Raw genomic sequence first — 461373 nt, 5'->3', positions numbered from 1 at the left:
GATCAGCAAACAAGGCGATACCACTCACCGCCAGAATACCGGCCAGAGCGGATGGAAATGCAGTGGTGATCTTAGGCAGATAATGCGTAATCGCCATGGTTAAGGCGATTAAGCCCAACATAATGAACAGCTCGGAACCTGCCAACCAGGTGCCGTCGGTCCAGCCCCACTTACCACCCGGAGTCGCCGATTGTAACTGTGGTAACTGGGCCAGAAAGATCACAATTGCCAGGCCATTTACGAAACCCAGCATCACCGGATACGGCACAATACGAATGAATTTACCGAGTTTAAATGCACCGGCAGTGATCTGAATCACCCCCATCAGCACCACAGCGGCAAACAGGTATTGCGGTCCCATACCGGAACCAAAATCACGTTCGGCCTCGGCCACCAGGGATACCATTACAACGGCCAGAGCACCGGTTGCACCGGAAATCATACCCGGGCGACCACCCATAACAGCCGTTACCAGACCCACCATAAAGGCAGCATACAAGCCGGTTAACGGATGCACACCAGCAACAAAGGCAAACGCCACTGCCTCAGGCACCAAAGCCAGCGCAACGGTTAAACCTGATAGCGTGTCGTTTTTCAGGTTGGGAGAAAAAGTCTGCATAAATTCGCGCAGCAATAACATCAGAGCGGGTCCCTTCTGTTGGATTATGTCGGCGATGGAATCAGAGCGCCGTAAAAAGGCGCGAACTATACCAGCATCGGATAACAAATTCAGGTTTTTCGCATGATCCCGGAAGGACCCGGGATCTCAGATTCTGCGATAAAGACGACCAATCGGATTCGAATAAATCAGGCAGCAAAGTTTTAGTAGCGGAAGCGATTCAGCTGCTCTTTTAACGCAAACACAGAATCCATCATATGTGCACTTTCACGCTGACTTTCTTCAGCACCGTTAGCAACATCTGTAGCAACATCACTGATGGTGTTCACATTGCGGGTGATGTCTTCCGATACACTGCGCTGTTCTTCTGCAGCACTGGCAATCTGGGTGGTCATATCGTCCACCTGGCTGATCGATAACACCACCTCTTGTAGCGAAGCAACGGCATCCTGGGCCTGCTCAATACAACGGGCGGATTTCTCACGGCCCTGATCAATTGAGCTGACCGCTTCATTGGTACAGGCCTGCAGCGTATCGATTAATGACTGAATCTCACCGGTGGATTCCTGAGTTTTCGCTGCCAATGTACGTACCTCATCGGCAACCACCGCAAAACCACGCCCCTGCTCGCCTGCACGCGCCGCCTCAATCGCAGCGTTGAGAGCCAGTAAATTGGTTTGCTCAGAAATACCATTAATCACATTCACAATATTGCTGATATTGGCACTGTCGTCAGACAAGCGCTGAATCACAGAACCCGTCGACTCCATATCTTCCACCAGCTCGCGAATAGAATTCAGATTCAGCTCCACCTTCTGATTACCGGCATGCACAGAGTCACGCACAGACCCGGCAGACTCCGCCGTCATCGCAGCAGACTTCGCTACTTCAGCCGCAGTCGCACTCATTTCGTTGATCGCAACCGACACCAGCTCCAACTCTTCGCGCTGGGTTTGCATACCTTTGTTGGTGTTATCCGACAGCCGTTTTGACACATCCACACTGTTGTTCACCTGATCCATCTCACCGGCAATGTCTTTAACGATATCGTGGGTTTTACTAAGGAAAGCATCAATAGATTTCGATAAATCACCAATTTCATCATCACGACTCAACGCTGTACGACGGGTCAGATCACCCTCATTGGAAGCCAGCTGCGCCAGCGCCCGGGCAGTATTTTCGATTGGTGAAGAAATACCTTTCGCCAGCACGCTCATAACCACCACTGAAAGCACCGCAATCAGGGCAGCAATCAATACAAACACCTCAATGGTGCTGACGAATGATGCCGTAACCACCTGATCGGTTTTGGCGACACCGGCAAGTACCACCGCTTTTTCAATTTCGATTACAGCAGCCCAGCGTTCCGGAACGCCCTTCACCACAATCGGCGCAATGGCGTAATAAAGGTCTCCCGCAGACAACACCTGAGCCTTACCGTCGGCCATTGCTGAGGCGATAATCTGGGCACGATCACCCGGCAGCGGTTTGCCCACCAGCTCAGAGTTATCCGAAGCCGCACCCAACATATTATTCGGCGCGACAAAGAAGATGCTGCCAGCACCGTTGTAGAAATTGCTGTCACCGTTTTGTGCGATGCCCTGCAGGAACCCCAGACTGATATCGATCCCCGTCATACCAATAAAGCGATTACGATCCAAAATGGCGGATACCAGTGAAGTGCCAACCACGGTTTGCCCCTGTACCTCCCAGGTATAAGGGTCAACCATACAATCGCGTTTCTCATGCTTTGGGCACAAATACCAATCGGACACCCCGCCCGGATTGCCCTTGGCTTCATCATCGTAAACCTTGGTCAGGTTCAGTGGCCGAATGGCGATATTACCGTCGGCAGAACGATTCCAGTAAGGAGCAAACTGGCCGGATTCGTGGGTATGGTTGGTACCAATAAATTCCGCATCACGACCATCACCCACACCCTCTTCCCAGGCAATGTATGTGCCCATCAAATCCGGATTCTGAACCAGAACATCACGGGTGTATTCACTGAATGCAACCCGATCAAGCAATTCCGGGCGTTGACCAAGCAAAAAGCTTTTCATGGTGTTGGTGATGCCACGGGTAACTTCCATCGCCTGGGTCAGAGGCTCAATTACCTTGCCCGCCTGGATTTCCGCCAGCTTCTGCAGCTCGTTTTCGGCTTTCTGACTGAGCTCCTGGGAGGTCATTGCCATAACCTGCTGTTGCAGCGCGTTGTTTCGATTGACCACCACCAGTGCCAGAGTCACCACTGCGACCACGATACAAAGCCCGGCCGCCATGGCTATTTTGTAGTGTATTTTGCGCAACATACCTCAGCTCCCCCGTTTTTTCTGGCCTGAGCAAACAGCCAACAACGTTGTAAAGGACGTTTTTAAAAAGGGTAAGACAGGAAAATTCATACCAGGCGATCTCCGCTTCTAAGCAATGCGTATGAATTTAGTAAAGCAGGCGGTCATTAGCAGGCCAGTGATTGGCCTGATAACCGCCGAAATATCAGACAGGAATGTCAGGAAAGCGTATTAAGTCATGAAAAAAGCATCCTATCGGATGCTCCGTGCTCCGCTGTTCGCGACGAGCCGAAACCAGCGATAAACAAAAATCAGCGACAGGCAGAAGCCAGCCATAATCTTTCGCCGAGCTTTTCCGCTAATGACTGCAGCCAACCAGAACGTTCAGCGCCGCGCACCGTGTCGGTTTCCGACGATTCAGCTCCCACTATAACCGCCAACGACAGCACCTTATGAATGGGTAACCAGTCAATCACACGGTTAAGCTCTGAACGATCAGCAGCAACATCCAGGTGCAACCCGGCTACTGGTAAGTTACAGGCCAGCTGCAGGTTATCTTTTAACGCACCAAAATACGTGGCCAGTAAAATATTCGGACGATTCGCCTTCAGTGTGTGGTAGGACTGTTCAAAAGCGATCTTCCATGCCAGTGACAGCTCAGTCACCAGAATGGGCTCATCTATCTGAACCCATTCCGCCCCTTCTGCCGCAAACAATTCCAGCAGCTCACTGTACAACGGGATCAGCTGGTCAAGCAGTGATAGTGGATCACTGCCATCTTCGTTTTCTGCCAGCGCCAGAAACGTCAGTGGCCCAAGAATTGCCGGTTTAACCTCGGAGTTTGATGCTTTGTCCTGACGCCATTGTTGCTGTAACACACCCGGATTAAATGAAAACTGAGTGTTTTTCCCAACGACTGGCGCTTGATACGGATGATCTTCACCGAATCTCAAACCAGACGATGCCACTTCACATCCCATCACCGCAGCCATTTCCCCAATCAGGTTGGACAGCGAGAACGCTTCCTGGAGCTGATGACTGCCAGCGGAGAAATCGGAGTGAAGAATATGAGCCACGGTAAAGTTCCTGTTGCGATGAATAACCGGGCAGCACTCTAATAAATTGGTCTCATGAAGAAAATTGGTCATTTCTCATGTTGTCATTAGTATTCCTCACATTGCAGCATCACTCTGATATCTCGCCTGAAATGCACGAAGCGAAAGTGCAAAGTGCAAAGTGCAAAGTGCAAAGTGCAAAGTGCAAAGTGCAAAGTGAAAGTGCAAAGCAAAAGCCACCGCAGAAGCCTGCACCATTTACTTTACGCTTCAGCCACAAACCTGCGACCATCACACTGGTCGTGTTTAGTTGTACGTTAAAGTGATTTTGTTATGTCAGCCCAGAGCAGATTATTCTCCCGCTATGTTACCCAGTTGCCGCCCGGCGAGTTGAGCTGGATTGGCGTTCGTCCCGGCAGACGTATGTCGATGCAATCATTAGAAAGCACCCAGGCCGTGGCCACACTGGGCCTTAAAGGCGACCACCGCATGGAAAAAACTCCCGGTAGCGGCCGCCAGGTCACATTGATCAGCGAAGAGTTTATTCAGCAGATTGGCCATTTCCTCGGCGGCAAAGTCGTTCGCCCGGAGCAACTGAGACGCAATCTGGTGGTGCGCAATATCAACCTTAATGCACTGCGCTACCAGACGTTCAAAATTGGTGACGCTGTCTTCGAAGCCACCGCTCTGTGTCATCCCTGCAGTCGTATGGAACAGGAGCTGGGCAAAGGTGGCCTGGCCGCCATGCTTGGCCATGGTGGCTTATGCTGTAAGGTCATTCACTCAGGGAAAATTCGGCTCGGCGACCGCATTGAATTGTTCACACCACAACAATCACTACTCTGAGAGGTCGCGATGCCGGTTATTGAACACAGCCGTAGCTGCCCCTACTGCAACGAACTCATTACTGTATTTATCGAATTGCCGGAGTATGACGAGCTGGACGATCAGCTGGATGAGCTAAGTCTTGATCAACAACAGGACTGCCAGGTGTGTTGTCGCCCTATCTACATCCGCTTAATCAGCGACCCAATGGGCGACGGCAGTATTGGTGTTGAGCTAATCAGTGAAAATGACGTGTATTAACATCCCAAGCATGAATTTGGCCGCTGAGAGTTAATACTCAGCAGTCCGTCCAAACCCGGTACGACCATTGCCCCTACTGCGACACTTGCTCAGATACCGCCTGGGAAGCAGGCTCCGTGCGCATGGTGTTAAAGCCCAGTTTTTGCTGAACGGTATCCAGCAGCACATAAATCGCTGGCAGGATCAGTAAGCAGACAAAGGTGGTAAACAAAATACCAAAGCCAAGTGACACCGCCATTGGCGTAATAAACTGCGCTTGGCGTGACGTTTCAAACACCATCGGCGACAGACCACCAAAGGTCGTTAGCGTGGTCAGCAAAATAGGACGGAAGCGACGCACACCTGCCGCACGCACCGCTTCAAAGGCCGACAGTCCCTTTTGTTGTTGTTCATTGGCATAGGTCACCAGAATCAGACTGTCGTTCACCACCACACCGGCCAATGCCACAATGCCCATTATGCTCATGATCGACAAACCGTAACCAAGCATAATATGGCCAATAATCGCTCCTACTGCGCCAAACGGAATCACCAGCATAATCAGCAACGGCTGTGCGTAGCTGCGGAATGGAATCGCCAGCAACACATAAATCAGCAACAACGAGAACATGCCATACAGCTGCAGGTTATCCATGGTTTCCTGAGTATTCGCCTGGCGTCCGCGGAAGCTGAAATCCACCGACGGAAAACGCGCCTGCAATAATGGGAAGACATCTTCACGCAGAACATCCATCGCTGCCGGTATCTGTTCCCGAGGCTCAACTTCGGAGGTGACTTTTACGATTTGCTCACCATCGCGACGACTGATCTTGGCCGGGGCACGTTCTTTCTTCAGCGTGGCGATATCACCCAGCTGCACATAACCACCAGCCGGAGTCCGAATCTGCAGGCGTTCGATATCTGCACTGAAAGAGCGCTCTTCCAGTGGCAAACGCACCAGCACCGTCACTTCATTCCGTTCACGTTGCTGACGTAGCGCACGGGCGCCATATAATGCCGAGCGGACCTGGCGTGCAACGTTGTTCGCATCGAGATTAAGGCTTCGGCCCAGTTGATTTAATTCAACATCCCACTGGGGTGAGCCGGCTTCAAAACTGTTGGCAACATCGGTAACACCCGACAGCTGTGCCAGCTGATTCGCCAGTTCGGCACTGGCCAAACGCAACTCATCACTGTTACTGCCGCGCAATTCGACGGTTAAACCAAAACCACCGGACGGGCCGCCGCCGCGCTCGGCATCAAAGGTTAAGCTGCGGATACCGGGGATTTCTCCAATTATTTCCCGCCAGCGTTTTACCGTTTCATTGGCACTGATCGGACGCACTTCGTTCGGAACCAAACGCGCTTCTACTTCAATGCTGGAGCCGGTGATATTGCCCTCAACACTGATCACTAACGGTACATCGGCGTCATCAAACGGTTGCGACACCTGGTACAGACTTTTCTCGAGATGTTCACGAACCGCTTTCGCCTGATCGAATGGCGCATTGCTCGGCAGCTCAACCGTCGCAACGGCAAACTCACCCTCAAGACGCGGAAACATGCTGAAGCCCATACGACCGCTGGCCGGGTACGACATCACCACAAACGCAATAGAAATGGCGGTAATCAGAGTTAACCCCGGATTCGCCAGTACCTTATTTAAAACCGGAAGATAGGTGTTATTAATAAAATGATGCAGCCGCTTATCGACCCGTGCCTGCATGGCATCGACTTTACGACCGATTGCGGAAGGATTTTTCTCTTTCAGATGCGCTAAGTGTGTCGGCAAAATAAACAGCGCTTCCAGCCAGGAAATCATAAAGCAACTGATCACCACAATCGGAATGGCAAGGAACAGCTTGCCCATCATACCCGGCAGACTTAATAACGGCAGGAAAGCGGCAATATTGGTGAGAATCGCAAACGCCAATGGCATCGCCACTTCCCGTGCGCCAACAATGGCCGCATCGTGGAACGGCATGCCACGCTGCATATGTTCGTAAATATTTTCACCAGCAATAATGGCGTCATCGACCACAATCCCGAGGGCAACAATAAAGGCGAACATCGACACCATATTGATCGACACATCCCAGATAGGCAGCAACAACATCGCCCCCATAAAGGCCGTTGGAATACCCATGGTGACCCAGAAGGCCAGCTTATATTCCAGGAACAAACTCAACAGCACCATCACCAGAATTAAACCAATGGCGGCATTTTTTAATAACAGGCCAACACGCTGACGATACGTTTCACCATCATCATCGGTGATAATAATTTCAACGCCCGGCGGTAATTCAGCGCGTATTTTTTCCAGCTCAACGTAGGCTGCTTCAACCACGGTTAACGGCGTCTGATTTTCACCCCGGAAAATATCGAAGCGTACAGAAGTCTGACCGTTGTAGGTCACCAGCCTTGCACTGTCACTGAAGCCTTCACGAATGGTGGCCACATCACCCAGTCGCACACGCACACCACCGTCATCACTGATCAGCGGAATATCTTTAAAACCCGCAGCCCAATAAACACGATCATTTAAGGTAACCAGAATATCTCCACCATCGGTTTTCACGGCACCGGCACTTTGCTCCAATGCATTATTACTGATGATATTGGCAACTTCGTTGAGGCTTAAACCGTAACGTTGCAAATCGCGCTGACGGATTTCGATCTGAATTTCTTCATCCGGCATGCCTTTTAATTCGACCTTACTGATTTGTGGCGACGACAGTAGCTGATCTTTTACCCGCTCTGCCAGACGCTTTAATTCAAAGCGCTCTAACGGCCCAAAAAACGCCAGCTCCATCACTTCAATGGAACGACTGGCAATGCTCACTACCGGTCGCTCGATATCCGCCGGGAAGGTACTGATACGGTTAACCGCCTGCTGGATATCCTGATAGGCTTTTTGTCGATCGACACCGTTCTCCAGTTCAATCCGAACATCTGCCGAACCCCGACTGGCCGACGATTTTATTTCTTTAAAGCCTTCCAGCGATGCCAGTTCGTTTTCGATTGGCAACACCACGCCTTTTTCCATTTCCGACGGCGTAGCGCCGGGATAAGCGACGCCAACAATAATCATGTCGGCTTCAAATGGAGGGATAAATTCTTTGCGGATAACCAGCGACATCAAAAAGCCGCCAACAATTAAAAATGCCATCAGCAGGTTCGGAGCAACCCGGTGTTCCGACATCCAGGCAACAGGCCCGCGACGAGAAGCGAGCTTATGATCAATACTCATCGGTTATCTCCTGTTAGCGCTGTGGCTTGCCATCAGTATGATCGGCCAGTGCGTCTTCAGCGCCAGCGGCTTGCCTATCACCCAGGATACGAACCGGATACCCAGGCACAGGTGCATCGACACGACTGACCAGCAAGCGATCGTCAGCGTTAAATCCGCTGTTGTTACCGGCTTGGCTATCGACCTGGCCATTAGCTTCGGCGGCATTTTCAACTGCGACCCAGGACATTTCCCGGCCGTGATACAACACGGTCACCGCCCGTTTTTGCAGTTCATTGTTGGCACTGACCACCCATACCTCATCGTTATTATTGAGGTGGCGGGTTTCAATCTGATACGTGTTTTTCAACTCGCGACCAAACAACTGCACTTCAACAAAATCGTTTAACAGCACCGGAGGTAAATCACTGTTTTGCAACGCCAGCGGGTCTTGAATCGCCAACACCAGTTTTACCTGGCGATCGGTACTGTCTACCGCAGGCAATACGTTGAGAACGCGGGCTTCGCGGGTTTTTCCCTGCCAGCCCGGCATGGTGATTTCAACGATATGTTGTTTATCCAACCATGGCAGAAACGCCGCCGGAATTTTTACTTCAATCCAGAATTCATCGGTGCTGATCAGGTCGAACACATCAGAGCTGGCTGACACCTGACTGCCGATGGAAACGTTACGGCTGTTAATCTGACCGGGGAACGGCATACGAATTTCGCTGCGCTGCAGATCCAGCCTGGCTTGATTGAGATTGGCTTTGGCGGTTTTTACCGCCGCTTTGGCCTTGGCAATCTGTGGTTCACGTAACACCAGAGCTTTGTCTTGTGGCGATAACCGGGCTTCTGACAGTTCGTATTCTTCCCGTGCCAGCGACGCCTGGCCTTTTTCGATATCCAGATCCGCCATTGCCTGGGTGTAAGCCGCCTGCTTCTGCTCCAGCATCAGGCGAAAATCCTTAGGATCGATACGCGCTAATAAATCTCCCTGCGCTAATCGGGCACCCGGAACCGCAGCCTCAGCAATGGCAATAACCCGGCCGTTGACCTGGGGTTTTAACATGACCTGTTGTGACGCAGTCACCTGACCACCGGCCTGCCAGGTCGGACGGCTGCTTTGCATTAATAACGGTTCAACTTCCACTAACCGGGCTTTGGTTTCAGGTACCACCTTTCCGGGTTTCGGCGCGCTCTTTACCACCCACACCGCTATCGCGATACCCATCGCCAGAACGCCAACACCGATCAGAATACTTTTTACGGCACTGCCTTTATTGCCGGAATGGTCGCCCGAATGGCGATACGGATCATTAACGGAGCTCATAACTGTCAGGATTCCTGTGATAACGGTTGAGTGTCAGTGTGGGATTCAGAAAAACGCCCATGACTGACAGCCTGGTATAAACGAATGCGGGACTGGTTAAAATTCAGCTGGTTAGCCAGCAACTGCCGCTCCAGTTTAAGTACGTCACGCTGGGCATTTAATAGCGATAAATAATCGCCAACGCCCTTGCGGTAGCGGCTGGTCTGGAACGATTCGGTTTTCTGCGCCAACTGCAGCTGGCGCTGCAAGCTGGTATCAAGACGCTGCTGTTCATCCAGCGTCACCAATAATTCCTGAACCTGTTGCGCGGCTTTCAGATACACCTGCTGATAGGCGGCAATCTCAGCTTCCAACAGCGCCTGCTGACTATCGACCTGAGCACGGCGATTTCCTCCATCAATAAGAGGTAACACCAGATTACCTGCTAGGTTCGCTACCCAGTTATCAAACACGTTTTCAATATTTGGATCCTGACCGTTGTAGCTGGCAGTTAAGGTAAAACGCGGATAACGATTGGCTTCGGCGACGGCGACCCCAGCATTTGCCGACTGCACGTTAAAGAAGGCCCGCTGCACATCCGGGCGTTCGAACAACGCCGCCGCATTAACCTCCATACGGCTAACAGCAACAGCAGGCAATGTCATTTGCTGCAGATTGATGTTGATGTCAGATGCGAGCCATAACTGTAACTGCTGCTGATAAATATCCCGCTTTGCGGTTGCTGACACCAGATCACCGTTAATGGATTCCAGCAGAGTTTGTTGCTGCCAGACGTCGGAAACCTGAGATTGACCACGCTGGAAGCGGGCATTAATGACCTTCAGTCCGGATTCAATCCGTTGCTTCTGCTGATTCAACAGTTCTATGAGATAGGTCTCGTGTAATAAACCAAACCAGGCAATCCCAACCTGACTGGCCACTGTATTGGCCTGAATCCGGCTGGCGGCACGCGTGGCTAATAAATCGTATTCTGCACGTTGACGAGTTGCTGCAACCGATCCCCAGAAATCGATCTCGTAACTGGCACTTAGCCCGGCGGACCAGCTGTCTCCGGTAGAATTCTCACGCCAGCTGCGGTTTTTTCCGGCATTGAGATTAACGCTTGGGTACTGATCAGCGGAGTTAATACGTAACAACGCCTCACTCTGGCGCAACCGCGCCAGAGATGCTTTCAGATCGTAATTTTTCTCCAGCGCCTGACTGACCAGTTGATCCAGCTGAACGTCACTGAATTCATTCCACCAGCGGCTCTGCGTCGCAGTCGTCTCCGAGTCGGCAAAGCCAGACAATAATTCTGATGATTCGAATTCGGGCTGAGGGACAGACTCGACGCTGCTACAGGCAGTTAACCCTTGCAAAAGCAAGGGCAACAACAAAGCAGCCATCAGAGGTCGTCGGACGACGGCAGTCATAAAGGGTTCCTTTTTAGCGTTGAATAACCATAGGAAGGTTAGGGACAGGTGGCTATGATAAGCAGCCACAAAAGCCCAAGGTTACGGCTTTTACCCATCTTTACCGAGCTGACAAAGCTTGAAACCCAGCGTCTCCAAGCACCCATTTCATCGCTTCTGACAATATCCTTCGCAGCATTCAAAAAACCTTGATAATCATTTGCATTTCATTACCATTCGCGTTTTATAAAATTATCAGGTAAGCCCTTATGCCCATTGCGGTTTTTGCCCTCTGGCCTGCTCTGCATCTGATGTACGGTGTAAACCAGCATCGCAGTGACAAAATTGACCAGCGCCGCCGCTATGCTGGCCGTGCTCTGTTATTCGCAGCCTTCTTATTTGCTAGCCAGCCGTACGGTTGGGAAAAAGGTATTTTTTATCTGCTGTTTTCGCTGATGGCCTGTTCTGTGGTTTTTGTTCAGCTGCGTATCTGGCGCCCGGTACTGGTTCAGGCCATTACCGCCATCAGTATTGCCGGAGGTATTTATGCTCTGGTTTAAACGCAAATTTAACTCTAATGCCAGTCAGATCACCGCCGCGATTCTTGGTGCTTTCCTGACGACCATCAGCCTGACCATCGCCATCACCCTGTCATGGCCGTTCGGCGATAAAGTCGAACAGATTTTTGCCGGTGGTGTGTTCTTCTTTGTGTTCTGGGCGTCACTGTTTTACTGGGCGCTGCTGGCAGACGGCGGATTAAAAGCCTGGGCCAGAGTTGGTTCACTGTTATTGGCGTTTGGTATTTACGACGCCCTGTCTCTGACCGTATTCGCTTAGGAAGTTCTGTATGCAACAACGTACCCATAAGGTGTTTTACGGCGCCCATACCTGGCTCGGTATCCTGGCCGGAATTTTATTGTTTGTGGTCACCTTTTCCGGCTTTCCGGCCATGTTTGCCCACGAACTGGAGAACTGGCAGTCCACCACGCTGAATAATCTAAAGCCAGCCGAATCCATTGACCTGGATCGATTGCTGGCTGCAGCCAACAGCGAAGAATTCGGTACCGAGACCTTCTTTGTCGCACCAGAAACCGACAAAGGTTACGGCATGGTCGCCCGCTTCGACGGTGAAAACTCCGTGATCCGTTATGTTGAATTGGAAAACTATCAGCAAATCGATATTGGTGGCTCCGAGGTATCTCATATTTTCGAACACCTGCACACGGATCTGCATATCCCTCGCCCTTTTGGTCGCTACCTGGTTGGCCTGGCGGGTATGGTTATGCTGCTGTCGATCATTGCCGGTATTGTCATTCATACCAAATGGCGCAAAGAGTTTGTGATGTTGCGCCCTAAACGCAGCTGGCGTTTGTTGCTGACGGATCACCACAAATTGATGGGCCTGTGGACGCTGCCGTTCTCTTTTATTCTGGCATTCACCGGCACCATTCTTGGCTTACTGGGACTGATCTCTCCGATCCTGGCACTGGCGAAGTTCGACGGTGATGTCGAAAAAGCCACCATCGCTGTTTTAGGCCCAACCGCCGAAGTGGTCGGAGAGGCCGCCCCAGCAGTTTCTTTAAATGAGCTGTACCAGCGCACTTTAACCATTCAACCCGAGCTGGATGTGACCTTTATCCAGGTGGATGGCTATGGTGATGCCGGTGGTGTGGCGAAGTTCTCCGGCAACCACAAAGATGCATTGAGCAATCTGCAGAGCATTACCTTCCAGCTGAAAGACGGCGCTCAGATTCATGAATTAAACGGCGTTGAGAAAGGTCCGTTCCAGCGCATCTTCGCCGCAGTGACGCCACTGCATTACGTGTTATTTGGTGATATGGCGCTGAAATTCTTCTATGCCATTTCAACTCTGGCGCTGTGTGCCCTGATCATCAGCGGCAATATGATCTGGCTGGCGAAGAAAAAACAGGGTCAGGCCAGCAGCGACAACACTGCCGAACTTGATAAACCTCATATGCTGGCGCGCCTGACACTCGGCATTTGCGCCGGACTGGTGGTCAGCTGTGGCATTACCCTGGGCGCCAGCCAATGGCTGCTGCCACTGAACCTGGGTGAAGAACAACATCACACCGAAGAAGCGATTTTCTGGGGTGCCTGGTTTATCGCCATCCTGCCAGCCATGTTTGGTCGCGATCTGCACGCACGCACCCGCGGTTATCTGGCCGCCACCGTGGTTGCGCTATTGTCAGTTATCGTTGCCGATGGCGTTATCAGCCAACGCTGGATTGGTGGCGGCAATGAGATTGTTGATGGCATTCACCTGACACTGATTGCCCTGGCATTGGTGTGTGGCTATTTTGGCTGGCGCCTGCCAAAACCAACAGAGAAAGCCAAACAGGGCCGCAAGTCTCAGGTCACGGAAGAATCTGCTGAAGAAAAAGAAACACGGGCTGCCTGACAGCCCGGCTCTGACCGCTGAATTTCAGCCATAAAAAAACGCCGCTGATGTGAGTCAGCGGTGTTTTTTGTGTCTGGATAATGTGCGGCGTTACAGACCTTTAACCGCGTAGATGCCCGGCGCATTGCGCCAGAAACCGCGGTAGTCCATACCACAACCAAAGACATAACGATCTTCGACATCCATACCAACAAAGTCGATTTTCAGATCGGTGTTTTTACGATCGTGTACCTTGTTCACCAGCACGGCCGTTAATACCTGCTTGGCACCCTGCATCTGACAGGATTTAACCACTTCACATAAGGTGTTGCCTTCATCAAAGATGTCATCAACGATCAGAACCGTGCGGTCCGTCATATCGATTGACGGTGGCGCCTGCCATTGCAGGTCGGTAGAGCCTGTGGTTTCACCGCGGTAACGGGTTGCATGCATATATCCCTGTTCCAGCGGGAAATTCAGTTTTGGCAATAAACGACCCGCAGTCACCAGACCACCGTTCATGATGCCGTAAACAACCGGCATTTCATCTTTCATGCGCTCACAAATGGCCGCTGCCATCGCATCTAACGCCTGATCAACCTCTTGTTCGGTTTTCAGCAAATCAGCGTCTTCCATTACCTTATTCAATTCTTCCAGAGTCAGCGGCTGGCTCATCGTATTACTACCTGTAGAGTGATTATCGGGCTGGTAAAAGGCGCGTATGTTACCACCGCCAGCGCGAGGCGCAATTGCAAATATTTCGTTACAGCTGTGTTATCATGCCGCCGATTTTTACATCCACCTTGTTTAAAGCAGTTAGGTATCTCCATGACTCCAACCTTAGAACTGGCCCTAGAGCTGATCCGTCGCCGTTCCGTCACTCCAGAAGATGATGGTTGTCAGGCATTGATGATGGAGCGCCTGGCTGCGGTTGGCTTCAACAATGAAGAGTTACGCTTTGAAGAAGTCGATAATTTCTGGTCACGCCGCGGTAGCGAAGGCCCGCTGGTGTGTTTCGCTGGTCATACCGACGTAGTACCAACCGGTCCGGAAAAGAACTGGAACAACCCGCCGTTTGAACCTGCCGTTATCGACGGCATGCTACACGGCCGCGGCGCTGCGGATATGAAAGGCTCGTTGGCTGCGTTCCTGGTCGCCACCGAAAACTTCGTGAAAAAACACCCGAACCACAAAGGTTCGATCGCCTACCTGATCACCAGCGATGAAGAAGGCCCGGCGAAAAACGGCACCGTTAAAGTGGTTGAGACGCTGGAAGCCCGTAACGAAAAAATCGATATGTGTATCGTTGGCGAGCCATCATCCACCAGCCTGGTGGGTGACACAGTTAAGAACGGCCGGCGTGGATCATTAGGTGCGATTTTGCGCGTGCACGGCAAGCAAGGTCACGTGGCCTACCCTCACCTGGCCGAAAACCCGGTACACACAGCCGCACCAGCACTGGCTGAACTGGCGGCAGAACACTGGGACGAAGGCAATGATTTCTTCCCAGCCACCAGCTTCCAGATTTCAAACATTAACGCCGGCACCGGTGCCACCAACGTGATTCCGGGTGAACTGGAAGTTGTCTTTAACTTCCGTTTCTCCACCGAGCTGACTGCTGAAATTCTGCAGCAACGCACCGAAGCCATCCTCGACAAACACGGTCTGAAATACGATATCGAATGGAACCTCAGCGGCCAGCCATTCCTAACCGATTGCGGTCCATTAGTCGATGCCAGCGTTCAGGCCATCAAAGAAATTACCGGTCGCGATACCGAACTGTCGACCGCAGGTGGTACATCCGATGGTCGCTTTATTGCGCCAACCGGTGCTCAGGTACTGGAACTGGGTCCTATTAATGCGACAATCCACCAGGTGAATGAACACGTCTCTGCCGAGGATCTCGACACCCTGACCGAAATCTACGAGCGTATGCTGGAACTGCTGTTAGCAGCAGACTGATATGACCCAGGCTTTACCTTCACAACTGATCTGCCCGGTGTGCCGCGAGCCACTGAGCAGTGACGACCATAAGCACTGGCGCTGCGACAACAACCACAGCTTCGACCGTGCGCGCCAGGGATACCTGAATTTACTGCTGGCGCATAAAAAGCGTTCAAAGTCTCCCGGCGACGGTGCCGACATGGTCGACGCACGCCAACGGCTGCTGGATTCCGGTGTATACCAGCCTATTTCTGAGCTATTAAATAAGGCCGTAAATAACAGCCTGGTTGCCGATCAGTCACTGCAGCTGTGTGATGTTGGCTGTGGCGAGGGTTATTACACCACCCGCTTATCGCAGTCGCTGAGCAACAGCCAACATACGCATCGTGTCTACGGCGTTGATATTTCCAAGGATGCGGTACGCGCGGCGGCTCGTCGTGGCAAACAGCTTGAAGCGGCCAACAATCAGCTCGAATGGCTGGTTGCGTCCGGCGCTGACTTGCCGTTTCAGCAACACAGCCTCGACCATATCTGCTGTTTGTTTACCCGCCTGATGCCGGAAGGTTTCAGCAAGGTACTGCGCCCGGAAGGTCAGGTATTTACCATCAATACCGGCCTTGGCCATCTACGCGAAATGCGCGAAATCCTCTACCCGCAAGTTAAAGACAGCTGCTTTAACCCGACCCGGGTAATGGAAGACAACGGATTTTTCTGCGTTAACGAACAACCGCTGAGCTACACCATTGAACTGACCAGTTCGGAGCAGATTCACGACTTACTGTTGATGACACCCCATGTATGGAAAGCCAGCCAGGAAGCGCGTGATCGATTGCTGGCGCGGGAGAACCTGACCGTCACTATTGATGTGGTATTGCACCAGTTTGCACAAAACCCATCAGCAACGCAGAATACCTCTGACCTGAATGTTGATCAGTAGCCCATTAGCGAGTTAAGTCACTGCAGTACCTTATGACCGCCAAATCAGACAACGCCATCCCGGAAATTCGCCAGCGAGCCAAAAGCCCGGAACAAAAAGCCCTGCGTCGCCAGCAAATTCTGGACGCTGCGGCCGTGCATTTTGACGATGCCGCGTTTGATAAGGTGAATCTGATCGATATTGCACAACACATCGGCATCACTAAAGCGGCGCTGTATCGCTATTTCCGTTCAAAGGAAACGCTGTTTCTGGCGCTCTATCTGCAACAGCTCGAAGCCATGGTGGTTTCTGCCGAGGCGCTGGATGAACAACGAACTCCGGCCGACGCCTGCGTTGAAGTGATCAACCAGCATCCGCTGTTTTGCCGCCTGAATGCCATTCTGCATACCGTGCTGGAACAGAATCTGACCGTTGATGAAGCAAAAGACTTTAAGCGCGAATTAATGCCACTAATGGCACGTTTCGCCCAGAAAATTTCCGACTGGCTGGGCATTTCCATTCCCCAGGCTATCAGCCTGTTACACCATATTCAGGCCACCATGATTGGCTGCTGGCACATAGCTCACCCAAGCGAAACCGCCGCAGAGGCCATGCAACAGCCGCCGTTCAATATATTACTGGTCGATTTTAAAACCGTGTTTCACCAGCATATTCACTGGTTAATGGCCGGCTTTATCCAGACCGAGCGTGGCGAGCCATGAACAGAGAACACAAGCGATGACCGACGTTGGCTTCTATATCCTGGCCGGACAACAACAGCAGGATCAATGGCAGTTCGCCTGCCGTTTAACCGAAAAAGCCAGCCGCCAAGGCAATCAGGTGTTAATTCAGCTTGATTCAGAGCAACAGGCTAAGGCATTTAGTGAATTACTCTGGTGCTATCGTGATGATGCCTTTGTGCCCCACGCCCTGCTGAATGATCCACAGGCTCCGGCTAATTGTCAGGTCAGTATTGGCTGGCAGGCCGATGCCGGACACCAGCATGATGTGCTGATCAATCTCAGCCATCAGCTACCAGACTTTTTCAGCCGATTTCATCGTCTGGTTGAGGTAGTGGTTCAACAGGACGACGTACTGAACTACACTCGAAAACACTATAAATATTTGCAAGACCGGGGTTATCCTATAACCCATACCGATATGAGAATGCGCTAGATGAGCAACAGCAACGAACCACGTGACTTGTTAGACGAGTTAGAGACACTGCAGCGGGTGCTTGATGACGCCGCCAGTGATCAGGTGGATCAGGCAAAAGCCGTACCCGTGATTGAGCCTGCCCAGGACATCCCGGTACTCAGTGATGCTCTGGGCGACAAAGCGGCAATGCAATCGGAACCACCATTGCTCAAACCCGAAGCCCCCGTTCTCAAAGCCGTCGCCAAACCTGCATTCAATCCTAACCAGCCCTCTTCCAACGAAGCCATCTTCCCACTCGAAGAAGAAGCCACCAGTTTTGATCCAAACGCCATTGCCGATCTGATCGACAGTGCTCTGGACAATAACAGCGACGTGTATGTTGACCTGTTCGATGAACCACAGGGCAACCCGGCCGCCAACGATATCGACATTCCAACCCTGGCTGACAACGATGTGTTTGCACTGGATGACCGGCAGCCTGCGGGGGCGGAAACTGAACAGCCCGTTGAGCGCTCATCCGACCAATCTGCCCAACAATCATCAGAACCACCACTAATGTCGACTGCAGCGCCACAAATCAAGTCGACAGTGGCATCGAACAACCCATTCCTGCCCCAGGCGGTACTGGAGCGCCTGGCTCGTGAACGTGAAGCCGCCCAGTTCAGCGCCGAACAGGCACAAGCGACCATGGCGAAAATCATGGGAACTCCGGCGGAAGAACCACCACAGCCGATCAAGCCTGCAGCTACACCAGCGGCCAGTTCAGTACCACTGACCGAGCTGCACAAAACCGCCATCATCGACCAGCTGGTACACGAAATGATGCCGGAAATTGAAGCGCGGTTACGTCAGATTCTGGCTGATAAACTCTGAGCACATCGCCATTAATAACAACGTCATTAACAAAAACGCCGCTCAGTCAGCCCTGAGCGGCGTTTTTTTATGCCTGTAAAAGCCGCTGAAAACCGGCTGCTTCCTTGCTTTACTTCCGCTATAATACGCCCCATTTTTCGCGCACTGACTGGCATTTAAACAAACGCCCGCCACTGACGCATTCCGAACAAAACGCCCGAATACAACGAACGAGTAGCAACGAGCACTATGGATAAGACGTATCAACCCAACGCTTTAGAGCAAAACTGGTACAAGCAGTGGGAAGAGAAAGGTTATTTCAAACCTTATCAGGACCACCTGACCGGCGAAGGATATTCCATCATGATTCCGCCGCCGAACGTCACCGGCTCGCTGCACATGGGTCACGCGTTCCAGCACACCATTCAGGATGCCCTCACCCGCTACAAGCGTATGAACGGCAACAAAGCCCTGTGGCAGGTTGGTACCGACCACGCCGGTATCGCCACCCAGATGGTGGTTGAGCGTAAACTGGCGGCGGAAGGCCAGCCAGATCGTCACGCGCTAGGTCGTGAAGAATTCACTAAAAAAATCTGGGAGTGGAAAGAACACTCCGGTGGCACCATCACCAGCCAGATGCGCCGTTTAGGTAACTCCGTTGACTGGGAAACCGAACGTTTCACCATGGACGACGGTTTCTACAAAGCGGTTCAGGAAGTATTCGTTCGTTTATACAAAGACGGCCTGATCTACCGCGGTAAGCGCCTGGTTAACTGGGACCCGAAATTACACACCGCCATCTCTGACCTGGAAGTCGAAAACAAAGACGTAAAAGGCAAGATGTGGCACCTGAAATACCCACTGGCTGACGGCTTAACCTACAAAGACGAAGACGGTAACGAACACGCTCATATCGTGGTCGCAACAACTCGTCCGGAAACCATGCTGGGTGATACCGGCGTAGCCGTTAACCCGGAAGATCCACGCTACAAGCATTTAATTGGCAAAGAAGTGGTACTGCCGTTTGTTGAGCGTCGTATTCCAATCGTTGGTGATGAACACGCCGATATGGAAAAAGGCACCGGCTGTGTGAAAATCACTCCGGCCCACGACTTCAATGACTATGGAGTTGGCCAGCGCTGTAAATTACCGATGATCAACGTGCTGACCTTTAACGCCGATATCCGCGACGAAGCTCAGACCTTCAACACCGACGGCAGCGTGAATAACGAACTGTCTGGTTTTATTCCTGAAAAATACCGCGGCATGGAGCGTTTTGCGGCGCGTAAAGCCATTGTGGCCGATTTCGAAGAAGCCGGCCTGCTGGTTGAAATCGCTGAAAACGACATGGTTATCCCTTATGGCGACCGTGGCGGCGTGGTGATTGAGCCAATGCTGACCGACCAATGGTACGTTGACGCGAAAACCATGGCGAAACCGGCTATCGAAGCGGTTGAAAACGGCGACATCGAATTTGTGCCGAAAAACTACGAAAACATGTACTTCTCCTGGATGCGCGACATCCAGGACTGGTGTATTTCCCGTCAGCTGTGGTGGGGTCACCGTATCCCGGCCTGGTACGACGAAGAAGGTAACGTCTACGTTGCGCGTACCGAAGAAGAAGTGCGTGAGCAAAACAACCTGGCGGCCGACGTTGAACTGGTTCAGGACAACGACGTTCTGGATACCTGGTTCTCCTCTGCCCTATGGACCTTCGGCACCTTAGGCTGGCCAAACCTGGATGATCCTGAAGTACTGAAACGCATGCAGGACTTCCACCCGACTGACGTTCTGGTTACCGGTTTCGATATTATCTTCTTCTGGGTTGCGCGCATGATCATGATGACCATGCACTTCTGCAAAGATGAAGACGGCAAAGCTCAGGTACCGTTTAAAACCATTTACGTGACCGGCCTGATTCGTGACGAAGTCGGTCAGAAGATGTCGAAATCCAAGGGTAACGTACTCGACCCACTGGATATGATCGATGGTATTTCCCTCGACAACCTGATGCACAAGCGTACCGGCAACATGATGCAGCCACAGCTGGCTGAGAAAATTGGCAAGCGCACGAAAAAAGAATTCCCGGAAGGCATTGCACCACACGGTACCGACGCCCTGCGTTTCACCCTGGCGGCGATGGCTTCTACCGGTCGTGATATCAACTGGGATATGAAACGTCTGGAGGGTTACCGTAACTTCTGTAACAAGTTATGGAACGCCTCGCGTTATGTGATGTTATCGGTTGCTGGCGAAGAAGCGGTTGATAAAGCCGCAGCAGATGGCACCACCATCGCCATCACTGACGAAATGAAAGCCAAGTGTGGCGCCAACGGCGAAGATGCAATGCTGTCTCTGGCAGATCGCTGGATTATTTCCCGCCTGCAATTTGCCGAGCAGGAAGTGCGTCGTCACTTCGACCAGTACCGTTTCGATATGGCGGCGTCTGCGCTGTACGAATTTATCTGGAACGAATACTGCGATTGGTACCTGGAACTGTCTAAGCCGGTTCTGTGGGACGAAAATGCACCAATCGAAGCTAAGCGTGGCACCCTGGGCACTCTGGTTCGTGTACTGGAAGCGGTATTACGACTGGCTCACCCAATCATGCCGTTTATCACCGAAGAAATCTGGCAGCAGGTAAAAGAGCTGGCGGGTAAATCTGGTGACAGCATTATGCTGGCGGAATTCCCGCAAGCTCAGGAAGCCCTGATCGATACCGACGCGGAAGCTGACGTAAAATGGCTGCAGGATGTGATCACCGCGGTACGTAACGTACGTGGTGAAAAGCAGATTCCACCAAGTAAAGAACTGGAATTATTGTTCAAAAACGGCGACGACGATGACTTCCGTCGTGCTGAAGAAAACCAGGCCTTCCTGATGAAGCTGGCCAAGCTGGAGAAGCTGACCTGGCTGAACGAAGGTGATGAAGAACCAATGTCGGTCACTCAGTTAGTTGGCGACATGGAAATTTTGATTCCAATGGCTGGCTTTATCGATAAAGACGCCGAAGTTGCGCGTCTGAATAAATCGATTGAGAAGCTGGGCAAAGATCTGGATCGCGTAACCAACAAGCTGGGCAACCCAGGCTTTACCGACAAAGCTCCCGCTGCGGTTATCGAAAAAGAGAAAGAAAAAGCCGCTGGTTTCGAGCGTGATATCGCTAAGCTGAAAGAGCAAATCGAGAAAATTCAGGCGCTGTAATCAGCTGCTGAATTCTCGAACTTTAAATCCCTCTGATGCTTTTAGCTCAGAGGGATTTTATTATCTGCTTCCGCTAAAATAGCGAAAAACCAATCTCTTTCTGAGCTTTATCCTATGAACCAACAAGCTTTCGTTCAGATCAAACCCAATCAGGCTAAAGCCCTGATGCTGGCTAAGCATGACCTGTCTTCATTGGTTCATAACGCCATTCAGCTGGAAAATATTAATTTCACCCTGCCGGAAGTTCAGACCATTCTCGATGGCATCACCATTGGCGGCAGTAAATTAACCGACCAGGTGATTACCGCAAACCAGGGCAAAGCCTGGAATGCTTTATTCACCATGATCAAAAATGATGAGTTTGAAGTAACTGCAGACATTGCCTGCAAACTTCATGGCATAGCCGGACTGGAAGAAGCGTTGGAATGGGGTCATTTCAGAACAGGGGGCGTTCTGATCGCAGGCACCAGCTACACCCCGCCCAAAGCCGATTTGTTGCCAGCTGCATTTGAAAAAATGGTCGCCGATATGAATCAGCTGACTGATATTTACGATCAGGCTATTCATATATTCTTGACCATGGCCCGCAATCAGTTCTTCTGGGACGTCAATAAACGCATGGGCCGTTTTATGATGAATGGTATTCTGCTGCAAGCAGGCTACCCGGCGATTAACCTACCCGCCTCCCGGCAACTGGAATTTAACCAGCTGATGCTGGATTTTTATGAGTCGGATGAGCAAGGCCCTATGAATGCCTTTATGCGCTCATGTCTTGATCCCAGAGCCGTAGAAATTATGCAGGAATAAAGGAGCTTCCGATGCAGCTATCTGACGCACTCCTCCAACAAGTATCTGATTACTTGCAACAGCAAGGGGTTCTGGCAGCCTGGCTGTATGGCAGCTTTGCCAAAGGAACTGCCAACGAACACAGCGATATTGATCTTGCCCTTCTGCTGCCAGAACAGTCTGATTCCTGGCAGCAACTCCCTGAGTTTGATTCAGCTCTGAGTGATTTAACTCAACGTGATGTTAACTCTATCTCAATCATCGAAGCACCTGCGCCACTCGCTTTCGAAGCAATCGAAGGTAAACGCCTTTTCGGTGAAGATCAGGCAATGCTGATTGAACAAAGGGTGTGGTCGAAATGGGAAGATTTTAAATACTGGAGCCAGCAAGGATGAATGAAGCTTACGTTATCTCCATGCGCCAGCATGTGCAGGAACAACTCGAAACATTAAACGAACTTGCTGAAGCCATAAAACTACAGCCGCTGCGTAAAATCGAACGTCTCGCTGCAGAGCGTAGCCTGCAAATCATGATCGAAGCTGCCATCGGTGTAGCTAAACATTGCTGCAAAAAAGCCGGAAAAACCCACTCTGGTGATGCTTATAAAAACCTGCTAACCGCTCATGACCTATTGAATAGCAACATTCCTCACGCGACACTGAAAGGCGCCGCTGGGATGAGAAATGCGATTGTTCATGATTACCTGAATCTGGACTGGGCTCGTATCGAAGCCGTCATCGTGAATAAGCAATACGAAGCATTAGGCGAGTTTATTGGAGCCGGTCTGGATTACCTGAGCCATTAAACTCGGATCCAACAAAAACCGCCCTACTCCCTGAGTTGGGCGGTTTTTTTATGCCTCCAAAAGCCGCATGGCAGCCATCGCCTTTATGCCCCAACGTTCTAAATATTTATTCTTAATACTAATGTCGATTTGCCTCGAAAAGCACGGTACACTCACCTGAGTAAATACTCTAATAACATTAACGAAACTGATCTCCTATGACTCCTTCAGAAAGACTTCAGGCTACCTATAAGAAGCAATACGAAGCTTCCCGTAAACACGCCTACCCAAGCATTCAGGAACGTAAAGACAACCTGGAAAAACTGGCCCAGGTGATCGACGCTAACCGCGATCGTATCTGTGACGCCATTGATAAAGACTTTGGTGGCCGCTCCCACAACGAATCCACCCTGCTGGAACTGGTACCGCTGATGGGCAACATCGCCGATGCCAAGAAGCGTCTGAAGAAGTGGTCAAAGCCGCAACGTCGTCACGTTGGCCTGGCGTTTAAAGGCGCCAGTAACAAGCTGATTCCTCAGCCGAAAGGTGTGATTGGTGTCGTTACCCCATGGAACTACCCGCTGCTACTGGCTCTGGGCCCGGTTGTCAGCGCCATGGCTGCCGGTAACCGCTGTATCGTTAAGCAGGCTGCAAACTCGCAGAACCTGTGTCGTTTATTAGACGAGATTATTTCTCCGGTACTGGATGAAACTGTACTGGCGGTAATTCCGGGTACATCAGCACGCAAATTCTCCTCCATGCCGTGGGATCACATGGTATTCACCGGCTCTGCCGCCACCGGTAAAGTGGTCATGGAAGCGGCGTCTAAAAACCTGACGCCGGTTACGCTGGAACTGGGTGGTAAATCTCCAACCATCATCGCACCGGATTTCGATATCCGTACGGCGGCAGAACGTGTGACCTTCACCAAGTTCTTAAACGCGGGCCAGACCTGTGTGGCGCCGGACTACCTGTTCGTGCCGGAAGGTAAAGTTGAAGAGTTCGTTAAGCACGCCAAAGACATCGTTGGCAGCCGCTACGACAGCGTCAACAATAACGACCTAACCGCCATCATCGATGAAGCGGCGTTTAATCGTTTAACCGCGACTCTGGCGGACGCCAAAGAAAAAGGCGCAGAATGCATCAACCTGCTGAGCGGTGATGACAGCAATACCGAAGGTCAGAAGATTGCGCCTCACGTCGTCGTTAACCCGACTGACGATATGATCATTATGCAGGACGAAATTTTCGGGCCGCTGTTCCCGATCAAAACCTACAAGTCGCTGGACGACGTGGTTGAGTACATTAACGAGCGCGAGCGTCCGCTGGCACTGTATATGTTCTCTAACGATAAGAAGTTCCAGGATAAGGTGTTCTACAGCACCCTGTCTGGTGCGGTATGTATTAACGACAGCATGTTCCACGTTGCTCAACACGACATGCCATTTGGTGGTGTTGGTAACAGCGGCATGGGCCACTACCATGGCATCGAAGGCTTCATTGAGTTCTCGAAACTGCGTCCGGTATTTAAGCAGTCGACCATGACGTCTAAGATTATTCTGATGTTGGCGCCACCGTACGGCCCACTGTTTAAGAACGTGACCAACCTGATGCTGAAACTGCGTCTGTAGATTTTGGTCTTGCTTTGAAGCAATAAAAAAACCGCCCACCTTGAGAAAGGTTGGGCGGTTTTTGTTGCCAGCTATTCAGCGAATAGCTGGCTAGGAAAAGCACTGAGACTTACTTGTAGAACGCTTCTACTTCGCCTTTCAGCTTCACCAGCATTGGGTTGCCGAAACGGTCTTTGGCAACTGGTGAGGATACTTTCACCCAGCCTTCGCTGATGCAGTATTCTTCAACGTTGTTGCGCTCTTTGCCGTTCAGGCGGATACCGACTTCATGCTCGAAGTACTCTTCTGCGTAGAACTTGCTTTTAGGGTTAACAGACAGGTGGTCTGGCAGTGCTGGCTTGTCGCTCATTGTTACAACCTGAGTTTAAGGTAATGGGATAGTGTAAAAACGAGCGACATTGTAGGGGGATAGCCAAAGGCAGACAACCAGGATGTTTTCACCAAACATTACTTTAACCGGTCAAATAGCACATAGGTTGCTATAAACTATTCCCTAGTGTTCAAGTACTGGCTAATTACCTATGGATCTTATATCAAGTAATCGGCGCATAACTCTCTAAATCTAGATATACTCAAAATTCAACTAATCAAGCTAAGGCTTTCTCTTCAGCCTTTAATTCCAAATCTGTCATCGGCAAGCCCATATTAATTTTAGCTAGCTCGACAGCAAACCCCATAGCAGTGATTTTTCTGACATACTGCCGAAGATTAACTTTGGCAAAGAATGGAATATCTAGATCCCCATTTCGATGATCCATAATTGCCAAAACAATTCTTTGAACCCGTGGAGAAATATTTGGATCAAAATTCAAAGTCAATTTCGTATTCGCAAGATGTTCGTTAACTCTCTCAATAACTTCTGGGCTATTAACGAGCATTTCTATGGACTGGTAGGCTTGGGCGAATAGATGATTTAATACGGAAGATGCGCCATATTTCTTCACGTGGATAATCCCATTACAGCTTGATAACAGATCGCAAAATTCCAAGTTATTCGTAACGCCGTTCGGTCTGACCCACTTCTGATCTAATAGCGCCAAATCAACATCATTCGCGATTGAACGTAGGTAAGGGCCTTCTTTTCGACCTTGATAATCTGGAAAGAGTAAGTTCGATTTTTTAATTCCATTAAAGAAATCACAAACCTCTTCGTAGAATGATTGCTTAATCTTGTACCATTGCCCGTCATTTAGGATATATCTTGCTCCATCCAGATCCATTTCACCATTTAAACAGCGAAAAGCGCTCCAATGCTCTTTATAGCTTTCCGAAGCATTGTAGATACACACCTTCTTTGACTTGAGGGAAGAAACGGTTAAATCACCTCGAAATCCAGCATCGCTTATAAAAGAAGGTAAATTTAATTCTTGGTACTTAACAATGGGATCTCGCTGGCGGTATACAAACCCAGAAAAATCCATATAGTCGATAATCTCTGGTGGTGACATCCACAGACCGTCTATCTCTCCTCGGTTTAGCTTAGTAACAACCAGCTCGTCTAACGCATCGACAATCAAACCATCACGCTCAGGCTCAATATCTTCAGCCCAAGGATATGTTCGGCGAAAATCTTCTAACTTATAAGCCTCGATAAGTCGATCGACAATCTCCTGAATCGTATCAAAACGAATATCCGTATATAACGAAACAGAATCCTTACCTGATACTATTTCGAGATCTTCATCATCTCCATCCACAATAGCAGTTAACGACTTCAATATTTCGTGATCAAATTCAAATCCAAAGTCCTCTACCCCAGTATTTTTTGCTGCTTGAGATCTGGTGTTTAACGAGACTTTGTCTAATGTAGATTTATCGATAGATTTCAATTGCTTCGGGTTGCCAAGGTTCATCGCAACCCTCAGTCCGAATCCACGAACTATTAAGTGTTGTTTTATTAATGACCTGCCATGGCCAAAGGTTAGAGCTATCAATCTATCACCAGATTCGACTAACAATAGACCTCTGAGAGTGCTCTGTTTTCTAAGCGCATCACTAATATCAATGTCACTAAACAACTCCAGCCATTGGGGAGTGCTTTCTTTCCTTTTGATATAAAGCTCTGCCACCAAGTCATCATGATTAATTTCGATCCGCTGCGGCCGCGAACTTCTGTCAATAAAATCATCTTTAGTAACACCTTCCTTTGCTAAGTATGCGACCACATCCTTTTTCATACTCTTTCCCCTTACAACTCTATTTTTCCTAAAAATGAGATGTTCCAGAAGTAACGTATGACCGTCATCACACGAGATCCTTGTATTCCCTGTCCACCCCTACTCTTCAACCTCAGAGCAGTAAAACCTTGGCAGACTCATTCAATATTGGCCCCAATACTAACAATCTTATCCATTAATAAATTGACCTGAGACGACATCTTCCATTGTTTTTAGGCCAATCCGACAATCAACCTGCGCAGATAGGCCAACTCAACCACAACCAACCCTGTCCGTATTTACCACCCTTCTGTCTTGATTCACCCTTCAACCGAACACCGCAGCCAGCCACACTGTCCGACACTTTCACAACCTGACTCATTCCTAACCGGAGCCTGATAAATGACCATCCCAGTACTGACTGTACTATTCGCCATCCTGTCGATCGTAATCACTAAGATGCCGGTGGCATACGCCATGAACCAACAGAAAGGCGGCTACAACAACCGCTACCCGCGAGATCAGCAGGCGCAGCTGACTGGTTTCGGCAAACGCGCACTCTCCGCTCACATGAACAGTCTTGAAGCACTGCCAGTCTTTATTGCAGGCCTGTTCTGCGCGTTGTTTTTCCAGGCAGACGAAACTCTGGTTAATGCCTGTTGCCTGCTATTTATCGCTGGCCGGGTGCTCTACACGGTGTTCTATTGGATGGATGTTCATGCAATGCGCAGCCTGAGCTGGGGCGTAGGTTTTGTCAGCAGCTGTGTGCTGGTGGTAGCGCCGTTATTGAAGTGATCGGTGCTTTTGGCTAACTGCCAATCTGGGTTAAACTTTCCCTTATCCATTCAGATCTGCCTAAGGAGGCGACTGTGAACAGAGACCAGGTCTTGGAGATTCTATCTCGTTGCAAGCCAATTCTGCAGGAGCGTTATCGCTTGTCTGCGTTGTCTCTGTTTGGCTCCACGGCGCGTAATACAGCTAACGATGACAGCGATATAGACATCCTCATCGACTTCGATGGCCCTGCCACCTCAAAGCAGTTCTTTGGAGTTCAGTTCTATTTAGAAGATATGCTCGGTTCTTCCGTTGATCTGGTTACCCGCAAAGCACTGCGCAAAGAACTAGAGCCTTATATTAATCAGGATCGCATAGATGTCTGATCGTGAATGGCAGTTCTATATTCAGGATATGATTTCCTGTTCTGAGAAGATTCTTAGCTATACCGCAGATATGACTCAGGTTGACTTTGAATCCAGCAGCCTCACTTACGATGCCACTATCCGAAATATCGAAGTTATCGGTGAAGCGGCAACTCATATTCCACCGGGTATTCGAGACCAATACCCAGAGGTCCCCTGGCGAATGATGGTAGCAACAAGAAATCAGCTGATTCATGGCTACCTTGGTATCGATAACGATATTCTCTGGAACATAGTTTCTGAGAACATTCCAGAATTACTCGTGCAGCTCGAAGAGCTCAACAATAAATAACCCTGAGCCATCCCCCTTAATTATTCATGTTCACCCACGCCAGACACAAACAATGGTTTATCCTGCTACACCGCTACCTCGGTTTAACAGCCGCGCTATTCCTGATTGTTACTGGCATAACCGGGGCAGCCCTGGCCTATCACGACGAAATTGATGAATGGCTGAACCCGCAGTTGTTTTATACCGCCGAGCACGGTGATCAGTTTCTGGAGCCGAGTGAATTATTCCTGATCGCACGACGCCACGTCGCCACATTTGATGGTGAGTTCAACACCATGCCATTGAATTTCCGCGATGGTCGGTCATTACTGATCTGGGTACGTCATGACGGTGGCTTCAGTCAGTTATTTATTAATCCCTACACCGCCGACATCATCGGCCTGCGCGACCCATCCGACCTTGGCCAGAGCTTGCGAAACCTGATGGGTTTTATCTATAAACTGCATTACACCTTATGGATTCCAAATAACTGGGGCTATTGGTTGTTGGGTATTGTCGCCCTGCTGTGGACGCTGGATTGTTTTATCTCACTGGTAACAACCTTGCCGGTAGTGAAGGTGTTTCGCTTACGGTTATTTTTCAGCCGCTGGAAGCAGAGTTTTAAAATGCGCTGGCGCAGCCGTGGTTATTCATTTCATTTTTTATTACACCGCTCGGCCGGTTTATGGTTGTGGGGATTGTTACTGATTTTTGCCTGGTCGTCGGTGGCATTTAACCTGCGCGATGTTTATAAACCGGTGACCTACACGGTACTCGGCGAACCACCGGCTACACCCTCTGCAGGCCATCAACTTCCGGAAATGAAGATGTATAAAGCGCTGATGTTCGCCCGTCAGCACGCACAAGATTTAAGCGAGAAATACCGACTGGAACTCGGCCTAGAAGGTTCAATCCGCTACAGCGAATTCTCCAACAGTTATGTTTATCGGTTTAATTCATCCCGGGATCTCGACCCACAACTGACCCGCAGCCGGATATACATCGATGCTAATAGTGGTCAATTATTAGGCGAATACTGGCCGAGTGAACAACACGCAGCAATTACCGTAACTCAGTGGTTATACGGTTTGCATATGGCGGAAGTATTCGGCTGGCCTTATCAATTACTGGTGTTTTTATTGGGATTAATGATCTGTTATTTCAGCTACAGCGGCATCGTTATCTGGTTAAAAAAACGCCAAAACCATCGTGAAAAGAAAACTTCACACTGACTTGTTCTTTTAACGACTGAGCCATTATGTAATCTGATGGGCCAATTGGTAATTCACAAAACCAGCGTAACGAACATCCGCGTAAGAACGGCGTAAAAAGTTGTCCAAAACAACAAGAGTTCACAGTCTGTTCATTTTCATTCGGGTATAGTCCGGGCCAGTTAAACAGCGAATGATCTGATTTATCCATCAGACATGCGCTGTTTTTGTATTACACGTAGATTCAGTGGAGATCCCAGTGACACGTATTGTTACGTTCCCTTTCCTGTTGGCTTTACCTATCGCTCTGTTAACTGCTTGTGGTTCTGATTCCAGCAGCAGTAAAAAAGCCGAAAACGAGTTCACCTATTTCGCCAAGCCCGCCAGCGAAACCATTTTAAGTTTTAATAAAACCAACAACGAAATTAAAGAGGTTGTTTCTAAGCCCAAGTTGCTTGATCTGGCCGACCAATACGACAGCCAGGGCCGCGAAATATTTGGCACCATGTTTTATCTGAAAGATCAGCGTTGGTATCAGGTGTCAGCCACCACGAATGCGGCGTCTCAGGTCAGCAGTGCATTAATCAGCAACGAAGTGTGCGACAACGAAGCTTTTGGTTCCGTTGGCAAAGCCTATCTGTTTTATTCCACTCCCGGCGCCGACAACGATTGTGGCAAGACCGCCGACAACCGTTACTGGCGCATTGATAGCAGCCAGACCAGCAGCGAAGCACCACTGGCCATTGCCAATGCTGCAGTTGCCGATAACTACGATGCGGACGCCGTGGTGATCAATAACAACCTGACCGGTATGGTGATTCGTACGGGTGAACGTGGCGATACGCTGTTGTACGCCAACTTAGATGGCGAAACCGTGCAGTTAAAAAACGGCATTGATGCTCCCGTGCATGTCTTTAATTTCGCTAATCACAGCTCAGTGATCCTGCGAATTGGCTCAGACCTGTACGATGTCACCGCCACTCAGCTAGCCGCTGGCGAGCTGGGCGAAGCCTTCTACACCAGCAGCAACAGCTGGACCGAAGCCGAAAGCCTGCACAGCGGAACTTTTGTCTACGCCGATTCCGCCAAGCTGTATCACTACGACCTGGCGAGCAAAACCTCCACTCTGGTTTATAACGACAATGGCGCAGATAACAGCAACCCAAGTGCCGATATCCGTAATATCGATCTGGGTCAGAACAGTGCCATTGTACGTACTCAATTTGGCGCTTTGACGCGCTACAAACTGGTGAATTTCACATCGGTATCTGCTCCGGTTGTTACCGAACTGAACCTGACCATCGCCAATGCCAGCAGCACGCTTTACGCCGTTGAAGGTGGCTTTGTGTCTGGCGGAGCCAACACTGATAAAAGCCGGGTAGCCAGCTTAATCAGCAACGCGGGTAAAGTGACTAACATTGAGAACGCCAGCTGGGTCAACGTCGGCAGCCCAATCAATAGCGAGAACAATCTGCCCGTGTTACTGAACTATGGCGAAACCAACAACAGCCTGGTGGCCTGGTCTGCGGCGCAATCAAAACCGCTGCACGTGCTGGCACAGTTTGATAAAAGCGTTGAAGCGGTTCGTCTGGACCCTTACACCAGCAAAAGTGGCGTTGCACTACTGAGTACGCTGGATACCGATGGCAGAAATTACGGCGGCATTTACAGCGTGAATGTGCTTAAAAGCAATAGCCTGAAGCGCATTGGTAACGACACCGGATTCTCCGTATTTCATTAATGCTAAGGTGCTGTATTCAGCAGAAGTGGCAACCCTGAATTTGCTAATGCATTCAGCAATGGGATAGACGTCTCAAATCGTTTATCCCGTCGCCGCTGCTACTGATAATTTACTTCCTTATATCAATGAGAATGGATATCATCTCTGGGTTTTATCCGCTTCATGAAATAAGGAAGTATTAATGAAACCGGCGCTGCCACTTCTCTCGCTACTGATTAGCCTTTCTACGATGGCACAGGCAGATCAGAGCACCAACCATCAGCTTAAGTTTGGCATTGCCTACAAGCATATTAATGCTGCCGTACCACACCAGAGCGACGTATCTCGCATTGATAAAAGCAATGATTTTCCCGCCGTCGCGATTGCTGTTTCAGATCGTGTGTCACCCTATTTCAGTACACACCTGGAGCTGGCTACAGGGATCAAAAACCAGACGTCTGATTATGAGAATGAAAAAGATAAAACAGCGCAATATGCCGCTAAACTCGCCTACAGCCTGAGTGCACTGGCAAAGGTTCGCCCACTTGGTAATAAAACCCTGACGCCATTGTTAATTCTCGGTCTGAATACCGCAGAATTTAAATATAATTTTCAATCATCAAAAGAGCGCACCGGTAAAATTACCTCAAGCGGTTTTGTTTATGGCGCCGGTCTGGAGCTGAAAGTCGCCAGCGATCTCGACCTGTCACTGACTTACGAAAATATTGCTCACTTTCACGAGGACGTCAGTGCGGTTTCTCTGGAGGCCAATATTTATTTTTAATCTGTTCAATCCGGATCTGTTTATTTCAGGCCATTTGATTGAACGATTTTCAGACCAACCAGATAAAGCAGTTCTGACTAAGTTCAGAATCAGAAAAATAAAAAACCGCCTTCAGGCGGTTTTTTATTTTCGTTATTTTAACTGCAAATCTGTAACGGTGTTCACTGAGGAATTGGACCAAACGCCGCTTCCAAAAGCTGTTTCAGACTTGGACTGAAGTGGGTTTGTTCAGAACCAAAGCTATCAACCACAACCACTTCAACTGCATTGTCATCTCCAGCCGTTTGTAACTTGATGGACTTTGCAGTGGCATTATAAGCAGGCGCATCGATCAGCAGAGTCTTGGTGCCATGCCCCATCCATACAGCCTCAACCTGGGCTTTATCATTTTTAATGCGATCCAGCAGCTTTAGAGTTACGCGCTTTCCAGCAACGGTGGCACGGGTAACATCAACCACTTTGTTACGGGTTTTGTCCACCAGAACAGCGTTGCCACTGATCACAGTTTGACCAGCCGCTTCTTCCAGCACGTTATTGCTTGAGTGGTTTTCAACCACCATCACGCGGTATTCAATGTTCTGACCTTCGCTGATTTCATAACCCTTAATCTCAACTAACAGCTTTTTGAATACCCACGGGCTGTTGATGATTTTACGGTAGCTATCCGGTGACGTGGTGCTTTTTACCAGGTTTGTTGCAATCACGTTATTAGCATTTGGCAGCTTAAATTCTACCCGCTTAATTACGTTTTGTGTCTCCGGGCTGCCCGGAACCTGAGTTGACTCAAGGCGAATATCAATGCCACTTATACCGCTGACATCCAGGTTGGGATAAACGAAATTATCAATCCCACCGATGTTTTCAGTGGTGAAAGTTTGTACACCAGCCAGCGAGGCTGATGCAGAAACCATAAGCAATGAAGAAACTAATAATTTTCTGAACATAAGAAACAACTCCGTGTTGTGTTAATCGAAGCCGGAAAATTAATCGAATCAAAAACTCATTAGTACTCAATTTATTGTATTGTCAGTAAATTAGGTATTTATCATTAGATCACTCATCAAGCAATTAAGCTGTCGATAACAGCGATCATAATGTAACCAAATCCAATGGTCGCCGGTAAGAAACCGGCACACACCATCACCCTGCCAAGAACGGTATCGCTATTTCCCATATTCGGATTAACAGCTTTAGCAATAAACCCGGCGGGGTTGTACAACAGCCCAATACAGAAAATCGCAATAACAGCCGGTGGAATCTGCAACTGCAAATGAATAATGACAAAATACAGCACCGCCGCCAGGCCAGTCATTATGGTGTAATCCACATGGGAACGAATCAGATTATGAGTGGCGGGAAATATCTTTTTCAGCCATCCGACTTTGCCATAAATAATCAGTGTTGCCAGCCAGGCTTCAATCAGTGAAATCAGCATAGCAAGGGCTGCAGTAACCAGCAGCCATTCAGGTTTTGGCGTCCAGTCAGTAATGGGCTGTGCCATCAGAGTTCCATCAGGAAATACCACGTTTATTTTCCTTTTACAGTGATTTATTTAATACGTTCTTTTTGTACCACAGGCGTCCAACAAAGCCGTCAGCAATCCAGGAAAAGGTTGGCAATACCCCACGTTTTCGTAACCAGTAATTGTCTGGTATCGGCTCCTGGTTGCTAACATTCTCCGGGGTAATATCCGCAATAACAAAACCTTCACCCTGTTCCCGGCTGCGATGTGCCAGCAGATTACCATGACCATCAATAATGGCGGCCTGCCCCTCCAATTGGCCACGATACGGCATAAACGGAACACTTGGGTGCCTGCCTTCGAAATGACCACAGTGAGAGGCGTGAATAACCGGACAACCAATGAGTCGGGCACTATGTTGAACCGTTGCAATAACGTTCTCCTGATTGCGTGCTTCCATACTGTGGGTCAACCATGCAGGCCAGTTTTCCGGAATGCTCCACCAGTGTGAGCCACCTATCAGCACATCAATTTTTCCCTGCAATCTCCGGGATGTTTGGCTGCGTAAGAACTCCCAACAAACTGCCGTACCTGTGCGGATACCATCAATATCGCCCAAAACGCCATCGTCACCAGCTTCTCCATTTTCGTAATACGCGGCCTCCCACATGGTGGGTAAATCTTTATCGTGATAACCCACCAACTCGCCCTTGTTAAAGCATAAATAGCGGTTACGAACACCACCAGGACTGCCATCCGATTTGGTCAGACGACATAAAAACGAGCCACCAATCACAACCTGATGCTGGGCAGAAAACTGCTGCAGAAAGGTCGCCGACGGGCCGTTCTCAGTTTCGATAGCGCTTAACATTTCATCGGAAAAATTAACGCCACTGTTAAAGAACTCCGGCAAGGCAATCCACTCAGCCCCGGCTTCGAGTGCTTGCAACGCCAACCTTTCACACGCCTGCAGATTGGCGGTGACATCGGCAATTTTTGTTTCAAGCTGAATTGCGGCAACGCGTAAAGAAGATTGTTGTGCCATTTCAGACCTCTGTGCGGTTGGGGTTGGTATGGGGTTATTCTGCCGACACGGATAAAAAGCAAAATTGCGGGCAAGGACAGCACTATGGTATTTTCGGTCAGACACGTTTATCGCTGACGACCGATGCATCATATCTCCACCATCTACGCCCGCTTTATCTGCCGCGAACTGGGTTTAACAGCCACGTCTGCGGAGCCGTTACTGGCGGACGCCACGGTGGATTTTGACCAAATCAACGGTGAAGCGTTTATGCCTTATCAGGATTTTTTTGCGTTTTTACGCCGAATCCGGGCCTTCACTCCAGACCCGTTGCTGGGCCTGAAAGTTGGGCAAAAACTGGCGCCAGCCTCACTGGGTGAACTCGGACACGCGATTTTATCGGCTCCTTCTCTGGCACAAGCGCTGCAATTACCAACCGCTTTTGTACAAATCCACGCTGGTTACTTTCGCCTCGATCTGATTCCCACCCAAACCGGCAGTAAGCTGGTGTTTGTAGAGCTGGTCGACCTGGCCGATACCCGTCAGTTTCAGACCGAGGTGATGCTGATGATGTCGCAGAATCTGATTGAAGCCGTTACCGGTAAACCGCTGGCAAAAGGCAGGATTTGCTTTCCCTACGCAGCACCAGACAACGCAGAACAGTACCCGCATTACTTCAATAGTCAGTGTGAGTTCAACGCCACCCATGCGACGCTGGAGATACCCAAAGCCGATCTGGAGATTGCCTCGCCGTTTTATGATGCCATTGCCTGGGACAGCTACCAACTGAAATTATCGCAGCAATTGAATAAGCTGCAGCAGACCAGCAATCACCCCTACAGCGATCACGTGCGGCGTTTTTTATCCGCCCAACCACCTCCTCTGCCGGATGTTACCGCCACCGCCCAAAGCCTGAATATCAGCGAGCGTACGTTAAACAGGCACCTGAGTCGCGAGGGTAATAATTTCCGTGAGTTACGTAATCTCGCACTGAAAGATTATGCCGAGTTCTATTTACGGGAATCGGACCTGACGATTGATGCCATTGCGGCCCAGCTGGGCTACCAGGATTTTTCCAGCTTTCGCCGCGCCTTTAAACTCTGGCACGGCTGTACTCCGGGGGAGTTCAGGTTACGAAACCAATAACGATTCATACATCGACACCGAATAGTCTGATTCAATCAACAGATCTGCGTCTTGATAGTTGTACGGGCATTCAGTAGTATTCGCGCGCTTTTTTACATATTTATCAAGGAACGATATGCGCGCCGTTGCCTACCTGCCAGTCACCCTTCTTTCTGTACTTGTTGCCGCTTGTGGTGGTGGCAGTGATTCCGATTCATCCGAGCCTATCCAGAAAAATGTCGGTATTCATGCAACTCCCGGAACCGCCGCCAGTAATACGATTATTTACGGGCATTATCAGACGGTTTCCCGAGCTCAGTTGCCACCGAAGTCAGAGTACTTTAAAACTTTTCGCCAGACTGAAGTGGTAAACAGCATCCCGGCAGCACTTAAGGTGTCGACCGATAGCCCGGCCCCCTATAAAAAGATCAAAAACTTTGTTGAGTACACGGGTAAGCCCGCTGAGCACTCAAGCACAAGTTATTTTACGATTGAAGCTGCGCCTAAGCTGCTGGCGACGCTGGATATCACAAATCAGTGGTACAACAACCTGCACACCACGACCACCACAATAACAAACAGCAATAACAGCAGTGCGCCGCAGGTTGGTCAGAAGAGCAGCTCCGTTCAAAGTGCTGACCTGCTGCAATACCCTTCCGGTAATCCGGCAGGAAACCGCTCCAGCGATGTACAGTCTACATATCAGGGCGTTGAAGATATCACCGTTGGTGGAGATCTATGGAACACTTTCAAAGTGGCTGTTACTGATAGCCGTGCCCAGGCGATCAGCGGTAACCTGAGCAAGAGCACACGCACCAGCGCTACGGGAACCATGTGGCTGGAACGTCGCACCGGCACCTTGTTAAAACTGACCTCAAAAATGAAATTTGAGCGCATGGACTTTCCCGGTATTAAGCTGGATTTTGAAATTACCCAACGCTTACTGGAAACCAATGATCCGGTGCTCTTACAACAACGGGTTAATGCCAATAACAGTGCAACGTCATCCGCCCGCATTGAGCAAAAAACCGTGCGCAATTTCAGCGAAGACGAGCTGGAATCAATGGCACAAAGCTATTGGCAGCAACATACCACTGTCCATCAGCCAGAAGCTCTGGAGCTGATGTAAACCGCTGAAAGTCGGCTGGTTCAGCCCCGATTCAGCGGGGCTGACATCTGCTGACAAAGTTCAGACATAAGCCAGATACTTTCCCTTTCCCCACCTGCTTATGCTGTTCTCCGAACTGACAGGAGAACACTGATGAAAGCTCTAAAGACATCCAATTTACGTACGGCTCTGCTGGCTGCCACTCTGGCTTCGATTGTCGGCCTGACGGGCTGTGGCTCTGATAGCAAATCCAACAGCGCTTCCAGTAATTCAGGAAGCAATACCGGCAACAACGGCGGCAATAACTCAGGTAATGTCACCAAACCGGGCACTGGTCAGCAAGCGGATGGGTTATTTGCCGTGCGTGGTGACTGGGCCATTATGGATGGCGAAATTACCTCCAAAATCGTCGACCAGCTGAACACTCTGGTAAAGAACAATCCGCAGGTAAAAACCGTTGTGCTGCAAAATGTTCCCGGCTCCAGCGACGATGAAATGAATCTGAAAGCCGGTTTGCGTTTACGTCAGTTGGGACTGAATACCTATTTACCACCGGGTGGTGAAATTGCCTCCGGCGGCGTGGACCTATTCCTTGCCGGCAAAGAGCGTTTCGCCGCTCAAGATGTCCTGGTGGGTGTCCATTCCTGGGGCGGCGATGGCGTTAAGGATGCCAGCACTCTGCCCCGCGATCATGCATCGCATAAACCGTATCTCGACTATTACAAAGCCCTGGGCATCAACGAAGATTTTTATTGGTACACCATCAAAGCCGCTGACGCCGATAACATTCACTGGATGTCGAGCGCTGAGCGTAAACAATATGGCATCACCACGCGGGCAGCGACTGAGAAAGAACTGAACATGATTACTCATCATGCCAGCACAGATAAAGCCATCGGTGCTTTATTCTCTCAGTACACCTGGGTAAACGCCGCCAACAAAAAACCAATTCATATCTTTGCCTCAAAAACCGTGGCGCCTTTACAAATGGCCAAAGCCCGGGCGGTAATGCAGCACTACCTGACCAATGAAAAAGGCCTGCAAAACAAAGATAAAATGAGCGCCAAGCTGGGCGATGACCAGGCCAGTCTGTTTATGTTCGCTACCCAGCAAGACTCGGAAGCCGCCTTTAATGGCAGCCTCGGACAATCGGCTCTGGCTCAACATGGTCAGGACTTATACGCCAGCGAGGTGTTTGTTGAAGGAACACAAAATTATCTGAAACGCAGCGAAGCCAGCGGCCGTGATGCTACCTATGAAGAAATCCTGCATCTGGTTCAGGGCCATGGTTTAGCGTCTGCGGAGAAAGCACTACAAGAACGAATCGTCACCCTCGCCAACCAGGCTCTTGCGGATAAAAGCTGGAATCCCAGCCAGGAAGACGTAAACGAATGGCAGGCTGAAACAGACCAAAACGGTTACACCTCTTTGAACTATGAATATCTCGCTGCAGCAGTGGAAGGTTTTTACGGCCTGTGGGGCTATTCCGATCGTGGCTTAGACGGCTATCTCGGTACGACCCGCCTGGTTCAACAACAAAAAGATCCGGGTGGACTGGCGTTAATTAAAGAAGTCTGGCCGTCGTACATCACCACCAGCATGCCAATCAGTGCTGATTTCCCAGCTGGTGAAACCTTCAGCCTGCAGTACAATTCTGCGCTGGAATATACTAGCCAATCTCAGTACTTACAGCACGTGCACCTGACGGGCAGCAACAACAGCAATATACTGGGTAATGATCAAGCTAATATTTTGCGAGGCAATGAAGGTCACAATATTATAGACGGAGCAGGTGGAGATCAGGACGTTGCGGTATTTTCTGGCCTGCAGCGTGAGTATCAGGTTTCTCAACAGGGTAAAGAATGGCATGTTTCTGACAACATTAACGGTCGCGATGGTCACGATGTGTTACTTAACGTCGAGTTTATTAGCTTTAGGGACAATGACAGAGTGAATGTGAATGACCTCTGAAAGGCAACACGCGACACACAAACCGTAAATTAAAAAGCACAGAAAACGATGAACGAATTTGCAGAAAAACACATTCTGGTGGTTGAGGACGATGCAGAAATCAGCCGCCTGCTGACGGTGTTTTTAAAAACCGAGGGTTTTAATGTTCAGGTTTGCCAACGTGGCGATCAGGCGCCACTGGCGGTTCGCCAGGCCTCGCCCGACTTGTTAATTCTCGACATTTTGCTGCCCGGCCAGGATGGCTTATCGGTTTGCCAGCAGGTTCGTTCGTTTTATCAGGGCCCGATTCTGATGTTGACCGCTTGTGAAGACGATGTGTCGGAACTCACGGCGTTTCGCTCTGGCGCTGATGATTATGTGCGCAAGCCGATCCGCCCGGATGTGCTGTTGATGCGCATCCAGGCATTACTGAAACGTTGTGCCACGAGTACGGTTCAGTCTGAGCAATATCGTTGCGGACCGATTGAAATTATTCCCGGTCGTCGCGAGGTATTGCTCAATGGTGAGGTCGTTGAACTGCAAAGCGGCGAGTTCGATTTACTCGAATTACTCGCCCGTCATCAGGGTCAGGCCGTGAGTCGCGACCGCTGTTATAAAAGCCTGCGTGGCATAGATTACGACGGTGCCGACCGCTCGCTGGACATGCGCATTTCGTCATTACGCAAACGTCTGGGAGACCAGGCACCACAACGATTTATCAAAACCGTGCGTGGCACCGGTTATATGTTGGCAAACGATGAAACCCGTTAGTTTTTTCTGGTATTTATACGGTGCAGTGGCACTGGCACTGGTGCTGACCATCAGCGCTTTATTTCTCACCATCCACCTTGTTGAACGTCAGGATGACTGGGAAGATTTTGCCCGTGATATCCAGCAGCTGTTACTGATGGCACGGGTTGAATGTGGCACCGAACATCTGCAGAACCCCTGTGTAAGCAATTTAATTAATGATCACGGTTTTGAAATCAGCCAGCAGTTTTACGCCGACAGTAACGGAAATGACGACGCCAATATCGAGAACGATAAAGACAGCGATTTCATCGATGGCTGGCCGCATCTGGATGAAGACATTCTGGTATTTAAGTTCGCTTCCGGATTTCAGGCTCAGGTCACAAACCAACCTGCCCTGTGGGTGCGTGATAATCCCGAACACCTGGATGAAGCAGCACGTAACGACAGTCCTGCGGATATCTTTGTCACCGCCATCGGCATCACGTTATTACTATTAGCATCGATTGCATTATTTCTTTACTGGCCGGTTAAGCGTCTGATCCGCTGGTTACAGCAGCTGGAACACTCCGCCGACTCACTCGCCAGAGAAGACTATAACGTGCATCTACCGGCATTAAATGTCAGCCCGTTTTTTCAATTGTCGGAACGCTTTAACCGCATGATTGAAGTAATCCGCAACAATCTCGAAGAAAAACGATTGCTGGCCAATGCCATGGCACACGAATTACGCACGCCGTTAAGTCGTGCGCGACTGGCACTGGGGCTGTTACAACGACAGCCAGAAAATGAATTCCAGCAGGAGTTGTTATCCGACCTGGATCGCTATCTGGATGAGCTGGAAAAAGTGACGGATAACAGCTTGCAGCTGGTGCGACTGCAGAATTCAGAACCCACGTTGAGTGAGCTGCCGCTGGATAACTGGATCAGACAGAAAGTCGTCAGTCGCCAGGGACACCAGAGTCATATTGACTGGCAGATGGCATTAACGCCCTGCTCGGTCGCTGTGGATGAGCGTTTCTTCACACTGATTATCGATAATATTTTCAGCAATGCAGAACGCTATTGTCAGCAAAGCATTCGGGTAAATTTAACCACCCGGGGGAATCAGGCGGAATTAATTGTGGAAGATGATGGTCCGGGTATTGCCGAGGAACTCATTGAACAGGCACTGCAACCCTATCGCCGCTTAGACGACAGCCGTGATCGGCGCTCCGGTGGTATTGGCCTGGGTTTAGCGCTGGTTAACAGTGGCTGCGCACGGTTAAATATTGGCCTGTCACTGCAAAACCGGGATTCGGGTTTATCGGTGCGGCTGCGCATTCCGCTGGCTAATCCGAACCACTTTCAACAATAATTCGTGATTAACCGTTTCAAAAATAATTCACGCTCACCCGCTTCAATAATTGACAACACAATCTGTTTAGCCGGGAATATTCTCGCGTTGCTGTTGATGGCGATTCAGCAGCAAACGCAGCCGCGCCGGTTTTAACGGTTTATGCAATAAGGTATAGCCAGAAGCTTTGGCTTGCTGTAAACGCTCTTCGGCGGTATCTCCGGTGATTAATACGCCGAAAAAATCATACCCTTGCTGGCGTAATTGATTCATCACCTCAATACCACTGACCTGATCTGGCAGGCGTAAATCCGACAACACCACGTCAGGATAAAAGCCTTCTGCAGTCACTTGCTGAACCTGCGCCGGGCTGTCAGCCGTTTTTACCTCACAACCCCAGCTATTGAGCAGCAGTGACACACTGTCGAGAATATCGCGATCGTCATCAATCAACAGCAAGCTCAGTGATTCCAGCGTTTGTTCTGCAGATGACTTATTTCTTTCGCTATACTCATCAGGGTCACAACAAACAGAATCACAACCGGGCAAAACAAAAGAAAAACAACTGCCCTTACCCAGCACTGAGCGCATATAGATGTCGCTACCAATGCTGTTCAGTAACCCTTTTACAATCGAAAGGCCGAGACCCAATCCCTGACTAGAATCTCGTTGTTGGTTTTTCACCTGAAAATATTCTTCAAAAATATCCTGCTGATGCTCTGCCGCAATACCAACCCCGGTGTCCCACACCTGAATTTCAACCTGTTGATCCGCTCGTCGACGCACACCCATAACGACCCGCCCGCTGTTGGTATAACGGATGGCATTCGACACCAGATTGAGTAATACCCGGGTCACCATGGTGTAATCGGTGTTCACTACTAGCGAGCTCGGCATAACTCTGAGCGTAATATTCTTTTCTTCCGCCGCCAGTTTGGTACTGCGATAAACATCATCCAATAAGGTGGCTACGGGAACCGCGGTAACATGGGTCTCCAATGTCCCGGACTGAATTTTGGATAAATCCAGAATAACATTCAGCATACTGCGCAGCGATTCAGTGGTTTTATAAATACCGTTCACCAATCGCTGACTGATTTGATTTTTATTCTGTTGTTGTAACGCATCGGCATAGAAACCCAGCGCCTGTAACGGTTGGCGCAAATCATGACTGGCCGCTGCCAGGAAGCGGGACTTGGCCAGATCACTTTTTTCCGCCCGTTCTTTTTGTTCACGATATTCGTCTGCCAGAATTTTATTAGCAAAGCGCATTCGAATGGAGTTTTTCAGATCGGAATTAATAGTGTGGGCATAACGGGTAAGAATCACGAAATAAAATAATGCGACCCAACCAACCGTATTGATCTCTTCGATATTGACCGCTGCAATGGTGAGATACCAGAACACCAACATAAACGGAATAATAAAAAATAATACATCGGCAAATACGGCGCATTAGCGCCAAGTGCTCCAGCACCCAGACCAATCACCAGTAAGGAAAAATAGATAAACTGATAGGTGTAATCGACATCAGAAAAGTTGTAGTCAAGCAAACTTAATAATGGAAAACTCCAGATTATCCCGGCGATACAACCCGACAGCGCCGTCATATTGAGGCGGAAGCGATTGATTTTCGGGTCGTCTAACGGATGTTTGCGGGTGTACCAGAGATAAAACCAATTCGCCAGGCTATTGGATACGCTGGCGATTCCCCAGCAGGCCACCCAGAATGAATCGAGTTTGTCCCAGAATAAATAACAGCTGGCGATTGCGGTAACGATGGGACCGGGCAATCCACGCAACATTTGTTTTTCTATCACCGCAAGTTGTTCGCGGCGCATAATATTGGTTGGAATTGCGCTCATTCCCTGGCCATCCATACCTAGTTATCGATCGGAACATAAACTCTGACAATAGTAACAGAATCGGTATTTTTACCTACCCACATCCGTAATTACCAAAAGCGCCCGCCCTTGTGCTGTAAGTAAACATTACTTTTAATTAACTTTTGTTAATCATCTCCGGGACAACCGGATCACCGGGACGGCGGTCTGCTAAACTCAGTGTGTTTCTATTATTCCCGTGACCTGAATGACCCGCATCTCCTCAACTAACCGCGGCTTTACCCTGGCCGAACTTATTACCGTTATTGTCCTGGTGGGAGTATTGGCTGCGATTATCCTGCCGCGCTACAGCGATTTTAATGACGACAGTAAAGTATCGACACTCAATGCCACCGCAGGTGCCATTGAAAGTGCGTTGGCTCTGGTGCACAGCCAGGCATTGCTGCAGGGCCAAACCACAGGAAACGGTTCCGTTGTAATTAATGGGGTTAGCATCCCGTTGTTTAACGGTTACCCGGCAGTGGATGGCAGCTCCAGCTTTGTCGATATTAATAATCAGATTCAGGCCTGGCTGGATATTTCTTCGGTTGATCGCAATACCGCCCGGAACGATAGAAACGCAGCGATCTTTTTTACCGATAAAGCCAGCGCATTTAATCAGATTTTTATTTTCTTCAGCGAAGACTACGACAGTAAAAGCGTTTCCTTCCCATGCCAGATCCGCTATCAGAATCAGACATCCGGTACCGGTCCGGAAATCCGGGTATTAACCACCGGCTGTTAAGCGGCTTTTTTTATAGGGATATAGCAACAACTCCGCTTTCAATAGCTCTTTATTCTATAAGCACCAAAACATATAGAAATAAAGCTTAGTTTTTTAGGGTGTTTTTTGACATTAGTCAGGGTCTGAGTGCCGGAATGAGACTAACAACCGTAAACCTTTTGCTTAACGGTCAACTATAATAAGCCAACCTTTTTAACATTCAGATCCCATCGTCGTGCAAAAACTATTTTTATGTTTACTCCTGTTTTTTCCACTGCTGTTCTCGGGGCACAGTGTTAGCGCGCAGGATCTGAGCCAAAAACGTATTTTATTGCTGTTTTCCTATCACTCGACCTTTCCAACCAGTACCAAAGTTCTTGATGGCCTGCACCAGGCATTCGCTGATAATCAGCCGATTCTCGACGTCGAATACATGGACAGCAAACACATTAACGACGACGCCAGCCAGCAGCTGTTCCGGCAGTTGCTCGGATATAAGCTTAAGCGCCTGCCCGCCTACGATCTGATTATCACCGCCGACGACAACGCCCTTGATTTTGTTATCGCCAATCACCAGCCGTTATTTGCTGGTGCCCCGGTAATATTTTTAGGCGTAAATGATCTGAACAAAGCGCTGTCACTCGAAGATACTCCATGGATTACCGGAGTCGTGGAAGCACCGTCATTTGCTGACAGCCTGTCTGTTGCCAGAGGCCTGTTCCCACAGCGCGACAACGTTTATGTCATCGTTGATAACCGGGTATCGGGCCAGTCGGATTACAAATCTCTGCTCGGTTTCAAACAGGATTTTGCCGATCTGCATTTCCACCCACTCTCGCTGCAACAATTGAACTGGCAACAACTGGGCAACCAACTGAGTCTGCTTGGTAGCCGCGACCTGGTGCTGCTGTTATCGGCCTACAGTGATAAAGATTCAAACTTTAAAACCTTCGATGAAAGCCTGGCGTTTATTACCGAACACAATCAGGTGCCTCTGTTCCACTTTTGGGAGCACGGTATGGGTGACGGTATTCTCGGTGGCGTGCTGGTCAGTCATAAAGAACAAGGACTGCAAGCCGGGATGATGGCGCGCCGGGTACTGTCGGGTGAATCGATCGACAACATAAACATTCTGGCGAACAGTCCGAATCGGCCGATGTTCGATTTCCAACAGTTAAAAACCTTTGGTCTCCAGCGCTCACAACTGCCGCAGGACAGCCTGGTGCTGTTTCAGCCAGAATCACTCTGGTACAAATATCGCACTCAGCTTTCAGTGTTAACTCTGTTCTTCCTTATGTTGATTGGCGCCGCCATGTACCTCATCAACAACAACATCAAGATGCGCCGCCTCAGCCACCGCCTGGCAGAACAAACCAGTTTCTTCCGCCTGCTGATGGCCACCCTGCCCGACCTGGTATGGATCAAAGACCCTAAAGGCGTATACCTGGCCTGCAATAAACGCTTTGAGCAGTTCTTTGGTGCCAGCGAAAAAGACATCGTCAACAAAACCGATTACGACTTTGTTGAAAAAGAGCTGGCAGATGCCTTCCGCAATAACGACCTGCTGGCGTTAAATTCGAATTCCCGCTCGATCAACGAGGAACAGATCCAATACGCCAGTGATGGCCGCACCGAACTGCTGGAAACCATCAAAACCCCGGTGTACGACAAACAACACGGGCGCTTATTGGGAGTACTGGGCGTCGGCCGCGATATTACCCAGCGTAAAGCAAACGAAGAGTCATTGCGGCTATTAGCCAGCGTGGTGAAAAACACCGCCGAAGGTGTGGTGATTACCAATGCCGACCGTCGCATCATTGAGATCAACTCCGCCTTCAGCGAGATCACCGGCTACCAACGTGAAGAAGCGCTGGGCAACAACCCGAGCATGCTCAAATCCGGCGAGCAAGGTCCCTCGTTCTACGCCAATATGTGGCACAACATTAATGATCGTGGTCGCTGGAGTGGCGAAATTTATAACCGTCGTAAAAATGGTGACATCTTTCCCGCCTGGCAAACCATCAGTGAGGTGCGCAATAACGCCGGAGACATAACCCACTACGTTTCCGTCTTCTCCGACATCAGTGAGCTGAAAAAGACTCAGGAAAAGATCTCGTATCTGGCCTATCACGATTCACTGACTAACCTGCCAAACCGCGTATTGTTAAAGGAACGTCTCGACCAAGCTATCAAACACGCCGATCGCAGCGGCCAGTCGTTTACCCTGATGTACATGGATCTCGACAACTTTAAGAATATTAACGACAGCATGGGTCACACCGAAGGTGACCAGTTGCTGATTGATGTTGCCGATAATCTGCGCAGCATTCTGCGGGAAAAAGACACCATTGGTCGCCTTGGTGGTGATGAGTTTGTTCTGCTGTTTGACGATCTCGATCACCCGGAACAAGCCGCTCACCTGGCGGAAAAAATACTGGAACATATCCAGCAACCGATTCAGTTGAGCAACAATGTGGTGAATGTGTCCGCCAGCATTGGTATTTGCATGTACCCTCAGGATGGTTCGGATGCCGGTGAGTTATGGCGAAATTCCGACGCCGCCATGTACCGTGCCAAACAACTGGGACGTAACACCTATAACTTCTATACCGAAGAGCTGACCCGCCAGGCCTCTGAACGTATGCAGATCGAAAGTGACCTGCGTCATGCACTGATTCGTAACGAATTTGCGCTGTATTATCAGCCGCAAATCGACACCGAAACACAGCAAATCATCGGCGTTGAAGCATTGATTCGCTGGATCCATCCGGAAAGAGGCCTGGTGCCGCCGGATCAGTTTATTCCGGTTGCTGAAGAGACCGGCCTGATCCTCGCCATCGGTGAATGGGTGTTGGAACAGGCCGCCTGGCAGGCCAAGACCTGGCTCGATCAGGGCATTAATATCGGTGCTGTGGCGGTTAATATTGCTGGCCCCCAAATCACTAAAGAAGACCTGACAGAGAAAGTGAAGTCGGTGTTAAAGCGCTATGATCTGCCACCGCAGCATCTGGCTCTGGAGCTGACCGAAACCTTCATCATGACCAATGAACAAACCATCCGTCACCTGCAGCAGCTGAGTGAACTGGGGATTGAGCTGGCAATCGATGATTTTGGTACCGGTTATTCGTCACTCAGTTATCTGAAAAAGTTACCGATCCATAAGCTTAAGATTGATAAATCTTTTATTGGTGATATTCCGGTTGATGCCGATGACATGGCCATTTGTCGCACCATCATCGCCCTGTCTGAAAACCTGGGATTAAGTGTGTTGGCCGAAGGTGTGGAAACCATGGAGCAGTCGGATTATCTCAAACAGCATGGTTGTATTCAGGCTCAGGGATATGGCTACAGCAGACCACTGCCAGCGCCTGAGCTGGAAGCCTTTTATTACAATTGGGTTGGCCAGGACAAATCAGAAAAAGCCAACGTAAAAGCCCCTGAATAACCCGCCGAATAAGCCCAAAACAACCAGAACAAAGCAGCGCCATCCGCAATATCAGCAACTGACATTCAGCGGATGGCGCTCAGCTTGTTCTATCGAGAATTATTGCAATCAGGCGTTGGTTAACAACGACAACTGCTCAACCAGCTGCTCGCTCAGTTCATCATTGGTTAAGACGCCCTTTTCCCCGTCAAAGTTATCGTAGAACGATGGCACCGACAGACTGCCTTTAACCTCCAGAGCGAAATACGGCGCTGAGCCCACTGCAGAACCCAGTACATTTTGTGCACCGCCTGGGCCCGGTGAAGTCGCCAGTAATACCGCCTTCTTGTTCTGATATACCTTCTGATCAATACGGGAAGTCCAGTCGAACAGGTTCTTATACGCAGCGGTGTAGGAGCCATTGTGTTCTGCAAACGAAATCAGAATGGCATCCGCTTCTGCAATCTTGTTACGGAATGCCTGCGCTGGCGCCGGAATGCCCGACTCGTTTTCACGGTCAGAGCTGTAAATCGGCATTTCAAAATCGTTTAAATCCAGTACTTCAAATTCAGCGTCGGTATTGTTTTTTAACAGCTCGGCTGCGTGGGTAACCAGCGCTTTGTTAATGGACTGACTGGAGTTGGTTGCGGCAAATGCTAATACTTTCATCATCGTTCCCCTGGCCCTCAGGCCTGTGTGTTTAACGGTTTGTTTTGATGAGTTCACTATAGATTCGCCACGAATAAAGATTAATAGCCTGAGCGTGGACTTATTATTTCCATTTGACTCGCAATGGAGTCAAAACTCCCCTATTCTGGGCTTTTCACACTTCTGATGAGGTTGGTAAATGAGCTACAACGGCCAGTTGCTCGACGGTATGGTCATTTTTACCGAAGTTGTTAATGCCGGAAGCTTTACTCTGGCGGCAGAAAATACCGGGCACTCAACCTCTTACATCAGTAAAGAGATAAACAAACTCGAAGAGCGCCTGGGCGTACGACTGATGAATCGCACCACCCGCTCCCAAAGCCTCACCGCCGAGGGAGAAATCTACTTCCAGCAATGTCAGCAAATCATCGCTGAAGCAACCCAGGCACAAAACGCATTGATGGGCCAACAGCTGGAACCAACCGGAACATTACGTATCAGCTGCCCGGCCAGCTTTGGTGAAGCCCAGATGCAACCGGTGTTCTCCGGCTTCCTCAGCCGCTATCCACAGGTTGCGCTGGAGCTGGATGTCAGCAACCGCAAAGTCGATGTAATTGCCGAAGGGTTTGACGTAGTTATTCGCGCAACGCCTCAGCTGGCCGACTCGAGCCTGATCAGCCGCCGGGTGATGACGTCACGTGGCATTACGGTAGCCTCGCCCGACTATTTGAATCGCAAAGGCACACCAAGCCGTCCGGAACAATTAGCGCAACAACACCCCGATCAGCACGAATGTATTACCTACAGCCATCTTAAGCAGCCAAGACTGTGGCAATACCAGAATCAATACGGCAAGGATATTCAGGTGGAAGTCGGCAGCCGAACGCTGACCAACAGCTCGGAGATGATTTTGTCGTTGTGCCGTGATGGCCAGGGCATTGCCCGGATTCCGGAGTTTCTGCTCACCGATGAGCTGCAGCAAGGAACGCTGGTTGAACTGTTTTGTGATCACCAGCGCTTCCCCATCGATGTATTTCTGATTTATGCCAGCCGCAAACATATGTCGTCTAAGGTGCGGGCATTTATTGATTTTGTTGCGGAGGCATTAGCCAACGAAGCTTAGTGCTCTTCCAGTACCGCGAGCAACGTGCGCAGATTGTCATCAATTTGCTGCAGTTGCTCAGGTGACAATTCAGAGATGATATGTCGTTCGTTCTGCAGATGAGCCTCAACCGCCCGGTCTGCCAGTGCAGCGCCTTCTGCGGTGAGCCGAACCAGCTTACTGCGGGCATCTTCCGGATTTGCCAGCCGTTCGATCAGCCCCCGCTTTTCCAGCTGATTCATCCGATGCGTCATGGTGCCAGAGGTCACCATCAAAGTAGAAAACAAAGTGGTTGGCGCCAGGCAATAAGGTGCGCCAGAGCGCTTTAATGTCGCCAGCACATCAAATTCCCAATAACTGAGTTCAAACTCGGCAAACACTTTATCCAGCTTCGGCTGCATTAACGCAGCACAGCGTTTCAGGCGGCCAATCGGCCCCATGGGGGTGGTATCGAGATCCGGACGTTCCGCCTGCCATTGGGCAAGAATGTTGTCGACTTTATCCATCAGTAAATCCTGAGCTGATTCTTCATTGTTATTGGCAAGCGACTCTATCTAGGATTTATCTTGATTTCAAGATAGTTTCGTTTAAACTGAATTTATCTTGAAGTTAAGATAAATTGAAATCGAGTATGTTATGCGCACTGTTTTATTAATTCTGCTGACTGCATTAGCCCCTGTCATCTGGGGCTCAACCTATATCGTCACCAGCGAATTCCTGCCAGAAGGAGTTCCGGTTACCTCCGCAGCCATGCGGGTTTTGCCCGCTGGCTTATTGTTATTACTGATTACCCGGGTATGGCCGCAAAAACAGCAGTGGCTGAAATTAGCTCTGCTGTCGGTGCTCAACATTGGGTTATTCCAGGCGCTGTTATTTGTTGCCGCTTATCGCTTGCCAGGTGGTCTGGCGGCCATTCTTGGGGCAGTACAACCGTTTGTGGTGATGCTGCTGATCTGGTGGGTTAACCACAAAGGTCCCAATCTGGTTGCGGTGATTGCCAGTATCGCCAGCATTCTGGGAATGACGGCACTGATCCTGTCGCCGGGCAGCCAATGGGATTTGATTGGCATCCTGGCGGCTTTAATCGGTGCTATCAGTGTTGGTGGCGGTGTATTCCTCACCCGCCATTGGCAGATGAATATGCCAACTCTGGCGTTTACCGGCTGGCAGCTGGTGCTGGGCGGCGTCATGCTCGCCCCGGTAGCCCTGTTGTTTGATGCACCCATGCCGGCGTTGAGCCAAGCACAAATTCTCGCCTACGTGTATTTATCCCTGGCCGGATCTCTGACCGGCTATTTCCTCTGGTTTAACGGCATCCATAAGTTATCGCCGGTTGCCGTCTCATCACTGGGGTTATTAAGCCCGCTATCGGCTGCGGTATTAGGCTGGGTATTTCTCGGAGAAGCCCTGCAAGGAGTTGCCCTGCTCGGATTTATCACCGTATTGCTCAGCGTATTAATTGTGCAATGGGCCATGCTGCCTGAGCGTCCGAAATTTCCCACGCTTTTCAAAACGATTAAGGAATAAATCTCCATGACAGATATTACGAATACACACGTCAGCAAACTGTTACAGCAACGTGTATCGACTGGACGCTACGATCCGGATTTTGAAATTGACGATCAAACCATTACCGAGTTAATCCGCCAGACAACACTGACTCCCAGTGCTTATAACCTGCAAAACTGGCGGTTTATTGCGGTGAAATCTGAAGAGCAAAAACAAGCACTTCACCAAGCGAGCTACCAGCAACCACAGATTCTGGATGCAGCCGTTACCTTTATTGTGGTTGGCCAGTTAAATGCGCATAAACAGTTGGCTGCGGCTCTGCAACCGTCGGTTGATGCTGAGTTAATGCCACAAACCGCTGCCGATGGCTGGGTTGCAGTGGCGACACAAACCCACGAAGGCAATCCTCAATTACAAATGGATGAAGCGTTTCGCAGTGCTTCATTAGCGGCCATGACCTTAATGCTGGCGGCAGAAGATATGGGATTTGCCACCGGGCCAATGAGTGGTCTCGTACGCGAACAAGTGCAACAGGCATTTAATCTGAGCGAGGATAATATCCCGGTGATGCTGGTAACCGTTGGTAAAGCGGCGAATAAAAGCTGGAGCCAGAAAAAACGCAGACCGGTAGAAAAAGTACTGGAGATTGTTTAAACATTCATCCAGTCCGGCTCCCAGCTGCAATTTTTCTACCGCAACCGGGAGCTGAATTTATCGGATTAATCGGACTTGCGCTCTGCAAGTTCAGCATCAATTAATTGATCCACCTCACCTTCCTTCAACTGCTGCATAAATTCCCGGGCATTTTCCCGGTTATCAAAAGGAACTGAAAACTCAATTCGGGATAATTCTGTATGGCGCAGGATAAACCATACCGGATGATCGGCTTCGTCATTATTTTCATTCAGTACCACCAACACATATCCATATACTGTACTGAATACAAAGCGCCCCCATACTTCGTGTTCATCAGCAGCCATAGCCTCCGGCAATAAATAGTCCGGAACCCGCTCTGGCACACCTTCCAGTACAACTTCTTTCATCTGCTTCACCCTTTCTTAGAAACCAGCTTCAACAGTGAACCGGAATGCATGGCCGAAAAAGAGACGGTTCGCACCAAAGGTTGGACTATTTGAACACTACCTATCCTTTGGACTATCTGAACATCAGGTCCAAATAGTCCAACACTCCCCGAAGTACGTCCATTCCGGCAACCAGGCTGACGGCGAATAATAAATGCCTCATTCCCGTTAATCTGAGTGGACTTATGAAGGAAAAACTATTCGATACTCTGATCAACGCCCCCATACGGGTGATGCTGTTGATCTTTCTGCTGATTGCAGGAGCTGGTTATGGTGGCCAGTACCTGACTTTTAAGGCGGACTACAAAATCTTCTTCGGTGAAGACAGCCCGCTGCTAATGAACTACGAAGCGGTCCAGGCGGAGTTCAGCAAGAGCGATAACGTCGCCTTTGTTATAGCGCCCAATGATGGCAACGTTTTTACTCCGGAAACCCTGACAGCCATTCGCGAGATCACCGAAGAAGCCTGGCAGATTCCCTATTCATCCAGGGTGGATTCATTAACTAACTTCCAGCATACCCAATCAGAAGAAGATGATCTGAGTGTGGCTGACCTGGTGGCTGAGGATACGCCACTAACGCTAACGTCCCTGAACAACATTCGTGAGATTGCTCTGAACGAACCACTGCTGATTAAAAAGCTGGTAGCACCGTCGGCCAATTCCACCGTAGTTAATGTCACCGTGCAATTAAACGAGGTCAACCTCGAACCTATTGTGATGGCCAAAGCCCGGGAGATGAAACAAAAATACGAAAAGCAATATCCGGATCTGAAAATCATGTTGTCTGGCATGGTGATGATGAACGGTAGTTTCAGTGAGTCTGCCATTCATGATAACGAAGTGCTGGTACCACTGATGTTTGCTGCAGTCATCGTCATTATGATTGCGCTACTGAAAAGCTTTACCGGTACCTTCGCCACTGTCGTTATTGTGATTACCAGTATCGTCAGCGCCATGGGTTTAGCAGGCTGGACTGGCTTGTATTTATCCGGCCCTTCTGCCAGCTCACCGGTAATGATTTTAACCTTAGCCGTCGCCGACTGTATTCATGTCATGAACTCCATGTTCTATGAAATGCGCCAGGGCAAAAGCAAATCCGCAGCATTAAAAGAAAGTCTGCGTCTGAATTTCCAGCCAATTATGCTCACCAGTATCACTACCGCGATTGGCTTCCTCAGCATGAACTTCTCGGAATCTCCTCCGTTCCGCGACCTGGGTAATATCGTTGCCATTGGTGTGATGATGGCGTGTATTTTATCGCTGACTTTATTCCCGGCATTAATGATGATTCTTCCGGTTCGGGTAAAACCACAACCACAAAATAGAAACACCTTAATGATGTCTCTGGGTAATTTTGTTATCGCAAAGAGCCGGGTATTGCTGCCAACCATGGCACTGATTATTGCCGGATTAACGTTCCTGCTGCCACAAAACACCCTTAACGATAACTTCGTGGAGTATTTTGACGAGTCCATGCCAATCCGCACCTCCACCAGTTATATGCAGGAAAATATGTCCGGCATTATTCTGATGGAAGTCGCCATCAACAGTCAGGAGACCGGTGGCATCAGCGGCAGTCGTTATATTCAGACCATAGATACCTTCAGCAATTGGTTCCGGCAGCAACCTGAAGTGGATCATGTCAGCACCCTGAGTGATACCTTTAAACGTCTGAATAAAAATATGCACGCCGATAATCCGGATTACTACCGCCTGCCGGAGAATCGTGAATTAGCAGCTCAGTATTTGCTGTTATACGAAATGTCTCTGCCTTATGGCCTTGATTTAAATAACCAGATCAATGTCGATAAATCCGCCACCCGTGTGGTAAGTACGTTAAAAAATATCAGCAGTGTTGAATTACTCGACCTGGAACAACGAGTGACCCAATGGCTGGCGAAAAGTGCACCGGATTATAAGGTGATGATTACCGGTCCGGATCTGATGTTTGCTCATATCGGCCAAAGTAATATCGAAAGTATGTTGTCTGGTACGGCCATCGCACTGGTGTTAATTTGCGGCTTATTAGGCCTGGCCTTGGGATCATTTCAATTCTCACTGATCAGTCTGGTACCGAATATTGCTCCGGCTGCGATGGGCTTTGGCGCCTGGTATTTATTAAGTGGCGAAGTTGGCCTGGGTTTATCCATGGTGGCCGGAATGACCCTGGGTATTGTGGTCGACTATACCGTTCATTTCCTCAGCAAATACCTGCACGCCCGCCGTGATCTGGGCGCTGATACTGAAGCTGCGGTGCGTTACACCTTTAACAGCGTGGGAAATGCGTTATGGGTGACCACCATTGTGCTGGTAATCGGCTTCTCGGTACTGGCGCATTCTCACTTTAAATTAAACGGTGATATGGGCTTCTTAACCGCGGTCACCATCGTCCTAGCACTGGTAGTTGATTTCTTCTTCCTGCCTCCTCTGCTGCTGTTACTTGATCGTAAAAAACAAGCATCAGCTACTTCTACTGAAACAGATAACGATACGGAGCAAACAGCTTATGAAAATGCATGATAGCAACAAAAAATTGCCAACGATTTTTGCTTTATCATCGGCCTTATTAAGCGCGTCACTGATGTCCCAGCTGACAATGGCTGAAACAGCGGAACAACGTGGTTTGCGTATTTCTTCCATCGCCAAAGAGAAAGACACTGGCTGGGGTGATAGTCAAAGCAATATGCTGATGACATTACGTAACAAACGTGGAGAAGAAAGCACACGCCAGATTCGCAGCAAAAACCTGGAGCAGCTTAATGACGGCGATAAGGCTCTGACCGTATTCGATCAGCCAAGGGACGTGAAAGGCACCGCTTTTCTGAGCTTCTCTCATGTAGCAACAGCAGATGACCAATGGTTGTATTTGCCCGCACTGAAACGAGTAAAACGGATTTCATCGAAGAATAAGTCCGGGCCATTTATGGGCTCCGAGTTTTCATTTGAAGATTTAAGTTCGTTCGAGATCGAAAAATACAATTATGAGTTTATCCGTGAAGAACCCTGTGGTGCGAATAGCTGTGAGGTAGTAGCACAATACCCCAAGGACAAATTCTCCGGTTATAAACGCCGTCTGGTATGGATAGATAAGCCGGAATACCGTATCCAGAAAATTGAATTTTACGATCGCAAAAACAGCCTGCTGAAGACCCTGAGTTTTGAACAATACCAGCAATACGAAGGCAAGTTCTGGCGTTCTCAGCTGCAGAAGATGGTGAATCATCAGAACGGTAAAAGCACGGACCTTAAACTATCGGACATCCGCTTCAACACCGGCCTGAAAGACTCTGACTTTAATAAAAATTCTCTGAAACGGGCACGTTAATATGATCAGATCAGCGTTATTATTTGCTGGCCTGTCACTGCCCTGCACCGCTTTTGCGGTGCAGGTTTCAGGCAAGGTCGGACTGCAATGGCAGGCTTATCCTGACAAAGGCCAATACAGCGGGCAACAATATCAATCCAATCTATCAGCCAATATTGGGCCAGAATTTTATTGGCAATGGCGGGATGGTAACTCCAGCCTATTAGTTAAACCCTACTATCGTATTGACGAACACGATGACGAACGCAGTCGCGGTGATATTCGTGAGTTTTTGTGGATGCATACCCACGATAATATCGAGATAAAAGCCGGTATCAGCAAAGTATTTTGGGGGGTTACTGAATTTCAGCATCTGGTGGATGTCATTAATCAGACCGATTCGGTAGACAGTTTTGATGGCGAAGAAAAATTGGGGCAACCCATGGTTAACCTGTCGCTGGTTAATGACTGGGGTATCGTCGATGCTTTTGTGCTGCCAGGCTTTCGTGAACGCAGTTTTGCCGGAAAACACGGTCGCTTACGCCCCGGCATGGTGATTGACGACGATAATGCCCGTTACCAATCCGACGATAAAGATCAACACGTCGACTATGCCCTGCGCTGGAGCCATTCAGTTGATGTCTTTGATCTCGGAGCCTATTGGTTTAACGGTACCAACCGCGAACCTGTGTTTGAAGTAAACGGCGATAAGCTGACGCCTTACTACGAACAGATGACTCAGTTCGGTGTCGACCTTCAGGCCACCATTGATGCCTGGTTATGGAAAGCCGAGGCCATTTATCGGGATGCCAAAGAGCACAACTTCAGTGCGCTACAAGCGGGTTTCGAATACACCTTATACGGTATTCAGGATTCTGATATGGATCTTGGCTTATTAACCGAATACGGCTGGAATGAACGCGGTAAACATTCTGACTCTGTTGCCCAGAATGATATCTACGCCGGAGCCCGTTTAACTCTGAACGATGCTGCAAGCAGCGATTTGCTTATTGGCGGCGGTTACGATCCTGACTACCACAGTAAAAGTCTGTTGGTGGAAGCCAGTCGCCGTATTGGTGAAAGCTGGAAGTTATCGCTGGATATGCGCGTATTCGATGGCAAAAAAGCCGCCGACCCGATCACTGCAATCCGTAAGGACGATCGATTTCAGCTGACTCTGGAACGGTATTTTTAATCGTACATATCGCTTCTAAGAGCGTATTCCCCATAACTAAGACCGAATGGCAATTTTCTAAAACTTTTTGATTTAGCTTAGTGAGAAACCTGATCATGAAAAATCCAGCACTCGAAAAATTTAAAACTGAACTCAATCGTATCTGGGGGCCAGCTACATCTGGCTTAACTAAAGAAGCGAAGCGCTTATTGGAAGAGCTTATCGTGAAATGCAAGGATGAAGATTGGGTCAAGGATTTACTTAAAGAGGGTCTACCATATAAAGAAGTGTATCGAAGCAGCGAACATGGCTTTATTTTAATGGCGCATGTAGAGCAAAAAGGTGATGTTAGCCCTCCTCACGATCATGGTGACGGGTGGGTGATATACGCCACCGTATCTGGTCAAGTTGATATGGGTATATTTGGGAAGGTGATTCGTGATGACGGTAGTTTCGAAATAGTACAACAAGATGAGTACGCACTAAAAGATGGACAGTGTTCTGTATACCTGCCTGGGGATATTCATGATACTACAACAAAGATTGATAACACACTGATGCTGAGGCTTACGAGTTGTGACTTTTTCCAGGAGCTTCAAGAGGGGCGGTTGAACCGATATGAAAATGTTGATAAATGGTAAGTATTTGTCTGGCAGGTTGTAAAAATTGCAATTCGATTTTTACTGGAGAAATGCCCGCTGCCCTGCCCGAAGAAAGCGACTAAACTTAACCTAACAGAATATAATGGCGCCACTATGAACGATATTATCGATATCCGTGTATTGCCTGATAACGAACCTTTTGATCTGGAACTGGTTGATGCCGTTGAGATGGAAGGCAAACTCGATTACGTCGGCCCTCACCGGCATAAATACTATGAAATTTTCTGGGTGCTAACAGGAGAAGGTAGTCACAGTATCGATTTTATCGAATATCCACTGATTCCTGATCGGATCTATTTTATGGCACCGGGTCAGGTGCATGAAGCCCATAGCATCGCTGACACCATGTTTGCACTGTCGTTTAACCCGGATTTTGTCAATCCTGACTATCGCTCACAGCTGGCGGTGGAACGGATTTTCTCCCAGAACAGTGCCAGTGGCCCCTTTGTTATATTGGATGACACCGGCCGCAGGGAACTGAAACAACTGCTGAATATGATGATGCGTGAGCGCCAGGCAGAAAGCCCTGATCATGAGATGTTATCCGCTCTGCTCACCGGCTTTATGCGTTATCTGATGCGTTACAGCCCGGATCAGGGGGAGTCTGCCTCAGAGTCGGATCAGCGAATGGTGAAACTGATGAGTCTGATTGAAGATCATTATAAAAGTCATAAAGACACAAGTTTTTATGCAGACAAACTGGCGCTAAGCAGTAAACGGGTAAATGAGCTGACCAGGGCTCATTTCAGCAAAACCGTTACTCAACTGATTCATGACCGTATTATGCTGGAAGCCAAGCGTGACCTGGCTTACACCAATAAAACGGTAAAAGCGATAGCGCTGGATCTGGGGATCGAAGACGTCACCTACTTCAGTCGTTTCTTCCGCCGCAATGAAGGTGAATCACCCAAAGCCTTTCGCGACAAAATGTTCAAATAGTCCAACTACAACTCCAATCTATCCATTTTCGTTCGCCTACAAGCAGATGATAATTCTTCTCAACATTCACTAATGGTTTGAGAGGACTGCGTCATGTTACAGGCGACTTTACCGTCGATGTTCGCAAAACAAGGACGTGCTGCGGGCTTTTCTTTGGCAATACTCGGCGCATTGCTGATGAGTATCGACCCTTTATTTATTCGTTTCGCTGGGGTCAGCGGTTTTGATACGGCATTTTTATTTGGCTTATTTACCGCCATTTCTATGCCGGTACTCATCCAGATTATTGATAAACGAGGATTAGTCACAGTTATAAAAGCCAGCGGTTGGCCGCTACTTTTTGCCGCTTTATTAATGTTAGGCAGCTCCAGTGGCCTGGTGTTCAGCGTAAAAAATACCAGCATCGCCAATACCTTTGTGATCTTTGCTGCGACTCCAGCACTGGCTGCCCTGTTCAGCTGGATATTCTTAAGAGAACGCGCCAGCCGCGAAACCTGGTTAGCCATTATTGCAGTCATGCTGGGGATTTTGGTGGTGGCCTATGGTTCGTTCAGTTCCGGTGATTCTGCGGGCCATCAGACAAGTTCAACTGGCGGCCAAAGCGCCAACTGGTTCGGCGACGTATTAGCCATAATCGCGGTTAGTTTCCTGGCACTGATGATGACCTTATTACGTAAATATCAGGATGTCAGTCGTTTGGCCGTGGTGGGTTTAGGCAGCTTAATGCTGGCATTGGCTATGGCATTTTTTGCCACACCTTCTGAATACAGCAGTAATACCTGGCTAATCATGGCAGCGATGGGATTATTTTCTGCTCCGGTCGGACGGGTACTAAGTATGGTGGCCACCCGCCATATCAGCGCCGCCGAAGTTTCGATGACACTGATGTTAGAAACGGTATTAGCCAGCATCTGGGGCGTGATCTTTTTTGCCGAAATTCCGACAATTTATAGCCTGATTGGTGGCGGCATAATTTTAATCACTATCTTTATTTACACATGGACTTCGATGACAAGCGAGAATAACGATGACAACCAATAATACTTTTGAAAATACGATAATGGATCAGGAACAACCGATGTTACATATCATCGGCCACATTCATACCCCTTATCAATCCGTCGATGAATGCCCGCGTAATGTCGAAAAAAACGGGCCAATGGCTGAACTGAAATTAAAGGATCAGTATCAGGATGGTCTGCTGGGCCTTAAACCGGGTGATACCATTATGATTTTATACTGGTTTGAAAATGTCGATCGGGAAGTGATGCATCAGACTAACTGTAATGGCAAAGGCACAACCGGAACGTTTAATTTGCGTTCCCCTTACCGCCCTAATCCAATTGCTGCTGCAGAACGTCAGATCGAAAAAATTGAAGATGGCGTCATTTTTGTTAAAGGCATGGATTGCCTGAACGGCACTAAACTGCTGGATATTAAGCCTTCTATCCGTATTAAAAAATCTGCCTGATTTCAAACCAGGCTGTAAATTGGTTCAGAAAGTACTCATTCAGGTGCAAATAATGCCATCCCCACAGGATGGCATTCAATGATAATCACTCTCACTTAGTTTTGTAGTAAAGAAGCAGTGAGATGACCAGCAAAAACTCCTATTCCTCCCTCGCCCTACTGGCGCTGGGAGTCACGCTAACCCCTACCAGCCACGCAGATCCTGCCAAAATGGACACCATTATTGTTGAGGGCCAGAGCAGCAATAAAAACAAACTGATCGAAGCCGAAGATATTGAAAAAAATCAGTTAACCGATCTGGCAGAATTGTTCGGTCAACAATCTGATATTGCCGTGGGTGGTGGGTTTGGCTTTGCACAAAAAGTGTATGTACGCGGGATAGAAGATACCAACCTGAATGTTTCTATTGATGGTGCCAGCCAGTCAGGTCAGATTTTTCAGCACCAGGGCCGCGTTGCAGTTGACCCGGAACTGTTAAAAAAAGTAGAAGTTCAATCTGGCAGCGGAAATGCTTTATCCGGCTTTGGTGCCCTCGGAGGTGCTATTCGTTATACCACCAAGGATGCCGAAGATTTTTTACATGCGGATGAAAAAGCCGGTGCTCAGATCAAGTCATCTTATTCCAGCAATAATAACGGCAATAAAACCTCAGCCGCAGCCTATGGTTTGATCGGAAGCGATTGGTCAGCGTTAGCTACCCTCAGCGCGGTTAATACATCTGATCTGAAAGATGGAAACAAAGATAAAATTGCCAATACCGATGTTGAACAACTGAACAGTCTGATTAAGCTAAAAGGAAAACTGAGCAATAATCAGTCATTAGCCATTTCGTTTGAGCAACGTCAGGACGATGGCTATCGAAACCAGCGCCCTCATTTTATTAACGCTCCCTGGAATCCAGCGGTTAAGCAGAAGTCCAAGCGTAATACCACGACCCTGGCTTATGGTTTTAATCCGGATAGCCCGTTCATTCAACTGCAAGCCAATACTTATATCACTGAAAATAAGAACACCACTGACTTTGGTGGCATTATCAAAGCAGATATCAAAACAACCGGGCTGGATATCCGCAATACCAGTATTATTGGTGAGCATAAGCTGACCTATGGCGCACAGTTTCAGCAGGATAAAGCCCGCAATAAAACCGCAGGTGCCAGCGACAAAGGTGATATCCAGGGGATGTATATCCAGGATCAGTATCGCCTGATGCAGGACCTTACTCTGGACTTTGGTGGCCGTTTCGATAGATACCAGTTGAAAGATACCAATGGCCAGAAATTAACCTCCGACGGTTTCAGCCCAAATCTGGGACTGATCTATCAGATTAACGATCAATTCAGTTTTAAGCCAGGTTACAGCCAGGCACTACGTGGCCAGAAGATTCGCCAGGCAGTTTCTATCGGTCAGGACGTTAATGATAAAAATCTGAAGGCAGAAAAAGCAGAAAACACCGACCTGACGCTGGAATATTCTGATAGTGGTCTGTTTTCCAGCATCAGCTTATTTGAAACCCGCATTAAAGACGTTGTCAGTCTGCAAGGGCCTCCGGGACCAGGCACTAAGGTATACCGCAATGGCGGTACACTAAAAAGCAAAGGAGTATCGTTAGTAATAGCAAAATCCTGGGACAACACTCAATTGAGTGCCAACTACAACCATACTGAAGTGGAGCTTGGTGGCGAACCATTGAACGACAGTCATTTTGGTATAGGTACGTCATCTGGTGACAAATTATCGATCAATCTCTCCCAACACATTCCTGCTTACCAGCTGGAGCTGGGGTGGAACAGCGAGTTTGTCAATGATCTGAAGAAAACACCGATGGGTTACCCGAAAAAACCGGGTTACAGCACACATAATGCCTATATTCAATGGTTGGCCTACCAACAACGTTTGTCACTCAATTTGAGCATCCATAATATTTTTGATCGACAGCATTATGATCATGCTACCTATGGTTTTGATCCGGACTCGGGCCAAGAAATTGGTTTGCCAGAACCCGGACGTGATGTGCGCTTAGCCGCTGCATTTAAGTTCTAACTTTTATATTTATTTTAAGCCTGCAACTGCGGGCTTTTTTGCTTTCTAATTTGTACGATTTTACCGGATACATTATGAATCATACTAACGACATGAAAACGGCACCGATCAACCGGCTGTTTATTCGTTTTTTAATACCGGCACTTATCGCAGTCGTGATCAAGTCGGTCACTATCGTAGTCGATACTATCTTTATCGGTCAGGGCGTCGGTCCATTGGGTCTGGCGAGCGCCGGATTATTAATGCCGTTTTTTGCTTTCTTTTCTTCCTTCGCCGTTATGGTGGGGTTAGGTGGATCAGCCCTGGCGTCGATCAAATTTGGCCAGAATGATGTTAAAGGCGCCCAGGCACTGTTCTCACAATCATTATTCCTGGCGATTATCGTAGTGGCTCCACTGTGTTTACTCGGCTGGATGTACACTGAGGATATCGTGATATTGCTTGGGGCCGAAGGAAAGCTGGCCGAAATAGCCGGTGATTATCTGGTTCACCTGTTTCCTTTCTATTTTTTCCATACCCTGGTGTTGGTGCTGATATTTTTCGTGGTCAACGATAATAACCCCAGATTACCTATGATTGCCATATTTGCCGCTTCTGTGGTTAATATCCTGCTGGACTATATTTTTATTTTTGTGCTGGATATGGGCATACGCGGTGCGGCTTTTGCGTCGATGTTTGCACAACTCACTGCCCTTGCAGTATTAGCCATTCATTTTGTCACGATACAGGGCAAACTGAAGCTCAACGTTCAGTTTTATAACGTTAAAGACCTGTTGCATATATTGTTCAGTGGTTCACCGGTATTTCTGCTGGAGCTGGGTGCCAGCGTTGCCATGATGGTGTTTAACTATGTGTTATTAAATCAATACAGCGACAACCACCTTGCTGCTTACGGCGTCAGTATGAATATCGCTATGGTATTACTCTTCCTGTTTGGTGCAATTGGCCAAGCCTGCCAACCCATTATCAGCTTCAGTCATGGTGCCGGTAATCAACAACGCAGTTGGCAAACTCTGAAACTGGGCTTTTACACCTCAGCATTTATTGGTCTGTTTGCCATCCTGTTTCTGCAGTTAACACACCAATGGATTATCCCTCTGTATACCGATGGCAATAGTGAGGTCGATATTTTAGCGTCTCAGGCTATCCTATGGTACTTCTGGGCTGCGCCCTTGCTCGGTATCAATCTGATGGCGGCGTCTTATTACCAGGCCATCGAACAACCCGTTACCTCTACCCTGATTGGTTTAAGCCGAAGTTTAGTATTTTATCTCGCCGCTCTGTTTGTGTTGCCGTTATGGTGGCCGGAACAAGGCATCTGGATGTTAACCCTGTTTGCAGAAACACTGACTATTTTATTGGTCGCAATTATTTTCCGGCGCCTACAAGTCGCACCGCGATTTATAGCTAAGTGATTTATATTAAGGACAATCGAAAAATTTATTACTCAGATAAAGAACAACGAGGGTTTTATGGATCAACAACAATCCGACATCATTGCTTTATATCAGGATGTTGAGTCCTACAGCACCGAAATGGATGCTGAAATAGGTAGCTCCTGGTTTCAGAGCATTCAGAAGGACTTAGCGTCAGAGATGGCTAGCCGCAAAGGTATGATTATTGATTCTTCCTGCGGTACCGGCCACTTTCTTCAGGCTATCGGCAACCTGGTGGCCTCAGATGTTGTGCTGGCAGGGATAGATCTCTCCCCACCGATGTTGAATGAGGCAAAACGACGGCTGGGAAACAGAGCCGATTTGTCGGTAGGCAATATGCTGAATATGCACCAGTTTCCTCCCTGTTCTGCTGCCGCCGTGATCAGCTTTTTTGCGATTCAGCATCTGGACACAGAGAATATTCACCTGGCATTCAAAGAGTGGCATCGGCTGCTGCAAAATCAGGGGATTCTGATATTAGGTTGCTGGCAAGGTGATGGAGCCATAGATTATGGTGACGAATCTTCGCTTGAGGCACACCTTTATAACGAAGAACAACTGAAGTCTATCGTGTCTGCTGCTGGTTTTAACGTAGTTAAAAGCACAGTGATTAAACAACCAACCCCCGGAATTCCAATGAATGCTATCTATTTAAAAGCCATCAAAGAAAACCGGGGGTAGTTTGTACAACCCCCTAAAGGCGAATGTCAAAACCGGGTCTCAAGTCGAAGTGCATAGTTTCGTCTGAGCCCCGTTGTTTCAGGTCCGCGGCCAACATTAGCCGACATCAAATATTTTTCGTCCGTCAGGTTGTCGACTTCAAAGACCAGGCTAGCAGTCGACCATTCGTATCCGGCACTGACATTCACCACCGTTCGAGCATCGTTTTCCGGATCATAAGCCGGTAAGTGTTCTGGCACATTAAAAGTATCCGGATTTAATTTGGCATTTGAGGCTGACAGGTAATTCGCATTGGCCTGAACCAGCCAGCCATCATCGCTACGAAGACTGCCACCCGCTACAATATTCCACTCTGCCGCAGCAACAAAAGGTCTGCCAGATAAATTTCTGCCATTATCAATAAACTTGTTAAAGCGGGTTTTGTTGTGTCCTATGCCCAGATACGCATTGCGATAACCATCAAACCACGCCAATTCCAGCTCAGCACCTTTGACTTCTGAGCTGGCGGCGTTACGTATTTCCCGATCCGCCGGACTGCCGGATAAACTCACGGAAATTTGCTGATCCTGCCAATCCAGATAAAACACATTGGCATTCGCTGTTAATCGCCCATCAAACCAGGCCGAGCGTAATGACGCCTCATAATTCCAGGTATATTCAGGCTTATAACGGTAGCTATAACCACGATGTAAATTACTGTCGACACCACCGGAGCGGTAACCGCGTTGCACCACAAAACTACTCATCAGGCTATCGGAAAAATGATATTGCAATCCAAGCTTAGGTAACCAGGCTGAAAATTTACCACGCGCTTTGGGGCCAACCGTACGGGAATCGCCAGACGATCCAAGGATATGTTGATTAATGTGATTTACCCAGGTTGAAGCTTGCGAATCGATTGCACTCAGATCTGCATTGGCATCCGGTAAATTACGGCTGAATAACACCCGATTCTGTACCGCCCTTTTATGCTGCTCACGGTCGTAACGGACACCCGCCAGCAGGTCCAGCTGATCTGTGGTTTTAATCGTCAGATCCATAAACAACGCCTGTGTATCAACACTCTGATCCGTTTCTCCGCCTAAGCCACGCCGCATTGGGTCATAGGGTGAATATAGCTGCAGTAACGACTGTGCCTGGGACTCACTGATATCGGTTTTTATTTCTTTGTTCAGAAGACTTTTAATGCCGTCGGTACTGATACCCAATAACTGCAATGGTTGCGCTACAGAGCCTGAATAGTCATCATCAATATCCAGTCTGGAGAAAAATCCACCGGCAACACCGTTCACGCTCTCGGTTTCAAAGTTCAGGCGCAGTTCCTGAGAAAATAAGGCATCGTTACGATCGCTTTTGAATACGTCATTTAATACCGACCCGGAATCACCGTCCCATTCCCGACGATAGAGGGATTCGGTATAAGCACTGATCGCCGTGATTTGCAAGTCTGGCGCCAACTGGTATACGGCCTTAAGAGTACTTCGATCTGACGTTACACGTTCCCGGGTACGATCGTTGAAATACACTCTGGGTTTATTATAGCGATGAGGAGAGTCACTCGACTGCCAGGGAACACCAATCTCGTTATGATGCACTGCGTGACTGATACGCAGCTTTAAGTCAGGGATATTGGTTGGGGCAATAGCAAGCTTTAAACGCAGGTTGTATTTATCGTAATAATTGCCGTTTTCACTGCGATAAGGGTTTTTGATAAAACCATCCGACTGTTGGTTCTCTGCCGCTAGACGAAACGCCAGCTGGCCATCCTTCCGACCACCACCCACTGCTAATGCCGCCTCTTTCCGACCATAACTGCCAAAGACCAAACGACTGTTAGCCTGCCATTCGTTATCCGGATCACGACTATTAACCACCACAGCACCGGCAAGTGAATTAGCACCTAATATGGTTGATTGTGGCCCACGTAATACTTCAATTTGTTCAATATCCCAACTGGAGAAAGCCCCTAACTGAGCAGCACGAAAGGGTACCGGTGCATCATCAACATACACGGTGGCCAGTTGCCCCTGGCCACCGCCGGTGATGTCAAAGGCACTGATACCACGAATGTTAAAGTCCAACTCACGACGTCCGCCCATGTTCACCGTGGTGTCCATCACGTCGTACACATCGCGAATACCTTCATCCCGAATCCGCTCGGCATCTATAACGTGAATACTGCCACTGATTTTCTGCAAATCACGACTGGATTTAAGCCCGGTAACTACAACGGAATTTAGCTCTGCCGAAGGATTTAATTGTTTATCTGGTGTTTCTGCTAATGATATACCAGAAACACATTGCATCGAAATAATCAAAGGAATTACATTTTTTTTATTCATAACAGCCATCCATATAAAATCAGTCAACAATCCCTATTGCTAACTGATATTTATGGTTTATATATTTTTTATAAAGTTTATTTCAGAGCTTCAGGCCTATTTGACATTCCGCTTTGGTTTATAGCCAATAAAGCGCAATACTGAGCTATCTCCCATACCATTTTCTCCAGCTTGCATTACGATCTTTTCTGCTGCCAGCACATGGGTACGATAGCCCGGAAAATCGCGCTTTATAACTCCCGCAGAATACAGGTTCTTTTCCTGTTGTGGCCCAGCCTGGTTATATTGTGGATGCTCGGTACTGAAGTTCTGGATTAACATCACACCACCAGGCTTTAATGCCATATCCAGTTTGTGGTGCAACTGCTGGCGGCCCGGATCTTCAAAGTGAACAAACATAAAAGCAACCATATCGTATTCTTCCGGTTTAAAATCACCGGTCAGAATATCCATAACCTGATAATCCACTGCCACCGAATGTTTTTCCGCCAATGCATCGGCCTTAACTTTGGCGCTGTCACTATAATCATAAGCGGTAACCTGCCAGCCGGAACGGGCAGCATACACGGCATTCCGGCCTTCGCCTTCTCCCGGTAGTAATAGTTTTCCCGGAGTCAGGCCATCAATCGCTTGTTTAAAATACGGGTCTGGTTCGGTGCCAAATACATAGTCTTTGCTAGCGTATTCCTTATTCCATTGCTGCCGCATCCATTCCGTACCAGCCTGTTGCTTCTGTTTAAAGGCTTCAATGATGTATTGTTTCGGTAATACGTCCTGGTGCAAACGGATCGTTTGATAGCCCGCTTCGGTTAGCTCATCAATAACCTGTTTGGCGGCAATACGATGATGAAAATCAGGACCCTGTTTGATGTCTGCATGTTTTTTATAATCCACCACTACCAGTTTTCCATCCGGCTTTAAACCCTGCTTCAGCTCACTGAAATAAGCAATGCGGTTATCAAAATGATGATAGGTATCCACCGTCAGAATCACATCCACTTCCTGTTCTGATAAACCGGCATCGGATTCATTCACCTGACGGACTTCCAGCTTTTGCTGATCTATGCCCTGTTGTCTGGCTTTCTGTTGGATCGTTTGTAATAGAGTTGGATCAATATCCGCAGCGATCACACGGGCACCGGCATAAACCAGTTTAAGGCTGAAATAACCGGAACCCGCACCGAGATCCAATACGGTTTTATCACGTAGTTCCCCAATAACCTGCAGCACTTTTTCCGGTTGCTGCCATTGATCCCGATCTTTGGCATCCAGAGCATGCACTTTTTCATCCAGGCTTTTATTCAGAAATACATCATTGGCTGACGGATTAGCTGAGGTTTGCATAATGACACTCCCTGATATAACGGCCGGAATAACCAAGTTTCTGAATATGGTGTTTGATTTTGATGAATCTTCTTTCGACATATAAATTCCTTAATATTATTTCTATAAATCGATTACTATTAACGGGTCAGGATTTAGAATCGGACTGGGATAAATGGCCGGACTAGGATAAAGAGCTGGACTCAGATAAAGCTTTACTCTCCAGCTTCTGATTCAGCCAATAGCTGACACTACCAGCAGCAATAATTCCCAGACCAACCATGGATTCCCAGAAACTTTCTTTCATCAGATAAATCAGAATCCAACAGCCGAGAACGCTATAGATGATTTGTGGTAACGGATAACCTGGCGTGCGATATACCGATTGAATATTACGTTGACGCACGATAAAAGAACCAATTACCGTCAGCACCACAAACAGCTGCAGAATAAAACCGCTGTAAATAAGTACCTGTTCGAACGAACCTGTGATAATCATCACAATGGATATCAGCGATTGCAGAATAATGGCGCGCACCGGCACCTGATTGCTATTGGTACTGCTGAAATATGACCAGAGTTTATAGTCTTCCCCCATGGTACGGGTAACCCTAGGTCCAACCCAGATCATGGCACTGATGCTGGATATCAGCATAAAAGCAATCAGGTAGCTGACCAGCTGGCCACCATTGTCACCAAACAGGTTAATGGCAACAATTTTCCCGACCTCCACTTCACCCGCAAGCTGATCAACACTGGCGTGTTTAAGAAATATCAATTGCAAAAGGATATATAACAGACTGACAAATAACGTACCGCCTACCAATGCCAACGGCAGATTACGTTTAACGTCTTTTATTTCATCGGTGATATAAGCGGCTGCGTTCCAGCCAGAAAAAGAATACGACACATAAACCAGAGACACAGCAAACGACGGCATTAATACTTCTTCCGTCCAGGAAGCACTCCAGTCCAGACCACTTTCTGTAGACGGCAGCAATAACCCGCACGCAATCAAAGCGATAACAATGGCCACTTTAATAAAGGTGGTGGTTTTCTGGAAATGGCTGCTTTTTTGAGTGTCGAACATATGCAGTGCCGAAATAACCAGCACGACAGCAATGGCAATTACTTTTGCTGCTCCGCCAAGATAACTCTCAGTGTATTCACCGACCGCCATTGCCGCTAACGCGACCGGCGCTGCAAAACCGACTGTTAACGACGTCCAGCCAGCTAGATAGCCAACCTGCTTACCATATATTTCGGATAAAAAATGATATTCGCCGCCCGAACGTTTAAACACCGTACCGAGCTCGGCATAAACAAAGGCGCCACACAACGCCATCACAGCGCCGATCAACCAGAGCAGAATGATGCTCCAGGTATTATTGCTGGAGACCAGCTGGAAACCCAGGCTGGTGAAGACACCGGTACCAATCATATTGGCAACGACTATGGCCAATGCGGCATTACCGGAGATTTTATTCATAGTGCTGACTGCTAGCTGCTGATTAACTGTTATAAAGTAACAACTAAACAGCAGCAAAACAGCGCACTATTTTAACCAGTTAAGGGATAATCTTCCTGAATTCCCAGGAGTGAAACGGCGATATTAACGACGCTCAGCACGATCCGCTGCGGCAGTAAACAATACGTCGGTAGAACTGTTCAGCGCAGTTTCAGCAGAATCCTGAATCACACCAATAATAAAGCCAACCGCAACCACCTGCAGAGCAATATCATTGTTAATACCAAACAGGTTACACGCCATTGGAATTAACAGCAGAGAACCACCCGCAACGCCCGATGCACCACAGGCAGACAAAGAAGCAATCATGCTTAGCAGCAAGGCACTGCCGAGATCAACGTTAATACCTAAGGTGTGCACCGCCGCTAACGATAAAACCGTAATCGTAATTGCAGCACCGGCCATATTAATGGTTGCACCCAGGGGAATAGAAACGGAATAACGATCTTTATGAACACCCAGCTTTTCACATAATTCCATATTAACCGGAATATTGGCGGCGGAACTGCGGGTGAAAAATGCAGTAACACCACTTTCGCGTAAACAGATCAACACCAGCGGATATGGGTTTTCACGGGTTTTAATAAAGACCAACAGTGGGTTAACAACCAGAGCGACCACCACCATGGCACCGACCAGAACCAGCAGTAACTGACTGTAGCCCAGTAGAGCATCAACACCTGTGGTTGCTACGGTGTTGGCAACCAATCCACAAATGCCCAGTGGAGCAAAACGAATCACCACTTTAACCAGTAATGACACGCCATCGGCCAGATCCGCAACGAACTTTTTACTGCTGTCGCTGGCGCCACGTAACGCATAGCCCAAACCAAAAGCCCAGGCCAGCAAGCCAATAAAGTTACTGTTTAATAAGGCATTAACCGGATTATCGACAATATTAAACAGCAGGGTCGTTAATACTTCGCCAATGCCCGCAGGCGGTTGGGTTGTAATTTCACTGGATACCAGCGCCAATTGCGTCGGAAATGCAAAACTTAATACCACAGCGACAACCGCGGCCAGGAAAGTACCACTCAGATACAAGTACAGTACCGGACGCAGTCGCCCTTCTCCCTCGAGTGACTGATTTGCAATGGCTGACATCACCAGAATCAACACCAGTACCGGAGCAACCGCTTTTAAACCACGAATAAACAGATCACCCAAAATCGACAGGCTCATGGCCCACTCTGGCTGAGTTAACGCCAGCGCAATACCGATCGCCAAGCCAACAATAATCTGCTTCACCAGGCTGCCAGAGGCGATACGCATAATAAGATGAGATAAGAAGTTCATAATAAATCCAGAAATTATCAGCCGTTAGGCATTCGGCGTTGAAAAAACAGGCCAACAAAAATCAACAGCAGCGCCGGACATAACCAGGCCATGCCCTCGGTTGCCAATGGCAGTTGCTGATACAAAGATGTTAAAAACTCAGGGGCTAACGCTGCGGTGTTTAAACCGTCATAAACGGCAATCACAGCCGTACCCGCCATGGCAACAGAAAATACCCGGTTGGCATCACGCAACCATGGACGCAACAACGACAACGCAATTAACACCATCGTTAGCGGGTATAACGCGACCAGAACCGGAATAGAAAGCTGAATAATCTGCGCCAGTCCCTGATTCGCCAGCAGCGCACTCACCAGTGCCATGGCAATCACAAATTGACGATAAGAAACTGAAGGCATCAGTTGATGAAAATATTCGCCACAACTGGTTAACAGTCCAACGGCGGTGGTCACACAAGCCAGCGTAATAATCAGCGCCAGAATCAACTGCCCGGCCGAGCCAAAAATTTCAGTGATGTATAAGGCAATTAAATGACTGCCATTATTATACTGGCTCGCCACTTCATGACAGGTTGCTCCGAGCCAGGACAAAGGCACATACACCAGGGATAAACAGACTGCAGCGATCACACCCGCAAGAACGACGTAACGGGTAATCAGTGTGCGGTCCGTGATACCGCGATCTTTAATAGCCTGAATAATAACGATACCAAACACCACGGAAGCCAAAGCGTCCATGGTTTGATAGCCTTGAAGGAAGCCAAAAATAAAGGCGCCGTTGTTCAGCTTGTCGCTACCCTGCCCGATATCTCCCTGAGGAAATAACACCACAGCAATGGCCATCACCGCCAGAACAAGAATCAATAATGGTGTTATGTATTTACCAATGCGATCCATCAATTTACCTGGCGATAACGCCAGATACGTACTGACCGCAAAAAAGATTAACGTGTAAACAGCCAAGGCAACCGCCGACTCGTCACCGTTGCTGAGCCACGGAGCCGCACCCATTTCAAACGCTACCGTGGCGGTACGGGGAATGGCAAACAAAGGGCCAATCGATAAATAAATGACCAGTCCATAAGCAATGCCTGCCCAACGAGGTAACGGCTGGGTTAAATCGCGCAGGCCGCCACCAATAACCGCCACCGCAACCACACCTAATAAAGGTAAGCCCACACCGGTTGCCAGAAACCCTAATGTTGCCGGCCAGAAATCAGCGCCAGCGTTACGACCAATCTCAGGAGGCACAATTAAATTGCCCGCTCCCAAAAACAAAGCAAAGGTCATAAAACCCAGTGCTAAAACATCAAACCGGCGAAACGCCTGCATACCGTCAACCTGCGGATAAATAAAAGCGCCGGATTATATTCACGAAAAATTCCGATATCGACAGCGTTGCGTAGCATTACAGTGGAGCTGCGGTTCTTACTTAGCGGCCATTACCCAATAAGTGGTATATAAAGTCAGGTTATCTCGTTTATTTCGGTTTGACTCGACTGATATCTTTTTATCCGTGCGATCCGCTGAACCCCGTTCAGATTTCAGCCGAAGAAAAACCACCTTGGTGCAAACGCTTATGCCGGACTATGTCGTACCCCCAGTTAAAGACAATGGCGTACACCAGAAAGAAGGTCACAAAGCCAATATCCATCAGTAATACCTGCCAGAAACTCAGATTCAGTATCAGCATAATCACCGGGAACGAGAAAACGATCATACCCGCTTCAAATGCCAGGCCATGACCAATACGTAATTTCAGGCTGCGGTTAATCCGGTCGTGGCCAAAACAGGCATCAAACACCTTGTTGAATACCAGATTCCATAACATCGCAATTAACGACAGAATCACCGCCATCAGCCCCATCTTTAGCGGCGCTTCACCGGTAATCAGCACCGCTGCCAGGGTCAGGATCAGGATCAGGATCAACAGTGCAACCGCCTCAAACAACAGGGTATGAAACAAGCGCTCACGGTTACTCATGGGCGTTATTGCAACGGAATTTGCTGATGTGGACATATGGCCTCCGGGGTTGGTTATCATCGCTGTTTCAGGCAATACTATCCTTTATTAAGATACTTCAAAGTTAATAACTATCGGCTTTAGTGATATGTATAACCTCGAACAGTTAAGAATGTTTGTTGAAACCGTTGATCAGGGGTCGTTCTCAGCCTGTGCCCGTCAATTAGGAAAAGCCCAGTCTGCGGTCAGCCAGGGCATTGCCAATCTGGAGATTGATCTGAACACCCAACTGTTTGATCGCTCTACCCGCAAACCAGGCCTGACCGATAGTGGCCAGCGCCTGCTCAGTCATGCCCGGGCGGTGTTGCAGCAAAGTTATGAATTTCAGGCCACGGCAGCGGCGATTCAGCGGCAGGAAGAAAGCAGCATCACGTTGCTGGTCGACGATTCGTTGTTTGCACCTCAACTGTCGAAATTACTGTTGGACTTTGCCGAGCAGTTCCCTGCTACCCGCATGCAGGTGAATTCGGTATCCGCCATGGATATCGGCGAACTGCTCGTCAACCAACAAGGCGATATCGGCTTAGGGTTTGTCGATCTCGACTTTAACTTCCAACTGGATTTGTGCTTTATCGGTAACCTGCCCTTTTTACCGGTCTGCCATCACCAGCTTGATCTGGCCAAGTGTGAAGAAATACACCCGCAACACCTCACCAGCCACCGTCAGATTTTATTCAGCGGTCAGTCCAGCCGAAGCAACCCACACGTTCCGCAAATTTCTGCCAAAGCCTGGAGTTGCAACAGTTTCTATAATGGCCTGGCATTAATTCGCCAGGGATTAGGCTGGAGTTATTTACCTCAACATCTGGTTCAGGCAGATATTGATTCTGGAGAGTTGGTGGCCCTGAACTTTGCGTTTGACTATAAAACCTGGGCGCCGGCAATTGATATCCTGACACCGAAAAATCAGGTGCGCGGCCCGGCATTAAGTTGGTTATATCAGCAATTAAAAGACGTATTTTGATTTAAGTATCGTCAGGCAAGATATTAAAAAGCAGAGTGGCTTATTGATTCGAGAAATCCAATAAGCCATTACGATACACGGCAGTTGCGCCACACTCATTGCTTAGCTGTCTGGCCCATTTTTCAGCAATGGCTTTATACGTACCGTTCGAACGAATTATTGCTGCCGCGTGGCGCCAGCGCTTTACCGTTTCAGCATCCGTAACTTTCGACATAATGATGTAGCTTGGAGGCGGAACAACCTCATACGAGCTCGCAACACAAACGGCATTCCCTTTATCCGCACCTAATTCCATCAGTCCGGATTTAGCAAAAAAGAACATACTGATGCGGCCTTTGAGTAACATCTTTTTTAATTGCAGATAAGTGGTCGCCGCCACCAGATTATTAAAGCCATGGCGCTTCAGGTAGGCTTCACGCGCTCCGCCGCGAAGCACGCCAATCGCCCGTTCGTTTTTTAATTGCTGCAGCGAGGTAATCGTCTTCTGGTTCTCCGGCAAGCTGAAGAAGCCCCAGGAATTCTGAACCACTGGCATGATCCAATAAAAGCTGCTCTCCCGCTCCTGAATTCTTGCAGCAGTGAACAAGACAACGCCTGGGAGCGTTTCGGCCATCTGATAAGCACGCACCCAGGGGATCTGCTCGATATCGATGCTTTCCCCCAATTCATGCCCAATGGCTTTTACGGCATCAACACTGATACCGTCGAGCTCACCGGCGCGATTGGTAAAGTTAAACGGTGGTTCCTCGATGGTCAGAACCTGCAGCTGATCTCGGGGATTGGCCAGAGTGGAGATGGTAAATATCAGGCCCAGAAACAACGTCATTAAATGCATGGCTGATTCCTACTTCGTCACACATTATGCTAGCTGTTTCGGAGCGATAACCCAGCAAAAAAGCGCAGAGTCAGTCAACATTGTCGTAAAAAACAGGTCACTGTCCGGGTTGGCTGGTTGTCGCAACTTGATGCTCTGCATTGCCTTTATCAAACGACTGGCGCCATTCACGCTTCAGCGCCAATAAGCTGGTTGCCAACGCCAAAGCATTGGATACCAGCCCCGGATAAGACAAGACCAGGGAGTTGTGAACGATCCAGGCACCGAGACACGCTAACAGCCAGAGCCGTAGTTTCAGCGTCATCGTTTGCAGGTTACCCATACAGAAGAGCAGCAACGCCAGAGACGAAAAAACCGAAGCAATCCCCTGCCAGCTGAGCCAACAAACCACCGGTGTCAGAAAGACTGAAAGCAGATAAACGCGCTTAAACTGAGGGTGGTTTTCTAACGGCAACGCCAGTGCCGCCTGAATACCCGCAACGGCCATCACCACAGCACCGGTAGCAGCGCCCAGCAGATAGAAATGACTGGCCATCAGCACACACGCCATTATTTGGCCGAGCAGAATATGCTTACGTTGTTTAAACAGCGGCCAGCAAATATTGGCAATGACTCCAGCGATACCAAGCAGGTAAGTGGTGCTTATCAGACTGGTTAGCTCTGACTTAAAGAGCTCTGCTTTCCATAGGTCTAATTTCCATAGCTCTAATTTCCATAGCTCAAGCCTCAATAGCACTGAATTCAACAGCTCCATGCTTACTAACTCCTTGTTTACGAACTCCCTGCTGCTCTCAGTTTTTCCTGCTGTTCTCTGTCACGCCCTGCAAGCTCTGTTCTGAAAACCGTTGTGTGCGTTTGTGAGTGCGCCTCCTTCTATCGGGAGAGATCGGGCCTGATCATACGCTCGACCGTTAACGGCACACCACCGTATTCTCCGGTAATTGCTTCGCTGACAACAAATCCGGATTTCAGATACAGCTGCTTTGCTGGTTGGTTACTGGCTAACACCTGCAGACTGACAACACCTTCAGTTTGCGCCAGCATATGTTGTAACAACCTTCCGGCGTATCCATTGCCACGATGATCCGGGTGAACAAAAAATGCGCGCACCTCATTTTGGTACAAACCCGCCATTGCTATAACCTGGCCCTCTGATTCGAGCAGATAAATATCGGATTCCATCAACTGAGCAAAACGCTTTCTATCCTGAGTTAATGGGATCAGCTGAAACTCGTGATGTTCGAATTTCAGCTCATCCAGTTTGGACAGATTATAAATACGTTCGACGTCGGCGAAATCCTGATCAGTGAAGGCCCGGATCTTCATATTCAATAATCAGTGATTTGAATCTGCAGAAAAATAATCCTTAATCCAGTCATATAAAGTATCGCTGCTGACATCCTCGGATTTTAGCGCCTGATAATCATCACCCGGATCCTGATCACTGAAGGTGAACTGATATTGCACCAGGCCAGGATGCTCATCGTGTAACACCACCAGGATGCGTTTTTTGCTCACCAGGCAGTCGATGGTCATCACGTCTGCCGGAATACCCATTTTGCGCATGCCCTGCATTACCCCGATTACCGGATTAATATCAGCAAAATCCTGTTGAATTCGGCCATGGGCTTCACTGGCGATTTCAGACATATCTAACAGAGCTTGATTGGCGTTCATAATGAAGATGATTTTGGCGGATGAAAGCATCGCACACTAGCATAAAAGCGCTTTAGCGTTAATCACTTAGCTCATTCCGGAGCTTATTGCACTGCGGTGCGATAATGGCAGATGCGCCTCTGTTGGTTTTTTGGTTAACTAGCGGCATCGTATTTCGCTGGCAAAAATAACAACGCGAAAACTACTGCAGAAATAACAGGAGATTTGCAGATGGCCTCCAGCCTCAATGTCGCCCCCGCTTGTGTTGATGATTACCGTGAATTAGCGCGCAAACGTCTGCCGCGCCAGTTCTTCGACTATATTGATGGTCACTCCTATCAGGAAAAAACCGGACAAGCGAACGTTCAGGCATTTGAAGATCTGCAGCTGCGTCAGCGTATTCTTCAGGACGTTTCACGGGTTGATACCTCAACTGAGTTTCTCGGCCGCCAGATGGACATGCCAGTGGTTCTGGCACCGGTTGGCTTAACAGGATGTTTTGCCAAACGCGGTGAAGTTCAGGGACTAAAAGCGGCAAATAGAGCCAATGTACCTTTTACCCTGTCGACCGTGGGCATCTGTTCCATTGAAGAGCTGCAACAGGCCGCCACCCAACCCTTCTGGTTTCAGCTGTATGTGATTAAAGATCGCCAATTCTGTATTCGTTTATTAGAACGCGCTAAAGCCGCAGGCTGCGACACCCTGGTATTTACCGTTGACCTGCCGGTACTGGGTGAGCGTTATCGTGATACCCGTAATGGCTTGTCTGGCAATGGTTCCTTATTAGGCAATTTAAAACGTGGATGGGACATCATTTCACATCCGTGCTGGCTGCTCGATGTTCCGATTGGTGGTAAACCGCTGACCTTTGGTAACTTGCAGGAAGCGTTACCCGACGCCCAGGGTTTGTCTGACTTTAAAGGCTGGGTTGATGAGCAGTTTGACCCAAGCATCTGCTGGGAAGACCTGAACTGGATTCGTGATCACTGGGACGGCAATATCGTATTAAAAGGCATACTCGATGCCGAAGATGCTAAACAGGCCGTTGCGATTGGTGCCGATGCCATTGTGGTATCCAACCACGGTGGTCGCCAGCTCGACGGCGTACCTGCAACCCTGGCTGTGTTGCCGGAAATAAAACAAGCAGTCGATGGTAAAACCAAAATCATCGTTGATAGCGGCATTCGCAGCGGATTAGATGTGGTGAAAGCGTTAGCCTGTGGCGCCGATGCCTGCATGATTGGCCGTGCCTGGTCTTATGCACTGGCCGCACGTGGCGAACAAGGTGTCAGTCATATTCTCGATATTATGAAAAAAGAGATGCATGTGGCGATGTCACTGACGGGTGTAAACCGGGTGGAAGAAATTACCGAAGAGATACTGGTGCGTTAGAGCACCAGCTGCTCTCTCATCTCACGCCGGTAAAACGACGGTGTATTACCAAAAAATTCTTTAAAGGCTTTTTTAAATGCACTGTCGGAGGCGTACCCCACCATCTCGTTGATATTACTGATTGGCATATTCCCCGTTTCGATATACTGCTTCGCCAGCTGCATACGACAGTTCAGCAAATAACGCATGGGGGTCGTGCCCATTAACTGATGAAAATGCTGAGCAAAGCGCGAACGCGACATACCTATTTTTAACGCCAGTTTATTTAACGTCCAGGGATATTGAGGCTGCTCAATCATTAAAGCCAGCGCCTGGGAAATATAACGATCATTTAATGCAACAATATAACAATTTCTCTCCGGGTTTAATTCCATAAAAGTATGAACCGCCTGAATAAATAGCAACTCGGTTATTTTATCCTTTAATAAACCACCAATCGGAAACGGTGACGAAGATTCGTGACTGATCATCTCCAGCGCACTGTCTAAAAACTGAAACTGCGTTCTGTGCTGCTGAGTAAAGTGAATCAGATTCGGCAGCGACTTTAAAAAATGCACTTCACCGTCTTTATTAAATTCGAAAAAGCCACAGATCATTTTTAATCCATCACCTTCGCCGGGAAAAGGAGAAACACCCTGCATTAAATCGCCAACCACATCCGCTACCGGACGACAGGCGGAATTCGGCTGATCCGACATCAGGTGCGCACTACCATGAGGAAGAATAACAATATCGCCTTCATTTAGTTGCAGTGGTTCACGGCCATTCATTCTTAACCAACAATGACCACGCTCAACAATGTGAAAAGAAGAACGATAATCTTCGGCGAGGTCGACACCCCATGGCGCACAAAATCTGGCATTAAAATACATACTGCTGCACAACTTAACCGATCTTAAAATGCTGTTTAATACATCCATTTTTTTATCCTTGTACGATTACACATTTAATTGAGACTTTCGAATACTGAAAGTTCCTTACAATTCTGGAAAATAGAATGCGAAACTTTAATTAATTACGAGGAGTTAAACATGAAGTTTTCAACTGTTAAAAATTTCGTATCTTTAGGTTTGGTTGTTTCACTGATGGGATTATCCGTTCAGGCAACGGCAGAAGGCTTACCAGATAACGGAGTTAAATTTGATAAGAGCAACACCGCTTTGGTGATTACCGATCCACAAAATGACTTTTTAAGCCCGGACGGTGTTGCATGGGGTGTGGTTGGTAAAAGTGTTGTTGCCAACAATACCGTAGAAAACCTGGAAAAACTGATGAAAGCGGCTAAGTCGGAAGACCTGCCGATGTTTATTTCGCCGCATTACTACTACCCACATGATCACAAATGGGATCACGAAGGTACTCTGGAAACCGTGATGCACAGCATCCACATGTTCGACCGTAAAGACCCGCTGTCTCTGAAAGGCTTTAAAAATTCCGGTGCAGACTGGCTGAAGCGTTATAAGAAATACATTAACGATGGTAAAACCGTAGTAACCAGCCCACACAAAGTGTACGGCCCGGAAACTAACGATCTGGTTTTACAACTGCGTAAGCGCGGTATTGATAAAGTAATTCTGGCGGGCATGTCTTCTAACCTGTGTACCGAATCTCACATGCGTGAACTGGTTGAACAGGGTTTTGAAGTACAGGTAGTTTCTGATGCAACTGCGGGTGCAATTTTACCAGGTCTGGATGCGTATCAGGCGTCTCTGGTTAACTTCCGTATGATTGCTCATGCACTGCGTGATACCGAAACAACGGTTAAGCAGATCAAAGACCTGTAATAAAGTGACTTCCTACCCACTTTAATTCGAGGTGTCGGGCGTGACTTTATTGCGCCCTTTTTGGCCAGCCTGTCCGGGGGCTGGCCTTTTTTATGAAACTTCGTAAATTTAAACGTTATTTCGTGTGATTAGCCATTCGGCTATTTTCGGATAAATTTCATATAGCCAGATAATGGTCTAACCAATCAGTGATGCCGCAATCACTGATTGTTCGCTACTGTCTCAGGAACACAAAAATCGATACCAGCTGAGCCTACATAAGGCGTCTGATTTTCGGTCATATGCCAGGGCTTATTTTTTTTATAATTTTGTAACCGGCATTCGTACCAGCTTAATCGCTCCGCAAAATCCGGATAATCTGCTCTTTCCTGATTCAGGTACTCAATCGCTTTCTGCTGATTAACAATGGCATCGCCATAACGACCATTGGCTGCCAGCGCACCAGCGTAACCATCGAAAACATAAGAGCGGTTTCTTACACCTTCACCTTGATAATCCGGAACAATTTCCTCCATCAGCTGTACCGCATATTGCGGTCTGCGATATTCAACTGCTGGGTGGGCAGACAACCACCAGCTATAAGAGATTAAAGAATAATCTGTTCCATCATATTCCATTGCGCGCTCATACAAGCGCGCAGATACTGCCAGATTTTGATCAACCCCCTTGCCAAACGCGTAAGCTTTGCCCAGCATTCTCAGCACAGGCGCGTAGGTAGCATAGCGGTCGGCCCGAATCAGCTTCATCGCCTCTGCATCGTTTTCATCATCGTCATCATGAATAAGAATGCGGGCTTTCGCTAATGGCATAAAATATTGGTCAATCTGACTGTAATAGCCACCATCAAGCTCTTCAGCTAACAGATAGAACTCCTCCGCCTTCGCCAGATTAAGTGGTACCTGAAAATCGCTCATATAAAGAAAGCTGGCCATAATGGCGGCTTCTTTACTATTTTCTTCAATTGCGGCTTTTTCGAAAAGAGGCAAGGCTTCCCTGATATTATCGTCATCGAGGTAGGAATAACCGCGACCGATATTGCTATAAGCACAGCCAGTAAGCTGAGTCAGCGTAATCAATAAACAAAGAATGGGGAACTTCATATTCATCCTTAAACATAACAATCAGATTTACGGCGGCGATATTACCATCAATTGATATTATACTCACTCGCCGTGATCGACTTTGCTACTTGTTCCTGGCTGCCAGCCACTCACCAATCTTTGGATATATCTCTTCCCGGGCAGCCCTGCCTTTTACCAGCTGGCCATGAGTGAAGTTTCTTGAGAAGCCTTTCTTTAACGAACATTCCAGCCAGGTTTTATCGTCATTGCCGATATGATCATAAATGCGCTTACAGCCGGATACCGGCGCGATATCGTCATTGCCTCCGGCAATCATAAAAAACGGCAGATTCAGCTCTTCAATGCCTTTCATATAATCGAAGCCATCATTACCGAGCCATTGTTTGCGGAGATTCCATTTTGCCCACTGGGCTAATAACCGGGTTGGCTCCCCTTCGGCCATTTTGATTGGCAAGGCTTTAAGCGAAACCTGATTAAACAGCATGGATAGCAGCCACAAATAGGCAGCTCTGAATTTGTAGTTTAAATCGGGAGCAGCGTCGGTCGCCTGAGTGCCTAGCGTAGCGATACCTGCGATTTTGCCTTGTTGTTCCGGGTAGCGAGCCAAATACATCAGTGGCAAATGACCGCCGCCGCTGTGGGAGATCCAGTACAGCTTCTGGTGGCCGGTTTTCTCCAGCACGGTATCTATGGCTAATGGAGCATCGTTAAAGGCAGGAAATTCGAAGTCTTGTTTATTGGAGGATGGTGTACTGTGGCCGTGGCCACCCCACTCTAATAACCAGCAATCAAAGCCCAAATCAGAGAGATAGATGGCTAAGTCACGGACGGCGTCGGAGTTGGATAAAGTGCCGTGGGCAATAATCACCGGTAGGCCGGTGATGTTGGTTTTGGGATTCATCAAGCGGTGGAGAACTATTTCACCGCTTGAATTGATTTTTATCGGAAGTTTAAAGTCTTCCATATATCTAACCAAAGCCAAAAAATAATCAATGAATACATACCTTTTCTGGTGTATTCAACTGCAATTCTTCATAACCCTCTTCCCGACCCAGAAGATTAAAATAAATTTTATCCCGGCCTTTTAACTCTATCGCGTATCTCTTTCCTTCCTCTGGTATAAAATCTACCGTTGTATAATGAAAATATACACTTGATGAGTCGTTACTTACGCTAGTAAATGTATTTATGACCTTTTTATCAGCTTCAAAACTAACGGTAATATCTTGAAGCTCTTCACTCTCATCGATTGATTCAATAATTGAAGCATTTTCACACTTATAGTCATTAAACAGAAAAATGTGAAAATCATTTGTACCAGGTGCTACCCGATAAGTAACAGTTGCTAACTTTCCTGATACAGGTGGAGAATATTTAGTCGCACACCCAGACAAGAGCCCCAAAAAGATAAGAAAAATAGATATTTTTTGCATGAAGAAGCGATTAAAAATTTTAGAGTATTTCATATCAAGCCCAATAATTGACAAGTAAAAACGGGAGCCGAAGCTCCCGTTTTTCTTACACTTAAAACCAGCTAAATCTTAACTATTTATTAAGAGTCAGCTTTCGGCTTCTCACGCAGTTTGATATGCAGCTCACGCAGCTGAGCGTTGCCCACCTCTCCTGGTGCGTCGGTCATCACACACGCAGCAGACTGGGTTTTCGGGAAGGCAATCACTTCACGGATAGACTGAGCACCAGTCAACAGCATAACCAGACGGTCTAAACCAAATGCCAGACCACCGTGTACCGGAGCACCGTACTTCAGTGCGTCCAGCAGGAAGCCGAACTTCTCTTGCTGTTCTTCTTCGCTGATACCCAGTACGTCGAATACAGTTTCCTGCATGGACTGTTCGTGGATACGGATAGAACCACCGCCCAGCTCACAACCGTTCAGAACCATATCGTAAGCACGAGACAGGGCTGTGGTTGGTGCCGCTTTCAGTTCTTCCGGAGAACAGCTTGGTGCAGTGAATGGGTGGTGAATCGCAGTGATGCCACCGTCTTTGGTTTCTTCGAACATCGGGAAGTCGACAACCCACAGAGGTGCCCACTCACAGGTGTACAGGTTCAGGTCTTCACCCAGCTTACAACGCAGTGCACCCAGCGCTTCGTTTACGATCACTTCTTTGTCTGCACCGAAGAAGATGATGTCGCCGTTTTGTGCGCCCAGCTTGTTCATAATGTCCATGGTGTTTTCTTCACCGATGAACTTGATGATTGGAGATTGCAGGCCGTTAACGCCGTTTTCAATCTCGTTCACCTTAATCCAAGCTAAGCCTTTCGCACCGTAGATGCCAACGAACTTGGTGTATTCGTCGATCTGCTTACGGGAGATTTCAGCACCACCCGGTACACGCAGAGCCGCTACGCGACCTTTAGGATCTTTAGCCGGGCCAGCGAATACTTTGAATTCGATGTCTTGCAGGAATTCAGCAACGTCCACCAGCTGCAGAGGAATACGCAGGTCTGGCTTATCTGAACCGTACTTCTCCATCGCTTCGGAATAAGGCATACGTGGGAATTCACCCAACTGTACGTTTAATTCTTTTTCGAAGATCTCAGTGATCATGCCCTGAGTCAGGCCCATGATTTCTTCTTCATCGATGAAAGACGCTTCGATATCGATCTGAGTGAATTCCGGCTGACGGTCAGCACGCAGGTCTTCGTCACGGAAACACTTAGCAATCTGATAGTAACGGTCGAAACCGGAAACCATCAGCAGCTGCTTAAACAGCTGTGGCGACTGAGGCAGTGCAAAGAAGTTGTGCTCGTGAGTACGGCTTGGCACCAGGTAGTCACGTGCGCCTTCTGGGGTAGCACGGGTCAGGATTGGCGTTTCGATATCCAGGAAGCCGTTATCTTCCAGGTAACGACGTACGTGGGAAGAAACCTTCGAACGGAAACGCAGCTTCTCTTGCATCTCAGGACGACGCATATCCATGTAGCGGTACTTCAGACGGATGTCTTCGCCCACGTCGGTGTAGCCGTCTAATGGGAACGGAGGCGTTGCAGCCTTGTTCACGACATTGATTTCTTTACCCAGTACTTCGATCTTACCGGTACGCATGTTTTCGTTGATGGTGCCTTCCGGACGACCACGAACGCGACCAGTGATCTGAACCACAAACTCAGAACGAACGCTGTCTGCAGTATTAAAGGCTTCAACCGTATCCGGATCGAATACTACCTGTACCAGACCTTCACGATCGCGAACGTCTAAGAAAATTACGCCACCGTGGTCACGGCGACGGTGAACCCAACCACAAAAGGTTACGGTTTCGTCAATCAAGGTTTCGTTGATATCACCACAATAGTGCGTGCGCATCGTTTGGTCCCGCATCAATACGTAATAGAAAATAAAAGGCGGGCAGTATACAGAATTTTTGCCGGGCGTCCGATACCCAAACATGAATTAATGATGAAACCTTGAAAAGAACAGCCTTATTAAGGAAGAACAATGGCAAAACCATGATACCCGGTGGTGAAAATGCCTCATCTGCCCTGCCATCACGACGTAAATCCACCTTGAGAAGGCCCGGTACTCAGGTAATCTGCGCCCTGTTCTGACGATTCATCAGCGCCACAACGGCAGACACATCAGCAACACCTATTTCAGACATAACAACAAAATCAAAGGTGGGATGCACCAAGTCCCGCTTCAGGAGTGTATTCAGCATGCAATCTTTCGCAAATAAAGTGGTCGTTATTACCGGTGCGGCATCCGGCATTGGCCGTGCTCTGGCACAACAACTGAGTGCTGACGGTGCTCACCTGGCACTGTCCGACGTCAACATGGACGGCCTGGAAGAAACCAAAGCTTCATTAAAGGGTGCTGGCAAAGTTACTCTGCACACATTAAATGTTGCCGATCGCGCCGCTTGGGAAGCCTATGCAGAAACTGTGGTTGCGGATCATGGTCAGGTCGATGCCATCATTAATAACGCCGGTGTTGCCCTGTCTGAAACCATCGAAAAAATGAGCTACGAAGACATGGAGTGGATCGTAGACATTAACTTCTGGGGCGTGGTGTATGGCACCAAAACCTTCCTGCCGTTATTAAAAGCCCGCCCCGAAGCCGCCATTATTAACGTATCCAGCATCTTTGGCATTATTGCACTCCCTACCCAGGGCGCTTACAACGCCACCAAATTCGCGGTACGCGGCTTTACCGAATCGCTGCGTCAGGAACTGGCCAGCACCAATGTCATGGTAACGACGGTTCACCCGGGTGGTATCAAAACCAATATTGTCCGCAATGGCCGCATGAAAACCTCCATGGCCGGTGAAAAATCTCTCGAGCAGCAAGCCAGAGAGTTTGAAAAAATGGCAAAAACCACACCGGCACAGGCGGCCAGCACCATTATTGACGGTACATTAAAAGGCAAACGCCGCATTCTGATTGGCTCCGACGCCAAAGCGATGGATCGAACCCAGCGTTTATTCCCAATCAAATATACCGACATATTTGGCTGGGTATTACGTAAATTGGCGTAAGCAATCCAACGTAAAACACTGAAATCCCTTGCCGCAGCGCATTTTTTGATCGAATGGCTTACAAAAGCCTACAAAAACAGGGATTTCAGGCTTGCCTCCCTTGGTGTTTTGCATAAGAATCATGTCGCTGGTTGATTGAAGCAATCAGCCATCCGGAATAAGAATACTTTTAAGGACCTGAAACTTATGCCTGCCAAAAAAGCCGCTCCTGCACGTAAAATTACTGCAGTAAAAGAGAAGTTCACCAAAACTCAGATTCTGAACGAGATCGCAGACAACACAGGTCTGTCTCGTAAAGAAGTGACTGCTGTTCTGGACGAACTGAGCATTGTGATCGAACGCCACGTTAAGAAGCGTTCTGTGGGTGAGTTCACCCTGCCTGGTCTGCTGAAGATCAAAACCGTTAAAAAGCCTGCTCAAAAAGCTCGCAAAAACGTACCAAATCCTTTCCGCCCTGGTGAAACCATGGACGTTGCTGCAAAACCTGCTTCTACCAAAGTTAAGGTTCTGCCACTGAAGAAACTGAAAGACATGGCTCTGTAAGAGTTTTATCTTTCTGAGAAGCGGCCTTTGATATCGAGAATATCAGGCCGCTTTTTTTATGCCTGAATTCCGGTAAAAAACATGTCCGAACTGATTCCGCTGCTGGATAAAATTAAACACTGCGACCACTGCGCTGAACACTTACCACTCGGCCCTCGCCCGGTGGTTTCCGCTTCGTCGTCGGCGCGCATTTTAATTATTGGCCAGGCACCGGGAACCAAGGTACATGCCAGTGGCATTCCCTGGGACGATGCCAGCGGCAAACGTCTTAGAGAATGGCTGCAAACACCCAACGAGGTTTTTTACGACAGCCGGAACATTGCCATCATGCCGATGGGTTTTTGTTACCCGGGCAAAGGTAAAAGTGGCGATCTGCCGCCGCGTCCTGAATGCGCACCACAATGGCATGCAAAATTATTGCAGCACATGCCGGATATCGAACTGACGTTATTAATCGGCCAATATTCGCAACAGTATTATTTAAAATCGTCAGGCGATACGGCTGGTGATTTTTTAAAACGCCATAAAACGCTGACCGAAAGAGTCAGGAATTGGCGTGACGCGCCGACCGGTTTTATTCCCCTGCCCCATCCTTCACCGAGAAATCAGATCTGGTTAAAGAAAAATGCCTGGTTTGAAGCTGACGTTGTTCCTTTTATTCGTTCGGAAGTGCAACGTTTATTACAACCGGAGTCCGACTGATGTTTCAGCGCTTGCCATTATTGCTGAGTTACAGCGGCTATTGTTTACTTGCACCACTCCTGCCATTAATTATCTGGCAGGGAAAAAACACACGGGAAACAGCACTCAGACTGCCAGAGGCCGATGGGCCAAGATCCGGAGAGTTTAATTCCACAACACCCGCTTCGCTGAATATTCTGCATTTAGGGGAAAGCACCGTCGCCGGAGTGGGTGTTCAACATAGCGAACTCGGCTTTACCGCAAATATCAGCAAAACACTGACAAAACTGAATACCGATCATCACTGGCACTATATTGCCCAAACAGGACTGGATACTTCTGAATTAATTAACCTGATCAATGAACAAGATGTTATCCCCAGCTGTACCCATCTGATTATCACCATGGGTGTGAATGACACCACCGGTTTTTCACGACGAAAAACATGGCGCAATAATCTTAAAACACTGGTTAGCAAAGTTCGGCAACAGAATCCGGCGATTCAGGTGTTTTTTACCCAGGTACCACCCATGCATCGCTTCCCTGCTCTGGCGAAACCATTAAATCTGTTTTTAGGATTACGTGCATGGCAACTGAATCAGGAACTGCAATTGCTCTGTCGGGAAAATCACTGGCGCTTTATTTCAATCGATATTCCGCTGCAGCCTGAATGGATGGCAGAAGATGGTTATCACCCTAACGCCGCTGGATATCAATTATGGGGAGAAGGTGTAGCAAAAGAACTCACCGAGATTTAAATCCCGGTTTAACACCCATATCAAACAGGTATAAAACCAGGATCTGATCCCTTTATATCGAATTCGCTCTTAACGTGGGAACTGCACCTTAATTGTCTGCGGAATGCGCCATTCAATACCATCTTTAGAGGTTTTAATTGCGCTGGTGCCTCCACTCTGAACAGACAAACCACCATAACGCCAGAAGCGATCTTTAAAGACAATCACATCGGAATTCTTAAAACCTTCGAATGCACCGGTCGCTTGCTGGCCAGACCAGGTAATACCATCAGAGGAAGTCAGAATGTTGTTTTCTGCATTCGAAGCTTCCAGGCGAACACCACCAATCACGTAGAGACGGCCATCTTTGTGCGCTACAGAATAATCGGTACGATGTGGAATCTCGCTCAACTTATTCCAATCTTTACCATTCTGACTTTTCCACACTTCAACCACACGCGGATCGGAACGGAAATTATTGTTGTAGAACACATACATGCCATCGCCTTCTACTGCGACAACCTGATGATCGTACAGGCCGGTCGACATGCCGGTATCCGCGGTTACCTGAGTCCAGTTAATACCATCGCCACTTTTCCAGACATCCTTACGATCAACCGTGTTGTTACGACCGCCAATCAACCATAAAGCGTTGTCGTAAACCGCCAGTTGATGAAACTCACGTTGACCAAATGCGGCACTGGTAAAGTCACGGCGCCAGGTTTTGCCATCAGCACTGCTCCACATATCGCCAACACGATCGTTACCATTTTTACGACCGCCCAACACCCAAATGCGTTCTTTAAATACTTTGGCATCGGTAAACACGCGGTTTTCCAGGTTATGTCCTTCTACTTCGGTCCAGTTAATGCCATCGTCGGAAGACCAGATTTTCGACTGAAAAAGACCATTCAACAGAAACAGTTTTCCACTCAGGTTAACCGGCGTCATATCCCAGGTTTGACGACCTCCCCAGGTATCGCGGGTTTCGATGGTGGCTTTGGCGTTGTTGCCGTCGACTCTTAATGCGTAAGTCGCGGCCTTAGTGGCCGTTAATGCGCTATCAACCAGAGTGACTTCACCCGACGTCACATCCAGCAGGCCCTGTTCACAGCTGTTGTAATTCGCCAGATCGCAGTTTTCATCACGGCTGCGATAGAACTCATACGCCAACGGCAGTGGTGGCAGCTCAATACGGGTATCTTGTGGTCCGATATAGGCAGTCGCCGTCAGATCCTGCAGCAATACCCGTTGAAATTGTGGCAATGCCAGAAATTCAGATTGGTTACCCGCAGCGTCCGTTACCGCAATGGAACAGTTGTAATTACCGGCACCTTCCGTCAGCTGAATTTCGGTTTTGTTGTCGCCTTCAGTCGCATCCGGCTGATTGGCTGCCAATACACAGCCTTTGCCCTGAATCGCTACCTTGCCAGCTTCACTGGTGTTGAAGGCAATCTCGACCCGGGTGCGGGTGGTTGCAGCTTGTTGACGGGTCAGATTGGTTAATACCGGTGCCGTGGTGTCTTTTACCACGGGAGAACCACCGCCATTATTGCCACCGTTGCTGTCACCACCCGCGTTGTCGGAACTGCTGTTACTGCCACCACCACAGGCGGTCAGCGAGGCAATTGCCAGAGGTAATAAGAGCTTTTTCATTGGAGAGCCACCTGTAAAGAAGTAAACAGGTGGAGCAGTCTAGGCAGCTACGTCAGTTTGAACATAGTGCAATTTAGGGTTTATTCACCCGCTTTACGGCGGTACATATCCTGGTCCGCCTGGTGATACCAGTCTTTTGCGTCACTGCAGTCTGACAACATGGCATAACCAATACTGCCGGAAACGTCCCGTTGAGTGATTAATGACAGGTTCTTCAGTGCTGCATGAAACTGGCGGTCCGCTCGCGTCACAATATGCTCATTGGCATCCGCAAAAATCATTGCAAACTCATCACCACCAATGCGGTAAGCAAAATCGGCTTCGCGTCCCAATTTTGTAAGTTCGGTCGCCAGCAATTTTAGTAACCGATCTCCTTCGGCGTGACCAAAGGTGTCGTTATACCCCTTAAAGTCGTCGACATCGATAATGGCCAGGCACGCATCACACTGATTGCGCTTAAAACGCTCCACCGAGGCACTGATGTTTTCGTCGAATAACTTACGGTTATAGAGGTGAGTGAGCGGATCGGTGCGCGATTCTTCAATGGCGGTCTGCAGTTTCTGGTGGGTCTGATCCAGCATCAGGTGAGAGGATAACGCCAGTGTGGCCAGTGTTAACACTTCTTCGGTGTGACGGTAATCGATATCACGATGATCGTGGATCGCCATAATATGTCCGACTGCCTGATTGTCTTTATCGCGATACACCAGACCGGCGTAGGTTTTCGCGCCCATCTTTTGCAATTCCTGGTTTTCCGGAAATGCCTGGGCAACATCACTGAACAGGGTAAATCGTTGAGTTCGCGCCATGGCCTCACACGGCGTACCGGCAATTTCAAAACTGAAGTTATCGACAATCACACCCTCCGCACAGTGAGCCAGCACCTCCACCAACGAGCCATTAAAGCGCGTCACTGAGATCCAGTGCCAGCCAAGAGCTTTGGAAACGGCTTGTGCCGCTGTTTTGTAGATGTTGTCGCTGTTTTCCATGCCCCGCACCAGAGCCGCAAGTACGGTTTCCTGTTCCTGATAAGGAGTATTACTGGCCAGAATCACAACCGTGCCGCAGCGAATAGATACCCGGTGCACGTGATAGTCACTAACCACCAGATCCGGACAATGATGGTGAGCGATAATATGGCAACGTGTATGCTCGCTCAGCTCAGCAAACACCCGGTTGTGGTACACCGGCTGGCCGTGTTGATCGATCACCACAATGGCATCGAATGACAGGTCAAAGATGGCTTCAACCTCATCCAGACTCATATTTGCCAGTGCCATAGCCTACCTCTCACACAGTTACCCTTTCAGCTTAGTCCTTTTTAACCCAACTGCCGCCACTTTTGGCCCGATATGCATACACAATGACCCACATAAAACAGCCGTTCGGATAGTCTTAATACAAACAACAAAAAGGAAGATCGCCATGAGCGCAGCCCATGAAGCCGGCAAAATTCCGGTACGCAAAATGAACTTCGAGTTTGATGCCGTGCCACGGGATTATCTCAACGGCAATCTGGCATTCAGCAACTTCTTTAACGGCATGAATCTGCTCTTCCCGGAAGGCGAACGGTTTTTTATGCACGCCGTACGGGATGGTCTGAAGAAGATCGACAACCCTTCCGAAGAACTCAGCCAACAGGCCAAAGGTTTCTACGGTCAGGAAGCACAACATTCGATTGAGCATCTGAAGTACTTTGAGATCCTCGATCAGAACGGCTACCAGTTCCGTGACGAACTGAACAAGTTTGACCAGCTGATCATTAAACTGCGCAAAAAGCTGCCGGTAGGCCTGCGCTTGGCCATGACCGCTGGCGCCGAGCATCTGACCGCCATCGCGGGTGGTGTGTCCTTGCTCGATAAAGATGTGGTCAACGCCCATCCTTTGATGCGTGATCTGATGCAATGGCACGCAATTGAAGAAATCGAACATAAAGCGGTTGCTTTTGATGTTTATAAAGCCGCCTACGGCAACTACTTCCTGCGCATTTTCGGCTACCTGATTGCCATCGTTCTGGTGGGTGGGTACGCCTTTAAATTCGCCAATATGTTTATGCGCCAGGAAGGGTTTGGGCGCTGGAAGGCTGCCAGCCTGATCCGCAAAAGTCAGCGCCAGGTTCTAAAACGTAATTCATATCTGACGCCGCTGTTTTTCTCTTATTTCAAACCTGGCTTCCATCCGAACCAGGTTGATGATGAGCACCTGATCGAACAGGCCCGGGTCGATCTCGCCGCTTATTAATCATGGATGGCCGCCACTGTGGCGGCCTTTTCCCTGTGGTCAGAGAACAACCGCGGTTATACTCTGAACCATGAGCCAAGAATTAAAACAATTAAAGTTCCCTGCTATTTACAGCCAGCTGGCGCGCGACTTTATCGCCGCATCTCCACGCTTATCGCGTATGAATATCCCCTTGCAACGTGCCTATCAGTTGCTGGGCATTCCGTCCCACAGCCTGACCAACCCCCACGCCACCTTAAGTGGTCATAATGTTCAGTTGCTGATGGCCGTTGGCCGCATGATGGCGGATAAGTCTCTGCCGTTCAGCGTGCAACTGGGACAGGTATTTAAAGAAGACACCCTGGGCGTACTAGGCCTGGCGCTAGTGAATTCAGCCACGTCTCGTCAGGCGCTGGAAACCTTTCAGCAGTATGCCTTTATCTACAGCCCGGGATTTGACTTTCATTTTGAAGAACAACAGGAATTTGCCGAAATCACCCTGACGCCACTGGTACAGTTCGATCGCAATGTTGAGCGCACCATGCTGGAATTAATTTTTTGTGCATTTGCCTTTTATATTCGCAGCAGCGGTTTATCGATAGAAATGCGATATTCGCTGCCCTATCGTCTGGGCAAACACAAAACGGAATTTGAAACATTTACCCAGGGCAGCTTGCAGGAAATGGCCTCTCGCCCTGCCATTCGCTTCCCACGTTCGGCACTGGAGCAACCACTGAAAAGTCCGAATACCGCCATGCACGCCCTGTATATGGAGCAGCTGAAACAACAGGCGGAATCCACCCGGGACCACGAAAGTTTCAGCCTCAGAACCCGGCGTACCATTGAGCAGTTTGCTCGTCAGGGCATCTTTTTCAGCCGCGAACAGCTGGCGCAGGAAATGGCGGTGTCGGTACGAACACTAAATCGTAAACTGAAAGAAGACGGTTTATCGTTTCAGCCGCTATTGGACCAGGCGCGCTTTAATATCGCCCGACGGCTGTTAATCGACACCCAGAAAACCACCAAACAAATTGCTTTTGAGTGTGGCATCCAGAACCCGGCGGTCTTTTGCCGGGCGTTTAAAAAGTGGAGTGGCAAAACTCCGGGGGAATTTCGGGACAACTCCACAAGCCCTGTTATAGATCCATCCGAACAGGGTTAAATGGGCACCTTGTCAGGAAAAATCCTGTCGTAATGGCGTCAGATACATAAAGGTTAAAATGGCACCATCAACCAACGCCAACAAGTGATACACCAAACTATCAAATGCAGGCGCCACGGAAATTCCGGAATTAGCGATAACAAAAACCGCCAGCACGGTGACCACAACATAAGCGATACGCGCCCATTGCTTTAATCGCCACAAACCAATAGCGGTAATAAAAAAGCCAACGGTTAATGCCAGGTACCAGCTCGTGATATTTGCCATCGCACCCATGCCTGAATACTGCAGCAGTTCCATTTGCTCATTGGAATACAAAGACGACCAACTCAGCGGCAGCAACAGCCAGCTGATTTGCAACAACAAAGAAAAAACCACCATAAACCGAAAGGGTTTTAACATAGTGCCGGACGCAGACGGTAATTCGCTATTAATCATGTTTGGCTCTTGTTACTGCTTACCATTTATCACGCAACGCACGTAATGCCTTAAAGACATCACGGTCACCTTCCCCCAGGTGCGGGAATTCCTGTTTTAATGTCTGGCGGATTTTATCGCTGTGCAGACGCAAAAACGGATTGTAGCTGCGCTCCTGACCCAGCGTCATAATCGGCATATCATCATGTTCCAGCTCCGCCACATTTTTCTGCCAATGTAACGCTCTGGCATTTCCTGGTTCACGGCTTAAAGCAAAACCCAGATTATTTTTCATGTAGTCGTGCCCGGGATACAACAGGGTTTCGTCTGGCAGTGGATTCAACTGAGAAACAAAGGTGTCGTACATGGTGTCGACGTCACCACCGTTAAAGCAGTTACCGGCACAAGCGTTAAACAAAGTATCACCAGAGAATAAAATCGGTACCGGATTGTGCTCATCGGCTTCCGCCAACAAACACAAATGCACCGGAGTGTGTCCCGGGGTGTACAACACTTTTAACCGGATCGAACCCAGCTCAACCAGATTTCCGGCAACCAGGCCACGATCGACATTTGGAATTTTCCCCATGGCATTTTTGTGCGCCCAGATTTGCGCACCGGTCGCTGCAGCAACCACCGGATTGCCTTCAATATGATCGTGGTGTTCGTGGGTATTAATGATGAGTTTGATTTGCCAGCCATGCTGTTCTGCCAGGGCTAACATTTGTTCGCCATCAAGCGGGTCGAGAGCGATGGCTTGCTTGGTTTGTTCGCAACCGATCAGATAATTAAAATTACCCAATCGGTTAAACATATAACGGCGCAGGATTTTCATTCAGTCAGTAACCGATATTACCAGTAGATATTATTTTCGGCGTCTTCTTCCGCGTGCAGATCTTCAACGAAATGGCTTTCAAACAGGCTCTTTAATTCGTGTGCCTGGGTTTCCAGCGCATCAGACGCATAGGCAACCGCCGGACTATGACCCCAGACAGGACCTGGCCAGGCCGGATCGTCTTCAAAACGAGCGATATGATGAACATGTAGCTGAGCAACCACATTACCCAGAGCCGCTACGTTCATGGATTTGGCGGAAAAATGATCAGCCATTTTTTCCGTTACCCAGACCGACTCTTTCATCATCTGCTGCTGGTCTTCCGCCGACAAATGATAATACTCGCGCACATCATTACGGGCCGGCACCAGAATCACCCATGGATAACGGCTGTCATTCATCAGCAATACCTGGCACAGAGGCAAGCGCCCCAGCAAAATTGTATCTCCCTGCAGACGTTCATCGAGCTGAAACATCGTCGTTCTCCTGATCATAGGTTTTGCTTAATCTTAGCTCCGATGTTGGCACAGGTCACTGATTTGCGGAGAGTTTTTATCTGCAGCTAACAGACAGCTGTATTACATCTGACAGTTCATCTGGTAAGTCAGCCACGGGGTTTTATCCGCCAGCTGGTTATACAACGCCTGGGCCTGATGATTATCCGGCGCAGTGATCCAACGCACGAAGGGCCAGCCCTGCTGCTCAGCCTGTGCCTTAAGTTCTGCAAACAACAACTTAGCGACACCCTGCTTTCTCACTCCGGGCACAACGTACAAATCATCGAGAAAACCAACCATCTTGCCCCTTAACGGCGATGGCATCGCGCGGTAATGCATCAGTCCCAGCAGTTGGCCCTCTTCATTCCTGGCCACCAGGCAATAAAACGCCTGATTCTCATCATGAATCCAATGCCAGACCTGTTGCTGAATCTCTTCATTCATTGGCACCTGATAGAAATCAGCATAACCCTGATACAGTTCTGCCCAATTTTCGAAGTCGGTTGTCTGTGGTGAGCCGATGGTAAGCGTCATACCTTTCTCCCCAGTGAATGAATCTGCTGGCCGTTTTCATCAAAGTTGTCTGGCGAAAGCCATTTTTCAAAGCGGGCCTTTTGTTGCGGCCATTCGTTGTCTAATAAAGAAAACCAGGCGGTATCACGGTTGCGGCCGTTATACACCACGGCCTGACGAAAGGTGCCTTCATACTGGAAACCCAGTCGCTTTGCGGCTTTTTTCGACTGTAAGTTAAGATCGTCACACTTCCATTCGTAACGACGATAACCCAGCTCTTCAAAGGCATACGCCATCAGCAAAACCATGGCTTCGGTGGCGATAGGCGTTTGTTGCATCAGTGGTGAAAAGTGTACATTTCCAACTTCGATAGAACCGTGTTGAGGCTGAATACGCATCAGCGCTGTCATACCAACCGCCTGCTCTGTTTTGAGATCAACGATGGCAAAAAACAGCGGATCGGCCCCGAGACAGTCCGATATCAGCCAGTCCCTGAAGGCACTGAAATCGTCAAACGGGCCATAAGCCAGATAGGTCCAGTTTTTACCCTCTTTATCAAGGGCAAAGGCCTGAAACAGTTGCTCAGCATGTTGTTCAACATCCAGTTTTTCCAGCCGACAAAAGCGCCCGGATAACGGCTTAGCCTCTGGCTTTGGGCAAGGCTGCCAGTCAGGCAATGGCTCACCGATGGGTTGCCCCAACGGATTTTTTCTTATCGTCATTTTTTACTCCTTAAGCTCGCAAAAGTTCACGGATTCCATTCATCAAGCGCCAACCGGGCTTGTAAAAACATCAGCTTAAGTCGAAACTGGACTCTCCTTAATATCCACTTTTATCTTTTTTACAGATACCAGTGGAGCTATCTCTTATGTGAGAAGACCCGTATGTCGAGAAAACCAATATGCCGAGAAGACCGGAACTGGCTACTCTGAACCTGTCGGTTAAAGACGGGCCTGAACCAAAGCAGCCTCTGTTTCGCCGCCTGAGCGACCAGATTCGCCAGCAGATCCAACAAGGGCAGCTCTCTGCCGGAGCCAAGCTGCCCTCTTCACGCCAGCTGGCGCAACAGCTGAGTATCTCGCGCACCGCCTGTCTTAATGCTTATGAGCAACTGGTAGCGGAAGGTTATTTAATCAGCCGCCCGGCATCGGGCATGTATGTGTCTGGTTTGGCGGAAAACAGGCCGCAGCAGACAAGCGCGTTAGACAACACAACTCCTGAAAACCCGTTAGCGGGCAATCCACAAAGAGCGGTATTCGATACCGGTCCGGACGTCGAACTGTTTCCCTTCGCCGATTGGGCACGCAGCTCAGCCCGGGTCTGGCGCCAGGCTGACGTGGCGTTATTACGAAACTTCCCCGACGGCGGTTATCCCGGCTTACAACAGGCCATTTGCCAGTATTTAAAAGGGCTACGGGGGATCGACTGCTCTCCACAACAAGTGATTATTACCGCCGGAAGCCGTGATGCGGTGGCATTGGTAAATACAGTACTGGATGCTCAAATTGGCCAGGATGCGGAAGTAGCATTAGAGAAGCCCTGCTATCCGGCATTGGCCAAGGGATTTAAACACCGGCCAATTCATTATTGTGATGTTGATGACCAGGGCGCGCAGTTGCCGCATCACTATCAACACCAGCAGCAACAGCAACAGCAACAGCAACAGCAACAGCAACAGAAGCCGGATCTGGCCTGGCTAACCCCCGGGCGTCAATATCCGTTAGCGATTTCCATGTCGATGGAGCGCCGCCTGCAATGGCTGAATTACGCCCGGGAAAATAACACCCTGCTGGTGGAAGATGATTACGACTCGGAATTTTATTTTCATAAAACCCCATTGGTGTCTTTATTCAGTCTTTCGCAACAGCTGTATTCGCAGAACCCTGAACAACAGCAGCAACGGGTGATCTGGGCCGGCAGTTTCACCAAGGTGATGTTCCGTACACTGAGGATTGGTTATCTGGTGGTGCCACATTCGTTAATTGCGGCTTTCCACCAGGCACAGAAGAAAATGGGCAATATCGCTTCATTACCGATTCAGCCAGCGCTGGCCGACTTTTTACAACATCGAAAATTCGCCAGCCATATGCGCAAAATGAAACGCATCTATCAGCAACGCCGTGATTTTTTATATCCGCTGGTTAAACAACAACTGGCAGAATTTGGTGACTGCACTCTGCCGGAAAATGGCTTACATCTGTTGTTTCAGTTTTATCCTGAGGTCAGTGCCTCTCAACCGGATTTCAGCGATCTGAATCTGCAACAACAGTTGGCAAAACAGAACATTCAGGCATTGCCATTGTCCGACTGTTATCCCGATAATATAAAGACAAAACCGCAAGGGTTAATCCTGGGTTATTCCGGGGCGCCGGAAGCTGAACTTGCGGCAGGTGTGCAGCAACTGAAGCAGTTGTTACAGCAACACAAACAGTGACTGAAAAATAACCGACTCTTTGGGTAAAGATACTTGTCTGATTCTCTGACTTATTATCCAGTACGATCAATTAACGACATTGACTCAACCACCTGGCAACGATTGTTACACCACAGCTGTGGCAACAACGATTCGGGTGAATCTGAAATGCTCTACCCGTTTCTTGATTATCGTTTTCTAAAAGCGCTGGAAGACAATCAGTGTATCGATGCCAACACCAATAATCCGTTTGAACAAAGCCACACCGGCTGGTTAATTTATTACCTGATTGGCGAAAATAGCTCAGGTGAAATCGAGCAAATCTTGCCCTGTTTTATTAAACAACATAGCTATGGCGAATACGTGTTTGATTGGGCCTGGGCTGATGCCTATCAACGCCACGGTTTTGATTATTACCCGAAACTGCTGTTAGCCGCGCCTTTTACGCCAGCCACCGGGCCAAGGGTACTGGGGACTTCGGCACCGGACTGGCCATCCATTTCAGCGGAACTGTATCGCCAGTGTGTGGAGCTGGATTTATCCGGCTTGCATATCAACTTTATCAGCCAGAACAGTCACCAGCAGTTATCCCAATTACCTCAGGTATTAGGGCGTCAGGCCTGTCAGTTTCACTGGTTTAATCAGGGAGCTGATGGTGAGCCTTATCAGAGCTTTGACCATTATCTGGAGCACTTCACCAGCCGCAAACGCAAAAGTGTTAAAAAAGAACGGAATAAAATCCCACAGCAAAAACTCTGCATCGAACGCAAAACCGCAAACCAGATCAGTGAAGACGACATTAAAGTCTTCTATCACTGCTATCAAATGACCTATGCCCGGCGTCGTTCCCGTGGTTATTTAAATCTGGATTTTTTCCGTCAGTTATTGGCCACCATGCCTGAGCAAATGTTACTGGTGTGTGCGGCTTATGACGATGCACCGGATAAAACCATTGCCTGTGCGTTATATCTGTTTGATAACGACACCCTGTATGGCCGTTATTGGGGGTCATTGGTGGATATTGATGCGCTGCATTTTGAGGCCTGTTATTACCAGGGCATCGAGTTCTGCATCGAGCGAGGATTAAAACGATTTGATCCGGGCACCCAGGGTGAACATAAAATCAGCCGAGGTTTTCAGCCCACCCTGACCTACAGCGCTCATCAATTATTACACCCGGAATTTAATCAGGCGGTGGCTAATTTTCTTGATGAAGAGCAGCAGCATATCCACGCTTATCGGGAAGATGCAGAAACACTGCTGCCGTTTAAATGTGACGACAGCTAAGTGATATCAACTGGCAGTTAATCGCACAGGCACCGATTTATAAGTAGGTGTGCCGCAGTCTTCAGCAACGCTGCTCAGTGGCACCAGCGGATTGGTTTCCGGGTAATAAGCCGCCACACAACCGCTGGGAATCTGATACGGCACAATCTTAAAGGCGCTTACTTTATAGTCAGACTCGGATGCAGAAAGCGCGTCATCGTCTAATATCGTACTGATATCCACTCTCTGCCCTTCACTAAAACCCAGCGCGGCAATATCATCCGGGCTCATAAATAACACTTCACGTTCACCGGAAACACCACGATAGCGATCGTTCAGACCATACACCGTGGTGTTGTATTGATCATGAGATCTCAGAGTTTGCAGAGAAAAACGACGATCTTGCTGATCAACCGGCATTTCATGCAATAAAGCGTCCGGTAATCCTTTGGCCGAGAACTGTGCTTTACCAGAGCTTGTTCGCCACTGGCGCAGCGCTGCACTGTTTTGCAGATAAAAACCACCCGGCGTCTGAATACGCTGATTAAAGTTTTCAAAGCCAGGAATCACGGCACTGATTTCATCACGAATCAGAGCGTAGTTTCCGGCCAGCTTCAACCAGTCAACGGTTTTATCACCCAAAGTGGCATCCGCAATTCCGGCAATAATAGCGGTTTCCGATCGCAGATTTTCAGTCGCCGGTAGATTCGCCCCACGAGAGCTGTGCACCATACTCATGGAATCTTCCACGGTGATGGCTTGTTCGCCACTTTCCTGAGTATCAATTTCAGTACGTCCCAGGCAAGGTAAAATTAACGACTGCTTGCCCGGCGTGACATGGGTTCGATTCAGCTTGGTGGCAATATTAACGGTTAATTCGCAGTTGGCCAGAGCACGCTGAGTTAATTCGCTGTCCGGAGCGGCGGCGGCAAAGTTGCCTCCCAATGCAATAAATACCTTGGCTTCGCCATTTAACATCGCATGAATGGAATCCACCGTGTTTAATCCGGATTGTCGCGGCATCGCAAAATCGTAACGTTGCTCTAATGCATCCAGAAATGCCGCAGTTGGGTGTTCGTTAATACCCACGGTGCGATTGCCCTGAACGTTAGAATGACCCCTTACCGGACAAGCACCCGCTCCTTCTTTACCAATATTGCCCCGCATCAACAACAGGTTAACCAGCTCTTGAATAGTCGCAACCGAGTGACGGTGCTGGGTAATACCCATCGCCCAGGTAAAAATCGTCCGTTCGCTGTTGGCATAAATGGTTGCCATTAACTCGATGTCTTCGCGGCTGATACCACTCTGATTGACAATTTTTTCCCAGGACGTTTTTTCAATTTCAGCCTGATACTGATCAAAATTAACGCAATGTTGGTGAATAAAGTGGTAATCAATAATATCTGAGCCAACCGCATCCGGGTCATTCGCCACACGCTCAAATAACGCTTTGGCAATACCCCGAACCAATGCCATATCACCACCTAAGCGTGGGGTAAAATAATGCTGACTGATACTGGTGCTGGCACCAATTAACATTTCTTTCGGGCTTTGTGGGTCAGAAAAACGCTGCAAACCGCGCTCTTTTAAATTATTAATCGCCACCACTTTGGCACCGCGTTTCGACGCTTTGCGTAGCGTGGCTAACATACGAGGATGGTTAGTGCCTGGATTCTGACCAAAGACAAAAATCGCTTCAGCCTTATCAAAATCGTGCAGAGTTACCGTGCCTTTACCAACACCAATGCTTTCAGTCAGACCAACGCCGGATGCCTCGTGACACATATTGGAGCAATCCGGAAAATTATTGGTGCCCAACATACGGCCAAATAACTGATATAAATACGCCGCTTCATTGCTGGCACGCCCGGAGGTATATAACAGAGCTTCATCCGGTGTATTCAGATGCTTTAATTGACGGCTGATAATGGTAAAGGCCTGCTCCCAGGAAACCGCCCGATAATGATCAGAACGGCCATCATAAAATAATGGCTGAGATAACCGGCCACTTTTCTCCAGCTCGTGTTCGGTCCAGGTTTTTAATTCGCTGATGCTGTAATGAGCGAGAAATTCCGCATCAACCCGTTTGCTGGTGACTTCCCAGGTGATGGCTTTAACGCCATTTTCACAAAAATTAATTTTACCGCTGTCGCTTTCTTCACCCCAGGCACAGCCCGGGCAATCAAAACCGTCTGGCTGGTTGGCATTTAATAAGGCTTTTACCCCTTCCATGGCATTTTCGCTTTGCGCCAGATGTTTGGCCGAGCTTTTTAACGCTCCCCAGCCACCAGCAGGATGAGAATACGGAGACGAAGAATCGTTGGACTGGCTCATACAAAAATACTCGGATATTAATTTTTTATTGGTTTAAAAATCAGACAATAGCGAAAGGTAAATTTGCATCAGGCAAAGCGATGCAGTTCACCCCGTTTAAAACAGAACAGTTTCAGGCCACATTGGCGCGCGGATTTAACCGCCAGATCGGTTGGTGGCGATAAGGTCACCAGATTACCCAGACCGCTACGGGCGGATTTCTGAATCAGATCATGACTGCAACGACTGGTAATAACGGCAAAACCCTGCAGCCCGGTTAAACTTTTATGACCTGATTGCTGCTTGTTTAACGGCTGAGACAATAAACGGCCAATCAGCTTATCCAGAGCGGAGTGCCGGCCAACGTCTTCCGCCAGCGCAATACAACAACCATGCAAATCGAAAAATGCCGCACCATGATGCCCGCGGATACAACCCTGCTGTTTCTGGATTTCAGGCAGTTGCTGGACGGCCATACGAATAGCAGCTTCATCCGGCACACAGGCGGTACTCTGTGTCACTTCCGGCAAAGTGATCGCCGCCGACACGGAATCGGTGCCACATAAACCACAGCCACTGGGACCAGCCATTAACCGACGCCGTGCTTTTAACTGGTGCTCAGCAGCGGCCAATACCCGGATATCGGCCTGCCAGCCATCCGGAATCTGTTCGGCTTCAACATCGAGAATATCGCTGGCGTTTGCGATAAGACCTTCACTGATGGCAAAACCACGGGCAAAGGCTTCCAAGTCGCGCGGGGTTGCCATCATCACCGCCTGACTGATGCCGTTAATACAGATCGCAATCGCGGCTTCATGCAGCTCGGTGGCGTCACTCAGCTGTTCAGAGGCGGAACCATACAGGGTCGATACAGCACAAACTGATTGCATCCGGCCTCCCAATTCAATATCAGTCTAATATGCATAGCTATTCATATATAAACAGGCAGATACTCTATAAGATCTACCTATAACTGGATAAAAGTTAGCACCCTTGTATGATGGTGAAAATATGCATTTTTGTTCCTATTTAATTCTATGAGTACTAAACGCATCCATATTCACCCCAGCTGGTCGTTCCATGATGACAACGGCAACCGTCTTGATCCGCAGCTGTTTCAGCTGCTGCTTGCCTTATTCAGTCATAAAAAACTGACCCATGCAGCCAAAGCCACGGGCATCTCTTATCGCCATGCCTGGAATCTGATTAATAAGTGGTCGGATTTTTTTGGTACCGAGCTGGTGATTCTTGAACGTGGAAAAGGTGCACAACTGACACCACTGGGGCAAAAACTGGTGTGGGCAGAACAGCGGGTTATGGCACGCTTTCAACCGCAGATGGCCAGCATGGCATCGGAAATTAATGTCGAGCTTAATAAAGCGCTGGCCAATGCCGCGCCAGTGCTGAAAATTCAGGCCAGTCATGGTTATGCGGTTGAGCTGCTGCCGTCTGCCTTAACCAGCCATGATCAGTCCGCCGACTTGGAAGACAGCCGCGTATCAGAAGACAACCTCACTCCAGAAAACAGTCAGGCACCTGCAGAAAGCCTGCAACTGGATCTGCAATACAACACCGCCCTGCAGGCACTGGCAGCAATGAACCGTGATGAGTGTGATATCGCCGGTTTCCACTTGCCATCGGATGTATTGGTGCCATCACTGGTTGAAGATTATCGTCGCCTGTTAAAGCCGCGCGCCCATAAAGTGATTCGTTTTATCCGTCGCGAACAAGGGCTGATCGTCGCAAAAAACAATCCGCTGAATATCAATGACCTGCAGGATCTCGCAGTTATCAATGAAGAAGATGGCATTCGACCGCGCTTTATTAACCGCCAACAGGACTGTGGTACCCGCGCCCTGTTCGATCAGTTACTGATTAATCACAACATCGATGCAGCCAGCATTAATGGTTATCACAATCATGAATTTACCCACTCGGCCGTTGCCGCGTTTGTTGCGGCGGGAATGGCCGATGTCGGTTTTGGCGTAAAAGAAGCCGCACATAAATTTGATTTGGATTTTATCCCACTCTGTCAGGAAGACTATTTATTGGTTTGCCACCAGAGAAAACTCAAACAAGCCGCGGTAGAAAGTTTTATTCAAGCGATATCGTCGGCGTCGTTCAGACACAGTGTGGATCAGCTGGCCGGTTATAACGCCGACCATAGTGGTGAAATCATCGACCTGGCGCTGGTATTAACCAGCTAATCGCCGGTTTTATTCACTAAAACGCGACTTCAATGAGTGACGTTCTGACATTTGAATCAAGTCCCAGCGATTGCCGTACAGGTCTTCAAAGATTGCAACGGTACCGTGTGGTAATACCACCGGTGGTTGCACAAAGGTGACTCCAGCGGATGTCCATTGCTCGTAATCACGCTGCACATCATCACTACTGAGAAATAACATCACCCGGCCGGCACACTGATTGCCAATCTGAGCTTGTTGCTGAGAATCGGATGCGCGAGCCAGCACCAGCGTTACACCCTGAGAGTGCTTTGGCGCAATCACCACCCAGCGTTTGCCATGATCGTCCAGAGGCGTATCTTCGAGTAACTCAAAACCGAGCTTCCCCAAATAGAATTCCAGTGCTTCATCGTAGTCATTAACCAGCAGAGAAATATGAATGATGTTGTGTTGCATGATAGGTACTGTGTTTGTTGAGCAATGAATGTGACGATAACTGAGATCACAATGGATATGTGGCCAATGACGAGTCAAAGACCACATAAATTATGCCAGCGATTTAAATCAGTTTCTTTAACTCACTGTAGTCGCCTTTTACTTTCAGCGTGACCGTCACATTGTGTTTATTACGATTGCGGAAAAACCAGCCGTGTTTGCCGGTAAAGGCAGCGGTTAAATCACCCTGATCTTCCGCGATGCCACGCCCTTTCTCATAAGAAATGGAACGACGCTGACCATTCACCCGGCCGTCACCATGGGCATCAAAATTAATAGGCCCGCCTTCAGACACCCAGAAATACTGAGCAACGGCATTGGCATTCATCACCAGCTTATATTCTGTGCCTTGTCCTGGTGTTAAGACAAATTGAACCGTGTCTTTCCAGACAGGTTGTGATGGTGCTTGCGGCTCTGGCTGGGAAGATACGGGCTCTGTCTTCACCTCAACTTGTTTTTCAACCGCAGAATTTTCATCACCAACTGCTTTGGCTGTTGGCACTTGCACATTGTTAACCGGGGCAGACTCGGCCGACTGTTTTTGTTCTGCAGCTGCCAGCGCCCGATCCGCTTCCGCTTCTTCTGATAACTGCTGTTTAATTTCACCCATATCCGTCAGACCTAACCAACGGCCCGCACCGGTTGGGTCAATGGCATATTCCGCAGGCAATACCACAGTGACCAGTATTACCATGGCGACAACCAGTGCCAGTAGCGTGGATTTAATCAGTTGTTTTGAGCTTGGCAGCTCATCTTTCGAGGGTAAATTTGCGTTGTACATAAAAATGTCACTCGTTAAAAAATGAAAACTAATCTAAAAAAATAAAACTGGTTCAAAAAACAGGCCGAATACTAGACTAAAAAATAGCCACTGAGCTGGTAACCAATCAGCAAAAAGCCAGCACTCATCATGGCAACATTCGCCATATAGGCATGACGTCCGAAGGAATGACTGCGACGCCAGAACCCCATAACAATTAAAATAGCGCTTAACGCCAGTAGCTGGCCCAGCTCTACACCGACATTAAAAGCCAGTAAATTCGGGATCAGGCCATCGGGTGAAATCTGATATTCAAGAATTTTGGTGGATAAACCAAAACCGTGAAATAAACCAAACACCAGGGTCGCCCCCCGGGTATCCGGCTGCACACCAAACCAGCGACGGAAAGCACCAAGATTATCCAGCGCCTTGTACACCACAGATAAACCAATAATGGCGTCGATGATGTAGCTGTTGATGCCGACTTCAAAGTACACACCCAGCAACATGGTGGTGGAATGACCCAGTGCAAATAAACTCACATACAAAGCAATATGTTGCATGCGGTAGAGGAAAAATATCACACCGAATAGAAACAGCAGATGATCGTAACCGGTGACCATGTGTTTGGCCCCGAGGTAGATAAACGAAACGATATGGGTACCGGAAATTTCCTGAATATACCCCTTATCCCCTTCAGCAACGGCGTGAGCCATCACCTCCAGAGGCAATAAACACATCATAATCACAGCAGGCAGCCATAACCGCCAACGCTGAAAAACAGGTTGAAACATACAAGCTCCAAAACAATAACTTGTTAAAACGGAATAAATTTTAAATACGTCCGGACTTAAGCCGGAACAAACAGCACTCTACAGGTGCCAGTCAAGCCAGAGTTTTTGGAGGGCGCTCAAACGGATAATGAGCACGGACAGGCTCATCGCGTTCGATTAAATGGAAGGGAAAATCAGCAATTTCGGTATTACGCAGCAAGCGAGTATTTAATTGCCCGGGAATATCATGCATATGATCACTGGCGTCGTGATGCGCCTGACTACCATGTGGATGAGTATCATGCGGATGACCATCATGTTGTTGTGAATGATCATCATGTGACAACTGATGATCCAGCTGGCTCTGACTTTGATCATGACCAGGATGTGACTGATCAACATCATTATGGTGATGTCCGGCAATCAACTCATTTAATTCAACACTGGCATGAGAAACCACCAGGCCAACCAAAGACGCACTGACACCATTAACCAGCAGCAGAATCAGCGCTAGCGCCAATAGCCGGGTCTGTGGTTTTTTCGCCTTCAGCGAGGCATGGCCAGTGTTCGTAGTAGTCAAAATAAGGGATTTGATCGGTTCAATTAACTAATGGAACCTTACCACTGGCAGCGAGTCATAGGCTAATCAGCTTGTATAGAAACGTAATCCGAATTGCTTAGTCGTTGGTAATTACGTATTTTGTTAGAAATTTTAATGGGTTGAATCATGTCTCTGCGACTGGTTTTGGTATTTGTCTTGTTGCTACAGCACACACTGGTTAATACAGTGGCGGCGTCTGTGCACCTGTCTGCCGAAGACCACTCTATGCGTGAAACACCCCATATTCATTCATTAAGTGCATTGGTTGATATCTTCTCAATCCAAAGTGCTGATGATCATGATGAGTCATCCGATTCACATTCCATTCCCCATGGCGAAGAAGGTCACGACACCCGTGACGAAGTACACGTTCATGTGGTTTGCCCCCTCGCCCATGTTGCCGAAGTTGCTCTGGTAGAAATGCAAAGCGAAAAACCGCTGAATATTTACCACAGCTACACCGGTGTTACCTATAAGCCCCTGCTTCCTCCACCAAACGCGTAATTCACACCACAGTTCTATCTAAATTTTGTGTTAATTCGTTTTTTCCGTCTGGAATTGTAACGCCTGTTTTGCGTACTCAGTGCGCGTAGCCAGGGGGCTAATTCCACACGGACAGGTGGAGAACCTATGAACATTTATCCCCCGCAGGGCTTAACCAGGCCGCTGCAGGTCACTGCTATTGCGCTTCTGAGTATGACGGCGGTTGCTGAACAAACTCAAAGCAGCGATCAAACAATCCTGACTCTGCAGCAGGCGGTTAATCGCACGCTGCAGAATAATCCGCAGTTAGCGGCCTACCCGTTTTATTTGCGCCAGGCCGATGCCGATAAACTGCAGGCTGATATTCGCCCGACACCCAGAGTGGGTCTGAGCGCCGACAATATCCTCGGCAGCGGTAACAAGTCGGGCCTGGATGAAGCGGAAATCACCCTGTCGTTCAGCCAGACGATTGAGTTGGGTGGCAAACGTCAATCGCGTTATGACTACGCCTCAGGTAAGCAACAACAGTTGCAGCTGGAATACGATATCAGCCGCCTCGATACCCTGGCAGAAACCAGCCGTCGTTATTACCAGCTGCTGGCCTTGCAGGCCAAAGGTGATTTGCTGGCACAACGTATTCAACGTGAGCGCCAGGCACTGAAGGTGATCAAACAACGTGCCCGTGCGGGTGCTGTGGCCCAGGCAGATGTTGCCAATATGGCGCTGCAACTGGCCAATAGTGAAGCTCAGCAGCACCACAATGAACGTGATCAGCAACAGGCACGTCTGAGCCTGAGTCAGATGTGGCTGGCCAAAGCCGACTTCGCCGCAGCCGCCGGATCACTGGTTCAACCTCCTGCCCTGCCAAACCAAACTGAGCTGAAAGCGAGCATAGATAACGGTATAAACTCATTGCAGAAAGACGATGGATTACCGGATTTCCGTTATCAGCTGGCGATGCAACGTCTGGCCGACAACCAGCTCCAGCTGGCCCAGGCTAATGGTCGTTCCGACGTCACGGTTAACGCTGGTATTCGCCAACTTGAAGCGACTGGCGATCAGGCGTTTACGCTTGGCTTTTCGATGCCTCTGGCATTCGAAAATCCCAACCGCGGCCGTATTGCCCGAGCTCAGATTGAACAGCAGCTGTCGCAGCAACAAACCGATATCAAACGCCAGCAACTGGCACTGGCTCTGGAAGGCATTCAGCAACAGCTGACGGCCAATCTGGAACATGTTGAGCATATCGAAATGCAACAAATGCCACTGGCGCGCCAGCTGCTGAAAAGCAGCCAGACCGCTTATACCCAGGGCCGTTATTCAGTGTTGCAGTGGATCGATGCACAACAACAATTCTTCCGTTTACAGCTGCGCTTAGTTGATACCCGCCTGGCTGTATTTAACCAGATTCTTGAACTGGAACGCGTATTGGGGCGCCCTGTTGTGTCACCGACCGTCCAATCAGATACAGCAAATTTCCCAGAAGCAACAGGCGCATCAGAAACAACAAGCGTCACTGAAAAAACAAACGCTCCAGCTAAGAACAAGATTTAAAGGTTTTAAACGATGAAAACATTCAAAATAAACACCCTGTTGCGAGCGGTATTAATTGGCTCGTTGTTATTCCCGATTTCCTCTTTTGTCATGGCCGGTGGCGGCCATGGTCACGAAGACCATCATGAAGAAAAGGAAGAAGAAGCCAAAGGTCCAAATGGCGGTAAGCTGTTAACGGAAGGTAACTTTGCGCTGGAAATGACCATTTTCGAAACCGGTATTCCACCGGAAATGCGTTTGTTCGCTTATGAAAATGGTGAAGCCATTCCACCGGAAAAATTTAATGTCAGCGTCACCCTCGATCGCTTAGGTGGTGCCCAGGACAAATTAAACTTCAGCCCGGAGCGTGGTTATCGTGTGGGTGATCAAACCATTGTCGAACCACATTCCTACGACGTCACCATTAATGCCAGCTTCGAAGGTAAAAGTTTCCAATGGAAATTCGACAGCCACGAAGGGCGCGCAGAAATTCCACCACGGTTAGCGCAATTATCCGGGGTAAAAACCGAAGCCGCAGGCCCGCAGGTGATTAAAAGCAGCGACACGTTATTTGGTGTGGTTGGCGCCGCCCAGGATAAAGTGTTTAACCTGCACGCGCCCTACTCCAGCATCGTCGAAAAGGTACTGGTACAGGTGGGCGATTCGGTAAAAAAAGGCCAGACCTTAATGCGCCTGAAAAATACCGAAACCCTGCAAAGCTATTCGTTAAAAAGCCCGAGTAATGGCGAAATTACCGATCTGGATGTTAACCAGGGTGATCGCGCTTTTAATCAGTCACTGATTCAGGTTTCTGATCTGTCCAGAGTCTGGGTGAACTTGTCGGCCTTCCCGGAAAATATCGAAAACATCGCTATTGGTCAGGAAGTCGAAGTGTATGACATGCACGACCACGAACGTTCTTTCGGGAAAATTGAATACGTTGCACCGCAAATGACCGGTGGTCATATTGCCCGCGCCCGAGCAGTGATTGATAACAGCGAAGGCCATTGGCGCCCCGGCATGCATATTAAAGCCGATGTTAAAACCTCTGAACGCCAGGTAAAGCTGGCGGTAAAAACCTCTGCCCTGCAAAGCTTCCGCGAAATGCCAGTCGTGTTCGCCAAATACGGTGATCAGTACGAAGTACGCATGCTGGAAATGGGTGAACAAACCGATGACTGGATTGAAGTGTTGGGTGGTTTAGAACCGGGCACAGAATACGTCACAGAAAACAGCTTTTTATTAAAAGCTGATGTTCTGAAAGACGGCGCCAGCCACGATCATTAAGAGGTAGTAACCATGAATCAATTAATCAACTTCGCCGTTGAGCGGCGCTGGTTGGTGCTGGCAGCCACCTTATTAATTGCTGCCCTGGGAATTTACAACACCAGTAAATTACCTATCGATGCAGTGCCGGATATCACCAATGTTCAGGTACAAATTAACAGCGAAGCCGCTGGTTATTCACCGTTAGAAGCGGAACAACGTATTACCTATATCGTTGAAAATGCCATGGCCGGCATTCCTGATCTGGATTACACCCGGTCGGTTTCCCGTTACGGCCTGTCTCAGGTAACGGTAATCTTTAAAGAAGGTACGGATATTTATTGGGCGCGCCAGCAAATCAGCGAACGCCTGCAGGGTATCCGCAATAACCTGCCATCAGGAATAGAACCTGCGTTAGGGCCAATTACCAGCGGTCTGGGCGAAATCTTTATGTACGCAGTGCGTGCAGAAGAAAATGCCGTAAAAGCCGATGGTACAGCTTACACCGCTCAGGATCTGCGCGAAATTCAGGACTGGATTATTCGCCCACAACTGGTGAAAGTGCCTGGCATTACCGAAATTAACACCATTGGCGGTTTTGAAAAGGAATACCAGGTTGCACCCTATCCCGGCAAATTGCTGGCTTACAAACTGACCGTCGCCGATATTATTACCGCGCTGGAAAGCAACAATCAAAATGCTGGTGCCGGTTACATCGAACGTAACGGCGAGCAATGGTTAATTCGCTCGCCGGGGCAATTAAACAACCTCGATGATATTGCGCAACTCGTAGTCGCCAAACGTGATGATGCCCCAGTGCGGATTAAAGATCTGGCAGACGTACGTTTTGGTAAAGAACTGAGAACCGGTGCCGCCACCCGCAATGGTGAAGAAACCGTACTCGGTACCGCCTTTATGTTGCTGGGTGAAAACAGCCGCACCGTGTCCAAAGCCGTGGCACAGAAGCTGGCTGAAATTAATCCGAGCTTACCGCCAGGGGTTTACGCGGAAGCCTTATACGACCGCACCACGCTGGTAGAAAAAACCATCGACACGGTGAAAACCAACCTGTTTGAAGGCGCGGTATTGGTTATTGCCGTGTTGTTCGCATTGCTGGGCAATATTCGTGCAGCATTAATTGCAGCACTGGTGATCCCGCTGAGTATGTTATTTGCCATAACCGGTATGACCACTAACCGGGTATCCGGCAACCTGATGAGTTTGGGTGCGATTGATTTTGGCCTGATCGTTGATGGGGCTGTGATCGTAGTGGAAAATTCATTGCGTCGCTTAGGCTTAGCGCAGCAACAGTATGGTCGTTTATTAACCCTGCAGGAACGGCTAAAAGAAGTGGCCATCGCCACCCGTGAAGTATTCCGCCCGGCGGTATTTGGCGTATTAATTATTATGCTGGTGTACCTGCCGATTTTTGCCTTAACCGGTGTCGAAGGCAAAATGTTCCACCCAATGGCCTTTACCGTGGTTGCGGCATTATTAGGCGCCTTAGTTTTCTCGGTAACTTTTGTTCCGGCGGCTATCGCCATTCTGGTGAAAGGCAAAGTCAGCGAACATGAAAATGTGGTGATGAGCAAAGCCCGTCAGCTGTATCAGCCGATTCTGGAAAAATCGCTGAATAATGCACCACTGGTGATGATCCTTGCTTCCGCTCTGGTAATTGGCAGCGCCTTCCAGGCCACGCGTTTGGGCAGCGAATTTTTACCTCAGTTAGATGAGCATGACCTGGCGTTACACGCCTTGCGTATTCCCGGTACCGGGATTGAACAGGCCGTTGGTATGCAGAAAGTGCTGGAAGCGCGCTTACGCGAATTTCCGGAGGTGGAAAATGTGTTTGCCAAAATTGGTACCGCTGAAGTGGCCACCGACCCGATGCCACCGAATGTCGCCGATACTTTTATGATGTTAAAACCCCGGGATCAGTGGCCGAACCCGGATAAATCAAAAGCCGAACTGGTGGAAGAAGTTCGTATCGCCGTGGAGCAGATTCCCGGCAATAAATACGAATTAACCCAGCCGATTGAAATGCGTTTTAACGAATTAATCGCCGGTGTGCGTTCTGACGTTGCGGTTCGTATCGTGGGTGATGATCTGGATGTACTGGCTGAATACGCCGAGAAAGCCACCGGCTTATTATCGAAAGTGGCTGGCGGGCGTGATGTACGAATGGAACAGGCCAAAGGTCTGCCGATGATTTCGGTGGTTCCGGATCGCGATCATCTGGCACTGTTAGGTTTAACCGTGGCCGATATTCAGAGCGCGTTGCAAACCGCCATCAGTGGCCAGCAGACGGGTCTGATTTATGAAGGTGACCGTCGCTTTAAATTACTGGTACGCATGGACGAAAGCCTGCGTAAAAATCCCAAAGCACTGGCGCAAATTCCGGTGGCCATTCCCTACCCGGCAAATCCGGATGATGAGAAATCAGAGCTGGATTATGTGCCGCTGGGTGAAGTCGCCGATATCGTTGAGATTCAGGGACCGAACCAGATTAACCGCCGTTTTGGTAAACGTAATATCGTGGTTACCGCTAACGTCGAAGGCCGTGATTTAGGTTCTTTTATTAAAGAAACCCAACAGGTTATGCGTGATGAACTGGGCCTGCCTGCCGGTTATTGGCTGGAGTACGGCGGCACCTTTGAGCAGCTGCAGTCCGCCAGCCAGCGTTTAAGCATTGTCGTGCCTCTGACGTTATTGCTGATTTTAGGTTTACTCTATAGCGCCTTTAATTCACTGCGCGATGCACTGGTGATCTTTACCGGTGTACCACTGGCGTTAACCGGTGGTGTGATTGCCCTGACCCTGCGCGATATGCCGCTGTCGATTTCTGCCGCGGTTGGTTTTATTGCCCTCTCGGGTGTTGCGGTTCTGAACGGCGTGGTGATGCTGTCGTTTATTCGCGAATTGCGGGATGAAGGTAAAGGCCTGGCCCAGGCAATCTGGGAAGGTGCCAGCCAGCGTTTACGCCCGGTACTGATGACGGCATTGGTGGCAAGCCTTGGGTTTGTGCCGATGGCGTTTAATACCGGGACTGGCGCCGAGGTTCAGCGGCCTTTGGCGACCGTGGTGATTGGCGGGATTATTTCGTCGACCTTATTAACACTGGTCGTGTTGCCGACGTTGTATCAGTTGGTGTATCGGCATTTTGGTGGGAAGAAGGTTGAGGGGTGATTAGTCATTAACTAAAAAGGAGCACTTCGTGCTCCTTTCTGTTCTCTGATTCTATCAAAACACGTTGATCTGACCTTTCCTGACAGCTTTCTCTTAGAGCGGTCAAATCCCGAAATTATAAAATGGGAAGATCAGAATGATATTAAGTGGCCTTGTTATCTTTCACATTGAAGGCCCATCTATTTGCACTAAATTAACGCCTTCAATCTCGCGCAGAGCCGACAATACCTCATTAACTACTCCGGTGTATTCATCTGTGTCCCCTGCGCCAGGATGATATTGAAAGGCATCGAAAACCACCCTTTTTTCATGCACTCGAAATCCAATCCGAATTGCACTATTCCCACCTGATGAGTAATAAAGCATAACACCTTCAGGCATGGTTTTAGTCATTCTGTCTTCTAGACCATGGTTATTCAATATGGGCTCAATAGTACTTTTAATATTGTTTGTGATGACTTTGATGCTTTCCTTCGCTGGAGCGTCCATTAGAGCAAAATGCTTGTTGCTATAGGTTGTGCAGCCTGCGAAGACAAGTGAAATCAGAAGTACGGTACTTTGTGCTAATTTTCTCATTTCGTTCCCTGAAGATAACACCTGCAATAGCCGACAGACCGCACGAAGCGTGGGCTGTCCGGCGAAGGCCACAACGTGGCCGTAAAGAGGTTGATTGCCTTGCTAGGCATTTTCTTTCCAATTGCCTATTTCATCTTCTTCGTATGATATCTCGAAGTAATCTGATGGATTATACCCGTCACAATAATCATGAGGTAGGTTTGTCAACAACTCGTACTCTGTAATATAACCTCTTTCCTTCCATTTCTTACCGAATCTTGAAAGTAAGTTGAAAAATAGTATGTACAACTCTGGGTTCGAAAGCTGTGCCCTATATATTTTTATCAAATCCTTTTTCTCTTGCTGAGATAGGTATTTATCTCCATCGACCATCTTTACTGCGTTATACATGTTGCGAAAATAGCTGCTTAATTCAGTTTGGTTCGTACGACCTAGTTTTAATTTGTCGTTATTATTGACCTTTTCTAACATAGCCTCTGCAATTACAGCGCCGCCAGCATGACTAGATAGTTTCCCCTGTATAAATTCAATCCATGTTTCACTTTGACCATAGAAAAAGCACATGTATGCGATATCGACTTTAGCGGCTGGCGATAGGTTTAAAGAAAGCTCCAGATCAACCTCATTGACAGCTTGCAAAAGCCTCTTGAACTGAATTTTATAAACCACAAATGCTCTTCTTCCTTCCTCAACTACATCCTTCTTCTCTACTTCAAGACTCGCTACTCTTATACCTCTGACGTTTTCAGTATGATAGTCGAGCATCTTAAAGAAATGGTCTTTCGCGTTGTTTTTCGAAGCTTCTATATATTGAGATGATATTGTGTATATCAGAAGTAGAACACTCAAAATCGAGAACATCGTCCCGATAAATCCTCCAAAGAAATCACCAAATTTTGAAGCCAGATCAACATCAATCTTAAAACCAGTATTGAAATAGACCTCGTTAAATACAACTAGAGGAGTAATTGCCAGAAGTGAAATTCCAAAGAGCACACAAACGACTTTTAAGATGAAATTCAACCTAACCATATTTCTCTGTCTTTAATGTGCCTAACGCCGCGCTCTGCGGCAAATTTGGAGCGCAGCGGAAAATTTTTCCGACAGCAGCGCTTTGTTAAGTGCTTATTTTTCGTGCGCATGAGCCAGTATATCCTGTGCTTTGAGCAACACATATGCAGGCTTATGTAATTGACTATCGACATCCGATTCATGACCTGATTTGTGTCCGATAAGAAGCTGTAATATTGGCAGCAGGCCTCCAACTCCTGGTAATACTTGATCTGTTGCAACACCATATGCCGATAGGCCGAGGCCCAAGAGCCCATAGGTAACTTTCCAATATTTGGCTGAATGCTTTTGAGTTCGTTGCAACTCTACTCTGACTTGCTCAGCCTGTTCCCTCAGCTCCATTATTTGATCTCTAGACGATTTTCCACTTGAAGCAGAACCGGACATTATTTGAAATAGTTTTTCCCTGAATAGCGGCAAAGCCTCACTAGCTTCTTCTCTCAGCTCCAAAATCTGTGCTGGGCTAAGAGAGCTTACCCAAGGAATAGAGAATTCTCTTTCATTATCCAATAACTGTAGCGCGGAATGATTTACGAACCGCCCCTCGCTTTGTAACAAGCCAGCCAGACCTATTCTTGAATTTGAAATAACGGAACCGCCAGTGAAAGAAGCCTCACGCGCAGTCCAGAAAATTGACCTAATTTGCTCTGCTGTCCATGCTCGCGCGAAATCCATTTTCTTGGGTTTCTTTTGATTAAACCCCGTGAGCTTCATAGAGGGGTAAACACATGATCCAACATCTGCCACAAAGCCACCATACGTTTTTTCCAAGTTGAACTCTGCTTTAAATTCATTTGCTATTACTTCGGTTGTTTCTTCAATTCTTGAGTAGAACTCATCGGCGCAGGAAGAACACGTGACCGCCCAAGGAGTTCTGAATTTTATAATTCCCTTAGCAACCAATGGAAACAAAGTGAACAAGACCATAAAGTCTTCAAGCATGTAGTCCAACTTGTCATTTGTGGGCCGACCAAAATCAATAAACCTTTCCGTCAAAAGATCTGTCATCCATACTCGATCAGAAATCAATCCCATGCTTCGTGATATTCTTTCAGCAGTTGCGACTCTGCAGGGGAGTTCCTCACAACCGGCACCTGTCAATAAATCCATGGCGCCATGAAGGTGGACTTCAAAATTATTATGTGAATCTATATCTCTTCCATGCTCTGCCTGATAATAAAAATAACCTTCGGATTGATCTCTCAGCTCCTTTAGCATCCCTTTTAATGTTTTTCGCATATCGGACCAAGACTCTTTTCCTGCTAGTTCTTGGTACAACATTATTAAAGCTGGAGGAACATGAGACATTCCCTCAATCATATTATTCTCTCCTGCTAGACACTTAACATTTTAATAGTCGGACCTTGTAAGGTACGCAACCTTACAAGCACGAAGGCTTTATTATGTATCGACGCAGTAAGAAGTGCCAGCAACTTAGCGCAAGAGCTGCCGCTTCCGTTGCAGCTCGCGAACATAAACGCTTACAGGCAGTTTCGGAAAATGAAGTTGAGCTGGATTAGCCAGATCTACGAAAAAGGATTGAGATTACTAAATTTGACTGTACCGAACCAAAGACAACAGTCATTGAGCTTTACCAGTCCGACCGAATGGATTGTTACCGGGTGATAGTCAACGGCAAGTTATGGAAGAGACGCACCGACATGAGTCGGATTATGGAAGGCATCCGCAAAGCAATGCCAAGAAGAATGCGATTTTCATAAAAAGACGCCTCTGTTCAGCCAAACAGTATTTAAAGAATCAAAAGCAAAACTGCTGGAGACAACGATTACAGAGTGCGGAATAGCCGACCCTCAGCCGCCCTTCTGCACCACCATATACCCGTGATTCTCCGGATACTGATCGTACTCAAGATGACGAACCACACCACCCGCCGCCATCACAGTCTCTAAAAACCCATTTACGCCCAGCGACGAATAATAAACCTCTGGCCCCATCACACAGTTACTGTGCTCACCCTCTTCATCAAGCGCACCAAAAGAAAAGATAAATACACCGCCAGGGTTGAGCGCGCCCACCAGCTTGGTAATTGACGAGGCTTGCTGCGCCAGCGGCACATGCCAGATGCTGTCCCAGGCGCTGATAAAGTCGTACTGACAAGGCAATTGCCACTGGCAAATATCCTGATGATAAAAGCGAAACTGCGGGTGTTTCTCCTGAGCCAATCGAATCATCTCGGCTGAAACATCGACACCTTCAACGTCATAACCCTGCTCAGCCAGATGCTTCATAAAACGCCCGGTATGGCCGCAGCCCACGTCCAGCGCTTTTCGTGAAACACTTCCTTCGGCATCCCAATCGTTATAAGAGAGAAACTGTAATGCCCGGTTTAGCTGGTCAATGCCGTTATCCATTGGAAAGACATCGTCGTTCCAGCACTCGGTGATTTTATCGTAGGCTTTACCGGTTTGTTTAGGAGTCATGATAGATCCTTCCATAATAGAGCCACACGACTCAATTGAACTGCTGAATTCAACACTATGATTCTTTACTATCGAAAACCAGCCAACTCAGAATTAAGGAAATTCAACCTTAGATTTTGTTCATTTTCGTGTGCGACACCCAACACATTGTCGCCAAGCTGTTCATCAGACATGGTTCTTGGAATCAAATACGTGTTTGAAAAAACTTCGATATTGGCAGGCACAGAGTCAAACGGCTCAAAAGCAACTGATTCACCGGTAAAATACCAACTCACCTGCTGCCCGAAGGGGTTTATAAAACTATCGGAAGCATATTCTTCTGCTTCCCGTTCGGCTCTTTTTGTCGCTTCATCAAAGGAACGAGCCTTAATCGTTACAATCCGTTCTTCGACCATATCAAATTCATCGGAATAACCTTCAGCCTGAGAATGAGCAACACCGGATGTTTTCGTACGATAGAGCGTTTTTACAGCGTATACCTTCCATTCACTCATGCTTCTGCTTCCAACTGATCTTGCTGACCTAACCGATACAAATACACCGGCGATTGATAGAAGTCTTTTGATTTAACGGTTTCCTCAGGCTGTAAGCCAGGCAAAGCAAAGTTATTGCTGATTAAAAATTGTTCACCAGAAGCAGAACTCTTTCCGCCCTGCTCTTCCTGCAATTTATCACTGATGGCTTGCATCGCACCCGGATATAAATAACACACTAAAACAGGTGCCTTGGTTAAATCCTGCTTGAGAAAATTCTTGCGCAAAACCTGCACATTATTCAGCCGATATAAACGAACCAATAACAGAGACACCAACCAGGGTAACCAGGAGATTTCATAGCCAATAATCTGATACTGCGGATAACGCCGTGCCAGAACGATTAACAGATTGCCCCAGCCGGTGCCAAGCTCGACTATTTCCCCATTGTCCGGAGCTGTTTCTGACCGTTCAAAAGAACACTGAAAGGCTACTGCTTTATCAAGCAATGGCAACATAGCATCTCGCGCCGCCCGGGAGCTGGGCATCGGAGAAATACCCGCCACTAAAGTGCTCCAGACAATTGAGCCTGCCGCCAGAAATACCAGCAGCAAAACAACTAACAGAGCGATTTCGGTGGCAGACATTGATCAGCTCTCTCTGTATTGCAATTACACTTCCCAGCCAGACAACAAGACTCGAATATCAGACTGACTTTTACCAGACGACAACGCCAGCAACGCAAATACGTATAAAAAGTGCGTCTGAAGATCGCGATACAACACACCGCCGGAGGCAGTTAACGCATGGGTGCTGCCATACGGTGTGCTGATGTGTTTGCCAGGGAAAGAGCCCAGCAGGAACAAGGTATCTCCTGCTGTTTCTTCGATATGCTCGATAATATCGGAATATTCTTCACCAAACGGTCCGGTGCCACTGTGGTACAGCTGCAACACCACCACGTCTTTACCGGCGGAAACCGCCCGCAATAAGTCTTTATCAATACCCGGATATAAATGCAGATAGGCAATTTTTTTCTGCGCTGTTGCAACGGCCGTTTTGGTGGGCAAACCCGTATCGTTAATGATGGGCTGCGGCGGTGCCGTAACCGATGCATCAAACGCCAGGCCTGCTTTTGGGCAATAACGTGTGACAACATTGTCGTACACCGAATTAAAGACTTCCTCGTCAAAGCCCATCGGTTTTACATCAATGCCGTTGAGGATTTTAGCTTCACTGTTATTGGCATCCGAACGGAAAGCAACATAAACACCGCTTTCTGGTCGATCCGCCGCTGCAAATTCCAGCGACGACAACAGACTTAACGCGGTATCCGATACCGGATGATCCGGCGATAAAAATGCGCCGGTAAAGCAGACTTTTTTACTCCAGAGATGGCTGAAGGCGACCGCCGCCGCAACGGTGTAGGCTTTGGTATCCGTGCCGTGAGTCACCACAATGCCATCACAGTCGCTGTTGCAGCCATCTTCAATGCTGTTCAGCACCTCAATCCAATCAGCCGGGCTAAGCACTTCGGAGTTTTTGTTGATTGGTGACACCACCTCAACCTCGAAGCCCAGCTTTTGTTTCACCGCTTCAATTTCTTCGGCGATTTTACTGGCGCTTGCTTCAACAGCAACGTGATCGGACTTCAGGATGGAACCGATGGTGCCACCGGTCGTAATAACAAGGATTTTCTTCTTCAACTATTTTCCAACCGCTTAAACAGCAACTCTGACAATGGCTGCCAACGCTATCACCGGGCTGCTATGCAGGCAAGTTATGCCTGATAGCGCTCCGATAAATAGAAGAGAAGATGGTAAGACCGAATGGAAAATTCAAAAATAATCAGACCTGAGGGTTGTTGCGGTAAGTCTTAAAGGCATAAACAAAGAACACTGCAAACAACAGATCATTTAAACCGTAAATCGAGTAGAACACGCCGGTCAGCCAGTCATCAGCGTAGATATCCGGCAAGGTATCCCAGTTACCGGCCATCCAGATTAACCACACCACCACGTACAATACTTTTTCTGCCGCAAATACCGCTGCCAACCATTGCACCGCGTTGTCCTTAATACGAGACGCCGCGATATAAGCCAGCCCCCACAACACAATACAGATCAGACCAAAGGTCGACATCACCGTTGGATCGTATTGCGACACAGTGCTATCGGTAAAAAACCGGCTGACGGTTAAAATACCAACAATATTGGCTAAGCCCGCAACTACAAAACCTGCCGACAGCATGGATAGTTTCATTTTTGATCTCCTGTTTTTTTAACACCACGTTATACATCGTGTTTGATGATTTTCAGCCGCCATCTTAGCGAGATCAGTACTGATTAAGTAGGTGCAATCCCGTCAACCAAAACGATAGGCATCCATCGCAATCGTCTGATAACTAAATGATTGGTGAACTTGCTCAGCATTGATCACTCCCCCGCCATTTTCGAAATTAACACCGGCACCCGCAGCAACCAGCAATGGTAAAAAATGCTCTGGCGTTGGATGAGCAAAACGAAATTCCGCGGTATCAAATAATTCGGCGATTGCGTCGATATTTCCGTCATTTAATAAAACCCGGATACCTTCAGCAAAATCCAATGCCCAATCTGGTGGCTCAGCACCCTCGCGACCCAGAATACTGAGGTTATGAGTAATGGCACCGGAGCCTATAATGGCAATCCCCTGTTCACGCAGCGACGCCAATGACTTTCCTAAAGCCAGGGTGGCTTGTGGCGTTTCTTCCGCCGGTAATGAAATATTTACGACAGGAATATCAGCCTCTTTATCCAGCACCGCTAACGGCACCCAGCTGCCGTGATCAACCGGACGATCAACCTGCTCGACCAGCCAACCACCTTGTTCAAGGCTATGAATCACCGCATGCCTTACATCCACATGGCTATGAATATCGTATTGATACTGGTGCAGCTCCGGACCAAAGCCACCAAAATCGTATTGAATGCCTGGCCGATCATTGCGCTCCAGTAGCACCCGATTGTTTTGGCTGCCAAGCTGATGGTGGTGTTCTCGGCGTTGATGCTGCTGCCAGTGTGCAGACACCATCACAATACCTTTCAGACTGTTATCCGCACGTAACTTCTCACCTAACTGACGCAAGAACTGATGGGCCGCAATCGGTTTCACCACCAGGTCCGGCGCGCCGTGAGAAATAAAATAACTGCTCTGTTTCATCTCTATTCCTCCAAAATATCAGGGGTGATACCCAGCCTTAATACATACACTTTAAAATTGATCGATCCCGGCGTTATTAGCCGCCGGGATAAATCGGTTTTCTGGCCTTAGCGGTTACCGGGAATGGGGGCGGCAAATCGACCGTTACCGAGAAAGATCAGCGCCAGCGACGCCATAATTAAGAACGCCGAATATTCCCAGCCGCCGCCTTCGTTGGAAAACGCCCAACCTTTATCGCCATGCACCAGCACAATACTTCCCACCAGCAATGGAATTAATCCGGCTGCCACCAGCTGCACACGAAAGCCAATAATCAATAACAAACCACCAATAACTTCTGCCGCAATAGCAGCGTAACCAAACCAGCCAGGCACTCCTAAAGATGCGAAAAACCCGGCGGTGCCAGCCGGAGTAAATACCAGCAGTTTTAACAAGCCATGGGCCAGGAACATTACACCCAACGCCAGACGCAGAATCAGTGCTGCGGTTTCGGGGTTGCTTTGAATAACCTGAGATGGGGTTTGAATAAGCTGAGGTGAGTTCTGAATAGCTGATTGTTGGTTCGCCATAGCGGCCTCCTGAAAGATCAAAAAATCGGTTAAATGATGTGTTCAACAGCGTGTTGTTTACTGCATGAATTCAGTATGAGATCCAGACCAACCATTAACAATATTCAACATTGCTGATAGATTGTATTCATATCGTTTACAGTGATTGATTTTCAGATGGACAGAATCACCTGCATGCAGGCCTTTGTGGCCGTTGCCAATGACAACAGTTTTTCCGCCGCCGCCCGCTCATTAGGCATCTCCAAGGTGCTGGTGAGCAAATACGTCGGCCAGCTGGAAGATGAGTTAGGAGTGCGCCTGTTGCATCGCACCACCCGTAAGGTCAGCCTGACTACGACCGGTGAGGCGTATCTCGAACCCTGTGCAGCCTTGATTGAAGAGTTTGAGTTATTGCAGGGCTCGGTGCAGGAGCTGAATCACAGCCCGCGCGGACGTTTACGCATCAGCGCTCCGGCGACCTACGGTGAAATGCAGCTATTACCCATCGTCGAGCGTTTCAATCAACAATATCCGGATATCGCCATTGAACTGGACCTGACCGACCGCTATGTCGATCTGGTGGAAGAAGGTTACGACCTGGCGGTACGTATCGGTCAGCTGGAAGATTCCAGCTTAATTGCCCGGCGTATCTGCGATATGCCCAGCTGGCTTTGCGCCAGTCCGGAGTATTTGCAGCAACACGGAAAACCCGCACATCCAAGCGAGCTGCAACATCATCAATTACTGGTCGATTCGAATTACCGCGGCGGCAAACAATGGCAACTGCTTCATGCGGATCAGGGAACCGAAATGGTGACGGTTAACGCCTCATTGCGCATCAACAGTGCCCGGGCAATTCGCGATTTAATGCTGCAGCATAAAGGCATTGGCAGCTGTCCTGAATTTGCGGTTGAACAGCAATTACGTGACGGTAGCCTGGTGGCTGCGATAGAAGGCTGGCACCCGCCAACTACGGCCTTATATGTGATGTACCCTAATCGCCGCCATTTATCCGCCAAGGTAAGACTGTTTATTGAGACACTGCAGCAGGCCTGCAACCCGTCGGAGCCTGACAGCTAACAGTCTTTAGCGAAAACCGTACCCCAAAGTAAACAAGCAGTATCCCGCAACTATTCTGTGGCTATTTCGGGTATACTGCGCGCCCTGTTGAATATCCATCCGTTTAAAGAGCACGTTTATGTCTTTACCTCCATGCCCGAAATGCGAATCTGAGTACGTTTACCAGGACCAGGATCTGTTGATCTGCCCGGAGTGTGCCAACGAGTGGAACCCGAACGAAGAGCCGGAAAACGACGAGCCTACTGCTAAAGATGCTAACGGCACCCTGCTTCAAGCGGGCGATAAAGTAACAGCCGCCAAAGACCTGAAAGTCAAAGGCAGCTCCCAGGTCATTAAAGTCGGCACCAAGGCGGTGATCCGTCGTATCGTTGATGCCAAAGACCACGAGCTGGACTGCAAAGTCGATGGCGTGGGAGAAATGATGGTGACCGCGAAGTTTGTGAAAAAAGCCTGATCCCTCAAGCCCGCTAAAAGGCCAGGCCAAAGATCTTAAAAAGCCACGCCAATATCTTAAAAGCCACCCAAGCGGGTGGCTTTTTGTTTTTCAGCAGTCACTCAGCGTTCTAATTGCTCTATTGCAGCGTCAACAACCGCTGGCCAGTCATCGCTTTTCATTTCTGCCAGACCCTGGTCACCAACAAAACCACTGCTCATCACCAGTTGCGGCCTTAAATCCCTTAATTGCTTCAGGCTGGTTTTCAGATCTTCGGCACTTCCGCCGGCACTGCTTACTACCAGCGTACTCCACTGGCCATTCCACAGAAAAATGGTATCGCCAGTAAACAGGTAATGGTCACCAAAAGGAGATTCGTAATAAAAACAAAGGCTGCCATCGGTATGACCCGGAGTTGCGAGGATCTGAATACCATAAAAATCACCACTATCGGCTTCGGTTACAACTTCAGCACGTGCGTACTTGGCTACCGATACCAACTCTTTCTCCGAACAGAATAATCGCGACTGAAACTGTTGCTGAATTCGTGCCAGAGAGGGAGTTGCTTCATCCCGGTGAGTGACAAGCTGAGCATCGATTCCACCCAGTGCTGTTATCTGTTCCAGCTCCGAAGGGTCAGCAGTGTTGTAAATTAGCAGGTTGCCCTGCTCCGTTTGCAGATAATAAGCGTGGCTGCTGAGCATGCCGGACTGATAGCAGGAAGTCTGCCAAAGATCTGGGCGAAGTTGTTTCATAGCTGCCACCAATATTGCTGTTTGACCGGTCGCATGCTAAAACCTCAAGTAAACCTGAGGTCAAAGGCTTTTTGTTTATGTCTACCAAACATGCCGATTTATCGGTGGGCGAGCTAGCACAACGTGCCGGTGTTGCGGTCTCCGCCCTGCATTTCTACGAACAGAAAGGCCTGATCCGCTCCTGGCGGAACAGCAGCAATCACCGCCGCTACAGTCGCTCGACTCTGCGCCGAGTATCGATTATCAAAGCCGCACAGCGTTCGGGCATGTCGCTGCAAGACATCAGCCAGGCATTCTCAACTCTGCCCGACTACGAAAAGATCAGCCATGAAGACTGGCAGCAACTATCAAGCAGCTGGAAACAGGAAATCGACGAACGAATCGAACGCCTGACGTTGCTGCGTGACACGTTGAGTTATTGCATCGGCTGCGGTTGTTTGTCAGAAAAATACTGCGAAATGATCAACCCCGGAGACCGGCTTCAGAAACGTGGCGCCGGACCACATTTTCTTGAACCGGGCGAAGCGCAGCAGGTTAAACAGGAAATTCTGTCTGAGATCGATTTCAGCGACTGGGATGACGAAAACTGACTTTTCCTGAAACGGCGTGTTAGCCAGCTAACAGAACCTGACTGCATTCGCGCTTACATTGAAGCTCTGATACAGGAGCAATAACCATGATTGAGTTCTTACCGATCAGCCAGGGAAACTGCCTGGCATTTCGAATCAAAGACAGCGTGTCTGCCGAACAGGAACAACACTGGATTGATGAGCTGCAAGCCATTATCGATGAATGCGGTAAAGTCCGCCTGTTAATGATCCTTGATGACTCAGCTCATTGGGGAGTAAAAGCCGGCGTTAAAGACCTTAAGTTTGCTGTCACCCACGCCAACAAACTGGAAAAGCTGGCCATAGTTTCCAGCAGCAGCGTGATGAAATGGCTGGTTGGCGTAGACAGCTTTTTCGCTAAATTTATGAATATTGGCGAAAAACATTTCTCACCAGAACAACAGGCTGAAGCCTGGGAATGGTTGCAAAAATGATTTGATTGACCCGGAGTATTGGTCAGGCTGAGTTACTCCGCTCTTGGCTCCCATCATTGGGAGCCTTTTTTGTTTGGACACTGCCGGAAATTCGCCTAGCACCGAATTACTTTTTCGGCGGTGCTTGTTTCTATTATTGCCCTGCTATGATTGCTCTGCCATCAGCTCACTGAACTTATCAATAAACCTGGCCAGGTCGATGCCATCCACCAGCGCATGATGAGCATGAATGGAAAGTGGCATCTGACGCTTTCCATCAACAACCGTCATCTTACCCACTGAGATTTTCGGGCAGCTGTCTTTCCAGGCGAAGTTACGAGCATGGGACAGACCGGTAAATTTAACCCAGGGGATGGATGAGAAATGAATCGCATCAATACCTGAAGAGGTTAAGTCCAGCCCTTTACTTTGTTTCGCCGCTTCAATTTCTTTCTCTGCACGCTCAACAAAAGACTCAAAATCGCCGTCAAACGGAAAATGAGAAAACTGAAAAGTACCATCCGGCCGGTTAATAGTGGCAGAGCCATGAATCGTGTCGTAGCTGTAAACGTTACCGTCTTCAATGCGGTAACGCAGCGCTTCAACCGAATTCACCGCAATCAGCGCCTGGTGAAAATAGTATAGAAAGAAGGAAATATTGTTTTGCTTACAATGCTCATAAGCTGCTGTGCAATCGATCTCAACCGAAACACCGGTATAGGGTTCATCGAAGTTACTGAAGAACTCGAAGTGTTCTTTTCTGGCCCAGCTTTCCAGGTCTAATTTCGTTTTCATTAACGTTCTTTTACTGATATGGCACTCGCGCCATGATTAAATCGGATACATCAGGGCTTAAGCGCCCAGCCGCCATTATCAGGATGTCGCGTGATACGTACATGCTTTTTACAAATTTGTTCAACCTGATCGCTGGTCAGACTTGTCAGTCCTGCAATAACTTCTGAACTCAGCGCCTCCCCAGAGTGCTGCTCCAGTGCATCAATCACACTCCCCTCATCCATCTTTGCCTTAAGCAGTTTGCCCAGCCATACCTTCAGGCCAATCACAAACACCAACATACCAATAACGGCAATTGCAATAATCACTTCTAACGACATAGTCACTCTCCCCAGAGATGCCCGGAAACATTCTGCTGATAATCCGCAACGCTGTTGTAACTGCGGCTACCACCCGAGGCATAATAAAATTCATTGCGCGACAATTCGCGAATCGATAATTCTTCGTCACTGAATTCTGTCTGTAAATCAGCCCCCAGAGCAACCCATTTCTGCAATAACGATTCGTGCAGCAACCACATCCGGTTTTGGTCACCCAGGTCCAGATGGACCATTAGTCGTTCTTCCGGCTTTATCGTTGGCAAACGTAAATTGGCGCGCGCCGGAGTCAAAGCCTTATGAAAAGATAACGCGCTGTAACCCTGATGTTTTCCACCAGCGGCATCAGTCAACTGTGCCGCCCGACGGGTAATACCCAATAGTGGAGCAAAGGTCAGATTCTCCAGCAGATCATCCGCAAACATCCAGGAGTGCCGTCCCCAGCATCGGGAAATTGCCGGAATACGAAGTGGCTTGCCCTTCAGGAGAGCCTTTAATCTTTCAGGATCAGCAGCACTGCTGCCTTCTGCTTTAAATGACAGCGGCGATGACTGTTCAAGATACAATTGCGGAACATAGCGCTGATTCAGATCAGGCTGCCAGCTGAAGTCATACTCATTCAGATACGGGTAGTTTTCACCGTATTCCGGATGAACATCATAAACCTCTCCCGCCGATATCGGATGAAAAGGACGGTATTCGGATAACACACCGGTTTGATCTAACATAATTTTTCCTGCCACTTCCGATCGTGATGTTAAAGCTGAATCAGCGCTTGCTGTATCTGCGCCAGTGTTTCCCGCACACCTTCTCTGGCCGGGCGAGATAAATCCCGCAACTCCAGAACATTCAGATCGTCACGTGCAACCTCCCCACGGCGACAGGCCTGATCCAGATACAGGCGCAAAGCAATTTCATCACGTAATTTTGGCCCCCGGATCGGATGAAGCGTGAGGGCTTTGATCAATCGCAGCTGTCTGTCGCGATTATTCTCCATCCGAATTGCCGTTAACAACCGAGCCGCATAGGGACTCTGATTCTGCGTAACAAAGTCGTATTCTTTAGCGTCAACCAGATACTGGATTCTGCTGTGATAGTCGCTAAAGCTCAGCTCTCCGGCAATAAATAAGTCCAGCGCTTCGGCAATAAGCCCATCTGTTTTCAGGCCGGATTTATAGATATCAGCTAACTGACTTAACACCTCGTCCAACTGCTCGTTGGTTACGGCAGAATCCAGCACCACCAGGTTATTAACACCGAGATATTGTTCTGTTTTAAAATCGGCACCCGGTGCTTCCAACAGCAGCTCAAGGTAATCGTTCTGATAGCGCAGTACGGCATAACTGATTGAGCGTGGCGGCTGTTCTGCTCCGTGCCAACACGGATTGTTACGAGTGTTGTCGCTGATACGAATATCCAGATTCAAATCTTCGGGTAAATATTCGCCGCGATCGGCAAACAATATCTGTTTTTTATCGAACATTGCGGCAAACACATCATCGTCCATCAAACTTATTTGTTGATGAATGGCAGCAAAGGCATCACGCCATAAATCACTAACCGCAGGCTGATATTGCTCATCCGCTAACCAGACATCAAAATAAAAGCGTTGCTGATGAGGGACGAATAAACGACTGACACTCTGATCCAGCTTAAGGCGCGTTTCCTTATCACTGTTCAGATAATGCTGGATGTGTTGCTGATAACGCTCAGCATCACACTTAGCGTACAGGCGTTGCATGAACACAAAGCGATCTGACGGAGTCGCTTCAATATTCTCCAGAGAACGTTCAAATTCGTCTGCGGTATCCGAATCAACAAATCCACGGAAGCCATCGCGGTATAAACGTGAACACCAATCCAGCGTTTTTTGTGGCGCCAGCCTTAAAAAGAGTTCAAGCAGACGCGCGGCCGGAGCATACGAACATACCTGCAAACGGAAATATGCCGATACCAGCATCGGCGCAAACTTACTGTTCGAGTCCAGACATTCGTACGGCGGTTGAGCAACATCACGTCGACCTCGATAACTGCTCAGTTCCAGCCCATCCCGTAACTGTTTTACTGCGGTTTCCAGCAGCTCTACGTTACTGCCATCACTGTTTAACCAGGTTTCGATATCCTGATTCTCGCCGTCGTAATACTTCGATAATGACTTCAACGATTTGGAAATAAAATGCTCATCGAATAATTTTTGCGCAGACTGGTGATATTCGTAGTTAATACCATCGGCGTGATCATTGGCCAGCATAATCGCCACCAATAACAATTCGTGCGGCTTATGCTCAATATCCCACAGAGAAACGTCCGCAACAGCACGGGATTCAAGGCGTAATTCGCGAATAGCCTTCAGCTCATCATAGTCGGCGGTATAAAACCGTTTTAAACCACGAATGATGTTCTTCAGTGCTTTAGCCTGCTCTTCGCTGATACAGCCTTCTTCCACCTGCTCCGCTACCCGATAGCGCTGCCGATAGGCTTCGCGGCTGAGACATTGCTGTTCTTCAACCAATAATTCGAACATATCCGTTTCCGGTGTTTGCTGATCCAGCAAATGAAAAAAGATATCCAGCACACGCAAGAAGCAATCAACTCTGGATTGCCGCTCATGCTCATAGCCGCTGGCTTCAAGCAGTTCTTCAGACAGATCCTCGAGAACCTCGCGCAAATCATCGAGAATATCCGCTTGTTCAGACACTCCGCGCAAACAGGTATCCAGCTGGCGATAAAATTCAGGTGCATAATCTTGTGCGTGGGCGAATATCAGGACGCTATCCAGATCCAGCAGATGGTTTTGTTCGTATAACGACTCGCGGCCTTCTCCGGTGAGGACATAACGCCACAGCGCCTCGCCATTTGGCAGGTGAAAAATAAATGGCGCCAGCGGTTTCAGCCCACTCTGCATTGGCAACGGCCATAATTCATCCGCCATTTTCTGCCATTCCGGCACGGCTGCAGCGTTAATTTTCTGTCCGTCATTATGTGTTTTGGATTTATCACCAAAAATTGCCGCATCAATGCCCCGAGCAAGGCCGCGAACAATTCCCTGAGCAACCCCCTTCAGAAAGCCACCCTTATTTTGTTTTGCAGCAGATAGCTCAGCGGCTTGTTTCGCTTGCCAAAAATCAGGATAACCACTCAAGCCGGGCCAACGCTGTCGGTCGGTAAAATCGTTAATGGCAACACGGCTGGCATCGGCTGGTGATTCTATTAATCTCTGCAACTGTACCCAGCACCAGAATAATGTTTCCTGTGGTTCGCCGATCGGATTATGACGAAACACCGACACATAACCCTTGTATGCCTCTAATTGCGCTGCCAGTGCTTCGGCAAAAATACCAATGTCGCCATAATCACCATCCAGCGAGAAATAAAATAACCGATCCTGTTCTGTTTCCGATTCGATGGTCATAAAATCTTCGAGTTCCAGATCTGCGTCATAACTGCACTGATCCAGAATGCCACCGAACGCATCGCTATCCAGCGAGGTGCAAACGGATACAAAACAAGGGTCATCATAGTCGCCTAACTGACTCACCTGCTGTTGTAACTGAAGGGTGAGATTAATCGGGATAAGAAAATCGGGAATGGACATACTGCAACCTGAATACACTCGCCTGAGCGAAAATAGCAAAGGCTAATGATAACAAAAGCAACAGTAGTTACAGAGGTAAATAAGTGAGTTGTCAGTTACATTATGTAAATGACCGTCGCCTGTCGTGACGGTCATGGTCTGATTTCAACACCTAAGCAAAAATCACATCAGCCCAACAGCTGACGACTGAACATCACCATTACATAACCAACGCTGTAGGCAATTAACAGCAGCGGTGTGTACTTCAGATAATTCAGGAAGGTCAGCCCTTTCACCTTATTCATTGCCACCACACCGGCAGCGGAACCAATCGCCAGCATCGCACCACCCACACCAACGGAGAATGTCAGGCCCAGCCAGTCATCGGTGGACATATCAATGCCTGATTTCAGCAACGCCGACGTTAACGGTACGTTATCAAAAATCGCAGAAACGATACCCAACGAGTAATTTGCCGCCATCGGTGACCAGTGCTGGTAAATCAACAGAATCGAATCCAGCGCGCCAATTTCTTTGAGGATACCCACCAGCAATAACACCCCCAGGAAGAACAATAAGGTGTCGAATTCGATCTTGCGAATGTAATCAAGTACCGGTTCATTTTTATCAATAAACTGAGCCACCATAAACATCATCCCAAGACCGAACAAAAAGGTCAGCACCGGCGGCACAGCAAAAAATACATTGGCAAAAATAACCATCAGAATCGTCAGGAAGAACAAGCCGGTGATAATCCAGTCAACCCGATCAAGCTGAGTTTCCCGTTTTTCGATGACCAACTGCCCGGTAACACCAAAAGATAGCAACAGGCACAACACCATCACCGACACCAGTGACGGCAAAATCAGTCCCAATAAGTTGGTGATAGAAACCTTATCCGCCAGGAAAATCATCAGCGTGGTGACATCACCGGTAATCAGAGATACGCCACCGGCATTCACACCATAAACAATGGCCACGGCGTAACGGACTTTCAGTTTGGTAGATAACGCCAGGCTATTAATTAACGCCAGACTGACCAGGGTTGCGGTGATATTGTCGGCCAGAGAAGAGAATAAAAAGGCAAAGCCACCGATAAAAAACAGCAGTGTTTTTAACCCAATCTGGTGTGGCAACAACCAGGATGCCACGGTCTGAATCACCCCTTTCTCAGATAAATAGGCAACAAAAGTCATGGCTGCAAACAAGAACAGCCATAACGACGCGATATCCAGCAGATTTTCGTTAAAGGTGTGATGAACGGCATCACCCTGCTCACCATGGGTACCAATAAAATACACGAACCAGGCCAGGGTGCCGAAAAACAGCGTCGACTTGGCTTTATCGATATGGGTCAGATCTTCAAAAATAATCGAGAGAAAACCCAGAGCGGCAATTGCGATCAGTAGTTCGAACATAGAATGTATATTCCGGACGTTGGTAGCATCATGGTGGTTTGCCTGCGAAGAGCCGCTTGCAATAACAGCAGCTCCCGAAAAAGCGGCGCGAGGCTAACACAGAGTTTACACGCTTGATGTTAGCTGGCTAACAGACATTAGTCGCTTTATGCGCTACCGAACAGCTGCGCTGAGCGAATTCCCATAGTCAGCATTTCCATACCTATCACCGCAAGAATCAACCCCATCAGACGCGTAACGATGTCGAGGCCACTTTCTCCCACCAACGCAACAATACGCTGACCAAAAACGAAGAAAATAAAGGTGATAACACATAACACCGCAAAGGTAGCGATGGTTGTGAAGATTTCGCCACCGCCGGAGGCAGCAAAGTTCATCGATGTGGCAATGGTTCCCGGCCCGGCCAGAATCGGCAACGCCAGTGGCGAAATGGCCATATCCGAGCTGCCCTGGTCACTCTGATGAAGAGCTGAGCCTTCACCGTGCAACATGTGATAACCAATTATAAATACCAATATTCCACCGGTGATTCGCAGCGCCGGCAAGCTGATACCAAAGAAGTGGAAGATGCCTTTACCCGCCAGGGCAAACAAGGCAATGATAATAAATGCCACCAACAGAGACTTAAACGCAATCTGAATCTGTTTCTTGCGACTTTGCTGTGCCGTTAAACCAACAAAGATCGCGGTATTGGCAATGGGATTCATAATGGCGAAAAAGCCGAGAAAAATCGTAATAAAGTGATCAAACAAGCCCACGGCTGTTCCTTATTTATCTGCTGTCGGATTTATTCATCCGATACTATCAGGTTTTAGCCGCAGATCGAGGCGATTACTGATGAGAATCAACAGCCGCTCAAATCGCCACAACTGTCTGTACATAGCAGTTACTTGTACATAGCGACTAACTATATAAAGTAACCAGTTGCACATACCTGCATTGGTACGCAACGATCTCAGCGGCCTGACTGTTTTTTAGTGATTAATCCTCGTCATCAAACTTCTCAATCACATCAGCCACAACTTCATCCGGGTTCTGATAGCAATAGGTGTAGACACGCTCTACCGGCACCGAGACAAAATCTTCTTCGGTAATTTCATCAACAACCTCATCAGAATCCGAAAAACCTTCGATGTAATAAACCGCTGACGGTACATCTTCAAAATCCATTGCCACCAGACGATCACAGGTATAGCTGGAAACCACACTGATCTGCTCTTCGGTGTCGGCCATAGCCAAGGTGCTGCTGAGTGCCAGAACGGTTGGTAAAATCAGTTTTTTAATCATTTTTATAACTCCTCATAAGTGAGGTTGTTATGGTAATGACAGTGGTAAATACGACGTGTTAGCCAGCTAACAGTGCGGGTAAGCGAGCGTAAACAAAGGCGATTGAACGTCAGCTTAGCCGAGTCCTTTGTCAGCCCGCCAACATCGGCATCCAGGTTTTGCGTGGTATAATGGCGGCCTTTTTTGGCAAATAATTATAAATTATGTCTCACTGGCACCAGGCAACCTTAAATTGGATTGATACCCTACCCGATGACATTCTGGCGTATTTACGCAACGCTTCAGCGGTGCGCGAATATCCGCGCGGCAGTATGATTTTTGAGCCAGAACCGGAACCGGATACGGTTTACCTGCTTGAAAGTGGACGTATCCGCATTTACCGCAATTCCAGTCAGGGTGGCGAATTTACCTTCAGTTTTGTCGAACCGGGTTTTATTTTTGGTGAATTACCCATTCTGGAAAATATCGAGCGGCGTAACTTTGCTGAAGCGGTGGAGAAATCCAGCGTGATCAAAATTCCGAAAGAATCGTTTCTTTACAGCATGCACCACTCGCTAGAATTCAGTAATAACATCAGCCTGCAACTGGCTAAGCGCCTGACCGATGCCAAAGTGAATATCGAAGATCTGGTCTTTAAAGATGCAAAAAGCCGGGTAGCCCGTAAGTTAATCGAACTGTCGGTTAAGCCGCTGCTGCATCTGACCCACGCCGACGTCGCCAAGCTGACCGGTATTTCACGACCAACCGCCAGCATCGTGTTAGGCGAGCTGGAAGACGATCAGGTCATCGAGAAAAATAAAGGCGTGTTTACCATTAATGACCTGGCCAGCCTGAAAGCCATTGCTGCATCGGATATTCGCTGAACATGGCATAAAACGCGAATACACTGACCTTAAATAACCTTTGGTTACTTATGTAAACAAGGCACAATTCCGTTCATTCCTGACTGGCTGAAAATATCAGCCAGATCTCATCACTCACCGATTCTGACTTCAGAACAACAACATCAATGTGGAGCAAGATATGAGCTGGGCTTTGGTTACCGGAGCGTCATCCGGTATTGGTGCAGAGATCGCTGCGTCTCTGGCAAAACGAAAATACAACCTGGTTCTGGTTGCCCGACGTGAACCCCTGTTACGTCAGCTGGCGGAAAAATTACAGCAGCAGTATCAGGTGCAGGTATCGGTACAGGCCCTGGATATCACCTCCGAACAGGCGCGCAACGAATTAAAAGCTAACCTTGCAGCCGAACAAATTGAGCCGGAATTTTTGGTTAATAACGCTGGCATTGGTCAGGTTGGCCAGTTTGAAGACAACTCCATGGCCGACTATCAGCGTACGATTGATCTTAACTGTACCGCACTGACGGCTTTAATCTGCGACTACCTGCCCGCCATGCAACAGCGAAAGTCGGGATATATCCTCAACGTATCGTCGGTTTCCGGATTAATGCCGGGACCTAATCTGGCTATTTATCACGCCAGTAAAAATTACGTGCAGGCACTGTCGGAAGGTTTGTGGCAGGAAAACCGCAAAAAAGGCGTGGTTGTCACCGCCAGCTGTCCTGGTCCGACCGAATCCGAATTCCACCAACACGCGGGTTCCGATCAGATTGGTATGTTCAATCGCATTGCCTTAATGCCAGCATCCAAGGTTGCTGAACAAGCAGTGAATGCCTGCCTGAATGGTAAACGGGTTGTGGTGCATGGCCTGTTAAATCAGATCATGGGACTCAGTGGTAAATGGACACCCAAAGCGATTCTGTTACCAATTACGTCCTTGGTTATGAGCAGCAAATAATTGGTATTCTCTGAATATCAGCCATAAAAAAACCGGCCCTCATTAGGTATGAGGGCCGGTTTTTTTATGCTTTAAATAGCGTCTGAATTATGGACGAACCAGAGTAAAGGTTTCCCAGGAATCCGCTACCGAAGCACGGGCACTCAGACCAGCACCACCGGCGAAATCCGCTCGCAGGAACTTGCCGTTATCCGCTTTTAAAGCAATCTTACCGTTACCACGATCAACCAGTTCAAACTGTGCTGCTGCACCTTTGTCGTGGTTGCTCGCTTTCAGCGTACCTACCAGATAGGAATCCAGCTCAACGTAGTGACCATCGCGGGCACGCAGCAATACCTTACCGTTATCCGCCTGCTCTAATACAAAGCTTTCCCAGGTACCGATATTGTCGGAACCAGCAGAAATAAAGCTACCACCACCGCTCATTGCACGCACGTAATGACCATCATCGGTACGCAGGTGAACCACATCACCAAAATATGGGAATGGAGCACGGCTTACGCCAGTGGCATCAAACTTAAATTCACCACGTGCTGCATAGTGGTCAGAAATATCCCACTGGCCCCACAGCTTATCAATGGTAGAACGCGGCGCGATCACTTCCTGAGTTGCGCTGATCGGTTGCTGGTTGGCACGGCTAACCAGGGTGTAATCCAGGTATTCCAGATACGGCGCTTCCGCCCAGGCATTGGTGTCGGAATCGTAGCTCAGGTTATGACCTTTGTTGGTCGGCTCTTCGGCATTTAATACCGATTCCATGTAATCACGATCTTCCGGCAGGCCAATCTTATTAACGTTAAAGTCACCCGCCATAATCACTGCTTCATCCGCCGGAATATTCAGGCTACGGATATAGTCGCCCATTTCCTGCAGCTGAGCTTTACGTGCATTACGGTTGGCGTCGTCATCGGAAGATTGAGTGTGAGTGGCAAATACGTGATATGGCTTGCCCTGCTTTTGAATCTTAGCGTAAATCACACCGCGGGTAGCAGCACACTGAATGGCATTACAGGCGTCATAAATTTCCGCGCCTTCGATCTCAAATGGCCAGCGCGAAACAATACGGGTACCGGATTTCATTAACTTACCGGCTTTAAAAATTTCAGCCGACTGGTATGGATATTCCTTACTGAGCTCGCTCATCAGCTTGTTGCTTGGCGACAGATCGAACACTTCAGTTAATACCAATACGTCGTACCCTGACATCACTTCCGGCATCAGCCCCAGACGAGTATCAACTTTCTTAGAACCATAAATGGTGGTTGCCCAGACGTTATAGCTCAGGACATTTAACTCACCTGCACCACCCAGGGCTGGCTTCTGATCTTCTTCCTGAATCACATAACGAACATTACCGCCGTTACCCAAATCGCTGCCTTTAAATGCGATCTGAGCATTGTCGCCTGCCAGGCTTACCGGAAAGCGATGAATATTTTCGCCCGACTTGTCAGCAACATCCCAGCCATTGCCTTCTGCGGAGAAAGTTAATGCAGTACCGCGGGTTTGTTGCGTCAGCGTCAGATCGTAATCTGCAGAACTTAAACGGATATCTAAGTCAGTGTTTTTGTCACTGTCACGACCCAGTTTGGCTACAGTACGGGTCGCCAGAGGTGGAATCGTTGCAGATACCAGTTCAGCACGGGCATTACCCTGCAGGCTGACGGTCAGTGTATCCAGCGTGCTGTTGGTCAACTGAATTTCGGTATCCAGCTGAGTAGGTGCTGGCGGCTTAGACATCGCACCTGCAGCCACAGAAACGGACAACAGAGACGCTGACAACAGTGCTTTATTCAGCACGGAACGGGTGAGTATCGACATCTGACACACCTCTCCTTTGGTAATCATTCTTATTAGAAGCCCGAATTTATCTCAGAACTCAGAAAAGTGTTACTTTTTTATGACATATGCGCGCAAATGGCTCAATTAACCAATCACTCTGTCCCAATCGGTGACTACTGAAATTCCTGCGCCTATCTGATATAACAGCCAACCTGATAATTGACCGCCGGAAAACTGCTGTGGCACAAGCTCCTGAACCCCTGAAAGCCTACAAAGTTAACGACATGCTGGTATTCGCCAGCCGAGGCAGTGACGCCAAAGTACTGGCCGCGCCAGAGATACGCCCGGTAGAAGAATGGCGTGAAGACGTGGCCGCCTGGGTTGCGTTACGTGCCGAACGTACGCCGGAGCTGGACGATCTGAAAGATCACAGCCGCACAGAAGCCTATATCCATAGCGCGTCCTGATTAGCCCACGGAACAAACGCCGAAGCATTAACCTTACTTTTCTTCCGGTGATAGCCGTCGCGGCTATCGCTATAATCCGCGCCCGCTTGTTTCAGCTTGTTGCACAGCTGCTTCAAGCCGATGCGGTTGCGCCCGGATAAAGCCCGGGACGCTTATCACAACACGAAACAGTATTAATTCAACACAAAGCACCGGATTTACGCTCCGGCCAGCAAGGTATCTGATATGACCATTTATCAAGACTCTGCAAACCAACCTGTTGTGGTTTGCGCCATGTACAAATTTGTGACTCTGGAAAACTTCGAAGCGATTCGCCAGCCATTGCTGGATGTGATGACCGCCAACGACGTAAAAGGCACATTATTGCTGGCCCAGGAAGGGATTAATGGCACGGTCGCTTCAGACCGCAAAGGCATCGATGCTCTGCTGGAGTGGTTACAAAAGGACGAACGCCTGGCCGACATCGTCTATAAAGAGTCTTTTGACGAAACCATGCCGTTTTACCGCACCAAGGTAAAACTGAAAAAAGAAATTGTCACCATGGGTGTTGAAGGCATCGATCCGAAACAAGTGGTAGGTACCTACGTAAAACCGCAGGACTGGAACGCTCTGATTTCCGACCCGGATGTAGTACTGGTCGATACCCGTAATGATTACGAAGTTGAAGTTGGCACCTTTAAAAACGCCGTCGATCCGCGCACCAAAACCTTCCGCGAGTTTCCGCAGTACGTCAAAGACAACATGGACCCGGCGAAGCAGAAAAAAGTGGCGATGTTCTGCACCGGTGGCATCCGTTGTGAAAAATCGACGGCCTATATGAAAGAGCAAGGCTTCGAAGAGGTTTACCACCTGGAAGGCGGTATTCTGAAATACCTGGAAGAAGTACCGGCTGAAGAGTCAATGTGGGAAGGCGAGTGTTTTGTTTTCGATAACCGCGTCACCGTTGACCACCAGCTGGAAAAAGGCAACTACGATCAGTGTCATGCGTGCCGTCGCCCGATTACCGAAGACGACAAGCAATCCGAAAAATACGTTGCAGGTGTCAGCTGTCACCATTGTTTTGATGAATTCAGCGAAGACCAGAAAGCCCGCTTTGCCCAGCGTGAACAACAAATGCAACTGGCGAAAAAGCGCGGCGAGGATCATCTGGGTACTGACCTGCAACAGGTTATTGAAAAACGTCGTCAGGAAAAGCTGGCATTAAAAGAGCAGCAGCGTAAGCTGAGTTCGAAGTAAAACTTATAATCAAAAACAAAAAAGCAGTTTCTTTTTGCCGCCGCATAAGAGGCACATCCCTGTGCCTTTTATGCTACCGCAACTTCCTGTTGCTGCTTTCAAAAGAAACTCCTTTCCTGTTTTCAAATTTTCCCAAGGACGTTGAATATGAAAATCAGCAAAATTTCAGTCGTATTGCTAATCACTGCTGCTGGGTTAACCGGCTGTGATAAATCCGAAGTGGGTGATGTATCCCTCGGTTTATTCACCACCAAGGATATTAAAATTAATGTACTTCAGGATCCGCTGATTCCCGGCGTTACCTGCCATGTTGCCAGTATCGAAGCCGACCTCGATTTTTCCGACCCAAGTGATACCTCCATTGCCTGCCGTCAGACCGGTCCGATTACGACTGATATGATTGCCCAGATCGATAAATCCGCTTCCGGTGAAGTGATCTTTCGCAAATCAAAAAGCATTTTGCTGAAAACTCTGAAAACCCGCCGTATTTACGATGCCAGCTCGCAAACTCTGATGTATGTGTCTTACTCCACCAAAGAAATAAACGGCAGTTATAAACACAGCTTAAGTAGTGTGCCGCTCTATGGAACTTCGGCCTATACTGAGAGGACACAGTCGACAAACAACTGATAATTACACATATATTATTAGTTTTGCAGCTATTGAAAGCTTCTCTACGGCTGTTTAAAGTACAGAACTCAGACGGATTTCGTAGCACATCTTCACGGAGGAATTATGATGAAAAAGCTTTCTGCTCCCCTGTTGGCGCTGGTTCTTAGCGCTCTATTCCCGACTTACAGCCAGGCGCGTACTCTCGAAGGTATTGAGTTTCCTGAGCACACCGTCGCTGATTATTATTACCCGCAACTAACGCTTAATGGCGCTGCAACCCGAACTTATTATTACGTCGTTGATATGTATGTCGGTTTGCTATATCTGCAAAACCCATCGTCGGAGCCGGCGGACATCTTTGCAGACGAAAGTTATAAACGCATGGTATTTCATACCCTTTTGTCACGTGCCAGCGGCCGTCGTATTGGTAAAGCCTTGTATGAATCGCTAAAGCTCAGCCCGGAAGAAGCGGCAGCTCTGGGGGCTCCGATTGAAGAGGTGATCGATATGTTTGATGTCGAGATGACCGAAGGTGATGAAACCTTTATTGAGTACGTTCCCGGTGAAGGCACACGTATTATTGTGAAAGGTGAACTGCGCGGCGAAATCAACAGCAAGGATTTGTTCAATGCCTTTCTTGGCATCTGGATTGGCGACGAGCCCTTCAGTGAAGAATTTAAAGCCGGCATCCTGGGTACCAGTAACAATCGAGTTGTATCAAATTAGGCCATTGCCATCTGCGTGTTAACAGGCCTGAAAGGTATCCCCAGCGCCTGTTAACCCTGCCCTTCAGCAAAACCACCATTCATTTCTGACGTACTCTGTTACATAAATATCAGTAACTTCATACAACACCGGCTACGTAATTCGTCTAATCTGTTTTTAAGACGGGTTGGCGGAGATAGGTATGGTTAAACACCGGGCTATGCTGTTAGTTGTCGTGCTGATTTTTGCACCGTTAGTGGGTGGCAGTGCGGCTATTATTCAGAAAGTACTGCCAAAGTTAGGACTGGTCAGTGATTTCCCCAAAGTCGTAGGCCTGCCTCCCGGCAGCGTCAAACCGAATGCTCCGGCCTACAGTGGGCCACACCCTTCCACCACTCCACGACCGGATGAAACCTATCCGTTTCCGATCCCTTATGGTGAAACAGGACCGGCCATCCCCTTATTTGCCGGGGATAATCAATATCCGTTTCTGTGCCAGACTTCAGATTCACGCCTGGGCCAGCCGTTAATTGATAATCACCATGGCTGGGGCGTACCGGTCTTTGCAAAAACACTGGCAGGTAAACGTACCGACCAGGTCATTGGTTACAGCAAAGATTGCTTGCTCCCCACCCGCCACCATTATTTGTATTTCTCCAAACCGTATGATCGCAGCGCCAAGCGCCAGAACGACCATCACCTGGGTATATCGCGGGATATTCATCTGCTGGTCAGGGCCGAAACCGGAACCATTAATCGTCATCTTTACAGCATCTTAATTCCAACCACATTTAATGATCAGATTGATAAACCCGACCTTTCCCGCTGGAACGGTAAATTAATTTATTATTTTCGCGGTGGTATCAGTATCGGTTTTCAACAGGGAAAAATGCGGCTGACCCATATCGCAAAAAAAATGCGTGAGTTGCTGAATCAGGGCTACGCCGTGGTTTTTTCTTCGGCGACAGAAACGGATAACACCTATAACATCCGGTTGCAGGAAGACACGGCACTGAGGCTGAAACACCAGTTCACCAGCCGCTATGGTAAGCCGAAATTTACCATTGGTTTTGGTGGCTCAGGCGGCGCCATCCAGCAATTTCTGTTTTCGCAAAATCACCCGGGCATCATTGACGGCTCCGTCGCCGTGGTGGCTTACCCGGATATGATTACCCAGATTCACTACACCCTCGATTGTGAGTTGCTGGAATATTATTTCGACCATATCGCCAGCGATAAGCATTTCTGGCAATCCGCCGCCAACCGCCAGGCAGTAATGGGCCTGAGTACCAATTATGCCCAGCCGCCGCGGCTTAGCTGGTTGTATCGTTTGTCGCAATTACTAAACTTTAACTGGCCACATCCACAGCCACCGGGTTCCGAATGCAGCAGTGGCTGGCGAGGGTCGACCGCGCTGATTAATAATCCAAAATTCCACAGCGATGGTCATCGCTTCAGTGAATCGGTGCGCAGCAACACCCCCTGGACCCACTGGCAGGATAATCAACAGGTTTACGGTACCGACGAGGAAGGCCGGGCACCGTCCTTATGGAGCAATCAAGGTGTTCAGTACGGACTTTCCGCGCTGCAAAACGATGTCATCAGTGCGCATCAGTTTCTCGAGCTCAACAGTCGTATCGGCAGCTGGATTGAGCCACAACAAATGACTCAGGAGCGTCTGTGGTATCTGAGTATGGATTCCGACATCCGTCGCTTCAGTCCTTATGGCGAACACAATATGACGCACCGGGGTAAAATCCGGAATCTCGCACCACGCTACAATGGCAATCTGGAGGCGGCAAAAGCAGCCTATCGTTCAGGGCTGGTGTTTGTTGGTGCGCTGAATACACCAATGATCGACGTCCGTATGTACCTCGACCATAAGCTCGATATCCATCATGCCTTTGCCAGTGGTTCCGCCCGTGAACGCATCATTGAAGCTGGCTACGACGCTGGTAATCACGTTATCTGGACCGCAAAAGCACCACATAACCCGATGTGGAATGCCGTTCAGGTAATGGACCAATGGCTCACCCTGCGCCAGCAATCGGCTGAGTTGCGTCCACAAGAAGCCGAAGACAGCTGCTTTGACAGCAGTGGTCAGGTAATTGCCAGAGGGCGCGATGTCTGGGATGGCAAATGGAACCAGCGAGAAATCGGGAAATGCCAACGTCAGATGCCGTTTCACCAGAGCAGTCGCCAGGTCGCCGGAGAAGCCATCAGTGGCTATACCTTCCAATGCCATCTGATCCCGGTCTCGGAAGCTTTGGCTGCAGGGTTATACGCGCCCAAAGATATGCGTCCTTATCAACGCCAGCTAGAGCAGATCTTCCCTCAGGGCGTGTGTGACTTCCGCCAGGGAGACCGTGCACGACCAGCCAGCCTCTGACCAGGAGCGCAATTGATTATTTTGTAAAATAATAAAATTTTGGAAATAAATCAGGTATAAAGGTCAAGCCAGAGACGATTCGTTATCTGGCTGGAACCTCGCAAACAAGGAATTTTTATGCGTTTTATTAAGCCGGTGGTGATCACCGTTGTTGTGCTTTCTGTAATCACTCTCCTTGCTTACAAAGCCTTCGAAGCCTACACCCGTAAACAACTGAAACTCGATACTCCCTACCCTGCGGTTGCCACCATGCCCGCCGGAGCGCTGATAAAAAATAAACCCGCTTACAATGGGCCACTTCCCGGTAGCAACCCACGCCCGCAGGAAACCTTTAATTTTCCGGTGGAATTTGGCAAAAGCGGTCCTGCACAGGCGTTATTCGCCGGGCCAAATCAATACCCATTTATGTGTCAGGGCATGGATTCCGGTCTGGGTCAGCCATTGGTTGATAATCAGGACGGTATTGGCACACCGGTATTTAAAGAAAATAAAGATGGCAGTTTGTCTGACACGGTTATTGGTTACAGCAAAGATTGTTTGTTAAACACTCGGCTGCACTATTTTTACAGTGCCGGAGAAGACGGCATCAAGCAGGCTGACACCCTGCAAACGGCGCTGGAAAAAAGCTCTGCCGATGATAAAGGTGATTTACTGGTGAGAGTTGAGACAGGCACCATCAATCGCTTTATTTACGCACTGGTGCTGCCTACTACAGCCAGTGACCAACAAGAAAAACCGGATTTATCCGCCTGGAATGGCCGCCTGGTCTATCACTTTAAAGGTGCTATCGGCATTGGTTTTCAGCAAGGCAAAGCCCGCCTGAAAAGTATTATTCGTGATATGCGCCCGGCGCTGGAAAAAGGTTACGCCATCGCCTATTCCAGCGGCAATGAAACCGATAACCACTACAATATCTGGTTACAGGAAGACACCGCATTGCGGGTGAAAAAACAATTTACCAGCCGCTACGGCAAACCAGAGTTCACCATCGCCATTGGAGATTCCGGCGGAGCCTTACAACAATATCTGCTGTCACAAAACCACCCGGATATGCTCGATGGCGGCGTTGCTATTGTCGCCTACCCGGATATGACCAGCCAGATTCTTTATGGTCTCGATTGCCCGCTACTGGAATATTATTTTGATTATCTGGCCGATGATAAAACCTTCTGGGAAAAGGCGGAACACCGCAGTCTGGTTGCTGGGTTAAGTTTTAATTCCGAATTTAAAACCCGCGGTCAGCAACTGGAAGATATTACCTCCTGGATGCGTTTTGAATCACCACCGAAACGTCGTGGCGCCACCGAGTGCAGCTATAGCTGGCGAGGCTCGGTGCAGATGGTCAATAACCCCAGGTTTAATACCCATTACAGCCGTTACAGCGAACAAGTAATGGCACAAAACTTCTGGACCCACTGGCAGGATAACCGCGACTTTTATGGCACAGATGAGCAAGGACGTGCTCCGGTTCCCTGGAGTAATGTGGGTGTTCAATATGGATTACAGGCCTGGAAAGAAGGTCGTATCAGCCAACAGCAGTTCTTCGACCTCAACCGCAAAATCGGCAGCTGGGTACCACAAGCTGAAATGAAGCCAGAGAAGTTATGGCTAATCAGCAATGATGACTCCTTCGCTGGGCTACGCCGCTTCAGCCCTTATCAGCAAAAAAACTTCAGCCATCAGGGAAACGCCATGACGCTGGCGCCACGTCTGCCTGGTAGCCTGGACGCAGCCAAAGGTGCCTGGCGTTCCGGCAATATGTTCCACGGTGCGTTAAACATGCCGCTAATCGACGTGCGCGTTTATCGCGATGATATTCTTGATATTCATCATTCATGGGCAGCGGTTTCAAGTCGCCAGCGCATTCTTGATCGTAACAAAGGTGACAATCCACTCCAGGCAATCTGGATGGCGGAGCGCAATTACAAACAAATTCGCTGGGACGCATTTGCTGCGATGGAAAAATGGCTGGAATCCGGGGCGACGAACAAAGCGACGTTCAGTGAAGATCGTTGCGTCGACAAAGAAGGCAATCTGATCGCCACAGGGCCACAGGTTTGGGATGGCGCCTGGAATGGCAAAGCAGCCGGCCAATGCAGCCAGCGCTTCCCATTTAATCGCAGCAGCCGCCAGGTTGCCGGGGATTCAGCCGCTGCCAGCACTCTGTTCTGCCAGCGCATTCCGGTTGCCGAAGCGATAATCAGCGGTATTTATGCGCCGCTCAATGTCTCGCCGATTCAGTCAGAACTGGAGGCAATTTTCCCGGATGGCGTGTGCGATTATCGCCAGTCAGATCAATCCGGCCTCAACGCTCTGTAATCTGCTTTGCCTGATCAGGCTGGTATTACCGGCCTGAGTAATAACCTCATATCGTGCCAGTTGAGAAAACTGGTCAGATTGATGGAACTAGTTTTTTTCCCTCCGGTCATAAACAACACTTCAGGGGGGAATAACAATGAAATTTCATAAAAGTCTGATGACACAGTTTGTAGTAGGCGCTGCCATTATGGTGGCTTGCGTGCTGATTCTTACCGTCAGTCAGCGCGAAGCCACACAAATCCAGCGACTGCTGACCGACTGGCAGGCCCAGGCGGATAAAATCCAGTTGGATATCGCTAACCTGCAACAACAAGCCCAGCATTATAAATTAAATGCCCCCCGGGATTTCGAAAGCTACAACCGCGATGTGGCAGTTTTTTATCAGCAATTTAAACAACAGCTGGCGACACTGGATCAAACCTTTAACCGTGCCAATACCAGCGTCACGGATCTAAGCAGTAAATTCACATATGCCTGGCTAACTCAGGAAAGCAGCCCGTTATTACACGCCATCCAAAAGCAGTCAGCCTGGCATGCGTTCTGGTATATTTTTGTTGACGAATTACAGGCACAAATCGGTGACCCGCAAGAGCCACGCCTTGAATGGGGAGCGGAATACATTATTACTCATCAGGAAAAACTTACCCGTGAAGCCGTTGCACTGGCAGAACAGATTACGGGGGCAAATCAGTGGTTTGCTTCGACTTATGCAAAAATAAATAACGGCCTGGTGATTTTTGTGATGGGCTATTTATTATTCAGTCTGACCATTTTTGCCTTGCGCATTATTCGTCCGGTTTCGGTAACCACCAAAGCTTGTGAGGCCGTTGCTGCGGGTGCTTACGGCACAAAGGTTGAAGTCAGTGGTTCCGGAGAAACCCAACGTTTACAGCAAGCATTTAACGAATTATCCGCTCGCTCCAAGCTGATGATGGATATGCTCAGTGACATCAATCAACCAGGCGATGTCAGCGACAAACTGCAGTGCATTTACGACAGTGGTCGAGAAGCCTTAGGCAGCAACTGGATTGGCCTGATGGCATTTAATGAACAGACCGTGGATTTAAATGCTTCGGTGCCAATGTCTCTCGACCTGAATTTCCGCCATCGTCATGTATCACTGCACAAAGCATTTGGTAAAGAGTTACTGAACACACTGAAATCTGGCTGGCTTGAAATTAAATCGTTACGTCAGTTATCACTTAACCGCCATGACGAGCGTTTTTTACGCGAATTGCATAAAAATACGATGGCCAGTGAAATCATTGGTTACCCATTCCGCTGCCCGCGACATAACAACTTTATACTGTTGTTTGCCAGCAATCAGAAAGATGGCTTCTCACAGCAACAGACTGAGTTGATTCAGGCCCTGTCAAAACTGATGGCTGATGCAATTATCGCCGGCATGGACCAGAACAGTAATGACATTATTACCGGTGATATTATTCCCAGCCACTAAAGCAGAAGGATAACTGGCTAAGACGTTAACTGACCGGGACATGCGAATTAACGATGGAGTTTTAACTGGCAAGGAACGCCAAGCGATAATTTATTCATCCGTTAAAAATTCACGAACGCAATTACGCCCGGCATTTTTTGCCCGATACAACGCAATATCCGCCCGTGACAGTGTTTCGCGAATACTGGCACCGGATAAATCAGCGATAAAGCACACGCCCACACTGATAGTTACGACCCGGTTTAATTCACTGTTCTGAACCGGGTCACCCACTTTCACCTTGGTGAAGGTATGTGGAATCGCGCGGTAACGTACATCATCACAAAGTTGTTGCGCCATCTGCATAACGTATTCGCGACTCGGGTTATCCAGTACCAGAACAAATTCTTCACCGCCGTAGCGTGCAATTAAATCTCCCGGACGTTTACTGACGTGACTGTGACGCAATACCTCAGCAACCTGCGCCAGACACATATCCCCTTCCAGATGGCCATAATTGTCGTTGTATTCTTTAAAGCTATCGACATCGATCAACATCACTGCCACGGATTTTCCGTCACGCAAATTACGCTGCCAGGTCAGGGATAATTCATTGGAAAATTTTCGCCGGTTAGCCAGCTTGGTCAACTCATCCGTGGTTGCCATCGCTTCCAGTCGCTGGTTTTTTTCTGACAACTGGCGCTGCGCATCAACCAGTTCCTGAGTTCGCTCTTCCACCAGGCTTTCCAATACCTGATTATCTTTCTCGATCAGTTCAGCGGATTTTCTTAACAAACTGAAGATAAACTGCAACAGTAAGAAGGTAATCACCGCCCCCAATGCAATAACGGCAACAAATACATTACGGGTTTTGTAATACGGCTGCAGCGCCTCGTCGACGTTGATTTCTGAGGCAATGCCAATACCCAGCTCGTGATCCCAGGACCAGGCACCAAACACGAGTACACCGCGATAATCGCGGTACCCTTTAATATCAAAGCCACTGATCCCTGCCGTCGCCTGTTTCGCCATATGGGTCATCGGCAAATTTCGGTTACTGGCCTGCGGTTTAAATCCCTGCAACGTGTCACCACCCGGGTCGGTGATATAGAGATTCATCAGGCTGTCCTTACCTACATCAATCAGATTGGCGCGCTCAAGGTGATGATCAAAACGACTGTCGGTCAATAACAGCGCCCGGCGATCAAACGCATACGTCTCCCCGGTATCACCGATACGCCCCAATGCACTGATCTCTGAGAACTGCGCTTTTGGATCGATAATTTTAATAAATGCCGCCACCGGTTCACCGTCATCCGCATGGATAGCCGCTGTTATAAAGAAAATAGGAACGAAGCTGGATGCCTGCTCGCCCGGTAATCTCATAGAACGAATCGCCGCCTGACTACCGTTAAGAATCCGGTTTACCAAAAACGGGTGCTGGCGAAAAATTGCGTTCTTTTGTCCGAGGCGACTCAGATCATCACTGGCGATATTAATTCCGTCTTTATTCAGAACGAAGAAACGCTGATTGCGATGGTAACTGAGCTCAGTTGCAATAGCCCTGCTCAGCGCCGCGCCACTGCTGACGGTACTGGGCTGATCGAGCACTTGTTGGGTCAGCTGGCGTACCGACGCCGATTGGGAAATATGATTGATAATGTTCTGGCTCTCGCTGACCAGAATCTGGTTGGCTTTTTGAACCGTAACCAGAACCGTCTGCAGCGAATCGCGAGTGTTAATCAGAGTGCGCTGTTTGATATCGAGAAGCGCTGCATAAGCCGCCAGGCTCATCAGCACCACCGACAAAACATAAAGCGTAAAGCCGAGAGCTTTCTGTACTTTATAGTCTTTCATCCAGAACGATCCCCTTGGCATATCTGCTTGGCTGGTCGTCCGGTGTCCGCTCTTGTTGGTTCAATAGGAAAACTAAGTATAACCGGTATAACGTATTAGACCAGAATTACCTCATTTAAGACGATTCCAGGCCTAAAGCTGTCACAATAGTCAGTCTTGCTACCGGTTAACCAGATGCTTACAACCCTCTTAATATGGCATTGAGCTGCGACAACGAGCGTACATAATACAGTTGCTTCTCGGCTTTTTTCTCAGAAGTGAGTTGCTCAAGCTGCAACAGGAAGGAGTCATTCCAGAATTGCGGTGATAGCCGTAAAAACCGATAACTCTGGATGGAGCCGGCGATGACCGAACTGCCCTCAGGCCACCCCTCTGGCCGGACAAATAATCCTTTGATTAATCGTTTTGTCACCAGCCAATAACTCAGCCAGTAAGGCAAATCGATGTAAATCAGAGTGTCGGCTGCTTCCAGTCGCTGATGAAAAGATGAAATCGGCCCAAGCCCGTCGATCAACCAGGCCGGAGAGCTGAGAATCTCATCATGTGCTTTCGTATAAACATGGCGCTCTACCGATGTCCCATCCGGGTTGTAGATCAACGAGTCGAGAGCAATCAGTGGTAAATTCGCCTTTTCAGCCATTTTTTTGCTAAAGGTCGATTTTCCGCTGCCGGGTTTGCCGAATACTGCAACTTTCTTCATATCCTGATACTCCTGTTGGTGAAATAAGCCCAGGAGATGGAAAAAACAAACCCGCCTCTTGGGCGGGTTTGCTGAAATTTGATACATGCAGAATCCCACCACTCCTTATGGAATGATGATAATTCGCTGAAATCGTTGGTTGGTGTATTGATGCATCACGGTACTCTGATTGAGAAGTGTCGGTAAGTCAATCCGGAAAACTAACGTTGCAATCGGAAGCATAAAAAACCCGCTTTTTGACAAAGCGGGTTTTTCAATTAAGCAAAGCAAACAACCAATTGTTTATGGAATAAACTTGATTGGGTATTCGGCAACCGTCACGTCCACGCCATCACGGTTACCAAATTGCATCTGACGACACTTGGCTTCCAGACGTTTGTGAACCTTGGCGTTGTTCAGCTCACTCTTCTCAACCTTACAGGATGATACCGAGCCATCCGGCTGAATCTCAGCACGCAGAGTCACAGAACCGGCCAGGTTTGGATTGCGGCGTAAAGCACTGCGATAGATGCGGTCAAACTGTACTTTGTACTGTTCGAACGCCAGGCGTAACTCTTCCTGACTGCGGGTTGAGCTTTCCTGAGTTTCAGCAATTTGCTCTTCCGTCAGCTCTACTGCGGTTACATCGCGATCACCCAGCTTCTCACCAACGGTATCCGTTGTTAATGCGGCGACATCTACACCACCAGAACCACGAGTAGCCGCTGAACGGTCAACCACACTGCCAACAGCGGTTGCTTTGGCGCCTGCGTTACTCAGACCTTTACTACTAGTGCTGAGTGCAGCAATCGGAACCTGGGCCCGGGTTGCCTGCAATGCAGCTAATGCATTACCACCGAAGGCTTTTTTCGCTTTTTCTTTAGCCGCGGCTCGTTTTTCCTTAGTAGCCTTCACCTTAGGTTTTGGTTTCGGCTTGGGCTTAGGTTTCGGCTTAGGCTTTGGTTTTGGCTTCGGCTTTTCAACTTTCGGCTCTGGCTTAGGCTCCGGTTTTTTCTCGGGCTCAGGCTTCGGCTTCGGTTTTTCTTTCTTAACTACCGGCTTAGGCTTTGGTTTCTCTTTCTTTTTACGTTCGAGTACCTTAGCCAGCTGCGGCGGCAGCTGTTCCAGTTCTTTTCGGTCTTTTGCAGGCAGCTCAATCATAGGAATGGCGATACCCACCATCACTACGAACAATAATAAGCCAAGCAGGATTCCGAAAAAGCGTTGCTGCTGGCCACCGTCGTTCCAGGGCAGTTCAGGAGCACGATAATATACCGTCATATCAGGCTCCTCCTTCCTGTGGTGGCTTTTGCTCAACGGCTAATGAAATGTTGTTGAAACCAGATTTAGCACTGGTATTCATCACTTTTTTCAGCAGCGTATAAGGAATGCCTTTATCACCCATAATGGTAATCGGGCGTCCAAGCGCTTTTTGCTCAGGAGAAAGCGGCGCTCGGGATGCCATATATTCCAGCTCTTTTTTCAGCTGTGGCAGTTGCTCCCCTTTTTCTTTTTTCGCATCCGCGGTCGATAAAATCACACGGCCCTGAACCAGAATGTCCGCTGAGCTCACCATAATAGTGACCTGCTCATTGGGTTTATTTTCTGAAATAGAAACCGGTAACTTAATATCGTCGTTATTCTGAACTTCCACTTCGGATTGGTTCACCATCAGGAAGAAAACCAGAATGGTGAAAATATCCATCAGTGCCGTGAGGTTCAGCGTACCGCTGGCCTTATTACGTTTGTGATTGCGTTGCATGCGCTTAGCACGACGGGACCTCTTCATGGTGTCACCTCCGCACTGGCAGTTGCGCCTTCAACAGCCGCATTTTTATCGACAGCGTCACCTAACGAAATTTCCGGAAACAGTTCGGCATCAACCAGTGACGCAGCAACCACCGCAGGATAACGACGCACGGTATCCATAACAGTCACTAACGTCTGATAATCCACCTCTGCTTCAGACAACAAACTGATGTCTTTTTTGTCTTTAAAAACCGGATTCTTTTTAATGTCCTGCAAGGTGCGTGACAGCCCCTCGTAGTCAAATTCTTTAGCAATTTTCGGCAGCGCCGCCAGTTCTTCGGTTTGTTCCTTATAGGTGCGTGATACCACGAACCCGGAATCCCGAATGGTGACTTCCAGCGAAACATCCTCCGGATTTACCAGCCCAGGCTGATCTCCGTTGGGAAGCTTCAGATCGAGAACGGCCACTTGCGAGAACACCATGTTCATCAGCAATACCGGCACTAATACGATCATCAGATTCATAAAGGATGTTACGTTGAGCTCCGCCTCTTCTTGTGGTCTTTTATGGCGTCTCATTGGATTAGCTCAACTATTATGCTGCTTTGTCGTTTTGGCCTGGCTTACGTTCGGTGATGATGTTCAGGAATTTAACGCCTGCCATCTCAATACTATCGACAATTTCGTTGGTTTTGGTTTGCAGGAAGCTGTGCATTAACAGCAATGGAATCGCTGCCATCAGACCAAATGCAGTGGTGTTCATCGCAACAGAAATGGACTGCGAAAGCAGGGTCGCTTTTTCTGCCGGTGCAGCATTAGCAACGGCAGTAAATGCCGCGATCAGACCCATAATGGTACCCAGCAGGCCCATTAAAGTAGCAATGTTTGCCAGAGTGGAAACGTATTGTGTGCGTTTTTCCAGCTGTGGAATCGCTTCCATCAGACCTTCTTCCAGCGCGTATTCAATTTCTTCACGACGCTGAGAACCCGGGATGCGAGCGATGGCTGCCGAGAAAATATTGCCGATTTTGCTGTCGGATGAGTTGGCGTAATTCAGAGCCGCACGCAGGTCACGCTTTTGTAACATAGGCAACATGTCATCAAATGCCTGGCGGTTGCTGGTTTTTTCCTTCATTAAGAAAAACAGGCGCTCGAAAGCGATGGCCAAACCAATCGCCATGATGATTGCGATTGGGTACATAAAGGTACCACCTTCCTGGAAAAAACGAACGATAGTTTCCATTGATACTTCCCCCTAGCTTTGAAGTAGCTATGTCTTTGTTAGAGTTATTAGCCGCAGTTGTGCAGGCCTTTATAATTAAAGGCCTGATTTAACCACTATTTTCGTGATGAAAAAATACCCGAAACTCAGGATTATGGCTCTATCTGCCGTTATTCCGGTTTCGCTGGTTGTTCTGTGATCGATTTATTATTGTTATTGGCTTTTGTGGTCAATTCCCGCACCCGTTCCTGATTCACTTCTTTCGGCAGGTAACGCTCACTGTAACGCATTTCACGACCAAGACTGGCTCGGTCAATGGGTTTCATCCAGTGATCACGGTAGCTGAAAATTGGCTGGTACAAACGCCCGGTGCCCGGTGGTGGGCGCCATGGAGTGATATAAATAACGTGTGGTTCTTCGCTGTTCCCCTGAATCGAAATGCCTTGTAAACGAACAACATTATCGTCTTCAGCAACAGCGTTGAAACAGAGCAATGCACTCAGTATTGGAAACAATCGCAGCATCAAAAACAATCGCATCGTTACTCTCCCGCAACCTGCTTTTCAGAATCTGCTGGCTTATTAGCATCGTTACGGCGCTGCAAATCCGGAATCCAGACCGCCAAAGTTTGATCAGGCTCAGCCATCAATTGTTGGGCAACTTCGTACTGAGCCAGTGCTTTTTCCAGATCGTGTAAATACAGATCGTATAAGATCCCCAGGTTGTAAGGGACATCCGGATCTTGTGGATCACATTTCGCCGCTGCCAGATAACTGTTTTCAGCATCGCTGAATTTGCCCAGCTCACGTTCAACAAGACCCTTTAATTTAAAGCTGGGACAAAACTCCGGATTAATTACTAACGCTTTGGTTAAGCTGTTGTGGCTATCTTCGTATTGCTTAAGATGCAACTGAGTTAAAGCCAGATTCGTCCAGACACCTGGATATTCAGGAAATTGTTCTGCCAGCGCCTGCCAGTGCTGCGATGCTTTTTCGACAGCATCACTCTCTCCCGACGCTTCGCTTGTTTCATCCCCCTCAGAACCTGAAGCCAAGGCCTCATCCATATCCTGCAACAATTCCAGGCCGCTGTTATAGGCTTCGATTAATTGTGGTGGCAGGGGTTTTTCTTTTGGCCCCTCATCGATAATTTCCGGCGCAGACTGCAAAAAGCTACACGCAGTTAACAACAACACCGCACTGACAGCAGAAAGACGCTTTACCAGTGAGAAAACGACTGGCAGGGGCTTAACGAATTTGTTCAACATAAGAAATCGCCCTCTCCTGTTTGTTGTACTGACCTGGCATCAACTCACCAAGGGATTTATAACTTTGTTTAATCCAGCTGTCGTACAAGCCATCATAAGTACGGCCAGCGTTGGTCTGATGCACTTCAATCGCCGCTTCTTCAAGAGGAAACGCCTGATCTTCAAGCAGGAACTGATATTCCTCTGCTTCAACTTCATCCATCCCAGCAGGACGTTCGGAATTCATCAGTCCTTTGGCCAGCTGCTTGTAAAGCTCACCAATGCGGAATGTTGAAGAGGTTGTGTATTCAAGTACACCTAATTGCACAGCCTGGGTATAACGTTTCAGCGCCGCCTGCATGAATTTATTCTTACGGGTCACACTTTTATCCAGCGGCAGACTCAGCTTCACTTTTTCAAACGCGATACGTTCAAAGTCACCCAGCTCATAGGCCGCTTTTGCTGCCAGGAATTTAGAACGATCGGTCTGTTCTTTTTTCGCTTTAGCATTTAAACCGATAATTTTTCCAAGCCAGAAACGACGTTTATCTTCATCGCCACGACTGGCATAGATCTGATCCAGTTTGAAGTGCGCTTCAATTGCGGCATCAAAGGGGCGCTTGTAAGAATGGGCGTAGCGCTTATACATAACGATGGCGTTTTCCTGATCGCCCGCTTTTTCGAAGTATTCGGCGGACTGGAAACATGCAATTCGTTGTTCTTCGCGGTTTTTACTGATTTTCCAGATCGTTTGCAATTCAAATGCCGCCTTACGCCAATCGCCTTTTTCTTCATAGGCGATAATCAGTTTACTCGGAATGTCTGCAATTAATTTGTGATCCGGGTAATCCTTACGGAACTTCAGTAACACCTCGATGGCCTGATCGTAGTCCTGGGCTTCCATCAGAATGGTTGCCGCATCGTATTCAGCATTAACTTTGGTGTTACTTTCGGGAATTACTTCAGCCAGTCGGCGCCAGTGCCCTACTGCAACCTGAGGCTCCCCATTGGCTTTAGCCACTTCACCTTGTTTGTAAATTGCTGCAGCCACTTTCTCTCGTAAATCACGACGCTTTTTACGGCTTAGCTTTTTGTACTGACTGGCTTCTAACAACGCCATTTCTGACTCGCCATAATGACCCAGTTCAAAACTTGAGTGGCCGCGCACCAAAGCCGCACCGTATTTATACCGAGCGGGTAACTTTCCTTTAGCCTCCCAGGCCAAACGCGATGTTGATAATGCCTGATCGTAATATTTATCTTTCAGCAACATTTCCGCAGTATTAACCAGAACGGTTCCACGTCTCGGGTCATCCGGGAATTCCTGAACAAAGCGCATTGCACTGGCAACGGTTAACTGACGCCAGATCGCTTTTTCATTTTTAGCGGGTTTGTATTTGTTATACGCAAGAATCGCGGCATAACCGGCTTCAGCCGCTTTGTCATATTCAGGATATTGATAAGCGACAATCTCGTAGTGATCTTTTGCCAGCCTATAATCTCGTAACTCTGTCGCAACCTCTGCCAACAGGAAATGTGCCTTTACCACATCGTCTGCCAGCGGGAAGCTACGCACGTATTCCTGGTACCACTTTTCAGCGATTTTAAGGCGCTTCAGCTTATCCTTGCGCTTCTTAGTGCTCTGACCCCAGGCATGATGGAAGCTGGCAAGATCCCAGATATAACCGGCCAACGGCGTAGAAATAATATCGCGCACCGCCTGCCCATGTTTTTGCCAGTAATCGCTACCAACGCCAAAACGCTTGATATAAATGGTTTTGTGTTTACGCAACAGTGTTGGGTAACGGGCTTTTTTGTAGCCTTCGATCAGGCGCTCATAATATTGCGGCGCAAGCACGTCATCAGGATAACGGGTAACAAACGCACGCAGCGTCGAGGCTCCGGATTTATAGTATTTTTTATCGTAGTACTGACTGGCCAGGCGATCGTAAAGCAGATATTCGTAATGACGCTGGCCGTGCTTATCAAAGAACATGGCGATCTGCTCCCAATCGCCCATGTAATCAAAAATAATTGCCATGATACGCAGGATATCATTCAGCATATCCAACTCGCCGCCCTTAGCCGAAGACAAAGCAGCAACATCCGGGTATTCTTCGTCCAGCACCTTGGTAAAGGCCAGCAACGACTGTTCATTTTCTTCCAGCTTAAAGAGAGCCCAACCCTTTAGATAACCGGCGCTGACGTAGAATTTATTATCTTCACGGCCACGGTCGACCAAGCGTTGGTAAGCTTCCGCAGACGCTTCATAGTCACCTGCGGCGTACAGCAGTTGCCCTAAACGAAACTCAGTTTCCAGGTAATAACCGGAGCGGGGATATTTAAGAGAGAGTTCTTCCAGTACCGCAATTGCCTGATAAGGCTGACCGGTAATGGTGTACGCTTTTGCCAACTGATACAGCACAGCATCGTTGTCGACACGATCAGGGAACTCTTTTAATAACGCCTCATAATCTTTAATCGACGATAACGCCATGTTGCGTTCTTCACGAGTCGCCTGGGCTTCTTCCGCCAGCTCCTGCGCTAATAATTCAGCCTGTTGCTTCTCAATCGCTTCCGCACTTTGATCGCCATCTCCACGCAGTGCTTCATCTGCCGCCTCAGCAAGGCGATCCATTTCCAGCTCTTCAGCCTGTAATTTAAGACTGGCGATACGGTGGGCAACACGAATGCGGATTTCGGCTTCCGTCGATACCGAAAGATAGCTCTGATAACGGTCAATCACTTCTTCAGGAGTGACTTCCAGAGGCTCGTTACTCATTAAACGAACTTTTAATTCCTGAATATTTTCCAGCTTTACCTGTTGCTTGGCAGGGTCCTGAAAAATAGCACAACCACTGATCATGACGGCCAGCAAAATGATGGTAAGCAACTTATTCACGCTCACCTCCGGTTGTGTCTGTTTCTTCTTCCGCTGTCGGATGCTGATAATCATCGTAACCACCACCAGCGACATTGTTCTGCAAAGCGTCGTCGTACAAACGAGCAATCGACAAACGTGATTGGGCCAGGTAATCCGTCAAACGGATTTCTAATTTGTTCAGGAAATCATGCACCATGTCGCGCATCTTTTGCTGCTGCTGTTGTGCCAGAGCTTTGGTTTCCTGCTGCAGTCGGGATACGTTCCGTTGCGCAGTATTTACTTTGAGAGGGAAACCTTTCCAGCTACTGTCGGCCCAAACAAGTGCCTCACGGCTATTATCAAGTTGCTCAAGCAATAACTCGCTGTCTTCACGTAGCTGCCAGTATGCCTGGTTACTGTTCCAGCGACGCTCAGGTTTTTCCTCGTAAATGGTCCATAACTGCAACCCGCGCATGCGACGCCAGCGTTCTTTATAAACGGATAAATCACGCGTAGGGGTATTAATTTTTTGCAGATACTCTACACGTGGCACAACGCTGGAAAGATGAGCAATATTCTTAGCATCTTGTTTCGACGCATAGGCGAATATTTTTTCGTCTTCGGCATGTAATTTTTGCTGCATTTGCAGAATTTTTCGCACCAGTTGCTGATGGCGTTTTTCCATCGCTCGAAAACGCGCTTTACCGCCCGCTTGCTGCAACTGGCTCTGGCGTTTTTCCAGAATTTGCTGCCATAAACCCAGCTCTTTCTGGTGCTTTTCTAACTCGAGGGCTAATTGCTGTAAATCGTGCAGGTTTGCCGTGAGTTGGTTAAATTCGACATCATCAAGCATCAGCTGCAATGAGCGGGTCATATCGGAATCGGGCATATCCTGTAACTGTGCACGCATCCAGCCCCATTGCTGGTCTTGTTGTTGCTCCAGCCACTGCGCCAACCAGGCATCAATTGCATCGTCCTGATTCAGCGCTTCCAGTTTGTTAAGCATTCGCTGTAGGCGAAGCTCAACAACTTCATACGTTTTTAACGATTGTGTGGTGGCATTTAACAGTTCCAATGCGTGTGGCACACCAAGAATCGACTCCACCACTGCCGGGTGAAAATCGTTGTATTTCTGCTGCAAAATTCTCCACGGCTGCATCGCTTCCTGGTACTTCCACTGCTCTACCAAAGCCCAGCCGTAATGCAATAAACCAGGCGCAGTAAACGCTGAATCCTGACTGATTTCTTTAAAATACGCTTCCGCACTGCGGTTTTTACCCGAGTCCAGCGCATAGATACCAGCGACTAACAGAATACGATCTCTTAATGCCTTACCTTCGAACGTCTCCGGTGCATAGAAGGCGGATTCCTCAACTAACTTTTCGAGGTCGCGACTATTGGCATTGCTGCGCATCAGCGCCAACATCCAGTTGTAACGAGCAAGACCTGTCCAGATGCTGTTGGTATCCATATTTGCTAACGACATTTTGGCTTCAGCAATCATGTCGAGATTCGAGCGACTCGCAGACTGAATAAACAATGCCTGATCGTAATATTCATCATTCAGAGACGTGCGCAATTTAAGCGCTTTATTGATGCTGGCCTCGGCATTTTGCCATTCACCAACCGATAACCAACGACGAGCCAGGTGAAACCAGGCGTTACCGCTACCGGCAACTTCCCGGATACTGACCTGCGAATAAAGCTCTTGTGCCTGGCGATCTAGACCTAAAGCTAACAAGATGGCCGCTTCCATCACTTTGCTTTCGCTGTTGGTTTTACCAGCCGCAAGCTCCCATGAGCGCAATGCATTTAATGCCTGCTGATAATTATCATCCAGGTAATGGTAATAAAAAGCACCGCGTAACAAATGCTCTGCAATATTTTGTTCGCGGGTCTGATCCCCCTGCAAAAACACAGTGGAACTGGCGGGTGTCTCTGCCTGCAGTGGTAATGCTGCAGAGAGTAAGGGAATCAGAAGACAGAACATCAAACGCATAAGAATAATACTGCCTGCGATTACCAGCGTTTCAGCCGGGCATTTGAAGTTTTCAGCTCAGCTTCATCAGAAATAACAATTTCCAGCAATAATGGCTGATCATTTTTTTCAACCGTCTCATTGATCACTAACTCACGGTTCTGCCCCAGATGATCAACACCACGAATAACAATACGCAGCTGATGATTACCCGGCCCCATATTCATCTGCGCCAGAGGCTGAACCGCACCCATTCGCAGGGCATTGATCTGACGTTCGGTATAAATGTGCTGAACCGGATCAAAATCGTCGCTTTTCACTTCGATCGACAATGGCTCGAAGAATTCGCCATACGCCAGTGAGAAATAAAATGCCGCCCGGGTTGTCGCAGGGCTTAACAGATCTTCTTCCAGCGCATACAGTTCTTTGTTCAGCTCCAGCACCGCTTGCTTAACAGAGCGAATGTCATCACCGACTTCAGCCTGATTTGCCTGGGTGGCCATCGCCATGGTGACTAAGACAACAGATAGGATCTGTTTTACCAACGTCATGTTTTCCTCACTTTATGCCGTCAGCACGACATAATTTTATTCTTTTGATCAGCCACGAACGTTCAGAATTGCGGCTGTTTGTTCTGTATAAGCGGCTATTTATTTCAGCCTTTGCTGCCCTGCCAGCCAGGTTGGCAGCAATGCATCTGTCGTGGCGAAATTATCATCCAGATCACCCAGAATCAGATGTTCAAGAACACCCTCACCATTAACCAGCATAATTGCCGGACGCGATTCAAATTGCCACGCTGTTTTCCAGTAAGGATCAGCAATCAAAACCGGCAACCGCATATGTGGTGGTTTATCATCATCGTCTGGCGTCCAGATAAACCAGGTTACCAATCCTTCCGCCTGCAACCCCTCAGCCATCAGCTGATATTGGGCCAGTTGCTCTTCGCATTGATCACAATCATCAAGCCAGATCAGCATAACGGCCTGACCTTTTACTTCAGCAAGTCGCTGTCCCCAACCATTGGCAGCAGGCATAGAAAAGTCCGGAACTGCCTGACCGGGAGCGATAACATTTTCGTCAACATTGTCCTGAGCAATAACCGTATCAACGGTGCCCGCCAGGGTGCTGATCAGAAATAGGAACCGAACGATAATCCCCATTGGATCCCCTTGCTGACTTTGGCTTGTTTCAGATTGTCATCGTTGATTTGGAACGTTCTGGAATCCAGCGACAACCAACGTTTTCCCATAATTAACTGCCAGGATAACCCTAACCCTGTATAGCGACCGCTGCTGTCACCGGTGAATTGCTCTCCCAGATAGGCTTCAATACCCAGCTGCCACGGATACGCCCGCACACCTGAAAAACTGGCCGACCCCTGCATCAGGTTATAACCAAGGCCACTATTGACCAGTACACTGGTAACATCCTTTTTAACCAGCACTTTGCCGTTAGAATCGGTGATTACACGATCGCTGAAATTACCGGCCTGCAGATTAGCCAATACGTACCAGCGCTCGCCAGTAAAATAACGGCCACCAAAGGTGAAAGCCATACTGGCGGTGAGATTTTCCTGAGCAACCTGACCAACACCAAAACCCCAGCTGCCATTGGTGCGCTCGATGCTCTCCTGTTTTTTTACTCCGGCAACCAGAACTCTGGGCTGGTAGATGTCCGTAGTTTCCGCCTGAGTATCAGCAACCACAACGGCAACCAAACTCAGAAAAACGCAGAAGTTTTTAATCAGGGGCGTCATATCTTTAAATTCCAGATCAATGAAGCTTCGTTGTGATTAGCACTGTTGCCGGAAAAAGACTGCTCTGTGCTCAAACGTATAATCATGCTCAGTTGTTTGTTCAGTTGGCTGTGCCAATCCAGATTCAGACCAATGAGACCCGTGGTCAGCATTTTCTGATCGTCACTCCAGTGGCTACTGCCTTCTTCGTTAATACCCACCCCAAGCGATGCCCCGGCACGGACAGAGTGATCCTGGTTAAAGTGTTTCAGATCCGTCTCCAGAGCCAGAGAAAGGCTTTGCCAGGCCGCTTCACCAGAAGCACGGCGCTGGGCACGAAAAGCCAGTGTTCTTTGTTTCCATGGATGTGTTAAGGCGACATTCACAGCGTTTTGACTACTACCACCCAATTGCAAACTCCACTGAGACACAACCGGATCCTGCTGAATAAGCCATAACTGGGATTCGCTGACATGGGAAGATTGGGGAATATCTGAGCGATGAGCCCAGCCTTGTTTGCGTTCATTGCCCAGAAGCAGCCACTCGCCTTGCAGACGGATTGGCTTCAAGTCATGGTTAGCAGGAACTTCAAACACCACAGAAAAGGCGCTGCCGGGACCATTACGCAGGAGGATACGATCATTCTGAGCCAGGCTGACCTGGACGCAAAACAATTGCAGCAATGTGATAATCAACAGTTTGCAGGAGCAAGCTGCCGATGGATGTTTCCCCAGGCCCAACATGGTCTAACGCCCTAGTCATTATTTTAGTTATTCGGACATCCCTGCCGGTTTCGCGGTATTGTCCTATAAAGACCAGCACCAAACAATTGGTACGCTTGTACTTTACATAGTTTTTTGTGCGCTATTTACTCAAATGACGCATCGCATCTTCCAGCCCTTGAAGGCTCAGAGGATACATTTTATCTTTTACGATCTCTTTGATTGCCCCAAGAGATCCGCCCTGCCCCCAGTGCGCCTCCGGAGCTGGATTGAGCCAAACCAACTTATCGAATTGATCAGCCATACGCTGCATCCACACAGCACCCGGCTCTTCATTCCAATGCTCAACACTGCCACCGGCGTGAGTAACTTCGTACGGTGCCATCATGGCGTCACCGACAAAGATAACCTTATAGTCACCACTGTATTTGCGCAGGATATCCCAGGTCTCCGTACGTTCGTTCATACGGCGGATATTGTTCTTCCAGACGGATTCATACAGGCAGTTATGGAAATAGAAGGTTTCCATGTGCTTGAACTCGGTACGAGCCGCTGAAAACAGCTCTTCACATACACGCACGTGAGGATCCATCGAGCCACCGACATCAAAAAACAGCAGCACCTTCACCGCGTTATGACGTTCGGGCACCATTTTGATATCGAGAAAGCCTGCATTCTTGGCCGTCGACGCAATGGTATCGTTCATATCCAGCTCTTCAGCAGCACCTTGACGGGCAAACTTGCGCAGTCGTCTTAAGGCCACTTTAACGTTACGGATACCCAGATCGATTGAGTCGTCCAAATCGCGGTAGTTACGCTGCTCCCAGACCTTAATCGCCTTTTTATGGCGAGAACGTCCTTGCTCGATTCGTATACCCTCAGGGTTGTAGCCATTGGCACCGAATGGAGATGTTCCTCCTGTACCAATCATCTTATTGCCACCCTGATGGCGTTTTTTCTGCTCATCCAGACGCTTCTGGAATTCGTCCATAACTTTATCGAGGCCTCCCATGGCCTCAATCTGCTCCATTTGCTCTTCCGTCAGCATGCGTTCAAATTCTTTGCGCATCCAATCATCAGGAATGTTGGCTTCTTCCATCAGCGCAGGCAAAGCATCCAGGCCTTTAAAGTAACTGCCGAATGCTTTGTCGAACTTATCGTAATGCTTTTCGTCTTTTACCAGCACCAGCTTGGCCAAAGCATAAAAGTCATTCATATCAGCGAAGGCAACATGGGCCTGCACCGCTGCAACCAGATCCAGATATTCCCGGATTGAACAAGGAACTTTGGCCTGACGTACTGTTTGAAAGAAATCAATGAGCATAAGAAATGCCTTATCAGCCCTTACGACGACTCATAAATGCCAGTTTTTCCAGCAACTGGACGTCCTGTTCGTTTTTCACCAGCGCACCATACATAGGTGGAATCGCCTTTGAAGTGTCTTTGTTACGGAGGATATCGACACCAATATCGTCGGCCATTAACAGCTTCAGCCAATCGATTAATTCTGAAGTCGAAGGCTTTTTCTTCAGACCCGGCACTTTACGAACATCAAAGAACACATCCATGGACTCTGTAACCAGTTCGTTCTGGATACCCGGATAATGAACTTCGACGATCTCTTTCATGGTATCGCGGTCAGGGAAGTCGATGTAATGGAAGAAACAACGACGCAGGAAAGCATCCGGCAATTCCTTCTCATTGTTACTGGTAATCAGGATGATTGGGCGATGCTTAGCAACGATACGCTCCTGAGTTTCGTAACAGAAGAATTCCATCTTATCGAGCTCTAACAGCAAGTCGTTTGGAAACTCGATATCGGCTTTATCGATTTCGTCAATCAGCAGCACAACCGGCTTATCGGCGGTAAAGGCTTCCCACAACTTGCCTTTTACGATGTAGTTTTTGATGTCATGAACTTTGTCGTTACCCAACTGAGAGTCACGTAAACGAGACACGGCATCGTATTCGTACAGCCCCTGATGAGCCTTGGTAGTACTCTTGATGTGCCACTGGATCAGTTCAGTATCCAGAGACTTAGCCAGCTGCTCGGCCAGCATGGTTTTACCGGTTCCAGGCTCACCTTTCAGTAACAATGGGCGCTGCAAGGTAATGGCGGCGTTGACGGCCATACGCAACTCCGGCGTTGCTACATAATCATCTGTACCCTGAAACTTCATAAAAGACCTCTGGCTTAAGTTAGCTGACACGAATGTTATTCAACAAAATACGCCGGAAGTATAAGGAGGGGATTATGGATCAGCAAGGCAAAAACGACGTCAACAGCCCGTCGATTTTGCCAGCTCAGTGAACAGTTTGTTAATTCCTGTCCATTTTATGTCAGTCTTTATTCTTTTTTGTCGTCATCCGGGGCATCAAATTCTCCCCAATCATCGTCTCCGCCATCACTGGCATCAACCTCTTCAGGATCGATGGAGAAATCGTCATCCAAACCAAGACCATCGTCTGCGCCCGGACCAAGTGCTGCGCCTGGCGCACCACCAGCAGCAATCTCCTCTTCGCCATCATCGTCGAAGGAGTCAAAGTCACCATCCAGGTCAGCTTCATCAAATTCCGCTTCAAGATCAGGAGGCAATCCACTGTCGCCCGGCTTAGGAGCCGCGCCCGGATCAGCTGGCGCCATGATCGGCTTACGCTTCTTAAACCACCAAAACGCTGCCCCACCAAATACTGCCAGATTGCCCAAGGCCAGAATCAGATATATCCACCAGGACACACCGTCTTCAACCTCTTCTTCAGGATCTACCTGCGGCTCGTCGTTCATCTGCTGCTCGAATTTCTTCGCCAGATCCGGCTGGATTTCTGGTTTTTCTTCCACCGGAGGCTTTTCTTCTGCCACAGGCTCCGGCTCATGCTGTCCTTCGGGTTCAGGCTGCTCTTCAGGCTCAGGCTTACTTTCAGGCTGCATTGCTTCTGCAGGTGGCTCTGTTTGCTGCACTTCTGGCTGAGCTGGCGGAACATCCATATCTGCCTTCTCTACCGCGACTTTTTCAGGCCCACCTATCATGGCAACATCCGTTTCAGCTGCCGCCCCATCAGACTGCGAATCGCCTCTGTCTTCAATCAGCGGGAAAGTTGCTTTAATACTTTCAGGCTTGCTCTTAAAAGTACTGCCATTTGATGTGACGCCGCGAATGTTGAGCAGCGCCTCATAGTCCCCTAGCCCCTTGTCAGCAGACAATGGCAAATGCCAGAAATTATTTTGCGGATCAAATGTCATCGAATGAATAACGGAACTGCCATCGGGACTTGTAACCCGCGCAATCACTCTGGAAAGACCGGTATCAACATTATCAACCTGAGGAGTAACAAAAATATTCAATACCTGCTCAGCATAATCCGGCTCAACACTAACCGCCAAAGGCTCCATTAGCGTTGCGGTCAATAGCTGACGACGCTGAAAAGTGCGGCCAGTGGCGGTGATTTCGATCTGATATTCCCCTTGCTGAGATAACCGTGTCAGGGATTCACGAAATACGCCGTCTTCTGGCAAAGCTTCCGGATCAGATAACAACTTACTTCCGGTTCTGCCATCCGGCGCCGTCACTTTTAATGTAAAGTCCGTTAACTCCAGAATGGCTTTTTCATTCAGTACCTGATCTTTTTCTGTCAGCGCCATCTCGAGGTTAACCGGATAGCCGGCAAAGATACTGCTCGGCAAGCCATCGACCTGCAATTTAAGGTCAGTCAGGATCTGGACGCGATTGTCAGGATCGATATCAGCATCTGCGGCCCAATTACCGGTCTGAGGGTTCTTAACAGTAATCAGATCGAAATTGATATCCCGATGCCAGCGGATATCTTCATTTTTACGACTATTATCCTCTGAAATCACAGCACCATCGGGCGCTACAAGAGTGGTTTCACGCGCCCCACCAGCACGAAATACCAATGCCGTGAATTCTTCAACACTGGCATCTATTTCGAACTGATTATTCGTCATCGGCACCTGCTCGACCGGAACAGCACGATCGAACGCTTTCAGAAACGCTTTTAATAGCTGATCAGCATTTTCAGCCTGTAGATACAGTCCGCCGGTCTCGAGAGAGATCTGTTGTAATGTTGCATTATCAGCTGCCCCCGATAACGCTAATGTGTGAATCCGGGCACCAGCCTCTATGTATTTAGGCAATACCTGATTAAGCAACCGCGCTTTTTCACTGACGTTGATATCAGCACCCTGCCCGGGAGCGACCATATCAATTTTGCCGTCCGTAAGAAGAATCACGCTGTGATCAAAACCGGAGTCCGCAGACATTTTCCAGAAGGCTTTATCTAAGGCATCAACCAGATTGGTTTGCAGACCAACTGAATTAATCTGCCCAGCACTGAGTTTGGCCTTTTCCCGCCATGCCTGGTCAACACTGCCCAAGGGTACCAACATGTTGACGTAACGCCCAAATGTCCAGACACCACTCTGGGCGCCGTCAGGCAGTAGCTCAACCAGTAGATTCAGTGCCGGTGTACGCAGATTATTAGGATCGGTTTGTTTCATACTGCCGGAAATATCGATGACAATTCGTACATCAGAGGCTTTTGCCGGAGTATCTTCAGCATAAGTATGCTGAACAGAAAATATAACAGGGAAGGAAAACAGCAGGAGTGATAAAAACATCACCCCCGACAGCCAGCGACGCTCAACCATAAGTGCTCCGGGGGTTAAAAAATTACAGACTGGTTTCTAGAACACGTCGGCCTTTTTCAGTGATATGCCAGCGAACACCGTTTTTACCGCTCACTTTGCCAGCCAGACTACGCGTGGTTAACACGTGCAGTGTTTTAAGAATGGTTGACTCTTCTTCGTTAGCCTCACGACATACGCCAGCCAGAGAACGGAAGATAAAACGACCACTGGACAGAATTTTTAATACCTGAGCAGAGGTCACATCCAGCTCATCATTCATTTCGACAACCTGAGGATCAGCATTAGCCATGTCCTGTTCAGTTTCTGTGTCGATTAATGGCAGCAGTTCATTCTGAATGGTACGCAGATTTTGTTGCACTTCTTCAGAACGGGATTTAGCAACCTGAGCTTCGTTAAGAATCCGGTCGGATAAATTATCGATAAAGAAGCGGCTTAACAGAGCGGAAATCAGACAGAAACCCGTAAAGATCAACAAACGTGACGGATCACCCTGGCTTTCCAGCACCAGTTCGCTATTGACCATATCAAGGATTACCGGCACCAGAAACGAAGCACCTACACCAACAACCAGAAAACGTGGCAGACTTGCCGCATCCGGGTCTTTTTCACCATACAGGTAATAATTCACCAGACCGCCAAAAATACCGGCCAGCAACATTACTGTTGCCAGAATAAAAATATGATTTGCCATAATCTCTAACCTCATCCATCAGAGGAATTATCTCGTTCAGAGACTCAACCTCTAAGTCCTGTTATTCCGTTGATGGAAGAACCCCCAAGTTACTTTTTCATTCCGCACTTTCGCCAGAATCGACGAAATCAGAACGTTCCTTGCATTAAAACTAGCAAAGAATCCGGTGTTAGCCAGAAAAGTAATAAAAAAATTAATTGATCGCTGGTTAAGCGATCAGAGGCAAGGATCAGGCAGATCAGAATTTAAACAAATAAAACGGCCATTAGTTGGCCGCTTTTGTTTCATCAGAGGTAAAACGACGTACAAGTTGAGAGATAGCCAACAACAAAGCACCAGCAGCCAGACCAGAAAGCAACCAGTTTGCAGCGTACATAGCCTGCGCCATCGACGAGGTTAATAAGGTGAAGGGAAAGACAACAAACGCTGGCGCGAAGTATTGCGACCCAGCTTCAATTGGTGCCGGAGTGTAAAGTAAAACAGCGCCCGCCATATAACAAAAACGGCGAGCCTCTCCGCCAGCGTCCATCCAGAAAAACAATCTGCGCCAACACCAGAATGCCAATGTAGCAAACACAAAATACAGCAGCCAAAAAACAATAAACTCTGAGATACCTTCCATTAACAATTCCGCTTTATGCTTTCCAGATAATCCGATCCTGCCAATACTCTTCGGCAATCTGATCGTCGGCAATGCCTTTGTTTTTAATTGAAATCCCGGCCCGGTGAACGGATTCCGGATCCCCTGTAATTAAGGGATGCCACTCGGGTAAATCCTTGCCTTCCTGCAACACACGATACGCACAGGTTTCAGGCAACCAGAAGAAGCTTTCCGCCTGCTCAGGAGTCAGCCAAACGCAGGTTGGCACTTTTTTATTGCGCTCCTGATAGACAGTACACTGACAATTTTTGGTATCCATATAACGACAATGAACGTCGGTATAATAAACTTCGCCCGTATCTTCATCTTCAAGCTTATGCAAACAGCAGAGCGCACAACCGTCACATAACGACTCCCACTCCGGGCGGTTCATTTGCGCCAGTGTTTTAGTGCGCCAGAACGGCTCAGCACTCATGGTCGCTTTTGTCCTTTTTACAGAACAGATCCAACATATAGGTTTCTTTCGGCGGAGGCATCTGAAGGTAATAACCTTTGTCTTCAATCTCTGACATAACTTTGGCCGCTTCCGCTCGCGCCAGCTTCTTGTCTTCGGTAAGAATAATTGTCAGCGTTTTCTCCGCCGGGCCGAACACTTCGAGTAATTCGTCCGGCAATTCTTTCAAACCCTTTTTTTGCTCGACGTACAAATAAGCTTCATCTTTTTTCAATGACTTATAAACGTCACATAAAATCTTAGTCATGAACTCTCTCAACTCACATCTTTCAAACAGGCGTTATTCTTCGCTTGTCGTTACCTAGGCTGTTGTTACCTAGTTTGTGTCACTTAGGCTTCTGGTATTCAGGTTGTTGGCACTTCGGTTAACGCCAGAACTAATTCATCTGCAATTTCTGCCTTACGCCAACCAGCCAGGCTTTCAGGCAAGCTGTATTTGCCCGATGCCATCCCCGAACGCAGCAAAGCCTCAAGCGCTTTTTTCTTCACCAGGATATCGGTCGGGATATTCAACTGCTCGGCTTTGGCCGCGATTACTTTTTTCAGGTCTTTCAGCGTTTGGCCAGCTTGCGGTGACAATGGTTTATCCAGCTGCTTTGGCCAGTAGCGATTTTCCATCGCCAGCGCTTGCTCAATGATTTTCAGCAAAGACTTGCCATCCTGTCGCGCAGCGGGCGGTTTCATTCCCGAACGGATCAACTGATCGTGGTTCTTTGCCTTATAACGCGCAAGATTCCACAGCGTATTGTCATCAACCACTTTGTTCCGGGGTACATCACGCTCACGCGCTTGCTGCTCACGCCACACCACAAGTTGCTGCAATACAAATTGTTCCTGAGCACGTAATTTCCAGGCCAGCTTCACCCGGCGGTAATAATCCGCTAATACCTCCGGGGCCTTCGCCTGATCCACAAGGCGCTGACAATCTTCCGCCAGCCAGGATTCCCGCTCCATCTTCTTTAACTGAGCAATTAACTTCGGATACAGGCGATATAAATAATGCACATCAGCAACTGCATATTGCACCTGCTCTTCACGCAACGGACGCTCCAGCCAATTTGAGCGGGTTTCACCTTTCGGTAAATCAATTCCCAATACCGCCGATACAAGACGCTGGAATCCCATTGATCCACCCAACCCTGCTAACGCTGCAGCATGTTGGCTATCTGCCAGTGGCGATGGCACACAACCCACTAATTGTCGGCAAACTTCCAGATCCTCGGCGCAGGCATGAAAGACCTTCACAATCAAAGGATGCTCAAATATCTCGCGCAACGGCTGCCAATCGTCGATGGCCAGCGGATCAATCAGGTAGTCGCCATGACTCGAGGTAATCTGAATCAAACCCGCTTTTGGGTAAAAGGTCGTTGTTCGGACGAACTCGGTATCCACAGCGAGATAAGCCTCTCCCTGCCAGAGACTGCAGACCTCTGTTAAAGTCTGATTATCTGCAATCCAGTTTGGCTGAAACAACTCAGTCACTGCTTTTTGCCCCGTTAATATGTAGATGTTGCTGAAGGTCATCTGCAGACCAGCTGCGTAGCGACATTTCTGGCAATAAATTGCGAATAAATTGCTCAGTTACCTGAGCCTCAACGCCGCCGTTAAACTGCAACCAAATAGCGAATGGCTGTAACTCTGCGACCACTCGCTTTAATTGCGCCAACCCCAATTCAGTTGGCCCACAACCAGCGGCAGGCGATAACAAGCCATGCAATACAAAGACGCGCCCGGAAAATCCGAACTCTCGCCAGGTTAACGCCTGATCCGCTTGCTCAACGATCAGCAACTCTCCAGAGGAGGCATTGCCGCAGCCGTCACACTCGGTCGTGATTGGCATACGACACTGTTCACAGCGGGTAAACTGCTGCGCCGATTGAATGCATTCAGCCAGCTCAGCGGCACCTGCCGGCTTAAAAACGTGCCTCGCCAGTCGCCTGGCAGCCTGCGGCCCGATACCTGGCAATGCGTCGAAGCCCTGCTCCAGCCGCTGAAACAATTCAGCAAATTCGTTTTTCTTCAATGTCTGCCGCTACTTTTCATTCAAACGATCAGAATGGCAGCTTCATACCTGGAGGTAAGCCCATGCCCGCTGTCATTTTCGACATCTGCTCCTGACTATTGGCTTCAATTTTACGCACAGCATCATTCACAGCGGCAGCCAGCAGGTCTTCCAGCATTTCTTTATCTTCTTCCATCACGGAGTCGTCCAGCTCAACACGCTTTACATCGTGACGACCATTCATGGTCACTTTCACCAGGCCCGCACCGGACTCACCGGTTACTTCGGCTTCTGCCAGTTTCGCCTGAGCTTCCTGCATTTGCTCTTGCATTTTCTGGGCCTGCTTCATCAGATTGCCCATACCACCTTTAATCATAATTCGACCTCTTCAAACTCTAAGGGGTTATTCTTTAATTCGCCGGACGGATGCTGTCTTCGATCACGAAGCCACCCATCTCGGTCAGAATCTGATTCACAACCGGATCAGATTCAATGGATTGTTTAGCTGCATAAAATGCTTCCGCCTGCTCGCGCTGACGCCGCTGATCCGGCGTTTCACCGCGAGGCGGCTGCAATGTCATTTCAATTCTCACGCCAGGCAACAGCTGTTGCAACGCATCCTGGATTCGGCCGACCTGACTGGCATTAAACAATGCACCCTGTGCCGGATCGACATCAAAAACCAATGCGTCACCATTCACCTGAATCAGTGCACTATTACGCGCAATGGCCTGTGGCAAACCCGCCAGTGGCAGGCGTTGCACCCACTGCCACCAGTTATGTGGCTGAAGCGGATCCAACGGCCCCTGATCTTGCGCTTCGTCTTTGCTTGCTACTACGGGCTTAGCTGCAACCGGCGTTTCGATTTCTACCGGTGCTTGTTCCGCCTGCTTCAGGCGCTCTTCGATAGAGAAAACAGGTGTCGCCGGAGAAACATCGTCAACTTCATCAGCATCAATAACATCAGGGCCTGCTAAAACATCCGGGCCTTTGTCAGCAACATCATGCACGACTTCAGCAACCGGCATTTCCGGCTCAGCAGACACTGCCTCAATGGCGACATTCTGATGATTCGCCGATTCATCGGAAGCAACACTACTACTTCCTATATCCGACTGAGAAACAACCGGACTTTCAACGGCAGCGTCAGCAGTATCTGTCGGCGCCACAGACTCTTCGTCGCTATGGCTCAGTGACTTTTTTTTTTCGTCTTCTGCCGGGGCTTCACTGACTGCAACAGCAGGACTGTGTTCAATCGGAGGCGCTGCCTGTAAAGCAGAGTTCAGATCCAGATCGACCGGCGCCTGAGGAGCCGGACGAAACGCCAGCATACGCAGTAGAATCATTTCAAAGCCCTGGCGAGGATCCGGCGCCAGGTTCAGATCAGCCCGTCCAGATAAAGCAATCTGATAATACAGCTGCAGATCTTCAGCCTGCATATTCATAGACAATTGCAGAATGGCTTCCCGATCACCCTGGGAGTTTTCGATCGCATCTGGGACCACCTGAGCTAATGACGCCCGGTGCCAGATGTGCAATAAACCCTGCAAGACCTCGTCGTAATCCGGGCCATGCTCTGCCATCGCAGCCACTTCCGCTAACACATCAGCCGCATTGGCCTTGGCCATAACCTCTGCCAACTTAAACAGGCGACCACGATCCATGGTGCCCAGCATCGCATTAACCTGGCTTTCACCAACCATGCCTTCGCCATATGCGATGGCCTGATCGGTCAGAGATAGCGCATCACGCATACTGCCCTGCGCTGCACGCCCAAGCTGCCACAGCGCAGGTTCTTCAAACTGCAGTTTTTCTGCCTCAAGCACCTGAGCCAGATAACTGACAATTTTCTCCGGCGTCATATTCTTCAGGCTGAATTGCAAACAACGCGACAGAATCGTTACCGGCAGCTTTTGTGGATCCGTTGTTGCCAGCAGAAACTTTACGTGGGCAGGCGGTTCTTCCAGAGTTTTCAGCAGCGCATTAAAACTGTGTGTCGACAGCATGTGCACTTCGTCGATCAGGTAGACCTTAAAGCGACCACGCGTTGGAGCGTACTGGACGTTATCGAGTAATTCGCGGGTATCTTCGACTTTGGTTCGCGAGGCCGCATCCACCTCAATCAGATCAACAAAGCGGCCTTCGGCAATTTCCTGACACGACGTACAAGTACCACAAGGACGGGCACTAACGCCCTGCTCACAGTTGAGACATTTCGCCAAAATCCGGGCAATGGTGGTTTTACCAACACCCCGTGTACCGGTAAATAAATAAGCGTGATGCAGACGCTCTTCATTAAGCGCGTTAATCAGTGCACGCAGCACATGCTCCTGCCCGACCATTTCATCAAAGAAACGGGGCCGCCATTTTCGAGCAAGTACTTGATAACTCATGAATTTTCCAATCTGGAAGGTTGCACATTGATGCGCATAATACCGTGAAGAAAAGGGAAAGTCAGGGGGAAGATTTGGAGATGACCTCCGCCAGCCACACCCCGGCACACGAGTCAGCTACTACCGTTGCTCCCTTCCGGGCCTGGCGGGGTTCGCAGCCTATCGTTGCGAGGGGACCAACAGAGGCCACCATAACGTCCTGAAGAACTTCAGGAGCGCGCACTTTATCAAAACTCAATTTAAAATCAAGCAGTTATCCGCCAACCAATTGATTTTCTGCTGAGTTTTTTGGCAACGCTTCAATAAATTGTTTCATCCGCGACTGTGGGCCGTAAAATTTTGGCCGCGAGAAGTAATCAGATGTCGTACCGGATACTCGCTGCTCAACCACTTCGCCATCAAAAAAGACGCGCAGTATCACCCGTTTACCGGAACTGATGCTGGCCAACTCATTTTCTGTGACAGCAAACTCATTGCAACCTCCGACACCTTTGCCAGCCGGCTTCAGATAAGCCAGCTCACCATCAAGATAAACCACCAACGGCTTCTGTGGCTGCAGATTGCGATTGCGACTATCACAGAGCTCCAGAAGCAGTGGCTTACCTTCTTGCCAGCGCGCACCAAGAGACAGTTCAGGCAACCCATAAAGTGGCACAGGAACCAGATGAACCGAGTCTAAATAGCGTTCTATTTCACCGATTGCAGGAGGAGTGTTGGTAACCGCGTTACCAGAAAGAGACTGATTGGCGCAACCGCCAAACATTAGAGTGAGTAACAAAAGCCAGCTGCCGGGCAGCAGTAATATCTTATCCATAAGAATTTATCCTTCCTTGACTTCCGTTCCTGATAATTTTATCTGGAACTTATTTTAGTGAACATCCCTTTCCCAATCAATACCCGACCGATCTATTCGTAAATTTTCCTGTGGTCAGATATGCAGCCATTGCTTCAAAGCGAGCTCGATCACTTCAGCACGACTGAGATTCAGCTCATCACAGACATCATCGAGGCGACGAACAACATCACCATCCACCTTAACTTCAAGGCGATGCATGCCCGCTGCCTTGTCACGCTGACGCTGACTGCGCTTGTTATGTTTACACTGTAGCGCACGATCATATGGGTTGCTGCGCGGCCTTCCTGGCCCGCGGCGGGTAAACATATCAATGGTCGTGCGATCTTCGGGTTGTACAGACATAACAGGCTCGGGCAATTAACTGCGCAATTATGCTCAATAGCCTTTTAAAATCAATACACTTGCGCCACCCAAGGGTTCACAATAGGGTTATCGAACGAGATTTACAGGACGAAGTGATTTTTACATGAGTCAGGACACCCAACTGCAGCCCGAAAAACTGTGCCTTTCCGTCAGCGAAAGCCAGCTGAACTTTACCTCCACCGCCGATCTGGATGAGTTCCAGGGCGTTCTCGGCCAGGACCGCGCCGTTAACGCCATCCAGTTTGGCGTCGCCATGAACCGCCCGGGCTATAACATCTTTGTGATGGGCGATACCGGAACCGGTCGCTCTTCCTACGTCAAAGACTATCTGAAAAGTGAAGCCAAACGTCAGCACACCCCGAACGTCTGGTGTTACGTTAACAACTTCAAGAATCCCCGCGAACCAAAAGCATTGGAGCTGATGCCAGAACAGGCATCGCAATTCAAAGAACGTATTGCCACGTTAATTGATCAGCTGCTGGCCACCTTCCCAGCCGCTCTGGAGCATCCGGCCTATCAGCAAAAGAAGTCGGCCATCGATTATGTTTTTAACCGCAAGTACGATCGCGCGATTGAAACCGTCGAGCGGGAAGCCCACAAACGTGGTGTTGCCCTGTATCGCGACGCGACGACCATCAGCTTTACTCCCATGCGTGATGGCAAAGCACTGGATGAAACCGAATTTGCTCAGCTGAGCGAGGACGAACGGGAGACCTTTCATGACGACATCGGTGAGCTGGAACAAATGCTCAGCGAGCAGCTGGCCGAGCTGCCGCAATGGAAGCGGGAAAGCAGCGACTCATTACGCCAGCTGAATCAAACTACCATCAAAGATGCTATCGCTCCCTTGCTGAATCCGATTCGTGATGATTTCCATGAGCAAAGCGCCCTGATTGCCTATCTCGATGAAATGGAAGAGCACCTACCGCGCCTGGTGTTAGAAGAATTGGTTGAAGAAAAGCTGCTTGAACTGCGCGAAGAGTACGTAAAACGCTCTAGCATGGAAGAGTCCTTAATGCCGAATTTCGCTACACGTCACGAAAGTGACAGCGGCGCTCCGGTGGTCTACGAACCTCACCCAAGTTACGGCAATTTATTTGGCCGCATTGAATATGCCAGCGACCAGGGCGCACTGGTCACCAACTTCCAGAGAATTTGTGCCGGTGCTCTGCACAAGGCCAACGGAGGTTACTTAATTCTTGATGCTGAAAAAGTGCTGAGCGAACCCTGGGTTTGGGATGCGTTAAAACGCTCACTGCAATCCAAACAGCTCAAGCTTGATTCGCCTTATTCGGAAATGGGCCTGATCAACACCACCAGCTTGCTACCAGAGCTCATTCCGCTTGATGTGAAGCTGGTGTTAATTGGTTCACGTCAGATTTATTACCTGTTGCAGGAATACGATGAAGACTTCAAGCGACTGTTCCGCGCGGTTGTCGATTTTGACTCGGATCTGCCGTTAAACGACGACAACCTGCTGGGCTACGCCCGCCTGTTAAAGAGTCGTACCAATGAACAAGGTTACGCCGACCTGAGCCGTGATGCCGTGGTGCGTATGGTTCAGTTCAGCGCCCGCCTGGCAGAACAACAAGACGTGATCAGCGCCCGCATTGGTGAACAGTTTGATCTGCTGGCCGAAGCCGATTTTTTACGTCAGCTGGCCGGGGACGATGTTATCGATCGTTTGCATCTGGATCGTGCCATTGCCGCTAAGCAGGAGCGCACTGGTCGGGTATACGACAAATTGTTCGAACAAATGATGGACGGCACGGTATTACTGGAAACCCAGAGTGAGGCCATCGGCAAGATTAATGGCCTGACCGTGATGGCATTGGGCGATACCAGCTTTGGTTCACCGGCACGCATTACGACCACAGTTTATCCGGGCTCCAAAGGCGTGGTGGATATCGAACGTGAAGTTTCTCTTGGCCAGGCCATCCACTCAAAAGGCGTTATGATTCTCAGCGGCTTCCTGGGTAATCGCTACGCACAGAAATTCCCATTGGCTATTTCTGCACACATTGCGATGGAACAGTCCTATGGCTATATCGACGGCGACAGCGCCTCACTGGGCGAGCTGGTATGTCTGATTTCAGCATTAATTCACTCACCGATCGATCAAAGTTACGCCATTACAGGCTCGGTTAACCAGTATGGGGAAGTTCAGGCGATTGGCGGCGTAAATGAAAAAATCGAAGGTTTCTTCCGCCTGTGTAAAGCGCGCGGATTAACCGGTAACCAAGGCGTAATTATTCCGGCATCCAATGCCAATAACCTGCTGTTAAAACAAGAAGTGCTCGATGCGGCGGCAGCCGGTGAGTTCAGCGTTTACGCGGTTTCCCACGTTGATCAGGCAATTGAAATTTTGCTCAATCGTGAAGCAGGTGTGGCGGATGCTGACGGCGACTTCCCTGAAGGCAGTGTGAATGGCGACATCATTAAACGCCTGGAAGAGATTTCTAAAATGGGCGAGAAAAAGTCGGATTAACGCTAACGACTGAAAACTTAAGGGGCCTGCCACAGCGGCAGGCCCCTTTTCAGACTCAGCTGGCTATTTCAGTTTACGCACGCGCTTAGCTTTTCCTGCACCAGAACCTGCATTGCCTTTGGCGCCGCTGGCTTTAATTTGCGCGGCAAATTTACCTGGCTTTTTACTGGCGGCCTTTTTCCCGCTGGATGCTTTAGCCCCACCTGCCGCCTGTTTACCCTGAGGTTTAACCGGAGACTTATTGCCAGGCTTTTTACTGCTGATGGATTTCTTAAAGCCAGGACGCTGAACGCGCTTATTACCAACATCATCTTCAGCCGGAATTAATGCATTTGGCCCTGAGCCAATCAGATCCTGGCGCCCCATCGCTTTTAATTCTTCGCGCAGCATCGGCCAGTTTTTCGCATCGTGATAACGCAGAAACGCTTTATGCATTCGACGCTGATTAATATCACGAGGAATATTCATCTTCTGCTGTTTGTAGCTCATGCGTTTCAGCGGATTACGCTCAGAGTGATACATGGCCGTCGCCAGCGCCATCGGCGAAGGATAGAAAGTCTGCACCTGATCAACCCGGAATTTATTGCGCTTCAGCCATAATGCCAGGTTCATCATGTCCTTATTTTCGGTACCCGGATGGGCGGCAATAAAATAAGGAATTAAATATTGTTCTTTGCCCGCTTCTTTCGAGAACTTATCAAACATACGCTTGAAGTTATCGTAAGTGCCCATCCCCGGCTTCATCATTTTCGTGAGCACGTTTTGTTCGGTGTGCTCCGGTGCAATTTTTAAATAACCACCAACATGATGAGTCACAAGCTCACGCACATATTCCGGATCTTCTACGGCCAGGTCGTAACGCAGGCCGGAGGCAATTGCGATACGTTTGATCCCCGGTAACGCACGCGCAGCGCGATACAATTCAGTCGTCGGCTTATGGCTGGTCTCCAGGTTTTTACAAATACCCGGATAAACGCAGGATAAACGACGACAGTTTTTCAGAATTTCCTGGCTCTTACATTTCAGGAAATACATGTTTGCGGTCGGTCCACCAAGGTCCGAAATGGTGCCGGTAAAGCCAGGAACTTTATCGCGGATTTCTTCGATTTCGTTGATGATGGATTCCTGCGAGCGGCTCTGAATAATCCGCCCTTCATGTTCCGTAATCGAACAGAAAGTACAACCACCAAAACAGCCACGCATGATGTTGACCGAGAAACGAATCATCTCATAGGCCGGAATCCTGGCATCGCCATAACTCGGATGCGGTACGCGTTTATAAGGAAAACCAAATACCGAATCCATCTCGTCGGTTTCTAACGGGATCGGCGGTGGGTTTACCCAAATCTCTTTGTTGCCGTGCTTCTGAATTAATGGACGGGCGTTATACGGGTTCGATTCCTGGTGCAATACCCGGGAAGCATGAGCATATAACGCACTGTCATTTTTAACTTTTTCAAACGATGGCAAACGAATTGCGGTGGTATCGGCGTCGTGATCAACCTTACGCTGCAATGGCATCGGGATGATTTTCACCGGCATCACATCGTCATCTTCGCCCGCATTTTGCTGATCTTTCTGATCAGAAGCGCAACCTTCGGTATTGGCTTCTTTCATGTCGTACGGATTTGGCAACTGGTCAATGTGCCCTGGCCAATCAATGCGGCTGGAATCAATTTCAGTCCAGCCCGCCGGAGTGGCATCACGTACGATGGTAGTGCCGCGTAAATCGTCAATCTGCTCAACCGGCTCACCGGCCGCCAGACGATGGGTCAGGTCAACAATGGCCCGTTCAGCATTGCCGTACAGCAGAATATCAGCTCCAGAATCAATCAATACGGAACGACGTACCTGATCCGACCAGTAATCGTATTGGGCAATACGCCGCAAACTGGCTTCGATGCCGCCAACAACAATTGGCACATCTTTATAAGCTTCACGGCACTTCTGGGAATACACAATCACCGCACGATCGGGACGCTTACCGGGCTCACCATGAGGGGTATAGGCATCGTCTGAGCGCACTTTCAGATCAGCGGTGTAACGATTAATCAAGGAGTCCATGTTTCCGGCAGTGACACCAAAATAAAAGTTTGGCTTACCTAAGCGGGTGAATGCTTCAGGGTCGTTCCAATCCGGCTGGGCGATAATGCCCACACGGAAGCCCTGAGATTCCAGCATACGACCCATAACAGCCATACCAAAACTCGGGTGATCGACGTAAGCATCGCCGGTTACCAGAATCACATCACAGCTGTCCCAGCCCAGTTCATCCATTTCCTGTCGGGACATAGGTAAAAACGGCGCAGTACCAAAGCACTCGGCCCAGTATGGATAATTAGAAAACAGGTGTTTCTGAGGCTGATTCATGAACAAAACTAATAATTAATCGGAAGTTTGTGCATTCTCCCAAAATTCCCGTCGACACAAAAGCAGATTCACAGAAAGTCCCGAAAAATCTGGTTTTAAGCCATATTTTTTCTAAGGATTAGTGGCTGAATTAACACGCCTGAATTACCGCTTTCGTTGTGCAATTTTAATAACTGCGAAGTCTTTCCTTGATATTTGTGTACGTATGTACCAGAGATTTCACTTGAGTTTTTGTGGCCGGTGCCAGACCATCAAAAAGGCATTCGGACCTCGAATAACAATAACAACGAAACCTGATACCTTATGATTCAAGAGCAAGCTGAGCTGTTCCTGGCCGCCCTTGGCACAGGACTGTCTTTGTCATTAGCCCTGCTGATAGCCAGAGACTACCTGGATACCCCGGCCGCCAAAGCCTTCATCATGTTATTACTGTGCGCCAACGTGCACATGTACCACATCTTTATGCCAGAAAACTGGTTTGTCTTATCGTGGAATGTGCAAAGCATGGCACCGGCGATGTTCTGGATTGCCACCCGCTACACCTTTGTTGACCCGGACGAACCACGCACATTGAGCTGGACGCTGGCGGTGACCAGTTTTCTTTTACCCTTTATCTGGTTTCTGGCAGGCCAGCCGCAGGAGTTGCGCACCGTATTAATCGATATGCCACAAAAACTGGAGTATCTGGTGGTGATGCTCGGCATTTTCGAAATCGTCAATAACTGGAACAACGATCTGGTCGAAGCACGACGCCGTCTGCGTGGTGGTTTATTGCTGTCGATGGGAATTGCCACCGGCTGGTCGATATTCTCTTACCGCTTCAGTATTGGTGGCGATGCCATGCGTTATCTGGGCATCGATATCAGCCTGATCATCATGGTCGGGTTTCTGCTCCAGAGCCGCCCGGAATTGTGGAAATTACGTTCCATCAATAACAACCCGTTGGCGCAACACTCGCCGGAAATCACACATCACGCTGATGCTTCACCGGAAGAACATCCTGTGGCCGAGGAAACCGCACCACTCGCCAGCCAGAACCCTCATCTGGAACAACTGCATGGGTTGATGGCATCGGGCTTTTATCGTCAGGAGAACCTGACATTAGCGATACTGGCGCAGGCATTGGAAATACCGGAATACAAGTTGCGGGCCACCATCAATAAGTCGCTGGGTTACAACAACTTTAATGAGTACATCAACCAGCTGCGTATTGGTGAAGCGGCCAATCGTCTGGTCACTGAAAAAGAAACACCGGTCACGAACATTGCTCTGGATGTTGGCTATCGCACCATGAGTTCGTTTAACCGGGCATTCCGTAAAATCCACGATATGACGCCTTCCCAGTATCGCGACTCAGATGGCTTACCGCTTGAATCTGACACCGACGATAAAAACCTGAATAACCCTGTGACGATCAACCAGTAGTCGCCAACCTGCCATTGCGGATTATTTTACAGCAACCGGATAACCGGTTGCTGAATCTCCTCCTGAAAGCTCCAGACCAATTCAGCCAGTTTGAATTTTAAGCGCATTTATTCTGTGTAATTTCTGCATTTCAGATTTGCACAAAGTAAAAACCGTGGCCGTAAAACACCACTCCAGCCCTTGCTACATCGGCCTTTTCAGCTTTTGCACAACGATTATCAAAAGTTAATTATCGAATTGTTTTTACCCGTCAACAAACGCTGCCTTTTACTAGTCAGGCAACCACGGAAGGTTGGAATAACAATAATCAAGCCAAGGGATCGCGTTCTACTCAGCAAACATTCGGGACTTCATAATGATAAATAAAAAAACAGCAAGCAGGATAAAACCGCTGGCACTGGTCACAGCAATGGCCATGGCCTCTCTGGCACTCAGTGGTTGTGGCAGCGATGACAAAAAATCCAACAACAATAATCCGGTAGCCGCCTCCGGCAAAGCCTTCGATTGCACTGAAAGCAGCACAGCAGGCGCCCGGGTTATTTGTATCGGTTCCGCCGACGACCTGAGTGATCAGAAAGTTCAGGACGATTTAATTGCGGCATTAGCCGTGGCCAAAACCGGCGATACTTTTATTCTTCCAAGCGGTCGCTACAACTTTAACTCAACCATTGAATTTAATGGCTTGGTCGACAACGTTGCGGTTTCCAACCTGACATTCCGCGGTGCCGGTAAAGACAAAACCATTATTGATGCCAGTGGCGCGGCTGCCGACGGCTTCCTGATTAACAACACCAATTACCTGACTTTCGAAGACTTCGGCATTTACGAATCCAATAACAATGCATTAAAAGTGACCAAGTCCAACGGCGTTATCATGCGTAATATGGCAACCGTCTGGGAGACGGATTACCAGGCGAGCAATGGCGCATACGGGTTATATCCGGTGGAGACCACCAACGTCTTAATCGAAGACTGCTTCGTAAAAGGCTCGGCGGATGCCGGTATCTACGTTGGTCAATCTGACAAAATCGTGGTGCGTAATAACATTGCGGAGAAAAACGTAGCGGGTATTGAGATTGAGAATTCCACCAATGCCGACGTTTATGGCAACACCGCACGCGGGAATACCGGCGGCATCCTGGTGTTTGATCTGCCGATTGGTAACGGCAAATACGGCTCGGGCGTGCGTGTTTTCGATAATGAAGTGACCGCCAACAATGCGCCGAACTTTGCCAAAACCGGTACCTTTGCCGGTGGTGTTCATATTGTTCCACCGGGCACTGGCGTGATTGTATTGTCGACTTCAGATGTTGAAATTTATCACAACAAAATCCGCGACCACCAAACCATCTCAATTGCGATTGCCTCCTACATCCTCGCCGATGACAAAGTGGCACAACCGCCAAAAACCAACGTCGGTGTAGGTGAAGGCCAGGTGCGAAACTACGGCGATATTCATCCGTATGCGACGGCATTTATGGATGGCTGGAGCCCATTTGTACGTAACCTGAATATTCACGACAACACCATCACGGTTGCCGACGGCATTGATAACCCTCAGGGTGATTTAATCAAAGATCTGATTACCGGGTTAAAAGCGTTCCACCAGGGTAATCCGGACATCGCCAGTGGTAAAACCACAGCACCACATATTTTATACGATGGCATTGCCGAACTATTGGCCAACACCCCGCGTCCTGGTGGCCAGGGTGAATCCATGATTGCCGCAATCGCCGGTGGCATTAATCAGGTCGCTGCAGGTATTAAAGCCAATATTCCTGGCGCTAAAGATTACACACCAATCAATATGGCTGCGTTTGCTGCGTATGCTGAAGACAGCGGTGTGTGTCAGTCTGATATCGCCCTAAACGACCCAAAACTGTTTGCCGCCTCTGTCTATCAGACCAGTGCAACGGCTGACACCTTCGCCACTGGCGCACCACGCGAAAAATTACAGATGCTGGCTGCCGGTGTGACCGGAGTCGCCAATGCAATTATGCGTGACCCTAACGGCGTGATGAACTGTGCCAGCGAAAATGCCTTTAAAGGCAGCCCGGTAACCGTCACGTTTAACGATAAAACATTCGGCTGCACAACGGATGACCGCAGCAAAGCTGCTTGTGCACTGTGATGTAAAGCTAAGCCATAAAAAACCCCGGAGGAGCTTCGGCTCCTCCACCCCGCCGTGAACCGGACCCGCTTTATGAAAACAATAAAATATCTTTTAGTACCGGCAACCAGCCTGGCGCTACTGGCCTGTGGCAGCTCAGACAACAGTTCGCCAAAACCATCGACACCTTCCGCCAGTGCGTCTTGCCAAAGCCAGAATAAAACCGTGAACTGGCAACAGGCATTAACCGCTGACGCTGAAAAGTTGTCTCAATATCAACTGTTCGCAAATCCCTGCGACCCGACTCAAAATCCCAGTAATCGTGGACTGGCTTACGATTTATCAGCACCACTGTTTACCGACTATGCCAGTAAATATCGCTTTATTTTTATTCCGGAAGGTAAAACAGCCAGTTATTCCGCAACCGAATCATTTGATTTTCCGGTTGGCAGTATTATCGCAAAAACATTCACCATGCCGGCGGATACCAGCCAGCGTGGCGTAAAAAATGAACGCCTTATTGAAACCCGTTTATTAATTAAAAAAGAAGCCGGCTGGGTTGCCCGCCCTTACGTCTGGAATGCAGAACAAACCGAAGCCACCTGGGATACCACCGGAGAACAGGTTGCCATTAATAACCTGAAACATGGCAGTGACAACCTGTCGTTCACCTACCAGGTGCCCAATCAGAATGCCTGTACCACCTGCCATCAGTTTAATCCAAACGGTGATAACGACGCTGTCAATGGTGTTGACCCAACGCCGGTGCGCTTCAGCCCGATTGGTCCAAAAGCACGATTCCTGAACTCTGATTTTGATTATGGTCAGGGGCCAGAGAATCAGTTGCAGAAATGGGTTGCCGAAAATATGTTGTCGGGTCTGCCGCAGGAATTATCCAGCATTCAGAAAGCCGCCACGTTCTCTAACAACAAACCGCTATCGGATTACACCGCTTCCAAAGAACTGCTGACGGCAACCGCCAAGTCCTGGCTGGATATCAACTGTGGTCATTGCCACCGAACCGAAGGTCAGGCCAGTAACACCGCTTTCCGCGCGGATTACAATATTCCGTGGCAAGGCAATGAAGGTTATCACGGCGCCTGTGCTGTCGCAGTTTCAGGTGCCAGTGAAGGATCCGCACGGATTATCGAACCGGGTAACGCTGGTGAATCCTTGTTGTTTAACCGTCTGAACACCACCAAAGCCGGGGTTACCATGCCACCGCTGGGTCGTGCAGTTATTCACCAGGAGGGTACCGCGCTGATCAAAGCCTGGATCGACGGTATGGACCCAGACCTGTGCCAATAAACGTTAATTTCGGCGGGCGCATCTGCGCCCAGTGGCTGCTTGTCTTACTGGCAATCACGGCTTGTGGCGGAAAGGATTCCGGCAATCAGCAAGCCGATAGTCAGGCGGCAGCCAACAACATCTGTGTAACCAACACTGCGGGAATTAACTGGCCAGCACTGGCCTCACAACGTTGCCAGCGACTGTCGCAGTACAAACTGTTTACTGCAGCGCCCAATCAGCCGGCACTTCAGCAACGCGGCCAGCCATTTGAACTTGGCAGCACGCTGTTCACCGATCACGCCAGAAAATACCGCTATTTCTTTTTACCTCAAGGGAAAAAGATTCAATACAACGCCAGCGACATTGTCGGCTTTCCAACCGGCACTGTGCTGGCCAAAGTATTTACCATTCCCACGTCAGACACGGCTGAAAGCGCGGAAAGAATCGTCGAAGTACGGCTGATGGTATTGCGTGAAAATGGCTGGATTTTTATTCCCTATCGTTGGGACGAAGCCACTCAGGATGGCATTCTGGCGATTGCCGGAGAGCAACAGCCGGTAGCCTTTGTTCATAACGGCAAGTCCCTGTCGTTTGACTATCAGGTACCCTCGTTATTGCGGTGCCAAAGCTGCCACCAGCAAACACTGCCTGACGGCGGAGTGCAGTTCCAACCTATTGGCCCAAGTATTCGCCATTTGAATCAAACCATTAGTGTAAATGGCCAGGCTATTAATCAGATTCAACACTGGCAAAACCTGGGGTTGATCACTTTGCCGGAGAATGTATCACCACAACAAATGCCGTTTGCGCCCGACTGGCGTGATCCGAGCCAGGCACTAAAACAACGTGCAAAAGCCTATCTGGATATTAATTGCGCCCACTGCCATAACGACCGTGGAGCGGCAGCATTATCCGGCTTGCGGCTGGAGTTCTGGCGTCAGGAAATTGATTATAACCACGGCGTTTGTAATTCCGCCCATGGCTGGCGTGGCGGTGGTTTCGATATCTGGCCAGGACGTAGCGATTTATCCAGTCTGCCACTGCGCATGCAGCTGAACGGCGCGACCGACCGTATGCCACCCATTGGCCGTACCCTTGCCGATGACGAGGCGAACCAGTTGATTCGCCAATGGATTGATTCACTGCCCTATCAGGACTGCGCGGTTGATAACCAATAAAAAGTGGGCATTAACGTGTCATTTTTTTCACGAAGACAACAACAAACAAAGCCATGGTAAAGCTGCCAAAAAACGCTTCCATGGCGGCAACAAATCGTGCAACGCCTACCGGCGCAATATCGCCGTACCCTAACGTAGTAAACGTAACGATGCTGAAATACAGCGAGTTAAGAAACCGCAACAGGTTTTCCGAAACGCTGACATCCATTGAGTAGTGCAACATATCCGCACCGGTTGTTACGCCCATTACAAAATAAATCAGTGCGCAGCAAACAATCATAGCCAATGAAAACAACACGACCCGCAGCGGTGATTCGCCATAACCACAAAACAGATCAACCACTTTTGAAATCAAGCGCCGCGCACTGAGCAGCGGCATCTGATAACGTCGGCACACCATTTCTTTCTGGAAGAAAAAACCGGCATTTTCAAACATACCCTGCTTCTCACATTGCTTGCGGATATTACGTGACACCTCTTCCGCTTCCTGCCATAAATCGTTCGCTTCGCTAGTTTGACGATGCGATGACAAACGAAGCGCCTGTAATTCCTGGCGCAGATGATCTCCCCATTGAATATTTTCTAACCGCGCATGGGTCAGGCGGGTTCCGAGCAGATTACAACCACGAAAATCAGCGCAATGCAGATTAGCGCCCGCGAGATTGGCTTTCATAAATGAGCTGCCCCGGGCGTTTAATTTAAATAAATGCGCGCCGGATAAATCAGCCCGATAAAAATCGGCATCCCGGCAGGAATAACCGTCTTTATGATCGCGATTCACCAGATTAACACCGCGTAAATCTGTCCTTGCCAGCTGCAGCCCGTCTAACGGCCTTCCCGACTGCGCCCATTGTTCCAGTGTGTGTTTCAGCTCAATGCCAGCCTTGCTGTGCGATTTGTCGTGCCAGAAACAATAGTGACCATACATGGCTGGCTGATCGCAGTGCCAGCCGCCGGGGGAACAATAGCCACAAATCGGTAACCCGCTGGTTGTATTCATCACCTGGCTCCTGATTGGATAGTTTCAGTATAGGAACAGGCCACCCAGGTTCGGTTGCCAAAGTCAGCAATGACACTTGACCGAACACCGGAGATTGCATCATTCGCCCCGAACAAGGATGATTTGACCTTACTTTTCAAGGCGTTATCGCCGTCGAATGTGGAAATACAAACATGACCAAGCCATCTGGCCCGCGTGAATCAGCCAGAATTATGCTGGTAGATGACCAACCCGCCCGGGCGGCATTGTTAGAGCAGGCTCTGACGGATGCCGGTTGTAGCGTCATCGCCCGTCTCAGCAGCGCTCAGGGGCTGATGAAACGAGTCGAAGAACATCAACCCGACGTCATCATCATCGACATCGAGAGCCCTGACCGGGATATGCTCGAACACATGAGTGTGCTCAATCAGCACAACCCCAAACCCGTCATCATGTTCAGCGATGAAGACGACACCAGCACCATTGAAAAGGCCATGCGTGCCGGCGTCAGTGCCTATGTGGTAGACGGCCTCAACCCTGGCAGACTGAAGTCCATTATGGACGTTGCGGTTGCCCGCTTCCGCGAATTCCAGGCATTACGCTCGGAGCTGGAGAAAACCCGTAACCAGCTGGCCGACCGTCGTTTACTAGACGAAGCCAAATCGCTGCTGATGAAACAAAAAGGCATGTCGGAGGAAGAGGCTTACCACGCCATCCGCAAAATGGCGATGGATCGTGGCCAGCGCATGGTGGACGTCGCCAAAAACATTATCTCCGTTATGGATTTGCTGAGTAACTGAACGTGCAATTGATATCGCACCTGACACTGCAACAGAGAACGCCGAAATGACCACCTCATTCCCTACCCCGGAAAAAACCTCGCTGACCATTGGATACATGCCGCTAAGCGACAGCCTGCCGCTGATCGCTGCACAGGAGCTTGGTTATTTCCGCCAACAGGGTTTGGAGGTGACACTGCAGCAGGAAGTGTCCTGGGCCAATATTCGCGACAAACTCATTGTTGGTCATTTTGATGCCGCACAAATGCTGGCACCCATGTTACTCGCCAGCCACATCGGCCTGGGCGGCCTGAAGAAACCAATGCTGGCACCTATGTCACTGGCACTGAATGGCAATGCCTTAACCATCTCCAACGCCCTGGCACAACGCCTGAGTGACCACACGGCACTGGATGAACTGTACACCAACAGCACCAAAGCAGGTGAAACGCTGGCAGCCATCATTGATCAGAACAAGCGAGAAGGCGGCGACAAACTGGTGTTTGCGGTGGTCTTTCCGTTTTCAGTCCACAACCTGATGCTGCGCGATTGGCTGGCTGGTGCCGGAGTTAACCCGGATGAAGATGTACAGCTTGTCGTGCTGCCGCCGTCACAAATGGTGGAGCACCTGCAGCAACAGCACATCGATGGTTTCTTCGCCGGGGCGCCGTGGAACAGCGTGGCGATTCAACAAGGCGTTGGCCAATGCTTATTGGCCGGCCCGGATTTATGGAACGAAGCGCCGGATAAAGTGCTTGGTGTCACTCAGGACTGGAGCCAGCAACATCCGAACACCTTGTCGGCCGTTGTCCGCGCCATCAAAGCCGGTTGCCAATGGGCCGCTGAGAACCCACAAACCGGCGCCGAATTACTCAGCCAGCATCTGGACCTGCCACTGGAGTGCTTATTACCGGCGCTCAGTGGTCAATTTGTTTATCGCAATGAGCAACCACCGCGATACATCGCCGATATGCTGGTGTTTAGTCCAGAGCGTGCCTGTGAAGCACAACAGCAGCATGCCACTTGGTTCCTGCAACAAATGCAACGCTGGGGCTGGTTGCCGCAAAGCAGCAACATCGCTGACATTGCCAGCCAGTGCTACAGCCAGACTTCTCTATAGTCATCCAGATTTCATTTCTCGCTGGCGCCGCTGAGGCATAAACGCCACTGAACCAATAACGCCAAATGCAGCCATAATCACGGCAACTCTCATGCATTCAGCTAAGCTGGAAGCATGAGAAATGTTACCGTTCTGATCACTCTTATTATCACCCTGCCGTTTAGCCTGCGTTTATCCGCTCAACCCGAGCAGATCGTCAGCTACTTTCAGACCGATGGTCGCTACGACTATCGCACCGAGCTGCTGCAGCTTGCCATCGGGCTGAATAATGACAACACCGACCAGGCTCCTATCAAACTGCAGGCGCTGAATAATCTGCCGCACCAGCGAGGTCAACGCTGGTTAAAAAGCGGCAAGCTGCGCGGGGTTGTTTCTCTGGCCACCAATAAACAACGGGAACAGGATTTTCTCGCTATCCGGGTTCCGATCATGGCGGGCATTCTGGGGATGCGGGTATTTCTGATATCAAGTGACCAGCGGCACCTGTTTAACCCGATCTCAACTCTGGAGCAGCTGCAGCAAATCCCTCTGGGTTTCGTTCAGCACTGGGGCGACATCGAAGTTCTGCGGCACAATAAATTAACAGTGGTGCCCGCAACCCGGTATGAAACGGTTTTTCCGATGTTAACCGCCGGACGCTTTCGCTATTTCCCGCGTGGCGTCAACGAAGTATTTCCCGAGCTGAAGCGATTCCGGCAGCAATATCCAACCCTCGAAATAGAAAGTAACAACGCCTTTTTCTACTCTTACCCGGTGTACTTTTTTGTTCATAAAAATGATCACGAGCTGGCAGGTCGGCTGGAAGATGGCCTGAACAAAGCGTTAACAAACGGCAGTTTTAAAGCTTTGTTTGTTAAACATCATGCTGAGCTCATGGAGCAGTTAAAGTTCGATCAGCGTAATATTTTTATTCTCGACAACCCAACTCTGCCTGCCGGAACTCCGGTTCCTGACACTCAATGGTGGACAAATACTTCGCTGAAGCCGCAATAAAAAACCACAATATTTCGCAGACTATTTTATTTTCGCCCCACAATGCGCCATTCCCCTATTGCTATCGCACCAGCACAGTGAGTGTTTTGTGCACCATTTTTGTTACTTAAACCGCAGGTATTTATTTATTTTGGTGCCTGCAATATGTACTTTTATCCGGGGACAAACCGAACAATCCTCGCAAGTCCGCAACACATAAGGACTTTTTAAAACTGGCACAGTCCTCGCTATATCCTGATCACAGAGATCCAACGGTGGATCATGTATACAAACTAATTCGATGCCCATTGCCGGGCATTTATATTTAGCACCGACGCTAACGGAATGAATCCGTTAGCGTTTTTTTTTTGGCCTGAGAAAGGGGAAGAAAGATGCGAGGAATAAATACCTTGAGACGCAACCTGCTGAAAGCAGCATTGGTAGTCTCCACCGGTCTGGCAACGCTGGCAGCACCTGTTGCGGCAGCTTCAGACTGGCCAGAAAAAGAAGAGCTTAAATTCGGTTTTATTAAATTAACCGACATGGCACCACTGGCAGTTGCTTACGAAAAAGGCTTTTTTGAAGACGAAGGCCTGTACGTAACACTAGAAGCTCAGGCCAACTGGAAAGTACTGCTGGACCGGGTGATCGACGGTCAGTTAGATGGCGCGCATATGTTGGCTGGTCAGCCATTAGGGGCAACGATTGGCTTTGGCACCAAAGCTGACATCATCACCGCCTTCAGCATGGATTTAAATGGTAACGGCATTACCGTATCCAATGACATCTGGAAACAGATGAAAAAAAATATCCCACACGAAAATGGCAAACCGGTTCACCCGATTAAAGCCGATGCGTTAAAGCCGGTGGTTGAAAAATATAAAGAAGACGGCAAACCGTTCAACATGGGAATGGTATTCCCGGTATCGACGCACAACTACGAGCTGCGCTACTGGTTAGCTGCCGGTGGTATCCACCCGGGTTATTACGCTCCGCACAAGGGTGATACATCCGGTCAGATTGATGCTGATGCTTTATTATCTGTAACGCCACCACCACAAATGCCAGCCACCATGGAAGCCGGAACCATTTACGGCTACTGCGTAGGCGAACCATGGAACCAACAAGCGGTATTTAAAGGCATTGGTGTACCGGTTATTACCGATTACGAGATCTGGAAAAACAATCCGGAAAAAGTGTTTGGTGTTAGCAAAGGCTGGGCCGACAAATACCCGAACACTCACAAACGTGTTGTAAAAGCCATGATCCGTGCCGCTCAGTGGCTGGATGCCAACAACAACGCCAACCGTCCGGAAGCCGTAAAAATTCTCGCTAAGAGCCAGTACGTTGGTGCGGATTATGATGTGATTGCAAACTCCATGACCGGTACCTTCGAATATGAAAAAGGCGACAAACGTGAAGTGCCAGATTTCAACGTGTTCTTCCGTTACAACGCAACCTACCCATACTACTCCGACGCTATCTGGTACCTGACGCAAATGCGCCGCTGGGGTCAGATCTCCGAACCCAAATCGGATAACTGGTACAAAGAAATCGCGAAAAAAGTCTACCGTCCGGATATTTACGCTGCCGCAGCAAAAGATCTGATTAAAGAAGGCAAGGTTAACGCAAAAGACTTCCCGGATTTTGCAACCGAAACCGGTTTCAAACCTGTACAAACCGAATTCATCGATAACGTGACTTACGATGGTACTAAGCCAAATGAATACCTCGAACAATTCAAAATCGGCTTAAAAGGTTCGGACAAGATTTAACCGCATGGATTGATCGTTACCGGGGCCGGAAGGGCTTTGCCCTTCCCGTCTCAGTAACCCGATTAAACGCATTTATCAGAACCATTTTTTACCAGAAACCGTTTTTACACAGTTAGCGTTATCAGATACCACCTAATTAACCTGAATTTCGACAATAACTGACAGGAAGCAACCATGAGCAGAACCATCGCATTACCCAACCTCGCCAATGTCAGTTGGCTGGAACCGATTATTAAAATCGGCAAAGGCGAAAATATTGGCCTGCAGTTTCAGATTATCGCCAAAAATATCGGCATACCTCTGGCTGGCTTATTAGTCTTTTTAATGATCTGGCACGCCGCGGCCAGCAACATCAATACCTCGCTGGGTAAATTCCCTGGCCCTTATGAAGCCATGACCCAGGCGTCGGCATTGTATTCAGAGCATGTTGAAGAGCGTGAAAAAGCAGACGCCTTTTACCTGCGCCAGGAAAAACGCAATGCTGCTCGCATCGCCCAGGATCCTGATTACCAGCCGCGTATTCGTGAATACACCGGTAAACCAACCTATTTCGATCAGATTGGTACCAGCCTGATTACGGTACTGAGCGGCTTCGTGCTGGCGTCAGTTATCGCCATTCCGGTTGGCATCGTTATTGGTTTAAGCGCCAACTTATATTCTGCGTTTAACCCGGTTATTCAGCTGTTTAAGCCAGTATCGCCGCTGGCCTGGTTGCCTCTGGTGACCATGGTGGTCAGTGCCTTATATGTTTCTGACGACCCAACGGTACCAAAATCATTTATTACCTCGATGATCACCGTAATGCTCTGCTGCTTATGGCCAACCATGATTAATACCGCAGTGGGTGTAGCGTCAATTTCAAAAGATTTATTAAACGTTAGCCAGGTATTACGTCTGAATTACTTTACCCATATTCGCAAAATCGTACTGCCTTCTTCCATTCCGATGGTGTTCACCGGCTTACGTTTATCCCTTGGTATTGCCTGGATGGTTTTAATCGCCGCAGAAATGTTGGCTCAAAACCCGGGGCTGGGAAAATTTGTCTGGGATGAATTCCAGAACGGCAGCTCTAACTCACTGGGCCGCATTATGGTTGCCGTATTAACCATCGGTGTTATTGGATTCATGCTGGATCGTGTGATGTTGATTATTCAGAAGTCCGTGTCCTGGGACAAGTCAGCCACCTTACGCTAATCGAGGAATTATTTATGAAAACGTTACTTGAATTAACTCAGGTTGGCATCGAATTCCCAACCCCAAACGGCTCCTTCCGCGCGCTACAGAATGTTGATTTAAAAATTCAGCAAGGTGAGTACATCTCACTGATTGGTCACTCCGGCTGTGGTAAATCAACCGTGCTCAATATCGTTGCCGGATTACTGCAGGCCACCGAAGGCGGCGCGGTATTAAATGGCAAAGAAGTGAACGAGCCCGGTCCGGAACGAGCAGTTGTGTTTCAGAATCACTCGCTGCTGCCATGGCTGACGGCCTACGAAAACGTAGAGCTGGCCGTTAACCAGGTATTTAAAGGCAAAAAATCAAAAGCCGAAATGAAGCAATGGATCGAGAACAACCTTGAACTGGTGCACATGAGCCATGCCATGCATAAACGCCCGGATGAAATTTCCGGCGGCATGAAACAACGGGTGGGTATTGCCCGGGCGCTGGCGATGGAACCACAGGTATTACTAATGGATGAGCCATTTGGCGCACTGGATGCGTTAACCCGTGCTCACCTGCAGGATTCCCTGATGGAAATTCAGAAAGAACTGAATAACACCGTCATCATGATTACCCATGACGTTGATGAAGCAGTGCTGCTGTCCGACCGTATTGTCATGATGACCAACGGCCCTGCCGCCACCATTGGCGAAATTCTGGATATCGAACTGGAGCGTCCACGCAACCGTATTCAGCTCGCCGATGACCCAACATACAACCGCTACCGCCAACAGGTACTGAGCTTCCTGTACGAAAAACAAAAAAAGGTAGAGGACATTCAGTCGGTTAAAAAACCGGCCACCGAGAAATCAAACGAAAAAGTCGCTTAAAACAATTCACTATGGATACAACCACTTCTGGAGAAGTTATGAAAAACAACCGTAAAACGTCACGCAACCTGACTCCGGCTCTACTGTCTGCAGCTGTACTGGCAGCCTCACTGACAACCACTGCTCAGGTTCAGGCAAATGCTGCAATGGATGCACTCACAGATGGCAAAATTCTGAATAACTTCCGCCTACGTTACGAGACTGCCGATACCGACGGTGGCGCAGATGCAGCAACCGCTCTGACATTACGTTCTCGCGTGGGTTATGAAACCGCTGATTTTTCCGGTTTCAAACTGTTAGCCGAACTGGAAGACATTCGTGCCATCGTTGATGAGTATGCTCCGGAAGACGCGAAATACGACGTGATTGCCGACCCGGAAAATACCGAATGGAACCGCTTCCAGCTGTCTTATGCCAAAGATGGTATGTCTGCCGTGGTTGGTCGCCAGCGTATCATTTTGGATAACGCGCGCTTTATTGGGAACGTCGGCTGGCGTCAGAACGAAGTGACCTACGATGCTGTAAAACTCGGTTATAAACAGGATAAATTGAACCTGACCTACGCCTACATCGATCAGCGTAACTTCCTGAACTTTACCGCCAATGACACCAGCGACCACTTATTAAACGCGTCTTATAGTGGTTTACCTGTGGGCAAAGTAGCTGGTTACGCTTACCTGCTGGATAACAAAGATTCAGAAACCACCATTAATACCTACGGTGCGTACCTGGATGGCAAGCAAAAACTGGATTCTCTGACGGTGTTATACCGTGCTGAATTCGCCACTCAGAATCGTGAATTAAAAAACGGTACTGAGTTCGATACTACTTACGTGTTGCTGGAAGGTGGCGTTAAAGTTTCTGGCTTTACCTTCAAACTGGGTAACGAAATCAAAGGTTCCGACGACGGTAAAGGTGGATTTATTACCCCATACGGTACCAACCATAAGTTTGGTGGCTGGGCAGACCGTTACCTGGGCACACCAGCAGCGGGTCTGGACGATAAATACGCGTTGATTGCAACCAAAGCCGGTCCGGTAAAACTGGTCGCTGCTTATCACACCTACTCGGGCGTTGAGGACAGCGAAGATTTTGGTAGCGAAATTAATTTACTGGCCGCCGGTAAGATCAATAAGAACTTCAGTGCCGGTATCAAATACGCGGCGTTCTCAGAAGGGGATGATGCCGCTAACGATACCAATAAGCTGTGGGCCTGGATCGGCGCGAAGTTCTGATCGCCTGATCATTCAGAGTTCCTTCACTTGCCGCAACCCGGATGTCGACAGCACTCCTGTCGACACCGGGGATTGCGGTGTTTTTTATTTTTCAGACGTATTTAAGACTCAGCCCTGGTTAATAACATGACAACAAACAATCTGGTGATTATTGGTAACGGTATGGCGGCTAACCGCCTGTTGGAAGAACTGGGAGATCAACATCCGTTTGATGAAATTCTGGTACTCAGCGGTGAAACTTCGGCCCACTACAACCGCATTATGTTGTCGCCGTTATTAGCCGGCGAAACCACTCTGGAAGCGATTACGCCACACGACGATAACTGGTATCAACAACGCCGTATCCGTGTGCTGTTAAACCACTGGGTCAGTGATATTCGTCATAACAATAAAATGATTGTTTGTGCCAATGGCGCACAATTCCGTTATCAGGCACTGGTTATTGCTACCGGCTCAGAATCGTTTATTCCCGCTCTGCCCGGCGTTGATGCTGATAACGTCATCGGCTTTCGCGATTTATACGACGTCGATTATATGCTGGAGAAGTCACCTGAGATTCATACTGCCACCGTTGTTGGCGCCGGCTTATTAGGTGTTGAAGCAGCCGTGGGATTACGCTCTCATGGCATCGAAGTCACGCTGTTGCATCGTAATCCGGTATTAATGAACCGCCAGCTTGATAGTGAAGCGTCAACGTTACTTGGCAGCGCATTACAGCAACGTGGTATCCGGGTGGTTACCGGCGCAGACGATATTCATATTAACAGCAACAATCGCCATGTCGACGCCATCAGCTGGCAAGTGGCTGGCCATGATGATGCCCAGACAACCGACCTGGTGGTTTTTGCTACCGGAATTAAACCAACCATTCAGGTTGCCCAGCTGGCCGGTCTAATGTGTGATCGTGGTATTCAGGTTGATGAGCGTATGCGCACCAGTCTTGATGGAATTTATGCCTTTGGTGAATGTTGCCAGTTCGAACAATTTACCTACGGTCTGGTGGCACCAATCTGGGAGCAGGCAAAAGTGCTGGCCGCCGAACTGATTGAAGAAAGCAGTACACTGACCTACCGTGAAAATCAGCATTTAACCAAATTAAAAGTATCCGGCCTCGACGTACACAGCCTGGGTCAGATTAGCGCCGAGCCCGGCAATGAAGAGATTATCTTACGCGACCCGCAACAGGCCATTTATAAAAAAATAATTCTTAACAATAACCGCTTAGTAGGTGCTTTATGCGTTGGCGATGTTGCCGACAGCCAGTGGTATTTTTCGTTAATGCGTAACGGCGAAGATGTCTCTGCTTATCGTTCACTGCTCACCTTTGGCCAGGCTTTTTGTGAGGATGCGGCCTGACATCCGGTGATTAATCAAAGGTTGCCTAACTCATTTTAAAACGGCCAATGCTGGTTTTCAGTTGCTGAGCCAGCTCAGCAACTTTATCCGCCGTATCCCCCATACCCACCACACTGGATTGGTTATCTGCATATTGCTGCTGAATCTCCACCACATTGCGGCTGATATCTGCAACCGTCACAGCCTGCTGTTCTGTTGCTGCAGCGGAGCTGGCGTTCAGGTCGTTAACACTATCAACCTGGAGAACAATATTACTGATCTCATCAATGATGGTCATAACACTTTCGCGGGTTGCATCGGCTTTACTGGCACTGATATTCATTGATTCCACTGCGCGCACACTGCCCTGCTGCAGCACCGTAATCATTTCTTCAATACGGCCAGTCGATTCCTGAGTTTTCTGCGCCAGTGTTCGCACTTCATCGGCGACTACGGCAAAACCGCGCCCTTGCTCTCCGGCACGTGCCGCTTCAATGGCAGCGTTTAATGCCAGCAGGTTGGTTTGTTCGGCAATGCCTTTAATGACATCGAGAATCGAGCCAATCTCTGCACTGTGTGACTCAACCCGAACAATATCTTCACGGGTCGCGCTGAGGTTATCTCCCAGCTCGGCAATATCCGCCGATGTTATTGCCAGCAACTGTTCGCCGCGTTTTGCCGCTTCATTCGCCCGGGACGACTGCACAGACGCCCCGGCACAGTTTTCACTGACGTTCCTGACACTGGAATCCATTTCCGTCATTGATGCCGCTGCCTGCTCGGTTTGCTGTAAGCCCTGTTCAACCTGGCGCTCAACATCATCAGACACTTGCTGCAGCGCCAGCGAGGACTGTTGCAGATCGGAACTGGCACTGGAAATATCTCCCACCATAGCCCGAATATGTTGAATGGTTTCGTTAAAGGTACGGGTTAAACGGCCAAGGTCATCCCGGCTCAACGGTTCAATATAGATATCGAGATCGGCATGGTCGCCAAAATGTTGCATACCTTGCGATAAACGATGCAGCTGTCGGCTGATCATTAATTGACTGTAAAAACTGATGGCAATGGTTGCGCTGACAAACAAGCACACCAGCAATAAATAGAGATAGAAAGTCTGTTCTTCCTGGCGACGCTTGCGGACAACAAATTCGGTTAAGCTGGCACCCACGCTGTCTTCAGCTTTCTTTAATAAATTAATACGCTCGGTTGCCTGCTGAAACCAGTAGACCGCATCAACACCAAAATTCTGATCGTTCTCACGGGTGATACGGCGAATTCGCTCAACTTCATCAATTGCCGGACCGGAAATAATCTGACGAATGGTATGCGTTAAAGCAGCATCGCTGAAGTCGAGAAATAGCTGGTAAAACCGGGCCTGCTCAACGCCTAATGCCAGATATTTTGCCTTGGTATTGGCATCGGCACTGTCTTTCGTCAATACCGAGCCAATAACCGCGCGTTCGATACCAGCACGTTCTTTGCCTTGCATAAAATACAGGTAAGCCGTTGCCGCGCGGGAAATATCTTTGTCGGCAACGATCTGCGATATTCCCGCCGTTAATGACAATAAATCCGTATTGAGATTGGTATAAAAGCTAATGGCGGTCTTCATACCTATTGTGTGATTTTTAACCTGCTGGCGTATTTTATTAACCGCCAGACGGCTGTCGATGATCGCTTTTAAATCACGCGCCAGCTCATCTGAGCCAGTCGCCAGCTGTTGTTGTTCAACATAACGACTGAAGCGATCAAACACAGTATCGGTTTGTTGTTTCTGCTGCGCTAATTCGCGCGAAAACGTTTCCCCCTGACTGGCGATATAAACTGACGAGGCGCCCCTTTCTTTCTGGATTTCATGCACCAGGTTACTGGATATCAGAGACAAATTAATTAAGGTTTCTGCCTGTTCCAGGCTAACAACCAGTTTGCGCTCCGTATAAAGCGCTTTGGCGGCGAAGAAACAAACTAACAACAGCGGCAGGATAATGGATATTAACAACTTCATCCGAATGGAAAGATTCAGAAACAACGACATCTCGACCTCTATCACGAGCATATAATTCTGATGTACAGGCTAGACGAGGATATTCAGAACGCCACGTTTTTTGATAAGTTGGACAACAATTGTATTTTTCAACGACTCAGATCAAAAAACGCACGGATTTGCGCTGCGACTTAGGCACAATAATGGGGTGCTTTTGGTATCTACTTCGGTATCTACTTTGGTATCTACTTTAGTATCGAACCTTGGTATTTAAAAAGTGGCACAAAGTTACCAGATGAGATATTCAGGCGATCTGTCATTTGGCGTGTCGTTCAAGGTACCACTTAAGCGGCCAGTAGCACTTGCTGGACGATAATAATGACCAACAACAGCAAACTGGTGCCCTGCCAGAAACGCAAAGGGTTTCGTTCAATCAGCGGACGTTTAGCGGCTTTGCCAACCAAAGCCAGATTCGGCTGATTAAGATCCTGCCATAACTCAGAGTACGCCTGATGGCGCTTCTGAATATTTGCATGGCAGGCTTTTTCCAATGCTAAATCGAGCCATACAGGTATATCAGGGCGTAACAGCTTTAACGAACGATATTGCCATTCCGAGGTGGATTTGGGTGTTTTACGATGCACCTCTTCCATCTCATAGGGCGTTTTGCCCGCCAGCATTTCATAGATAATCACCGCTAAGGAGAATAAGTCACTTTGAGTTCCGGCAACGCTATGCATCACATATTCGGGAGCGATATATAACACTGAGCCAACCGGGCAATCTTCTTCAACGGCGTTAGCAACTTCTGCTAACCCCTGCACTGACACGGTACCAAAATCGATTAACTTAACTCTGCCATCATTTGTGATCAGAATATTTTCAGGTTTCAGATCACGGTGAACCATGCCAAGACGTTGGAAAGCCCGCAGGCCATGAATAATCTGTTCAACAATATCACGTACTTCTTTTAACGATGGCGATGGATGATCATGCATCCATTGCCGCAATGACGTTCCTTCCACGTATTCACACAAATGATAGAGAAAACGGCTGCCATCACGAACCGGATGAATTTTCATAATATTGCTGTGATCAACCCGATTGCCCACCCACTGTTCACGGGCAAAACCATCCAGATACACCAGGTCATCGCTGAAATTAGCGGAAGGTGCCTTTAACACAAACTTCTTTTTTTCACTGTTTTCGACCAGATAAACGTGACTGCGGGTACCGCTGTACAGTACTTTCTGAACCAGCAACTGATCGATTTTGTGCCCCACCTCCAGCACCGGAGGAATAACTCTTTCGCTCAACTGGCGCTGTGCTTCAACAATGTCCGGTGTTGGTGTCTGTTCGATACGTAATACAAAACAGCTGCAGTTGTCGTCGCTGCCACGCTGCAATGCCTGTTCGACCAATTGCTGACAAGCCTGTTCAAACTGATATTGCTGGTCTTCCAGGCTGAACTGTGAAAACCACTGTTTTATTTCTGCGGTGCTGAAATATTCGTGCACACCATCGGTAGAAAATAAGAAATAATCACCCGGATGAATATCGACGCAGTGATAATCAACTTCCAGGTGATTATCCATTCCCAGAGCCCGGCTTAGATAGACCTTCCCACCCTTTTGCGGATTGCCCTGACTGATACAATGATCGCGGGTGAGCTGCTCGAATTCAGCGTCCTGATTTTTATCAGCCACACGATAACGATAAATCCGGCTGTCACCGGCATGGAAAATATGGGCGCTGTTGGATTTGGCAATTAATGAACTGAAGGTGGTAACCAGACCATTATGACGCGCACTGGCTTGTTGCCCATGGTGATATAACCAGGCATTTAGCGAAGAAAGCACTTTACTGGCTGAGGTTTTTACGTCCCAGCTATCCGGTGTGCAATAGTAGTCCTGTAAAAAATGGGTAACAGCGGTACTGGACGCTAATTGAGCCTGCTCGCTACAGCTCACACCATCGGCAATACAAACACCAATACCTTTGTATTTTGCCTGAGACAGTCCGGGTTGATGGGCAGCAAAGGCATCCTGATTTTCATCTTTCATACCTGCCGTCGAATAACCACCAAAACTGACTTTTAATTGCTCAACCATCACAACCGCCATATCCACTCTTAAAAGTTCGGATGCTTTCCACACAGTTAAGATACCGGAGTACTTTTAACAGCAGCAACAACATTTATAGAAGTAATGTAGGTGTTTGTTGATCGGCCGTCTGCTGCAGGACGCAGCAGCCGAGCTTACAAGGACGTATATACAGCGTGCCGAGCTATAAATTCCTATATTGCTTTTATAAGCTCATAGCTGAAAGTTTCGGGCATATTAACAATAGACACTCGTTCGACGTACAGACATTCAGACTTTTACTTTTTGACACGCGGTGAGTACTTCCCTGTACGCTCGACTATTGCATCCATGCAATAGACGGTCAAAAATCAAAAGCCTGAACGCCTGCACATCTTCGGATTAAGAAACCTTAATTAACTCAACCGAACCATCTTCATTAATCTCGGCCATATGACCTTCCGGCTCTTCCATTGCCAACAGCGCTACGAAACCAACCACAGCGGTAGCAGCAATCACCAGGAAGAAGGTTGAGTAATCAACCAGCGACAGTACCGTCAGATAGGTTACCGCACCAACGTTACCATAGGCTCCGGTCATACCAGCGATCTGGCCGGTCAAACGACGCTTAATTAATGGTACCGCTGCGAACACAGCGCCTTCGCCGGATTGTACAAAGAAAGAACATGCCATCGCAGCAACAACTGCTAACCACAGCGGCCAGCTGCTATCCACCATCGACATAACGTAGTACCCCACAGCCAGGCCAGCCGTCAAAATCAACAAGGTAGATTTACGGCCAAATTTATCCGATAGCCAGCCACCACCCGGACGCGACATCAGATTCATAAAGGCGTATGCCGAAGCCACCATACCAGCCAATACCGGCGTTAATTCAAAAGTCTCAGCAAAGAATAACGGCAACATAGACACTACGGCCAGTTCAGAACCGAACGTCGCAAAATACAATACGTTTAATACCGCAACCTGTTTGAATTTGTATTGATGAACTTCGTCCACCGGTGCTTCAAACACGTGCTTGTTTACCTTCCAGACATGAGTCAGTTCGTACAGGAATAACAGAACCAAACCAACGTAACATAACAAGGCAGTGGTATCGGATAACAAACTGACACCCGCTGGTGACAGCTTCCAGGTTAATAATGCCAGAGCTGCGTACATAGGCACCTTCATAATCAGCAGGAAGAAAAAGTCTCCCTTGCTGGTCACTTCCAGTGCACCAAGATTTTTCGGACGGAAATAGGTAGAACCTTTTGGTGTATCAGAAACGTTGGCATAAAAGATAAAAGCGAACACCAGGCTTAATGCACCGGTAATACCAACAGCATAACGCCAGCCGTCATCTCCACCAAAAGCCAGAGCAACCACAGGTAAGGTAAATGCAGCAGCAGCGGAACCAAAGTTACCCCAGCCACCGTAAATGCCTTCAGCGGTACCCAGCTCATTAGCCGGGAACCATTCACTCACCAGACGAATACCAATAACGAAACCAGCGCCAATAAAGCCTAACAGGAATCGGGCAATCGCCGCCTGGGTAAAGTCATCCGCCAGTGCGAACATAAAACACGGAATCGAACAAATTGCTAACAAAGCAGAATAAACCAGCCGTGGACCAAAGCGGTCGGTCAGCATGCCGATAACAACACGTGCAGGAATGGTTAAAGCGACGTTAAGAATCAACAGGGTTTTTACTTCCGAAGGAGCCAACCCTAAACTGGCTGCAATCGCCTGTAATAAAGGAGCGTGGTTAAACCACACAAGGAAGGTGATAAAAAATGCCATCCAACTTAAATGCAGTGTTTTCATTTTTCCGCTGAATGAAAAAATATTAAATTTTTCCGTAGTCATAACTAAACCTTACTAACCCAATCTTTTATGCCGCTAACAGTATCTGGTCGTTCTCGACCTTAACCTGAAATGTTTTTAATGAAACTTCGTCATATTCGAGACACACACCGGTTGCCAGATCGAAGTGTTGTTTGTACAGAGGTGACGCCACAACCAGCTGCTCACCAACAGAACCGATAATCCCGCGCGATAACACATTGGCTTTACCAAACGGGTCGTAATTGGATACGGCAAAAACCTGCTCGCTATTCCCTAAGCGAAACAAAGCGACCTGCTCTCCGGCCAACGCAGCACACACACCGGTATCCGGAGCAATATCATTTAAATCACATACAGCAATCCAGTCAGACATCACGGATCTCCTGAAAATAAATACACATTTTTATGAAAATTTGATGTGCCCGGCAGTTGCCTGCCAGGCATTGATTAAATACAGTTATTCCACCGGATTCAGTTCAATCAGTTCGATTTTCTCTGCTTCCGTTGCCGGACGTCGCTGGCCACGCTCACGTACATAATACAAAGCGCTGTCTTCGTCGTCGGAGTTGATAAAGTGCTTAAAGCGTTTGAGTTTTTCAGTGTCATTAATCGTGGTTTTCCACTCACACTGGTAAGTGCTTACTACCTTCGTCATCGCATCTTCGAGTTCGCTGTTAATATCCAGCTTATCGTCGATGACTACTTCACGCAGATAGTCGAGCCCGCCTTCGAGGTTTTCCATCCATACCGAAGTACGTTGCAGGCGGTCACCGGTACGCACATAAAACATCAGAATGCGATCGATGTATTTCACCAGTGTTTCGTCATCAAGGTCAGTCGCAAATAAATCACCATGACGCGGGCGCATGCCACCATTACCACAAACGTATAAATTCCAGCCATTCTCTGTGGCGATAACACCAATATCTTTGCTTTGTGCTTCCGCACATTCCCGGGTGCATCCGGAAACGGCAAATTTAATTTTATGTGGTGCGCGCAAACCTTTATAACGGTCTTCCAGAGCAATGGCCATCGACACTGAATCCAGAACACCGTAACGGCACCAGGTGCTGCCAACGCAGGATTTTACGGTACGCAGCGATTTACCATAGGCATGACCGGTTTCAAATCCGGCGTCCACCAGCTTGCCCCAAATTTCAGGTAATTCGTGCAACTGAGCACCAAATAAATCAATACGCTGACCACCGGTAATTTTGGTATACAGATCGTATTCTTTTGCCACTTCGCCGAGAACAATCAGTTTTTCCGGCGTAATTTCACCACCAGCAACACGCGGCACAATCGAATAGGTACCATCTTTCTGCATATTCCCTAGGAAAATATCGTTGGTGTCCTGCAAACCGATGTGATCGTCTTTCAGTACATACTCATTTTCGAATGAGGCCAGAATCGAACCAATGGTTGGCTTACAGATTTCACAACCATGACCTTTACCGTGCTCGGCCAGTACTTCTTTAAATGTTGTAAACCCTTTAACCCGGATAATATCCGCCAGCTCCTGACGTGAATACGCGAAGTGTTCACACAGGTCGTTATTAACTTCAACACCCAGTGATTCGAGTTCAGCGTCCATTACCTGCTTGGTTAATGCCGCACAACCGCCACATCCGGTTGACGCTTTGGTCGCATCTTTAATATCACCCATGGTGCAGCAACCCCCCTGTACAGCAGCCGCGATATCACCTTTGGTCACATCAAAACAGGAACAAATCTGAGCCGTTTCAGGCAGAGCTGCGACACCTAAGCCCGCACCACCTTCGTCATCAGAGGCAGCGGGCAATAATAAGGCTGCTGGATCACCGGGAATGTCCATGTCATTTAATTTCAGCTGCAACAGAGAGCCGTATGCTTCAACGTCACCCACCAACACGGCACCCAACAGCTTTTTGCCATCGGCGGATACAATTAAACGCTTATAAACTTCACTGACTTCGTCTTTAAACACATAGCTCTGACAGCCTTCACTGCTGCCATGGGCGTCACCAATCGAAGCAACATCAACACCCAGCAATTTCAGCTTGGTCGACATATCAGCACCCTGGAATTCCAGCGTTGCAGCATCGCCGCTGAAACTGGCCTGAATATGATTAATTGCCACCTTGGCCATCTGATAACCCGGTGCCACTAAACCATAAATCTTATTATCCCAAAGAGCGCACTCACCAATAGCGTAAATATCCGGATCTGAAGTCTGACAGGAATCATTAATAACGATACCGCCACGCTCACCAATGGTTAAATCAAATTGACGTGCCAGCTCATCCTGCGGACGAATACCCGCAGAAAACAGAATCATATCGGTTTCCAGGAAGCTGCCATCCGCAAAGTTCATGCGGTAACGACAGTTTTCACCGGCAACAATTTCCTGAGTATTTTTTTCGGTATGAACACGAACACCAAGGTCTTCAATCTTCGCGCGTAATAATTCACCACCACCACTGTCCAGTTGTACCGCCATCAGGCGAGGTGCGAACTCAACCACATGGGTTTCTAATCCGGCTTGTTTCAGAGCGTTAGCTGCTTCTAACCCTAATAAACCACCGCCCACAACAACACCCACTTTACTTTGTTCAGCGGAAGCAGAAATGGCTTCTAAATCTTCAATGGTGCGGTAAACCAGGCAATGATCCTGATCTTTACCCGGGATAGGAGGAACAAATGGATACGAACCGGTTGCTAATACCAGTTTGTCGTAGCTTTCGGTTAAGCCATTTGCTGTGGTGATGGTTTTTTCACTGCTGTTAATCGCAACCACTTTATCCTTCAACAAGTAACGAATGCTTTGTTGTTGGTATTCGTCTTCATTCGTCAGGGATAAATCGTCTGCAGTTGCACCGGAAAAATATTTACTCAACTGAACACGGTCGTAAGCCAGACGTGGCTCTTCAGAAAAAGTAATTAATTCGTAGTCGGACGCGTTTTCAGAGGACGCCAGGGTAGACAAAAACTGATGGCCGACCATGCCGTTGCCAACGACGATGATGCGTTTTTTATTTGCCGTAGCGGAGGTATTTAATTCGCTCATAATGAACTCTCTCTATCTGGTCATAATTATTTATGTCTCCTAAGGTGCTTCATTGCCCTCTTCAATCGCTACGGCGTTGTAACGATGAACATCACACAGGCTTTAGCAAAGTAGATGCCAGATAATGGTTTTGGCCAATTATGGGGGATATTTATTCAAGCTGTATTGAATCTGCGGCAGAAACTCAGGTTAAAAACGCACAACGAATGAGCTGAAAACAATCTATTCGCACCATGCAGGTGCGAAAAAACAGAAGGAAACGGAGCTACAGAAAGCAGCTTATCGATATAAAGCCTAACGGAAAGAGCCTTAACAGAAACAGACTTACCGGAAAGCCATCAAAAGCCATTAAACGAAAGAACAGGCATAAAGCCTGTTCATAAGAGAGATAAAGATTTCATTAAGGGCTGCTGTAACGAGGCAGGTTTGCAGCCTGAAGCTCAGCGATTCACCATTAATTGTCCAGCGCAGCAATACACACCTGGTTACGGCCATTTTCTTTAGCTTTATACAGCGCCTGATCGGCTTTATCCAACATACCTTCCAGGCTTAACCCCTGATCACAACACACCAGACCACCGGAGAACGAATAATTAAACTCAGCGCACGGGCTTTGCTCTTTTAATTTCATGGCAACCCGGTCAAGCACCTGCTGTGCGGTTTCCGGGCCAGTTTCACATAAGGCGACCACAAATTCTTCACCACCCCAGCGACCAATAATATCGTTCTCTCGCAGGCAGGATTTCAACATCATGGCAAAATGTTTGATGACCTTGTCACCCACCGCGTGACCATAGGTATCGTTAATCGATTTAAAACGATCCAGATCCAGCATCGCCAGGCACATATTGTGGCCATAACGACAGTAACGCACCCGCTCCTCTTCAAGGCGGCGCATGGTCTCACGACGATTTAACAATCCGGTTAACGGATCACGCATCACCAGATTACGTACCGTACGACCCCGGCGAATACGGGATTCCACCGCGGATAACAAATCAGCGGAGCGCACAGGTTTGGTCAGGAAGGTATCCGCTCCGGTGCACAACGACTTTAACTGTTGCTGCGGACTCATTTCACACGACAGGAAAACAATAGGAACCGAGATCAGGTTGTCCATCTGGCGAATAATGCCAGCCAGTTCCTGGCCGTTAATATCCGGCATATATAAGTCGAGCAGAATCAGATCCGGAATATTATCCTGCAGATAAGGCATCAGCTGTTCGAGCGGTGTCACAATGGTGTGAGTGACAAAGCCGGCTTTTTTCAGGATCTCAGAATGGAAGTCGGCCACCGACTGCTGATCATCGACCACCAATACATGATACGGGTCGCGTTCAAACCGCTCACTGAGTGCATCAAGCTCGAGCAATACCTGATTCACATCCACCGGCGTGGTAACAAACGCCTGCCCGCCCATACGCACGGCAGTCGCGCGAAGTGACAGAGTGTCCTGGCTACTGAGTGCAATCACCGGCCACTGTTTATTGCTCTCCGCCATGTCGATCAGCCAGCCGTGTTGCTTTTTCGACAGTTCATCAAGATCAATAATCACTGCAAAGGTGTTGGCTTCTTCGCGGGCTAACAGGTGCGAGATCGAGTCGACCATTTTCACTTTATAGCCAGCCGCCGTAATTGCACCTTCAAGTGCCTCGGTCGCCTCATTACGCCCCAAAATGAGAACATGCAGGGGTTCACCTTTGATGTATTGATGAACTCTGCGATGTAGCAGTGATACACCTTCGGAAGCGGCAAAGGCCTCGTCCGGAACCGCTGTGATATCAGTCATTTAACCCGCTCGAACAATATTAGTTATTCCTAAAGCCTAGCAGTGCTGGCATAAAGCGACATAAAATTTTCATTCTTATGTCATAGAAAACACAGCAATTTTTACGATTCCTGGTACTTGCGGCCAATCCTCTCATACCACAGCGCGAGCAATTACGATTTGCGCAACATATTAGTGCATAATAACCTCTCAGCAGCCAAACACAGTGCACACACAACCTGCCGCCTCCGGGTTTATCGTGCTGATCAGCACAACCTGCCGAGAAAACAGATCTGGCATCAAACTTGAAAGAAGACCTCTGCTAGCCGAATGGCAAGTACTCCGGAATACCAGCGTTGGTATTTCAGTTTTCGTGTTGTGTAACGAGGTCTGTTTCCTCCGTTTTCAGACCTGAGCATTGGCGCTCACAGATGATGATCTGTGGGCGCTTTTTTTTTTGGAAAGTGATGATGAGCGACATAGCGACTGCAACGACAGCTGTAACTACCGATACTACCTGCCCCTATTGTGGTGTCGGCTGCGGTGTAAAGGTTGAAACCGATAACGGTGTCCCTGCCCCGGTAACCGGTCTGGCCGATCATCCGGCTAACTTTGGCAAGCTATGCGTTAAAGGTTCCGCGCTGCATCAAACCCTGGACCACAATGAACGCTTAACCACACCTCTGTTAAACGGTCATCGTGCCAGCTGGGATCAGGCACTGAATCTGATCAGCGATAAAATTCAGCAGGTGGTGAATAACCATGGGCCGGAAGCCGTGGCATTTTATGGCTCCGGACAGTTATTAACCGAGGATTATTACGTCGCCAATAAGCTGATGAAAGGTTTTATCGGCAGTGCCAATATGGATACCAACTCGCGTTTGTGTATGGCTTCTGCGGTGGCCGGTTACAAACGTGCGTTTGGTTCCGATACAGTCCCCGGATGTTATGAAGATCTGGAGCAAACGGATCTGATCACTCTGGTTGGCAGTAACCTGGCCTGGGCCCACCCGATTATTTACCAGCGTATTGTTGCAGCAAAACAGCGTAATCCATCATTAAAAGTCGTCGTGATTGATCCACGTAAAACCGCCAGCTGTGACATTGCTGATTTGCACCTGGCCATTCGACCAGGAGCTGATGCCTTCCTGTTTAATGCTCTGCTGAATTACCTGGCCACGACCGATCAGCTTGATCAGCCATTTATTGAAAACTGTACCGACGATTTTGAGCTGGCACTGGAGCAAGCTCGATCACAAAGTGAAGATCTACAACAGCTGTCCGCCAATACCGACCTTGCGGTGAATGATTTATTACGCTGGTTTGACTGGTTCGCCGCCAGCCCGCGAGCGGTAACGGTTTATTCCATGGGTATTAACCAAAGTGCCACCGGCACAGATAAAACCAACGCCATTATTAACGCCCACCTGGCCAGCGGTAAAATTGGCAAACCCGGCTGCGCCCCTTTTTCCATTACTGGCCAACCAAACGCCATGGGCGGTCGTGAAGTGGGTGGCCTGGCGAATCAATTAGCCGCCCACATGGATTTTTCTGCAGGCGAGCGTGAGCGGGTTAAACGCTTCTGGCAAGCCCCGAGAATTGCGGAAAAACCCGGCCTGAAAGCCATTGAACTGTTTGAAGCGGTACTGCGTGGCGACATTAAGTTCCTCTGGATTATGTCAACCAATCCACTGGTGAGTATGCCAAATGCAGACCTGGTAAAGCGGGCGTTGGAGAAATGTGAGTTGGTGGTGGTTTCCGATTGTATGGCCTACAGCGATACCGCCAGAGCCGCGCATGTTTTGTTGCCAGCGGCCAGTTGGGGAGAAAAAAACGGTACCGTGACGAATTCCGAACGCCGTATTTCCCGTCAGCGTGGTTTTTTACCACCACCGGGAGAGGCCAAACCGGATTGGTGGATTATTTCTCAGGTTGGCCAACGCCTGGGCTATAAAGACGCCTTTAACTACCAACACCCGGCTGAAATTTTTGACGAACACGCCCGCTTATCCGCGTTCGAAAACAACGGCCGCCGCGATTTTGATTTATCCGCATTAGTGGGTATGAGCCAGCAACAATACGACGCCCTGGCTCCGGTCCAGTGGCCGGTTAACGATGATTACCCCACGGGTAAGGCGCGCTTTTTTGCAGACGGCCAGTTTTTTACCGCCAATAAAAAAGCCCGTTTTCTCGCCATTGATGCTTGCCTGCCACAGCAGGAAAGTGCCGCTGATAACGACAAGTCCGCGGGATTAAATATGAACACCGGGCGCATTCGTGATCACTGGCACACCATGACCCGTACCGGTAAAAGTGCCCGCCTGGCACAGCACATCAGCGAACCATTTATTGAATTGCACCCTGATGATGCCGAAGATTATGGCGTCAAACAGAATCAATTGGTGGAAGTGTTTAACCGTCGTGCAGGCATTCGCGTCCGCGCGCGGATTTCTGATCAGCAGCGTCGCGGAGAAGCCTTTGTGCCGATGCACTGGAACGATCGCTACGCTAATCAGGCACGAATGGGCAGCCTGGTCAATTCCGACCACGACCCGTTCTCGGGGCAGCCGGAGTTAAAAATAACCCGCATTCAACTGCGTCCTCTGCCCTTGCAGTGGCAAGGCTTTATTTTATCCCGTCAGGATCTGTTTATCAGCGATAGCAATCTGTCACCGCTCGATTGTGATTACTGGGCATACGGCTTAACCAGCTCAGGGCATTTTTACGAAGTTGCCGGTAATCAAACGGCAGTCGATTTTATGAACACATTTAAACAACGCTGTGAACAACAGCTACCGGGACAATGGTTATCCCTTGATGATGACCAGCGACAGCATCACCGTTGGGCCTGCATCAACGATGGCAAGCTACAGGCGATTGCCTTCGTTCAGGGAATTCACGAACCGGACTTCAGTGTTAATCGTCAGTGGTTAACCGAACAGTTTGATAACCAAAATATCGATGCCCTGACCCGCAAAGCACTGCTGGGAGGCAGAGCACCCGGCAAACAAAGCGACCCGGGGAAAATTATCTGCTCTTGTTTTCAGGTGGGCGAGAACGCCATTAAAGCCGCCATCGCGGACGGTGCAAATAACGCCGAAGCATTGGGTCAACAACTGCAATGTGGCACTAATTGTGGATCCTGTATTCCGGAGCTGACCGCACTGACGCAGCAATATCGCAGTGACAACACCGCTGCAGAATTATTTACCGAATTAAGTGAGAAATAACATGACGACGTTAAATAAAAAACCGACGACAAAACAGTTAACTCAATCTTTCGGTACCGTGACCTTAGTCGGTGCAGGCCCTGGCGATCCGGAGTTATTAACCATTAAAGCGATGAAAGCCATCAGCCAGGCAGACTGCGTACTTTATGACGCGCTCATCTCACCGGAAATTCTTGAATTAATTCCGCAACAATGTACCCGTATTCATGTTGGAAAACGCTGTGGCGATCACAAGATGGGTCAGGCCGATATTCAGACTTTGTTGGTTTCCTGCGCCCGGAAATATCAGCGGGTTGTGCGCCTCAAAGGTGGTGATCCGTTTATTTTTGGTCGTGGAGGTGAAGAGCTACAGTATCTGCAACAACGTGGCATCGACGTTTTGGTGGTCCCGGGCATTACCGCAGCCGGAGGTTGTGCTGCAGCCGCTAAAATTCCGCTGACTCACCGCCATCTTGGCAATGCACTGGTATTGCAGAGTGGTCACAGTCAGCACGGCGAATTCGATCTGCCGCAAAATCCGACGCGGGTATTTTATATGGGTGCCAAACAAGCCGGCGCCATTACAGCCCGACTGTTAACCGAAGGTCTGCATGAATCCACGCCGATTGCCATCATCGCCAACGGTACTTTGCCCAACCAGCAGGTCATTAAAGGCGTATTGATGGATCTACCTCATCTGGCTGGCCAGTATTCCGGTGCAGGTCCAGCGTTGATTGTGGTTGGAGAAGTGGCTGCGATGGCTGAATTATCCACCCAGAAATCATCGCAGCGCCAGGTTGCATAACCCCCATAAGTTAAACCTGCGTTAACCGACATCAATATTTAATGCCGGTTAACGCACGGGTTTAACAACAGTAGAGTCATGTCTTTTCAGCTGAATTTACGGATTACCAAGTTTCTGAATAAACCCCGCAACATCAGCCGCACTTTTATCTGGCACCTCCATTTGTGGCATATGGCCGGAATCCGGATAAATTATCAGTTCAGAAGCAGGAATTGCCTGATTAAAACGATGCGCCAGCTCAACCGGTAAGGCTGCATCACGCTGCCCCCAGAGAATCAGAGTAGGAATCTCAATGTTCTCTAATCTGGAAATCTCGTTGTAGGTTTTTGCTCCCTGCATCGCCAGCTCACGAATCGTACTGCGATTCTTTATATAACGACTGATATCATTAAAGCGCTGGCCATAAGCTTCAGTAAAATAAGCTGAATTATAGTTATAATCACTTTGTTCGGATAATAACGCCAGCAACACATGATCAAGAACAAAGCCCAGGCCAGGTATTTTCGATAACGCCAATACCATTTTTTCAAACGCCGGAGCATTGTTGACCAGATCATCAGCATTCATTAATAAACCGCCGGAATCAACCAACACTAATCCTTGGGCTTTTCCCGGAAAATCCAGTACATAACGAATCGCGGTTTCGCCACCATAAGAATTACCGGCAATAACAAACTGCTGCAGATTAATTGCCGCAGTAAAATGATCAATAAACTCAGCAAATAACCAACGATCATAGTGACCACCCGGCACCGGATCGCTAAGGCCATGGCCTGGAAGGTCAACAGCGATCACACGATAATCCTGCTCCAGCCTCTGACGCCACAGTTCCCAGGTATAAAGATTATCCATACCACCATGTAATAGTAATAAAGCCGGTTTTTTAGCCTCACCATTACCCACTTCAGCGCTGCTCACTTCACCACTGTCCAGGTAATGGACATGACTACCGTCACTGAGTGTCACATACTTTTTAACGTATTGATCCAGCTCTTCTATCGTCAGGCTGCTTTGCCATAAGCTGGCCACCCACAGGCTTAACGCAACAACAATCAGCACAACAACGGCAGAGATACATACCAACAACATCTTAATCATTAATAAAATCCCGGATAATAGCGGCGGTTTCTTTGGGCTTTTCCATCATTGGCATATGTCCGGCCTGATCAACAATCGCTAACTGACTGTTGTTAATATGCTGGTGAAATTTTTCAGCTACACTGACCGGCACTAATTCATCCTGCTTGCCGTTCACCACCAACACAGGCATATTCAATTCAGATAAGCGCGGCAATAAATCCTGAGGGCCATTTTTCTCAACCAGATACATACCCTGGCGAAACATTAATAACTGAGCTTCACGATTGCCCTGGTGGCGATTAACCTCGGAAAAATAATCCACATATTCATCGGTTAATAGCGATTTATTAAACGTCATTTGCTCCATCACACTGCGAATAACCCGTTTGCTGATAAACTGGCTGGCGCTGCGCTCAAACCACGACAACTGAGTAAATTCGGGAGAATCCGGCGATACCGCTTCGCTATCAGAAAACAACGAAGCGTCATAACCGTCGTCGGAATTAGGAATACCTTCAGAATCCACCAGAATTAAACGCGATACCTGTTGTGGATACTGCAGTGCTAACTCCAGTGCAACACCACCACCAAAAGAATTACCCGCCACAGCAAAATGTCCAATATCCAACGCTTGTAATAACTGATACACAGCATCACGTTCTGCAATTCGATCATAGACATTGGCCGGATAACTGCCGGTTAATCCATGCCCTAATAAATCCATCGAGATCAGACGATAATCGGCTTTTAATTGTTCAACCCAGCCTTCCCAGTTCTGTAATGAACCAAAGCCGCCATGAATCATCACCAGTACCGGACCATCCTGATTACCCTCGTCTCGGTAATGCATATTGGCACCGTTAGGCAAACGCAGAAAACGTGACGAGTCTTTAATATATTGTGGTAGCCCTTCTTTATTAATATCCGGGCGATAAAACAATACGACCAGCCCGACCAGTATGATCAGGATAATAACCATAATGCCGCACAGGATTTTATTGGCCATTACAACTCTCCTTCCTTCTTCAGATCTGCTTGCGGGTATAAAACCCTGTCATAAAAACGTAAAAAGCCCCGGGGGCTGAGTGCACATCAGCTAAACTCCCCGGGGAAAGCAGCATAGGCTGCGGCCTTGCTTAACTCACTACTTTACTCACTGAGCGCACACTACCGCTCAGTCAGCGACCATTACTGATACAACAACTCAAACAACCATTCTTCAACAATAGCACCGAAGTCACGTTCATATACCACCTGACCCTGACGGATGGTCATAGCCACTTTGGCGTTGTGAATGTCGTAACGATCCATTTCCAGAATATCGTCACGCATCACCACCAGATTGGCCTCTTTACCCGGCTGTAACGTTCCTTCCTGAGCTTCCAGGCGCAACTGATAGGCACTGCCACGGGTATAACCATCAATTAAATCGGTCAGTTTTAACCGATCCGATAACGGCTCCATCACCGCGGCATCCTCGCCACCTTCGATATCCTGTCGGTTATGGGCAACCTGCATACCTAAAAAAGGATTAGCCCGGGTTAATTCATCCGGCGTCACCACGTCACTTGAGAAAGCCACAATCGCCTTTTCATCCAATAATGGCTGTACCACCATACGACGTTTCTGGCGCTCACCTAAGGCGTGGTAGTCCAGTTCAAAATAACCGCCGTGCCATTGTGGCGTGAAGTTGGCAATCACCCCCAGCTGCTGAAAGCGTTTAATATCCTGCGGATGAATGTATTCCAGATGAGCCAGCGTCATACGGCTATACAGCTGATCACCTAACTCATTTTTTAAACGCTCGTAAGCGTTGAGACTGGTGCGGATAGCCGCATCACCAACAGTATGGATATGAAAATCAATTTTCTCGGCGTTACCCTGCTTCATCAGCTGGTACAAACGTTGTTCCGAAACAATGGTGCGGCCTTTATTGTGTGGCTGATCGTTATAACCTTCTAACATCGCCGCAGTACGGATTTCCATCACACCATCGAAGTGAATCTTAATGGTATTAAAATGAATATTGTCGCTCTGATACTTTTTACGCAGTGCCACTAACTCTGCCACCGCAGTGTCCAGTTGTTGCGGGTCGTAAATATGATGAACCCCTTCATAACGCAGCGGTAGTCTTCCCGCCTCGTCGAGTTGTTTCAGGGTTGGATATACCAGCTCGCCGACCGACATATTGCCGCCGTCCATCATGGTTGTAACACCATGGGCGGATAAATAACCGAGGAAAAACTCCAGCACTTCCGGCATGGTTTCATCCGGTGTGTGGATTTTATCGATGGCATCCACCATCACCATCTCTTTTAACCAGCCGGTGGGTTCACCTTGCTCATCACGCACATAAAACGACAACCCCGGCGCCAGATCATCGTTGTTATCCAGCAATGCCAGTGCTTTGCTGTTCAACCAGGCACTGTGACCAGAGTCGTCCATCAGTACCACTGGAATGCCCTTACTGACGGCATCCAGATCTTTTTTATGTGGCCCGGCCAGACCAAAGGTCGATACATTCCAGGCACCGGCAAACACATAAGGTAACTCCGGGTTATCTTCGATATGTTGTTTTAACCAGCTGACAATACCGTCTTTGTCCAGATTTTCCGGCATCGGTGTGGCATTGGCCAATAATGCAATCAGACCAGCATGGGTATGACTGTCGATTAACCCGGGCATCACCAGTTTGCCATCGACGTCTTGCTCAATCGTATCGTCACCAATAAAGGCTGACACACCGGCTTCATCACCAATATAAATAATTTTCCCGTCGCGAATGGCAATGGCTTGCTGCGCTTTAACACCGGCACCTGCGACCGCTGAATACACTCGGGCATCGGTTAACACCCGATCCGCCGGCTGCTCACCATTCTGCTCTGCGGTCGACGGGCGACTGGACGATGCACAGCCGGCCAGTGGTGATAACAAGGTCGCTGACATCAGTCCTGCCGCAGCCGTTAGTAACACACGTTTCATAAATTTCCCCTGATTCTCTACTCTGTATTTCTGTCCGTTTTGCTAGGCCGACACGAATATGAAACAATCGGCCTGACCTTGTTCTCTGAGTTAGTTATGCCTGCTGATACCCCATCCCGTACGGATAAAACCAAACCGGCCAAGTTAACGGCCCGCAAACAGCCAACCCAGTTGCGCTCGCGTGCCAAGGTGGAAACTATCCTCAAAACCACCCGCGATATTCTGATCAACGAAGGTCTGGAAAAGCTCACTACCAATCGTGTTGCTCAGCTTTCCGGTATGTCGGTGGGCTCTCTGTATCAGTATTTCCCCAACAAACTCGCCATTTTGTCCGAGCTGTATTCCCGCTGGCTGGAAGAAGTCCGGCTCGGGCTGCAACAAATGGCTGCTCCTGTACAAACCATTGACGATGGCGAAAAAGAGCAACAACTATGGCAAGCGGTCGATTCCCTCTATAACTACGAACAGCTTGATGCGGTTCAGCTGAAGCTGGAATCCGAGCTGGTTAAGGCCACCGAGCTGTATACCGAGCTGAAAGAACTCGACAGCAAACACGGATTGCAAATCGCCGAAATCATCGCCGACCTGTTGCAGCCGTTTAATCCGGCAAAAGCGCGCCCGGAGTTGATTCAGTTGGGTAAGTACATCTATGCCACTCATACCTGCATGGATAACTTTGTACTGAAACAACCCGAGCCACCTCAGACTTATATGGAGATGCACAAATACGCGATTTATTCGTTAATTTGTCAATCCTGTCTGAATTAAGTCGTTAAAAGCTCAGCAGTAGCTATTTGCTTAAAAGTGATAATCGAACGACATTTTTACGCCAACGGCATCGATGTTTTTATACTTTGTACCGAAGTCGTCGGTGCCGTTACGACCAGTGGAATATTCCACCCCGGCATTAACATCCAGATCACCCAAATTATAAGAACCACCCACACCCACACTCTGGTAACCATCAAACGGCGCCAATGCGGCTAACTTGCCACCTTCCGGTTTTTCATAACCGAAAAATACCGTACCGATAAATTTTTCACTCAGCTGTTGTGCGTAACCAAAGGCGTAAGAAACGCTGTCTTTGTAGTCCAGCAGGTTCTGACCGGTATTACGCTTAAATAACGTTGGTGCAATTTTAAATTTCGACCACTGCACCCAACGAACCGAGCCATAAATAAATTTATCTTCAGCAACGGCGGTTTCAAAATCCCACGATAATGCCCGTGGTAATTCCACTTTCACGGTTTTCGTACTGACTTCACCGAACATTTCTTCACGTGGTTTCAGGTCAACATTCACTTCACTCTGATAGGTAAGTGTGGTCAGGAAACCAATTTCAGGAATCTGATAAGAAACGCCCAATAAATACCGTGGGCTGTAATCGGTTTTTGCTTCGGTCTGATAGCCCCCCGGGACACCAGGAGCCGGCGACTGAATCAGATTAGCGTTTAATTTTGTTTTAGAAACGGAGGTACGCACAACAGACAAGCCACCATAAACACCGTAGTTATCATCAATCTGATACTTCACTACACCGGTCAATGCCTGGGAATCCCACTCGCCTTCGGTACCTTTGTATAAACCTTTTTTGTACTTGATCTTGGAGGTATAAGGCTGGTTATAGCGCAGGCCAAGCGCCCATTTATCATTCACGTTATGACGGTAACCGATATCCGTCACCACCAGTTCAGGTGCGCCATTGCCGGTTTTTGAACCATCCGCGGCGGTGCCTTCAACATTACCAGTGGCATAACCTACCGCCACGTGTAACAGGTTTTTTGATTCACCGTATAAATAACTGGTTGGCATACGGGCGTTTTCTAATCCTCCGGCCATCACATTGTTGGCACTGATCACCGCACAGGCGGCAAAGGTCAGGGGAAATAAATTCTGGCTTTTCACTTATCTTCTCCGATTTGGATTGTTGTTATAGATCAGAGGTCTTCCGTGGGCTCAATCATTAATGCGAATATATACTCGCATTAACAAATAAAAACATCACAAAAGACCCAGGTCAATATATGCGAATATTTACTCGCTTAGATTTTTGTTACGAAATGTTTATCTTTGTTGGCAGCGGCCAACATCACAGCCCGGCCTCGGCCTTAAGCAGGTCTTCCAGTGTTGTGCCCGGGCGGTCGTCACCTTTTGCACGGAACCCGGCCACTTTTGCGATAAAGGCTTTCAGCCAGGGCTTAGTAAAGCCAGTGACTTCAGCCTGCAGCTGGTCGTTTTTCAGATCATAATCAACCCGCATCACCCGGCTGTTGGCGAAATCATTAGCCGGACTGTGCTCATAGGCTGGCCAGCTATAACCGGGAAGCGACGGGTTGCCGGTACGCGCAAAAGCACCGATCAGTTTTTGCAGGTGAGTGGATAACGCTCGTGGAGCGTTTTCGCCAATCAGAGCTTCATCGTATTGCAGATTACCAAACACATACGGTAGCTCAGCGCCGTGCATGGCACCCAGATGTGGGTATTTACCGGACGTTTTATCAAAGCTGAGCATAAAAACGTCTGAGCCTTTACTGTACTCGTCAGCAAATTCGAGCGCTGGACGGTGTGCTGCGAAGGCTGAAATCACCGCCAGGTGAGCATCAGCAAGCTGGCTTTTATGCTGTTCCGTCATGGCAGATGGATCGGCTAATGCTGCAGGATCTCCGCCATTGGCAGCAAAAATCAGCCCGGCCAGTTCCGCTACTTCTTCGATACGTAAGCCCTGGCCTGCCGGAGAATCACCGGTTAACGCCTGAAACGCCAGCCCCGAATATAGCGCCAGTTTTTCATCCGCTGGCAGGTTCGCATCCAGATAGTTTTTAGCCGGTGCAACGGTATCCGGACTACGACCATTTTCTTTTGCTTCAGCAAGCTGCTGCTGATAACGCATGGCGTCCATTTCTGTTCGCTGGAATAACGTCAGCAGAGCAAAGGTATTAAATTCATCACGGGTATAAGCCACCAGCGCGGGTTTTTTCAGGCGTTCGCCCAATTCACGGTAATGAGCGATTTCCCGGCCAAAACCACGTTGCACCGGATTAAACAGAATAGGCTGGTCAAAACGAAAGCCTTCGCCCAGTTGAACTTTTTGTTGCGCAGCAATAATTTTTTCAACCGGCAGTGCCCGTAACGACTCCAGGCTCATATTTTCGTCACCCAGCTCGGCTTTCATGCGCCGGGTCATGGCTTTGCGATCCCCGTGTTTAAAATCCTCTTCACGAATGCCGCTGAAATTAATGACCTTATGGTACAGCTGATCAAGTTGTGGCTCGCCCATAAGTGTGGTGACTAATAAGCCCCCGGCGGATTCACCCATCAGGGTAACGTTATTGTTATCGCCACCAAATGCATTGATATTTTGCTGTACCCATTGCAATGCCAGAATCACATCTTTCTGGCCATTTTTCAGATATTGCGGATCGCTGTGATCAGTAATTTCATCTTCGCCACGCCATTCCGCCGCGTTCCACCAGCCTAACGCCCCCATACGGTATTGAATATTCACCACCACGGCATCGGCCTGTTTTGCCAGGCGCGCTGCGTCATAAACCGGGTAAGCCGCACCGTGGCCATAAAAGCCACCACCATACACCCAGACAATAACCGGACGTTTATGATTTTCACCGGTTGCCGGTGTATTAATATCCAGCCATAAGCAGTCTTCGGATTCACCGCCCTGCCAATGTTCACTTTCGTTATTGATACCCGCTTCAACCTGAATACAACGTGGGCCAATTTCTTTGGCCGGACGAATACCCTGCCAGGATTTTTTCGCAACCGGAGGTGAAAAACGTAATTCGTTCACTGGTGCCTCGGCAAAGGGAATGGCGTTAAAGCGGCTGACTCCGAGACTGTGCTGAAAACCTTCAACCGTGCCCGCCGTTGTTTTCACCAGCAAGCCATTTCCGGCAGGCTTTTGCGGATTTTCCGCGGAATTTTCAGTGGAGTTTTTTTTGTTATCCGAACCGCAGGCGGCCAGAATTAATGAGGCTGACACCAGTGCCGCCTTAGTTAAACTTGTCATATTGTTCTCTTCACATTCGCAGTTATTTTTATTCGTTGCCGTCTGAATCCAATCAACAATGTCGGGCCAAGAATGCCTGACATTACTTCCGACTCAGTTCAGAGAAGGTGAAAATGCGTTTGTAGTTATCTTGTTATTAAAAGCAAGTATTTGCTCGCTTTATTTAGAAATATCACTGCATTTTTTTAAAAACAAGTATTTATTCGCTTTTAAAATTAATGAGCTTTTGAACAATATTCTGATTAACCCGGCAGGCCGGGTTCAGCTCATAGATGCACACAGTTGGGATAAAGTGTCCCGCAACCAGCGGTGCGATGAAGTTTCAGCCTGGCACGGATGCCAGATCAGATGAATATCAAATGCCGGAATGGGCATTGGCAATGGCAGAATTTTTAACGGCAGATAACGGGCGTATTGTTGCGCCACCCTGGCAGGCGTTACTACCAGCGTATCGCTGGCAGATACCAGTAACGGCGCTAATAAAAAACTCGGAGTGACAACGCTGACTTGCCGTTGTTTCCCCTGTTTCGCCAACCACTCATCAATTAATCCACGGCGCTGGCCTCCCGACACCCAGATCTGCGGGGTTTGCAGAAACTGCTGTTCCGTCACTTCATCGCCGAACGCCGGATTATTGGCCGCAACCAAACAGCGCAGATCGTCGGAAAATAACCACATCCGACTCAACCTCTGTGGTAACTGCGGAAAGCGGCCAATGGCAAAATCGAATTCTCCTTGCTCCAGTTGCAGTTCAGGCACATCCGGATCGAGATGGCTGACTTCAATCCGTACACCCGGCGCCTGCTGTTGCAACAACTCCAGCAAGGCTGGCAACAATAACAACTGCACATAATCGGTGGCCAGAATGCGGAACACCCGATCGGAGTGTGCCGCATCAAAGTCGGCCTCGGGAATCAGGCTGTTCTCAATCATTTTTAATGCACTGCGAATCGGCAGTTCCATAGCCCGAGCCTTTTGTGTCGGTTGCATTCCACGCCCCACCCGTACCAGTACCGGGTCATCCAATAATTCCCGTAACCGGTTCAGGGCGTTACTCATAGCCGGCTGACTGAGTGAAATACGCTGGGCAGCACGGGACACATTCTGCTCACGCATCAGCGCATCAAACGCACGCAATAAGTTCAGATCAAGATTATTAATATTCACCAGACAAATACCTGAATTCAAACTATCAATTTCTCAAATACTAAAAAGCTACTTAGGCTATTGCAACAGTGAATGAACCGGGCAGCCTGCCCTGCATTGAGATACAAGTTATGACGGCTTACAAAGCACCCCTGCGCGATATGCGCTTTTTACTGAACGAAGTCATTGGCCTGGAAAAGCACTACCAGCAGCTTGGTTTACAGGATCTGAATCAGGAACTGATCGACGCTATCCTCGAAGAAGGCGCTAAGTTCGCCAGCAACGAATTAGCGCCGCTTAACCGCGAAGGTGATGAACAAGGCGTGGTTTTTAACGCCGGCGAAGTCACCACACCAGCGGGTTTTAAACATGCTTATCGCCAGTATTGCGACAATGGCTGGGCGTCGATGACAGCACCAGCCGAATTTGGCGGTCAGGATTTACCCAACAGCCTGGCAACCCCATTCCATGAAATGACCATGTCGGCCAACCTGTCATGGCGTACCTATCCGGGTTTAACCGAAGGCGCAACGCTGGCAATTTATGCCCACGGCAGCGAACAACTGAAACACACCTATCTGGAAAAAATGATCAGCGGCGAATGGTCCGGCACCATGTGTCTGACCGAACCCCAGGCCGGAACCGATCTGGCTTTGCTGCGCACCAAAGCCGAACCCAACGCAGATGGTTCGTATGCCATTACCGGCACCAAAATTTTTATCACAGCTGGCGAGCACGACCTGAGCGACAATATTGTCCATCTGGTGTTGGCCAAATTGCCGGATGCGCCTTCCGGCAGCAAAGGCATCAGTTTATTTGCGGTTCCTAAGTTTTTAGCCGACGACCAGGGTCAGCCAGGCGAACGTAACAGCCTGAGCTGTGGTTCGGTTGAACATAAAATGGGCATTAAAGCCTCCGCTACCTGTGTGATGAATTTTGAAGCAGCCAAAGGCTGGCTGGTAGGTGGTGAACACCAGGGTCTGGCCTGCATGTTTACCATGATGAACGACGCCCGTTTTCAGGTTGGGCTGCAGGGTCTGGGCATCGCTGAAATGGCGTTTCAGGGAGCACTGGAATATGCCAATGATCGTTTGCAAACGCGTTCATTAAGCGGAGTCAAAAATCCCGATCAGGCGGCTGACCCGATCATCGTCCATCCGGACGTGCGGCGGATGTTATTAACCCAGAAAGCACTGACCGAAGGCAGCCGCTTGTTAGCCTATGAAGTCGCAACACTGCTGGACAAAGAACGTTTTGCCAAAGACGCCAGTGATCACAAACAACAGCTGAAGCTGCTGGCGTTGTTAGTGCCTATTGTTAAATCCTTCCTCACCGACATCAGTCAGGAATGTGCCAGCCTTGGCGTGCAGGTTTATGGCGGCCACGGTTTTATCCGTGAATGGGGTATGGAACAACTGATGCGCGACAGCCGGATTCTGATGTTATACGAAGGCACAAATGGCATTCAGGCGCTGGATTATCTGCGCCGTAAAGTCATCGGCGATCAGGCAGAAACCTTAGCCCGTCTGCAACAGCAGTTTGAGCAGGACTGTAGCCAGGCGCAACAACTTAAAGATGAAGTGGCTGACGGTCATATTCTTGCCGCGCTGGCCGGTGAGTTGAATAACCAGCTGAACGAATGGCAGCAACTGAGCGCGAAGGTGCAAATCATGAGCGCCGCAAACCCGGAAGAAGTTGGCGCCTGCTCTGTCGACTTCCTGCAATACTCTGCGTATGTGTCGCTGGCAGGTTATTGGTTACGTATGGCCAATAAAGCAGCCCAGCAAATGTTACTTAATCCGGACGACAGCGATTTTTATCAGAGCAAAATCAGCACCGCACAATTCTACTTCGACCGTATTTTACCCCGCTGCCAAATGCATAAAGCCAGCTTGTTATCCGGCGCGGATAACCTGATGTCACTCGCTGCTGAGCATTTTGCCTTTTAACCGGGAAATTAACTATGTCGTTTAATTTTAATAATTGCGAATCCATCCAGTGTGAAATTGGTGCCAGCAACCGTTTAGGGAATCTCTGCCGCCAACGCCGGTTCCGTTCGGTATTAATTATTACCGACCCGGGTATTGTGCAGCTTGATTTGCACAAAGGTATGTTAAACAGCTTCGCGAAAACCGGAGTTAACGTCACGCTGTTCAGCGACGTTAAAGCTGACCCGTCGGAACAGGTTGTGCTGGATGCCAGCCTACAGGCGCAACATTGTCAGGCCGATGCCGTTATTGGTTTTGGTGGCGGAAGCTCGATGGATGTTGCCAAACTGGTGGCTTTACTGGCCCACCCAGAATGCGAGCAGTCATTGGCAGACATCTACGGTATCGAAAAGGCCAATGGCAAACGGTTACCTCTGATTCAGATTCCAACAACCTCAGGCACCGGATCAGAAGTAACGCCAGTGGCAATTGTTACCACCCGCCATATGGGAAAAATGGGGGTCGTCAGTCCGTTATTATTGCCCGACCTGGCGCTGCTGGATGCCGGGCTGACCATTGACCTGCCACCAGCCATTACCGCAGCAACCGGTATTGATGCCATGGTTCACGCCATCGAAGCTTATACCAGCCGGATTAAAAAGAATCCGCTGTCTGATATGTACGCCCGTGAAGCATTACGCCTGCTGGCGGGCAATATTTCCCAGGCCGTACATAACGGCAGCGACATTAACGCCCGGGAAAATATGTTGCTTGGCGCCATGTTAGCCGGACAGGCATTTGCTAACGCACCGGTTGGTGCCGTGCATGCACTGGCGTATCCACTCGGCAGTATTTTTCATATCCCCCATGGTTTAAGCAACTCACTGGTATTAACCGAAGTGATGCGCTTTAACCTGGATGCCGCCGAACAACAATACGCTGAACTCGCCAATATCATTTTTCCCGATATCCTCGCCGGTAATAACAGCGGTAAAGCTCTGGCCCTGATTCAGGGCCTGGAAAAGTTAATTGTTGATTTAAACCTGCCTACCCGCCTGAGCGATCTGGATATTACTTCGGCGGCCCTGCGCACGCTGGCCAGTGATGCCATGAAACAGCAGCGATTATTAACCAATAACCCGAAAGAGATGAGTGAACAAGACGCGTTTGCCATCTACCAGGCGGTTTTGTAATCCCACCGGGTTGCAACTCTTTAAAAACGATTTATCGGTTTATTAACCTGTTAAAAAAACGGGATAAAATTTTATGTCAAAAATTACTGAGAAGCGTGATAACTATCAGGTTTTTATGCCTGTAACCAGTCGCTGGCTAGATAACGATGCGTATGGCCACCTGAACAATATGGTGTATTACGGTTATTTCGACAGTGCCATCAACAGTTATTTAATTCAGCAAGGCGGGTTAGATATTCAGCACAGTGACGCCATCGGTTATGTCGTCAGTTCCGGCTGCGATTATTATTCACCGCTGGCCTTTCCCGATGCCATTGAAGTGGGTATTCGTGTGGCTCACCTGGGCAATTCATCCGTTCGTTATGAACTGGCCATGTTCCGTCAAGGTGAAGACGTTCCGGCCGCCTGTGGTTTTTTTGTCCATGTTTTTGTCGATCGTGCCAGCGACAAACCCACTCCGATTCCCAATCACACACGTGATGTTTTACAGGCGTTAATGTCTGACCACAGCGCTGACGAGGCCAATCATGCTGAATAACCACTATCCGTATTATCTGGCAAACCAGCCGGTGTTTGCTAATCAGGACCTGGCCATCCAGGATAAGTACACCAACGATGTCGTGTGTCATGTGGCCATGGCCAACGCCGACATTATTGATCAGGCCATCAGCGCCGCCGACCAGGCGAAAGAAGCCATGGCGGCGTTGCCTGCTTATAAACGTCAGCAAATACTGAATCATTGTGTTGAGCGTTTTCAGCAACGTTTTGAAGAGTTTGCTCAGGCGTTATGCATCGAAGCCGGTAAACCCATCAACGATGCCCGGGGCGAAGTCGGTCGTTTAATCGACACCTTCCGCATTGCCGCAGAAGAAGCGGTGCGAATTAATGGCGAAGTGATCACCATGGATATCAGCCCCCGGGCAGAAGGTTATTCAGGCATGACCCGACGCGTTCCGATTGGTCCCTGTTCCTTTATCAGCCCGTTTAATTTCCCGCTGAACTTAGCCGCCCATAAAATCGCTCCAGCCATTGCAGCAGGCTGCCCATTTATTCTGAAACCCGCCAGCCTGACACCCATTGGGGCATTAATGATTGGTGAAGTACTGGCAGAAACCGAATTACCTGCGGGTGCTTTTTCCATTCTGCCCTGCCGCCGAGATGGCGCGGAATTATTTACCACCGACGAACGATTAAAACTGCTGAGCTTTACCGGTTCTCCGGATATTGGCTGGGCGCTTAAAGCCCAAGCCGGGAAAAAACCCGTTGTGCTGGAGCTGGGTGGTAATGCGGCCTGCGTGGTGGATAAAGATGCCGATATTAACGATGCCGTTGAACGTATTGTTTTTGGTGCCTTTTATCAGTCTGGTCAAAGCTGTATCGGCGTACAACGTATTTACGCCCATGAAGATACTATTGATGAGCTACGCCAGAAACTGGTTACTGCAACTCAGGCATTAAAATCCGGTGATCCGAAAAACCCGCAGACCTTTATTGGCCCTATGATCAGCGAAGCAGAAGCCAGCCGGTTACACAGCTGGATAAATCAGGCGGCTGACGCAGGCGCTATTGTACTGTGCGGCGGAGAGCGTGACGGTGCCATGTTACAGGCAACTCTGATGGAAAATGTGCCAGCCAACCAACCACTGCGCGACGAAGAAGCTTTTGGCCCGGTCGCTATTCTTGACCGCTTCAGTGATTTTGATGCGGTATTGGAAGAAATTAATAACAGTAAATTTGGTTTACAGGCCGGTATTTTTACGCGCGATTTATACAAGGCACAAAAAGCCTGGCAACGACTGGAAGTTGGTGGCGTCGTCATTGGTGATGTGCCGTCCTGGCGGGTCGACCATATGCCATATGGCGGTGTTAAAGACAGCGGCCTAGGGCGTGAAGGCATCCGCTATGCCATTGAAGATATGACCGAAATTCGCTTATTAGTCGTAAGAAATCCAGAGGCTTAACAGGTAATAACATGACACAAGCAGTAAATTATAAACGCAGCGGCAACCTTGCTCTGATTGTTTTAAATGGTGATGCGGTTAATAGCCTGGGACAAGACTTACGTCAGCAATTACAGGATGCAATCAAAAAAGCTGCAAACGATAACAGCCAGGCAGTAGTGATTTATTCACTGGCCAAAGTATTTTGTGCTGGCGCCGATATTAAAGAATTTTCACAGGGGGATGCCTTTGCCTCACCGGCATTACCCACGGTATTAAATGCCATTGAAGCGCTAAACAAACCGGTTATTGCGGCAATGAACGGCGTTGCATTAGGTGGTGGGTTAGAGCTGGCGCTGGCGTGTGATTATCGTATCGCCGATCAACATTGTCAGCTGGGTCTGCCAGAAGTTTCATTAGGTATCATTCCAGGTGCCGGTGGCACTCAGCGACTGCCACGAATTGTTGGTATTCAACACGCCAGCGATATGATTCTGTCCGGCAAACCCTGCTCCGCGGAAGCGGCGATGCATATGGGATTAGTTGATCGTATTGATCAGTCAGAAAACTTACTCGACGCTGCTCTGGCCTATGCCGAAGAAATTATCATTCATAAAGAAGGTACACGTTCCTGTTCAGACACTAGTCTGGATATGAAAGGCATAGATAGTGAGTTTTTCAGTCAACGGCAGGATGAACTGCGGCGCAAAAAAGGTAGTTACGCCCAGCAACTGGCACTCGAAGCAATTCAGGCTGCGGTTGCTCTGCCATTACACGATGGCCTGAAAAAAGAAAAAGAGCTGTTTATTCAGGCCAGCAATAGTTCCCAGGCACGGGCATTACAACATGTATTTTTTGCCCAGCGTGCGGCACAGAAAATTCCCGGTCTGGACGATGCAGTAACTGCCCGGGAAATCAAACAGGTAGCGATTATTGGCGCCGGCACCATGGGTGGTGGCATTGCCATGAATTTCGCCAATGCCGGTATTCCGGTTAAATTGCTGGAAATTAAAGACGATGCATTACAGCGTGGCCTGAATAATATTCATCAGAATTATGAAATCAGTGTCAGCCGTGGGCGCATATCACAACAGCAGGCACAGGCCTGCCAGCAACATATTACCGGTACCCTGAATTACCAGGACCTGAGTGATTGTGATCTGGTGATCGAAGCTGTGTTCGAAGATATCGCCATTAAAACCCAGGTATTTAAACAGCTGGATCAGGTGTGTAAACCCGGCGCTATTCTCGCAACCAATACCTCTTATCAGGATGTTGATCTGATTGCCGCCGCAACCAAACGTCCACAGGATGTGATTGGTCTGCACTTTTTCAGCCCGGCCAATGTGATGCGTTTATTGGAAGTCGTACGTGGTGCACGAACTTCCGATCAGGTGTTATTAACCACCTTAAATATCGCCCGCCGCATTAAAAAAACAGCGGTAGTTTCCGGTGTTTGCTGGGGCTTTATTGGCAATCGTATGTTTGAACCCTATGGTCGTGAAGCCACCCGCCTGGTACTGGAAGGCGCTTCCCCGGCTGAAGTTGATCATGCATTAACTGAATTTGGTTTCGCCATGGGTTTTTGTTCCGTGATTGATCTGGCGGGTATTGATGTGGGTTATCTGGCGCGCGAAGGTATTCGCAGCCAGCTGCAGCACGACCCGAGCTATCAGGTGATTTGTGATCATCTGAACCACAAAGGCCATCTGGGACAAAAAACCAAACGTGGTTTTTATATCTACGAAGGCCGTGATCGTATTGAAGATAACAGCGTGATCACTCTGGCGGAAGAATTAGCAGCACAGCTTCAAGTGAACCGGCGAGATATTTCTGCTGAAGAAATCGTTGAACGTACCCTGTTTGCCATGATTAACGAAGGTGCCCGGATTCTCGAAGAAAACATTGCCTATCGGGCATCAGATATCGACCTGGTGTTTATTAATGGTTACGGCTTCCCGGCATGGCGTGGTGGAACAATGCAATATGCCAATGAAATTGGACTGCAACGCGTGTTAGACGGACTGACTAAATACCAGCAAACGTTAGGCGACTACGGTACCGACTGGTTTAAACCGGCCAACTTATTAATTGAGCTGGTGCAACAGAATAAAACCTTTGCCGACCTGGAGAGCTGAGTTATGAAAGAAGCCGTTATTGTTTCAACCGCACGAACCCCTATTGGTAAAGCATTTCGGGGATCGCTGAATAATATTAAATCCCCTTCTATGCTGGCCCATGCCATCGAACACGCGGTAAACCGTGCTGGCATCGCCAGTGATGAAGTAGAAGACGTAATCGCAGGTACTGTATTAACAGCCGGTACGGCCGGTTCGAATCTGGGCCGTAATGCTGCATTAGCTGCCGGTTTACCTTACAGCGCGGCAGGTCAGACCGTTGATCGCCAATGTGCCTCCGGGTTATTGGCCATTGCCAATGCTGCGAAACAAATTATTGTTGATGGTATGCAGGTTGTTGTTGCTGGCGGCCAGGAAAATATTTCTGCGTTGCAGGGTCCTTATTTCGAATGGGTTGCCCGGGAACAGGACAGCAATGTAATTGCCCACGCAGAACACGCTTATATGCCGATGTTACTGACCGCCGAAAATGTCAGCGAGCGTTTTAATATCGGCCGTGAAGCCCAGGATAAATACGCGTTATTATCGCAACAGCGGACTGCCGCAGCACAGCTGGCTGGTAGATTTGACGACGAAATTGTACCGATTCAGGTTCAGCAAAAACTGGTTAATAAAGAAACCGGGGAAATCAGCTTTCGTGAACAGGTATTTTCAGCCGACGAAGGCAACCGTCCACAAACAACTCTGGAAAGCCTCGCCGGTCTTAAACCGATTATTGAAAATGGGGTAATTACCGCTGGCAATGCCAGTCAGCTGTCCGATGGCGCCTCTGCCTGCGTGGTGATGGAACGTAAGCTGGCAGAAAAACGAGGCCTGCAGCCATTAGGGATTTATCGTGGTATGGCAATCGCTGGTAATGCCCCGGAAGAAATGGGAATTGGACCGGTCTACGCCATTCCTAAACTGTTAAAACAACATGGCCTGACCATTCGTGATATCGGTTTATGGGAACTGAATGAAGCCTTCGCCTGCCAGGCATTATATTGTCAGGAGTTCCTTGGCATCGATCCGGATATCTATAACGTTAATGGTGGTGGTATTTCCGTAGGCCATCCTTATGGAATGACTGGTGCCCGGTTGGCAGGCCATGCCTTAATTGAAGGCAAACGCCGTGGTGCCAGATATGTGGTTGTCAGTATGTGTATTGGTGGTGGCATGGGAGCCGCTGCGTTATTCGAAGTTGCCTGAGGAATGCTACTGCCGTCGTGGGTCTGTTAACGATAAACAGACTCCGGCCTGAAACACTTTTTTCTTTGCCCGTGTAGCACTCTTCCCCCTCCTCGTGTGAGCATGACTGCTATTATATCCGAATTTGGGCGCCCCGGTTTGTCCAGCGACTTTTACAAACCGGGCATTTTTAGCGCCAGCCCAAGCTGCTTTATTGGGTCAATAAACAAGTCTGAAATATTATGAAAACAAAAACCGCACTTATTGTTGAAGGTGGAGCCATGCGTGGCATTTACAGCGCCGGCATTCTCGATACCTTTCTTTTGCATCAGTTTAATCCGTTCGATTTATGCATTGGCGTGTCAGCCGGTGCTTCTAACGCCGCAGCCTATCTGGGTAATAAACGCGGCAGAAATCACTATATTTATACAGATTATTGTCGCCGCCCGGAATTTAAAAGTTTCTGGCATTTTTTACGCGGAGGTCATTTAATTGATATCGACTGGCTTTGGCAGATTACCGAAAAAGAATTGCCTATAGGCCTGGATACTATTTTCTCAGCTAACACTGAGTTCCTGGCCACGGTCACCTGTGCGAATACCGCAGAAACGCAATATTTAGCTCCACGCCGCGACACCCTGTTTCAGCTGTTAAAAGCATCGGGAAATATGCCATTCGCTTTCCGCAATAAAGTGATGCATGAGGGCAAGCAATGGTTTGATGGTGGAGTCAGTGATTCATTGCCGGTGCACGAAGCATATCGGCGTGGTGCGCGGAAAATTCTGGTATTACGCTCTAATCCGGCCAGTTACCAGAAACAAAGTTACCGCATCAATAAGCTCTTTCCGCTATTGCTGCGGCCCTACCCGTCAATCGCCAGAGCACTACAACAACGCCATATCGCTTACAACCATTCTCTGAGTTTTATCCGCAATCCACCTGGCGATTGTGAAATTATCGAAATATGTCCGGACGAGAGTTTTGCTGCGGGGCAGTTCACAATGGATCTGGAAACACTGGAGCAGGCTTATCAGCTGGGAGAAAAAGACGGTTATGTTGCTATACGCCGTTGGCAGGCAGGGGACTAACCTGCCTGCATCTTAATAAAACCAACGACGCTAAGGGTATTGATGGCCAATTAATATTCCTGTTCGGAGTGATAGGAGTTTATTAACGTCTTGCCATCAACAATCGTGAAGTTAAAGGTATCTTCAGCTTTTACACTGCCATCACCGTCGGAACTTTTATAATCCCAGCTCAGCTTAACCACAACTTTACCGCTGTCAGCTGAAATTTCGGCATCCGCAATATCCCACTGAATATTCGATATTTCAGAATCGTCCTGTTCTTCTCCTTCCGTTAAAACGTCAAACGAAGCTGCATTATTAACGATAAATTCAAAATTGTAGTCCGGCATTAACATACCAAAATCAAGCGAATAAGATACCTCTGCACCAGGTTTAAACAGCTTGCTAACCGCCCGATAATTTTCTTCAGCTTCCAGTACATAATAACGTTCAACCAGAGCAACCAGCTCGTCTTTAGTTGTCGCATGAACGCCGGAACTTAACAATAGAACTAACAGGGTTATAAAAATTTTCATTGCTACCTCCAATTAGTTGTTTATGGACCAGACTCGATCTTTAAGGAATTTTTGTACGTCCTTAACCGACTGCGTGGCAATGGCATAGTTCGGCATATGACCAACATCAGGATAAACAACCAGTTCAGAGTCCGGTATCTCCCGATGTAACCGGCGACCGATATTGTTCAGGTTCGACACCTTATCCTGATCACCCCACAACAACAGAGTTGGCACCTTAATATCTGTGGTACCCGATACTTCCTGATAATGATCCGCACTGCCTTGTTCCATCGCCTGCAGCGTGCCCCAGTTTGGTTGATACTGATACAGGTCGTAAGAATAATCGACGATTTCATCTCCAATACGAGCCGGATCAGCAAACATAATCTGCAACGACTGGCGTACTCCTGATTTACCCGGTAAATATGACTGATTAAAGCTTTCTACATAGTCTTTAATATCTTCCCATTCCGGCTTATAGGCACCAGGAGCCACCAGTACCAGGGCTTTTACCTTGTCTGGCTGGCGCTGGATATAATGCAGACTGGCTTCACCACCATAGGAATGTGCTACCAGCACAAACTCGTTCAGTTGCAATAAATCCACGACTTCGCCAATGCTGTCAGCGATTTTAACAGTATTGTATTGGCCATCAGGATAAGGGTCAGATAAACCGTGACCCGGCATATCAATACGAATCACCCGGTAATCCTGCTGCAATTGATCAGCCCAACGGTTCCAGACACTCAGTGAATCTCCACCACCATGCACCATCAGCAACGTCTTTTGGTTATTCTCGCCCTGAACCCGATAATTAATACGGTTACCGGCCTTCAATGTCAGACTGTTAAAATCATACTGTTTTAATTCTGCCCGACTCAATGAAGGTTGTGCGTAATACGACTGACATGCGCTGAGTAAGGCTGCAGCCAGGACGATAACACTCATTTTTATCGCGGTTAGTTGAATACACTTCATCTGTTCAACCTCAGTCAAAATAAATGTTCAGGCTGGCATTGATATAGTTAGACGGATCAAATTTGGCGGTAACTTCCTGACCACGTTCTTTATAGGTCACCTTCTGGCCAAACTGCACGCCGGCTTCTAATTCAAGATATAAAGGCCCGAATAATTGCCATTCGCCGCCGCCACCAAAACGAAAACCTTCTTGTTTATAATCAAAGCCGTTATCTTTTTTATTGCCATCATAGGCATGCCATTGACCACCATTCGGCGTTAAACGCGCAAAATAACTCTGGCTTTCACTCACGGCATAATCAACAAAAGTGGGTAAACCCAGTGTGACATTTAATTGCGAATTGGGTTGATAGCTGTAGGAAACAACCGGTACCAGCTGAGACTCACCAAACGCGGTGATAATACCGGCGCCGTACTGATACGAGTGAATACCTTTGTCTTTTACCACCTGAAAAATTACATCACCACCAAAGTCTTCATCACCCACATATTCCAGTGAAGAACGCAGGCCTGGGGCAATATAAGCAACGTAGGCGGTTTCTGCATCGGCCTGACGAAACAGAGTTAGCGGTACGGTTATATCGTATAATCGTTGTTTGGCATCGGCACCGGATTTAGTGTCTGATACTCTGAATTCATTTTCACTGAAGTTCAGGCCAACAAAATATATCCAACCGTCTTCATCACCGCCGCCGGTTAATGGCACATTAAAATAAGACTGAACCTGAGTAACCTCTACGTCTTTATCCGTCTTAACTTTACCAGGAGTAAAATACGTCGCCCCTATTGTTGCTGCAGGCTCCAGCCGATTCAGCGTTTCAAAGGCATGGCCAGGAACATCCGCCATATTCGTTGGGTTCGCTTCAACATCAAGCCCGGCGTAAGCTGATTCCGTTATTAAGGTTGTTGCGATTGAGACCAACATTATTAGCGTTTTAGTGCAATCCATAAAATGTCTCCCGGATAAGATAGTGGTTCGCATCATTAAGGAGTAAAGCAGCTAATATCAGTCTGCGCTGGTACGCTCAGCCACTTCACCTAATAACCGGGTTGTGTTCCCCGAAAGTCACATATTAAATGACTGATTTACCGACACGACTGTATTTTGCGGAACACTATGGTTACAAAAAATGAACAATCACTCGCATATAGAAAAAGAAGCCTGATCACCAGAAAGAGCAACATCAATGATCGGGGATTAACTGTCAGCGTACTTCTGCAGCACTAAAATACGGTTATTGGCTGGCATGGCGATGTCTTTGATTAATCGCAGTTTTTCTTTACGGGCAGCGAGAATAATTTGCTCGAAGTCTTTAATTCCCGACTCCGGGTCGCGCTCTCTTAACCAGGTATCCAGGTCGCGATTACCGTCACTGGTGAACTGACCATCGTAATTATACGGTCCATAAAACAAGGCGATGCCCGAGTCTTTCAGTACCCGACCAATTCCCGTCATCATAGCGCGTACTTTCGGCCAGCTGACGTAATGCACCAGGTTAGCGCTGAATACGGCATCGACCTGTTTTACCGGCCACAGGTCCTGCTCAATATCCAGCACCAACGGCGGTAAAAAATTCTCTTTAGCCGTTCGCTCACGCCAGGCGTTAATGCCATCGATGGTATTAGCCAGATCGGAAGGTTGCCAGATGATATCCGGCAAAGCAGTGGTGAAGTAGCTGGCATGCTGGCCAGTACCACTGCCCAACTCCAGAACCACCGAGTGTTGCGCAATTTCCTGCTGTAACACATCGGCGATCGGTTTCTGATTACGCAAACAAGCTGGCGCGACGGGTAAATCTTCCGCCAGCAATGCTTCAAGCTGTGTGGTAACAGCTTCCACCATGATTCACTCTCTTATTTGCCCGGGGCATATTGTCTGGCGAAGTATCTCACAGCGACACCGCAGCACAAGCACAGCCGGGAAAAAACTCTGTTGCGCCCGACGAAACCTCAAATCAGCCCTCAACCTTTGAAACCTGACCACCACAAACCAGACAACAAGCGCAGAAAACAGCCTATGTCGCATTGCCGCAAACAGCTCCAGCCTTTAAAATTGCCCGTCATTTGAATCTACATGGGCAAATAAGACGCATGCGCGCTACTCAATTCCTGATTGCAACCGAAAAAGAAACCCCGGCAGATGCGGTGGTTATCAGCCATAAGCTGATGCTGCGCTCCGGCATGATCCGTAAACTGGCCGCCGGCCTGTACAACTGGATGCCCCTGGGTTTACGTACTCTGCGTAAAGTAGAGGCCATTGTGCGCGAAGAAATGAACCGCGCCGGTGCGATGGAAGTATTGATGCCCGCCGTTCAACCGGCTGAATTATGGGAAGAAAGTGGTCGCTGGCAACAATACGGCGGCGAACTGCTGCGTCTGAAAGACCGTCACAGCCGTGACTTCTGTGTTGGCCCAACCCACGAAGAAGTAATCACCGATCTGGTTCGTAACAACATCAGCAGCTACAAGCAATTACCGCTGAATATGTATCAGATTCAGACCAAGTTCCGCGATGAAACCCGTCCACGTTTTGGTGTGATGCGCTCGCGTGAATTCATCATGAAAGACGCTTATTCGTTCCACTCTGACGAAGCTTGTCTGGAAAACACCTACCAGGCGATGCACGAAGCGTATACCCGTATTTTCACCCGCTTAGGCCTGGACTTCCGTCCGGTATGGGCAGATACCGGTTCGATCGGTGGTGCAAAATCTCACGAATTCCACGTATTAGCGGAGTCCGGCGAAGACGATATCGCCTTCTCGAACGCCAGTGATTACGCCGCAAACGTTGAGCTGGCTGAAGCACTGGCACCTGCCGGTGAGCGTTCTGCGGCAACGGAAGAGATGCGTGAAGTCGATACGCCAAATGCCAAAACCATCGATGAGCTGGTTGAACAGTTTGGTCTGGCGATTGAAAAAACCATCAAAACTCTGATTGTTCGTGGTGAAGCGGATGAAGACGGCAACCAGCCGTTAATCGCTCTGCTGGTTCGTGGCGATCATGAGCTGAATGAAATTAAAGCTGAGAAGCTGGAAGGCGTTGCTAACCCGCTGCAATTTGCCGGTGAAGAAGAAATCCGCGCGGCTGTTGGTGCTGGCCCAGGTTCTTTAGGTCCGGTTGGTATGAACATCCGTATCGTTGCAGATCGCGCGGTTGCTCACTGCTCTGACTTTGGTGCTGGCGCCAACACCGATGGCAAACACCTGTTTGGCATTAACTGGGAACGTGATTTACCACTGCCGGAGGTAGCTGATCTGCGTAACGTGGTTGCCGGTGATCCAAGCCCATGTGGTAACGGCACACTGGAGATCAAACGTGGCATCGAAGTGGGCCATATCTTCCAGCTGGGCACCAAGTACTCCGAAGCGATGAAAGCCTCGGTACTGAACGTTAACGGTAAAGACCAGACTCTGATTATGGGTTGTTATGGTATTGGTGTTACTCGTGTGGTTGCCGCTGCAATTGAGCAGAACAACGACGACAACGGCATTATCTGGCCAGACGCGATCGCACCTTTCCAGATTGGTATTGTGCCGATGAACCTGCATCGCTCAGAAGCGGTTCAGCAAGCCACTGAAAAGCTGTACGCTGAGCTTACCGAAGCCGGTTTCGATGTATTCCTGGATGATCGTGATAAGAAAACCAGCCCGGGCGTTAAATTCGCTGATATGGAACTGATGGGTATTCCGCACCGTATCGTGATTTCTGACCGTGGTCTTGAAGCTGGCACGCTGGAATATAAATCGCGCCGTGCGGAAGACAAGCAAGACTTAGCTGCGGATTCTGTAGTTGAGTTCCTGAAACAAAACGTTCAGCTGTAACAAAACTACCTGCGTTGTCAGAGCTGTGTTAAAAATAATCTCAAATGCTCATTTATTAGCTATAAACTGCGCGTTTTCGATTATTTTTGCCTTGCTCTGACGGCCTCGGAAACGTTTTGTAGTAAGTATAAGAACACAAGGAGAAAGCGCAGATGAAACGATTTAACCAAAACGTTTTTTCTGCGTTTTTTTTATGCCTGTTATTAATCGGCACCTCCCCTGCTGTTCACGCCAATAAAACTTCATCGAACAAACCGAAAGTCGATAGCGAACTGCGCGATGCATTACGTAACGCGGTTAACGATGCTACATCGTTCGAAGATGAGTTTGCCGCACAGGTGTGGCTGGTTGATATGTCGACACGCTTAAAACGTTATATCAAAGACGATAAAAAGCGGCTGGATTTTCTTCGCATGGTGCATCAGGAAGCCTCTCGTGCTGATTTATCACCGGAATTAGTAATGGCGCTTATTCATGTCGAAAGCGGCTTTCAGCGCTTTGCATTGTCTGTGGTGGGTGCCCAGGGTTATATGCAGATAATGCCGTTCTGGAAAAAAGAAATTGGTCGTGAAGACGATAACCTGATGAAAACCCGTACCAATTTGCGTTACGGCTGTACCATCCTGAAACATTATTTAAAGCGCGAAAAAGGCGACTGGATACGTGCCTTAGCTCGTTATAACGGCAGTTTAGGACGTACAAAATATCCGGAAAAAGTGATGATGTTCTGGGAAAAATACTGGTTTATTGATCATCGTTGATTCCAGATCGCATCCGGATCAATCAAACAACTGCAGCCTTGCGGCAAATAATTACCTGAATTATCTGCTAACTCGAGCTCACCCACTCTCTCTCGATGTAAACGGATCACCGCATTACGGAACCGACCAAACATGCGTTTTATCTGATGGTATTTCCCTTCTTTTAAAATCACACGTGCTGATTTAGCTCCGGTTACTTCCAACACAGCCGGTTGAGTGGTGATATTTTCAAACGGGAAATACATCCCTTTAGCAAAAGCGCTGACATACTCGTCGTTAAGATCGTTTTCCAGCTCCACGTTATACACTTTTTCGACTTTGGCCTCAGGCGCCATGATTTTTTCCGACCAGCGGCTGTCATTGGTTAACAACAGCAAGCCGCTGGTATTCAGGTCCAGTCGGCCGACAATATGCAATTCGTGTTTACGTGGATGATCGATCAGGTCGATGACGGTTTTATGCAAATCGTCTCTGGTTGCGCTGACCACACCTACGGGTTTGTTCAGCATCAGATACAGCGGCGTATTGTGCTGCAAAACGGTTTCTCTGTTGGTGCCTGCATCGAGAATAATGTTGCAGAATTCATCAATCTGAAAAGCCGAATCGTTAACAACACTGCCATTTACGCTAACGCGCCCGGCCGCCAACAAGGGACGCAGGTTATTGCGGCTGATATTCAGGGTTCGGCTGAGAAAACGGTCGAGGCGACCTCGTTTGTTAATCATCTTCAGGCTGACGCCATCCTGCAGAAAAGAAAAGCGCCGCTATTTTAGAGCAATTACAACGGCCTGTTTAGTGACGATTTCAGCCTCCCATCACCTGCTCATTCCAGATTTGCTGAAGATCTTCCTGCAAATCAAAGTAGTCCGACTCCATCAGCCCAAGCTGATCAAAATACGTGTCTTTATATTCCAGCCAACCGACGCAATCTCTGTCGCGGCTGCTGCGTTCAACAATATTTTCTGCCAGTTTCAGCGTGCTCATCATCAGGTTTTCGATGCTGTCGTGGCCAAAGTCGAAAGAGTCAGGATCATGATGACCAAGAATCACTTTGCAGACCTCTTTTGGCAGATTCCAGCCATTAGCAATCAGATAACCAACAATCGGATGGGAAGTGTTATAACGGGCGTCTTCGATTTCCATCAGCGTCTGATCATCGCTTTTGTCGGCTTCCTGCAGGCACTGCAAGTAACTGTCATGAAAGCGGATGCTCATGGCGGCAACACCACAATCATGAAACAGGCCGGTGGTGTATAAATTTTCCAGCGGCACACGATCTTTAATGATCTGACCGATAAACACCATCGCTTCGGCAATTTGCCGCGAAGTATCCCAGAAGCGCTCAAAGTTAATGGCCGATTTACCAACAAATGCCTGCTGAATCAGAACGGACGACACCAACCCTGACACTGTTTTAAAGCCCAGAAACATCACCGCCTGGCGTGCATCGGATATCTGTCGGTTCATACCATACGCCGAAGAGTTAATCGCCTGCAGAATGGCAGCTGACAAACCGATGTCACAGGCCACCAGTTCCGCCAGTTTCGCCAGATCCGGTTCTTCCGCCGTACAAAGGTCCTGCACCTTAATCAACAAGGACGGAGGCGATGGCAGAACAAAGCCTGCCCTGACCTCTTCTAGTTTGTGTAATGCGACCATGGTGACTCCCGCCATCTGTTTATCAGGTACTAAAACCTTAGATTGCAGAGCGACACAGGCAAGATGGCACCAGCGAACAGGATAAGAACTAGTGATTAGGTATGATGGAAAGCTGCCAGTGACAAAATCGCTTTGTATTGCTTGTTTTCATCAAAACCCTCAGGCAGGTACAGGTTTGCTGCCAGGTCGACACCGAATGATTTAAACGTCACTTTCTTAACAGTCATACATTCACCCCTTCGTGAAATGATTCAATTAGCTAGTGGAATCATCATAGGCTCAGAGGGCCAGCAAAGCAGTGCACAAAACTGCAGGATATGGATACAAAATGACGCAAGAACACCGGGCTTTCACCCGGATTTTCCCTTATTCGATGATAAACAATTTCTCAAATACCCAGTAAACACCCACACCGATATAAGACAGTGGGCCTAACACACGTTTCTTCGAAATGGATATATTCACTTCTGACATTGCGGCCTGCTTTTTAAGGCTATTTAAACGCCCTTCAATACGTTCTATCTCACCCTGAAGCCGGGTAATCTCTTTTTCAATCTGCAGAATTTGTCCAATATCCAGGGTTTTATTCAGCAGCGCCTCCATCCGGCTGCGCAAGGCTTTCATACTTTTCAAACGGGCGCCGGTATCGATCACCTGATCAGTGATATCTTTTACCCGCACTGATTTGTTCGTGATGATGCCGCTTTTTCCGATAGCACTGATAAAGGTATCGAACTTTTCCGAAGGCACTTTAGCGGTAATATCAATAGTCCGTTCATTACGTTGCTCCGAACGATCGACATAACCCTGCAGTCGCTCCAAAGATGCCTTTAGATCAGACACAACGGTATCAATCGATTCCACTTCCAGACTAATATCAGCTTCCTTAACCAGGTATCGCGATACATAAGCAGCCTCATTAGATTGCGTTGCCTGCGCCTCGGCGGCTGTAAAAGAAGGAGGTGCCAGATTCTGAGCACCACCAGTGGTAGAGCATGCAGAAGCACAGAGAAAAAATAACAGAATTGTAGCCAGCCTTAGCATATAGAAACCTTATTATCATTAATAACTTCAACTGGCAGTTTAACAGATTCAAAGAGGATAACTATTCGGCGCTATAATCCGCAACCTCACTCGAAATTACCCGATACGAGTCTGTAATTGATCTAAAATAGCCTATGACACAAACCAACCAACTTTCAGACAATGATGCTAAGCAGTATGAAAATCATCGAACTTCGCGAATATAAGATTAAACCTGGAAAAACACAGGAATGGCTTGAACTGATGGGCACAGAAATTCTGCCCTACCAACGTAATAAAGGCATGACTGTACTCGATACTTATCTGCAAACGGACGAAGACGGCAACGACTATTTCGTCTGGCTCCGGGAGTTTGACAATGAGGAGTCCCGGCAGCGTCTTTATGCTGAAACCTATGATGATTGGTGGAAAACTGAAATGAGAGCCAGAGTTTTCAGTCTGATTGAAGAAAGTGCGGTGAGTGTGAAACTGTTAAAGCCTCTGAATATGTAATAGCTATTTGGCGTTAATCACGTCTAATAAAACGCTCAACGATAAAACTGAGCAATAAAAACCGAGCAATAAAAAACCCCGGGCTGTTTCCAGACCGGGGTTTTATAAACAAAGAGCAGGAATTAAATAATTCCTTTCTCCTGCAGTTCAGCAATCAGGCTATCCAGAGATTCCTGATCCGCTGCCAGACTGATATCAGCGCCGTCTGCACCACCAGCAACCAGAGCAACCAGACCCGCTGCTTTCAGCAGTTCCGCATTCTCGGCTGTTGCGATGCCAGATACGCGACCCATTTCGAACAGGCGGCGATCCAGCTTCAGAACAACGTCTTCTGCGTCTGCAGCGTTAATAGCCACAACAGCTGGCTTCTGACCGAAACGTGCGGCTTTTTCTTCAGCCGACACTGGGTGCGCATCACCCTCACCGTCCTGAGCTTCACCGACAATCATACCAGCGCCAACGGTTACGTTGGTCAGGCGGTCAATCACGATAAAACCACCCGTTGCGCGGTTTTTCTGATACGGGTCAAAAGCAACCGGTTTAGTCAGTGCAACTTCACACAGAGCAATTTCGTTCAGCTTAACGTCGTCTGCATCGTGTTGGTCCAGCGTGTTGACATCAACACGGTGGTGGATTTTAGACACAGCACCCTGAGACATCTGTGAAGCAAACTTAATGTCGTAAGGCTTACCCGGAACCAGCGCGTCTTCAGCCATCCATACAATGTCGGCATTCAACTTGCTGGATACCGTTGGAACGTCGTCGATATGAACCAGAGTGTCACCACGGGATACGTCAATTTCATCTTTCAGGGTGATGGTCACCGCCTGATCGATGAATGCTTCGTCCTGGTCACCTTCGTAGGTCACAATCTTGTCGACGGTGCTGGTTTTACGTGATGGCAGTGCCATTACGCTATCACCCGGGCGAATAGAACCCGACGCCACGGTACCGCAGAAACCACGGAAATCCAGGTTTGGACGGTTTACGTACTGAACCGGGAAGCGGAAGTTCTGCAGGTTTTTGTCGGCCGAAATTTCAGCCGTCTCAAGAATTTCCATCAGCGTTTTATCGGTGTACCAGTTAGAACGCTCAGTACGGTTAACAATGTTGTCACCGTCTAACGCCGAAATTGGCACACACTTGATGTCGCTCAGATTCAGATTTTCAGCAAACTTGAGGTAATCCGCTTTGATCTCTTCGAAGCGCTCTTCGGAGAAGTCCAGCAGGTCCATTTTGTTCACGGCGACAACAACGTGCTTAATACCCAGCAGTGACGCAATGTACGAGTGACGTTTGGTCTGAGTCTGAACACCGTAACGGGCATCGATCAGGATGATCGCCAGGTCACAGGTCGAAGCACCGGTGGCCATGTTACGGGTGTACTGCTCGTGTCCAGGCGTATCAGCGATAATGAACTTACGTTTCTCAGTGGAGAAATAACGGTAAGCCACATCGATGGTGATGCCTTGCTCACGCTCAGCGGCCAAGCCGTCTACCAGCAGCGCCAGGTCGATTTTGTCGCCCTGAGTACCGGATTTTGCCGAGTCGTTTTCAACCGCTGCCAACTGATCTTCAAAGATCATCTTGGAATCGTATAACAGACGACCGATCAGGGTAGACTTACCGTCATCCACGTTACCGCAGGTCAGAAAGCGCAGCAGTTCTTTGTTTTCGTGTTGCTTCAGATACGCCAGGATATCTTCTGCAATCAGGTTTGATTGGTGTGACATTAGAAGTACCCCTCTTGTTTCTTCTTCTCCATGGAACCAGATGAATCGTGGTCAATCGCACGACCCTGACGCTCTGACGTGGTGGTCAGCAGCATTTCCTGAATAATCTCAGGCAGAGTATTGGCAGTGGATTCCACAGCACCGGTTAATGGGTAACAACCCAGGGTACGGAAGCGAACCATTTTCTTCTCAGGCACTTCGCCTTCGTCTAACGGCATACGCTCGTCGTCAACCATGATCAGCATGCCATCACGCTCAACCACAGGACGTTCTTCTGCCAGGTACAGACCTGGAATTTCGATGTTTTCCATGTAGATGTACTGCCAGATATCCAGCTCAGTCCAGTTGGATAATGGGAATACACGGATGGATTCACCTTTATTAACTTTACCGTTGTAGATGTTCCACAGTTCAGGACGCTGGTTTTTCGGGTCCCAACGGTGGTTTTCATCACGGAAAGAGTACACGCGCTCTTTCGCACGGGATTTTTCTTCATCACGACGCGCACCACCAAAGGCCGCATCAAAGCCCCATTTATCCAGCGCTTGTTTCAGCGCCTGGGTTTTCATGATGTCGGTGTGCTTGGAAGAACCATGGGTGAACGGACCTACGCCCTGCGCCAGACCTTCCGGATTGGTATGAACCAGCAGTTCCATACCAACGGTTTCCGCCATTTTGTCGCGGAACTCGATCATTTCTTTGAACTTCCACTTGGTGTCCACGTGCATCAGTGGAAACGGTGGTTTACCCGGATAAAAAGCTTTACGGGCCAGGTGCAGCATTACCGCGGAATCTTTACCCACGGAGTACAGCATTACCGGATTATCAAACTCTGCAGCCACTTCACGGATAATATGAATACTTTCCGCTTCGAGCTGCTTTAAATGCGTCAGGTTGTAGTCAGTCATGGTTGCTCTTCTGCTTCCGAGCTATCCCTAAGGGAAATTGTCGGATTTACTTTTAGCCTAATTTAGATGGACGGAACTATATCAAGAGGTGAGATATATAAGAAGGCATGTTCGATAACATTTAGCTATATAGATATAGGCAGCTTGTCGTATCATTTCTCCAGCCCGGATCCTACCATTAAGTAGAAGCCACAAGCCGAAAGGTGGTAGAGCTTTTCCGCGGCAATCAGCTTAGGCTGACGCCCCTATCAATCCGAACATCAGAGACAATCTATGAGTGAAATCGCAACCCGCATCGTAACGCCCAATGGAGATCTGGAAGCCCGGGTAGACAGTCAGGGCAGCGATGGTTTTCTGATGTGCCACCCTCACCCGCTGTTTGACGGCACCATGAATAATAAAGTGGTCACCACAGCGACCCGCGCTGCAGCAAGCCTGGGTCTGTCGACCCTGCGGTTTAATTTTCGCGGAGTTGGCGATAGCCCGGGCGAGCACGATCACGGCAAAGGCGAGATCGATGACGTACTTGCGGCGCTGACATTCGCCAAACAGGAGCTGGGCTGGAACAAGATCTATCTCGGTGGATTTTCGTTTGGTGCCGGTATGGCCTGCCTGGCTTCCTGCCAACAAACGGAGCTGGTATCCGGACTGTTTCTGGTGGCTCCGGCAGTTCACCACTTCGATGCTCCTAATGCCCTGCCCTACGAGTTCGAGAGCCACGTGTATATGGGCGATGCCGATGAAGTTGTTCCTTTTGATGAAGTTGACGACTGGGTGGAACGACTGGTGCCTCAGCCACACTGGCGGGTTTTCAGCGATGGCAGCCATTTCTTCCACGGTCGCCTGACCGACCTGAAACAATCGTTGCAGCAAGATCTTGAAGCGATAATAAGTTAACCCGTTACAGGCTTGTCATTCCAAAGTTTGTATAACAGCTACCATTGCTTTTTTATGGGGAATCAGTAATGGCGCGGATTCGCAAATGCCAGCAACGAGTATTTCATCAAAAGCAGTATGAATACCATAAAGATAGGTACTTACCCGTAATAAGTTATCGGGAGATTGATCTACGAATACTTTCGCCAATCCATTCGCCAGTACATTCACCACATTTCGCTCATGCTGCTCATCGATCTCCCTCAATTCCTTAAAGATATTCATAGCTTTGAATAATTCCAGTTCAAAAGCACGATCAGGAGAAGATTCAGAGTATTTTTCGGGAGTATAGAAACGGTCCAGCCTGGTATCCAATGTCTCCATAAACTCGCCAATGGACATAGGAGGAATATCGACCAAAACTTCCAGGTCGCTAATAACGTCCTCCAGACAGGCACTATAAATTGCTTTGACCACTGCCAGTTTATTCGGGAAATACTGGTATAGAGAGCCCGTTGAGATGCCAGCCTGTGCTGCTATCTTTCTGGTTGACAAGCCATCAACCCCGTCCTTCAACAAGACCTCTCGCGTGGCTTTCAGAATTTTCTCAACCATCTTCTTCGAACGTTCCTGAGAGGGTTGCTTCCGGCTCTCGGTATTGCGTTTTACGGCCATATCTTTCGCTGTGTCAGTTCAATATCAGAAGTAACTATATCAAAAATAGCGATAACGTTATTCCAGCTTCCAGAGCAGCGAAAGACGATCCAACGGCACCCCGTCAATTAATCCCAGTAACAAGTTATTACAAATAAATTATGCGCACATTTGTGCGCATTTGATAAGTTAATGAATCCTGATCGAATCTGAACGAACACGAGAGAAATATAAAAATGATGAATATGAGATCTTACTGGGCCCGCATAACGACGGTGTTGTTATGCACATTTATGATGCTGGGCTGCCTGGACAACAACAATAAGAGCAAGAATCAGAAAAAACCGCTACCAAGCAACGCCACGCTATATCACAATGCAGCCATAAAAACAATGGATAAGCAAAACAGCAACGCCAATGCGATCATCACGGCTGATGACAAAATTATTGCGGTTGGTACGCTGGCAGAGTTTCGACGGGACTACCGCAATGTCGATCAACTCAAGAAAACTGATCTGAATGGACATTTTGTGATGCCTGGCATCATTGATGCTCATACCCACCCAGGCGCCATGTCAATTCTCGGCGATCCGTTCTCGACGGAGTCACACCTTGAATTAAGTAAAAACAATAAAGAAGAGTTTTTCTCCGATTTGCGTAAGCTGGCAGAACAGACAAAAGGTCAGCCTTTAGTTTTTACCGGTACCTGGCATGTCGATATGTTCCTACCGGAAGGGCCAAACAAAGCTCAACTGGATGAAATTTTCGGAAATACACCAGTCATTTTGCAGGATAATACCGGCCATAGTTTTTGGTTAAACAGCGCAGCACTCGCAGTATTTGGCATCGACAAAAATACTCCGGATTTGTCTCGCAATATTTCCTATTTCGTTAAAGATGAAAATGGAGAATTAACAGGTTGGGCCAAAGAGTTTTCATTAGTCCCCTTTATTCTTGCGACAATAACACCGAACGAAGCCGTGCTTACCAGTCGCCTGAAAAAGTTACTCCAGCACTATGCCGATTATGGAGTCACTGCACTTTGGGATGCAGGAAACTTTACCTCTCAGGATAATGTCTATTCAATTTTGAAAAAAATGGATGATGAAAATAAGCTTCCTGTTCGATACTATGCCTCCCATCATATTTTCGACGCCAGACAGGTCAAAACAGCGGTAGCTGATTTACAAGCTCTGAGAAAAAAGTATGCAGGAAAAAACCTGAAGTTCGACACAATTAAGATTCACTATGACGGTGATCATGCTTTAGGTACCGCCTATGTAAAACAAGAGTATCAGCACATACATGGCTCTAAGCCGAATATTGGCGGTGTATTGTTAACAGCCAAAGAACTGGCTGACTTTATTCTCGAGTTAAACCAGGCAAACATTGATTTACATTTACACACGGTTGGCAATCGTTCGATTCGTGAAGCATTAGATGCGGTAAAAATGGCCAAAGCGGCCACTGAATTGAGTAACGAAATTACCTTGTCTCATCTCGAGATTACCGACCCTGAAGATATAGATGACCTCGCAACCCTGAGTGTACACGCGAATTTCACCCCTCAGTGGTTAACCGCAGGCGCCTCAAAAGCTGCCACCATGACCATTGGTCAGCACCAGGTTGACCATAACTACACTCTGATCAAGTCCTATTTTGATAAAGGTGTTAAGGTTACGTTTTCAAGCGATACCTTTGGCCCGGCGGAAACACCTCTAATCACGCCTTTTCTCGGTATCCAGGCAGGCATAACCCGTGGTGATGGCATTGCTGCAGATATTAAACCCGCTCTTCCCCTTAATGAAGCGGTTAGTCTGGAGCAAATGCTGTCAGGCTACACTATCAATGCGGCAAAACAGCTGGGTATTAGCAATCTGACAGGATCACTTGAAGCAGGAAAAAAAGCTGATTTTATCGTATTAGACCAAAATCTGTTATCGATGGACCAGAATCAGATTCATAAACTGAAGCCTCGGGCAGTTGTTATGGATGGCAAGTTGGTCGCAGGAAAACTCTGAGAACACGACAGACTGCTGAACTATTAGCAGTCTGTCACCAATTCTGCCGCGACTTAGCGATTTATCTATATTAAACTGCTCGGAAGCTTGTGCTGCAGACACTCTGAATGAAAACAACCATCCCTCCGCGAAAAGTCCCCAAACAAGAAAGATCGCGACTTAAATTCGATAAAATGCTATCGATAGCAAAAGATATGCTGGTCGAAGGCGGCCTGGATACCTTTACAACTGAAACTCTGGCAAAACGTGCTGGAACATCAATTGGTTCAGTGTACCAATACTTCCCCAATAAACTTTCCATATTATCTGAATTGATTATTGAATGGCGCCAGGATATTGAATCCAGTCTATCAGCAATCCTGGATGAACTTAGCAACTACCCGATTGATACTAAAGAGCGGCGCAATACACTCATCGGAGAAATGATCGATCGTTTTTATACGCAAACAGTGACAACGCCAGAACAACTTAAATTGCATGCTGAACTGTTCAGAGCAACAGCGCAGTCTCCGGAACTGGAAATACTTGAACAACAGCATAATGAGTTTATTGCTCAATTCGTGGTTCACTTGATGAAACAACTCGGCTCAGATTTGGACGACAAGGCCCTGATCGATTTGGCGGGATATATGTATGAAGCTCAGAATTCTGTTGAAGCCGCATGCAAGTACGATTTTTCAGCGTATAAAAGAAGAATGGAATGGCATAAAAAAGCCAGTTTTTCATTGCTCAGTAAAGAGTGCTTCAACGACTAAAGTGGCTGACGCCACTTTAGTATTTTTTATTTCTTCAATTATGAAGAAAGCGGTTGCCAGCGGCCATACTTTAACCAGTGCTCAAGCATCCACAAACGATCACATCCCCAGATAAGTTCGCCATCTACTTCAAAGGTCGGAGATCCGAAAACGCCTTGCTTCATCGAATCTTCAACTGCTGACATTAATGCCTGTTTAACCGGCTCCCCTTCAGCGTCGGCTATCATTCGGTCACCATCGATTCCAATCAAATCTGCGATCCCTGCTAACACCGAATAATCACTGATATTTTTCCCTTCAGCCCAATAGCTGCGGTAAACAGCAAGAGCGAATTCTTCGGTTTTAATCGGCATATTCTGTCTTACCCAGGTCAGACATCTGGCCGCAGGCAAAGGCTTTGGCATTGGAAAGGCTGGCTTCAAAGGGATGTCATACAGTGCTGCCAGGCGCGGTAAGTCCTTCATGCAATACGCACCTTTTAAAGGTGTTTCCAACAACGGCTTCAAACCCATTTTTTTTAAGACAGAAACCCCAAGCAACATAGGATGCCATTCAATCTGACGGTCGTATCTGTCAGCTATTTCCTTAATCTTTGCAGCAGCAACGTAACCGTAAGGTGAAATGAAATCAAAATAAAAGTTGATCGGGCTATTGCTGTTTTTCATCGCCACTTCCATATCATATACTCCCGGTACATGCATCAATACTCATACCAAGTACCTCTGACATTTTCTCACACGCCTGGGTGAAAGATGCGTCTTCTCGCTCGGTATAAGCCTTAACATCAAATCGCCCCTGATCAGTCAGAGTTGCTTCAACCCGCAAAGCAAGGTCATCAAACATTTCCCCCAGTAATTCTTCAATTGCTGCAGCAACCGATAGTTCACGTAACGTCGGTTTGTGTATTTTTCCAACCGCTGTCACCGGCAATGAGTCGAGAATGATGATACGTTTAGGACTGGCGGGCTGCTCGTCAATGTGACAATCGGAAAAATCCTTTAGCTGCTGTGCAGTCACAGTCGATCCTTCTCTTAACTGCACATACGCGACAGGTAATTCTCCGGCGTATTCATCCGGCCAGCCAACAGCAGCCGCCAACTCAACTTCCGGATGCCTCTCCAGACACTGTTCAATCATAGCGGGATCAATATTATGGCCACTGCGGATAATCAGATCTTTCGCTCGACCGGTAATAAACAGATTTGAATTTTCATCAATATGCCCCAGATCTCCGGTATACAGCCATCCCTCTTTTACCGGTGATTCAGTACTGCCAAGATAGCCCGGGAAAACCGAATCACTTCTGACCAATATCTCACCACTTTCACCCGCTTCAGCAGCTCCGGAAATTCGAATACCAGAGTCCGGGCCAGCAAATCCAGCACTCCCTTTGGCAATGGGCTTCCCCACGGTTGCCATTGATATCAAGCCAGCAGTTTCTGTCATGCCATAAATACAATAAAGATCAATTCCCGTGAGTATTCGAATGTCAGCGTATAAATTTTCTGGTACCGGTGCACCTCCGGAAAACATCATGCGCAAACTGGAGATTTCAGCACCCTGTAACGGAACCGCTGCCATTGACGCAACCGAAGTCGGAATTCCACCGCTTACATTGATTTTATAATATTCAATCATTTTCCAGTGAGCTTTTATGACGTCAGGATCACGGAAACTTTTATGGTTGGCAGAACAATATTCATACCCGACAGCAACGCCCCCAGACTGGTTACGATAGCGCCTGCTACATGGAACAAAGGTAAGCCATTAAGTACTTTTTCACCCGGCTGAAAATCACTGTTGGAACAAACACGTGAGGCGCTGGTCAGCTGATTAAGAGCTGTGTGTTTAGCTAACTTTGGCGTGCCAGTAGTCCCACCCGTATGGAAATATGCAACCACATCTTGATTTCGGTTGAGCAGCGTTGCATCCAACTCATCATCGCTGTAACACCTTAAGGCACGATCAAAATCATTCCTGACCGACTCTGATTTTACGACACTCGGAAGCGGAGCATTTATCAGGCGCAACATCATTTTCAGTGTCGGAGGCAATAACGAAACGGCAAACAGTTTTATCTTTTTTCCCGCCTGACGTTCAACATCTGCGACGGCTTTTTTCGCCTTTTCCCAGATATCGATACCAGGGGTCGGACCAACTGAAATAAGAATATCCGAATCTGCTTTAAGTATAAGTTCGGTAATTGCCCCAACAGACAACAGCGGATTCAATGGATTAGCGATACCAATACATTCTGCCCCCCACAAAGCAACATGATGCTGGGGGATATTGGGAAGCAGGGTGGAAACAACAACATCCGCCTTTTTCTCTGAGACTTCAGAAAACATACGACCAGCGCGCTTCACATCAGAAAAAAACTGACGATAGCTGACTTCTGTATGACAAAACTCTGGATCTAACTTAGTTATCAAAGTGAAAGCAGCATAATTGGGATATAACTCGCTCGATCGTTTAATCAACTGATAGATGGTTTGTGGATGATTCATTTGAGTGTTCCGCTGTTGGTAATTTCATATTTTTCTTATGATCTCGCCATAAACATGAATGAGACCTCACCTTTATATAAACACAAGCATCCTCACCCTTTCAATAAATGCGCACATATGTTCTCGTTTTGTTTTGTAACTAATTGTTTCAACAAAATCCGTCATTGATGGCCTGTAGAAAGACTGACAAAGACCATAAGCCACTACAAAAAAGTGCGGTTTTAGGTTAAATTGCGCCCCCTGAAATTTGGTCCAAGGCCTGCCACAACGGCTTTTACGAGGAAAACACCGTGTCGACATCTCCAGTTTCTACTCCATGGGAACTCTACCAAGAAGACTTAAAACGCGACGACTTCTCTTACGATGCAGCCCAGGAAATGGCCGTTAAACATCTGCAGCGCCTGTATGAAGACCTGGTGGCTGATTACGAAGCCCAGAAGAACAAGGGGTTTGTCTCCAAGCTGTTCGGCAAGAAAAAGCAGAAAGAGCCAATTAAAGGTCTGTATTTCTGGGGCGGTGTTGGCCGTGGCAAAACCTACTTAGTCGACACCTTCTACGATGCGCTGCCGTTCGAACGTAAAATGCGTACCCACTTTCACCGCTTTATGCAGCGCGTGCACGCCGATCTGACCAAGCTGACCGGCGCAAAAAATCCCCTGGAAACGGTTGCCGATCAGATTGCTGAAGAAGCGGTAGTGATCTGTTTTGACGAATTTTTTGTATCCGATATCGGTGACGCCATGATCCTTGGCGGCCTGATGCAGGAACTGTTTGCTCGTGGTGTAACGCTGGTATCGACATCCAACATCGTTCCGGACGGTCTGTATAAAGACGGCCTGCAACGTGATCGGTTTATCCCGGCGATTAAACTGCTGAACAAATACACTGAAGTTGTGAACGTCGATAGCGGCGTGGACTATCGCCTGCGTACTCTGGAGCAGGCCGAGCTGTACCACTACCCGCTGGACGACAGCGCCGAAGCCTCACTACAAAAGAGCTTCGACAGCCTGGCACCGGACTGCAAACACACCGAAACCAACGTTAATGTTGAAATTCTTGGCCGTAACATCCCGGCCAAAGCGATTTGTGACGACGTTGCCTGGTTCGAGTTTGAAGGTTTGTGTGATGGCCCGCGTTCTCAGAACGACTACATCGAGCTGGGTAAATTGTTCCACGCGATTCTGATTTCTAACGTGCCGGTAATGGGCACCAAGAATGACGATCTGGCACGTCGTTATATCAACCTGATCGATGAATTTTACGATCGCGGCGTAAAAGTGATTATGTCGGCGGATGCGCCGATTCATGAGATTTACGGCACCGGCAAACTGGAATTTGAATTCCAGCGCACCACCTCGCGTATGCTGGAAATGCAATCTCACGATTATTTAGCGCGTGAGCATAAAGCGGATTAATTCGTTTCTCATTCGCTGGCTCAATAAATAAGTCACAAAAAAATAAATCGTAAAAAAAATAAGCAGCTCACTGAAGCTGCTTATTTTTTATAGCCCACGGTAACAAGGAAGTAACGCGTCATGACACCAGGCAAGATGTCTTCTCTAAAACAAAAATTCAGACAGCAATTACGTCTGGTTCTGATCATCGCCGCAAGTATTGCCATCATTGAAGTCATTAATCTGCTAACGCTGAGAAGCCTGAACCAGCTAGCGTTGATACCCCGTGACCTCACCCGCCTGCCCTTTATTATTACGGCACCCTTGCTTCACAAAGATATCTGGCATTTTGCATCGAATATCATTCCTTTTATGATTCTTTCGTTTTTAACCCTTCAGTACAGCCAGAAAACCTATCTGACCGTATTACTGACCAGCCTTATTGCAACCGGAGTTGGCGTTTGGTTGTTTGCACGAGGGGTGCCCCACATGGGACTGAACAGCCTGGTGTATGCACTGTTTGGTTTTTTACTGGTGAGCGGCATTCGCACCCGACAATTAAAGCACCTCGCCATATCCTTCATTACCTTGCTCGGATATGGCGGTTTGGTATTGGGTCTGTTACCAATGAACGCCTATATCTCATGGGAAAGTAATATTTTTGGCGCACTCAGTGGCCTGGCGTGTGCGTTTATTCTGAACAAAATGCCACAGCGGGAAGTCACGCTGGAAATGTAAGAGTTCCGATAATCAGAAAAAAGCCGCTCAATCGAACGGCTTTTTTATTGGTCAAACGTCTGCCATCAGAATCTATGACTGTAGCTCAGCTTGGTGGCAAACGGTGTTCCCAGGTCTTCATAGACATAAGGGCTGTCATCGCCATCTCGTTTAGCACTGCCAATACCCGATGCATACTGCTGATCGGTCAGGTTCTCCAGGCTCAGCGTCACGGTTTGCTTCTGTTCTTCGTCCAGTGTCTTCTGGATACTCAGATCAACGAGTGTGTAGTTACCGTAGTTTATGCGGCGGCTGTTTTTCTCATCCCACAGGCTACCTACACGGTTAGCATTAACAGAAACACGCAGACCATTCTCCAGCGCATCATAAATCAGACTCAACTTGGTATTGTTCAGCGGAATCAGATTAATCTGCTTGGTTTCACCTTTTTCCACCGCGCGGGAATAAACGTGGTTGGCATTAAATGTGAATTCATCCGTCAGATGTAAATGCAGATTTGCTTCCGCACCTTTAAAGCTGACCTGATCATCCGAGTTAGCAAATACACGACTGTCGCCCTGAGTTTCTGCTTTAATCAGGTTATCAACCTCACGGGCAAATACACTCAGACTTGCCTGTAACGCATCGTTGCTGAATTCACCACCAAGGTTAATGTTTTTACCCGTTTCCGGCTCCAGGTCAGAGTTGCCCTGAGTACAACAACTATCAATGGCGTAAAGCTCGTAAGCGGTTGGCAAACGGAAGCGGGTGCCCAGACTGGTGTGGAACGACAGCTGTTCATTCAGGTTATAAGAGCCACTGAAGTGCCCCACAAATTTATCACCTTCGCCTTCAGGTTTGTTGTAACGACCACCCAAAGACAAAACGCCGTCTTCGAATAAACGATTATTACTCGATACCTGAGCGAACACAGCCTGGACTTTTTCGGTCTGGCGACCAATCTTCAGAACGTCATCACTGCCAGAGAAGTTTTGCTGGTCATAACCAAAGCGAACATCAACACCAGCACCGGTATTTACTTCAGCCATCACATTCAGGCCTTTATCGACGTAACCCCAGTAATCGTAATTACTTTTTAATTCGATGCCCGCAGCGGCGTTATAAATGCGTAAATAACGCGTGTCCCACTCGTGGTAATAACCTTTAACAAACAAACGTACGTCGTCGCTGATACGACCATCCAACTTCAGATAAGCCAGATCTTCGGTGCGTTGGTTTTCAGTCAGGAAGTTATCCGTTGGCCGGGCGTAATCCAGTTCAGATTTATTTTGCTGATAAAAAGCCGTCAGTACCAGCTGGTCTGAAAATGCGTAATCTGCTTTAGCACCCATGGTTGTCACGTTGTAACCACGTTTACGATCGGTAGAGGATGCTTCGAAATCCTTATTTTTATACGGTTTAAAACCGTTCGAGCGATCTGTTGCTGCAAACAATAAATAACTGCCATTATCGTTTACGCCACCAATTCTGCCACTGTGAGAACGACCACCGTCCGACTGAGCACCAATGCTGACTTCATTTTCTCCACTACGGGCGGAGTGTGTGACGATATTCACCACACCGGCAACTGCTTGTGTGCCATAAAACAGGCTTTGTCCGCCTTTAAGAATTTCGATACGTTCAACAATGGCGGCCGGAATAGAATCCAGCGGCGACGTTGTGGCGTAGAGACGGTTATTAATCCGCACGCCGTCAAGCAGCCATAAAATACCCTGTGGTCGTGAGCCTTGCAGTGACGCGTCAACGTAATCAAACGCTCCGTTTTTAGGTGCAATAAATAATCCCGGCGCCAGCATTTGTAGCGCTTTTGCTACATCCTGAGCACCACTGGCACGAATGGCCACGCTGTTAATAACGGAAAATTCCGAGCCGTATTGAGAAATTTTTTGTGGCAGCGATTCTTCCAGAGACTGGCCAGAAACCACTACTTTTTCAAGGTCAGCATCGGCGGCCTATACAGCACCGGTTGCCAGCAAACTGCTGAATAAAACGATCTTGCGCATAAATTTACCCCAAACATCATCCTGCCTCTCATTAGGAAGCATTTTCAAAGGTTCATTTTTGCGAAAAAGGCGGGTAGACAAGGCACACTGACAGACAACCACTAAAAAAGTGAAAATTCTGGCTTGTGACTCTCCCCAGTGACGCCCTCCGCAACACTTTAGGTTACTTATTTCGGGCAGGTCTCCGGGCTTATAAAGGAGTGTGTGAGCATTCGCCTTCCCATGCTGACAGGGTGTCGGCACAGTGGCGTGTTGAATGCTCTACTCTATTTACCGTTGCGGGGGCAGCTAAGGAATGGCTGAAAATTCAGCGCCACCTTATTCCCTTTTAATTTCTGTTTTGCAATAAAACAGAAAACCTGAAATAATTTTTTGACTTCTTGCCAAAGAAATCCGCTGCGGAGTCTAGATTTTTGTCAGTACTGAGTCAACTGATAAAAATCCGTTGTTTTTGAATTCATCGGCGAATTTATAATGAAAAAATGGAAGAAGTACCTGCTATTGATCCACCGCTACACCGGAATTGTATTAGCACCGATTGTTTTTATCTGGTGCGTTTCCGGAGTTGTCATGATGTATGTCGGCTATCCGAAGCTGTCTGAGAATCAACGCATTGAGCAGCTTGGCGAACTGGATAAATTGCCTGAAACACTGCGATTACCGGCCGATATCCCTCAAGATAACATCTCCAGCCTGCAACTGGAGATGCGCCAGAACCAGCTCAGTTTTATCTATAAAAACCAACAGAACCAACTCTCTGCCAGCCTGGCAGAAACAGCCAGACCTTGGTCGAATACCAATGCGCAACAGGCGATGGAAATTGCCGCGCAATTTAATGGCGCTCCTATTATGGCGGTAGAAGAAATTGAACGTGACCAATGGACCGTTTATTCGCGTTATCACCAACACCGACCGCTGTTCAAAGTGACGGCCTCAGATCCGGACGCTACCGAGCTGTATATTTCCTCTCGCAGCGGTCAGGTTGTTCAGGCAACCACTGAGTTTCAACGCGGCTGGAGCTGGCTGGGTACCGTCAGCCACTGGTTATACCCAACCTTTTTGCGGCAGCACGCCAGTTTCTGGTATTGGCTGGTGATTGTGCTGACATTACTGGCGTTGCTGTCGACGCTCACAGGCATCTGGTTGGGACTGAAACAAATCCGCAAGAAAAAACAACGCTTAAAAGGAAAAGGCGTTTCGCCTTATCGCGGCATTTCGAAACTTCACCATATTGGAGGCCTGGCTTTTTCGTTATTTCTATTACTGTTTTTATTCAGCGGTTTATTATCGATGAATCCATGGGGGGTTACTGGAATCCAATCGCTCTCCTCATTCCCAGACTCTGAAGCAATCGGTTGATTATGCCAGCCTGCAACAAAGTCTGAATGTTATCGCCGGTAAGAAAAAACCACACATTAAACAATTGCGTCTGGCACCACGCTTTGGTCAGGCAAACTGGATCGTTTCATTCAGTGATGGTAGCCGGGAACGCTGGGATCAATACGGAAATAAAATCCTGATCAATTCGGATTATATGAATATGATTGCAGCAGGCCTGTCGGATAACAGCATCGCTGTCCATCACCAGATTGACTACGACCATTATTATTACGGCCACAAAAAAGAAAAACACCTGCCAGTCTGGCGCCTGGAAAATCAGCACGCTTCTGAAAACCATTGGTTTTATTTTGATGCAGAAACCGCCGAGATGTCATTATTTCTCGACAATAACCGCCGCTGGTATCGCTGGTTATTTAATGCATTACACAGCTGGGATTTCTCATCCGGTGTGCGACAGCGGCCAATCTGGGATCTATTGTTAGTGCCACCATTAATTCTGCTGAGCTTATTTGGTTTAACCTCCCTGATCATTGCAAAACGACGGTTGTTACGCTGAATACAAAAACGGAGAGCCAAGGCTCTCCGTTATCAATAAAGCAGGGTCTCACTCATTTAAAATTCGCGTTAGCACTCGTTTAAGATTCGCGTTAGCACTCGGTGTAATTAACCGCTAAACCACCCAATGACGTCTCTTTGTATTTCTCCGACATTTCCAACCCTGTTTGCTTCATCGCAGCAACGCAATTATCCAACGACATCACGTGCTGACCACTGTCCCGAATTGCCAGTGAAGCCGCGGTATAGGCTTTTAATGCACCAAAACCATTACGTTCAATACAGGGAACCTGAACCAAACCTTTAACCGGATCACAAGTCATGCCCAGATGATGTTCCAGTGCAATTTCTGCAGCATGCTCAATCTGTTCTGCACTACCACCTAAAACGGCACACAATCCTGCAGCGGCCATGGCACTGGCGGAGCCAACTTCCCCCTGGCAACCCACTTCTGCGCCGGAAATCGAGCTTTTGTGTTTGATAATTCCGCCGATGGCAGCTGCAGTCAGCAGGAAGTCCTGAATCTGTTGTTCAGATAATTGTCTATTCAACCAGGCGTAGTACAACACCGCTGGAATTACTCCGGCAGCACCGTTGGTGGGTGCCGTAACCACCGCGTGACCGGCAGCGTTTTCTTCATTCACCGCCATCGCATACGCACACAACCACTCGTGTAATTGCGGGCCTTCTTCACACTGCTGTAATTGCCGAAACAAACGCTGGGCCCTGCGCTGTACTTTAAGACCGCCGGGCAACTCCCCTTCGCTGCTTAAGCCATTTTCGACACAGACCTTCATTGCCTGCCAGATGCCGTTCAGCCCTTTATTGAGGTCATCGTCAGTTAAATGAAAATGCTCATTCTGCCGTTTCATTTCTGCAATGCTCAAGCCACTGCTTTGTGCCATCTGCACCATTGAGTCGGCGCTATCAAAAGGAAACGGATACTGGCTGGCGGGCAATAATTTCAGTGGCGCAACCAGGCCATCCAATTCCGCACGGTTATGAATAAACCCGCCACCAATCGAGAAGTAATGCTCACAGCAAACCACATCATCCTGATCATTACGCAATTCAAGTAACATGGCGTTCGGGTGCTCTGGCAAACGCTGCTCCATGGCAAACACCAGGTCATCACTGAAACGAAAGTTAAAACAGCGCCCGCCCAGCTCAAAACCCTCAAGCTGCTGTAACCGGGCAACTTCAGCTTCGATGTCTATGTGCGCAACCTGATCCGGGCAATGCCCGTGTAATCCCAGCAACACCGCTTTATCGGTGGCGTGACCATGACCAGTCAACGCCAGTGAACCGGTCAGAACACAACGCACCCGTGCACCCGCAGGCAGCGTTTGCAGCGCGGCTAATACCTCGTCGCGAAAGCGGCAAGCGGCCAACATCGGACCAACCGTGTGAGAACTGGACGGTCCGATCCCCGGTTTGAACAGATCAAGCGTACTGATAAACATACGGCCCCCGTTGAATCAGGCGAATATTCAGTATTCGCCTGCTGTGCGCAGTATTCAAGCGACCAGAACGGCCAGTCACGTCCAACTTTGGTCTGCTGCGAGCTGATGGCTTCCCAGACAAAACATTCCCATGTAGATATATTCCTAGCAAAGCATTAATATAACCAGCCAGTTATAGTTATTTATCTGTGTTAACCATGATCCGATTGTATTTTTGTTTGCTGACTGCGCTGCTTTTCACCGCCTACACCCAGGCCGACGACCGCTTAATGGTTGAACTGAATGGCAAACAACAAGAATTTGTACTCAACCATATGAAATCCATGCTGGAAACCATAGGTGCAATTCAACAGCATCTGGCTCGCGATAATCCAGAACAGGTGGCTGAGCGGGTTAAGGAATTAAAAGCGCACGAACGTGCAGTAAAACCAAAGGGGATTGGCAAATCCTTTCCACCGGGTTTTCGCGCCATGAGCAAAACTATGAATCAACACTGGAAAGTTTTGCTACAACCAACAACGAACGAAAAGAAAATTCAGCAGGAATTACATCTGATATTGAATCAATGTAATGCCTGCCATCGAAGCTATCAGTTAAAACGATAGCTTATTCAACTTTAATCAATATCAGATTAGTTAATTCGAATTGAAGCGGCGGAATTAAGCACTATACAAGGTGTAAGCGCCAATCAGAATAAAACCTGTACCGGCAATATAACTCAGGACTTTTTCGTTCAGATATCCCGACAATACACTGCCGGCTAATACGCCAATGGCTGAAGCAACAATTAATGCAGCGGAGGCGGCAAAAAACACCGTCCATTTACTAACGTCTTTATCGGCGGCGAACAACATGGTCGCCAGCTGAGTTTTATCACCCAGTTCGGCGATAAACACCGAGGCGAAGATCGTTGCGAAGATTTTCCAGTCCATACTTAACCTGAAATAGTGTAACAGGCGCGTACTTTACCACAGACCGGCGGCTGACGAATAAACCCGATAGTCGTAGCAGCCTGCCTGATGCAACCTCAGCAGGCCGCTACAGAAGAGACGCTGCAGCGGCTACTTATCAGAGCCGCGGAAGCTGATCCGGAAGAACAGGCTGTAGAATACCGGCACCGCGATCAGCGTTAATACCGTCGCAAACGCCAGACCACCCATAATGGTAACCGACATATCGGCGAAGAACGCATCGCTCAGTAACGGTGCCATACCAAGAATGGTGGTAATCGCCGCCAGTGCAACCGGACGTAACCTGGAGGTACTGGCCAGCAGAATGGCCTGATCCGGTGCTATCCCTTCAGCGATCTGCAGATCTATTTCTTCCAGCAGCACAATGGCGTTTTTGATCAGCATGCCAAACAGACTGAGGAAGCCCAGCAACGACATAAAGCCAAACGGCATGTCCGTCGCCAGCAGGCCGGATACCACACCCACAGCCGCCATCGGTACCACCAGCCAGATAATCAGTGGCTGACGCACACGACCAAACAACAGAATGGTCACCAGCAACATCACCAGGAAGCCAGCCGGTAAGCCGGTGCCTAAGGCCTTCTGGGCATCCCGTGAAGCTTCGTATTCACCGCCCCACTCCAGCTTGTAGCCATACGGCAACTCCAGAGCTTCAACCTGCGGGCGGATACGTGCAAAGGCTTTACCCGCGGTTTCACCGGCACCCGGGTCGGCTGAAACGGTAATGGTTTTCAGGCGATTACGGCGGTGAATCAGGGTTTCTTCGTTTTCAATTTTTAAGCCTTCCGAAACCTGAGCAAAAGGAATGTACTGACGTTGTGAAGAGCTCCACACCAGGCTGTTTTCAATCGCTTCAATTTCCGACTGACCGGCGTTCGCTGCTTTGGCGGTAATGGCGTAACTGTAATCACCGTCCTGCAGTCGGCCTAATTCCAGCCCGGTGGACGAATACTGAATTGCCTGGGCAAAATCATTGCGCGACACACCGGCAATACCGGCACTGATGGAGTCGTATTGGGTGCTGACCACCACACCTTTATCACGCCAGTTGTGACGTACGTCTTTCACTTTACCGTCGTTGATAAAAATCTGTTCGGCGCGCTGGGCAATCTCACGCAACACTTCCGGATCAGGGCCAGAGAAACGCGCCGCCAGCTTAGCGCCACCACCCGGACCAAACTGCATGCGTTCGGTGTAGAAGCTGGCATCGAGATCGATATCCGGCATCTGCTGAGTAATTTCGGTGATGATGCCATCAATCGCATCCCGGCTGTGGGCACGCACCAGGAAGAAGCCATAACTTTCATTCGGTTGCTGTGGCGCGTAGGTTAAAGTGAAACGATCCGCACCCTGGCCAATAAAGCTGGTGACCGATTCGACCTGGGCGTTTTCCAGCAACAGCTTTTCAGCCTTGGTCACCTGCACCGTGGTTTCACGAATGTCCTGGCCTTGTGGACCCCAGTAATGCACAAAAAACAGTGGCGCATTCGATGGTGGGAAAAAGCCCTGTTTCACCATGCCAAAACCGGCGTAGGCAATAACAGTAATTACCAGCAATGCCGCCACGGTTAACCAACGCATTTTTAACGCCGAGCGTAACGCCACGTTATAGAATTTATACAACGCATTATCGCCCGCTTCTTCCGCAGACTGGTTTTCGACTTTATAGAAATACTTACCAAATAACGGCACCACGGTAATCGCCAGTACCCAGCTCAGCATCAGAGAAATCAACACCACGGCAAACAGCGAAAACAGAAACTCACCGGTAGCATCGTCAGACAGACCGATGCCCGAGAAAGCTGCAATACCAATAACCGTTGCTCCTAACAGTGGCCATTGCGTTCTTTTAACAATAAAACTGGCCGCTTCCTGCGCGGTTTTACCCTGCTTCATGCGCAGCATCATGCCTTCTGCCACCACAATGGCGTTATCCACCAACATGCCCATGGCAATCACCATGGCACCGAGTGAAATACGCTGCAGTTGCAGGCCCATCAGCCACATAATCAGCACCGTGCCCATCACGGTAATTAACAGCACAGAGCCCACTACAACACCGGAGCGCCAGCCCATAAACACCATCAGGGTCAGGGTTACCACCACCACCGACATAATCAGGTTATCGATAAAACCTTTTACCGACTCATCAACAATGGCCGCCTGGTCATAAATTGGCGTTAAGGTGATACCAGCAGGTAAACGACTCAGCAGTTCTTCGGCTTTCTGGTTAACCGCTTTACCCACTTCAACAATGTTAACGTCGTTTAATGCCGACACCGCCAGGGTAATGGCTTCATGGCCCTGATAACGAATTAAACGCGGCTGAATATCCAGCGGCTCAAATTTTAATTCGGCAATATCACGGATTTTAAATGACTGATTGGTACCCGGAACCACGATATTGAGGTTATAAATTTCTTCAATCTGATCCAGTGGATTTTCGATGCTCAGACGCAAGGTACGACCATCCACCAACACCCGACCGCCATTGGTGGGTTTCAGATTTTCCTCCAGCAGACGGGTAATTTCCGGAAACGAAATGCCCAGACCGGATAACTGATACGGATTGATGTAGGCGACCAGCTGCTCCTGCTGAACACCACTCACCTGAACCTTGGCAACACCGTCGGTGACCAATAAATCACGGCGGATAATACGGGCAAATTCACGCAATTCCTGCGGGCTGAATTCCGGTGCACTTAAGGCGTAATACATGCCGTAGACATCACCAAAGTCGTCGTACACCGTCGGTGCCTGGCTGCCAATCGGTAAAATCGAAGTGGCATCGCGTAACCGTTTGCGCAGTTCATCCCAGATTTGTGGCAGCTCGCCGGTGTCGTAGGTTGGTTTTACCTCAACGGTAATTTCCGACAGACCGGGTTTTGAAATCGACGTTAAGCGATACAGCTGTGGCATTTGCTGCAACGCAATTTCCAGCTGTTCGGTAATTTCGCTCTCGACTTTTTTTGCACTGGCGCCCGGGAACTGAGTCACCACCTGCACCTGTTTAATGGTAAACGACGGGTCTTCTAAGCGACCAATACCACCCAGGGCAATCAGACCACCAATCATCATGACCAGAATCATCAGCCAGATATTGACGGGTTTGTTGATTGAATAACGTGCAATATCCACGATTACAGCTCCGCCTGATAAGGTTTAACAGTCAGGCCTTCGTGCATCTGCGATGCTCCGGCGGCCACAACCAGGTCCCCTTCACTGACACCGGCGGTAATCGACGCCCAGTTGTTGTCGATGGCTTTTACCTCCACAGCGGCTTTCACCACCTGGCTGCTTGCCGCATCGAATTTCCATACGTGGAAACCTTCAGCATCATTGCCCTGTAAGGCATTAAACGGAATCAGTAACGACGACTTTTCAGCATTACTTTCAAAGCTGACTTTAACAATCGCCCGTGCTCCGGGTGTTAACTTGATGTTCTCCGGCTCAGTGGCAAACACCACTTTATAGGTCTGAGTAATCGGGTCCGGGCGAGTGGCATGCTCGACGTAGACCAGCTCAAAGTTCTTTTCCGGAGCCGAGACAATTTCCGCCTGGGCTTTTAACAAATGGCTGCCCTGGTATTTGCTTACCAGTTTTTCCGGGATATTCACGTTGAAGTAATACAGGGAAACATCCTGCAGATTCGCGACCACATCACCGGCCTGAACATAGTTGCCACGCTCGGCAAAACGCTCAGCAATCTGGGCATTAAACGGTGCGGATAAGGTGGTGTAACTTAACTCTTCCTGGGCGCGTTTTAACGCCACGGTCGCCAGGTCAAAACTGGTTTCGGCATCGTCTAACTGACTTTGTGATAACAGGCCATTTTTCGCCGTGGCTTTTACCCGCTTCAGATCACGTGACGCCTGGTTCAGACGCGTTTCCGCTTCCTGAACGCGTTGCTTAAACGAGGTTGGATCAATCTGCGCTAATACCTGACCTTTGCTGACTTCGGTACCGGTAACCAGCTCGGTTTTGATTAACCGGCCAGACACTTCAAAGCTGAGATTAACGGTTTTCACCGCCGAAACTTCCGCTGGAAAAGTACGATCAACCACGTTGTTACTGTCAATCACCGGCATCAGCTTAACCGCCTGAATGCGCTGTGGCGCGGCCTCCTGGGCTGCCTCATCGGAACAGGCAACCAGCAGTAAACTGACCAGGCCGGTTAAAACAAGTTTGTGTCTGGCGGCGAATGCCGGAAATTGTATTCTCATGGGTTTCTTAGCTTTATATCGTGAGGTGGGCCACACGGCAGATTCAGCCGCAGCGCATATTTGAAAGAAGTTTGCGCGTCAGTCTAAAGCGCGAGTGGTTTAAGTAAACGGCGTGTTAGCAGACACAATGTCCGCTATTAAGAACAATCGAATATGGTGCCGCTGGGCCTTAACTTAAGCTTTACCTAGCAGCCGTGAGCTTTACCTGGCTGCCGCGAGCTTTACCTGACAGCTGTGAGCTTTACAGGAATAAATTGACCCAATGGTGGTAAGAAGAGTACCGGCATAACAAAAATTACACCGGTAATAGATGCTGGCCTGAGTTCGGCCAGGCTATCGCTGATTCAGCAGGATCTATTCAGAATCTGTCAGGCTGGCAATGCTTCTCTCGAACTCTGCAAACTTGCTGTCCAGTATTGCCTGTTGCTCGACCTTCTCTTCTTCCGACAGAAAAGAGTACTTAATACTGTTATAAACATAAGATTTAATCGTTAGATAGTCAGGCTTATAACGTGATGCAAGCAGCACATACTCATTGGTCAGATTATTCCTGGAGACGCCAGAATCGTCCGTCGAAATAATCATAGGAACCTTGTTACTGGCATAAATCTGATAAGGATGTTCGCCCTTTTCAACTCCCAGAATAAATTCATTACTGGTCAGGTTTATTTCTACAGCAACCTCTTTCCCTTTTCTTTTCATCTCAGAAAGCATTTGTAATGAACGATTCTCGTAAGGCAGATCAATACCGTGGCCAACACGTTGCGCGCCGGCAATATTAATGGCCTGGTCGATGTGGAATTCCAGATCCTTCGGACGAACCATACCAATGGTCAGCTCACCTGCATGAAGAGCGCGATTAACAACACAATCACTGCCCGACGGACATATCTGGCCTTCTTTTGCTTTAAGTTCATTCAAATACTTAAAGAACTGCATATGAAGTTCGTAATCCCGCAGAGCAACATAGTCATTCTCCGGGGCAACAATATTAACGCCGACAATCAGGTCAGATCGGGCGGCAGCAAGGTAGCCCGCATAAAGGTCCATAAATACGTCCAGCGGCGCAAGCGTGCGAACGCCGTAGGTTTGATAGCGCATAACAAAGCTGCTTTTATTGCCTTCCCCACACTCTCGACAATCAATTTCTGGATAAACGGAGTTGGTTCCACACGAGTAGCCACCGGCACCATTCGGAATCAGCTCCTTACCTTTGTGCATACATTCAACTTTGGTTACGAAATCATCAACCGCTGAAGAAACCTTCGCCTTCATGGCATCATCCGACAGCAATACGTCCAGTATGGAGCGAACTTCTGCATATGAAGTTGCTGCAATCAGGCTGGCTGAAATTTCACCTTCCTTTTGTTGATCGGATATCAGAGAACCTGATATTCCCTTTACCGTACTCAACATGGTTTCGATGTAACTGACATTCTCGGCTAACGCCCTGCGTTTCAGAATATTCAGGCCAACTTCCATGTTGGAGTAATCGCCTGAGACCCTTGCAAAATAGCCAAATGTATTAAAGAAATTGGTATCGGGAGCAGGCTGAATATGGTTGTGATTCCCATAATCTTTATCAGACCACAGCGTCAGTAACTTTCGGTATGACGGGTTGTCCTTAAGTAGCTCTGAGACCGTCAGCAGTGGGCAAGCAGCGTTGTTTTCAGCGTCTTTGCGATCGACGATTCTCAGAGTGCACTGATCAATTCTGAGATCAGGGTTCTTCGCAACCCAGTCCAGATAGGTTTCAGCGTATATCGAACCGGAAAAGTGATGATGTAAATCGCCTCCCTTTGGCATTTTAGTAAAGAAGAGATTTAAACGTGCCTTATTTACCGGACTCTGGCGTAATGCCTCATCGTAATACTGCGCAGTGCGTACAAGATCTCTGTTGTACGGAAGTTCGGCAGAAGACCCCTGGTTCGGACTTATGGAACAAGCGGATACCAACAGAACAGAAAGAGTTATTGCCAATTTGTATAACATAGTCGCTCCTTGATTTATTAAATTTCCGAGGCCAAACGATCTGGTTTGTTTCCCCAGGAAAGATCCAATGATTGCATCAATATCGATTGGGAATGGTCATTAAAAATAGCTAAGCCTGCCCAACAGCGCAATTAAACTGTCAGATTTATAACAACAAGCAGCTTCTTATTGGTGCACTGGCCAGCTCCGCTCTGGTTTCTACGGAAAAATCTCTGAAGCAGAGTACGATTGTTAAATCTTTACAGAAAAGTGCCGCAATACTGGCTTTTCAACGTCGCGCTGATCCAGTGTTTCCAGAATCAATTCGTTGTTGTCGCCTTGTTTCAGGGCGATCAACATGCCCTGCTGCTCCAGGCGTAAGCGTGATAATAACTTACTTTGTGGCTGATTATCTGAAATCCGCAGCAACTGTGTGATGGTTGGTAAATAACGTCCACGGCTGCTGAAAAAGTCGTCGTAGTTTTTTTCGTCATGATACAAAGCCAATAAAATCTCGCCGCTATTTAAACGACTCACCAACATATAGTTGCTTACATCGCCCCACTCCAGCTTGGCGGAAGCCATGGTGTGTTTTTTAGTGATTGCCTGCATTTCACCACTGGCATGATCAAATAAAAAGATCTGACGTTCACTGTGATAGCGGTAGCTGACATTAATGATGGTTTGATTTTTATCGACACCCACGACTGTCATTCCGCCAACCGTTTCGTTGGCTAATAATTCGATGGCGTTATTTTTATCCGTTAATTGACCGGCCCAGGAAAGTAAGCGGGTATTTACTCCGCATTCGGGTTTAATAATATGTTCGGTGATAAAAAAGCGATCCTGTGGTTGGTTAGCGTTTTTATCTTTTGGGTAACTGATCTGATAACCATAGTGGCCTTCATCGTTATTCCAGATATCCGTTGATAATAATTGTGGAGTTTCTGACTTACTGATTTTAATGTCGGTGGTGCTCGCGACGCTGGAGTGCGACCAGCGTGGTGACATAAGTACCTTATCTGCCTGCTGCTGTTCGGCTTTTTCTTCTGCCGTTAAGTCATCGCTATTTCTGCGTGGCAACAACCAATGGGGATTTATGGTTTTCTCATCGATTAAGGTCAGTGGCAGGCCAGTATCCTGATTACGCTCTTTGATCCAGCTGATCGACATGGAACAGGCGCTCAGGGCTAATAACACCAACGGCAAAATCAGCATCCAATGGCTGAAGCTGATACTGGTCAGATAGCTCAGACCCAGAGCGATCAGCGCCAGAATGGCAAGCCCACCAACCAGGCCAAATAATATGATCATTCCCATTTAAATACGCTCCTGCTTAAAGTCCATGGGGTTTTATTATTCCTGTGCAGCAATTAACAGAGAGATTAATGGAAAGGTTAACGCAACTGCAAACTGATCATCAGCGGCAGGTGATCCGAACCAATATCGTTTCCGGTACGTAACTCCGAGATGGTGATTTCGCCACTTGCCAGACAATGATCGATGGGAATCATCAGGGCTGGCCATTTCAGCTGTGCTGGCCAAGTCGGCAGAATGCCAAAACCATTGCGGCAATTGTTCAATCCAGAAAGCTCAGTGATCTGGTTGAAGGTCGACGACCAGGGCGTGATATTAAAATCGCCCAGCATAATCACTGGTCCGCTTTGTTGTGCCGCGTCAGCAGCAGCCTGCAACAGCTGAGTATCGCGCTGTTGCATCATGTCTTTTGTGATCGGTGGCAATGGATGAGTTGCCAGCAAGGTAATGCCCTCGCCTTGCCACTGATAGTTCAGCATTAAGCTGGGTAAACCACTATTACCCCAGTAACGCACCTCGGCGTTGTCGAGGGGCAACTTGCTGAAAACCGCAATGCCGAAGTTATCGTTGCGGGCGATGGCTTTTTCAAACGGGTACATTGTTTTGATGACTTGCAAAGAATTGAGCCAGGCATCGTTTATTTCCAATAGCACCAGAATATCCGGGGAGTCTTGTTGAATCAGATCAATCAGCCGCTGATGTTCGTTGTTGGCGGAGTTGACGTTGCTCAGCAGTATTTTGTGGGCTCTGTTTTCCGATATTTCGCCAGAAGCAGTTGATGGGCTTTCTGAGAGATACATAGGCACCCCAAAATACAGAGGCGCAATCGTATAACCATTAATAATCAGCAGTAGGCCTGCTGCCAGGCTTCTGAGCTTGTCTTTATGCAAAGCAAATATCATCAGGCAGAGCAGTGCTCCGATAAGGTACTGTAAGCGGAAATGAGACAGCAGCTCTGGAATATGGCCAGTGCTGCTGAAGAACCCGGCGATACTGCAGATCGCCAGAATCACAGTGGTTGCGGTGAGTAGTCCTTTATTGGCTTTGTTATTCATAGTTTTCTTCAATCATTCGGCGAAGTGAGAAACTGCCAGGCTCTTCTCCCCACTCCTTGAGCAAAAAACTATTACACTTATCCCAGTCTTCCTGGACAAGCTGGGCTGAGAATGGCTGCCCTTGATAGGTTGCATTACCATCGAATTTGGCAATGATTTTTGATAACAAATCTAAAGCTGATGTTTGGTCAAAACTCGGCCGAGTGGCCAGAGGGTAAGAAATGTGAATTTCATCAAAGTCATCCTGGACATATACCTCAACGCCTTCCCTGAATAGGTTTAGGTACAGTATCGACTCTGATTGCCAAGCTTCATAAGACTGTGCATCAAAGCCATATACGTCGTAATGGACGGTAGCACCAAGCTCTCGAAGTAATCGATTGGCCTTACCCGGATCAATTACACAAGGCAACTTAATAAAGATCTCTTTTTGTTCGTGTAAATATCCCCACATAATATACCTTTCCCTATTTTTTGAGGTAATTCATAGTTTCAGATAGAGTATTTTTATAAGTTTTTATCGTATTCAATAGATTCCGCAACAATATAGTATTCTTCTCCCCAGGATTCATTCAGTAGATAAATATTCTCATCTTCTTGTAATGAAACTTCTTTGGGGTACTCGGATTCTAGAGTTGCTATTGTGATACTTTCCAGCGAAATTCGAGGCGGCATATGAACCAGGCCTACTCCAGAAAACGTGATAATCCCATTCTCAGAGCCCACTTCCTTTTCGATCAATAGTTTCAGTTCTTGGGACTCTGCACTCCAAGATAAAACTTCAACCTCTGAATCAGAGATATTTTCCATTAAGTCCTTTGGTAAATCTTTCATATTGATTCTAAATTACCTGACGTGAATTGATTCCATAGTACATCAAATTCATGCTTATCAATCTCTCGCCCTTTGAATTCTGGGTCAGAGTTAATCTCCTCAACCGGAGGGATTTCCGATACCCCTAATCTGGAGCCGCCGTGCTCGATATTATCTGTTGCGAAGCCTACCGAACCATCTCGGTATATCTCCAGCTTTCTCAATTCATAGTTCTCATGGTCAATCTCAGAGATCAGCCTAACTGGCTCATCCTGAAAATCGTGAATCCATTCAACATCAATATATCGCATAACAAACTTTCAATATCCCATAGTGCCTAAAGAGGCTTCTTTACGTTGACTTCAGTTACTTATAACAACCTTCTTGAAATTCCGCTTTGGATTTATCTGGCTTAGTAAGGACAGATTTTACTGAGTAACCGGAACATGAGTCAGTTTTGTAGATCCATAAATCCAAATGCTGTTTTCCATTGCTTGATAACAAGGAAGACTCAAAATGATGATGTTTCAGATCGCCAGATTGGCCTATTGAGAGAACCTCGTAAGAATCGAGATTGCCTATTTCATCATGCAACTTTGAAGATGACTGAACATAGACCTCTGCAATATGAAACTGTGGCGTATTGGTGAGTTCAGAATGCCTCCAGTATAGAAACCCAGATATCAGAGCAATGAATATATACAGACTGTATTTATGGAACCTCACCAACTATGACCTCCCTACATAAACAGCGCAATACTTTTTACCAGCGACGAGTGAGCCCAGCCGCAAAGTAAGATTACACGAGGTATTTCCAAGTAAACTCTATCGACAATCATTGCACTCTCCACTAATCAGGGTACCAAATAGTTGAAGAGTTCCATGCACTGGCTTTCCGCATCCTGGACACGTTGCACTTAAAAGCAATATATTCAGAATAGGCACAACTAGAAAAATCAGTATCGGTGCACCTGAAAAACTAGCCATCAAATGAGAAGTTATGCACATCGATATAAACGCAAGACAGAGTACAATAAAAAATGCCTTTCTGACGTTCATTTATACTCCTTCAATCGACCAAATAAATTAGGAATTACTTTAAGCGGAACAGTTTACGGCATCTTCAGTTTGCTCGCATTACTTGCAGTTAATAAATGCTCTTAACTTAGGCGATAACAATGCCTCCCTCACCAGAAGGGCATTAGAAGCTTATATCGACCGAAAGAATGCGAACACTCATACTCCGACTACCGCACTTTATTATTTTTTATCTAAGTTATCTCTATGCAGATAGGTCCATACTAGAAGACCCCAGTTTACTAAAGCCAGAATTAAAACAAGATAACTAATCGTAATAGTGTAAACAGATATAGTCACTGCCAGGTAAATACTGCCGAACATTGCAAGACGGAACTGGATACGTTGCGCCCAAGAGTGTCCCGCCAGAACGAACGATAAGTTCGGAGGTACCCACAACAAGAAGACATAGATAAGAATAGTCAGGGCGACAGATTCCCAACTTGGATCTTGCCTAATGAAGCTCTCAACCATTTCCGTGTACATCACCGCTATATGATTCGCAGCGAATAATGCCATCCGTGAGCCACACGCTTGTGTTACCAATTTGAATCATCATTCATCCCGAAGGTAATTATAACAATTGACCAGAAGTAAATAGACCATAGCAGCTTCATACTTTAGAGGCGCACGGCTATTCACTGAAGTGACATCCTATGCTCGGCCCTCATGCTGACATGGCTTACAAACCTGGCGTCCCTCGATAAGGTTAATATAAGGCTTTATCGCTAAGTCCTTAAAGCTATCTTTCTTTGAAGTAACGATTGGTTCTCCGCAAGATGTACAAGGGATGTGACGACTAAGGTAAACCGCGAACCACCCGAAAAAGAACCAGCTCCCTAAGACAATTATCAAATAGGCAACTGCGTTCTCATTGAAAATCATGAGTAGCTCTGAATTATGAAAATAATCACGTTTTGACAATTCCCTAACGGCATATACAGGGAGAATTGAAAAGGCAGCTACATAAACAATCGAACACGCCCATATATAGTACTTGGGATAGTTATCTTTATTCAAAGATAGCTCCTTCTATTTAAAATTCTCATTTCCGAGTGCAGCTATTCATTTCAATACCTTGAACACTCTGGTGACTCTTACATTACATGAAAGCCAGACATATCAAGCACCAAGCCACCTTCGAATTTACAGACGTTAAACTGAACCGTAAGGTCACTCCATTTACCATCTAGAGGAACATCATATAGAACCGTTCCGATTACTTCCAAGCCGGTACTCTCTTCAACAAATGGATCGCTAGCTTCAAATTCTCGATTGAATTGCTTACCTGTAGCTTCATGTCTTGAGGTTATCTCAACTGTAGTTCCATCCTTAAAAGGTTGATCAAATCCATAGTTCCGAATCCAGTTTTCAAGATACTGAGCATCCCACTCTGGATAAGGTATTGGATATATAAAATCCAATGCTTCCTGATATTTCTTGGCGACAAGCAGATCAATCCACTCTTCAACAGTCGCCATCAGCGTATCTTTGCTCGCGCTAATAGGTAGTTCTTTCATGCTTGAGCCTTTTATAGAGAGCCTAAGTCAGCACCGCGCGCCTGAGTGTCAAAGCTGTATTCCTGCTAGACTTTAGCAATTCGGACGGTAAATGCCGAGTACCATTGCTCCTCGCCCAGTCACTGGGCTTGCTGATGTTCAGCGTTGGCTTTCCATTGCTTAATAGAATCATGGCTGCAAACTTAATCCGATTTACATTGGTTATAACGACTTAGTTGATTGAGAATAGTTTCAACTTGAACAGCACTAGAACTTCCATAAAACCGGTGTCTACCGAAAAACCTCGGTAAAACGAGCTCAACGGTATAGTTACCAGTACTTGATTCATTAAAGTGAATATAGCCTTCGCCTTTGTTTGTTTTCAGCACAATTCTATTTGAAGCCATCTCATTGGTTGAGATCAGTTTCTGTTTGACAGAGAAATTTCCGTGAACATCACCGGTATATAATTCGCAGCGAATAATGCCATCCGTGAGCCAAACGCTAGTGTTGCCGATTTGAATCACCTGTCATATCCCTCTTGGAGTTTGATAACGCCGCCATAAAAGGCGAGCAACTTGTTGCGAGTCCAGCGCTGAAAGCGCGATTTTTGATGGCTTTGTTATGTTTTTACTACGACCGGTCATTGCACATCTTCATTAGAGGAACAATATGCCTACAAGCCATAACAGACTCTTTAATTGCACCAAGAACCAGTGATTTAACAAGCTCTCGATCAACCTCTTCACGCTCATAAACTCCTGCTATACCAACCTTAATAGATATAAGAATTTCATTAACAGAACGCTTTACCTGGAGAACTCGATGTACCATGTCTGAATCCAGACAGTCTAGTTCTGAGCTTCCCAGAATATATGTACCGTGTTCTATATCTTCTCTTAGGCGATCAATCTCTTCGAACGTAATGTCGATTTCTCTTCTGGAAGCCGATTTGATTTTGGCACACATTTCATCAACAGCATCATCAGTCAATAACTCATCAGATTTTGCATGCTCTTCGATGCTTTTAATTTGGTTGAGAAGTTCTTTGTACTTACTATCGTCGCCGGATGTTAATGACTTAATGTATCGATCATCTAATATAGAACCAGCCATCAACAGCTTATTAAGATGCTCGTTGTCTTGCACTTTGTGTAAAAACAGAAGCAAGTTTGCTTTCAATATCGTGATTGAGCGACGCTTTTTGAATTGAGATTGCAAATATTCCTTGGCATAAACTCCAAGGAGAGCGCCAATCACACCTATCAGTACTGCGATTATTTTTGGATCCATTCACACTCCAAAGAAAACATAACGCCCGCCTCAACTGCCGGAGGCTACTGGCGCATTTTGCGCGGCTTTTTGCACAAAAGGTGACAGTGGCCGGAGGTCAGATTGCAGGCGCTTGTTATGTGTATTCATCTGCCTCTTCATTTATATAAGTCTGCAGACTTTTAACAGTATCGAAGATAACGCTTGATGGAAATTTATCTGGAAACTGGTCAATTTTTCCATGCCAAACTAAATGCACGCAAGCAAACCTACCATCATTAAGTAGAACTATAACGTCATCATTTGCATCTGTTTTAGCAATAGTTTCAGGCTTTAATTGCCATAAAGGATGCTTGGGGCCAATTTCAGCTTCAAGCTCTTTCTGTATGCCAGCTTTAACCTTTGCATTGTCACTTACATGCCACCAAGGTTCTATCCAATTAATTTCTTCTTTCATAGCTAGACCTAGACTCTGGCTGACACATAACGCCTCAAACACCGGCCCAGCTTTGCTGAGTCCGTGTGGTTTGAATTGTTATGCACTCTTAGCACAGTCCTCTAGCTCGTATCCTAGTTCTTGCAAAATTTCTGAACTTTTAGCTTCAATAGTGTTGACTTTTAGGTCTATTTTTAAGCTTTGAATTAAAGGTTCGGGCAATATATCAGCATATATTTTTGCTGAAATATTGACCACGCAATCTGAAATAGCACCAACTACAAATTGCTGACGAGATTTAACAGTACGTTTTGGTTGCAAAGCCCTGATTTCAAAACTCGCTTTCCAATCTTTATCAGAGCCTTCAAGTTGCAGACGCTCACTTGCTAATGCCCCAAAATCATCAAGTGAAAAAGAGATACTACTATCTTTTTCTTTTTTAGGTGCCTTTAGCTCTAGTCGATCATTGCTAATTAGCTCTTCCACCCCACCGTCGACATTAATATCCATGTCGATAAATATATCCCGTGCGCCTATGACACCGTTGTTTTTCAATGAAAAACCAATGTTTTTGTACATCGACTTTTTAACTACGTATTCAACATATTGACGGTAGTAATCTCTGTTTTCAGATCTTCTAAAAATCTTTTTCACTTCTCCGTCTTCGTCTTGATCGCTCTGCGAAGACGAATAATCGGGAATGTCATCTATGTCCGAGACATCCAAGAAATCAGCTTCTAGATTAATTTCTGAACCTAAAAGCTCTCCTGTTTTAGGGTCACAAAACTCTATTTCTATCTTTTCACGAGCCCCTAAGTCTGCTGTGTTATTTGAGTTACTTTCTTCAGCAACTAGATTCCTTAGTTGAATTTCGATTTGCTTAGCTAATTTATCCCTAAACTCAATTTGGCTGTTATAACTTTCAACAAGTGCTTTTGGGAATGTTTTGTCCTTGAACTCTCTTAACTTAGCTAGTTGTTCTAAATCAATCTGATTTGGATCTTTTTTGACCTGAGAAAAGTACAACATTACCGGATGACCTTTTGATGCTACCCGTTCAATTTCTTCTAGGGTTCCGCTATCAGCAACCCCTGTTGGGCTACCTATTCTCGTCCAAAAAACACCTATGACTAGATCGCAATGATCAACAACCTGCCTATTGATAATTTCTTGAGGTCGAGCACCGTATTCAGGTGCAGTATGAGTCTCCCAGCGCAGAGGTAATAGAACTACTTTTCTTTCAGGAGAATTTAAGTCATTCCATTCTTGGATGGTTTTTACTGCAATTTCTCTCTCCTCAACCACATCAGATGGAGATGCAATTAAAACTCTAAATACCTTAGCCTCGTAAGACATAATTTTTCCTTTTTATCTTGATATTCTTGGCAACGCTTGGCGCATAACATTTTAATTGTGCGCATGCGCGTTTGCATGGAATGCCTAAACTTCGGACATTCTCATAACTGACTGAATTCTTTACCGAAACTTCCATTTGATAGAACTACCTTCCTTTAAAAACGCGCACGCCTGTTATACCTGATAACGTGACCCCGTTATTCCCATTGATATAACTAACAAGATCTTGATTCTGCTACAGATTTTCGTCGCTGGCCAGTGCAAACAGGCATCACTGACAATTTAGCGTTCCTATTGAGGTGCTAAATTGTAATTGTGAGGCAATCATACTGTTTATATACACACGAAAATAACAACCACCCACAAAAAAACCCGGCTTAAAAAAGCCGGGTTTTTTATAAAAGCTATGTAACTAGCTTAGGTACTCATGAGCGATGATTACATCATGCCGCCCATGCCACCCATACCGCCCATGCCACCCATATCAGGCATTGCAGGAGCGTCTTTAGCTGGCAGTTCAGCAACCATTGCTTCGGTAGTGATCATCAGACCAGCGATAGAAGCAGCCGCTTGCAGAGAAGAACGGGTTACTTTAGCTGGATCCAGGATACCCATGTCGATCATGTCGCCGTACTCACCGGTACCTGCGTTGAAACCGTAGGAACCTTCGCCTGCTTTCACTTTGTCGACAACTACAGAACCTTCTGCACCGGCGTTTTCAGCGATCTGACGGATAGGAGCTTCCATCGCACGCAGTGCCAGGGTGATACCTACGTTCTGGTCTTCGTTGTCGCCGTTCACCTCTACAGAAGCCAGCGCACGAACCAGAGCAACACCACCACCAGCAACAACACCTTCTTCTACTGCGGCGCGAGTTGCGTGCAGAGCGTCGTCAACGCGGTCTTTTTTCTCTTTCATTTCAACTTCAGAACCAGCACCAACCTTGATCACGGCAACACCGCCGGCCAGCTTAGCAACACGCTCCTGTAGTTTTTCTTTGTCGTAATCAGAAGTAGACGATGCGATTTCAGCGCGGATCTGTTCAACGCGAGCAGCCACTTCAGTTTCTGCACCAGCGCCGTCAACGATTACAGTGTTTTCTTTGCTGATCACAACTTTCTTAGCAGTACCCAGCATTTCCAGAGACGTAGTTTCCAGAGACATGCCTACTTCTTCAGAAATTACCTGACCACCAGTCAAAATCGCGATGTCTTGCAGCATGGCTTTACGACGGTCGCCGAAGCCCGGTGCTTTAACAGCAGCAACTTTGAAGGTACCACGCAGGTTGTTTACAACCAGAGTCGCCAGTGCCTGACCTTCAACGTCTTCTGCAACGATCAGCAGTGGACGACCGGCTTTAGCAACACCTTCCAGTACCGGAATCAGTTCCTGCAGGTTGTCTACTTTCTTATCAACCAGTAACAGCAGCGGGTTTTCCAGCTCTGTGGTCATTTTTTCCTGGTTGTTTACGAAGTATGGAGACAGGTAACCACGGTCGAATTGCATACCTTCAACCACGTCCAGCTCGTCTTCCAGACCTTTACCTTCTTCAACGGTGATTACACCTTCCTGACCTACTTTTTCCATCGCTTCAGCGATGATACGGCCAACAGTTTCATCAGCGTTTGCAGAGATAGTACCTACCTGAGCGATCGCTTTAGAATCAGTACAAGGCTGAGCTTGTGCCTTCAGAGATTCAACAACCGCAGCAGTCGCTTTGTCGATGCCGCGCTTCAGATCCATTGGGTTCATGCCAGCAGCAACAGACTTCAGACCTTCGTTAACGATGGACTGAGCCAGTACGGTTGCCGTGGTAGTACCGTCACCCGCCTGATCGTTGGCTTGAGACGCTACTTCTTTAACCATTTGTGCGCCCATGTTTTCGAACTTGTCTTCCAGTTCGATTTCACGTGCTACGGATACACCGTCTTTAGTGATGGTTGGAGCGCCGAAAGACTTCTCCAGAACCACGTTACGGCCCTTAGGACCCAGAGTTACTTTTACCGCGTCAGCCAGAACGTTTACGCCGTTCAGCATTGCAATGCGGCCATCGTTACCAAATTTAACTTCTTTAGCAGCCATCAGACTTTCCTTTTAATTCGTATGTATTCAGTTAGGTGCAGAAACAAAAGCGGAAGAATCAGTCTTCCAGCACACCGTAAATTTCGTTTTCGCTCAGAATCAGCAACTCTTCGCCATCCACTTCGATGGTGTTAGAACCAGAGTATTTACCGAATACCACAACGTCGCCTTCTTTAACTGCTAACGGGCTGGTGTCGCCGTTATCCAGAACTCGACCATTACCGACAGCAACCACTACACCCTGGTTTGGTTTTTCAGCTGCAGCGCCTGGCAGAATGATGCCACCAGCGGTTGCTTGCTCTTCTTCCTTGCGACGTACAACGACGCGATCGTGTAAAGGACGGATTTTCATTTGAAGCTTTCTCCAACATTCAATTAACAAGCCTGGCGGAGTACGTTCTCCGCAAGGCAATATTTATAGTTCAATTTCGTAGATAGGGTTAGATAAAACGATTTCAACAGCTGAATATGAAAATTTTTTGATTTTCGCTGGCTGAGCCGAAAATTGGCTCAGCAGTTGTTGAAGTTTTGATCAGTCTTGGCGCTTAACTTCTGCTCGAACGCCTTTGTCACTCTTCGCGCTTAAAGTCGCCTTCGATAACATTCTTAGGGCCATCGTTGCGATGAACGTCACCCTGGCGAGGATGGAATGGGTTCTGTGGTTGTTCGTGACCCGGAGGCTGGTGTGATTGGTAGGTGTTACCCGGTTGTTCAAAACCACCCATCATCATTTTTGGTTTCAGCATCTTCATCACCGAACCCGCCATGGCACCCCGTACGCCCGGAGTCAGCAGCGCAAAACCAAAGGCATCGGTTAAGAACCCCGGAGTCAGCAGTAAGGCACCGGCTAACGCCAGTAAAAAGCCTTCCGCCAGTTCTTTCGCCGGAATACCACCTTCCGCCAGACGTTGCTGAGCACGCATCAGCGTGGATAAGCCCTGCAGTTTCAGCAGGCGCACACCAATAATGGCGGTGATAAAAATCAGCGCCAGAGTCCACAATACGCCGATATAAGAGCCAACCTGAATCAGGACGGCCAGCTCAATCATAGGAACAATAATAAAGATCAATAAAAGAGGCACGATGCTCTCCGCTTGTTGAGATAGATTACTTAAATCGATGGTTTCTATATGGAGACAGCCATGGAGATTTCAACCAATGGCCGCTTATCAGCTCACAATTCCTGACACAGCAATTTTGTACAATCAGCGATACTGAAGCGCGATTAAGGTAAAGGTCAGACCAGAAGCGGCCCAGGCAAACGACGTTTAAGATGAAACACGAACCCGGCAAACAACAGAAGGAATACGTGCACTATCACAACAGCGATGTGATGGGTGGCGTTGAGCTGTTGCAGGCACGGTTCGAAAATCACACCTTCTCGCGTCACAGCCATGAGGGGTACACCATTGGCGTGATTGAAGACGGTGCCCAGGGCTTCTACCGCACCGGTGATAATCATGTCGCGCCAGCCGGCACCATCATTCTGGTGAACGCCGATGAAGTACACAGCGGTCATTCTGAAACCCAGGGCGGCTGGGCCTATCGGGCGATGTATCCGACGCCGGAGCAACTCGAACAATTAAACACCGATCTGAATCAGTCCACCGGTACCCGCGGTGCGCCCTACTTTCCTAATGCCGTGGTTCAAGACCCGGAAGTCGCCCGGGATTTGTATCAGCTGTTAACTCTCGATCAACAGACTAACAGCCGTCTGGCGCAGGAATCTGTGTTGTACGAAGCGCTGCGCAAACTGATGTTACGCCACAGCAAAAGCCGCCCCACTGAAGCTACTGCCAGGCGTGCACAAAAACCGTTAGCGCTGGTGAAAGAATTTCTCGATGACTATCCGGATTCGGATATTTCGCTGGAAGAGCTGGCCAAACTGGCAGGCCTCAGCCCCTACCATTTAACCCGTTCGTTTAAAAAAGCCTTCGGTTTACCGCCCCACGCCTATCAGGTGCAGGCGCGTTTGCGTCACGCCAAGCAATTGCTGAAAAGCGGAATGCCGATTGCCGAAGCGGCCATTTCCAGTGGCTTCCACGATCAGAGCCATTTGCACCGCAACTTCCGCAAAGCGCTGGGCATTACCCCGGGCCAATACCAGGCGGCATTCTGATTTTCACAATCCATCTTGACGACAAATCCATTTCAGGATCATAATTGTTATATTATAACATTTCGTAGATTTGGATATTCTCTATGTCTGAGCCCAGCCAGGTGATTGCCACCGACGCTCCACCAACATCCGTCAAAGATTCCTTTGGTGTGATTTGCTCCAGCTTATGTCTGGCACATTGCCTGCTGCTGCCCATGTTGCTGGCAACGGGTGCGCTTGGTACTGCCGGTGCGTTACTGGCCAGTGAACAAACCCATCTGATGCTGCTGGTACCGGTTGTTTTGCTGGCAGTTATGAGTTTCCCGGGTGGTTATCGTCGCCACGGCAGTGTGCTGCCAAGTGCTCTGGCGTTAGCCGGTTTAACCGGGCTGGTGCTGGCGCTGGTGCTCGGAGAAGCAACAGAAACCCTGCTGACATCCATTGGTGCTGGCTTACTGATTATCGCCCACCTGAAAAACAGGAAGCTTCTGAATGGCTAGTTCTGCAATTGCCTGTAACGTCGCCAATAACCTGAAAGGTGATACGCCCGAAGTATTACCGCTGATTTATCAGGACGGCATTAATCTGATTCAGTGGCAGCGCCCGGAAAACCCGAAGGTGCGCGAATACGCCCAGTATTTAACCTCAAACAGCAGTCACTTTTCGGTGTTTAAAAACCGTCTGGAGCCAGAATCTGCGGCCGACATTCTGCAAAAAGAATTGCCGGAACATTTGTACAAACAGGATTTTATCGACGACTTTGTTTTGTTGGTTGATATGTTCTGCACCCTGTTTGAATTACCGGCGGCATTGGCGCGGGTATCGGTACTGGATTCTGCCATGTGCCCGAAATTCCACACCGATAAGGTGCCCTGCCGTCTGGTCAGCAGTTTTTGTGGCGCCGGTACCGAGTGGCTGGAAAATCATCAGGTGCGTCGTCATAAAATGGGCCACAATACCCAGGGAAAATCCGATAAAGATGCAGGTGTATTTATTCACCAGCGCTTTATTCAACAAGTCGGCACCCAGGACGTGGTCTTACTCAAAGGTGAAGCCTGGGAAGGTAACGAACAAAACGGTGCGGTTCACCGCTCTCCGATGCCAGTCGCCGGAGAAAGCCGCTTATTACTGACTCTGGATTTTTCGGACTGATATGAAATATTTATTCAGCAGTTTCATTGGCATTTCAACAGCGACTTTGTTCGCCAGTATTGTGATGGCAGAAACACACTCGCACGATGCCCATGTTCATGGCGAAGCCACACTGAATCTGGAGATTGACGGCAATGAGCTACTGCTGGAGCTGGAAAGCCCGGCAGCCAATTTACTGGGCTTTGAGCACGCACCACAAAATCAGGCACAGAAACAGCAGCTGAAAAAAACACAGTCACTGTTATCGAATGTCGATTCGCTGGTTGAACTCGGTGGCCTGAATTGTCAGCTGGTCTCGGCTGAGATTGAAATGCCTTATGCTGACCACAAGAGTGATCACCATGATTCGCACCATGGTCATGACCATAACAACGGGCATAAAAATGAGCATAGCGATGACCATCATAACGACCACCATAAGAAGCATCAGGATACGGAAGCCGCTGAACACAGTGAGATTCATGCGCAATACAGCCTTAACTGCCAGACCACAAAACAAGTTGAGCAATTAAATATCCCTTTATTTCAACATTTTCCCGGTTTAGAAAAACTGCAGGTGATGTGGATTAACGGTAATCAACAAGGTGTCAGCCGCCTGACAGCCAATCATTCTGTCCTGATATTGAATCGATAATACAGAAAACATGAGCAAATCCTTTTTTAAAGATATCGAACTTTCAGAGTTCGGTAGGCGCTTTGCTGCGGCCGAAATCCTGGATCAACTGACATTTAATGAGCAGGGATTGATCCCAGCCATTGCCCAGGACGCGACATCTGGTCAGGTATTAATGATGGCCTGGATGAACAAAGAGTCGCTGAATTATTCATTAAATAACGGCGTTATGACGTATTGGTCGCGTTCGAGAAATACCCTTTGGAAAAAAGGCGAATCCAGCGGTCACTGGCAGCATATTGTTTCCATGCAGGTGGATTGTGACGGAGACGCCTTGTTATTCCGGGTAAACCAAGTGGGTGCAGCCTGTCACACCGGACGTCGCCATTGTTTTTATTTCTCGCTGGATGCCGATACTAATGAGTTTTTAATCACATCAGATCCGGGCCATTAACTTCCATTTGTATAAACGGCCGCGGTGGGTTTATGCGGAAAGCCCTAGAGATAACGCTGAAATCGATAGAAATAACGCTGAAAGCTAAAGAGAGATAACAAGGTAAATAACAATGTCTGCCATTCTGATCAAACATGCCTGCATCGTTAATGAAGGCGTTATTAAAGAACAGGATGTTCGTATAATTAATCAGCGTATTGATTTAATCGCTGATGATATTTCTGCATCCCATAATGACGAGGTCATTGATGCCAGCGGCCTTTATTTGCTACCCGGCATGATTGATGATCAGGTGCATTTTCGTGAACCGGGAATGCCAGGCAAAGGCACCATTTATTCAGAATCCCGCGCTGCGGTTGCCGGTGGTATTACCAGCTATATGGAAATGCCCAATGTGATTCCGGCGACCACCAACCAGGCCGCTCTGCAGCAAAAGCTCGATATTGCCAGCCAAAGCTCGCTGGCAAATTATTCCTTTTATCTTGGTGCCACCAACGACAATATCGAAGATATTAAAAAGGTTGATCCAACACAGGTGTGTGGCGTCAAAGCCTTTATGGGTGCCTCAACCGGCAGCCTGCTGGTCGATGATCCCAAAGCGCTGGAAGAGGTATTCCGCTATTCGCCGGTATTAATTGCTACCCACTGTGAAGACAACGCCACGGTTCAGGCAAACAGCCGTAAACTGGAACTGAGATTGCCCCAGGAACAATGGCAACCGATCCATCACCCACAAATTCGTGATGAAGAAGCTTGCTATCGCTCATCGTCACTGGCGGTTGAACTGGCAAAAAAACACAATTCAGATTTACACGTATTACATCTGACCACGGCGAAAGAGATGGCGCTTTTTTCTGCCGGACCTCTGATCAATACACAGGGTCAGCGCAAAAAAATTACCGCCGAAGCCTGCGTGCATCACTTATGGTTCTCCGATAAAGACTATGCCCGCCTCGGCAATCAGATTAAATGTAACCCGGCGATCAAATCAGAGCTGGATCGCCAGACCTTGTTACAGGCAATCAACGACGATGTCATCGATATTATTGCCACCGACCACGCGCCACATACGCTGGCAGAAAAACAGCAGCCATTCTTTCAGGCCCCGGCGGGATTACCGCTGGTACAACACGCCTTATTAACCCTGTTTGATCAGCATCAGCGTGGTGTTTTCACACTGGAAAAAGTAGTGGAAAAAGTCTGCCATAACCCGGCTATTCGTTATCAGGTAAAAGACCGGGGTTTTATCCGTGAGGGATACTTTGCCGACCTGGTATTGGTGGATCTGAATGCTCCAACCGCGGTTAACCGCCATAACCTGCGATATTTATGTCAGTGGTCTCCGTTTGAGGGACACACCTTCAGTGCCCGTATCCGATCTACCTTTGTTAACGGTATGCCGGTGTACTGCGATGGTGAACTTACCGAGCCATTTGCCGCAGGCAATTCACCGGCGTTGCCACTTGTTTTTCAACGCGGCAATTCCTGACGGTTTATCCGTAATAAGTGATCAATAACCGAAATTAAACCCATCATAGATAAGTGAATCAATCATGTTAATAAATCGTGAAATAACCGATGCCACCAACAAGCTACCCGATGTCGCCAGTGCTCACTCGACACCGATCGCTTTGTCACTTAACTGGGTTGGTATGGATCAGATTGATCTGCCACTTTCTATTGTTACCCGCCAACACACAGATACCGGTATCAATACATCCGCGGTAGATGCCCGGGTAAATTGTTACGTCAGTCTGGATAACGAACAGGCGAAAGGCATTCATATGTCACGGCTGTATCGGTCGGTTAATCACTATGCCCAACAACAGGCATTTACTCCTGAGGTTGCCCACGAGCTACTGGATGAAATGATCGCCAGTCATCGCGATCTGAGTTGTGATGCCTATTTTCATCTGACGTTTGATTTAACCTTAAACCGCCCGGCATTGCTAAGTGATAACTCCGGCTGGAAAAGTTACCCAGTGGAAATTATTTGTCGCCAGCAGGAAGGCCATAATATCAGCGAGCTTAAGGTCACGGTGCCCTATTCCAGCACCTGTCCGTGTTCTGCTTCTCTGTCGCGCCAGTTATTAGCCAATAAAATCCGTCGACATTTTTCCCGCGATGAAAATACTGAGCCCGCCAACAACCAGTCTGGCTCTAATCAAATAGATTTGGATCAACTGACCAGCTGGCTGGAAAGCAGCGAAGGCTCTGTTGCCACACCACACAGTCAACGTTCATACGCCTATATCAAGGTACGTTTCCAACATAACGATTATTTTCCGATTGTTGAGTTGATCGATGCTATCGAAAACGCTTTAAAAACACCGGTACAAACGGCAGTAAAACGCGAAGACGAACAGGAATTTGCCCGCCTGAATGGTGAAAATCTGATGTTCTGTGAAGACGCGGCCCGTCGGGTAAAACACAGCCTGATGCAACACAACCACATATCCGACTATTGGTTAAAAGTGGAACACCAGGAAAGCCTGCATCCACACAATGCTGTCGCCATTGCCGTGGCTGATATTCCCGGTGGTTTTCATCCAAGTTCTGGTTTTTAAGAGAATTTTCGAGGAATTACGATGTTACGCAAAAATCCCAGCGGTCATTATCCGCAAGTCAGCACCAGCGCCTATATCGATAAAACCGCCATTATTTGTGGCAATGTGATTATTGGCGACAACGTTTTTGTCGGCCCTTATGCAGTTATCCGCGCCGATGAAGTGGACGAAAACGGAGACATGGAGCCTATTATTATTGGCAGCGATTCCAATATTCAGGATGGCGTCGTGATTCATTCAAAAGCCGGAGCACGCGTCACGGTTGGCAGTCGTACATCCATCGCCCACCGTTCCATTATCCATGGCCCCTGCTCTGTCGGGAATAACGTGTTTATCGGTTTTAACAGCGTGGTATTCCGCACCGATATTGGTGATGGTTGTGTAGTTCGCCACAACTGTGTGGTGGACGGTACCGATATTCCCGCCGGAACCGTTATTCCACCGGTGGTGCATATAGGGCCGGAGTACGATCTGGCAACCTTGCCACAAACAGATCAGTCAGCCAGTGACTTTTCCGAATCGATTATTTCCGCCAACCATTATCTGGTGAAAGGTTATAAACAGCTGGCGAATGAATTCTGATTTTTATCACAGTTATAGCAACGTAAGTAATTTTTCATCGACCAGCTAGTCGTTGTAATAAGGCTCAACCTTATCAACCGTCATGGAATAAGCAGCCGTGGCGGTTTCATTTTTTACCGCTTTGGTCGACATGGTTCCCTCAATCCAGAAAGCATCCATCAGAGAATATAACTCTACCCCCTGCTCCATTTTTCCGTAGACAATCTGATTAGGTGGTGGCGGTGGTAGATGCATGCAAGCGCCAAAAAATGGCACCAGGAAAAATTCGGTAACACGTTGTTCCTTGTTAAATTCCAGCGGCACAATAAAACCCGGCATACGAATTTTCTTGTTGTTGTATTCCTGCTTCACCTTGCTCGACGTCAGCGCTTTTTCATAAGCGGACAACTCACGCTCAGGGTCCATCGCCAACGCTAACTTACTGGCGATAGCATCCGCCAGTCCGCCTTCGTCACCGCCGGTAATCCGCTCCGGTGGATTTTGCAGCGCTTTTAAATCCTCCTCCGGAATCAGGTCCGGCCATTCAACCGACTGATAGTCGGCCACCGCGACCGAACTCAGGGCCGAACTCAGACCCAGCCACATCAATAAAACGAACCCCCGGGAGATCCGGGCTGTTAACCCTGACAAACCTCTGATAACGGACATGCAACTTACCTCAACAACTTCAATATGTTATATCATAACAACCCATTATTAAGAGTCTAGTGTGATGATCCAACTGACCGACCTACAGTTTTCTTACCAGCAGAAACCGGTGCTCAGTATCGCTGACTGGCAGGTGAAGCGTGGTGAGCAACTGCTTCTCTGTGGTGATTCGGGCAGCGGAAAATCCACCTTGCTGCACCTGTTAGCAGGACTTAATCAACCCGACAGTGGCCAGCTCTTCATCGCCGGAGAAGAACTGAGTCGGATGTCGGGCCGTCGTAAGGATCGTTTCCGGGCAAAACACATCGGCTTTATTTCTCAGCGCTTAAATCTGATTCCGTACTTATCCGTGATCGACAACGTACTGTTGGCTGCCCGACTGAGTGGCACCAAAACCTCACGTTCACAACTGGCCAAACAAGCGGCGGAGCAGCTACAGCATGTGAACCTTGGTGCGGAGCTCCATCAGCAAAAAGCAGAAAACCTGAGTATCGGTCAACAACAGCGAGTCGCCATCGTACGCGCCATGATTCACCAGCCGGAATTGATTCTGGCTGACGAGCCAACGTCTGCACTCGATCAGCACAACCGCGATTTATTTATGGATAAATTGCACGCAATGTGTCGCGAACACCAAACAACACTGGTGATGGTCAGCCACGATATGTCACTGGCACCAAATTTTAGTCAAACCACAGCTCTGGCTGATATCAATTCTGTGGAGGCGCAATGATGTTCTGGCGTGTTGCATTTTTCAGCCTGTTACACCGCAAAGGCTCCGCGATTCTGACGTTATTGGCGGTGGCCATCAGTGTTTTCTCCGTGACTGCGGTCGAGCATTTACGTCATCAGGCCAAAGCCGGATTTTCTCAGACGGTATCAGGCGTTGACTTAATTGTTGGCGCACGCGGCGGTGAAATTAACCTGTTGCTGTATTCGGTTTTTTATATCGGCAATGCCAGTCGTAATATTTCATACCAGAGTTTTGAAAACCTGCGTGATACACGTGACGTTAAGTGGGTAATTCCGCTTTCTATGGGCGATTCACATCGCGGGTTTCGTGTGGTGGGCACCGATCAGAATTTCTTTGAGCACTTTCGTTATGGCCAGAAACAACCACTGATATTTCAATCCGGCGAAGCGTTTAATAATGCCCGGAGCGTTGTGATAGGTGCTGCCGTCGCCAAACAACTGAATTACAAAACCGGAGACAATATCACCATTGCCCATGGTCTGGGTCGCCAGAGTTTTCAGCAACACGACCAGTATCCGTTTAAAGTCGTCGGTATATTGGAGACTACCGGCACCCCCGTAGACCAGGCGTTGTACGTTAGCCTGGCTGGACTGGAAGCGGTTCATAAACCTGGCGTAACGCCTGCCCAGGCAGAATTATTAAAACCAGAAAGCATCACCGCAGCCATGGTTGGGCTTAAATCCCGATTAAAAACCTTTCATTTACAACGCAACATTAATCAGTCACAACCCGAACCATTAATGGCAATTTTACCCGGCGTATCACTCAGCCAGCTATGGGAAAGCATGAATATGATGGAGAACACTTTAAGAGTAATTTCCTGGCTGATACTCAGCGCCGCATTGATGGGCCTGAGTGCCACCCTGCTTGCCTCCATGCGCGAACGCCAGAAAGAACTGGCCGTACTACGCACCTTAGGTGCAAGACCCTGGTTTATTTTTGCCCTGATTCAGGCCGAGACTTTATTAGTGACATTGACGGCGATCGTAATCGCTCTGGTCAGTTTTGGTTTAATACTGAGTGACGCCCAGGATCTGATCAGCAGCCGTTTTGGCATCAGTATTGATCCGAACTTTCTGACTCCTGAAGTCATAAAAACACTGGCGATCATTGTGATCGCCAGCCAGTTAGTCAGTTTCTATCCGGGTTATAAGGCGTATCGCTTGTCGTTGAACTGATACCAACAGAGGGCTACCACAATAAAAAAAGCCAGCAATTAGCTGGCTTTTTTATTTCGTGGCAGTTGAAACCGGAATTAACGATTCTTATCGCGAATTACCAGCAACCTCAGCTCGGTCATATCTTCCATCGCGAACTTAATGCCTTCACGTCCAACACCGGAATCTTTTACACCACCGTACGGCATATTATCGACCCGCCAGCTTGGTACATCACCAATCACCACGCCGCCAACTTCCAACTCGTCCCAGGCTTTCTGGATCTTGTAGATGTCTTTGGTGAAGATGCCTGCCTGCAGGCCAAACTTACTGTCGTTGACCTGTGCTAAGGCATCATCGAAGTCCGAGAATGAAGACAAAATAGCCGCCGGGCCAAACGCTTCTTCGGTATTCAGCTGGGCGTTCGCCGGGACGTTTTCCAGCACCGTGGCTTCGAGCATGGCGCCATCCTGATTACCGCCCACCAGCAGGTTACCACCCAGCTGTTGTGCTTCATCAATCCAGCCTTTCAGACGATTGGCTTCCGACAACGAAATCATCGGGCCAATAAAGGTCTCTTCGTCTTTAGGGTCGCCCATTTTTAACTCGCCAACTTTACGCACAAACTCGGCTTTAAAAGGTTCGTATAACGACTCGTGCACCATAATGCGTTGCACACCAATACAGCTCTGACCAGACTGATAAAAGGCACCAAAAATAATGCGCTCAATGGCATCATTTAAGTCGCCGTTTTCAACAGACGTATCTTCATCAACGATACAGGCTGCATTACCACCCAGCTCCAGCACCACCGGCTTTTTGCCAGCACGGGCTTTGAGATCCCAGCCAACATCCGGAGAACCGGTAAAGCTCAGCAGTTTTAGACGGTCATCTGTGGTGAATAAATCCGCGCCGTCACGGGAGCACGGCAAAATTGAAAACGCACCTTCCGGCAAATCAGTTTCTGCCAGAATTTCACCGATGATTAATGCACCAATGGGTGTACGGCTAGCTGGTTTCAGAACAAACGGACAACCCACGGCTAACGCTGGAGCCACCTTGTGTGCCGCCAGATTTAATGGAAAATTAAATGGCGAAATAAAAGAGCACGGACCAATCGGCACGCGCTTGTACATACCGGAATAACCACGGGCACGCGGTGCCACTTCCAGATTCATCACTTCGCCATTCATACGTACAGATTCTTCCGCCGCTACCCGGAAAGTATCGATTAAGCGCCCTACCTCACCACGAGCGTCTTTGATTGGCTTACCGGCTTCAACACACAAAGCCTGTGCCATTTCTTCAAAACGTTCTTCAAAGCGTTTTACGCAGTGATTCAGAATCGCCTGACGCTCATACGGCGCCATTTTACGCAGTGCTTCCTGACTGGCATCCGCTGCGGCAATGGCTTTATCAATCACAGCCGCATCCGCCAGAGCCACCCGGGTGGCAACTTCACCGGAATATTTATCGGTCACTTCCAGATCTTCGTTGGCAAACACCGCTTTGTTGGCCAGATAATAAGGGTAACTTTTCGCTAACATGGTTTCTTCCTCCCTTAACCGAATAATGGCTTACACTTTTGCGCTTAATACGCGCAATTGATTATTCAGAATTTCATCGTTTTCGCTGTAGTCGATTGGAATATCAATCAGATGCACCGCGTGTTCCTGCATACATTTTTCCAGCAACGGTAATAACTGATCCGCTGCTTCTACCCGGTGGCCTTTACCGCCATACGCTTCAACGTATTTGACGTAATCCGGGTTGCCATAATCGAGACCAAAATCATCAAACTTCATATTGGCCTGTTTCCACTTAATCATGCCGTAAGCATCATCCCGCAGAATCAGAATAATCAGATGCTGATTTAACCGCACCGCCGTTTCCAGCTCCTGGCTGTTCATCATAAAGCCACCGTCACCACAAATGGCGATGACTGGACGGTCTGGATAGACCAGCTTTGATGCCATCGCCGATGGCAGACCAGCACCCATGGTGGCCAGTGCATTATCAAGCAGAACGGTATTGGGTTTCTTCGCCTTGTAATTACGGGCAAACCAGATTTTATAAACACCGTTATCCAGCGCAATAATGCCATCGTCGGGCATCGCCTTACGCACATCCGCGACCAGGCGTTGCGGATACACAGGGAAACGATCGTCTTCACAACCGTGTGGCAGTTCTTTCTCTTCCGCCTTTTTCACCTTATCGAAATAGCTGAAATCCCAATGCTTCTGCGACTGAAGCTTGTCTTTAATCGCCCAGATGCTGTTGGCAATATCACCGATCACTTCCACCTGAGGGAAATACACCGGGTCTACTTCCGCGGCGTTGTAATTGATATGAATAACTTTTTTATCGTTATCACGCATAAAGAACGGCGGCTTCTCCACCACATCGTGACCAACATTAATAATCAGATCGGCGTGGGCAATAGCGCGATGGACAAAATCACCATCGGATAAGGTAGTGTTGCCGAGGAACAGATCTTTGGTTTCATCCACCACCCCTTTACCCATTTGGGTGGTCACAAACGGAATACCAAAGTCGTCCACCAGCTCGGTCAGCATAGAACTCGACATCTTACGGTTGGCACCAGCACCAATCAGCAGCAACGGCGACTTGGCCAGTTCGATCATATCAACCGCATGCTTGATCGACTTTTCTTCCGCAACCGGACGACGCATCGAACTTTCGGGAATCAGATTTGGCGAAGTTTCTTCATCGGCGATATCTTCCGGCAACTCCAGATGCACTGCTCCGGGACGCTCGGCACTGGCAATACGGAAGGCCTCACGCACCTGGGAAGCGATACGTTCACCGCTGACAATTTGCGCCGTGTATTTGGTGATTGGTCGCATCATGTCGACCACATCAAGAACCTGGAAACGGCCCTGCTTGCTCGCTTTAATCGGCTTCTGACCGGTGATCATCAGCATCGGCATGGCGCCCAGCTGCGCATAAGCCGCCGCCGTCACAAAGTTGGTGGCACCCGGGCCGAGGGTCGACATACAGACCCCGACTTTTCCGGTTAAACGACCATAGGTCGCCGCCATAAAGCCCGCCGCCTGTTCATGCCGGGTCAGAATCAGCTTGATTGACGAGGTTCGCAGCGACTCCAGTAAATCCAGATTTTCTTCACCAGGAATACCAAAAATGTATTCCACGCCTTCCTGTTCCAATGCTTTTACGAACAGATCCGATGCCTTCATAAGCTGTATCCCGTTTGACTCAGTCAATTAGTGTTGTGATGTTTCAGTAAGAATCCATAATGCCAGCCTGGTTCCCGAGCGATAATGAAAGATGTTTATGACAGTGATTGGTCACATCTATCTCTATGAACCAGCGTAGATGAGATTGATTAAAGTGCTTAATGAAGGCTTTATGAAGATGCGATCGCTGGAAGGACTGTTGCGCAAACACGATATAAACCGGTGGGAACTTTCCTGGGCGTTATCAGACACTTGTCACACCTTTGCAACGGCCAGTTGATTACAATACTGTTATTAATCAAATATCGTGAACACAAGGATGTTAATTTTGAGGCAAGCATTGGCAGCAACACTGACACTGGTATTAACCGGCTGTGTTGGCGATGAAGACTCGCAGGAGCAATGTTCCAGTATTGCGGTTCGAAACTTCGAAGCCGAGCAAAAATTCACGGCAAGCTACAGCGGCGAAGAAAGCCGGACGTTAACCTTTACTCCACAAGATAATGGCTTGCGTATTAACGTTGAATCCGCCAGCAAAGCTGATCAGACATATGTGGTTAGTTCGGACCCAGATACAGGTTGCCTGAAAGCCGAACCCGAACTGACCGATGAAATTCGTTTTATTGCAGACCTGAGCCCTAGTACTGATTTTGTTGCCCGGCACTACTTTGCCATTGATGTGAGTCGCGATGGCAACGCCAGCGCTGTTTGTGACCATAACGATATTAAATATCAGCCACTGGCGCGTACTAAATGCTCTTATACCTTCCGTTACTCAAATGGTAGCGCGATAGACTATTCGCAGTTTAACGATAACAATGCTCAACTTGTTGGACTGGATGCCAAACACGGGGGGACGTTGATTTATTCATTGGCACCGGTTATTTCAGACTAGATTAATCATCCAACGTTCTGATTGTTCTTGCCAGAGTGCGAGCTGCTAGAATGGCGGCCCGTATCGGAAATTCGATGATTTCACCAACGATATCAAGCTGGCCTGTTTCTTCTCTATCACTTGGCCACAAAAAAACCGGATCTGTTTCCAGATCCGGTTTCTTTTTAAGCAAGCAAGTCACAGCTATTTAGCTGCAAAGATCGATGTTACAGACATACACCCTGCTGATAATCGATAACGGCAGAAGACTTCGAGTTCTGCCACATCGGGTTTTGATAGCTCTGGAAGTACTCATTTGCAGCGTCTACATCTTCAACGATATAACCGAAATCCTGCAATGTAGCCGGATACAGGTTTTTCGAGCCGATATAGAATGCAGCAGCATCCACGGCAATGGTTTTCGAATGGTTACCAATGGAGTTTCCATTCGCCCAGGTGCCCACACCAGAAGCAATCCGTAACGGTGCTAACTGTAACGACTGACACATCACCGCTTTCGCCTGTGATTCAGACACCGATGCACGCTGCTTAATTTTACGAATCAGGATATCGCTGATTTCGGTCATCTTTTTCATATTCGAATAAGGGGCCAACAGGCTCTGCTTAGCACCCGGTGTGCTCACCACAATCTGTACTTTTACACCCTGGTTCAATTTGTCAGCCAGAACATCAAATAAACGAGCATCGTAATATGAGTTCGCAAATGGCGGTGCGCACGGAGCAATCAGGTCTTGCTGAGAAATAAACACGGAATCAGTTGCGCTATTGATAAAAGCACGCAGACCTTCTTCTTCAGGATTTGCCACCGTGTACTCCTGGTTATCATTGACGTAATCCGCGAAGAACCATGAACAATCCGCCTCACTGTCATTGGCATCTGACAGCCCACCTTGCTGACCGCCCGGTACATCCATACCGAAACCAAGGCCACCCAAAGCAAGTACGCTGGCGTTGCCGTTATAGGCGATGGCAGGAGCACTGAAAGCAGCCGGACAAACATCACCACTGGCCTGGGTCGAAACCAGGTCGACATAAAATGTGCTATTCACCACACCATCACTCCAGCGGCAAGTAAATGTCCATAATAAATCGGCAAAGGTGTGAGCTGATTTTGCAGCCTGGCCTTCCAAGCGCATGGTTAAATCACTGATTGGATTCTCAACCTGGCCATAAGCGGCCTCCCACATATTGTGACCACCAACAATGCTGGTGCGGCCATCAACCGCAATAATTTTTGAGTGATTCCAGGAATACAACCAGCTGGTTTCAACACCTGCGACCGAAATTTTCACATTGTCGGCAATGTCGCCTAAATCGGCTTTTAAGCGAGTCATGTAGGCTGCTGCCGTTTCGCTGAATGAGGTATTGAAGTTACCCATAACCGGTGGTGTTCCACCTAAAATACGAATCTGAACCTGAGGTGCTGCCGCATAGGCCGATTTAATACCAGCAACAATGGCTTCCTGGAAGACACCATCAGGGTAAGTCACCAGAGTGGTAATATCGACCCAGTGGCGGGCCCGGGAAATATCTTCACGTATCGTGTCAGCGTAGTGTTGCAACGCTCCTGTATCGGTACATTGAGCATCACCCCAGCATCCTGGAGTCTGTAATAACCAACTATCGTTACGCGAACCATAGCCTGCGATGGTGTTGTTATGCGTTACCTGCCACAAAGTACCAGCCGAACCGGGAAATTCCTGACTCAGGCGATTAGTAACAAAGTCGATATGAGGCGTATCAGAGTATGAGATTGCTGAAACCAGCAACATAAAAAAGCTTACAAGGATTTTTATTTTTATTTGAAGTAAACCGACGAGAAGTTTGTAGTTTTTCAAACCTGCATCCTTAGCAATTAAATGGGCCGCGGAGTCTATAGGTCTGACCAATGCAAAACAAGGGTTTCTGACAAAGCAATTATCAATAAAAGTATCAACATTTTTTATCAAAAAGAATGATTATATAGCAGATATCTTGATGGTTATTTAATTAACAGCCAGTTATTCAACTGCTGACTAAAGCTTTAATCGTCACCCATCAACCGTGCCGACTGAGCCAGAAATTTCGCTCCCTGAATGAAGATACTGATTGGAAATTCGATAATTTCCCCAACGCTTTCCAACCATTCATATCTGTCTGACATTCTGCTGTATTTTGGCCACATAAGCTTAGCGAGGTAGAATCCTGCAAGCATCAATAATAAAACAAGAAAGTCAAAGCCATTGGCGAACAGATCGTAGACAAAGTAGCAACCAAAGATAAATAACAGGATTGAGAGGATGATTCGTAGCTGTTCTATAGTCGCCATAGTTTACTTAACCTGCTTAATACTACTTTCAATCTTCTGTGTTTCATCAATAACAGCATCGATCATTTCCTTCAAGGTATCATTAGTCACTTTTCCAGAAAGAATATCTACAAGCCTAATCTCGCAAAAATAGGAACCAGATTTATACCTGAACATATCATTACCTAAAGACTTCACTCTCAAATCCTGGCTAATAATTTTAATTTGAATAAAGGTTGCTACTTGCCTGACCTGAACCTTATGCGTTCGATAAGTTCCGGATATAGAATAGCCAGAGCATGAGCCTGTAATAAGCGAGTTAATGACCTCCCTTTTTGCTCCCAGAAGACTTTCTATAAACTCAAGAAAGTGCAACCCTCCATTTCTCCCTTCAGGCTTAAAGGTTCTATGTCTGTATTCAACGAATATCCATAAAAATATAAAAGCGGGAATTAAGAGTATTTCCATGATCCTGAACTGATCTAAATGTGAGCAATCGATTACAACAGAGGCTATTTGATAACGAAGTCGTTAGCAATAAAAAAACCGGATCTGTTTCCAGATCCGGTTTTCTTAACGCAATCTAACAACGGTTAATTAACCGCCGTAAGACTTAACCGTAAAAGGATTCACCTTTTGCGGCTTTCTCACGAACCATCTCAGGCAGCGCGTAACGCTGACCAACATTTTCAGCCAGATCATCAGCAAGCTTGATGAAGTTTTCCAGGCCGAGAATGGTTTCAACGTAAGAAATCACACCACCGGTTTGTGCCGCAAAGCCCCAACCGAAGATAGAACCGATATCCGCTTCCATCGCATTAGTGATAACGTTTTCGTTAAAGCAGTGCAGGGTTTCAACCGCTTGCACAGCTAACAAACGCTCTTTTACGTATTCAACGTCAGGCTGTTCTGCAGCAACCGAGAAGCGCTCTGCTAAACCAGACCACAGCTTCTTGTCGCGACGATCTTCGGAATAATCGTAGAAGCCCTGACCGACTTTTTTACCGATACGTTTTACTTCGTGAACCATAAAGTTCACAACTTCGTCGGCTGGGTGTTCGATGTAAGCATCGCCCAGGTCTTTCTTAGTCTGGGTAGTGATACGATCCATCAGTTCAGTAGTTACTTCGTCAGACAGCACCAGAGGACCAACCGGCATACCCGCCATGCGGCCAGCATTTTCGATCAGTGCCGGAGCCACACCTTCTTTCAGCAGCGCCATACCTTCCAGTACGTAGGTTTTGAATACACGGGAAGTGTAGAAACCACGGCTGTCATTTACAGTGATTGGTGTTTTGCGGATCTGCTGGATGTAATCCAGAGATTTGGCCAGTGTTTCATCCGAGGTTTTTTCGCCCAGAATCACTTCCACCAGCTGCATTTTGTCTACCGGTGAGAAGAAGTGCAGACCAATAAACTGATCCGGACGTTTGCTCGCTTCCGCCAGGCCAGTAATAGGCAGCGTAGAGGTATTAGAAGCAAAAATTGCGTCTTCACCAATGACCGCTTCGGCTTTAGCCGTTACGTCCGCTTTAATGGCGCGGTCTTCGAATACCGCTTCGATCACCAGCTCACAACCTTCCAGATCTGCATAATCGGTGGTTGCTTTAATTAAGCTTAAAACGCCTTGTGCTTTTTCTTCAGCCATCTTGCCGCGGGAAACACGTTTGGTCAGCAGGCCTTCAGAATACGCCTTACCTTTATCAGCCGATTCCTGCGTGCTGTCCAGCAGCACAACCTGAATACCCGACATGGCAGAAGAATACGCAATACCGGCACCCATCATGCCCGCGCCTAAAATACCGACTTTTGAGAAGCGTGCTTTATCAACGCCTTTCGGACGGTTCTTCAGTTTGTTGGCATCCTGCAACGCCATAAAGAAGGTACGGATCATGGCTTTAGACTGGCTGGATAACAGCAGCTGGGTAAAACCACGGCCTTCAATTTCCAGTGCCGCATCGATTGGCGCCTGACAACCTTCGAACAATACTTCCAGAATTTTCTGTGGTGCATTGTAGTTGCCCAGGGTTTTCTTACGAAGCATGGCTTCTGCGCCCATAAACACCTGAGATACCTTAGGTGTCTGAACTTCACCACCCGGCAGACGGAATTTTTTCTTGCGATCAATACGGGAGACGTCCCAAGGCTGAATCGCTTCCGGATTATCTTTTAACCACTGCTTAGCGGTTGCGATAACGTCGTCAGCCGCAACCACCTGATCAACCAGACCGGCTTCTAAAGCAGGCTTAGGGCCTACCTGAGTTGCCTGAGTTAACCAAGGCAGAGATTTTTCAACACCAACCATACGAGCCAGACGCTGAGTACCACCGCCGCCTGGCAGCAGGCCTAAGTTTACTTCCGGGAAGCCGAATTTCGCTTTAGCGTTATCCGCAGCAATACGCTGATGACACGCCAGCGCTACTTCCATACCACCACCCAGCGCAGTGCCGTTTAAGGCCGCAACAAATGGCTTACCACCGGTTTCCATTTTGCGCATAGTGGAGTGAATTAAACGGATAAATTCCATGGTGCTGGCAACGTCTTTGTCGTAGTCGCCGGTTTGCATGGTCAGGATTTCTTTCAGGTTGGCACCAACCACAAAATCCGATTTACCCGAAGCCAGTACCACACCTTTTACATCAGCGTTAGCTACCAGCTCGTCAACATTGTAAGACAGAGACTGCATCGCCGCCTGGGATAAAGAGTTAACCGGGCCGTTCTGGTCGTCCCAGGTTAATACCGCTAAACCGTCGGTATCTATTTCGTAACTAAAAATATTTTTCATAGCTTTTCTCCTTGAGTTACCACTGCTCTTTCTGCTGCCGGAATAGCGTTGATCGAAGCAGTCAGTGCAAGGCAAAAATTTTTAAAGACGCGCAGTTTATGTCGTTATAAATGAGCATTCTGAAAAAATTTTTAACGCAGCAATGGCAACGCAGATAGTTATTCCTACACTCGCTCGATGATAGTGGCAGTACCCATACCACCACCAACACATAAATTAATTAATGCGGTCTTTTTACCGGTACGTTCCAGCTCATCCAGAACCGTGCCTAAAATCATCGCACCGGTGGCACCCAGTGGGTGACCCATAGCGATAGAACCACCATTTACGTTAATTTTTTCGCGTGGAATATCCAGATCTTTCATCATCTTCAGAACCACAGAAGCGAATGCTTCGTTTAATTCCCACAGATCGATATCTTCTGGTTTCATGCCAGCATTTTTTAACGCTTTTAACGCACTTGGGGTTGGACCCGTCAGCATGATGGTTGGCTCTGAACCAACAGACGCCTGAGCTACGATACGGGCACGAGGTTTCAGGCCCATTTTTTCACCGGCTTCTTTATTACCGATTAATACCGCAGCCGCGCCATCAACGATACCGGAGGAGTTACCCGCGTGGTGAACGTGATTAATGGTTTCTACCTGAGGGTAAACCTGCTGAGCAATGGCATCGAAACCAATTTTACCCGGACCTTCGAATGAAGGACGCAGGCCACCTAAATCTTCAACACTAACGCCAGGACGCATATGTTCGTCTTTCGCCAGCATCACCTGACCCAGTTCGTCTTTAACCGGAATTACCGACTTATCGAAGTAGCCGTTTTCCCAGGCGTGTGCCGCACGACGCTGAGATTCAACCGCGTAAGCATCAACGTCTTCACGGGAGAAACCTTCCAGCGTCGCGATTAAATCAGCAGAAACACCCTGAGGAGTAAAAGACAGTTTGTTAGTTACGTATGGGTCGGTGTAATACGCACCGCCACCGCCGCCCATAGGCACACGAGACATACATTCAACACCACCACCAATGGTCAGCTGAGCTTCGCCCGCTTTAACCTTGGCAGACGCCATGTTTACGGCTTCCAGACCAGAAGCACAGAAACGGCTTACGACAGTACCGGCAGTTTGCTGGCTGTAATCGGCCATTAACACAGCAGTACGGGCGATATCGGCGCCCTGTTCCATTACCGGTTCAACACAACCCAGAACCACGTCATCAATCAGAGAAGTATCTAAATCGTGACGTTGTTGCAGACCTTTTAACAGGCCGGAAATTAATTTAATTGGGGTAACCGGATGCAAACTGCCATCGTTCTTACCACGTCCGCGCGGAGTACGTACCGCGTCGTAGATATAAGCTTCAGTCATCTCTTTCTCCAGAAAAGCGATTCAGATTTACCTGCGTTGCCAGAACTGCGTCATAACCAACTCAAAATTGCTCATTTATTACTTATAAACTCCGCTTTTTTCGTTGGTTTTTCCTTGTTCTCCCTGCCTCGCCTACAATCTGCTCTCGCTTTTCATTAACTTAAAAAAATAATTATTTAGAATCAGATAGTACGAGAAATAATTTCTTTCATAATTTCGGAAGTACCGGCGTAAATACGCTGTACACGAGCATCGGCGTAAGCACGAGCAACCGGGTATTCCCACATATAACCGTAACCACCGTGCAGCTGCACACACTCGTCGATAATGCGGCACTGAGCTTCGGTCGCCCACAGCTTACAGGAAGCCGCAGCTTCAACACTCAGCTGACCTTCGCAATGTAATGCTAAACAACGGTCAACGTAGGCTTGAGTTACTTCAACTTCGGTCAGAATTTCTGCCAGTTTAAAGCGGGTGTTTTGCAGTGCAGCAATTGGCTTACCGAAGGCTTTACGCTCTTTCACGTATTCAACCGTTGCTTCATAACAAGCGCGCATCGCACCAACCGCCATCAGCGCGACACTTAAACGCTCTTGTGGCAGTTCCTGCATCAGGTAAATAAAGCCCTTATTTTCCTGACCTAATAAGTTTCCTTTTGGGATACGAACGTTGTCGAAGAACAGCTCTGATGTATCCTGGGCTTTCATACCAACCTTGTTCAGGTTCTGGCCACGCTGGAAGCCAGCACGATCCGCTTCAACCAGGAACAGGCTCACACCTTTAGCACCGGCTGAAGTATCGGTTTTAGCCACTACCACAATCAGGTCAGCCATCTGACCATTAGTGATAAAGGTTTTAGAACCGTTAATGACGTAGTCATCGCCGTCCAGAACCGCGGTGGTACGAACACCTGCCAGGTCAGAACCTGCGCCTGGCTCAGTCATAGCGATGGCAGAAATCACATCACCGGACGCCATTTGTGGCAGCCACTTTTGTTTTTGTTCTTCGTTACCGTAATGCAGGATATAAGGGGCAACGATATCGGAATGCAGAGAGAAACCCGGGCCAGTTGCGAATACACGCATTTGCTCTTCAATGGCAATGGCTGAATAACGGAAGTCCACTTCAGAACCGCCATACTCCGCAGGCAGATGGGTACACAGAATTCCGGCATCACCCGCTTTTTTCCAGGCTTCGCGAGAAATGTGGCCGTCTTTTTCCCACTGTTCTGTGTGAGGCTCAATTTCACGCTGCATAAACTTACGCACCGCGTCGCGGAACATATCGTGTTCTTCGGTGTAGACATTACGAGGGATCATCGGATTCGCTCCAGTTAATTATCTTTATTAAATAGGTGTACTGATTTATTCAGTTAATATCAGTCAGCGCGTAAAACGCCCTGCTGAATAAATTCTTCAATATCCTGAACGGCATATTTCAGCTCGCTTAAGATATTTTTTGAGTGTTGTCCCTGGGCCGGGCCAGGTTCGTTTATTAATTCTTTTTTGTCGCCATTATGAGAAGCGAAGTTAATTGCCGGCGCTGGGCAACGTAATTTTTGCCCGGCCTGGTTAGTTAATACCTGAACCATTTCACGAGCTAACAATTGAGGATGCTCGAAGGCTTCTTCGAGTTTCAGAATTGGTGTCACACAACAATCAGTATCGGCGAATACTTCACGCCAGTGTGATTGTGGCTGACTGGCAAAAACTGCAGCCACTTCGGCGCGCAATTGTTCGGCCTGTTCACCTTTATCGGTGTAACGTTCTTTCCATTCCGGGTGACCCAGGGTGTCACATACCTGAGCCCAGAATTTCGCTTCCAGAGAACCCACGGCCATATGTTTGCCGTCGGCGGTGGCATACAGCGAATAACACGGGCGTTCGCCGGTAAGCATATCTTCACCACGCGCCAACGTACGACCAGCCAGATTCATCACTGACAGTGGAATCACGTTATTAGCAAAGGCACAGTCGGTCATTGAGATATCCAGATAACAACCTTCGCCTGGTTCACCTCGTAATTGAGCGCTTAGGCGCCCTACTAACCCGGCCAGAATCGCCATAGCACCACTTAGGGCGCCACCGGCTAAATCAGCAATCTGGAAGTTACTCAGGGTTGGTGCACCACCGGCTTCACCACACTGATCGAGAATGCCAGCGGTGGCGGTGTAGTTCATATCGTGGCCGGCCTTATTCGCCCAAGGGCCTGTCTGGCCATAACCGGAAATCGCACACACCACAATTTGTGGATTGGCTGCTTTTAATTTGTCGTAACTCAGACCTAAACGATCCATCACACCCGGACGGAAACTTTCTAATAACACGTCGGCTTGTTTGATCAGACCCATCAGAATGTCGTGACCGGCTGGTGTGGTGATATCAATAGAGATGGATTCTTTACCACGATTAAGAATATCGAACGCCGGGCTGATCATGCCTTTTGGCATACCCATGGTGCGCACGTAGTCACCAGCACCTGTGTCTTCTACCTTAATCACCCGGGCACCCATATCGCGCAGATGCATGGAGCACATAGGACCAGGCAACAAGCGGGATAAATCGAGTACCAACATTCCTTCCAAAGGCAGTGTCATAAAGGCTCCTGAAGTCGAGTTACGTTAACGTAACTCAAGCTACCCAAGCGCTTGCTTTGGGTCAAGGGACGAAGTGCGCTGGCCTATTGGCCTAAATGCTCAGATAAATATGACAGCGATGTTTGAAAAGAACACAAAGAACGAAAGCGAGATTGCCAGCGTCAGGACAGATGCTCCAGATCTTGCCGGGCAGATTGTTCGATGCCGCGCAATTCTTCCAGTGCGGAATCCAGCGCTTTTCGTTGTGCTTCCAGCTCCTGAATGCGGGCCTGACAATGCTCCTGTAAATCGAGAAGACGTTGCGGGTTGGTGCGATCAGCTTCGTACAAATCGAGATAATGTTTGGTATCTTCCAACGAGAACCCTACACGCTTGGAACGCAGCACAATTTTCAGCCGGGCCCGCTGACGCCGATCATAAAACATTGCCCGGCCTTCACGTCGTGACTGCAGTAAGCCTTTTGATTCGTAAAAACGAATGGCACGTGGGGTAATACCAAACTCTTCCGCCAATTGGGCAACGGTGTATTCCTGGTCGTTAACCGCGGCTTCAGTAATAACGCTTTTGCTCATAGACGGAATAAATCTCAGATCAGATCGGACAGCGAGGCAGTGTAGCAGCCACAGATTTGATTTGACCAGTCGCGGAAATTCAATCTGTTTGAGCATTTGTTAATCTGCGCGCGAGTGGCAAAACCCAAAATACTTACGACTTTAGTGCATAAAACCAGTACTTTTACCTAGTTAATCACTTGTCAAGAGCACGATTTGTGTCGGCATTTGTCTATACTTCCGCTGCATCAGGAACGGCCTGTATCTCTGCCTTCCTGAACCCCGGTTTTCCTGAATTGAGTGGTATGAGGCCGGGATGAAAATCCCCTTAGTTAATTAACTGGAGTTCATATGAACTTACAAGACAAAGTGATTGCCATTACCGGTGCTGGCCAGGGTTTAGGTCGTGCTATGGCGGTTTATCTGGCAGAAAAAGGGGCAAGGATCGCCGTTATCGACCTCAATCAGGAATTGATGGACGAAACAAAAACTCAGGTGGAAGCTGCAGGTTCCAGCGCTTCAACTTTCCTGTGTAACGTTGCCGATGAGCAACAGGTAGAAGAAACCTTTTCTGGCATTGTTACCCAGATGGGTGGTCTGCATGGCCTGGTCAACAACGCGGGTGTTCTGCGTGATGGCTTAATGGTAAAAGCCAAAGATGGTGAAATCACCAAAATGTCACTGGCTCAGTGGCAAACCGTGATTGATGTAAACCTGACCGGTGTTTTCCTGTGTGGCCGTGAAGCCGCGGTGAAAATGATCGAATCGGGTGAAGGTGGTTGTATCATCAATATTTCCAGCATCTCACGTGCCGGTAATATGGGCCAGAGCAACTATTCTGCTGCTAAAGCCGGTGTTGCTTCCATGGCCGTGGTTTGGGCGAAAGAACTGGCGCGTTACAACATTCGCGCAAATGCCATCGCTCCGGGCTTTATCGCTACTGAGATGACGGCAGGCATGAAACCAGAAGCACTGGATAAAATGACCGCGGGTATTCCGGCCAAACGTATGGGCCAGCCGGAAGAAATTGCTCATACCGTCGCTTATCTGATGGAAAACGACTATGTGTCTGGTCGCATGGTTGAAGTGGACGGCGGCTTACGTTTGTAATCCGTTAGTTCTGCTGCCAATAAAAAAAGCCCTCCAGAGAGGGCTTTTTTTATATTACCGAATTCCCCCTAGCCGGATATCTGACGATAAAACGCCGCCATCATCGCCCCCTGAGACGTACTATTGCTGTTTGAATCGGCAACGGCTTCGCTGCCATCAGAATTAAACTTCATGACCTGTGAACGATCCGTCAGTGCTCTGGCTTCATTCACCAGCCACAAGCCTGCAGCTTGTTCATTCATGCCGGATTCGATTTTTTTCAGCCATTGGTTGTGTAGTTCCCCCAACTGTTGAAACGTTCTCGCCTGACTGGCCTTGGCAAATTGTTGCTGCAGTTCCGGATCTTTTTCAAAGATGGCTTCTATCCGATCTTTTTGCGGATGATCATTTAAAACCATCACTCTGCCATCATAGTCGGTTGTCAGCTCAATCGTCTCATCACCATCAATACCGGCTTTTTGCAGTGCCCGACCAAAATCCTGCTCAAACTGTTTGATATCCGCCGGTCCGGGAATTGCCAACGGCGCCAGCTCAAACAGTAACTGAGTATTTTTCTCTAACTCGGCGCTGTACTTCTGCCCACGATCACTGATCTGATAGATTTCACCCGCGCTTTCAGGCTTTGCAGGAGTTGTTGCCTCGGCCACTGTTTGCCGCGGTTGTTGCCGGTCGATACCCAACGTTGCCGTCGCTGATACGATATTCCGTGTATTAACGTCCATAATGGCCTGGCTCTCCCTGATTGCAGATGTCGATGAGTGAATTGTCTTAACTACAAATGAATCAGCAAAAAGCAAACCAATTAAATCGGATCTATAAAAATGCCGTATTAAAACAAAAGCATCAGAAAGGAGAGAAAAAAGCTCAACAAAAGATGAACTTACGAATTTCTGTCTACTCTAACTTCACGCTGGAACGGACTGTTGCCCTGACCAGGTTAGTATTTAACCGACTGGCACGGCCGCAATAAGCGATAACTAAAAATCTGAATTAGACAGGAAACGACCATGAATAAAAAAGCTCAAAATCTGCTGTCCGGTGCTGCATTAGCAGTAGCTGTTGCGGGTCTGGCTGGCTGTGCAACCAACAGCACGGATAGCGCTTCGGCAACTCCGGCAGGTAGCACCGATCTGGTTCATTGTTACGGCGTAAACGTATGTAAGGGCCACAATGACTGTGGTACTGCAAATAACTCCTGCTCTGGCCAGGCGTCCTGTAAAGGCACCGGCTTTGTTGGCATGCCTTCTAAAGCGTGTGCGGACGTGGGTGGCGAACAGAAAGATGACTGGAAAGGTTCTGTATCCAAAGCCGATCTGGTTCATTGCTATGGCGTGAACATCTGTAAAGGTCACAACGACTGCAAAACAGCCAACAACGCTTGTGGTGGTCATGCTTCTTGTAAAGGTACTGGTTTCGTAACCACAACAGCTAAATCTTGTGCTGATATCGGTGGTAAAGAAGGCGCATAATTTGCCCGACCATCCCGCAGAATGGTCGCGCTATGCGGCCATTTCTGTTCATAATAATAACTCTGTGTTAACTGCCTGTAGCTAACGATGAAAACCCCATCTGAAAACTCGATTACCCACCCTTTTCTCGGTTTCGGCCTGGGATTAAGAACCCAGCATTTCGAACATGTGTTGCAACATCAACCAGACATAGACTGGTTCGAAATTCTGTCGGAAAACTATATGGTCGCTGGCGGTAAACCACGTTATTACCTTGATGCTATTGCCGAGCAGTACCCGCTGGTGATGCACGGAGTATCGATGTCGATTGGCAGCACCGACCCACTGGATATGGATTATTTAAAGGCATTAAAAAAGCTGGCAAATGACGTGCAGCCGAAGTGGATTTCTGACCATATTTGCTGGACATCCATTCATGGCAAAAACAGCCACGATTTATTACCCCTGCCCTATACCATGGAAACCGTTGCTCACGTTGCAGAGCGAGTAAAACAGGTACAGGATTTTTTAGGGCGACGCATTTTGCTGGAAAATGTTTCCAGTTATTTGTCCTACAACAACAGCGAAATGGACGAATGGGAGTTTTTATCCCAGGTAGCAGAAGAAGCCGACTGTTTGATTCTGCTCGACATCAACAACATTTACGTCAGCGCGCGTAACCACCATTTCGAACCACTGGAATTCTTAAATAAAATCGATCCCAAACGAGTCCAGCAATTTCATTTAGCCGGCCACAGCGATTTTGGCGATCATGTCATTGATACCCACGATCACGATGTCCCGGATGCCGTCTGGCAACTTTATCGTGAAGCATTAAAACGCTTTGGCGCCATCAGTACCATGATTGAACGTGACGACAACATCCCGGAATTCCCGGAACTGTACGCCGAATTACAGGTTGCCAAAGACATCGCTAACCAAGAACTCACGGCGCAACAACTAGCCATTAATACCACAACCCAACAGGACGTTATTTATGGCTGATCAGGATTGCAAAGCCCCCAAACTGAAGCAATTGCAACAGGATTTTATGCAGTACCTGTTGGCACCGAATCAGCAAACCGGCGAACAGTTTCATGGCTGGGTCAGTGAACAGGCTGGCCTGCCTGCTGCCAGCCGGATGCAGATTTACGCCAACGCATATATGTTGCGTTTGCGCGAAACCATCGACACCGATCACGAACTGTTGGGTATTTATCTGGGCGATGATTTATTCGAAAAAATGGTGGAAGATTACGTACGCCAGAATCCATCGACGTTTCGTTCGTTGCGCCAGTTTGCCGATGCATTACCGGATTACCTGGCAACGGATGAGTTCTTTTCACAGTATCCGATTCTGGCCGATCTGGCGGCCTTTGAGCGCCGTTTAATCAGTGCTTTTGATGCAGCCGACAGCGAGCATGCAACCCTTGCCGAATTGCAGGTTATTTCACCGGACTTATGGCCTGAAATTCAGTTTCGCTTCCACCCCAGCCTGCAGTTATTCAGCTGTAACACTAACGCCGTGGAAAGCTGGCAGGCGTTAAAAGCAGAACAAACGCCACCACAGCCTGAAGTCGGCGACGCCCGCCACTGGCTGATCTGGCGCGGTAAAGAACGTTTGACCGAATTTATTTCAATGCAGTCATATCAGCAAACTCTGATTCACGGCTTTCTACAGGGCCATAATTTCGCCCAGCAATGCGAGGCTATGTTGCAGTGGTTCGCAGAAGATCAGGTTGCCTTACAGGTGCTGCAGGCTTTACAGGCATGGTTCGATATGGGCATCATCCGCAGCATTGTGATTGATCAGGAGCCTGCCGCTTCATGACTGAAGACCTCAGTCCCACCGAACGTTTATACACCGCACTTGCCAACATTCCCGCGGCGAAAGTGGTTACCTATGGCCAACTGGCGGAACTGGCCGGAATGCCACGCCGCGCCCGCTGGGTTGGCCAGGTACTGAAAAATTTGCCCAAAGACACAACCCTGCCCTGGTTCAAAGTGATTAATTCCCAGGGCAAGATCAGCTTCCCTCCGGGCAGTGAAGCCGCTGAACGCCAGGCCGAACGATTACGCGACGATGGCGTTGAAGTCAGCGAGCAATATCGTATCAGTCTGAAAGTTTACGGTTTGTAACAACACCGTTAGTAACAATGCCTGACGCTTTGATCAGAGTTTTCTATACTCATTCAATAGAAACTTTACTGGTCGACCATGCGACACAACCAAGGCTTTACTCTGATTGAACTGATTATCACTCTGGTAGTGGTCGGCATCCTTGCGGCCATTGTTATCCCCAGAGCGTCTGATCTGTCCGAAGAAGCCGTGATTGCAAAAACTGAGGGAGTAGCAGGCAGCCTGCGCAGTGCCGTGAATACCGTAAAAGCCATTTTCCGTAGTCAGGGCCACGCCACCCGGGTGCAAAACCTTCAGGGTTTTGGCAATAACAATATCGATACCAATAACATCGGTTACCCAATCGGTATCGATAAGGGCAATGGCAACGAAAACATCGGCCGCAATAACAAAGGCTGTGATGAGTTGTGGGATGGTCTTCTTGTTGATGCCCCAACAACCGCGTTTAACAACAACAATCAGGACTACCGCTCTTTCCGCCATACCAGCAGCCGGATATGCAGCTATGTGTACCGCCGTAATGGTGACCTCGGCAATCAGAACTCTGGGCAGATTATTATTCGTTATGATTCGCGCAATGGCTCAGTGAGAGTATGTGGCGCCAGCTCGCTACTCGACCCATGCTAAAAGTTGAGATAAATCGTCACTACGGCATACTTACCTGACTAACGGCCGACAATCACACTTTATGAAAACCCTCAGAATTCCATCCAGCCCAACCACTCAGTTTGGCTACGCTGTAATTCTGACCCTGTTGATCAATTTATTGATATCCCCCGTCACATTCGCAAACCCAGAACAACACAACAAACAATTGATTATGGCGACCTCCGAAGGGCCGCCTTATATGATCCGGAAACCCGTCAGCGGCCTGGATATCGACACCGTTAAAGCGGCATTGGAACAGCAGGGTTATCAGGTTGACGTACAGTTTTATTCATTACATCGCGCTATGGCAGAATTAGTTGCCAAACGGGTCGATCTGGTTGTGCCCAGTTTTGTAACCGAGCAGCCCGGTTTGTTTAATGGCGACCCTCATATTCTTTACCGGCCAACAGTATTCTCGCTTAAATCAAAAAATATCCAGCTGAATTCCATCGCCGATATGGGCAACTATCGGATCGCCAGTTTTCAGGGAGTAATTGGCTACTTTGGCGCAGAACTGGAGGCAGCAACTCAGCGGGCTCCGGCATTTTATCAGCACAGATCCATGGAGCATTTGATCGATATGCTGATGAATGACCGCGCTGATCTGGTATTACTGGACTATTGGATATTCGATTATTTTTATCGCCAGAGCCTTTATACCATCCCCTACGATGCGAATGATCAGCTGTTTCCACGAGTTCCGGCGGTCCCGGTGTTTCGTGATCTGGATATCCGTGACGCATACAACCGCGGCCTGCAACAAATTCATGACAACGGTGCCTATCGCCAGATTATGGATAAATTTGGCCACGATTAACCAACAATATTGGCCTCGTTTTTTGCGTTCATTGCCACTTCATTTTCTTCTTCCCGCTGACGGTTAACCGAGCCGCTAAAAGGACAAACCGCTGCCTTTTCAGTCGCAGGTAAACGGCTGATGATTTTTTCCGGCCCTAAACAACGAACCTGATAACCACCCGGATAACTCTTGTAATAGCGATAGATCAGGCTGCTTTCATAATCAAATATCTGCCAGATGTTAATGCGTTTTGCCAGCCTGGAACGCAACTTCATTATTCCACGCAGTAATCCCTGAACCGGTTTCGAAGGTGGCTTAATACCCAATGCCTGTAGCGCCACATCATCATTGATCATGGTCAGAACGAACGTGCGTAATAACGGGCTGGTCAGTGGTTGAATCCACTTAGGCATCATCTGTTGCATACCACGGATCAACCCTTCTGTGACCGCACGATTGGCCGGATCGAACGCCATATTTTCCCGGCGATATTGTTCATACCAACGTTTTACGGCGTAAAAATCTTCCGGTATTTGCTGAATGTTCATCGCCTCGCCCAGATCACGAAATTCCAGATACAGCGCCTGTTTTTCGTCTTCTGATAATCTGCGATAACCGAAGGTTTCACTCCAGCGCACAGGCTCCACCATAAACAATGCCAGGGTGTATAAATAATCATCGTTGCTGATCTGATAATGGCCATGAATAAAATTCAGCTGTTCAACCATCAGCTGGCCACGGTCACTATGAACTGTATCGGCCATACATTCCGTCAGAATGGCACGAGTGTCGTCCAGTCGTTTTGTCCCGGCGTGTTCGTATTGCTTGGTTCGATGTAATAACCGGCTGATACTGGGAATCACAAACGTCTGGATCTGAGCGAGCTCTCCCGCCAGTAAAAAATCGATCGGCATATCGGTGTTCGCCAGATATTTAACCCGCTCGTGATAGTTTTCATAAAGCGGTGTCTGGCTCAATTGCTGGCGCTTTTTATGATCACGAAAAATTCCCATCGTTTATTCCCCGATACGTTTGGCTAATTAGTTACTGAGCTTGATTAAAGTCGTGTCTGGCTTTAGCCTCAATGGACATAATTTTTAAAAATGTCCTGTAATTGACAGAATTTCAGATATGTCGCAAAAATCTTCGCCAGCTAAAAAATCGTCACTTTCTCCGGTAAATACTCTTACAAATACTCCGTCAGAAAAGTCCGACCCCAGAATTGAACGCACCCGGCGCCAGATTGTTGATGCACTGCTGAGTCTGATGGAGCAACAGTCGTATCAGAAAATTAAAATCTCTGACATCACCAACCGGGCAGATATCGCTCGCCAGACGTTTTATCTGCATTTCAAGCGTAAAGACGACGTATTACTGGATTATATTGACGAGGTATTTGACGAGTTTTATCAGGATATTGCCGGGCATATCGAAGCTTCGCCAGATCCGGATCCGGTCATCTCGACCCTGTTATTCGAACAATGGAAAAACCACGCGCGCTTTTCGAAGTTGGCACTGGCGGCCGATATCCAACATCTGGTGATCAGGCGCTTTCAGAATTACATCAGCCGCACCATTGGTTTATACATTCGCTGTCATATTAAAACCCCAAGTGATCCGGATGAATTGGCGTATGTGATTGACTACCTTGCTGGTGCTTCCTGGATGATTTTACGCCGCTGGGTCGACAGTGATTTCAGTTACCCGCTGGAAAAACTCAGCTCGCTGTACAGCGAGCTGAATCGCCCCGGGTTATTGTCCGTATTGCAACGCCAGATCAGCGGTTGATACCGCCATTTCTGATGCCGCCGTTGCATAGTTCGTTATGAATCGGATTTTAGTGACTCGATATATTCCGAAGGGGGAACGCCCTGCCAACGCTTAAAAGCACGACGAAAGTTCGCCACGTCGGAATATCCCAGCGCATAGGCGACCTGTTGAATGGTTAAATCACCTTTTTTGAAATGCTGCAATGCCAGCCGATGACGTACGTCCTCGACCAGGAATTTGTAGCTGGTGCCCTCTTCCTGCAAACGCCGGTGCAGGGTTCTCGGTGTCATATGAAAACAACGCGCTGTGGTTTCCAGAGTCGGGAATTGCTGGCTACCGGATAGCAACAACTGCTGGATCTGAGTAGCCAGGCTGTCCTGATTTTCCAGCTGTTCCAGCTCTTGCTGACAGATTTTAATGGCGTCGCGGAAGCTGGCGTTATTGGCCATTTTCAGCGGCCGGTCGACCACCTCCAGCGGTAAAGAGATGCCAACCCAATCCTGAGAAAAATGCACCGGTGTGTTAAACATCGAACGGAGAAAATCCGAATATCGGTGCGCCGGATACGGTAATGCAACTTCAAGGCTGAGTTTCTCTCCCATAGCGATAAAATCGAGGATGTTTTTAATCGCCAGTACAATCGCTTCCAGCACACTGCGGCGAATATCATCCAGCTCACGCTTTTCCTGAAAAACAATGCGGAAGTGTTGCTGGTGCACCTCACCAACCACGGTAATCAGATCGGTGCGCAACGGTATAAAGCGTGCAACCAGGTCTACAACCTGGCGAATCGAACCGCTGTTCATCGCCGCAAATCCAAGAATGCCATGGGTATTCACTGCCAGTCGCTGGCCAACCTTCAGGCCAAGTGCGGTGTCTCCGCTGTAACCTTCTGCCTGCTGGACCATGCGATAAAACACATCCCAGGGCATGGTTACGGAATCGAGATCTTCGGCGATCGGTTCCAGCCCAAGTTCACTGGCCCACAGCCCCGTATCAACACCAAAGCTGGCGACCACATCGAGAATCTGAGCGACGTAGAATCCAGGCAAGGTGATATCACTTTGTGGCATTGCCGGTTGCACGGTTGTTGTTATTGTTGGTTTAGTTGTCAAAAAATGACCCCCTAGTGTCAATCTCTGCTCTCTGAGGATTGGGCCTGCTGCCCTAATCTAATCACTATTGAGTACCCCGGAGCGCAACCATGTTTTCATTTTTCAAAAAAAATAAAAAGCCACACAATGCAAATATTAACGGTCAGGTGATTGAAGTCTTACCCAAAGAAACCCTGCTGAATGCCGCGTTACGCCACGATATTGAATTCCCACATTCTTGCCGGGTTGGTGGTTGTGCGGCCTGTAAATGCCAGCTCACCGACGGCAAAGTGACAGAATTAACCGACGCGGGTTACATCCTGTCGGATGAAGATCTGGATAACGGCTACATTCTCGCCTGCCAGAGTGTGCCCAAAACCGATATCAGCATTACCCTGGATCTGCCGCAACATGCGTTAAAAGAAGTTTCTGGCGAAATCATTGCTCAAAATCGCCTGACTCACGATATCACTGAACTGAAGATCCGCACTGACGAACCTCTGGAATATCAGCCGGGCCAGTTTGCTGATCTGATACTGTCGTCGCTGCCCGGCCTGCCACGCAGCTATTCCTTTGCCTCGGCCCCGTCTAACCGCCAGGAAAGCAGCAATGAGCTGAGTTTCTTCGTGCGCGAAGTGCCGGGCGGGCGTTTTTCCGGCGCCATTAATCAGCAGCAACTGGTTGGTGAAAGTATCTCCGTGAAAGGCCCATTGGGCGATTTCTGGCTACGTCCGGCGCAAAACCCGATTGTTATGATCGCCGGTGGCAGTGGTCTGGCACCCATCATTGCCATGCTACAGGAAGAAGTAAAACAGTCACGCCACCGCCCGCTGCTACTGTTGTTTGGCGCACGCACTCAACAGGATTTATACGCCCTGGAAGCCATTGCAGACATCAAACAACAGTGGACCGCTGAGTTTGAATTTATGCCCGTGTTGTCGGAAGAGCCAGAGAACGCGTCATCGGAAGATGATTGGCAAGGTTTGCGTGGCCTGGTGACCGAATACATTCAGGAGGCGTTAGTCCCTGACAGCCACGCCTACCTATGTGGCCCACCAGCCATGATCGATGCCGCTGAAGTGGTACTGAAGCAGCAAGGCATCAGGCAAGAACATATTCACGCAGATCGCTTTGTTACGTTGACGCCAGAAACCCAGCCATCCAACGTTAAACAAAGCGCTTAACTAGTTTTTCAAAAAAATAACAACACCTATAACCACTACTCATTTGAGTAAAAGGAGACTCAGCCATGATGTTATTTCACTACCTGAAATATTTTTTATTTCACGTAACCAGCCTGTCGGTAATTGCTGCACTGATTTTCAGCGGTGATTATATTATTTATGCGCTGGCGGGCATTCTGCTGGTATACATAGTCGGAGATAGTATTTCGGGTGATGACACGTCAACGCCGGAATACCAAATGCCGCAAATTCTGACGGTACAATTGTGGATGGCATTGCCATTACTGGCATTAATTATGTTTCTGGTGCTGTGGAATATCAGCCCTACCGATCTGTTTTCTGTGGGCGCAATCGCCTCTGAGTTAACCGGGTACGATGCGTTAGCGGCGCGCGACAGTATTGGTGTACTGCATTATATCGCGCTGTTTATTTTAGCCGGTTTAATTATTGGCTTAGTGGGCACCATCACCGCCCATGAATTGACCCACCGTACCTGGGATCCGACCTCCATGCTGATTGGCCGCTGGCTGTTAGCCTTCAGCTTCGACACTATCTTCTCGATTGAACACGTTTACGGTCACCACCGTTACGTATCGACAAAAGAAGATCCGGCAACGGCACCACGTGGCCGCAATGTTTACTTTCACATTCTGGCTTCGACGATTAAAGGAAACATCAGTGCCTGGAAAATTGAGAAAAAACGCCTGACCCGTAAAGGTTATGCTTTATTCGGCCCACGTAATGCCGTGATCCGTGGCCACCTGATGAGTGTATTACTGGTTGCGATCGCTTACGCACTCAGCGGCCTGATGCCAACCCTGTTTATCATCGCTTGTATGCTTTGGGGTAAAGCGCTGCTGGAAATCGTAAACTACATGGAGCATTACGGTATGGTTCGTAACCCGGAAACTCCGGTACAACCACGCCATTCCTGGAACACCAATAAACGCATCAGCTCCTGGGCAATGTTTAACCTGACACGTCACTCGCACCACCATGCACAAGGCGAAGTGCCATACCAGGATCTGAAACCCTACCCGGAAGCACCAATGATGATCAGCGGTTACTTGACCACCATCGTTGTTGCTCTGATTCCACCCCTGTGGCACAAGCTGATGATTCCTAAAGTGCTGGAGTGGGATGCGAAATACGCAACAGCAGAAGAGTTGGAGCTGGTACGCGAAGCGAACGCTAAAAGCGGTATCAAAGCCTTTCAGGAGTCGGTAATCGCAGATAACGCATTACAAGCTAAGATGGCTTAACGATGAAACCTTCGGAGGCCTGCCCTGGCCTCCTTTGCATGCCCCTTCTCTCTCCACGAGAAGAGCTTTAGGACAATTATGATGGTCCACTCAGCCATATTCTGGACACATATGGTTGAGTTTTTTCGCTAATCCATGCATGACAGAACATGGATCTCTATAAAACTTATTTCCTGCCTCCGCCGAATTTCTTGCATATTTGCACACAGACACGCGACTGAAATGCTCATTGTACTGGAAGCCCTCAGAAATTTGTTGCAGAATCATAGGTCTAATAAAGTTATCAGTAGAAATAACCGGCGCCTGTTATTTCTGCAAACGTGCATGTCTATAACTAAAATGTTACACGGCGAAACCAAAAATTGAGTAATCTTCTCGCTAAGTGGAATGACTGAAATAATTGAAGCAGAAACACAGCGGTTAATTCTCCGTCAATGGAAAGAGAGTGATTTCAAGCCGTTTTCTGATATGAACTCTGATGAACAGGTTATGGAGTTCTACCCTTCGCCCCTGTCGCAAGAACAAAGTAATGAAATGGCTTTACGCTGTCAGTCTCTGATCACTGAGAGAGGATGGGGATTCTGGGCACTTGAGGAAAAGTCCACAAATTGCTTTATAGGTTTCACTGGTTTGCATATTCCCAGTCATGATCTGCCATTTTCTCCATGCGTAGAGATTGGATGGAGACTCAATCCTAAGCGCTGGGGACAAGGACTTGTAACTGAGGCAGCGCAAGCAGCACTAGGAGTAGCATTTGCAAAGCTAAACCTTTATGAAGTCGTTTCCTTTGCAGCCAAAGATAATGTTCGCTCATTGGCCGTGATGAAAAGGTTAGGTATGCTCAAGCAATCATCAAGCTTCGAGCATCCAGCTTTGCCTATCGGACACAAACTCAGAGAGCATGAGTTGTATAAAATTAAACAATCACAGTGGGCAACAACTGCTGTGTAACAAGGCCAAGCGCGATCACCAGCCAGTACACTGCTTTAAATACACAACGGAACTCAGCATGATTGACTTTATTTTCGATTTGTTTCAACAAGGACAAATTCATGATGCCAAGGCTGACATTGAACTAGGCAAAGAAAAGGACAAATATCAGGACCATAAAATTACGTCATCTGATATCCGCCTGAAGGACCTGGAACAACGTCACGAGCAACTAAAATTAGTAACAATGGCGATGTGGACTTTACTAAAAGACCACACCGGATTAACCGAAGGAGACCTGAGAAAGTATATAGAGAAAGTGGACCTTATGGATGGTAAAGCCGATGGAAAAATAAACACAAAAGAAAGAAGTGATTGCCTGAACTGCAATAGAACAGTGTTGTCGACCTCCCTGGCCTGCCCTTATTGCGGTGGAAAGCTAAACCGAAAGTCGTCATTTTGATTCAGAAAGCCCAATGAAGAATCACTTTAAAGCTTTAATATCGGTACTTTCTCTCATTTTGCTAATCGTTTCCTTGTTATCTTTCGATCTAATCGGTGGACCAACAATTATTTCTGAGTATTCGAACCACAACCAGCATAAATCTCTTTCATTCTCCTTCTCATGGTGTGAAGAGGAAGTAACTTCTAAAAACCAAGTTATTAGCACACAGTGGAAACATAGCAGTTTGATTATCAAAACAACTCTTACACCTAACTGTGGAACAACCTGGCTATTCGGGAATTACAGAATGACCAACTCAAATGAAATTATATTGGAGTACAAACCCATAGTGCCTAATGTAGTTGGCTGCAACTGTGCATTTAGGGCAACCTACGTGATTGACGGTTTGAATCAGAAAGATTACGAAATATTGATAGTTCCTGAAGAGCCGGTAATTGAATTACCACTGATTATGCGTCCATTGTATTAATGCTTCGATAGAAATCTATTGCCCTATCCTGCTACCAATTACTCATATTTGACGCATAGATTCTGATTTAGAGTGTATATTAGCACCTATATTCCCAGGAAAACGATATGGACTTCACACCTATCATTAATGAACTACTGCAACTCTGGTGGCTACTACCTATTCTTTTTGCGCTAGCGTTTTTACAGTCGCCTGTATTCAAGGGAATATCGGGTGAACTCATAATTCGCCTGATTGCCAGGCTCACCCTTCCCAAAACAACTTACCACCCCATCCATAACGTCACACTGGCAACAGCCGACGGAACCACCCAAATCGACCACCTGTTTATATCGCGTTTCGGTATCTTTGTTGTAGAAACCAAAAATATGAAGGGTTGGATATTTGGTAGTGAACGACAGCCACAGTGGACTCAAAAGATTTACAAAAAGAGCTACCAATTTCAGAACCCGATTCGTCAGAATTACAAACATGTAAAAGCCATCGAAGAAACACTTAAAACTCCACCCGAGAATATCCATTCCGTCGTGGTATTTGTTGGCGATAATACATTTAAAACACCAATGCCCGAAAATGTTACACGCGGAGTAGGCTATATTCGGTATATCCGCTCTTTTAATGAGCAAATATATTCAGAATCTGAAGTGCAGCAGCTTATATCTGCAATAGAGACCCTTCGTTTGGTGCCATCCAGAGAAACTCATAAACAACACCTGGAGAGCCTGAAGAAACGCCATACCCTTGCTAGTGAGAAGTCTTGCCCCAAATGTGGTAAAGCCATGGTGTTACGAACAGCAAAACGCGGTAAAAATACCGGTCAACAATTCTGGGGCTGCTCCGGCTACCCATCCTGCAAATCGACACAAGCCAGCCCCGAAAAGGACTAGTAGCGGGCTTCCTGTTCTGGCTATATGTAGCCAGATACTGCACAATCCAATTTGATTACATAAACATCAATTAAAAAGTAGCTCACGAGAGAACACCACACAGATGACGTCTGTATGCCGATTCATTCAATCGCATTAGGAGTCATCAATGACAATCAATACATGGGAGCAGTTTGCCGCCAGCTTCGAAGAAAAGAACAACTACGTTGTCGGCCTCAAAGACATCAGCGCCGTTAAAGAAGCGCTGGCGTCATTCGCAGAACTTGGCAACGTGCTCGAATTAGGCTGCGGCAATGGCACTTACACCGAAAGTATCGCTGCGGCAGCGACAGCAATCGTTGCCACAGATCTATCAGAAGATATGGTAGCGGTTACCCGAGAGCGCTTTAACACCAGCCACCATATCCAGGTTGAACAGGCTGACTGTTTTAACCTGACATACCCGGATAATTCTTTTGATACCGTATTTATGGCGAATCTGCTGCATATAGTGCCGGATCAACCAGCGCTGTTATCTGAGTGCCTACGTGTTTTGAAAGATGGTGGCCGGTTAATCGTCGTCAGCTTTACCTTGCACGGTATGACGTTCTTAAATCAGCTGGCGCTGAAGTATCGCTACGTAAAAACGTATGGCAATAAATCATCCAATAATGCCCCACTCTCTCCCGAGCTGGCCAAAACTCTTTGCCAGCAAAGTGGTTTTCAAGATCCACAAGCCGAGCTGATCGGGCACAATGTTAAAGCCGTACTGCTGACAACGAACAAACCGATAAAAGACAACGGGCAATAAAAAAGGACGCCACAGCGTCCTTTCCTTTTTCAACCAAACCGGATTTAAGCCTCAGCTTCTTCCGTTAATACATCTTCCACCTGTATCAACTTAGTCACCTTACACGGCACGGTTTTATGAAATGGAATACCGGTAAACTCATCACGCCATTGGTAATGCGTTAAATCATTGGTATTCACTCCGTAAGGCTTTAACGCGCCCTGCTCATCCGGGTACAACAATCCCATACCATTAGGCATAGACAGATTATCACGGCGCATGCCTTTATCGAGCGTCACCTGCATTTGTACTTTGCCACTCAGGGTTTCCAGTTCAACCCAATCGTCGTTGGCGAGTTCCATTTCTGCTGCTTGTTCCGGGTTTATTTTTAACAAGCACCGCCCGGCACGGCCTTTACGCCAGGAGCCATCACGCTGAATGGTATTGGCAGTCCAGGGACTGCGCTCCCCCGCCGCCAGCCAAATCGGATATTCGTCACTGAACACCGGTTGCTCATTAATAACCCGTTGCCATGCCGCTCTTAATGCCTGCGGATATAAGCGAATCTTTTTGTCTTTATGACCCAATGCTTCGTTCATATGCCATTCCCATGGCAAGGTTGCGAGGATGGTACCATTAGGATTATCGACAATTTGACGGAACCATTGTGTTCCCAATTTAAACGGATTTTTCGTTGGAATATTTTCGAACTGACGGAAGCGTGTGAACGACGCCAACTGGCAAGTCAGCCACAGAGTTGTAGCGTTCTTCGCCGCTAATAAGCCGTTCTTTCCTTGCGGCATTGAATGCCCTAATGCGTCATAACTCCAGTTAACCCAACGCACAAAAGCCTGAACCGGATTCGCCTTTGCCTCGACCATCGCTGTTGCAATAATCGCCGGACCAATCAGCGGATTTTCCCAGCCTTTTTTCCCGAGCATCTTCAGCCATTTCGGAGCCTTGGCCGGGCCACCCGAAGCTTCAACAATACGATGAAATATTTCCGCTTCGGTTTTAACATCCCCCATTGGCTGAATAACCGGTGGGCGTAAATGCGACGTTAACTTCGGGAATTTGCGACCAAACGTGGTCCACTCCCATTTCTCATAGCCGCCTGGGCACGCAAGTACATAATCCGCTTCCATGGCGGTTTCGGTATAAGAAGTATCCATAACAACCAGCAATTCAAGCTTGGCAAACGCAGCTTTCATCGCTTCACTGTTGGCATAGCTGCGCAGCGGATTCGCACTGGAAACCACCAGCGCTTTAATATTGCCGGCTTCAATTTCGTCCACTAATAAATTCGGCGAGAACATTTCAAACGGGCCTAACGCCGGAATGCCCACGATGCCGGATGCCGGAGCCACAAACGGAACCTTGCTTTCCAGCAAATGACCATCCGCCATAAAACCAGGGCGTAACGTATTACCGCCTGGGCGCCCGAAGTTACCGGTAATGGTCAGCAATACCCGCAGCAACCAGCTCACCAGCGTGGTGTTGGGAATCCACTCCACCCCGGTATCCCAGAATAAACTGCCTTTATCAGCGGTCGCATAAGCTCTGGTAATTTCCAACAGTTGCTCAGGTTCAACATCACAACGCTGGCATAAATCGTCGATATCCAGGCCACGGAAATGATTCAGGATTTCATCATAGTCCCGGGTGTGATTAACGACGAACGACTGATCGATCCAGTTGTTATTCACCACCAGCGACACCATCGCACTTAGTAACCAGACGTCAGTGCCTGGTTTGTGCGCCACATGAATATCCGCTTTGCGTGCGGTTTCAGATTTACGCGGATCAATCACAATCAGTTGTTTGCCCTGCTTTTTGAATTCACGCAGGTTTTCCTGAGTTTTGTAGCCCCGATTGGAATGAATCGGATTACAGCCAATCACCACCAGAACATCGCTGTTCCATGGGTCCGGGTGAATCATCGAGTGTGGCGGTGAGCCCAACATCCAGCGTTCCACCAGGTGATGTTGGGTTTTTTCCTGCGCATAGGCGCTGAAAAACCACGGTGATTTGAACGACTTCAGCATCGCCAGACCGTGCAATACATCCGAGTGATTACCCTGACCACCCAGGCCAGCCATCGCAATTTTGTCGCCACCGTGAATATCGGCAATCTGGCGCAGGCGATGGCCAATCTCCGATAAGGCATTATCCCAACTTACCGACTGGTGCCCTGATTGATCGGCCGACCGCTTTAGCGGACCGGAAAGGCGTTGTTTGTGATGCACATAATGATTAACGCTGTAGGCCTTATTGCAAATGTGGCCGAGCGTAATCGGGTTGGTATCGTCGGCTTTTATCCGCAGGATCTGGTTGTCTTCCACATCCAGCTGTAAGCCACAATTCATCGAACACAATACACAAGCGCTGGCGTGTAATGGTTTGGTTTTGCTGTCACGAATCGCAGCCGCAGAGTTATCAGCAGGTTGGGTCATTATCATTATTCTCATCAGGCGATTTAGTCACATTGTGCCCGCAGGCTGCAGCACCTACCAAGGCAGATCGGACCAGCCTCACGGGCGCCAAAGCCAATCTATCTGCCACAAACACCGCTATCATGGGATTTACTAAACCGTTTGAATCCGACAAGAGCATGCAAATCAGACCATGAGCCAGTTTATTGATGTTCATAGCCCGGTCTTTCCCTGGCACCTGCATCCAGCACAGCTGTATGCATTAGCACAGGAATATGGCTTGTCCGGTGACACCCTGCTGCAGGCAGCCGGGCTCAGTAATGAGGATATAAGCAACAGCGAATTACTCATCAGCTGGCACCAGTACCGGGCAATGGCACGTCTGGTTGAACAGCATTGTCCGCCCCATTGGGGCATATTGATGGGTCAGCGCCTGACTCTGGCCAGCCATGGATTATTAAGCCTGGCGGTGATGAATTGCTCCGGCTGGGATCAGGTACTGGATTTGATGGTGAAATTTAAAAACCTGGTCACCGCCTTATTTTATGTTGAGAAACACGACACCGACGAACACGTTATTTTGTTACTGCGTCCGGAATTCAGCCGCGACCCGATTACGCAAAAGTTTATCGAATGTTTTTTTCTGGCGATTTATCAGGCCATCATCAGCCTGGCGGAATTCCGCGATTTAATTAAATCCGGCACGGCCGATTTCCGCATTTACCTGCAACATCAAAAACCAGACTACAACGACATCAGTCAGGCGGCATTTGATCAGAATATCGAATACGGTTACTGGTGTTACGCCTTAAAGGTCCATCAGAGTTATCTGCAAACGCCCATCAGCAACAGTAATGCCAGCAATCCGGTGATCACCAACAATATGGTGACCCTGCTGAAAGGTCAGATGCAGCAAATGCCGATTCTGACCGGCGAATTACATGCACTGCACAGCCTATTCGGCAAACAGCAGTTTCAGCTGGAAAAATGCGCCTCCCGGCTACACACCAGCGCAACCACCCTGAAGCGCCGACTTAAACAAGCGGATACCAGTTTCAATAGCGAGCTGAAACTGTATCGCTCGGAGCAGGCTCATTTGTTACTGATGTACACCCAACTCAGCCAGGACGATATCGCTCAACAATTAGGCTTTCAGGATACCGGCAGTTTCCGCCGCTTTTTCAAGGCAGAAACCGGATTAACTCCCATCGACTTTCGTCATGGCCCACACTCGCATTCATAATGCTCTGTGTCATTAGTATGTTAATCTTACGGGGTTAGATTTAATCACCCGTACTAAGAGCCAGTCGTCACATGCACTCAGTCATCCAACAGGAAGCCACCGGCTGCGGTATCGCTTCCGCTGCTAATATTCTTGGCAAAAGCTACGAAGATATGAAAGTCATTGCTAACCAGTTGGGAATTTTTGCAGACGACGAAAATCTCTGGTCGGACACGCACTATGTACGCCGCCTGCTAACCGAGTCGGGTGTGACCACCTCCCCCGAGGAAACCCCGTTTAACAACTGGGAATCGTTACCAGACTGCGCCCTGCTGGCTATTAAGCATCACCAGAAAAACGGAAAGAATTTCTGGCATTGGGTGGTGTTTAAGCGCGATGGAGAGCAAACCACCGTACTCGATTCTGCCAGTTACCTGCCTTGCAACGTACGCACGGATTTTGATCAGATGCAGCCTAAGTGGTTTATTGAGGTTTTCATCTAATTCCCAAACACTAATACCGGATTATCGAATTACGTGTGCTTCCACAATGAGATTCCAGATGAAACTTCCTATCTACCAGATTGATGCTTTTACATCGAAAACCTTTGGTGGTAACCCGGCAGCAGTTTGCCCGCTGGAGAACTGGCTGGCTGATGAAGTCCTGCAAAGTATTGCAATGGAAAACGCTCTGCCAGAAACCGCTTTTATAAAAGTCAGCAACAATAGTTTCCAGAAAAACACATACGAAATTCGCTGGTTTACACCCGATATCGAAATGGATTTATGCGGCCATGCGACACTGGCCTCAGCCTACGTTGTATTTAATTACCTGCAGACTGAACTGAATTCGGTCACGTTTTCCTCAAAAAGTGGCGACCTGATTGTCACACGGAATGATGATTTGCTAACGCTCGACTTTCCATCGCGCAAACCTGAGCCTGTTCAAATGTCTGAAGTTCCCAAAGCGATTATTAACGCTTTTGATACTGCACCAATCGAAGTATTGAAATCACGCGACTATGTGCTGGTGTTTGAATCTGAAGACATCATCCGTAACATGCAGGTGGATCAGAAAGTTCTCGACCAGATCAACCTGGATCCAGGTGGTGTCTGTATAACTGCACGGGGAGACGACGTCGATTTTGTTTCACGCTTTTTTACTCCTCAGGCGCATATCTTTGAAGACCCGGTCACAGGCTCTGCTCATTGCTCGCTGATTCCTTTCTGGAGTGAGCGGTTGAATAAAACTTCGTTACAAGCGCTGCAGTTATCGTCGCGAGTTGGAACTCTGACCTGCCAGGACAAAGGCAAACGTGTTCTTATTTCTGGCAATGCCGTCACCTACCTCAAAGGTGAGATACTGATTTAAGCTTCGTTTGTTTGTCCTGGCTTACTCCAGTGTTTCTGCCCCCTCTCCAGGCAGGTTTTCACAGCCTGCCATTCTTTATTCCTGCCCTGCTTGAACCTGCCTAAACATCATGATTTTTAATTAGATCTCTAATTATTTTCAAAAGAAAACCAACAGATTACTTCGAATACAAAATCATAAATACAGATTAAATCCATATTTATCAATCACTTAACTAACAACAACCTATGAAAAATCCAAAATTTACTTAGAGTTGTAAATATTTATTTTGCTGGTATATTGTTTAGTACTCTAAACAAATAAAGGGTTCGTAACAGCTTGACTGGTAAGCGATTCCCTCTCACTAATGGACGTTAACTGTACGAAATCACAATCCACTTCCAACCCAGACACTGCACTTCACTACTTTCATTTCAGAAAACCAGAAAGCCACGACGGCGTGAGTGTTTTCGAATTGATAAAAACCTGTAAACCGCTCGACGAAAATTCGCTTTACTGCAATCTGCTGCAATGTAGCCATTTTCGTAACACCTCCCTTGTGGCAGAAATCAATGATCAGCTGGCTGGCTTTATTTCGGCGTATCGGCTGCCAGAACACGCTGACACTTTATTTATCTGGCAAATTGCTGTTCACCCGGCCTTTCGTGGCAATGGCTTAGCACCTCGCATGCTGCACACACTGTTACAGCGCCTGAGCGGAATTCGATACGTTCACACCAGCATCACGGAAGACAACAAAGCATCCTGGCAGACATTCCGAAGGCTGGCGCTGGATCTTGGCGCTGATATTCACATGCGCATGTTATTTGATCGTGAACGTCACTTTGATAACCGCCACGACAGTGAGCAACTGGTCGAAATCGGACCATTTACTTTTTTTTCTGCTGATAATTTAGGGGAGTAATCACTATGACAATTTTTAATGAAATGGAATCGAACGTACGTGGCTACTGTCGCTCATTTCCTGTGACCTTCAGCTCCGCTCAGAATGCGTTATTAACCGATACATCCGATGAGAAGTACATCGACTTTCTGGGCGGTGCGGGCACTCTCAACTATGGCCATAACAACCCTAAATTTAAGCAGGCTCTGATTGACTATATAGAGTCAGATGGGATGACCCACGGTCTGGATATGCACACCGAAGCAAAAGCAGCATTTATGGAAACGTTCCGTGATCTGATTTTGCAACCGCGCAACATGCGCTACCGAATGCAGTTCACCGGCCCTACAGGGACCAATGCTGTTGAAGCCGCATTAAAAATTGCCCGTAAAAATACCGGCCGCCAAACCATTGTTTCATTTACCAATGGATTTCATGGCGTAACTCAGGGAGCTGCAGCAGTTACCGGCAATGAAAAATATAAAGCATCATTTGGCATGCCATTGCCAGGGGTTCAGTTTATGCCCTATGACGGTTATATGGGCGATTTTGACACGCTGAAATATTTCGAAAAAGCACTGCAGGACCCTTCATCAGGCATCGGCCATCCGGCAGCGGTGATCGTGGAATGCATCCAGGGCGAAGGCGGATTAAACGTTGCCAGCAAAGAATGGCTGCAAGGCCTGGAAGACATTTGTCGTCGTTATTCAATGGTCCTGATTGTGGATGATATCCAGGCAGGCTGTGGCCGTAGTGGAACATTTTTCAGTTTTGAAGAAGCAGGCATAAAACCCGATATTGTTACCTTGTCAAAATCCCTGAGCGGATACGGCCTGCCGATGGCTGTGGTATTGCTGAAAGAAGATCTGGATATCTGGAAGCCCGGCGAACACAACGGTACTTTTCGCGGTAACAATCACGCATTTATCACCGCTCGTCGTGCACTGGAAGAATACTGGAGGAACGATCAATTCAGTCGCGAAATTCAACAAAAAGCACGACTGGTCAGCTCGCAACTGAAACGCATTCAGGCGGCACATGGTGGCCAGATGAAACATAAGGGCCGCGGGCTGATGCAGGGCCTAGAGTTTAACGACGGTCAGACCGCAGAGCGCATTACCGAGCTGGCTTTTCAGCGCAATCTGATTATTGAAACCAGTGGCTCCCATGGTCAGGTGGTAAAAGTGTTGTGTCCGTTAACGATTCCTGTGACCGAGTTAGCACAGGGCCTGAACATTCTGCATGACTGTGTTGCAGACGCAATGGCAGAACAAATCAGCAAAGCGTCTTAAGGAGGTGTCGTTATGATTGTCAGAACACTCGACCAATGTAAAAAATCAGATCGCCGCGTTCATGGTGGTAACTGGGAATCGGTGCGTATGTTGCTCGAAAGCGACAAAATGGGCTTCTCGTTCCACATCACAACCATTTTTGCTGGCACCGAAACACCTATTTGGTATCAAAACCATCTGGAGTCTGTTTATTGCATCAGCGGCCATGGTGAAGTCGAAACCTGCGCCGACGGCGAAATCTACGAAATACATCCGGGCACACTGTATATCCTGGATAAAAACGACAAACACTTATTACGTGCCACCAGCGACGACATGCAAATGGCCTGCGTTTTCAACCCGCCGCTGATTGGTAAAGAAGTCCATGACAAAAACGGAGCCTACGCTCTGGAAAGTCACGACTGACGTCACCCTCTCCTCATATTGCATTTTTTCAATCAGGCAGCCTGATTCCGGGCTGCTCTGGCATTTATTTAATTTTTAATCACGAATCACATCGTTGCAGGGAAGTTATGTCTGAACTAACACACAATATTCATACCGTCGAAAAAATTGGCGGTACTTCAATGAGCCAGCATCAACACGTAATGGAAAATATCTGGTTACGCCCTCACAAACCAGATGGAAGAAATACAACTCTTTATCAACGCATCTTTGTTGTCTCTGCCTATGCAGGAATGACCAATGCATTACTCGAGCACAAAAAGACCGGAGAGCCCGGTGTTTATGCCTTGTTTTCAGAGATGGATGAAAACGCGCCCTGGCAGGCCAAGCTCGACCAGGTTCTGGAAACCATGCTGGCCAAGAACGCCATCATTTTCGATAACTCTACTCAGCGCAAACGCGCCGACCGCTTTATTATCCAGCGTTTTGCAGATACGCGAGCCTGCCTTGAAAACCTCGAAACCGTGTGTGATTTCGGTACTTTTCAACTGAAAGATCATTTGCATCAGGTCCGCGAAATGCTGAGTGGCCTGGGCGAATCACACAGTGCTTTTAATTCAACGCTGCTATTGCGCCAACAAGGGGTTAATGCAACCTTCATTGACCTGACTAATTGGCGCTCTGAACACCAACCGGATCTTAATGAGACCATAACAACAGCTTTCCGTGACGTGAACCTGAAGGAGCAAATGCCCATTGTTACCGGATACACGCAATGCCGCGAAGGCCTGATGAAAACATTCGACCGTGGCTACAGCGAAATGACCTTCAGTAAAATTGCCACGATTACCAAAGCGCGCGAAGCCATTATTCACAAAGAATATCATTTAAGTACTGCGGATCCGGCATTGGTTGGTACAGATAAAATATTGCCAATCGGCTTGACGAATTTTGATGTTGCTGACCAGCTGGCAAACCTCGGAATGGAAGCGATTCATCCCCGCGCAGCATCAGGGCTACGAAAAAACAATATTGTTCTTCGCATTAAAAATACCTTCGAACCAACGCACAGCGGAACGGTTATTTGCAATGACTACTGCAGCGATACACCAAAGGTCGAAATCATTGCCGGTACCAAGGGTGTTTGGGCGATTGAATTATTTGATCAGGATATGGTGGGTGAACCCAAATACGCAAAACCAATGAATAACCTGGTTGAAGAATCCGGGTTACGCGTTCTGACCAAAGACTACAACGCCAATACGGTGACCTTTTATTTACGTGGTGATAAACGCCGCATACACCGCTTACTCGACAAACTGCAGCAACACTATCCCGAAGCGGATATCCGTGCCGAGAAACTCGCACTGGTCAGTGCTATTGGTAGCGACCTGAATATTCCCGGCCTGATGCAAAAAGCATCGGGGGCGTTGGCTCAAGCAGGCGTCAGCATTCTCTCTGCACACCAGGCACTGCGTCAGGTGGATATTATGTTTCTTATTGCAGAAAAAGATTATCGCCAGGCAGTGTCAGCGTTACACGAACAATTTGTGGAGGAGTCAGCCTTATGGCAGAAAAAGTTGGCTTAACCAAAGTGATACGAACACGACGCTGGTTAATACTTGCACTGCTGTGCCTATTGAGCCCGGCAGTATCTGCCACTACTCAGCCAGCTTCTGAAGAAAGCAAACAACAAATGGCAGAGCAACACGTCAATCAACTGGATAAACCACTCTATAGCGCTTTTACCGAGCGTTATATTCTGGACGAAGTTAAAAACCTGCGACAGGGTATTGCCGATGTGCGCGTTGAGATGACAACCAAGATTGTCGACCGGGAAATCGAGCTTGCCGACCGGGCATTAACGTACGCGACAGATACCGTGACGTATTTCTTTTATCTGCTGGCAGGTGCATCGTCTCTGTTGGTGATCATTGGCTGGAATTCATTACGCGACGTAAAAGAACGAGTGGGTTCCTACGCCAATGAGGAAATTCACCGGATTACTGCATCGTATGAAGAACGATTGGAAGCACTGGAAAAAGAACTGAGCAGAAAATCCAAACACATTAAGGCAGCGCAGGAGGAAATTGAGCTGACCAACGAAATCCATTCGCTGTGGCTGAAGGCCTCGCAGGAAGGTAGCCTGCAAAACAAAATTGCTCTTTATGACCAGATACTGTCACTGCGCCCGGACGACCTTGAAGCACTAACCTACAAAGCTGATGCTGCTCTGGCTTTGGGACAAGCAGAATGGGCAACCAGTCTTGCTAACCACGCACTGGATATTGAGCCGCATAACAGCCTGGCACTTTATCAACGGGCTTGTGCGTACTCTGAATCGGGTTTCACAGAAGAAGCACTGAGAGACCTGGCGTTCGCGATTGAGAAATCCGAATCACTGCGCCTGCAGGCTGAGGTCGACAGTAGCTTTAACATGCTCAGAGACAGCGAGGCATTTCAGAAACTGATTGAACATCAGGGAGTACAAAACGCTTAAGCAGCAGCCCAACCACTGAGGAAATTATTTTTGTCCACCCTGCTCGCATGTTAGCCTTTGCTTAATCATAAACCGGAGCGCAACGATGCAAGCCGAAATCCTCGAAGTGATGCGTTTTCTGCAGGATCATGCGCCATTTGCAGAACTGCCAGAAGACGCCCTGGGTAATTTAGCCCACCAGACAGAAATCAGTTACGTGCGGGCTGGTCAGGAAATCCTCAATTACGGCGATCCGATTAACGACCTGTATCTGGTTCGCAGTGGCGCGGTAGAAACCTATCGCCGCAGCGGCGACCTTTATAACCGCCTGGATCGTGGCGACACCTTTGGTCATTTTGGCCTGTTTATGAATCGTAAGGTGCGTTATCCAGTCAAAGCCATCGAAGATACCCTGCTGTATTGCATCCCCGCTGACTTATTCGATGAATTATGCGAGCGCTACGATTTCTTTTCCGACTTTTTCGAAAGCGACGGCACCGATTTATTGCGCCAGGCTATTTCGCAGCAAGCGGAAGGCAATGACCTGACAACCGTCAAAGTTAAATCTCTGATTTGCCGCGAAGCCGTATCAGTCACCATCGATACCGATATTCCGCAAATTGCCCGAACCATGACCGAAGAGCGCGTCTCTTCCATCCTGGTAACCGACCCTGACAAACCAATTGCAGCGGACCCGGATGATGACGATGGCCAGGTTGTTGGCATCATCACCGATCGGGATTTACGTACCCGGGTATTGGCGCAAGGGCGTCCATTAACCACCTACGCTGGCGACATTATGTCCGCCGATATGGTCATCATCGACGACAACGCTTACGTGTTTGAAGCCATGCTCACTATGCTGCGTCAGAACGTGCATCACTTGCCGATTGTTCATCGCTCCAAACCGATTGGCGTTATCGCGCTGTCCGATATCGTGCAGCACGAATCGCAAAACAGCTTGCTGTTTGTACGCAGTATTTTATCCCAGAGCTGTATCGAAGATCTGGCCGAGTTATCACAACAATTACCCAATGTGTTTTTGCGCATGGTTAATGAAGACGCGAATTCACATATGATTGGCTCTGCAATGGCGGTGATTGGTCGTGCTTTTAAACAACGTTTATTAGAACTGGCAGAAGAAAAATTCGGCCCGCCACCGGTGCCCTACTGTTTCCTGGCATTGGGTTCAATGGCGCGTGACGAGCAATTGATTGTTACCGATCAGGATAACGCCATTATTCTCGACAACGGTTTTGAGCCTGATAAACACGATGAGTATTTCCGCCAGCTGGCAGAGTTTGTTTGTGACGGCCTGGCACAGTGCGGCTATAAATATTGCGACGGCGGCATTATGGCGAAAAACCCGGAATGGCGTTTAACCGTTAAACAGTGGCAACAACAGTTCAGCGACTGGATCGAAAATCCGTCTCCCAAAGCATTACTTCATTCGTCCATCTTTTTTGATCTCGATGGTGTTTATGGTAAGCAAAAGTGGGCCAAACAGCTCAGTAATTTTGTCAGTAAAAAAGCCAAACAGTCTCCTAAATTCCTCGCCTATCTGGCCCGGAATTCACTCAACCGCACTCCTCCTCTGGGCTTTTTTAAAGGCTTTGTGATGGAACAGGATGGCGAGCACAAAAACTCCATCAATTTAAAACGCCGGGGTACAGCGCCTTTATCCGATGTTATCCGGGTTCACGCACTGGCGATTGGTTCACGCGCACAAAATTCTTTTGAACGATTGGACGATATTAAAGATTCCAAACTGCTGCCGCCGGGCAAAGCCCGCGATCTGAGTGATGCACTGGAATACATCGCCATGGTAAGGATTCGTCACCAGGCACTGGATATCGAAAATGCCATTGAACCAGATAACAATATTGAACCGGACAATTTATCCACCTTTGAACGACGTAATTTAAAAGAAGCGTTTCAGGTGCTGGATAAGGCTCAGGCGTTTTTAAAATTCCGTTATCAATCCGGTCGTCCGGTGGATGTGCGTTAAATGACCAATATCAACTGGCCGGAAAAATTTTCCCGGCAACGGGTCAACGATTCACGCCTGCAGGGTTACTACAACACTGGCATGGTTAGCGCAGAAACCCAATTGAGCAACACGCCGCTGGTTGCGCTCGATTTCGAAACCACCGGGCTTGACCCGAAACAGGACGACATCATCAGTGTTGGCCTGGTGCCATTTACTCTGCAGCGAATTCAATTGCGCGACAGTGCCGAGTGGCTGGTTAAACCCAACCAGCCACTGGAAGAGGAGTCGGTTATTATTCATGGCATCACCCATGATGAAGTACAAACGGCTCCGGATCTGGAGCAGATTCTTGAACCATTGTTAGCGGCTCTGGCCGGGCGTGTTGTAGTGGTTCATCACAGAAACATTGAGCGTGAATTTATTCACTACGCGCTGATGGAGCGTATTCAGCAAACGCTTGAATTTCCGGTGGTTGATACCATGCAGATTGAAATTGATGCACTACGGCAAAGACAGGGGCTTATTGGCCGTCTGCTGAAGCAGCCATTAGATTCAGTTCGTTTATGGGACTGTCGTCGGCGCTATTCCCTACCCTGCTATACCCCCCATCATGCATTAACCGATGCGATTGCCACGGCTGAATTATTTCAGGCACAGGCAGCTTATCACCTCAGGTGCGATACAAAGATCGGCGATATCTGGTTATAGGCCAGGTAATAAAAAAGCCCTCGCTCTTTTCAGAGCAAGGGCTTTCGTTAATTCCAAACGAATCGAGATAGCCTGGTTAGCGCTTCTCTGTCCGTAAGCCCATCATCAGGCTCACACACATCAGCAGCAATACAAAGGTAAATGGTAAACCGGTGGAAATGGTTCCGGCCTGCAATGCCTGCATGGCTTCTGTGCCACCAATCCATAACAGCGCGGCTGCAATTGCACCTTCAACCGTTGCCCAGAAAATACGCTGTGGCACCGGCGCATCAATCTTGCCACCCGCCGTGATGCTATCAATCACTAACGAACCGGAATCAGAAGAAGTAATAAAGAACACCATCACCAGCATAATCGCAATAACCGACACAATGCTCGCCAGTGGCAACTCGTCCAGCACCTGGAAAGTTGTCATCGACACTTCGGTTAACCCATTCGCTCCCAGCGCGCCGACATTATTGATGACCTGATCGATGGCAACGCCACCAAATACAGCCATCCAGATTGCGGTAATCGCGGTTGGCACCAGCAATACACCAGCAATAAACTGACGAATGGTGCGACCTTTGGAAACACGAGCGATAAACATACCAACGAATGGCGACCAGGATACCCACCAGGCCCAGTAGAACACCGACCAGCCTTGCAACCAGGCTTCGTCTTCACGGCCATGAGGGTTACTCAGCGGAATGATGTATTCGAAATAGGAAATCACGGTAGTCGGAATGTTCGACATCGCCGGGCCAAACGCGGTGAACATCACGAACAGTAAAAATGCCAGCGCCATCACCATATTGACGTTACTCAGCACTTTAACGCCGCCTTCCAGGCCACGAACAACCGAAACGATCGCCAATGAGGTCACAAACGCAATCACCAGAATTTGCAGACCAACGCCACCTTCCAGACCAAACACATGGTTAATACCACCCGCCGCCTGTTGAGCACCTAAACCCAGAGATGTAGCCAAACCGAATAAGGTTGCCAGTACCGCCAGAATATCAATCACGTGACCTGCCCAGCCCCAGGTGCGATCGCCAAGAATCGGATAGAACACCGAACGAATCGATAACGGTAAACCTTTGTTATAGGCGAAAAAGGCTAACGATAACGCAACGATGCCGTAGACCGCCCAGGCATGGAAACCCCAGTGATACATGGTGGCACCCATCGCCAGATCGAGTGCCTCAGGAGTATTTGGCTCGACCGCCAAAGGCGTTTTATACCAGCCGGTGTAGTACGCCAGCGGCTCTGCGGTGCCCCAGAACATCAGACCAATACCAATACCTGCAGCAAACAGCATGGCAAACCAGGATAACAACGAGTGCTCAGCTTCTGCATTTTCGCCACCTAAACGAATCTTGCCGAAAGGAGACACACATATGGCGACAATAAACAGCAAAAGAATATTTACCGACCAGACAAAGAAACTATCAAACGTACCAATGATGTCCCATTTAAGGCCATCCAGTGCTTTCTTTGCGGTTTCCGGTTCAACCGCTAATACCGCGATCAGGAAAATGGTGATAAGCGCAGCGCTGATGCCAAAAACCGGGTTATGAACGTCAAACCCCCATTTCTGTACATTGTCCTGCCCTATTGTGTAATCAGTATTTTCAATACTGTACTTGTCGTTCGAACTTGCCATAAAAGGGTTACCAACTCATTAGTACTCTAAACAGTTCTCAGCATAACAAAATAGTTAGTTTGTCCGCAAAGGCTGATTTCCCTTGCCAGAACGCGCCAAATTTCATCAAGTCATTGCTTTGTCTACAAAACAATAGATCTCTAAGAACTTTCTGGTAGAGCGGATACCGGTATCACGTAACTGGATTTGATATTGCTGAAGTCCATATCCATGACCTCTTCGAACAGTTCGTAATCATCACCGCTGGCGCGCTGATATCCAGAGTCTGGTAACCAATAGCCGTAGATGTAATCCATGGTTTTGCCGACAGTATCAATATCAACACTGGCAACTGAAAATCGGGCGATGGTTTGTTGAGGCAATGAATAACGAGACATGCCAGCGCCGAGTGAAGGCAAAGCAGCAGCGTCATCGAAAGCTACTGCCGCCATATAATCCAGTTCCGGTTCATCGAAGCGGCCACTGTCACTGATGGTGATACCCATCATGGTATGTGGAACATGACCGGGAAGTTGATCAAGGTGAGAAAACAACTGACGCCAGCTGTTTTCCAGTAAATGGCAATAACTGCCTTCAACCAGAAACGGTGACGGAATGCGGGTTTTAAACCCCTGCAGAGTTAACTCCGGGCGGGTAATGATTTCCGGCTGACGCTGCATCTCTTCGCTTAAGTGCTGATACAGCTGCTGACTCAGCACCGGCTTCTGCTGTAAATCCACCGCCGGCGCCTGTTGTCGAAATTGCTTCGGAGGCAAACCATACTGACTCTTAAACGAGCGACTAAAAGCCTCGTGCGAGTTAAACCCCACTGCAAACGCGATATCAATAATGCTGTCGCTGCCGTGTAACAGCTGCTGCGCAGCCGCCGATAAACGCCGGCCACGGATGTAGTTCCCCAGCGTCTCACCAACCCAGGTTTTAAACAAACGCTGAAAATGCCAGGGTGAAACACCAACCTGTTGCGCCAGGTGGGCAACACTCAGTTCGTCAGCCTGCTGCAACGCCAGGTGGTTTTCAATATGGTCCACCACCTGCTGAATCAGTTCAGCATCGTGGGTAAAGGTGGTCATGTCGGTTTCTCCACGGCAACGACTTCGACGCACAAATTATCAAAAAAGCGTCAGATTAAACATCTACCCTGTGGTCATTCATTTAGCCAACAGGAAAATCACCATGAAAGCTGCCGTTTACCGACGTTATGGTCCTCCGGAAGTCTTACAGCTGGAAGACATGGACATTCCCCAACCCGCCGATGATGAAGTACAGATTCAGATAAAAGCCAGCAGCGTTTCCTCCGGCGACTGGCACTTACGCAAAGCAGACCCGTTTGCCGCACGTTTTTTTAATGGGCTGTTTAAACCCAAATTAACGATATTAGGCTCTGAACTGGCCGGCGTTATCACCGCAACCGGCGCAAACGTAAAACGTTTTAAGGTAGGTGACGAGGTGTTCGGCGCCACCGGTCTGAGCCTGGGTGCCAACGCAGAATATTTGTGTCTGTCGGAAGATGCACCGATTGCGATTAAACCCGGAAATATTTCTTTTAGGGAGGCCGCTGCCATTCCGTTTGGTGCCGTCACAGCAAAACATTTCCTGCAAAAACAAGCGAATTTGGCGCCGGGCCAGGAGTTACTGGTATATGGAGCATCCGGCGCAGTTGGTATTTACGCCGTACAGTTGGGGAAGATTCTCGGCGCACGCGTCACCGCAGTCTGCAGCGGAAGCAATGCCGATTTAGTAACCCGGGCTGGCGCTGACGAGGTGATTGATTACACCAAGGAGGGTTTCCCGGCTGTTAACCAACACCAAGAAGGACAACCGTGGCATGTCATTATGGATACCGTTGGTAAAACCGATTTTAACCAGATAAAACCCTGCCTCACGCCACAAGGCCAGTATCTGGCCATCGCCGGGGGGCTGAAAGAAATGCGTCAGGCATTTATTAATGCCATCGCCCGTTTATTGAAATGGCAAAAAAAGCGTCTGGTCATGGATATCGCCATAGAGCAGCAAGCGGATATCGAATGGTTCGCCGAATTAATTCTGCAGGGCCGACTGAAAGCCGTGATTGATAGCGAATACTCGCTAGAAAACATTGCTGCGGCTCATCACCGGGCAGAAAGCGGCCGCAAAACCGGCACACTGATTCTGACGATGCCCGGCACCTGATTAGCTCACCCGCCCTGCTTTAACCGATACGGGCCAGGTGACCGTTTTTGCTTGCTGCAAATCCGGGCCCCAGGCTCGTTCCAGGTTACGGAAAAACGCCTCAAATTCTGCCGTACGTTGTTGCTCTACTGCACACTTGTAGGCCGACCAGGTCTGAATATATCCGGTTAATTGCGGATAATTCAGCGCACGGCGGATAAATAGAGGCGCCAGGGTAACCGGATCAAACGGAAATGCCAGATCCAGATAACCGTTTTCAACATGTTGGCGTTCGGCTGGCCAGAAGCGATGAACCCGCTGCCAGTAGCCCTGCTGAAACACTGAATTGGCCGCATCTTCGAGATAAGGCACTCCGTAACTCACCAACGCAATCATTCCGCTGGGCTTCAACACACGCCGTGCTTCGCGGTAAAAACGATCAAGGTCAAACCAGTGAGCGGCTTGTGCCACCACCAACAGATCAAGACTGTGATCCTCCAAGCTAATCTGCTCAGCTGCTTCACACACATAGCGGATATTATCGGCTTTAACCGCGTGCTGAATCTGGCCCGCACTGCTGTCGCTACCAACGACTTCGGTAAAATAAGGACTTAATAGCCGGGTAAGCTGACCGCTACCACAGCCGACATCCAGTGCCAGCTCATGCCCTTCACACAACCCCGAAAGCTCTGCCGCTAATTCCGCCGGATAATCCGGGCGAAAACGTGCGTATTGCTCGCCACCATTAAGAAAGTGCTGCTTTTCCTGATCCATAATCCGGACTCCGCCTGACAGAAAGACGAAAACAGCATGCCTGAATCGTCAGGCAGGCTGCAATACAGCAATACCGAATATCACGGTTAGAAATGTTCCGGAATTTTTGTGCTGCCGCTCAATCAATTTCACTAAAAAACTTCAATTGAGCGACCTGGCTCAAACAGTATCGCTACGATACTGCTCACTGCCCTTATCGTGATCCGCGCGATAATATTGTTTTTTCCACATATCGATTAATTCCTGATTATTGTGATCCCATGGGTGAAAACCTTCACGGAAATAATCTTTGTATGGCGTTTTTACTTGGGTGATTAATCCATTCTCAGCAAACATAAACTGCCAGAACTGTTTTGCTTCACGCCAGGAAGGAATCGTTTTAGCTTTCCACATCAAGCGCACCATTAACCGCAGAATTTTGGTAATAAACATCACGGTGCCCAGGCGCAAAACCCGCTGCATATATTTCTGATCGTTTTCACACAGCATAAATAAATCAAATGCTACGGCTTTGTGTTCGATTTCTTCAACAGCATGCCAGAAGATTAGCTCACGTACTGTTGGATCCAGATCATCCAGCACCTGGGGATGCGTTAACATATATTCCGACATTATCGCGGTTAAATGCTCCAGTCCGGCGGTTAACGCCAGACGAAATTTATCACTCCCCAGGCGTTTGTTTTTATTACGTTTACGGATATCCGCAGCCAGCCGTTGTTCAACCCAGGGCGCATCCCAGCCCAGCTGCTGCAGTACTTTATTTGCCCGACCATGCTGATGACTGTGATGGCCTTCCTGACCAATAAAGCCGCTGATTTGTTGCTTTAATTCCGGGTTATCAATACGGTCTCGATATAAACGTACGGAAGCAATAAATTCCGCCTCTCCCGGAGGAAAGGTACCGGACAACACCGCACCAAAGGCGGATAACAAGGTATTGTTATTAAAGAATTTTCTCGCTTTAACCTGCTGAAAAGGAAAATTCATACGGCGTGGCTTAATTTCAACCGCCACGTTTTCAGATCCGCTATCGGTTACGCTTTTATTATTGTTTATTGCAAAGTCTGTCATTGCTTCACCTGTTATCGACACTTGTTTTTAGTTACCAATTGCAGGGTATAATTTGCCGAAAATGGCAAAACAGCGACAGGTGATCGGATTTCAATCTTATGGTGCTCTCAAGTCAGCCATGTCGGTAAAATCACCTCACGTAATTGCCAAACAATAAAAATACAACGCTGTACAGCCGATGATGAGTATTTATGCGCACAGATGAACATCAGGATTCGTTAACCTTTTCCGGCGACTACATCACCTCGATGCGGGACTTTGCTTTAGCGCGTGGCGTTGAAGCTCAAACACTACTGCAGAATACCGGGCTAGGATTGGAAGATCTGTTAAAACCACCCACCCGTGTGCCTTATACCGCCATGCATCATATGGTGAATAACCTCGCAACAACGCTGCTCCCGGCTGAACATATGGCGGTGGAATTTGGTCATTTTATGGCAACCGCATCCCACGGATTTCTTGGCATTGCCATCCAGGGTTGCCACTCACTGAGGGATGTGATTCAGCTGGCGGTACAGTTTATTAAAACCCGTACCGAAGTGCGCTCGGCCGAGTTGCAACCCGGCGATGAGTATTTAACCGTGCGGGTATTACACGATCAGAAGTATCAACCTGGCGTTATGCCAATGGTGGATACCTTCTTTGAGTTTTCGATTATGGGCAATGTCGATTTTATTATGACGGAGCTGCTGAAACGCCACCGCCTCAGCGGCAAAGTGATGGTCCATGTCACCAGCGACGAACCTCAACAGATCGAAGATCCGGTAACCTTTAATCTCTGTATCCCCCGCTACCGCAAACCTGAAATGCAGGTGTGTATTCCCAATAGCTGGCTTGACCTGCCACTACAAGGCGGTAATGCAGAATTATCACGCATTGCTGCAGAGCGTTGTGAATCGGAGCTGCAGGATTTGTCACCAAAAGACCTGCTGGATGAAATACGCGAACGAATCCGCAGCGCCAACGGCATTAAGCCATCATTGGAGAAAATGGCAGGCGAGCTGTATATGTCAGCCAGTACTCTGCAACGACGCTTAAAACAACAGGGAAAAACCTACCAGCAACTGAAAGCCGAAGTGCGCCAGCAGGAAGCCTGCGATTTGCTGCGCAACAGCAACCTGTCGGTAGAAGACATCGCTGCACAACTGGGTTTTTGTGACGGTTCAAATTTCAGTAAATCGTTTAAAAGCTGGACCGGTTTAACCCCCAATGCCTACAAACAGCAAGACCGCGATTAACAGCAAAGCTCTTCTCGGCTGACGCTGAATCACTGAAAAGCTGACGCTGAATCACCTGTTCAGCGTAGGGCGATTCGCGCACAGTAGCGCCCATCTGCACCATAATGACAATAAGGCTCACCGCGATGTCTGCTACTGAATATTTTGATGTGATTATTATTGGCGCCGGGTTGTCTGGTATCGGCGCCGCCTGTCACCTGAAAAAAGACTGCCCGCAAAAAACTTTCGCCATCCTTGAGGGCCGTGACGCCATGGGTGGCACCTGGGATTTATTCCGCTACCCAGGGATTCGTTCTGACTCGGACATGTACACTCTGGGCTACAACTTTAAGCCCTGGACCAATGCCAAAGGCATTGCTGACGGAAAAGATATCCGTGAATACATTCGCCAGGCCGCTGATGAAAACGACATCGACCGTCATATTCGCTATGGCAGTCGTGTGATTAATTCCAATTGGGACAGTGAAGCCGGAGTCTGGAAAGTAACGGTCAGAGACAGTAATAGCGAAACCACAAAGCATTACGTCTGTAACTTCCTGCTGTGCTGTACTGGTTATTACAATTACGACCATGGCTATACCCCCGACTTCCCGGGTATCTCCGATTTTGCCGGTCAGATTATTCATCCTCAAAAGTGGCCGGAAGATCTGGATTACAGCAACAAAAAAGTTGTGGTGATTGGCAGTGGCGCCACCGCCGTTACCGTGGTTCCGGCAATGGCCGAAAAAGCCGGTCACGTGACCATGCTGCAACGTTCGCCGACCTATGTCATGACCATTCCCCAGGACGATGCCATGGTCAACGGCCTGCGCAAACTGCTTCCGGAAAAGTGGGTTTACCGCATCACCCGAACCCGTAATATCAGCTTGTCATTGCTGATGTACAACTACTGTAAGACCTTCCCGAATCACGCGCGCAAGCTGATCTATAAACTGACGCGGAAACAGGTCGGTGCCGATTTCGATATGAAACATTTCACCCCAAGTTACAACCCGTGGGATGAACGTTTATGTGCCGTGCCGGATGGTGATCTGTTTAAAGCCATTCGCGAAAAACAAGTATCCGTGGTTACCGATCATATCGATACCTTCACAAAAGACGGCATTAAACTTAAATCCGGAGAAAAGTTGCAGGCTGATATCGTAATTACAGCCACCGGTCTGGACGTGGAAATGTTTGGCAAAATGGAAGTGCAGATCGATAACAAACCTCTGGTCGCCAAGGAGAAGATGGTCTATCGCGGCTTCCTGATGGAAGACCTGCCCAACGCCGGTATGGTGTTTGGCTACACCAATGCCTCCTGGACCTTAAAAGCCGATCTGATCACCGAGTGGATGTGCCGTCTGCTGAATCACATGGATAAAACCGGCAACAGCGTTGTGGTGCCACGTAACTTCGACGACAGCGTTGAACACCGCCCGTTTGTCGATATGGAATCCGGCTATATTCAGCGAGCACTGGATAAAGCGCCGAAACAGGGCTCAAAAATACCCTGGAAGCTGGCGCAGAACTACGCCGTTGACCTGCTTATGTTGCGCTTCGGTAAAGTCAGCGATCCACGACTGCGTTTCTCAAAAGCTGCCCGGCCATTAGCCGACATCAGACAGAATCCGGCAACGGCCTTCCCGCCACCGCAACCTGAAAGCGCTGAATCGGCCGCCTGAACCAACTTCAATTCAATCGCGCACTCACCGCGTTGAAGGACCTCGCCCGGCTTTATGCCGGGCTTTTTTATGCCTGTGGTCAGGCGCCACTAAATACTCTACCCTGCTTTCTCTTCTAACAAACCCAGATGAGCACTCTATACTGGGTTTGATGGCCCCACACAACGTACCTGAGGTACAACCGATGCGATCATTGCCAGGCCTGACATTGCTGTTTCTGCTTTCCGGGTTTTGCCGGGCAGATACCATTACAGCGGCCTATGGCGATTGGCCGCCGTTCTTTGATGCCGAGACAGAAAGCGGCGTCGCCCTTGAGATTACCCGCGCGGCGTTTGCCTCACAGGGTTATTCCCTGCAGCTGTATCGCGCTCCCTGGGCGCGGGTAAATATTGGCGTAAAGAACCAGCAGTACGACATCACACTCGGCGCCTGGTGGACTGAAGAGCGCTCTGCATTCTACGACTACAGTGAGCCCTATTTCGAAAACGCGATTAAATTTATCAAGCGCAAAGGCGACACGTTTGAATATCACGATATCACCAGTCTGAATGGTAAAAATGTTGGCGTCGTTCGTGGTTATGGCTATGACGATGCATTTCTCAACGCCGACAGCTTTAAACGGACAGAAACCAACAGTCTGATCTCTAATGTGCAAAAGCTGGTCAGTCATCGCATCAGCCTGACACTGGACGATGAACTGGTTGCACGCACAACCATTGGCCGTGAAGCGCCATCACTGTTGGAAAAGATAGAGTTCAGCAACAACGCTTTAACCACTAACCAGCTGCATGTCGCCGTTGCCAGTAAGAACCCTAAGGCCGGCGCCATTATCACTGCATTTAATAAAGGCCTGGCGGCCATACGGGCTAACGGCACAATGGCGCGCATCCTGAAGCCGTACCAACAATAGTCACACTGTCATCAATATTTCTATCAACTTTTTTCAACACTGATAACAGTGCGATCAGCTGTGTTCCCATATCGCTAAAGGGGGCACTCCGGCGTGTACTGCACATCATCAAAGCGTTGCCTGAAAGCTGGAAATCATCAGCTAAGCTGATGAATATCCCTGATTTTCAGTGGATTTCTACCAAAGTCGCATCACAAAATCTGGTTCATTGGTCATACCATGAGAAAGCCCTTAATAACTGGGCTGGCGCGGCTTATCAATCTTAACCACTACGTAGTTACACCCAGCCAAGATAAGTAGTCGACTGGTTAAAACCCGTAGTAGAGCGGAGGTAGGCCGCACTCGTGCGAATAGGCTCAATCAGGCCAGCACTGCACTATCGAAAGTCAGTTGAATAAGCCAACTTCCGGAGAAGGTTTATTCAAACCGTTACCCAACAAAACCTGCAAAGGATAACAACAAAATGATCAGCCTGAACCGTATGAAACGCTGGCTTGCAGCCGGTGTTTGCACCCTTGCTATCGTTGCCCCTACCCAGGCAGCAGAAAAAGTGTACCGTCTGAAGCTGGCCGAAACCTGGCCAACCAACTTCCCGGTATTTGGCGATGCTCCTCGTAACATGGCCGCGATGGCCGAGAAGATGTCGAAAGGTCGTCTGAAAATTACTATCGACTCAAAGAACAAGCACAAAGCGCCACTGGGCATTTTTGATATGGTTCGTGCCGGTCAGTACGACATGGGCCACTCTGCGTCTTACTACTGGAAAGGTAAAGTACCTGCGACTCTGTACTTCACCACCATGCCATTCGGTATGACTGCGCCAGAACAGTATTCCTGGTTCTACTACGGCGGCGGTATGGAGCTGATGGAGAAGGTTTACAGCAAATACAACCTGCTGAGCTTCCCTGGCGGTAACACCGGTAACCAAATGGGTGGCTGGTTCCAGAAAGAAATCAAAACCCTGGACGACCTGAAAGGTCTGAAAATGCGTATTCCGGGTTTCGCAGGTGAAGTTCTGGCAAAACTGGGCGCTAAGCCAACCAATATCCCAGCGGGTGAGTTATACACCGCTCTGGAACGCCGCACCATCGACGCACTGGAATGGGTAGGCCCTTCTCTGGACCTGCGTATGGGCTTCCACAAGATTGCACCTTTCTACTACACCGGTTGGCATGAGCCAGCAACTGAACTGCAATTCATGATCAACAAGCGCAGCTGGGATCGTCTGCCAGCCGACCTGCAGGAAATCCTGCGCGTAGCGATGCGTACCGCCGCTTACGACATGTACGTTCAGTCTTACCACGAGTCTGGTGAGAACCTGGCTAAGATCGAAAACGAGTACAAAAACGTTCAGATCAAAACCTTCCCGGAACCGGTTATGAGCGCTATGCGTAAAGCTAACGAAGACCTGCTGGCAGAAAAAGCCGCTGCCGATCCTCTGGCAAAAGAAATTCTGGATTCACAGGCAAACTACATGAAGAAAGTTCGCCGCTGGACCGAGATTTCTGACAAAGCGTACCTGAACAGTATCGCGCAATAATAAACCTCAGGCTGGTTATGCCAGCCTAAAAAATCACTCCAGGTTCTGGCCACTGCTGTGAAGTATTGGCCAGAGCAAGTAACACCGGAGAATCCCCATGCTTTATCAGGCCGAGCGTTTAATCAACCGCTTTTCTGAATTACTTGGAACAATATCTTCCATATTGTTTCTGCTGATGCTGGTTAACGTTTTTATCGACGTTGTCATGCGTTACGCCCTGAATGATGTATCAATTGGTATGCAGGAAATGGAATGGCACCTGTTTGCTGCAATGTTTATGTTAGGCGTCCCTTACACCTTAAAAGTTGGTGGCCATGTACGTGTAGATTTGATTTATGAGGGCCGCAGCGACCGCACCAAAGCCATCATTGATATTATGGGTGGATTTATTTTATTACTGCCGTTTTGCCTGTTGGTTGCTTATTACGGTGTTGATTTTGCGAAAGAAGCATACGCTCTCGGTGAAACCTCCGGAGACCCGGGTGGTTTACCACATCGCTGGATCATCAAAGCCGTTATTCCATTTGCCTTTTTCGCCACTGCTATCGCGGGTCTGGGTCTGATACTCAGCAGCATTCGCGTTGCACTGCACCCGGAACAGGCTAAACACATCAACCCACACGAGCCAGAATTATGATCGGTATTGTCATGTTTTTTGTTGCCCTGCTGATGCTGTTATTCGGCTTCCCAGTGGCATTTACTTTTGGTGGCGTCGCATTAATTTTCGGTTTAATTGCCGAAGGCCCTGATATGTTTGCCTTTATGCCTTTCCGTATTCAAAGCATTATGGAAAACGTGGTGTTAATGGCGGTGCCGTTGTTCATTTTTATGGGCATTGTGTTACAGAAAACCCGTCTGGCTGAGCAGTTACTCGAATCCATGGGCAAACTGTTTGGTGGTGTACGTGGTGGTCTGGCAATTTCGACCGTACTGGTTGGTGCTTTATTAGCAGCATCTACCGGTGTTGTTGGTGCTTCCGTTGTGGCAATGGGATTAATCTCGCTGCCGGTGATGATGAAGTACAACTACGATAAATCTCTGGCGTGCGGAACCATCTGTGCATCCGGTACTCTGGGTCAGATTATTCCTCCGTCCATCGTGTTAATTATTCTTGGCGATGTACTGGGTATCCCGGTCGGTGATTTATTCCAGGCAGCCGTTGGCCCGGGGCTGATTCTGGTGGGTATTTATATCGCTTACATCCTGATTTATTCCTGGCTGAAACCCGAAGTGGCTCCGGCGATTCCGGCCGATGAAGATGCAGGCAGCAAACGCGAAGAATACGTTCGTGCGTTAAAAGCCATTATTCCTCCACTGGCATTAATCCTGGTGGTACTGGGTTCTATCTTTGCGGGTATTGCCACACCAACTGAATCATCCGCGTTAGGTGGTATCGGTGCAATTGTACTGGCTGCCGTATATGGTCAGTTCAGCTTTAAGATGTTGTACGAATCGGCTCAGGAAACGGTAAAAATTTCCTCCATGGTATTTGCCATCCTGCTGGGTGCAACCGCCTTCTCGATGGCCTTCAGCTATACCGGCGGTGACTATATTGTTGAAGAAGTATTGTCCGGTTTACCGGGTGGCCAGATGGGCTTCCTGATTCTGTCGATGCTGGCAATTCTGATTCTTGGTTTCTTTATCGACTTTGTTGAAATCAGCTTTATCATCGTGCCGATTCTGGCTCCGGCAGCTATGGCTCTGGATATTGCACCGGTATGGTTTGCTATTCTGATTGCAATGAACTTACAAACATCCTTCCTGACACCACCGTTTGGATTCAGTTTGTTCTACCTTAAAGGGGTAGCACCGGCGGGAATAAAAACAACGGATATATATCGGGGAGTGATGCCCTTCATCCTGATGCAGGTTGGAGTGGTGGTCTCGATACTCCTCTTCCCGGAGTTCTACGGACTGACCGATTACTAATAGCGACCTTTGGCGGCCTCTGGCCGCCCTTTTTCGTTTATACAAATTAAAAAATACCCAGCTCAACTCAGGGTCAGAACAGACTCTGAAACATTACAATAAACACAAAGGCATTCGGCATGAACCTTACTCTGAAAGCCAAAATATTGCTGCTTACCGTGTTCCCTCTGGTCGCCCTGACGCTGACCATTACCTGGGTAACACAACGTCAGGCCAAAAGCCTGTCAGAACAACAACTGTCCATCGTGCAGGAGTCCATGATGGAAGATAAACGCAGAGCATTGCGTGACTACGTCAATCTGGCGATGACTTCGATTACACCGATACTGGATGAAATGGACGAAAGTTTCAGTCTGTCCCGTACCCGGGCGGAATATGACATAAAACGTATTTTATCCAGCCTGACGTACGGCCCGGATGGCTACTTTTTTGCCTATGGCGATGATGGCGTCAATATCGTACTGCCGGTTCAGCCCGACCTGGTTGGTCGTGACCTGATTGATGTGCAGGACGAGAACGGCCAATACGTTATTCGCGATTTAATTGAAGTTGCAAACAGTGGCGGCGGCTTTTACGAATATGTGTGGAATAAGCCATCGGTCAATTCCAGTACTAAAAAACTCAGCTATGTTGTCCGCATTCCCAAACTTGGCTGGATGATGGGTACCGGGCTCTACCTGGATGACATCGCACTGGAAACCAAAGGCCTGCAGGATAAAGTTGACGCGAATATCCGCAAAACCTTTGTTGCCGCCTCTCTGCTGTTAGCGGTGACGCTGGCACTGGTTGTGGTGATTGTGGTGGTGATTAATATTCACGCCACGCAATTGGCCGATGACCGCCTGAAAGAACTGGCTCACCGTTCAGTATCCTTCCAGATTATGCAGCGTCGTACGTTTGCCCGGGAGCTGCATGATGGTATTAATCAGCTGCTGGTATCGGCAAAATTGCGCCTCGGTTTATTAAAAAAGAAATGGCCGGAAGATGTTGCGATGGAACATCTGGAAAAAACCGAAGAATTGCTGAATATGTCTATTCAGGAAGTTCGCCGGATATCCCATAATCTGCGTCCTATACTGTTAGATGACCTGGGCTTAAAAGCGGCACTGCACGGAATTCTGGATACGTTGGAAGAACAAGGTGCTCATACCGTTCTGCGAAAAATACGATTACCGGATGAGCGACTGCCCGACGCTGTCGAAATGACGGTTTACCGTCTGGTACAGGAAGCCATTACCAATATCCAGAAACATGCAGATGCTGATTTAGTAACTCTGTCGGTTACCGCCAGCGATAAAACCGTCGTGGTCATCGTTGAAGATAACGGCGAAGGCTTCTCAGCAGACGAAAACTCATCCGGCATCGGCATGATGAACATGCGCGAACGGGTGGAATTACTTGGCGGCAAATTCAGTGTTCGCAGTCATTACAAACAAGGTACCAGCATACGTGCAGAGCTTGCCCTCACGGTGTCACCATCAGAAATTCAACTGGCAGCAGATTCAGAGCTTCTTCCTCCATCGCCTCTGTCTTCTGCTGAACCAAACGAGAACGGAGCAAAATAACCATGTCTAAAACAATTCGAATCATTATCGCCGACGACCACCCGATGGTACGCGAAGGGCTGAAGGTCAGCCTCGAAAGTGAAGACGGCTTAACCGTTGTTGCCGACGTGAACAATGGTCAGGAGGCACTGGACGCCGCTGCAGAATTAAATCCGGACGTTGTGATGCTCGACATCTCAATGCCGGTTATGAATGGTATGGAAGCCTGTATTGAGTTTAAAAAGCGCTATCCGGATATCCGTATTCTGATTATCACCATGCACGATGATCGTGAATACATCCTGAAAGTGGTTCAGTCTGGTGCAGCCGGTTACGTACTTAAAGACGTCGCGGCAGAAGAACTGATTCTTGCCGTACAAACGGTACATCAGGGCGGTACTTACTTTAGCTCCAGCGTTGCTAAAACGTTGTTCACTGACTTTAACGAAGCACGCACCAGCCAGAGCGATGATGTATTAAGTCCACGCGAAGAGGACGTATTAGTGTTGCTGGCCGAAGGTATGGGTAACAAAGAAATTGCACGTGAATTGAATATTTCCGTGCGTACAGTAGAAGCTCATCGTTTGAAGATTAAGCAAAAGCTGGGCATTTCGACCTCAGCAGGCCTGATCCGATACGCCCTGGACAAAGGCATTACCCGTAAATAATTCTGTCTCTGCTGGTGGGCTGGCCAAGCCAGCCCACACTTTACCGCACCTCGTAAAATATATATTCAGCAGTACAACGTCGTCAGGGAAGCTGGATCTCGGCAGGGTTTTTCATATCCTTGTTAAGCCATGTCTGCCAGTGCAATTTAAACGCACTGGCACCGCCGATATAGTGTTCGTCCAACAGATAAAATGAACGTTTTCTGACACCGCGTTTATAGTCCTGCAACAACCGGGTAATAAAACTGCGGCCATAGGACTTACTTAGCGACAGATACACCAGTTGTCCTGCAACCTCCTGGGTAGGAACACCGTCCGCCTGAGCTTTGCGCCAACGCTGGCTATCAATTTCAATAAAACTATCGACCGCCATCAAACGCTGGCGAGAGCGCAACACACTGCGGCGGTTGCGCTTATGGTGAGGAATAGTAAATTTCCCCCCCTGATAGGTCATATATTCCATTTGTTCGGCCATACCTTCGTTTAGCCATGCAGGGATTAACTCCGCCAGCGAGCCGATGATTGCATGGCTGGCTTCGTGTTTAATCGTGCGATATGTGCCCTCTTTACCACCGTAGCGATCAGGATGAATAAAGACGGCTATTTCATGCAAGCTGGGCAAATACACTCCCAGTGAATTTTTAGGGCTGAAACCTGAAATCTTAAAGACGTAATTATGGTATTCCTGCACATCACGCAGGACATTAATTTTGACCGGAACTTTTTTGTAGAAATCGAAATACAATATTTCGTCGTAAAAGCGATACACCCAGTTAACTTCTTTCTGGATACGCTGCTGATCGAGCTCATGCTCATCGGTTAAGGTTTGCTCTAAAGAACCGCGGTACAGCACCTGAATATTAAGAGGCTGCCAGCTGGAAGGGTTGGTCTGAATCTGAACCTTTTGCGCGTTCACAGCTTTTTGCTGACGTGGCTTATCGCCAAAATGGACCTTACCGTTCTCATCCACCCATTTATAAATTTCAGCCTGGCTGAACAGGCTGAAAAACATAAACCATAAAAACGGTAAGAAACGCATTGTATTTACCTGCTTAATCCCTGTTACGCGAACGTTCTGCCGGAACAAAAAGCTGCTTCAGCAAATATTCCTTAAAATCATCCGGATACGGTTGCTGATCAGCAGCGACCTGCATACACAATAACCAAGCATCACGTTCAGCCGGACCAATTTCCAGATGACGATGAGCAACCGGAATTCTTATCTGTCCGTATTTTTCACTGAACAGCTTTGGCCCGCCGAGCCAGCCGCTTAAAAAACGGGCCAGCTTATCACGTGACTCATCGAGGTCGTCCGGGTGCATATCCCGGACTTTTTTTGCCTCAGGCAACTCACACATAGCGTCATAGAAGGCATCCACCAGTTTACGGACACCAACGACACCACCGGCGGTGCGAAACGAGCCATCGCCTTCGCCGTAAGTCAGGCCGGTTTCATAAACAGGATTAAGAGTAGAATCTCTAACCAAGAATTAACCCTCTATCTTACTCTATATAGAATGATTATTTTTGACTAGCAGTGAATGTATAAGCTTTTTCAAGAACAGCTTCTTGATATCTAGCTTTTAACCGCTCACCACAGTCAGACTTAATTACTGATGAGTTCTCTCTAAAAGCGATATTTTCACACCACGCAACGAAATCCACCAAATTAGCAACTAACGACCTTCTTTCCAAAAATTCTTCAACAGTAAGCATTCCAATAGATACTGAATTACTTTCTAAACTTGATAGCCTTCCACCTAAATCATCAAGAGAATTTTTAAGATTACTCACATCTGATTTTATTTTCTCCTGTTCAATAATCGAATCTGCAAGAGCTCGAGAGTTCTGAGCCAGCATTTCAGCCATTTGTACAAGAGTTGAAGCCTTTCCTTCTTGAGAGGTTATAGGCGGCGGATAGCTTCCATGTTTAACAATTGATGGGATGACATCATGAAATAGCCAACGCTGAAATTTCTTTCCAGCCTTGCTTTTATTCGAAGCCATCACTCGATATAAGCCTGGCTCTGTAACAAAAACCTCTTGTTGACTATCACCTTCCCCAGGAATGGGCAGCATGATCATTTCATCAGAGTCGATGATTCCCATTTGCCCCTTAACAAGATTCATCAACGCAGTTCGTGGATTTTTATCATCCAACTGCTGGTTCTCTTTGTTTATAGTTAAGAGGATATCATTTAGAGAAACATACAGAGTATCATCAAAAGTAGCGGTTCTAATTTCGCTTCTTCCTGACTCTCCGTCATAACAAATATTAATTAAGCTATTAGACATACTTCTCTCCAAATCATGCGAACTCTTCCATAAAATCTAACCCAGCCTGATGGCGAATCGTGCGGCGGTGGTTAGCCCACAGTTCCTTCACTTTATCCTGGTTACACTGCTGTCGATCCACCAGCACCTTGGTTTGTAATTCACCTTTCTTCTGACCACCAACTAACGGCACTTTGGAGAACACAAACTGGTTAGACACCAGATCCATAAACGGACCGGATTTACTGGTTGGCATAATAAACAGCAGCTGCAGACCCAGGCTTTCCGTCAGGTAGTTGATCACTTCTTTCGAACGGGTTTCATCCATTTTCGAGAAGGCTTCATCCACCAGCACAACACGCAGGTGGGTATCACCTTCGTTAAAGCGGAACGCTGAAGTAATAGCCGCAGAGCGAATAATATAAGCCGGAGTTTCCAACTGACCGCCGGAGCCGGTACCGTATTGGCTTAAGGCAATCGGGTCTTTATTGGCAGGCTGCTTATAAATTTCGTAAGAACGGTAATTACGATAATCGGAAATACGCTCCAGCTCTCGCATCGCTTTTTGTTCGTCTTCATCCAACAGCATGGCCATTAACTGATCACGCACTCGCTGCGCACCTTTTGGCAGGTCGGCATCAAACAGAGTGGCGCCGTCGCCCAGCGATGGGTTTTTGATGATTTCTTCGAAGAACTGCCAGTATTCTTTGTATTCCGGCACCCACTCCCAATCGAACCAATAAGTTTCGCGGTCAGCACCAAACTGGTGATGAGCCAGTTCTTTGTTCAGATCTTCAAGAATACGTTTGCCGTCATTAATGGCTTGGTAAATCGAGTGACACAGGTTAGTAACAAAGGCGTTGTTAAAGCTTTCACGCAGTTGTACCAGCTGCTCTTGTTTTTCCACCAGAATATTGTTTTTCAGGCGGTTATGAACACGTTCGACTTCACGCTCTAAACCACACACGGTTTTAAAGAAACCAATGCTGTGCTCTTCGCGATAGTTCGGCATATACACAATCGCGTCCACGGTCTGACAACGCTGATTGTGCTCGCTGATATTTCGGTCGATCTCATGAGCAGAGCTGCTTAATTCCTGCGCAATGGTTTTACGCTGGTTTTCGACCGCTTCCGCCGGGCTTTCCGCCGCTTCTTCATCCGCCGCTTTTAATCGAGCTTCGGTATCAAATTCCGGCCATACCGATACGATATGACGCAGGTTTTCTTCTTTTTCATCAGCAATTTCAGAAGTACGTTCTTGTTCATCCGACAGCTTTTTACACTGGCGTTCGCTGTCATTTAATTGCTGCTGTAAACGGCCTAACTCACCATCCAGATCTTTAATCTGAGCATCCAGATCATCACCTTTGGCTTTCAGCGCGCTGAATTCATCTTCCAGATGAGAAAAGTCGGATACGTCGACATTATTTAACGCATTTTCTGCCTGCTGCATCTGATACTGAATATCCAACATATTCTGCATCTGATCAGCGAAGGTGACATGGCGTAATAAATTCACCGCATCGTGGAATTGTTCCACCTGACGTAGCTGGAACTGAGCTTCGTTGGCTTGTTCGGCCATGCTATCCAGTTCGGATTTCTTCGCCGCCAGAGCACGTTCACGGGCGCCCATACCAAACACCAGTTCGGTGTCGTCAAGGTCACAACGATAGATGGAATACGCACCGGAACCCAGACCTTCTTTAGTAACACCACGGCGGGTCATGCGTAATACGTGCAGGTCTTCCACCTGTTCTACGGTGCCGTAACTGGCTTCTAAATAATAACGGGCCGTCGCATGTTCAAACTCCATTAAATGGGTAATGGAATTGGACGGCACACGAATACGGTCACAGTCTTTTTTCGCTTTTTCGCCCTGAATTACCCGGGCACGGCTGCCGCCTGGAATCGAGCGTAAAATATGCGCCGCTTCCGCTTCGAATTTTGGCTCGACGATAATGCTGAAACGCGCACCACCGATATAACCTTCGATCGCGCTTTGCCAGGCCGGATCAGTAATTTCAACGTAGTCAGCTAAAACACGAGGATCTGCTTGCGGGCATTCGCGACGAATCACTTCCAGCGCCTGACGCACAAAACCCGGGTAATTTAACTGACGCGCTTCCAGGCTATCGATATCCGCCTGCTTCTGCGCCATACGACCCTGAATTTGCTGCAGCTTTTGTTCGCGCTTATCGACTTGTTTGGAAATCTGATCGCGCAGAGAAATACCACTGCTTTCCAGCTCAACATTATGGAAGCGATCTCGCCACTGGTTTAATAAACTCTGCTGCTCACGAGAGTCATCCAGGTGTGCTTCCAGTGGTGATAAATCAATCCAGTCTTTGCCCATCAGCTTGCGGAAATCCACCGCCCCCTGATCTTTAATAGCTAATACCTGTTTCGCCTGATCGATGATTTTTTTCGAACCCAGCGATGGAATTTCCAGACCAATCGAGGTCTTTTGCAACGCACCATACACCAGCTCGGTCGCGCGTAAGCTGGCTTGAAGCATTTGTTCCTGCTCTAACAGCGGAACCGCTTGTTGTTGCAGCTGGCGTTTGCCATCTTCCAGTGCCTGCTCTGCAGCATCTTTATCCTGCAACGCATCAATACCACGACGCTGGGCTTCCATAGAAATCAATTGTTCGCGTAATTGTTTACGACGTTCCTGGGAAACTTCACGTTCTTTTTCAGCGTTGCTTAGACGCTCGCGTAATGCCTGCTGACCTTCTTTCGCCGACAGATAAGAACGCTGGTCATTTAAATAACGGCTTTTCGCGGCGGTGTATTCCAGTACGTTGTAATCAATCCACTGATCGATATAACGGTCGGAAGCACCTTTGGTGTTGGTCAGAATCTGAATGGTTTCGGCCAGGGTATTGGCATCCGATTCCATCGCGTAGATGGTTTTCATCAGATCAGAAACGCTGCGAATGGCATCACCCAGATCTTTGGCTTCAAGAATTTCGTTCTGTACAAAACCGTTGATACTTTTCACCGGTTTGTACGCCATAAAACGTGAGAACGTACGAGCGGCATTCATCGCTTCACGTTCATTCACCGCATCATGACGACCACGCAACGCACCGTATAAACGACGCAGATATTGTTTTTTAGTGTCGTATTTTTCGACGTTATCGCTTTTAATGCGGCGCTTTAAATTAGCGCTGAATTTATTCAGCGGTAATACGTTTTTAGCGCCTTCTAAATCTTCAGCAATAAAGTCTGACAGCGTTAACTGCTCACCGGCAACAATAAAAAACTGCAGATCATTCTGACGTGCCACCGGCTGGCTGCCAGCGCGGTCAATCGACGCGCTGACACCAATCACTGCGGTAAATGGCTCACCGCTTTCACCCTGGGTTGGATGAAAAACCGCGGCTAAATAACCCACAGCGCCGTTCGGGCGAGCGTAGGAGCCATCATCACAACCTAAAACGTAAGATGCTAACGTCCGTACATTTTTACCACGACCACGCTGCGTGGCTTCATCCTGGCCCGGGTTGTAGTGGAACAAGGTATCGTGGGCTGCGGTCATAATGGTTTGCACCGCATCCGCTGCCGTGGTTTTACCCGAACCGTTACCACCGGATAACAAATTAATTGGGCCAAATTCAAATTCGGTAGCCGGAATATTGCCCCAGTTTACGTATACAAATTTCTTTAAAAACATGGCTACTATTTATTCCCCAAATAAGCTGGCTGGCGCTTCTTTTTCTGTTTGCGCTGGTTCTGACTGTTCAGCCTCTTCCGATGCTTCTAGTGCAGACACCTCATCAGTTGCTTCGGCTTCTTCAGTCTCAGCTACCTGTTCTTCGTTTTCTGTTTCTACTTCTTCTACTGCGTCCGCATCTTGCGCTTCGGCTTCGACAACAGTTTCTTCGACGACGTTTTCTGCAACAGGGCCTTCTTTATCGACTTCATCGGATTCCGATTGTTCGGCACTTTCTTCAGACTCTGAGTTTTCTTCCTGCTGCTCTGAATTCGCAGCTTCTGCGTTTTCAGCATCATCCGTTTGATTTTCAGATTCTTCGTCCGACTCATTGTCTAACAATTCGGACAACACCTGATCGCTGACGTAACTCATAATCATCGGACGGACGCGTAACCACATATCACCGTCGGTGAGCTGATCTTCGTTACTGATTTGCACTAAGCGTAATTGCTTTAAGCGGCGGAACAGCTGCTTACGTTCGGTGAGATTATCCGGCAAGGCACGTTTCAGCAGATTTTTCATAGCGATGCTGAGGCTTTCCAGCGACACCATCACACAACCCTGCTCGTCCACTAACCCTTCTCGCAGCGCTTTATCGTATTGCGCTCGCAATACCAGCGTTAATGCCACTTCGTTCTGGGTTAAACGCGTACGGAACGCCTGATTACCTGGCTGTGGATCTTCTTCCATGCCTGGTACCTGAGCACCCGGCGGATACAAACGTACAAATTGGAAACGACGGTCATGCTGAATACGAATGCCCAACACAGTTAAATAATCGGCAACCAATTCTTCCAGACGCAAATAACGGTCATACAATTGTTGCTCGACCTGGCTTTCGTCACGGCAAATCACACCGTAATCCAGCAGTCGCACTAATAATTCGGAAAAGTCGCGCTGGCTGAGGCCTTCTTTTTCTAAATCTTTATCAATGGCTTGTAACATATCAGTTCTCTCTATTCCGCCTGGGCCTCGGTATTATTTTCTTGTTCACCAGCTTCTGGACTGGTTTCAGCGGAAGCGCTTTCTTTATCTGTTTCTTTTGCACTTTCTTTTATAAGCAATTCAAAGCTGAAGTGGTCTTTACGTTCAAAATATTCACCGGCGGCGCCGTCACTTTCTGCGGTGGAATTCGGCAAATCCGGGCCATAACCGTCGGCGTAATCAATACGGAATTCAAATTCGCTGGATAAACCATCGGAAGCACCCAGGCCAATCGCGTGTGACACCGCCAGGAAATCCTGGGCCGATTCAATCGGTAAATCACGGGTGGAAATTTTATTGCCTGAGGTTAAATGCTGGCGCATATAGGAACGCAGCGCCTGCTGATTCACCAGGAAGGCCTGATCCAATACCTGCTGCACATAAATATCTTTACGTGCATCGATATCGAAATCACCACCGCCATCATCCAGTCCGGCATCCACGGTACGACGCTGACGGGTGGCATGCATTTTCACGCTGCCCGGATCAATAAAACCAATTTCCGGCACCGCCATCATGTCGCCAGCGCGTAGTAACAATTCGTTCTGTTTTTCTTCTGGCTGAGACGCCAGGTGTTTGCACACAGACAACACATCATTATGTTGCTGTGACGCCAGATAACTCATCTGACGGATAATAATATCGGCGCGTTTGGTAAAGCTTTGCAGCGCTTTACGCAAGGCTGGCAGCATAATATCGCTGGCGTTACGCAAACGCTGATCGATACCATCCAATAAGGTCCAGAGCACAGACGTGCCCTCCTGCGCCAGTTCCGGCAATAACTCACGCAGGCGTTTTTCCGCTGACGCTTTAAACACTTTGTCTTGTTTACGAATGCCTTTAATCAGCTTGCTGATCTGATCGCGGTGCTTCTCGACGTTATCCGCCGATAAACGCACCGACAGATCCGGCTGGAAACGGTTTTCCATAAAATCAAAGAAGGCTTCACTGGCGCGTTGCACCAATAACTGATCTTCCATTTCGCGCACTAAATCGCGTTTACGTTCTTCCAACTCGGCAATCACATCGGTGAAGTCACTGATAATACGTTCGGAATATTCATAAGCATCGAGCAGATCGTAGACATCGCCACGCTCAAGGAAAGATTCCAGCGAGTTACGGGTATTCCGGGTATTCCGATGACGGGTACGTGCGGTGGTACGGCTTTCCGACACAAAGGGTTCGGTGAACAAGCGACCAAAACGACTGAACGCAAAGGTGCTTTGCAGCGTCGCTTCGTCCACCTGCTTTTCAATCCAGCCGTGATCCATTAACTGGTTCAGCACCCAAACCGCATGTTCACGGCTGTTCTTAAATCGGCCTTCCTGGTCATTGCTGTCAGACTTTTCCAGCAACTCATCAATTTCGTCGGCCAGTTCGCCGTCAGCAAGCTGAGGTGAACGGACTAACGCTTCCTGGAAAATCTCTATCAGGGTATCGCGGGCCAATGCCTGGCCATAGTCGGCGCTGCTGGAGCTGTACAGGCGCTGATACAACTCGCGCAGGCACTCCATTACCTGAGCCCGGTATTTACCGGTAAGAGGACGGAAAAACTGCCCTCGTTCCTGTTCAAAAAACATACACTTCTATTTCGGCGCTGACTAAAACCGACCTAGATTACTGAAAGCAGCGGATGAACACCAGCCCACGATTACAACAGACGGAACGGGGTTTCGCGCGATCACTTTCCATGGGTATACTGCGGAAGCACCTCAACGCAGGAAACACCATGCAGCAGCACAAGGAAACCCTGGAAAAGGGACTGTTTTTTCAGATTGGTACTGAGAAACTGATTGAGTTGTCACTGGCAACTTTTGGCCTCTATGGTCTGGTCTGGAGTTACCAGAACTGGGTTCAGCTCAAACGCCAGGACCCCACGATCAAGCCACTGCTGCGTACCCTGCTGGCAATCGTCTATCAGCTCGACCTGTATCAGCGTGTTCACAAACAAAGCCAGGCTGATCGCGAAAGCGCACGCTGGAGCCCGATCAGAGTCTATATATTGTTTGTTATCTTTAACCTGATTCCGACCTGGCTGCTGGTTACCGGCCACCCCTGGGGCTTTCTGGTGATTATGTTAACCCTGCTGCCTAATCTGCTGGTCAATCAGGCAATCAACCGTATCCATGACAAACGAATTCATTTCTACGCTCAGAACACCGAGCTCGATGGGCTGGATTGGGGTGTACTTATTGCTGGCATCGTTATCTGGCTGACTATACTGGTAATGGCAATCAGCTAATAACAATACGGAATCTCACCTTGTATTACCCCGGAATCCGGATCACAGATTTAACAGCCACCCTACGACTGATCGTCGTATTGTTGGTACTGTTTTTTATCAGCCTGTCATCCCAGGCTAATTCATCCGTTGCTTCACACCTGAATCTACAGCAAGCCGATAAGCTGCAACTGAGTTCTCTGGCTCCTGAACACCCCGGCCACTTCCCAGTCGGCGGGTACAGCGCGTTTTTAGAAGACGAGTCCGGTGATATGCAACTTGCTGATGTGTTAACCGCCAATACATGGCAAACCAGCCAAAGCGAAAATCCGAATTTTGGCTTCAGCGGCTCAGCGTTCTGGCTAATAGCAAAAATTGATACCTCAAAGGTACCGAGCCGCTGGTTTGTTCGGAATCATTACTCTCTGATCGATCATTTTGATGTGTATACCTGCGCATCCCTGCAACAGCCAGAAAACTGCCTGGAACAACTGAGTGGTGACCTGCTGCCATTTTCACAACGCATGGTTAATCATCCGGAACTGATCATTCCGCTGCCGGCGATGAATGAACCCTATTGGTTGCTGTTCCGTATGGCCACCGAGGGGACGCATCAGTTTCCCACCGACCTGGTTGATGAGAAAAGCCTGTACGACGATCTGCTGTTCAACAGCTGGCTACGCGGCGGCTATATTTCGATGATGCTGATTATGGGGCTGTATAACCTGTTCCTGTTCTTCTCAACCCGGGACCGTATTTATCTGTATTACTCCGCCTTTGTGCTCAGCTTTTTGCTATTCCATACCAGTTACTCCGGGGATGCTTTCCAGTACCTCTGGCCAGACAAGCCGGAAATCAACCAATATGCCTTACCATGGCTGTTTTCCATCACTATTTGTGCAATCTCGCTGTTTATTCCGCGCTTTCTCGACCTTGCTAACCACAGTCCGATTGCTCACAAGCTGTTTCGTGGCTTTTTCGCTGTAGCATTGATCACCCTTCTGGCCAATTTATTCTTGCCCTATCGTCCGGTTGTTGCGGTACAGAATGTTCTGATGTTGGCCATTACTTTGTCAGCATTACTGTTGGGTATTCGCTTTTGGCTGAAAGGCGTTTCCTCGGCACGCATATTCACCCTCGCATGGGTATTTTTTATCGCCGGATTGTCACTGGCAACTGCCCGCAGTCTCGGCTTTGTACCAACCAATCTGTTTACCATTTATGGCTACCAGGCGGGCTCCTTTGCCGAAATACTGCTGTTGTCGCTGGCTCTCGGAGAGAGAATTACCGAGCTGCAACGGGAAAAACTACAAAACCGCAAAGCGCTGCTCGCCAGTCAGGAAGAGTCAATCCATCATCTGCGAAACTATGAAGAGTTGTATCAGAATTCCTTCACCGGACAATTTCAGATTGATAGTCAAGGGCACTTTATCAAGTCGAATCCCGCCTGGCGGGCCATGATTGGTCAGGACAAAATCAGCTCCGAGCTGACCTTGAAAAACCTGTTCGACAACCCGCAGGACTTTATCCGGTTGGAGCACAATGTGAACCAGGATGGACGTACACAAGGATTTATCTTTGCGCTCATTCAGCCGGGCAGCCAACAACAACTCATGATCAGCCTATCGATACGCAAAGCATTCGAGGGAGAAAACGCTCACTGGATTGGCGCAGCGCAGGACGTTTCGGAAAAATATCAGAAAGAAGAAAAACTGCGTCAGCTGCAAGAGGAAAAAAACCAGTCATTACGCCAACTGGTTATGGGGGTATCCCATGAAATGAATACTCCGCTGGGTAACATCCGCATGGCCCAGAGCTTTTTGAAGGATCAATCACAACTACTGCCCGACGGCCAGCAACTGTGTGCCGACGGCCTGAGCCATATCGACCATGCCGTTGAACGCTTATGCGAGCTTAATGCGCTGATGAAAAGCTCTATTGCTCTGGATCGTGAATATCAGCAGGAAACCATCCAGATCCGCCAATGGTTAACGAACTGGACGCATCAGATGGAGAGTGACAAAAACGCTATTAATATCCAGCAGGAAGTTCATAGCTTTGCCGTCGAGTGGCACACCTATCCGGACGCATTAAAAAGCATTCTCGAGCAGTTAATCAGCAATTCCATCAGCCATAATGAAGACAAAGCCGAATCGGGTGAACTGAGCGCCAACATCTCCATTAATGACGATAAGGATTATTTAATACTGCGTTACCGCGATAATGGTAGTGGTGTTGCAACCGAAGAACGCGACAAAGTCTTCCTGCCGTTTTACACCACCCAGCGACAACAGGCATCCAGCAAAGGGCTGGGACTTTATCAGACGTATAATCTGGTTACTGAATTAATGCAGGGCTGTATTCAATGGCCTGCACACAGCGACGGCTTCGAGATTGAGTTACGCTTTCCACAATCGCAAACATAAGGTACTAATTGTTGATGCAACTCACCATCACAATCCACTATGCTTATATGCTGAAAGCGTGCAAACACTCGTCGTCTGTCTTCATCGAAATAAGGAAACAAGAAAATGATTAAGGTAATTATTGAACGCGTTATTGCTGACGGTATGGAAAGCACCTATGAAAATGCCGTAAAAAATACACTGCGTGCCATTCTTGAGGCCGACGGTTATATTTCCGGCGCTTCTTACAAAGACGCCAGCAATAAAAACCACCGTATTATCATTACCAACTGGCAGAGTGTTGAAGCCTGGAATAACTGGTCTCACTCTCAGGCGCGTCAGGATGTGATTGGTTCCATTCAACCAATTCTCGAGCAGCAGGAAAAAATTACTGTATTAACCGCTTGAACAATAAATAAACAATAAGTCAGGTGCCCTGTTGTTACAGGGCACCAATCTCGTCATCCGTTACGATTTTTTAATCGCGACTTCGCAGAATCAGTCAGCCAGAACGTCCTTAACAAAAGCACAAACCGCTTCAGCTGCTGCTTCAAGATTACGCTGATGACTGATTCCGCTGGCCTTTCTCGGCTTCAGGTCATGATCACCATCAAACAGCCATTGAATCTCAAGCTCTTCCGACAGAGGGTAACCGCTGACTTCTTCGAAGCTTCCCATTTTATCGCGCACGCCCTGCAGAAAAAGCATCGGCAGTTCGATCGACTGTAAATGGTCAATCCGGAGGTTTTCGGGTTTCCCCAAAGGATGAAACGGATACCCAAGCGCAACGCAGCCTTTCACCTGAGCGGATACCTCTTCTTCGGTAGCGATCAGGCTCGCCATGCGCCCGCCCATGGATTTGCCAGCAATCACACAAGGGCGATCGAATTCAGCGATAACGGCGCGATACGCTTCCAGCAGTTTAGGAGCACGATCAGGCGGTCGCTTTTTACCGTCCTCACGACGCTTGAGCATGTATGGAAAGTCGAACCGCACAACATACAGCCCTCTGGCAGCCAACAATTGCGCCATTTGCTGCATAAAGTCACTGTCACTGCCCGCTCCCGCACCGTGTGCCAGAATGACTAACGGATTCTTTTTCTCACCATCGGTTAACCAGTCTTCCATCAGCATCTCTTCTCTAGTCATAACCTTTGGTTTTATAAGGAGATTTCCTGCCTGCTTCGGCGAAACTATTGCTTTATATCAATATTTTGACCTACCACCAATTTAATATGCACTGTGTCGAAGAAAGTTGTCAGCCTCGGCTAAGCTGGTTCGACACGGTGATAGCTTGATTGGGAGCAATGGTGTTGAGAGCCGTTCTCAATGGCGAGCATATAATCACAAAAAATGTGGCTTAAGCTGCTGAAAATCAGGCGTTTTTTCTGACTTTGATTGCAAATAGCAATGAACGCACAGATAATGTCGCACCGATTTTTTAACCCTCAACCCTCGCTGTTAAATGGAATATGATCATGAGCACAGCATTTGACCATCCCGAGTACAACTACAAGGTGGTAAGACAATTTGCCATCATGACTGTAGTTTGGGGCATTGTTGGCATGGCAGTCGGTGTATTAATCGCTGCTCAGCTGGCATGGCCTGCTTTAAACTTTGATACCCCTTGGTTGTCTTTTGGCCGTTTACGTCCACTGCACACTAATGCGGTTATTTTCGCCTTTGGTGGTTCTGCTTTATTTGCAACCTCCTACTACATTGTTCAACGTACCTGTCGCACCCGTCTGTTCTCAGACACACTGGCGTCTTTCACCTTCTGGGGTTGGAATGCCATTATCGTTGCGGCCGCAATCACTCTGCCTCTGGGTATGACGTCTGCGAAAGAATACGCTGAGCTGGAATGGCCAATCGATATTATGGTTACGCTGGTGTGGGTTGCCTACATCATCAACTTCCTGGGTACCGTTGCAAACCGTAAAGAAGCTCACATCTATGTAGCTAACTGGTTCTTCGCTGCCTTCATGATCATGGTTGCTATCCTGTACATCGGTAACAACCTGCCAACAGTAGTATCCCTGACTAAGTCTTACTCAATCTGGCCTGGCACAATCGACGCCATGATCCAGTGGTGGTGGGGTCATAACGCGGTAGGTTTCTTCCTGACAGCGGGCTTCCTGGGTATTATGTACTACTTCGTGCCAAAGCAAGCGGGTCGTCCGGTTTACTCTTACCGTCTGTCGATCGTTCACTTTTGGGCACTGATTTCTATCTACGTTTGGGCTGGTGGTCACCACCTGCACTACTCTGCACTGCCTGACTGGGCTCAGACTGCAGGTATGATTATGTCTCTGATCCTGCTGGCTCCGTCCTGGGGTGGTATGATCAACGGTATGATGACGCTGTCTGGCGCATGGCACAAACTGCGTAACGACCCTATTCTGCGTTTCCTGGTTGTATCTCTGTCTTTCTACGGTATGTCTACCTTCGAAGGCCCGATGATGTCGATCAAAACGGTAAACGCACTGTCTCACAACACCGACTGGACCATTGGTCACGTACACTCTGGTGCTCTGGGTTGGGTTGCGATGGTTTCTATCGGTGCTCTGTACCACCTGATTCCTATCATGTTCGGCCGCAAAGCCGGTGACATGTACTCCATTAAACTGATCAACACACACTTCTGGCTGGCAACTATCGGTACTGTACTGTACATCGCTGCTCTGTGGGTGAACGGTATTATGCAAGGTCTGATGTGGCGTGCGGTTAACGCTGACGGCACCCTGACTTACAGCTTCGTTGAATCAGTAGAAGCTTCTGTTCCTGGCTACATCGTTCGTACCATTGGTGGCGGACTGTTCCTGGTGGGCATGCTGGTTATGGCATACAACGTCTACATGACGGTTCGTGATGCCAAGAAAGAAGCCGCTAACGCAGCACCAGCTCAGGCATAAGGAGTAAGAGAATTATGATTAAGCATGATGATATTGAACGCAGCTTACCACTCATGGTGGTGATGATTGTCATCGCCCTGAGCTGGGGTGGTATGGCTGAAATCGTTCCACTGTTCTTCAATAAAGACACAACCACTCCGGTTGAAGGTCTGAAACCACTGAACGCAGTGCAGCTGGAAGGTCGTGACATCTACATCCGTGAAGGTTGTCACGTATGTCACACCCAGATGATTCGTCCGTTCCGTGCTGAGACTGAGCGTTATGGTCCTTACTCTGTGTCTGGTGAGTTCGTTTACGAACACCCATTCCTGTGGGGCTCTAAGCGTACCGGTCCTGATCTGGCACGTGTTGGCGGTCGCTACTCCGACGAATGGCACCGTGCGCACATGTACAACCCTCGTGATGTTGTACCTGAGTCTGTTATGCCTTCGTACCCATGGTTATTCGAAGATAAAGTTGATGGTCGTCTGACTCCTCGCAAGATGGAAGCTCTGCGTCTGGTTGGTGTTCCTTACACCGATGAAGACATCGAGGGCGCAAAAGCGGCAGTTGACGGTGTAACTGAAATCGAAGCTCTGGTTGCTTACCTGCAGCAGCTGGGCACAGTGATCACTAAGCGGTAATCCCATGGACATTAACGACGTGCGCGGTTTGGGCTCCGTATTCGCCCTGATAGCTTTTAGTGCGGTGATTTGGTGGGCCTATGGCTCCAGCCGTAAGAAGCGTTTTGAAGACGACGCTCAGATTCCGTTTCTGAATAACGATGACGGAATGCCACCGCACGACGATAACGATCGGAGTAAATAGATATGTTAAGCACTTTTTGGCAAGTGTGGGTTGCGGTTATTGTAATCGGATCCATCATTGGTTGCGGCGTACTGATCCAGTACACCAGCCGCGGCCAACGTAAAGAAGAAACTGACCAAACTACCGGCCACGAATACGATGGCATTCAGGAACTGGACAACCCGCTACCTCGCTGGTGGGTAATGATGTTCTGGGCCACTATTGCATTTGGCTTTGGTTATATCGGTGTATATGGCCTGGGTAACTGGAACGGTCTATTGACTGTTGAAGTTGACGGCGAGCAAGTGACCTGGACCTCTGAAAACCAGTGGAAAGCGGAAGTTCAGGCGTTCGAAAAAGACGTTGCACCTCTGTTCAACAAATATGCGGCAACGCCAATTCCAGAGCTGGTAAAAAATGCTGAAGCGATGGAAACCGGTAAGCGCTTATTCATGAGCAACTGCACCATCTGTCACCAAACTGATGCAACAGGTACTAAAGGCTTCCCTAACCTGACCGACAACGATTGGTTATACGGCGGTTCTCCGGAGCAGATCGTACAAACCATCACTCACGGTCGTCAGGGCGCAATGCCAGCCTGGGGTCCTGTTCTGGGCGAGCAAGGTGTTGCTGATATGACAGCTTACGTTCGTAGCCTGTCTGGTCTGAAGCACGATGAAGCCGGTGCTGAGCGTGCTGCTCCGCAGTACCAGCAACTGTGTATGGCATGTCACGGCGCTGACGGTTCCGGTAGCATCTATGTTGGTGCGCCAAACCTGACTGACGACGTATGGCTGTACGGTGGTTCTTCGAAGGACATCGCCTTCACTCTGAAGAATGGTCGTAACGGTAAGATGCCTGCTTTCGGTGAGATATGGGATACTAACTCAGCTCAGAAAGTACACGTGGTATCTGCTTACATCTACTCTCTGTCTCAGAAGTAAGATGTTAGTTCAGCCTTCAATTTAGCTGTCTAAACTGAAGGTTGAGCTAAGACAAGAAAACCAGAAAAAAGCGGCTCAATGCCGCTTTTTTCGTTATAAGCACCGTACTTTTCGCTATATAATTAATGCGTTATATAAGGAAATCCTGAACAACGAATAGTACAAGAGCCTGCCACAGGGCCAAGTGATTAAGAGTGCTACCAGACCATTGGGCCAGGTAAAAGCATCACAGAGAGTACACAACCAAGGTGATTTGCCACTATGAGTAATATTCCGGTTAAGGACGTTACGCCCAAAGCCCCAAACCAATCCCAAAGCATGTACCAAAAACGGGAAAAAATTTACGTCCGTGAAGTCGAAGGTTTTTTCCAGAAAATCCGTACCTATTCCCTATGGGCGTTAATGCTGGCCTATTTCGGTACCGCCTGGCTGAGCTGGGAAGGAAAGCAGCTGGTGCTGTTTGATTTACCCGCACGCCAATTCCACGTATTTGGCCTGACCTTCTGGCCTCAGGATTTCCCGCTGCTCGCAGCCCTGCTGATTATTGCCGCCTACGGTTTATTTACCGTCACGAATCTGGCTGGCCGTCTCTGGTGTGGTTACACCTGTCCGCAATCCGCCTGGTCGTTTATCTTCATGTGGATTGAAGAACGCGCTGAAGGCACACGCAACCAGCGTATTAAGCTCGACAAAGAAAAAATGTCGCTGACCAAATTCCGTAAAAAGGCAATAAAACACATCGCCTGGCTGGTGATCGCCTTCTGGACCGGCGTCACGTTTGTTGGTTACTTCACCCCGATTTATGATCTGATCCCCGATATGCTGGCCTTCGACGTGAATGGCTGGGGGGTTTTCTGGATCGCTTTTTTCACCGCAGCAACTTATATCAATGCAGGCTGGATGCGCGAGCAGGTGTGCATCTATATGTGTCCATATGCCCGCTTCCAGTCAGTGATGTATGACCGCGATACTCTAGCCGTTTCATACGACCCGAATCGTGGTGAGCCACGCATGCACCGCAGCAAGAAAAAACTGGCTGAAATGGAAGCACGCAACGAGAAACCTGGTGACTGCGTCGACTGTTCTTTGTGTGTTCAGGTATGCCCTACCGGTATCGATATTCGCGATGGCATGCAGTATCAATGTATCGGTTGTGCATTATGCATCGATGCTTGCGATTCTGTGATGGACAAGCTGGAAATGCCGCGTGGCTTAATTCGCTACACCACAGAAAATGAACTGGAAGGCCAGAAAACACACTTCTTCCGTCCGCGTCTGGTTGGCTATGCCGTGATGTTGTCATTGATGATCGGTGGCTTCACTTACTCTATGATCAGCCGCACGCCGTTTGAACTGGATATTGAGCGCAGTCGTGGTTCGCTCTACCAGCTAACACCAAACGATACAGTGAAAAACTCGTATTATCTGAAATTGATGAACATGAGTCAGACACCACACACGTATGAACTGTCGATGGAAGGCCTGAACGGTGCAACCATGAATGTACCAACGACCTACCAGCTGGATGTGAACGACCTGGAAGAGATTGCCCTGACTCTGGAGCTCGACCCGGCTGAGCATCCACTGAAGAGCAGCAAGACAATTATCGAGTTTGTTGTGGTCAATAAAACGACTGGCGAAGAAGTCGCACGGGAAGAGAGTCGATTCATTGCGCCGCGTCAGTAAATAAACGCAAAGTGCTAGAGCACAACCGCCCAAGTCGTTAAACTTGGGCGGTTTTTTTATAGGTAGCCGCTACCCGATAGCGATTAGCGCTGTATAACCACAAAGAGAGTCCGGATGAAACCTGAGAATCAAGAACGCATTACCCGCTGGTATCAGGAGCCTTATATGCTGCTGGTTGCCGGAATCCCGATTATTGCCGTTATCTGGGGTGGCGTGATGTTATCCGCGGCGCTCAGTGGTAAAGATTCTCTGGTAAGCGATAGCTATTACAAAGATGGCATGGCTTACACGCAGGATCAGGAGTCAGACAAGAAAGCCAAACGTCTGCAGGTTAACGGAAGCGCTATTTTCACCGAAGATGAAGTGCGTGTGACCATCGATGGTTATCTGGACGAATACCCACACACCTTAAAAATGACCCTGATTCACCCAACACTGGAAGATCAGGACCAGGTTCTGCTATTACAAAAAATGGCCGATGGCAGCTATGCCGGCGTAAATGATATGTCTCTGCCAGGCAAACGTCGTATCTGGCTGGACAGCCTGGATCAGGGCTGGCGTATCCGTGCTTATCCTTTTATCGAAGCCGGTAAGGAAGTTGCGCTTAGCTCCAAATGAGTACACATCAAAGCTGTTTTCACTGCGGTGAGCTCACCGACGAAGGCGATCGCTGGTCGACTGAAATTGACGGACAGCAACAACCCATGTGTTGCCCGGGCTGTAGGGCCGTTGCTGAAACCATTATCGCCAGCGGCCTGAAAGACTATTACAAACACAGAACTGAGTTACCCGAGTTATCTCCGGCTGACGGTGATGATCAGGATCTGACTGCGCGTGATACTCTCAAGCTTTATGACTCGGAAGCATTACAGCGCAACTTTGTCGCCCGTAATGGCGATTTAGCAGAAGCCACTCTGATCATCGATGGCATCAGCTGTGCTGCGTGCGCCTGGCTGATCGAACACCGTATGAATCAACTTGATGGAGTTGATAACGCGGTACTTAACTTATCGAACCATCGCCTTGTGATTCGCTGGAACTACGATAAGGTTCCGGTCTCCCATCTGGTCGAAGCCATTTACCGCCTTGGTTATCGCGCGTCACCGTTTTCCGCTACGGAGCAAGAAGAGCAACGCACCCGGGAAGGTAAACAAGCCATCCGTCGTCTGGCCGTAGCCGGCATCGGCATGATGCAGGTGATGATGCTGTCTGTGCCTCTTTACGTGGGTATGGCGGCACAATATGAAGTCTTTATGCGCTTTGCCGCCATGTTGCTGACCCTGCCGGTTGTACTGTTCAGTGCCAAACCGTTTTTTATGGCCGCCATCCGCGATCTGAAAACCCGCCACCTGACCATGGATGTACCGGTCTCACTGGCCATTCTGCTGGCTTTTGGCGCCAGCATCTGGAGCACCTTCAATCAGGGCGTTGAAGTCTATTTTGATTCCGTCTGTATGTTCACCTTCTTTCTACTGCTAGGCCGCTATCTGGAAATGCGCGCCCGCCATCGTATGGGGAAAGCCGGTAACAATCTGATGACGTTGCTGCCCAACGTCGCTCTGAAGGTTGTTGAAGGTGAAGACGACCATGTCATCAGCAGCGAAGAAATTCGTGTCGGTGATATTCTGCGCCTGAAGCCCGGCCATGCGATCCCGGCAGATGGCGAGGTTATTGAAGGTCAAAGCTCGGTCGACGAAGCCGCATTGACCGGCGAATACCTGCCATTAACCAAGTCACCGGGCGACAGCCTGATTGGTGGTACCTTCAATGTCGAAAGCCCGATGTTGATGAAAGTCACCGCCACCGGCGCTGAAGCACAGCTTTCAACCATTATGCGTTTAATGGATCGTGCGCAACAGGAGAAGCCACAGATTGCGCTATTGGCCGACCGGATCGCCAGTCGTTTTGTCGCAGCAGTTCTGCTGATTTCAGGCTCAGTATTTGGTTTCTGGGCCTGGCAGGGAAATGAGCACGCATTCTTTATCGCGTTATCGGTACTGGTTGTCACCTGCCCTTGCGCACTGTCTTTGGCAACGCCAACGGCACTAACGGCGGCCACCGCCGCCCTTCGTGAGGCAGGTTTATTAATCAGTAAAGGCCATGTTCTGGAAACATTGCCTCAGATCGACCGCGTCGTATTTGATAAAACCGGCACTCTGACACTTGGCCGCTTGACGCTGGAGCAGGTAATCCCTCTGGCCGATATTAATCAGCAGCAGATTCTGGCACTGGCTTCCGGACTGGAAGAGCATTCCAGCCATCCAATCGCCAAAGCGTTTCGTGATATCGCCCCGGAAACCGTAACAGACATCGAACAGATTCCTGCACAAGGGATTCAGGGCAACTGGCAACAACAGACGCTTCGGCTCGGCCACCCTGCTTTTGCCTGGCACGAAGAAATAACGCCTCCCGAAGCCAACCAACAAGGACAATGGTTGTTACTTGCCAGTGATGAACAACCACTGGCGTGGATTCAGATTAACGACTCATTGCGCAAATCATCTTATCGCTTACTGGCAGGTTTACAGCAACGAGGCATCAAAACGGCGCTGCTGACCGGCGATCCGAGCCAGTCCGGGCAATATGTCGCGGAACAGCTCGGTATCGACGACTTGCAGTTTGGCGTGAGCCCGGAACAGAAACTAGCAGCCGTTAAACAATGGCAAGCGAATGGCGAACGGATCTTAATGGCTGGTGATGGCATCAATGATGTGCCGGTACTTGCGGGTGCCGATATATCGCTGGCGGTGAACGAAGCTACCGACCTGGCCAAGACCAATGCTGATACCATTCTGACCAATGGCCGCTTAGAAGTGCTGCTAACAGCAATTGATGGCAGTGCGGCAACACACCGCATTATTCGCCAGAATATTGCCTGGGCATTGCTGTATAATCTGCTGGCTCTGCCACTGGCCGCGATTGGTTTAATTCCGCCATGGGCAGCGGCCATTGGTATGGCATTCAGCTCTCTGCTGGTTGTTAGTAATGCCCTGCGTCTGACAAGTCTGGCGCGCAAACACTCCGGAAACTAATTATGGATATTATCTACGTCCTGGTACCGCTATCACTGGTGCTGTTGAGCATTGCCATTGGTATCTTCTTCTGGGCAGTGCGCAGCGGTCAATTCGATGATATGGATTCACCGGCGCACAAAATCCTGTTTGATGATGACGAGCCGGAAGCGCCATCGGCCAAACAGCCACAAACGCCCGAAGCCAAAAACAGTCAGACTCAAGATTCCGAGTAACGGCCAATGGTTGAACCACTTTCGCTGATAACCGCCCTGCTGATCGGTTTGTTTGGTGCCAGCCATTGCTTGGTCATGTGTGGCGGCATAGCGGCAGCGGTCGGTAACAACAGCGCCACCGCCAGTAGCGGCAAATTTTCCGCCATTCTTGCGTTCAACCTCGGCCGCATCAGCTCTTACACCTTTGCCGGTGGCCTGGTTGGCCTGGCCGGCCTCTGGCTGCAACAACAACACGACACACTGTTATTGCTGCTGCGCTCCCTGGCCGGCGTTATGCTGGTGTTAATGGGGCTTTATGTCGCGCGTTGGGCCACTTGGCTAACGCGGGTTGAGCAGGCAGGCCAATGGTTCTGGAAACGTATTCAACCGAGCGCCGGTAAGCTGATGGGCAAAACCAGCCTGAGCTCCCGATTTGCTCTGGGAATGGTCTGGGGATGGCTGCCTTGTGGTCTGATATACAGCACTCTCAGTTGGGTGGCAGCCAATGGCGATCCACTGATGGGGGCAACAACCATGGCGGCATTTGGTCTGGGTACATTGCCTGCGCTGTTTGCCGGTAGCCTGGCGGCGGCAAGTCTGAGTCGATTTTTAAATCATCAGGTAACAAAACAAGCCGCAGGCATGCTGCTAATTGGTTACGGATTATGGACGATCAGTTCTGTATGGTTGCCAATTCTTGACAGATAGCTCTGTCACTAGGAACATAGGGCCAGTTTTTTTGCCTCAACCCAATAACTCTGTAGCTATGGAGTTGTGATTCGGGACGCGTTATGAAATCTTCAATATCAACTACACCACTACGTGGTACTCAACCCCATTGCCAGACCTGCTCATTAAATGCGTTGTGTCTGCCGTTATCGCTCAACGATAACGATATGGAACGTCTCGACGATATTATCCGCCGTGGTCGCCCTATTCAGAAAGGCCAGTTGTTGTTTCAGCAAGGTGAGCCGTTTCAGTCGGTCTTTGCCGTGCGTACCGGCGCATTAAAAACGTACACGCTGGCATCTAATGGTGAAGAGCAGATTACTGGCTTCCATCTAGCCAGTGAACTGGTGGGCCTGGCTGGCTACAACAACGACTTTTATCCGTTGTCGGCAAAAGCACTGGAAACCACCACCGTCTGCGAAATTCCATTGAGCCAGCTGGATGAACTGGCGGATGAACTGCCGGATCTGCGCAAGCAGCTGATGCGCACGATGGGCACAGAAATTCGCCACGACCAGAATATGATGCTGCTGCTGAGCAAGAAAAATGCAGAAGAGCGTGTTGCGTCCTTCCTGATGGACATTTCCACCCGCTATGCCCGTCGTGGTTTCTCTGCGACCCATTTCCGTCTGCCAATGTCACGGGTGGATATCAGTAATCACCTTGGCCTGGCCGTTGAGACCATTAGCCGTGTATTCACCCGTTTCCAGAAAAACGGCATGATCGAAACTCAGGGTAAAGAAATTATCCTGCAGGATCTGGATACCTTAAATGAGTTGGCTGGTTTGGTGTCTGAAGACGAATGTGGTCACGAAGACGAATAAGTTTTGCCTGATACAAATAAACCCGGCTAGTCCGGGTTTTTTATTGCCTGGAGAATATTGATAAAAAACCTGAAATAAGCACATCACCTGACTAACGCCCCTTCTTTTCCGCTATTGGCATAAGACATGCTCAAACTTTAGTCGGAATTCGTGTTTTTGACGTCGATTATTTGAATATAAACGGGGCAGCACTAACAAAGTTCTTCTAAGGTAGTAATGCACCCACTCGGCCGATTGACTGTCAAACAATCAATTGACCTGCAATGCCAGGACACAGAGGACTGATTATGGGAATTTGCACGCAGGAACTGAAACGCTGGGTCATCAAACCCACACTGCAACGTTTGCAGATTACAAACAAAGCCGCATTAAAACTGCTGCTGGGAACTGCTGCTCAAGAATCGGCGATGGGCTCTCATATAAAAACTTCCGGACAAAAAGGTCTGGGGATTTATCAGATTCACGGTTTAACTCATCGCCATATCTGGGATGACTTCCTTGCCCAGCAACCGGATCTTGCCAGCGTGGTCCGTGGCCTCGCAAGCCAGCGTGACTTTCTCGATCATCCGCATGCCGAGCTGACCACAAATTTGTCCTACGCCACTGCCATTGCCTGGATGAGTTACATCCGCCACCCGGAATTTGACTTGCCAGCAGATGCCGATATCGAAACTTTGGCAAAACTGTGGAAACGCTTTTATCACCCCAAATCCGATGCAACCTGTGAACATTTTATCAATAACTATCGGTTGCTGGTGGAAGGCGTTGAACAGGTCGCTTGAGACCGGGCGTCAATACAGCCGGAAAGAATCTGAATTCCACTGTCGATCGTTACTCCCACCCTTACAGTAGTTTCCTGAGTAGCCAGTTTTTGATATAAAGCCCTGCTTAATCGGCCAGCTGGCCCGCACAATACTCCAGGAGCAGTACCCTGCCATGCAAGACGTTGCCACTTTTGATCCTGCAACCATGAATCAGCCCGAGCAGTCAGCGGAAACTCCTGTTGACCCACTCGCAGAACGCAAACAAAAAACCAACTTTAACAAGTTGCAAAAGCGCATTCGTCGTAATGTCGGTAAGGCCATCGAAGATTACAATATGATCGAGGATGGCGATAAGATCATGGTGTGCCTGTCCGGCGGTAAAGACTCCTACACCATGCTCGACATTTTGATGAGCCTGCAAAAAAGTGCTCCTGTGAAGTTTGAACTGGTTGCCGTGAATATGGATCAGAAACAACCCGGCTTTCCTGAAGAAGTTTTGCCAGCGTATCTGGAATCCATTGGTGTGCCTTATCACATCGTCGAAAAAGACACGTACAGCGTTGTTAAAGACATAATTCCTGAAGGTAAAACCACTTGCAGCCTGTGTTCACGCCTGCGCCGCGGTACCCTTTACGGCTTTGCTGAAAAGATCGGCGCAAACAAGATTGCTCTGGGTCATCACCGCGATGACATTATCGAAACGCTGTTTCTGAATATGTTCCACGGCGGTAAATTAAAAGCGATGCCACCAAAATTGCTGAGCGATGATAAACGTCATGTATTGATTCGCCCGCTGGCATATTGCAAAGAAAAGGACATCGAGAAATTCGCAACAGCTAAAGAATTTCCGATCATTCCGTGCAATCTGTGTGGCTCTCAGGAAAACCTGCAACGTCAGAATATTAAACAAATGTTGGCGCAATGGGATAAAGACCAGCCAGGCCGCAGTGAGAATATCTTTGCTGCGGTATGTAATGTTGCCCCATCACAGCTGGGTGATACGAATCTGTTCGACTTCAAAGGCCTGCAGGAGCAGCAGGAAGGTCCACACCTGGGGAAAAACCTGAATTTACTGGACGTTGTTCAGGTGGACTAAGCAGCAATCCCTACAGTCCACCTTCATACAAACGGGTAACCTGCATATCGTAGCTACCCGGCCCCTTCAGCGTAAACGTCATCATATAACGTCGTTCTGTATTAATATTTTCCGCCGTTGCCGACAGCTGGCAACTATTCGGTAACAACTTTGCTTTGGGCATTTCCAGCCTTACCGGAAATTCATGGGTCAGTTCTTCAACAAGAACTGTCGATGTTGGTTGAGTAGGAGCACCGGCAATGCCTTTTCGCACCCATTGCAGAAACAAGCCATGACGGCCATCCACTTCTGTGCGAATCATGCGTACATAACCACTCCCGGCCTTTGACTTCCAGGGACAGACACGCTGAACCTGATCAACCCAGACCGGCAATTTGTAGACATCTTTCAGCGGTGTGGCGTTGTTGTTAGCCAGCACGGCGCTATTCACAAACAGGCCAGCAAACAGATAAACAAGTTTGGACATAAAACCCTCCTGCAATAAGACTAGCAGCTGCTACTAATCTGGCTATCGGCAACAGGGGAGGATTTCGTTAACTTTATTTACCGGGTGTTAATGATTATCGGCCCAGCGATGACCTTGTCGTTCGCCCTGATCCCAATCGGGTTTGCTGTAGCTCACCGCTACGATGCAGTAGTTTTCAATGCCCTTTGGCAGACGAATTTCGACTTCGTCATCCAATTCCTTCCCCATCAATCCACGAGCAAGTGGCGCGTCCACACTGATATAACCACGCTTCAGATCTATCTCATCCTCACCGACAATTCGATAACGGTATAATTCTTCATCATCATCTTCCAGCTCAATCCAGGCACCAAAATACACTTTGTGTTTGTCGGCGGGTTCACGGTCAACCACCGTCAATGCCTCCATACGCTTACGCAAAAAACGTAACCGGCTATCAATCTGGCGCAAACGTTTTTTACCATAGATGTACTCGGCATTTTCAGAGCGATCACCCAGCTTTGCCGCATCAGAAACCTGCTGGGTAACTCTCGGGCGCTCTACCCTCCATAAATAGTCATGCTCTTCCCGCAGCGCTTGCTCTCCTTCCGGAGTGATTAACAGACTACGCTTAGGCAGTGGTTTTTTATTTGGGTCACTCATAAATCAGACCATTTCTCTAATTCCGGGTAACTGCCGTCACAGCATCGCAATAAGACTGTGTAACAGTGGCTCTCTTTCAGGACTCTTTATAGCCGAATGATCAAGCGCAGTGCAAAATTTACCGCAGCTATCCTGCTGATTTTATTAGGAATCGTGATTACTCCATTGCCCATACCACTGGGATTAGTGAGTATTCTGGTCGGTTTGTCACTGCTGGTCAGCGTGGTTCCGGCAGTGCGTCATTGGTTGATTCGGTTACGGCTGAAATACCGTCAGTCATCCGCGCGACTGAATCAGCTAGGAAAGCGAATGCCCGCCTTTCTGCGTGAACTTATCGAAGACACGGATCCGGAAAAAACCCGCCAAAGACACAAATGATATTTATTATCATTTACAATGGTAGCGGATTCGATTAAAGTGATCAGGTATCTCACTCGTAAGGACTGTGTTATGACAATTGAAAATACGATCAGCGGCCTGGCTGGCATCCTGCTTATCGCTTTTTGCAGTCTGGCGATTTATCTTCCTTCGCATAGCCTTTAAGGCTAATGGCCATTGTGGCCGATTTATTCAGGGTGTTCTGCCAATCTCTATTTTGGCGTAATACCCTGAAATAAGGTTATCAACGCCTGGTCAGCCGCAGACTCTGGCGTGCACTTACCTTCGGCAATTAACCACCAACCGGCATAGATCAGAGTATCGATCGTCACCAGCACCCAGTCGGTTGTCAGTCCTGATGACACCTGACCTTCAGCCCGCATTCTTTCGACCAGTAAATACAAGTCCTGAAGTTGTTGATTGTATATTTGCTGTACTTCCGCATCATCACCGGCTATCGACCACAGCGACAATAAAAAATGGAACCGGTCTGCCATCGGCATCAATGCATGAAACATTTTTTCTACCGTCTCCCTGCCACTCAGCTCGGCTTCCCGGATCGGTACCATTAATTCTTCGGTCTGGATTAAAGCATCCTGGGCAATTTCCTGAATTAACTGCTCACGTGTATCAAAATGGCGATACAAGGTCGCACGCCCGACTCCAGCATGCTCCGCAACCTGACTTAATGACGCACCCGGGTTTTTAAGTAACAGCTGTATTCCGGCATCCAATAACGCCTGTCTCGAACGATTCGCCCTGGCATCTTTATATTTCATAGTGGTCGACGATGATTTCCTGACTCTAATGAAACAGCATTGTATCAGAGCATCGACAAACATATGATAGTTAAACGCGGGTTTACTAACCTGTTACTCTATTACGCCAGGCTATTTTCGGTACCTGGCTGTCAGACCGGGAATAATTCACCATGTCAGATTTACTTCAGCACTATCAGACTTCAGCCAGCAGCAAAGCGGGAGAAGCGCATTGCCTGCCGTTTGAGGTATACCGAAACCCGGCGGTCTGGCAGGAAGAAGCACGTCGGATTTTTCACAACGACTGGGTATTTATTTGCTGCGAACAAGAACTCAAAGAAGCGGGTAGCTATTATGCCTTTGAACTGGCTGGCGAATCACTGGCCATTATTCGCCAGGATGATAACAGCTTTGTAGCGCTGTCGAACGTATGCCGTCATCGAGGAACTCCGTTACTGGAAACGGGTTTTGGCACCACAGAAAAACTGATTGTCTGTCCTTATCATGCCTGGGCCTACGAAAAAAATGGCGACCTGAAAGCAATCCCTCTGGCAGGGAAAAACGGACCGGACAAGAAGGAACATTGTCTGCCGGTATTTCGCCTGGAAAGCTGGCACGGCCTGTTGTTTATTAATCTTAATGCTGAAGCCGAATCGCTGATGCAACGACTGGAAGGAATTGATGACTACCTCAGCGGTTTCGACCTGGCGGAATTTAAAACCGGCAATACCGGAGCCGAAGAATACTGGCAAAGCAACTGGAAACTGGCGATGGAAAATGCCATGGAGAGTTATCACTTATTTAAAGTGCACAAAGAAACGCTGGAAACCACAACACCAACGCGTGGTGCTTTTTATCTGGCTGGCAGCTCCGAATGGTCTCTGACGGCTGGGAAAATTAACCAGCCACAATCAAAATTAATGAAATGGTTAAGTGGTGATTATCCGGAAATGTATAACCACTATGTGCTGGTGTCGCTGCCCCCTTCCTTTGTTGGCATTTTGACTTATTACGGCTTCGACTGGATACAGGTTTTACCGATCAATGAAAACGAGAGTTTTATTCGCTCCGGCGGTATTGCGAAAAGCACCTGGGGTTATAACGATAAAAAAACGCAGGAATTTACCGACGCCTTTTTTGCCGAAGATAAAGCAATTTGTGAGCGGGTACAGCGAGGCATGAATTCGACCCATACCCAAGGCGGCAAACTGGTCGATATGGAAAGAATTCTGGTCGACTTTCATCAATACCTGGCATCAAGATTATTTAACAGCGAACCTGATACTTTCTATCAATCAGATAATGCCGATATGTTTCTTAATCCCAAATAAATCGCAGGCATAAAAAAACCGGCAATAAAGCCGGTTTTTTTGATTACCTGAACTGAATCAGGTGCCGTGTGCGATGGCAAGACAAGGCGAAAGTGGTTGAAGAAGCGCAGTGTAGTTCACCTACATGAGCATTCTGAAACCACTTTCAACACAGTATTACCAAGCACACAAGCCGGGAATTACATGCGCTCCCAAACGGTAGCGATACCCTGACCTAAACCAATACACATGGTAGAAACGCCGTACTTCGCTTCTTTCTGCTCTAATACGTTGATCAGAGTAGTAGAGATACGAGCACCGGAACAACCCAGTGGGTGACCCAGAGCGATTGCACCACCATGGATGTTAACGCGGTCTTCAGCAATGTCTTTCAGCTTCAGATCTTTAACACATGGCAGAGACTGAGCAGCGAATGCTTCGTTCAGTTCCCAGTAGTCGATGTCAGTTACGTCCAGTCCAGCACGCTTCAGTGCTTTTTTGGTCGCAGGAACAGGACCGTAGCCCATGATCGCAGCATCAACACCAGCAACCGCCATACCCAGGATACGAGCACGTGGCTTCAGACCCAGTTCCTGAGCTTTTTCGTAGCTCATCAGCAGCATCGCAGACGCACCATCAGTGATCTGAGAAGAAGTACCTGCAGTTACGGTACCTGCTTTAGGATCGAATGCCGGACGCAGTTTGCCCAGGCTTTCCGCAGTAGTCTCTGGACGAATAGTTTCGTCTTCAGTTACCAGGATTTCTTTGCCATCAGCATCGTGACCGTACATAGGTACGATTTCGTTTTTGAAGTCGCCGTTCAGGGTCGCAGCGTGAGCGCGACGGTGAGAACGTGCAGCGAATTCGTCTTGCTGTTGACGGGAAATGCCGTGCATTTTACCCAGCATTTCAGCGGTCAGACCCATCATGTTCGATGCTTTCGCAGAGAACTTAGACGCTTCCGGGTTATGATCGAAACCGTGCTGCATGTTTACGTGGCCCATGTGCTCAACACCACCAACAACGAATACATCGCCGTTACCAGTCTGAATCGCCTGAGCTGCCGTGTGGATTGCAGACATTGCAGAACCACACAGACGGTTAACAGTTTGTGCGCCAGCTTCTTTAGGCACAACAGAGGTCAGAGAGATCTGACGAGCAACGTTGAAGCCCTGTTCCAGAGTCTGGTTTACACAGCCCCAGATCACGTCTTCTACCAGCGCCGGGTTTACACCAGTACGCTCGAACATAGCATTGATCAGGTTTGCAGAAATGGTCTCTGCACGTACGTTGCGGAATACACCACCTTTGGAACGACCCATTGGTGAGCGCACTGCGTCAACAACGACAACGTCTCTTGGATTGTAAGACATAGTTTAATTCTCCTAGTGCGCCAATTAACCGAAGTAGCTTTCGCCGTTCGCAGCCATTTCACGCATGCGATCGGTTGGTTTGTAGAGGTTGCCCAGATCAGCGAACTTGTCGCACAGAGCAACAAACTCAGCCATACCAACGGTATCCATGTAACGACATGCACCACCACGGAATGGAGGGAAACCAATACCGAAGATCAGACCCATATCTGCTTCTGCAGGAGTATCAACGATACCCTCTTCCAGACAGCGGGCGATCTCGATGCACAGAGGAATCATACAACGTGCTATGATCTCGTCTGTTTCGAAGTCTTTAGCGTCAGCCACAACTGGCTTGATCAGCTCGTAAGTAGTCTCGTCGACAACTTTCTTCGGCTTGCCCTTCTTATCGGTTTCGTAAACGTAGAAACCTTTACCGTTCTTCTGGCCATAACGCTCATTTTCGAACATTACTTCCATAGAAGTTTTGAAGTCAGCCTTCATGCGGTCAGGGAAACCTTCCGCCATGATTTCGTTAGCGTGAACACCGGTATCGATACCCACAACGTCCAGCAGATATGCAGGACCCATTGGGAAACCGAACTTCTCCATAACCTTGTCGACTTTCTGGAAGTCAGCACCGTCACGTACCAGGCCAGCGAAACCAGCGAAGTAAGGGAACAGAACACGGTTAACCAGGAAGCCAGGGCAGTCGTTTACAACGATTGGGGTTTTACCCATTTTCTTCGCGTAAGCAACGGTAGTCGCAACGGCTTCTTCAGAAGTCTTCTTACCACGGATAACTTCTACCAGAGGCATCATGTGTACCGGGTTGAAGAAGTGCATACCCAGGAAGTTTTCCGGACGCTTCAGGTCTTCAGCCAGCAGATCGATAGAAATGGTAGAGGTGTTAGAAGTGATTACAGTGTCTTCGCGAACATTGTCTTCCAGCTCAGCCAGAACCATCTTCTTAACTTTTGGATTCTCAACAACAGCTTCAACAACCGTGTCAACGTCACCGAACTCAGCGTAAGACAGAGTTGGACGGATGCGGTTCAGAGTTTCACCCATTGCCAGCGGCTTCATCTTCTTACGCTCAACGCGCTTAGACAGCAGCTTGTTTGCTTCGCTCAGGCCCAGTTCGATACCGGCTTCAGCGATGTCTTTCATCATGATTGGCGTGCCTTTAACAGCAGACTGGTATGCAATACCACCACCCATGATGCCAGCACCCAATACTGCCGCTTTGTTCGTCGGCTTAGCTGCTTTTTCAGATTCTTTGGCTTTTTTCTTCAGCAACTGGTCGTTGTTGAACAGACCGATCAGAGCCTGAGACTCAGTGGTTTTAGCCAGCTTAGCGAAACCTTTTGCTTCCGCTTCCAGTGCTTTATCACGGCCAGCGTTAGCCGCTTTCTGCATGGTTTTGATCGCAACGATAGGAGCCGGGTACTGACCTTTGGTCTGGCCCGCTACGAAACCTTTAGCGGTTTCGAATACCATCATTTGTTCCATGCTGTTCAGGTGCAGCTTGGATTTCTTCTCTTCGCGACGAGCTTCCCAGTTGATCTCGCCAGCGATAGCAGATTTCAGCATAGCAATTGCTTGTTCCTGCAGCTTGTCTGCAGCAACTACCGCGTCAACAGCGCCGTCTTTCAGGGCTTTTTCTGCTTTGTTTTCAGCGCCCATGCAGATCCATTCGATCGCATTGTCAGCACCGATAACACGTGGCAGACGTACGGTACCACCGAAACCAGGCATCAGGCCCAGCTTAACTTCTGGCAGACCCACTTTCGCCTTGTCAGACATGATACGCATATCAGTCGACAGACACATTTCGAAACCACCACCCAGGGCGATGCCATTGATTGCAGTCAGAGTTGGAACGTTCAGGTCTTCAACTGCGTTGAATACCAGGTTGGCTTCTGCCACCCATGCAGCGATTTCTTCTTCGCTGTTTTTGAACGCGTCACCGAATTCGGTGATGTCTGCACCAACGATAAAGCAGTCTTTACCGGAAGTTACCAGTACACCTTTAACGTCATTGTTGCCTTGAATCGCTTCAACTGCTGCCTTCAGGTCTTCCAAAGTAACACGGTTAAACTTGTTAACTGAGTCGCCTTGCAGATCGAATTTTAATTCGGCGATGCCGCCTTCGATCATATTTACCGTGATGGCTTTACCTTCGTAAATCATCAACTGATCTCCACTTGGGTTAGCTTGGGCTGATCAGAATAGTACTGATTCAGCATTTTGCTTGTGAGTGAACCAACGCTCCCGGCCACTTAACTCCTCTATCGTTACAACAGAGTTAAACAACCGATTCATACGAGCGTTTGAATCCGTGCTGCACACCTTCGGATAAAGCCAGACGAAAGTCAATAGATTGGCCATAATTGCACAGCCGGGCTGATCAATTTGCGCACAAGGGTTTGCACATACGTGATATCCCCTACAGATTGAGGGTGTTATTTTCTGGCGCATGAGCGTTTATTGTTCAATTTTGTTACCTTTTGTATCTAAGGCTAGGGCGAATCGAGTCTTTTCACATAAACTCCACGGAAAAGAAGTGATTCCAAAAATAATAAAATCTACGGTAGATAAACAAAATGATCAGATTCGTCCAAGTTTTGACGTTGAGTTTGCTGACGCAAATCGCCCTCGCAACACCACAACAGCTGTTGACCGACCTGCAGAAACTGCGCCTGACCTCCACCGACGTGGTCACCAACTTCTATATGTTTACCGGCCTGGACGCCGACTCCAAATACGATCGCCGCATGCAACAGGGCATGAAAAAATTCGACGTTGCGTTGAAAAGTGCTCTCGAACAAGCTTCTGCCAATGGCGTTGAAGACAGCCTGGCAGCCATCAATGCAGAATGGTCAGAATTTAAAGAGCTGCTGATGGCCAACCGCAAAGATATGATGACTCAGGGTTTCCCGAACGTACGTCTGGTCGACGAAATGGGCCGTACTAATCAGGAAATCGTGAAAAAAGTTACGATGACTTATGAGCAGGTAAAAGAAACCAGCGGCATTACCCCTGCCCCAATCGTTCAGAAAGCCCGCTCTCTGGCATTACTAATGGAAGAAATTACCTCTCAGTACGCTGCGCGTGGCACCACCAACCTGGGTCAGGTTTTTATGGGTAACTCTGAACGCTCTTTAGAGCAAATGGCCGATGATTTTCAGAAAGGCCTGGAAGAACTGCGCGCTTTGTTAGCCAATAAAGGGGTTAACAACATCCTGAAGAGCATTAACAGCAAATGGAAATTTATGGCGCAATCGGTGAAAAACTATAACGAAAATACCGTGCCTTTCCTGGTTGTCAGTTACAACGACCGCATTCTGATGCATCTGGATGAGCTGGAGCAACGCTTTCAGTAATTCGATCTGATGACTCAGTTGAAGACATAAAAAAGCCCCGCAATGCGGGGCTTTTTTATGTCTGTAGAATCGACCAGAAGTTAATCACAAGCCTTCTGATGACGGCTTGATTGCGCCAGGTCCAGCAATTCCCGAAGTGCCACAGACACCATAGAGAACTCGAGATGATCGGTATTCTTAAGTTCTGTCAGCATTCGCTGCCAGCGTTTAACCAATACTGCCTGTTCTTCTTCCCACAGCTCGACCGCCTGCTGCAAAGTCTGACCTTCCTGCATACTGGCAAGGATACCTTCAGTCAGCCCACGCTGCTGCCAGTCCAGGTCATCACGTAACGTTTCTCGCGCCAACGCATCCCAATGACTGGAAGAAGGCAAGGCATTAATCTGCTGCATAAACCAGTTAAGCGACAGGTATTCACCCATTTCGAAATAGGTTTCAGCCACTTGTTGCAGGTCACGCTCAGCCTGACCTGATGCCTCAATAATGCCCAATGAAGAATATAAATTAGCCGCGCCAGCTGTGACCGCGGCTAACTGCTCAGGAACTCCTGCGGCAATGCGCTCATCGTAAACGGCTTGCCAGCGCTCCAGCTCAGAGCCTTTCAGGGTTTCACCGAGAGACGCCATCATGCTCTGCACCGGTCCGCCAAACTTAGATACCTCAGCACCAATATCAATGGTCGCACGGCGGTTACGCAGGAACCAACGAGTAGCGCGGCGTACCAGACGCATCATGTCGGCCATCATACTTTCCTGAACATCGGTGGTGATTTTGTAATCCAGCGTGGCAATGGCGTTCCAGTATTCCGGCAGAGCAAAAATATCGCGTGCCGTTAAAAAGGCGCGGGCAATATCACTGACATTCGATCCGGTGGAGTCTCGCAAACGGTTAACAAAAGTGATTCCCATGTAATTCACCATATCGTTAGCCAGCTGAGTCGCAATAATCTCACTGCGCAGACGATGACGGTACATAGGTTCACAGAAACGCTCCACCAGCTCTTGTGGGAATTCCGTTTTCAGAATATCTGAAATGTAGCTATCGCCGCTGATATCCGGATGATTCAGTACTTCTTTTAAATCGGCTTTGGTGTACGAGATTAATACCGATAATTCCGGGCGGGTTAATCCCAGAGATTCGCTACGACGTTCTGCCAGAGTTTCTTCGTTTGGCAAGAATTCCAGGGCACGATCCAGTTTTCCGGCGTTTTCATATTCATGCATCAAACGCACGTACTCATCCATGCGCCCCTGACAATCACGATACGCCAGCGCAATCGCCTGGGTCTGACGATAATTATTATTCAACACCAGTTTAGAAACCTGATCGGTCATATCCATAAAGATCTGATTGCGCTGCTTGCGGGTCAGGTCACCGGCATCAAGGATTTCATTCAGCATGATCTTGATATTGACTTCATGGTCAGAGCAATCAACACCTGCGGCATTATCGATAAAGTCGGTGTAAGAGGCGCCACCATTTAAACCAAATTCAATCCGGCCCAGCTGCGTTACACCGAGGTTACCGCCCTCACCGATGACTTTGGCACGCACCTCAGAACCATTAATCCGTAATGCATCATTGGCTTTGTCACCAACGTCAGAGTCCTGCTCCTGACTGGATTTAATATAAGTGCCGATACCGCCATTCCAGATCAGATCTACCGGTGCTTTTAATAACGCTTTAATTAAATCATTAGGAGGCAGACGATCTTCGGTAATGCCAAACACCTGCTTCATCTCCAGAGAGACAGGAACACTTTTCGCGCTTCTGGAGAAAATACCGCCGCCTTTAGAAATCAACGTTTTGTTGTAATCTTCCCAGCTGGAACGAGGCAGTTCGAATAGCCGTTTACGCTCGACAAAACTCTTGGCTGAATCCGGATTAGGATCGATAAATATATGCAGATGGTTAAACGCAGCAGTAAGGCAAATATGCTCCGACAACAGCATACCGTTGCCAAAAACGTCACCCGCCATATCGCCGATGCCAACAACAGAAAAATCCTGCTCTTGCACATTGTGCCCACGTTCACGGAAATGCCGCTGCACCGAGACCCAAGCTCCGCGAGCAGTGATACCCATTTTCTTATGGTCGTAGCCAATGGAGCCTCCAGAAGCAAAACCGTCGCCCATCCAGAAACCACGATTGACCGCAATTTCATTGGCAATGTCCGAGAAAGTCGCGGTGCCTTTATCCGCGGCCACTACCAGATATGGATCATCCTCATCGTGGCGAACAACACAATTCGGCGGAACAATATCACCGTCCACCAGGTTATCGGTAATATCCAGTAAGGCACTGATAAAGGTTTGATAACAGGCGACACCTTCAGCCATAAAGGCATCACGGCCGCCATCTTTTGGTAATTGTTTCGCAACAAAACCGCCCTTAGCCCCCACCGGAACAATGACGGCATTTTTCACTTGCTGGGCTTTAACCAGACCCAATACCTCAGTACGGAAATCTTCCGTCCGATCCGACCAGCGTAAGCCGCCACGGGCTACTTTGCCGCCTCGCAAATGAACACCTTCAATCCGTGGCGAATAAACGAAGATCTCGAACATTGGCCGTGGCAACGGCATGTCAGAAATCGCTGCCGGATTAATTTTAAAACTGATGTAGTCTTTATCATCACCGCTATTTTCTGGCTGGAAAAAGTTCGTCCGTAACGTCGCATTAATCAGTTCGATGTAACGGCGAATGGTTCGGTCTTCGTTAAGCTGTTCAACATCATCCAGCGCATCGATCAGTTTCTGTTCGCACTGCTCAGTATTCGCCTGACGAATTTCTTCTTTGACGTCCTGAAGACCAAAACGCTGATGAAATAAGTCCACCAGACCAGCACTGATCGGAATATAACGGCACAGAGTTTCTGCAATATAGCTTTCCGAAATGCCAAAGCGAATCTGCTTCATATAACGTGCATAACCACGCAATAACGCGATATCCCGCCAACCTAAATTAGCCCCGAGCACTAACCGGTTGAAACCATCGTTCTCGGCTTTCCCCTGCCAGATTGCACGGAAAGATTCCTGAAACAGACTTTTAACTTCTGCGATATTGATGGTTTCCGACAAGTCGTATTTCAGCAGGAAGTTGTGTATCCAGACCTTATTGCCATCAACGGTATTAATTTCATACGGGTGTTCACCTAATACTCTTAACCCCAGATTTTCCAGCACTGGAATCACATCTGATAGCGGCAAAATGGTATCGCGGTTAAACAATTTGAAACGCAGCAGGCTTTCGTCTTCTTCGATTTCACGATAGAAGCTCATGGCCAGCTCACCCGGTTGCTGCACCAATAACTGATCGATGTGCTGAACATCAGCAACCGCAGTCCGGGCCGAGAAGTTTTCGCGATAACCGGCCGGGAAAGCTTCACGATACTGGTGGAACTGGTGATTTCCCTTTTCTTCGCCAACCTGTTCGATCAGGGCTTCGTGTAAATCATCCTGCCAGGAGCGTACGACCTGAACAATTTTGCGCGACACCAACCCCGGATCGAAATCGATCGGCTTGTCCGGATTCAGACGCAACATAAAGTGTGTTCGAGCCAGAATTGACTCAGAGAAATACGTGTTAAATTCGACATCCAACGGCGCAAATTCTGACTCCAGCACCTGCTGCATTTTCTCTCGCAACTCAGTGTTATAGATATCACGCGGAATGTACGTTAGACAGGATAAGAACTTACTGTATGGATCCCGGCGCAGAAATACCCGGGTTTGGCGGCGTTCCTGAATATTTAATACCGCAACGGTGGTATCCGCTAATTCCTGAGCATCCGATTGGAACAACTCGTCACGCGGATACACCTCCAGGATACGGTTTAACTCTTTGCCGCTATGACCCTGATTATCGAAACCGGATAACCGTCTTACGTCTTTGAGTTTTTCGCGAATGATCGGAATATGATTCGGGCTCTCGATGTAAACAATCGAGGTATACAAGCCAATAAAACGCATGGCTCCAATCACATCACCATCTTTGTTAAAGCGTTTAACGATAACGTAGTCCGGATACGCCGGACGGTGAACCCGACTGCGGGTGCCGGATTTCATAAAGCTGATCAGTTGCTTCTGGCCGATAAATTCCTGTACATCGGCATCCAGATCATGAATCGGAATATTATGTTTACGGCCGCTATGGAAGCGGAAAACCCCAAGGTCTTCTTTATCCTCACGGCAGATTTCCAGGTCATTCTTACCCTGATGAATTTCAAACTCATCATACGCCAGGAAGGTAAAGTGGTTATCCATCAGCCACTCGATAAATGCCTTGGCCTCATGACGATCGGTATCACTGAAGTGTTTGTTTTTCTCCACCAGCTTCATCGCTTCGCTGGCTTTTTTAACAATCGCCGGATAATCCTCAACACAGTGGGATACTTCAGCCAGCACCGACAACAACTCATCACGCAAATCATCCAGCATTTGCTTGTCAGAGTGGTGGTCAATTTCTATGTAAACAATCGCCTCTGGCTTGCTTTGTTTGGTTGCATTGCGCCAGCGATCGGCATCTTTACCCCCTTTAAGCTTGCCTTGTTTATCGCGCTCGGCATGGAACACACAATAATGAATTGCGTGTAAGGACATCTGACGGTTATTCAGCTGCATGCGCACCGAGTCAACCAGAAACGGGACATCATCGCAGACGATCTCAATAACCGTATGCAACGACTGCCAGCCGTAGTTCTCGTAATCCGGATTAAGCACCCGAACTTTCGCCTCCCCGGCTTTGCGAGTTTGCAGCAGCTGCCAACAAGATAAAGTAGCGCCGTAGACATCTTCTACCGAACGCGCCAACAGCTCGTCCATCGGTGCCTTGGAATAATACAAATCCGCAAAGCTTTGCAGCAGTTCTACCTGGCTGCTTTCGTTACGTTGTGCGATCAGATCATGTAATGCCGTTAACATGCAGATGTCCTTGTTGTATACACAGTTACAAATAAGCGTAGCAGCTTGTAACAAATCGGCTGCGTTAACCGGCCAAACTCACTTAAAAAACAAAAACCGGCCAAAAGCAGCGCTTCTTGACGCTCCTTTACCGCAAACCACGAATCTTTCGTTTTTCTGTTGCCGGGAACATTGACGCTCGCCCGATATCCAATAAAATCATTTTCAAATCAAGGCTCTAGGAATCGGTGCAAATGACAAAACAACAAGGATTTGCTCAGTTAAAACAATCGCTACAACAGCAAATCATTGGCCAGCCTCATCTGGTGGAAAGGCTTCTGATCAGTTTATTGGCCGACGGCCATTTACTGGTTGAAGGTGCTCCTGGCCTGGCAAAAACCAAAGCCATTAATGCCCTGGCAGATCGTATCGAAGGTGACTTCAAACGCGTGCAGTTCACCCCTGATCTATTACCTGGAGATATCACCGGTACCGAAATCTATCGCCCGCAACAACAAAGCTTCGATTTCCAGGCCGGACCGATTTTCCATAACCTGATTCTGGCTGACGAAATCAACCGTGCCCCGGCTAAAGTGCAGAGTGCATTACTGGAAGCCATGGCGGAACGCCAGGTGACGGTGGGCGGCGTAACCCGCCAGTTGCCGGAATTGTTCCTGGTGATGGCAACCCAGAATCCGATTGAGCAAGAAGGTACCTACCCTCTGCCGGAAGCACAGCTTGATCGCTTCCTGATGCACGTTGTGATTGATTATCCAGACGCAGAAGCTGAACAGCAGATTCTGCGCCTAGCCCGTGGTGAAGCTATGCAGCAGAACATCGGCGATGCCATTGAGCTGTCACAGGCCGATATTTTTGCCGGACGTCAGGAAGCGCTGGCACTGCATATGAGCGAAGCGGTTGAGCAATATATCGTGCAACTGATTATGGCCACCCGCCGACCACAAGCCTACGGTGATGACCTTGCCAGCTGGATCGAGTTTGGCGCCAGCCCGCGGGGCACTATTGCACTGGATCGTTGCGCACGCGCCCATGCCTGGATTCGTGGCCGTGATTACGTTAGCCCGGATGATGTGCAAGCCGTCATTCATGACGTCCTGCGCCACCGCCTGTTACTGAGCTTTGAAGCCGAAGCCAGTGGTATGACGGCGAATAAAGTTATTAATGAGTTGATTCAGCGCGTCGCGGTTGCCTGAGGCCAGTATGAGTTTTACTCAACGATTTTCAGCCGGCGCCGAAATCAAACCAGCGAATCTGGTGGCCCTTCGTGATCTGGCCAGCCAACTGCCGTTGCACAAACAAAAGCGTATTCTTAATGACCTGGCCGGCACACATACCTCTGCCGTGCGTGGTCGTGGCATCGACTTTTCCGAAGTTCGTGAATACCAGCCGGGTGATGACATTCGCTCGATGGACTGGCGTGTGACTGCCCGTACCGGTGACCCACATATCAAATTGTTCCGCGAAGAACGGGAACGCCCGGTATTGGTTGTTTGTGATCTGCGTGCAGGCATGCACTTTGGCACCCGCAGAGCTCTGAAAAGTGTCTTAGCCGCAGACATCAGTGCCTTAATTGCCTGGGCGGCAATGGCCAATGGTGACCGCATTGGTGGTTTGATTTTCAACGACCAGCACGAAGTGGACTTACGACCAAAAACCGGTCGCAAACAGGTTCTCAGTTTGCTACATAACATGGCCGATGTTGAGAGAAGTCAGCCAGCCGACAGTCATCAACGTATGCAGCAAATATGTCGCCATATTCGCCGGGTCGCTCGTCCGGGCAGCGCAATTTATTTTGTCAGCGACTGGGCTGGGTTTGATGCCGAATGTGAACGCCAGTTATTCAGCGTCACCCGCCATTGTGATCTGATTGCAGTGCAATTACATGACCCGATTGAAGCTGAGTTACCACCACCCGGGCTATACAACCTGACAGATCAACGTCAGAAGCTGGCGCTGGACACTCATTCCCAGACAGTACGGGAAGCACACCAACAAGCCTTTGCCCAACAGCAGCAACAGATTCGCCAGCATATGTTGCGCTTAAAAGTGCCACTGATTCGTATCGCCACAAACGATGATCCACTGACTTCCTTGCGCACCGGCCTGGGCCTGACTCAGCAAGCATCAGGGAGAAGCCTGTGATCGCATCATTATTACAACTGGCACCAGCAGCCAGTCAGGCTAACCCGCTGCCGTTAAAAGGTTTGCAATTACCCGAGGCCGTCAGTTGGTGGCCATTAGCTCCGGGGTGGTGGCTGCTGCTCATCATTCTGATCGTTGCGATACCACTGTTAATGTTTACCGCCGTACGACTGTGGCGCTGTAACAGCGACAAACGCCAGGCCAGACAGCTGTTAAATTCCGCTTACAGTCAATGGCTGGCCGACCAGAACCAACAGCAACTGATTCTGCAAGTGAATACCGTACTGAAACGTTTTTGTCGTCAGCGTTTTCCCGAGGCCGTTTCGTTATCCGAGCAACGCTGGACCGAATTTCTTAATAAAAGTGCCGGCATTCCCTTATTTACCGAGCAACAAACAACTGCCCTGCAATCCGGTGCTTATCGGGCTCAGCCAGTGGCGTCGCTCAACGAGCAGGATTTGGTGAAAAATTGCCAACGCTGGCTGAACAAAGCCAGAAACGCCAACCTCAGGGAGACACATTAATGGAATGGCATTGGCCGTGGGCATTTTTATTATTTCCCCTGCCCTGGATTATTCGTGCATTTATTCCGGCTGCCAAAGTTCAGCAGGCCGCCTTATTAGTGCCAAACCTGGATGCCTGGACCCAGGCTGGTCACCAACAAAGTGGTGTCAGTAAGGCGTCATTACGCCATTGGTTATTGCCTTTATTTGTCTGGCTGGCGGTATTAACCGCCCTTGCCCGTCCTTATCAATCCGGTGAAGTTGTCGAATTACCGGTTTCCGGGCGCGATCTGATGTTGGCCGTTGACTTATCAGCGAGTATGGAAAAAGAAGATATGCAGTTGAACAATCGCCCGGTTAATCGTCTGGTGATTGTGAAACAAGTACTCAACAACTTTATTGCTCAACGTCAGGGAGATCGCCTTGGTCTGGTGGTGTTTGGTTCCGAAGCCTTTTTACAGGCACCACTGACGTTTGATACACAAACCGTTAAACAATTTATGAACGAAGCTCAAATTGGCCTGGCGGGCAAATCTACTGCCATTGGTGATGCCATCGGCCTGACCATAAAACGTCTGAAAAATAATCCGGAAAACAGCCGGGTAATGATTTTATTAACCGATGGCTCGAACACATCGGGTGAAGTAGAGCCATTAAAAGCAGCACAACTCGCCGCTAAAAATAACGTGAAAATTTATACCATTGGCCTCGGCGCCGACTTGATGGAAGTGCCGAGCTTTTTTGGTACTCGCCGGGTAAACCCTTCTCGCGACCTGGATGAAGACACGCTGCGTCAGATTGCCCAAATTACCGGCGGATCTTTTTTCCGCGCCCGCGACAGTCAGGAGCTGCAACAGATTTATCAGTTTATTGATGAACTGGAGCCAACTGAAAAAGACCCTCAGGTTTACCGCCCACAGCAAAACCTGTTTCACTGGCCATTATTAGCGGCATTTATCGCCAGTTTGTTATTGGCGCTGCAGCAGTCAGGTATCGTTTCGCGTTTTAATACGGCGGGAGGAAAATAATGAGCCTGCTCGATCATATTCAACAGTTTCATTTTATCCGCCCGGACTGGTTATTGTTATTGCTACCAGCATTTGCACTGTTTTTGTTACTGCTTAAACGTAAGCTGACTGCAGGCCAATGGCAGGACGTCATCGACGAAGAATTGTTGTCGTATGTACTCGATAATGCACCACAAAAAACCGACCGCAGCAGCTTATGGTTAGTCATGTTTGCCTGGGTAACCGCAACTCTCGCATTAGCCGGTCCAAGTTGGGAAAAAATGCCTACACCGGTGGAAAAAAATCAGGACGCGCTGGTGATTTTGCTCGATATGTCATTATCAATGGGGGCACAGGACGTTAAACCAGATCGTGCGACCCGGGCAATCCAGAAAGTTACCGATATTATTCGCGGCAGAAAAGATGGTTTGACCGCGCTGCTGACCTATTCCGGCGAAGCCCATACCGTGACACCGTTAACTGACGATCGTGACACCATCGAGAATCTGTTACCTGCGATTTCTCCGTTTATTATGCCCAAGCTAGGTAGCCGTCCGGACAAAGCTATTGCTCTGGCACAGAAGCTGGTAACCGACGCGGGTATTAATAAAGCACGATTATTATTAATCACCGATGGCATCATTAATAAAGATATTCAGCGCATCAACAAAGTACTGGACCCTAAGCGTTTCCAACTCAGTGTAATGACATTGGGTACCGCGGAAGGGGCACCGGTTTCTATGCCAAACAGCGGCTTTTTACGCGATGGCCAGGGAAACATCGTCTTGCCCAAACTCGATTTACAACCGATTCGCAAGCTGGTGTCTGAACTGAATGTTGCGTGGCAACCGATTCGTTACGACGACCAAGACTGGCAACAACTGTTGCAACCTAAAACCACAAATGAAACGCAGTCAGAGTTTTCCGGCGGCGGTGACAGCAAACAATTTGATCAATGGTTTGACCAGGGCTTTTGGTTAATCTTCCTGTTACTGCCGGTGACGTTATTACTCTTCCGTCGTGGCGTGCTGTTCAGCTGGTTGTTATTGCCAGCGCTGGTATTACCGGCGATGAATCCGGCTCCAGCCTGGGCTGATGACACAGCCTCAACGGATAAGCAAAATGCAATTCAACAGCAAGCGGCTCAACAACAAACGGAACAGGAAACAAGCTTCTGGCAGAACCTGTGGCAGACCCCGGACCAGCAAGGTGCAGAGTTATTAAATAGCGACCCTGCCGCTGCAGCACAGCGTTTTGAAAATCCGGATTGGCAAGGCGTTGCGTCTTATCAGGCGGGTGACTTTGAAGCGGCACAACGGGCATTCGCCGACAATAACAGTGCAAACGGCCGTTATAACTACGCCAATGCCCTCGCCCAGTCCGGAGAATTGCAAGCCGCCCTGGACGCTTATGATGAAGCGTTACAGCAACAACCGGATTTTTCCGATGCCGCCGAAAATCGCAAGCTTGTTGAGCAGGCTCTGAAGCAACAACAAAACCAACAACAGCAAAATAAAAACAGCCAGCCGCAGGATAGTGATCAGAATCAGAGCGGTGATTCTTCACAAACACAAGAGTCTCAGCAACAAGATTCGCAACAGCAGAATTCACAAGACAGCCAGCAAAACCAATCGCAGTCCGGCGAGTCTCAGCAGCAAAGCCAACAAAGTGGTGATCCAAGCGATCAGAACAACGGCGAGCAAGGTGAGCCGCAAAATTCCAGCGCTGTTAATAAGCAACAGGATGACGCGTTTGCCGAACAAAAAGCTGCAGAACAAAAAGCACAGCAACTGGCAGAACAGGACCAGCAGCAGGATAAAGATGGTGAACAGCAAGCACTGAGCGAACAATCACAGGACGCGCAACCGCAAAGCGAACAACAGTCGCCATCGGCAACACAACAAAAAAACAGCAGCAGTGAACAGCAGTCGGACCAAAGTGCTGCAGATCCAACATCAATGACGCAGCAGCAAATTCAGGAATCGCAGTTGAATCGTGAAGAGCAAGCTGCGATGCAGCAATGGCTTAATCGAATTCCGGATAATCCGGGCAATTTGTTGCAACGGAAATTTCTATATCAGTATCGCCAGCAAGATGGTGGCCAGGCAGAACAACAAGAGGACGTGTTATGGTAAACCCTCTGCGTTATTTACTAACTCTAGTTTTTTTATCCAGCGTACTGATCAGCCAACACGGCTGGGCAGCGACCTTCAGCGCCAGTGTCGATCGTAAAAACATCAGCGAAAACGACACCTTTGCTCTGATGTTGCGTTATGGCGAACAAGTCGGTTTTGGCTCACCTGATTTAGCACCGTTGGAACGTGATTTTCAGGTATTAAACCAGCAACGCTCCAACCAGTTCCGCTCAGTTAATGGCCGCACTGAATCCTTTACCGAATGGACGCTCACACTGACGCCTAAACGCACCGGTAAGCTGACGATTCCTGCCATCAGTTTTAAGAACAGCCGCACTCAGGCAATCACTATGAATGTCAGCGCGTTATCGGCAGCGGTGAAAAAACAGTTGGAAAAGGAATTCTTTTTTGATGTCGAAATCAGTGAAGGTCCTTATTACGTTCAAGGCCAAATTATCTATAAAGAGAAACTGTTCTACAGCGTCAATCATGAAGACCCTAGCCTGTCAGACTTCAAGGTAACAGACGCCCGTGTTCAGCCCCTGTCTGAAGTGCGCTCTTATCAGACCGTTGTCGATGGCCAACGCCTGGGAGTTTACGAACGCCAATACGCTATTTTTCCTGAAGAAAGTGGCAATCTGGTCATCCCGGGACAACGATTTAATGCCCGCGTAACCAACCCTTACGATCGCTGGAGTCGCGGACGCCAGGCTGGCATTGTCAGCAAACCGGTGCAGTTGACGATAAAACCAATTCCAGCCAACTACCCTCAGGCGCCCTGGCTACCCACCAGCCGACTGAAAATCAGTGAGACGTTCAGTAACGGAGACCAGTCACAATGGACTGTGGGAGAACCCGTGACCCGTACAATCAAAGTCACGGCTAATGGCCTCAGCGGCAGCCAGATTCCCGCGATTGCCCTGCCGGTGGTCGATAAAATCCGTTATTACCCGGATCAGTCAGATAACAGTGAAAGCATGAATGAAAGTGGTATTCAGGGCACGCTGCAGCAATCCATGGCGATTGTGCCTACCGCCGAAGGCCGACTGGTACTGCCGGAAGTCCGGATTCCCTGGTGGAACACCCGATTAGGCACACTGGAATACGCCGTATTGCCAGCCAGAACCATTCAGGTACAACCGGCGACGAATACCCAGCCAGAAACCATCCCTCCGGTTCAGAGCAACGACGTGACAACGGCAAGCAACAGCGAAATGGTCACCGGGCCCGCAAATGGTTACTGGATTATTGCGACCTGTGTGCTGTTTTTATCGAATCTGATCCTGGCCTACCTGCTTTGGCGGGAGAAAAACCGCGATCCTGAAACACAAGAATCGTTGCCGCCAATCGTCAGCGATAAACAGCGCTGGAAAGAACTGAAAAAAGCCTGCCAGCAAAATGATGCGCAACAAATCCGCACGGCCGTCATCCTATGGGCGTCGGCTCGCTTTCAGCGAGATGATATTGTGCGACTCGATCAGATTCAGACCTTACACAATAACCCTCGCCTCAACGCCGCATTAGCCGAGCTGGATGCCCTGCTCTATGCCAACGGCACAGCAAACAGTGCCTTTAACGGAGCCAACCTGCTCGCGCTGCTGAAGGCACTGGAACCTGCCTTGGGTGACCAGGAATCACACTCCCTTAAGCCTTTGTATTCCTGAACAGCCCAAATAATGCGGCATTAACGCCCGTGGTTGCCTGAGGTCATTTCTTCAGGCGACTAAAACCCCAATAATGCCTGCAGGTTAGTTACTCATCCATTAGTCTCAGAATCTGATACAGCAGCTATGCTTTGTGAGTAATATTTTTATTTTCACTGCTCACGCAGTACAACTCTGAGGTTTCCATGCCCGATCCGAAAAAGTGGTTAATCGACCAACCACTGGAACTTGTGCCTTTTGCCAAATGGCAACGCACCGTTAACCTGATGGCCAGCCTGTTTAAGGCTCCGGCAGGGTTTATTGTGCAACATACAGAAGAAGGCTATCAGGTTACGATCGCAAGCCAGCAAGAGGAAAACCCTTACAGCGTTGGTGGCATCATTCCGGCGGACACTAATATCTTTTGCCGCAAAATCGTTCAGACACGCCAGGAGCTGTATGTTAAAGCGGCGACGCAGGAAGACGAATGGCTGACCAACCCGGAAGTTTCCGAAGATGGTTTCAACTCTTATCTCGGGGTGCCGATATTCTGGCCCAGCGGTAAACCGTTCGGCACCATTTGTGTCATGGATTTTGCGATTACCGATTACGACGAGCCTTATGTCGAACTGATTCGCCAGTTCCGGGATATTGTGCAGGCCGATCTGGCGTTACTGGATCATTTTGATCAATTTCGTGCTCTGGCAATGACCGATGAACTCACCGGTTTATATAACCGTCGTGGTTTCACCACCGTTGCCGAGCAGCGTATTCAATTGGCGAAACGCAATGACGCCAGTCTGGCACTGATTTATATGGATATGAACGGCCTGAAAACCGTAAACGATCAACTGGGTCACCCACAGGGAGATGCTTTGTTAAAAGCGCTGGCGGAATCGTTAAAACAACATTTTCGCAGCAGCGATGTGCTGGCCCGCATCGGCGGCGACGAGTTTCTGTTAATGGCAGAAACTAACGATCTGGATGCACTGGCCAAAAGCTGTCAGGACATTGATCAGCAATTAAAACACCACCTGGCGCAATACAGCGATATTCGTACTGGTGTCAGTTTTGGTTTATTACAAATGAATGATCTCAGCCGGCCACTTGAAAGCTGGATTCAGCTGGCCGACGAAAAGATGTACGAAGATAAAAGAAGCCGCCGCCGCGATTAACTAATGGCTGGCCGTTTTCGAAAACAACTGAATCACCACCACCCCACAAATAATCAGACTGATACCGGCAATGGCCGGCCAGTCTGGCATCTGGCGATAAAAAATCGCCGTGACCAATGCCACCAGTACGATACCCAATCCGGCCCACAAGGCATAAGCGACGCCAACCGGAAAGGTACGCAGCGTTAAAGTAAAAAAATAAAAAGCGATGGCGTAACCCACCACCACAATCAGGCTGGGAATAAAGCGGGTAAATTCATCCGTGGCTTTGAGTGCACTCGTTGCGATAACTTCGGCAACGATGGTGATGATTAAGTAGTGGTAGTTCATACGGCAATCCCTTCCATATCTGACCAATACTTTTAACTTAGCAGTGGCCGGGATTGCTGCAATCGGAAAATTGTAACCCTGATACTTTTGGCATAATTATGTCGTCAGAATACATGACCCGACGGGCCAGCCTATCTAAGCAACAAAGCAGGCTCAGCCTAATGGCGGCCTGAGCAACTGATCTTCAGCACCAAATAAGGTGCGCCACAACCAGCCGCTCTCCAGATCATCGCGGCATTGTACCAACTGGCGCTGATACAGCTTGGAACGGCGTTCTACCTTCTTCGCGACCTTCATTAGCCAGGGTTTCTTTTTATACGTGCCACGCAGATAACCACCAGCACCATCGTGATAAGCTAGGTACAGGCGATAAGCATCGTGAGACTTAATCCGGGTGCGCTTTATGGTATTGGTGTTATACCAGCCGATAAAATCTACCGCGTCTTCGAACTCATCACGGTCAGCTCCCCAATTACCGGTTTTACGCTGATATTCGGCCCAGGTACCATCAAGCGCCTGAGCATAGCCGTACGCAGACGAAGGCCGTGGCCCGGGAATAATCCATAAGAACCATTCTCTGGGGGGGCGGTTATCATCGATAAACTTGGATTCCTGATGGATAAACGCCATGGTGACGGAAATCGGAATACCGTATTTCTTCTGCACCGCCTTCGAAGCGTTATACCAATCGTAATACTCGTCGAATATCTCACACACATCGCCGATGTTTTTCGGCTGAGGTGTAGAACAAGCAGCCAGCAAAACCACTGGCAACATTAATAATATTCGACGGATCATGAATAAACCTTTTTTAAGAAAGCCGCTAAACGTGCTCAATTCCATGTTCTGCCAATAATGCCATAAAGGCATCGTCATCCAGAACCTCAACATCCAGACTTTGCGCTTTCGTTAACTTACTACCGGCTTTTTCACCCGCCACCAGAAAGTCAGTTTTCTTCGATACACTGCCGGTTACTTTAGCGCCCAGTTGCTCCAGATAATCTTTCGCCTGATCACGCCCCATACTGGCCAGCGTCCCGGTGATTACAGCGACTTTACCGCTTAACGGTGCATCATCTGCGGCGGCAACAGGCTCCTTCTCTTCCCAACTCACGCCAGATAGCTGCAACTGTTCAACGATATCGCGATTACGCTGTTGGGCGAAAAAATTAACAATATGACTGGCAACTATTTCACCAACATCATTCACGTTAATCAGGGTATCTTTATCTGCATCCATAATGCGTTGCAGAAAACCAAAATGAGCAGCCAGGTTGTTAGCGGTGACCGTACCGACCTCACGAATACCTAACGCGTACAAAAAACGACCCAGCGTGGTTTTCTTTGAGTTTTCCAATGCATCCAGAACGTTTTGAGCCGACTTTTCCGCCATACGTTCCAGTCCGGATAATTGCTCCAGCGTCAGATGAAATAAGTCATCAACCGAATGAATTAAATCCTGATCGACCAGCTGGTCGATCAGTTTGTCGCCTAACCCTTCAACATCCAGAGCCTTACGCGATACAAAATGCTTGATCGCTTCTTTGCGCTGTGCTGAACACACAAGGCCTCCGGTACAACGAGCAACGGCCTCGCCCTCTACCCGTTCGATTTCCGAATCACATACCGGACAGGTTTCAGGAAAAACAATATCTTCTGCATTTTCTGGACGGCGATCCTGCACTACAGATACAACCTGGGGAATCACATCACCGGCGCGACGAATAATCACCGTATCGCCAACTTTTACACCGAGACGGGCAATTTCATCGGCATTATGCAGTGTTGCATTGCTGACAATAACACCGGCAACCTTAACCGGATTTAAACGAGCAACCGGCGTAATAGCACCGGTACGACCTACCTGAAAATCAACATTTTCCAGCACGGTCATTTCTTCTACGGCCGGGAATTTATAAGCAATTGCCCAACGTGGAGCACGAGCAACAAATCCTAACTGCTGTTGCAGCGCCAGGTTGTTTACTTTGAAAACCGTGCCATCAATTTCGTAGGGTAATGAATGACGCTTATCACCAAGGCCGTCGAAAAATGCCTGTGCTTCCACCAAGTTTTTGGCAACGGTTAACTCGTCATTAATTTTAATGCCCCAGCTTTTTACCTGCTGGAAAATACCACTCAGGTTTTCTGGCATATCAAAATCATCGCTAACAACACCAATACCGTAGGAGCAGAATTCCAGCGGGCGTTTTGCGGTGATTTTTGAATCCAGCTGACGCAAAGACCCGGCTGCCGCATTACGTGGATTAGCGAACACTTTTTCGTCGGCGGCCAACGCTTTTTCGTTATAAGCGTCGAAGCCATCAAGAGGCATATAGACTTCACCACGCACCTCGACACGCTGTGGATAATTCCCTACCAGCTTTAACGGTACGTTTTTAATAGTGCGAACATTTTGGGTGATATTTTCACCAGTCTGACCATCACCTCGTGTGGCAGCTTGTACCAACACACCGTCTTCATAAAGAATACTGACCGCAGCACCATCCAATTTAGGCTCACAGGCAAATTCGATATCATTTGTGGTATTCAACTGCTTTTGTACACGGGCGTAAAAGTCCGCAAATTCTTCGGCATTCATGGCGTTATCAAGCGATAACATCGCCATTTCATGCTTCACCTGATCAAACGCCGATAACGGCATCGCACCCACTTTCTGAGTTGGTGAGTCAGCGGTTCTTAGCTGCTGATGTTCACGCTCGATATCCTGTAACTCGCGTAGCAGACGGTCGTATTCCGCGTCCGGTACCGAAGGATTATCCAGTACGTAATACTGGTGATTATATTCGTTGAGCAGATCGCGCAGTTCTTTGGCACGTATTGCAGGCGTGGTTTCAGAGGCTGAAACGTCAACCGCCGCAGAATCTGCGGCGGTTGAAAAAAGATCATCTTGCTGAGTCATAGCGGCTTTTTAGTGTTATTCAGCAACTGCTAATGCAGGAATTTTTAAGCCGCCGCATCATCCTGTTGCTGCTTTTTAAAAACTCACTGCACCAACAGTGCTTGCGATATTAATTATCAAAGCGCGTTTAATTAGCGCGTACCTTGTTTTTTCATCATCAGATGCTGATGACGTTCAAAGGTCATAATTTCTTCCCGGTTGGCTTCAACCGTTTGTGGCGTCAGTGCACTCAGGCTTTCATCCAACACGTCGGCTTTCAGATTGCGGGCAACCACCATCGCCATTTCGTACATGGCTTCATAAGCTTCCAGCGGACGTTTTGCACCCGGAAGGCTCATAAAGAAACTTAATCCACGGAATTGCTGGTCAACCATTTTACCCGGTTCAAAAATACCAGGTTCATGGCTTTGTGATACTGAGAACTGGATATTGCCAGCACCGTCTGCTTCTTCAAAACGGTGGAAAATGTTTTTCTCGCCGTAACGTAAATCGCAGGAATTAAACAGGTAAATTAAATCACTGCCTTTAAAGCCTTCATCCGATTGGGCAATAGCATGAATAACCAGTACCACTTCGGCAGGTGGGCGATGCGCCAACACTTCTGCATCCGCACCCGCAAAATTCACTGGATGAGTAATAATCTGTGCCGTTTCTGCAAATGATTCGGCCATTTGCTGTGGCTCAGCTTCCAACTCCAGATGAGGATCTTCAATCTGCTGAGGGTCTTCCAATTCCGCGACGTAATCCGGTGCTGACTCGGCCACCATCGGCTCGGTTTCAGTTTCGCTGGCTGAAACTGGTTGTTCAGCAATCAGGCTGTCAGCTGCAATCGTATCTGCTTCAGCAGCTATTGCTTCAGCTTTAACGAGCTCAGAAGCGACATCGGAAACGGTATCTGACACAACGTCGGTGTCGTCGCCCAGCTCTTCAACATCCAGCAGAACAGGTACCTGCTCATCCAGATTGACTGGCTTAGCTTTCGGAATTAACGGCGAATTTGGCTGTGCCAGTGATTTATCGTCACAAGAGGTTTCAGCTACCGCATCCTGATCAGTCGACAATACTTCACTATCGACGCTGAGAGAGGGCTGATCATCGGCTTCTTTGCTCGCCTCAACAGCCGTTTCTTCAATAACCGCTGCTTCAGATGTTGTAGCAGAAGCCGCTGAGATATCTTCACGATTAATTGCAATATCGACCGCAACCGTTTCGCGCTCATCTTCCAGCGCAGTAAAAGCAGGAATATCATCCAGCGAAGGCTCGGACTTTTGCAGTTCTGGACGCTCTGGCGGTGGCTCAGCTGCGGCCTGCTCTGCAATACCACCCACCACACGCACTTCGCCCGGTAATTCAGGGTTATAACCTTCTTCCGGGAACTTAAAATCTTCTGAAACATCGAGACGCAGTGCTTCAGCACGCGCGCGACGCATACGACGGAATCCATCAATAAGGATTGCTACCATCGCCACTAACCCAATCAGGATTAAGACGGTACGCCAGCTCCATTCCATAATTGCACCTAGCCTTTTTAAACACGTTGACGATTACTCACACTCCGTAAAAACCGGTAACACTAACGGAGTAGATCAACAGACAAGTGTGTCATAAGCCCGGAGTCGATGACAGACCTACGGGCGACTTTCCCTGCTTTTTCGTGATGAATTTTACAGTTTTTGAGCCAATTCTCTGGCATGCCAATTATTGGTCGATCATTTCCGCCGCTTCTTCGACATCTACTGATACTAAACGTGATACACCAGGCTCGTGCATGGTCACCCCCATCAGCTGGGATGCCTTTTCCATCGCGATTTTATTGTGTGTAATGTAAATAAACTGCACCTTTTCCGACATGGCTTTTACCAGTCGCGCATAACGTCCAACATTGGCATCATCCAATGGCGCATCAACCTCATCCAGCATACAGAAAGGCGCTGGATTCAGCTGAAAGATCGAGAACACCAAGGCAATTGCTGTCAGTGCTTTTTCACCACCAGATAACAAATGAATGGTGCTGTTTTTCTTACCCGGCGGGCGCGCCATAATCGCCACACCAGTATCCAGCAAATCATCGCCGGTTAATTCCAGTGACGCATGGCCGCCGCCAAATACTTTCGGGAATAACTCCGCCAAACCGGCATTCATTTTGTCGAAGGTTTCTTTAAAGCGGGTGCGGGTTTCACGATCAATTTTATGAATGGCGCCTTCCAGCGTACTCAGCGCTTTTTCCAGATCCGCGTGTTGTGCATCCAGGTATACTTTACGCTCCGACTGAGTTTTATATTCTTCGATGGCCGCCAGGTTAATTGCACCTAAGCGTTGGATGCGCTCGGCGATACGCTGTAAATCCTGTTGCCAGGTGTCGGCATCGGCCTCTTCCGGCATAGTTTCCAACACTTGCTCGAGGCTGAGTTTTTCTTCCTGTAATTGCTCGACCAACGCCTGACGGCGGATATCCAGCGCCTGGCATTCCATCCGTACTTTTTCCAGTTCATTGCGAACTTCGAGTGCTTTTTTCTCGGCATCGGTACGCTGCTGTTCGAGCTTACGCAACTGACTATCAACCGCTTCCAATGCATGGCGGGCGGCCTGCATGGCTTGCTCTGCCACCAGCTTTTGCTCCAGCAATTCTTCCAGCTGGGCTTTTAATTCTTCCAGATCGACGGAATGGTCGCGGCTCTGATTGGCCTCAATCTGACCACGACGTTCACGCAGGCGTTGCATTTGTGCTGCCAGGCGCTCAATTGCCTGATTCAGACTTTGCTCTTTGGTTGCCAGGCTCTGCACTTTTAACTGCAGCTGATGGCTATGATCTTTGTTCTGTCCGGCAGACATACGTGCCTGATCCAGCGCCACCTGAACCTGAGTTTTATCGGCTAACAAGCGCTCGCGTTCGCCGCTGTCTTCATCGATCGCCGACATGGCTTCCTGCCATTGCAAGCGCACTTCTTCCAGCGACTCGCGCTCCAGCTCCTGCAGATCGCGGGTTTCAGCAATATCCTGATCAAGCTTTTCACCACGCAGAGCAAATTGCTCGGCACGGGCCTGCTTACCGGATAGCTGCGACTTCAGATGAATTAACTGTTGGCTGGCTTGTTGTAATTCACGCTGGGCCACTTCGCGCTGTTGTTCAGCAGAACGCAATTTGAGCTGATCGGCTTCGAGATCCACTTCCCACTCTTCAACCTGAATATCCAGCTCTTCGATTTGTTCTTCAAGAGTTTCCAGTTCTTGTTGACGGGCTAGTACACCACCCTCGCCATCGGCAGTTTTCGCCACTCTCAACCACTGCTTACCAAGCCAGATGCCTTCGGGGGTAATTACAGATTCATCGGCATTCAGCTGAGAACGCATTGCCAATGCCTGGGGTAAATCGCTCGCGGTTTTCACCCGGGACAAGAAACCCGATATATCCTGTTCACTGCGAACCTTGCTCAGCAGTGAATCAGCAGAACCAGCCGGCGAATTGTTTTGTGCAGCCTGCCACAGAGCAAGCTGCCCCTCTTTTAAACTACCAAGCCAGTGTTGAGTTGGATCAAGGTCATCAATCACCACCGCCTGGAGATAATCGCCCAGTACGGTTTCAACCGCGCGTTCCCAACCGTCTTCCACATGGAGTTGTTCCGCCAAACGAGGTTTACGCGCCAACTGATGACTTTCCAACCAGTGACTAACCGCTTCCGAGCCTTCACCCAAAGCCGCTTTTTGCAGCGCATCTAAAGTCGCTTTGCGATTAATAAAGTGTTGCAGCTGGTTTTTGCCATCTTCTAACTGGCGACGGCGGGCTTCCAGATCTTCACGGGACTGATTGACCTGCTGCTGCAGAGTGTCGGTTTTTTCCTGCAGGCCTTCGGACGCCATTTCCTGTTCGCTGACTTCTTCCTGCAGTAACTGGATTTCTTCCAGTTCCGGGTTGTCCGCCAGCTCGCGTTTTTCATCCTGTAATCGACCGATCTGTTGCTGCAAACGGGACAGCTGCTGTTCGATATTCTGCATCCGCGTCTGGGCCACTTCTGCCTGACGGGTTGGCTCACTGGCACGTTGAGTAAATTGTTCCCAACGCTCCTGCCATTGCTGCTGATTCTCTTCGGCAATGGCTAACGCTTCAGCGGACTCTTCTTCACCGGCCAGCAGCATTTCCAATTCCGGCTCAAGCATCAGCTTTTCTTCGGCAATGGTTTCCAGTTGCAGCTGGTCTTCTTCTAACGAGCGCTGGGTATCAAGAATCGACTTTTCAACTTCGGCCATTTCCTGATCAAGCTGCAACGCCATTTGCGCCTGGTGCTCAACCTTCTGTTCCTGACGAGCAATCTGAGAGCCCACATCGTAGAACTTGGCCTGGGCTGAGCTGAATTCATCATTTTTATCGGTGTGCTCAAGACGTAACGCTTCAATTTCCGCATCGGCGCTGCGCTGAGCCGCGGTATGGGCTTCAAACTGAACCTGATGCTGAGAAATCTGCTGCTGACGCTGCTGATAATCTTTGTCGAGAATCTGCCATTTTAATGCCTGCAGCTGTGCTTTTTTCTCACGTTCCTGAGACTTTAATTCTTTGTATTTTTCCGCCGCATCCGCCTGACGTTTCAGGTGTGCCAGCTGGCGCTCCAGCTCTTCGCGGATGTCCTGCAAACGCTCAAGGTTTTCATTGGTGCGGCGCATGCGGTTTTCGGTTTCACGACGGCGCTCTTTGTATTTAGAAATACCCGCCGCTTCTTCAACATACACCCGCAACTCTTCCGGCTTAGCTTCAATCAGCCGCGAGATCATGCCCTGCTCAATAATGGCGTAGGAACGAGGTCCCAAACCGGTGCCCAGGAAAATATCGGTAATGTCTTTTTTGCGGCACTTAGTACCGTTGAGGTAATAACTCGACTGGCCATCACGAGTGACCTGACGACGCAGGCTGATTTCGTTATAGCTGGCGTATTCGCCTCTTAGAGTGCCGTCTGAGTTATCAAAAATCAGATCAACACTGGCTTTACTGACCGGTTTACGCTCAGCCGAACCGTTAAAGATCACGTCTGTCATGGCATCGCCACGCAGGTATTTGGCCGAACTTTCACCCATAACCCAACGCACCGCATCAATGGTGTTGGATTTGCCACAACCGTTAGGGCCAACAATACCGGTCATATTGGTACTGAAAGGCACGGTTGTTGGGTCAACAAAGGACTTAAAGCCCGCCAGTTTGATCGCTTTTAAGCGCATAGTGGTGTGATCTTTCCTGTGAAGCAGTCAGAGAATGAAAGCGGCAGTTTACCACCGACAGAAAAACAGGCAAAAAAAGAGGCGCATTAAGCGCCCCTTTTAATCATTGTGCCTGCGTCAACAACTTCAGAGCGTTACAGCTCACCGGCTGCCCGCTTGCGGGTATGATCCGCCAGGTCCTGAATTTCCGATACGGTTGCGTTTAGCGCATCCATTACGGCGGTATTCAGCGCTGACTCAATCATCACCGACAGGCCATCGAAGTCTTTGTCTTTCACATCGGCCGATATCTTTTCGCCAACTTCTTCACGAAACTGCTTCACGATGCGATCAGCGTGTGCTTTGTGTGGACGATCATGCATAACAACGTCTCCTGTTACATTTCCTGGCGGATTAACAATCCATCGCCTGAGTTGCAGGCTGAATAATCAGCGGATCAGGCGTCAGATCCAGATCCGGTGCTTTATTGGTGTAATCCAGGCGATTTAATACTTCGCGCATGGTGTTCAGACGGGCACGTTTTTTGTCGTCGGAACGAACCACGGTCCATGGTGCATCCATATGATTTGAGTAATAGAACATGGCCTCTTTGGCTTCGGTGTAATCTTCCCATTTATCCAGCGAAGCTAAATCGATCGGGCTCAGTTTCCACTGCTTCAGCGGGTCCACCTGGCGTTTTTGGAAACGGCGTAATTGTTCGTGACGGCTGACCGAGAACCAGAACTTAAATAAATGAATTCCGGAACGAACAAACATACGCTCCAGCTCCGGCACTTCACGCATAAATTCCAGATATTCTGAATTTTTACAAAAGCCCATCACTCGTTCTACGCCCGCACGGTTGTACCAGGAACGGTCAAGCAGAACGATCTCGCCTTCGGCTGGTAAATGCTGAATATAACGCTGGAAATACCATTGGGTTTTTTCCGTATCACTGGGTTTTTCCAGTGCGACAACGCGTGCGCCCCGAGGATTCAGGTGTTCCATAAAACGTTTAATGGCGCCACCTTTACCGGCTGCATCACGACCCTCAAACAGGATCACAACTTTTTGTCCGGTTTCTTTTACCCAACCCTGCATTTTTAACAGCTCAATTTGCAGCTGCTTTTTTTCCTTTTCATACTGGGCACGGGAAATACGCTCACCGTACGGCAAATGTGGGGTTTTTTCGATTTCTGTGTCCGGCACAATCAGCGGCGGATGTTCGATTATTTCTGACATATTCCCTCCTTTCTTTTGCACTACCCATAAAGTAATACAACGCTCAGAAAAGGGCTTGATGCATATCACTGTTCGACGCTTAAAAAGCGGTCTCTGCCTTGTTTTTTAGCGCGATATAAATAGCTGTCGAGGAAGTCGAGAACCTGAGCCAGTTTCAGCTCCTGATGAGGACGGGGAGTGACGGAAATATAACTGCCGGAAGCCGTTAATGGGACCACTTTCCCGTGGTCATTTTTAACTTCCATACCATGAATGGCTTTTTGTACACGGGACACAACAGCATCCAGCTGGTCGGGCTGACAACCGGGTAAAATCAGCGCAAATTCTTCACCACCTAATCGACCGACATGGTCGGTTGGCCGCATCACCCCCTTAAGGGTTTTACACAGGTGTTTCAGCACCCGGTCGCCGGTGCCATGACCGTGAACATCATTCACCTGTTTAAAGTGATCAATGTCCATCAAAATCATGGCAAACACATGATACTGACGCTGACCCCGTGACCATTCACGACAATAAGCCCGCTCAAAACCACGGCGGTTTTCTGCTCCGGTGAGCGGATCCGTCAAAGCCAGCCTGGCCTGCTCTTCCGATTGCTTCACCATTACCAGACAGGCAGCGATAACCGCTGCCAGATGTTGCATAAAATCGGTCGCCATACCCGGCTGAAAACGATCGTTACTGTTGGAATATAAGCGCAGCTGGCCGAGGTAAAGGTCGTTGCGCATCAAAGGCAGCGCCAGGCCACTTTTCCATGGTGGTGGTGGTGTCACGGCCTGGGCTTCAATGATCGGAACCCGGCTTTGGAATTCGAGCTGATTCAGCAGTACACCCTGGTCGATATCCAGGGCTTGTAACATAGCGGCTTTTAACTCGCCGTCGGGATCACAGACTTTCAGCGTGGCGGCGTCCAGATCAAACTGGTCGGGCAAGCCCTCCAGCAGCAGAGTCAGAAAATCCAGCCAAGTCTGGCAGGAAAGTAGTTGTAGTTCAAAAGCCTGCAGTCGCTTTAGCAGCGCTTCATTGCGCCTAGCGTTTTCCAGCAGTTCCGTCAGATCCACGCGGGTACAGCTCCTTTATCGATTAAACCAGTATAGATGCTCGTTTCAATTTCACCTGCCATTCAATGAAATTGGCGGAAAAAAAAACGTTTCTTTGCTAGACTCCCGCGCTTTCATTTATCCCGTAGCGATATGACTCAAAGCGTCTTATTTTTTGATTCTGGTGTTGGTGGCCTCAGCGTATTGGCGGAAGTCCGCCAGCTCTGTCCACAGCTGGAACTGCGCTACCTGATGGATGATGCCGAATTTCCTTATGGACTGAAGCCTGACGATACGCTGCAACAGCGGGTGGTACAGGTTTGCCAGCAAGCGGTTGCTGCGTTTTCACCGGACCTGCTGGTGATTGCCTGCAACACCGCCAGCACCCTGGCCTTGCCGCAGCTACGCCAGCATATCAACATTCCGATTGTGGGCGTGGTACCGGCGATTAAACCGGCGGCAGAACTGGCTAAGGGCGGCCATATTGGCTTGCTGGCAACACCGGCAACGGTCGATCGCCTTTATATCCAGGACCTGATTCAGGACTTCGCCGAACATTGCAATGTCGACCGCTTTGGCAGCTCACAGCTGGTGCAGTGGGCTGAAGATTATCTGCTGGATGGCAAACCGCTGAATCAGCTGAAAGATCACCTGCAACCCTGGTTTAACGACTACCCGGCAATGTCTCATGTAGTGCTTGGTTGTACCCACTTCCCATTGCTGAAGCAGCAGTTAAGCCAGCACTGGCCTCATATCAGCTGGATTGATTCTGGCGAAGCCATTGCCCGCCGGGTCGCCTCTTTGTTACACCTGTCGCCCGCGGCAACCTCTCGATCTCAGGTGTCCGAACAACCTGCGTTGTCTGACGCTGGTATCCATCTGCACTGGACGTCGTCTCAATCGCACCAGCCCGGAGCCGAACGTTTTCTGTGCCAGCTGGGCGAGCTGCAGGATGTAGGATCACTGCCGTGCTGAGACCGGAAATTCTTATACATGCAACTAGTCGTTGTATAACTTTTTAATTTTTGAGTAAAATACTCAGGTATTTATCGAGCCAGCAACCGAATAACGGAAACTTCATGTCGAACCTTGATCAACACTACCGCCAGATTCTCAGTGAACTGGGCGAAGACGTTAACCGTGAAGGCTTATTAGACACGCCAAAACGTGCCGCCAAAGCCATGCAATATCTGACCAGCGGTTACACCACCAGCCTGGAAGAAGTGGTCAACGGTGCCGTATTCACCAGTGACAACGATGAAATGGTGGTGGTCGAAGGCATCGAATTCTATTCCATGTGTGAACACCACATGCTGCCGTTTCTGGGTAAAGCCCATATCGGCTACCTGCCAAACGGCAAAGTACTGGGCTTATCGAAATTCGCCCGCATCGTTGACGTGTTTGCCCGTCGCTTCCAGATTCAGGAAAACATGACCAAACAAATCGCCGATGCCGTAACTGAAGTAACCGGCTGTCGTGGCGTTGGTGTCATCATCGAAGCGAAACACATGTGTATGATGATGCGCGGCGTGCAGAAGCAGAATTCCATGATGCGTACTTCCGTGATGCAAGGTGCTTTCCGTGACAATCAGGCAACCCGCAGTGAATTTATGCGCTTGATTGGTATGTAACTTTGCTCTGATAATCATCGCAGCAACAAACACGGAGCTGCGATGATTGTATCCGACTGGTGGTTAGCCACCCTCTTCCTTTATATCTTAGGCATCGCCTTTGCTCTCGACGCCATCTGGCAAGGCCGCACCGCCCAGGGCACCATCGCCTGGATCGTAGCACTGATCTTTGTTCCTATGGTGGGCATTCCACTGTATTTGTTGTTCGGCAGCCGCAGATTTCACGGTTATCGCCTTGCTCGCCGCCGTGGTGACGCACGCCTAAATGCGCTGGGCCATCAGATTCGCCATTCATTAATGCCATTTGCCAGTCGTGCCAATACCATTACTCAACCACTTTATAATTTCTTTCGTCTGCCAATGACTCATGGCAATCAGTGTCAGTTACTGATTAACGGCGAACAAACTTTCGCGGCTATGGAACACGCCATCCAGCAAGCGAGTCACTCTATCTGCGTACAGTTTTATATTGTCCGGGACGATGCCTCCGGCCAGCGACTGGCTGATGCGTTAATCGAAAAAGCGCAACAAGGTGTGCAGGTGTATTTTCTCTACGACGAGATTGGCAGCCACGGCCTGAAAAATTCCTTTTTAACGACCATGGCCGATGCCGGTATTCGTATTTCCCGATTTAATGCCCTGCAATTGCGTCATCGATTGCAGATTAATTTCCGCAATCATCGCAAATTAATGCTGATTGATGGCGAGCAGTGTTTTATTGGTGGCATTAATCTGGGAGATGAATACCTCTATCAGAATAATCACTGGCGCGATACTCATCTGCAGATTCGTGGCCCGTCGGCATTAACTTTTCAACTGTCTTTTATTGAAGACTGGTACTGGGCAACGCAATATTTACCGCGATTAAAATGGCAACCACTGCCCGCCAATGATTTAGTAAACAGTGATTTAACCAGCAACGAATCAAACGGCGAGACAAACAACAGCGCGGTAATGTGTATTAATACCGGTCCGGCTGACAGCCAGGAAAGCGCCAGCCTGTTTTTCAGTCATTTAATTCACCAGGCCAAAAACCGCGTATGGATTGCGACACCGTATTTTGTGCCGGATATCGCAACTCTGTCGGCGCTGCGACTGGCGGCATTAAAAGGCCTGGATGTCCGAGTTATTCTGCCAGATAATACCGATAAATGGTTGGTACAGCAGGCGATGGGCAGTTACGTCGAAGAACTCAGTCCTTGTGGTGTGCAGTTTTACAGTTACCAGCCCGGCTTTATGCATCAGAAAGTACTGCTGATTGATCAGCACTGGAGCTCAATTGGCAGCGCTAATCTGGATAACCGCTCGTTACGGATTAATTTCGAAGCCAATGCACTCATCTGCGATGAGAAGTTTGCGACTCAGGTTGAAACCATGCTGAAACAAGATCTGGAACAATCATTACCCATGGCGGTGGATAGCAGCCGCATTAAACGTTTGCTGACGAAAACAGCACGTTTAAGCGCTCCGATTCTCTGACAACTGATTGATTAACAGAGGTTTGATTGACTGAGTGTTCATAATATCGACTTAACACTTTGCAATTAGACTGGCCATTCCAGCCCGGCCAAATACTATATTTATGACCACCACCGTTACGTAACAACGACGTAATAAAAGCTGAAATAAGCTGTTTATTTGATCAAAATGTTAAATCCGACTACCTTGAAGTTTGCAAGGAGCATAAAAATAACTATACGAGGGTACGTCGATGAAGCTTTTACAGACATGTATATTGGCTGCGAGTTTCCTTTCTCTGGCAAGCCAGGCACGCACCATAGCCAATACCGAATTTTCTGAAATTCTTTCCCCGGTTGCTGAACAACCCCAGCTTCACCTCAACGGTGCATCCATCCGTAGTTACTATTATCTTGTCGATACTTATGTTGGCCTGCTCTATATGGAAAACCCGGCAAACAGCGCTGAAGCCATCGTCAGCGACGAGGGTTACAAACGCATTATTTATCATATTCTGGTCAATCGGGTTTCCGGCCGCCGAATTGCAAAAGCCATGTACGATGCCTTGCAGCTGAACGTGTCCCGCGAGGAAGCCATCCAACTTGAAGACCGCCTCGACCAGTTAGTCAAAATGTTTGATTCAAAAATGAAACGTGGCGATGAAGGTTATGTCGATTACGTTCCCGGCGTAGGCTCCCGGGTGGTAATTAAAGGCGAAGTAAAAGGTATTTTACCGGGTAAAGACCTGTACGACGCCTTGTTAAAAATCTGGGTTGGCGAAAACCCGGTATCGCGCCGCTTCAAAGAAGAAATCCTGGATTACAATCAGGGCCAGTTAGCCGCAGACTGACGCTTTTCGCACTTTACACAGACCGGTTGATATCAGACCCTTAGGTGCATCACCACCTACTAATAAAAATCAGGGTCTGATATGTCTGAAAAAGTTGTAATTACCGGAGCCTCCTCCGGTATTGGTGCCGCACTGGCGTGGCAATACGCTGCCAAAGGTTGCGACATCGCCCTCTGTGCCCGCCGTGAAGACAAGCTGCAGCAGTTATGCGAACAACTGCAAAACCAATATCCTCACCAGCAATTTATTTACGAATGCCTCGACGTTGCGCAACTGGACACCGTTGCTGATGTATTCGGACGCCTTAAATCGCGCCTCGGCCAGCTGGATATTGTTATCGCCAATGCTGGTATTACCGATGTGCGCCCTACCGGCAATGGCCAGCTGGACAAAGATATCCGCATTATCAACACCAATTTGCTTGGCGCTATCGCGACCATCGATGCTGCGGTTGCTATTTTCCGGGAGCAGAAAAAAGGCCACCTGGTGGGTATCTCTTCGTTCTCCGCATTCCGCGGTATTCCAGGCAGTGCAGCCTACTCCTCCAGCAAAGCAGCATTAACCAATTACCTACAGGCCGTCAGCACTGAATTGTTTACCAAAAACATTAAAGTGACCTGCATTCACCCTGGTTTTATTAACACCGATATTTCCGACAACATGGAAAAATTTCCGTTTGTTATCGAAGCGGATAAAGCCGCAAAAGCGATGATCAAAGCCATCGCTAAAGGCAAAAAAGACGTAACTGTGCCGTCCTGGCCATGGGCGATCTTAAAAGGTGTGATGCCGAAATTACCGGATTCGGTTATTTCTAAAGTGTTCTGACCTCAGCATTTGTCGTTACTGTCAGGGGCTGCACACAAACGTGTGTGGCCTTTTTTATGTAAGCCATATTTACCCACCAAACGAGTATAAACGCCGGAATCTTTGTAACGCTCAAGCTTGTCATTAAAGGTTGTAATAATACGCTCGCAGTTTTTATTCGCTTTGGCACAGGCAATAAACACCGGCACACTTTTCAGCGGAGTATCCACCAGCTCCAGCTGTTGTTGTTGCTCGTGCGGAAGTTGATCAATAGCGGCTTTTAACACGCCTTCCAGGCCCAGCGTTAAATCAACACGCCGATGAATCAACCGATCAATATTAACGTGCAGATCGCGTGCAGGCTGGCGCAGAAAATAGTCGGCGTCGTAGAAATCTTCACCGTACTGGTAGTTCGAAACGATACCGATGATTTTGCCACGAAGCGCTTCCAGGTCGTTGTGATAATTAAAGTCATCATCGGCGCGTTTGAGGAACTTCAGCTGACTGACGTAAACCGGATTACTGTATAACAAATATTCCGAGCGTTCGTCGGTGTACCACAGGCCGGAAATAATATCGGCCTCCCCTGCCTGAGCCATCCGTAATACACGCGTCCAGGGGTATTCCTGATAGCTGATCTGATAGTCCTGATCACTGAAAATCAGGCTCAGTAACTCCGGGATCAAACCATGTTGCTGCAAGGAGGCATCACTGAAAGGCGGCCAGACGTCATTAATAACCCGCAGTGTCTGTGCCTGAACCGGGAGCATGCAGCACAACAGCAGGAGGTAAGTGATTCTTCGTATATATCTCATGGTTCTAAGCATAGACGTTTTCTCACAAATAGTTAGGCATTAATGACAAATAACCTAGTAATTCCACCCAAAAGCAACAAACCGCCCGAAGGCGGTTTGTTGGCGGCTTAAGTACTATCCGTGTGCTGCTCTGCCGATATGGCCAGCGTCTGTTAACTGTAGCTCAATGACCGAGAGCGGTCTTTACTCCATTAGTGCGGTAACGCATCGAGAATCGTTGAGACCCTGACGTCAATTTCGTCGACCAATTCCGGGTCCATGTAGTGATATTCGTCGGGGATGTCCAATACATGAATCGGCTTATGCTCCAGAAGCCGTGAGAACTCAGCCATCAGCTTGTTTCTGTGTTTCTTCTCCATCACAAAGATGTGGTCCGCCCAGCGAATGTCAGCTGCTCCAACGTTTTTTCGGGCATTGGGGCTGGTGCCTGCTGAGCGGGCATTAAAGCCAGGGCGTTTACGCCAGACTTCTTCGCCGGTTGGGCTGCGCCATTGGTTACGGCTACAGATAAACAGCAGATTGAGATTATCGGGCATTGAGGTGGTGCTTCCTGATTTTGCTAAGCGTAAGTGTCTAAGCCATACAAATATGCGGTGTAGGCGATGGAGCCAATTACGCACAATGAACAAAGAGTAATTGCTACAAATGACTGGAAAGGTCCGTTCTTCAAGCGGGCCGCCACTGCAGTAGCCGCGGCCGAGAGTGAGAATAAGGCGGCCAGAGCAAACAACAGAAAGACACTTCGCTCTTCGGTAATCCCATAACGCCCAGGTACAAAACTGGGTTCATCGTAGACTGGGGCTGAGTTAAAAGCAGATGCTGCTTCCGCAACTACAGAAGAAAGCTTCACTTCATTTTCAAGAATTCCCTGATAGTGGTAGAAAGTTGCGAAGAATATTACTAACGAAATGGCGATCAGTGTTGTGCAGATTTTTGGTATGAAGTTCATATTGGTTCTTAACGCCGGCGTCAACTGCCGGAGGTCAGATTGCACGCCCTTGTTAGGCATTGCCTGCTATTTTAACGAACGGTAAGTCAGGCAATAAACGCTGCAAGACATCCGAATCTTTATGTTTTTTTATGTTGAATACAAATAGTCCCATATTAGGTCGAATATGTATCCATAATTTAGACTCATCGCCTAAAGCATCTTTGATTGCTTTCTTATGTGAGCCAACATTTTCAATTATTGCCAAGTCATTACCAGAGAATGTATTAGTTCCGATCTCTTTTTGATCGAAGAAAGTGACCATTTCAAGATCAGCCTCTGAAAAGTCACAATTTTTTACATTGCCTTTCACTCGTCCAGACCATTTACCTTTAAAAGTACACCGCTCAAAATCTGCCTCGACCGTACTCAGGGAAAGCTTTCTTCCTGGCCACAGAATGCAATTAATGAAACGATTTGTGTTCAGAATATTAGGCGTGGCAGAAGAGTTTGAATTAATTCTTAAGCAACAATTCTCAAAGATACAGTTTTGAAACACATGCACTGCATCCTTGAACCCAAGATCAATCTCGTAACCTTCAAATTTCTCATTTGAATATTTGTGTTGTGCTAACTCAGGCACATTGTGATCTAGTTTCTTGAACATATCTCTCTAAGGCCTAACATTTTAATAGTTGGACCTTGCAAGGTCGCATACCTTACAAGCTTGAAAGCACTCTTCGAGAATCCAAAGACGAACAACTAATTTCAATCTGAAACCTTCCTTAGCAAGACACTCCCTTCGAAAAACGCTTTCACGCTCTTTCGGCAACAGCCCAACATATGCTATTGACTTAATTGATAACAAAGTGCCATTTCGTGCCATTCATAACAACCGGTGCATATTCATCGGGCACAAAAAAACCGCCCTGTTTTAAAACCGGGCGGTTTCTTGTTTAGCGAACGTGGAATTATTGACTCGCTACGTCCATGTAGCTCGGCCTACGGCCGAACTTAAGTTCGCTATAAACGTCTTTCCTGACGTTTATTCCCACTCAATCGTAGCCGGTGGCTTAGACGACACGTCGTAAGTCACACGAGATACATGCTCGATCTCGTTAATAATACGGTTAGAAACCTTCTCCAGCAGCTCGTATGGCAGGTGCGCCCAGCGAGCTGTCATAAAGTCTACGGTTTCTACCGCACGAATAGCGATAACCCATTCGTAACGACGTGCATCACCCACAACACCCACAGACTTCTGAGGAATAAATACCGCAAATGCTTGTGACGTTTTGTGGTACCAGTCGAAGTTGTGCAGCTCTTCGATAAAGATGGCATCCGCTTCACGCAGAATATCGGCGTATTCTTTCTTCACTTCGCCCAGAATACGAACACCTAAACCCGGACCCGGGAATGGGTGACGGTAAACCATGTCGTATGGCAGACCTAATTCCAGACCAATTTTACGTACTTCATCTTTAAACAGTTCACGCAGTGGTTCTACCAGTTCCATTTTCATGTCTTCTGGCAGACCGCCCACATTGTGGTGCGATTTAATAACGTGTGCTTTACCGGTCTTAGCCGCAGCCGATTCGATCACATCCGGGTAGATGGTGCCCTGCGCCAGGAAGTTAACGCCCTGCAGCTTATTCGACTCTTCATCGAATACGTCGATAAAGGTATTACCGATAATTTTACGCTTCTGCTCCGGATCGGATACGCCTTCAAGCTTACCCAGGAACAGCTCTTCAGAATCAGAGCGAATTACTTTAACGCCCATGTTCTTAGCGAACATGTCCATGACCATATCGCCTTCGTTCTTACGCAGCAGACCGTTATCAACGAATACACAAGTCAGCTGATCGCCAATGGCTTTGTGCAACAGTGCCGCCACAACGGAAGAATCGACACCACCAGACAGACCCAGCAGTACTTTCTGGTCGCCAACCTGAGCTTTAACTTTTTCGATCTGGTCTTCGATGATTTTCGCCGGAGTCCACAGCGCTTCACAGCCGCAGATATCCATTACAAAATGCTCGAGTAAACGCTTACCTTGCAGGGTGTGCGTTACTTCCGGGTGGAACTGAACACCAAAGAAGTTTTTCTCAGCGTGGTACATACCAGCAATCGGGCAGCTTGGCGTAGAAGCCATCAGCTCGAAACCTTCCGGCATGGACGTTACTTTGTCGCCGTGGCTCATCCATACATCCAGCAGTGACTTGCCGGATTCTGCATCAACGTGGTCTTTAATGTCTTTTAACAGTTCGCTGCTGCCTTCAACCGCAACCTGAGCGTAACCAAATTCACGAACATCAGAACCTTCAACTTTACCGCCCAGCTGTTCTGACATGGTTTGCATGCCGTAACAAATACCCAGTACCGGCAAGCCCAATTCAAATACAACCTGTGGTGCACGCGGAGAACCGTCTTCGGTTACCGACTCAGGGCCACCAGCCAGGATAATACCGGTCGGGTTGTATTCGCGGATTTCCGCTTCGTCCATATCCCAGGCGCGGATTTCAGAAAATACACCAATTTCACGAACACGACGGGCAATCAGCTGTGTGTACTGAGAACCGAAGTCGAGAATCAGAATACGTTGAGCGTGGATGTCTTGGGACATAAAACAACACCAAAATTAACTTTTTCAAAAACGAAAACGGGGATGAATCATCTTCACCCCCTTTTTAAATCTGTCGCCATTATACACCAAACCGCGGTGTAAAATTTCGAACCTGACCGTTTGGTTATTATCCTAAACGGTAGTTCGGCGCTTCTTTAGTAATTTGTACATCGTGCACGTGAGATTCTTTCATGCCCGCCGCTGTGATTTTCACAAACTCAGGCTTGGTACGCATCTCATCAATGGTGGCACAACCGGTGTAACCCATCGCTGCACGTACACCACCCATCAGCTGGTGAACAACACTTAATGCCGGGCCTTTCACCGCGATACGACCTTCGATACCTTCCGGTACCAGTTTGTCGACACCGGCTTTTTTGTCCTGGAAGTAACGGTCGGAAGAGCCCTGGCTCTGACCCATTGCACCCAGAGAACCCATGCCACGATAAGACTTATAAGCACGACCCTGATACAGCTCAACTTCACCTGGCGCTTCATCAGTACCCGCCAGCATGGAGCCAACCATAATTACAGAAGCACCGGCAACGATGGCTTTAGCAATATCGCCGGAGAAACGAATACCACCGTCTGCAACAACCGGTACGCCGTATTTTTCCATCGCCGCAGCAACGTTAGCCACAGCAGAAATCTGAGGTACACCAACGCCAGCAACGATACGGGTAGTACAGATAGAACCCGGGCCAATACCCACTTTAACGCCGTCGGCGCCCGCTTCTGCCAGAGCAATCGCGGCTTCAGCTGTGGCGATGTTGCCACCAATCACCTGAACCTGCGGATAGGTTTCTTTAACCCAACGAACTCGGTCAATCACACCGGTACCACTTGGGTTGCTGGTATGGCCATGAGCGGTATCCACCACAATTACGTCAACACCGGCATTCACCAGCGCAGCAACACGTTCTTCAGTACCAGCACCGGTACCAACCGCGGCACCCACTAATAAACGACCCTGGTCGTCTTTAGCTGCATTCGGGTAAGCACGGGCTTTTTCGATATCTTTAACCGTCATCAGACCGGTTAATTTGCCATCGGCATCCAGTACCATCACTTTTTCGATGCGGTGCTTGCGCAGTAATTTTTGTACGTCAGCAGCAGCGGTACCTTCAACCACAGTGACCAGATTTTCTTTCTGAGTCATTACGCTTGCTACGGAAGCATCCAGATTCTTTTCGAAACGCACATCACGACTGGTAACAATACCGACCAGCTCGCCGTTATCGACAACCGGCATACCGGAGATATTGTGTTGAGCAGTCAGCTCCAGCAGTTCGCGAATGGTGGTGTTACTGGTAACCGTGAAAGGATCATTAACGATACCGCTTTCGTATTTCTTAACTTTACGGACTTCAGCGGCCTGCTCTTCTGCAGTCAGGTTTTTATGAACGATACCTAAGCCACCTTCCTGGGCGATTGCAATCGCCAGACGGGCTTCAGTTACGGTGTCCATAGCGGCAGAGATCAGAGGGACATTCAGCTCGATGCCTTTAGTCAGTTTGGTCTTCAGCGAGACCTGATTAGGCAGAACTTCGGAGTAGCCGGGTACCAAAAGCACATCATCAAATGTGAGTGCATCCTGAGCGATTCGCAACATAAGGTGCCTTCCAGAAAGAGGAATATTAGAAGGCGGCGCATTATAACCGAACAAGCCCTCCTGGCCAAGCCGGATTTTCCTTAAGTAAATCTACCCAGAGCCCAGAGCTGGTGTGGCTTCAGCGCAGGACTGCTGCTTTAGAAAAAGCTGACTAATGAGTCTGTTTTTCTCCTGGTTAAATGAGGTGATATGAGGAGCACAACTGCTCATGCAACTCAAACATTGAAAACAGTGCTTACATATTTATTGTTAATAGCGCTATTATTCAGCAGTCCTAAATCAATCAGATTAGGACTATTAACTAAGAATTAAGGAAGACAACATGAAACTGATTTTAAAAGCTGCAGCGATTTCCGGCATCGCATTATTGGCCACTGGTTGTTCCCTGGCTCCTACACCTGCTGGCAACGGTCTGTTATATACCAATGTTCAATATCAGGGCATGGCGAACAATGATGCTACAGCTCAAAAGACGGGTAGTGCCTGTGCAACAAATATTCTGGGATTATTTGCCACTGGCGACGCTTCTATTGAAGCTGCTAAAAAGGCCGGTGGTATTACGAAAGTAGCTACTGTTGATGCTGAAGTGACCAGCGTTATGCTATTTTTCTCAAAATACTGCACTGTTGTAAGCGGCAACTGATTTCGGTTCTCGTGCAACCTGCGCCAACGCTATCTGTTGGCGCAGTCATAATGATTCTCTAAGGCCCAGCCTCTATAAAAAGCAGCCTGCCCAATACATTTTTTCTGCTCGATAAACGATAGAGCGGACTGCCGCAACGTTAAAAAAGAAAATGTTGCTATATGTCCCCCCCGACTATCAAGCCAGCAACGTTCTCCACCCAGCTGTTGAAACACCGCCTGACCCTGCTCATAGGGAATCACCTGATCGTACGGACTGTGCATCACCAGCGTCGGAATTGTGATCTTCGAGGCTTTATCAACCGGGTTCCAGTCGGCGGGTATCAGCCAGGTGAATGGCACAAATATCCAGCCCAACCAGGTGGAAGTCAGTGCGGAACGAGCAATCTGAGGAAAACCTGCAAACGGAGCATCGAGCACCAACGCCTGTATCTGATAGCGATCTTGTGCGGCGGCCACAAAGTTTACCGCCAGCGCAGCTCCCATACTCTGCCCCAGCACCACCAGCTTTTTATCCGGAAAGTGTGTTTTAAGCCAGATAGCGGCGGCTTCGACATCCTGCAACACCGACGGCATGAGTGCTTCACCTTGTGACGCACCAAAGCCACGATAATCCAAAGCAAAAACACTCACACCTAACGGCGGTAACCACTCGACATTACGCACATGGCTGCTGACGTTTTCAGCATTACCATGGAGAAATAGCACCACCAGGTCGCTGGCGGCTTGTTGCTCGTTGTCTTCGGCAAGTGGTTGCCCCGGCAAGTGTTTATCTGGTGACTGCCCAGGTAACCACCAACCGTGCAATTCTGTACCATCGGCAGCGGCCAGCCAGACATCCTGGTATTCCAGGCCCAGCGCTTCCGGCGTTTGGATCCAGACCGTTTGCGGATAAAAATACAGCGAGGTTAATGAACTGCAGCCCGACAACAGCAAACACACGATGAGCAATGTTGTTTTTAAACGATCAGCGAGCCACTCAGAAATACCAGACAAATGACAACTCCGTTTCGTTATTGCCCTGATCTTTTAACAATTGACGTTTAAATCCTGCACGAATTTGTTTGTCATCCGCCAGACGCCATCCCAATTGCCAGCTGAATTCCCTTCGAGCAACATTTTCGTGAGTTGTTAGCGGCTGCCAGTTCAATTCCAGTTGATGTTGAATATCACGATGCTGGATTAACCACCCAGCCCGGGGACCAACGGATAACTGAAAACCCTCATCAAATTGATTATCGGCCAGCAACTGGCTCTCAGCCATAACGTAAAAACGACCAATTTCGGTCTGGTAGCTTTTACCAAAAGCCAGTTTCAGATAAGCATAAAGCTCTGAGCCCGGCGCCAGAAAACGTTCTGCCCCGGAACTGACAGCCCAGGCGCCGGGTTTCTGGAAAACGGACTTATTCCCCATCGAAAAAAGATCGATTAACTGAAATTCCTGCAGCTTAACAGCACTTTTGTCTGGCCAATACCGCAAACCGACTTTTCCCATCTGAATTTGCGACCCACGAATAAAGCCATCAGGGAGATCAAGTAAATCATGAAAGGCGATGCGCCAGTTTAGCTGCACAAAGGATCTTGTTGTCGCCTGACCAGCTAAAACCGTCAGCCTCTGTGAAGCATGTCCTTCATCATCGGACAATTTTGGCGCCGGTACCGGGGTAAAATCACTTTCAGCCTGATAGCGGCTGCGCTGAGATAAAATTCTTAATGTTCTCTGACGCATTCGCACACCCGATCGCTTTTCTTTTACCGCTAGGTATCTTGCATAACCATATGCCAACTCTAATGCGTGAATACGATCGATTTGGGTTAACGGTTCTAACAGCTCATCAATATTCTGATCTGTTTCTACGATATTGCGCGCAGCACTCCACACCGGTAGACTGGCCTGTTGCTCACGATGATTCAATTCGGTTGAAGCTGACGGACGAAATTGTTTAGCCGATATAAAACGCTGTTCTTTCAGTGCGCGAACAGTATCAACAGGAACCGCTTTCAATAAAAAATCATCGGCCAGATCAGCTCTTTCGCTCGCTGCATCTAACAAAGCTAACAACCGATAGGAGCAGTTTTCATCGAAAAAGTAATAATCAAAACGGGAGTCCTTCACCTCCCAGACATGTCGAACAAACTGCTGAACTTCCGCCTCAGTAAAGTTCAGAGAATATTCCCAAATATCACGGTATTCCATATGCTGATATCCATTGGTTTTCGTGTAATACGGTGCAATGGATATTTCTCCCGGATATCCTCCAGCCAGCCCTTTAATGGTATACAAGAGCTCATTATCATCCGGGTTAGTTCGCGCTGCAAAATTAACACTGGGTGCCAGCAGTTTACTTTTTTTCGGATTTTTATCATCGATACGTAGTAACGTATGACCATACATAGACGAAGGCGAGTTGATATAAGAAGCAGGAAAAATTAACGTCAGTGAATGGCCGTTGATTTTTTCCAACCAGCGATCCAACCTACTACAAGGCTGGTCAACAAAGTGTTCTTTACCCAGTTTGGACTTAAGCCAGTAATAGCGCGCAGGGAATTGACACTGGGAAGACTGGTTATCAGTTAATGGAGCTTGTTTGAAGGCAATATAGTTAGCTCGGATTTCCTGATATAGATCGGTTTGCCCATGCTCAGAAAGGAAAAATTCGTCGTCGTCATTCTGGCTGTAGTTTTTCGCAGAGAATACATGGTACCGATAATGTAATAAATGACGCCATTGTTTATCCTGAGCCAGCTCCTGTAGTCGCTGCTCAGGCACCTGTACTGCATAAAGATCACCAGACAACAACGTCAAGGCAAGACATACAAGCGGCAATAATGAACCGGTAAGCTGATGCATTCGCTTTTCCATTTTCTGCATCAAGAGTGGCATTCCTCAAACAACAGATATTAAAAAAGCGCGACAAGCCAAGCCTGACGCGCTTTGTCCAGCTGACAACAATATTAATCAGCCCAGATATTTTTTCAACGCCGTGCTTTCAGCCATCGCCGCAGTCATTGCCTCATGAGCAGAAGCTGATGTTGCTTCAACAGAAAAAATAGCATCAAAGTTTGACTGCATCAGGCGATTAAATGTCGGCTGGTGCTGTACTTCAATACCCATTACTTCCGCTAAAGCCGCGAGCGTTTCACCCTGACCTTTAGCAGAATCTGCTGCCAGCTGATCCATATTGTTGTCCATGAATGCTTGAGACAGCTTCAGAGGTCCGTTAGCACTATCACAATTCAATAGATTCGAAGTCATGCTGACCGTGTTACTGGTAGACTCATTCGTGGTTACTGCTAATACATGCTCATGCCACTCGTTAGCGTCTGGAAACACGATAGCAGTGCCAACACCACAACCAGCAGGATCTTGTGCCATAGCGAAAGCTGAGGAAGAAACCAGAATTGCACCTGCAATGATTTTTTTCATGCTCATAATCCTTGTCGTTGGAATTTGTTATTATCAGCTTCCGCTGAAGTTCTAAACACTAGACCCATTGCTTTTTTCTGTCTACCGCCACAACAACTTTAATGCTGTTTAACATTGTGCCGCTGGTGTGTCAGATCAATTTATGGCAGCCTTGCCGGGTCACTCATTCCTGAGTATGACTTTACCCTGCGAATATTAACCTCAGCTAAACAGAACCCGATGTCTTCTCAATCTGCCAACGCCGTGTTTACCGTGAGCCAGCTGAATCAGCGTGCCAAACAATTGCTGGAAATTTCATTTGCCTCCGTTCGCGTCGAAGGAGAAATTTCGAATTTATCCCGCCCCTCTTCCGGCCACTGGTATTTCACACTAAAAGATCAGGGAGCTCAGGTTCGCTGTGCCATGTTCCGTTCGCGCACCGCACAATTACGCTTTCAACCAAAAGAAGGCGATAAAGTTGAGTTACGCGCTAAAGTCAGCCTTTACGAAAATCGTGGTGACTATCAACTGATTGTCGATGCCATGAAACCCGCCGGTGAAGGTGCGTTATTACTGGCCTTTGAACAGTTAAAAAATCGCCTGGCGCACGAAGGTTTATTTGCCAGCGAATATAAAAAACCCATTACAACGGTCAAACGTATTGCTCTGATTACGTCGCCAACCGGTGCTGCTGTGCAAGATATGTTAACAGTGCTGAAGCGCCGTAATCCGGCCATTGAAATCAGCATTTATCCGACCCAGGTGCAAGGGCGCGAGGCAACGCCACAAATCGTCGGTGCAATTGAACGTGCTAATCGCGACAACTGGGCTGAAGCGATTATTGTTGGACGTGGTGGTGGTTCACTGGAAGACTTGTGGTGCTTCAATGAGGAAGTTGTGGCGCGCGCAATATTCGCGTCCCACATACCGGTCGTCAGTGCTGTTGGCCATGAAACGGATACCACTATCGCCGACTTTGTTGCCGATGCCCGTGCACCAACGCCATCTGCGGCTGCCGAGTTACTGAGCAGTGACCAGCAGGTTCAGCAACGCATGCTGACGCTGCTCAGCCACCGCTTACAGCAAAGCTGGAGTAATTATCTGGTTCAACAGCGTCAAAGAGTGACTCAGGTTTTCAGCCGTTTACGCACACCTCAGCAGCAATTAAATTCAGCCGCACAACAGTTAGATAATCTCGAGATTCGTCTGACCCGAGCCTGGCAGCAACAGCAACAACAGCGCCAGCAAGCATTACAGGTGAAACACCAGACTCTGGTTCATCAACACCCGACGCGACTTTTAAACGACTATCAGAAACAGCTGGAGCACTTGCAGAAACAACTGCAATACAGCGTCAGCCAAACCCTGCAGCAAGCCAATCAGAAACTGAATCAGCAGGCACACTTGCTGAATAACCTCAGCCCACTGCAGGTGCTAGGTCGTGGTTATTCGATTTCCCAGAAACCCGACGGTGAAGTGTTAGAAAGTGTAAAACAGTTAGAAAAAGGTGATTCGCTTCACACACGGTTACATCACGGCTGGATAGAATGTTCTGTCACTGATATCCATAACGGCTCTGATATACAGAGTAAACATGGCGACAACGCCGATAACCAGTGAATATCAGCCTCACTCTCAGGTACTGAATTGACGTTGTATCTAACTGTCTATACTGAGAATCAAATTATTAACGTCGGGAAAATTTTGTGGTAGAACTGATTCAGGGTGTTAGCCAGTTTCTGATGTCTGTGTTTGCAGCCGGAAGTATTCAAACCAGCGCTGAGGTTAATCAGCTGCAACAATCCGAATTGCCATTACAGCAACGCATTCCCGGTGGGGTTGCGATTGTTCCGATCGGATATGGTTTAAAACAGCCCAAAGCCAGCTTTAATAACAACCCGTTAATGGTGTTGCGCCCGGACGAACAAAAACCCTGGCAAGCCGTGGTCGGAATTCCACTCGGACAAGCTCCCGGTAACGCGGAAATTAAAGTAGGCAATAAAACCTACCGCTTTGAAGTCAAAGATTTTGCCTACAAAGAGCAGCGCCTGACGGTTAATAAAAAACACGTTTCCCTTAGCAAAGAAAATCTGCAACGGGTTACACAGGAAAAAAAGCAGATTACCCAGGCCTTTAAAACCTTCAGTAAAGATCGTTCATATTCTCCATTTGCCTGGCCACTGGCCGGGCAAGTCAGCAGCCCATTTGGCTTAAAACGCTTTTTTAATGATAAGCCACGTAAACCCCACAGCGGACTGGATATTGCTGCAGCCACCGGCACCCCCATTCTGGCGCCGGCTGACGGTAAAGTGATTCTTACCGGAGATTTCTTTTTTAACGGTAACAGCGTATTTGTTGACCATGGCCAGGGCCTGATCAGCATGTATTGCCACCTGAATTCCATCGAAGTAAAAAATGGAGAAAGTGTTACCGCTGGCGATCGCCTTGGTACAGTTGGGGCGACCGGCCGGGTTACCGGACCTCATTTGCACTGGAGTGTCAGCCTTAACAACGCCCGGGTAAATCCGCTGCTGCTAATGGCGCCACTGCAGGGCGTTGCCAGCCTGGCCGACAAGGAAAAATAAGCGATGAGCAATAAGCCCGCAGGCACGTCTTCACTGATGCCGGTTAAAGGATCTGGCTGCGGGATCCGTCCGGATCTGGATAAAATGGACCCGGATATCGCTTTTGACTTCTCCAAAGCCGCCGAATTTTTGCCTGAAAATCAACAACATAGTTCCAGCAAGCCAACTAACACTATAGACACAAAAAAGGTCAGGAAATAACACACGAGCTGCCAAAGTCAGGTCTATACTTCGATCATCGATGAGTATTACGACTGGCCATGAAAAAGAAGATATCGGTAGATCAGCTACGCCCCGACATGTATGTATCTGATCTCAACTGCGACTGGATTCCGCACCACAACTACCAGAAAGAAGGTCGCATCCCCGATCAGGCGACCATTAATGAACTGGTCCGCCGTGGCATCAAAGAAGTTTACATCGACCCAGCACGTGGTCTTGATGTAGCCGATGCCATCCCCGAAAACGAAGTTGCCCGTAATAATCAAAAAGCCCTCGACCACGCTGCTGACATCCTACTACCAGACAGCGATCATTCGGTAACTGCGCAGGAAGAAATGCGCAAAGCCGGAAAAATCCATAACGAAGCCAAAAACCTGGTAACCAATGTTCTACAGGATGTAAAAACCGGCAAGGCTATTGATGTCGAAGCATTTGATGTTCTGGCCGATGGTATGGTTGATTCAGTACTGCGTAACCATAACGCCCTCGCCTGTCTTGGACGCATCCGCCAGAAAGACAATTACCTGCTTGAGCACTCGGTAAATCTGGCAGTCTTAATGGGGATTTTTGCCCGGGATATGAAACTCGACCGGGATACCATGCACCAGGCGGTGGTTGGTGCCATGCTGCATGATATCGGTAAGGTTCTGATTCCTGACGAGGTGCTAAACAAGCCCGGCAAATTAACCGACGATGAATTTGCCGTGATGCGCCAACACGTGGTGTTCAGCAAAGAGTTACTGCAAAAAACACCAGGTATTAAAGACCTGACGGTTAAAGTGGCTGCGCAACACCATGAACGCATTGATGGTAGCGGTTACCCCATGGGTCTGAAAGGTTGTGATATCTGCCGCGAAGGTAAAATGGTAGCTATTGCCGATGTATACGATGCCATCACGGCTGACCGGGTTTATCACAAAGGGCTGCCACCAACAGCGGCACTGAAAAAATTACTGGAATGGAGCGGCACACATCTGGAAGAAAAGCTGGTGCATCGCTTTATTCGTTCTATGGGCATATACCCGGTGGGGTCTCTGGTTAAACTGAAAAGTGAGCGACTGGCGATTATCCAGGAAGCCGGAGAAAAAGATCAGCGCCAGCCAATCGTCAAAGTGATTTACCACGCGAAAAACCGCCGTTACCTGCCGGTGGAATTTATCGATCTGTCGCGACCGGGCGTTCAGGATGAGATTGTTCAGGCGGTAGACCCGGCACGCTGGCAAATTCGTCTGAACGATTTTCTTGGTTCCTGAAGCGACGGTAATCCTGCACCCGGGTGCATAACCAATCTCCCCAAGCCTGGTATTGGCTGCTGTTGCTCTGATTGTTTTCCATATCAATTCCCCCGTAACTGTGTATTTCATTAGTTTACGGGGAAGCACTGACAGTGGCTGTCAGGATCTGTTACCGGCAATCCGCTACTGATATTTACATTGTTATCAGCTCACTTCCGCCTGAGCTTTTTTCGCGTCTAATAAATCCATTTTTGCCTGCACATGGGGTGGTACGGCTGGCGGATCGAATTGCTGGGTTTTGCCATGAATAGCTTCCAGCATCGCCGAGAAAGAGCGCACCCGACCACCACGCAACATCGCCACTCTGGCCAGCGTCGACGCGTGCAGCTTCCCATCTACCAAGAATCGATGCTCGATATAGAGGTATTTGCGATCCCAGTGCAATACCTGGCTACAGACCTCCACCTCAGCCAGCGGTTTAATTTCGCGAATAAAGGTCACCGTCTGACTCGCCAGCACCGAACGCCAACCCTGCTTAAGAAACAAAGAAGTTGCACCAATTTCGATAAAGAAGCGAGTGCGAACCAAATCCAGCCATACCGGATAACGGCCGTTGGTGAGATGCAGATTCAGGTCACAGTCCCACGGCATCACACGAAACACATGAGAGCTGGTCCGTAACGGGCTCTGACGTTTCTGCCAGGGTTTTTGAGCCACCAGCAATACGTAACGAAATAACTGGATCATAACGGCAACCTACGACCTTTCCTTCGGCAGATCACGTTTACGCATCAAGCCTTCCTGAGCCACTGACGCCACTAATTCACCTTGTTGATTAAAAATCTGACCACGGCAGAAACCACGGGCGCCACCGGCATTCGGGCTGTCGATGGCATACAGCAGCCATTCATCCATACGGAACGGACGGTGGAACCAGACACTGTGGTCCAGGCTGGCTACCTGCATGTCTTTCTGAGCAACAGAAACACCATGCGGGTGTAAAGCCGTAGTAATCAGGTTGAAGTCGCTGGCATAGGCTAATACCCGCGCATGCTGGTTAAAATCGCCATTCATTTTTGCATCGGCTTTCATCCAGGCGTATTTAACCGGTTCGGTTTTCTGCGGCGCAAAAATATTGACCGGGTCCAGCACGCGAATTTCAATCGGCTTATCAGCGGTATAAATATCGCGTACTCGCTCCGGGAAGTGATCCTGGAACATGCGGGTCAATTCCAGCTGCGACGGAATACCGTCCGGGCCTTTAACCTCTGGCATCTCCGCCTGGTGGTCGAATCCCTCTTCCGGGTGTTGAAACGAGGCGATCATGGTCAGAATCGCTTTGCCATTCTGGCTGGCCTTAATCTGACGGGTTGCAAATGAGCGGCCGTCGCGCAGTACGTCCACTTCAAACTCAATCGGATCCGATACCGTTCCCGGGCGCAGGAAGTAAGCGTGCAATGAATGTGGATTCCAATCTTCACTCTCCAGCGTTTGAATCGCCGCGGACAAACTTTGCCCCAACACCTGGCCACCAAACAGGTTGCGAAAACCAAGGTCCTGACTCTGGCCACGAAAGCGGTTTACACCAATAGACTCCAGTCGTAACAACTCAATCAACTGCTCAAGAACATCACTCATAACGCTACCTTACTCTGTGCGCAAACCCGGAAAACATCCGAGCTTATTCAGTTTTTTGTGATTATGCATTCACCTTAAAGCTTCACTTAAGACTAGCATTGGCCGAAATGACAATTCTCACATTGGATAACCCAATTAGAAAGAATTATGTAACAGAGCGCCACAACTGACTATTTTTTGTTCAAACCCGGAATCAGATGCAGTCACCGCCACAATCCGTATAATGGCCGCCCCCTCTGATTTCAGTAGTAATTACAGCGCGAGCACAACAAACATCATGGCTAACATTGAAATTTACCAACATCAGGTAGACCCGGATCAATACCCTGCTCTATTAGATGCTAAAGCGGAATGCTTACGTCAGCTGTTTGAAGATTTTCAGGTGCCGGAACTGGAAGTGTATGCCAGCGCACCAAAACACTTCCGTTTGCGGGCCGAATTCCGCCTATGGCACGAAGGTGATCGCTGTTTTTACGCCATGAGTGAGCCGGGTGATAAAAGCAAAAAATACGAAGTTCTGGACTTCCCGATTGCCAGCGAGTTAATCAACCGCCTGATGGCAGAGCTGTTAAAAGCCATTACTCCGAACGAGTTATTACGCCGCCAGCTGTTCCAGGTGGAGTTTTTAACCACCCTTAGCGGCGATGCCCTGATTACCCTGATCTATCACAAAAAGCTGGATGAGGAATGGCAGGCAGAAGCGGAAAAGCTGCAACAACAGTTAGGCTTTCCGATCATTGGCCGCTCGCGCAAGCAGAAACTGGTGCTGGAACGCGATTACGTCACCGAAGTACTGAACGTTGATGGTGAGCAGTACTCTTATCGCCAGATCGAGGGTGGCTTCACCCAGCCTAATGGTGAAATGAACCAGAGAATGCTCAGCTGGGCACGTAATGCTTCCGATGAATTCACTGGTGATTTATTAGAACTGTATTGTGGTAACGGTAACTTCTCAGTTGCGTTGGCGAACAAATACAACAAGGTGTTGGCGACCGAGATTTCTAAAACATCGGTTTATGCAGCCCAGGAAAATATTCGGGCTAATAACGTCGATAATTTAATTATTGCGCGTTTATCTAGTGAAGAATTTGTTCAGGCATTACGCGGCGAACGTCAGTTTACCCGGTTAAAAGATATAGACCTTAGCGGTTACGACTTCCAGACCGTACTGGTTGACCCTCCACGTGCAGGCCTGGATGACGAGTCGGTGAAACAAGTGCAGCAGTACGACAATATTATTTATATCTCCTGCAATCCGAATACTCTGGAACGTAACCTGGCGGTATTAACTGAAACCCACGATATCAAACGTTTTGCGCTGTTTGATCAGTTCCCTTACACCGACCATATTGAAACCGGTGTTGTATTAGTCCGTAAAAACCAAGCCTAACTGAGAACACTGCTAACCATGTCAAACTTCAGCGAATTAAAAATCAGCAAGGCACAAATCGACAATCTGAATAATATGGGTTATCAGTCGATGACCGATATTCAGGCACAGGCATTACCTCTGGCATTGCAGGGCAAAGATGTTATTGCCCAGGCAAAAACCGGCAGCGGTAAAACAGCAGCTTTTTCCCTGGCAATTCTCGATAAAATTAATCCACGTTTTTTTGGTGCCCAGGCGCTGGTGTTATGCCCGACCCGGGAACTGGCGACTCAGGTTGCTCAGGAAATCCGTAAATTGGCGCGCCATATCGCCAATATCAAAGTGGTGATTTTATCCGGTGGTCAGCCAATTGGTCCACAAATCGGTTCCCTATCGCACGGTGCTCATATTGTGGTGGGCACTCCCGGGCGAATTAAAGATCACCTGCGCAAAAACACACTGAAAATCGATCAGATTAAAACCCTGGTGCTGGACGAAGCCGACCGTATGCTGGATATGGGTTTCCGCGATGATATCGAAGATATTGCCGCTCACACTCCGGAACAACGTCAGACTTTGCTGTTTTCGGCAACCTACCCGGAAAATATCGAACAGCTGAGTAAGCACTTACAATACCAGCCAGAGTCGATTCGTATTGCCGATACCCACGACCAGAAAAAAATCCAGCAACAATTATTTATCTGCCCTCGTTCAGAAAAAATTGAAACGCTGAAAAAAGTGCTGAGTTATTTTGATATTCAGCAGGCCGTGATTTTCTGCAATACCAAACAAGTAGTGCAGGAAGTGTCCCAAGCGTTGCAGGATTTGCGCTGCAGCGCCATGGCCCTGCAAGGCGATATGGATCAGAAAGACCGGGATCGGGTATTAATTCGCTTTAAGCAACAAAGCGCTAATTTCTTAATTGCCACCGACGTGGCTGCGCGTGGTTTGGACGTCGATGATCTGGAATACGTGATCAACTTTGATTTACCACGTGATACCGATGTCTACGCTCACCGTATTGGTCGAACCGGCCGTGCCGACAAGTCCGGTATAGCCATCAGTATTGCGACAGAAAAAGAGCAGTACAAAATTGAGGCTATTAATGAGCACCCGGCGGGTGATTTACACGCCGAGCAGGATTTAACCGCAGAGCAGGCAACTACGATTACACCAATGCCGTATGTCAGCCTGTGTTTACAGGCCGGTCGTAAAGACAAGTTGCGCCCGGGCGATATTCTTGGTGCATTAACCAACAACGGCGGTATTGATGGTAAAACCGTTGGCAAAATTGATGTGCTGGATTACGTTGCTTATGTCGCAGTCGAACGAGACCAGGCCAAATTTGCCCTGGAGCATCTGCAACAAAGCCGCATTAAAGGCCGCAAAATTAAAGTTCGCAAAGCCTGATCTGCCAAACGCCATCGAATTCTGGCCTGTTTAACCTCCTCACGCTTTTCCATGGTCAGGTACACTGAATAAAAATTCAGGTACCTGACCATGACTCACTCAGCGTTTCAAGCCTTTACTCTGCCCTGCGGCCAGACCATTAAAAACCGCATCGCCAAAGCCGCGATGGAAGAAAATATGTCGGAGACCGGACAAATTCCCGGTGACGGTTTATTTCGTCTTTATAGCCGCTGGGCTAATGGCGGGACCGGTGTATCAATTACTGGCAATGTGATGGTCAGCCAGCGGGCGTTGACCGGCCCCGGTGGCATCGTATTAGAAAAAGAGACTGATCTGGCGCCGTTTAAAACCTGGGCACAACAAGCAAAACAAAATGACACCAAGGTCTGGATGCAGATTAATCACCCCGGACGTCAGGTGTTTGCTGCCATGGGTGGTGATGTGTTGTCTCCTTCGGATATTCCATTGGACCTGGGTAAACACTCACATTTATTTGGTCAACCGCGCGCCATGACTGTTGAAGAGATACAGAACCTGATTCAGCGTTTTGTTGATACCGCTTCACAAGCAGAAAAAGCCGGTTTTGATGGAGTGCAGATTCACGCAGCTCATGGGTATTTAATTTCGCAATTTCTATCGCCGCTCACCAATAAACGTAATGATGAATATGGTGGCTCAATTGAAAACCGCATGCGCCTGCTGGTAGACATTATCAAAGCCGTACGGGCACAGGTATCACCAGAGTTTGCAGTGACGGTAAAAATTAACTCTGCGGATTTCCAGCGTGGTGGTTTTGATACCAACGATGCCAAGGCCGTCGTAAAAGCACTGAATGCCCTGCCAATCGATTTATTAGAGTTGTCCGGCGGTAGTTACGAAAGCCCGGCGATGCAAGGACGTACCGCCGATGGCCGCACATTAGAGCGCGAAGCCTACTTTCTCGCCTTTGCCAAAGACATTGCTGCTGTCGCGACGATACCGGTGATGACTACAGGAGGCGTACGCCGCCTACCGGTTGCCGAACAGGTACTGACTGAAGGCTTTGATATGGTGGGTATCGGCACCGCACTGGCAATGAACCCTCAACTGCCTAACGAATGGCAAAAAGATGCTTCCGTTTCCGCCCACGACCCGGTAGTGCAATGGAAAGACAAGGCCATTGCGTCGCTGGCCACCATGGCGGTAATCAAACGACAGTTACAGCGTATGGGTAAAGGTAAAAACCCTAAGGTTAATGCCTCACCGCTGCTTTCCTTGATTCGTGACCGGATTCGTTTAAAGAAACTGATTAAGCGTTATCGTGCCTATTTAAACAGTCAGGTTTAAAGCACAGGCAGGGTCATTAAACCCCGCCATATCTTTTCAGCCACACCTGTCACAATCGCGTCCCTGCTCCGGTGACAGGCCGCTGCTCCTGCAGCTGTTATTAAAAAGATATCGCAGGCTTTAATAAATATGAAAACTAGCGCTTAGGCGGAACTGAATAGGTTCCAACAGCGTGAGCCACCGGATCTTCTTTGCCTTCTGAATAAAGATACACATCACCAATAATTAACGCCTTCCCCACTTTGATCAGCTTACATTCAGCGATCAGATCTTTTTCAGACTCGGGTTTATTCAGGAAATTAATGTTGAGATTGGTGGTTACTGCCAGTGCAACCAGGCCAATCTCATTCAGAATGGTGACATACAAAGCCGCATCCGCCAGTTCCATCATCACCGGGCCGGAAACGGTGCCGCCCGGGCGCAGATGCTTAAATTCAATATGTTTGCGAATGGTCGCACAGCGATGGCCCAGTTCATCAATGGTAAATTCCGCCTGCGGAAACTCGTCAGCAAAAAACTGCTGCATTTGCTCTTTGGTCATGATCATTGCTCATTGAAAACGTGCAAACATCATAACCCGTATTTTCGCCCCGCCACAGTGCAAAAAATCTCGCTATTGTTAGCCAAATTGCGCGGTAACTTTCTGGAACAAATCGCGTTACTTCCGAGCCATCTCCCCTTCAGGGCGATATTTAAAAGGATTACGACTGAGCTGACCGCGCCCGGTTATATCTCCGGATAAGAACAGCCTTTTCCCCTCCCAGGGCGTCGATAAGTCCTGGGCCATATCCGGCATGTCGATCGTTAATCCCATCGACTTGATCACACTGGGAAATAACTGAAATTGTGAGTATTCACCACCGGAAGACTGCCAATTCTCATCCAAAACCATATTTATGGCTCCTACCAGCAAGGGCACTCTGGCCTGAACATCGGGAACCTGTTTTGGCAAACAATGTGTCGAACGAATATTCATTTCACCCAGCCCCTGGCCATGATCAGAGGTATAAAAAATAAGGCTGGGTTCGTTCAGTGACTGCAAACCTTCAACCAGCACCTGCATAAAATGATCAACGCTCCAGCTTAAGGCTTTTCGATAATGATCCGGTTTGTCGTCATCTTCATTTTGTTGAACTTGCGGATACGTCAATTCATAGGGAAAGTGAGTACCCACTTTATTGATGTAGATAAACAACGGAGATTGAGCCAGACCCACCGCTTTTACAGTATCAACGGCCATATGCTGATCTATTTCTTCATCCGCCAGTTGATACACATTACGAAATGCTTTGTATTGGTCGATGTCTGCAATTTCACTGCGGGTAAAATAATTATTCAGTCGCTTTCCCTTAACCTGACCATCAAAATAATGTGTTTCAAAACCGGCTGCACTGGCGTACTGGAAAAGGTTGGCGTCTTTGAATAAGCGCTCAGACGCCTCAGGTAACGCCGACTCAGGCACCCCACTGCGCAGCAACAAGTTCGCGGAGGCCGAACAATTAGACATCGAACTGACCACACCAAAGTTACTCCAGTGCGGATCTGAAACCAGCCGCTCAAGATATGGAGTGGTCGCTGAATATGGGTTATTAATCGATAACCAATCGCCCCGAATACTCTCATCAACAATCAGAATGATATTGTAATCCACCGGACTCACGGCAATGATCCGGGCGTCATCCCGATCCCCCTGATATACAGCATACTGAGCGGCGAAATACAAAGACGAAGGTACTTTTAACGGCATTGCAAAATGCGTGATCCAATAACCACCTTTAGCAATATGCAAATACATGACTGGCAACATTAGTGGAGCAAACAACAATATCTGTACCGGTGCAGCCAGCCGTAATTCAGGCCTGGTCAGCCATAACAGGCATGCAGCAACCAGACTAAAAGCCAGAGCTTTAGCAATTTCCGGCAGGAATTCGTTGATGGCATCGCCTGCGAAGCCAAATTCATTAAGGAACAGCGTCGCCTCCCAGACGGAAAACTGTCCGTTAATCAGGCGGAAACTGATACCAATAGTAAGACTGATTACAAACAGCAGAAACAAGGGGAGTCGTAACCACAGCGTACTCACCATCAATGGCAAACAGACAAAAGCGGATGTTGCCAAGAGCACGATAATCCGCGGAGCAATCGGATCGCCTTCCTTTAAATCGTATGCCAGTGAATCTATCCAGTTCGATATTCCGGGATCAGCACACACCATTGTGATCGCCATGACCAGATAGAACAGCAGAAGTTTTATAAACAGAAAATCTTTCAGAGAGAAATTCATAGAACAGCTCCAGCAAGACAATCAATGACTCTTGCAGAAACCGTGCCCTGAAAATATTCATCAATATCTCTGAATATTTTCAGAATGAAGAGCAAATCAAAAAATCCCGCAAAATGCAGCGCAATTTGCGGGGATATTACTCAGGCATTATTTTTTTGCATCATCTGTGTCAGAACAAGGCTCATTTTTTCGATAAATGCAGGATCTTCCTGTTCCATTACCTGAGTGATTCCTTTATTCATCTGCGATTTATTCTGACCATAAATCCAGCGATTTTTCTTTAGTTTAGAAGCAAACGCCATAACGCCAGCCTGCAGTGTCTGCTCATCGTCAAAAATGGCTTCCACCACCTGATGGTCCAGCAGTTGTTGTGCTCCAACACGCTCTCCGGTCATCGCCAGACGATTAAAGAACGTCTGAGGAATTGCCTTGTTAATCAGCGGAAACATCGACGGGAAGAAAGGCACAAACACATCCACTTCCGGGAAGCAGAAAAAACCTTTATCCGACTTCATAAAACGGAAATCACAGGCACACGCCAGCACCGAACCGTTACCAAACGTGTGCCCATTTAATGCCGCAATAACAGGCACAGGATAGTTGATTAACCGTTTAAACAGCCCGGTAACGTCGTTCATAAACCGGGCATTCCCTGCTGCATCGTTGTCCGGAGCAGACATCCAGTCCAGATCGATCCCTAAGGACCAGTTTTTTTCCGACGCTGAGGTTAATACAATCGCACCGGTTTTCTGGTGCTTTTCGATCGTATCCAGGTGTTGATGAAACTCCGCAATAAACTGCGGATTATGACGGTTCTCAGCCGTCTCCATTGTTAATACAGCAACGGATTCCTGGTGCTCCAATGTGATTGCCTGGCTCATAAAAATCCCGGTTATTAAATAGCGTTGTGTTTGTCTGATAACACCAGACATCTCAGATAGTCTGCAATTAAGCGGTTAGCCCAGGGTTTGGCGGTGAGGCCTTCGAAGTATGCGCAGTGACTTCCCCGATCAGTAATCACCAGCATGGTATTCGCCATATTTTCTATTTGTTGTGTTTTTTCGTAGGCATTATTGATATGACAGACCGGATCATCTTTTGCGTTGATGATTAAAATCGGTACCGCAATATTCTCGAAACAAGCAACCGGGTTGGTTGCCAGTAAATAGTCCTGATAATTATCAAAACCCGCGATTTCATACATATGATCGTGCAGCTGATGCAGATCGTTTGCAGCCAATGCCTTCATGTAACCCGGCATATGACCAAAATGTTGCTCCTGACCCTTTAAAAACGTACGGATCAGTTTTTTTGCCATCATCTTGCTATAAAAAGGCTGGGAACGTTGAAAAGCAATTTCCAGATCATAACCCGGACAATAGGCCACTGCACCTTTTAGCGGCGTATTTTCACCCACTTCACCAAGATAACGTGCCAGTACACCAGAGCCCGCAGAGATACCAACGGCAAATAACGGAGATTGTGGGAAGCTGTTTTCAATATGTTGCAGCTGCAAACGAAAATCTGCACTGCAACCCATGGTGTTGTATTTTGCAGCGGTCAGCGGCAAGCCCGAATGACCACGGCGGATACAGACCGCAACCCGCCAGCCGAGGTGCTGATGAATATAACGCACAAAACCACGCATGCTGTGGGCGCTGCCAGAGATGGTATGAAGCAACACCAGAGTGGGTGTGTCGTCAGGCAATTCGGTACCCAGCCATTCTACCGCCAGGGTTCCACCATCTTGCGCAATTAACTGATCGCTGCGATCGTAGTGAAGCTTCGGGGCGAACGCTTTTTTCAGACCGAGAAATAACAGCTGCAAGTGAGTATTAAAAATCCACGGAGTTGGCCAGTAACGGCGCTGGAGAATAGGCAGCTGTGCCAATAGACGCTGATTATCAGGGTTTGATTGATAGATGAGCTCGGGCTTTTTAACGACCCGCAGCAGGTAATAACCTGCGGCCAGAGCAAACAAAAGCGACAACACAATCCAGACCGCCATTCAGGCCTCACCTATCTCAGTTGGAAGTGTCTGGCACGATATCGCTTAATGTTGACAGCGTCTACATAAATGCATAGACATAAGATGATCACTCCATACAAAAGAGTGATCATCTGTTACATAGATCAGGCTGAATTCTGCTCCAGCGCTGGCAGGAAGTATTTATCCCACAACTCACGGTAACGTTTCTTATGCCAGCCAATATGGCCAATACGTTTCTGGTTCACATCCGCCGGTGTAATTTTCACCATTTTTTGCGGTGCATTGGTAAAGAAACCATGCAACATCTCAACGTTTTTCATCGACATCATATCGTCATCGCTGAATGCCAGTGAGGTGATTGGCATTTTCACGTCAGCAAAGCGCTGCTTTAACCACTCGCCTTCATGTTCAACCGCGTAATTTTTCTTCAGACACCAGCGACGCCACTGCATGATCACACCTTTTGGCATATCACACATAATTTTTAATTTATCGCCGGGGAAATAGCCCATTACCGGTACCACAGCCGGAACCAGAAAATACCATAAGAACCAGGCCACACGTTTGGTTGGTGGAGCGTTATACCACCAGGTGCCGGTACCCGCGCCTACGGTAATGGCATGATCGATATCATCGGTACTTTCCATCATGCCCAACATATGAGCACCCACACTGTGACCAATCCAGGTCACTTTTTGCTCAGGAAATTCCTGCTTAACAAACTTCATCACCGCCGCACAATCGTATTGCGCCCAACTTAGTTTATCGCTTTTGCTGTATTTCACATGGCGATCTACCGACAAACCGATACCGTCATAATCGAAAGTAATGGCGGTATAACCGTGCTCGGTTAACCAGTTGGCAAAATCATCGTACAGGTACTGCGCCACGCCCGTGGCGGTTGCAATGACACAAACGCCCTTGATGTCAGTTCCTTTCTCAGCCGGAAAAACACGCGCGACAATATCGTGACCGGCGGTGGTGGATAATGTTTGTTTTTGCATCGTCATAGCGATACCTCTTCTCTTACTTCTGCGTTTACTACACGAGTAGCAGTCTTCCCCAGGATGTACGGGTACTACTGCTGATTTAATGCGCCAGAAGTTGACGCGGCGTTAAAGCGTTTAAAAGCGCTTCAAAATGTAATTTAGAAATTTAAGCACTGTGGCGATTTCTTCATCGCTGAAGGCATCGCGAAAACCCTGGTTTAACTGATCGATATAAGGCCCAAGCTGCATGACTTTTTTTAACCCATCCGGGGTTGGAAACAGCTGCATGGCACGGCCGTCATGATCACTGGTCCGTCGCTCTAACAGCGTGTTTTTTTCCATACGCCGCACCAGAGTCGTTACACCGGATTTATTTAATGCCAGCGCCTGGGCGAGATCACTTTGCTGGCAGCCGCTGTTTTTACAGACGTACATCAAGGCCGCCAACTGAGTAACAGGCGCGTCCAGCTGCTCTTCACAGATCTTATCGATGTGATTAAACAACTTGCGCTGGGCCATATTCAGCATAAAAAACAAGCGCTTATCCAACAGCAATCATCCAATAGTTAATATGTGTACCATTTAGTTTATATATAAACATTCTTCAGACAATGACAGATCTGCCCGGGGTGACTGTCATTTGTGTCAGACTGACAATAAAAAACCCCGCGCAGCGCTTACTGGGCGGGGTTGAAATTACTTTAGGTTGTAATTAGCCATAACGACGCTGGCGTGCGGCGAACATCATCAAAAACAGCATCGCTGCCCACAATGCAGACCAACTACCACCAGAGTTATCCGCGCCTTCAACCTTGCCCTTGTCGAAGCTGACAACGCTGTTTGCCAGAGTCAGTGCCGACAGTGATGAACCATTGGCAGAATGGACCTCAACAGTGATGTTATAAGCACCATCCTGTTGGTATTTATGCGGAATTACAGCCTGGCCGTTATTAGCCTGAACTTCAAAACGACTGCCATCTCCCATATTGGCGATTACCTGATAGTTACCTTCGGCATTGGCAATCTCAACAGTCAGGTTGATCGCTCTTTGCACGGCATCAATCACCGAAACCTGCAATTGCACTTGTGGTGATTCGATTGCGGGCAGTAGGTGAAATTTTAAGTACCCTTGTGCAACGTTGGCGCCGTTGTCGCTATCGGTTATCACAACTTTAATGTCATACATACCCGCAGTGCTGTATGTATGAGATGGACTCTTGTCATTCGACACAGAGCCATCACCAAATTCCCAGCGGTATTGATAGTTACCTGAGCCGCCAGAAACTGCTAATGAAAAGTTAACCTGGCCATTGCCTACAGCAGAGTAACGATCGGCGGAAATAGCGTCTATCACTACTGGATTAACACTGCCGTTGTTGCCTCCCGATGTCTGACCAATCACACGGATATTAATACTTCCAGCATCTGACCACTCACGACCGTCGAACACACGGTAGCTGACCACTGTAGAATAAGCCTCGGTACCGCTGACCTGATAACTGAATAAACCATCTGGCGTCAGTGTGGCAGTGCCAAGCGCAGGTTGCTCGACCAGCTCGAAAGTCAGGCTATCGCCATTGGTGTCTTCAGCAGTTAAACGTGATGCAATATTGACCGAATAATAGGTTTCAAATTCATTAACGACGGCCTGCGGTTTGTCATTGGTCAGAATAACCGTAACCGTATGAGTTGGAGAATATTCAGCACCATCAAATACGCGGTAATCAAAACTCATCTGTGTGGCTAAAGCAGACTGACTTATATAAGAGAATTCGCCCGTCAGTTCATCAAGTAAAGTCAGTGTGCCATTTGCAGGCTGGCGGGTTATTTCGAAAGAGACAGGGTCATTATCAGCGTCACTGCCGCTTAACTGGGCCAACATTAAACGTTTCCAGTGGTTGTTGAATGTTTCAGTTTTACCAGCAGGCTGAGAATTCTCCAGTGTAATAGTGACTGTCGCGATGTTAGATGCAACAGATCCATCACTTACAACAAATTTAAATGCCGTTGCACCAACGTAGTTTCTGTTAGGTGTGAAGGTGAATTCACCGGTGGCTTTATTGGTTATTTCTACACTGCCACTTGTTGGCTGCTGATATATCGCATAACTGAGTGAAGCTGTACCAGAATAATCGGCAGTGAGTGTTCCGCTGACATCGCTGCGGAAATGACCATTAAAGCTTGCATCCTGTGCAGTGATTTCCGCAGAAGAACCCGCGTTACCTTCAACAAATAAGTGCGGGCGCAATCCACCCAGTAACAATGACCGCTTACCGTTAACTGATGCGTACACCAAGCGATCGTTTACACCCAAACTCGGATCAATCGCTGTACTGCTATGCCATTCAACATTATCACCAACCACGTCATAGGTCGCTAAACGGCCGCCACAACTAAAGGCCATCACAATCGGGGTAATAGCCTCCAGCGCAACAACATTGCCATCACAAATCTCAGCAATTTTGTTGTAACTGGCGTCGGCGTTCAGACGATACAAGGTACCTGCGGCAGTACCATAAACCACCTCATCACCAGTATGTACATCAACAGTTTGTGCAACCGCAGATAACGTCAGATCTGATTTCACCAGGCCATTATTATCCGGGTCGAGTACATAAAACTTATCATTCAGGGCAACAATTTCGCGGCTACCATCACCATCAAAGTCGATACTTTCAACTGTCCAGATATCCTGCCAGCCGTTGTTTAATGACTGAAAAGGGCTTGCCCAGCTAAAATCATTACCGTCAACAATATAAACATAATTCCCCGGCGAACCGGTGTGTTCCTTCCCGCCCCCAGCAATAATCTCCAGCTCCTGGTCATTATCAATATCAGCAATTTCGAGCGAATAAATTGGCGCGCCATCCTGAAATTCAATGGTCTGCTTAATGCTACCGTCCATGCCATTTAAAACATAAATACGTCCGTCATATAAACGGTCGGTCGCAACAAAAACTTCTACCACACCATCGCCGTCGGTATCAGCAGCCGCAAGATCATGCAAGCCAGTCCAGGCATTTCTGCTAAAGGTATTCCCAGTGGTTTGCCACAATTTTCCTCCATCCTTCCCATTAATCGCAAACACGATGCCATCGTTAGAACCGGAAGCGCTCTTGCGGGAAGCATACAACTGATCAGTAATCCCATCATTATTCACATCAGCCATAGCAACGCCGTAATAAGGCCCCTCAGATTCACCACTTTTCCATTCGCGAGTATCTGACTCAATATCATGGATATAAAGATAATCGGCTCCGGTTGAGCTGTAACCAGCCCCCCACACCAGCTCAAGGCCACTATCAACATCAAGTTGCGCAACTGCGATGCCGGTAACGCCATGATCCGGATTACTAACACTGCTTAAGAAAGAGCCATCGGAATTTTTAAGAATATGAACCTTGCCCCACTGGCCATCGCCATAGATAACGTTGGGCACATCGTCACCATCATGATCAGCGACTGTCAGCGCATCAATATCCAGGTCTGCTGTGTGCTCCCACAACAGTCCTTTGCTATCAGCATTAAAAGCACGCAACTTGTACCAGCTATCTGCTGCTACAATTTCATCCAGACCATCGCCATCAAGATCACCCGCAGCAACCAGGTTATTAGAAAATCCGGTTGAGCGATAATCCCACTTTAACGTTGCACTACCGCCTTCATATTCGATAACGGCGCCATTATTCAGCGCCAGCTGGGTTTTATCAGACGCTGTAAAGGAACCTGACGCAAATCGTTTTGAACCATAATTAATACTGCCATCTGTCACATAAGAATCAGCTCGATATAAGCTGATATCGTCGTTGGTTAAGACCGCAAGTTCATCAATGCCATCGTTATCCACATCAGCCAGTAACATATCATTAACATCACTGATACCGGTTGTTATCTTCTGAACCAAAGAACCCAACTGATGATCAATGATCTCGATTCGGCCATCACCATATAGAACAGCGCTACCCTGAGAGATAGAGTTTGAGGAAAAGCTGATGATTTTTTTAATTTTGATATTGCCAGGAGCAGATTGGCAAACAGGCGTGTAAGCAGAAGTTTCGGTGTCAAATTTTACCACTACGAAACTGGCATTCTGGCCGAAGCCATTACCACTTCCGAACAGCAATTCACTTTTTCCATCCTGATCAGCATCAAAAACACTGAAGCCAGAAGCTCCAAGGCCTGTGCCAAGAGTCGCAGTCGACCAAGCCAACTTATAACCCGAGCCAGAGGCAGTGTTATTGCCACATAAATCGGCGGCTGCCGATTGTGAATACATTGTCGCCGTCAGCAGCACTGACGCGAACAAACCAGAAGCACGCAGCATAAATCGTCCTTGAATAATTATTGACCCAATAGTTAGCGGCAAATAATAACAATTACATCACTTGCATACCAGTCTCACCTACAGTCCCTGTAATAAACTCACACTCATGGCGATACACACGGCCACCGTCATATAACGAATAAAATCGACGCCCTGCTTGACCGCTGCCGCCGCGCCTAAGCGTGCACCAATCGCCTGACCCACTGCCATCGCCAGACCAATCTGAAACAGAATCTGCCCCGAAGCGATAAACACCACCAGCGATACAATGTTGGTGGTGAAGTTCAACAACTTAGCATGAGCCGTTGCATCAACCAGGTTCATGCCGCGCAACTTGCTATAACCAAGACTGAAGAAAGTGCCGGTGCCCGGACCAAAAAAGCCATCATAAACACCCACTCCACCCGCAACGGTTGCGTTAAACGGACCTTCTTTAAGTTTCGCCTTCCCCGTTCCCTGACCAAAATTCCGGGCGAATAATAAGTACACGGCAATCGCCATCAAACCAAATGGCATCGCGCGTACCAGCAACTCACTGTCAAACAGCTGAATCGCAATAGCACCAATAATGGCGCCAACACCCGCTGCAAATATGGCCCACTTTTGTTTTTTCGGTGACACCAAACCCTCCCGCACAAAAAAACGGGTAGCCGTAAAACTGCCGAAACAGGCCTGTAGTTTATTGGTAGCAATCGCCTGTACCGGAGGCACTCCGGCGAATAACAAAGCAGGAATCGTCAGCAAGCCACCGCCGCCGGCAACGGCATCGATAAAACCGGCAGCAACAGCAACCGCCGCCAGTAGTGCAAGAATTTCCCAGCTCAGTTCCAAAATATGCCCCCTCTGATTGACCCCGGCATGATACGTGATTCCTGATCAGAATCAGTGTTAATTCTGTGATTTATGGCAAGCTGGTTAAACGCCGGGGAATTTTCACTTTATGACGTCTGATATCCACCATTACCATGATGGCAAGCCTCTGAATCGCTCCGAGACCATTAAACGTCAACTGGAGCGGGATGCTGCACGCCTGTTTATGCGCCAGTATGAACAACGGTTTGATACTCCAATGCGCGATATCTGGCACAACGAGCCAGCGAAACCCGATATTTCCTGCCACCTGAACAATCAGCCGCTCGATCTGGAAATCGCACACCTCTACGCCAGTGCCAGTGAGGCCAAACTTCTGACCAAAGAGCTGATTGATCAGGTCGATCCGGAAAGTCATCCACGAACAAGCAACAAAGATCTCGAATCATTACGCTACTTATCGGAACTGGTGGAAATGAACAGCCAACAGCGCCTGCAAACAGCCCTCACTCATATTCTTAACCGCAAAGCAGAAAAACATTACGATTCAAAACGGGTGTGGCTGGTTATCCGCAATGCCAGCCCTATCTTGCAGAAGAAAGATTTTGATACCTGTATGGCGCAATTACATCTGCAGCCACATCCGTTTGAAAAAATCTGGTTGCTGCCGGACTTCTCAGGAGAACAGCCAGCCATTCAGTTATTTCCGACAAGTTAAAAACTCCTGAATAAACATTTCAAAATCACTGATTACAACTCAGATCAGACACCTGAGACCAAGGGATAATACCCATATATTCACTTATATGAATGTGCGTATTATTCGCACAACTACGTATAAATTAAGCAAAAACCATTAATACTTTGGTTGTAAATTTCGACTAAGGTGGCAGCGCTTTCTATCGATCTATCAGTTGCCAATCATTACATTGCCACTCCTCGATAAACCGTAAGAAATTCCGTTAGAAAAAATATTAAGGAGCCGAAAATGGCAATTGAACGTCAACATGGTGCCGAGCATCCATATTGGCCGGCGGGTCCATTTAAAATCCGTCTGCCATTCATTCATTACCGCTGGGAATTCCCTGAAATGATCCAGGGGTTCATTATGTTTGTGGTGGGTCTGGCAATGATCCCACTGCTGCAGAAATACCTCGGTATGCCGTACGAAGCGGCTCTGGCCTTCACCTTTATTGCAGGCCTGGGCTATATCCTGCCGGCATTATTGGGTGTGCCTATGGTGCCGGGCTGGATTACACCAGCGATTCCGGTGGTATTACTGTTCCTCGGCGGCTATGAGCCAGGGCCAGAAGCCATTAAAGCCATGTTTGCATTGCAAATTGAAGTCACGCTGATTTTCCTGATTCTGGGTTTAACCGGCTGGGGTTCCAAGCTGGTGAATGTGATTCCGAACTCACTGAAGTCAGGCATTATTATTGGTGCCGGTATTGCGGCATTAATGGGTGAATTAAAAACCGGTGGCCGGGTCGATTCCACTCCAATTTCTCTGATCGCCGGTTCTGTGGTTGCTGCCTATATCCTGTTCTCGCTGTCGTTTAAAAACGTTATGGAGCAAAATGCATTTGCCCGTAAAATCGCGAACTTCGGTATGGTACCGGGCATGATCATCGCCATGATTATTGGCTGGGTTGTAGGTGAATACCCTCTGCCTGATATCGAGTGGGGTATTACTAATCCTGACTTCGGTTTAATGGCTGATTACTTAATCTTTGCCACCGGTTTCCCTGAGCCAGAAATGTTTTTACTGGCTATTCCAACGGCGTTAATTGCGTATGTAATTGCCTTTGGCGACATTCTGGTTGGCCGTACTCTGTTAGAACGTGTTGACCGTGAGCGTGATGATGAAAAAATCGAAATCAACGTTGATCGCGTTCACGTTGTAACTTCGATCCGTAACGCTCTGCACGCATTCCTGGCGCCATGGCCGGGTTTATCTGGCCCATTATTCACTGCGGTGCACGCCACCGTTGCGGAACGTTATGCCATGGGTAAAAAAGCGATGGATTCGATTTATTCCGGTGCCGGTACCTTCTGGTTAGCAGGCTTAATGGCACTGTTGTGTCTGCCTCTGGTAACCATGTTTAAACCGGTATTGCCAATCGCACTGTCTCTGACTCTGATCCTGACCGCTTATATTTGTATCATGGTAGGTATGGAACAGCTGGATAATCCAACCGAGCGTGGTGTTGCTGGCATCGTTGCTGTAACACTGGCAATGCCGGATCCAAAATCAACGGTCTATGCGATTGTGATTGGTTTACTGCTGTACTTCCTGATTGAGCGCCCGAAACTGCTTGGCAAGCACGATCCGGAAGACGAAGTGATTTTTGCAGACAACTCGAAAGAGGAAGAAGCCAAAGCATAAGCCAGGCTAACAACCCTCCCCGACTTGGCTCATACAGAGATGTATGGGCCTTTTTTGTATTAACCGGAAAGCAAAGTAAAAAGAAAAAAGAAAAAAGATTAGAGAAATAAAAGACTGAATCAGCGGCCGGGGCCCGGCCGCTGACATACCTCAGGAAGCTTTGCGACGAATGTGAAAACACATATGAATATTTTTACGGCGAGCAAAGTCCTGCGGAACTGATTTGTGACTGACGTTCTGAATATCAAAATCCGCTAACGCTTCGTTATCAATCTCAAACTTACGGTAATTATTTGAGAAGATTAACAAACCGTCTGGCTTTAACAGCGCCATGGCATCCTGAATTAACTGCACATGATCGCGCTGAACATCCAGTACCCCTTCCATTCGTTTCGAATTGGAGAAGGTAGGCGGATCCATAAAGATCAGGTCATATTTTGCTTCAGAATCCTGCGCGGCATCTTTCAGCCACTGCATACAATCGGCCTGAATAAATTCATGATCACTGATTTTTAAATCGTTGGCCGTGAAGTTGTCTTTACCCCAATTCAGATAGGTTCGGGACATATCAACACTGGTGGTTTTTGCTCCGGCGATGGCTGCATGTAATGACCCGACAGCGGTATAACAGAACAGGTTCAGCATGCGAGAACCTTTCGGCAATGCTACACAACGCTTAGCAATATCCAGTCGAGTTGGACGGTGATCGAGGAATAAGCCTGTATCCAGGTAATCTTTCAGATTCACCAGAACCTTAGCCTGACCTTCAATCACCTCGAAACGGCGCGACTCAACGTCCTGCTGTTTCTCGTACTGACGCTTGCCTGACTGGCGCTCACGGCGCTTTAAAATAATCTGCTCAGCCGCAACTCCAGTCACTTCCGGCAACGCTGCTAACACATCCAATAAACGACGTTCGGCTTTTTCTTCATCAATGGATTTAGGTGGCACGTATTCCTGCACATGCAGCCATTCCGCTTCCGAATTAAAGTCGCGGTATAAATCCACTGCTACGGCGTATTCCGGAATATCGGCATCATAAATGCGATAAGCCTGAATACTTTCGCGTTTCGCCCATTTATTTAACGGCTTTAAATTCTTTTTCAGCCGGTTAGCAAAGGCTTCCACCGGACCACGAATCCGGCTTGGAGCAGGTGCGGATGACTTCTCATCAGCCGCGCCTAATACCAATAACCGTGTCTGAATTTTACCGTTCATAAAACGGTATTGTTTATCCAATGGACGACGAATGCTTTTTGATAAATCGGTATTACCGGTGAATACCGCTAATTTCCAGTGCGGTAATAGACGCAAGGTGGCGTCGTTAAAATCCTGATACAGCGGCGCTAACTGTGGCAGCTCACTTAAGCGCTCACCGTACGGCGGGTTACACACCACCATACCGCCCTGCTCAGCGGTTTCTTTCTGAATACGCAGATTTTCAATCGAACGACGCTCCAGATGAACCTTGTCTTTTAAACCGGAACGCTCGAGGTTTTTATTCGCAGCGTTTAATTGCTCCGGGTCGATATCGAACCCGTATAAACGATTACTCATTGCCGCCAGACCATCGGTTCGACGCTGGCGAGCTTCTTCGACCTGCTCAATCCACATTTTACGATTATGGCGCTGCCAGCGTTCGAAACCCCATTTCTGACGGTTCAGACCCGGCGCAATATCCGCCGCCATCATGCCTGCTTCGATGAGTAATGTGCCGGAACCACACATTGGGTCGACCAGATGACCACCTTCTTTCAGAGTTTCCGGCCAGCCGGAGCGAATCAGAATCGCCGCTGCCAGGTTTTCTTTTAATGGCGCTTTGCCCGGCTGTAGACGATAACCACGACGGTGCAGGCTGTCGCCACTGACATTGAAGTACAGCGCCAGCTTGCCTTTACGTAGCTGAGCTTCGATACGTACATCGCCATCTTTATCTACCGAAGGCCGTGCGCCCAGCTCATCACGGAAACAATCCACGATGCCATCTTTTACACGCTGAGCACCAAACTGGGTGTTACGTACGAAGTCGGTTTTGCCGTGAAAGTCGATGCGAAACGACGCGCCCACCGGAAATACGGTTTGCCAGTCTACGGCACGCGCCACCTCATAAAGTTGGTCGACATTGTCTACCTGACTTTCATGTAACGGAAACAACAATCTGCTCGCCAGACGTGTCCACAAACAGAAGCGGTAAGCGGTTTGTAAGTCGCCCTGCCACAACACGCCAAGGTGGGTTTCTCGTTCAACTTCGCCACCTAAGTCCCTGATTTCCGCCGCCAGTAAAGGTTCAATACCTTTGGGGCAAGCCGCTAACCAGCGCATTTTTGGTACCGATGACTCATTCTGCATGGTGATAAAACCCATCTCGTCAAATAGTTTGTAGCAGCAAAAGACACGCTGCTTATAAAAAATAGTTCATTAACATTGTGCACCACTCGCGGTACAAAAATAGCCGTCCAGCGAGTTTTTGCCGGACGATCGTTTCCAATATAGCGAGGATGCTAAATATGAAAAAACAGAAACGCGACATGCAGGAAAGAGCTTTTGCACGAGGTTATCGCGCAGGTGTCGAGCGCCGTTCAAAAGATCTTGCCCCTATGGGGACTCAACGCGATGCCTGGCTCGCCGGATGGCGTTCTGGCCGGGCAGACCACTGGGATGGTTACACCGGCGTTTCTGGAGTTCATAAAATCGCTGTTTAGCGACCTACGGTTCTACCGTTAAAACCCAGACCTCCTCTCCAGGGAGGCTAAGCCCGGCTAAAGCGCCGGGCTTTTTAATTCTGAAAGGAGCTACTTCATCGCCGCAATGGCATCAACACATTCGCCAATCAGCTCAGGGCCACGATAGATAAAGCCGGAGTAAACCTGAACCAGCTGAGACCCAGCGTCCATTTTCTCAACCGCACCTTTGCCATCAAGAATACCGCCCACACCAATCACAGGCAGCTTGCCGTCCAGTGCTTTTACCAGACGTTCAACGGTTTCCGTTGATAATTCTTCAACCGGTGCACCACTTAAACCACCGGCTTCATCACCGTGTTTCAGGCCTTCAACACCGTCACGTGACAGCGTGGTATTGGTAGCAATAACACCGTCAATTTCAGTATCGATCAGGGTCTGCGCCACCATCTCAACTTCGTTTTCATCCATATCCGGTGCAATTTTCACAAACACCGGCTTATAGCCGTGTTCTTCCGCCAGTTCTTTCTGGCGTTTTTTAATCGGCTCCAGCAGCTCTTTTAACGCATCACCGTATTGCAGCGTACGCAGCCCGGGGGTGTTCGGAGACGAAATATTCACCGTGATATACGTGGCGTACTGATACACCTTTTCCAGACAAATCAGGTAGTCGGAAGTAGCATTTTCAACCGGCGTATCAAAGTTTTTACCGATGTTGATGCCCAGAACACCTTTGTATTTGGCTTTTTTCACCTGCTCAACCAGATGATCAACACCTTTGTTGTTGAAACCCATACGGTTGATGATGGCGCGACGCTCGGGAATACGGAATAAACGTGGCTTAGGATTGCCCGGCTGAGGACGAGGGGTAATAGTTCCGATTTCGATAAAGCCAAAACCTAAACGGGCAAAGGCATCGATATAGTCGCCGTTTTTGTCCAGGCCAGCGGCCAGACCAACCGGGTTCGGGAATTCGATACCCGCTACGTTAGTTGGCAAACCAGCAACCTGAGGCGCCATAAACTGCAACAGGCCCAGACGTTCGCCAGCTCCCAGCAGATCAAGCCCCAGCTCATGGGAGGTTTCACCACTTAAACGAAAAAACAGTTGTCGGGTCAGGCTGTACCAATCCGCCATTTTCTACCTCTCATAAGCCACAATCGTTAAATTGCGCGGCATTATACGCAAGCCGACGGCAGATGTAGATGATCTTATGCAGGGAAAATCAAAATGATGAAGGAATGCCAGAGCTGGCATTCCGCTCAGCCGATACGCTGTATCTGCTGAAATTTACCTTCGCGGTTAAACTCGATAATAAAACGACCGTAAATGCCTTCCCGGGAGACCATCTTCTGCAGAATATTGGCCGGGAATTGTACCCGGCGTCCGTCGATCGCAATCGCACTCACCAGTTTGGCTGAGCCCTGGTAAAACCTCAGATATTCATCCGCGGAGATGGCAAGATCCACAATAATACTTGGATTACTCATACATCAGTTCCGGCTTAAGTTAGTCCGAAGGCAACAGCGCTTGCAAAAAGGCCAGGTATTGTTCGGCATTAGCACCTTGCTTTTCGGACGTCATCATCAGCACCCGTCGCTCATACACTTCCAGCATTAACAGCTCATCCGACAATACAGGCAGCAGTGCGGCAAGCTTATTGGCATGCTGGCTGGCGAGCGCCTCGTCACCTTTATAATGCCAGCTTAACCCTTCCGGCAGAAACTCCTGATCCCAGGCGGGTTGACGCACCACGCTGAATTGCAATTCACCACCGGCAACGTCTTCGTGTGACGTTGCTTTTTTCAACCAGGTATAACTGGTCGCGGTAATATCATCGCGCACACCGGTCTTGGCGGCATCGGGCTTAAACGTAAACTGACGCACCTGCATGCCACTGCGAATGGCGTTAAAACGCAGGTCTGCCAATCGGGCATCACGGGCGCTGGGTTTGAGCCAGAATACCGAGCCCATAATGGCCATCACCACACCGGCGATAATTAACCAGGTCATTCGGTCATCTCCTCCAGTTCCAGCCAGCGTTCTTCCAGCTGCTCCAGTTTTTCTTCTTTTTCAGCCAACTGAGCCAGCACTTTCTGAACATTGTCAGCATCACCGGCATAAAAGTCGGCAGCATTACTTTGTTCCAACAGAGCATCACGCTCGGCTTCGGTTTCAGCGATCTGATCCGGCAGACTGTCCAGCTCACGCTGCAGTTTATAGCTGAGCTTTTTCTTCTGGGGTGCTGGCTCTGCGGTGGCTTCTTTAACCGGCTCTGGTTTCTTAACAGCGGACTTCTGAGCAGCTGGTTTTCCGAACTGTTTTTCCAGCGCTTGCTTACGCTCCTGCCAGTCGCTGTAACCACCCACTTGCTCGTCGATATGGCCATTCTCACCAAACACCCACAGCTGCGTGACCACGTTATCGATAAAGGCACGATCGTGACTCACCAGTAATAATGTGGCGTTGTATTCCAGCAGCCGCTCTTCCAGCAATTCCAGCGTTTCCACGTCCAGATCGTTGGTTGGCTCATCCATTACCAGCAGGTTACAGGGTTTAAGGAATAGCTTGGCCAACAACACCCGGTTGCGCTCACCACCGGATAAGGCTTTGACCGGCGTGCGGGCACGTTCACCGGAGAATAAGAAGTCTCCCAGGTAACCAATAATATGACGTGAGTTACCGTTAACGATCACATGGTCTTTGCCGTCCGCAACGTTATCGGCAATCGACTTCTCTTCGTCTAACTGATGGCGAGCCTGATCAAAATAGGCAACTTCCAGCTTGGTTCCGACTTTGATTTTACCTTGTTGCGGCTCGAGCTTGCCCAACAACAGCTTTAATACGGTACTTTTGCCCACACCGTTAGGGCCAACCAATCCAATGCGGTCACCACGCAGTACATTGGTGGTGAAGTTATCGACCTGTGGTACAGATTCGCCCCGTTCACCGTCTGAAGAAGGTTTTTGCCAGGCATAGGACAGATTCTGAATCTCAAACACCATCTTACCGGAGCTTTCCGCCTGACCCAGGTTCAGGTTGGCGGTGCCGGTAACTTCCCGACGGGCTTTGCGCTCTTTACGCATTTCTTTCAAGCGTTCGACCCGACCTTCGTTACGGGTACGACGTGCTTTAATGCCCTGGCGAATCCATTTCTCTTCTTCCGCCAGACGCTTATCGAATAAGGCATTCTGAGCCGCTTCATCTTCCAGGCGTTTTTCCCGGTGGCTGATAAAGCTCTGATAGTCGCCGCGCCACTCATAAATATGGCCGCGATCAAGATCGAAAATCCGGGTTGAAAGATTTTGTACAAATGCCCGGTCGTGACTGATGAATACCAGCGAGCCATTAAATTGTTTTAACTGTTCTTCCAACCACTCGATCGTGGGCACATCCATATGGTTGGTTGGCTCATCAAGAATCAGCAGTTCCGGCTCGACCACCAATGCCCGGGCCAGCATCACACGACGCTGCCAACCACCTGAGAGTGATGCGAAGCTGGCTTCTCCCGGAAGATTGAGTTTCTGGATAATGGCATCTACTTTCTGCTGCCAGCTCCAGCCGTCGGCTGCTTCAATCTGATTCTGCAGCTTTTCCAGTAACTTGAGATCAGCCGCTTCACCTTTGGCGGTTTCATCGTGATACAGAGCAATAGCATGACCTAACTCACCGAGGCCTTCGGCCACCACATCGTAAACCGGTGAGTCGGTTGTTTGCGGAAGCTCCTGTTGCAAGACCGATACCCGCAACATGTCCCGGCGAACCACAGAACCATCGTCAGGAATCACTTCGCCGCTAAGCACTTTTAACAGTGTCGACTTGCCTGCACCATTACGACCAACGATACAAACCCGCTCACCTGAGTGGACTTCAGCATCGATTTTGTCGAACAACACATGATCGCCAAAAGCCAGCTCAACCTGTTTCAACTGCACTAACATCATTACCGGATATCACCTTAATTTTGCGGCAAAGCGCGCAGTATACTTGAATAAATAAAACATTGGCTTTGTCCTATATTTGCAACATAGTGTTGCTAATAACTTTGCAAATAAACAACTTACTTCCACCGTCTTCTAAGGTAAAAAAGCCGATTGGATTATCCAACCGGCTTGTGAGGTAACATCACGCCACAAGCTGATATTTATGGCATGAAATCACTGGTAAACACCGATTTACCAGTGAACAGCACAGAAAACTCGTTTTAACGACGGAAACACAATAATGACAATACATCTGAATCAGGGGCACTTCGCTGCCATCGTTTTGTTTCTGGGCATGATCCTTTGGGTCGCCAGCGGCAGCCTAGGCCCGGAACAGGAATTTTCTAACCCCCGCCCTCTGGTCATGGAAACTGGTTTAAAACGCGTTCAGGTAGAACGCATGCAGGGTCAGGCGACTCAACGCGACGTCTTAGTATCAGCTCATACCGCTGCTAACCGTCGGGTTGAACTGCGCTCAGAGATTCGCGCTAAAGTCGTTCGAATCACCAAAGCCAAAGGTGAAATGGTTAAAAAAGGCGATGTTCTGGTTGAGCTGGATGCACGCGACTGGCCAGCCCGACTGAAACAAGCCAAAGCCAGCCTCAAGCAACGTCAGCTGGAGGCCCAGAGTGCACAAAAACTGTTTAACAAAGATTTAGCCAACGAAGCACAACTGGCCCAGGCCCAGACCGCACTGGCAAATGCTGAAGCTGAAATGATTCAGGCACGCATTCAGGTTAACGCCACCAAAATCCGCGCGCCTTTCGATGGCATCGTTGACCAGCGCATGGTGGAAGTCGGTGATTTCGTTAAAGATTCACAGGCTATTATCACGGTGCTCGATTTCTCACCATACCTGGTTGTGGGCAACTTACCGGAAATTGAGACCGCCAATGTGCACATCGGCGACCCCGGTTACGCCATTCTGGTCGATGGCAGTCGCGTTGATGGCAAAATTCGTTTTGTTGCCGCCGAAGCGGACAGCCAGACCCGTACCTTCCCGGTTGAACTGGAAATCGACAACCCTAGTGGCGTGATGACCAGTGGCCTGACAGCGAAAATTCACGTACCTCAGCCGGAAACACACGCCTATCACGTATCTCCCGCGCTGCTGATTCTGAGTGACGATGGTCAGCTGGGCTTAAAAGGTATCGACGAGCAACACAAAGTGGTCTTCCGTCCAATCAGCCTGCTGAAAGCCGATAACGATGGTGTTTGGGTTTATGGTTTAGGCGAACAGGCTGACATCATTACCGTCGGCCAGGGCTTTGTTGAATACGGTGAGCAGGTTGAGCCGGTATTCGTCAGCGAAGAAATGCACAGCGAAACCAGTGAGCCTACTTCTCAGCCAGCTGCTGATGAACAAACCGCACTGACGGCAGGATAAGTCATGAACAGCTTAATTGATGCATCCCTGCACCGCTCCAGAACCGTTTTAATGTTGTTCTGCCTGATTGCTTTAGTAGGTATTGTCACCCTGGTGACCATCCCGAAAGAAAGTAATCCGGACATTACTGTGCCACTGGTTTACGTTTCGGTTAATCACGACGGTATTTCTCCGGAAGATGCCGACACTCTGATCTACAAGCCATTGGAAAAAGAGCTGCGGGCTCTGGATGGCTTAAAAGAAATGATTTCCACCGCCACCGCCGGTCACCTATCGATTCAGTTGGAGTTCTACACCGATACTGATATCGATCAGGCATTACTGGACGTGCGCCAGAAGGTCGACGACGCCAAGGGCGAATTACCTTCCGATTCCAATGAACCGAAAGTCAAAGAGATTAACGTCGCGTTATTCCCGGTGATGGTTGTCACCCTGTCAGGTGAAATTAACGAGTCCGCTTTGTATGCCGTTGCGAACGACCTGCAAGATCGCCTGGAAGCACTACCAGGCGTATTAGAAGTGGAAGTACGTGGTAAACGTGAAGAAATTGCTGAAATCATTGTTGATCCAGCGCGCATGGACAACTATGGCCTGACGCTGGGAGAACTGGGCCGCCTGGTGGGTAATAACGCTCAGCTGGTTGCCAGTGAAGACCTGGATACCGGTGTTGGTCGTTTTGGTATCAAGGTACCTGGCTTGGTTGAAAGTATTCCCGACATCCTGGAATTACCGGTTAAAGCGAACGGTGATGATGTGGTGTTGTTCCGCGACATCGCCGTCGGCCGCCTCGCTTACAAAGATCGCAAAAACAGCGCCCGGGTGAATGGCAAACAAGCCGTTACACTGGAAATTAAGAAGCGTATTGGCTCTAACATCATTCATACACTGGATGACGTAAAAGGCATCATTAAAGAAGTTCAACCCTATTGGCCCAATGGCATTCAGGTGGGCTTATCACAGGATGAATCCGACCAGATCAAAGAAATGTTAAACGACCTGTTTAACAACGTACTGGTGGCGACGCTGCTGGTAATGATCCTGATCCTGGCCAGCCTTGGTGTACGCAGTTCCTTTATGGTCGGCATGGCCATCCCCGGCGCCTTCCTGATGGCATTGATTGTTTTAAGCATGATGGGCTACACCCTGAATATGGTGGTGCTGTTCTCGCTGATTCTGTCGGTTGGCATGCTGGTCGACGGTGCCATTGTTGTAACTGAATACGCTGACAGACGCCTGGCTGAGGGCGCGCCTGCCCGCCACGCCTACGGTGAAGCGGCCAAGCGTATGGCCTGGCCAATTATTGCATCGACTGCCACGACCCTGGCGGTATTCCTGCCTCTGCTGTTCTGGCCAGGTACCACCGGCGAGTTTATGAAGTACCTGCCGCTGACCCTGCTGTTTACTCTCAGCGCATCTCTGGTGATGGCGTTGATTGTGGTACCAACCATTGGCGCCTTAGTGGGTAAACAATCGACCCAGAACCTGAAAACACTGGATATGGTGAAAGCTGCCGAAGAAGGTCGTTTTGACGAGCTTTCCGGTTTTACCGGCGGTTACATCCGGGTATTAAACAGCGCTTTGCACCATCCACTGAAGATCCTCGGTGCGGCAGTTACGGCTCTGGTTTTATCCTTCATTATCTACGGCAAGCTGGGACATGGTGTGGAGTTCTTCCCGGATGTTGATATCGATGTTGGCCTGGTGGACGTGCGTGCCCGGGGGAATTTATCGATCGAAGAAAGTGAAGCACTGGTACAGCAGGTTGAAGCACGAATCTTCGATATGGCGGAGATTGAGTCGATCTACACAGCCACTTTTGTACGCCCACCGAATGAAGCCGCCGCTGACGTGGTTGGCCGCATTCAGATTGAGTTGGTTAACTGGAAACACCGCCGCACTGCAAACGAAATCTTAAAGGATATCGAAGCACGCACCGCCGATATAGCCGGTATCATTGTTGAAACACAGAAAAAAGCCAACGGGCCATCTGCTGGTGCCGACATTCAGCTGCAATTTACCGCCGCCAGCGCCGAGGACATTGTTCCTATGCTGGAGAAAGTAAAAGCCATTTTTGCAGCCGACCCGGATTTGAAAGACGTACGGGATGATCGTCCACTGGACGGTATCGAATGGCAGCTGGATATCAATCGTGAAAAAGCCACCCGCTTTGGCACCGATATTGTCAGCACCGGATCGATGATTCGAATGATCACCGGTGGACAGAAAGTGGGTGAGTTCCAACCAGATTACACCGATGAAGAAGTCGAAATCATGCTGCGCTACCCAACTCAGGCGCGCAACATTGACCAGTTCTCACAGTTTAACGTTCAGACCGCCCATGGCCTGGTACCGGTTTCTAACTTTATGGAACGGATTGCTGTGCCAAAATCTGGTGACGTTGTCCGTATCGATGGCAAACGCCGCTACCGCTTGACTGCCAACGTACAGGAAGGAATTAATCCAACCGATAAGATTCTGCAGCTGACAGAAGAACTGAAGCAGTTTGATTGGCGTGCAGCCGGTGTTGAGCCACGTTTCCGCGGTGATTTTGAGAAGATGGCCGAAACCGGCGCCTTCCTGGGCAAAGCATTTGGTATTGCCATCTTCCTGATGGCCACCATTCTGGTGACTCAGTTCAACAGCTTCTATAACGCCGGATTAATCATGAGCGCGATTGTGCTGTCGATTGTTGGTGTATTGTTTGGCCTGCTGATTCGTGGCGAGCCTTTCGGCATTGTTATGAGTGGCCTTGGCGTGATCGCTCTGGCGGGCATTGTGGTGAACAACAACATTGTTCTGATCGATACCTTTAATCGCCTGATTCGCGATGGTATAGCGCCATTGGATGCCGCTTTACGGACCGGAGCACAACGTTTGCGTCCGGTGATGCTGACCGCCATCACCACCGTGCTCGGCCTAATGCCAATGGTTATGCAATGGAATATCGATCTGATGAATCGTCAGTTCTCTATTGGTGCACCATCCTCCCAGTGGTGGACTCAGCTATCGACGGCGATTGCCGGTGGTTTGACCTTCGCTACTATTCTGACGTTGATTATGACCCCTTGCCTGCTGGTATTGGGCGAAAATATGAAACAGAAGAGCCGCGCAAAGAAGGCTGCTAAACAAGCCGCTGCTAACGCCTGATTCGCTGAACCCGTCGTTAGTACGTAAAAAGCCGCCGCTGAAAATTTCATCGGCGGCTTTTTTCTGTTTTTCTCAAAACCAGAAATGAACAACGATTAAACAACTCTGATCAGTTTCCGTTCAAAATGCCTTAAATTCGCGCAAGTTACTGAAAAAATTAAAAAAAACTAAAAAAGTCTTAAATAAATGTTTGACACCCTGCGGATTCTGAGTAGAATGCGACCTCGCTTTTACGGGGAAGGGTGATTAGCTCAGCTGGGAGAGCATCTGCCTTACAAGCAGAGGGTCGGCGGTTCGATCCCGTCATCACCCACCAAACCGTGAAGCAGCGATTTACGAAACGATGGACTGGTAGTTCAGTTGGTTAGAATACCGGCCTGTCACGCCGGGGGTCGCGGGTTCGAGTCCCGTCCAGTCCGCCATCTTTCGTTAAATCGAACTTTTGATTTCGCACTTTTGCGAAAACAAAATGGGTGATTAGCTCAGCTGGGAGAGCATCTGCCTTACAAGCAGAGGGTCGGCGGTTCGATCCCGTCATCACCCACCACTACCTCAAAGTGGTTAAACAATGTGACTTATGCGGACTGGTAGTTCAGTTGGTTAGAATACCGGCCTGTCACGCCGGGGGTCGCGGGTTCGAGTCCCGTCCAGTCCGCCATCTTTCCTGAGATGTAAAAATTTGGGTGATTAGCTCAGCTGGGAGAGCATCTGCCTTACAAGCAGAGGGTCGGCGGTTCGATCCCGTCATCACCCACCACTACCTCAAAGTGGTTAAACAGTGACTTATGCGGACTGGTAGTTCAGTTGGTTAGAATACCGGCCTGTCACGCCGGGGGTCGCGGGTTCGAGTCCCGTCCAGTCCGCCATTTCTTGCTTTACCCTATCTATTTTTTCTAAATATCTTCGACAAATAGCTTCCTACTATCTGTTTTTGTCATCTGTCGTTCATCTAACTGCTTTACAGTCCTCCGCAATCAGTTTGACTCTGAACCTGTCTATTTTCTTGACCACGAGGTCAGATTCGATATGATTAGCAAATCTGGCACGCATGATGCTAAGTCCATACATCAGCATCAAAGAAAACCAGCCAGAAGCCTGGATAAGGAATTCAGGTAGTAAGAAATTAAGGAAACGAAGGAGGACAATTATGTCTGATTATATTGATGATCTGCTCGACGTCGGTTATGACGATTTTGACGACGACGTTGATGACGCAGTAGAGCTGTAATGCTCTTGCCCGCTGGCCAGCTAACTTAACCGGCCACGAGCATCTTCTCTGAAACGACCGGGCGCTTGCCCGGTCCATCGTTTAAAGGCCCGCTGAAACGCAGCCGTCGAGCCAAACCCCAGCAGAAACGCAATCTCTCCCAAGGTTAACGTTGTATCACGCACGTAACTGACCGCCAGATCCCGTCGCGTATCATTCATCACTTGTTGGAAGCTGATACCTTCAGCATTGAGACGCCGCCTAACGGTCCAGGGCGCCATATTCAGACGATGAGCAACCATATCAAGGGTTGGCGTCTGCCCTTTCAACAGCGGCCCAATGGCGCGCTCAATCACCTCCCTGAAACTCAAACCGAGGCGCACACGCTCTAATTCGCGCTCAGCCAGCTGTTTTAATCCCTGATGTGTCGATGCACAACGATGGAGCGACGGCAATGCCAGCGCCCAATCATGAATCACAACAGCGTTTCGCTCAGCACCAAAGCGCACGTCACAATCAAAATACTGATCGTACTGATCACTGTATGCCGGAGCACGGAATTCAAATTCGACACGCTTTACCAGGTCATCACGGCCACTCAGCCATTGCAGCATTCTCACCCAACCAGCTAACACCGAATCAACCACAAACAGGTTGTATTCGTTATAAGGACTGATCGAATAAAAATTGGCGACGCCATCGCCGTTTTCGAGGTAAAAGCCAGAGCGCCCACGAGCGTTAAAGGATGATAGTAATTCAAATTCTGCAATAGCCGTACAAGCCACACGAACATCGGGAGCCGTCTGAGCAACCAGGCCTGCCAGCCCAAGACTGCCTGCTGAGGTCAAGCGCCCCATTTCAAGCCCTAACCAGGGAATCTGATGGGCCTCGATACAGGCGTGACCCAGACGCATAAAGCGCGGAATACTGATTCGCGCATCCGGCGAATTCAGCTTCACCTGATCCATCTGATATTGCTCAAACTGAGCTGCCGGATCTCCACCAAGCGACTCAACCGCCCTGCCCATGACCTCGACAATCGCTACCGAAACATCACCTAACTTCATAATGATCAGGCATCAAAGCTGCTGTCATCGGATTGTGATTGCGGCTGCTGTGGCTGCTGTGACTGCTCTTCGCCTTCATAAAAATCGAGCAAAAACCGGTACGAAAGCGACAACATCACCAAACCAACCAAGGTTGTCAGATAAATGCCAAATGCGGCCAGATAATTCAGCAAACCCGATGCGTCTTCTGCCATAAAGGCCAGCCAGAACGGCAACGCCATAATAATCGGCACTACCCAAACAACCACAACCAACCGGCTGCCATTGCCTTTACTAATAGACCAGGCGCGCGCCAGGTCCGACTTTGTGCCCAACGCAACTTCAGGCAAGGTGATGGATAACCGCGACCAGATATACAGCATCAGCATCACGGCCACCGCCACGGCAAATATCGCCCGCTCAGGACCCACAAGCGCCATTAAGCTCATCATCACAGAGAAGAACACCACCACACAACAAACAGCGATTTGCAGGCCACGCAGCAAATAGCGAAATTCATTACGACCAAAACTATGGATAGCGTTGGCATTCCAGCCTTCTTTCGGCAACAAGGTGAACCGGTGACAAGCCGTCGCCATTAATATGCTGAGTACAACGGAAGCAAGCACAAATATCAGTTGTTCAGGATGAAAAACCGGCACCTCGGCTTCCGCATCGCCAGGAAAGAAGTGCTGACTGGCCCAATCGATCGCCGCAAGAATCAAAATGGCTGGCAGGAACATCCGAATAACGTCCACACGCTTTTCCCAGAGCAGCTCAACCGCTTCCTGCACAATATCGACTACCGGCAGTTCAGCTTCCAGACCCAGACGACTTTTCATTCCATTCCTCGATTTAATGACACAAAAAAAGCGGTGCTATCTTAATGTGATTAACATCAAGCTAACACCGCTTTTTATTATCTCTGCCGATTAACCCGCCGGTGGCACATCACCGTGGCGTTTGTTATGGCGCTTAACAATTCGCTCAGGACTCAGCAGGAAGTGAGCCAGAGCTGGCAACAGGATCAATGCGCCCAGCATGTTCCACAGGAACATAAAGGTCAGCAAAATTCCCATATCGGCCTGGAACTTGATCGGAGAGAAGATCCAGGTCGCAACACCCAATGCCAGGGTAACACCCGTGAAGCTTACTGCTTTACCTGTCGATTTCAGCGTCTCCAGGAAAGACTCCTGCAGAGACTTACCAGCAATAATCATCACTTCCAGACGGCTGTAGATATAGATACCGTAGTCAACACCGATACCCACACCCAGCGCAATTACCGGTAGCGTAGCTACTTTCACACCAATACCCAGGTAAGTCATCAGCGCCTGGCTCAGTACCGAGGTCAGAGCTAATGGGATGATGATACAAGCAACTGCCGTAAACGAGCGGAAAGTTGCGAAACACAGCAGGAATACCACCACATATACAAAGATCAGCATGGTGTTTTGCGCGTCAGCAATCACCTGGTTGGTTGCCGCCTCAATACCTGCGTTACCCGATGCCAACTGGAAACGTACCGGTACAGAATCGATCTCACCATCAGCAATTGCCTGATCGATTTCAGAGATGCTGTAACCAAAGTACTTCTGATCCACCTGATCGTCGTACTGAGTTTTGAAATCTTCCACCGCTTTAACGGCTGTTTCCAGCGTCTCAGCTTTGTGGTCATTCAGATAAACAATTACCGGCGCCATTGAGCACTCTGAATTCAGCAGTGAACTCGGTGCACGCTGGATAGACGTATTCAGAATGGTCTGGTTACGTGACAGCGCTGACCAGTTCAGGTTGCCTTCATTCATTGCTTTGGTAACCAACTTGGAAACGGTTACCAGCGAGGTGGTCGATTGCACACCCGGAACGTTTTCCATGTACCACATAAAGCGGTCCACAGCGTCCATCACCTTATAAGAGTTACATTGCTCTTTCGCCGTTTCCACCATCACAACCAGCAGGTCGGAACTGGTGGAGTAGTTACTCACCATAAAGTCGTTATCGAGGTTATAGCGGGAATCCGCGCGCAGCTCCGGAGCACCTTTATCAAGGTCACCAATTTTCAGATCCTGACTGACGAAGTAGCCACCAATCGCCATCGCGATAGCAATAATAATCGGGAAAGGCGCCACTTTGCGGGTTGCAAAGTGAGACAGGAATTTCCATAACTTAGGTTCAGATTTTTCGGTTTTCTCAGCATGACGAATACCGCTGGCGCTGATACCGATGTACGACATGATAATCGGCAGCAATACCAGATTGGTAATAATGATCATGGCAACACCAACCGATGCAGAAACCGCCAGCTCCTGAATCACGCCGATATCAATAAACAGCAGCGTCAGGAAGCCCATCGCATCACTCATTAATGCCAGCATGCCAGGCACGTACAAGCCACGGAACGCTTTACGCGCAGCCATCAGGCGGTTTTCACCTTTACCCGCTTCAATTGCGATACCAGAAATGATCTGAACCGCATGACTGATACCAATCGCAAACACCAGGAAAGGTACCAATACCGAATACAAATCAACGGTGTAGCCCATCAGAGCCAGCGCACCCAATTGCCATACAACCGCAATCAGAGATGCCAGAATCGGAACAATGGTTCCTTTGATACAGCGGGAATACAGGAACAGCAGAACGGCTGTTGCGCCCATTGCCATCAGGAAGAAGATCGCAATTTTGCCAGCACCGTCTAACAGGTCGCCCAGTTTTTTCGGTGTGCCAGTAATGTAGATACGGTAGTTGTCATCGCCATATTTGGCGCGGATTTTCTCTTCCAGATCATGGGAGAACTGCTGATAGTTCAGCTTCTCACCGGTATCCGGGTCCTTCTCAACTAAAGGGACATCAATAATCGATGAACGGAAGTCGTTAGAAACCAGACGTCCAACCTGACCGGATTTCAAGACGTTCTGACGTACCTGCTCCAGGCTGTTTTCAGAACCGTCGTAAGTACTTGGAATAACCGGACCACCCTGGAAGCCCTCTTCCGTTACTTCGGTCCAGCGTACATTTGGCGTCCACAGGGATTTCATACCCGAGCGATCAACACCTTTAACGAAGAAAACTTCATCGTTAATTTTGCTCAGGGTTTCCATGTATTCTTTGGTGAAAATTTCGCCCTGGGTCGATTCAACGGAGATTTTCACGTTGGCAACGCCACTTTTCATCGAGTCTTTATGCACCAGGAAATTCTGGATGTACTCGTGATTCAGCGGGATGTACTTTTCAATACTGGAATCCAGTTTCACCTTCGTCAGACCATAAGCAAAAACAGCGGTTAATGCGGTCAGAATCAGCAACACCAGGAAGCGATTGTTAAAGAACAACCGCTCCAGCATAGGTTCGGTTTCCGGAGACAGGATGTAATGTTCTGGCTCCGAAGAAAAATGATGTTTTTGTTCAGCCATTATCAGAAGTCTCCTGCAGCCATACTCACGGTTTGATCAATTAATTCTCCGGTTGCGCTCAGCAGTTGAACACCTGCTTCGCCGACCAGAATAAAGCTGCCATCGGAAGCTTCTGCAACCGCGGCATAGGCTTTACGGCCTTCGAGAATTAACGTACGGCTTTTCTTTAATGCCTTATCGAACAAAATTGCAGAACCGCCGTTACCGACCAGTACCGCATTTTTTAAACCAACAACACCGGCCAGCAGAGTCTGCTCGCTACCTGTCATAATTTCCGTCCAGCTGATGCCGGCATCGGAAGAGCTGTAGACATGACCACGTAAACCGAACAGCAATTGCTGATCGCCAACATTAATCAGACCAAATAGAGAACCTTCATAAGGTGAAGGGATTGAGTGCCAGGTTTCGCCCAGATCGTCTGAACGCAGAATCATGCCCATCTCACCAACAACCACCAGTGAGCGATTCCCCACCAGCGTCATAGAGTTCAGATGGAAACGCTCCGGATTAGGTAAACGGGCAGAAACATCTTTCCAGTTAATGCCGCCATCGGAGGTGTAGAAAAACATGCCGTAAGCACCAACCGCAAAGCCACGGCGGGCATCATAGAACCAAACATCCAGAAACGGCTTGGTCGAACCGGTGCTGGCATCGTATTCGGCATCTTCAAGAGAATAAGTAGCCGTTTCCAGCGCCATCTCAGCTTCTTCAATCAGCACTGTGTTATTCGACGCTTCTGCAGCATCCAACGCTGCCTGAGCCTGCTGCTTCTTATCTTTAGCTGCGGCTACAATCGCTTTGTTAGCACTGTAACCATCAAACTGACGTTTCCAGCTCTGACCGGAATCGTTCGACATCAGAATCACGCCATCATGACCAACAGCCCAGCCATGCTTGGCTGAGGAAAAATATACGGCTGTTAACGTCACACTGACCGGAACCCGGGCCTGCTGCCAGCTGCGACCGTTATCGTCGGAATAAATGATGTGTCCATGGCCACCAACGGCAACCAAACGCTGCCCTGCCCGAACAACATCTAATAATAATGCTTTGTGTGCCTTAGCCGTTGAAGCTGCCGGCGTGTCCAGTGGATCTTTCCACTTCGCCTGGCTGGCCTGAGCAAAAAACAGTTGAGAAAAAACCACGGTCAGAATGACCAAAAACTGGCGTAAGCCTGAACAATGCGCTTTCCCCAAAGCAGCATCCGGCTGAACCAAATTAAACCTCATAAAGGGCTCCGTTCTTATACTAATGTCGGAAGGCAGCTAGTCTAGCCGACGATGTTATCAATGACTAACGCCCCGTTGTTACGAAATGTTAAGCCATTTTAGGTCTAATTCACGATTATCCGTATCGATTGTTCCACATATGAAAACGGATGGGCAAAAGCACCATCCGCATTCATACTTAAGGATTAGCGACGACCACGTCGGCGTAATTCCGACGGTGTGAAGTAACGTTCGCCTGGCGGCTTGTCACTGAAGTCGATGGTTTTCTGTTCTTCGTTATCCAGACCCTGTACGTGATAACGCTTCGCTTTCAGGTCATGGAACACATCCAGCGTTGTCCAGGTAACCGGCAACTCGTAGAAGGTCTTAATGTAAGCCATGTTCACACGCCACAGCTCACCGGCCGAATCGTATAAATCTGCGGCTGCAATACCCCAGGTATCTTCATCCAAGTAGAAGCGACGCTTGTGATAAACGTGACGGCTGCCCTCTTTCAGATTTGCTTCAACAACCCACACACGGTGTTTTTCATAGCGTGTGAAACCAGGGTTAAGGTGGCCCGGCTTGATAATGTCGTCATAACTGGTCTGGTTAGAGCTCAGCTTGTAGTTGTTGTAAGGGATATAGACTTCTTTTTTACCAACCAGCTTCCAGTCATAGCGATCCGGAGCACCGTTAAACATATCGGTGTCATCGGCATAACGCAGGCCGTCAGCCGCTGCAATTGGCGTGTCATAAGCCAGGTTCGGTGCACGACGTACACGGCGCTGACCGGCGTTATAACCCCATGCCTGGCGAGGCTCATCGACCTGGTTCAGAGTTTCATGAACCAATACCGCACCACCCGCCAGACGCGCAGGTGCCTTGGTAAATGACAGATAGTAGAACAGAATATTGTCCAGATCGTTGATGCTGCGATCCTGACGGTAGTAGTTAAATTCAACTTCCTGCTGAACCGTTACCAGCGAGTAATCGCCATTAACCTGTACTGCAATTTCCGAAGCACGGCGGGTCAGATAAACACCACGCCAGCGGGTAATGTGGTTCCAGATTGCTTCCAGACCGTTCTGAGCGATTGGGAAAGGAATACCACCATAGGCATACAGTAAGCCGTTACCATTCTCGGCCAGCTCAGCACGCAAAGCGTTTTTATAGGTGTTGTCATAAACCCATTCTGGCGCCGCTGCGGTACGACGGGTTTGATAGATCGGCATTCTGAACGTATCAGGATAGGTTTTGAACATGGCCTTCTGGCCATCGGTCAGAAATTCCTGATACTGCTTCATATTCGCCGCAGTAATAGTGAACAACGGCTTATCCGCTGCATACGGGTCAGGGTGATGCTGACCTGCTTTTGAGTACTCAACCGGTGGCAGAGTTAAACCACCACGCCATGGCGGAATATCTCCGCTTTTGTTGCCGGCGCGCTCGGCACCTAAAGGCGTTAATTCATTTTTCAGGCGCTCGGCCTGTTCGACCGAAACAGCCGCCATTAACGACGGAGCTGCCAAAGACAGTGCCAGTGCACCTGCCGCGATCCAATTATTTTTCTTCATTTTGCGACCTCAACACACCGCTTAAGCGGCTTATATGCGCTCAAGCATAAAGAATAAACGCTTTATGCTCAAACCAAACTCTTACTAACCACTTCGTATACGTCTTTCGACAAGTCTTGCTGAGCCATAATACGCTGCAGCTGGGCTTTCATTTGCTCTCCCTGAGCCGGGATCAGGCGCTTCCATTTAGTCAGTGGCGCCAATAACCGCGATGCTATTTGCGGGTTCGATGCGTTCAGACGAATCACTGCATCCGCCAGCAGCTGATAACCACGCCCGTCTTCTGCATGGAAATGGCACAAAGCCTGATTGGCAAAAGCCCCAATTACCGAACGCACCTTGTTTGGATTGTGCCAGTCAAAAGCCTCGTGATTCAGCAATAATTCAATAAAGTCTGCAGTCCCCAGCTTGCTCGAGCCCGCCTGAACCGACAACCACTGATTAATCACAAGCACATCGTCTTTCCATTGCTGATAGAAACGTGCCAGATAGTCGTTCGCCAATGCAGAGTCAGAACCATTAATCAGAGTCACCAGAGCCGACATCTGATCAGTCATATTATCCGCTTGTTGATACTGGCGCTCAGCACTGCTTACCCCGGCTTCAGATACCAATGACAGATAACTCAGTGCAAGGTTCTTCAGTGCTCTGGTCGACATTTGCTGAGGCTCCGGCGCATACGGCTGATCAGAACCCAGTCGTTGATAAACTGAAGAAAATTCCCGCTGCAGTGACTCAGCAATCGCCAAACGCACTTGCTGACGCGCCTGGTAAATCGCTTGCGGATCAATCTCAGCTGAGAATTCTGCAATATAGGCTTCAGACGGCAGAGTCAGTAAATAAGCAACCATCGCCGGATCCAGCGACTCATCTGTTAATAATGATGCCAAAGCGTTTCGAGACGGATCATCAAGTGCAAACGGTGTCGTCATCGCATCATCGATCCAGCCCAACATCAGACGCTGGCCGGCATCCCAGCGGTTAAAACCATCGCTGTCATGCTGTAACAGGAACAACAACTCGTCCCGACTCTGATCAAACTCCACTTTCACTGGCGCAGAAAAATCGCGGAATAACGACAATACCGGACGTTCGGGTAATTGATTAAATACAAACGTCTGAGTCGCTTCCGTCAGGTGTAACACCTGACTGCTCGCAGTCCAGGCTGAAGCCGGCTCAACGTTAACTGCCATATCGTGGCCCTGACTGCCCAATAGCCCCAGCTGTACCGGAATCCACATCGGTTGCTTATCGGTTTGCCCTGGCGTATCCGGACACTGCTGCGATAAGGTCAGAGTCAGTGATTGCGAGGCAGCGTCGTATTCACTGCTTACCTGTACGACCGGTGTTCCCGCCTGTTTATACCAACGCTTAAACAAGGTCAGATCAACACCATTGGCGTCTTCCATCGCTTTGGTGAAATCGTAAATGGTAACCGCCTGACCATCGTGGCGTTCAAAGTACAAATCCGAGCCTTTGCGAAAGCCCTCTTCCCCAAGGATTTTTCGCTGCATGCCAACCACTTCTGCACCCTTTTCATAAATAGTAACGGTGTAAAAGTTGGAAATTTCGATAAAAGAATCCGGCTGCACCGGGTGCGCCATCGGGCCCGCATCTTCCGCAAACTGAACCGTACGCATAATACGCGCATCTTCGATGCGCTTAACCGTGGCTGAATTCATATCCGCCGAGAAACAGGCATCACGGAAAACCGTAAACCCTTCTTTCAGACTGAGCTGGAACCAGTCACGACAGGTAACCCGGTTACCCGACCAATTATGAAAATACTCATGAGCAACAATGGCTTCAATTCGCTGATAAGCCGCATCAGTTGCGGTCGCCGGATTCGCCAGAACACAGGAAGAATTAAAAATGTTTAATCCTTTGTTTTCCATCGCTCCCATATTGAAGTCGTCGACCGCCACGATCATAAAAATATCCAGATCGTATTCCCGACCATAGGTATCTTCGTCCCACTTCATCGAGCGCTTTAAGGCATCCAGCGCATAATCGGTTTTGTCGACATTCTGAGGCTCAACAAAAATCTTCAGAGTAACGTCACGACCACTCATGGTGGTAAAACGATCCTCTTTAACCTGCAAATCTCCGGCAACCAGCGCAAACAAATACGCGGGTTTTTTATGGGGGTCATGCCAGCTGACTTTTTTCAGACCGTTAGCCAGGTTTTCCTCACCCGTCAGATTACCGTTAGACAGCAGTACCGGATACTGCTCACCGTCAGCAATAATATGAGTGGTAAACACCGACATCACATCCGGTCGATCGAGGTAATACGTAATACGGCGGAAACCTTCCGCTTCACACTGGGTGCAATACATAGAACCGGACTGATACAAACCTTCAAGTGCGGTATTTTTATCCGGATAAATCCGGGTTTTAATCGTCAGTTCATGGCTTGCAGATAACTGATGCAGCGTCAGGCTTTCTTCATCAAGATCGTACTGTTGCGACTCAATTTGTGAGCCATCAACAGCGACAGAAATTAATTCAAGCTGCTGGCCATCCAGGCGCAGCGTGCCGCCACCATCCACCTGATCATTACGCACAATACTGAGGCGCGCCGTCACAAGGGTATAGTCCGCCTGCAATTCAAATGTCAGGTCCGTTTGTTCAATCCAGTAACCAGGTTGCTGGTAGTCCTTCAGGTAAATTGCATTAGGTTGTGCGTCGCGCATAGTCGCCTCAGATGAATGGCCGAAAACAGTAACGTTAGTCGTTAACCTTAACGTTTACGGCATAAGATGTGAATTTACGGATGTTTATCACGCCGCTGTCGAAAATCAGGTATTGCCCTTTGATTCCCATCAGCGTTCCTTCAACCAACGGGTTTTTATCCAGATTAAAGCTGCTGATTTTTGTTGGGAACTGCTGCACCGGAAAATCAAAGGCATACGCTTCAGCATCGTATAACAACTCAATTTCTCCCGGCGCTTGTGCCGCAATAATTGAGTTCAGATCCAGTGAAAATAAATCAAACAGGCGATCCCGCTCGGCTTCCAGATCAACCGGATCGGCATTGCCTTTCAGCATCGCTCGCCAGTTGGTTTTGTCAGCGATATCCTGACGCAAGCAATCTTCGATCAGGCCAGACTGTCGACGGGTTGCCACCCGGGCAATCGGTAACGCCTGCGTAGCGCCCTGATCCAGCCAGCGCACCGGAACCTGAGTTGCACGGGTAATACCCACTTTGATACCGGAAGAATTAGCCAGGTAGACAATATGATCGTTAAAGCACACCTTTTGAGCCCATTCAGGCTCCCGGCATGTGCCCAGATGAAAGTGGCACTTTTCCGGGCTCATCATGCAGGAATCGCATTGCGCCAGCTTACTGAAGCAGGGATAACAGTAACCCTGGCCAAAGCTTTTTTTGCTTTTGCGACCGCAGTGACAGCAGTGAATATCACCCAGATATTCGATCGTTAATTTCTTGCCAATGAGAGGCGCCAGAGGAATCTGCTGCTGATCCAGCAGCAAATCATAATGAACCGCATCACTGCTTTGCTGATCTGCAGCAACAGCGCGGGCAGCCATCTTCTGCAGATGGCCGGTAAACTCACTCATGTCTGCCCCCGGATTATTGCAGGGTCAGCGTCTGAACGTCATCATCGCCTTTCGATGATTTACAACCGTCAGCGATGTAACCAACACGCTGTTCAGCGGGTACATCGTGACTGCTTTCGTAATGCAGAATGGCTTCCATGCACAACTCACGCTGTCCGTCCTTCAGCTTAATACCGTTGGGCCAACGACCCGTTGCAACGGCGTTCTTCAGGTTCTCATAGACTTCAGGCGTCAGGGATTGAATCAGTTGATCAAGCGTCATGTCATTCTCATCAGTTATCACGGGAGTCCGGCTGATTACCGGTTTTTGTTAAATCAGATTGCTCAGTGGAAGGCGCGTGTACGAATCGGCGTACTGGCCAGAGCTGGGCAAATAATAACCCACAAATCAGGCCGCCAAAATGGGCACCGTGAGCAGTACCAGACAACCCTGGCACCACAGTGTCTCCTAATAAGGTCAGCAATAACCAGGCAACCATCACAGTCAGCAATACCGGGGGAACCTGATAGCCCAGTTTGAAACGACGTTCGCGGGTAGCGACCCAGGCCAACATGCCCAATGTGACACCAGAAGCTCCGCCAAAGCCCGGCCCGGCATACCACCATTGTGCGGCATTACCAATAAGGCCACAGAGCAGAATTACCAGCAGAAGTGCAGCCTTGCCGTCCACGACCTCAATACGACGGGCCAGAACCCACCACCAAAGCATGTTCATCAGAATATGCAGGAAAGAAAAGTGCAGCAAAGTAGGACGCCATAAGTCCCACAGCCCTATTTCAGCATAAGCTTCCAGACTCAGTCTATGTTCTGGCCAGAGCGCTTGCCCCAACATTACCCAGGCGTTCCAGTCCGTGCTGATATGCATCCATGCGAATACCGCTAAAAACAACGGGATAAACAAAAAAGCCAGCGGCGCCTCACTGATTTTAAGTAGCCAATTGCCACTCTGACTTTCGACGATCAGGTCGGCATCATCCAGCTGCCCTTGCTGCCATTCTTCAAGCCAGTTCTTAACCTGCTCGATATCACGACTATCGGCCAGGTAAAGGCATTGCTTGCCTTCCTGAGGAATCACCCGATGGGCAATTTTGTTTGCCCATAAGCGGCTGGTCAGCGGTGATAAATCCACTTCCGGCTCAGCCACCAGAGCTAACATAGGTTCGATCTCTGGCTCCACTCAGCGCTCGCTCTTTTCTACACGAACCCAGGTAAATTTACCGGGCTGTAAATGATGTTCGGTGTCCATACGGTACGCTACCAATCGACCGTATTTCACCGCGCTGTAATCCAGACAAGCAATATTCGGCACAATCGGAGCCGGTATCCCCCACATCCAGTAATGACCAATAAATAGAGGTTTTTCCTGAGGCCCATAGAACAACAATTGCTCTTTCTCTTCATCGGATAACAACGCATGGTGAATATCATCCGGCAACGGGTCTGGCTGAAAGATAACGTCGCTGTAGCGTTGTGGCGTGTCGGCCCAGAATTTGGTGCGGAAAAACTGGCGTACCATTCCATCTTTGGCGGTCATTGAACGACCATCCGGTAATTTCAGCGACGTGCCGCGTAAGGTGCGATCGAGAAATTTATAGATAAAGGAGTCGGTTTTTACCGATTCCGCCAGCAATCCTTTGTGCAACTGGTTACCGCCATACTGCGCGATAAATTCATCAATCATCGCCGGATCCCAGCAAGCATGAACCACCCGAAAATGTTCGAACTCCTGAAACAACGGCAGCTCGACAAACCAGTCCAGAAAGTCATTAAAGTCATGCGGATGATTGGCAAACTGCTCCATTGTCTGCTCAACAATAAAGTCATTCCGTTTGGTATGAGGGCGCAGGAAAGGCTGACGCATCCCGGCTGGTGCCTGGGTGCAATAGGTAACGACGTTGTACTCGTGATTGCCCATGACGATTTCTGCGTGGCCACCATCAACCATATCCCGAACGATATGACAGGCCATGCGGATATGAGGGCCACGATCAACAATGTCCCCTAAAAACACCACTTTGCGTTTGGGATGCTGATATACGCCATTCTTTTTGCTGTAACCCATTTGCTCCAGCAGGCTGACCAGCGTATTACCACAACCATGAATATCACCGATTAAATCGTATCCCTGGTGCATATTTAGTCTCCCAGGTTGCTGGCCCATCCTAGCTTGGTGCGGCAGATTTCATAGAAGTTATGGCCTTCAGGATGAATCAGCTTCAGCTTATGGGCTTTCTTGCGGATAGTAATCGCATCGCCAGGCGCACACGGAATATGGTTCTGACCATCACAACTTACCGTCGGATAAATTTCCTGATCGGCACTGACCACAATCTTAATTTCGCTTTTGCCATCAACCACAATCGGGCGACTGGATAAGGTATGAGGGAACATTGGCACCAGCACCAGCGCATCCAGGCGAGGATGCATAATCGGCCCACCACCCGACAATGAATAAGCGGTTGATCCGGTTGGTGTTGATACAATCAGACCATCCGAACGCAGGCTGTAAACAAACTGGCCTTCGATATACAGATCAAAGGCGATCATACGCGCCGATTTACCCGGGTGCAGCACCACATCATTTAACGCAGCGGCGGCGCCGATTGGGTTACCATCACGCTTCACTTCCGCATCCAGCAGGAAGCGGCGCTCTTCTTTGTAACGCCCGTCGAGTACATCCTGCACCGCGTCCAGCATGGTGTCATCCGGGCTGATGTCTGTGAGGAAACCCAGGCGACCACGGTTAATGCCCAGTACCGGGGTGTTGAATTTCGCCAGCGCACGAGCAGCACCTAATAAACTGCCATCGCCGCCCACTACGATTACCAGATCGCAAATTTCGCCAAGAATGCTGACCTTAGAGGTTTGCATTCCATGGCCTGGCATCACTTCTGCGATACGATCTTCGAGGATGACGTGATAACCCTCTTCCATCAGGTACTGCTTCAGTCTCTTGATGGTCTCAATCACTTTTTTACTGTTCAGGCGACCAATGATGCCAATATTGCGGAACTCTTCCATCTGCTGTTAACTCGTCGAATTCGGATGCATGGGGTATAACTGCGGGTTATACCACAGCCGTCCATAAAACGCTTTCAGGAGTCTTTGTGTTTTTTTCTCCGCTTGACCCGGATCACCCATATTTTGCGTTACCCTCCCAACACCAGCGCGACCTGATCTGGAGCCTGCTAGGACCGGCCCTGCTTGATTGCCCATGGTCTCCAACCTCTCCTGAGCTGTTATCAAAAGCCTGCGAATGGCAGCAGTGGATTGCTGAAATCGGCTGCGCCCCTGAATATCGCAGCCCAAGGCTTGGGCTGATGTTTGAGCAGATATGGCATCAGTATCTGGAATTATGCGGTAACCGCTGGCAGGCCAATCTGCAGATTCAGCAGCAGAAAAAGACCATAGGGGAGTTTGATTTACTGGTTGAGAGCCAGGCTTCCGCGCAACAGCAATGGCACCTTGAGTTGGCTCTGAAATTTTATCTTGGCTTTAACCAGGACTGGATTGGACCAAACCGTCGTGATTATCTGGCCGATAAGATCCGGCATACCCGGGACAAGCAATTGCAGTTGTCACACAACCCGGCAGCACACGAGCTACTGAAGAGCCACAACTGGCGCTCATTACAGCCACAGGCACTGATGCGCGGTTGTTTATTCCACCCGGCTGACAAGGACATATCAGCCACCTTGCCGGAAGACGTTAATCCGCAGCACTGGCGCGGCCATTGGATTCATCAGTCGAACGCCCAGCATTATCTTCCGCAAGGAGATTGGTATTTATTATCAAAACCGCAGTGGATCAGCCCTGCCAGAGTTGATTTCAGTGTCGACAGGGACACCCTGCTACGACACAAAGACACTCACTTCCGGCACATCGAAACTGCCCTTTGCGCTGTCCAACTGGAGAAAAACAAGGCCGGATTCTGGTGCGAGCAACAGCGCTGGCTGATCATGCCCGACCACTGGCCAAAGCCTGCCTAAAGATCACAAAGGGTATCCGCGACGCCCTTGTAAACCACCGGAATGAATCAACAATACACGCTGGTTTTCTAACTCAGCGCGCTGTTGCAACTCCGTCTGGTAAGCATAAACCAACTTAGCGGTATACACCGGATCCAACGGCAACCCCAATGTATCGAATTCGCGAATCATCTGAAGCAACTGTTCATTGGTTCGGGCAAATCCACTAAAGTGGTAATCGTCGAGCAACTGCCAATTTTTATCGGGCATTGACTGTCGCCAGGCCAATCGCCGCTCACCCTGATCAGCAACCACATTAACGCCAACCAAACGGCAAGCTGAGCCCTGCTGCTGTAGCGCACCGGCGAGACCCAGTGCAGTGGTACCAGTACCAACAGCAAGCCAGACCTGATCAAATTCCTGACAGTACGGCGCCAGCAATTCGCATCCTTTCAGCCCTTCTGAGCCAGAACCACCCTCTTCGACCACATACGCCTGAAATTCATCCGCCAGCTGCTGTAGATAATCCGCCTGATAACGGCGGGCATATTGTTTTTTATCCGCAAACACCAGTTTCATGCCAAACGCCTGGCAGTCCTGCAATGTGGCAGTCAGGGGCAGATTCTCATAACCGCGTACAATACCCACGGTTTCCAGTCCGAGCGTTTTTCCTGCTGCGGCAAGAGCGTGAAGGTGATTGGAAAAAGGACCGCCGAAACTGACGATTCGGGATATATTCAGGGTTTGAGCACGCTCAATATGGCCGAGCAGTTTATAGGCTTTATTGCCAGAGATGACCGGATCAAGAAGGTCCAGGCGAAGAACACTGGCCTGCTGACAACCGGGCAAAGGCTCAACAGGCAGTTTTTTTTGCAGTAGCTGGCGTAACACGGCGGTTCCGGAAGATGATTAGCCCGCCAGATTAGCTTTTTTATGGAGCTTACAAAAGGCACTGAGGCGATATTCAAAATCGCGTGGCTGCTCAACCCGGGGAATTTCAGCCTGGCATTGCTGACAGCGCGGATCATCATAATGATCCAGCCAGTTGCGATATTCCTCTTCACCAACGAAACATTTTTGAGCGGCGTAAGCAATTGGATTGTCTGCATACACCTTCATGTTATCTGGCGTGATCGTGAGATGGCCAGCCCCCGGATGAAAGGCCACCAACACCGCATCAAGGCCATCAATACGGCTGACAAACCGGTCAATGCTTTGCTCTTCGAGGTCTTCGATTTGTTGCTGCAGACACCGAATCTGTTCATGATCGACCACGCTCTCCGGAGCCGCCTGAGAGTCAGTATGACTGCTGACCACCGGAGTGCGTTGAGCCAACTCCAGCTCCGATTTCAACTGCTCTATCTGATGCTCTAGGTCCGTTACCTGCTGACAGTGCAGCTGTCGTAGCTGCTCCATATCGGCGTTATGATCATTCGATGACGGAGCCATAGACTGACGACTGAGCTTCTCATTCATACCGCGCTGACGCTCAATTTCCTGCTGCAATTGCGCCAGCTGATTGCGATAGGCCTCAACTTCATTACGCAACGTCCGTTTTAGCTCTTCAACTTCAGGGTCAGCATGCTTTTGCGCCAGCAATGAACCCGCCGATGCACCACTTACGCGCTCCACAGCCGATACCAGATTAACCGTTTTTTCTGCAGCTTTCGTGTTTGTTTCGTTGGCCGCCAGGCGGTTATCACGTAACGCTTTACGGATCGCCATAAAGTCAGACGTCACCGGCTCCCAGAGTGAATTCGCATGCCACGAAATAGAACACTGGGTCTGACAAGCAAGCTTGATTCGCCCTGCTCCCATATTCGGACCACGGCCAGCGCTGTCAGCAAGACGTCTCAACGGCATATACCAATCACTCACCGGCACTCCGGGCTCACTGCTATCGCTTTGTGTCGGAATCTCAAACAGCACGATCGCTTCGGCACAGCGGTGATTGCCGATCTGGACATATGCTGCCAACAATTTATCGCTGGCAACGGGGGATAAGGATGACTGACGGCGCACAAGTTGTTCAAAATCGGTCAGCCAATAACTGGCGACAACTTCATGCTGATGCAGGATAAATACAGCTTCCTGAAGACTCATCAATGGTATCTCGAATGTAAAAACTTATTATTTTGGCTCGCACACTAATAAAAAAGCGTACCGGACTAAAGGTTTTTCTGATGATCGGTAGGTGTTTGTGACTCAGTTCACATGCACTCAGAACTTCTGTTTCTCTCCTGCGGAGGGGTCAGATGGGATACCAAACTCATTCTGAGCGTTGGTTTCTTCCTGAGATAACGCTTTACTCAGATTGTCCTCAGGTTCTTCCCCACCGTTATAAAGCGAGTTCGTTCGATTGGCGAGCCCACGGATTTTGTCATTTTTCTCCGGATACTGAATATCAAACTCAATCAGCAGCTTTTTCGCGGCTTTATAATAGTTGCCAGCAGTGACCACATCGCCTCTTTTGGCTGCCACATCCCCCTGAGCGGTATACGTATCTACCTCACAATCGAGTAACGTCATGCGCAAATAGCGCCGGTATTCCATCATCGCAGTTTCAGAGATGATACGCTGCTTCACCATCGGATTCAGGGTTTTCAGAATTCGCGAAAACTGTTGTTTGGCATAACGAATCTCCCGATCGCTCTTCAGAACCTTACGTACCGATTTAGTGGCTTCAATTTTTTGCTGGTACGGCGTTTTATCAAAGCCCCCATAACCTTCCTGCCGGTCCTTTTTGGGCAGTGCTTCCTGATGGCGCTGATAAAAGTAGGCAACCCGATCCAGTACAACCAACTGAATTTCTTTGAAGTTATCGACCAGCATAAGGAACTCCAGCGCTTCCAGAAGATCTTCTGCCGCTGTTTTTATCGCCCTTGCCTGGGAGCGCTGCTTAAACTCCGACTGCTGTCTCCGACCCGCGAAAACCAAGCCAATTAACACCAGCGCAATCGGTAACGCGATCGCAACAACTAGGCCAATCGCAGACATAAATTGTCATTCCCCCCCAATTCTGTGCTATTCCTGAAAAAGATGAATACAACTGAGTTTAGCAACAATTGACCAATACGCCGGGCAAGTTTTGTTTAAATGAGGCTTGACCACCCCCCCGGTATTGCCATTAAAGTGTCGCCTCTTAGCGACTGGCTGGTTCAACTATAAGGGTAAAACAAAGGATTATGGGCAAATCGCTGGTAATTGTGGAGTCGCCTGCCAAGGCCAAAACCATTAATAAATATCTGGGTAAAGACTACGTTGTGAAGTCCAGTGTGGGACACGTTCGCGACCTTCCTACGTCTGGCTCAGGTAAAAAGTCTGATCCGAAAGAGCGCGCTCGCCAGGCTGCGCTGACCCGTAAAATGTCGCCAGAAGAAAAAGTGGCGCATAAAAAACGCAAGGCAAAAGAACAGCTGATAAGTCGTATGGGGGTAAACCCGGAAGACGGCTGGAAAGCGAATTATCAGGTGTTACCCGGCAAGGAAAAAGTTGTCGATGAGTTAAAACGCCTGGCCAAAGATGCCGACCATATCTATCTCGCAACCGATTTGGACCGCGAAGGGGAAGCCATTGCCTGGCACCTGCGGGAAATCATTGGCGAGAAAGACAAAGACTACCGTCGCGTGGTATTCAACGAGATTACCAAGAAAGCGATTCAGGCCGCATTTGAACAGCCATCCGAACTGAATATGAATCGCGTGAATGCTCAGCAAGCCCGTCGCTTCCTCGACCGGGTTGTTGGCTTTATGGTGTCTCCTCTGCTGTGGAGCAAGGTTGCCCGGGGCTTGTCCGCAGGCCGCGTACAGTCCGTTGCCGTGCGCTTAATTGTTGAGCGGGAGCGCGAAATCCGCGCTTTTATTCCGGAAGAATACTGGGAAGCATTTGCCCAACTGACGACTGCAGATGGTACTGAACTGCGCACTCAGGTCGTCAAATACAAAGGCGAAGAGTTCCGCCCTGGCAATGAAGCCGACACGATGTCGGCACTCGATACTTTGCGTGCCAGTGACTTCCTGGTCAAAAGCCGTGAAGACAAACCAACCAGCTCGAAACCAGCTGCTCCCTTTATTACCTCTACCCTGCAGCAGGCAGCCAGCACACGTCTGAGTTTCAGCGTTAAAAAGACCATGATGCTGGCACAGCGCCTCTATGAAGCAGGCTACATTACCTACATGCGTACCGACTCCACCAACCTGAGTCAGGACGCGGTAGACAGCGTACGAGGCTATATCAGCGATAAACTGGGTGATGCCTACCTGCCTGAAAAGCCACGCCTGTACAGCAGCAAAGAAGGCGCGCAGGAGGCACACGAAGCGATTCGTCCTTCTGATGTAAAACTGCGTGCTGCTGATCTGAAAAGCATGGAGCCGGATGCTGAGCGTCTTTACGACCTGATCTGGCGCCGTTTTGTTGCTTGTCAGACAAACGATGCCAAGTTCACCAGCACCACCATTACAGTTGCGGCTGCTGATTACGACTTAAAAACCCGTGGCCGGGTTATTCGCTTTGACGGCCATCTGAAAGTATTGCCGCCTGTCAGCAAAGGTGATGACGACCTGTTGTTACCTGACGTTGAACAAGGTGAAAAGCTGAATCTGCAGGAATTGCTACCCAAGCAGCACTTCACTAAACCAGCACCGCGTTTTTCTGAAGCTGCACTGGTTAAAGAGCTGGAAAAACGGGGGATTGGCCGCCCTTCGACCTATGCTTCGATTATTTCAACGATCCAGGATCGTGGTTATGTGAGTCTACAGGGGCGTCGTTTTTATGCTGAAAAAATGGGCGATATTGTTACCAGTCGCCTGGTTGAAAGTTTCGATGAACTGATGGACTTTGGCTTTACCGCCAGTATGGAAGAAAAGCTGGATGATATTGCGGAAGGTGATATCAACTGGACTCAGGTTCTCGACAATTTCTACAGTGACTTCCACGGACAATTGGACACGGCTGAAAGCGAAGACGGCATGCGTCTTAACGCTCCGGTCGACACCGATATCGAATGCCCGAAATGTGCCCGTAATATGCAAATCCGCACGGGTACCACCGGGGTATTCCTGGGCTGTTCAGGCTATAGCTTGCCACCCAAAGAGCGCTGTACTCAGACTCTGAACTTAATCCCAGGTGATGAAGCCATCACTGCGGACGAAGACGAAGAAGCTGAAAGCCGCCGTTTAATGGACAAACGCCGCTGTAAGATATGCGACGCAGCCATGGATAGCTACTTACTGGATGAAAGCCGCAAAGTCCATATCTGTGGTAATAACCCGGATTGCTCGGGCTTCGAGGTTGAACAGGGCCAGTTTAAGATTAAAGGCTACGACGGGCCAACTCTTGAGTGCGATCGTTGCGGCAGTGAAATGCAGTTGAAATCCGGCCGTTTCGGTAAATATTTTGGCTGCACCAATGACGAGTGTAAAAACACCCGGAAACTGCTGAAAAACGGTGAAGCCGCTCCGCCAAAAATGGACCCGATTGCGATGCCGGAGCTGGCTTGCCAGAAGGTTGAAGATACTTATGTATTGCGTGATGGCGCAGCAGGACTGTTCCTGGCTGCCAGTCAGTTCCCGAAAAATCGTGAAACTCGTGCACCACTGGTCGCGGAATTGATTCCACATCAAGCAGAGTTACCTGAAAAGTACCACTACCTGCTCGATGCGCCGCGTGCAGACAATGATGGCAACCAGGCCATTATTCGTTACAGCCGTAAGACAAAAGAGCAATACGTTATGACAGAGGATGAAAAAGGCAAAGCCAGCGGTTGGGCCGCACACTTTGTTGAAAACGCCTGGGTTGTAACAGAAAAGAAAAAAGCAGCCAAAAAACCTGCCGCAAAAAAAGCAGCGACAAAGAAAAGCACAAAGTCCTGATCAGGGACTGACTGGCTCATAAAATAATCCGAGAAAGGCTTCAGTTAATTGATGCTTTTCCCGGATTTTTTTATTCACGAAGATTGTTATTTTCTGAGTTCCACTAATGGAATAAGGAAAATAATGATGAAATGGATACAAAAAGCACTGTTCACTTTATGCCTTTCTGGCGCCGCTTTCCTCGCAATGGCCAACGAGCTGGCAACACCGGTAAACATCAATACCGCAACCGCGGAGCAACTGACTGAACTGAAAGGAATTGGCCCCAATAAAGCCAAAGCGATTGTGCAATATCGTCAGGAAAAAGGCCCATTCAGCTCGATCGAAGAGCTGGTGTTGGTTAAAGGTATTGGGCAAAGCACCTTAAAAAAGAATGATGGCATGTTAATCACCACAACCGAGTAGCGCCCTGGAGAAATAAAAAGGCCATAAATACGCTAGTATTTATGGCCTGATGACTCGAAATGCCGATCACTCAGTAA

The 461373-nt window shown here is 48.5% G+C and carries 414 protein-coding genes, 6 tRNA genes, 1 other RNA gene and 1 riboswitch (2 of these 422 running past the window's edge); of the genes, 202 read left to right on the top strand and 219 right to left on the bottom strand.

All coding sequences use genetic code 11. The features are described from left to right. The 3 genes from ACOQOZ_RS02895 to ACOQOZ_RS02885 all read right to left on the bottom strand — a co-directional run. Positions 1-640 carry the 5' end (the start) of a SulP family inorganic anion transporter gene (locus tag ACOQOZ_RS02895; RefSeq protein WP_420590789.1) on the bottom strand. Its footprint begins 938 nt before the window's first position, so the window shows 640 of its 1578 coding nt (coding positions 1-640); the start codon lies at positions 638-640; its stop codon lies beyond the left edge, outside the window. Between the two features lie 182 nt (positions 641-822). Beyond that, a complete protein-coding gene (locus ACOQOZ_RS02890; protein WP_420590788.1) occupies positions 823-2931 on the bottom strand; it encodes a methyl-accepting chemotaxis protein in 2109 nt (702 codons plus the stop codon). Between the two features lie 290 nt (positions 2932-3221). Further along, the gene (locus tag ACOQOZ_RS02885) at positions 3222-3986 is read right to left on the bottom strand and encodes a hypothetical protein (RefSeq protein ID WP_420590787.1); all 765 of its coding nucleotides are present in this window, start codon (positions 3984-3986) and stop codon (positions 3222-3224) included. Between the two features lie 312 nt (positions 3987-4298). On the opposite strand from ACOQOZ_RS02885, the gene ACOQOZ_RS02880 reads away from it, so the two are divergent. Next, positions 4299-4811, top strand: coding sequence for an MOSC domain-containing protein (locus ACOQOZ_RS02880; RefSeq protein ID WP_420590786.1), 513 nt, complete (start codon positions 4299-4301; stop codon positions 4809-4811). 9 nt (positions 4812-4820) lie between these two features. Beyond that, entirely contained in the window at positions 4821-5051 is a 231-nt protein-coding gene (locus ACOQOZ_RS02875; protein WP_420590785.1) for a CPXCG motif-containing cysteine-rich protein, read from the top strand. 73 nt (positions 5052-5124) lie between these two features. On the opposite strand, the gene ACOQOZ_RS02870 is transcribed toward ACOQOZ_RS02875, so the two are convergent. The 3 genes from ACOQOZ_RS02870 to ACOQOZ_RS02860 are packed head-to-tail and all read right to left on the bottom strand — an operon-like array spanning position 5125 to position 11004. Next, positions 5125-8280 (bottom strand): efflux RND transporter permease subunit, encoded by a 3156-nt coding sequence (locus ACOQOZ_RS02870; protein ID WP_420590784.1) that lies wholly within the window; start codon positions 8278-8280, stop codon positions 5125-5127. A 13-nt stretch (positions 8281-8293) separates the two neighbouring features. After that, positions 8294-9592: an efflux RND transporter periplasmic adaptor subunit gene (locus tag ACOQOZ_RS02865; RefSeq protein WP_420590783.1), complete on the bottom strand. Its 1299-nt coding sequence runs from the start codon at positions 9590-9592 to the stop codon at positions 8294-8296. A gap of 5 nt (positions 9593-9597) precedes the next feature. Next, positions 9598-11004 (bottom strand): TolC family protein, encoded by a 1407-nt coding sequence (locus ACOQOZ_RS02860; RefSeq protein ID WP_420590782.1) that lies wholly within the window; start codon positions 11002-11004, stop codon positions 9598-9600. A 248-nt stretch (positions 11005-11252) separates the two neighbouring features. On the opposite strand from ACOQOZ_RS02860, the gene ACOQOZ_RS02855 reads away from it, so the two are divergent. From ACOQOZ_RS02855 to ACOQOZ_RS02845, 3 genes are read left to right on the top strand one after another with little or no spacing between them, the layout of a single operon-like run. Beyond that, on the top strand, positions 11253-11543 hold the full coding sequence (locus ACOQOZ_RS02855; protein WP_420590781.1) for a hypothetical protein: 291 nt from the start codon (positions 11253-11255) through the stop codon (positions 11541-11543). Further along, the gene (locus ACOQOZ_RS02850; protein ID WP_420590780.1) at positions 11530-11820 is read left to right on the top strand and encodes a hypothetical protein; all 291 of its coding nucleotides are present in this window, start codon (positions 11530-11532) and stop codon (positions 11818-11820) included. Before ACOQOZ_RS02855 ends, ACOQOZ_RS02850 begins: the two co-directional genes overlap by 14 nt. Before the next feature lie 10 nt (positions 11821-11830). After that, a complete protein-coding gene (locus ACOQOZ_RS02845) occupies positions 11831-13402 on the top strand; it encodes a PepSY-associated TM helix domain-containing protein (protein ID WP_420590779.1) in 1572 nt (523 codons plus the stop codon). A 90-nt stretch (positions 13403-13492) separates the two neighbouring features. Here the strand turns inward: ACOQOZ_RS02845 and ACOQOZ_RS02840 are convergent, their stop codons facing one another. Continuing rightward, the gene (locus tag ACOQOZ_RS02840) at positions 13493-14056 is read right to left on the bottom strand and encodes a hypoxanthine-guanine phosphoribosyltransferase (protein ID WP_420590778.1); all 564 of its coding nucleotides are present in this window, start codon (positions 14054-14056) and stop codon (positions 13493-13495) included. Positions 14057-14209: 153 nt separating this feature from the next. Here ACOQOZ_RS02840 and dapE point away from each other — a divergent pair, with 153 nt between their 5' ends. The 10 genes from dapE (at position 14210) to ACOQOZ_RS02790 (ending at position 24656) form a co-directional block, all read left to right on the top strand. Beyond that, on the top strand, positions 14210-15343 hold the full coding sequence (gene dapE / locus ACOQOZ_RS02835; protein ID WP_420590777.1) for a succinyl-diaminopimelate desuccinylase: 1134 nt from the start codon (positions 14210-14212) through the stop codon (positions 15341-15343). A gap of 1 nt (position 15344) precedes the next feature. Then, complete coding sequence (locus ACOQOZ_RS02830) at positions 15345-16262, top strand: putative RNA methyltransferase (RefSeq protein ID WP_420590776.1); 918 nt, start codon at positions 15345-15347, stop codon at positions 16260-16262. Between the two features lie 32 nt (positions 16263-16294). Next, positions 16295-16963 carry a TetR family transcriptional regulator gene (locus ACOQOZ_RS02825; protein WP_420590775.1) on the top strand — a complete coding sequence of 223 codons (669 nt, stop codon included), beginning with the start codon at positions 16295-16297 and terminating at the stop codon, positions 16961-16963. 16 nt (positions 16964-16979) lie between these two features. Further along, entirely contained in the window at positions 16980-17417 is a 438-nt protein-coding gene (locus ACOQOZ_RS02820) for a DNA polymerase III subunit chi (RefSeq protein WP_420590774.1), read from the top strand. Next, entirely contained in the window at positions 17418-18272 is an 855-nt protein-coding gene (locus ACOQOZ_RS02815; RefSeq protein ID WP_420590773.1) for a hypothetical protein, read from the top strand. 228 nt (positions 18273-18500) lie between these two features. Beyond that, positions 18501-21455, top strand: a complete 2955-nt coding sequence (locus ACOQOZ_RS02810; RefSeq protein WP_420590772.1) for a valine--tRNA ligase — start codon at positions 18501-18503, stop codon at positions 21453-21455. A 114-nt stretch (positions 21456-21569) separates the two neighbouring features. Further along, positions 21570-22262 carry a Fic family protein gene (locus ACOQOZ_RS02805; protein ID WP_420590771.1) on the top strand — a complete coding sequence of 231 codons (693 nt, stop codon included), beginning with the start codon at positions 21570-21572 and terminating at the stop codon, positions 22260-22262. An 11-nt stretch (positions 22263-22273) separates the two neighbouring features. After that, positions 22274-22636: a type VII toxin-antitoxin system MntA family adenylyltransferase antitoxin gene (mntA, locus tag ACOQOZ_RS02800; protein ID WP_420590770.1), complete on the top strand. Its 363-nt coding sequence runs from the start codon at positions 22274-22276 to the stop codon at positions 22634-22636. Further along, positions 22633-23046, top strand: coding sequence for a type VII toxin-antitoxin system HepT family RNase toxin (gene hepT / locus ACOQOZ_RS02795; RefSeq protein ID WP_420590769.1), 414 nt, complete (start codon positions 22633-22635; stop codon positions 23044-23046). Before mntA ends, hepT begins: the two co-directional genes overlap by 4 nt. A gap of 197 nt (positions 23047-23243) precedes the next feature. Next, entirely contained in the window at positions 23244-24656 is a 1413-nt protein-coding gene (locus tag ACOQOZ_RS02790) for a coniferyl aldehyde dehydrogenase (RefSeq protein ID WP_420590768.1), read from the top strand. A gap of 109 nt (positions 24657-24765) precedes the next feature. Here the strand turns inward: ACOQOZ_RS02790 and ACOQOZ_RS02785 are convergent, their stop codons facing one another. Next, on the bottom strand, positions 24766-25005 hold the full coding sequence (locus tag ACOQOZ_RS02785) for a DUF3297 family protein (RefSeq protein ID WP_420590767.1): 240 nt from the start codon (positions 25003-25005) through the stop codon (positions 24766-24768). A gap of 238 nt (positions 25006-25243) precedes the next feature. After that, entirely contained in the window at positions 25244-26833 is a 1590-nt protein-coding gene (locus tag ACOQOZ_RS02780; RefSeq protein ID WP_420590766.1) for a TIGR04141 family sporadically distributed protein, read from the bottom strand. 381 nt (positions 26834-27214) lie between these two features. Here ACOQOZ_RS02780 and ACOQOZ_RS02775 point away from each other — a divergent pair, with 381 nt between their 5' ends. The 6 genes from ACOQOZ_RS02775 to ACOQOZ_RS02750 all read left to right on the top strand — a co-directional run bounded on the left by ACOQOZ_RS02775 (position 27215) and on the right by ACOQOZ_RS02750 (position 31997). Further along, positions 27215-27607: an MAPEG family protein gene (locus ACOQOZ_RS02775; protein ID WP_420590765.1), complete on the top strand. Its 393-nt coding sequence runs from the start codon at positions 27215-27217 to the stop codon at positions 27605-27607. Positions 27608-27681: 74 nt separating this feature from the next. Then, positions 27682-27972 carry a nucleotidyltransferase family protein gene (locus tag ACOQOZ_RS02770; RefSeq protein WP_420590764.1) on the top strand — a complete coding sequence of 97 codons (291 nt, stop codon included), beginning with the start codon at positions 27682-27684 and terminating at the stop codon, positions 27970-27972. Continuing rightward, the gene (locus ACOQOZ_RS02765; RefSeq protein ID WP_420590763.1) at positions 27965-28303 is read left to right on the top strand and encodes a DUF86 domain-containing protein; all 339 of its coding nucleotides are present in this window, start codon (positions 27965-27967) and stop codon (positions 28301-28303) included. The genes ACOQOZ_RS02770 and ACOQOZ_RS02765 overlap by 8 nt, the downstream gene beginning before the upstream one ends. 26 nt (positions 28304-28329) lie before the next feature. Continuing rightward, positions 28330-29514, top strand: coding sequence for a PepSY-associated TM helix domain-containing protein (locus ACOQOZ_RS02760; RefSeq protein WP_420590762.1), 1185 nt, complete (start codon positions 28330-28332; stop codon positions 29512-29514). Between the two features lie 238 nt (positions 29515-29752). Continuing rightward, on the top strand, positions 29753-31234 hold the full coding sequence (locus ACOQOZ_RS02755; protein WP_420590761.1) for a hypothetical protein: 1482 nt from the start codon (positions 29753-29755) through the stop codon (positions 31232-31234). Between the two features lie 181 nt (positions 31235-31415). Further along, positions 31416-31997: an outer membrane beta-barrel protein gene (locus tag ACOQOZ_RS02750; protein WP_420590760.1), complete on the top strand. Its 582-nt coding sequence runs from the start codon at positions 31416-31418 to the stop codon at positions 31995-31997. Positions 31998-32158: 161 nt separating this feature from the next. Here ACOQOZ_RS02750 and ACOQOZ_RS02745 read toward each other — a convergent pair whose 3' ends face one another. From ACOQOZ_RS02745 to ACOQOZ_RS02735, 3 genes are all read right to left on the bottom strand, one after another. Continuing rightward, positions 32159-32941: a hypothetical protein gene (locus ACOQOZ_RS02745; RefSeq protein ID WP_420590759.1), complete on the bottom strand. Its 783-nt coding sequence runs from the start codon at positions 32939-32941 to the stop codon at positions 32159-32161. A 116-nt stretch (positions 32942-33057) separates the two neighbouring features. Continuing rightward, the gene (locus tag ACOQOZ_RS02740; RefSeq protein ID WP_420590758.1) at positions 33058-33498 is read right to left on the bottom strand and encodes a hypothetical protein; all 441 of its coding nucleotides are present in this window, start codon (positions 33496-33498) and stop codon (positions 33058-33060) included. A gap of 37 nt (positions 33499-33535) precedes the next feature. Beyond that, positions 33536-34504: a carbon-nitrogen hydrolase family protein gene (locus ACOQOZ_RS02735; RefSeq protein WP_420590757.1), complete on the bottom strand. Its 969-nt coding sequence runs from the start codon at positions 34502-34504 to the stop codon at positions 33536-33538. A 123-nt stretch (positions 34505-34627) separates the two neighbouring features. Between ACOQOZ_RS02735 and ACOQOZ_RS02730 the strand changes: the two genes are divergently transcribed. The 5 genes from ACOQOZ_RS02730 to ACOQOZ_RS02710 all read left to right on the top strand — a co-directional run bounded on the left by ACOQOZ_RS02730 (position 34628) and on the right by ACOQOZ_RS02710 (position 40773). After that, positions 34628-35629, top strand: a complete 1002-nt coding sequence (locus ACOQOZ_RS02730) for an AraC family transcriptional regulator ligand-binding domain-containing protein (RefSeq protein WP_420590756.1) — start codon at positions 34628-34630, stop codon at positions 35627-35629. 115 nt (positions 35630-35744) lie between these two features. Next, positions 35745-36737 (top strand): hypothetical protein, encoded by a 993-nt coding sequence (locus ACOQOZ_RS02725; protein ID WP_420590755.1) that lies wholly within the window; start codon positions 35745-35747, stop codon positions 36735-36737. A 132-nt stretch (positions 36738-36869) separates the two neighbouring features. Then, the gene (locus tag ACOQOZ_RS02720) at positions 36870-38687 is read left to right on the top strand and encodes a hypothetical protein (protein ID WP_420590754.1); all 1818 of its coding nucleotides are present in this window, start codon (positions 36870-36872) and stop codon (positions 38685-38687) included. A gap of 48 nt (positions 38688-38735) precedes the next feature. Then, complete coding sequence (locus ACOQOZ_RS02715) at positions 38736-39437, top strand: response regulator (RefSeq protein ID WP_420590753.1); 702 nt, start codon at positions 38736-38738, stop codon at positions 39435-39437. Further along, a complete protein-coding gene (locus ACOQOZ_RS02710; protein ID WP_420590752.1) occupies positions 39424-40773 on the top strand; it encodes an ATP-binding protein in 1350 nt (449 codons plus the stop codon). The genes ACOQOZ_RS02715 and ACOQOZ_RS02710 overlap by 14 nt, the downstream gene beginning before the upstream one ends. Before the next feature lie 66 nt (positions 40774-40839). Here ACOQOZ_RS02710 and ACOQOZ_RS02705 read toward each other — a convergent pair whose 3' ends face one another. Together ACOQOZ_RS02705 and ACOQOZ_RS02700 are read right to left on the bottom strand one after the other, a co-directional pair. After that, the gene (locus ACOQOZ_RS02705; RefSeq protein ID WP_420590751.1) at positions 40840-42165 is read right to left on the bottom strand and encodes a hybrid sensor histidine kinase/response regulator; all 1326 of its coding nucleotides are present in this window, start codon (positions 42163-42165) and stop codon (positions 40840-40842) included. Next, a complete protein-coding gene (locus tag ACOQOZ_RS02700) occupies positions 42078-42617 on the bottom strand; it encodes a hypothetical protein (protein WP_420590750.1) in 540 nt (179 codons plus the stop codon). The genes ACOQOZ_RS02705 and ACOQOZ_RS02700 overlap by 88 nt, the downstream gene beginning before the upstream one ends. A 226-nt stretch (positions 42618-42843) precedes the next feature. On the opposite strand from ACOQOZ_RS02700, the gene ACOQOZ_RS02695 reads away from it, so the two are divergent. After that, a complete protein-coding gene (locus ACOQOZ_RS02695) occupies positions 42844-43380 on the top strand; it encodes a pilus assembly FimT family protein (RefSeq protein WP_420590749.1) in 537 nt (178 codons plus the stop codon). Positions 43381-43594: 214 nt separating this feature from the next. Then, on the top strand, positions 43595-46804 hold the full coding sequence (locus ACOQOZ_RS02690; protein WP_420590748.1) for an EAL domain-containing protein: 3210 nt from the start codon (positions 43595-43597) through the stop codon (positions 46802-46804). Positions 46805-46912: 108 nt separating this feature from the next. On the opposite strand, the gene ACOQOZ_RS02685 is transcribed toward ACOQOZ_RS02690, so the two are convergent. Continuing rightward, positions 46913-47455: an NADPH-dependent FMN reductase gene (locus ACOQOZ_RS02685; RefSeq protein ID WP_420590747.1), complete on the bottom strand. Its 543-nt coding sequence runs from the start codon at positions 47453-47455 to the stop codon at positions 46913-46915. Between the two features lie 175 nt (positions 47456-47630). Here ACOQOZ_RS02685 and ACOQOZ_RS02680 point away from each other — a divergent pair, with 175 nt between their 5' ends. Next, complete coding sequence (locus ACOQOZ_RS02680; RefSeq protein WP_420590746.1) at positions 47631-48554, top strand: LysR family transcriptional regulator; 924 nt, start codon at positions 47631-47633, stop codon at positions 48552-48554. Here the strand turns inward: ACOQOZ_RS02680 and ACOQOZ_RS02675 are convergent. Then, complete coding sequence (locus ACOQOZ_RS02675) at positions 48551-49039, bottom strand: MarR family winged helix-turn-helix transcriptional regulator (protein WP_420590745.1); 489 nt, start codon at positions 49037-49039, stop codon at positions 48551-48553. The genes ACOQOZ_RS02680 and ACOQOZ_RS02675 overlap by 4 nt on opposite strands. A 130-nt stretch (positions 49040-49169) precedes the next feature. Here ACOQOZ_RS02675 and ACOQOZ_RS02670 point away from each other — a divergent pair, with 130 nt between their 5' ends. Both ACOQOZ_RS02670 and ACOQOZ_RS02665 read left to right on the top strand, forming a co-directional pair. After that, positions 49170-50060 carry an EamA family transporter gene (locus ACOQOZ_RS02670; RefSeq protein ID WP_420590744.1) on the top strand — a complete coding sequence of 297 codons (891 nt, stop codon included), beginning with the start codon at positions 49170-49172 and terminating at the stop codon, positions 50058-50060. A 6-nt stretch (positions 50061-50066) separates the two neighbouring features. Continuing rightward, positions 50067-50696, top strand: a complete 630-nt coding sequence (locus ACOQOZ_RS02665; RefSeq protein ID WP_420590743.1) for a nitroreductase family protein — start codon at positions 50067-50069, stop codon at positions 50694-50696. Between the two features lie 65 nt (positions 50697-50761). Here the strand turns inward: ACOQOZ_RS02665 and ACOQOZ_RS02660 are convergent, their stop codons facing one another. Further along, positions 50762-51085 carry a hypothetical protein gene (locus ACOQOZ_RS02660; RefSeq protein WP_420590742.1) on the bottom strand — a complete coding sequence of 108 codons (324 nt, stop codon included), beginning with the start codon at positions 51083-51085 and terminating at the stop codon, positions 50762-50764. A 224-nt stretch (positions 51086-51309) separates the two neighbouring features. On the opposite strand from ACOQOZ_RS02660, the gene ACOQOZ_RS02655 reads away from it, so the two are divergent. From ACOQOZ_RS02655 to ACOQOZ_RS02610, 10 genes are all read left to right on the top strand, one after another. Then, positions 51310-53646 (top strand): efflux RND transporter permease subunit, encoded by a 2337-nt coding sequence (locus tag ACOQOZ_RS02655; RefSeq protein WP_420590741.1) that lies wholly within the window; start codon positions 51310-51312, stop codon positions 53644-53646. Then, entirely contained in the window at positions 53633-54451 is an 819-nt protein-coding gene (locus tag ACOQOZ_RS02650; RefSeq protein WP_420590740.1) for an outer membrane lipoprotein-sorting protein, read from the top strand. The genes ACOQOZ_RS02655 and ACOQOZ_RS02650 overlap by 14 nt, the downstream gene beginning before the upstream one ends. Position 54452: 1 nt before the next feature. Further along, positions 54453-55625 (top strand): hypothetical protein, encoded by a 1173-nt coding sequence (locus tag ACOQOZ_RS02645; protein ID WP_420590739.1) that lies wholly within the window; start codon positions 54453-54455, stop codon positions 55623-55625. A gap of 95 nt (positions 55626-55720) precedes the next feature. Then, positions 55721-56245 carry a hypothetical protein gene (locus ACOQOZ_RS02640; protein ID WP_420590738.1) on the top strand — a complete coding sequence of 175 codons (525 nt, stop codon included), beginning with the start codon at positions 55721-55723 and terminating at the stop codon, positions 56243-56245. 114 nt (positions 56246-56359) lie between these two features. After that, positions 56360-57205 (top strand): helix-turn-helix domain-containing protein, encoded by an 846-nt coding sequence (locus tag ACOQOZ_RS02635; protein WP_420590737.1) that lies wholly within the window; start codon positions 56360-56362, stop codon positions 57203-57205. Between the two features lie 93 nt (positions 57206-57298). Further along, positions 57299-58246, top strand: a complete 948-nt coding sequence (locus ACOQOZ_RS02630; protein ID WP_420590736.1) for a DMT family transporter — start codon at positions 57299-57301, stop codon at positions 58244-58246. Between the two features lie 37 nt (positions 58247-58283). Beyond that, positions 58284-58676 (top strand): SAM-dependent methyltransferase, encoded by a 393-nt coding sequence (locus tag ACOQOZ_RS02625; RefSeq protein WP_420590735.1) that lies wholly within the window; start codon positions 58284-58286, stop codon positions 58674-58676. 122 nt (positions 58677-58798) lie between these two features. After that, the gene (locus tag ACOQOZ_RS02620) at positions 58799-60715 is read left to right on the top strand and encodes a TonB-dependent receptor plug domain-containing protein (RefSeq protein ID WP_420590734.1); all 1917 of its coding nucleotides are present in this window, start codon (positions 58799-58801) and stop codon (positions 60713-60715) included. A 74-nt stretch (positions 60716-60789) separates the two neighbouring features. Continuing rightward, positions 60790-62130: an MATE family efflux transporter gene (locus ACOQOZ_RS02615; protein ID WP_420590733.1), complete on the top strand. Its 1341-nt coding sequence runs from the start codon at positions 60790-60792 to the stop codon at positions 62128-62130. 57 nt (positions 62131-62187) lie between these two features. Beyond that, entirely contained in the window at positions 62188-62832 is a 645-nt protein-coding gene (locus tag ACOQOZ_RS02610) for a class I SAM-dependent methyltransferase (protein ID WP_420590732.1), read from the top strand. 26 nt (positions 62833-62858) lie between these two features. On the opposite strand, the gene ACOQOZ_RS02605 is transcribed toward ACOQOZ_RS02610, so the two are convergent. The 6 genes from ACOQOZ_RS02605 to ACOQOZ_RS02580 all read right to left on the bottom strand — a co-directional run bounded on the left by ACOQOZ_RS02605 (position 62859) and on the right by ACOQOZ_RS02580 (position 71340). Beyond that, positions 62859-65174 carry a TonB-dependent receptor gene (locus ACOQOZ_RS02605; protein ID WP_420590731.1) on the bottom strand — a complete coding sequence of 772 codons (2316 nt, stop codon included), beginning with the start codon at positions 65172-65174 and terminating at the stop codon, positions 62859-62861. A 96-nt stretch (positions 65175-65270) separates the two neighbouring features. Continuing rightward, on the bottom strand, positions 65271-66518 hold the full coding sequence (locus tag ACOQOZ_RS02600) for a methyltransferase domain-containing protein (RefSeq protein ID WP_420590730.1): 1248 nt from the start codon (positions 66516-66518) through the stop codon (positions 65271-65273). 163 nt (positions 66519-66681) lie between these two features. Next, positions 66682-67986 (bottom strand): APC family permease, encoded by a 1305-nt coding sequence (locus ACOQOZ_RS02595; protein ID WP_420590729.1) that lies wholly within the window; start codon positions 67984-67986, stop codon positions 66682-66684. A gap of 123 nt (positions 67987-68109) precedes the next feature. Further along, on the bottom strand, positions 68110-69321 hold the full coding sequence (gene sstT / locus ACOQOZ_RS02590) for a serine/threonine transporter SstT (protein WP_420590728.1): 1212 nt from the start codon (positions 69319-69321) through the stop codon (positions 68110-68112). A gap of 17 nt (positions 69322-69338) precedes the next feature. After that, positions 69339-70652, bottom strand: coding sequence for a branched-chain amino acid transport system II carrier protein (gene brnQ / locus ACOQOZ_RS02585; protein ID WP_420590727.1), 1314 nt, complete (start codon positions 70650-70652; stop codon positions 69339-69341). A 205-nt stretch (positions 70653-70857) separates the two neighbouring features. Further along, complete coding sequence (locus ACOQOZ_RS02580) at positions 70858-71340, bottom strand: PACE efflux transporter (protein WP_420590726.1); 483 nt, start codon at positions 71338-71340, stop codon at positions 70858-70860. 91 nt (positions 71341-71431) lie between these two features. Between ACOQOZ_RS02580 and ACOQOZ_RS02575 the strand changes: the two genes are divergently transcribed. Beyond that, the gene (locus ACOQOZ_RS02575; protein WP_420590725.1) at positions 71432-72307 is read left to right on the top strand and encodes a LysR family transcriptional regulator; all 876 of its coding nucleotides are present in this window, start codon (positions 71432-71434) and stop codon (positions 72305-72307) included. 40 nt (positions 72308-72347) lie between these two features. Here ACOQOZ_RS02575 and ACOQOZ_RS02570 read toward each other — a convergent pair whose 3' ends face one another. The 4 genes from ACOQOZ_RS02570 to ACOQOZ_RS02555 all read right to left on the bottom strand — a co-directional run bounded on the left by ACOQOZ_RS02570 (position 72348) and on the right by ACOQOZ_RS02555 (position 74819). Next, a complete protein-coding gene (locus ACOQOZ_RS02570) occupies positions 72348-73142 on the bottom strand; it encodes a substrate-binding periplasmic protein (RefSeq protein WP_420590724.1) in 795 nt (264 codons plus the stop codon). 97 nt (positions 73143-73239) lie between these two features. Continuing rightward, entirely contained in the window at positions 73240-73896 is a 657-nt protein-coding gene (locus tag ACOQOZ_RS02565) for a YgjV family protein (protein ID WP_420590723.1), read from the bottom strand. Between the two features lie 119 nt (positions 73897-74015). After that, on the bottom strand, positions 74016-74468 hold the full coding sequence (locus tag ACOQOZ_RS02560; protein ID WP_420590722.1) for a GNAT family N-acetyltransferase: 453 nt from the start codon (positions 74466-74468) through the stop codon (positions 74016-74018). 9 nt (positions 74469-74477) lie between these two features. Then, the gene (locus tag ACOQOZ_RS02555) at positions 74478-74819 is read right to left on the bottom strand and encodes a hypothetical protein (protein WP_420590721.1); all 342 of its coding nucleotides are present in this window, start codon (positions 74817-74819) and stop codon (positions 74478-74480) included. A gap of 210 nt (positions 74820-75029) precedes the next feature. Here ACOQOZ_RS02555 and ACOQOZ_RS02550 point away from each other — a divergent pair, with 210 nt between their 5' ends. Then, positions 75030-76190 carry an L-lactate dehydrogenase gene (locus tag ACOQOZ_RS02550; protein ID WP_420590720.1) on the top strand — a complete coding sequence of 387 codons (1161 nt, stop codon included), beginning with the start codon at positions 75030-75032 and terminating at the stop codon, positions 76188-76190. Here ACOQOZ_RS02550 and ACOQOZ_RS02545 read toward each other — a convergent pair. After that, positions 76187-77110, bottom strand: coding sequence for an AraC family transcriptional regulator (locus ACOQOZ_RS02545; RefSeq protein ID WP_420590719.1), 924 nt, complete (start codon positions 77108-77110; stop codon positions 76187-76189). The genes ACOQOZ_RS02550 and ACOQOZ_RS02545 overlap by 4 nt on opposite strands. Before the next feature lie 111 nt (positions 77111-77221). Between ACOQOZ_RS02545 and ACOQOZ_RS02540 the strand changes: the two genes are divergently transcribed. After that, on the top strand, positions 77222-77974 hold the full coding sequence (locus tag ACOQOZ_RS02540) for a cysteine hydrolase (RefSeq protein WP_420590718.1): 753 nt from the start codon (positions 77222-77224) through the stop codon (positions 77972-77974). Between the two features lie 200 nt (positions 77975-78174). Here the strand turns inward: ACOQOZ_RS02540 and ACOQOZ_RS02535 are convergent, their stop codons facing one another. The 5 genes from ACOQOZ_RS02535 to ACOQOZ_RS02515 all read right to left on the bottom strand — a co-directional run bounded on the left by ACOQOZ_RS02535 (position 78175) and on the right by ACOQOZ_RS02515 (position 82736). Continuing rightward, positions 78175-79074: a hypothetical protein gene (locus ACOQOZ_RS02535; protein ID WP_420590717.1), complete on the bottom strand. Its 900-nt coding sequence runs from the start codon at positions 79072-79074 to the stop codon at positions 78175-78177. A gap of 85 nt (positions 79075-79159) precedes the next feature. After that, positions 79160-80020, bottom strand: coding sequence for an alpha/beta fold hydrolase (locus tag ACOQOZ_RS02530; protein WP_420590716.1), 861 nt, complete (start codon positions 80018-80020; stop codon positions 79160-79162). Positions 80021-80045: 25 nt separating this feature from the next. After that, the gene (locus ACOQOZ_RS02525; protein WP_420590715.1) at positions 80046-80522 is read right to left on the bottom strand and encodes a hypothetical protein; all 477 of its coding nucleotides are present in this window, start codon (positions 80520-80522) and stop codon (positions 80046-80048) included. Between the two features lie 86 nt (positions 80523-80608). Beyond that, positions 80609-82384 carry an aspartate--tRNA ligase gene (gene aspS, locus ACOQOZ_RS02520; protein ID WP_420590714.1) on the bottom strand — a complete coding sequence of 592 codons (1776 nt, stop codon included), beginning with the start codon at positions 82382-82384 and terminating at the stop codon, positions 80609-80611. Positions 82385-82601: 217 nt separating this feature from the next. After that, the gene (locus ACOQOZ_RS02515) at positions 82602-82736 is read right to left on the bottom strand and encodes a hypothetical protein (protein WP_420590713.1); all 135 of its coding nucleotides are present in this window, start codon (positions 82734-82736) and stop codon (positions 82602-82604) included. Between ACOQOZ_RS02515 and ACOQOZ_RS02510 the strand changes: the two genes are divergently transcribed. The 4 genes from ACOQOZ_RS02510 (at position 82735) to ACOQOZ_RS02495 (ending at position 85535) form a co-directional block, all read left to right on the top strand. Continuing rightward, on the top strand, positions 82735-83553 hold the full coding sequence (locus tag ACOQOZ_RS02510; RefSeq protein WP_420590712.1) for an SDR family NAD(P)-dependent oxidoreductase: 819 nt from the start codon (positions 82735-82737) through the stop codon (positions 83551-83553). The two genes, ACOQOZ_RS02515 and ACOQOZ_RS02510, sit on opposite strands and share 2 nt — an antisense overlap. A gap of 186 nt (positions 83554-83739) precedes the next feature. Continuing rightward, on the top strand, positions 83740-84096 hold the full coding sequence (locus ACOQOZ_RS02505; protein ID WP_419810896.1) for an HU family DNA-binding protein: 357 nt from the start codon (positions 83740-83742) through the stop codon (positions 84094-84096). 81 nt (positions 84097-84177) lie between these two features. Then, positions 84178-84798: a uracil-DNA glycosylase family protein gene (locus ACOQOZ_RS02500; protein WP_420590711.1), complete on the top strand. Its 621-nt coding sequence runs from the start codon at positions 84178-84180 to the stop codon at positions 84796-84798. Further along, the gene (locus tag ACOQOZ_RS02495) at positions 84798-85535 is read left to right on the top strand and encodes an SGNH/GDSL hydrolase family protein (RefSeq protein ID WP_420590710.1); all 738 of its coding nucleotides are present in this window, start codon (positions 84798-84800) and stop codon (positions 85533-85535) included. Before ACOQOZ_RS02500 ends, ACOQOZ_RS02495 begins: the two co-directional genes overlap by 1 nt. 69 nt (positions 85536-85604) lie before the next feature. Here the strand turns inward: ACOQOZ_RS02495 and ACOQOZ_RS02490 are convergent, their stop codons facing one another. Continuing rightward, positions 85605-87170, bottom strand: coding sequence for a hypothetical protein (locus ACOQOZ_RS02490; protein ID WP_420590709.1), 1566 nt, complete (start codon positions 87168-87170; stop codon positions 85605-85607). Positions 87171-87250: 80 nt separating this feature from the next. Beyond that, complete coding sequence (locus ACOQOZ_RS02485) at positions 87251-88450, bottom strand: sensor domain-containing diguanylate cyclase (protein ID WP_420590708.1); 1200 nt, start codon at positions 88448-88450, stop codon at positions 87251-87253. A gap of 145 nt (positions 88451-88595) precedes the next feature. Here ACOQOZ_RS02485 and ACOQOZ_RS02480 point away from each other — a divergent pair, with 145 nt between their 5' ends. Both ACOQOZ_RS02480 and ACOQOZ_RS02475 read left to right on the top strand, forming a co-directional pair. Next, complete coding sequence (locus ACOQOZ_RS02480; protein ID WP_420590707.1) at positions 88596-89411, top strand: metal-dependent hydrolase; 816 nt, start codon at positions 88596-88598, stop codon at positions 89409-89411. Positions 89412-89481: 70 nt separating this feature from the next. Continuing rightward, the gene (locus ACOQOZ_RS02475; RefSeq protein WP_420590706.1) at positions 89482-90552 is read left to right on the top strand and encodes a helix-turn-helix domain-containing protein; all 1071 of its coding nucleotides are present in this window, start codon (positions 89482-89484) and stop codon (positions 90550-90552) included. 12 nt (positions 90553-90564) lie between these two features. Here ACOQOZ_RS02475 and ACOQOZ_RS02470 read toward each other — a convergent pair whose 3' ends face one another. The 5 genes from ACOQOZ_RS02470 to ACOQOZ_RS02450 all read right to left on the bottom strand — a co-directional run bounded on the left by ACOQOZ_RS02470 (position 90565) and on the right by ACOQOZ_RS02450 (position 93536). After that, the gene (locus ACOQOZ_RS02470) at positions 90565-90990 is read right to left on the bottom strand and encodes a hypothetical protein (protein WP_420590705.1); all 426 of its coding nucleotides are present in this window, start codon (positions 90988-90990) and stop codon (positions 90565-90567) included. Positions 90991-91009: 19 nt separating this feature from the next. Next, positions 91010-91804 (bottom strand): hydroxyacylglutathione hydrolase, encoded by a 795-nt coding sequence (locus tag ACOQOZ_RS02465; protein ID WP_420590704.1) that lies wholly within the window; start codon positions 91802-91804, stop codon positions 91010-91012. 17 nt (positions 91805-91821) lie between these two features. Next, positions 91822-92280, bottom strand: a complete 459-nt coding sequence (locus tag ACOQOZ_RS02460; RefSeq protein WP_420590703.1) for an HIT domain-containing protein — start codon at positions 92278-92280, stop codon at positions 91822-91824. A gap of 102 nt (positions 92281-92382) precedes the next feature. Further along, the gene (locus ACOQOZ_RS02455) at positions 92383-92835 is read right to left on the bottom strand and encodes a GNAT family N-acetyltransferase (protein ID WP_420590702.1); all 453 of its coding nucleotides are present in this window, start codon (positions 92833-92835) and stop codon (positions 92383-92385) included. Continuing rightward, complete coding sequence (locus ACOQOZ_RS02450; protein WP_420590701.1) at positions 92832-93536, bottom strand: GNAT family N-acetyltransferase; 705 nt, start codon at positions 93534-93536, stop codon at positions 92832-92834. The genes ACOQOZ_RS02455 and ACOQOZ_RS02450 overlap by 4 nt, the downstream gene beginning before the upstream one ends. A gap of 179 nt (positions 93537-93715) precedes the next feature. Between ACOQOZ_RS02450 and ACOQOZ_RS02445 the strand changes: the two genes are divergently transcribed. Both ACOQOZ_RS02445 and ACOQOZ_RS02440 read left to right on the top strand, forming a co-directional pair. Then, positions 93716-95248, top strand: a complete 1533-nt coding sequence (locus ACOQOZ_RS02445) for a PLP-dependent aminotransferase family protein (RefSeq protein WP_420590700.1) — start codon at positions 93716-93718, stop codon at positions 95246-95248. Between the two features lie 33 nt (positions 95249-95281). Next, a complete protein-coding gene (locus ACOQOZ_RS02440) occupies positions 95282-96514 on the top strand; it encodes a GNAT family N-acetyltransferase (protein ID WP_420590699.1) in 1233 nt (410 codons plus the stop codon). Between the two features lie 6 nt (positions 96515-96520). Here the strand turns inward: ACOQOZ_RS02440 and ACOQOZ_RS02435 are convergent, their stop codons facing one another. Further along, complete coding sequence (locus ACOQOZ_RS02435) at positions 96521-98830, bottom strand: FdhF/YdeP family oxidoreductase (RefSeq protein ID WP_420590698.1); 2310 nt, start codon at positions 98828-98830, stop codon at positions 96521-96523. Positions 98831-98898: 68 nt separating this feature from the next. Beyond that, positions 98899-99699, bottom strand: coding sequence for a formate dehydrogenase accessory sulfurtransferase FdhD (locus tag ACOQOZ_RS02430; RefSeq protein WP_420590697.1), 801 nt, complete (start codon positions 99697-99699; stop codon positions 98899-98901). Positions 99700-99846: 147 nt separating this feature from the next. Here ACOQOZ_RS02430 and ACOQOZ_RS02425 point away from each other — a divergent pair, with 147 nt between their 5' ends. Next, positions 99847-101016, top strand: a complete 1170-nt coding sequence (locus tag ACOQOZ_RS02425; RefSeq protein WP_420590696.1) for a substrate-binding domain-containing protein — start codon at positions 99847-99849, stop codon at positions 101014-101016. Between the two features lie 9 nt (positions 101017-101025). Here ACOQOZ_RS02425 and ACOQOZ_RS02420 read toward each other — a convergent pair whose 3' ends face one another. The 4 genes from ACOQOZ_RS02420 to ACOQOZ_RS02405 form a co-directional block, all read right to left on the bottom strand. Further along, positions 101026-101451, bottom strand: a complete 426-nt coding sequence (locus ACOQOZ_RS02420; protein ID WP_420590695.1) for a VOC family protein — start codon at positions 101449-101451, stop codon at positions 101026-101028. 103 nt (positions 101452-101554) lie between these two features. Then, entirely contained in the window at positions 101555-102271 is a 717-nt protein-coding gene (locus ACOQOZ_RS02415) for a hypothetical protein (RefSeq protein WP_420590694.1), read from the bottom strand. Between the two features lie 71 nt (positions 102272-102342). Next, entirely contained in the window at positions 102343-102993 is a 651-nt protein-coding gene (locus ACOQOZ_RS02410) for a HupE/UreJ family protein (RefSeq protein ID WP_420592389.1), read from the bottom strand. A 142-nt stretch (positions 102994-103135) separates the two neighbouring features. Continuing rightward, on the bottom strand, positions 103136-103603 hold the full coding sequence (locus tag ACOQOZ_RS02405; RefSeq protein ID WP_420590693.1) for a hypothetical protein: 468 nt from the start codon (positions 103601-103603) through the stop codon (positions 103136-103138). Positions 103604-103750: 147 nt separating this feature from the next. Here ACOQOZ_RS02405 and ACOQOZ_RS02400 point away from each other — a divergent pair, with 147 nt between their 5' ends. The 4 genes from ACOQOZ_RS02400 to ACOQOZ_RS02385 all read left to right on the top strand — a co-directional run bounded on the left by ACOQOZ_RS02400 (position 103751) and on the right by ACOQOZ_RS02385 (position 110092). Then, positions 103751-104128, top strand: coding sequence for a hypothetical protein (locus ACOQOZ_RS02400; RefSeq protein WP_420590692.1), 378 nt, complete (start codon positions 103751-103753; stop codon positions 104126-104128). A 126-nt stretch (positions 104129-104254) separates the two neighbouring features. Next, entirely contained in the window at positions 104255-105661 is a 1407-nt protein-coding gene (locus tag ACOQOZ_RS02395) for a TolC family protein (RefSeq protein WP_420590691.1), read from the top strand. Positions 105662-105673: 12 nt separating this feature from the next. After that, the gene (locus tag ACOQOZ_RS02390) at positions 105674-106927 is read left to right on the top strand and encodes an efflux RND transporter periplasmic adaptor subunit (RefSeq protein ID WP_420590690.1); all 1254 of its coding nucleotides are present in this window, start codon (positions 105674-105676) and stop codon (positions 106925-106927) included. A gap of 12 nt (positions 106928-106939) precedes the next feature. After that, a complete protein-coding gene (locus ACOQOZ_RS02385; RefSeq protein WP_420590689.1) occupies positions 106940-110092 on the top strand; it encodes an efflux RND transporter permease subunit in 3153 nt (1050 codons plus the stop codon). A 162-nt stretch (positions 110093-110254) separates the two neighbouring features. Here ACOQOZ_RS02385 and ACOQOZ_RS02380 read toward each other — a convergent pair whose 3' ends face one another. The 10 genes from ACOQOZ_RS02380 to ACOQOZ_RS02335 all read right to left on the bottom strand — a co-directional run bounded on the left by ACOQOZ_RS02380 (position 110255) and on the right by ACOQOZ_RS02335 (position 118423). After that, entirely contained in the window at positions 110255-110668 is a 414-nt protein-coding gene (locus ACOQOZ_RS02380) for a hypothetical protein (RefSeq protein ID WP_420590688.1), read from the bottom strand. 102 nt (positions 110669-110770) lie between these two features. Beyond that, positions 110771-111700: a putative phage abortive infection protein gene (locus ACOQOZ_RS02375; protein WP_420590687.1), complete on the bottom strand. Its 930-nt coding sequence runs from the start codon at positions 111698-111700 to the stop codon at positions 110771-110773. 93 nt (positions 111701-111793) lie between these two features. Beyond that, entirely contained in the window at positions 111794-113059 is a 1266-nt protein-coding gene (locus ACOQOZ_RS02370) for a hypothetical protein (protein WP_420590686.1), read from the bottom strand. A 491-nt stretch (positions 113060-113550) separates the two neighbouring features. Continuing rightward, positions 113551-114180, bottom strand: a complete 630-nt coding sequence (locus ACOQOZ_RS02365; RefSeq protein ID WP_420590685.1) for a class I SAM-dependent methyltransferase — start codon at positions 114178-114180, stop codon at positions 113551-113553. Between the two features lie 68 nt (positions 114181-114248). Next, the gene (locus tag ACOQOZ_RS02360; RefSeq protein WP_420590684.1) at positions 114249-114674 is read right to left on the bottom strand and encodes a DUF4288 domain-containing protein; all 426 of its coding nucleotides are present in this window, start codon (positions 114672-114674) and stop codon (positions 114249-114251) included. Next, a complete protein-coding gene (locus ACOQOZ_RS02355) occupies positions 114671-115300 on the bottom strand; it encodes a hypothetical protein (RefSeq protein WP_420590683.1) in 630 nt (209 codons plus the stop codon). The genes ACOQOZ_RS02360 and ACOQOZ_RS02355 overlap by 4 nt, the downstream gene beginning before the upstream one ends. Positions 115301-115324: 24 nt before the next feature. Further along, the gene (locus ACOQOZ_RS02350; RefSeq protein WP_420590682.1) at positions 115325-116359 is read right to left on the bottom strand and encodes an asparaginase; all 1035 of its coding nucleotides are present in this window, start codon (positions 116357-116359) and stop codon (positions 115325-115327) included. Between the two features lie 142 nt (positions 116360-116501). Next, positions 116502-116915 carry a hypothetical protein gene (locus tag ACOQOZ_RS02345; protein WP_420590681.1) on the bottom strand — a complete coding sequence of 138 codons (414 nt, stop codon included), beginning with the start codon at positions 116913-116915 and terminating at the stop codon, positions 116502-116504. A 102-nt stretch (positions 116916-117017) separates the two neighbouring features. Then, on the bottom strand, positions 117018-117854 hold the full coding sequence (locus ACOQOZ_RS02340; RefSeq protein ID WP_420590680.1) for a DODA-type extradiol aromatic ring-opening family dioxygenase: 837 nt from the start codon (positions 117852-117854) through the stop codon (positions 117018-117020). A 107-nt stretch (positions 117855-117961) separates the two neighbouring features. Next, complete coding sequence (locus tag ACOQOZ_RS02335) at positions 117962-118423, bottom strand: DoxX family protein (RefSeq protein ID WP_420590679.1); 462 nt, start codon at positions 118421-118423, stop codon at positions 117962-117964. 174 nt (positions 118424-118597) lie between these two features. On the opposite strand from ACOQOZ_RS02335, the gene ACOQOZ_RS02330 reads away from it, so the two are divergent. Both ACOQOZ_RS02330 and ACOQOZ_RS02325 read left to right on the top strand, forming a co-directional pair. Then, positions 118598-119482, top strand: a complete 885-nt coding sequence (locus tag ACOQOZ_RS02330) for a LysR substrate-binding domain-containing protein (protein WP_420590678.1) — start codon at positions 118598-118600, stop codon at positions 119480-119482. 118 nt (positions 119483-119600) lie between these two features. Beyond that, on the top strand, positions 119601-119936 hold the full coding sequence (locus tag ACOQOZ_RS02325) for a zinc ribbon domain-containing protein YjdM (RefSeq protein ID WP_420590677.1): 336 nt from the start codon (positions 119601-119603) through the stop codon (positions 119934-119936). A 101-nt stretch (positions 119937-120037) separates the two neighbouring features. Here ACOQOZ_RS02325 and ACOQOZ_RS02320 read toward each other — a convergent pair whose 3' ends face one another. Next, the gene (locus tag ACOQOZ_RS02320; protein ID WP_420590676.1) at positions 120038-120670 is read right to left on the bottom strand and encodes an MBL fold metallo-hydrolase; all 633 of its coding nucleotides are present in this window, start codon (positions 120668-120670) and stop codon (positions 120038-120040) included. Positions 120671-120747: 77 nt separating this feature from the next. Here ACOQOZ_RS02320 and soxR point away from each other — a divergent pair, with 77 nt between their 5' ends. Both soxR and ACOQOZ_RS02310 read left to right on the top strand, forming a co-directional pair. Next, positions 120748-121260: a redox-sensitive transcriptional activator SoxR gene (soxR, locus tag ACOQOZ_RS02315; protein WP_420590675.1), complete on the top strand. Its 513-nt coding sequence runs from the start codon at positions 120748-120750 to the stop codon at positions 121258-121260. An 86-nt stretch (positions 121261-121346) separates the two neighbouring features. Then, complete coding sequence (locus ACOQOZ_RS02310) at positions 121347-121712, top strand: STAS/SEC14 domain-containing protein (RefSeq protein ID WP_420590674.1); 366 nt, start codon at positions 121347-121349, stop codon at positions 121710-121712. Between the two features lie 144 nt (positions 121713-121856). On the opposite strand, the gene ACOQOZ_RS02305 is transcribed toward ACOQOZ_RS02310, so the two are convergent. From ACOQOZ_RS02305 to ACOQOZ_RS02275, 7 genes are all read right to left on the bottom strand, one after another. Continuing rightward, a complete protein-coding gene (locus ACOQOZ_RS02305) occupies positions 121857-122486 on the bottom strand; it encodes a CatA-like O-acetyltransferase (protein WP_420590673.1) in 630 nt (209 codons plus the stop codon). 50 nt (positions 122487-122536) lie between these two features. After that, on the bottom strand, positions 122537-122806 hold the full coding sequence (locus tag ACOQOZ_RS02300) for a hypothetical protein (RefSeq protein WP_420590672.1): 270 nt from the start codon (positions 122804-122806) through the stop codon (positions 122537-122539). Positions 122807-122808: 2 nt separating this feature from the next. Beyond that, on the bottom strand, positions 122809-123531 hold the full coding sequence (locus ACOQOZ_RS02295; protein ID WP_420590671.1) for a hypothetical protein: 723 nt from the start codon (positions 123529-123531) through the stop codon (positions 122809-122811). 29 nt (positions 123532-123560) lie between these two features. Continuing rightward, the gene (locus ACOQOZ_RS02290; protein ID WP_420590670.1) at positions 123561-126398 is read right to left on the bottom strand and encodes a hypothetical protein; all 2838 of its coding nucleotides are present in this window, start codon (positions 126396-126398) and stop codon (positions 123561-123563) included. Positions 126399-126565: 167 nt separating this feature from the next. Continuing rightward, a complete protein-coding gene (gene nhaD / locus ACOQOZ_RS02285) occupies positions 126566-127795 on the bottom strand; it encodes a sodium:proton antiporter NhaD (RefSeq protein ID WP_420590669.1) in 1230 nt (409 codons plus the stop codon). A 146-nt stretch (positions 127796-127941) separates the two neighbouring features. Continuing rightward, complete coding sequence (locus ACOQOZ_RS02280; RefSeq protein WP_420590668.1) at positions 127942-128553, bottom strand: MarC family protein; 612 nt, start codon at positions 128551-128553, stop codon at positions 127942-127944. Between the two features lie 223 nt (positions 128554-128776). Beyond that, entirely contained in the window at positions 128777-129082 is a 306-nt protein-coding gene (locus ACOQOZ_RS02275; protein WP_420590667.1) for an HdeA/HdeB family chaperone, read from the bottom strand. A gap of 203 nt (positions 129083-129285) precedes the next feature. Between ACOQOZ_RS02275 and ACOQOZ_RS02270 the strand changes: the two genes are divergently transcribed. Further along, positions 129286-129945 (top strand): Crp/Fnr family transcriptional regulator, encoded by a 660-nt coding sequence (locus tag ACOQOZ_RS02270; RefSeq protein ID WP_420590666.1) that lies wholly within the window; start codon positions 129286-129288, stop codon positions 129943-129945. A 160-nt stretch (positions 129946-130105) separates the two neighbouring features. Beyond that, a complete protein-coding gene (locus tag ACOQOZ_RS02265; RefSeq protein ID WP_420590665.1) occupies positions 130106-130882 on the top strand; it encodes an SDR family NAD(P)-dependent oxidoreductase in 777 nt (258 codons plus the stop codon). 87 nt (positions 130883-130969) lie between these two features. Here the strand turns inward: ACOQOZ_RS02265 and ACOQOZ_RS02260 are convergent, their stop codons facing one another. Then, on the bottom strand, positions 130970-132700 hold the full coding sequence (locus tag ACOQOZ_RS02260) for an endonuclease/exonuclease/phosphatase family protein (protein ID WP_420590664.1): 1731 nt from the start codon (positions 132698-132700) through the stop codon (positions 130970-130972). A 200-nt stretch (positions 132701-132900) separates the two neighbouring features. Between ACOQOZ_RS02260 and ACOQOZ_RS02255 the strand changes: the two genes are divergently transcribed. From ACOQOZ_RS02255 to ACOQOZ_RS02225, 7 genes are all read left to right on the top strand, one after another. Continuing rightward, positions 132901-133128: a hypothetical protein gene (locus tag ACOQOZ_RS02255; RefSeq protein WP_420590663.1), complete on the top strand. Its 228-nt coding sequence runs from the start codon at positions 132901-132903 to the stop codon at positions 133126-133128. A 225-nt stretch (positions 133129-133353) separates the two neighbouring features. Further along, positions 133354-134364: a rhodanese-related sulfurtransferase gene (locus tag ACOQOZ_RS02250; RefSeq protein WP_420590662.1), complete on the top strand. Its 1011-nt coding sequence runs from the start codon at positions 133354-133356 to the stop codon at positions 134362-134364. Between the two features lie 147 nt (positions 134365-134511). Further along, positions 134512-134994, top strand: coding sequence for a CreA family protein (locus tag ACOQOZ_RS02245; RefSeq protein ID WP_420590661.1), 483 nt, complete (start codon positions 134512-134514; stop codon positions 134992-134994). A gap of 105 nt (positions 134995-135099) precedes the next feature. Continuing rightward, positions 135100-135702, top strand: coding sequence for a chalcone isomerase family protein (locus tag ACOQOZ_RS02240; protein WP_420590660.1), 603 nt, complete (start codon positions 135100-135102; stop codon positions 135700-135702). A 181-nt stretch (positions 135703-135883) separates the two neighbouring features. Continuing rightward, a complete protein-coding gene (locus ACOQOZ_RS02235; protein ID WP_420590659.1) occupies positions 135884-138070 on the top strand; it encodes a DUF6351 family protein in 2187 nt (728 codons plus the stop codon). 117 nt (positions 138071-138187) lie between these two features. Further along, positions 138188-140389 (top strand): DUF6351 family protein, encoded by a 2202-nt coding sequence (locus tag ACOQOZ_RS02230; protein WP_420590658.1) that lies wholly within the window; start codon positions 138188-138190, stop codon positions 140387-140389. A gap of 136 nt (positions 140390-140525) precedes the next feature. Further along, positions 140526-141848, top strand: coding sequence for a HAMP domain-containing protein (locus tag ACOQOZ_RS02225; RefSeq protein ID WP_420590657.1), 1323 nt, complete (start codon positions 140526-140528; stop codon positions 141846-141848). A gap of 90 nt (positions 141849-141938) precedes the next feature. Here ACOQOZ_RS02225 and ACOQOZ_RS02220 read toward each other — a convergent pair whose 3' ends face one another. The 28 genes from ACOQOZ_RS02220 to ybfE all read right to left on the bottom strand — a co-directional run bounded on the left by ACOQOZ_RS02220 (position 141939) and on the right by ybfE (position 167946). Continuing rightward, complete coding sequence (locus ACOQOZ_RS02220; RefSeq protein ID WP_420590656.1) at positions 141939-143684, bottom strand: sensor domain-containing diguanylate cyclase; 1746 nt, start codon at positions 143682-143684, stop codon at positions 141939-141941. Positions 143685-143862: 178 nt separating this feature from the next. Continuing rightward, entirely contained in the window at positions 143863-144384 is a 522-nt protein-coding gene (locus ACOQOZ_RS02215) for an adenylate kinase (protein WP_420590655.1), read from the bottom strand. 282 nt (positions 144385-144666) lie between these two features. Then, entirely contained in the window at positions 144667-145644 is a 978-nt protein-coding gene (locus ACOQOZ_RS02210; RefSeq protein WP_420590654.1) for an AgmX/PglI C-terminal domain-containing protein, read from the bottom strand. A 1-nt stretch (position 145645) separates the two neighbouring features. Then, positions 145646-146152, bottom strand: coding sequence for an ExbD/TolR family protein (locus ACOQOZ_RS02205; RefSeq protein ID WP_420590653.1), 507 nt, complete (start codon positions 146150-146152; stop codon positions 145646-145648). Next, the gene (locus tag ACOQOZ_RS02200; protein WP_420590652.1) at positions 146149-146691 is read right to left on the bottom strand and encodes an ExbD/TolR family protein; all 543 of its coding nucleotides are present in this window, start codon (positions 146689-146691) and stop codon (positions 146149-146151) included. The genes ACOQOZ_RS02205 and ACOQOZ_RS02200 overlap by 4 nt, the downstream gene beginning before the upstream one ends. A 16-nt stretch (positions 146692-146707) precedes the next feature. Further along, entirely contained in the window at positions 146708-147355 is a 648-nt protein-coding gene (locus ACOQOZ_RS02195) for a MotA/TolQ/ExbB proton channel family protein (RefSeq protein ID WP_420590651.1), read from the bottom strand. Positions 147356-147504: 149 nt separating this feature from the next. Further along, positions 147505-147873: a hypothetical protein gene (locus ACOQOZ_RS02190; protein WP_420590650.1), complete on the bottom strand. Its 369-nt coding sequence runs from the start codon at positions 147871-147873 to the stop codon at positions 147505-147507. A 2-nt stretch (positions 147874-147875) separates the two neighbouring features. Continuing rightward, positions 147876-148601 carry a tetratricopeptide repeat protein gene (locus ACOQOZ_RS02185; RefSeq protein WP_420590649.1) on the bottom strand — a complete coding sequence of 242 codons (726 nt, stop codon included), beginning with the start codon at positions 148599-148601 and terminating at the stop codon, positions 147876-147878. Next, the gene (locus ACOQOZ_RS02180) at positions 148582-151482 is read right to left on the bottom strand and encodes a tetratricopeptide repeat protein (protein WP_420590648.1); all 2901 of its coding nucleotides are present in this window, start codon (positions 151480-151482) and stop codon (positions 148582-148584) included. Before ACOQOZ_RS02180 ends, ACOQOZ_RS02185 begins: the two co-directional genes overlap by 20 nt. Continuing rightward, the gene (locus tag ACOQOZ_RS02175; protein WP_420590647.1) at positions 151475-153442 is read right to left on the bottom strand and encodes a hypothetical protein; all 1968 of its coding nucleotides are present in this window, start codon (positions 153440-153442) and stop codon (positions 151475-151477) included. Before ACOQOZ_RS02175 ends, ACOQOZ_RS02180 begins: the two co-directional genes overlap by 8 nt. Positions 153443-153462: 20 nt before the next feature. Then, a complete protein-coding gene (locus ACOQOZ_RS02170) occupies positions 153463-153972 on the bottom strand; it encodes a hypothetical protein (protein ID WP_420590646.1) in 510 nt (169 codons plus the stop codon). Between the two features lie 99 nt (positions 153973-154071). Continuing rightward, a complete protein-coding gene (locus tag ACOQOZ_RS02165; protein WP_420590645.1) occupies positions 154072-154584 on the bottom strand; it encodes a redoxin domain-containing protein in 513 nt (170 codons plus the stop codon). Next, complete coding sequence (locus ACOQOZ_RS02160; RefSeq protein ID WP_420590644.1) at positions 154554-155180, bottom strand: hypothetical protein; 627 nt, start codon at positions 155178-155180, stop codon at positions 154554-154556. The genes ACOQOZ_RS02165 and ACOQOZ_RS02160 overlap by 31 nt, the downstream gene beginning before the upstream one ends. Then, entirely contained in the window at positions 155177-155902 is a 726-nt protein-coding gene (locus tag ACOQOZ_RS02155) for a hypothetical protein (RefSeq protein ID WP_420590643.1), read from the bottom strand. The genes ACOQOZ_RS02160 and ACOQOZ_RS02155 overlap by 4 nt, the downstream gene beginning before the upstream one ends. A 121-nt stretch (positions 155903-156023) precedes the next feature. After that, positions 156024-157205: a vWA domain-containing protein gene (locus ACOQOZ_RS02150; protein ID WP_420590642.1), complete on the bottom strand. Its 1182-nt coding sequence runs from the start codon at positions 157203-157205 to the stop codon at positions 156024-156026. A gap of 13 nt (positions 157206-157218) precedes the next feature. Beyond that, positions 157219-158061 (bottom strand): AAA family ATPase, encoded by an 843-nt coding sequence (locus ACOQOZ_RS02145; RefSeq protein WP_420590641.1) that lies wholly within the window; start codon positions 158059-158061, stop codon positions 157219-157221. Positions 158062-158228: 167 nt separating this feature from the next. Continuing rightward, positions 158229-160547, bottom strand: coding sequence for a VWA domain-containing protein (locus tag ACOQOZ_RS02140; protein ID WP_420590640.1), 2319 nt, complete (start codon positions 160545-160547; stop codon positions 158229-158231). A 22-nt stretch (positions 160548-160569) separates the two neighbouring features. Further along, positions 160570-161238 (bottom strand): YEATS-associated helix-containing protein, encoded by a 669-nt coding sequence (locus ACOQOZ_RS02135; RefSeq protein WP_420590639.1) that lies wholly within the window; start codon positions 161236-161238, stop codon positions 160570-160572. Positions 161239-161503: 265 nt separating this feature from the next. Beyond that, a complete protein-coding gene (locus ACOQOZ_RS02130) occupies positions 161504-161860 on the bottom strand; it encodes a hypothetical protein (RefSeq protein ID WP_420590638.1) in 357 nt (118 codons plus the stop codon). Positions 161861-161873: 13 nt separating this feature from the next. Further along, entirely contained in the window at positions 161874-162314 is a 441-nt protein-coding gene (locus tag ACOQOZ_RS02125; protein WP_420590637.1) for a YcgN family cysteine cluster protein, read from the bottom strand. After that, entirely contained in the window at positions 162304-162600 is a 297-nt protein-coding gene (locus tag ACOQOZ_RS02120) for a YcgL domain-containing protein (protein ID WP_420590636.1), read from the bottom strand. The genes ACOQOZ_RS02125 and ACOQOZ_RS02120 overlap by 11 nt, the downstream gene beginning before the upstream one ends. A gap of 98 nt (positions 162601-162698) precedes the next feature. Further along, a complete protein-coding gene (gene rnd, locus ACOQOZ_RS02115) occupies positions 162699-163835 on the bottom strand; it encodes a ribonuclease D (protein WP_420590635.1) in 1137 nt (378 codons plus the stop codon). Then, complete coding sequence (locus tag ACOQOZ_RS02110) at positions 163828-164376, bottom strand: hypothetical protein (protein WP_420590634.1); 549 nt, start codon at positions 164374-164376, stop codon at positions 163828-163830. Before ACOQOZ_RS02110 ends, rnd begins: the two co-directional genes overlap by 8 nt. Positions 164377-164404: 28 nt before the next feature. Continuing rightward, the gene (locus ACOQOZ_RS02105) at positions 164405-164731 is read right to left on the bottom strand and encodes a YbaB/EbfC family nucleoid-associated protein (RefSeq protein WP_420590633.1); all 327 of its coding nucleotides are present in this window, start codon (positions 164729-164731) and stop codon (positions 164405-164407) included. A gap of 34 nt (positions 164732-164765) precedes the next feature. Then, positions 164766-166748, bottom strand: coding sequence for a DNA polymerase III subunit gamma/tau (gene dnaX / locus ACOQOZ_RS02100; protein WP_420590632.1), 1983 nt, complete (start codon positions 166746-166748; stop codon positions 164766-164768). Positions 166749-166833: 85 nt separating this feature from the next. Further along, positions 166834-166930: signal recognition particle sRNA small type (ffs, locus tag ACOQOZ_RS02095), an RNA gene on the bottom strand. Between the two features lie 71 nt (positions 166931-167001). Next, positions 167002-167562: a hypothetical protein gene (locus ACOQOZ_RS02090; RefSeq protein WP_420590631.1), complete on the bottom strand. Its 561-nt coding sequence runs from the start codon at positions 167560-167562 to the stop codon at positions 167002-167004. Positions 167563-167676: 114 nt separating this feature from the next. Further along, positions 167677-167946: a LexA regulated protein gene (gene ybfE, locus ACOQOZ_RS02085; RefSeq protein WP_420590630.1), complete on the bottom strand. Its 270-nt coding sequence runs from the start codon at positions 167944-167946 to the stop codon at positions 167677-167679. A 124-nt stretch (positions 167947-168070) separates the two neighbouring features. Here ybfE and ACOQOZ_RS02080 point away from each other — a divergent pair, with 124 nt between their 5' ends. Then, positions 168071-170455, top strand: coding sequence for a Lon protease family protein (locus tag ACOQOZ_RS02080; protein WP_420590629.1), 2385 nt, complete (start codon positions 168071-168073; stop codon positions 170453-170455). Between the two features lie 63 nt (positions 170456-170518). Here the strand turns inward: ACOQOZ_RS02080 and ACOQOZ_RS02075 are convergent, their stop codons facing one another. Further along, a complete protein-coding gene (locus ACOQOZ_RS02075; protein WP_420590628.1) occupies positions 170519-172825 on the bottom strand; it encodes a YgiQ family radical SAM protein in 2307 nt (768 codons plus the stop codon). A 303-nt stretch (positions 172826-173128) separates the two neighbouring features. On the opposite strand from ACOQOZ_RS02075, the gene ACOQOZ_RS02070 reads away from it, so the two are divergent. From ACOQOZ_RS02070 to ACOQOZ_RS02055, 4 genes are all read left to right on the top strand, one after another. After that, complete coding sequence (locus ACOQOZ_RS02070) at positions 173129-174250, top strand: helix-turn-helix domain-containing protein (protein ID WP_420590627.1); 1122 nt, start codon at positions 173129-173131, stop codon at positions 174248-174250. 355 nt (positions 174251-174605) lie between these two features. Next, positions 174606-176381, top strand: coding sequence for a parallel beta-helix domain-containing protein (locus ACOQOZ_RS02065; RefSeq protein WP_420590626.1), 1776 nt, complete (start codon positions 174606-174608; stop codon positions 176379-176381). 72 nt (positions 176382-176453) lie between these two features. Next, a complete protein-coding gene (locus tag ACOQOZ_RS02060) occupies positions 176454-177668 on the top strand; it encodes an SO2930 family diheme c-type cytochrome (protein ID WP_420590625.1) in 1215 nt (404 codons plus the stop codon). Next, positions 177659-178828: a hypothetical protein gene (locus ACOQOZ_RS02055; protein WP_420590624.1), complete on the top strand. Its 1170-nt coding sequence runs from the start codon at positions 177659-177661 to the stop codon at positions 178826-178828. The genes ACOQOZ_RS02060 and ACOQOZ_RS02055 overlap by 10 nt, the downstream gene beginning before the upstream one ends. 10 nt (positions 178829-178838) lie before the next feature. Here the strand turns inward: ACOQOZ_RS02055 and ACOQOZ_RS02050 are convergent, their stop codons facing one another. Beyond that, a complete protein-coding gene (locus ACOQOZ_RS02050; protein ID WP_420590623.1) occupies positions 178839-179828 on the bottom strand; it encodes an ion channel in 990 nt (329 codons plus the stop codon). Positions 179829-180001: 173 nt separating this feature from the next. Here ACOQOZ_RS02050 and ACOQOZ_RS02045 point away from each other — a divergent pair, with 173 nt between their 5' ends. The 8 genes from ACOQOZ_RS02045 (at position 180002) to ACOQOZ_RS02010 (ending at position 189095) form a co-directional block, all read left to right on the top strand. Beyond that, on the top strand, positions 180002-180607 hold the full coding sequence (locus ACOQOZ_RS02045) for an ANTAR domain-containing response regulator (protein ID WP_068656634.1): 606 nt from the start codon (positions 180002-180004) through the stop codon (positions 180605-180607). Between the two features lie 46 nt (positions 180608-180653). Then, on the top strand, positions 180654-181706 hold the full coding sequence (locus ACOQOZ_RS02040; RefSeq protein WP_420590622.1) for a CmpA/NrtA family ABC transporter substrate-binding protein: 1053 nt from the start codon (positions 180654-180656) through the stop codon (positions 181704-181706). A 114-nt stretch (positions 181707-181820) separates the two neighbouring features. Continuing rightward, the gene (locus ACOQOZ_RS02035; RefSeq protein WP_420590621.1) at positions 181821-182699 is read left to right on the top strand and encodes a hypothetical protein; all 879 of its coding nucleotides are present in this window, start codon (positions 181821-181823) and stop codon (positions 182697-182699) included. A gap of 371 nt (positions 182700-183070) precedes the next feature. After that, on the top strand, positions 183071-184453 hold the full coding sequence (locus ACOQOZ_RS02030; RefSeq protein ID WP_420590620.1) for a CmpA/NrtA family ABC transporter substrate-binding protein: 1383 nt from the start codon (positions 183071-183073) through the stop codon (positions 184451-184453). 174 nt (positions 184454-184627) lie between these two features. Next, positions 184628-185647 (top strand): ABC transporter permease, encoded by a 1020-nt coding sequence (locus ACOQOZ_RS02025; protein ID WP_420590619.1) that lies wholly within the window; start codon positions 184628-184630, stop codon positions 185645-185647. Positions 185648-185661: 14 nt separating this feature from the next. After that, positions 185662-186504, top strand: coding sequence for an ABC transporter ATP-binding protein (locus ACOQOZ_RS02020; RefSeq protein ID WP_420590618.1), 843 nt, complete (start codon positions 185662-185664; stop codon positions 186502-186504). Positions 186505-186542: 38 nt separating this feature from the next. Continuing rightward, positions 186543-187739 carry a hypothetical protein gene (locus ACOQOZ_RS02015; RefSeq protein WP_420590617.1) on the top strand — a complete coding sequence of 399 codons (1197 nt, stop codon included), beginning with the start codon at positions 186543-186545 and terminating at the stop codon, positions 187737-187739. Positions 187740-187865: 126 nt separating this feature from the next. Continuing rightward, positions 187866-189095, top strand: a complete 1230-nt coding sequence (locus ACOQOZ_RS02010) for an NAD(P)/FAD-dependent oxidoreductase (protein ID WP_420590616.1) — start codon at positions 187866-187868, stop codon at positions 189093-189095. 25 nt (positions 189096-189120) lie between these two features. Here ACOQOZ_RS02010 and ACOQOZ_RS02005 read toward each other — a convergent pair whose 3' ends face one another. The 6 genes from ACOQOZ_RS02005 to ACOQOZ_RS01980 all read right to left on the bottom strand — a co-directional run bounded on the left by ACOQOZ_RS02005 (position 189121) and on the right by ACOQOZ_RS01980 (position 199825). Next, on the bottom strand, positions 189121-191133 hold the full coding sequence (locus tag ACOQOZ_RS02005; protein WP_420590615.1) for a methyl-accepting chemotaxis protein: 2013 nt from the start codon (positions 191131-191133) through the stop codon (positions 189121-189123). A gap of 272 nt (positions 191134-191405) precedes the next feature. Next, entirely contained in the window at positions 191406-193217 is a 1812-nt protein-coding gene (locus ACOQOZ_RS02000) for a protein kinase domain-containing protein (RefSeq protein ID WP_420590614.1), read from the bottom strand. Positions 193218-193544: 327 nt separating this feature from the next. Next, complete coding sequence (locus tag ACOQOZ_RS01995; protein ID WP_420590613.1) at positions 193545-195011, bottom strand: NarK family nitrate/nitrite MFS transporter; 1467 nt, start codon at positions 195009-195011, stop codon at positions 193545-193547. 25 nt (positions 195012-195036) lie between these two features. Continuing rightward, positions 195037-195363 (bottom strand): nitrite reductase small subunit NirD, encoded by a 327-nt coding sequence (gene nirD / locus ACOQOZ_RS01990; protein ID WP_420590612.1) that lies wholly within the window; start codon positions 195361-195363, stop codon positions 195037-195039. An 84-nt stretch (positions 195364-195447) separates the two neighbouring features. Continuing rightward, positions 195448-198036, bottom strand: a complete 2589-nt coding sequence (gene nirB, locus ACOQOZ_RS01985; RefSeq protein ID WP_420590611.1) for a nitrite reductase large subunit NirB — start codon at positions 198034-198036, stop codon at positions 195448-195450. Between the two features lie 454 nt (positions 198037-198490). Then, a complete protein-coding gene (locus ACOQOZ_RS01980; protein WP_420590610.1) occupies positions 198491-199825 on the bottom strand; it encodes a diguanylate cyclase in 1335 nt (444 codons plus the stop codon). Positions 199826-200271: 446 nt separating this feature from the next. Here ACOQOZ_RS01980 and ACOQOZ_RS01975 point away from each other — a divergent pair, with 446 nt between their 5' ends. Next, entirely contained in the window at positions 200272-203034 is a 2763-nt protein-coding gene (locus ACOQOZ_RS01975) for a molybdopterin-dependent oxidoreductase (RefSeq protein ID WP_420590609.1), read from the top strand. Position 203035: 1 nt separating this feature from the next. Further along, entirely contained in the window at positions 203036-203818 is a 783-nt protein-coding gene (gene cobA, locus ACOQOZ_RS01970; RefSeq protein ID WP_420590608.1) for a uroporphyrinogen-III C-methyltransferase, read from the top strand. A 96-nt stretch (positions 203819-203914) separates the two neighbouring features. Here the strand turns inward: cobA and ACOQOZ_RS01965 are convergent, their stop codons facing one another. The 3 genes from ACOQOZ_RS01965 to ACOQOZ_RS01955 all read right to left on the bottom strand — a co-directional run bounded on the left by ACOQOZ_RS01965 (position 203915) and on the right by ACOQOZ_RS01955 (position 207880). Further along, positions 203915-204916: an alpha/beta fold hydrolase gene (locus tag ACOQOZ_RS01965; protein WP_420590607.1), complete on the bottom strand. Its 1002-nt coding sequence runs from the start codon at positions 204914-204916 to the stop codon at positions 203915-203917. Beyond that, complete coding sequence (locus ACOQOZ_RS01960; protein WP_420590606.1) at positions 204909-205904, bottom strand: alpha/beta fold hydrolase; 996 nt, start codon at positions 205902-205904, stop codon at positions 204909-204911. The genes ACOQOZ_RS01965 and ACOQOZ_RS01960 overlap by 8 nt, the downstream gene beginning before the upstream one ends. Before the next feature lie 182 nt (positions 205905-206086). Then, a complete protein-coding gene (locus ACOQOZ_RS01955) occupies positions 206087-207880 on the bottom strand; it encodes an amidohydrolase (protein WP_420590605.1) in 1794 nt (597 codons plus the stop codon). A gap of 96 nt (positions 207881-207976) precedes the next feature. On the opposite strand from ACOQOZ_RS01955, the gene ACOQOZ_RS01950 reads away from it, so the two are divergent. Then, a complete protein-coding gene (locus ACOQOZ_RS01950) occupies positions 207977-208648 on the top strand; it encodes a TetR/AcrR family transcriptional regulator (RefSeq protein WP_420590604.1) in 672 nt (223 codons plus the stop codon). A gap of 30 nt (positions 208649-208678) precedes the next feature. On the opposite strand, the gene ACOQOZ_RS01945 is transcribed toward ACOQOZ_RS01950, so the two are convergent. The 3 genes from ACOQOZ_RS01945 to ACOQOZ_RS01935 form a co-directional block, all read right to left on the bottom strand. Further along, positions 208679-209785: an OmpP1/FadL family transporter gene (locus ACOQOZ_RS01945; protein ID WP_420590603.1), complete on the bottom strand. Its 1107-nt coding sequence runs from the start codon at positions 209783-209785 to the stop codon at positions 208679-208681. 184 nt (positions 209786-209969) lie between these two features. Then, complete coding sequence (locus ACOQOZ_RS01940) at positions 209970-211904, bottom strand: carboxylesterase family protein (RefSeq protein ID WP_420590602.1); 1935 nt, start codon at positions 211902-211904, stop codon at positions 209970-209972. A gap of 261 nt (positions 211905-212165) precedes the next feature. Next, positions 212166-213071, bottom strand: a complete 906-nt coding sequence (locus tag ACOQOZ_RS01935; RefSeq protein WP_420590601.1) for a LysR family transcriptional regulator — start codon at positions 213069-213071, stop codon at positions 212166-212168. 110 nt (positions 213072-213181) lie between these two features. On the opposite strand from ACOQOZ_RS01935, the gene ACOQOZ_RS01930 reads away from it, so the two are divergent. From ACOQOZ_RS01930 to ACOQOZ_RS01900, 7 genes are all read left to right on the top strand, one after another. Next, a complete protein-coding gene (locus tag ACOQOZ_RS01930) occupies positions 213182-214999 on the top strand; it encodes an acyl-CoA dehydrogenase C-terminal domain-containing protein (protein ID WP_420590600.1) in 1818 nt (605 codons plus the stop codon). 14 nt (positions 215000-215013) lie between these two features. Further along, positions 215014-216171 (top strand): iron-containing alcohol dehydrogenase, encoded by a 1158-nt coding sequence (locus ACOQOZ_RS01925; protein ID WP_420590599.1) that lies wholly within the window; start codon positions 215014-215016, stop codon positions 216169-216171. Between the two features lie 73 nt (positions 216172-216244). Further along, positions 216245-216709, top strand: coding sequence for an acyl-CoA thioesterase (locus tag ACOQOZ_RS01920; RefSeq protein ID WP_420590598.1), 465 nt, complete (start codon positions 216245-216247; stop codon positions 216707-216709). Continuing rightward, the gene (locus tag ACOQOZ_RS01915) at positions 216699-218132 is read left to right on the top strand and encodes an aldehyde dehydrogenase family protein (RefSeq protein ID WP_420590597.1); all 1434 of its coding nucleotides are present in this window, start codon (positions 216699-216701) and stop codon (positions 218130-218132) included. Before ACOQOZ_RS01920 ends, ACOQOZ_RS01915 begins: the two co-directional genes overlap by 11 nt. 11 nt (positions 218133-218143) lie before the next feature. After that, complete coding sequence (locus ACOQOZ_RS01910; RefSeq protein ID WP_420590596.1) at positions 218144-220249, top strand: 3-hydroxyacyl-CoA dehydrogenase NAD-binding domain-containing protein; 2106 nt, start codon at positions 218144-218146, stop codon at positions 220247-220249. A 3-nt stretch (positions 220250-220252) separates the two neighbouring features. Next, the gene (locus tag ACOQOZ_RS01905) at positions 220253-221437 is read left to right on the top strand and encodes an acetyl-CoA C-acyltransferase (RefSeq protein ID WP_420590595.1); all 1185 of its coding nucleotides are present in this window, start codon (positions 220253-220255) and stop codon (positions 221435-221437) included. A gap of 221 nt (positions 221438-221658) precedes the next feature. After that, the gene (locus tag ACOQOZ_RS01900) at positions 221659-222504 is read left to right on the top strand and encodes a patatin-like phospholipase family protein (RefSeq protein ID WP_420590594.1); all 846 of its coding nucleotides are present in this window, start codon (positions 221659-221661) and stop codon (positions 222502-222504) included. Positions 222505-222554: 50 nt separating this feature from the next. On the opposite strand, the gene ACOQOZ_RS01895 is transcribed toward ACOQOZ_RS01900, so the two are convergent. The 4 genes from ACOQOZ_RS01895 to ACOQOZ_RS01880 all read right to left on the bottom strand — a co-directional run bounded on the left by ACOQOZ_RS01895 (position 222555) and on the right by ACOQOZ_RS01880 (position 225822). Then, complete coding sequence (locus ACOQOZ_RS01895; RefSeq protein WP_420590593.1) at positions 222555-223019, bottom strand: hypothetical protein; 465 nt, start codon at positions 223017-223019, stop codon at positions 222555-222557. 12 nt (positions 223020-223031) lie between these two features. Beyond that, complete coding sequence (locus tag ACOQOZ_RS01890; RefSeq protein WP_420590592.1) at positions 223032-223979, bottom strand: alpha/beta fold hydrolase; 948 nt, start codon at positions 223977-223979, stop codon at positions 223032-223034. 10 nt (positions 223980-223989) lie between these two features. Further along, positions 223990-224904 (bottom strand): DUF6268 family outer membrane beta-barrel protein, encoded by a 915-nt coding sequence (locus ACOQOZ_RS01885; RefSeq protein WP_420590591.1) that lies wholly within the window; start codon positions 224902-224904, stop codon positions 223990-223992. Positions 224905-225177: 273 nt separating this feature from the next. After that, positions 225178-225822 (bottom strand): DUF938 domain-containing protein, encoded by a 645-nt coding sequence (locus tag ACOQOZ_RS01880; protein WP_420590590.1) that lies wholly within the window; start codon positions 225820-225822, stop codon positions 225178-225180. Between the two features lie 248 nt (positions 225823-226070). On the opposite strand from ACOQOZ_RS01880, the gene ACOQOZ_RS01875 reads away from it, so the two are divergent. Together ACOQOZ_RS01875 and ACOQOZ_RS01870 are read left to right on the top strand one after the other, a co-directional pair. Beyond that, positions 226071-227801 (top strand): proline--tRNA ligase, encoded by a 1731-nt coding sequence (locus tag ACOQOZ_RS01875; protein ID WP_420590589.1) that lies wholly within the window; start codon positions 226071-226073, stop codon positions 227799-227801. A gap of 152 nt (positions 227802-227953) precedes the next feature. After that, positions 227954-228562 carry a lytic transglycosylase domain-containing protein gene (locus ACOQOZ_RS01870; RefSeq protein ID WP_420590588.1) on the top strand — a complete coding sequence of 203 codons (609 nt, stop codon included), beginning with the start codon at positions 227954-227956 and terminating at the stop codon, positions 228560-228562. Here the strand turns inward: ACOQOZ_RS01870 and ACOQOZ_RS01865 are convergent. The 4 genes from ACOQOZ_RS01865 to ACOQOZ_RS01850 form a co-directional block, all read right to left on the bottom strand. Further along, the gene (locus ACOQOZ_RS01865; RefSeq protein ID WP_420590587.1) at positions 228553-229287 is read right to left on the bottom strand and encodes a pseudouridine synthase; all 735 of its coding nucleotides are present in this window, start codon (positions 229285-229287) and stop codon (positions 228553-228555) included. The two genes, ACOQOZ_RS01870 and ACOQOZ_RS01865, sit on opposite strands and share 10 nt — an antisense overlap. Positions 229288-229366: 79 nt before the next feature. Next, on the bottom strand, positions 229367-230221 hold the full coding sequence (locus tag ACOQOZ_RS01860) for an HDOD domain-containing protein (protein WP_420590586.1): 855 nt from the start codon (positions 230219-230221) through the stop codon (positions 229367-229369). A gap of 95 nt (positions 230222-230316) precedes the next feature. After that, the gene (locus ACOQOZ_RS01855; protein ID WP_420590585.1) at positions 230317-230448 is read right to left on the bottom strand and encodes a hypothetical protein; all 132 of its coding nucleotides are present in this window, start codon (positions 230446-230448) and stop codon (positions 230317-230319) included. 139 nt (positions 230449-230587) lie between these two features. Further along, positions 230588-231265 carry a DUF4349 domain-containing protein gene (locus tag ACOQOZ_RS01850; RefSeq protein ID WP_420590584.1) on the bottom strand — a complete coding sequence of 226 codons (678 nt, stop codon included), beginning with the start codon at positions 231263-231265 and terminating at the stop codon, positions 230588-230590. Positions 231266-231442: 177 nt separating this feature from the next. Here ACOQOZ_RS01850 and ACOQOZ_RS01845 point away from each other — a divergent pair, with 177 nt between their 5' ends. Next, positions 231443-231757 (top strand): NIPSNAP family protein, encoded by a 315-nt coding sequence (locus ACOQOZ_RS01845; protein WP_420590583.1) that lies wholly within the window; start codon positions 231443-231445, stop codon positions 231755-231757. A gap of 122 nt (positions 231758-231879) precedes the next feature. On the opposite strand, the gene cysN is transcribed toward ACOQOZ_RS01845, so the two are convergent. Beyond that, entirely contained in the window at positions 231880-233490 is a 1611-nt protein-coding gene (gene cysN, locus ACOQOZ_RS01840) for a sulfate adenylyltransferase subunit CysN (RefSeq protein WP_420590582.1), read from the bottom strand. Then, positions 233490-234398, bottom strand: coding sequence for a sulfate adenylyltransferase subunit CysD (cysD, locus tag ACOQOZ_RS01835; protein WP_420590581.1), 909 nt, complete (start codon positions 234396-234398; stop codon positions 233490-233492). Before cysD ends, cysN begins: the two co-directional genes overlap by 1 nt. Positions 234399-234671: 273 nt before the next feature. Between cysD and ACOQOZ_RS01830 the strand changes: the two genes are divergently transcribed. Next, the gene (locus ACOQOZ_RS01830) at positions 234672-235295 is read left to right on the top strand and encodes an alpha/beta hydrolase (RefSeq protein ID WP_420590580.1); all 624 of its coding nucleotides are present in this window, start codon (positions 234672-234674) and stop codon (positions 235293-235295) included. Between the two features lie 15 nt (positions 235296-235310). Here the strand turns inward: ACOQOZ_RS01830 and ACOQOZ_RS01825 are convergent, their stop codons facing one another. Next, positions 235311-235949 (bottom strand): TetR/AcrR family transcriptional regulator, encoded by a 639-nt coding sequence (locus ACOQOZ_RS01825; RefSeq protein ID WP_420590579.1) that lies wholly within the window; start codon positions 235947-235949, stop codon positions 235311-235313. Between the two features lie 272 nt (positions 235950-236221). Between ACOQOZ_RS01825 and ACOQOZ_RS01820 the strand changes: the two genes are divergently transcribed. Together ACOQOZ_RS01820 and ACOQOZ_RS01815 are read left to right on the top strand one after the other, a co-directional pair. After that, positions 236222-237949 carry an amidohydrolase gene (locus ACOQOZ_RS01820; RefSeq protein ID WP_420590578.1) on the top strand — a complete coding sequence of 576 codons (1728 nt, stop codon included), beginning with the start codon at positions 236222-236224 and terminating at the stop codon, positions 237947-237949. Positions 237950-238056: 107 nt separating this feature from the next. Beyond that, on the top strand, positions 238057-238704 hold the full coding sequence (locus tag ACOQOZ_RS01815) for a TetR/AcrR family transcriptional regulator (protein WP_420590577.1): 648 nt from the start codon (positions 238057-238059) through the stop codon (positions 238702-238704). A 38-nt stretch (positions 238705-238742) separates the two neighbouring features. Here ACOQOZ_RS01815 and ACOQOZ_RS01810 read toward each other — a convergent pair whose 3' ends face one another. Genes ACOQOZ_RS01810 through ACOQOZ_RS01800 form a run of 3 tightly spaced genes read right to left on the bottom strand, consistent with a single transcriptional unit; the run spans position 238743 to position 241211 of the window. Next, on the bottom strand, positions 238743-239381 hold the full coding sequence (locus ACOQOZ_RS01810; protein ID WP_420590576.1) for a 2-hydroxychromene-2-carboxylate isomerase: 639 nt from the start codon (positions 239379-239381) through the stop codon (positions 238743-238745). Between the two features lies 1 nt (position 239382). Beyond that, positions 239383-240342: an AMP-binding protein gene (locus ACOQOZ_RS01805; RefSeq protein ID WP_420590575.1), complete on the bottom strand. Its 960-nt coding sequence runs from the start codon at positions 240340-240342 to the stop codon at positions 239383-239385. A gap of 14 nt (positions 240343-240356) precedes the next feature. Then, entirely contained in the window at positions 240357-241211 is an 855-nt protein-coding gene (locus ACOQOZ_RS01800; protein WP_420590574.1) for an AMP-binding protein, read from the bottom strand. A gap of 290 nt (positions 241212-241501) precedes the next feature. Between ACOQOZ_RS01800 and zapE the strand changes: the two genes are divergently transcribed. Further along, on the top strand, positions 241502-242626 hold the full coding sequence (gene zapE / locus ACOQOZ_RS01795; RefSeq protein ID WP_420590573.1) for a cell division protein ZapE: 1125 nt from the start codon (positions 241502-241504) through the stop codon (positions 242624-242626). Positions 242627-242746: 120 nt separating this feature from the next. Next, entirely contained in the window at positions 242747-243343 is a 597-nt protein-coding gene (locus ACOQOZ_RS01790) for a rhomboid family intramembrane serine protease (protein WP_420590572.1), read from the top strand. A 65-nt stretch (positions 243344-243408) separates the two neighbouring features. Here ACOQOZ_RS01790 and ACOQOZ_RS01785 read toward each other — a convergent pair whose 3' ends face one another. After that, positions 243409-245268: a TonB-dependent receptor plug domain-containing protein gene (locus ACOQOZ_RS01785; protein WP_420590571.1), complete on the bottom strand. Its 1860-nt coding sequence runs from the start codon at positions 245266-245268 to the stop codon at positions 243409-243411. Positions 245269-245503: 235 nt separating this feature from the next. Then, positions 245504-245724: riboswitch (cobalamin riboswitch) on the bottom strand. A 96-nt stretch (positions 245725-245820) separates the two neighbouring features. Here ACOQOZ_RS01785 and ACOQOZ_RS01780 point away from each other — a divergent pair. Next, on the top strand, positions 245821-246705 hold the full coding sequence (locus ACOQOZ_RS01780; protein ID WP_420590570.1) for a PepSY domain-containing protein: 885 nt from the start codon (positions 245821-245823) through the stop codon (positions 246703-246705). A gap of 64 nt (positions 246706-246769) precedes the next feature. After that, complete coding sequence (locus tag ACOQOZ_RS01775; protein WP_420590569.1) at positions 246770-247243, top strand: hypothetical protein; 474 nt, start codon at positions 246770-246772, stop codon at positions 247241-247243. Between the two features lie 91 nt (positions 247244-247334). Here ACOQOZ_RS01775 and ACOQOZ_RS01770 read toward each other — a convergent pair whose 3' ends face one another. Next, complete coding sequence (locus ACOQOZ_RS01770) at positions 247335-248705, bottom strand: L-serine ammonia-lyase (protein ID WP_420590568.1); 1371 nt, start codon at positions 248703-248705, stop codon at positions 247335-247337. Positions 248706-248902: 197 nt separating this feature from the next. On the opposite strand from ACOQOZ_RS01770, the gene ACOQOZ_RS01765 reads away from it, so the two are divergent. Next, positions 248903-249310, top strand: a complete 408-nt coding sequence (locus ACOQOZ_RS01765; RefSeq protein ID WP_420590567.1) for a hypothetical protein — start codon at positions 248903-248905, stop codon at positions 249308-249310. A gap of 54 nt (positions 249311-249364) precedes the next feature. Here ACOQOZ_RS01765 and ACOQOZ_RS01760 read toward each other — a convergent pair whose 3' ends face one another. From ACOQOZ_RS01760 to ACOQOZ_RS01680, 17 genes are all read right to left on the bottom strand, one after another. Then, positions 249365-249637, bottom strand: a complete 273-nt coding sequence (locus ACOQOZ_RS01760) for a TMEM165/GDT1 family protein (RefSeq protein WP_420590566.1) — start codon at positions 249635-249637, stop codon at positions 249365-249367. A gap of 129 nt (positions 249638-249766) precedes the next feature. Continuing rightward, positions 249767-252814: an efflux RND transporter permease subunit gene (locus ACOQOZ_RS01755; RefSeq protein ID WP_420590565.1), complete on the bottom strand. Its 3048-nt coding sequence runs from the start codon at positions 252812-252814 to the stop codon at positions 249767-249769. 2 nt (positions 252815-252816) lie between these two features. After that, positions 252817-253899 (bottom strand): efflux RND transporter periplasmic adaptor subunit, encoded by a 1083-nt coding sequence (locus ACOQOZ_RS01750; protein ID WP_420590564.1) that lies wholly within the window; start codon positions 253897-253899, stop codon positions 252817-252819. A gap of 354 nt (positions 253900-254253) precedes the next feature. Beyond that, the gene (locus ACOQOZ_RS01745) at positions 254254-255891 is read right to left on the bottom strand and encodes a hypothetical protein (protein WP_420590563.1); all 1638 of its coding nucleotides are present in this window, start codon (positions 255889-255891) and stop codon (positions 254254-254256) included. A 231-nt stretch (positions 255892-256122) separates the two neighbouring features. Beyond that, complete coding sequence (locus ACOQOZ_RS01740; protein WP_420590562.1) at positions 256123-257190, bottom strand: hypothetical protein; 1068 nt, start codon at positions 257188-257190, stop codon at positions 256123-256125. Positions 257191-257267: 77 nt separating this feature from the next. Then, positions 257268-258242, bottom strand: a complete 975-nt coding sequence (locus ACOQOZ_RS01735) for an endonuclease/exonuclease/phosphatase family protein (RefSeq protein WP_420590561.1) — start codon at positions 258240-258242, stop codon at positions 257268-257270. Then, the gene (locus ACOQOZ_RS01730; protein WP_420590560.1) at positions 258235-258696 is read right to left on the bottom strand and encodes a hypothetical protein; all 462 of its coding nucleotides are present in this window, start codon (positions 258694-258696) and stop codon (positions 258235-258237) included. The genes ACOQOZ_RS01735 and ACOQOZ_RS01730 overlap by 8 nt, the downstream gene beginning before the upstream one ends. A gap of 53 nt (positions 258697-258749) precedes the next feature. After that, positions 258750-259076, bottom strand: a complete 327-nt coding sequence (locus tag ACOQOZ_RS01725) for a hypothetical protein (protein ID WP_420590559.1) — start codon at positions 259074-259076, stop codon at positions 258750-258752. After that, entirely contained in the window at positions 259073-259366 is a 294-nt protein-coding gene (locus ACOQOZ_RS01720; protein WP_420590558.1) for a DUF6881 domain-containing protein, read from the bottom strand. Before ACOQOZ_RS01720 ends, ACOQOZ_RS01725 begins: the two co-directional genes overlap by 4 nt. Positions 259367-261229: 1863 nt before the next feature. Beyond that, positions 261230-261652 carry a hypothetical protein gene (locus ACOQOZ_RS01715; RefSeq protein WP_420590557.1) on the bottom strand — a complete coding sequence of 141 codons (423 nt, stop codon included), beginning with the start codon at positions 261650-261652 and terminating at the stop codon, positions 261230-261232. Positions 261653-261834: 182 nt separating this feature from the next. Then, complete coding sequence (locus ACOQOZ_RS01710; RefSeq protein ID WP_420590556.1) at positions 261835-262158, bottom strand: hypothetical protein; 324 nt, start codon at positions 262156-262158, stop codon at positions 261835-261837. Positions 262159-262264: 106 nt separating this feature from the next. Continuing rightward, positions 262265-262924 carry a hypothetical protein gene (locus ACOQOZ_RS01705; protein ID WP_420590555.1) on the bottom strand — a complete coding sequence of 220 codons (660 nt, stop codon included), beginning with the start codon at positions 262922-262924 and terminating at the stop codon, positions 262265-262267. A gap of 115 nt (positions 262925-263039) precedes the next feature. After that, the gene (locus ACOQOZ_RS01700) at positions 263040-263360 is read right to left on the bottom strand and encodes a hypothetical protein (protein WP_420590554.1); all 321 of its coding nucleotides are present in this window, start codon (positions 263358-263360) and stop codon (positions 263040-263042) included. Positions 263361-263438: 78 nt separating this feature from the next. Beyond that, positions 263439-264695, bottom strand: a complete 1257-nt coding sequence (locus ACOQOZ_RS01695) for a hypothetical protein (RefSeq protein ID WP_420590553.1) — start codon at positions 264693-264695, stop codon at positions 263439-263441. A gap of 438 nt (positions 264696-265133) precedes the next feature. After that, positions 265134-266777, bottom strand: coding sequence for a chaperonin GroEL (gene groL / locus ACOQOZ_RS01690; RefSeq protein WP_420590552.1), 1644 nt, complete (start codon positions 266775-266777; stop codon positions 265134-265136). A 58-nt stretch (positions 266778-266835) separates the two neighbouring features. Beyond that, entirely contained in the window at positions 266836-267129 is a 294-nt protein-coding gene (locus tag ACOQOZ_RS01685) for a co-chaperone GroES (RefSeq protein ID WP_420590551.1), read from the bottom strand. A gap of 217 nt (positions 267130-267346) precedes the next feature. Then, entirely contained in the window at positions 267347-267859 is a 513-nt protein-coding gene (locus ACOQOZ_RS01680) for an FxsA family protein (protein ID WP_420590550.1), read from the bottom strand. Positions 267860-268050: 191 nt separating this feature from the next. Here ACOQOZ_RS01680 and ACOQOZ_RS01675 point away from each other — a divergent pair, with 191 nt between their 5' ends. From ACOQOZ_RS01675 to ACOQOZ_RS01640, 8 genes are all read left to right on the top strand, one after another. After that, entirely contained in the window at positions 268051-268896 is an 846-nt protein-coding gene (locus ACOQOZ_RS01675; RefSeq protein ID WP_420590549.1) for an AraC family ligand binding domain-containing protein, read from the top strand. Between the two features lie 83 nt (positions 268897-268979). Continuing rightward, on the top strand, positions 268980-269375 hold the full coding sequence (locus ACOQOZ_RS01670; RefSeq protein WP_420590548.1) for a MerC domain-containing protein: 396 nt from the start codon (positions 268980-268982) through the stop codon (positions 269373-269375). Then, the gene (locus ACOQOZ_RS01665; RefSeq protein WP_420590547.1) at positions 269368-270027 is read left to right on the top strand and encodes a DUF1826 domain-containing protein; all 660 of its coding nucleotides are present in this window, start codon (positions 269368-269370) and stop codon (positions 270025-270027) included. The genes ACOQOZ_RS01670 and ACOQOZ_RS01665 overlap by 8 nt, the downstream gene beginning before the upstream one ends. Position 270028: 1 nt before the next feature. Beyond that, positions 270029-270661, top strand: a complete 633-nt coding sequence (locus tag ACOQOZ_RS01660) for a ZrgA family zinc uptake protein (RefSeq protein ID WP_420590546.1) — start codon at positions 270029-270031, stop codon at positions 270659-270661. A gap of 10 nt (positions 270662-270671) precedes the next feature. Further along, on the top strand, positions 270672-271094 hold the full coding sequence (hisI, locus tag ACOQOZ_RS01655; protein WP_420590545.1) for a phosphoribosyl-AMP cyclohydrolase: 423 nt from the start codon (positions 270672-270674) through the stop codon (positions 271092-271094). A gap of 112 nt (positions 271095-271206) precedes the next feature. Further along, entirely contained in the window at positions 271207-272583 is a 1377-nt protein-coding gene (locus ACOQOZ_RS01650) for a dihydroorotase (RefSeq protein WP_420590544.1), read from the top strand. 64 nt (positions 272584-272647) lie between these two features. After that, positions 272648-273661, top strand: coding sequence for a GTP cyclohydrolase FolE2 (folE2, locus tag ACOQOZ_RS01645; RefSeq protein ID WP_420590543.1), 1014 nt, complete (start codon positions 272648-272650; stop codon positions 273659-273661). A gap of 21 nt (positions 273662-273682) precedes the next feature. Next, positions 273683-274243, top strand: a complete 561-nt coding sequence (locus ACOQOZ_RS01640; RefSeq protein WP_420590542.1) for a DapH/DapD/GlmU-related protein — start codon at positions 273683-273685, stop codon at positions 274241-274243. 45 nt (positions 274244-274288) lie between these two features. Here ACOQOZ_RS01640 and ACOQOZ_RS01635 read toward each other — a convergent pair whose 3' ends face one another. Next, positions 274289-274891, bottom strand: coding sequence for a DUF3299 domain-containing protein (locus ACOQOZ_RS01635; RefSeq protein ID WP_420590541.1), 603 nt, complete (start codon positions 274889-274891; stop codon positions 274289-274291). A gap of 64 nt (positions 274892-274955) precedes the next feature. On the opposite strand from ACOQOZ_RS01635, the gene ACOQOZ_RS01630 reads away from it, so the two are divergent. Together ACOQOZ_RS01630 and ACOQOZ_RS01625 are read left to right on the top strand one after the other, a co-directional pair. Then, on the top strand, positions 274956-275624 hold the full coding sequence (locus ACOQOZ_RS01630; RefSeq protein ID WP_420592450.1) for an ABC transporter ATP-binding protein: 669 nt from the start codon (positions 274956-274958) through the stop codon (positions 275622-275624). Next, positions 275621-276823: an ABC transporter permease gene (locus ACOQOZ_RS01625; protein ID WP_420590540.1), complete on the top strand. Its 1203-nt coding sequence runs from the start codon at positions 275621-275623 to the stop codon at positions 276821-276823. The genes ACOQOZ_RS01630 and ACOQOZ_RS01625 overlap by 4 nt, the downstream gene beginning before the upstream one ends. 77 nt (positions 276824-276900) lie before the next feature. On the opposite strand, the gene ACOQOZ_RS01620 is transcribed toward ACOQOZ_RS01625, so the two are convergent. Both ACOQOZ_RS01620 and ACOQOZ_RS01615 read right to left on the bottom strand, forming a co-directional pair. Continuing rightward, the gene (locus ACOQOZ_RS01620; RefSeq protein ID WP_420590539.1) at positions 276901-278349 is read right to left on the bottom strand and encodes an aldehyde dehydrogenase family protein; all 1449 of its coding nucleotides are present in this window, start codon (positions 278347-278349) and stop codon (positions 276901-276903) included. A gap of 30 nt (positions 278350-278379) precedes the next feature. Next, positions 278380-280020, bottom strand: a complete 1641-nt coding sequence (locus ACOQOZ_RS01615) for an acetolactate synthase large subunit (RefSeq protein WP_420590538.1) — start codon at positions 280018-280020, stop codon at positions 278380-278382. Between the two features lie 328 nt (positions 280021-280348). Between ACOQOZ_RS01615 and ACOQOZ_RS01610 the strand changes: the two genes are divergently transcribed. Next, complete coding sequence (locus tag ACOQOZ_RS01610) at positions 280349-280915, top strand: hypothetical protein (RefSeq protein ID WP_420590537.1); 567 nt, start codon at positions 280349-280351, stop codon at positions 280913-280915. Positions 280916-281121: 206 nt separating this feature from the next. Here the strand turns inward: ACOQOZ_RS01610 and ACOQOZ_RS01605 are convergent, their stop codons facing one another. From ACOQOZ_RS01605 to ACOQOZ_RS01570, 8 genes are all read right to left on the bottom strand, one after another. Further along, positions 281122-282687 (bottom strand): hypothetical protein, encoded by a 1566-nt coding sequence (locus tag ACOQOZ_RS01605; RefSeq protein ID WP_420590536.1) that lies wholly within the window; start codon positions 282685-282687, stop codon positions 281122-281124. 251 nt (positions 282688-282938) lie between these two features. After that, entirely contained in the window at positions 282939-283223 is a 285-nt protein-coding gene (locus ACOQOZ_RS01600; protein WP_420590535.1) for a hypothetical protein, read from the bottom strand. A gap of 3 nt (positions 283224-283226) precedes the next feature. After that, a complete protein-coding gene (locus ACOQOZ_RS01595) occupies positions 283227-283670 on the bottom strand; it encodes a hypothetical protein (RefSeq protein ID WP_420590534.1) in 444 nt (147 codons plus the stop codon). A gap of 145 nt (positions 283671-283815) precedes the next feature. After that, positions 283816-285987, bottom strand: a complete 2172-nt coding sequence (locus ACOQOZ_RS01590; protein WP_420590533.1) for a 3-hydroxyacyl-CoA dehydrogenase NAD-binding domain-containing protein — start codon at positions 285985-285987, stop codon at positions 283816-283818. 164 nt (positions 285988-286151) lie between these two features. Then, complete coding sequence (locus tag ACOQOZ_RS01585; protein WP_420590532.1) at positions 286152-287357, bottom strand: acetyl-CoA C-acetyltransferase; 1206 nt, start codon at positions 287355-287357, stop codon at positions 286152-286154. Positions 287358-287539: 182 nt separating this feature from the next. Continuing rightward, the gene (locus ACOQOZ_RS01580) at positions 287540-288676 is read right to left on the bottom strand and encodes an acyl-CoA dehydrogenase family protein (protein WP_420590531.1); all 1137 of its coding nucleotides are present in this window, start codon (positions 288674-288676) and stop codon (positions 287540-287542) included. A gap of 59 nt (positions 288677-288735) precedes the next feature. Continuing rightward, positions 288736-289953 (bottom strand): CaiB/BaiF CoA transferase family protein, encoded by a 1218-nt coding sequence (locus tag ACOQOZ_RS01575; RefSeq protein WP_420590530.1) that lies wholly within the window; start codon positions 289951-289953, stop codon positions 288736-288738. A 161-nt stretch (positions 289954-290114) separates the two neighbouring features. Further along, positions 290115-290525 carry a MerR family transcriptional regulator gene (locus tag ACOQOZ_RS01570; RefSeq protein WP_420590529.1) on the bottom strand — a complete coding sequence of 137 codons (411 nt, stop codon included), beginning with the start codon at positions 290523-290525 and terminating at the stop codon, positions 290115-290117. 330 nt (positions 290526-290855) lie between these two features. On the opposite strand from ACOQOZ_RS01570, the gene ACOQOZ_RS01565 reads away from it, so the two are divergent. Beyond that, a complete protein-coding gene (locus ACOQOZ_RS01565; RefSeq protein WP_420590528.1) occupies positions 290856-291614 on the top strand; it encodes an SDR family oxidoreductase in 759 nt (252 codons plus the stop codon). Between the two features lie 68 nt (positions 291615-291682). Here ACOQOZ_RS01565 and ACOQOZ_RS01560 read toward each other — a convergent pair whose 3' ends face one another. Beyond that, on the bottom strand, positions 291683-292336 hold the full coding sequence (locus ACOQOZ_RS01560; RefSeq protein WP_420590527.1) for a hypothetical protein: 654 nt from the start codon (positions 292334-292336) through the stop codon (positions 291683-291685). Between the two features lie 285 nt (positions 292337-292621). Between ACOQOZ_RS01560 and ACOQOZ_RS01555 the strand changes: the two genes are divergently transcribed. The 6 genes from ACOQOZ_RS01555 to ACOQOZ_RS01530 all read left to right on the top strand — a co-directional run bounded on the left by ACOQOZ_RS01555 (position 292622) and on the right by ACOQOZ_RS01530 (position 296666). After that, positions 292622-293083 (top strand): hypothetical protein, encoded by a 462-nt coding sequence (locus tag ACOQOZ_RS01555; protein WP_420590526.1) that lies wholly within the window; start codon positions 292622-292624, stop codon positions 293081-293083. Between the two features lie 87 nt (positions 293084-293170). Beyond that, a complete protein-coding gene (locus ACOQOZ_RS01550; RefSeq protein WP_420590525.1) occupies positions 293171-294067 on the top strand; it encodes a DUF692 domain-containing protein in 897 nt (298 codons plus the stop codon). Then, positions 294060-294893: a putative DNA-binding domain-containing protein gene (locus ACOQOZ_RS01545; RefSeq protein ID WP_420590524.1), complete on the top strand. Its 834-nt coding sequence runs from the start codon at positions 294060-294062 to the stop codon at positions 294891-294893. Before ACOQOZ_RS01550 ends, ACOQOZ_RS01545 begins: the two co-directional genes overlap by 8 nt. Beyond that, positions 294890-295201, top strand: coding sequence for an MGMT family protein (locus ACOQOZ_RS01540; protein WP_420590523.1), 312 nt, complete (start codon positions 294890-294892; stop codon positions 295199-295201). The genes ACOQOZ_RS01545 and ACOQOZ_RS01540 overlap by 4 nt, the downstream gene beginning before the upstream one ends. Before the next feature lie 78 nt (positions 295202-295279). Continuing rightward, on the top strand, positions 295280-295828 hold the full coding sequence (locus ACOQOZ_RS01535) for a type II secretion system protein (RefSeq protein ID WP_420590522.1): 549 nt from the start codon (positions 295280-295282) through the stop codon (positions 295826-295828). Positions 295829-295889: 61 nt separating this feature from the next. Beyond that, entirely contained in the window at positions 295890-296666 is a 777-nt protein-coding gene (locus ACOQOZ_RS01530; protein WP_420590521.1) for a substrate-binding periplasmic protein, read from the top strand. Here ACOQOZ_RS01530 and ACOQOZ_RS01525 read toward each other — a convergent pair. Beyond that, the gene (locus tag ACOQOZ_RS01525; protein WP_420590520.1) at positions 296663-297661 is read right to left on the bottom strand and encodes an oxygenase MpaB family protein; all 999 of its coding nucleotides are present in this window, start codon (positions 297659-297661) and stop codon (positions 296663-296665) included. The two genes, ACOQOZ_RS01530 and ACOQOZ_RS01525, sit on opposite strands and share 4 nt — an antisense overlap. Positions 297662-297779: 118 nt before the next feature. On the opposite strand from ACOQOZ_RS01525, the gene ACOQOZ_RS01520 reads away from it, so the two are divergent. Beyond that, the gene (locus tag ACOQOZ_RS01520; protein WP_420590519.1) at positions 297780-298436 is read left to right on the top strand and encodes a TetR/AcrR family transcriptional regulator; all 657 of its coding nucleotides are present in this window, start codon (positions 297780-297782) and stop codon (positions 298434-298436) included. A 35-nt stretch (positions 298437-298471) separates the two neighbouring features. Here ACOQOZ_RS01520 and ACOQOZ_RS01515 read toward each other — a convergent pair whose 3' ends face one another. Continuing rightward, positions 298472-299533, bottom strand: a complete 1062-nt coding sequence (locus ACOQOZ_RS01515) for an AraC family transcriptional regulator ligand-binding domain-containing protein (RefSeq protein WP_420590518.1) — start codon at positions 299531-299533, stop codon at positions 298472-298474. An 89-nt stretch (positions 299534-299622) separates the two neighbouring features. On the opposite strand from ACOQOZ_RS01515, the gene ACOQOZ_RS01510 reads away from it, so the two are divergent. The 7 genes from ACOQOZ_RS01510 to ACOQOZ_RS01480 all read left to right on the top strand — a co-directional run bounded on the left by ACOQOZ_RS01510 (position 299623) and on the right by ACOQOZ_RS01480 (position 305500). Beyond that, the gene (locus ACOQOZ_RS01510; protein ID WP_420590517.1) at positions 299623-300696 is read left to right on the top strand and encodes a 2Fe-2S iron-sulfur cluster-binding protein; all 1074 of its coding nucleotides are present in this window, start codon (positions 299623-299625) and stop codon (positions 300694-300696) included. A 65-nt stretch (positions 300697-300761) separates the two neighbouring features. Next, the gene (locus ACOQOZ_RS01505; protein WP_420590516.1) at positions 300762-301958 is read left to right on the top strand and encodes an alkane 1-monooxygenase; all 1197 of its coding nucleotides are present in this window, start codon (positions 300762-300764) and stop codon (positions 301956-301958) included. A 387-nt stretch (positions 301959-302345) separates the two neighbouring features. Beyond that, on the top strand, positions 302346-302909 hold the full coding sequence (locus ACOQOZ_RS01500) for a GNAT family N-acetyltransferase (RefSeq protein WP_420590515.1): 564 nt from the start codon (positions 302346-302348) through the stop codon (positions 302907-302909). Positions 302910-302967: 58 nt separating this feature from the next. Beyond that, the gene (locus tag ACOQOZ_RS01495) at positions 302968-303351 is read left to right on the top strand and encodes a hypothetical protein (protein WP_420590514.1); all 384 of its coding nucleotides are present in this window, start codon (positions 302968-302970) and stop codon (positions 303349-303351) included. Positions 303352-303364: 13 nt separating this feature from the next. Beyond that, on the top strand, positions 303365-303823 hold the full coding sequence (locus ACOQOZ_RS01490) for a hypothetical protein (RefSeq protein ID WP_420590513.1): 459 nt from the start codon (positions 303365-303367) through the stop codon (positions 303821-303823). 107 nt (positions 303824-303930) lie between these two features. Next, complete coding sequence (locus ACOQOZ_RS01485; protein ID WP_420590512.1) at positions 303931-304710, top strand: NERD domain-containing protein; 780 nt, start codon at positions 303931-303933, stop codon at positions 304708-304710. A gap of 148 nt (positions 304711-304858) precedes the next feature. Then, complete coding sequence (locus ACOQOZ_RS01480; RefSeq protein ID WP_420590511.1) at positions 304859-305500, top strand: class I SAM-dependent methyltransferase; 642 nt, start codon at positions 304859-304861, stop codon at positions 305498-305500. A gap of 44 nt (positions 305501-305544) precedes the next feature. On the opposite strand, the gene ACOQOZ_RS01475 is transcribed toward ACOQOZ_RS01480, so the two are convergent. Then, positions 305545-307932, bottom strand: a complete 2388-nt coding sequence (locus tag ACOQOZ_RS01475) for a molybdopterin-containing oxidoreductase family protein (protein WP_420590510.1) — start codon at positions 307930-307932, stop codon at positions 305545-305547. Between the two features lie 172 nt (positions 307933-308104). On the opposite strand from ACOQOZ_RS01475, the gene ACOQOZ_RS01470 reads away from it, so the two are divergent. From ACOQOZ_RS01470 to ACOQOZ_RS01425, 10 genes are all read left to right on the top strand, one after another. After that, positions 308105-309154 (top strand): AraC family transcriptional regulator ligand-binding domain-containing protein, encoded by a 1050-nt coding sequence (locus ACOQOZ_RS01470; protein ID WP_420590509.1) that lies wholly within the window; start codon positions 308105-308107, stop codon positions 309152-309154. 71 nt (positions 309155-309225) lie between these two features. Next, on the top strand, positions 309226-309636 hold the full coding sequence (locus ACOQOZ_RS01465) for a hypothetical protein (protein WP_420590508.1): 411 nt from the start codon (positions 309226-309228) through the stop codon (positions 309634-309636). Positions 309637-309694: 58 nt separating this feature from the next. Next, complete coding sequence (locus ACOQOZ_RS01460) at positions 309695-310504, top strand: PhzF family phenazine biosynthesis protein (RefSeq protein WP_420590507.1); 810 nt, start codon at positions 309695-309697, stop codon at positions 310502-310504. A gap of 346 nt (positions 310505-310850) precedes the next feature. Continuing rightward, complete coding sequence (gene ectA, locus ACOQOZ_RS01455; RefSeq protein WP_420590506.1) at positions 310851-311408, top strand: diaminobutyrate acetyltransferase; 558 nt, start codon at positions 310851-310853, stop codon at positions 311406-311408. A 5-nt stretch (positions 311409-311413) separates the two neighbouring features. Continuing rightward, entirely contained in the window at positions 311414-312679 is a 1266-nt protein-coding gene (gene ectB / locus ACOQOZ_RS01450) for a diaminobutyrate--2-oxoglutarate transaminase (protein ID WP_420590505.1), read from the top strand. 12 nt (positions 312680-312691) lie between these two features. Then, positions 312692-313084: an ectoine synthase gene (locus tag ACOQOZ_RS01445; RefSeq protein WP_420590504.1), complete on the top strand. Its 393-nt coding sequence runs from the start codon at positions 312692-312694 to the stop codon at positions 313082-313084. A 107-nt stretch (positions 313085-313191) separates the two neighbouring features. After that, positions 313192-314652, top strand: coding sequence for an aspartate kinase (locus tag ACOQOZ_RS01440; protein WP_420590503.1), 1461 nt, complete (start codon positions 313192-313194; stop codon positions 314650-314652). After that, complete coding sequence (locus tag ACOQOZ_RS01435) at positions 314631-315563, top strand: TPR end-of-group domain-containing protein (protein WP_420590502.1); 933 nt, start codon at positions 314631-314633, stop codon at positions 315561-315563. The genes ACOQOZ_RS01440 and ACOQOZ_RS01435 overlap by 22 nt, the downstream gene beginning before the upstream one ends. An 85-nt stretch (positions 315564-315648) precedes the next feature. Beyond that, positions 315649-317550 carry a DUF294 nucleotidyltransferase-like domain-containing protein gene (locus ACOQOZ_RS01430; RefSeq protein ID WP_420590501.1) on the top strand — a complete coding sequence of 634 codons (1902 nt, stop codon included), beginning with the start codon at positions 315649-315651 and terminating at the stop codon, positions 317548-317550. Next, complete coding sequence (locus ACOQOZ_RS01425) at positions 317551-318240, top strand: 3'-5' exonuclease (RefSeq protein ID WP_420590500.1); 690 nt, start codon at positions 317551-317553, stop codon at positions 318238-318240. Between the two features lie 76 nt (positions 318241-318316). On the opposite strand, the gene ACOQOZ_RS01420 is transcribed toward ACOQOZ_RS01425, so the two are convergent. Both ACOQOZ_RS01420 and ACOQOZ_RS01415 read right to left on the bottom strand, forming a co-directional pair. Then, complete coding sequence (locus ACOQOZ_RS01420) at positions 318317-319888, bottom strand: BCCT family transporter (RefSeq protein ID WP_420590499.1); 1572 nt, start codon at positions 319886-319888, stop codon at positions 318317-318319. A gap of 140 nt (positions 319889-320028) precedes the next feature. Continuing rightward, a complete protein-coding gene (locus ACOQOZ_RS01415) occupies positions 320029-320958 on the bottom strand; it encodes an AraC family transcriptional regulator (RefSeq protein ID WP_420590498.1) in 930 nt (309 codons plus the stop codon). Positions 320959-321061: 103 nt separating this feature from the next. Between ACOQOZ_RS01415 and ACOQOZ_RS01410 the strand changes: the two genes are divergently transcribed. Then, positions 321062-322057: an NAD(P)-dependent alcohol dehydrogenase gene (locus ACOQOZ_RS01410; protein WP_420590497.1), complete on the top strand. Its 996-nt coding sequence runs from the start codon at positions 321062-321064 to the stop codon at positions 322055-322057. Here ACOQOZ_RS01410 and ACOQOZ_RS01405 read toward each other — a convergent pair whose 3' ends face one another. Both ACOQOZ_RS01405 and ACOQOZ_RS01400 read right to left on the bottom strand, forming a co-directional pair. Then, positions 322058-322810 (bottom strand): class I SAM-dependent methyltransferase, encoded by a 753-nt coding sequence (locus ACOQOZ_RS01405; protein WP_420590496.1) that lies wholly within the window; start codon positions 322808-322810, stop codon positions 322058-322060. 159 nt (positions 322811-322969) lie between these two features. Continuing rightward, positions 322970-323881, bottom strand: coding sequence for a metal-dependent hydrolase (locus ACOQOZ_RS01400; RefSeq protein WP_420590495.1), 912 nt, complete (start codon positions 323879-323881; stop codon positions 322970-322972). Between the two features lie 191 nt (positions 323882-324072). Between ACOQOZ_RS01400 and ACOQOZ_RS01395 the strand changes: the two genes are divergently transcribed. The 8 genes from ACOQOZ_RS01395 to ACOQOZ_RS01360 all read left to right on the top strand — a co-directional run bounded on the left by ACOQOZ_RS01395 (position 324073) and on the right by ACOQOZ_RS01360 (position 333374). Further along, positions 324073-325119, top strand: a complete 1047-nt coding sequence (locus ACOQOZ_RS01395) for a helix-turn-helix domain-containing protein (protein ID WP_420590494.1) — start codon at positions 324073-324075, stop codon at positions 325117-325119. A gap of 125 nt (positions 325120-325244) precedes the next feature. Continuing rightward, the gene (locus tag ACOQOZ_RS01390) at positions 325245-326783 is read left to right on the top strand and encodes a flavin-containing monooxygenase (protein ID WP_420590493.1); all 1539 of its coding nucleotides are present in this window, start codon (positions 325245-325247) and stop codon (positions 326781-326783) included. 184 nt (positions 326784-326967) lie between these two features. Next, positions 326968-327693, top strand: coding sequence for a substrate-binding periplasmic protein (locus ACOQOZ_RS01385; protein ID WP_420590492.1), 726 nt, complete (start codon positions 326968-326970; stop codon positions 327691-327693). Positions 327694-328174: 481 nt separating this feature from the next. Further along, positions 328175-329233, top strand: coding sequence for a TRAP transporter substrate-binding protein (locus tag ACOQOZ_RS01380; protein ID WP_420592449.1), 1059 nt, complete (start codon positions 328175-328177; stop codon positions 329231-329233). A 97-nt stretch (positions 329234-329330) separates the two neighbouring features. Next, entirely contained in the window at positions 329331-329870 is a 540-nt protein-coding gene (locus tag ACOQOZ_RS01375) for a TRAP transporter small permease subunit (RefSeq protein ID WP_420590491.1), read from the top strand. Continuing rightward, entirely contained in the window at positions 329867-331162 is a 1296-nt protein-coding gene (locus ACOQOZ_RS01370; protein ID WP_420590490.1) for a TRAP transporter large permease, read from the top strand. Before ACOQOZ_RS01375 ends, ACOQOZ_RS01370 begins: the two co-directional genes overlap by 4 nt. Positions 331163-331281: 119 nt before the next feature. Next, a complete protein-coding gene (locus tag ACOQOZ_RS01365) occupies positions 331282-332727 on the top strand; it encodes a cache domain-containing protein (protein ID WP_420590489.1) in 1446 nt (481 codons plus the stop codon). Between the two features lie 2 nt (positions 332728-332729). After that, the gene (locus ACOQOZ_RS01360) at positions 332730-333374 is read left to right on the top strand and encodes a response regulator (protein ID WP_420590488.1); all 645 of its coding nucleotides are present in this window, start codon (positions 332730-332732) and stop codon (positions 333372-333374) included. 82 nt (positions 333375-333456) lie between these two features. On the opposite strand, the gene ACOQOZ_RS01355 is transcribed toward ACOQOZ_RS01360, so the two are convergent. Genes ACOQOZ_RS01355 through ACOQOZ_RS01330 form a run of 6 tightly spaced genes read right to left on the bottom strand, consistent with a single transcriptional unit; the run spans position 333457 to position 341930 of the window. Next, the gene (locus ACOQOZ_RS01355; RefSeq protein WP_420590487.1) at positions 333457-334413 is read right to left on the bottom strand and encodes a DUF4124 domain-containing protein; all 957 of its coding nucleotides are present in this window, start codon (positions 334411-334413) and stop codon (positions 333457-333459) included. Between the two features lie 13 nt (positions 334414-334426). Then, a complete protein-coding gene (locus tag ACOQOZ_RS01350; RefSeq protein ID WP_420590486.1) occupies positions 334427-334861 on the bottom strand; it encodes a group II truncated hemoglobin in 435 nt (144 codons plus the stop codon). 34 nt (positions 334862-334895) lie between these two features. Further along, positions 334896-335669: a Bro-N domain-containing protein gene (locus ACOQOZ_RS01345; RefSeq protein WP_420590485.1), complete on the bottom strand. Its 774-nt coding sequence runs from the start codon at positions 335667-335669 to the stop codon at positions 334896-334898. A gap of 13 nt (positions 335670-335682) precedes the next feature. Continuing rightward, positions 335683-339324 carry an ATP-binding protein gene (locus ACOQOZ_RS01340; protein WP_420590484.1) on the bottom strand — a complete coding sequence of 1214 codons (3642 nt, stop codon included), beginning with the start codon at positions 339322-339324 and terminating at the stop codon, positions 335683-335685. A gap of 9 nt (positions 339325-339333) precedes the next feature. Beyond that, positions 339334-340311, bottom strand: coding sequence for a DUF4194 domain-containing protein (locus ACOQOZ_RS01335; protein WP_420590483.1), 978 nt, complete (start codon positions 340309-340311; stop codon positions 339334-339336). 11 nt (positions 340312-340322) lie between these two features. Continuing rightward, positions 340323-341930: a Wadjet anti-phage system protein JetA family protein gene (locus ACOQOZ_RS01330; RefSeq protein ID WP_420590482.1), complete on the bottom strand. Its 1608-nt coding sequence runs from the start codon at positions 341928-341930 to the stop codon at positions 340323-340325. Between the two features lie 149 nt (positions 341931-342079). On the opposite strand from ACOQOZ_RS01330, the gene ACOQOZ_RS01325 reads away from it, so the two are divergent. The 3 genes from ACOQOZ_RS01325 to ACOQOZ_RS01315 all read left to right on the top strand — a co-directional run bounded on the left by ACOQOZ_RS01325 (position 342080) and on the right by ACOQOZ_RS01315 (position 345384). After that, the gene (locus ACOQOZ_RS01325) at positions 342080-342592 is read left to right on the top strand and encodes a hypothetical protein (protein ID WP_420590481.1); all 513 of its coding nucleotides are present in this window, start codon (positions 342080-342082) and stop codon (positions 342590-342592) included. 80 nt (positions 342593-342672) lie between these two features. Beyond that, the gene (locus tag ACOQOZ_RS01320; RefSeq protein WP_420590480.1) at positions 342673-344997 is read left to right on the top strand and encodes a 7TM diverse intracellular signaling domain-containing protein; all 2325 of its coding nucleotides are present in this window, start codon (positions 342673-342675) and stop codon (positions 344995-344997) included. Between the two features lie 105 nt (positions 344998-345102). Beyond that, a complete protein-coding gene (locus ACOQOZ_RS01315) occupies positions 345103-345384 on the top strand; it encodes an antibiotic biosynthesis monooxygenase family protein (RefSeq protein WP_420590479.1) in 282 nt (93 codons plus the stop codon). A 90-nt stretch (positions 345385-345474) separates the two neighbouring features. Here ACOQOZ_RS01315 and ACOQOZ_RS01310 read toward each other — a convergent pair whose 3' ends face one another. Continuing rightward, positions 345475-346125, bottom strand: coding sequence for an alpha/beta fold hydrolase (locus tag ACOQOZ_RS01310; protein WP_420590478.1), 651 nt, complete (start codon positions 346123-346125; stop codon positions 345475-345477). A gap of 329 nt (positions 346126-346454) precedes the next feature. Between ACOQOZ_RS01310 and ccoN the strand changes: the two genes are divergently transcribed. From ccoN to ttcA, 12 genes are all read left to right on the top strand, one after another. Continuing rightward, positions 346455-347888, top strand: a complete 1434-nt coding sequence (gene ccoN / locus ACOQOZ_RS01305; RefSeq protein WP_420590477.1) for a cytochrome-c oxidase, cbb3-type subunit I — start codon at positions 346455-346457, stop codon at positions 347886-347888. Between the two features lie 14 nt (positions 347889-347902). After that, positions 347903-348511 (top strand): cytochrome-c oxidase, cbb3-type subunit II, encoded by a 609-nt coding sequence (ccoO, locus tag ACOQOZ_RS01300; RefSeq protein WP_420590476.1) that lies wholly within the window; start codon positions 347903-347905, stop codon positions 348509-348511. Between the two features lie 4 nt (positions 348512-348515). Further along, positions 348516-348695: a CcoQ/FixQ family Cbb3-type cytochrome c oxidase assembly chaperone gene (locus tag ACOQOZ_RS01295; protein ID WP_068656172.1), complete on the top strand. Its 180-nt coding sequence runs from the start codon at positions 348516-348518 to the stop codon at positions 348693-348695. Positions 348696-348697: 2 nt separating this feature from the next. Beyond that, a complete protein-coding gene (gene ccoP / locus ACOQOZ_RS01290; RefSeq protein WP_420590475.1) occupies positions 348698-349618 on the top strand; it encodes a cytochrome-c oxidase, cbb3-type subunit III in 921 nt (306 codons plus the stop codon). A 261-nt stretch (positions 349619-349879) separates the two neighbouring features. Then, positions 349880-351304 (top strand): cytochrome c oxidase accessory protein CcoG, encoded by a 1425-nt coding sequence (gene ccoG / locus ACOQOZ_RS01285; protein WP_420590474.1) that lies wholly within the window; start codon positions 349880-349882, stop codon positions 351302-351304. Positions 351305-351418: 114 nt separating this feature from the next. After that, the gene (locus tag ACOQOZ_RS01280; protein ID WP_420590473.1) at positions 351419-351922 is read left to right on the top strand and encodes a FixH family protein; all 504 of its coding nucleotides are present in this window, start codon (positions 351419-351421) and stop codon (positions 351920-351922) included. Continuing rightward, complete coding sequence (locus ACOQOZ_RS01275; protein ID WP_420590472.1) at positions 351919-354336, top strand: heavy metal translocating P-type ATPase; 2418 nt, start codon at positions 351919-351921, stop codon at positions 354334-354336. The genes ACOQOZ_RS01280 and ACOQOZ_RS01275 overlap by 4 nt, the downstream gene beginning before the upstream one ends. Positions 354337-354338: 2 nt before the next feature. Further along, entirely contained in the window at positions 354339-354551 is a 213-nt protein-coding gene (gene ccoS / locus ACOQOZ_RS01270; protein WP_420590471.1) for a cbb3-type cytochrome oxidase assembly protein CcoS, read from the top strand. Between the two features lie 6 nt (positions 354552-354557). Continuing rightward, entirely contained in the window at positions 354558-355238 is a 681-nt protein-coding gene (locus tag ACOQOZ_RS01265) for a sulfite exporter TauE/SafE family protein (RefSeq protein ID WP_420590470.1), read from the top strand. An 83-nt stretch (positions 355239-355321) separates the two neighbouring features. Continuing rightward, entirely contained in the window at positions 355322-356083 is a 762-nt protein-coding gene (gene fnr / locus ACOQOZ_RS01260) for a fumarate/nitrate reduction transcriptional regulator Fnr (RefSeq protein WP_420590469.1), read from the top strand. 287 nt (positions 356084-356370) lie between these two features. Continuing rightward, positions 356371-356865 (top strand): hypothetical protein, encoded by a 495-nt coding sequence (locus ACOQOZ_RS01255; RefSeq protein ID WP_420590468.1) that lies wholly within the window; start codon positions 356371-356373, stop codon positions 356863-356865. A gap of 187 nt (positions 356866-357052) precedes the next feature. Further along, a complete protein-coding gene (ttcA, locus tag ACOQOZ_RS01250) occupies positions 357053-357943 on the top strand; it encodes a tRNA 2-thiocytidine(32) synthetase TtcA (RefSeq protein WP_420592448.1) in 891 nt (296 codons plus the stop codon). 10 nt (positions 357944-357953) lie between these two features. Here ttcA and ACOQOZ_RS01245 read toward each other — a convergent pair whose 3' ends face one another. Continuing rightward, positions 357954-358409: a hypothetical protein gene (locus ACOQOZ_RS01245; RefSeq protein ID WP_420590467.1), complete on the bottom strand. Its 456-nt coding sequence runs from the start codon at positions 358407-358409 to the stop codon at positions 357954-357956. 87 nt (positions 358410-358496) lie between these two features. Beyond that, a complete protein-coding gene (greB, locus tag ACOQOZ_RS01240; RefSeq protein ID WP_420590466.1) occupies positions 358497-359051 on the bottom strand; it encodes a transcription elongation factor GreB in 555 nt (184 codons plus the stop codon). 96 nt (positions 359052-359147) lie between these two features. Here greB and ACOQOZ_RS01235 point away from each other — a divergent pair, with 96 nt between their 5' ends. After that, complete coding sequence (locus tag ACOQOZ_RS01235; protein WP_420590465.1) at positions 359148-359429, top strand: hypothetical protein; 282 nt, start codon at positions 359148-359150, stop codon at positions 359427-359429. A gap of 212 nt (positions 359430-359641) precedes the next feature. Here ACOQOZ_RS01235 and ACOQOZ_RS01230 read toward each other — a convergent pair whose 3' ends face one another. Beyond that, complete coding sequence (locus tag ACOQOZ_RS01230) at positions 359642-360208, bottom strand: TetR/AcrR family transcriptional regulator (RefSeq protein ID WP_420590464.1); 567 nt, start codon at positions 360206-360208, stop codon at positions 359642-359644. 152 nt (positions 360209-360360) lie between these two features. On the opposite strand from ACOQOZ_RS01230, the gene ACOQOZ_RS01225 reads away from it, so the two are divergent. Then, the gene (locus ACOQOZ_RS01225; RefSeq protein ID WP_420590463.1) at positions 360361-361518 is read left to right on the top strand and encodes an aromatic ring-hydroxylating oxygenase subunit alpha; all 1158 of its coding nucleotides are present in this window, start codon (positions 360361-360363) and stop codon (positions 361516-361518) included. Between the two features lie 179 nt (positions 361519-361697). Here ACOQOZ_RS01225 and fadA read toward each other — a convergent pair whose 3' ends face one another. Beyond that, positions 361698-362870, bottom strand: a complete 1173-nt coding sequence (fadA, locus tag ACOQOZ_RS01220; protein WP_420590462.1) for an acetyl-CoA C-acyltransferase FadA — start codon at positions 362868-362870, stop codon at positions 361698-361700. A 24-nt stretch (positions 362871-362894) separates the two neighbouring features. Next, positions 362895-365042 (bottom strand): fatty acid oxidation complex subunit alpha FadB, encoded by a 2148-nt coding sequence (gene fadB, locus ACOQOZ_RS01215; RefSeq protein WP_420592447.1) that lies wholly within the window; start codon positions 365040-365042, stop codon positions 362895-362897. 413 nt (positions 365043-365455) lie between these two features. Here fadB and ACOQOZ_RS01210 point away from each other — a divergent pair, with 413 nt between their 5' ends. Beyond that, positions 365456-366235, top strand: a complete 780-nt coding sequence (locus ACOQOZ_RS01210; RefSeq protein WP_420590461.1) for a hypothetical protein — start codon at positions 365456-365458, stop codon at positions 366233-366235. 80 nt (positions 366236-366315) lie between these two features. On the opposite strand, the gene ACOQOZ_RS01205 is transcribed toward ACOQOZ_RS01210, so the two are convergent. Next, a complete protein-coding gene (locus tag ACOQOZ_RS01205; protein ID WP_420590460.1) occupies positions 366316-371157 on the bottom strand; it encodes an NAD-glutamate dehydrogenase in 4842 nt (1613 codons plus the stop codon). A 233-nt stretch (positions 371158-371390) separates the two neighbouring features. On the opposite strand from ACOQOZ_RS01205, the gene ACOQOZ_RS01200 reads away from it, so the two are divergent. The 7 genes from ACOQOZ_RS01200 to ACOQOZ_RS01170 all read left to right on the top strand — a co-directional run bounded on the left by ACOQOZ_RS01200 (position 371391) and on the right by ACOQOZ_RS01170 (position 379762). Next, entirely contained in the window at positions 371391-372350 is a 960-nt protein-coding gene (locus ACOQOZ_RS01200; protein WP_420590459.1) for an AAA family ATPase, read from the top strand. 7 nt (positions 372351-372357) lie between these two features. Further along, positions 372358-373299, top strand: coding sequence for a DUF58 domain-containing protein (locus ACOQOZ_RS01195; RefSeq protein ID WP_420590458.1), 942 nt, complete (start codon positions 372358-372360; stop codon positions 373297-373299). After that, complete coding sequence (locus ACOQOZ_RS01190) at positions 373296-373823, top strand: DUF4381 domain-containing protein (RefSeq protein WP_420590457.1); 528 nt, start codon at positions 373296-373298, stop codon at positions 373821-373823. The genes ACOQOZ_RS01195 and ACOQOZ_RS01190 overlap by 4 nt, the downstream gene beginning before the upstream one ends. Then, positions 373823-374830: a vWA domain-containing protein gene (locus ACOQOZ_RS01185; RefSeq protein WP_420590456.1), complete on the top strand. Its 1008-nt coding sequence runs from the start codon at positions 373823-373825 to the stop codon at positions 374828-374830. Before ACOQOZ_RS01190 ends, ACOQOZ_RS01185 begins: the two co-directional genes overlap by 1 nt. Continuing rightward, positions 374830-376944 (top strand): VWA domain-containing protein, encoded by a 2115-nt coding sequence (locus ACOQOZ_RS01180; RefSeq protein ID WP_420590455.1) that lies wholly within the window; start codon positions 374830-374832, stop codon positions 376942-376944. The genes ACOQOZ_RS01185 and ACOQOZ_RS01180 overlap by 1 nt, the downstream gene beginning before the upstream one ends. Further along, a complete protein-coding gene (locus ACOQOZ_RS01175) occupies positions 376938-378608 on the top strand; it encodes a BatD family protein (protein ID WP_420590454.1) in 1671 nt (556 codons plus the stop codon). The genes ACOQOZ_RS01180 and ACOQOZ_RS01175 overlap by 7 nt, the downstream gene beginning before the upstream one ends. 185 nt (positions 378609-378793) lie before the next feature. Beyond that, positions 378794-379762: a diguanylate cyclase gene (locus ACOQOZ_RS01170; protein WP_420590453.1), complete on the top strand. Its 969-nt coding sequence runs from the start codon at positions 378794-378796 to the stop codon at positions 379760-379762. Here ACOQOZ_RS01170 and ACOQOZ_RS01165 read toward each other — a convergent pair whose 3' ends face one another. The 8 genes from ACOQOZ_RS01165 to ACOQOZ_RS01130 all read right to left on the bottom strand — a co-directional run bounded on the left by ACOQOZ_RS01165 (position 379763) and on the right by ACOQOZ_RS01130 (position 390499). Then, complete coding sequence (locus tag ACOQOZ_RS01165; RefSeq protein WP_420590452.1) at positions 379763-380092, bottom strand: DMT family transporter; 330 nt, start codon at positions 380090-380092, stop codon at positions 379763-379765. It abuts the gene before it with no gap. Between the two features lie 153 nt (positions 380093-380245). After that, a complete protein-coding gene (locus tag ACOQOZ_RS01160; protein WP_420590451.1) occupies positions 380246-380890 on the bottom strand; it encodes a hypothetical protein in 645 nt (214 codons plus the stop codon). Between the two features lie 25 nt (positions 380891-380915). Further along, the gene (ligA, locus tag ACOQOZ_RS01155) at positions 380916-383012 is read right to left on the bottom strand and encodes an NAD-dependent DNA ligase LigA (RefSeq protein ID WP_420590450.1); all 2097 of its coding nucleotides are present in this window, start codon (positions 383010-383012) and stop codon (positions 380916-380918) included. A 131-nt stretch (positions 383013-383143) separates the two neighbouring features. Beyond that, a complete protein-coding gene (locus ACOQOZ_RS01150) occupies positions 383144-384523 on the bottom strand; it encodes a cell division protein ZipA C-terminal FtsZ-binding domain-containing protein (protein ID WP_420590449.1) in 1380 nt (459 codons plus the stop codon). A gap of 187 nt (positions 384524-384710) precedes the next feature. Further along, on the bottom strand, positions 384711-388217 hold the full coding sequence (gene smc, locus ACOQOZ_RS01145; RefSeq protein ID WP_420590448.1) for a chromosome segregation protein SMC: 3507 nt from the start codon (positions 388215-388217) through the stop codon (positions 384711-384713). A gap of 134 nt (positions 388218-388351) precedes the next feature. Next, complete coding sequence (locus ACOQOZ_RS01140) at positions 388352-388579, bottom strand: hypothetical protein (protein WP_420590447.1); 228 nt, start codon at positions 388577-388579, stop codon at positions 388352-388354. 31 nt (positions 388580-388610) lie between these two features. Further along, the gene (gene ppk2, locus ACOQOZ_RS01135) at positions 388611-389438 is read right to left on the bottom strand and encodes a polyphosphate kinase 2 (protein WP_420590446.1); all 828 of its coding nucleotides are present in this window, start codon (positions 389436-389438) and stop codon (positions 388611-388613) included. Between the two features lie 65 nt (positions 389439-389503). After that, positions 389504-390499, bottom strand: coding sequence for a GGDEF domain-containing protein (locus ACOQOZ_RS01130; protein ID WP_420590445.1), 996 nt, complete (start codon positions 390497-390499; stop codon positions 389504-389506). A gap of 132 nt (positions 390500-390631) precedes the next feature. On the opposite strand from ACOQOZ_RS01130, the gene murI reads away from it, so the two are divergent. The 5 genes from murI to ACOQOZ_RS01105 all read left to right on the top strand — a co-directional run bounded on the left by murI (position 390632) and on the right by ACOQOZ_RS01105 (position 395242). After that, a complete protein-coding gene (gene murI, locus ACOQOZ_RS01125) occupies positions 390632-391453 on the top strand; it encodes a glutamate racemase (protein WP_420590444.1) in 822 nt (273 codons plus the stop codon). 104 nt (positions 391454-391557) lie between these two features. Beyond that, entirely contained in the window at positions 391558-392109 is a 552-nt protein-coding gene (gene folE / locus ACOQOZ_RS01120) for a GTP cyclohydrolase I FolE (protein ID WP_420590443.1), read from the top strand. A gap of 42 nt (positions 392110-392151) precedes the next feature. Then, positions 392152-393588 carry a cardiolipin synthase gene (cls, locus tag ACOQOZ_RS01115; protein WP_420590442.1) on the top strand — a complete coding sequence of 479 codons (1437 nt, stop codon included), beginning with the start codon at positions 392152-392154 and terminating at the stop codon, positions 393586-393588. A gap of 232 nt (positions 393589-393820) precedes the next feature. Next, positions 393821-394417, top strand: coding sequence for a chalcone isomerase family protein (locus tag ACOQOZ_RS01110; protein ID WP_420590441.1), 597 nt, complete (start codon positions 393821-393823; stop codon positions 394415-394417). Positions 394418-394498: 81 nt separating this feature from the next. Then, positions 394499-395242 (top strand): SDR family oxidoreductase, encoded by a 744-nt coding sequence (locus tag ACOQOZ_RS01105; RefSeq protein WP_420590440.1) that lies wholly within the window; start codon positions 394499-394501, stop codon positions 395240-395242. Positions 395243-395244: 2 nt separating this feature from the next. Here the strand turns inward: ACOQOZ_RS01105 and ACOQOZ_RS01100 are convergent, their stop codons facing one another. The 6 genes from ACOQOZ_RS01100 to guaB form a co-directional block, all read right to left on the bottom strand. Next, complete coding sequence (locus ACOQOZ_RS01100) at positions 395245-395991, bottom strand: substrate-binding periplasmic protein (RefSeq protein ID WP_420590439.1); 747 nt, start codon at positions 395989-395991, stop codon at positions 395245-395247. Between the two features lie 236 nt (positions 395992-396227). After that, the gene (locus tag ACOQOZ_RS01095) at positions 396228-396572 is read right to left on the bottom strand and encodes a low molecular weight protein tyrosine phosphatase family protein (RefSeq protein WP_420590438.1); all 345 of its coding nucleotides are present in this window, start codon (positions 396570-396572) and stop codon (positions 396228-396230) included. A 23-nt stretch (positions 396573-396595) separates the two neighbouring features. Further along, the gene (locus tag ACOQOZ_RS01090; protein WP_420590437.1) at positions 396596-396985 is read right to left on the bottom strand and encodes a hypothetical protein; all 390 of its coding nucleotides are present in this window, start codon (positions 396983-396985) and stop codon (positions 396596-396598) included. Positions 396986-397037: 52 nt separating this feature from the next. Next, positions 397038-397607 carry a hypothetical protein gene (locus tag ACOQOZ_RS01085; protein ID WP_420590436.1) on the bottom strand — a complete coding sequence of 190 codons (570 nt, stop codon included), beginning with the start codon at positions 397605-397607 and terminating at the stop codon, positions 397038-397040. A 402-nt stretch (positions 397608-398009) separates the two neighbouring features. After that, on the bottom strand, positions 398010-399590 hold the full coding sequence (gene guaA, locus ACOQOZ_RS01080) for a glutamine-hydrolyzing GMP synthase (RefSeq protein WP_420590435.1): 1581 nt from the start codon (positions 399588-399590) through the stop codon (positions 398010-398012). Positions 399591-399717: 127 nt separating this feature from the next. Next, positions 399718-401202 (bottom strand): IMP dehydrogenase, encoded by a 1485-nt coding sequence (gene guaB, locus ACOQOZ_RS01075; protein ID WP_420590434.1) that lies wholly within the window; start codon positions 401200-401202, stop codon positions 399718-399720. A gap of 322 nt (positions 401203-401524) precedes the next feature. Here guaB and ACOQOZ_RS01070 point away from each other — a divergent pair, with 322 nt between their 5' ends. After that, entirely contained in the window at positions 401525-401845 is a 321-nt protein-coding gene (locus ACOQOZ_RS01070; RefSeq protein ID WP_420590433.1) for a TRL-like family protein, read from the top strand. Positions 401846-401874: 29 nt separating this feature from the next. On the opposite strand, the gene ACOQOZ_RS01065 is transcribed toward ACOQOZ_RS01070, so the two are convergent. The 3 genes from ACOQOZ_RS01065 to ACOQOZ_RS01055 all read right to left on the bottom strand — a co-directional run bounded on the left by ACOQOZ_RS01065 (position 401875) and on the right by ACOQOZ_RS01055 (position 405271). Continuing rightward, positions 401875-402840 (bottom strand): alpha/beta hydrolase, encoded by a 966-nt coding sequence (locus ACOQOZ_RS01065; protein WP_420590432.1) that lies wholly within the window; start codon positions 402838-402840, stop codon positions 401875-401877. Then, positions 402824-404695, bottom strand: coding sequence for a DUF4105 domain-containing protein (locus ACOQOZ_RS01060; RefSeq protein WP_420590431.1), 1872 nt, complete (start codon positions 404693-404695; stop codon positions 402824-402826). The genes ACOQOZ_RS01065 and ACOQOZ_RS01060 overlap by 17 nt, the downstream gene beginning before the upstream one ends. A gap of 108 nt (positions 404696-404803) precedes the next feature. After that, positions 404804-405271: a DUF3015 family protein gene (locus ACOQOZ_RS01055; protein WP_420590430.1), complete on the bottom strand. Its 468-nt coding sequence runs from the start codon at positions 405269-405271 to the stop codon at positions 404804-404806. Between the two features lie 219 nt (positions 405272-405490). Between ACOQOZ_RS01055 and xseA the strand changes: the two genes are divergently transcribed. The 4 genes from xseA (at position 405491) to ACOQOZ_RS01035 (ending at position 409310) form a co-directional block, all read left to right on the top strand. Beyond that, positions 405491-406870 (top strand): exodeoxyribonuclease VII large subunit, encoded by a 1380-nt coding sequence (xseA, locus tag ACOQOZ_RS01050; protein ID WP_420590429.1) that lies wholly within the window; start codon positions 405491-405493, stop codon positions 406868-406870. An 86-nt stretch (positions 406871-406956) separates the two neighbouring features. Further along, entirely contained in the window at positions 406957-407835 is an 879-nt protein-coding gene (locus tag ACOQOZ_RS01045) for a peptidoglycan DD-metalloendopeptidase family protein (protein ID WP_420590428.1), read from the top strand. 3 nt (positions 407836-407838) lie between these two features. Then, complete coding sequence (locus tag ACOQOZ_RS01040; protein WP_420590427.1) at positions 407839-408036, top strand: hypothetical protein; 198 nt, start codon at positions 407839-407841, stop codon at positions 408034-408036. 59 nt (positions 408037-408095) lie between these two features. After that, positions 408096-409310, top strand: a complete 1215-nt coding sequence (locus ACOQOZ_RS01035) for an HD-GYP domain-containing protein (RefSeq protein WP_420590426.1) — start codon at positions 408096-408098, stop codon at positions 409308-409310. Between the two features lie 186 nt (positions 409311-409496). Here ACOQOZ_RS01035 and ACOQOZ_RS01030 read toward each other — a convergent pair whose 3' ends face one another. Further along, on the bottom strand, positions 409497-410039 hold the full coding sequence (locus ACOQOZ_RS01030) for a thioesterase family protein (RefSeq protein ID WP_420590425.1): 543 nt from the start codon (positions 410037-410039) through the stop codon (positions 409497-409499). A gap of 9 nt (positions 410040-410048) precedes the next feature. Next, positions 410049-410930, bottom strand: a complete 882-nt coding sequence (locus ACOQOZ_RS01025) for an acyl-CoA thioesterase (protein WP_420590424.1) — start codon at positions 410928-410930, stop codon at positions 410049-410051. Between the two features lie 277 nt (positions 410931-411207). Between ACOQOZ_RS01025 and trmA the strand changes: the two genes are divergently transcribed. The 3 genes from trmA (at position 411208) to ACOQOZ_RS01010 (ending at position 415035) form a co-directional block, all read left to right on the top strand. After that, positions 411208-412320 (top strand): tRNA (uridine(54)-C5)-methyltransferase TrmA, encoded by a 1113-nt coding sequence (gene trmA / locus ACOQOZ_RS01020; RefSeq protein ID WP_420590423.1) that lies wholly within the window; start codon positions 411208-411210, stop codon positions 412318-412320. A gap of 18 nt (positions 412321-412338) precedes the next feature. Further along, positions 412339-413709, top strand: a complete 1371-nt coding sequence (gene dbpA, locus ACOQOZ_RS01015) for an ATP-dependent RNA helicase DbpA (RefSeq protein WP_420590422.1) — start codon at positions 412339-412341, stop codon at positions 413707-413709. A 90-nt stretch (positions 413710-413799) separates the two neighbouring features. Next, positions 413800-415035: an NADH:flavin oxidoreductase/NADH oxidase family protein gene (locus ACOQOZ_RS01010; RefSeq protein WP_420590421.1), complete on the top strand. Its 1236-nt coding sequence runs from the start codon at positions 413800-413802 to the stop codon at positions 415033-415035. Positions 415036-415171: 136 nt separating this feature from the next. Here the strand turns inward: ACOQOZ_RS01010 and ACOQOZ_RS01005 are convergent, their stop codons facing one another. The 8 genes from ACOQOZ_RS01005 to ACOQOZ_RS00970 all read right to left on the bottom strand — a co-directional run bounded on the left by ACOQOZ_RS01005 (position 415172) and on the right by ACOQOZ_RS00970 (position 425453). After that, positions 415172-415576 carry a PaaI family thioesterase gene (locus ACOQOZ_RS01005; protein WP_420590420.1) on the bottom strand — a complete coding sequence of 135 codons (405 nt, stop codon included), beginning with the start codon at positions 415574-415576 and terminating at the stop codon, positions 415172-415174. 117 nt (positions 415577-415693) lie between these two features. Next, positions 415694-417319 carry a sulfatase-like hydrolase/transferase gene (locus ACOQOZ_RS01000; protein WP_420590419.1) on the bottom strand — a complete coding sequence of 542 codons (1626 nt, stop codon included), beginning with the start codon at positions 417317-417319 and terminating at the stop codon, positions 415694-415696. A 140-nt stretch (positions 417320-417459) separates the two neighbouring features. Then, positions 417460-418200, bottom strand: coding sequence for an enoyl-CoA hydratase/isomerase family protein (locus ACOQOZ_RS00995; RefSeq protein WP_420590418.1), 741 nt, complete (start codon positions 418198-418200; stop codon positions 417460-417462). A gap of 14 nt (positions 418201-418214) precedes the next feature. After that, positions 418215-419327 (bottom strand): YheT family hydrolase, encoded by a 1113-nt coding sequence (locus ACOQOZ_RS00990; protein ID WP_420590417.1) that lies wholly within the window; start codon positions 419325-419327, stop codon positions 418215-418217. A 125-nt stretch (positions 419328-419452) separates the two neighbouring features. Next, positions 419453-420319 carry a serine aminopeptidase domain-containing protein gene (locus tag ACOQOZ_RS00985; protein WP_420590416.1) on the bottom strand — a complete coding sequence of 289 codons (867 nt, stop codon included), beginning with the start codon at positions 420317-420319 and terminating at the stop codon, positions 419453-419455. Positions 420320-420433: 114 nt separating this feature from the next. Then, positions 420434-420826 carry a MarR family winged helix-turn-helix transcriptional regulator gene (locus ACOQOZ_RS00980; RefSeq protein ID WP_420590415.1) on the bottom strand — a complete coding sequence of 131 codons (393 nt, stop codon included), beginning with the start codon at positions 420824-420826 and terminating at the stop codon, positions 420434-420436. 184 nt (positions 420827-421010) lie between these two features. Further along, positions 421011-424622: an Ig-like domain-containing protein gene (locus ACOQOZ_RS00975; RefSeq protein ID WP_420590414.1), complete on the bottom strand. Its 3612-nt coding sequence runs from the start codon at positions 424620-424622 to the stop codon at positions 421011-421013. 78 nt (positions 424623-424700) lie between these two features. After that, positions 424701-425453 (bottom strand): TSUP family transporter, encoded by a 753-nt coding sequence (locus tag ACOQOZ_RS00970; RefSeq protein WP_420590413.1) that lies wholly within the window; start codon positions 425451-425453, stop codon positions 424701-424703. Between the two features lie 109 nt (positions 425454-425562). Between ACOQOZ_RS00970 and ACOQOZ_RS00965 the strand changes: the two genes are divergently transcribed. Beyond that, a complete protein-coding gene (locus ACOQOZ_RS00965; RefSeq protein WP_420590412.1) occupies positions 425563-426150 on the top strand; it encodes a hypothetical protein in 588 nt (195 codons plus the stop codon). A gap of 270 nt (positions 426151-426420) precedes the next feature. Beyond that, positions 426421-427818, top strand: coding sequence for a solute carrier family 23 protein (locus ACOQOZ_RS00960; protein WP_420590411.1), 1398 nt, complete (start codon positions 426421-426423; stop codon positions 427816-427818). 150 nt (positions 427819-427968) lie between these two features. Here ACOQOZ_RS00960 and rlmKL read toward each other — a convergent pair whose 3' ends face one another. Continuing rightward, positions 427969-430167, bottom strand: coding sequence for a bifunctional 23S rRNA (guanine(2069)-N(7))-methyltransferase RlmK/23S rRNA (guanine(2445)-N(2))-methyltransferase RlmL (gene rlmKL, locus ACOQOZ_RS00955; protein WP_420590410.1), 2199 nt, complete (start codon positions 430165-430167; stop codon positions 427969-427971). A 158-nt stretch (positions 430168-430325) separates the two neighbouring features. Here rlmKL and rmf point away from each other — a divergent pair, with 158 nt between their 5' ends. Then, positions 430326-430520, top strand: coding sequence for a ribosome modulation factor (rmf, locus tag ACOQOZ_RS00950; RefSeq protein WP_068659711.1), 195 nt, complete (start codon positions 430326-430328; stop codon positions 430518-430520). Between the two features lie 90 nt (positions 430521-430610). Here the strand turns inward: rmf and ACOQOZ_RS00945 are convergent, their stop codons facing one another. The 4 genes from ACOQOZ_RS00945 to abc-f all read right to left on the bottom strand — a co-directional run bounded on the left by ACOQOZ_RS00945 (position 430611) and on the right by abc-f (position 434443). Beyond that, positions 430611-431636: a quinone-dependent dihydroorotate dehydrogenase gene (locus ACOQOZ_RS00945; protein WP_420590409.1), complete on the bottom strand. Its 1026-nt coding sequence runs from the start codon at positions 431634-431636 to the stop codon at positions 430611-430613. Between the two features lie 125 nt (positions 431637-431761). Continuing rightward, positions 431762-431989, bottom strand: coding sequence for a DUF2835 domain-containing protein (locus ACOQOZ_RS00940; protein WP_420590408.1), 228 nt, complete (start codon positions 431987-431989; stop codon positions 431762-431764). 19 nt (positions 431990-432008) lie between these two features. Next, positions 432009-432512, bottom strand: a complete 504-nt coding sequence (locus ACOQOZ_RS00935; protein ID WP_420590407.1) for a hypothetical protein — start codon at positions 432510-432512, stop codon at positions 432009-432011. Beyond that, a complete protein-coding gene (gene abc-f, locus ACOQOZ_RS00930) occupies positions 432509-434443 on the bottom strand; it encodes a ribosomal protection-like ABC-F family protein (protein WP_420590406.1) in 1935 nt (644 codons plus the stop codon). Before abc-f ends, ACOQOZ_RS00935 begins: the two co-directional genes overlap by 4 nt. A 280-nt stretch (positions 434444-434723) precedes the next feature. Between abc-f and ACOQOZ_RS00925 the strand changes: the two genes are divergently transcribed. The 9 genes from ACOQOZ_RS00925 (at position 434724) to ACOQOZ_RS00885 (ending at position 440244) form a co-directional block, all read left to right on the top strand. Then, on the top strand, positions 434724-435869 hold the full coding sequence (locus ACOQOZ_RS00925) for an efflux RND transporter periplasmic adaptor subunit (RefSeq protein WP_420590405.1): 1146 nt from the start codon (positions 434724-434726) through the stop codon (positions 435867-435869). 3 nt (positions 435870-435872) lie between these two features. Further along, the gene (locus ACOQOZ_RS00920) at positions 435873-439016 is read left to right on the top strand and encodes an efflux RND transporter permease subunit (RefSeq protein ID WP_420590404.1); all 3144 of its coding nucleotides are present in this window, start codon (positions 435873-435875) and stop codon (positions 439014-439016) included. A 240-nt stretch (positions 439017-439256) separates the two neighbouring features. Further along, positions 439257-439332, top strand: a tRNA-Val gene (locus ACOQOZ_RS00915). Between the two features lie 29 nt (positions 439333-439361). Further along, a tRNA-Asp gene (locus ACOQOZ_RS00910) sits at positions 439362-439438 on the top strand. 49 nt (positions 439439-439487) lie between these two features. Continuing rightward, positions 439488-439563, top strand: a tRNA-Val gene (locus ACOQOZ_RS00905). Positions 439564-439597: 34 nt separating this feature from the next. Further along, a tRNA-Asp gene (locus ACOQOZ_RS00900) sits at positions 439598-439674 on the top strand. Between the two features lie 23 nt (positions 439675-439697). After that, a tRNA-Val gene (locus tag ACOQOZ_RS00895) sits at positions 439698-439773 on the top strand. 32 nt (positions 439774-439805) lie between these two features. Further along, positions 439806-439882: transfer RNA gene (locus ACOQOZ_RS00890), tRNA-Asp, on the top strand. A 182-nt stretch (positions 439883-440064) separates the two neighbouring features. Further along, positions 440065-440244: a hypothetical protein gene (locus ACOQOZ_RS00885; protein WP_420590403.1), complete on the top strand. Its 180-nt coding sequence runs from the start codon at positions 440065-440067 to the stop codon at positions 440242-440244. A 20-nt stretch (positions 440245-440264) separates the two neighbouring features. Here the strand turns inward: ACOQOZ_RS00885 and ACOQOZ_RS00880 are convergent, their stop codons facing one another. The 11 genes from ACOQOZ_RS00880 to ACOQOZ_RS00830 all read right to left on the bottom strand — a co-directional run bounded on the left by ACOQOZ_RS00880 (position 440265) and on the right by ACOQOZ_RS00830 (position 454074). After that, complete coding sequence (locus ACOQOZ_RS00880; protein WP_420590402.1) at positions 440265-441290, bottom strand: AraC family transcriptional regulator; 1026 nt, start codon at positions 441288-441290, stop codon at positions 440265-440267. A 5-nt stretch (positions 441291-441295) separates the two neighbouring features. Beyond that, the gene (locus ACOQOZ_RS00875) at positions 441296-442111 is read right to left on the bottom strand and encodes a hypothetical protein (protein ID WP_420590401.1); all 816 of its coding nucleotides are present in this window, start codon (positions 442109-442111) and stop codon (positions 441296-441298) included. 90 nt (positions 442112-442201) lie between these two features. After that, positions 442202-444685 carry an efflux RND transporter permease subunit gene (locus tag ACOQOZ_RS00870; RefSeq protein WP_420590400.1) on the bottom strand — a complete coding sequence of 828 codons (2484 nt, stop codon included), beginning with the start codon at positions 444683-444685 and terminating at the stop codon, positions 442202-442204. Positions 444686-444687: 2 nt separating this feature from the next. Beyond that, complete coding sequence (locus ACOQOZ_RS00865) at positions 444688-445914, bottom strand: YCF48-related protein (RefSeq protein ID WP_420590399.1); 1227 nt, start codon at positions 445912-445914, stop codon at positions 444688-444690. Positions 445915-446099: 185 nt separating this feature from the next. Further along, a complete protein-coding gene (locus ACOQOZ_RS00860; protein ID WP_420590398.1) occupies positions 446100-447470 on the bottom strand; it encodes a DUF1329 domain-containing protein in 1371 nt (456 codons plus the stop codon). Between the two features lie 68 nt (positions 447471-447538). Next, a complete protein-coding gene (gene pepN / locus ACOQOZ_RS00855; RefSeq protein WP_420590397.1) occupies positions 447539-450166 on the bottom strand; it encodes an aminopeptidase N in 2628 nt (875 codons plus the stop codon). Between the two features lie 34 nt (positions 450167-450200). After that, the gene (locus tag ACOQOZ_RS00850; RefSeq protein ID WP_420590396.1) at positions 450201-451052 is read right to left on the bottom strand and encodes a DUF2797 domain-containing protein; all 852 of its coding nucleotides are present in this window, start codon (positions 451050-451052) and stop codon (positions 450201-450203) included. A 13-nt stretch (positions 451053-451065) separates the two neighbouring features. After that, complete coding sequence (locus ACOQOZ_RS00845; RefSeq protein ID WP_420590395.1) at positions 451066-451314, bottom strand: YeaC family protein; 249 nt, start codon at positions 451312-451314, stop codon at positions 451066-451068. Between the two features lie 10 nt (positions 451315-451324). Further along, positions 451325-452209, bottom strand: a complete 885-nt coding sequence (locus tag ACOQOZ_RS00840) for a rhomboid family intramembrane serine protease (protein ID WP_420590394.1) — start codon at positions 452207-452209, stop codon at positions 451325-451327. 21 nt (positions 452210-452230) lie between these two features. Beyond that, positions 452231-453187: a metallophosphoesterase gene (locus ACOQOZ_RS00835; protein WP_420590393.1), complete on the bottom strand. Its 957-nt coding sequence runs from the start codon at positions 453185-453187 to the stop codon at positions 452231-452233. Positions 453188-453189: 2 nt separating this feature from the next. Beyond that, a complete protein-coding gene (locus ACOQOZ_RS00830) occupies positions 453190-454074 on the bottom strand; it encodes an NAD(+) kinase (RefSeq protein WP_420590392.1) in 885 nt (294 codons plus the stop codon). 86 nt (positions 454075-454160) lie between these two features. Between ACOQOZ_RS00830 and ACOQOZ_RS00825 the strand changes: the two genes are divergently transcribed. Beyond that, positions 454161-455042: a DUF1853 family protein gene (locus tag ACOQOZ_RS00825; RefSeq protein WP_420590391.1), complete on the top strand. Its 882-nt coding sequence runs from the start codon at positions 454161-454163 to the stop codon at positions 455040-455042. Positions 455043-455045: 3 nt separating this feature from the next. Here the strand turns inward: ACOQOZ_RS00825 and ACOQOZ_RS00820 are convergent, their stop codons facing one another. The 3 genes from ACOQOZ_RS00820 to ACOQOZ_RS00810 all read right to left on the bottom strand — a co-directional run bounded on the left by ACOQOZ_RS00820 (position 455046) and on the right by ACOQOZ_RS00810 (position 458018). Continuing rightward, positions 455046-455912 carry a 1-aminocyclopropane-1-carboxylate deaminase/D-cysteine desulfhydrase gene (locus tag ACOQOZ_RS00820; protein WP_420590390.1) on the bottom strand — a complete coding sequence of 289 codons (867 nt, stop codon included), beginning with the start codon at positions 455910-455912 and terminating at the stop codon, positions 455046-455048. A gap of 18 nt (positions 455913-455930) precedes the next feature. Continuing rightward, the gene (locus ACOQOZ_RS00815; RefSeq protein WP_420590389.1) at positions 455931-457124 is read right to left on the bottom strand and encodes a hypothetical protein; all 1194 of its coding nucleotides are present in this window, start codon (positions 457122-457124) and stop codon (positions 455931-455933) included. A gap of 117 nt (positions 457125-457241) precedes the next feature. Next, entirely contained in the window at positions 457242-458018 is a 777-nt protein-coding gene (locus tag ACOQOZ_RS00810; protein WP_420590388.1) for a hypothetical protein, read from the bottom strand. 188 nt (positions 458019-458206) lie between these two features. Here ACOQOZ_RS00810 and topA point away from each other — a divergent pair, with 188 nt between their 5' ends. After that, positions 458207-460891, top strand: a complete 2685-nt coding sequence (topA, locus tag ACOQOZ_RS00805; protein ID WP_420590387.1) for a type I DNA topoisomerase — start codon at positions 458207-458209, stop codon at positions 460889-460891. Between the two features lie 123 nt (positions 460892-461014). Further along, positions 461015-461296 carry a ComEA family DNA-binding protein gene (locus tag ACOQOZ_RS00800; RefSeq protein WP_420590386.1) on the top strand — a complete coding sequence of 94 codons (282 nt, stop codon included), beginning with the start codon at positions 461015-461017 and terminating at the stop codon, positions 461294-461296. A 66-nt stretch (positions 461297-461362) separates the two neighbouring features. Here ACOQOZ_RS00800 and ACOQOZ_RS00795 read toward each other — a convergent pair whose 3' ends face one another. After that, a protein-coding gene (locus tag ACOQOZ_RS00795; RefSeq protein WP_420590385.1) for a hypothetical protein crosses the window boundary here: on the bottom strand, positions 461363-461373 show its end. It continues 700 nt past the right edge of the window; only the last 11 of its 711 coding nucleotides appear in the window; its start codon lies off the right edge, out of view; it ends in the stop codon at positions 461363-461365.

It is taken from the genome of Bacterioplanoides sp., from assembly GCF_965219715.1.
Taxonomy (GTDB): Bacteria; Pseudomonadota; Gammaproteobacteria; order Pseudomonadales; family Oceanobacteraceae; genus Bacterioplanoides.
This window is presented reverse-complemented; position numbering and strand designations above follow the sequence as displayed.

Coding starts and splice junctions, on each gene's coding strand:
- ACOQOZ_RS02890 (WP_420590788.1), bottom strand. CDS start 2,931: ATGTTGCGCAAAATACACTACAAAATAGCCATGGCGGCCGGGCTTTGT.
- ACOQOZ_RS02880 (WP_420590786.1), top strand. CDS start 4,299: ATGTCAGCCCAGAGCAGATTATTCTCCCGCTATGTTACCCAGTTGCCG.
- ACOQOZ_RS02875 (WP_420590785.1), top strand. CDS start 4,821: ATGCCGGTTATTGAACACAGCCGTAGCTGCCCCTACTGCAACGAACTC.
- ACOQOZ_RS02870 (WP_420590784.1), bottom strand. CDS start 8,280: ATGAGTATTGATCATAAGCTCGCTTCTCGTCGCGGGCCTGTTGCCTGG.
- ACOQOZ_RS02865 (WP_420590783.1), bottom strand. CDS start 9,592: ATGAGCTCCGTTAATGATCCGTATCGCCATTCGGGCGACCATTCCGGC.
- ACOQOZ_RS02860 (WP_420590782.1), bottom strand. CDS start 11,004: ATGACTGCCGTCGTCCGACGACCTCTGATGGCTGCTTTGTTGTTGCCC.
- ACOQOZ_RS02855 (WP_420590781.1), top strand. CDS start 11,253: ATGCCCATTGCGGTTTTTGCCCTCTGGCCTGCTCTGCATCTGATGTAC.
- ACOQOZ_RS02850 (WP_420590780.1), top strand. CDS start 11,530: ATGCTCTGGTTTAAACGCAAATTTAACTCTAATGCCAGTCAGATCACC.
- ACOQOZ_RS02845 (WP_420590779.1), top strand. CDS start 11,831: ATGCAACAACGTACCCATAAGGTGTTTTACGGCGCCCATACCTGGCTC.
- ACOQOZ_RS02840 (WP_420590778.1), bottom strand. CDS start 14,056: ATGAGCCAGCCGCTGACTCTGGAAGAATTGAATAAGGTAATGGAAGAC.
- dapE (WP_420590777.1), top strand. CDS start 14,210: ATGACTCCAACCTTAGAACTGGCCCTAGAGCTGATCCGTCGCCGTTCC.
- ACOQOZ_RS02830 (WP_420590776.1), top strand. CDS start 15,345: ATGACCCAGGCTTTACCTTCACAACTGATCTGCCCGGTGTGCCGCGAG.
- ACOQOZ_RS02825 (WP_420590775.1), top strand. CDS start 16,295: ATGACCGCCAAATCAGACAACGCCATCCCGGAAATTCGCCAGCGAGCC.
- ACOQOZ_RS02820 (WP_420590774.1), top strand. CDS start 16,980: ATGACCGACGTTGGCTTCTATATCCTGGCCGGACAACAACAGCAGGAT.
- ACOQOZ_RS02815 (WP_420590773.1), top strand. CDS start 17,418: ATGAGCAACAGCAACGAACCACGTGACTTGTTAGACGAGTTAGAGACA.
- ACOQOZ_RS02810 (WP_420590772.1), top strand. CDS start 18,501: ATGGATAAGACGTATCAACCCAACGCTTTAGAGCAAAACTGGTACAAG.
- ACOQOZ_RS02805 (WP_420590771.1), top strand. CDS start 21,570: ATGAACCAACAAGCTTTCGTTCAGATCAAACCCAATCAGGCTAAAGCC.
- mntA (WP_420590770.1), top strand. CDS start 22,274: ATGCAGCTATCTGACGCACTCCTCCAACAAGTATCTGATTACTTGCAA.
- hepT (WP_420590769.1), top strand. CDS start 22,633: ATGAATGAAGCTTACGTTATCTCCATGCGCCAGCATGTGCAGGAACAA.
- ACOQOZ_RS02790 (WP_420590768.1), top strand. CDS start 23,244: ATGACTCCTTCAGAAAGACTTCAGGCTACCTATAAGAAGCAATACGAA.
- ACOQOZ_RS02785 (WP_420590767.1), bottom strand. CDS start 25,005: ATGAGCGACAAGCCAGCACTGCCAGACCACCTGTCTGTTAACCCTAAA.
- ACOQOZ_RS02780 (WP_420590766.1), bottom strand. CDS start 26,833: ATGAAAAAGGATGTGGTCGCATACTTAGCAAAGGAAGGTGTTACTAAA.
- ACOQOZ_RS02775 (WP_420590765.1), top strand. CDS start 27,215: ATGACCATCCCAGTACTGACTGTACTATTCGCCATCCTGTCGATCGTA.
- ACOQOZ_RS02765 (WP_420590763.1), top strand. CDS start 27,965: ATGTCTGATCGTGAATGGCAGTTCTATATTCAGGATATGATTTCCTGT.
- ACOQOZ_RS02760 (WP_420590762.1), top strand. CDS start 28,330: ATGTTCACCCACGCCAGACACAAACAATGGTTTATCCTGCTACACCGC.
- ACOQOZ_RS02750 (WP_420590760.1), top strand. CDS start 31,416: ATGAAACCGGCGCTGCCACTTCTCTCGCTACTGATTAGCCTTTCTACG.
- ACOQOZ_RS02745 (WP_420590759.1), bottom strand. CDS start 32,941: ATGTTCAGAAAATTATTAGTTTCTTCATTGCTTATGGTTTCTGCATCA.
- ACOQOZ_RS02740 (WP_420590758.1), bottom strand. CDS start 33,498: ATGGCACAGCCCATTACTGACTGGACGCCAAAACCTGAATGGCTGCTG.
- ACOQOZ_RS02735 (WP_420590757.1), bottom strand. CDS start 34,504: ATGGCACAACAATCTTCTTTACGCGTTGCCGCAATTCAGCTTGAAACA.
- ACOQOZ_RS02730 (WP_420590756.1), top strand. CDS start 34,628: ATGCATCATATCTCCACCATCTACGCCCGCTTTATCTGCCGCGAACTG.
- ACOQOZ_RS02725 (WP_420590755.1), top strand. CDS start 35,745: ATGCGCGCCGTTGCCTACCTGCCAGTCACCCTTCTTTCTGTACTTGTT.
- ACOQOZ_RS02720 (WP_420590754.1), top strand. CDS start 36,870: ATGAAAGCTCTAAAGACATCCAATTTACGTACGGCTCTGCTGGCTGCC.
- ACOQOZ_RS02715 (WP_420590753.1), top strand. CDS start 38,736: ATGAACGAATTTGCAGAAAAACACATTCTGGTGGTTGAGGACGATGCA.
- ACOQOZ_RS02710 (WP_420590752.1), top strand. CDS start 39,424: ATGAAACCCGTTAGTTTTTTCTGGTATTTATACGGTGCAGTGGCACTG.
- ACOQOZ_RS02705 (WP_420590751.1), bottom strand. CDS start 42,165: ATGTTGGTGTTCTGGTATCTCACCATTGCAGCGGTCAATATCGAAGAG.
- ACOQOZ_RS02700 (WP_420590750.1), bottom strand. CDS start 42,617: ATGAGCGCAATTCCAACCAATATTATGCGCCGCGAACAACTTGCGGTG.
- ACOQOZ_RS02695 (WP_420590749.1), top strand. CDS start 42,844: ATGACCCGCATCTCCTCAACTAACCGCGGCTTTACCCTGGCCGAACTT.
- ACOQOZ_RS02685 (WP_420590747.1), bottom strand. CDS start 47,455: ATGATGAAAGTATTAGCATTTGCCGCAACCAACTCCAGTCAGTCCATT.
- ACOQOZ_RS02680 (WP_420590746.1), top strand. CDS start 47,631: ATGAGCTACAACGGCCAGTTGCTCGACGGTATGGTCATTTTTACCGAA.
- ACOQOZ_RS02675 (WP_420590745.1), bottom strand. CDS start 49,039: ATGGATAAAGTCGACAACATTCTTGCCCAATGGCAGGCGGAACGTCCG.
- ACOQOZ_RS02670 (WP_420590744.1), top strand. CDS start 49,170: ATGCGCACTGTTTTATTAATTCTGCTGACTGCATTAGCCCCTGTCATC.
- ACOQOZ_RS02665 (WP_420590743.1), top strand. CDS start 50,067: ATGACAGATATTACGAATACACACGTCAGCAAACTGTTACAGCAACGT.
- ACOQOZ_RS02660 (WP_420590742.1), bottom strand. CDS start 51,085: ATGAAAGAAGTTGTACTGGAAGGTGTGCCAGAGCGGGTTCCGGACTAT.
- ACOQOZ_RS02655 (WP_420590741.1), top strand. CDS start 51,310: ATGAAGGAAAAACTATTCGATACTCTGATCAACGCCCCCATACGGGTG.
- ACOQOZ_RS02650 (WP_420590740.1), top strand. CDS start 53,633: ATGAAAATGCATGATAGCAACAAAAAATTGCCAACGATTTTTGCTTTA.
- ACOQOZ_RS02645 (WP_420590739.1), top strand. CDS start 54,453: ATGATCAGATCAGCGTTATTATTTGCTGGCCTGTCACTGCCCTGCACC.
- ACOQOZ_RS02640 (WP_420590738.1), top strand. CDS start 55,721: ATGAAAAATCCAGCACTCGAAAAATTTAAAACTGAACTCAATCGTATC.
- ACOQOZ_RS02635 (WP_420590737.1), top strand. CDS start 56,360: ATGAACGATATTATCGATATCCGTGTATTGCCTGATAACGAACCTTTT.
- ACOQOZ_RS02630 (WP_420590736.1), top strand. CDS start 57,299: ATGTTACAGGCGACTTTACCGTCGATGTTCGCAAAACAAGGACGTGCT.
- ACOQOZ_RS02625 (WP_420590735.1), top strand. CDS start 58,284: ATGTTACATATCATCGGCCACATTCATACCCCTTATCAATCCGTCGAT.
- ACOQOZ_RS02620 (WP_420590734.1), top strand. CDS start 58,799: ATGACCAGCAAAAACTCCTATTCCTCCCTCGCCCTACTGGCGCTGGGA.
- ACOQOZ_RS02615 (WP_420590733.1), top strand. CDS start 60,790: ATGAATCATACTAACGACATGAAAACGGCACCGATCAACCGGCTGTTT.
- ACOQOZ_RS02610 (WP_420590732.1), top strand. CDS start 62,188: ATGGATCAACAACAATCCGACATCATTGCTTTATATCAGGATGTTGAG.
- ACOQOZ_RS02605 (WP_420590731.1), bottom strand. CDS start 65,174: ATGAATAAAAAAAATGTAATTCCTTTGATTATTTCGATGCAATGTGTT.
- ACOQOZ_RS02600 (WP_420590730.1), bottom strand. CDS start 66,518: ATGCAAACCTCAGCTAATCCGTCAGCCAATGATGTATTTCTGAATAAA.
- ACOQOZ_RS02595 (WP_420590729.1), bottom strand. CDS start 67,986: ATGAATAAAATCTCCGGTAATGCCGCATTGGCCATAGTCGTTGCCAAT.
- sstT (WP_420590728.1), bottom strand. CDS start 69,321: ATGAACTTCTTATCTCATCTTATTATGCGTATCGCCTCTGGCAGCCTG.
- brnQ (WP_420590727.1), bottom strand. CDS start 70,652: ATGCAGGCGTTTCGCCGGTTTGATGTTTTAGCACTGGGTTTTATGACC.
- ACOQOZ_RS02580 (WP_420590726.1), bottom strand. CDS start 71,340: ATGTCCACATCAGCAAATTCCGTTGCAATAACGCCCATGAGTAACCGT.
- ACOQOZ_RS02575 (WP_420590725.1), top strand. CDS start 71,432: ATGTATAACCTCGAACAGTTAAGAATGTTTGTTGAAACCGTTGATCAG.
- ACOQOZ_RS02570 (WP_420590724.1), bottom strand. CDS start 73,142: ATGCATTTAATGACGTTGTTTCTGGGCCTGATATTTACCATCTCCACT.
- ACOQOZ_RS02565 (WP_420590723.1), bottom strand. CDS start 73,896: ATGGAGCTGTTGAATTCAGTGCTATTGAGGCTTGAGCTATGGAAATTA.
- ACOQOZ_RS02560 (WP_420590722.1), bottom strand. CDS start 74,468: ATGAAGATCCGGGCCTTCACTGATCAGGATTTCGCCGACGTCGAACGT.
- ACOQOZ_RS02555 (WP_420590721.1), bottom strand. CDS start 74,819: ATGAACGCCAATCAAGCTCTGTTAGATATGTCTGAAATCGCCAGTGAA.
- ACOQOZ_RS02550 (WP_420590720.1), top strand. CDS start 75,030: ATGGCCTCCAGCCTCAATGTCGCCCCCGCTTGTGTTGATGATTACCGT.
- ACOQOZ_RS02545 (WP_420590719.1), bottom strand. CDS start 77,110: ATGGATGTATTAAACAGCATTTTAAGATCGGTTAAGTTGTGCAGCAGT.
- ACOQOZ_RS02540 (WP_420590718.1), top strand. CDS start 77,222: ATGAAGTTTTCAACTGTTAAAAATTTCGTATCTTTAGGTTTGGTTGTT.
- ACOQOZ_RS02535 (WP_420590717.1), bottom strand. CDS start 79,074: ATGAAGTTCCCCATTCTTTGTTTATTGATTACGCTGACTCAGCTTACT.
- ACOQOZ_RS02530 (WP_420590716.1), bottom strand. CDS start 80,020: ATGGAAGACTTTAAACTTCCGATAAAAATCAATTCAAGCGGTGAAATA.
- ACOQOZ_RS02525 (WP_420590715.1), bottom strand. CDS start 80,522: ATGAAATACTCTAAAATTTTTAATCGCTTCTTCATGCAAAAAATATCT.
- aspS (WP_420590714.1), bottom strand. CDS start 82,384: ATGCGCACGCACTATTGTGGTGATATCAACGAAACCTTGATTGACGAA.
- ACOQOZ_RS02510 (WP_420590712.1), top strand. CDS start 82,735: ATGCAATCTTTCGCAAATAAAGTGGTCGTTATTACCGGTGCGGCATCC.
- ACOQOZ_RS02515 (WP_420590713.1), bottom strand. CDS start 82,736: ATGCTGAATACACTCCTGAAGCGGGACTTGGTGCATCCCACCTTTGAT.
- ACOQOZ_RS02505 (WP_419810896.1), top strand. CDS start 83,740: ATGCCTGCCAAAAAAGCCGCTCCTGCACGTAAAATTACTGCAGTAAAA.
- ACOQOZ_RS02500 (WP_420590711.1), top strand. CDS start 84,178: ATGTCCGAACTGATTCCGCTGCTGGATAAAATTAAACACTGCGACCAC.
- ACOQOZ_RS02495 (WP_420590710.1), top strand. CDS start 84,798: ATGTTTCAGCGCTTGCCATTATTGCTGAGTTACAGCGGCTATTGTTTA.
- ACOQOZ_RS02490 (WP_420590709.1), bottom strand. CDS start 87,170: ATGAAAAAGCTCTTATTACCTCTGGCAATTGCCTCGCTGACCGCCTGT.
- ACOQOZ_RS02485 (WP_420590708.1), bottom strand. CDS start 88,450: ATGGCACTGGCAAATATGAGTCTGGATGAGGTTGAAGCCATCTTTGAC.
- ACOQOZ_RS02480 (WP_420590707.1), top strand. CDS start 88,596: ATGAGCGCAGCCCATGAAGCCGGCAAAATTCCGGTACGCAAAATGAAC.
- ACOQOZ_RS02475 (WP_420590706.1), top strand. CDS start 89,482: ATGAGCCAAGAATTAAAACAATTAAAGTTCCCTGCTATTTACAGCCAG.
- ACOQOZ_RS02470 (WP_420590705.1), bottom strand. CDS start 90,990: ATGATTAATAGCGAATTACCGTCTGCGTCCGGCACTATGTTAAAACCC.
- ACOQOZ_RS02465 (WP_420590704.1), bottom strand. CDS start 91,804: ATGAAAATCCTGCGCCGTTATATGTTTAACCGATTGGGTAATTTTAAT.
- ACOQOZ_RS02460 (WP_420590703.1), bottom strand. CDS start 92,280: ATGTTTCAGCTCGATGAACGTCTGCAGGGAGATACAATTTTGCTGGGG.
- ACOQOZ_RS02455 (WP_420590702.1), bottom strand. CDS start 92,835: ATGACGCTTACCATCGGCTCACCACAGACAACCGACTTCGAAAATTGG.
- ACOQOZ_RS02450 (WP_420590701.1), bottom strand. CDS start 93,536: ATGACGATAAGAAAAAATCCGTTGGGGCAACCCATCGGTGAGCCATTG.
- ACOQOZ_RS02445 (WP_420590700.1), top strand. CDS start 93,716: ATGCCGAGAAGACCGGAACTGGCTACTCTGAACCTGTCGGTTAAAGAC.
- ACOQOZ_RS02435 (WP_420590698.1), bottom strand. CDS start 98,830: ATGAGCCAGTCCAACGATTCTTCGTCTCCGTATTCTCATCCTGCTGGT.
- ACOQOZ_RS02430 (WP_420590697.1), bottom strand. CDS start 99,699: ATGCAATCAGTTTGTGCTGTATCGACCCTGTATGGTTCCGCCTCTGAA.
- ACOQOZ_RS02425 (WP_420590696.1), top strand. CDS start 99,847: ATGAGTACTAAACGCATCCATATTCACCCCAGCTGGTCGTTCCATGAT.
- ACOQOZ_RS02420 (WP_420590695.1), bottom strand. CDS start 101,451: ATGCAACACAACATCATTCATATTTCTCTGCTGGTTAATGACTACGAT.
- ACOQOZ_RS02415 (WP_420590694.1), bottom strand. CDS start 102,271: ATGTACAACGCAAATTTACCCTCGAAAGATGAGCTGCCAAGCTCAAAA.
- ACOQOZ_RS02410 (WP_420592389.1), bottom strand. CDS start 102,993: ATGATGTGTTTATTGCCTCTGGAGGTGATGGCTCACGCCGTTGCTGAA.
- ACOQOZ_RS02400 (WP_420590692.1), top strand. CDS start 103,751: ATGTCTCTGCGACTGGTTTTGGTATTTGTCTTGTTGCTACAGCACACA.
- ACOQOZ_RS02395 (WP_420590691.1), top strand. CDS start 104,255: ATGAACATTTATCCCCCGCAGGGCTTAACCAGGCCGCTGCAGGTCACT.
- ACOQOZ_RS02390 (WP_420590690.1), top strand. CDS start 105,674: ATGAAAACATTCAAAATAAACACCCTGTTGCGAGCGGTATTAATTGGC.
- ACOQOZ_RS02385 (WP_420590689.1), top strand. CDS start 106,940: ATGAATCAATTAATCAACTTCGCCGTTGAGCGGCGCTGGTTGGTGCTG.
- ACOQOZ_RS02380 (WP_420590688.1), bottom strand. CDS start 110,668: ATGAGAAAATTAGCACAAAGTACCGTACTTCTGATTTCACTTGTCTTC.
- ACOQOZ_RS02375 (WP_420590687.1), bottom strand. CDS start 111,700: ATGGTTAGGTTGAATTTCATCTTAAAAGTCGTTTGTGTGCTCTTTGGA.
- ACOQOZ_RS02370 (WP_420590686.1), bottom strand. CDS start 113,059: ATGATTGAGGGAATGTCTCATGTTCCTCCAGCTTTAATAATGTTGTAC.
- ACOQOZ_RS02365 (WP_420590685.1), bottom strand. CDS start 114,180: ATGACTCCTAAACAAACCGGTAAAGCCTACGATAAAATCACCGAGTGC.
- ACOQOZ_RS02360 (WP_420590684.1), bottom strand. CDS start 114,674: ATGAGTGAATGGAAGGTATACGCTGTAAAAACGCTCTATCGTACGAAA.
- ACOQOZ_RS02355 (WP_420590683.1), bottom strand. CDS start 115,300: ATGTCTGCCACCGAAATCGCTCTGTTAGTTGTTTTGCTGCTGGTATTT.
- ACOQOZ_RS02345 (WP_420590681.1), bottom strand. CDS start 116,915: ATGAAACTATCCATGCTGTCGGCAGGTTTTGTAGTTGCGGGCTTAGCC.
- ACOQOZ_RS02340 (WP_420590680.1), bottom strand. CDS start 117,854: ATGAAACAGAGCAGTTATTTTATTTCTCACGGCGCGCCGGACCTGGTG.
- ACOQOZ_RS02335 (WP_420590679.1), bottom strand. CDS start 118,423: ATGGCGAACCAACAATCAGCTATTCAGAACTCACCTCAGCTTATTCAA.
- ACOQOZ_RS02330 (WP_420590678.1), top strand. CDS start 118,598: ATGCAGGCCTTTGTGGCCGTTGCCAATGACAACAGTTTTTCCGCCGCC.
- ACOQOZ_RS02325 (WP_420590677.1), top strand. CDS start 119,601: ATGTCTTTACCTCCATGCCCGAAATGCGAATCTGAGTACGTTTACCAG.
- ACOQOZ_RS02320 (WP_420590676.1), bottom strand. CDS start 120,670: ATGAAACAACTTCGCCCAGATCTTTGGCAGACTTCCTGCTATCAGTCC.
- soxR (WP_420590675.1), top strand. CDS start 120,748: ATGTCTACCAAACATGCCGATTTATCGGTGGGCGAGCTAGCACAACGT.
- ACOQOZ_RS02310 (WP_420590674.1), top strand. CDS start 121,347: ATGATTGAGTTCTTACCGATCAGCCAGGGAAACTGCCTGGCATTTCGA.
- ACOQOZ_RS02305 (WP_420590673.1), bottom strand. CDS start 122,486: ATGAAAACGAAATTAGACCTGGAAAGCTGGGCCAGAAAAGAACACTTC.
- ACOQOZ_RS02300 (WP_420590672.1), bottom strand. CDS start 122,806: ATGTCGTTAGAAGTGATTATTGCAATTGCCGTTATTGGTATGTTGGTG.
- ACOQOZ_RS02295 (WP_420590671.1), bottom strand. CDS start 123,531: ATGTTAGATCAAACCGGTGTGTTATCCGAATACCGTCCTTTTCATCCG.
- ACOQOZ_RS02290 (WP_420590670.1), bottom strand. CDS start 126,398: ATGTCCATTCCCGATTTTCTTATCCCGATTAATCTCACCCTTCAGTTA.
- nhaD (WP_420590669.1), bottom strand. CDS start 127,795: ATGTTCGAACTACTGATCGCAATTGCCGCTCTGGGTTTTCTCTCGATT.
- ACOQOZ_RS02275 (WP_420590667.1), bottom strand. CDS start 129,082: ATGATTAAAAAACTGATTTTACCAACCGTTCTGGCACTCAGCAGCACC.
- ACOQOZ_RS02270 (WP_420590666.1), top strand. CDS start 129,286: ATGTCTCACTGGCACCAGGCAACCTTAAATTGGATTGATACCCTACCC.
- ACOQOZ_RS02265 (WP_420590665.1), top strand. CDS start 130,106: ATGAGCTGGGCTTTGGTTACCGGAGCGTCATCCGGTATTGGTGCAGAG.
- ACOQOZ_RS02260 (WP_420590664.1), bottom strand. CDS start 132,700: ATGTCGATACTCACCCGTTCCGTGCTGAATAAAGCACTGTTGTCAGCG.
- ACOQOZ_RS02250 (WP_420590662.1), top strand. CDS start 133,354: ATGACCATTTATCAAGACTCTGCAAACCAACCTGTTGTGGTTTGCGCC.
- ACOQOZ_RS02245 (WP_420590661.1), top strand. CDS start 134,512: ATGAAAATCAGCAAAATTTCAGTCGTATTGCTAATCACTGCTGCTGGG.
- ACOQOZ_RS02240 (WP_420590660.1), top strand. CDS start 135,100: ATGATGAAAAAGCTTTCTGCTCCCCTGTTGGCGCTGGTTCTTAGCGCT.
- ACOQOZ_RS02235 (WP_420590659.1), top strand. CDS start 135,884: ATGGTTAAACACCGGGCTATGCTGTTAGTTGTCGTGCTGATTTTTGCA.
- ACOQOZ_RS02230 (WP_420590658.1), top strand. CDS start 138,188: ATGCGTTTTATTAAGCCGGTGGTGATCACCGTTGTTGTGCTTTCTGTA.
- ACOQOZ_RS02225 (WP_420590657.1), top strand. CDS start 140,526: ATGAAATTTCATAAAAGTCTGATGACACAGTTTGTAGTAGGCGCTGCC.
- ACOQOZ_RS02220 (WP_420590656.1), bottom strand. CDS start 143,684: ATGAAAGACTATAAAGTACAGAAAGCTCTCGGCTTTACGCTTTATGTT.
- ACOQOZ_RS02215 (WP_420590655.1), bottom strand. CDS start 144,384: ATGAAGAAAGTTGCAGTATTCGGCAAACCCGGCAGCGGAAAATCGACC.
- ACOQOZ_RS02210 (WP_420590654.1), bottom strand. CDS start 145,644: ATGACGGTATATTATCGTGCTCCTGAACTGCCCTGGAACGACGGTGGC.
- ACOQOZ_RS02205 (WP_420590653.1), bottom strand. CDS start 146,152: ATGAAGAGGTCCCGTCGTGCTAAGCGCATGCAACGCAATCACAAACGT.
- ACOQOZ_RS02200 (WP_420590652.1), bottom strand. CDS start 146,691: ATGAGACGCCATAAAAGACCACAAGAAGAGGCGGAGCTCAACGTAACA.
- ACOQOZ_RS02195 (WP_420590651.1), bottom strand. CDS start 147,355: ATGGAAACTATCGTTCGTTTTTTCCAGGAAGGTGGTACCTTTATGTAC.
- ACOQOZ_RS02190 (WP_420590650.1), bottom strand. CDS start 147,873: ATGCGATTGTTTTTGATGCTGCGATTGTTTCCAATACTGAGTGCATTG.
- ACOQOZ_RS02185 (WP_420590649.1), bottom strand. CDS start 148,601: ATGTTGAACAAATTCGTTAAGCCCCTGCCAGTCGTTTTCTCACTGGTA.
- ACOQOZ_RS02175 (WP_420590647.1), bottom strand. CDS start 153,442: ATGCGTTTGATGTTCTGTCTTCTGATTCCCTTACTCTCTGCAGCATTA.
- ACOQOZ_RS02170 (WP_420590646.1), bottom strand. CDS start 153,972: ATGACGTTGGTAAAACAGATCCTATCTGTTGTCTTAGTCACCATGGCG.
- ACOQOZ_RS02165 (WP_420590645.1), bottom strand. CDS start 154,584: ATGGGGATTATCGTTCGGTTCCTATTTCTGATCAGCACCCTGGCGGGC.
- ACOQOZ_RS02160 (WP_420590644.1), bottom strand. CDS start 155,180: ATGACGCCCCTGATTAAAAACTTCTGCGTTTTTCTGAGTTTGGTTGCC.
- ACOQOZ_RS02155 (WP_420590643.1), bottom strand. CDS start 155,902: ATGTTGGGCCTGGGGAAACATCCATCGGCAGCTTGCTCCTGCAAACTG.
- ACOQOZ_RS02150 (WP_420590642.1), bottom strand. CDS start 157,205: ATGCTCATTGATTTCTTTCAAACAGTACGTCAGGCCAAAGTTCCTTGT.
- ACOQOZ_RS02145 (WP_420590641.1), bottom strand. CDS start 158,061: ATGAAGTTTCAGGGTACAGATGATTATGTAGCAACGCCGGAGTTGCGT.
- ACOQOZ_RS02140 (WP_420590640.1), bottom strand. CDS start 160,547: ATGGTTGAGCGTCGCTGGCTGTCGGGGGTGATGTTTTTATCACTCCTG.
- ACOQOZ_RS02135 (WP_420590639.1), bottom strand. CDS start 161,238: ATGGCAAATCATATTTTTATTCTGGCAACAGTAATGTTGCTGGCCGGT.
- ACOQOZ_RS02130 (WP_420590638.1), bottom strand. CDS start 161,860: ATGGAAGGTATCTCAGAGTTTATTGTTTTTTGGCTGCTGTATTTTGTG.
- ACOQOZ_RS02125 (WP_420590637.1), bottom strand. CDS start 162,314: ATGAGTGCTGAGCCGTTCTGGCGCACTAAAACACTGGCGCAAATGAAC.
- ACOQOZ_RS02120 (WP_420590636.1), bottom strand. CDS start 162,600: ATGACTAAGATTTTATGTGACGTTTATAAGTCATTGAAAAAAGATGAA.
- ACOQOZ_RS02105 (WP_420590633.1), bottom strand. CDS start 164,731: ATGATTAAAGGTGGTATGGGCAATCTGATGAAGCAGGCCCAGAAAATG.
- dnaX (WP_420590632.1), bottom strand. CDS start 166,748: ATGAGTTATCAAGTACTTGCTCGAAAATGGCGGCCCCGTTTCTTTGAT.
- ACOQOZ_RS02090 (WP_420590631.1), bottom strand. CDS start 167,562: ATGGATAAGATATTACTGCTGCCCGGCAGCTGGCTTTTGTTACTCACT.
- ybfE (WP_420590630.1), bottom strand. CDS start 167,946: ATGTCTGTACAACCCGAAGATCGCACGACCATTGATATGTTTACCCGC.
- ACOQOZ_RS02080 (WP_420590629.1), top strand. CDS start 168,071: ATGAGTCAGGACACCCAACTGCAGCCCGAAAAACTGTGCCTTTCCGTC.
- ACOQOZ_RS02075 (WP_420590628.1), bottom strand. CDS start 172,825: ATGAATCAGCCTCAGAAACACCTGTTTTCTAATTATCCATACTGGGCC.
- ACOQOZ_RS02070 (WP_420590627.1), top strand. CDS start 173,129: ATGATTCAAGAGCAAGCTGAGCTGTTCCTGGCCGCCCTTGGCACAGGA.
- ACOQOZ_RS02065 (WP_420590626.1), top strand. CDS start 174,606: ATGATAAATAAAAAAACAGCAAGCAGGATAAAACCGCTGGCACTGGTC.
- ACOQOZ_RS02060 (WP_420590625.1), top strand. CDS start 176,454: ATGAAAACAATAAAATATCTTTTAGTACCGGCAACCAGCCTGGCGCTA.
- ACOQOZ_RS02050 (WP_420590623.1), bottom strand. CDS start 179,828: ATGAATACAACCAGCGGGTTACCGATTTGTGGCTATTGTTCCCCCGGC.
- ACOQOZ_RS02045 (WP_068656634.1), top strand. CDS start 180,002: ATGACCAAGCCATCTGGCCCGCGTGAATCAGCCAGAATTATGCTGGTA.
- ACOQOZ_RS02040 (WP_420590622.1), top strand. CDS start 180,654: ATGACCACCTCATTCCCTACCCCGGAAAAAACCTCGCTGACCATTGGA.
- ACOQOZ_RS02035 (WP_420590621.1), top strand. CDS start 181,821: ATGAGAAATGTTACCGTTCTGATCACTCTTATTATCACCCTGCCGTTT.
- ACOQOZ_RS02030 (WP_420590620.1), top strand. CDS start 183,071: ATGCGAGGAATAAATACCTTGAGACGCAACCTGCTGAAAGCAGCATTG.
- ACOQOZ_RS02025 (WP_420590619.1), top strand. CDS start 184,628: ATGAGCAGAACCATCGCATTACCCAACCTCGCCAATGTCAGTTGGCTG.
- ACOQOZ_RS02020 (WP_420590618.1), top strand. CDS start 185,662: ATGAAAACGTTACTTGAATTAACTCAGGTTGGCATCGAATTCCCAACC.
- ACOQOZ_RS02015 (WP_420590617.1), top strand. CDS start 186,543: ATGAAAAACAACCGTAAAACGTCACGCAACCTGACTCCGGCTCTACTG.
- ACOQOZ_RS02010 (WP_420590616.1), top strand. CDS start 187,866: ATGACAACAAACAATCTGGTGATTATTGGTAACGGTATGGCGGCTAAC.
- ACOQOZ_RS02005 (WP_420590615.1), bottom strand. CDS start 191,133: ATGCTCGTGATAGAGGTCGAGATGTCGTTGTTTCTGAATCTTTCCATT.
- ACOQOZ_RS01995 (WP_420590613.1), bottom strand. CDS start 195,011: ATGACTACGGAAAAATTTAATATTTTTTCATTCAGCGGAAAAATGAAA.
- nirD (WP_420590612.1), bottom strand. CDS start 195,363: ATGTCTGACTGGATTGCTGTATGTGATTTAAATGATATTGCTCCGGAT.
- nirB (WP_420590611.1), bottom strand. CDS start 198,036: ATGAGCGAATTAAATACCTCCGCTACGGCAAATAAAAAACGCATCATC.
- ACOQOZ_RS01980 (WP_420590610.1), bottom strand. CDS start 199,825: ATGACTGATATCACAGCGGTTCCGGACGAGGCCTTTGCCGCTTCCGAA.
- ACOQOZ_RS01975 (WP_420590609.1), top strand. CDS start 200,272: ATGATGAGCGACATAGCGACTGCAACGACAGCTGTAACTACCGATACT.
- cobA (WP_420590608.1), top strand. CDS start 203,036: ATGACGACGTTAAATAAAAAACCGACGACAAAACAGTTAACTCAATCT.
- ACOQOZ_RS01965 (WP_420590607.1), bottom strand. CDS start 204,916: ATGATTAAGATGTTGTTGGTATGTATCTCTGCCGTTGTTGTGCTGATT.
- ACOQOZ_RS01960 (WP_420590606.1), bottom strand. CDS start 205,904: ATGGCCAATAAAATCCTGTGCGGCATTATGGTTATTATCCTGATCATA.
- ACOQOZ_RS01955 (WP_420590605.1), bottom strand. CDS start 207,880: ATGAAACGTGTGTTACTAACGGCTGCGGCAGGACTGATGTCAGCGACC.
- ACOQOZ_RS01950 (WP_420590604.1), top strand. CDS start 207,977: ATGCCTGCTGATACCCCATCCCGTACGGATAAAACCAAACCGGCCAAG.
- ACOQOZ_RS01940 (WP_420590602.1), bottom strand. CDS start 211,904: ATGACAAGTTTAACTAAGGCGGCACTGGTGTCAGCCTCATTAATTCTG.
- ACOQOZ_RS01930 (WP_420590600.1), top strand. CDS start 213,182: ATGACGGCTTACAAAGCACCCCTGCGCGATATGCGCTTTTTACTGAAC.
- ACOQOZ_RS01925 (WP_420590599.1), top strand. CDS start 215,014: ATGTCGTTTAATTTTAATAATTGCGAATCCATCCAGTGTGAAATTGGT.
- ACOQOZ_RS01920 (WP_420590598.1), top strand. CDS start 216,245: ATGTCAAAAATTACTGAGAAGCGTGATAACTATCAGGTTTTTATGCCT.
- ACOQOZ_RS01915 (WP_420590597.1), top strand. CDS start 216,699: ATGCTGAATAACCACTATCCGTATTATCTGGCAAACCAGCCGGTGTTT.
- ACOQOZ_RS01910 (WP_420590596.1), top strand. CDS start 218,144: ATGACACAAGCAGTAAATTATAAACGCAGCGGCAACCTTGCTCTGATT.
- ACOQOZ_RS01905 (WP_420590595.1), top strand. CDS start 220,253: ATGAAAGAAGCCGTTATTGTTTCAACCGCACGAACCCCTATTGGTAAA.
- ACOQOZ_RS01900 (WP_420590594.1), top strand. CDS start 221,659: ATGAAAACAAAAACCGCACTTATTGTTGAAGGTGGAGCCATGCGTGGC.
- ACOQOZ_RS01895 (WP_420590593.1), bottom strand. CDS start 223,019: ATGAAAATTTTTATAACCCTGTTAGTTCTATTGTTAAGTTCCGGCGTT.
- ACOQOZ_RS01890 (WP_420590592.1), bottom strand. CDS start 223,979: ATGAAGTGTATTCAACTAACCGCGATAAAAATGAGTGTTATCGTCCTG.
- ACOQOZ_RS01885 (WP_420590591.1), bottom strand. CDS start 224,904: ATGTTGGTCTCAATCGCAACAACCTTAATAACGGAATCAGCTTACGCC.
- ACOQOZ_RS01880 (WP_420590590.1), bottom strand. CDS start 225,822: ATGGTGGAAGCTGTTACCACACAGCTTGAAGCATTGCTGGCGGAAGAT.
- ACOQOZ_RS01875 (WP_420590589.1), top strand. CDS start 226,071: ATGCGCGCTACTCAATTCCTGATTGCAACCGAAAAAGAAACCCCGGCA.
- ACOQOZ_RS01870 (WP_420590588.1), top strand. CDS start 227,954: ATGAAACGATTTAACCAAAACGTTTTTTCTGCGTTTTTTTTATGCCTG.
- ACOQOZ_RS01865 (WP_420590587.1), bottom strand. CDS start 229,287: ATGATTAACAAACGAGGTCGCCTCGACCGTTTTCTCAGCCGAACCCTG.
- ACOQOZ_RS01860 (WP_420590586.1), bottom strand. CDS start 230,221: ATGGTCGCATTACACAAACTAGAAGAGGTCAGGGCAGGCTTTGTTCTG.
- ACOQOZ_RS01855 (WP_420590585.1), bottom strand. CDS start 230,448: ATGACTGTTAAGAAAGTGACGTTTAAATCATTCGGTGTCGACCTGGCA.
- ACOQOZ_RS01850 (WP_420590584.1), bottom strand. CDS start 231,265: ATGCTAAGGCTGGCTACAATTCTGTTATTTTTTCTCTGTGCTTCTGCA.
- ACOQOZ_RS01845 (WP_420590583.1), top strand. CDS start 231,443: ATGAAAATCATCGAACTTCGCGAATATAAGATTAAACCTGGAAAAACA.
- cysN (WP_420590582.1), bottom strand. CDS start 233,490: ATGTCACACCAATCAAACCTGATTGCAGAAGATATCCTGGCGTATCTG.
- cysD (WP_420590581.1), bottom strand. CDS start 234,398: ATGACTGACTACAACCTGACGCATTTAAAGCAGCTCGAAGCGGAAAGT.
- ACOQOZ_RS01830 (WP_420590580.1), top strand. CDS start 234,672: ATGAGTGAAATCGCAACCCGCATCGTAACGCCCAATGGAGATCTGGAA.
- ACOQOZ_RS01825 (WP_420590579.1), bottom strand. CDS start 235,949: ATGGCCGTAAAACGCAATACCGAGAGCCGGAAGCAACCCTCTCAGGAA.
- ACOQOZ_RS01820 (WP_420590578.1), top strand. CDS start 236,222: ATGATGCTGGGCTGCCTGGACAACAACAATAAGAGCAAGAATCAGAAA.
- ACOQOZ_RS01815 (WP_420590577.1), top strand. CDS start 238,057: ATGAAAACAACCATCCCTCCGCGAAAAGTCCCCAAACAAGAAAGATCG.
- ACOQOZ_RS01810 (WP_420590576.1), bottom strand. CDS start 239,381: ATGGAAGTGGCGATGAAAAACAGCAATAGCCCGATCAACTTTTATTTT.
- ACOQOZ_RS01805 (WP_420590575.1), bottom strand. CDS start 240,342: ATGATTGAATATTATAAAATCAATGTAAGCGGTGGAATTCCGACTTCG.
- ACOQOZ_RS01800 (WP_420590574.1), bottom strand. CDS start 241,211: ATGAATCATCCACAAACCATCTATCAGTTGATTAAACGATCGAGCGAG.
- ACOQOZ_RS01790 (WP_420590572.1), top strand. CDS start 242,747: ATGACACCAGGCAAGATGTCTTCTCTAAAACAAAAATTCAGACAGCAA.
- ACOQOZ_RS01780 (WP_420590570.1), top strand. CDS start 245,821: ATGAAAAAATGGAAGAAGTACCTGCTATTGATCCACCGCTACACCGGA.
- ACOQOZ_RS01770 (WP_420590568.1), bottom strand. CDS start 248,705: ATGTTTATCAGTACGCTTGATCTGTTCAAACCGGGGATCGGACCGTCC.
- ACOQOZ_RS01765 (WP_420590567.1), top strand. CDS start 248,903: ATGATCCGATTGTATTTTTGTTTGCTGACTGCGCTGCTTTTCACCGCC.
- ACOQOZ_RS01760 (WP_420590566.1), bottom strand. CDS start 249,637: ATGGACTGGAAAATCTTCGCAACGATCTTCGCCTCGGTGTTTATCGCC.
- ACOQOZ_RS01750 (WP_420590564.1), bottom strand. CDS start 253,899: ATGAGAATACAATTTCCGGCATTCGCCGCCAGACACAAACTTGTTTTA.
- ACOQOZ_RS01745 (WP_420590563.1), bottom strand. CDS start 255,891: ATGTTATACAAATTGGCAATAACTCTTTCTGTTCTGTTGGTATCCGCT.
- ACOQOZ_RS01740 (WP_420590562.1), bottom strand. CDS start 257,190: ATGGGAATGATCATATTATTTGGCCTGGTTGGTGGGCTTGCCATTCTG.
- ACOQOZ_RS01735 (WP_420590561.1), bottom strand. CDS start 258,242: ATGAATAACAAAGCCAATAAAGGACTACTCACCGCAACCACTGTGATT.
- ACOQOZ_RS01730 (WP_420590560.1), bottom strand. CDS start 258,696: ATGTGGGGATATTTACACGAACAAAAAGAGATCTTTATTAAGTTGCCT.
- ACOQOZ_RS01725 (WP_420590559.1), bottom strand. CDS start 259,076: ATGAAAGATTTACCAAAGGACTTAATGGAAAATATCTCTGATTCAGAG.
- ACOQOZ_RS01720 (WP_420590558.1), bottom strand. CDS start 259,366: ATGCGATATATTGATGTTGAATGGATTCACGATTTTCAGGATGAGCCA.
- ACOQOZ_RS01715 (WP_420590557.1), bottom strand. CDS start 261,652: ATGAAAGAACTACCTATTAGCGCGAGCAAAGATACGCTGATGGCGACT.
- ACOQOZ_RS01705 (WP_420590555.1), bottom strand. CDS start 262,924: ATGGATCCAAAAATAATCGCAGTACTGATAGGTGTGATTGGCGCTCTC.
- ACOQOZ_RS01700 (WP_420590554.1), bottom strand. CDS start 263,360: ATGAAAGAAGAAATTAATTGGATAGAACCTTGGTGGCATGTAAGTGAC.
- ACOQOZ_RS01695 (WP_420590553.1), bottom strand. CDS start 264,695: ATGTCTTACGAGGCTAAGGTATTTAGAGTTTTAATTGCATCTCCATCT.
- groL (WP_420590552.1), bottom strand. CDS start 266,777: ATGGCTGCTAAAGAAGTTAAATTTGGTAACGATGGCCGCATTGCAATG.
- ACOQOZ_RS01685 (WP_420590551.1), bottom strand. CDS start 267,129: ATGAAAATCCGTCCTTTACACGATCGCGTCGTTGTACGTCGCAAGGAA.
- ACOQOZ_RS01675 (WP_420590549.1), top strand. CDS start 268,051: ATGAAACACGAACCCGGCAAACAACAGAAGGAATACGTGCACTATCAC.
- ACOQOZ_RS01670 (WP_420590548.1), top strand. CDS start 268,980: ATGTCTGAGCCCAGCCAGGTGATTGCCACCGACGCTCCACCAACATCC.
- ACOQOZ_RS01665 (WP_420590547.1), top strand. CDS start 269,368: ATGGCTAGTTCTGCAATTGCCTGTAACGTCGCCAATAACCTGAAAGGT.
- ACOQOZ_RS01660 (WP_420590546.1), top strand. CDS start 270,029: ATGAAATATTTATTCAGCAGTTTCATTGGCATTTCAACAGCGACTTTG.
- hisI (WP_420590545.1), top strand. CDS start 270,672: ATGAGCAAATCCTTTTTTAAAGATATCGAACTTTCAGAGTTCGGTAGG.
- ACOQOZ_RS01650 (WP_420590544.1), top strand. CDS start 271,207: ATGTCTGCCATTCTGATCAAACATGCCTGCATCGTTAATGAAGGCGTT.
- folE2 (WP_420590543.1), top strand. CDS start 272,648: ATGTTAATAAATCGTGAAATAACCGATGCCACCAACAAGCTACCCGAT.
- ACOQOZ_RS01640 (WP_420590542.1), top strand. CDS start 273,683: ATGTTACGCAAAAATCCCAGCGGTCATTATCCGCAAGTCAGCACCAGC.
- ACOQOZ_RS01635 (WP_420590541.1), bottom strand. CDS start 274,891: ATGTCCGTTATCAGAGGTTTGTCAGGGTTAACAGCCCGGATCTCCCGG.
- ACOQOZ_RS01630 (WP_420592450.1), top strand. CDS start 274,956: ATGATCCAACTGACCGACCTACAGTTTTCTTACCAGCAGAAACCGGTG.
- ACOQOZ_RS01625 (WP_420590540.1), top strand. CDS start 275,621: ATGATGTTCTGGCGTGTTGCATTTTTCAGCCTGTTACACCGCAAAGGC.
- ACOQOZ_RS01620 (WP_420590539.1), bottom strand. CDS start 278,349: ATGTTAGCGAAAAGTTACCCTTATTATCTGGCCAACAAAGCGGTGTTT.
- ACOQOZ_RS01615 (WP_420590538.1), bottom strand. CDS start 280,020: ATGAAGGCATCGGATCTGTTCGTAAAAGCATTGGAACAGGAAGGCGTG.
- ACOQOZ_RS01605 (WP_420590536.1), bottom strand. CDS start 282,687: ATGTTGCTGGTTTCAGCAATCTCATACTCTGATACGCCTCATATCGAC.
- ACOQOZ_RS01600 (WP_420590535.1), bottom strand. CDS start 283,223: ATGGCGACTATAGAACAGCTACGAATCATCCTCTCAATCCTGTTATTT.
- ACOQOZ_RS01595 (WP_420590534.1), bottom strand. CDS start 283,670: ATGGAAATACTCTTAATTCCCGCTTTTATATTTTTATGGATATTCGTT.
- ACOQOZ_RS01590 (WP_420590533.1), bottom strand. CDS start 285,987: ATGAAAAATATTTTTAGTTACGAAATAGATACCGACGGTTTAGCGGTA.
- ACOQOZ_RS01585 (WP_420590532.1), bottom strand. CDS start 287,357: ATGACTGAAGCTTATATCTACGACGCGGTACGTACTCCGCGCGGACGT.
- ACOQOZ_RS01580 (WP_420590531.1), bottom strand. CDS start 288,676: ATGATCCCTCGTAATGTCTACACCGAAGAACACGATATGTTCCGCGAC.
- ACOQOZ_RS01575 (WP_420590530.1), bottom strand. CDS start 289,953: ATGACACTGCCTTTGGAAGGAATGTTGGTACTCGATTTATCCCGCTTG.
- ACOQOZ_RS01570 (WP_420590529.1), bottom strand. CDS start 290,525: ATGAGCAAAAGCGTTATTACTGAAGCCGCGGTTAACGACCAGGAATAC.
- ACOQOZ_RS01565 (WP_420590528.1), top strand. CDS start 290,856: ATGAACTTACAAGACAAAGTGATTGCCATTACCGGTGCTGGCCAGGGT.
- ACOQOZ_RS01560 (WP_420590527.1), bottom strand. CDS start 292,336: ATGGACGTTAATACACGGAATATCGTATCAGCGACGGCAACGTTGGGT.
- ACOQOZ_RS01555 (WP_420590526.1), top strand. CDS start 292,622: ATGAATAAAAAAGCTCAAAATCTGCTGTCCGGTGCTGCATTAGCAGTA.
- ACOQOZ_RS01550 (WP_420590525.1), top strand. CDS start 293,171: ATGAAAACCCCATCTGAAAACTCGATTACCCACCCTTTTCTCGGTTTC.
- ACOQOZ_RS01545 (WP_420590524.1), top strand. CDS start 294,060: ATGGCTGATCAGGATTGCAAAGCCCCCAAACTGAAGCAATTGCAACAG.
- ACOQOZ_RS01540 (WP_420590523.1), top strand. CDS start 294,890: ATGACTGAAGACCTCAGTCCCACCGAACGTTTATACACCGCACTTGCC.
- ACOQOZ_RS01535 (WP_420590522.1), top strand. CDS start 295,280: ATGCGACACAACCAAGGCTTTACTCTGATTGAACTGATTATCACTCTG.
- ACOQOZ_RS01530 (WP_420590521.1), top strand. CDS start 295,890: ATGAAAACCCTCAGAATTCCATCCAGCCCAACCACTCAGTTTGGCTAC.
- ACOQOZ_RS01525 (WP_420590520.1), bottom strand. CDS start 297,661: ATGGGAATTTTTCGTGATCATAAAAAGCGCCAGCAATTGAGCCAGACA.
- ACOQOZ_RS01520 (WP_420590519.1), top strand. CDS start 297,780: ATGTCGCAAAAATCTTCGCCAGCTAAAAAATCGTCACTTTCTCCGGTA.
- ACOQOZ_RS01510 (WP_420590517.1), top strand. CDS start 299,623: ATGTTTTCATTTTTCAAAAAAAATAAAAAGCCACACAATGCAAATATT.
- ACOQOZ_RS01505 (WP_420590516.1), top strand. CDS start 300,762: ATGATGTTATTTCACTACCTGAAATATTTTTTATTTCACGTAACCAGC.
- ACOQOZ_RS01500 (WP_420590515.1), top strand. CDS start 302,346: ATGACTGAAATAATTGAAGCAGAAACACAGCGGTTAATTCTCCGTCAA.
- ACOQOZ_RS01495 (WP_420590514.1), top strand. CDS start 302,968: ATGATTGACTTTATTTTCGATTTGTTTCAACAAGGACAAATTCATGAT.
- ACOQOZ_RS01490 (WP_420590513.1), top strand. CDS start 303,365: ATGAAGAATCACTTTAAAGCTTTAATATCGGTACTTTCTCTCATTTTG.
- ACOQOZ_RS01485 (WP_420590512.1), top strand. CDS start 303,931: ATGGACTTCACACCTATCATTAATGAACTACTGCAACTCTGGTGGCTA.
- ACOQOZ_RS01480 (WP_420590511.1), top strand. CDS start 304,859: ATGACAATCAATACATGGGAGCAGTTTGCCGCCAGCTTCGAAGAAAAG.
- ACOQOZ_RS01475 (WP_420590510.1), bottom strand. CDS start 307,932: ATGACCCAACCTGCTGATAACTCTGCGGCTGCGATTCGTGACAGCAAA.
- ACOQOZ_RS01470 (WP_420590509.1), top strand. CDS start 308,105: ATGAGCCAGTTTATTGATGTTCATAGCCCGGTCTTTCCCTGGCACCTG.
- ACOQOZ_RS01465 (WP_420590508.1), top strand. CDS start 309,226: ATGCACTCAGTCATCCAACAGGAAGCCACCGGCTGCGGTATCGCTTCC.
- ACOQOZ_RS01460 (WP_420590507.1), top strand. CDS start 309,695: ATGAAACTTCCTATCTACCAGATTGATGCTTTTACATCGAAAACCTTT.
- ectA (WP_420590506.1), top strand. CDS start 310,851: ATGGACGTTAACTGTACGAAATCACAATCCACTTCCAACCCAGACACT.
- ectB (WP_420590505.1), top strand. CDS start 311,414: ATGACAATTTTTAATGAAATGGAATCGAACGTACGTGGCTACTGTCGC.
- ACOQOZ_RS01445 (WP_420590504.1), top strand. CDS start 312,692: ATGATTGTCAGAACACTCGACCAATGTAAAAAATCAGATCGCCGCGTT.
- ACOQOZ_RS01440 (WP_420590503.1), top strand. CDS start 313,192: ATGTCTGAACTAACACACAATATTCATACCGTCGAAAAAATTGGCGGT.
- ACOQOZ_RS01435 (WP_420590502.1), top strand. CDS start 314,631: ATGGCAGAAAAAGTTGGCTTAACCAAAGTGATACGAACACGACGCTGG.
- ACOQOZ_RS01430 (WP_420590501.1), top strand. CDS start 315,649: ATGCAAGCCGAAATCCTCGAAGTGATGCGTTTTCTGCAGGATCATGCG.
- ACOQOZ_RS01425 (WP_420590500.1), top strand. CDS start 317,551: ATGACCAATATCAACTGGCCGGAAAAATTTTCCCGGCAACGGGTCAAC.
- ACOQOZ_RS01420 (WP_420590499.1), bottom strand. CDS start 319,888: ATGGCAAGTTCGAACGACAAGTACAGTATTGAAAATACTGATTACACA.
- ACOQOZ_RS01415 (WP_420590498.1), bottom strand. CDS start 320,958: ATGACCACCTTTACCCACGATGCTGAACTGATTCAGCAGGTGGTGGAC.
- ACOQOZ_RS01410 (WP_420590497.1), top strand. CDS start 321,062: ATGAAAGCTGCCGTTTACCGACGTTATGGTCCTCCGGAAGTCTTACAG.
- ACOQOZ_RS01405 (WP_420590496.1), bottom strand. CDS start 322,810: ATGGATCAGGAAAAGCAGCACTTTCTTAATGGTGGCGAGCAATACGCA.
- ACOQOZ_RS01400 (WP_420590495.1), bottom strand. CDS start 323,881: ATGACAGACTTTGCAATAAACAATAATAAAAGCGTAACCGATAGCGGA.
- ACOQOZ_RS01395 (WP_420590494.1), top strand. CDS start 324,073: ATGCGCACAGATGAACATCAGGATTCGTTAACCTTTTCCGGCGACTAC.
- ACOQOZ_RS01390 (WP_420590493.1), top strand. CDS start 325,245: ATGTCTGCTACTGAATATTTTGATGTGATTATTATTGGCGCCGGGTTG.
- ACOQOZ_RS01385 (WP_420590492.1), top strand. CDS start 326,968: ATGCGATCATTGCCAGGCCTGACATTGCTGTTTCTGCTTTCCGGGTTT.
- ACOQOZ_RS01380 (WP_420592449.1), top strand. CDS start 328,175: ATGAAACGCTGGCTTGCAGCCGGTGTTTGCACCCTTGCTATCGTTGCC.
- ACOQOZ_RS01375 (WP_420590491.1), top strand. CDS start 329,331: ATGCTTTATCAGGCCGAGCGTTTAATCAACCGCTTTTCTGAATTACTT.
- ACOQOZ_RS01370 (WP_420590490.1), top strand. CDS start 329,867: ATGATCGGTATTGTCATGTTTTTTGTTGCCCTGCTGATGCTGTTATTC.
- ACOQOZ_RS01365 (WP_420590489.1), top strand. CDS start 331,282: ATGAACCTTACTCTGAAAGCCAAAATATTGCTGCTTACCGTGTTCCCT.
- ACOQOZ_RS01360 (WP_420590488.1), top strand. CDS start 332,730: ATGTCTAAAACAATTCGAATCATTATCGCCGACGACCACCCGATGGTA.
- ACOQOZ_RS01355 (WP_420590487.1), bottom strand. CDS start 334,413: ATGCGTTTCTTACCGTTTTTATGGTTTATGTTTTTCAGCCTGTTCAGC.
- ACOQOZ_RS01345 (WP_420590485.1), bottom strand. CDS start 335,669: ATGTCTAATAGCTTAATTAATATTTGTTATGACGGAGAGTCAGGAAGA.
- ACOQOZ_RS01340 (WP_420590484.1), bottom strand. CDS start 339,324: ATGTTTTTAAAGAAATTTGTATACGTAAACTGGGGCAATATTCCGGCT.
- ACOQOZ_RS01335 (WP_420590483.1), bottom strand. CDS start 340,311: ATGTTACAAGCCATTGATAAAGATTTAGAAAAAGAAGGCCTCAGCCAG.
- ACOQOZ_RS01330 (WP_420590482.1), bottom strand. CDS start 341,930: ATGTTTTTTGAACAGGAACGAGGGCAGTTTTTCCGTCCTCTTACCGGT.
- ACOQOZ_RS01325 (WP_420590481.1), top strand. CDS start 342,080: ATGCAGCAGCACAAGGAAACCCTGGAAAAGGGACTGTTTTTTCAGATT.
- ACOQOZ_RS01315 (WP_420590479.1), top strand. CDS start 345,103: ATGATTAAGGTAATTATTGAACGCGTTATTGCTGACGGTATGGAAAGC.
- ACOQOZ_RS01310 (WP_420590478.1), bottom strand. CDS start 346,125: ATGACTAGAGAAGAGATGCTGATGGAAGACTGGTTAACCGATGGTGAG.
- ccoN (WP_420590477.1), top strand. CDS start 346,455: ATGAGCACAGCATTTGACCATCCCGAGTACAACTACAAGGTGGTAAGA.
- ccoO (WP_420590476.1), top strand. CDS start 347,903: ATGATTAAGCATGATGATATTGAACGCAGCTTACCACTCATGGTGGTG.
- ACOQOZ_RS01295 (WP_068656172.1), top strand. CDS start 348,516: ATGGACATTAACGACGTGCGCGGTTTGGGCTCCGTATTCGCCCTGATA.
- ccoP (WP_420590475.1), top strand. CDS start 348,698: ATGTTAAGCACTTTTTGGCAAGTGTGGGTTGCGGTTATTGTAATCGGA.
- ccoG (WP_420590474.1), top strand. CDS start 349,880: ATGAGTAATATTCCGGTTAAGGACGTTACGCCCAAAGCCCCAAACCAA.
- ACOQOZ_RS01280 (WP_420590473.1), top strand. CDS start 351,419: ATGAAACCTGAGAATCAAGAACGCATTACCCGCTGGTATCAGGAGCCT.
- ACOQOZ_RS01275 (WP_420590472.1), top strand. CDS start 351,919: ATGAGTACACATCAAAGCTGTTTTCACTGCGGTGAGCTCACCGACGAA.
- ccoS (WP_420590471.1), top strand. CDS start 354,339: ATGGATATTATCTACGTCCTGGTACCGCTATCACTGGTGCTGTTGAGC.
- ACOQOZ_RS01265 (WP_420590470.1), top strand. CDS start 354,558: ATGGTTGAACCACTTTCGCTGATAACCGCCCTGCTGATCGGTTTGTTT.
- fnr (WP_420590469.1), top strand. CDS start 355,322: ATGAAATCTTCAATATCAACTACACCACTACGTGGTACTCAACCCCAT.
- ACOQOZ_RS01255 (WP_420590468.1), top strand. CDS start 356,371: ATGGGAATTTGCACGCAGGAACTGAAACGCTGGGTCATCAAACCCACA.
- ttcA (WP_420592448.1), top strand. CDS start 357,053: ATGAATCAGCCCGAGCAGTCAGCGGAAACTCCTGTTGACCCACTCGCA.
- ACOQOZ_RS01245 (WP_420590467.1), bottom strand. CDS start 358,409: ATGTCCAAACTTGTTTATCTGTTTGCTGGCCTGTTTGTGAATAGCGCC.
- greB (WP_420590466.1), bottom strand. CDS start 359,051: ATGAGTGACCCAAATAAAAAACCACTGCCTAAGCGTAGTCTGTTAATC.
- ACOQOZ_RS01235 (WP_420590465.1), top strand. CDS start 359,148: ATGATCAAGCGCAGTGCAAAATTTACCGCAGCTATCCTGCTGATTTTA.
- ACOQOZ_RS01230 (WP_420590464.1), bottom strand. CDS start 360,208: ATGAAATATAAAGATGCCAGGGCGAATCGTTCGAGACAGGCGTTATTG.
- ACOQOZ_RS01225 (WP_420590463.1), top strand. CDS start 360,361: ATGTCAGATTTACTTCAGCACTATCAGACTTCAGCCAGCAGCAAAGCG.
- fadA (WP_420590462.1), bottom strand. CDS start 362,870: ATGTCTTACAATCCAAGAGACGTTGTCGTTGTTGACGCAGTGCGCTCA.
- fadB (WP_420592447.1), bottom strand. CDS start 365,042: ATGATTTACGAAGGTAAAGCCATCACGGTAAATATGATCGAAGGCGGC.
- ACOQOZ_RS01210 (WP_420590461.1), top strand. CDS start 365,456: ATGATCAGATTCGTCCAAGTTTTGACGTTGAGTTTGCTGACGCAAATC.
- ACOQOZ_RS01205 (WP_420590460.1), bottom strand. CDS start 371,157: ATGTTAACGGCATTACATGATCTGATCGCACAACGTAACGAAAGCAGC.
- ACOQOZ_RS01200 (WP_420590459.1), top strand. CDS start 371,391: ATGACAAAACAACAAGGATTTGCTCAGTTAAAACAATCGCTACAACAG.
- ACOQOZ_RS01195 (WP_420590458.1), top strand. CDS start 372,358: ATGAGTTTTACTCAACGATTTTCAGCCGGCGCCGAAATCAAACCAGCG.
- ACOQOZ_RS01185 (WP_420590456.1), top strand. CDS start 373,823: ATGGAATGGCATTGGCCGTGGGCATTTTTATTATTTCCCCTGCCCTGG.
- ACOQOZ_RS01180 (WP_420590455.1), top strand. CDS start 374,830: ATGAGCCTGCTCGATCATATTCAACAGTTTCATTTTATCCGCCCGGAC.
- ACOQOZ_RS01175 (WP_420590454.1), top strand. CDS start 376,938: ATGGTAAACCCTCTGCGTTATTTACTAACTCTAGTTTTTTTATCCAGC.
- ACOQOZ_RS01170 (WP_420590453.1), top strand. CDS start 378,794: ATGCCCGATCCGAAAAAGTGGTTAATCGACCAACCACTGGAACTTGTG.
- ACOQOZ_RS01165 (WP_420590452.1), bottom strand. CDS start 380,092: ATGAACTACCACTACTTAATCATCACCATCGTTGCCGAAGTTATCGCA.
- ACOQOZ_RS01160 (WP_420590451.1), bottom strand. CDS start 380,890: ATGATCCGTCGAATATTATTAATGTTGCCAGTGGTTTTGCTGGCTGCT.
- ligA (WP_420590450.1), bottom strand. CDS start 383,012: ATGACTCAGCAAGATGATCTTTTTTCAACCGCCGCAGATTCTGCGGCG.
- ACOQOZ_RS01150 (WP_420590449.1), bottom strand. CDS start 384,523: ATGGAATGGAGCTGGCGTACCGTCTTAATCCTGATTGGGTTAGTGGCG.
- smc (WP_420590448.1), bottom strand. CDS start 388,217: ATGCGCTTAAAAGCGATCAAACTGGCGGGCTTTAAGTCCTTTGTTGAC.
- ACOQOZ_RS01140 (WP_420590447.1), bottom strand. CDS start 388,579: ATGCATGATCGTCCACACAAAGCACACGCTGATCGCATCGTGAAGCAG.
- ppk2 (WP_420590446.1), bottom strand. CDS start 389,438: ATGTCAGAAATAATCGAACATCCGCCGCTGATTGTGCCGGACACAGAA.
- murI (WP_420590444.1), top strand. CDS start 390,632: ATGACTCAAAGCGTCTTATTTTTTGATTCTGGTGTTGGTGGCCTCAGC.
- folE (WP_420590443.1), top strand. CDS start 391,558: ATGTCGAACCTTGATCAACACTACCGCCAGATTCTCAGTGAACTGGGC.
- cls (WP_420590442.1), top strand. CDS start 392,152: ATGATTGTATCCGACTGGTGGTTAGCCACCCTCTTCCTTTATATCTTA.
- ACOQOZ_RS01110 (WP_420590441.1), top strand. CDS start 393,821: ATGAAGCTTTTACAGACATGTATATTGGCTGCGAGTTTCCTTTCTCTG.
- ACOQOZ_RS01105 (WP_420590440.1), top strand. CDS start 394,499: ATGTCTGAAAAAGTTGTAATTACCGGAGCCTCCTCCGGTATTGGTGCC.
- ACOQOZ_RS01100 (WP_420590439.1), bottom strand. CDS start 395,991: ATGCTCCCGGTTCAGGCACAGACACTGCGGGTTATTAATGACGTCTGG.
- ACOQOZ_RS01095 (WP_420590438.1), bottom strand. CDS start 396,572: ATGCCCGATAATCTCAATCTGCTGTTTATCTGTAGCCGTAACCAATGG.
- ACOQOZ_RS01090 (WP_420590437.1), bottom strand. CDS start 396,985: ATGAACTTCATACCAAAAATCTGCACAACACTGATCGCCATTTCGTTA.
- guaA (WP_420590435.1), bottom strand. CDS start 399,590: ATGTCCCAAGACATCCACGCTCAACGTATTCTGATTCTCGACTTCGGT.
- guaB (WP_420590434.1), bottom strand. CDS start 401,202: ATGTTGCGAATCGCTCAGGATGCACTCACATTTGATGATGTGCTTTTG.
- ACOQOZ_RS01070 (WP_420590433.1), top strand. CDS start 401,525: ATGAAACTGATTTTAAAAGCTGCAGCGATTTCCGGCATCGCATTATTG.
- ACOQOZ_RS01060 (WP_420590431.1), bottom strand. CDS start 404,695: ATGCATCAGCTTACCGGTTCATTATTGCCGCTTGTATGTCTTGCCTTG.
- ACOQOZ_RS01055 (WP_420590430.1), bottom strand. CDS start 405,271: ATGAAAAAAATCATTGCAGGTGCAATTCTGGTTTCTTCCTCAGCTTTC.
- xseA (WP_420590429.1), top strand. CDS start 405,491: ATGTCTTCTCAATCTGCCAACGCCGTGTTTACCGTGAGCCAGCTGAAT.
- ACOQOZ_RS01040 (WP_420590427.1), top strand. CDS start 407,839: ATGAGCAATAAGCCCGCAGGCACGTCTTCACTGATGCCGGTTAAAGGA.
- ACOQOZ_RS01035 (WP_420590426.1), top strand. CDS start 408,096: ATGAAAAAGAAGATATCGGTAGATCAGCTACGCCCCGACATGTATGTA.
- ACOQOZ_RS01030 (WP_420590425.1), bottom strand. CDS start 410,039: ATGATCCAGTTATTTCGTTACGTATTGCTGGTGGCTCAAAAACCCTGG.
- ACOQOZ_RS01025 (WP_420590424.1), bottom strand. CDS start 410,930: ATGAGTGATGTTCTTGAGCAGTTGATTGAGTTGTTACGACTGGAGTCT.
- trmA (WP_420590423.1), top strand. CDS start 411,208: ATGGCTAACATTGAAATTTACCAACATCAGGTAGACCCGGATCAATAC.
- dbpA (WP_420590422.1), top strand. CDS start 412,339: ATGTCAAACTTCAGCGAATTAAAAATCAGCAAGGCACAAATCGACAAT.
- ACOQOZ_RS01010 (WP_420590421.1), top strand. CDS start 413,800: ATGACTCACTCAGCGTTTCAAGCCTTTACTCTGCCCTGCGGCCAGACC.
- ACOQOZ_RS01005 (WP_420590420.1), bottom strand. CDS start 415,576: ATGACCAAAGAGCAAATGCAGCAGTTTTTTGCTGACGAGTTTCCGCAG.
- ACOQOZ_RS01000 (WP_420590419.1), bottom strand. CDS start 417,319: ATGAATTTCTCTCTGAAAGATTTTCTGTTTATAAAACTTCTGCTGTTC.
- ACOQOZ_RS00995 (WP_420590418.1), bottom strand. CDS start 418,200: ATGAGCCAGGCAATCACATTGGAGCACCAGGAATCCGTTGCTGTATTA.
- ACOQOZ_RS00990 (WP_420590417.1), bottom strand. CDS start 419,327: ATGGCGGTCTGGATTGTGTTGTCGCTTTTGTTTGCTCTGGCCGCAGGT.
- ACOQOZ_RS00985 (WP_420590416.1), bottom strand. CDS start 420,319: ATGACGATGCAAAAACAAACATTATCCACCACCGCCGGTCACGATATT.
- ACOQOZ_RS00980 (WP_420590415.1), bottom strand. CDS start 420,826: ATGCTGAATATGGCCCAGCGCAAGTTGTTTAATCACATCGATAAGATC.
- ACOQOZ_RS00975 (WP_420590414.1), bottom strand. CDS start 424,622: ATGCTGCGTGCTTCTGGTTTGTTCGCGTCAGTGCTGCTGACGGCGACA.
- ACOQOZ_RS00965 (WP_420590412.1), top strand. CDS start 425,563: ATGACGTCTGATATCCACCATTACCATGATGGCAAGCCTCTGAATCGC.
- ACOQOZ_RS00960 (WP_420590411.1), top strand. CDS start 426,421: ATGGCAATTGAACGTCAACATGGTGCCGAGCATCCATATTGGCCGGCG.
- rlmKL (WP_420590410.1), bottom strand. CDS start 430,167: ATGCAGAATGAGTCATCGGTACCAAAAATGCGCTGGTTAGCGGCTTGC.
- rmf (WP_068659711.1), top strand. CDS start 430,326: ATGAAAAAACAGAAACGCGACATGCAGGAAAGAGCTTTTGCACGAGGT.
- ACOQOZ_RS00945 (WP_420590409.1), bottom strand. CDS start 431,636: ATGGCGGATTGGTACAGCCTGACCCGACAACTGTTTTTTCGTTTAAGT.
- ACOQOZ_RS00940 (WP_420590408.1), bottom strand. CDS start 431,989: ATGAGTAATCCAAGTATTATTGTGGATCTTGCCATCTCCGCGGATGAA.
- ACOQOZ_RS00935 (WP_420590407.1), bottom strand. CDS start 432,512: ATGACCTGGTTAATTATCGCCGGTGTGGTGATGGCCATTATGGGCTCG.
- abc-f (WP_420590406.1), bottom strand. CDS start 434,443: ATGATGTTAGTGCAGTTGAAACAGGTTGAGCTGGCTTTTGGCGATCAT.
- ACOQOZ_RS00925 (WP_420590405.1), top strand. CDS start 434,724: ATGACAATACATCTGAATCAGGGGCACTTCGCTGCCATCGTTTTGTTT.
- ACOQOZ_RS00920 (WP_420590404.1), top strand. CDS start 435,873: ATGAACAGCTTAATTGATGCATCCCTGCACCGCTCCAGAACCGTTTTA.
- ACOQOZ_RS00885 (WP_420590403.1), top strand. CDS start 440,065: ATGATGCTAAGTCCATACATCAGCATCAAAGAAAACCAGCCAGAAGCC.
- ACOQOZ_RS00880 (WP_420590402.1), bottom strand. CDS start 441,290: ATGAAGTTAGGTGATGTTTCGGTAGCGATTGTCGAGGTCATGGGCAGG.
- ACOQOZ_RS00875 (WP_420590401.1), bottom strand. CDS start 442,111: ATGAAAAGTCGTCTGGGTCTGGAAGCTGAACTGCCGGTAGTCGATATT.
- ACOQOZ_RS00870 (WP_420590400.1), bottom strand. CDS start 444,685: ATGGCTGAACAAAAACATCATTTTTCTTCGGAGCCAGAACATTACATC.
- ACOQOZ_RS00865 (WP_420590399.1), bottom strand. CDS start 445,914: ATGAGGTTTAATTTGGTTCAGCCGGATGCTGCTTTGGGGAAAGCGCAT.
- ACOQOZ_RS00860 (WP_420590398.1), bottom strand. CDS start 447,470: ATGAAGAAAAATAATTGGATCGCGGCAGGTGCACTGGCACTGTCTTTG.
- pepN (WP_420590397.1), bottom strand. CDS start 450,166: ATGCGCGACGCACAACCTAATGCAATTTACCTGAAGGACTACCAGCAA.
- ACOQOZ_RS00850 (WP_420590396.1), bottom strand. CDS start 451,052: ATGAGTGAGTTTACCGGCCATCTGCAGAAGATGGCTGCCCGCGCTGTT.
- ACOQOZ_RS00845 (WP_420590395.1), bottom strand. CDS start 451,314: ATGACGCTTGATCAACTGATTCAATCCCTGACGCCTGAAGTCTATGAG.
- ACOQOZ_RS00840 (WP_420590394.1), bottom strand. CDS start 452,209: ATGTTAGCTCTGGTGGCTGAGCCGGAAGTGGATTTATCACCGCTGACC.
- ACOQOZ_RS00835 (WP_420590393.1), bottom strand. CDS start 453,187: ATGCACCAGGGATACGATTTAATCGGTGATATTCATGGTTGTGGTAAT.
- ACOQOZ_RS00830 (WP_420590392.1), bottom strand. CDS start 454,074: ATGGAAGAGTTCCGCAATATTGGCATCATTGGTCGCCTGAACAGTAAA.
- ACOQOZ_RS00815 (WP_420590389.1), bottom strand. CDS start 457,124: ATGAGTCTTCAGGAAGCTGTATTTATCCTGCATCAGCATGAAGTTGTC.
- ACOQOZ_RS00810 (WP_420590388.1), bottom strand. CDS start 458,018: ATGTCTGCGATTGGCCTAGTTGTTGCGATCGCGTTACCGATTGCGCTG.
- topA (WP_420590387.1), top strand. CDS start 458,207: ATGGGCAAATCGCTGGTAATTGTGGAGTCGCCTGCCAAGGCCAAAACC.
- ACOQOZ_RS00800 (WP_420590386.1), top strand. CDS start 461,015: ATGATGAAATGGATACAAAAAGCACTGTTCACTTTATGCCTTTCTGGC.